397 protein-coding genes, 13 pseudogenes and 1 CRISPR repeat array (2 of these 411 running past the window's edge) are annotated in these 452003 nt (G+C 73.1%); of the genes and pseudogenes, 212 read left to right on the top strand and 198 right to left on the bottom strand.

Translation table 11 applies throughout. From position 1 onward, the window contains the following. Positions 1 to 947 carry the 5' portion of an ABC transporter permease gene (locus EJG53_RS08760; protein WP_125044385.1) on the bottom strand. It extends 166 nt beyond the left edge of the window, so only the first 947 of its 1113 coding nucleotides appear in the window; its start codon is at positions 945 to 947; its stop codon lies beyond the left edge, outside the window. Between the two features lie 241 nt (positions 948 to 1188). On the opposite strand from EJG53_RS08760, the gene EJG53_RS08755 reads away from it, so the two are divergent. The 4 genes from EJG53_RS08755 (at position 1189) to msrB (ending at position 4967) form a co-directional block, all read left to right on the top strand. Beyond that, positions 1189 to 2379, top strand: a complete 1191-nt coding sequence (locus EJG53_RS08755; protein WP_125049260.1) for a sensor histidine kinase — start codon at positions 1189 to 1191, stop codon at positions 2377 to 2379. Beyond that, positions 2376 to 3041: a response regulator gene (locus EJG53_RS08750; RefSeq protein WP_125044384.1), complete on the top strand. Its 666-nt coding sequence runs from the start codon at positions 2376 to 2378 to the stop codon at positions 3039 to 3041. Before EJG53_RS08755 ends, EJG53_RS08750 begins: the two co-directional genes overlap by 4 nt. Positions 3042 to 3137: 96 nt before the next feature. Beyond that, a complete protein-coding gene (gene murC / locus EJG53_RS08745) occupies positions 3138 to 4544 on the top strand; it encodes a UDP-N-acetylmuramate--L-alanine ligase (protein WP_125044383.1) in 1407 nt (468 codons plus the stop codon). A gap of 15 nt (positions 4545 to 4559) precedes the next feature. Next, positions 4560 to 4967 (top strand): peptide-methionine (R)-S-oxide reductase MsrB, encoded by a 408-nt coding sequence (gene msrB, locus EJG53_RS08740; protein WP_125044382.1) that lies wholly within the window; start codon positions 4560 to 4562, stop codon positions 4965 to 4967. A gap of 104 nt (positions 4968 to 5071) precedes the next feature. Here msrB and EJG53_RS08735 read toward each other — a convergent pair whose 3' ends face one another. Further along, positions 5072 to 5977, bottom strand: a complete 906-nt coding sequence (locus tag EJG53_RS08735) for a metallophosphoesterase family protein (RefSeq protein WP_125044381.1) — start codon at positions 5975 to 5977, stop codon at positions 5072 to 5074. 171 nt (positions 5978 to 6148) lie between these two features. Further along, positions 6149 to 7690, bottom strand: a complete 1542-nt coding sequence (locus tag EJG53_RS08730) for a PucR family transcriptional regulator (protein ID WP_125044380.1) — start codon at positions 7688 to 7690, stop codon at positions 6149 to 6151. A 216-nt stretch (positions 7691 to 7906) separates the two neighbouring features. Here EJG53_RS08730 and EJG53_RS08725 point away from each other — a divergent pair, with 216 nt between their 5' ends. Further along, positions 7907 to 8440, top strand: a complete 534-nt coding sequence (locus tag EJG53_RS08725; protein WP_125044379.1) for a type 1 glutamine amidotransferase domain-containing protein — start codon at positions 7907 to 7909, stop codon at positions 8438 to 8440. A 22-nt stretch (positions 8441 to 8462) separates the two neighbouring features. On the opposite strand, the gene treZ is transcribed toward EJG53_RS08725, so the two are convergent. After that, positions 8463 to 10325, bottom strand: coding sequence for a malto-oligosyltrehalose trehalohydrolase (gene treZ, locus EJG53_RS08720; RefSeq protein WP_125044378.1), 1863 nt, complete (start codon positions 10323 to 10325; stop codon positions 8463 to 8465). 76 nt (positions 10326 to 10401) lie between these two features. Next, on the bottom strand, positions 10402 to 11328 hold the full coding sequence (locus EJG53_RS08715) for a GNAT family N-acetyltransferase (RefSeq protein ID WP_125044377.1): 927 nt from the start codon (positions 11326 to 11328) through the stop codon (positions 10402 to 10404). Positions 11329 to 11632: 304 nt separating this feature from the next. Here EJG53_RS08715 and EJG53_RS08710 point away from each other — a divergent pair, with 304 nt between their 5' ends. Further along, positions 11633 to 12190, top strand: coding sequence for a DUF1707 and FHA domain-containing protein (locus EJG53_RS08710; RefSeq protein ID WP_125044376.1), 558 nt, complete (start codon positions 11633 to 11635; stop codon positions 12188 to 12190). 24 nt (positions 12191 to 12214) lie between these two features. On the opposite strand, the gene otr(A) is transcribed toward EJG53_RS08710, so the two are convergent. Beyond that, a complete protein-coding gene (gene otr(A), locus EJG53_RS08705; protein WP_125044375.1) occupies positions 12215 to 14152 on the bottom strand; it encodes a tetracycline resistance ribosomal protection protein Otr(A) in 1938 nt (645 codons plus the stop codon). Between the two features lie 396 nt (positions 14153 to 14548). Here otr(A) and EJG53_RS08700 point away from each other — a divergent pair, with 396 nt between their 5' ends. Next, entirely contained in the window at positions 14549 to 14926 is a 378-nt protein-coding gene (locus EJG53_RS08700) for a hypothetical protein (protein WP_125044374.1), read from the top strand. Between the two features lie 59 nt (positions 14927 to 14985). Here EJG53_RS08700 and lpdA read toward each other — a convergent pair whose 3' ends face one another. Continuing rightward, positions 14986 to 16437: a dihydrolipoyl dehydrogenase gene (lpdA, locus tag EJG53_RS08695; RefSeq protein WP_125044373.1), complete on the bottom strand. Its 1452-nt coding sequence runs from the start codon at positions 16435 to 16437 to the stop codon at positions 14986 to 14988. Positions 16438 to 16536: 99 nt separating this feature from the next. On the opposite strand from lpdA, the gene EJG53_RS08690 reads away from it, so the two are divergent. After that, positions 16537 to 17445 (top strand): LysR family transcriptional regulator, encoded by a 909-nt coding sequence (locus EJG53_RS08690; RefSeq protein ID WP_125044372.1) that lies wholly within the window; start codon positions 16537 to 16539, stop codon positions 17443 to 17445. Between the two features lie 56 nt (positions 17446 to 17501). Here the strand turns inward: EJG53_RS08690 and EJG53_RS08685 are convergent, their stop codons facing one another. From EJG53_RS08685 to glgX, 3 genes are all read right to left on the bottom strand, one after another. Beyond that, positions 17502 to 18332: a M55 family metallopeptidase gene (locus tag EJG53_RS08685; RefSeq protein WP_125044371.1), complete on the bottom strand. Its 831-nt coding sequence runs from the start codon at positions 18330 to 18332 to the stop codon at positions 17502 to 17504. A 124-nt stretch (positions 18333 to 18456) separates the two neighbouring features. Beyond that, positions 18457 to 20952 carry a malto-oligosyltrehalose synthase gene (gene treY, locus EJG53_RS08680; RefSeq protein ID WP_125044370.1) on the bottom strand — a complete coding sequence of 832 codons (2496 nt, stop codon included), beginning with the start codon at positions 20950 to 20952 and terminating at the stop codon, positions 18457 to 18459. A 375-nt stretch (positions 20953 to 21327) separates the two neighbouring features. Further along, positions 21328 to 23607, bottom strand: coding sequence for a glycogen debranching protein GlgX (gene glgX, locus EJG53_RS08675; protein ID WP_125044369.1), 2280 nt, complete (start codon positions 23605 to 23607; stop codon positions 21328 to 21330). Between the two features lie 238 nt (positions 23608 to 23845). Here glgX and EJG53_RS08670 point away from each other — a divergent pair, with 238 nt between their 5' ends. The 4 genes from EJG53_RS08670 to EJG53_RS08655 all read left to right on the top strand — a co-directional run bounded on the left by EJG53_RS08670 (position 23846) and on the right by EJG53_RS08655 (position 28450). Beyond that, entirely contained in the window at positions 23846 to 24655 is an 810-nt protein-coding gene (locus tag EJG53_RS08670; RefSeq protein WP_125044368.1) for a Tat pathway signal sequence domain protein, read from the top strand. A 130-nt stretch (positions 24656 to 24785) separates the two neighbouring features. Further along, positions 24786 to 26189, top strand: coding sequence for a copper amine oxidase (locus EJG53_RS08665; protein ID WP_244955056.1), 1404 nt, complete (start codon positions 24786 to 24788; stop codon positions 26187 to 26189). Positions 26190 to 26291: 102 nt separating this feature from the next. Further along, the gene (locus EJG53_RS08660; protein WP_030018033.1) at positions 26292 to 27557 is read left to right on the top strand and encodes an SAV2148 family HEPN domain-containing protein; all 1266 of its coding nucleotides are present in this window, start codon (positions 26292 to 26294) and stop codon (positions 27555 to 27557) included. Between the two features lie 113 nt (positions 27558 to 27670). Continuing rightward, entirely contained in the window at positions 27671 to 28450 is a 780-nt protein-coding gene (locus tag EJG53_RS08655; protein WP_125044367.1) for an exonuclease domain-containing protein, read from the top strand. A gap of 10 nt (positions 28451 to 28460) precedes the next feature. Here the strand turns inward: EJG53_RS08655 and EJG53_RS08650 are convergent, their stop codons facing one another. Continuing rightward, a complete protein-coding gene (locus EJG53_RS08650; protein WP_125044366.1) occupies positions 28461 to 29351 on the bottom strand; it encodes an aminoglycoside phosphotransferase family protein in 891 nt (296 codons plus the stop codon). 180 nt (positions 29352 to 29531) lie between these two features. On the opposite strand from EJG53_RS08650, the gene EJG53_RS08645 reads away from it, so the two are divergent. The 4 genes from EJG53_RS08645 to EJG53_RS08630 all read left to right on the top strand — a co-directional run bounded on the left by EJG53_RS08645 (position 29532) and on the right by EJG53_RS08630 (position 34602). Next, positions 29532 to 30572, top strand: a complete 1041-nt coding sequence (locus EJG53_RS08645) for a carbohydrate ABC transporter permease (RefSeq protein WP_435844641.1) — start codon at positions 29532 to 29534, stop codon at positions 30570 to 30572. Positions 30573 to 30574: 2 nt separating this feature from the next. Beyond that, the gene (locus EJG53_RS08640) at positions 30575 to 31444 is read left to right on the top strand and encodes a carbohydrate ABC transporter permease (RefSeq protein ID WP_174856543.1); all 870 of its coding nucleotides are present in this window, start codon (positions 30575 to 30577) and stop codon (positions 31442 to 31444) included. After that, positions 31444 to 32754: an ABC transporter substrate-binding protein gene (locus EJG53_RS08635; protein WP_244955054.1), complete on the top strand. Its 1311-nt coding sequence runs from the start codon at positions 31444 to 31446 to the stop codon at positions 32752 to 32754. The genes EJG53_RS08640 and EJG53_RS08635 overlap by 1 nt, the downstream gene beginning before the upstream one ends. Positions 32755 to 33375: 621 nt before the next feature. Further along, positions 33376 to 34602 (top strand): S8 family peptidase, encoded by a 1227-nt coding sequence (locus EJG53_RS08630; protein WP_125044365.1) that lies wholly within the window; start codon positions 33376 to 33378, stop codon positions 34600 to 34602. Between the two features lie 93 nt (positions 34603 to 34695). Here EJG53_RS08630 and EJG53_RS08625 read toward each other — a convergent pair whose 3' ends face one another. The 13 genes and pseudogenes from EJG53_RS08625 to EJG53_RS08565 all read right to left on the bottom strand — a co-directional run bounded on the left by EJG53_RS08625 (position 34696) and on the right by EJG53_RS08565 (position 49140). Next, positions 34696 to 35640, bottom strand: coding sequence for a glycosyltransferase family 2 protein (locus tag EJG53_RS08625; protein WP_125044364.1), 945 nt, complete (start codon positions 35638 to 35640; stop codon positions 34696 to 34698). A 148-nt stretch (positions 35641 to 35788) separates the two neighbouring features. Continuing rightward, positions 35789 to 36718 carry a glycosyltransferase family 2 protein gene (locus EJG53_RS08620; protein ID WP_125044363.1) on the bottom strand — a complete coding sequence of 310 codons (930 nt, stop codon included), beginning with the start codon at positions 36716 to 36718 and terminating at the stop codon, positions 35789 to 35791. Next, positions 36715 to 38118 (bottom strand): D-glycero-beta-D-manno-heptose 1-phosphate adenylyltransferase, encoded by a 1404-nt coding sequence (gene rfaE2, locus EJG53_RS08615; protein ID WP_125044362.1) that lies wholly within the window; start codon positions 38116 to 38118, stop codon positions 36715 to 36717. The genes EJG53_RS08620 and rfaE2 overlap by 4 nt, the downstream gene beginning before the upstream one ends. Before the next feature lie 34 nt (positions 38119 to 38152). After that, positions 38153 to 38800: a D-sedoheptulose-7-phosphate isomerase gene (locus EJG53_RS08610; protein WP_125044361.1), complete on the bottom strand. Its 648-nt coding sequence runs from the start codon at positions 38798 to 38800 to the stop codon at positions 38153 to 38155. 146 nt (positions 38801 to 38946) lie between these two features. Further along, positions 38947 to 40188: a glycosyltransferase gene (locus tag EJG53_RS08605; RefSeq protein ID WP_125044360.1), complete on the bottom strand. Its 1242-nt coding sequence runs from the start codon at positions 40186 to 40188 to the stop codon at positions 38947 to 38949. Continuing rightward, the gene (locus EJG53_RS08600) at positions 40185 to 41150 is read right to left on the bottom strand and encodes a glycosyltransferase (RefSeq protein WP_125044359.1); all 966 of its coding nucleotides are present in this window, start codon (positions 41148 to 41150) and stop codon (positions 40185 to 40187) included. The genes EJG53_RS08605 and EJG53_RS08600 overlap by 4 nt, the downstream gene beginning before the upstream one ends. Next, the gene (locus EJG53_RS08595) at positions 41147 to 42262 is read right to left on the bottom strand and encodes a glycosyltransferase family 9 protein (RefSeq protein WP_125044358.1); all 1116 of its coding nucleotides are present in this window, start codon (positions 42260 to 42262) and stop codon (positions 41147 to 41149) included. Before EJG53_RS08595 ends, EJG53_RS08600 begins: the two co-directional genes overlap by 4 nt. Then, positions 42259 to 42900, bottom strand: a complete 642-nt coding sequence (locus EJG53_RS08590; RefSeq protein ID WP_371858796.1) for a D-glycero-alpha-D-manno-heptose-1,7-bisphosphate 7-phosphatase — start codon at positions 42898 to 42900, stop codon at positions 42259 to 42261. Before EJG53_RS08590 ends, EJG53_RS08595 begins: the two co-directional genes overlap by 4 nt. A 51-nt stretch (positions 42901 to 42951) precedes the next feature. Next, positions 42952 to 44007: a glycosyltransferase family 2 protein gene (locus tag EJG53_RS08585; RefSeq protein ID WP_125044357.1), complete on the bottom strand. Its 1056-nt coding sequence runs from the start codon at positions 44005 to 44007 to the stop codon at positions 42952 to 42954. Next, entirely contained in the window at positions 44004 to 45785 is a 1782-nt protein-coding gene (locus tag EJG53_RS08580; protein ID WP_125044356.1) for a carbamoyltransferase family protein, read from the bottom strand. The genes EJG53_RS08585 and EJG53_RS08580 overlap by 4 nt, the downstream gene beginning before the upstream one ends. A gap of 116 nt (positions 45786 to 45901) precedes the next feature. Further along, positions 45902 to 46864 (bottom strand): UDP-glucuronic acid decarboxylase family protein, encoded by a 963-nt coding sequence (locus EJG53_RS08575; protein WP_125044355.1) that lies wholly within the window; start codon positions 46862 to 46864, stop codon positions 45902 to 45904. Between the two features lie 244 nt (positions 46865 to 47108). Then, positions 47109 to 47966 carry a polysaccharide pyruvyl transferase family protein gene (locus tag EJG53_RS08570; protein ID WP_125049255.1) on the bottom strand — a complete coding sequence of 286 codons (858 nt, stop codon included), beginning with the start codon at positions 47964 to 47966 and terminating at the stop codon, positions 47109 to 47111. A 127-nt stretch (positions 47967 to 48093) separates the two neighbouring features. Further along, positions 48094 to 49140 (bottom strand): annotated as a pseudogene (locus EJG53_RS08565) (glycosyltransferase family 9 protein). Between the two features lie 202 nt (positions 49141 to 49342). Here EJG53_RS08565 and EJG53_RS40600 point away from each other — a divergent pair. Then, positions 49343 to 49516: a hypothetical protein gene (locus EJG53_RS40600; protein WP_154806365.1), complete on the top strand. Its 174-nt coding sequence runs from the start codon at positions 49343 to 49345 to the stop codon at positions 49514 to 49516. 567 nt (positions 49517 to 50083) lie between these two features. Then, on the top strand, positions 50084 to 51352 hold the full coding sequence (locus tag EJG53_RS08560; RefSeq protein ID WP_244955052.1) for an MFS transporter: 1269 nt from the start codon (positions 50084 to 50086) through the stop codon (positions 51350 to 51352). 118 nt (positions 51353 to 51470) lie between these two features. On the opposite strand, the gene EJG53_RS08555 is transcribed toward EJG53_RS08560, so the two are convergent. Then, positions 51471 to 51665, bottom strand: coding sequence for a DUF2795 domain-containing protein (locus EJG53_RS08555; protein WP_125044354.1), 195 nt, complete (start codon positions 51663 to 51665; stop codon positions 51471 to 51473). A 256-nt stretch (positions 51666 to 51921) separates the two neighbouring features. On the opposite strand from EJG53_RS08555, the gene EJG53_RS08550 reads away from it, so the two are divergent. From EJG53_RS08550 to EJG53_RS08540, 3 genes are read left to right on the top strand one after another with little or no spacing between them, the layout of a single operon-like run. Continuing rightward, positions 51922 to 53220, top strand: coding sequence for an ATP-grasp domain-containing protein (locus EJG53_RS08550; protein WP_125044353.1), 1299 nt, complete (start codon positions 51922 to 51924; stop codon positions 53218 to 53220). A gap of 60 nt (positions 53221 to 53280) precedes the next feature. Then, on the top strand, positions 53281 to 55314 hold the full coding sequence (locus EJG53_RS08545; protein WP_125044352.1) for a CocE/NonD family hydrolase: 2034 nt from the start codon (positions 53281 to 53283) through the stop codon (positions 55312 to 55314). Positions 55315 to 55366: 52 nt separating this feature from the next. After that, positions 55367 to 55873: a metallophosphoesterase family protein gene (locus EJG53_RS08540; RefSeq protein WP_125044351.1), complete on the top strand. Its 507-nt coding sequence runs from the start codon at positions 55367 to 55369 to the stop codon at positions 55871 to 55873. Between the two features lie 11 nt (positions 55874 to 55884). On the opposite strand, the gene EJG53_RS08535 is transcribed toward EJG53_RS08540, so the two are convergent. From EJG53_RS08535 to EJG53_RS08465, 16 genes are all read right to left on the bottom strand, one after another. Further along, entirely contained in the window at positions 55885 to 56643 is a 759-nt protein-coding gene (locus EJG53_RS08535; protein WP_125044350.1) for a sirohydrochlorin chelatase, read from the bottom strand. Between the two features lie 3 nt (positions 56644 to 56646). Continuing rightward, the gene (locus tag EJG53_RS08530) at positions 56647 to 57675 is read right to left on the bottom strand and encodes an ABC transporter permease (protein WP_244955051.1); all 1029 of its coding nucleotides are present in this window, start codon (positions 57673 to 57675) and stop codon (positions 56647 to 56649) included. Further along, on the bottom strand, positions 57662 to 58504 hold the full coding sequence (locus EJG53_RS08525) for an ABC transporter ATP-binding protein (protein WP_125044349.1): 843 nt from the start codon (positions 58502 to 58504) through the stop codon (positions 57662 to 57664). Before EJG53_RS08525 ends, EJG53_RS08530 begins: the two co-directional genes overlap by 14 nt. Before the next feature lie 5 nt (positions 58505 to 58509). Next, positions 58510 to 59640, bottom strand: a complete 1131-nt coding sequence (locus EJG53_RS08520; RefSeq protein WP_125044348.1) for an ABC transporter substrate-binding protein — start codon at positions 59638 to 59640, stop codon at positions 58510 to 58512. Positions 59641 to 59742: 102 nt separating this feature from the next. Further along, positions 59743 to 59874 carry a hypothetical protein gene (locus tag EJG53_RS08515; protein ID WP_125044347.1) on the bottom strand — a complete coding sequence of 44 codons (132 nt, stop codon included), beginning with the start codon at positions 59872 to 59874 and terminating at the stop codon, positions 59743 to 59745. A 1-nt stretch (position 59875) separates the two neighbouring features. After that, the gene (locus EJG53_RS08510) at positions 59876 to 61243 is read right to left on the bottom strand and encodes a sulfate adenylyltransferase subunit 1 (RefSeq protein ID WP_125044346.1); all 1368 of its coding nucleotides are present in this window, start codon (positions 61241 to 61243) and stop codon (positions 59876 to 59878) included. Positions 61244 to 61246: 3 nt separating this feature from the next. After that, entirely contained in the window at positions 61247 to 62227 is a 981-nt protein-coding gene (gene cysD, locus EJG53_RS08505; protein ID WP_244955050.1) for a sulfate adenylyltransferase subunit CysD, read from the bottom strand. Beyond that, on the bottom strand, positions 62224 to 62757 hold the full coding sequence (cysC, locus tag EJG53_RS08500) for an adenylyl-sulfate kinase (RefSeq protein ID WP_125049251.1): 534 nt from the start codon (positions 62755 to 62757) through the stop codon (positions 62224 to 62226). Before cysC ends, cysD begins: the two co-directional genes overlap by 4 nt. Before the next feature lie 71 nt (positions 62758 to 62828). Then, a complete protein-coding gene (locus EJG53_RS08495) occupies positions 62829 to 63533 on the bottom strand; it encodes a phosphoadenylyl-sulfate reductase (RefSeq protein ID WP_125044345.1) in 705 nt (234 codons plus the stop codon). After that, positions 63530 to 63727, bottom strand: coding sequence for a hypothetical protein (locus EJG53_RS08490; protein ID WP_125044344.1), 198 nt, complete (start codon positions 63725 to 63727; stop codon positions 63530 to 63532). The genes EJG53_RS08495 and EJG53_RS08490 overlap by 4 nt, the downstream gene beginning before the upstream one ends. Next, a complete protein-coding gene (locus EJG53_RS08485) occupies positions 63724 to 65421 on the bottom strand; it encodes a nitrite/sulfite reductase (protein WP_125044343.1) in 1698 nt (565 codons plus the stop codon). Before EJG53_RS08485 ends, EJG53_RS08490 begins: the two co-directional genes overlap by 4 nt. A gap of 204 nt (positions 65422 to 65625) precedes the next feature. After that, complete coding sequence (locus tag EJG53_RS43840; protein WP_359130670.1) at positions 65626 to 65709, bottom strand: putative leader peptide; 84 nt, start codon at positions 65707 to 65709, stop codon at positions 65626 to 65628. A 170-nt stretch (positions 65710 to 65879) separates the two neighbouring features. Then, positions 65880 to 66446 (bottom strand): GNAT family N-acetyltransferase, encoded by a 567-nt coding sequence (locus tag EJG53_RS08480; RefSeq protein ID WP_125044342.1) that lies wholly within the window; start codon positions 66444 to 66446, stop codon positions 65880 to 65882. 100 nt (positions 66447 to 66546) lie between these two features. After that, positions 66547 to 67398, bottom strand: coding sequence for an LLM class flavin-dependent oxidoreductase (locus EJG53_RS08475; protein ID WP_125044341.1), 852 nt, complete (start codon positions 67396 to 67398; stop codon positions 66547 to 66549). 186 nt (positions 67399 to 67584) lie between these two features. Next, entirely contained in the window at positions 67585 to 68865 is a 1281-nt protein-coding gene (locus EJG53_RS08470; protein WP_125044340.1) for a GAF domain-containing protein, read from the bottom strand. A 477-nt stretch (positions 68866 to 69342) separates the two neighbouring features. Further along, positions 69343 to 70992 carry an acyl-CoA dehydrogenase family protein gene (locus tag EJG53_RS08465; RefSeq protein ID WP_125044339.1) on the bottom strand — a complete coding sequence of 550 codons (1650 nt, stop codon included), beginning with the start codon at positions 70990 to 70992 and terminating at the stop codon, positions 69343 to 69345. An 18-nt stretch (positions 70993 to 71010) separates the two neighbouring features. On the opposite strand from EJG53_RS08465, the gene EJG53_RS08460 reads away from it, so the two are divergent. Then, positions 71011 to 72210, top strand: coding sequence for a YihY/virulence factor BrkB family protein (locus tag EJG53_RS08460; RefSeq protein WP_125044338.1), 1200 nt, complete (start codon positions 71011 to 71013; stop codon positions 72208 to 72210). Between the two features lie 49 nt (positions 72211 to 72259). On the opposite strand, the gene EJG53_RS08455 is transcribed toward EJG53_RS08460, so the two are convergent. Both EJG53_RS08455 and EJG53_RS08450 read right to left on the bottom strand, forming a co-directional pair. Beyond that, positions 72260 to 72490: a DUF7848 domain-containing protein gene (locus EJG53_RS08455; protein ID WP_125044337.1), complete on the bottom strand. Its 231-nt coding sequence runs from the start codon at positions 72488 to 72490 to the stop codon at positions 72260 to 72262. Further along, positions 72487 to 72684: a hypothetical protein gene (locus EJG53_RS08450; RefSeq protein WP_125044336.1), complete on the bottom strand. Its 198-nt coding sequence runs from the start codon at positions 72682 to 72684 to the stop codon at positions 72487 to 72489. Before EJG53_RS08450 ends, EJG53_RS08455 begins: the two co-directional genes overlap by 4 nt. A gap of 283 nt (positions 72685 to 72967) precedes the next feature. Between EJG53_RS08450 and EJG53_RS08445 the strand changes: the two genes are divergently transcribed. From EJG53_RS08445 to EJG53_RS08440, 3 genes are all read left to right on the top strand, one after another. Then, positions 72968 to 73549 carry a DUF5919 domain-containing protein gene (locus EJG53_RS08445; protein WP_244955049.1) on the top strand — a complete coding sequence of 194 codons (582 nt, stop codon included), beginning with the start codon at positions 72968 to 72970 and terminating at the stop codon, positions 73547 to 73549. Between the two features lie 159 nt (positions 73550 to 73708). After that, entirely contained in the window at positions 73709 to 73879 is a 171-nt protein-coding gene (locus EJG53_RS40595; RefSeq protein WP_154806364.1) for a hypothetical protein, read from the top strand. Positions 73880 to 73921: 42 nt separating this feature from the next. Next, positions 73922 to 74671: a restriction endonuclease gene (locus EJG53_RS08440; protein ID WP_371858795.1), complete on the top strand. Its 750-nt coding sequence runs from the start codon at positions 73922 to 73924 to the stop codon at positions 74669 to 74671. Positions 74672 to 74707: 36 nt separating this feature from the next. Here EJG53_RS08440 and EJG53_RS08435 read toward each other — a convergent pair whose 3' ends face one another. Then, entirely contained in the window at positions 74708 to 76402 is a 1695-nt protein-coding gene (locus EJG53_RS08435) for an IclR family transcriptional regulator domain-containing protein (protein WP_125044334.1), read from the bottom strand. 191 nt (positions 76403 to 76593) lie between these two features. Between EJG53_RS08435 and EJG53_RS08430 the strand changes: the two genes are divergently transcribed. The 8 genes from EJG53_RS08430 (at position 76594) to EJG53_RS08395 (ending at position 84472) form a co-directional block, all read left to right on the top strand. Next, a complete protein-coding gene (locus EJG53_RS08430; protein ID WP_030999753.1) occupies positions 76594 to 77415 on the top strand; it encodes a CoA transferase subunit A in 822 nt (273 codons plus the stop codon). Further along, on the top strand, positions 77415 to 78197 hold the full coding sequence (locus tag EJG53_RS08425) for a CoA-transferase subunit beta (protein ID WP_125044333.1): 783 nt from the start codon (positions 77415 to 77417) through the stop codon (positions 78195 to 78197). The genes EJG53_RS08430 and EJG53_RS08425 overlap by 1 nt, the downstream gene beginning before the upstream one ends. A 52-nt stretch (positions 78198 to 78249) precedes the next feature. Next, entirely contained in the window at positions 78250 to 79107 is an 858-nt protein-coding gene (gene pcaH / locus EJG53_RS08420; RefSeq protein ID WP_244955047.1) for a protocatechuate 3,4-dioxygenase subunit beta, read from the top strand. 191 nt (positions 79108 to 79298) lie between these two features. Beyond that, complete coding sequence (gene pcaG / locus EJG53_RS08415) at positions 79299 to 79955, top strand: protocatechuate 3,4-dioxygenase subunit alpha (protein WP_125049248.1); 657 nt, start codon at positions 79299 to 79301, stop codon at positions 79953 to 79955. Further along, positions 79942 to 81381: a 3-carboxy-cis,cis-muconate cycloisomerase gene (gene pcaB / locus EJG53_RS08410; RefSeq protein WP_125044332.1), complete on the top strand. Its 1440-nt coding sequence runs from the start codon at positions 79942 to 79944 to the stop codon at positions 81379 to 81381. Before pcaG ends, pcaB begins: the two co-directional genes overlap by 14 nt. Then, entirely contained in the window at positions 81378 to 82622 is a 1245-nt protein-coding gene (gene pcaDC / locus EJG53_RS08405) for a bifunctional 3-oxoadipate enol-lactonase/4-carboxymuconolactone decarboxylase PcaDC (protein ID WP_125044331.1), read from the top strand. The genes pcaB and pcaDC (EJG53_RS08405) overlap by 4 nt, the downstream gene beginning before the upstream one ends. A 5-nt stretch (positions 82623 to 82627) precedes the next feature. Then, a complete protein-coding gene (locus EJG53_RS08400; RefSeq protein ID WP_125044330.1) occupies positions 82628 to 83902 on the top strand; it encodes a 4-hydroxybenzoate 3-monooxygenase in 1275 nt (424 codons plus the stop codon). A gap of 15 nt (positions 83903 to 83917) precedes the next feature. After that, the gene (locus tag EJG53_RS08395) at positions 83918 to 84472 is read left to right on the top strand and encodes a hemerythrin domain-containing protein (protein ID WP_125044329.1); all 555 of its coding nucleotides are present in this window, start codon (positions 83918 to 83920) and stop codon (positions 84470 to 84472) included. Positions 84473 to 84508: 36 nt separating this feature from the next. Here EJG53_RS08395 and EJG53_RS08390 read toward each other — a convergent pair whose 3' ends face one another. Continuing rightward, entirely contained in the window at positions 84509 to 86983 is a 2475-nt protein-coding gene (locus tag EJG53_RS08390; protein WP_371858667.1) for a helix-turn-helix domain-containing protein, read from the bottom strand. Positions 86984 to 87180: 197 nt separating this feature from the next. On the opposite strand from EJG53_RS08390, the gene EJG53_RS08385 reads away from it, so the two are divergent. Continuing rightward, positions 87181 to 88149: a ribosome-inactivating family protein gene (locus EJG53_RS08385; protein ID WP_125044328.1), complete on the top strand. Its 969-nt coding sequence runs from the start codon at positions 87181 to 87183 to the stop codon at positions 88147 to 88149. Between the two features lie 77 nt (positions 88150 to 88226). Next, positions 88227 to 88727, top strand: a complete 501-nt coding sequence (locus EJG53_RS08380; protein WP_125044327.1) for an RICIN domain-containing protein — start codon at positions 88227 to 88229, stop codon at positions 88725 to 88727. 85 nt (positions 88728 to 88812) lie between these two features. Here the strand turns inward: EJG53_RS08380 and EJG53_RS08375 are convergent, their stop codons facing one another. The 8 genes from EJG53_RS08375 to EJG53_RS08340 all read right to left on the bottom strand — a co-directional run bounded on the left by EJG53_RS08375 (position 88813) and on the right by EJG53_RS08340 (position 98769). Further along, entirely contained in the window at positions 88813 to 89502 is a 690-nt protein-coding gene (locus EJG53_RS08375) for a DNA polymerase ligase N-terminal domain-containing protein (RefSeq protein WP_125044326.1), read from the bottom strand. Positions 89503 to 89517: 15 nt separating this feature from the next. Continuing rightward, complete coding sequence (locus EJG53_RS08370) at positions 89518 to 89850, bottom strand: plasmid stabilization protein (protein WP_125044325.1); 333 nt, start codon at positions 89848 to 89850, stop codon at positions 89518 to 89520. Between the two features lie 125 nt (positions 89851 to 89975). Next, positions 89976 to 90527: a diguanylate cyclase gene (locus EJG53_RS08365; protein WP_244955046.1), complete on the bottom strand. Its 552-nt coding sequence runs from the start codon at positions 90525 to 90527 to the stop codon at positions 89976 to 89978. Positions 90528 to 90688: 161 nt separating this feature from the next. Continuing rightward, complete coding sequence (locus EJG53_RS08360; RefSeq protein WP_125044324.1) at positions 90689 to 92497, bottom strand: thiamine pyrophosphate-requiring protein; 1809 nt, start codon at positions 92495 to 92497, stop codon at positions 90689 to 90691. 145 nt (positions 92498 to 92642) lie between these two features. Further along, a complete protein-coding gene (locus EJG53_RS08355; protein WP_125044323.1) occupies positions 92643 to 95735 on the bottom strand; it encodes an FAD-binding and (Fe-S)-binding domain-containing protein in 3093 nt (1030 codons plus the stop codon). Further along, entirely contained in the window at positions 95732 to 96409 is a 678-nt protein-coding gene (locus tag EJG53_RS08350; RefSeq protein WP_125044322.1) for an HAD family hydrolase, read from the bottom strand. The genes EJG53_RS08355 and EJG53_RS08350 overlap by 4 nt, the downstream gene beginning before the upstream one ends. A gap of 97 nt (positions 96410 to 96506) precedes the next feature. Next, positions 96507 to 97505, bottom strand: coding sequence for an SDR family NAD(P)-dependent oxidoreductase (locus tag EJG53_RS08345; protein WP_125044321.1), 999 nt, complete (start codon positions 97503 to 97505; stop codon positions 96507 to 96509). 73 nt (positions 97506 to 97578) lie between these two features. Beyond that, positions 97579 to 98769: a zinc-dependent alcohol dehydrogenase gene (locus tag EJG53_RS08340; RefSeq protein WP_125044320.1), complete on the bottom strand. Its 1191-nt coding sequence runs from the start codon at positions 98767 to 98769 to the stop codon at positions 97579 to 97581. 283 nt (positions 98770 to 99052) lie between these two features. Between EJG53_RS08340 and EJG53_RS08335 the strand changes: the two genes are divergently transcribed. Next, positions 99053 to 100009 (top strand): LLM class F420-dependent oxidoreductase, encoded by a 957-nt coding sequence (locus EJG53_RS08335; protein WP_125044319.1) that lies wholly within the window; start codon positions 99053 to 99055, stop codon positions 100007 to 100009. 24 nt (positions 100010 to 100033) lie between these two features. Here EJG53_RS08335 and EJG53_RS08330 read toward each other — a convergent pair whose 3' ends face one another. From EJG53_RS08330 to EJG53_RS08320, 3 genes are all read right to left on the bottom strand, one after another. After that, on the bottom strand, positions 100034 to 100435 hold the full coding sequence (locus EJG53_RS08330; protein WP_244955045.1) for an ANTAR domain-containing response regulator: 402 nt from the start codon (positions 100433 to 100435) through the stop codon (positions 100034 to 100036). Further along, positions 100432 to 100833, bottom strand: a complete 402-nt coding sequence (locus EJG53_RS08325) for an STAS domain-containing protein (RefSeq protein WP_125044318.1) — start codon at positions 100831 to 100833, stop codon at positions 100432 to 100434. The genes EJG53_RS08330 and EJG53_RS08325 overlap by 4 nt, the downstream gene beginning before the upstream one ends. 199 nt (positions 100834 to 101032) lie before the next feature. Then, positions 101033 to 102079, bottom strand: coding sequence for an LLM class flavin-dependent oxidoreductase (locus tag EJG53_RS08320; protein ID WP_125044317.1), 1047 nt, complete (start codon positions 102077 to 102079; stop codon positions 101033 to 101035). A gap of 347 nt (positions 102080 to 102426) precedes the next feature. On the opposite strand from EJG53_RS08320, the gene rsgA reads away from it, so the two are divergent. Beyond that, complete coding sequence (rsgA, locus tag EJG53_RS08315; protein WP_125044316.1) at positions 102427 to 103554, top strand: ribosome small subunit-dependent GTPase A; 1128 nt, start codon at positions 102427 to 102429, stop codon at positions 103552 to 103554. A gap of 190 nt (positions 103555 to 103744) precedes the next feature. After that, complete coding sequence (locus EJG53_RS08310; protein ID WP_125044315.1) at positions 103745 to 105319, top strand: DNA-3-methyladenine glycosylase 2 family protein; 1575 nt, start codon at positions 103745 to 103747, stop codon at positions 105317 to 105319. On the opposite strand, the pseudogene EJG53_RS08305 reads toward EJG53_RS08310, so the two are convergent. After that, a pseudogene (locus EJG53_RS08305) lies at positions 105202 to 105678 on the bottom strand (DUF456 domain-containing protein); the annotation flags it as partial. The gene EJG53_RS08310 and the pseudogene EJG53_RS08305 overlap by 118 nt on opposite strands. A 202-nt stretch (positions 105679 to 105880) precedes the next feature. Between EJG53_RS08305 and EJG53_RS43835 the strand changes: the two are divergent. The 3 genes from EJG53_RS43835 (at position 105881) to EJG53_RS08290 (ending at position 109834) form a co-directional block, all read left to right on the top strand. Next, on the top strand, positions 105881 to 107341 hold the full coding sequence (locus EJG53_RS43835; protein ID WP_125044314.1) for a protein phosphatase 2C domain-containing protein: 1461 nt from the start codon (positions 105881 to 105883) through the stop codon (positions 107339 to 107341). 126 nt (positions 107342 to 107467) lie between these two features. Further along, positions 107468 to 109210, top strand: coding sequence for a pyruvate dehydrogenase (locus EJG53_RS08295; protein WP_125044313.1), 1743 nt, complete (start codon positions 107468 to 107470; stop codon positions 109208 to 109210). A gap of 165 nt (positions 109211 to 109375) precedes the next feature. Continuing rightward, on the top strand, positions 109376 to 109834 hold the full coding sequence (locus tag EJG53_RS08290) for an ATP-binding protein (RefSeq protein ID WP_371858666.1): 459 nt from the start codon (positions 109376 to 109378) through the stop codon (positions 109832 to 109834). A 36-nt stretch (positions 109835 to 109870) separates the two neighbouring features. Here EJG53_RS08290 and EJG53_RS08285 read toward each other — a convergent pair whose 3' ends face one another. Both EJG53_RS08285 and EJG53_RS08280 read right to left on the bottom strand, forming a co-directional pair. Then, positions 109871 to 110992, bottom strand: a complete 1122-nt coding sequence (locus EJG53_RS08285; protein ID WP_125044312.1) for a DUF2637 domain-containing protein — start codon at positions 110990 to 110992, stop codon at positions 109871 to 109873. Between the two features lie 196 nt (positions 110993 to 111188). Beyond that, positions 111189 to 112028, bottom strand: coding sequence for a (2Fe-2S)-binding protein (locus EJG53_RS08280; RefSeq protein WP_125044311.1), 840 nt, complete (start codon positions 112026 to 112028; stop codon positions 111189 to 111191). A gap of 130 nt (positions 112029 to 112158) precedes the next feature. Here EJG53_RS08280 and EJG53_RS08275 point away from each other — a divergent pair, with 130 nt between their 5' ends. Next, a complete protein-coding gene (locus EJG53_RS08275; protein ID WP_244955044.1) occupies positions 112159 to 113091 on the top strand; it encodes a GntR family transcriptional regulator in 933 nt (310 codons plus the stop codon). A gap of 13 nt (positions 113092 to 113104) precedes the next feature. Here the strand turns inward: EJG53_RS08275 and EJG53_RS08270 are convergent, their stop codons facing one another. The 3 genes from EJG53_RS08270 to EJG53_RS08260 form a co-directional block, all read right to left on the bottom strand. Then, positions 113105 to 113980 carry a hypothetical protein gene (locus tag EJG53_RS08270; RefSeq protein ID WP_125044310.1) on the bottom strand — a complete coding sequence of 292 codons (876 nt, stop codon included), beginning with the start codon at positions 113978 to 113980 and terminating at the stop codon, positions 113105 to 113107. Between the two features lie 180 nt (positions 113981 to 114160). Continuing rightward, a complete protein-coding gene (locus tag EJG53_RS08265; protein ID WP_371858665.1) occupies positions 114161 to 115045 on the bottom strand; it encodes a hypothetical protein in 885 nt (294 codons plus the stop codon). Positions 115046 to 115502: 457 nt separating this feature from the next. Then, complete coding sequence (locus EJG53_RS08260) at positions 115503 to 117182, bottom strand: PucR family transcriptional regulator (protein WP_125044309.1); 1680 nt, start codon at positions 117180 to 117182, stop codon at positions 115503 to 115505. Positions 117183 to 117499: 317 nt separating this feature from the next. On the opposite strand from EJG53_RS08260, the gene EJG53_RS08255 reads away from it, so the two are divergent. The 5 genes from EJG53_RS08255 to EJG53_RS08235 all read left to right on the top strand — a co-directional run bounded on the left by EJG53_RS08255 (position 117500) and on the right by EJG53_RS08235 (position 124302). After that, positions 117500 to 118387 carry an FAD binding domain-containing protein gene (locus tag EJG53_RS08255; RefSeq protein ID WP_125044308.1) on the top strand — a complete coding sequence of 296 codons (888 nt, stop codon included), beginning with the start codon at positions 117500 to 117502 and terminating at the stop codon, positions 118385 to 118387. Continuing rightward, on the top strand, positions 118378 to 119034 hold the full coding sequence (locus tag EJG53_RS08250; protein ID WP_125044307.1) for a (2Fe-2S)-binding protein: 657 nt from the start codon (positions 118378 to 118380) through the stop codon (positions 119032 to 119034). The genes EJG53_RS08255 and EJG53_RS08250 overlap by 10 nt, the downstream gene beginning before the upstream one ends. 2 nt (positions 119035 to 119036) lie before the next feature. After that, a complete protein-coding gene (locus EJG53_RS08245; RefSeq protein ID WP_125044306.1) occupies positions 119037 to 121421 on the top strand; it encodes a xanthine dehydrogenase family protein molybdopterin-binding subunit in 2385 nt (794 codons plus the stop codon). Between the two features lie 168 nt (positions 121422 to 121589). After that, complete coding sequence (locus EJG53_RS08240; protein WP_125044305.1) at positions 121590 to 123047, top strand: NCS2 family permease; 1458 nt, start codon at positions 121590 to 121592, stop codon at positions 123045 to 123047. Between the two features lie 34 nt (positions 123048 to 123081). Further along, entirely contained in the window at positions 123082 to 124302 is a 1221-nt protein-coding gene (locus EJG53_RS08235) for an XdhC family protein (protein WP_125044304.1), read from the top strand. On the opposite strand, the gene EJG53_RS08230 is transcribed toward EJG53_RS08235, so the two are convergent. After that, positions 124244 to 125734 carry an MFS transporter gene (locus tag EJG53_RS08230; protein ID WP_125049241.1) on the bottom strand — a complete coding sequence of 497 codons (1491 nt, stop codon included), beginning with the start codon at positions 125732 to 125734 and terminating at the stop codon, positions 124244 to 124246. The two genes, EJG53_RS08235 and EJG53_RS08230, sit on opposite strands and share 59 nt — an antisense overlap. A gap of 115 nt (positions 125735 to 125849) precedes the next feature. On the opposite strand from EJG53_RS08230, the gene EJG53_RS08225 reads away from it, so the two are divergent. Beyond that, on the top strand, positions 125850 to 126341 hold the full coding sequence (locus tag EJG53_RS08225; RefSeq protein ID WP_125044303.1) for a winged helix-turn-helix transcriptional regulator: 492 nt from the start codon (positions 125850 to 125852) through the stop codon (positions 126339 to 126341). Positions 126342 to 126355: 14 nt separating this feature from the next. Here the strand turns inward: EJG53_RS08225 and EJG53_RS08220 are convergent, their stop codons facing one another. Further along, positions 126356 to 127351 (bottom strand): endonuclease/exonuclease/phosphatase family protein, encoded by a 996-nt coding sequence (locus EJG53_RS08220; RefSeq protein ID WP_125044302.1) that lies wholly within the window; start codon positions 127349 to 127351, stop codon positions 126356 to 126358. Between the two features lie 627 nt (positions 127352 to 127978). Between EJG53_RS08220 and mgtA the strand changes: the two genes are divergently transcribed. The 4 genes from mgtA (at position 127979) to EJG53_RS08200 (ending at position 133401) form a co-directional block, all read left to right on the top strand. Continuing rightward, on the top strand, positions 127979 to 130714 hold the full coding sequence (gene mgtA, locus EJG53_RS08215; protein WP_125044301.1) for a magnesium-translocating P-type ATPase: 2736 nt from the start codon (positions 127979 to 127981) through the stop codon (positions 130712 to 130714). A 93-nt stretch (positions 130715 to 130807) separates the two neighbouring features. Next, on the top strand, positions 130808 to 131668 hold the full coding sequence (locus EJG53_RS08210) for an MgtC/SapB family protein (protein WP_244955042.1): 861 nt from the start codon (positions 130808 to 130810) through the stop codon (positions 131666 to 131668). 33 nt (positions 131669 to 131701) lie between these two features. Next, positions 131702 to 132913 carry a GNAT family N-acetyltransferase gene (locus tag EJG53_RS08205; protein ID WP_125044300.1) on the top strand — a complete coding sequence of 404 codons (1212 nt, stop codon included), beginning with the start codon at positions 131702 to 131704 and terminating at the stop codon, positions 132911 to 132913. A gap of 140 nt (positions 132914 to 133053) precedes the next feature. Continuing rightward, on the top strand, positions 133054 to 133401 hold the full coding sequence (locus tag EJG53_RS08200) for a PRC-barrel domain-containing protein (protein ID WP_125044299.1): 348 nt from the start codon (positions 133054 to 133056) through the stop codon (positions 133399 to 133401). 79 nt (positions 133402 to 133480) lie between these two features. Here EJG53_RS08200 and EJG53_RS08195 read toward each other — a convergent pair whose 3' ends face one another. Together EJG53_RS08195 and EJG53_RS08190 are read right to left on the bottom strand one after the other, a co-directional pair. Beyond that, positions 133481 to 134161: an HD domain-containing protein gene (locus tag EJG53_RS08195; protein ID WP_125044298.1), complete on the bottom strand. Its 681-nt coding sequence runs from the start codon at positions 134159 to 134161 to the stop codon at positions 133481 to 133483. Positions 134162 to 134306: 145 nt separating this feature from the next. Next, entirely contained in the window at positions 134307 to 135191 is an 885-nt protein-coding gene (locus tag EJG53_RS08190; RefSeq protein WP_125044297.1) for a helix-turn-helix domain-containing protein, read from the bottom strand. A 137-nt stretch (positions 135192 to 135328) separates the two neighbouring features. On the opposite strand from EJG53_RS08190, the gene EJG53_RS08185 reads away from it, so the two are divergent. Further along, positions 135329 to 137059, top strand: a complete 1731-nt coding sequence (locus EJG53_RS08185) for an AMP-binding protein (RefSeq protein WP_125044296.1) — start codon at positions 135329 to 135331, stop codon at positions 137057 to 137059. Beyond that, positions 137056 to 138804, top strand: coding sequence for an AMP-binding protein (locus tag EJG53_RS08180; protein WP_125044295.1), 1749 nt, complete (start codon positions 137056 to 137058; stop codon positions 138802 to 138804). Before EJG53_RS08185 ends, EJG53_RS08180 begins: the two co-directional genes overlap by 4 nt. A 58-nt stretch (positions 138805 to 138862) precedes the next feature. Here EJG53_RS08180 and EJG53_RS08175 read toward each other — a convergent pair whose 3' ends face one another. The 8 genes from EJG53_RS08175 to EJG53_RS08145 form a co-directional block, all read right to left on the bottom strand. After that, positions 138863 to 139237: an MmcQ/YjbR family DNA-binding protein gene (locus tag EJG53_RS08175; RefSeq protein ID WP_125044294.1), complete on the bottom strand. Its 375-nt coding sequence runs from the start codon at positions 139235 to 139237 to the stop codon at positions 138863 to 138865. 67 nt (positions 139238 to 139304) lie between these two features. Then, positions 139305 to 139634: a CopD family protein gene (locus tag EJG53_RS42300; protein WP_244955041.1), complete on the bottom strand. Its 330-nt coding sequence runs from the start codon at positions 139632 to 139634 to the stop codon at positions 139305 to 139307. A 9-nt stretch (positions 139635 to 139643) separates the two neighbouring features. Beyond that, positions 139644 to 140369, bottom strand: coding sequence for a hypothetical protein (locus tag EJG53_RS08170; protein ID WP_244955040.1), 726 nt, complete (start codon positions 140367 to 140369; stop codon positions 139644 to 139646). 113 nt (positions 140370 to 140482) lie between these two features. Beyond that, entirely contained in the window at positions 140483 to 141004 is a 522-nt protein-coding gene (locus EJG53_RS08165; RefSeq protein ID WP_244955039.1) for a GNAT family N-acetyltransferase, read from the bottom strand. Between the two features lie 46 nt (positions 141005 to 141050). Further along, on the bottom strand, positions 141051 to 141602 hold the full coding sequence (locus EJG53_RS08160; RefSeq protein ID WP_125044293.1) for a hypothetical protein: 552 nt from the start codon (positions 141600 to 141602) through the stop codon (positions 141051 to 141053). 77 nt (positions 141603 to 141679) lie between these two features. Further along, entirely contained in the window at positions 141680 to 142069 is a 390-nt protein-coding gene (locus EJG53_RS08155) for a hypothetical protein (RefSeq protein ID WP_244955038.1), read from the bottom strand. Between the two features lie 125 nt (positions 142070 to 142194). Further along, positions 142195 to 143937 (bottom strand): DUF6297 family protein, encoded by a 1743-nt coding sequence (locus tag EJG53_RS08150; protein WP_125044292.1) that lies wholly within the window; start codon positions 143935 to 143937, stop codon positions 142195 to 142197. Then, a complete protein-coding gene (locus tag EJG53_RS08145) occupies positions 143934 to 144638 on the bottom strand; it encodes an ATP-binding cassette domain-containing protein (RefSeq protein WP_125044291.1) in 705 nt (234 codons plus the stop codon). The genes EJG53_RS08150 and EJG53_RS08145 overlap by 4 nt, the downstream gene beginning before the upstream one ends. A 372-nt stretch (positions 144639 to 145010) precedes the next feature. On the opposite strand from EJG53_RS08145, the gene EJG53_RS08140 reads away from it, so the two are divergent. The 6 genes from EJG53_RS08140 to EJG53_RS08115 all read left to right on the top strand — a co-directional run bounded on the left by EJG53_RS08140 (position 145011) and on the right by EJG53_RS08115 (position 149942). After that, on the top strand, positions 145011 to 145541 hold the full coding sequence (locus EJG53_RS08140) for a hypothetical protein (protein ID WP_125044290.1): 531 nt from the start codon (positions 145011 to 145013) through the stop codon (positions 145539 to 145541). A gap of 111 nt (positions 145542 to 145652) precedes the next feature. Next, entirely contained in the window at positions 145653 to 146543 is an 891-nt protein-coding gene (locus tag EJG53_RS08135) for a DUF4097 family beta strand repeat-containing protein (RefSeq protein WP_125044289.1), read from the top strand. A gap of 41 nt (positions 146544 to 146584) precedes the next feature. Further along, positions 146585 to 147580: an ABC transporter ATP-binding protein gene (locus EJG53_RS08130; protein ID WP_125044288.1), complete on the top strand. Its 996-nt coding sequence runs from the start codon at positions 146585 to 146587 to the stop codon at positions 147578 to 147580. Then, positions 147580 to 148371: an ABC transporter permease gene (locus tag EJG53_RS08125; RefSeq protein ID WP_125044287.1), complete on the top strand. Its 792-nt coding sequence runs from the start codon at positions 147580 to 147582 to the stop codon at positions 148369 to 148371. Before EJG53_RS08130 ends, EJG53_RS08125 begins: the two co-directional genes overlap by 1 nt. A gap of 86 nt (positions 148372 to 148457) precedes the next feature. Continuing rightward, a complete protein-coding gene (locus EJG53_RS08120) occupies positions 148458 to 149705 on the top strand; it encodes a cytochrome P450 (RefSeq protein ID WP_125044286.1) in 1248 nt (415 codons plus the stop codon). A gap of 66 nt (positions 149706 to 149771) precedes the next feature. After that, complete coding sequence (locus EJG53_RS08115; RefSeq protein WP_371858794.1) at positions 149772 to 149942, top strand: ferredoxin; 171 nt, start codon at positions 149772 to 149774, stop codon at positions 149940 to 149942. 84 nt (positions 149943 to 150026) lie between these two features. Here the strand turns inward: EJG53_RS08115 and EJG53_RS08110 are convergent, their stop codons facing one another. The 5 genes from EJG53_RS08110 to EJG53_RS08090 all read right to left on the bottom strand — a co-directional run bounded on the left by EJG53_RS08110 (position 150027) and on the right by EJG53_RS08090 (position 155670). Beyond that, a complete protein-coding gene (locus tag EJG53_RS08110; RefSeq protein WP_125044285.1) occupies positions 150027 to 150758 on the bottom strand; it encodes a hypothetical protein in 732 nt (243 codons plus the stop codon). Positions 150759 to 151238: 480 nt separating this feature from the next. Continuing rightward, complete coding sequence (locus EJG53_RS08105) at positions 151239 to 152708, bottom strand: catalase (protein ID WP_125044284.1); 1470 nt, start codon at positions 152706 to 152708, stop codon at positions 151239 to 151241. Positions 152709 to 152923: 215 nt separating this feature from the next. Further along, positions 152924 to 153901 carry a thiamine pyrophosphate-binding protein gene (locus EJG53_RS08100; RefSeq protein WP_167515075.1) on the bottom strand — a complete coding sequence of 326 codons (978 nt, stop codon included), beginning with the start codon at positions 153899 to 153901 and terminating at the stop codon, positions 152924 to 152926. 4 nt (positions 153902 to 153905) lie between these two features. After that, a complete protein-coding gene (locus EJG53_RS08095) occupies positions 153906 to 154799 on the bottom strand; it encodes a 2-hydroxy-3-oxopropionate reductase (RefSeq protein ID WP_125044282.1) in 894 nt (297 codons plus the stop codon). Positions 154800 to 154827: 28 nt separating this feature from the next. After that, positions 154828 to 155670, bottom strand: a complete 843-nt coding sequence (locus EJG53_RS08090) for a TIM barrel protein (protein WP_125044281.1) — start codon at positions 155668 to 155670, stop codon at positions 154828 to 154830. Between the two features lie 189 nt (positions 155671 to 155859). Here EJG53_RS08090 and EJG53_RS08085 point away from each other — a divergent pair, with 189 nt between their 5' ends. The 8 genes from EJG53_RS08085 to EJG53_RS08050 all read left to right on the top strand — a co-directional run bounded on the left by EJG53_RS08085 (position 155860) and on the right by EJG53_RS08050 (position 163271). After that, positions 155860 to 156123 (top strand): YkoF family thiamine-binding protein, encoded by a 264-nt coding sequence (locus EJG53_RS08085; protein WP_125044280.1) that lies wholly within the window; start codon positions 155860 to 155862, stop codon positions 156121 to 156123. After that, entirely contained in the window at positions 156120 to 156500 is a 381-nt protein-coding gene (locus tag EJG53_RS08080; protein ID WP_030999631.1) for a helix-turn-helix domain-containing protein, read from the top strand. The genes EJG53_RS08085 and EJG53_RS08080 overlap by 4 nt, the downstream gene beginning before the upstream one ends. Positions 156501 to 156671: 171 nt before the next feature. Next, positions 156672 to 157214 carry a 2-oxo-4-hydroxy-4-carboxy-5-ureidoimidazoline decarboxylase gene (gene uraD, locus EJG53_RS08075; RefSeq protein WP_125044279.1) on the top strand — a complete coding sequence of 181 codons (543 nt, stop codon included), beginning with the start codon at positions 156672 to 156674 and terminating at the stop codon, positions 157212 to 157214. Beyond that, the gene (gene uraH / locus EJG53_RS08070; protein ID WP_125044278.1) at positions 157211 to 157627 is read left to right on the top strand and encodes a hydroxyisourate hydrolase; all 417 of its coding nucleotides are present in this window, start codon (positions 157211 to 157213) and stop codon (positions 157625 to 157627) included. Before uraD ends, uraH begins: the two co-directional genes overlap by 4 nt. A 5-nt stretch (positions 157628 to 157632) precedes the next feature. Then, positions 157633 to 158580 carry a factor-independent urate hydroxylase gene (gene pucL, locus EJG53_RS08065; protein WP_125044277.1) on the top strand — a complete coding sequence of 316 codons (948 nt, stop codon included), beginning with the start codon at positions 157633 to 157635 and terminating at the stop codon, positions 158578 to 158580. A gap of 86 nt (positions 158581 to 158666) precedes the next feature. Next, on the top strand, positions 158667 to 160073 hold the full coding sequence (locus EJG53_RS08060; RefSeq protein WP_174856384.1) for a nucleobase:cation symporter-2 family protein: 1407 nt from the start codon (positions 158667 to 158669) through the stop codon (positions 160071 to 160073). A 75-nt stretch (positions 160074 to 160148) separates the two neighbouring features. Beyond that, positions 160149 to 161552, top strand: coding sequence for an 8-oxoguanine deaminase (locus EJG53_RS08055; RefSeq protein ID WP_125044276.1), 1404 nt, complete (start codon positions 160149 to 160151; stop codon positions 161550 to 161552). Between the two features lie 303 nt (positions 161553 to 161855). Next, positions 161856 to 163271: a nucleobase:cation symporter-2 family protein gene (locus tag EJG53_RS08050; protein ID WP_125044275.1), complete on the top strand. Its 1416-nt coding sequence runs from the start codon at positions 161856 to 161858 to the stop codon at positions 163269 to 163271. A gap of 76 nt (positions 163272 to 163347) precedes the next feature. Here EJG53_RS08050 and EJG53_RS08045 read toward each other — a convergent pair whose 3' ends face one another. The 3 genes from EJG53_RS08045 to EJG53_RS08035 all read right to left on the bottom strand — a co-directional run bounded on the left by EJG53_RS08045 (position 163348) and on the right by EJG53_RS08035 (position 165835). After that, positions 163348 to 164214: a chitosanase gene (locus tag EJG53_RS08045; RefSeq protein WP_125044274.1), complete on the bottom strand. Its 867-nt coding sequence runs from the start codon at positions 164212 to 164214 to the stop codon at positions 163348 to 163350. Between the two features lie 129 nt (positions 164215 to 164343). Continuing rightward, the gene (locus EJG53_RS08040) at positions 164344 to 165186 is read right to left on the bottom strand and encodes a GNAT family N-acetyltransferase (protein ID WP_125044273.1); all 843 of its coding nucleotides are present in this window, start codon (positions 165184 to 165186) and stop codon (positions 164344 to 164346) included. Positions 165187 to 165253: 67 nt separating this feature from the next. Continuing rightward, the gene (locus EJG53_RS08035) at positions 165254 to 165835 is read right to left on the bottom strand and encodes a TetR/AcrR family transcriptional regulator (protein WP_125044272.1); all 582 of its coding nucleotides are present in this window, start codon (positions 165833 to 165835) and stop codon (positions 165254 to 165256) included. Positions 165836 to 165901: 66 nt separating this feature from the next. On the opposite strand from EJG53_RS08035, the gene EJG53_RS08030 reads away from it, so the two are divergent. The 3 genes from EJG53_RS08030 to EJG53_RS08020 all read left to right on the top strand — a co-directional run bounded on the left by EJG53_RS08030 (position 165902) and on the right by EJG53_RS08020 (position 170190). Next, entirely contained in the window at positions 165902 to 166981 is a 1080-nt protein-coding gene (locus tag EJG53_RS08030; RefSeq protein ID WP_125044271.1) for an FAD-dependent oxidoreductase, read from the top strand. A gap of 198 nt (positions 166982 to 167179) precedes the next feature. Continuing rightward, positions 167180 to 168592 carry a M20/M25/M40 family metallo-hydrolase gene (locus tag EJG53_RS08025; protein ID WP_280526811.1) on the top strand — a complete coding sequence of 471 codons (1413 nt, stop codon included), beginning with the start codon at positions 167180 to 167182 and terminating at the stop codon, positions 168590 to 168592. Positions 168593 to 168600: 8 nt separating this feature from the next. Further along, a complete protein-coding gene (locus tag EJG53_RS08020; RefSeq protein ID WP_125049235.1) occupies positions 168601 to 170190 on the top strand; it encodes a YfcC family protein in 1590 nt (529 codons plus the stop codon). Positions 170191 to 170210: 20 nt separating this feature from the next. Here EJG53_RS08020 and EJG53_RS08015 read toward each other — a convergent pair whose 3' ends face one another. The 4 genes from EJG53_RS08015 to EJG53_RS08000 all read right to left on the bottom strand — a co-directional run bounded on the left by EJG53_RS08015 (position 170211) and on the right by EJG53_RS08000 (position 173999). Further along, positions 170211 to 170474 carry an SCO5918 family protein gene (locus EJG53_RS08015; protein ID WP_030999612.1) on the bottom strand — a complete coding sequence of 88 codons (264 nt, stop codon included), beginning with the start codon at positions 170472 to 170474 and terminating at the stop codon, positions 170211 to 170213. A gap of 94 nt (positions 170475 to 170568) precedes the next feature. Further along, on the bottom strand, positions 170569 to 171354 hold the full coding sequence (locus EJG53_RS08010) for a VOC family protein (RefSeq protein WP_125044270.1): 786 nt from the start codon (positions 171352 to 171354) through the stop codon (positions 170569 to 170571). A 128-nt stretch (positions 171355 to 171482) separates the two neighbouring features. Then, positions 171483 to 173111: a malate synthase A gene (gene aceB, locus EJG53_RS08005; RefSeq protein WP_125044269.1), complete on the bottom strand. Its 1629-nt coding sequence runs from the start codon at positions 173109 to 173111 to the stop codon at positions 171483 to 171485. Positions 173112 to 173336: 225 nt separating this feature from the next. After that, positions 173337 to 173999: a nucleotidyltransferase family protein gene (locus EJG53_RS08000; RefSeq protein ID WP_125044268.1), complete on the bottom strand. Its 663-nt coding sequence runs from the start codon at positions 173997 to 173999 to the stop codon at positions 173337 to 173339. 268 nt (positions 174000 to 174267) lie between these two features. Here EJG53_RS08000 and EJG53_RS07995 point away from each other — a divergent pair, with 268 nt between their 5' ends. After that, positions 174268 to 174585, top strand: a complete 318-nt coding sequence (locus EJG53_RS07995; RefSeq protein ID WP_244955037.1) for a DUF5955 family protein — start codon at positions 174268 to 174270, stop codon at positions 174583 to 174585. Between the two features lie 59 nt (positions 174586 to 174644). Here EJG53_RS07995 and EJG53_RS07990 read toward each other — a convergent pair whose 3' ends face one another. Next, positions 174645 to 175442, bottom strand: coding sequence for an IclR family transcriptional regulator (locus EJG53_RS07990; RefSeq protein ID WP_125044267.1), 798 nt, complete (start codon positions 175440 to 175442; stop codon positions 174645 to 174647). 460 nt (positions 175443 to 175902) lie between these two features. On the opposite strand from EJG53_RS07990, the gene allB reads away from it, so the two are divergent. Then, positions 175903 to 177237, top strand: a complete 1335-nt coding sequence (allB, locus tag EJG53_RS07985) for an allantoinase AllB (protein ID WP_125044266.1) — start codon at positions 175903 to 175905, stop codon at positions 177235 to 177237. A 188-nt stretch (positions 177238 to 177425) separates the two neighbouring features. Here allB and EJG53_RS07980 read toward each other — a convergent pair whose 3' ends face one another. After that, positions 177426 to 178226 (bottom strand): isopenicillin N synthase family dioxygenase, encoded by an 801-nt coding sequence (locus tag EJG53_RS07980; protein ID WP_307721671.1) that lies wholly within the window; start codon positions 178224 to 178226, stop codon positions 177426 to 177428. Between the two features lie 147 nt (positions 178227 to 178373). On the opposite strand from EJG53_RS07980, the gene EJG53_RS07975 reads away from it, so the two are divergent. The 4 genes from EJG53_RS07975 to EJG53_RS07960 all read left to right on the top strand — a co-directional run bounded on the left by EJG53_RS07975 (position 178374) and on the right by EJG53_RS07960 (position 180997). Then, on the top strand, positions 178374 to 179342 hold the full coding sequence (locus tag EJG53_RS07975) for an Lrp/AsnC family transcriptional regulator (RefSeq protein ID WP_167515073.1): 969 nt from the start codon (positions 178374 to 178376) through the stop codon (positions 179340 to 179342). 136 nt (positions 179343 to 179478) lie between these two features. Beyond that, positions 179479 to 180111 carry an RNA polymerase sigma factor gene (locus tag EJG53_RS07970; RefSeq protein WP_125044264.1) on the top strand — a complete coding sequence of 211 codons (633 nt, stop codon included), beginning with the start codon at positions 179479 to 179481 and terminating at the stop codon, positions 180109 to 180111. A 111-nt stretch (positions 180112 to 180222) separates the two neighbouring features. After that, positions 180223 to 180420 carry a hypothetical protein gene (locus tag EJG53_RS07965; protein WP_125044263.1) on the top strand — a complete coding sequence of 66 codons (198 nt, stop codon included), beginning with the start codon at positions 180223 to 180225 and terminating at the stop codon, positions 180418 to 180420. 139 nt (positions 180421 to 180559) lie between these two features. Next, the gene (locus EJG53_RS07960; protein WP_125044262.1) at positions 180560 to 180997 is read left to right on the top strand and encodes a hypothetical protein; all 438 of its coding nucleotides are present in this window, start codon (positions 180560 to 180562) and stop codon (positions 180995 to 180997) included. A gap of 32 nt (positions 180998 to 181029) precedes the next feature. Here the strand turns inward: EJG53_RS07960 and EJG53_RS40590 are convergent, their stop codons facing one another. After that, positions 181030 to 181194 carry a hypothetical protein gene (locus EJG53_RS40590; RefSeq protein ID WP_154806363.1) on the bottom strand — a complete coding sequence of 55 codons (165 nt, stop codon included), beginning with the start codon at positions 181192 to 181194 and terminating at the stop codon, positions 181030 to 181032. A 161-nt stretch (positions 181195 to 181355) separates the two neighbouring features. After that, positions 181356 to 182015 (bottom strand): TetR/AcrR family transcriptional regulator, encoded by a 660-nt coding sequence (locus EJG53_RS07955; RefSeq protein ID WP_125044261.1) that lies wholly within the window; start codon positions 182013 to 182015, stop codon positions 181356 to 181358. Positions 182016 to 182186: 171 nt separating this feature from the next. Here EJG53_RS07955 and EJG53_RS07950 point away from each other — a divergent pair, with 171 nt between their 5' ends. Then, positions 182187 to 183305 (top strand): serine hydrolase domain-containing protein, encoded by a 1119-nt coding sequence (locus EJG53_RS07950; protein ID WP_167515072.1) that lies wholly within the window; start codon positions 182187 to 182189, stop codon positions 183303 to 183305. 63 nt (positions 183306 to 183368) lie between these two features. Here the strand turns inward: EJG53_RS07950 and EJG53_RS07945 are convergent, their stop codons facing one another. Then, entirely contained in the window at positions 183369 to 184823 is a 1455-nt protein-coding gene (locus EJG53_RS07945) for a CoA transferase (RefSeq protein WP_125044259.1), read from the bottom strand. Between the two features lie 24 nt (positions 184824 to 184847). Beyond that, on the bottom strand, positions 184848 to 185846 hold the full coding sequence (locus EJG53_RS07940) for an acrylyl-CoA reductase family protein (protein ID WP_125044258.1): 999 nt from the start codon (positions 185844 to 185846) through the stop codon (positions 184848 to 184850). Positions 185847 to 186001: 155 nt separating this feature from the next. On the opposite strand from EJG53_RS07940, the gene EJG53_RS07935 reads away from it, so the two are divergent. Beyond that, entirely contained in the window at positions 186002 to 186847 is an 846-nt protein-coding gene (locus EJG53_RS07935) for a LysR family transcriptional regulator (protein ID WP_125044257.1), read from the top strand. A gap of 9 nt (positions 186848 to 186856) precedes the next feature. Here EJG53_RS07935 and EJG53_RS07930 read toward each other — a convergent pair whose 3' ends face one another. Further along, the gene (locus EJG53_RS07930) at positions 186857 to 187747 is read right to left on the bottom strand and encodes a ketopantoate reductase family protein (RefSeq protein ID WP_244955036.1); all 891 of its coding nucleotides are present in this window, start codon (positions 187745 to 187747) and stop codon (positions 186857 to 186859) included. A gap of 37 nt (positions 187748 to 187784) precedes the next feature. On the opposite strand from EJG53_RS07930, the gene EJG53_RS07925 reads away from it, so the two are divergent. Continuing rightward, positions 187785 to 188471, top strand: a complete 687-nt coding sequence (locus EJG53_RS07925) for a TetR/AcrR family transcriptional regulator (protein WP_125044256.1) — start codon at positions 187785 to 187787, stop codon at positions 188469 to 188471. On the opposite strand, the gene EJG53_RS07920 is transcribed toward EJG53_RS07925, so the two are convergent. Then, on the bottom strand, positions 188468 to 188920 hold the full coding sequence (locus EJG53_RS07920) for a hypothetical protein (RefSeq protein ID WP_125044255.1): 453 nt from the start codon (positions 188918 to 188920) through the stop codon (positions 188468 to 188470). The genes EJG53_RS07925 and EJG53_RS07920 overlap by 4 nt on opposite strands. A 185-nt stretch (positions 188921 to 189105) precedes the next feature. On the opposite strand from EJG53_RS07920, the gene EJG53_RS07915 reads away from it, so the two are divergent. Continuing rightward, the gene (locus EJG53_RS07915; RefSeq protein ID WP_125044254.1) at positions 189106 to 189813 is read left to right on the top strand and encodes an RraA family protein; all 708 of its coding nucleotides are present in this window, start codon (positions 189106 to 189108) and stop codon (positions 189811 to 189813) included. A 53-nt stretch (positions 189814 to 189866) separates the two neighbouring features. On the opposite strand, the gene EJG53_RS07910 is transcribed toward EJG53_RS07915, so the two are convergent. From EJG53_RS07910 to EJG53_RS07895, 5 genes are all read right to left on the bottom strand, one after another. Further along, on the bottom strand, positions 189867 to 190307 hold the full coding sequence (locus EJG53_RS07910; protein ID WP_125044253.1) for a DUF732 domain-containing protein: 441 nt from the start codon (positions 190305 to 190307) through the stop codon (positions 189867 to 189869). A 182-nt stretch (positions 190308 to 190489) separates the two neighbouring features. After that, positions 190490 to 191185, bottom strand: coding sequence for a transcriptional regulator (locus tag EJG53_RS07905; protein WP_125044252.1), 696 nt, complete (start codon positions 191183 to 191185; stop codon positions 190490 to 190492). 102 nt (positions 191186 to 191287) lie between these two features. Next, entirely contained in the window at positions 191288 to 193261 is a 1974-nt protein-coding gene (locus EJG53_RS07900; protein ID WP_125044251.1) for a beta-N-acetylglucosaminidase domain-containing protein, read from the bottom strand. A gap of 166 nt (positions 193262 to 193427) precedes the next feature. Beyond that, a complete protein-coding gene (locus EJG53_RS41010) occupies positions 193428 to 193604 on the bottom strand; it encodes a DUF6126 family protein (protein ID WP_167515071.1) in 177 nt (58 codons plus the stop codon). A 20-nt stretch (positions 193605 to 193624) separates the two neighbouring features. Then, positions 193625 to 194254 carry a helix-turn-helix domain-containing protein gene (locus tag EJG53_RS07895; protein ID WP_125044250.1) on the bottom strand — a complete coding sequence of 210 codons (630 nt, stop codon included), beginning with the start codon at positions 194252 to 194254 and terminating at the stop codon, positions 193625 to 193627. A gap of 170 nt (positions 194255 to 194424) precedes the next feature. Here EJG53_RS07895 and EJG53_RS07890 point away from each other — a divergent pair, with 170 nt between their 5' ends. Next, positions 194425 to 194868, top strand: a complete 444-nt coding sequence (locus EJG53_RS07890; RefSeq protein WP_125044249.1) for a guanyl-specific ribonuclease — start codon at positions 194425 to 194427, stop codon at positions 194866 to 194868. A gap of 134 nt (positions 194869 to 195002) precedes the next feature. Here the strand turns inward: EJG53_RS07890 and EJG53_RS07885 are convergent. From EJG53_RS07885 to EJG53_RS07870, 4 genes and pseudogenes are all read right to left on the bottom strand, one after another. Beyond that, a pseudogene (locus tag EJG53_RS07885) lies at positions 195003 to 196388 on the bottom strand (GH1 family beta-glucosidase); the annotation flags it as partial. Continuing rightward, positions 196385 to 197224, bottom strand: coding sequence for a carbohydrate ABC transporter permease (locus EJG53_RS07880; RefSeq protein ID WP_125049232.1), 840 nt, complete (start codon positions 197222 to 197224; stop codon positions 196385 to 196387). The gene EJG53_RS07880 and the pseudogene EJG53_RS07885, both read right to left, overlap by 4 nt. Before the next feature lie 85 nt (positions 197225 to 197309). Then, entirely contained in the window at positions 197310 to 198263 is a 954-nt protein-coding gene (locus EJG53_RS07875) for a carbohydrate ABC transporter permease (protein WP_125044247.1), read from the bottom strand. A 54-nt stretch (positions 198264 to 198317) separates the two neighbouring features. Further along, a complete protein-coding gene (locus tag EJG53_RS07870) occupies positions 198318 to 199643 on the bottom strand; it encodes an ABC transporter substrate-binding protein (RefSeq protein WP_125044246.1) in 1326 nt (441 codons plus the stop codon). Between the two features lie 175 nt (positions 199644 to 199818). On the opposite strand from EJG53_RS07870, the pseudogene EJG53_RS07865 reads away from it, so the two are divergent. The 3 genes and pseudogenes from EJG53_RS07865 to EJG53_RS07850 all read left to right on the top strand — a co-directional run bounded on the left by EJG53_RS07865 (position 199819) and on the right by EJG53_RS07850 (position 203454). Continuing rightward, positions 199819 to 201286, top strand: a pseudogene (locus tag EJG53_RS07865) (ROK family transcriptional regulator). Positions 201287 to 201438: 152 nt separating this feature from the next. After that, positions 201439 to 202107, top strand: a complete 669-nt coding sequence (locus tag EJG53_RS07855; protein WP_125044243.1) for a bifunctional 4-hydroxy-2-oxoglutarate aldolase/2-dehydro-3-deoxy-phosphogluconate aldolase — start codon at positions 201439 to 201441, stop codon at positions 202105 to 202107. A 141-nt stretch (positions 202108 to 202248) separates the two neighbouring features. Then, entirely contained in the window at positions 202249 to 203454 is a 1206-nt protein-coding gene (locus EJG53_RS07850; RefSeq protein ID WP_125044242.1) for a cytochrome P450 family protein, read from the top strand. A 59-nt stretch (positions 203455 to 203513) separates the two neighbouring features. Here the strand turns inward: EJG53_RS07850 and EJG53_RS42295 are convergent, their stop codons facing one another. After that, positions 203514 to 203771: a hypothetical protein gene (locus EJG53_RS42295; RefSeq protein WP_244955034.1), complete on the bottom strand. Its 258-nt coding sequence runs from the start codon at positions 203769 to 203771 to the stop codon at positions 203514 to 203516. A gap of 339 nt (positions 203772 to 204110) precedes the next feature. Then, entirely contained in the window at positions 204111 to 205403 is a 1293-nt protein-coding gene (locus EJG53_RS07840; protein WP_125044241.1) for an MFS transporter, read from the bottom strand. Between the two features lie 184 nt (positions 205404 to 205587). Between EJG53_RS07840 and EJG53_RS07835 the strand changes: the two genes are divergently transcribed. The 8 genes from EJG53_RS07835 (at position 205588) to EJG53_RS07800 (ending at position 213995) form a co-directional block, all read left to right on the top strand. After that, positions 205588 to 206487: a LysR family transcriptional regulator gene (locus EJG53_RS07835; RefSeq protein WP_125044240.1), complete on the top strand. Its 900-nt coding sequence runs from the start codon at positions 205588 to 205590 to the stop codon at positions 206485 to 206487. Positions 206488 to 206619: 132 nt separating this feature from the next. Next, a complete protein-coding gene (locus tag EJG53_RS07830) occupies positions 206620 to 207477 on the top strand; it encodes a transporter substrate-binding domain-containing protein (RefSeq protein ID WP_125044239.1) in 858 nt (285 codons plus the stop codon). 177 nt (positions 207478 to 207654) lie between these two features. Beyond that, a complete protein-coding gene (locus tag EJG53_RS07825; RefSeq protein WP_125049231.1) occupies positions 207655 to 208374 on the top strand; it encodes a GntR family transcriptional regulator in 720 nt (239 codons plus the stop codon). A gap of 461 nt (positions 208375 to 208835) precedes the next feature. Beyond that, positions 208836 to 209849 (top strand): sugar ABC transporter substrate-binding protein, encoded by a 1014-nt coding sequence (locus tag EJG53_RS07820; protein WP_371858664.1) that lies wholly within the window; start codon positions 208836 to 208838, stop codon positions 209847 to 209849. Further along, the gene (locus EJG53_RS07815) at positions 209846 to 210916 is read left to right on the top strand and encodes an ABC transporter permease (RefSeq protein WP_031006319.1); all 1071 of its coding nucleotides are present in this window, start codon (positions 209846 to 209848) and stop codon (positions 210914 to 210916) included. Before EJG53_RS07820 ends, EJG53_RS07815 begins: the two co-directional genes overlap by 4 nt. Continuing rightward, on the top strand, positions 210913 to 211839 hold the full coding sequence (locus tag EJG53_RS07810) for an ATP-binding cassette domain-containing protein (RefSeq protein WP_244955033.1): 927 nt from the start codon (positions 210913 to 210915) through the stop codon (positions 211837 to 211839). Before EJG53_RS07815 ends, EJG53_RS07810 begins: the two co-directional genes overlap by 4 nt. 354 nt (positions 211840 to 212193) lie before the next feature. Next, on the top strand, positions 212194 to 213315 hold the full coding sequence (locus EJG53_RS07805) for an ROK family glucokinase (RefSeq protein ID WP_125044238.1): 1122 nt from the start codon (positions 212194 to 212196) through the stop codon (positions 213313 to 213315). Beyond that, the gene (locus tag EJG53_RS07800; protein ID WP_241268053.1) at positions 213312 to 213995 is read left to right on the top strand and encodes a hypothetical protein; all 684 of its coding nucleotides are present in this window, start codon (positions 213312 to 213314) and stop codon (positions 213993 to 213995) included. The genes EJG53_RS07805 and EJG53_RS07800 overlap by 4 nt, the downstream gene beginning before the upstream one ends. A gap of 70 nt (positions 213996 to 214065) precedes the next feature. Here the strand turns inward: EJG53_RS07800 and EJG53_RS07795 are convergent, their stop codons facing one another. Both EJG53_RS07795 and EJG53_RS07790 read right to left on the bottom strand, forming a co-directional pair. Next, a complete protein-coding gene (locus EJG53_RS07795; RefSeq protein WP_125044237.1) occupies positions 214066 to 215517 on the bottom strand; it encodes a hypothetical protein in 1452 nt (483 codons plus the stop codon). Between the two features lie 156 nt (positions 215518 to 215673). After that, positions 215674 to 216651, bottom strand: coding sequence for a helix-turn-helix transcriptional regulator (locus tag EJG53_RS07790; RefSeq protein WP_125044236.1), 978 nt, complete (start codon positions 216649 to 216651; stop codon positions 215674 to 215676). A gap of 120 nt (positions 216652 to 216771) precedes the next feature. On the opposite strand from EJG53_RS07790, the gene EJG53_RS07785 reads away from it, so the two are divergent. From EJG53_RS07785 to serC, 5 genes are all read left to right on the top strand, one after another. Next, positions 216772 to 217233 carry a VOC family protein gene (locus EJG53_RS07785; protein WP_125044235.1) on the top strand — a complete coding sequence of 154 codons (462 nt, stop codon included), beginning with the start codon at positions 216772 to 216774 and terminating at the stop codon, positions 217231 to 217233. A gap of 24 nt (positions 217234 to 217257) precedes the next feature. Further along, positions 217258 to 217531: a CRISPR direct-repeat array (repeat unit 27 nt; unit sequence GGGACCACCCCCGCACGCGCGGGGACC). 456 nt (positions 217532 to 217987) lie between these two features. After that, positions 217988 to 219151, top strand: coding sequence for an amidohydrolase family protein (locus EJG53_RS07780; RefSeq protein ID WP_125044234.1), 1164 nt, complete (start codon positions 217988 to 217990; stop codon positions 219149 to 219151). Then, positions 219151 to 219840: an O-methyltransferase gene (locus tag EJG53_RS07775; protein ID WP_125044233.1), complete on the top strand. Its 690-nt coding sequence runs from the start codon at positions 219151 to 219153 to the stop codon at positions 219838 to 219840. The genes EJG53_RS07780 and EJG53_RS07775 overlap by 1 nt, the downstream gene beginning before the upstream one ends. 47 nt (positions 219841 to 219887) lie before the next feature. After that, positions 219888 to 221273, top strand: coding sequence for a glutamate-cysteine ligase family protein (locus tag EJG53_RS07770; RefSeq protein WP_125044232.1), 1386 nt, complete (start codon positions 219888 to 219890; stop codon positions 221271 to 221273). 62 nt (positions 221274 to 221335) lie between these two features. Next, positions 221336 to 222490 (top strand): 3-phosphoserine/phosphohydroxythreonine transaminase, encoded by a 1155-nt coding sequence (serC, locus tag EJG53_RS07765; RefSeq protein ID WP_125044231.1) that lies wholly within the window; start codon positions 221336 to 221338, stop codon positions 222488 to 222490. A gap of 38 nt (positions 222491 to 222528) precedes the next feature. On the opposite strand, the gene EJG53_RS07760 is transcribed toward serC, so the two are convergent. The 3 genes from EJG53_RS07760 to EJG53_RS07750 form a co-directional block, all read right to left on the bottom strand. Continuing rightward, positions 222529 to 223323 (bottom strand): methyltransferase domain-containing protein, encoded by a 795-nt coding sequence (locus tag EJG53_RS07760; protein WP_125044230.1) that lies wholly within the window; start codon positions 223321 to 223323, stop codon positions 222529 to 222531. Then, complete coding sequence (locus EJG53_RS07755) at positions 223320 to 224870, bottom strand: class-II fumarase/aspartase family protein (RefSeq protein ID WP_244955032.1); 1551 nt, start codon at positions 224868 to 224870, stop codon at positions 223320 to 223322. The genes EJG53_RS07760 and EJG53_RS07755 overlap by 4 nt, the downstream gene beginning before the upstream one ends. Positions 224871 to 225121: 251 nt before the next feature. After that, positions 225122 to 225601 carry a CGNR zinc finger domain-containing protein gene (locus EJG53_RS07750; protein WP_125044229.1) on the bottom strand — a complete coding sequence of 160 codons (480 nt, stop codon included), beginning with the start codon at positions 225599 to 225601 and terminating at the stop codon, positions 225122 to 225124. A gap of 106 nt (positions 225602 to 225707) precedes the next feature. On the opposite strand from EJG53_RS07750, the gene EJG53_RS07745 reads away from it, so the two are divergent. Next, on the top strand, positions 225708 to 226574 hold the full coding sequence (locus tag EJG53_RS07745; RefSeq protein ID WP_125044228.1) for an alpha/beta fold hydrolase: 867 nt from the start codon (positions 225708 to 225710) through the stop codon (positions 226572 to 226574). A 52-nt stretch (positions 226575 to 226626) separates the two neighbouring features. Here the strand turns inward: EJG53_RS07745 and EJG53_RS07740 are convergent, their stop codons facing one another. Further along, positions 226627 to 227028, bottom strand: coding sequence for a winged helix-turn-helix transcriptional regulator (locus EJG53_RS07740; protein ID WP_125044227.1), 402 nt, complete (start codon positions 227026 to 227028; stop codon positions 226627 to 226629). 139 nt (positions 227029 to 227167) lie between these two features. On the opposite strand from EJG53_RS07740, the gene EJG53_RS07735 reads away from it, so the two are divergent. Then, positions 227168 to 227578, top strand: coding sequence for a RidA family protein (locus EJG53_RS07735; protein WP_125044226.1), 411 nt, complete (start codon positions 227168 to 227170; stop codon positions 227576 to 227578). Positions 227579 to 227593: 15 nt separating this feature from the next. On the opposite strand, the gene EJG53_RS07730 is transcribed toward EJG53_RS07735, so the two are convergent. Continuing rightward, positions 227594 to 227902 (bottom strand): ArsR/SmtB family transcription factor, encoded by a 309-nt coding sequence (locus EJG53_RS07730; RefSeq protein ID WP_125044225.1) that lies wholly within the window; start codon positions 227900 to 227902, stop codon positions 227594 to 227596. A gap of 61 nt (positions 227903 to 227963) precedes the next feature. Between EJG53_RS07730 and EJG53_RS07725 the strand changes: the two genes are divergently transcribed. Then, positions 227964 to 228974: a zinc-binding dehydrogenase gene (locus tag EJG53_RS07725; RefSeq protein ID WP_125044224.1), complete on the top strand. Its 1011-nt coding sequence runs from the start codon at positions 227964 to 227966 to the stop codon at positions 228972 to 228974. A 199-nt stretch (positions 228975 to 229173) separates the two neighbouring features. Beyond that, positions 229174 to 229818 (top strand): hypothetical protein, encoded by a 645-nt coding sequence (locus tag EJG53_RS07720; RefSeq protein ID WP_125044223.1) that lies wholly within the window; start codon positions 229174 to 229176, stop codon positions 229816 to 229818. Here the strand turns inward: EJG53_RS07720 and EJG53_RS07715 are convergent. From EJG53_RS07715 to EJG53_RS07705, 3 genes are read right to left on the bottom strand one after another with little or no spacing between them, the layout of a single operon-like run. Further along, the gene (locus tag EJG53_RS07715) at positions 229761 to 231182 is read right to left on the bottom strand and encodes an MFS transporter (protein WP_125044222.1); all 1422 of its coding nucleotides are present in this window, start codon (positions 231180 to 231182) and stop codon (positions 229761 to 229763) included. The genes EJG53_RS07720 and EJG53_RS07715 overlap by 58 nt on opposite strands. Then, positions 231179 to 233191 (bottom strand): PEP/pyruvate-binding domain-containing protein, encoded by a 2013-nt coding sequence (locus EJG53_RS07710; protein WP_125044221.1) that lies wholly within the window; start codon positions 233189 to 233191, stop codon positions 231179 to 231181. Before EJG53_RS07710 ends, EJG53_RS07715 begins: the two co-directional genes overlap by 4 nt. Continuing rightward, positions 233188 to 234696, bottom strand: coding sequence for an ATP-grasp domain-containing protein (locus EJG53_RS07705; protein WP_125044220.1), 1509 nt, complete (start codon positions 234694 to 234696; stop codon positions 233188 to 233190). The genes EJG53_RS07710 and EJG53_RS07705 overlap by 4 nt, the downstream gene beginning before the upstream one ends. A 359-nt stretch (positions 234697 to 235055) precedes the next feature. On the opposite strand from EJG53_RS07705, the pseudogene EJG53_RS43590 reads away from it, so the two are divergent. The 3 genes and pseudogenes from EJG53_RS43590 to EJG53_RS07695 all read left to right on the top strand — a co-directional run. Next, a pseudogene (locus tag EJG53_RS43590) lies at positions 235056 to 235490 on the top strand (PAS domain-containing protein); the annotation flags it as partial. Next, positions 235451 to 236362 carry a PAS domain S-box protein gene (locus EJG53_RS07700; protein ID WP_244955031.1) on the top strand — a complete coding sequence of 304 codons (912 nt, stop codon included), beginning with the start codon at positions 235451 to 235453 and terminating at the stop codon, positions 236360 to 236362. The pseudogene EJG53_RS43590 and the gene EJG53_RS07700, both read left to right, overlap by 40 nt. Before the next feature lie 178 nt (positions 236363 to 236540). Further along, positions 236541 to 237137 (top strand): ribonuclease FAU-1 family protein, encoded by a 597-nt coding sequence (locus EJG53_RS07695; protein WP_125044219.1) that lies wholly within the window; start codon positions 236541 to 236543, stop codon positions 237135 to 237137. Positions 237138 to 237204: 67 nt separating this feature from the next. Here EJG53_RS07695 and EJG53_RS07690 read toward each other — a convergent pair whose 3' ends face one another. Beyond that, positions 237205 to 237588: a hypothetical protein gene (locus EJG53_RS07690; protein WP_125044218.1), complete on the bottom strand. Its 384-nt coding sequence runs from the start codon at positions 237586 to 237588 to the stop codon at positions 237205 to 237207. 1672 nt (positions 237589 to 239260) lie between these two features. Here EJG53_RS07690 and EJG53_RS07685 point away from each other — a divergent pair. The 8 genes and pseudogenes from EJG53_RS07685 to EJG53_RS07650 all read left to right on the top strand — a co-directional run bounded on the left by EJG53_RS07685 (position 239261) and on the right by EJG53_RS07650 (position 250601). Beyond that, on the top strand, positions 239261 to 240826 hold the full coding sequence (locus EJG53_RS07685) for a sigma-70 family RNA polymerase sigma factor (RefSeq protein WP_125044217.1): 1566 nt from the start codon (positions 239261 to 239263) through the stop codon (positions 240824 to 240826). A 538-nt stretch (positions 240827 to 241364) separates the two neighbouring features. Further along, entirely contained in the window at positions 241365 to 243731 is a 2367-nt protein-coding gene (locus EJG53_RS07680; RefSeq protein WP_125044216.1) for a non-reducing end alpha-L-arabinofuranosidase family hydrolase, read from the top strand. Between the two features lie 41 nt (positions 243732 to 243772). Further along, the gene (locus EJG53_RS07675; RefSeq protein ID WP_125044215.1) at positions 243773 to 246085 is read left to right on the top strand and encodes a WD40/YVTN/BNR-like repeat-containing protein; all 2313 of its coding nucleotides are present in this window, start codon (positions 243773 to 243775) and stop codon (positions 246083 to 246085) included. 497 nt (positions 246086 to 246582) lie between these two features. After that, positions 246583 to 247119 (top strand): annotated as a pseudogene (locus tag EJG53_RS07670) (inositol monophosphatase family protein); the annotation flags it as partial. A 41-nt stretch (positions 247120 to 247160) separates the two neighbouring features. Then, positions 247161 to 247657: pseudogene (locus EJG53_RS07665) on the top strand (NADPH-dependent F420 reductase); the annotation flags it as partial. A gap of 104 nt (positions 247658 to 247761) precedes the next feature. Next, positions 247762 to 249078 (top strand): bifunctional 3-oxoadipate enol-lactonase/4-carboxymuconolactone decarboxylase PcaDC, encoded by a 1317-nt coding sequence (pcaDC, locus tag EJG53_RS07660; RefSeq protein ID WP_125044214.1) that lies wholly within the window; start codon positions 247762 to 247764, stop codon positions 249076 to 249078. Positions 249079 to 249137: 59 nt separating this feature from the next. Beyond that, positions 249138 to 249791 (top strand): MBL fold metallo-hydrolase, encoded by a 654-nt coding sequence (locus EJG53_RS07655; protein WP_125044213.1) that lies wholly within the window; start codon positions 249138 to 249140, stop codon positions 249789 to 249791. A gap of 30 nt (positions 249792 to 249821) precedes the next feature. Beyond that, a complete protein-coding gene (locus EJG53_RS07650; RefSeq protein WP_125044212.1) occupies positions 249822 to 250601 on the top strand; it encodes an exodeoxyribonuclease III in 780 nt (259 codons plus the stop codon). A 61-nt stretch (positions 250602 to 250662) separates the two neighbouring features. Here EJG53_RS07650 and EJG53_RS07645 read toward each other — a convergent pair whose 3' ends face one another. Continuing rightward, the gene (locus EJG53_RS07645; RefSeq protein WP_125044211.1) at positions 250663 to 252453 is read right to left on the bottom strand and encodes an SGNH/GDSL hydrolase family protein; all 1791 of its coding nucleotides are present in this window, start codon (positions 252451 to 252453) and stop codon (positions 250663 to 250665) included. A 132-nt stretch (positions 252454 to 252585) separates the two neighbouring features. Here EJG53_RS07645 and EJG53_RS07640 point away from each other — a divergent pair, with 132 nt between their 5' ends. Then, positions 252586 to 253008 carry a DUF6278 family protein gene (locus tag EJG53_RS07640; RefSeq protein ID WP_125044210.1) on the top strand — a complete coding sequence of 141 codons (423 nt, stop codon included), beginning with the start codon at positions 252586 to 252588 and terminating at the stop codon, positions 253006 to 253008. A 27-nt stretch (positions 253009 to 253035) separates the two neighbouring features. Here the strand turns inward: EJG53_RS07640 and EJG53_RS07635 are convergent, their stop codons facing one another. Further along, entirely contained in the window at positions 253036 to 253791 is a 756-nt protein-coding gene (locus EJG53_RS07635) for a GntR family transcriptional regulator (protein WP_031009651.1), read from the bottom strand. 260 nt (positions 253792 to 254051) lie between these two features. Between EJG53_RS07635 and EJG53_RS07630 the strand changes: the two genes are divergently transcribed. Genes EJG53_RS07630 through EJG53_RS07615 form a run of 4 tightly spaced genes read left to right on the top strand, consistent with a single transcriptional unit; the run spans position 254052 to position 257247 of the window. Beyond that, on the top strand, positions 254052 to 254795 hold the full coding sequence (locus tag EJG53_RS07630) for an amino acid ABC transporter ATP-binding protein (RefSeq protein WP_031009648.1): 744 nt from the start codon (positions 254052 to 254054) through the stop codon (positions 254793 to 254795). A 14-nt stretch (positions 254796 to 254809) separates the two neighbouring features. Further along, the gene (locus EJG53_RS07625) at positions 254810 to 255724 is read left to right on the top strand and encodes a glutamate ABC transporter substrate-binding protein (protein ID WP_125044209.1); all 915 of its coding nucleotides are present in this window, start codon (positions 254810 to 254812) and stop codon (positions 255722 to 255724) included. A 15-nt stretch (positions 255725 to 255739) separates the two neighbouring features. After that, positions 255740 to 256384: an amino acid ABC transporter permease gene (locus EJG53_RS07620; RefSeq protein WP_125044208.1), complete on the top strand. Its 645-nt coding sequence runs from the start codon at positions 255740 to 255742 to the stop codon at positions 256382 to 256384. After that, positions 256381 to 257247, top strand: a complete 867-nt coding sequence (locus EJG53_RS07615; RefSeq protein WP_125044207.1) for an amino acid ABC transporter permease — start codon at positions 256381 to 256383, stop codon at positions 257245 to 257247. The genes EJG53_RS07620 and EJG53_RS07615 overlap by 4 nt, the downstream gene beginning before the upstream one ends. Before the next feature lie 32 nt (positions 257248 to 257279). On the opposite strand, the gene EJG53_RS07610 is transcribed toward EJG53_RS07615, so the two are convergent. The 6 genes from EJG53_RS07610 to EJG53_RS07585 form a co-directional block, all read right to left on the bottom strand. Next, on the bottom strand, positions 257280 to 257942 hold the full coding sequence (locus EJG53_RS07610; RefSeq protein ID WP_125044206.1) for a methionine ABC transporter permease: 663 nt from the start codon (positions 257940 to 257942) through the stop codon (positions 257280 to 257282). Next, on the bottom strand, positions 257942 to 258781 hold the full coding sequence (locus tag EJG53_RS07605) for a methionine ABC transporter ATP-binding protein (protein ID WP_125044205.1): 840 nt from the start codon (positions 258779 to 258781) through the stop codon (positions 257942 to 257944). Before EJG53_RS07605 ends, EJG53_RS07610 begins: the two co-directional genes overlap by 1 nt. A 7-nt stretch (positions 258782 to 258788) precedes the next feature. Next, positions 258789 to 259658 (bottom strand): MetQ/NlpA family ABC transporter substrate-binding protein, encoded by an 870-nt coding sequence (locus tag EJG53_RS07600; RefSeq protein WP_125044204.1) that lies wholly within the window; start codon positions 259656 to 259658, stop codon positions 258789 to 258791. Positions 259659 to 259758: 100 nt separating this feature from the next. Further along, positions 259759 to 261828 carry an ABC transporter ATP-binding protein gene (locus EJG53_RS07595; protein WP_125044203.1) on the bottom strand — a complete coding sequence of 690 codons (2070 nt, stop codon included), beginning with the start codon at positions 261826 to 261828 and terminating at the stop codon, positions 259759 to 259761. Then, entirely contained in the window at positions 261809 to 262756 is a 948-nt protein-coding gene (locus tag EJG53_RS07590; protein ID WP_125044202.1) for an ABC transporter permease, read from the bottom strand. The genes EJG53_RS07595 and EJG53_RS07590 overlap by 20 nt, the downstream gene beginning before the upstream one ends. A gap of 13 nt (positions 262757 to 262769) precedes the next feature. Continuing rightward, positions 262770 to 263753, bottom strand: a complete 984-nt coding sequence (locus EJG53_RS07585; RefSeq protein ID WP_125044201.1) for an ABC transporter permease — start codon at positions 263751 to 263753, stop codon at positions 262770 to 262772. 195 nt (positions 263754 to 263948) lie between these two features. Here EJG53_RS07585 and EJG53_RS07580 point away from each other — a divergent pair, with 195 nt between their 5' ends. Then, entirely contained in the window at positions 263949 to 265637 is a 1689-nt protein-coding gene (locus EJG53_RS07580; protein ID WP_244955030.1) for an ABC transporter family substrate-binding protein, read from the top strand. A 37-nt stretch (positions 265638 to 265674) separates the two neighbouring features. Here the strand turns inward: EJG53_RS07580 and EJG53_RS07575 are convergent, their stop codons facing one another. The 3 genes from EJG53_RS07575 to EJG53_RS07565 form a co-directional block, all read right to left on the bottom strand. Beyond that, positions 265675 to 267285 carry an alpha/beta fold hydrolase gene (locus EJG53_RS07575; RefSeq protein ID WP_125044200.1) on the bottom strand — a complete coding sequence of 537 codons (1611 nt, stop codon included), beginning with the start codon at positions 267283 to 267285 and terminating at the stop codon, positions 265675 to 265677. A gap of 157 nt (positions 267286 to 267442) precedes the next feature. Then, positions 267443 to 268657, bottom strand: coding sequence for a globin domain-containing protein (locus EJG53_RS07570; RefSeq protein WP_125044199.1), 1215 nt, complete (start codon positions 268655 to 268657; stop codon positions 267443 to 267445). Positions 268658 to 268792: 135 nt separating this feature from the next. Then, positions 268793 to 269239 (bottom strand): RrF2 family transcriptional regulator, encoded by a 447-nt coding sequence (locus EJG53_RS07565; RefSeq protein WP_125044198.1) that lies wholly within the window; start codon positions 269237 to 269239, stop codon positions 268793 to 268795. 256 nt (positions 269240 to 269495) lie between these two features. On the opposite strand from EJG53_RS07565, the gene EJG53_RS07560 reads away from it, so the two are divergent. Continuing rightward, complete coding sequence (locus tag EJG53_RS07560; RefSeq protein WP_125044197.1) at positions 269496 to 269903, top strand: hypothetical protein; 408 nt, start codon at positions 269496 to 269498, stop codon at positions 269901 to 269903. 18 nt (positions 269904 to 269921) lie between these two features. Here EJG53_RS07560 and EJG53_RS07555 read toward each other — a convergent pair whose 3' ends face one another. After that, a complete protein-coding gene (locus EJG53_RS07555) occupies positions 269922 to 270323 on the bottom strand; it encodes a DnaJ family domain-containing protein (RefSeq protein ID WP_125044196.1) in 402 nt (133 codons plus the stop codon). Positions 270324 to 270535: 212 nt separating this feature from the next. Here EJG53_RS07555 and EJG53_RS07550 point away from each other — a divergent pair, with 212 nt between their 5' ends. After that, entirely contained in the window at positions 270536 to 272104 is a 1569-nt protein-coding gene (locus EJG53_RS07550; RefSeq protein ID WP_125044195.1) for a carboxylesterase/lipase family protein, read from the top strand. 32 nt (positions 272105 to 272136) lie between these two features. Here EJG53_RS07550 and EJG53_RS07545 read toward each other — a convergent pair whose 3' ends face one another. Continuing rightward, entirely contained in the window at positions 272137 to 272880 is a 744-nt protein-coding gene (locus EJG53_RS07545; protein WP_125044194.1) for a hypothetical protein, read from the bottom strand. Between the two features lie 247 nt (positions 272881 to 273127). Further along, positions 273128 to 273487: pseudogene (locus tag EJG53_RS07540) on the bottom strand (SDR family NAD(P)-dependent oxidoreductase); the annotation flags it as partial. A 203-nt stretch (positions 273488 to 273690) separates the two neighbouring features. Here EJG53_RS07540 and ggt point away from each other — a divergent pair. The 5 genes from ggt to EJG53_RS07515 all read left to right on the top strand — a co-directional run bounded on the left by ggt (position 273691) and on the right by EJG53_RS07515 (position 279229). After that, positions 273691 to 275535 (top strand): gamma-glutamyltransferase, encoded by a 1845-nt coding sequence (gene ggt, locus EJG53_RS07535; RefSeq protein ID WP_125044193.1) that lies wholly within the window; start codon positions 273691 to 273693, stop codon positions 275533 to 275535. Between the two features lie 144 nt (positions 275536 to 275679). Continuing rightward, positions 275680 to 276153 carry a MarR family winged helix-turn-helix transcriptional regulator gene (locus EJG53_RS07530; protein WP_244955029.1) on the top strand — a complete coding sequence of 158 codons (474 nt, stop codon included), beginning with the start codon at positions 275680 to 275682 and terminating at the stop codon, positions 276151 to 276153. A 115-nt stretch (positions 276154 to 276268) separates the two neighbouring features. Next, positions 276269 to 277846, top strand: a complete 1578-nt coding sequence (locus EJG53_RS07525; protein WP_244955028.1) for an amidase — start codon at positions 276269 to 276271, stop codon at positions 277844 to 277846. A 62-nt stretch (positions 277847 to 277908) separates the two neighbouring features. Continuing rightward, positions 277909 to 278544: a TetR/AcrR family transcriptional regulator gene (locus tag EJG53_RS07520; protein ID WP_125044192.1), complete on the top strand. Its 636-nt coding sequence runs from the start codon at positions 277909 to 277911 to the stop codon at positions 278542 to 278544. A gap of 82 nt (positions 278545 to 278626) precedes the next feature. Beyond that, the gene (locus EJG53_RS07515; protein ID WP_125044191.1) at positions 278627 to 279229 is read left to right on the top strand and encodes a hypothetical protein; all 603 of its coding nucleotides are present in this window, start codon (positions 278627 to 278629) and stop codon (positions 279227 to 279229) included. A gap of 217 nt (positions 279230 to 279446) precedes the next feature. On the opposite strand, the gene EJG53_RS07510 is transcribed toward EJG53_RS07515, so the two are convergent. Next, positions 279447 to 280151, bottom strand: coding sequence for a beta-ketoacyl-ACP reductase (locus EJG53_RS07510; protein ID WP_125044190.1), 705 nt, complete (start codon positions 280149 to 280151; stop codon positions 279447 to 279449). A gap of 346 nt (positions 280152 to 280497) precedes the next feature. Between EJG53_RS07510 and EJG53_RS07505 the strand changes: the two genes are divergently transcribed. Further along, positions 280498 to 281298, top strand: a complete 801-nt coding sequence (locus EJG53_RS07505) for an MmyB family transcriptional regulator (protein ID WP_050510810.1) — start codon at positions 280498 to 280500, stop codon at positions 281296 to 281298. On the opposite strand, the gene EJG53_RS07500 is transcribed toward EJG53_RS07505, so the two are convergent. The 4 genes from EJG53_RS07500 to EJG53_RS07485 all read right to left on the bottom strand — a co-directional run bounded on the left by EJG53_RS07500 (position 281280) and on the right by EJG53_RS07485 (position 287100). Next, positions 281280 to 282212: an MBL fold metallo-hydrolase gene (locus tag EJG53_RS07500; protein WP_167515070.1), complete on the bottom strand. Its 933-nt coding sequence runs from the start codon at positions 282210 to 282212 to the stop codon at positions 281280 to 281282. The two genes, EJG53_RS07505 and EJG53_RS07500, sit on opposite strands and share 19 nt — an antisense overlap. A 253-nt stretch (positions 282213 to 282465) precedes the next feature. After that, the gene (locus EJG53_RS07495) at positions 282466 to 284085 is read right to left on the bottom strand and encodes a VWA domain-containing protein (RefSeq protein ID WP_125044188.1); all 1620 of its coding nucleotides are present in this window, start codon (positions 284083 to 284085) and stop codon (positions 282466 to 282468) included. A gap of 12 nt (positions 284086 to 284097) precedes the next feature. Continuing rightward, positions 284098 to 285297: an AAA family ATPase gene (locus EJG53_RS07490; protein ID WP_125044187.1), complete on the bottom strand. Its 1200-nt coding sequence runs from the start codon at positions 285295 to 285297 to the stop codon at positions 284098 to 284100. A gap of 246 nt (positions 285298 to 285543) precedes the next feature. After that, on the bottom strand, positions 285544 to 287100 hold the full coding sequence (locus tag EJG53_RS07485; protein ID WP_125044186.1) for an FAD-dependent oxidoreductase: 1557 nt from the start codon (positions 287098 to 287100) through the stop codon (positions 285544 to 285546). 290 nt (positions 287101 to 287390) lie between these two features. Between EJG53_RS07485 and EJG53_RS07480 the strand changes: the two genes are divergently transcribed. From EJG53_RS07480 to EJG53_RS07470, 3 genes are all read left to right on the top strand, one after another. Further along, positions 287391 to 288470, top strand: a complete 1080-nt coding sequence (locus tag EJG53_RS07480; RefSeq protein WP_244955027.1) for a hypothetical protein — start codon at positions 287391 to 287393, stop codon at positions 288468 to 288470. A gap of 142 nt (positions 288471 to 288612) precedes the next feature. Next, positions 288613 to 289467, top strand: coding sequence for a nitrilase-related carbon-nitrogen hydrolase (locus EJG53_RS07475; protein WP_125044185.1), 855 nt, complete (start codon positions 288613 to 288615; stop codon positions 289465 to 289467). Then, positions 289464 to 290810 (top strand): aspartate aminotransferase family protein, encoded by a 1347-nt coding sequence (locus tag EJG53_RS07470; RefSeq protein ID WP_371858663.1) that lies wholly within the window; start codon positions 289464 to 289466, stop codon positions 290808 to 290810. The genes EJG53_RS07475 and EJG53_RS07470 overlap by 4 nt, the downstream gene beginning before the upstream one ends. A gap of 183 nt (positions 290811 to 290993) precedes the next feature. On the opposite strand, the gene EJG53_RS07465 is transcribed toward EJG53_RS07470, so the two are convergent. Together EJG53_RS07465 and EJG53_RS07460 are read right to left on the bottom strand one after the other, a co-directional pair. After that, positions 290994 to 291197, bottom strand: coding sequence for a cold-shock protein (locus tag EJG53_RS07465; RefSeq protein ID WP_030020385.1), 204 nt, complete (start codon positions 291195 to 291197; stop codon positions 290994 to 290996). Positions 291198 to 291494: 297 nt separating this feature from the next. Then, positions 291495 to 292550 (bottom strand): NAD(P)-dependent alcohol dehydrogenase, encoded by a 1056-nt coding sequence (locus EJG53_RS07460; protein WP_125044184.1) that lies wholly within the window; start codon positions 292548 to 292550, stop codon positions 291495 to 291497. A 197-nt stretch (positions 292551 to 292747) separates the two neighbouring features. Here EJG53_RS07460 and EJG53_RS07455 point away from each other — a divergent pair, with 197 nt between their 5' ends. Both EJG53_RS07455 and EJG53_RS07450 read left to right on the top strand, forming a co-directional pair. Beyond that, positions 292748 to 293635, top strand: coding sequence for a helix-turn-helix transcriptional regulator (locus EJG53_RS07455; RefSeq protein WP_125044183.1), 888 nt, complete (start codon positions 292748 to 292750; stop codon positions 293633 to 293635). A 269-nt stretch (positions 293636 to 293904) separates the two neighbouring features. Then, positions 293905 to 294486: a TerD family protein gene (locus tag EJG53_RS07450; protein ID WP_031009892.1), complete on the top strand. Its 582-nt coding sequence runs from the start codon at positions 293905 to 293907 to the stop codon at positions 294484 to 294486. Positions 294487 to 294536: 50 nt separating this feature from the next. Here EJG53_RS07450 and EJG53_RS07445 read toward each other — a convergent pair whose 3' ends face one another. Further along, positions 294537 to 295115, bottom strand: coding sequence for a TerD family protein (locus EJG53_RS07445; RefSeq protein WP_030020389.1), 579 nt, complete (start codon positions 295113 to 295115; stop codon positions 294537 to 294539). 352 nt (positions 295116 to 295467) lie between these two features. Between EJG53_RS07445 and hydA the strand changes: the two genes are divergently transcribed. Both hydA and EJG53_RS07435 read left to right on the top strand, forming a co-directional pair. Further along, positions 295468 to 296859: a dihydropyrimidinase gene (gene hydA / locus EJG53_RS07440; protein ID WP_125044182.1), complete on the top strand. Its 1392-nt coding sequence runs from the start codon at positions 295468 to 295470 to the stop codon at positions 296857 to 296859. Between the two features lie 21 nt (positions 296860 to 296880). Then, positions 296881 to 297903: a TIGR03842 family LLM class F420-dependent oxidoreductase gene (locus tag EJG53_RS07435; protein ID WP_125044181.1), complete on the top strand. Its 1023-nt coding sequence runs from the start codon at positions 296881 to 296883 to the stop codon at positions 297901 to 297903. Positions 297904 to 297996: 93 nt separating this feature from the next. Here EJG53_RS07435 and EJG53_RS07430 read toward each other — a convergent pair whose 3' ends face one another. Further along, positions 297997 to 298287, bottom strand: coding sequence for a barstar family protein (locus tag EJG53_RS07430; protein WP_125044180.1), 291 nt, complete (start codon positions 298285 to 298287; stop codon positions 297997 to 297999). Positions 298288 to 298455: 168 nt separating this feature from the next. Between EJG53_RS07430 and EJG53_RS07425 the strand changes: the two genes are divergently transcribed. Next, the gene (locus EJG53_RS07425) at positions 298456 to 299562 is read left to right on the top strand and encodes an NAD(P)/FAD-dependent oxidoreductase (protein ID WP_125044179.1); all 1107 of its coding nucleotides are present in this window, start codon (positions 298456 to 298458) and stop codon (positions 299560 to 299562) included. A 179-nt stretch (positions 299563 to 299741) separates the two neighbouring features. Then, a complete protein-coding gene (locus EJG53_RS07420) occupies positions 299742 to 300443 on the top strand; it encodes a DEAD/DEAH box helicase family protein (protein WP_125044178.1) in 702 nt (233 codons plus the stop codon). 110 nt (positions 300444 to 300553) lie between these two features. Here EJG53_RS07420 and EJG53_RS07415 read toward each other — a convergent pair whose 3' ends face one another. Both EJG53_RS07415 and EJG53_RS07410 read right to left on the bottom strand, forming a co-directional pair. Then, the gene (locus EJG53_RS07415) at positions 300554 to 301621 is read right to left on the bottom strand and encodes a lipoate--protein ligase family protein (RefSeq protein ID WP_125044177.1); all 1068 of its coding nucleotides are present in this window, start codon (positions 301619 to 301621) and stop codon (positions 300554 to 300556) included. 142 nt (positions 301622 to 301763) lie between these two features. Next, a complete protein-coding gene (locus EJG53_RS07410; protein WP_125044176.1) occupies positions 301764 to 302531 on the bottom strand; it encodes an SIR2 family NAD-dependent protein deacylase in 768 nt (255 codons plus the stop codon). 173 nt (positions 302532 to 302704) lie between these two features. On the opposite strand from EJG53_RS07410, the gene EJG53_RS07405 reads away from it, so the two are divergent. The 3 genes from EJG53_RS07405 to EJG53_RS07395 all read left to right on the top strand — a co-directional run bounded on the left by EJG53_RS07405 (position 302705) and on the right by EJG53_RS07395 (position 307037). Beyond that, on the top strand, positions 302705 to 304555 hold the full coding sequence (locus EJG53_RS07405; RefSeq protein ID WP_125044175.1) for a gamma-glutamyltransferase family protein: 1851 nt from the start codon (positions 302705 to 302707) through the stop codon (positions 304553 to 304555). Positions 304556 to 304675: 120 nt separating this feature from the next. Further along, complete coding sequence (locus tag EJG53_RS07400) at positions 304676 to 305578, top strand: inositol monophosphatase family protein (RefSeq protein WP_244955026.1); 903 nt, start codon at positions 304676 to 304678, stop codon at positions 305576 to 305578. Positions 305579 to 305618: 40 nt separating this feature from the next. Beyond that, positions 305619 to 307037, top strand: coding sequence for a phytoene desaturase family protein (locus tag EJG53_RS07395; protein ID WP_125044174.1), 1419 nt, complete (start codon positions 305619 to 305621; stop codon positions 307035 to 307037). A gap of 67 nt (positions 307038 to 307104) precedes the next feature. On the opposite strand, the gene EJG53_RS07390 is transcribed toward EJG53_RS07395, so the two are convergent. Both EJG53_RS07390 and EJG53_RS07385 read right to left on the bottom strand, forming a co-directional pair. Next, a complete protein-coding gene (locus EJG53_RS07390; RefSeq protein WP_125044173.1) occupies positions 307105 to 308013 on the bottom strand; it encodes a PDR/VanB family oxidoreductase in 909 nt (302 codons plus the stop codon). 23 nt (positions 308014 to 308036) lie between these two features. Then, on the bottom strand, positions 308037 to 308666 hold the full coding sequence (locus EJG53_RS07385) for an MSMEG_1061 family FMN-dependent PPOX-type flavoprotein (protein WP_125044172.1): 630 nt from the start codon (positions 308664 to 308666) through the stop codon (positions 308037 to 308039). 177 nt (positions 308667 to 308843) lie between these two features. Between EJG53_RS07385 and EJG53_RS07380 the strand changes: the two genes are divergently transcribed. The 3 genes from EJG53_RS07380 (at position 308844) to EJG53_RS07370 (ending at position 310763) form a co-directional block, all read left to right on the top strand. Next, the gene (locus tag EJG53_RS07380) at positions 308844 to 309467 is read left to right on the top strand and encodes a TetR/AcrR family transcriptional regulator (protein WP_125044171.1); all 624 of its coding nucleotides are present in this window, start codon (positions 308844 to 308846) and stop codon (positions 309465 to 309467) included. Positions 309468 to 309628: 161 nt separating this feature from the next. Continuing rightward, positions 309629 to 310165 carry a GNAT family N-acetyltransferase gene (locus tag EJG53_RS07375; protein ID WP_125044170.1) on the top strand — a complete coding sequence of 179 codons (537 nt, stop codon included), beginning with the start codon at positions 309629 to 309631 and terminating at the stop codon, positions 310163 to 310165. 67 nt (positions 310166 to 310232) lie between these two features. Continuing rightward, on the top strand, positions 310233 to 310763 hold the full coding sequence (locus EJG53_RS07370; protein WP_125044169.1) for an O-acetyl-ADP-ribose deacetylase: 531 nt from the start codon (positions 310233 to 310235) through the stop codon (positions 310761 to 310763). A 61-nt stretch (positions 310764 to 310824) separates the two neighbouring features. Here the strand turns inward: EJG53_RS07370 and EJG53_RS07365 are convergent, their stop codons facing one another. Continuing rightward, positions 310825 to 311415, bottom strand: coding sequence for a GNAT family N-acetyltransferase (locus tag EJG53_RS07365; protein ID WP_371858662.1), 591 nt, complete (start codon positions 311413 to 311415; stop codon positions 310825 to 310827). A gap of 448 nt (positions 311416 to 311863) precedes the next feature. Here EJG53_RS07365 and EJG53_RS07360 point away from each other — a divergent pair, with 448 nt between their 5' ends. Continuing rightward, entirely contained in the window at positions 311864 to 313336 is a 1473-nt protein-coding gene (locus EJG53_RS07360; RefSeq protein WP_125044168.1) for a DNA-3-methyladenine glycosylase 2, read from the top strand. A 7-nt stretch (positions 313337 to 313343) separates the two neighbouring features. Further along, positions 313344 to 313916 (top strand): methylated-DNA--[protein]-cysteine S-methyltransferase, encoded by a 573-nt coding sequence (locus EJG53_RS07355; protein ID WP_125044167.1) that lies wholly within the window; start codon positions 313344 to 313346, stop codon positions 313914 to 313916. Between the two features lie 24 nt (positions 313917 to 313940). Here the strand turns inward: EJG53_RS07355 and EJG53_RS07350 are convergent, their stop codons facing one another. The 4 genes from EJG53_RS07350 to EJG53_RS07335 form a co-directional block, all read right to left on the bottom strand. Next, the gene (locus EJG53_RS07350) at positions 313941 to 314807 is read right to left on the bottom strand and encodes a nucleotidyltransferase domain-containing protein (protein WP_125044166.1); all 867 of its coding nucleotides are present in this window, start codon (positions 314805 to 314807) and stop codon (positions 313941 to 313943) included. Between the two features lie 56 nt (positions 314808 to 314863). After that, positions 314864 to 315799 (bottom strand): LLM class flavin-dependent oxidoreductase, encoded by a 936-nt coding sequence (locus EJG53_RS07345; protein WP_125044165.1) that lies wholly within the window; start codon positions 315797 to 315799, stop codon positions 314864 to 314866. A 33-nt stretch (positions 315800 to 315832) separates the two neighbouring features. After that, the gene (locus tag EJG53_RS07340) at positions 315833 to 316327 is read right to left on the bottom strand and encodes an NUDIX domain-containing protein (protein ID WP_125044164.1); all 495 of its coding nucleotides are present in this window, start codon (positions 316325 to 316327) and stop codon (positions 315833 to 315835) included. A gap of 126 nt (positions 316328 to 316453) precedes the next feature. Beyond that, complete coding sequence (locus EJG53_RS07335; protein WP_125044163.1) at positions 316454 to 318175, bottom strand: BCCT family transporter; 1722 nt, start codon at positions 318173 to 318175, stop codon at positions 316454 to 316456. 188 nt (positions 318176 to 318363) lie between these two features. Between EJG53_RS07335 and EJG53_RS07330 the strand changes: the two genes are divergently transcribed. Continuing rightward, positions 318364 to 319488 carry a glycerate kinase gene (locus EJG53_RS07330; protein ID WP_125049223.1) on the top strand — a complete coding sequence of 375 codons (1125 nt, stop codon included), beginning with the start codon at positions 318364 to 318366 and terminating at the stop codon, positions 319486 to 319488. Positions 319489 to 319701: 213 nt separating this feature from the next. Here the strand turns inward: EJG53_RS07330 and pssA are convergent, their stop codons facing one another. The 9 genes and pseudogenes from pssA to EJG53_RS07285 all read right to left on the bottom strand — a co-directional run bounded on the left by pssA (position 319702) and on the right by EJG53_RS07285 (position 330704). Then, positions 319702 to 320556 (bottom strand): CDP-diacylglycerol--serine O-phosphatidyltransferase, encoded by an 855-nt coding sequence (pssA, locus tag EJG53_RS07325; protein ID WP_174856379.1) that lies wholly within the window; start codon positions 320554 to 320556, stop codon positions 319702 to 319704. After that, positions 320543 to 321190 carry a phosphatidylserine decarboxylase gene (locus EJG53_RS07320; RefSeq protein WP_030020415.1) on the bottom strand — a complete coding sequence of 216 codons (648 nt, stop codon included), beginning with the start codon at positions 321188 to 321190 and terminating at the stop codon, positions 320543 to 320545. Before EJG53_RS07320 ends, pssA begins: the two co-directional genes overlap by 14 nt. A gap of 169 nt (positions 321191 to 321359) precedes the next feature. Continuing rightward, positions 321360 to 322568, bottom strand: a complete 1209-nt coding sequence (locus EJG53_RS07315) for an acyl-CoA dehydrogenase family protein (RefSeq protein WP_125044161.1) — start codon at positions 322566 to 322568, stop codon at positions 321360 to 321362. A gap of 1 nt (position 322569) precedes the next feature. Further along, on the bottom strand, positions 322570 to 323091 hold the full coding sequence (locus EJG53_RS07310; protein ID WP_031009839.1) for a MaoC family dehydratase: 522 nt from the start codon (positions 323089 to 323091) through the stop codon (positions 322570 to 322572). 5 nt (positions 323092 to 323096) lie between these two features. Beyond that, entirely contained in the window at positions 323097 to 324056 is a 960-nt protein-coding gene (locus tag EJG53_RS07305; protein ID WP_125044160.1) for an HpcH/HpaI aldolase/citrate lyase family protein, read from the bottom strand. Beyond that, a pseudogene (locus EJG53_RS07300) lies at positions 324053 to 326083 on the bottom strand (protein meaA); the annotation flags it as partial. The gene EJG53_RS07305 and the pseudogene EJG53_RS07300, both read right to left, overlap by 4 nt. A gap of 16 nt (positions 326084 to 326099) precedes the next feature. Further along, on the bottom strand, positions 326100 to 327437 hold the full coding sequence (ccrA, locus tag EJG53_RS07295) for a crotonyl-CoA carboxylase/reductase (RefSeq protein WP_125044158.1): 1338 nt from the start codon (positions 327435 to 327437) through the stop codon (positions 326100 to 326102). Between the two features lie 449 nt (positions 327438 to 327886). Then, positions 327887 to 328696 (bottom strand): TetR family transcriptional regulator, encoded by an 810-nt coding sequence (locus EJG53_RS07290; protein ID WP_031009834.1) that lies wholly within the window; start codon positions 328694 to 328696, stop codon positions 327887 to 327889. Between the two features lie 136 nt (positions 328697 to 328832). Continuing rightward, complete coding sequence (locus EJG53_RS07285) at positions 328833 to 330704, bottom strand: 3-hydroxyacyl-CoA dehydrogenase family protein (RefSeq protein ID WP_125044156.1); 1872 nt, start codon at positions 330702 to 330704, stop codon at positions 328833 to 328835. 358 nt (positions 330705 to 331062) lie between these two features. Between EJG53_RS07285 and EJG53_RS43295 the strand changes: the two genes are divergently transcribed. Next, the gene (locus EJG53_RS43295; RefSeq protein ID WP_125044155.1) at positions 331063 to 331686 is read left to right on the top strand and encodes a HEAT repeat domain-containing protein; all 624 of its coding nucleotides are present in this window, start codon (positions 331063 to 331065) and stop codon (positions 331684 to 331686) included. Here EJG53_RS43295 and EJG53_RS07275 read toward each other — a convergent pair. After that, positions 331656 to 332246, bottom strand: coding sequence for a GNAT family N-acetyltransferase (locus EJG53_RS07275; protein ID WP_244955025.1), 591 nt, complete (start codon positions 332244 to 332246; stop codon positions 331656 to 331658). The genes EJG53_RS43295 and EJG53_RS07275 overlap by 31 nt on opposite strands. Positions 332247 to 332354: 108 nt before the next feature. Here EJG53_RS07275 and EJG53_RS07270 point away from each other — a divergent pair, with 108 nt between their 5' ends. Continuing rightward, positions 332355 to 333230, top strand: a complete 876-nt coding sequence (locus EJG53_RS07270) for a GNAT family N-acetyltransferase (RefSeq protein WP_125044154.1) — start codon at positions 332355 to 332357, stop codon at positions 333228 to 333230. A 122-nt stretch (positions 333231 to 333352) separates the two neighbouring features. Here the strand turns inward: EJG53_RS07270 and EJG53_RS07265 are convergent, their stop codons facing one another. Further along, positions 333353 to 334459 (bottom strand): helix-turn-helix domain-containing protein, encoded by a 1107-nt coding sequence (locus EJG53_RS07265; protein ID WP_125044153.1) that lies wholly within the window; start codon positions 334457 to 334459, stop codon positions 333353 to 333355. A gap of 140 nt (positions 334460 to 334599) precedes the next feature. On the opposite strand from EJG53_RS07265, the gene EJG53_RS42275 reads away from it, so the two are divergent. Continuing rightward, positions 334600 to 334794, top strand: coding sequence for a hypothetical protein (locus tag EJG53_RS42275; RefSeq protein WP_125044152.1), 195 nt, complete (start codon positions 334600 to 334602; stop codon positions 334792 to 334794). 303 nt (positions 334795 to 335097) lie between these two features. Here the strand turns inward: EJG53_RS42275 and EJG53_RS07255 are convergent, their stop codons facing one another. Beyond that, the gene (locus EJG53_RS07255; RefSeq protein WP_125044151.1) at positions 335098 to 335820 is read right to left on the bottom strand and encodes a GntR family transcriptional regulator; all 723 of its coding nucleotides are present in this window, start codon (positions 335818 to 335820) and stop codon (positions 335098 to 335100) included. 151 nt (positions 335821 to 335971) lie between these two features. Between EJG53_RS07255 and EJG53_RS07250 the strand changes: the two genes are divergently transcribed. The 4 genes from EJG53_RS07250 to EJG53_RS07235 all read left to right on the top strand — a co-directional run bounded on the left by EJG53_RS07250 (position 335972) and on the right by EJG53_RS07235 (position 339808). Beyond that, positions 335972 to 336175: a hypothetical protein gene (locus tag EJG53_RS07250; RefSeq protein WP_125044150.1), complete on the top strand. Its 204-nt coding sequence runs from the start codon at positions 335972 to 335974 to the stop codon at positions 336173 to 336175. Continuing rightward, positions 336175 to 336372 (top strand): hypothetical protein, encoded by a 198-nt coding sequence (locus tag EJG53_RS07245; RefSeq protein WP_125044149.1) that lies wholly within the window; start codon positions 336175 to 336177, stop codon positions 336370 to 336372. The genes EJG53_RS07250 and EJG53_RS07245 overlap by 1 nt, the downstream gene beginning before the upstream one ends. A gap of 233 nt (positions 336373 to 336605) precedes the next feature. Continuing rightward, positions 336606 to 337052 carry an SRPBCC family protein gene (locus EJG53_RS07240; protein WP_031009819.1) on the top strand — a complete coding sequence of 149 codons (447 nt, stop codon included), beginning with the start codon at positions 336606 to 336608 and terminating at the stop codon, positions 337050 to 337052. Between the two features lie 269 nt (positions 337053 to 337321). Next, positions 337322 to 339808 carry an MFS transporter gene (locus EJG53_RS07235; RefSeq protein ID WP_125044148.1) on the top strand — a complete coding sequence of 829 codons (2487 nt, stop codon included), beginning with the start codon at positions 337322 to 337324 and terminating at the stop codon, positions 339806 to 339808. 87 nt (positions 339809 to 339895) lie between these two features. Here the strand turns inward: EJG53_RS07235 and EJG53_RS07230 are convergent, their stop codons facing one another. Next, positions 339896 to 340744, bottom strand: a complete 849-nt coding sequence (locus EJG53_RS07230) for a dioxygenase family protein (RefSeq protein WP_125044147.1) — start codon at positions 340742 to 340744, stop codon at positions 339896 to 339898. A 107-nt stretch (positions 340745 to 340851) separates the two neighbouring features. After that, positions 340852 to 341793, bottom strand: a complete 942-nt coding sequence (locus tag EJG53_RS07225; RefSeq protein ID WP_125049221.1) for an AraC family transcriptional regulator — start codon at positions 341791 to 341793, stop codon at positions 340852 to 340854. A 365-nt stretch (positions 341794 to 342158) separates the two neighbouring features. On the opposite strand from EJG53_RS07225, the gene EJG53_RS07220 reads away from it, so the two are divergent. The 7 genes from EJG53_RS07220 (at position 342159) to EJG53_RS07190 (ending at position 353756) form a co-directional block, all read left to right on the top strand. Continuing rightward, a complete protein-coding gene (locus tag EJG53_RS07220; RefSeq protein ID WP_125044146.1) occupies positions 342159 to 344702 on the top strand; it encodes a SpoIIE family protein phosphatase in 2544 nt (847 codons plus the stop codon). A 53-nt stretch (positions 344703 to 344755) separates the two neighbouring features. Further along, positions 344756 to 345661 (top strand): class I SAM-dependent methyltransferase, encoded by a 906-nt coding sequence (locus EJG53_RS07215; RefSeq protein ID WP_307721670.1) that lies wholly within the window; start codon positions 344756 to 344758, stop codon positions 345659 to 345661. Between the two features lie 545 nt (positions 345662 to 346206). After that, positions 346207 to 347040, top strand: a complete 834-nt coding sequence (locus EJG53_RS07210; RefSeq protein ID WP_125044145.1) for a M55 family metallopeptidase — start codon at positions 346207 to 346209, stop codon at positions 347038 to 347040. Beyond that, entirely contained in the window at positions 347033 to 348421 is a 1389-nt protein-coding gene (locus EJG53_RS07205) for a M20/M25/M40 family metallo-hydrolase (RefSeq protein ID WP_125044144.1), read from the top strand. The genes EJG53_RS07210 and EJG53_RS07205 overlap by 8 nt, the downstream gene beginning before the upstream one ends. A 213-nt stretch (positions 348422 to 348634) precedes the next feature. Continuing rightward, entirely contained in the window at positions 348635 to 350626 is a 1992-nt protein-coding gene (locus EJG53_RS07200) for a prolyl oligopeptidase family serine peptidase (RefSeq protein ID WP_125044143.1), read from the top strand. After that, positions 350623 to 351591, top strand: a complete 969-nt coding sequence (locus EJG53_RS07195) for a S66 peptidase family protein (protein WP_125044142.1) — start codon at positions 350623 to 350625, stop codon at positions 351589 to 351591. Before EJG53_RS07200 ends, EJG53_RS07195 begins: the two co-directional genes overlap by 4 nt. A gap of 254 nt (positions 351592 to 351845) precedes the next feature. Beyond that, on the top strand, positions 351846 to 353756 hold the full coding sequence (locus tag EJG53_RS07190) for a CocE/NonD family hydrolase (protein ID WP_125049220.1): 1911 nt from the start codon (positions 351846 to 351848) through the stop codon (positions 353754 to 353756). A gap of 185 nt (positions 353757 to 353941) precedes the next feature. On the opposite strand, the gene EJG53_RS07185 is transcribed toward EJG53_RS07190, so the two are convergent. The 3 genes from EJG53_RS07185 to EJG53_RS07175 form a co-directional block, all read right to left on the bottom strand. Then, positions 353942 to 354136 (bottom strand): ferredoxin, encoded by a 195-nt coding sequence (locus EJG53_RS07185; RefSeq protein WP_125044141.1) that lies wholly within the window; start codon positions 354134 to 354136, stop codon positions 353942 to 353944. Positions 354137 to 354189: 53 nt separating this feature from the next. Next, positions 354190 to 355377: a cytochrome P450 gene (locus EJG53_RS07180; protein ID WP_125044140.1), complete on the bottom strand. Its 1188-nt coding sequence runs from the start codon at positions 355375 to 355377 to the stop codon at positions 354190 to 354192. A 256-nt stretch (positions 355378 to 355633) separates the two neighbouring features. Then, the gene (locus EJG53_RS07175) at positions 355634 to 356302 is read right to left on the bottom strand and encodes a TetR/AcrR family transcriptional regulator (RefSeq protein WP_371858661.1); all 669 of its coding nucleotides are present in this window, start codon (positions 356300 to 356302) and stop codon (positions 355634 to 355636) included. Positions 356303 to 356353: 51 nt separating this feature from the next. Here EJG53_RS07175 and EJG53_RS07170 point away from each other — a divergent pair, with 51 nt between their 5' ends. From EJG53_RS07170 to EJG53_RS07140, 7 genes are all read left to right on the top strand, one after another. Then, positions 356354 to 357325: a DUF2867 domain-containing protein gene (locus EJG53_RS07170; protein WP_125044138.1), complete on the top strand. Its 972-nt coding sequence runs from the start codon at positions 356354 to 356356 to the stop codon at positions 357323 to 357325. A 110-nt stretch (positions 357326 to 357435) separates the two neighbouring features. After that, positions 357436 to 358197, top strand: coding sequence for a 4'-phosphopantetheinyl transferase family protein (locus tag EJG53_RS07165; RefSeq protein ID WP_125044137.1), 762 nt, complete (start codon positions 357436 to 357438; stop codon positions 358195 to 358197). A gap of 166 nt (positions 358198 to 358363) precedes the next feature. After that, positions 358364 to 358906, top strand: coding sequence for a GNAT family N-acetyltransferase (locus tag EJG53_RS07160; RefSeq protein WP_125044136.1), 543 nt, complete (start codon positions 358364 to 358366; stop codon positions 358904 to 358906). Beyond that, entirely contained in the window at positions 358906 to 359328 is a 423-nt protein-coding gene (locus EJG53_RS07155; protein WP_125044135.1) for a glyoxalase superfamily protein, read from the top strand. The genes EJG53_RS07160 and EJG53_RS07155 overlap by 1 nt, the downstream gene beginning before the upstream one ends. A 100-nt stretch (positions 359329 to 359428) precedes the next feature. Continuing rightward, entirely contained in the window at positions 359429 to 360334 is a 906-nt protein-coding gene (locus EJG53_RS07150) for an arginase family protein (RefSeq protein ID WP_125044134.1), read from the top strand. A gap of 172 nt (positions 360335 to 360506) precedes the next feature. Continuing rightward, entirely contained in the window at positions 360507 to 362525 is a 2019-nt protein-coding gene (locus EJG53_RS07145; RefSeq protein ID WP_125044133.1) for a DUF5107 domain-containing protein, read from the top strand. A 135-nt stretch (positions 362526 to 362660) separates the two neighbouring features. Then, the gene (locus EJG53_RS07140; protein WP_125044132.1) at positions 362661 to 364004 is read left to right on the top strand and encodes a cytochrome P450; all 1344 of its coding nucleotides are present in this window, start codon (positions 362661 to 362663) and stop codon (positions 364002 to 364004) included. Between the two features lie 41 nt (positions 364005 to 364045). Here the strand turns inward: EJG53_RS07140 and EJG53_RS07135 are convergent, their stop codons facing one another. Both EJG53_RS07135 and EJG53_RS07130 read right to left on the bottom strand, forming a co-directional pair. After that, complete coding sequence (locus EJG53_RS07135) at positions 364046 to 365185, bottom strand: terpene synthase family protein (protein ID WP_125044131.1); 1140 nt, start codon at positions 365183 to 365185, stop codon at positions 364046 to 364048. 18 nt (positions 365186 to 365203) lie between these two features. Continuing rightward, the gene (locus EJG53_RS07130) at positions 365204 to 365887 is read right to left on the bottom strand and encodes a hypothetical protein (protein WP_125044130.1); all 684 of its coding nucleotides are present in this window, start codon (positions 365885 to 365887) and stop codon (positions 365204 to 365206) included. A 275-nt stretch (positions 365888 to 366162) separates the two neighbouring features. Here EJG53_RS07130 and EJG53_RS07125 point away from each other — a divergent pair, with 275 nt between their 5' ends. Beyond that, positions 366163 to 367086, top strand: a complete 924-nt coding sequence (locus EJG53_RS07125; protein WP_125044129.1) for an NADP-dependent oxidoreductase — start codon at positions 366163 to 366165, stop codon at positions 367084 to 367086. Positions 367087 to 367154: 68 nt separating this feature from the next. Here the strand turns inward: EJG53_RS07125 and EJG53_RS07120 are convergent, their stop codons facing one another. The 7 genes from EJG53_RS07120 to EJG53_RS07090 all read right to left on the bottom strand — a co-directional run bounded on the left by EJG53_RS07120 (position 367155) and on the right by EJG53_RS07090 (position 372476). After that, positions 367155 to 367406: a hypothetical protein gene (locus tag EJG53_RS07120; protein WP_125044128.1), complete on the bottom strand. Its 252-nt coding sequence runs from the start codon at positions 367404 to 367406 to the stop codon at positions 367155 to 367157. A 14-nt stretch (positions 367407 to 367420) separates the two neighbouring features. Beyond that, the gene (locus EJG53_RS07115; RefSeq protein ID WP_125044127.1) at positions 367421 to 367753 is read right to left on the bottom strand and encodes a DinB family protein; all 333 of its coding nucleotides are present in this window, start codon (positions 367751 to 367753) and stop codon (positions 367421 to 367423) included. Then, a complete protein-coding gene (locus EJG53_RS07110) occupies positions 367753 to 368103 on the bottom strand; it encodes a VOC family protein (protein WP_125044126.1) in 351 nt (116 codons plus the stop codon). The genes EJG53_RS07115 and EJG53_RS07110 overlap by 1 nt, the downstream gene beginning before the upstream one ends. A 103-nt stretch (positions 368104 to 368206) precedes the next feature. Then, positions 368207 to 369367 carry a CapA family protein gene (locus EJG53_RS07105; protein ID WP_125044125.1) on the bottom strand — a complete coding sequence of 387 codons (1161 nt, stop codon included), beginning with the start codon at positions 369365 to 369367 and terminating at the stop codon, positions 368207 to 368209. An 89-nt stretch (positions 369368 to 369456) separates the two neighbouring features. Continuing rightward, positions 369457 to 370332 carry a methyltransferase domain-containing protein gene (locus EJG53_RS07100; RefSeq protein WP_125044124.1) on the bottom strand — a complete coding sequence of 292 codons (876 nt, stop codon included), beginning with the start codon at positions 370330 to 370332 and terminating at the stop codon, positions 369457 to 369459. 81 nt (positions 370333 to 370413) lie between these two features. Then, positions 370414 to 371895, bottom strand: a complete 1482-nt coding sequence (locus EJG53_RS07095; RefSeq protein WP_125044123.1) for a bifunctional phosphatase PAP2/diacylglycerol kinase family protein — start codon at positions 371893 to 371895, stop codon at positions 370414 to 370416. Positions 371896 to 372020: 125 nt separating this feature from the next. Next, positions 372021 to 372476, bottom strand: a complete 456-nt coding sequence (locus tag EJG53_RS07090; RefSeq protein ID WP_125044122.1) for a CBS domain-containing protein — start codon at positions 372474 to 372476, stop codon at positions 372021 to 372023. Between the two features lie 396 nt (positions 372477 to 372872). On the opposite strand from EJG53_RS07090, the gene EJG53_RS07085 reads away from it, so the two are divergent. The 3 genes from EJG53_RS07085 (at position 372873) to EJG53_RS07075 (ending at position 374738) form a co-directional block, all read left to right on the top strand. After that, the gene (locus tag EJG53_RS07085; protein ID WP_371858793.1) at positions 372873 to 373154 is read left to right on the top strand and encodes a DUF6158 family protein; all 282 of its coding nucleotides are present in this window, start codon (positions 372873 to 372875) and stop codon (positions 373152 to 373154) included. Positions 373155 to 373487: 333 nt separating this feature from the next. Beyond that, positions 373488 to 373958, top strand: coding sequence for an NUDIX hydrolase (locus tag EJG53_RS07080; protein ID WP_125044121.1), 471 nt, complete (start codon positions 373488 to 373490; stop codon positions 373956 to 373958). 27 nt (positions 373959 to 373985) lie between these two features. Then, the gene (locus EJG53_RS07075; RefSeq protein ID WP_125044120.1) at positions 373986 to 374738 is read left to right on the top strand and encodes an SGNH/GDSL hydrolase family protein; all 753 of its coding nucleotides are present in this window, start codon (positions 373986 to 373988) and stop codon (positions 374736 to 374738) included. A gap of 312 nt (positions 374739 to 375050) precedes the next feature. Here EJG53_RS07075 and EJG53_RS07065 read toward each other — a convergent pair whose 3' ends face one another. After that, the gene (locus EJG53_RS07065; protein WP_125044119.1) at positions 375051 to 376142 is read right to left on the bottom strand and encodes an enolase C-terminal domain-like protein; all 1092 of its coding nucleotides are present in this window, start codon (positions 376140 to 376142) and stop codon (positions 375051 to 375053) included. Between the two features lie 368 nt (positions 376143 to 376510). Here EJG53_RS07065 and EJG53_RS07060 point away from each other — a divergent pair, with 368 nt between their 5' ends. Next, positions 376511 to 377371, top strand: a complete 861-nt coding sequence (locus tag EJG53_RS07060; protein ID WP_241268045.1) for a SigB/SigF/SigG family RNA polymerase sigma factor — start codon at positions 376511 to 376513, stop codon at positions 377369 to 377371. 36 nt (positions 377372 to 377407) lie between these two features. Here the strand turns inward: EJG53_RS07060 and EJG53_RS07055 are convergent, their stop codons facing one another. After that, positions 377408 to 378733: a PAS domain-containing protein gene (locus tag EJG53_RS07055; RefSeq protein WP_125044118.1), complete on the bottom strand. Its 1326-nt coding sequence runs from the start codon at positions 378731 to 378733 to the stop codon at positions 377408 to 377410. Positions 378734 to 378914: 181 nt separating this feature from the next. On the opposite strand from EJG53_RS07055, the gene EJG53_RS07050 reads away from it, so the two are divergent. The 3 genes from EJG53_RS07050 to EJG53_RS07040 all read left to right on the top strand — a co-directional run bounded on the left by EJG53_RS07050 (position 378915) and on the right by EJG53_RS07040 (position 382438). Continuing rightward, the gene (locus EJG53_RS07050) at positions 378915 to 379733 is read left to right on the top strand and encodes an ANTAR domain-containing response regulator (RefSeq protein WP_125044117.1); all 819 of its coding nucleotides are present in this window, start codon (positions 378915 to 378917) and stop codon (positions 379731 to 379733) included. Between the two features lie 248 nt (positions 379734 to 379981). Beyond that, entirely contained in the window at positions 379982 to 381196 is a 1215-nt protein-coding gene (locus EJG53_RS07045; protein ID WP_125044116.1) for an aminotransferase class I/II-fold pyridoxal phosphate-dependent enzyme, read from the top strand. Positions 381197 to 381346: 150 nt separating this feature from the next. Then, positions 381347 to 382438, top strand: coding sequence for an MBL fold metallo-hydrolase (locus EJG53_RS07040; protein WP_125044115.1), 1092 nt, complete (start codon positions 381347 to 381349; stop codon positions 382436 to 382438). 39 nt (positions 382439 to 382477) lie between these two features. Here the strand turns inward: EJG53_RS07040 and EJG53_RS07035 are convergent, their stop codons facing one another. From EJG53_RS07035 to EJG53_RS07025, 3 genes are all read right to left on the bottom strand, one after another. Continuing rightward, positions 382478 to 383098 (bottom strand): DedA family protein, encoded by a 621-nt coding sequence (locus EJG53_RS07035; RefSeq protein ID WP_125044114.1) that lies wholly within the window; start codon positions 383096 to 383098, stop codon positions 382478 to 382480. Continuing rightward, positions 383095 to 383913 carry an MBL fold metallo-hydrolase gene (locus tag EJG53_RS07030; RefSeq protein ID WP_125044113.1) on the bottom strand — a complete coding sequence of 273 codons (819 nt, stop codon included), beginning with the start codon at positions 383911 to 383913 and terminating at the stop codon, positions 383095 to 383097. The genes EJG53_RS07035 and EJG53_RS07030 overlap by 4 nt, the downstream gene beginning before the upstream one ends. A 108-nt stretch (positions 383914 to 384021) precedes the next feature. Continuing rightward, on the bottom strand, positions 384022 to 384966 hold the full coding sequence (locus tag EJG53_RS07025; RefSeq protein WP_125049217.1) for a LysR family transcriptional regulator: 945 nt from the start codon (positions 384964 to 384966) through the stop codon (positions 384022 to 384024). Positions 384967 to 385052: 86 nt separating this feature from the next. On the opposite strand from EJG53_RS07025, the gene EJG53_RS43830 reads away from it, so the two are divergent. From EJG53_RS43830 to EJG53_RS06990, 8 genes are all read left to right on the top strand, one after another. Further along, complete coding sequence (locus tag EJG53_RS43830) at positions 385053 to 385247, top strand: putative leader peptide (protein ID WP_359130615.1); 195 nt, start codon at positions 385053 to 385055, stop codon at positions 385245 to 385247. A gap of 306 nt (positions 385248 to 385553) precedes the next feature. Continuing rightward, positions 385554 to 386687, top strand: a complete 1134-nt coding sequence (sfnG, locus tag EJG53_RS07020) for a dimethylsulfone monooxygenase SfnG (protein WP_125044112.1) — start codon at positions 385554 to 385556, stop codon at positions 386685 to 386687. Between the two features lie 47 nt (positions 386688 to 386734). Next, positions 386735 to 387952 carry an acyl-CoA dehydrogenase family protein gene (locus EJG53_RS07015; RefSeq protein WP_125044111.1) on the top strand — a complete coding sequence of 406 codons (1218 nt, stop codon included), beginning with the start codon at positions 386735 to 386737 and terminating at the stop codon, positions 387950 to 387952. A 67-nt stretch (positions 387953 to 388019) separates the two neighbouring features. Next, positions 388020 to 388574 (top strand): NADPH-dependent FMN reductase, encoded by a 555-nt coding sequence (gene ssuE, locus EJG53_RS07010; RefSeq protein WP_125044110.1) that lies wholly within the window; start codon positions 388020 to 388022, stop codon positions 388572 to 388574. A gap of 21 nt (positions 388575 to 388595) precedes the next feature. Further along, positions 388596 to 389873: an SfnB family sulfur acquisition oxidoreductase gene (locus EJG53_RS07005; protein WP_244955024.1), complete on the top strand. Its 1278-nt coding sequence runs from the start codon at positions 388596 to 388598 to the stop codon at positions 389871 to 389873. 41 nt (positions 389874 to 389914) lie between these two features. Continuing rightward, entirely contained in the window at positions 389915 to 391105 is a 1191-nt protein-coding gene (locus EJG53_RS07000) for an LLM class flavin-dependent oxidoreductase (RefSeq protein ID WP_244955023.1), read from the top strand. A gap of 134 nt (positions 391106 to 391239) precedes the next feature. Further along, positions 391240 to 393363, top strand: a complete 2124-nt coding sequence (locus EJG53_RS06995) for a phage holin family protein (protein WP_125044109.1) — start codon at positions 391240 to 391242, stop codon at positions 393361 to 393363. Between the two features lie 87 nt (positions 393364 to 393450). Further along, positions 393451 to 394884 carry an amino acid permease gene (locus tag EJG53_RS06990; protein WP_125049215.1) on the top strand — a complete coding sequence of 478 codons (1434 nt, stop codon included), beginning with the start codon at positions 393451 to 393453 and terminating at the stop codon, positions 394882 to 394884. On the opposite strand, the gene EJG53_RS06985 is transcribed toward EJG53_RS06990, so the two are convergent. From EJG53_RS06985 to EJG53_RS06975, 3 genes are all read right to left on the bottom strand, one after another. Further along, entirely contained in the window at positions 394874 to 395641 is a 768-nt protein-coding gene (locus EJG53_RS06985; protein ID WP_125044108.1) for an SDR family NAD(P)-dependent oxidoreductase, read from the bottom strand. The two genes, EJG53_RS06990 and EJG53_RS06985, sit on opposite strands and share 11 nt — an antisense overlap. A gap of 129 nt (positions 395642 to 395770) precedes the next feature. Further along, the gene (locus EJG53_RS06980) at positions 395771 to 396352 is read right to left on the bottom strand and encodes a TetR/AcrR family transcriptional regulator (RefSeq protein WP_125044107.1); all 582 of its coding nucleotides are present in this window, start codon (positions 396350 to 396352) and stop codon (positions 395771 to 395773) included. A 62-nt stretch (positions 396353 to 396414) separates the two neighbouring features. Beyond that, on the bottom strand, positions 396415 to 396858 hold the full coding sequence (locus EJG53_RS06975) for a helix-turn-helix domain-containing protein (protein WP_125044106.1): 444 nt from the start codon (positions 396856 to 396858) through the stop codon (positions 396415 to 396417). Positions 396859 to 396951: 93 nt separating this feature from the next. On the opposite strand from EJG53_RS06975, the gene EJG53_RS06970 reads away from it, so the two are divergent. Both EJG53_RS06970 and EJG53_RS06965 read left to right on the top strand, forming a co-directional pair. Further along, positions 396952 to 398670: an FAD-dependent monooxygenase gene (locus EJG53_RS06970; RefSeq protein ID WP_244955022.1), complete on the top strand. Its 1719-nt coding sequence runs from the start codon at positions 396952 to 396954 to the stop codon at positions 398668 to 398670. Positions 398671 to 398804: 134 nt separating this feature from the next. Then, complete coding sequence (locus EJG53_RS06965; RefSeq protein WP_125044105.1) at positions 398805 to 399206, top strand: nuclear transport factor 2 family protein; 402 nt, start codon at positions 398805 to 398807, stop codon at positions 399204 to 399206. A gap of 20 nt (positions 399207 to 399226) precedes the next feature. Here EJG53_RS06965 and EJG53_RS06960 read toward each other — a convergent pair whose 3' ends face one another. After that, the gene (locus tag EJG53_RS06960) at positions 399227 to 400048 is read right to left on the bottom strand and encodes a helix-turn-helix transcriptional regulator (RefSeq protein WP_125044104.1); all 822 of its coding nucleotides are present in this window, start codon (positions 400046 to 400048) and stop codon (positions 399227 to 399229) included. 198 nt (positions 400049 to 400246) lie between these two features. On the opposite strand from EJG53_RS06960, the gene EJG53_RS06955 reads away from it, so the two are divergent. Both EJG53_RS06955 and EJG53_RS06950 read left to right on the top strand, forming a co-directional pair. Next, complete coding sequence (locus EJG53_RS06955; protein ID WP_031010932.1) at positions 400247 to 400606, top strand: YciI family protein; 360 nt, start codon at positions 400247 to 400249, stop codon at positions 400604 to 400606. A gap of 46 nt (positions 400607 to 400652) precedes the next feature. Further along, a complete protein-coding gene (locus EJG53_RS06950; RefSeq protein ID WP_125044103.1) occupies positions 400653 to 401882 on the top strand; it encodes an RNA polymerase sigma factor in 1230 nt (409 codons plus the stop codon). Positions 401883 to 401899: 17 nt separating this feature from the next. Here EJG53_RS06950 and EJG53_RS06945 read toward each other — a convergent pair whose 3' ends face one another. After that, complete coding sequence (locus EJG53_RS06945; protein WP_125044102.1) at positions 401900 to 403723, bottom strand: hydroxysqualene dehydroxylase; 1824 nt, start codon at positions 403721 to 403723, stop codon at positions 401900 to 401902. Positions 403724 to 403942: 219 nt separating this feature from the next. Here EJG53_RS06945 and EJG53_RS06940 point away from each other — a divergent pair, with 219 nt between their 5' ends. After that, a complete protein-coding gene (locus EJG53_RS06940) occupies positions 403943 to 404254 on the top strand; it encodes a 4a-hydroxytetrahydrobiopterin dehydratase (RefSeq protein ID WP_125044101.1) in 312 nt (103 codons plus the stop codon). A gap of 42 nt (positions 404255 to 404296) precedes the next feature. On the opposite strand, the gene EJG53_RS06935 is transcribed toward EJG53_RS06940, so the two are convergent. After that, positions 404297 to 405277: a YihY/virulence factor BrkB family protein gene (locus tag EJG53_RS06935; RefSeq protein ID WP_125044100.1), complete on the bottom strand. Its 981-nt coding sequence runs from the start codon at positions 405275 to 405277 to the stop codon at positions 404297 to 404299. Positions 405278 to 405510: 233 nt separating this feature from the next. On the opposite strand from EJG53_RS06935, the gene EJG53_RS06930 reads away from it, so the two are divergent. Genes EJG53_RS06930 through EJG53_RS06920 form a run of 3 tightly spaced genes read left to right on the top strand, consistent with a single transcriptional unit; the run spans position 405511 to position 407116 of the window. Continuing rightward, on the top strand, positions 405511 to 406056 hold the full coding sequence (locus tag EJG53_RS06930) for an RNA polymerase sigma factor (protein WP_030020487.1): 546 nt from the start codon (positions 405511 to 405513) through the stop codon (positions 406054 to 406056). Beyond that, the gene (locus EJG53_RS06925) at positions 406047 to 406700 is read left to right on the top strand and encodes an Asp23/Gls24 family envelope stress response protein (protein ID WP_174856378.1); all 654 of its coding nucleotides are present in this window, start codon (positions 406047 to 406049) and stop codon (positions 406698 to 406700) included. The genes EJG53_RS06930 and EJG53_RS06925 overlap by 10 nt, the downstream gene beginning before the upstream one ends. Beyond that, entirely contained in the window at positions 406697 to 407116 is a 420-nt protein-coding gene (locus tag EJG53_RS06920) for an Asp23/Gls24 family envelope stress response protein (protein WP_174856377.1), read from the top strand. Before EJG53_RS06925 ends, EJG53_RS06920 begins: the two co-directional genes overlap by 4 nt. Positions 407117 to 407157: 41 nt before the next feature. Here the strand turns inward: EJG53_RS06920 and EJG53_RS06915 are convergent, their stop codons facing one another. After that, complete coding sequence (locus EJG53_RS06915; RefSeq protein WP_244955021.1) at positions 407158 to 408201, bottom strand: DUF1266 domain-containing protein; 1044 nt, start codon at positions 408199 to 408201, stop codon at positions 407158 to 407160. A gap of 106 nt (positions 408202 to 408307) precedes the next feature. Here EJG53_RS06915 and EJG53_RS06910 point away from each other — a divergent pair, with 106 nt between their 5' ends. After that, on the top strand, positions 408308 to 409255 hold the full coding sequence (locus EJG53_RS06910) for a methyltransferase domain-containing protein (protein ID WP_125044099.1): 948 nt from the start codon (positions 408308 to 408310) through the stop codon (positions 409253 to 409255). 308 nt (positions 409256 to 409563) lie between these two features. On the opposite strand, the gene EJG53_RS06905 is transcribed toward EJG53_RS06910, so the two are convergent. From EJG53_RS06905 to EJG53_RS06885, 5 genes are all read right to left on the bottom strand, one after another. Further along, complete coding sequence (locus tag EJG53_RS06905; protein WP_125044098.1) at positions 409564 to 409884, bottom strand: SH3 domain-containing protein; 321 nt, start codon at positions 409882 to 409884, stop codon at positions 409564 to 409566. A gap of 273 nt (positions 409885 to 410157) precedes the next feature. Further along, complete coding sequence (locus EJG53_RS06900) at positions 410158 to 410988, bottom strand: aldo/keto reductase (protein ID WP_125044097.1); 831 nt, start codon at positions 410986 to 410988, stop codon at positions 410158 to 410160. Between the two features lie 97 nt (positions 410989 to 411085). Then, entirely contained in the window at positions 411086 to 412102 is a 1017-nt protein-coding gene (locus EJG53_RS06895; protein WP_125044096.1) for a hypothetical protein, read from the bottom strand. 98 nt (positions 412103 to 412200) lie between these two features. Beyond that, complete coding sequence (locus EJG53_RS06890; protein WP_174856375.1) at positions 412201 to 414027, bottom strand: AMP-dependent synthetase/ligase; 1827 nt, start codon at positions 414025 to 414027, stop codon at positions 412201 to 412203. A 245-nt stretch (positions 414028 to 414272) separates the two neighbouring features. Then, positions 414273 to 415157 carry a LysR family transcriptional regulator gene (locus tag EJG53_RS06885; protein ID WP_125049210.1) on the bottom strand — a complete coding sequence of 295 codons (885 nt, stop codon included), beginning with the start codon at positions 415155 to 415157 and terminating at the stop codon, positions 414273 to 414275. Between the two features lie 212 nt (positions 415158 to 415369). Here EJG53_RS06885 and EJG53_RS06880 point away from each other — a divergent pair, with 212 nt between their 5' ends. Further along, positions 415370 to 416491, top strand: a complete 1122-nt coding sequence (locus EJG53_RS06880) for a bile acid:sodium symporter family protein (protein WP_244955020.1) — start codon at positions 415370 to 415372, stop codon at positions 416489 to 416491. Between the two features lie 23 nt (positions 416492 to 416514). Here the strand turns inward: EJG53_RS06880 and EJG53_RS06875 are convergent. Both EJG53_RS06875 and EJG53_RS06870 read right to left on the bottom strand, forming a co-directional pair. Next, positions 416515 to 418514 (bottom strand): annotated as a pseudogene (locus EJG53_RS06875) (exo-alpha-sialidase). A 235-nt stretch (positions 418515 to 418749) separates the two neighbouring features. Next, complete coding sequence (locus EJG53_RS06870; RefSeq protein WP_125044095.1) at positions 418750 to 419691, bottom strand: quinone oxidoreductase family protein; 942 nt, start codon at positions 419689 to 419691, stop codon at positions 418750 to 418752. Between the two features lie 141 nt (positions 419692 to 419832). Here EJG53_RS06870 and EJG53_RS06865 point away from each other — a divergent pair, with 141 nt between their 5' ends. Beyond that, entirely contained in the window at positions 419833 to 420303 is a 471-nt protein-coding gene (locus tag EJG53_RS06865) for a MarR family winged helix-turn-helix transcriptional regulator (RefSeq protein ID WP_125044094.1), read from the top strand. 27 nt (positions 420304 to 420330) lie between these two features. On the opposite strand, the gene fdhD is transcribed toward EJG53_RS06865, so the two are convergent. Further along, positions 420331 to 421185: a formate dehydrogenase accessory sulfurtransferase FdhD gene (gene fdhD / locus EJG53_RS06860; RefSeq protein ID WP_125044093.1), complete on the bottom strand. Its 855-nt coding sequence runs from the start codon at positions 421183 to 421185 to the stop codon at positions 420331 to 420333. A gap of 158 nt (positions 421186 to 421343) precedes the next feature. After that, on the bottom strand, positions 421344 to 422606 hold the full coding sequence (locus tag EJG53_RS06855) for an FAD-dependent monooxygenase (protein WP_125044092.1): 1263 nt from the start codon (positions 422604 to 422606) through the stop codon (positions 421344 to 421346). 274 nt (positions 422607 to 422880) lie between these two features. Between EJG53_RS06855 and EJG53_RS06850 the strand changes: the two genes are divergently transcribed. After that, on the top strand, positions 422881 to 423564 hold the full coding sequence (locus EJG53_RS06850) for a GntR family transcriptional regulator (RefSeq protein WP_125044091.1): 684 nt from the start codon (positions 422881 to 422883) through the stop codon (positions 423562 to 423564). 52 nt (positions 423565 to 423616) lie between these two features. On the opposite strand, the gene EJG53_RS06845 is transcribed toward EJG53_RS06850, so the two are convergent. Then, positions 423617 to 424837: a serine hydrolase domain-containing protein gene (locus tag EJG53_RS06845; protein ID WP_125044090.1), complete on the bottom strand. Its 1221-nt coding sequence runs from the start codon at positions 424835 to 424837 to the stop codon at positions 423617 to 423619. Between the two features lie 296 nt (positions 424838 to 425133). On the opposite strand from EJG53_RS06845, the gene EJG53_RS06840 reads away from it, so the two are divergent. After that, complete coding sequence (locus EJG53_RS06840) at positions 425134 to 425910, top strand: MerR family transcriptional regulator (protein WP_125044089.1); 777 nt, start codon at positions 425134 to 425136, stop codon at positions 425908 to 425910. A gap of 36 nt (positions 425911 to 425946) precedes the next feature. Here the strand turns inward: EJG53_RS06840 and EJG53_RS06835 are convergent, their stop codons facing one another. Further along, a complete protein-coding gene (locus EJG53_RS06835; RefSeq protein ID WP_125044088.1) occupies positions 425947 to 426831 on the bottom strand; it encodes a hypothetical protein in 885 nt (294 codons plus the stop codon). Positions 426832 to 427141: 310 nt separating this feature from the next. Here EJG53_RS06835 and EJG53_RS06830 point away from each other — a divergent pair. Next, a pseudogene (locus EJG53_RS06830) lies at positions 427142 to 428088 on the top strand (siderophore-interacting protein). An 18-nt stretch (positions 428089 to 428106) separates the two neighbouring features. Here the strand turns inward: EJG53_RS06830 and EJG53_RS06825 are convergent. Beyond that, positions 428107 to 431616 (bottom strand): AfsR/SARP family transcriptional regulator, encoded by a 3510-nt coding sequence (locus EJG53_RS06825; protein WP_125049209.1) that lies wholly within the window; start codon positions 431614 to 431616, stop codon positions 428107 to 428109. Between the two features lie 204 nt (positions 431617 to 431820). On the opposite strand from EJG53_RS06825, the gene EJG53_RS06820 reads away from it, so the two are divergent. The 16 genes and pseudogenes from EJG53_RS06820 to EJG53_RS06745 form a co-directional block, all read left to right on the top strand. After that, positions 431821 to 433002 carry an ROK family transcriptional regulator gene (locus tag EJG53_RS06820; RefSeq protein ID WP_125044087.1) on the top strand — a complete coding sequence of 394 codons (1182 nt, stop codon included), beginning with the start codon at positions 431821 to 431823 and terminating at the stop codon, positions 433000 to 433002. 457 nt (positions 433003 to 433459) lie between these two features. Continuing rightward, positions 433460 to 435127, top strand: a complete 1668-nt coding sequence (locus EJG53_RS06815) for a sugar ABC transporter ATP-binding protein (RefSeq protein ID WP_125044086.1) — start codon at positions 433460 to 433462, stop codon at positions 435125 to 435127. Between the two features lie 17 nt (positions 435128 to 435144). Next, a complete protein-coding gene (locus EJG53_RS06810; RefSeq protein WP_371858792.1) occupies positions 435145 to 436188 on the top strand; it encodes an ABC transporter permease in 1044 nt (347 codons plus the stop codon). A 68-nt stretch (positions 436189 to 436256) separates the two neighbouring features. Next, complete coding sequence (locus EJG53_RS06805; RefSeq protein ID WP_371858791.1) at positions 436257 to 437276, top strand: substrate-binding domain-containing protein; 1020 nt, start codon at positions 436257 to 436259, stop codon at positions 437274 to 437276. Positions 437277 to 437568: 292 nt separating this feature from the next. Further along, positions 437569 to 438741, top strand: a complete 1173-nt coding sequence (locus tag EJG53_RS06800) for a Gfo/Idh/MocA family protein (RefSeq protein ID WP_125049207.1) — start codon at positions 437569 to 437571, stop codon at positions 438739 to 438741. A gap of 158 nt (positions 438742 to 438899) precedes the next feature. Further along, complete coding sequence (locus tag EJG53_RS06795; RefSeq protein ID WP_125044084.1) at positions 438900 to 439913, top strand: sugar phosphate isomerase/epimerase family protein; 1014 nt, start codon at positions 438900 to 438902, stop codon at positions 439911 to 439913. 115 nt (positions 439914 to 440028) lie between these two features. Beyond that, positions 440029 to 442506 (top strand): PQQ-dependent sugar dehydrogenase, encoded by a 2478-nt coding sequence (locus EJG53_RS41465; RefSeq protein WP_125044083.1) that lies wholly within the window; start codon positions 440029 to 440031, stop codon positions 442504 to 442506. A 114-nt stretch (positions 442507 to 442620) separates the two neighbouring features. Next, complete coding sequence (locus EJG53_RS41460; RefSeq protein ID WP_125044082.1) at positions 442621 to 443976, top strand: ThuA domain-containing protein; 1356 nt, start codon at positions 442621 to 442623, stop codon at positions 443974 to 443976. Then, positions 443973 to 445193, top strand: coding sequence for an inositol-3-phosphate synthase (locus EJG53_RS06780; protein ID WP_125044081.1), 1221 nt, complete (start codon positions 443973 to 443975; stop codon positions 445191 to 445193). Before EJG53_RS41460 ends, EJG53_RS06780 begins: the two co-directional genes overlap by 4 nt. Further along, the gene (locus EJG53_RS06775) at positions 445190 to 446200 is read left to right on the top strand and encodes an SCO3242 family prenyltransferase (protein ID WP_125044080.1); all 1011 of its coding nucleotides are present in this window, start codon (positions 445190 to 445192) and stop codon (positions 446198 to 446200) included. The genes EJG53_RS06780 and EJG53_RS06775 overlap by 4 nt, the downstream gene beginning before the upstream one ends. After that, positions 446197 to 447186 (top strand): sugar phosphate isomerase/epimerase family protein, encoded by a 990-nt coding sequence (locus EJG53_RS06770; RefSeq protein ID WP_125044079.1) that lies wholly within the window; start codon positions 446197 to 446199, stop codon positions 447184 to 447186. Before EJG53_RS06775 ends, EJG53_RS06770 begins: the two co-directional genes overlap by 4 nt. Further along, positions 447180 to 448070 (top strand): EboA domain-containing protein, encoded by an 891-nt coding sequence (locus EJG53_RS06765; RefSeq protein ID WP_244955019.1) that lies wholly within the window; start codon positions 447180 to 447182, stop codon positions 448068 to 448070. The genes EJG53_RS06770 and EJG53_RS06765 overlap by 7 nt, the downstream gene beginning before the upstream one ends. Positions 448071 to 448189: 119 nt before the next feature. Continuing rightward, positions 448190 to 449037 (top strand): annotated as a pseudogene (locus EJG53_RS06760) (TatD family hydrolase). Positions 449038 to 449049: 12 nt separating this feature from the next. Next, positions 449050 to 450375 (top strand): metabolite traffic protein EboE, encoded by a 1326-nt coding sequence (gene eboE, locus EJG53_RS06755; protein ID WP_125044078.1) that lies wholly within the window; start codon positions 449050 to 449052, stop codon positions 450373 to 450375. Beyond that, positions 450372 to 451765 (top strand): annotated as a pseudogene (locus EJG53_RS06750) (alkaline phosphatase family protein). Before eboE ends, EJG53_RS06750 begins: the two are co-directional and overlap by 4 nt. Positions 451766 to 451858: 93 nt before the next feature. Beyond that, a protein-coding gene (locus EJG53_RS06745) for a sugar phosphate isomerase/epimerase family protein (protein ID WP_125044077.1) crosses the window boundary here: on the top strand, positions 451859 to 452003 show its beginning. It continues 953 nt past the right edge of the window; 145 of the gene's 1098 nt are visible here — the first part of the coding sequence; it begins with the start codon at positions 451859 to 451861; its stop codon lies off the right edge, out of view.

The following is a 452003-nucleotide window of genomic DNA, read 5'->3' as shown; positions in this document are numbered from 1 at the left end:
GCCGCGAGCGCGGTGCCCACGCCCGTACCGATCACCAGCAGGACGACCGCCTGGCCGAGCGCGTCCCGCAGCAGGTAGCGGGTGGGCGCGCCGAGCGCCTTGAGCACCGCGACGTCGCCGCTGCGCTGGATCGTCCAGACCGTGAAGAACGCGCCGATGACCAGCGCCGAGATGGCGAAGAGGAAGCCGCGCATGAGCTGGAGGGAACCGTTCTCCGCGGTGTACGAGCCGATGGCGTTCAGCGCTTCGCCGGTCGTGACGGTACGGGTGCCGAGCTGCCGGTCGGCGGCGGCCAGCGCGGCGTCCGAGGAGGTGGTGAGGGCGACCACGGTGGCCGAGTCGGCCCCGCCGCCGGAGGTCCGGGAAGCGGAACCCCCGGCCACCCCTGCCCAGTCGTCCAGCGACGTCCAGACCACCGGCGTGTGGCTGTACATGGCCTCGCCCGCCACCGCGGCGGCCGTCAGCGTCCGCCCGTTCAGTGTGAACGTGCCGCCGGCCCGTACGCCCAGCTCGTCCGCGGCTTTCGCGGACAGCACCGCCGAGCCGTCCGCGATCCGTCCGGCCCCGGGCGCCAGGTGCGAGCCGGGCCGTACCCCGAAGGCGGACAGCGCGGCGGTCCGCCGGTCCGTGCCGCCGCCCGCCGTGGCCTTGGCCGTACCGATCCCCAGCGGCTCCGCCGAGCCGACGCCCGGCACCTTCGCCCAGGACTCCCAGGTCCGCCTGTCGACGTGCGAGTCGGTGAACGAGACGTCGTCGCCGCCGTCCAGGGGCGCGGCGAAGGCGAGGCGGTCGGCGGGCAGCGAGGTGAGGGCCGAGGTGTTCTCCCGGCCCAGGCCCGCCGTCAGGCCGGACAGCAGCCCCACCAGCACCGTGATCAGCACGATGACGGTGCCCATGAGGGCGAACCGGCCCTTGGCGAATCTCAGGTCTCTCCAGGCGACGAACACGGGGGCTGGGCCATCCTTCCGAGGGGCGCCGGGCCCGGTGCCCGGCGGCTGCCCCCACCGTCGCCCGGGGAGGGGGCGCCGGGCATCGCGCCCCGGAGTGCTTCACCCGCATCGAAAGGCCGGGTCCGCCCTCCACCTTTTGATTGATGCCGGTACGCGTCCGGGCGCCTAGCCTGGAAGGGCTGTGACTCCCCACTCCCTGACCCCCGCCCTGCGGGTGCTGCGCGGCTGCCTGCACCTGATGGTGGCCGCCCTGCTGGCGCTCGCCGCCGTACGGGCCGTCGCCGACCACAGCCCGGACGCCCCGGCCGTCGTCGGCGCCGCCGTCCTGCTGCTCGCCGTGTACGCGGTCGGCCCCACGCTGCCGCCGGTCCGCACCTCGACGGCCGTCGCGGTGCTCTGGCTCGCCGCCGTCATGGCGGTGTGGGCCGTGCTGCTCGCCCTCACGCCCCTCGGCGTCTGGCTCGCCTTCCCGCTCTTCTTCGTCCAGCTCCACCTGCTCCCGCTGCGCTGGGCGCTGCCCGCCGTCCTGGTCACCACCCTCGTCGCGATCGGCGGGTTCGGCTGGCACACCCGTACGCTCACCGTCGGTACGGTCGTCGGCCCCGCGCTGGGCGCGGCGGTCGCCGTCGCCGTCGTCCTCGGCTACCAGGCCCTCTACCGGGAGAGCGAGCAGCGCCGCCGCCTCATCGAGGAGCTGACCGCGGCCCGCAGCGACCTCGCGGCCGCCGAGCACGCCGCCGGGGTGCTCGCCGAGCGGGAACGGCTCGCCCGCGAGATCCACGACACCCTCGCGCAGGGCCTCTCCAGCATCCAGTTGCTGCTGCGGGCCGCGGAACGGGCGATGGAGCGGCGGCCGGACAGCGCCACCGCGCTCGGCCACGTCCGGCAGGCCCGGCAGGCCGCCGTCGACAACCTCGCCGAGGCCCGCCGTTTCGTCCGGGCGCTCAGCCCGCCCGACCTGGAGGCCGGGACCCTGCCCGCCGCCCTGGAACGGCTGTGCGCCACCACCGCGCGCTCCTCCGGCCTGGCCGTGCACTGCCAGGTCTCCGGGGCGCCCGTCGAGCTGCCCACCCCGCACGAGGTCGCGCTGCTGCGCATCGCGCAGTCCGCACTGGCCAACGCCGTCCAGCACGCGCACGCCGGCCGGGCCGAGCTGACCCTCTCCTACATGGACACCGAGGTCGCCCTCGACGTGGTGGACGACGGGACGGGCTTCGCGCCCGACGCGGTGCCGTCCCCCGGCTCCGGCGCCGCCGAAGGCACCGGCTTCGGGCTGGCCGCGATGCGCGCCCGCGCCCGCGCGCTGCGCGGCACGCTGGCCGTGGAGTCGGCGCCCGGCGAGGGCACGGCGGTCGCCGTCACCCTGCCGTACGCACAACCGGCCGCCCCCGACGCCCCCGAACCCCCTCCCGAACAGGCCACCGCGTGACCCACCGCCCCGAGACCGGCCCCGGCCCCGATACCACCACCATCGGCCTCCTCCTCGCCGACGACCACCCGGTCGTACGGGCCGGACTGCGCGCCGTCCTGGAGACCGAGCCGGACTTCGAGGTCGTCGCGGACGTCCCCACGGCCGAGGAGGCCGTCGAACGGGCCGCCCGGCCGGACGTCGACGTCGTCCTGATGGACCTCCAGTTCGGCGGGCGGATGCTCGGCTCGCAGGCCACCGCCGCCATCACCGCCCGCGAGGACGCCCCGCGCGTCCTCGTCCTGACCACGTTCGACACCGACGCGGACATCCTCGCCGCCATCGAGGCCGGGGCCACCGGCTACCTCCTCAAGGACGCGCCGCCCGAGGAGCTGGCCGCGGCCGTCCGTACCGCGGCGGCCGGCAAGTCCGCCCTCGCGCCGACCGTCGCCCTGCGCCTGATGGACCGGATGCGGGCGCCCGCCACGGCCCTCTCCCGGCGCGAGACCGAGGTGCTGCAACTGGTCGCCGACGGCCTGTCCAACGCCCGGATCAGCAAGCGGCTCTTCCTCAGCCAGGCCACCGTCAAGTCCCACCTGGTGCACATCTACGCCAAGCTGGGCGTCGACTCCCGTACGTCGGCGGTCGCCGCGGCCACCGCGCGCGGGCTGATCCGCCGCTGAACCGGTACCCCGGCCCGCCCGGCACGGGCTGTCGGTGCCGGGTGCGAGAATCGTGCGCGTACGGACCGAAGAGATCGACGAGCAGGAGACTGACGCATGGCACCGTCCCCGGGCATCCCCGACGCGATGGACCGACCGCACTTCATCGGCATCGGCGGCGCCGGGATGTCCGGCATTGCGAAGATCCTCGCGCAGCGCGGCGCCCGGGTCGCGGGCAGCGACGCCAAGGAGTCGGCGACCGTCCGCGCCCTGCGCGACGCCGGCGCCACGGTCCACCTCGGGCACGCCGCCGCCCACCTGGCCGAGGACGCCACCAGCGTCGTCGTCTCCTCCGCGATCCGCGACGACAACCCGGAGCTGGCCGCCGCCCGCGAGCGCGGCATCCCCGTCGTGCACCGCTCCGACGCGCTCGCCGCCCTGATGGACGGCCTGCGCCCGATCGCCGTGGCCGGCACCCACGGCAAGACGACCACCACCTCCATGCTGGCCGTCTCCCTCGGCTCGCTGGGCCTGTCCCCGTCGTACGCGATCGGCGGCGACCTGGACGCCCCCGGCTCCAACGCCGAGCACGGCAGCGGCGAGATCTTCGTGGCCGAGGCGGACGAGAGCGACCGCAGCTTCCACAAGTACGCGCCCGAGGTCGCCATCGTCCTCAACGTGGAGCTGGACCACCACGCCAACTACGCCTCGATGGACGAGATCTACGAGTCCTTCGAGACCTTCGCCGGCCGTATCCGCCCCGGCGGCACCCTGGTCGTCTCCGCCGACCACCCCGGCGCCCGCGAGCTGACCGCCCGCCTCTCCGGCCGCCTGGACATCGAGATCGTCACCTACGGCGAGGCCGAGGACGCCGACGTACGGGTCCACAAGATCAACCAGCGGGGGCTGACCAGCGAGGTCACCGTCGTCCTCGCCAACGGCAAGGTCCTCACCTTCACCGTCTCCGTACCCGGCCGGCACTACGCCCTGAACGCCGTCGCGGCCCTCGCCGCCGGCACCGCGCTCGGCCTCCCGCCGCACAACCTGGCCTCCGCGCTCGGCACGTACACCGGCGTCAAGCGCCGCCTCCAGCTCCAGGGCGAGGCGGCCGGCGTGCAGGTCATCGACTCCTACGCGCACCACCCCACCGAGATGACCGCCGACCTGGAGGCCATCCGCGGCGCCGCCACCGGCTCCCGCGTCCTGGTCGTCTTCCAGCCGCACCTCTTCTCCCGCACCCAGGAGCTGGGCAAGGAGATGGGCGAGGCGCTCACCCTCGCCGACGCCTCCGTCGTGCTGGACATCTACCCGGCCCGTGAGGACCCGGTCCCGGGCGTCACCAGCGCCCTGATCATCGACGCGGCCCGGGCCAAGGGCGCCCGGGTGACCGCCGAGTCCGACATGTCCGCGATTCCCGAGGTGGTGGCAGGAATGGCCGAGCCCGGCGACCTTGTTCTCACCATGGGCGCGGGCGACGTGACCGAACTCGGCCCGCAGATCCTCGCGCGCCTGCGGAACCGATAGGAAGCAGAGGGACTCATGCCGTACGAGATCGACAAGCCGGACGAGCAGTGGCGCGCCGAGCTGACCCCGCAGGAGTACCAGGTCCTGCGCCAGGGCGGCACGGAGCCCGCGTTCGTCGGTGAGTACACCGACACCAAGACGGCGGGCGTCTACTCCTGCCGCGCCTGCGGTGCCGAACTGTTCCGCTCGGAGACCAAGTTCGAGAGCCACTGCGGCTGGCCGTCCTTCTACGACCCGAAGGACAGCGACGCCGTCGAGCTCCTCCAGGACCGCTCGCACGGCATGGTCCGCACGGAGGTCCGCTGCGCCCGCTGCGGCTCCCACCTCGGCCATGTCTTCGAGGGGGAGGGCTACCCGACCCCGACGGACCAGCGGTACTGCATCAACTCCATCTCGGTGCGGCTGGCGCCGGACGAGGGCTGATCACAGGGCCGCCGGACGGGAGCTGACCACGGGGCCGCCGGGCCCGGCGCGGTGCCGGCCCGGCGGCCGTACGGTGCGTACCCGCTCCCGGCTGCTTCGCTCCGTCAGAACTGCGGCGCCCGCGCCACGGCAGGCAGGATCTGCACCTGCTGCCCCGGAGCCGCCTTGCGGCGGCGCCATTCGCGCGGGTAGCCCAGGGACACCTCCACATGCGGGATGCCGTCCACCTCGATGGTGCGCGGAATGTGCAGATGGCCGTAGACGACGCTGGCGGCGCGGAACCGGCGCGGCCAGTCGGCGGTGGCCTCGGTGCCGCACCACAGGGCGAACTCCGGGTGCCACAGCGGCGCGGTGGGCTCGCGGACGATCGGCCAGTGGTTGACCAGCACCGTGGGCAGGTCCTCGGGGATCTCGGCGAGCCGCGCCTCGGTGGCCGCCACCCGGGCCCGGCACCACGCCTCCCGGGTCGGGTACGGGTCCGGGTGCAGGAAGAACTCGTCCGTGCAGACCACCCCGGCCTCCTCGGCGACCGCCAGCGCCGCCTCCTTGGTGTGGGTGCCGGGCGGCCGGAAGGTGTAGTCGTACAGCGCGAAGAGCGGGGCGATCACCGCCGGGCCGCCCTCGCCCTCCCAGACGGGGTAGGGGTCCTCGGGCGTCAGCACGCCCAGCTCCCGGCAGATCTCCACCAGGTGCTCGTAGCGCCGGACCCCGCGCAGTTGCACGGGGTCGTTGGACGGGGTCCACAGCTCGTGGTTGCCGGGCACCCAGATCACTTTGGCGAAACGGCTGCTGAGCACGGTCAGCGCCCAGCGGATGTCCGCGACGTACTCGCCGATGTCCCCGGCCACCAGCAGCCAGTCGGCGTCCGAGGCGGGCCGCAGCCGGTCGACGATCGCGCGGTTCTCCTCGTAGCGGATGTGCAGGTCGCTGATGGCCATCAGCCTGCCGGGCGCGGCCCCTTCCCGGTCGGCCTCGGCGGTGCGGTCTGCTTCGGAGCATGGGATCTGCATGACCTGACGGTAGGACAGGAAGCCGGGGCGTGGACATGCCGGGGGGTGGGCTGTTGGACACATCCGGGTCCGGAGGCGGCCGTTGTGACCGCCCGGCCCGGTCGCCGAGCCCGTCCCGCCACGGCCGTCAGGACCGCCCGCCCGGTCGCCGGAACCGCCGCGCTCCCGCCGTCAGGACCGCCCCGCACCGCCCTGCGGGAGGTCACCGCCGCTCCGGATGCGGGTGGCCAGCCACAGGTCGAAACGGTCGTCGGGGTCGTCGAGGCGGCGTCCGGTCAGGTCCATCGCCTTGTCGAGCCGGTTGCGTACGGTGTGCCGGTGCACGCCGAGGCGGCGGCTGGTCGCGTCCCACGCGCCGCCGGCCTCCAGCCAGGCCGCGAGCGTCGTCAGCAGTTCCTCGCCGTGGTCGGCCAGGTCGAGCGGGCCGAGTACGGCGTCGGCGTAACCGTGCAGCGTACGGCGGTCGCCGAGGTCCAGGAGCAGCCTGCTCGCCGCGCTCTGCCGGGCCTCCTCGGGCACCCCGCTCGCCCGGCTGACGCCGAGCAGCCCCGCCGCCTGCCGCAGCGAGACCCGTACCGCGTCCGGCGGGGCGAGCGGGCCGATGCCCGCGGGGCAGCGCGGCGCGAACCGGCCGAGTACGTCGCGGACGTCCAGGCCCCCGCCCACCACGGCCTCCACGAGCCCGCTCTCCGCCACCCGGACCAGGCCGCCGGGCACGGCCAGCGCCAGGTCGGCGGCGATGTCGTGCGGCCCGCTGTCCGCCGGACCGGCGGCCGGCGGCTCGACGACGAGGCCGCGCACCCGGTCGTCGTGGAGCCCGGCGGCGGCCAGGATGTCGTGCGCCCGGCCCGCCGGTCCCTCCTCGTCGGACAGCAGCTCCGCGAGGAGCGCCGACCTGCGGCGCCGCTCCGGTTCGTCCATCAGGTGGCGGCGCTCCAACTCCAGCGAGAGCAGTGAGACCAGGCCGGGGACCACGGCGCGGGCCGCCGCGTCCGGGCTGCCGGTGAGCAGCAGCAGACCGCGCAGCCGCCGGGCGCCGAGCGGCTGCACCTCCAGATGGCGCCCGCCGGCCGTGCTGGACGCGCTGCCGCGCAGACCGCGTGCGGCGACCCGTTCGACCAGGTCACGGGCGGCTGCCGGGGACGGGGGCCGCTGACCGCCGCCCGTGGCGAGCAGCCGTCCGAGCGGATCGAGCACCGCCGCTCCGACGCCCGTGGCGGCGGTCCACTCCTCCAGCATCGGCCGCAGCCCGCTGTCCGTGGCCGCCGCGGTCAGCCGCCGCTGCGTCGCGAACGCCCGGTGCAGCACCGCTTGCTGCTCGTCGGCGCGCGCGTCGAACACGGCTTTGGTGACCGCGATGAACGGCACTTCGTCGGGGACCGTGAGCAGCGGCAGGCCCGCCTCGCGCGCCGCGTCGACCAGCGGCGCGGGGGCTTCCTGGTACGGGAGCCCGGTGCCGAGGCCGAGCGCGAGGCAGGCGGCTTCGCCCTCGGTGACGTCGCGGACGTACGCCTGGCAGGCCGCCGGTTCCATCGGCAGCACCAGGCCGATCGTCATCAGCAGCTCGCCGCCCTGCAACCACTTGCCCGGGTGCAGCAGGTCGGAGACGGTCGCGGCCTCGACGCTGCGGTCCAGCAGCGCGGCCGGGACGTCGTAGGTCACCGACAGGTTCAGCTCGGGGCGGGCGAGGAGGTCGGCGATACGGAGGGGCATGTACGCAGTGTCCACGAGGTGGGCCGCCGGTGGACAGTCGGGCCAGCGGATCCGGCCATCCCGTTTACGGGGTGACGCATCCCGGTACCCGCTTCCCGAGGAGGAATCACCTCCCATTTGGCACGTTTTTGCCCGGTTACGACCGGGGATGCGAAAAGAAGACCGCAAAGGGAACACCCCTTCGCAACGCAGGACGAACGCAAAGGATGAGCGGCCATGCAGGTGGCGTTTCTCGTAGCACCCGAAGGCATCGAGCAGGTCGAGCTGACCGAACCGTGGCAGGCGGTGATCGACGCCGGCGGCACCCCGAAGCTCGTCTCCACCGAGTCCGGCCTTGTCCAGGCGTTCCACCACCTGGACAAGGCGGACACCTTCCCCGTGGACCAGACCGTGGACCAGGCCCAGGTCGGCGACTTCGACGGGCTGGTGCTGCCCGGCGGTGTCGCCAACCCGGACGCGCTGCGGATGAACGAGAAGGCCGTGGCGTTCGCCCGCGGCTTCTTCGACGCGGGCAAGCCGGTCGCGGCGATCTGCCACGCGCCGTGGACGCTGATCGAGGCGGACGTGGTGCGCGACCGTACGCTGACGTCCTGGCCGAGCCTGCGCACGGACATCCGGAACGCCGGCGGCACCTGGGTGGACGAGCAGGTCAAGGTCTGCACCGGCGGCCCCAACAAGCTCATCACCAGCCGCAAGCCGGACGACCTCAAGGCGTTCTGCGACACGTTCGTCAAGGAGTTCAAGAGCTGACCCCGGTCCGGCCGGGAGCAGGTCACTCCTCGTCCGACAGCACCACGGCCGACTCGGGCGGAAGTCTCAGGACGCCGTCCGGGCCGGCCGTGACGGTGTCCGGGGCGTCCGGCCACGCCGCGAGCACCCGCTCCCGCCCACTCCCGCCCGGCACCTCCGCCGTGCCGTCCGCGCCCAGGTGCACCACCACCCGCACCGGCCCGCGCCGCAGGGCCAGCCAGCGGGCCTCCTCGTCGTACGTGACCTCGGTGTGTGTCATGTCCGGGTCGGTGAGCGACGGCTGGGCGGCGCGCACCGCCAGCAGGGTGCGGTACCAGGCCAGCAGTGCGGCGTGCGGCGTGCGCTCCGGCTCCGACCAGTCCAGGCAGGAGCGGTCCCGTGTGGCCGGGTCCTGCGGATCGGGGATGTCCGCCTCCCGCCAGCCGTGCGCCGCGAACTCGCGGCGGCGCCCGGTCCGTACCGCCTCGGCCAGCTCCGGGTCCGTGTGGTCGGTGAAGAACTGCCACGGCGTACGGGCCGCCCACTCCTCGCCCATGAACAGCATCGGCGTGAACGGGGAGCACAGCACCAGCGCGGCCCCGCAGGCGACGAGCCCGGGGGAGAGGCCGGCGGCCTGCCGGTCCCCGAGCGCCCGGTTGCCGATCTGGTCGTGCGTCTGGGCGTAGGCCAGCAGACGGTGCGCGGCGGTGGCACGCCGGTCCAGGGGACTGCCGTGCCGGCGGCCGCGGAAGCTGGAATACGTACCGTCGTGGAAGAAGCCGCCGGTCAGCGTCTTGGCGAGGGCGGCGAGCGGCGCGCGGGCGAAGTCGGCGTAGTAGCCCTGGGACTCGCCGGTCAGCGCGGTGTGCAGGCTGTGGTGGAAGTCGTCGTTCCACTGGGCGTGCAGGCCGTGGCCGCCGCCCGCGCGCGGGGCGAGGGTGCGCGGGTCGTTGAGGTCCGACTCGGCGATGAGGAACAACGGCCGCCGCAGGTGTGTGGAAAGGGCGTCGACGGCGGCGGACAGGTCGGCCAGGAAGTGACGGGCCCGGGTGTCGATCAGAGCGTGTACGGCGTCGAGGCGCAGACCGTCGATCCGGTAGTCCCGCAGCCAGGAGAGCGCGCTCCCGATGAAGTACGCGCGGACCTCGTCCGACCCGGGCGCGTCGAGGTTGACCGCCGCGCCCCACGGCGTGTGATGGGTCTCCGTGAAGTACGGCCCGAAGGCGGGCAGATGGTTGCCGGACGGGCCCAGATGGTTGTGCACGACGTCCAGGACGACGCCCAGGCCGTGCCCGTGGGCCGCGTCGACCAGCCGCTTGAGCCCGTCCGGGCCTCCGTACGGCTCGTGCACGGCCCAGGGGGCGACCCCCTCGTACCCCCAGCCGTGCGTCCCGGGGAACGGGCACACGGGCATCAGGGCGAGGTGGGTGACGCCCAGGCGGGCGAGGTGCGGCAGGCGTTCGACGGCGGCGTCGAAGGTACCGGCGCCGGTGAACGTCCCCGTGTGCAGCTCGTACAGGACCGCGCCCGGCAAGGGACGGCCGGGCCACGCGTGCCGCCAGGCGAACCGGCCGTGCTCGACCACCGCGCCCGGCCCGTCCGGCCCGTCGGGCAGCCGGGCCGCGCGCGGGTCGGGCAAAAGTGGCCCGTCGTCGAGGCGGAAGCCGTAACGGTCACCGTGGCGGGCCGGTACGTCGGCCCGCCACCACCCCGTACGGCCGGGATCGCGCTCCATGGGGACGTGCTCGGCGGAGACCTGCCCCGTACGGACGTACCCCGTCGCCGCGGCGTGCCCCGTCGTGAGGGCGGGATCCTCGCCCCCCGTCCCGTCGGCGTCCCCGTCGCGGGGCGTCACGAAATGCAGCGCGACCCGTCCTGCGTTCGGTGCCCACACCTCGAACAGCACGGCTGTCCTCCCTCGCCCGGCCTACGGGCGGAAAACCCTCCGCCCGCTCGACGGACGCACAGCTCTCCGCCCGCTCTCAGACGAAGAATGCACGTTCCTGCGTCATCGGGTACCCCGCCTTGGCGAAAGCCGCCGCCATCTGGACGTTCGGCTGGTCCGTTTCGCCGACGATCCGTTCCGCGCCGTGCTCCGCGAGGTGGCGGGTGCAGTCGGCCAGCAGGTCGTAGCCGTACCCCCGGCCGCGGTGCTCCGGTACGACGCCGATGAACCCGATGACCGGCGACCGGAGGTTGCGGGCGGGCACATGCAGCCCCACTGGCTCACCGCCCCGCGCGGGTTCGGCCGTCCAGGCGACCCGCCACCAGTCACGCGGCGACGGGCACCAGCGGAAGAAGGCCAGCTCCTCCTGGGCGGCCTGCTCGACGCCGCCCTCGGCGATCGCCTGCCGGGCGTGGGCGTCCAGCGAACCGGTCTCGACGCGCCGCAGAATGTCCAGGAACACCCCGTCGTCGGGCTCGGGCCGGAACACCAGCCGCCCCGGCTGCTCCGGGAGCCCGCACTCGGGTGTCCAGGTGTAGCGGAAACGTTCGACCAGCGGTACGAGACCGGCCGCGGCCGCCACGTCCGTACGGGCGCGGGCGGCGCCCCGTACCGCCGGCCGGTCCCGCCAGCCGGGCGGCAGTTGCAGGACGTACTCGGCGTGCAGGGGAGCGGTGCGCAGCAGCCGGACGGCGGCGTCCGACTCGCCCGGCGCGAAGTCCAGCCAGTCCAGGGCGACCGGCCGGGCGTCCTCCGGCCCGGCCCACCAGGCGGCACGGGCCACCACGACACCGTCGCGCAGGGCGACCCACGTCCACTCGGGGCGGTACTGGCCGCCCTGGGCGGCCGTCACGCAGCGGTGGCCGAAGGGCAGATGGCCGACGAGACCGGCGGTGGGGTCGTCCAGCGTGTCGAACAGGTAGGCGTCGCTCTCGGTGAGCGCGCGGATGACCAACTCGGTCATGAGATCCTCTCGGAAGGCGGTCGATGCGCTCCCGACAAGCTGGGATCAGCCCGGGATCAGATCGAGACCAGCCCGGTTCCGGCCCGGAACGGCCGGTGGGCGGAGCGGGAGCGCGGGAACGGGTACGTCGGCACGGCGCTCGCCTCCTTCCCTCGTCTCTCCTCGTCCAGGGCCGGCGCAGAGCGTAGCCCGGACCGCCGGCGTCGCGCCACGGTTTTCCGGCAGGTCCGTACGGCCACCCGCCGGGCTCCGCACCGGCCCGCCCGGCTGGACACCGGCGCGCGGGCACCGGACAATCTCCGGCATGACATCGCTGGAGTTCCCGGCCCGACCGGCGCGCCCGTCGGAAGCCGACCGGGAACGCGCCTTGGAACTGCTGCGCGAAGGCGCGGCGCAAGGCAGGCTGTCCCAGGACACGTTCCTGCGGCGGCTGGAACTGGTGCTCACCGCCCGTCAGCACGCCGAACTCGCCGCGGCCACCGCCGACCTGGCCTCCCGGGGCCGGGTCGAGGGCGCCGTGCTGCGCGCGGTGGGCAAGGTGTCGTCGTTCAACATCATGGTCCGCAGGGCGTGGCGCCGCGAGCGGCTGCCGAAACTGCTGCTGCCCGCGCCGGGACCGTTCCCCCTCCGCATAGGGCGCGCCCCCGGCTCGGGCCTGCGGCTGAACCACGACACCGTCTCGCGCGCCCACGCCGAACTGCGCAGCGCGGACGGCGGCTGGTTCCTGCGCGACCTCGGCTCCACCAACGGCACCTGCGTCAACGGTCGCCGGGTGGTGGGAGAGGTGCTGGTCCGCCCCGGCGACCACGTGGCGTTCGGCCGCGTCGACTACGTCCTCACCGAGGGGGAGCAGCAGCCGTAGCCGCCCGGGCCGCCGGGGCTTGGATCACGACGGCGCCGAGGCGTACGGCGCCCCCTGCGGCACCGGCCGGTCGCCCGCCGGGCCCGCCGGCTGGGACCACCAGGTGCCCTCGCCGTGGGTGAGCCCCGGCAGCCGCCGCTCGGCGTCGGGGAGCCGGCGGGCCGGGAGGGTGCCGGTGAGGAGCCAGCGGCCGCCGGTGTCCGAGGTGTCGTCGAACTCCGCGCCCAGGGCCGCGAGATGCGCGGTGACCGGGGCGATGGTGTCGAGCGGCACCTCCGCCTCGAAGGAGTGGCACGGTTCGTACACCCGCGTACCGGCCCGGCGCAGCGCACGCGCCAGGACGACCGGCGTGACCCCGCGGAAGTCCCCGGCCGTACTGACCGGTCCCACGAAACCGGAACGGGTCAGTACGACCCGGCAATCCGTGACCGCCCAGCCCTGCGGCCCCTCGCGCAGCGACGCGTACACCGTGTCCTCCACCGCCTGGTGGAAACCGTGCGGCAGCGCGCCCAGTTCGGTCTCGTAGGTGAAGTGCGGGCCGGAGCCGCGGGGGCCGGGCTCGACGCGCAGGCCGACCGTCGCCCACCAGCCGACGTGGTCGCGTCCGGTGATCTCCTCGTACGCCTCGCCGGTGCCCAGGAGCCGTTCCACACACATCACCCGGCTGGGGGTGAAGTCCGCCGCGATGCCGTGCTCCTGGAGGAGCGTGGCCGCGATGATCTCCTTCTGCACCTCCCCGTAGAGGAGGACCGAGGTGGCACCGGAGTCGGCCGGCCGGGCGTGGATGAGCGGGTCCTGCTCCGCCAGCTCCAGCAGCGCGGCGCGCAGCCGGGCGGCATCCGCCGGGCGCCGGGCGCGCACCACGGTCTCCAGGGTCGGGCGGGAGAACAGCGCCTCGCCGTCCTCCCGGTGCGTGCCGGGCGCTTCGTCCCCCAGCCGGTCGCCGACCCGTACGCCGGGCAGGCCGCGCAGCACCGCGATGTTGCCGGCCGTCAGCGGCGCCTGGTCACCCGGCGGGCGGCCCACGATCTCCAGCGCGGTGATCCGTCCCTCGACGCGGGCGGCCGTGCCGTCCGGTTCCCGGCGGTGCAGCACGACCGGCCGGCGCGGCCGCACCTCGCCGTCGTAGAGCCGCAGGTAGGCACTCTTCCCGCCGCCCGGCTCGCGCTGGACGGCGAAGACCGTGCCACGCGGCGGGGCGCCGGCGCTGCCGGGCGTCGGCGGGATCAGCCGGGTCATGCCGTCGATGAGCGCGCCGACCCCCTGCCCGCCGATCGCCGACCCGAAGTACAGCGGATGCACCGAGCCGTCCGCGGTACGGGCGGCCAGCGCGGCCAGCAGTTCGTCCGGGGTGGGCGGCGGACCGTCCACGGCGCGGGCGAGGATCTCCTCGTCGGCGTCGGCGAGGAGTTCGGTCAGCCGGGCCCGTACGGCGGGCGTTTCCGGACGCAGCGGCGTCGTCCGCGCGTCCGGGGTGCCCGCGTCGCGCACGGCGGCCATCGGGACGACGTGCGGCGCCAGGGTACGGCGGATGTCCGCCACGAGCGCGTCGGTCCGCGCGCCCGCCCGGTCGATCTTGTTGACGAACAGCAGGGTGGGCAGCCGCAGCCGCCGCAGCGTCTTCATCAGGACACGCGTCCGCGCCTGTACGCCTTCGACGGCGGACAGGAGCAGCACGGCACCGTCCAGAACGCCCAGGGCACGCTCGACCTCGGCGATGAAGTCGGAGTGCCCGGGGGTGTCGATCAGGTTGACCTGGACGTCGCCCGATGTGAAGGAGGCGACCGCGGACCGGATCGTGATGCCGCGCGCACGCTCGATGGCGCCGCTGTCGGTCCGGGTGTCCCCGGCGTCCACACTGCCGAGCCGCTCGATGGCGCCGGTCGCGTACAGGAGCCGCTCGGTCAGGCTGGTCTTACCCGCGTCGACGTGGGCCAGAATGCCGATGTTCAGGGTGTGCATGGGTGGTCGAGACCTCAAGAACTGTCGTCCGGTAAGGGCGCTGAGTAGTTCCGAGGTTTCGGCGCATTCCGTTGCTCCTGCCTGAGGTCCGGGGCGCGCACGGGGTTTCCGTGCGCGGGGCGTACGGGACGGGCCGTACGCGGGCGTACGAGCCGTACACAGAGGTGCGAGTCGTACGCGCCGATGGTGGACGGACGGGCGGGGTGGCGCAACTCCTTTTCGGGGGGCGTGGCTCGCCGGGGGCGAGTGATCGCGTTCTGAGACACTGGCCGGCCGTCATCACGTGTCACGCCTCACCAGGAGCCGGCGGACAGCCGTCCGGGAACGCGAGGACGAGACCTTCGCGCAGCGCTTCACCGCGCTGCCCCGGCCCTAGGCGTGCGGACCGTGTACGCGGTGCACGACAGCTCCGGCCACTTCATCGGCCGGATAGTGCGCGGGCGTTCCCCGTGGGGAATACGCCAGTCATGGCGCATCGAGGACGCGGTCAGGCAGAGCAGCGCGATCGCCTGTAAGGGCGATGTCCTCGGCTGGGTCGCCTATTGGGCGTTCTCGCCGGTCTGGGCCGTCCTGGCGCTGCTCCATCTTCTCAACGGCGACCTGCACCCGAGCGGTTCCCTGTGGAGCACACCCCATCGCGCGCGCTGGCGCATGCGGGCCGACGGCGGACGGAGGAAGGTGGCCCTCGACCACAACACCGGCCGATACCGCGCGGACACCGGACTGCTGGATGTGCACCTCGCCTACGCACAGGCCGCGCTGTACGACGCGTAGCACCGGGTAGGCCAGGCCACCGGGTACGGGCGGGCTGCCGAAGGAGGCACGGGTGCTGCTCAGTGCTGGTGCAATCCCCGCCCCGCCAGCGTCAGGAACGTTTCGCCGACCGCTTCGGACAGGGTGGGGTGGGCGTGGATGTGCTGGGCGACGTCGGACGGGTCGGCGTCCCAGGCCACCACTAGCTGGCTCTCGGCGATCATTTCCGAGACGTGCGGACCGACCAGGTGGACGCCGAGCACGGCCCCGGTGCCTGTGCCCTCCGCCGTCGCGACGACCTTCACCACCCCGCCCTGCCCGTGCACCATGCCCTTCGCCACCGCCGTCAGCGGCAGGGTGTTGACCCGGACGGCCAGTCCCCGCGCCCGTGCCTCGGCCTCGGTCAGGCCGACGGAGGCGGTCTGGGGGGAGGAGTACGTCACGCGCGGCACGGTCGCGTGATCCACCGGGCGGGTCGGGACGCCGGCCAGCGTCTCGGCGACCAGCAGGCCCTCGGCGAAGGAGGCGTGCGCCAGGCCGGGGGACGGGGGCGGCAGCAGATCGCCCACGACGTGGATGCCGGGGACGGCGGTCTCCAGCCGGGACCAGTCGGCCGGCGGCACGAAGCCGCGCCCGTCGGTGGCCAGTCCGGCGGCCGCCAGGTCCAGGCCGTCGGTCACCGGCACCCGGCCGACCGCGACGAGCAGGCGTTCGGCCTCGACGGTCTCCTCGCCCTTGGCGGTACGGACGGTGGCCCGTACACCGGACTCCGTGACGTCGGCCCCGGTCAGCGTCGCGTCCGTACGGACCGTGATGCCGCGCTTCTTCAGACCGCGCGCCAAGTGGCGGCTCACCTCCTCGTCCTCCAGGGGCAGCAGCCGGCCGGCGGCCTCCACGAGGGTCACCCGGGCGCCCATGGACCGGTGGAAGGACGCGTACTCGACGCCGATCGCGCCGCCGCCCAGCACCAGGACGGAGTCCGGCAGTCCTGGCGCGAACAGGGCGTCGTCGCTGGTGACGACCGTACGGCCGTCGGGTACGAGGCCGGGCAGCAGGCGCGGGCGGGAGCCGGTGGCCAGGACGACGCCGCGCCGGGCGGTGAACTCCCCGCCGTCCGGAGCCTCGACGAAGACGGAGCGCGTGCCGGTCAGGCGCGCGCTGCCGCGCACCACACGCACCCCGGCGCGCTTCAAGTGCCCTTCGACGCCCTGGTGGTTGCGTGTCACGATGCCGTCGCGGGTGGCGGTCAGCGCGTCCCAGTCCACGGCGTCGAGCGTCGCCTTCACGCCCCAGCGCTCGCGCGCCTCCGCGATGCCGTCCACCAGTTCCGCCGCGTGCAGCATTGCCTTGCTGGGGATGCAGCCGCGGTGCAGACAGGTGCCGCCGACGAGGCCCCGCTCGGCGAGGACCACCCGTAGCCCGAGGGCGGCGGCCCGCAGGGCTGTGCTGTAGCCGCCGGTGCCGCCACCGATGACGATCACATCGGTCTCGCCGTCGCTGCCGTTGCCGCTGCCGTGCTGCGTGTTTCTCATGCGGTCAGCCTCCGCCCGCCTCCCGTCATGAGTCCAAGGCAATGTTTCCATGGGGGCGATGAGGAACGTTCATGGCGGGATGCGAGGGGGCGGTCGGTCGTGAGTCTGCGGCAGATGGAATATCTGGTCTCGGTCGTCGGGGAGGGGTCCTTCACCCGGGCGGCCGAGCTGCTGCACGTCACCCAGTCCGCGCTGTCCCACCAGATCAAGGCCCTGGAACGGGAGGTCGGCGGCCCGCTGCTGGAGCGGATGCCGCGCGGCGTCCGCCTGACGCCCATGGGCCGCGCCTACTTCCCGCACGCCGAACTCGCCGTACGCAGCGCCGAGCAGGCCCGCCGCGCCGCGCTGGCGACGGCCGGGGCCGAGAACGGCGAGCTGCACCTCGCGACGGTGCACGCGCACGCCGTCGGCGTCCTCCCGGAGGTCTGCGCGCGCTGGGGGCGCGAGTACGGCGGTGTGCGCCTCGTCCTGCACGAATACGCCACCACCGAGGACCTGTTCGCGCACATGGAGCGCGGCGTCGCCGATCTGGCGGTGGGGCCGCGGCCCGAGCAGTGGCCGGGCCCGGTCACCGTCGTGGGCACGGAAGAGATGGTGATGGTCCTGCCTCCCGGCGACCCGCTCGCCGGGCGCGCCGCCGTCCGGATCGGGGAAGTGGCCGACCGGCCGTGGGTGCGCTGCGCGCTGGAACCGGTCTTCGCGGGCCGGCGGTGGCTGGACGTGGAGTGCGAACGGGCCGGCTTCACGCCCCGTACGGCCGTCCGTACGCAGCACACGTCCACGGCGGTCCGGATGGCCGCGGCCGGCGTGGGCGTCCTGATCACCGCCGCCCACGAGCTGACCGGCCTGGACTGCACCGCCGTTCCCACCGACCCGCCGTGGCGCCGCGAGATCACCGCCTTCTCCCGGGTGCCGCCCACCGGGGCGGCCGCGCGGTTCGTCACGCTCCTTGGGGAGGTTTTGATGCCGGGTGGCGGCGCGGCCGATGAGGGCCCCAGGGCGCGCTGATCGGCGGTGCGGCGCAGCGGTACGGCCCGACGGCAGGGCTCAGCAGGCGGCAGGGCTCAACAGTACGGCGCCTGGTCGGTCAGCGAGGCCGCGACCCGCATCCACACGCCGAAGAGCCGGTACAGGTCGGTGAGCGGCCCGCGAGCCCGGACGGTCCGGCTGTCCACCGAGGTCACCCCCGGTATGCCGAGCAACGTGACCGCCACCGAGGCGGACTGCCAGCGGACGGTGAGCGTGCTCGGGTCCGGCGGCGGGACGGGCTCCGGGAGGGGCGCCGAGAGGGCCTCGGCGACCGCTTCCTCGATGGCCCGGCGGGCTTCCGCGGGCGGCAGCAGCGCGGCGGCGAAACGATCGTGCGCGTGCTTCACGGCGACGGTGGCGACCCGTTCGTCCCACTCCCGCATCTCCGCGCAGGCCCCGTCGTCGCCGGTGAGCGCCACGACGGGCACCCCGAGTGCGGCCGCGGTGGCCTGCGCAAGGCCGATCTCGCCCACGGGGCGGCCGTCCAGCCAGATGTCCTCGATCTCGTGGCCCATGAAGCTGTGGCTCAGTACGCCGGGCGCGCCCGCCCGCGCGTGATAGCCGATCAAGATCATGGCGTCGTGCCCCGGAGTGAGTCCTTCGAGCATCCCCATCTGCTTCGCTTCGCCCCGGATGAGGCGGGCCGCCGGGTGCAGGGCTTCGGGGAGCAGGTTGCGCATCGGCCCGTGCGCGTCGTTGACGACCACCTCCGTCGCGCCGGCCGCGACGGCACCGCGGACGGCGGCGTTGACGTCCTCCGCCATCATCAGCCGTCCGCGCTCGTAGTCCCGCCCGCCGGGCTGGACGTCTTCCGCGTCGACCAGCCCGGTGACGCCTTCCATGTCCGCGCTGAGGTGGACGCGCATGAGGTGCACTCCTTGGACTCGGCCGGGAGACGGACGTCTGCCGCCACAGACGCCTGTTGCCGCACCCGCGGTTCCGCGCGGAGCAGCCGCCGCCCGGGCCTCGTCCGTCCGCGCGGGCCCTCCCTCAGTCCTCCGCGACGAGCAGCGCCACCGGGTACCGCCCCAGCAGCTCCCGCAGGCACACCACGGGCCGGTGCACCTCCCGCCCGGTGAGCAGTTCGCGCCAGCCCGTACTCGTCGCCGTAGCCGTACCGGCGCTCGTGGCCGTGCCCGTAGACCTGCCCGGCAGCGTCAGTTCCGTGTCGCGCCAGCCGCCGTCCTCGGCCAGCCGGAGGGAGAGCCGGGTGGCCACCGTGACCACCCGCCCGGCGCGGGCGAAGGCCAGGCAGTGGCCGGCCCCCGTGCCGTCGGCGTGCAGCGGGGTGTACGTGCCCTCGACGCCGAACCACTCGGGGTGGGCCCGCCGCAGCCGCAAAGCGGTGGCGGTCAGCAGCAGTTTCTCGGCGGACAGATCCTGCGGTTCCGTGCCGCCGTCGAGTTCGGTCAGCAGGTCGGCGCGGAGCCGGGGCGGGCGGCGGTTGTCGGGGTCGACCAGGGCGTTGTACTCGGTCTCGGTGCCCTGGTACAGATCGGGTACGCCGGGCATGGTCAGGTGCAGCAGGGTCGCGCTGAGCACGTTGGCGCGGACGTACGGCGCGAGCCCGGCGGCCAGTTCGGTCAGCGAGGACGCCGCCGGTCCACACGGGCCGGCCCGCAGGAAGTCGCCGACCGCCTCCTCGTACCCGGCGTCCTGGTCCGTCCAGGACGTGTGCAGCCCCGCTTCGCGTACGGCCTTCAGCACCGACGGGATCAGCCGTTCGGCGGACGGCTTGCCGAGGCCGAAGGCGGTCTGCCAGGCCACCCACGCCAGGTGCTGGTCCGGCGGCTGCGGCCCCTCGCCCCCGGCCGGCCCGGCGGACACCCGGCGCAGCAGCTCCCGCCACCGGTCCGGGCATTCGGTCAGGACGGCGATCCGCGCCCGCACGTCGGCGCTGCGCTTGGTGTCGTGGGTGGAGAGCACCGTCGAGGTCAGCGGCCAGTCCCGCTGGATGCGGGCGCAGTACGCGTGGAAGGTGTCGACGCCGACCGTGGGCGCCCCCGGGTCGGCGCCGACCTCGCAGGCCGACAGCAGCGGCACGTAACGGTAGAAGGCGGTGTCCTCCACGGACTTGGCGCGCAGCGCGGACGACGTCTGGGCGAAGCGCGCGCTGAAGTCCGCGCAGTCCGGGTCGTCCCCGAGCAGGCCGAGCGCGAGGTCGCGCACCAGGTCCACCGCCAGCGCCTCCTCCGGCGCGCGGAAGACCGTACGCGCCCGCGCGGCGGCCTCGGCCAGCATCGCCGCGTCCTGCTCGCCGCGCCGCGCGTCGCGTGCTCCGGCGCCGTCGGTGGCGTACGGGCGGTAGACGGGCAGCCGGACCAGCAGTTCACGGACGGCGGTGCGCAGCGCCCACGGCGCGTGGTCGCCCTGGTGGGACGCCCGGTCGCTGATCCGGCCCGCGGTGCGCACCAGCCGTTCGACCTCGGCGGCGAGGTCGTGGGTGACCACCTCGTAGGCGGCGCGGCGTACCGTTTCCTCCCAGTCGCCGCCCGCGTCCGCGAGCGGGGCGACGAAGTCGCGGTAGACGCTGAACAGGCGCCCGGAGCCGAGCGGGCAGACGAACAGGCCGTCGAGGTGGCGCAGCGCGTCGTAGCCGGTGGTGCCCGCGCACCGCCAGCCGCGCGGCAACTGCTCCCGGCCGGTCAGGATCTTCTCGGCCACCGTCCAGCGGCCGCCGGTGGCGGTGTGCAGCCGGGCGAGGTAGTCGCCGGGGGCGGCCAGGCCGTCCGGGTGATCGACGCGCAGCCCGTCGATGACACCGTCGCGCATCAGCCGCAGCAGCGTGGCATGGGTCGCCTCGAAGACCTCCGCGTCCTCGACCCGTACGCCGATCAGCTCCGAGATGGTGAAGAACCGCCGGTAGTTGATCTCGCTGCGGGCCAGCCGCCACCAGGCGAGGCGGTACCACTGGGCGTCCAGCAGGCGGGGCAGCGGCAGCCGCTCGGTGCCGGGCCGGACGGGGAAGGCGTGGTCGTGGTAGCGCAGTACGTCGCCGTCGAGCCGGATGTTCCCCAGTTCGTCGCCCAGCCGCCCGCCCAGCACCGGCAGCAGCACCCGTCCGCCGTGCCCGCCGTCCCAGTCGATGTCGAACCAGCGGGCGTACGGGGACGAGGGGCCGTCCCGCAGCACCGCCCACAGCGGCGCGTTCAGCGACTCCGGCGCCGGGACGGCCATGTGGTTGGGCACGGTGTCCACCACCAGCCGCAGTCCGTGCGCCGCGGCCGTCGCGGCCAGCGCGCGCAGGCCCTCCTCGCCGCCCAGCTCGGCCCGTACCTCCGAGTGGTCCACCACGTCGTAGCCGTGCGTGGACCCGGGCGCCGCCTCCAGCACGGGGGAGAGGTGGAGGTGCGAGACGCCCAGCGCGGCGAGGTACGGCACGGCCTTCTCGGCCGCGGCGAAGGGCAGGTCCGGCTGGAGCTGGAGCCGGTACGTGGCGGTGGGAGGCGCAGTGGCGGTGGGTGGCGCACTGGAATCGGCCGTCATGGGAACACCCGTACCCGCCGGACGGCTTGTTGTTTCACCGGTCCGGCCGCGAAGGGCACGCCGGACGGGAGGCGGTCGGCCCCGGACCGGCCCGCCCGGGGCGGGGTGGCGCCGTACGGACGCATGCCCGGGACCTGCGCGACCTGGCCGCCGCGGGACTGGGGCACCCGTACTACGCCGTACGGCTGCCGGAACCGGCCGTACGGAACCGGCGGGATCCACCGCAATGGCGGAGCCAGGTGTACGGCCGGTGGCGTATCCGGACCGGACGCGGGCGGCGCGCGCCGTACACGCGTGGCCGCTCCGGTGGGGCCGGGGACCGCCGTACGCAGGCGGTTCCCCGGCCTCGTACGACCGGGCCGGGCCCCGGACGCCTCAGGCGGGCCGCTGGAGCACCATCATGCTGCGGCCGAGCAGCGTGAGCTGGTCGCCGGCCTGGGCCTTGAGGCCGCCACCGTCGGCCACGACCTCCGGATGGGCGGTGTCCACGACCGCCTGCCACTGGCGGCCGTGGTCGACGGGCACGGTGAACTCCCGGTCGTCACCGTGCGCATTGAACATCAGCAGGAAGGAGTCGTCGGTGATCCGCTCGCCGCGCGGTCCCGGCTCGGTGATCGCGCTGCCGTTGAGGAAGACCGTCAGCGACTTGGCGTGCGCGGCCTGCCAGTCGCGCTGCCGCATCTCCTCGCCCTCCGCGGTGAACCAGGCGATGTCGGACAGCTCGTCGTGGGTGCCCTCCATGGGCCGGCCGTGGAAGAAGCGGCGCCGGCGGAAGACCGGGTGGTCGCGCCGCAGCCACACCATCTGCCGGACGAAGGCCAGCATCTCCCGGCCCTCCTCGCGGACGGCGGCCTGCTCCCGCTGCTCCTGGAGGTCCGAGTCGGAGAGGTCGGCGGGGGAGTCGGTCTGTACGTCGTCGGCGGCCTCCGCGCCGGGGTCGGCGGTGGCACCCGACCCGCTCGCGCCCGGTACGTCTTCACCCGATTCCGGCCCCGGCCCGCCCGTCCCCGGCCACCGCACCCACGCCAGCTCATTGTCCTGGCAGTACGCGTTGTTGTTGCCGTTCTGGGTGCGCCCGAACTCGTCGCCGTGGCTGAGCATCGGCACGCCCTGCGACAGCAGCAGCGTGGCGATGAAGTTGCGCATCTGGCGGGCCCGCAGCTCCTGGACCGCGGGGTCGTCGGTCGGCCCCTCGGCCCCGCAGTTCCAGGACCGGTTGAAGCTCTCGCCGTCCTGATTGTCCTCGCCGTTGGCCTCGTTGTGCTTGTTGTCGTAGCTGACCAGGTCGCGCAGGGTGAAGCCGTCGTGGCAGGTGACGAAGTTGACGGAGGCCAGCGGGCGCCGCCCGTCGCCCTGGTACAGGTCGGAGGATCCGGTCAGCCGGGAGCCGAACTCGGCGAGGGTGCGCGGTTCGCCGCGCCACAGGTCCCGTACGGTGTCGCGGAACTTGCCGTTCCACTCGGTCCACAGCGGCGGGAAGTTGCCCACCTGGTAGCCGCCCTCGCCCACGTCCCACGGTTCGGCGATCAGCTTGACCTGGCTGACCACCGGGTCCTGCTGTACCAGGTCGAAGAACGAGGACAGCCGGTCCACCTCGTGGAACTGCCGGGCCAGCGTCGCCGCCAGGTCGAAGCGGAACCCGTCCACCCGCATCTCCGTCACCCAGTAGCGGAGTGAGTCCATGATGAGCTGGAGGACGTGCGGGCTGCGCATCAGTAGCGAGTTGCCGGTACCGGTGGTGTCCATGTAGTAGCGCGGGTCGTCGGCGACCAGCCGGTAGTAGGAGGCGTTGTCCAGGCCGCGGAAGGAGAGCGTGGGGCCGAGGTGGTTGCCCTCCGCGGTGTGGTTGTAGACCACGTCGAGGATGACTTCGATACCGGCCTCGTGCAGCGCCCGTACCGCCGACTTGAATTCCAGCACCTGCTGCCCGCGGTCGCCCCAGGAGGCGTACGCGTTGTGCGGGGCGAAGAAGCCGATGGTGTTGTAGCCCCAGTAGTTCGCCAGTCCGGCGTCCACCAGCCGGTGGTCGTGCACGAACTGGTGGACCGGCATCAGCTCCAGGGCCGTGACCCCCAGCCCGGTCAGGTGGTCGATGACCGCGGGGTGCGCCAGCGCCGCGTAGCTGCCGCGCAGGTCGTCCGGCAGGTCGGGGTGGAGCATGGTCAGGCCCTTGACGTGCGCCTCGTAGAGCACCGTCTCGTGGTAGTCGGTGCGGGGCGGGCGGTCGTCGCCCCAGTCGAAGTACGGGTTGATCACGACCGACGTCATCGTGTGCGGCGCCGAGTCGAGGTCGTTGCGGCTGTCCGGCTTGCCGAAGTGGTAGCCGTACACCGCCTCGTCCCAGTCGATGCTGCCGCTGACCGCCTTCGCGTACGGGTCCAGCAGCAGCTTGGCGGAGTTGTGCCGGTCACCGCGCGACGGCTCGTACGGGCCGTGCACCCGGAAGCCGTAGCGCTGCCCCGGCATGATCCCGGGGAGGTAGGCGTGCCGTACGAACGCGTCGGTCTCCCGCAGTTCGACGGCGGTCTCCGAGCCGTCGTCGTGCAGCAGTGACAGCTCGATGCGTTCCGCCGTCTCGGAGTACACCGCGAAGTTGGTGCCCGCACCGTCGTACGTGGCACCCAGGGGATACATCTGTCCCGGCCAGACCTGCATACGTCGACTCTTCCACTTCCTCGATGGGCGCCGCGAAGCCTTGAGGCATCACGGCGGTCATGCGTCGCCGTGTTCGATTGCTGCGTACGGTGCTGCGATCGTCTCGTGTTCCAACCTGCCCAATACGGCTGGTTTTTCGCGCGATCTGCGCCGAAAGGCGGGCAACCCGCAGCGAAGTCGGATCGTCGTACAGGACGACCGATATGTGCTGAGCACCATGAGGCAGCAGGGGGGAACTGTGCGCAACTTGATGCACCGCCACCTGGGCAAGCTGGTGGCGGGAGCGGCCGCGGCGCTGGCGGGTACCGCCGTACTGGCCGCGGTGACCCTGCCAGGGGACGCGGGGGCGTCCGGCGGGGGGAGCCGGACCACCGCGGCCGAAGGGCCGGGAGCGGGAACCGGCCAGGCGCCGCAGATACGGCCGGGAGCGGTGGAACGCGCGCCCGAGGAGGGCAGCACGGGCGTCGGCCGGGACCCGCTCACGGACGACGAGGTCGCGCGGGCCCAGGCCCTCGCCACGCCCCGTACGTTCCGCGGCGCGACCGAGGACGTCAAGGGCAGAGCGGGCCCGGAGCGGCTGACCACCGATCTGGCCGAGCTGGGCCCGGACGAGACCGGCCTCGCCGACCCGCCGCGCCGGGCGAACGTGTCGTTCTACGACTACCGGTCCGACGCGTACGTGACCAAGACCGTCAACCTGACGACCGGAAAGGTGGAGAAGACCGACAGCCGGCACGGGGTGCAGCCGCCGCCCAACCGGGCCGAGAGCGAGGCCGCGGCCGGGCTGCTGATCGCCGCGCCCGAGGGCGCGGGGCTGCGGGAGGACTACAAACACGCCACCGGCAAGGAGCTGACCGGTCCCGGCCAGCTTGCCGTGCGCGGCTTCGTCTACCGGGGGGAGGCGGAAGGACCGGCCCCGGCCGGGCTGCGCGCCTGCGGGGAGCACCGCTGCGTCCGGCTGTTCACCAAGGTGCGCGACGGCCAGTGGATCGACACCCGGCGCTATGTGGTCGACCTGAGCGCCCGCACGGTGGGCCGGCTCGGCTGAGCCGCCCGCGCGTGCCCCGGTACGGCGCCCCGGCCCGCCGCGGGCCGGCCGCCGTCCGACGGCACCCGTGCCGCACCACGCACCCGCGTACTCCGAAGCTCGTGTCCCACTGCCGTACAGGAGCGTTTCCATGCACGCAAGACCCTTCCGCCGTGCCCGCGTCGGCCACGGCCGCGCCCGTGTCCCTGCCCGTACCCTCGTCCGTACCCACCGTGCACGGGTCCGGCGCGCCGCACTGCTCGCCGCGCCGCTGCTGCTCGGTACGGCCGCTCTGACGAGCGGACCGGCCGCCGCCCAGGCCGTGTCTCCGGCGTCCCCGGCGTCTACGCCGTCCCCGCCCGCCGCCACCGCCGCAGGGTGCAGTACCCCGTACAGCATCACGCAGACCCTCGAAGCCGGCACCACTTGGCGGATGTGCTGGCACTACGACGCGAACGCCGGGCTGGTTCTGGACAACGTCTCGTACCAGCCCAAGAGCGAGCCCCGCCCGATCCAGGTGCTGACCAGCGCGAAGCTGGCGCAGATCCACGTGCCCTACGACGACGGCGGCAACGAGTACGACGACCTCACCGGCCAGAGCTTCGCCCAGGGGCTCCAGACGCTGGACCCGGGCGAGTGTCCCGGCGGCACCATCAAATCGGTCAAGGTGCCGGGCGCCTGGGACCCGGACCACCCGGACGTCAACGGGCTGTGCGTCACCACCCGGGCCCGCGGCCACGCCTACCGTCTGGGCCGCTACCCGGGCGAGACCACCAAGGTCCAGCAGCTCCAGGGCAAGGACCTGCTCGTCTACACGGTCAACAAGACCGGGTGGTACGAGTACATCGTCGAGTGGCGGTTCTCCGCGGACGGCACCATCAACATGCAGGTCGGAGCGACCGGCACGCTCTCGCCCGTCGACTACGACGCGGGTGACGGGCGCGGCTGGCCGCTCGGCAAGGGCGCCAAGGACTACGCCACCAGCCACAGCCACAACGTCTTCTGGCGGCTGAACTTCGGGCTGGACGGCTCGTCGGCCAACCGGGTCGAGCAGTTCGACTCGACGACCACCGCGCAGAGCGGCGCGCTGACCCCCAAGACGAAGACGGTCCGCACCCCGGTGGCCAAGGAACTGGCGGGCGACGCCGGGCCGACCCGCTGGTGGCGGGTGGTCAGCAACACCGGAAAGAACAAGGACGGTCATCCGCGGTCGTACGAGATCGTCCCCGGTCGTTCCAGCAAGTACACCGGACGCGCCTTCACCCGGCACGACGTGTACTTCACCGAGTACAACAAGTGTGAGCAGTTCGCCAGCAACAACCTCGCGAACTGCGGAGCCGGCGCGGGCGCCAGCGTGGACCGGTGGGTCAACGGACAGCCGCTCCGCCACCCCATCGCGTGGGTCAACATCGGCTACCACCACATCGCCCGGGACGAGGACCAGGAGCCCATGCCGGTGCACTGGCAGGGCTTCCAGCTCGCCCCCCGGGACGTCACCGCTATGAATCCGCTCACTCCGCCCGAGCTTTCCGGACACAACGGTCACGTCGAATAAGGGGAGTTGGCCGGGGACTCGATCCATCCTGCTGCACCGCCTCCCGGACCCGCAGTAGTCTGCCTTGATCGTTGGCACGGGGGTTCGGAAGGCGGTGCGCAGGTGAGCTCGGGCGGGCTGGAGTTGCCCCCTGGTGACGACGGCCATGACGGCCAGGACAGTCATGAGGGACACGAGGGCGGCTCCGTCGACGCCCCGCCCGGGGCGGTGTCCCTGGCCCGGCCGATGGAGATCGGCGCGGAGCTGGACTGGGGCGCCGAGGCCTGGAGCGAGGTGCGCACCCGCGCCCGGCGGGCCGGGCGCGCCTATATCTGGCTGAACCTCGTCGAACAGCGGCTGCGGGCCGTCGTGGCGGCCGTGCTGCTGCCCGTGTACGAACCGGTGCACGGCGACGAATGGGTCATCGCCGCGGCCGGCCCCACCGGCCAGGAGTGGGTCCAGCGGGCGGTCGCGGTCCGCGAGGTCAGCCGCCGCAAGGGCTATCTGCTCGACCCCGCCGACGACAACATCCTCAGCTTCCTGACCCTGCCGCAACTGCGCGAGCTGATGGTGCAGCACTGGCCCTGCTTCGAGCCGTACTTCGACGACCGGCGGGAGGTGGAGCTGGCCCTCGACGAACTGGAGGTGGCCCGCAACATCGTCTCCCGCAACCGTGCCCTGACCGGCACCGTCCTCGCCCAGGCGGAGAGAGCCTCCGCCCGGCTGCTGGAAATACTGGGCTCCGGTATCGGCACCCGTACCGCCGGACGGCTGCCCATCGACGCCGTGGAGGACCTGGTCGGCGACCGGTACGCGGACGTCGTCGGCGTCCACACCGACCGGGTGCGCCTCCAGCGGCAACTGCCCGCCGAGGACCTCTTCGGCGGCGCCCGGCGCCTGGACGCCATCGGCATCGGCCTCAACCTCCTCGTACAGAACTACTCCGGACGCCGCATGGTCCGCCTCGCGGAGTCCGGCTGCCGGGTCCGGCTCCTCTTCCTCAACCCCGCCAGCAGCGCGGTCCGCCGCCGCGAGCGGGAACTGGGCCTCAAGAAGGGCGAGATGAGCCGCTCCATCGAGATGAACATCCTGCACATGCGGCGGGTACGGGCCCGGCTGCACGACCCCGGCGCCTTCGAGATCCAGGTCTTCGACGAGACGCCCCGGTTCACCGCCTACCTGGTGGACGGCGACGGCCCGGACGGTGTGGCGGTCGTCCAGCCGTACCTGCGGCGCAGCCGGGGCATGGAGTCCCCGGTCCTCGTCCTGCGCGGCGGCGGCCGCGAGGTACTGCGCCAGGACCCGGACCGGGACGACGACCACGGCCTCTTCGAGACGTACCGGGAAGAGTTCGAGAACGTGTGGGCGGATTCGCGGCCGGTGTCGTGAGGGCGGCCCGCCCGGGGCGTCCGGCCGCCGGGAAGAGGGCGGAGCCGGGGCGTTGTCAGTGTCGCGTGGGAGAGTAGGGGAACACGGGGGAAGCAACACCGAAGGAGGCCGTCATGGGCTGGCATCAAGGGCTGCTCGTCAGTTTCGACTTGGAGACCACCGGCACGGACGTGGAGCGGGACCGCATCGTCACCGCCGCGCTGATAAGGCTGGACGCGGACGGCCGGGAGGCCCTGCGGGACACCTGGCTGCTCGATCCCGGCGTGCCGGTGCCCGAGGAGGCGGCGGCCATACACGGGATGACGACCGCTCATGTGCGGGCGCACGGCCAGGCGGCGGCGGAGGGGGTCGAGCAGATCGCCACCGCGCTCGCCGCGGCGCTGGAGGCGGGTCTCCCGCTCGTGGTGATGAACGCGCGTTACGACCTCTCGCTGCTGGACCGCGAATGCCGCCGGTACGGCCTGCCGACCCTGGCCGAGCGGCTCGGCCGGCAGCCCGCCCCGGTCATCGACCCGTTGGTGCTGGACAAGCACGTGGACCGCTACCGCAAGGGCAAGCGGACCCTTCAGGCCCTCTGCCGGCACTACGGCGTCCCGCTGGAGGCGGCACACGAAGCGGGCGCGGACGCGGTGGCGGCGGCCGCTGTGGCGCGCCGGATCGGCGAGCGGCATCCGGCGGTGGCCGGGACGGCGCTCGCCGCGCTGCACGCCCTTCAGGAGGAGGCGGCTGCCGAGCAGGCCGCGTCGTTCCAGAAGTATCTGCGCCGCTCCGGTGACCCGGCGGCGATAGTCGAGGCGGCCTGGCCGCTCATTCCGTACCAGCGGACGCGGGAGCGCCCCGAGGAGCTGGAGCTCGATCTGTCCGGTCCCGGGCAGGGGCAGAAGCAGGGGTAGGTCTCGGCCGTCAGAAGGGGTACCAGCGGACGGTGGTGTCGCCCTCGCGCAGGGAGGCGATGCGGCGGCGGAACTCCTTGAGGGCGGCGGGGTTGCCGGGCGCGTGCTGGGAGACCCAGGCACAGCTTGCCGTCTCCCGCGAGCCGCGCAGCACCGCGCAGCCCTCCCAGTCCCGGACGTCCCAGCCGTAGATCCGCACGAACGCGTCGTACGCCGCGGCGGGCAGGCCGTAGCGGTCGCGGCTGAGCGCCATCACCACGAGATCGTGTTCCCGCAGATCGGAGGAGAAGGTTTCGAGATCCACGAGCACCGGGCCGTCGGGGCCCACATGGACGTTACGGGTCAGCGCGTCACCGTGCACCGGGCCGCGCGGCAGATGCGGTTCCAGCGCGGTGGCGGCAGCGGCGAACGCGTCGCGGCGGCCCCGCAGGTAGTCGGCGTCCCGCGCCGAGACCGCGTCGCCGGCCAGCCGCAGCCAGCGCTCCACGCCGCCCAGCAGTTCCCGCCGGGGGAGGGCGAACGGCGGTTCCGGCAGTGCGTGCACCAGCCGCAGCAGGGCGGCGAGGTCGGCCGGTTCGGCGGGGCGTACGGAGTCGGGCAGCCGCTCCCAGAAGGTGACCGGGTGCCCGTTCACCAAGCGGGCCGCCGGCTCGGCCGCGCGCACGGCCGGTACGCCCTGGTCCGCCAGCCACACGGCGACGCGCAGTTCCCGCTCGGCGCGCTCCAGCAGTTCGGCGCTGCGCCCGACCCGTACGACCGGGCCGCTGCCGCCGGTGGCGAAGACCGCGTTCTCGCCGAGCGAGAGCAGCCGGGCGTCGGCGGCGATGTCGGGCCGGCCGGCCGCGGCCAGGACGTCCCGGGCGTGCGCCTCCGTGAACGGAGTGGTGCTCGGTGCGGTCATCGGGGCGCCTCCTGCGGTGCGTGATCGGTATCAGTCTCGCAGGTCCCCGCGGGCCCGGACTTCCGGCGGGGTGCTTGACTGCGCCGGGCGGCGTCACGACGATGACGGCGGCCGTCCGGCCCGTTCCGCCCGGGGACGCGCGGCCTGTTCGTGGTGGTCGCAGCCGCCCTGGGTGTACAGATGCGGGGAGTCGCGTTGGGTCGAGACGGTCCCGTACGGGGGCAGGGGCGTACGAGTGCGGGAGGGGCGGGCGCGGGGCCGGAGCCGGGGACCGGGGACCGGCCGACGCCCGGACGCGATCACAGGCGCGGGGCCGGGCGCGAGCGCGGTCACGGACACAGCCACGGCCACGGCACCTGGTTCCTGATCCTGCCCGCGCTGATCCCGATCCTGGTGCTGAGCGTGGGCCCGCTGCTGTACGGCATCGGGCTGGCGTTCACCGACGCGCAGTCGGGGCGGACCCAGGCCACCCGGTGGGTCGGCCTGCTCAACTTCTCCGACCTGCTCCAGGACACCCTGTTCTGGGACTCGTTCCGGGTCGGGCTGGTGTGGGCGCTGGGCGTCACGGTCCCGCAGTTCTTCCTCGCCCTCGGGCTGGCGCTGCTGCTCGGCCAGGAGCTGCGGCTGCGCTGGCTGGCCCGCGCGCTGGCGATCATCCCGTGGGCGATGCCCGAGGTCGTGGTGGGCATCATGTGGCGGCTGGTCTACCACCCGGACGCGGGCGTGCTGAACGAGACGCTGCGCAGCGTCGGACTGGGCCCGGACGAGGGCCGGGACTGGCTGAGCGGCACGGCCACCGCCCTGCTCGCCGTGATCGTCGTGGGTGTCTGGGCGGGGATGCCGCAGACCACGGTGACCCTCCTCGCCGGGCTCCAGAACGTCCCCCGTGAACTGCACGAGGCCGCCGCGATGGACGGCGCCGGGGCCTGGCGCCGGTTCCGTACGGTCACCTGGCCCGCGATCAAGCCGGTCGCGCTGGCCGTCTCGGCGCTCAACTTCATCTGGAACTTCAACTCCTTCGCGCTGGTCTTCGTGCTGACCGACGGCGGCCCGGGCGGCCGCACCCGGCTGCCGATGCTGTTCGCGTACGAGGAGGCGTTCCGGTACGGACAGTTCGGGTACGCCGCCGCGATGGGGCTGGCGATGGTCGCGCTGATCGCGGTCCTGCTGGCCGTCTACCTGTCACGGCGGCTGCGAGGCGAGGGGGAGGAGGAACAGTGACGGTGACCCGGAAGTCCCCGGCCGCCCTGCGTGACCCGGCCACCCGGCGGAGCCTCGGCCGGGCCGGGCAGTACCTCGCCCTCCTCTGCTACCTGGCCTTCCTCGCGTTCCCCTTCCTCTGGCTGGTCTCCACCGCCTTCAAGCCGCCCCGTGAACTGGGCAGCATCCACCCCACCTGGATCCCCAGGGCGCCGACGCTGGACAACTTCCGTACCGCCTTCGACGAGCAGCCGCTGCTCCAGGCCGCCGGCAACAGCCTGCTCGCGGCCGCGGTCTCGGCGCTGGTGGCGATCGTCCTGGCGACGCCCATGGCGTATGTCCTCGCCCGCCGCCGCACCCGCTTCGCGCGGGCGGCGACCGGCTGGGTCGTGGTCAGCCAGGCGTTCCCGCTGGTCCTGGTGATCATCCCGCTCTTCCTCGTCCTGAAGGCCCTCCACCTGGTCGACGCCCGGACCGGACTCGTCCTGGTGTACGTGGTGTGGTCGCTGCCGTTCGCGCTGTGGATGCTGACCGGTTACGTCCGGGCCGTACCGCCGGAGCTGGAGGAGGCCGCCGCGGTGGACGGCGCGGGCCGGCTGCGCATCCTGGTCTCGGTCACCGGACCGCTGCTGATGCCCGGCATCGTCGCCACCGGACTGTTCGCCTTCATCACCGCATGGAACGAGTTCTTCTTCGCGCTCGTCCTGCTCAAGTCGCCGGAGAAGCAGACGATGCCGGTCGTCCTGACCCACTTCCTCGGGGCCGAGGGCGTCGCCGACCTCGGCCCGCTCGCCGCGGCGGCCCTGCTCGCCACGCTGCCCGGCCTGGTGCTCTTCGCGGTCATCCAGCGCCGGATCACCGGCGGCATGCTGGCCGGGGCGGTGAAGCACTGATGGCCGCGCCCGGCGGTCCGCGCCGCCGTACCGTGCTCGCCGCCGCCGCGGCCGTGCCCGCCGCTGCCCTGCTGCCCGGCTGTTCGGGCGGCGGCGGAAGCCGCGGCGGCGACCGGGGCGTGCTCCGCTTCCAGTCGCTGGCCTGGCAGAAGGAGTCGGTCGACGCCAACAAGCAGTTGGTGGCGGAGTGGAACCGGCGGCATCCGGACATCCCCGTCCAGTACGTCCAGGGGGCCTGGCCCACCGTCCACGACCAGTTGCTCACCTCCTTCGAGGGCGGCGAGGCGCCGGACATCATCCACGACGCCGCCGACGACCTCGCCGACTTCGCCTACGGCGGCCACCTCGCCGACCTGACCGGCCTGCTGCCCCGGCGCCTGCGGGACGACATCCCGCGGCGCACCTGGGAGTCGGGCACCTTCGGCGGCCGGGTGTACGGCATCCCCTTCCTCCAGGAGCCCCGCGTCCTGATCGCCGACCGGGTGCGGCTGCGGCGTTCCGGCGTACGGGTGCCGACGGTGCGCGAGCCGTGGACGTGGGAGGAGTTCGGGGAGGTGGCGAAGGAGCTGACGGGCGGTGGCGGGTACGGCGTCGCCTGGCCGCTGAAGGAGCCGGTGTCCGTCACGCTCAACCTGGCCCTGTCCACCGGCGGCCGGATCTTCCGGCGCCGCCCGGACGGCAAGGCCGAGGTACGGTTCGACGCCGCCGACCAGGTGGTGCCGCGCGCCATCCACGACCAGGTCGACGTCGACCGCAGCGCGGCCCGTACGACGCTGGGCATGGGTGGCGCCGACACGCTGCCCGGCTTCTTCGCCGGCCGGTACGCGATCCTGCCGCTCGGCTTCTCCTACCGGCAGCAGATCGTGCAGCAGGCCCCGAAGGAGTTCGAGTGGACGGTGCTGCCCGCGCCCGGCGGCACCGGCGGCGGGGACCAGGGCGTCAGCCCGCAGACCCTGTCGATCGCGGCGGACTGTCCCCGTAAGGAGGAGGCGATGGCCTTTGTCGACTTCCTGCTGAGGCCGCCCAACATGGTGCGGCTCGCCCTCGGCGACTGGATGCTGCCGACCGGCCGGGAGGCGCTGAAGGCCCCGGAACTCCACACGGACCGCTACGGCTGGGCGACGGGCACCGCGCTGGCCGGTACCTTGCGCGCCGCCCCCGCGCAGTCGGTGCGGGGCTACCCGGAGTGGAAGGACAAGATCGCGACACCGGCCTTCCAGGAGTACTACAGCGGTGCCGTCGGCCTGGACGCACTGCGCGAGCGGCTGGTCCACGACGGGAACCTGGTGCTGGCGCGGTATCAGCGCTGAGGAGGCCGGCGGGCGTTCTGTGCCGGAATATCGGCGCATTGCCAGTATTCCCAATAAGAGTGATGAGAAGTGGGCTTGGCGGGCGAACCCCCCGTCGCCCGCTGTGCCGGGGGAATTGCGTTGCGTATAAGACGGATTCGGCCGGGGGCGGTCGGCGTTCCGCCGGAGATGTGGTCGTGAGTGAGTGATGCCACGTCCCGGAAGTGTTATGCCGAGGATTGAGGAAGCGTCGGTCGGGGATTGTTGATCTGTGAAGAAGCGCGGCGCAGGTGGGGGTGATTGCCCAACTGGTCCCTGTAGCGGCGGGTTTTCCTCACTTCGGCACACCACACTCCGTACCGTCGGTAACTTCAACGCCCGTACCGCGTCTGACCTGCGTCATGTTGCCGCTTTGTGAACGGAGTTGACGTACCGTCGGCCGACCCTGGTGCGTGTTTGGCCCCTTCTGTGGCCGTTTGCAATTACGCAGGCTTGTTGCTTATCTCACAACGCCCGGTCGGCCTTGAATTGGTCCCGTCAATCCGACAGGGTTTCGAGCCAGCCCGGCGGAGATCTTCTTGTCCGTCCGGGCTGTTGCGCAACGCTTTCCCCCCACACTTCCCGAACGAGGAGAACCCTCGAATGGCTCACGCTCACAAGCGTTCCAGCAAGAAGCGGCTCGTCACCGCGATAACCGCCGTGGTCGCCGCGACCGGTATCGCCACGGTCACCGCGGTCACCGCGGGCGCTTCGCCCGCCGAGGGCAAGATCTACGGCGCCGAGGCCAAGGGCGCCGTCAGCGGCAGCTACATCGTCATGCTGAAGAACTCGGTGCGCGGCGCCGGGGTGCAGGCCGAGCAGAACAAGGACCTGGCCGGCAAGTACGGCGGCGAGGTCAAGCGGACCTACTCCGCCGCGCTGAACGGTTTCTCCGCCACCGGCCTCAGCGACGAGGAGGCCCGTCGGCTGGCCGCCGACCCGGCCGTCGACAAGGTCGTGCAGAACAAGAAGTTCCACATCGACGGCACCCAGGAGAACCCGCCGTCGTGGGGCCTGGACCGGATCGACCAGGCCGACACCCAGGGCGACAAGAAGTACACCTACCCCGACAGCGCGGGTGAGGGCGTCACCGCGTACGTCATCGACACCGGTGTCCGCACCACGCACCAGGACTTCGAGGGCCGCGCCTCCTCCGGCTTCGACGCGGTCGACGGCGACAACGACGCCACCGACGGCAACGGCCACGGCACCCACGTCGCGGGCACCATCGCCGGCAAGGCGCACGGCGTCGCCAAGAAGGCCAAGATCGTGGCCGTCCGGGTGCTGGACGACCAGGGCTCCGGCTCCACCGAGCAGGTCGTCGCGGGCATCGACTGGGTGACCAAGAACCACAAGGGCCCCTCGGTGGCGAACATGTCGCTGGGCGGCGGCGCCGACGAGGCGCTGGACGCGGCGGTCCAGAAGGCGGTCGCCTCCGGAGTCACCTTCGCCGTGGCGGCGGGCAACGAGTCCACCGACGCGGGCCAGGGCTCCCCGGCGCGGGTCAAGGAGGCCATCACGGTCGCCTCCAGCACCAACACCGACGAGCAGTCCGACTTCTCCAACTTCGGCAGCGCGGTGGACCTCTACGCGCCCGGTTCGGACATCACCTCGGCCTGGAACGACAGCGACCAGGGCACCAAGACCATCTCCGGTACGTCCATGGCCACCCCGCACGTCGCGGGCGCCGCCGCGGTCTACCTGAGCGGTCACCAGGACGCCAAGCCGGACGCGGTCGCCACGGCGCTGACCGACGGCGCCACGCCCGACAAGATCAAGAACGCCAGTGAGGGCACGCCCAACAAGCTGCTGAAGGTCGGCGAGAAGTAACCGCACCGCCCGTTCGGCTCCGGACGCCGGCCGTCGCGCTCGCCCCCACGGGGCACGACGGCCGGCGTCGCGCCGTCCGTGGCCGGGAACGGTTCACCCGCAGTACCGCCGCGCCGTCGACTCCCGCTGCGGTGCCTCCAGCAGCCGCAGCCGGCTCTCCACCTCCCGCGGCAGCGGGCGCCGTTCCCGCAGCACCCACGGCAGACCGCCGGCGGCCTCGGCGAACGCCCGTACGGACACCGCGTCCCTGGGCACCGTCGAGGCGAGCACCCGCGTCCGGCGCACGGCGGCCGGCAGCGGCCTGCGCAGCCAGGTGAACCACAGGGTGTTGCGGATGCCCTGGCGCCGGCGCAGGGTCGCGTCGCGGTGCGGCGACGCCCGGTGGTGGACGGTGAGCCGGTCGGCGTACACCAGCCACCAGCCGTCGGCCGCCAGGTCCGCGGCGAGCAGTTCCTCCTCGCCGCCCAGGACCAGCCGGGGCGAGAAGCCGCCCGCCGCCCGGAAGGCGTCGGCGCGCAGCACCGTGGCCGCCGCGAGGAACGAGCCGAGCGCCGGGCCCGGCAGCCAGGAAGGGGCGGGCAGCGGGGAGTGCCGCAGCTCCTGGACGATCGGGTCCTCGACGGGCTCACCCGGGCGGGCGCCGGACGCGGCGCCCGCCTCCGGGGCGTCCGGGTGCGGATGGACCATGATGCGCGCGGTCACCGCGCCCAGCCGCCCGTACGCGTCCAGCAGGTCGGCGGCCCCGGCCAGGGCGCCGGGCTCCCACCACGAGTCGTCGTCGCAGAACGCGAGGTACGGCGTGGCCGCCACCCGCGCGGCCAGATTGCGGCCCACCGCCCCGGCGTTGTGGTCCAGCGGGATGAGCCGCGGCGCGAGGGGATGGCGGCGGACGGCGGACGCGGTGCCGTCCGTGGAACCGTTGTCCACCACGACGACGGGCGGCTTCTCCGGCAGTTCGGCGAGCCGGTCGAGGGTGTGCAGCAGATCGTCGCTGCGGTTGCGGGTGATGACGATGACGGTGGTGCGCGGATCGGTCACGGGAGCTGTCCTCGGATCGGTACGGTCATGCCTGGCACCGGGGTTCCGGTGCGGGGTGACGGAGGGGGCGTCCGGCGGGCCGGTGCGCTGCGGGTGCAACGGCGGGCCGGCGCACCCGGGGTGCTGCGGGCCCCGCACACGGCCCCCCTCACGGCGTCATCTCCAGCGCCCGCACCCGGCGTTCCACCAGCCCCGGCAGCAGCCGCCGGCGGGCCAGCGCGGCCGGCAGGCGGCGTACCGCCTCGCGCAGGGCGCGGCGCGCCTCCGGGTCCGTACGGCCGTCCAGCGCCAGCCGCAGGGTGTGCGCGAGGGCGTGCCGGAGCGGGCGGCGCAGCCAGGCGGTGAGCAGGGCGTTGCGGCGTACGCGGGCGGTGCGGCCGGGGCGGGGGGCGCCGCCCGTGCCGTCGGGCACGTGCCGGGCGACGAGGGCGGGGCAGTAGGCGACGCCCCAGCCGCGCGCTTCGAGGTCCATGGCCAGCAGGGTTTCCTCGGCGCCGAAGTGGAGTACGGGGTGGTAGCCGCCGGCTTCCAGGAAGGCGTCCCGGCGCGCGACGGCGGCGCAGCCCAGGAAGCCGAGGACGGACGGTCCCGGCAGGTCGGGCTCGCGGCCGAGCGGGGAGGCGGCGAGGACCGCGTTGAGCGGGTCGGCGTCGGCGTCGGCGTCCGTACCGACGAGGGTGCTGGCGGCGGCCAGTCCCAGCCGGGGGTGTGCCGCGAACACCTCGGTGGCGCGGGCCAGGGCGCCGGGCTCCCACCAGGAGTCGTCGTCGCTGAACGCGACGAGCGGTGTGTCGAGGGCGGCGGCACCGTACGTACGGCCGACCGCGCCGAGGTTGCGGCCGGGGGTGAGGATCCGTACGGCGGGAAAACGGGCGCGGACGGCGGCCGCGGTGCCGTCCGACGAGCCGTTGTCCACGACCACGACGGGCGGTGCTTCGGGCAGCCGCGTCACCCGCTCCAGTGTGGCGAGCAGCCGCTCCCGCCGGTCCCGGGTGATCATGACGATGCCCACCAGGGGCGCCGGCCGGGCGCCCGGCGCGGCCACGGCGTCCGGCGCTTGCGCCGTCGGCGCCGTCACGACCGGTATCCCGGGCCGGGCGCCGCGGCGCGGGCCGCCCGCCGGGCCAGCGCGGTCGTCGACCGGCCGTCCAGGTAGGGCAGGACGAGCGCCTGCCCGCCCCACTCCCGCAGGGTGGCCGCCTCCGGGAGCGCGTCCACGGAGTAGTCGCCGCCCTTGACCCACACGTCGGGCCGCAGCCGGCCCAGTAGTTCGACGGGGGAGTCCTCGTCGAAGACGGCGACGGCGTCGACGCTGCCCAGCCCGGCCAGGACGCGGGCGCGGTCCGCCGCCCGGGTGAGCGGCCGTCCCGGGCCTTTGAGGCGGGTGACGGACGCGTCGGAGTTGACGCAGACGATGAGGCAGTCGCCGATCCGCCGGGCGCTCTCCAGCAGGCCCACGTGCCCGGCGTGCAGCAGGTCGAAGCAGCCGCCGGTGGCGACCACCGTCCCGCCCCTGGCCTGCACGGACCGGGCCAGCTCGAACGGGTCGGCGGGCCGCTCCGGCGCCGGGCGTCCGGGGGGTGGAGCGGTGCGCCACAGGGCGCGGTTGCCCGCGCCGCCCGCCGCGACGAAGGCGGCGGCCTCGGCGACGGCCCGTTGTACGGCCTCCTCGGGCAGCGCGCCGTCGGCCAGCGCGGCGGCCGCCGTGGCGGCGAAGCAGTCGCCCGCCCCGCAGGGGTCGCCGTCGGCCCGGTACGGCGCGGGCACCAGCATCGGCGAGTCACTGCCCGCCCTGGCCAGCAGCGCGCCGCGCACGCCGAGCGTCACCGCGACGGCCGCGGCCCGCCAATCGGCGGCCAGTTGGGCACCCCGTACGGCACAGGCGCGCAGCGACCGGTCCTCGCCGGAGGTCAGGGCGCGGGCCTCGGACGCGTTGGGCGTGACCAGCCGCGCGCCCGGTACGGGCGTGCCGCCCTTGGGGTGCGGGTCCCACAGCAGCGGGGCCCGGCGCGCCACCTCGGTGAGCAGGCCGTGGACCGCCGCCGCCGTACCGCGCCCGTAGTCGGCGACGAGGACGGCGCGGGCCCCGGCGAGCGTCTCGCGCACCGAGGGGCCGGGCTCGCCCGGACGGCCGCCGCCGCGGTCGAACCGCACCAGGGGACGGCCGGAGGCCATCACCCGCGTCTTCTCGGGGAGCCGGCCCTCCAGCGGGATCTCCACCAGACGTACGGTCCCGCGCAGTGCGCGCCGTACCGCCTCGCTCGCCGGGTCCGGGCCCAGCGCGGTCACCAGGACGACGTCGCGCCCGGACCGCGCGGCGAGCGCGGCGGCGAGACCGGCGCCGCCCGGCCGGCTGCGGTCGTCGGTGACGTCCACGACGGGGGCGGGCGCGTCCGGGGCCAGGCGCGAGGCGTCACCGTCGATGTCCCGGTCGAGGAGGACGTCGCCCACGACCACCAGCGGCTGACGGTTCCTCATGACAGCCTCCCGGTTGCGCCGCCACGGCGGGCGTTCACAGTGCGCCGTCCCGGTCCGCCACCGCGACTTCCAGCGGGACGCCCGCCGTGGCCTGCGCGGTCCGGGGCGCGCCGCTGACGGCGTCGAAGTGCTCGCACAGGATGTGCACCGCGATCAGGTGCGCCTCCTGGACCGTCGCGCCGCTCGGGGAGTCCACGCACACCGCTTCGTCGGCGGCGTCGGCCAGCGGGTTGGGCCGGGGGCCGGTCAGCGCCCAGACCCGCAGTTCGGCGTCCCGCGCGGTCTCGGCGGCGGCCAGCAGGTTGTCGCTGCGGCCGGAGGTGGACAGCAGCAGGAGCACGTCGCCGGGGCGGCCGTGGGCGGCGACCTGCCGGGCGAAGACCTGCCCGAAGCCGTAGTCGTTGCCGATGGCGGTGACGCTGGAGGTCTCGGCGTGCAGCGCTATGGCGGAGTAGGCGGGGCGGTCCTGCTGGTAGCGGCCGACGAGTTCGGCCGTCAGGTGCTGGGCCTGGGCGGCGCTGCCGCCGTTGCCGGCGGCGAGCAGCCGGCCGCCGACGGGCAGCACGGTGCCGAGGTGGGTGCCCCACTCGGCCAGCCGGCGCAGGCTGGTCCGGCGCAGGGTGCTGACCGCGTCCTGGAGCGACTGGCAGTGGCGGTGGGCGGCGTCAAGGGGTTGGCTCATGGTCGTCGGGCTCCCGGTGCGCCGGTGGCGCTGGGGCCCGCACCTCCTTCGTACGTCTGCGGCGGGGACAGGGCGTCGGACGGCGACGAGGGACAGTCGGGGACGGCCGCGGTGCCGGGCCGGACGGCGGCGCGTGCGGCCGGCGGTCACACCACCTCGGTGACGGCGGCGGGCCGCGGGCTCAGCACGCCGAGGTAGACGGCTTCGGTGCCGGCCGCGACCTGTTCCCAGCCGTACCGGGCCAGCACCCGGCGGCGGCCCGCGGCGCCGCAGGCGGCCCGTACCGCGCCGTCCAGGAGCAGTTCGCCGACGGCGTGGGCCAGCGCCGCCGGGTCGCGGGGCGGCACCAGCCGTCCGCAGTCCGGGTCGGAGACGGTGTCCAACTGCCCGCCGACGGCGGTGGCCACGACCGGTGTGCCGCAGGCCATGGCCTCCAGCGGCACGATGCCGAACGGCTCGTAGTCCGCCGGGCACAGCACCACGTCGGCGGCGCGCAGCAACTGCGGTACGTCCTCGCAGCGCACGCCGCCGGTGAAGCTCACCCGGTCCGCGACCCCGGCGGCGCGGGCCAGTCGGCGCAGCCGCCGTATCTCGGGGTCCTGGTCCGTCCGGTCGGCGGGCGGCCCGCCGGCGATGACGAGCTGAGCCTCGGGCAGCCGGGCCAGCGCGGCGATGGAGACCTCGGCGCCCTTGCGCGGGACGAGCCGGCCGAGCTGGAGGAGCAGCGGGCGCCGCGAACCGTGGTCGGCGGCCGGCCCGTCGGGGGTGAAGCGCGCCGTGTCGACGCCGCACGGCACCACGTCTATCTTGCTCTCCGTGATGCCCATCCGGCCCAGTTCGGTGACCTCGTCCCGGCAGGTGGCGATCACCCGGTGGCAGCCCTCGCCGACCGCCGTCTCGTCGGTGACACGGGAGCGCGGGCTGGTGTCGGAATCCCGTTGGTGGCGCCGCTTGACGGTGCCCAGGGCGTGGTACGTGTGGGCCAGCGGCAGCCCGAGTTCGCGGGTGGCCCGCAGTGCGGCCAGGCCGGACATCCAGAAGTGGGAGTGGACCACGTCCGGCGCCCGTTCCCGCCACTGTGAGGTGAGGAAGTCGCCGAACGCCGGCATGTACGGCAGCAGCCCGTCCTTGGGGACGTGCCGCGGCGGTCCGGCGGGGACGTGCCGGACCCGTACGCCGGGCCGCAGCACGACCTCGTCCGGCGGTTCGGGGGAGTCCCGCCGGGTGTACACGGTCACCCGGTGGCCCCGGTCGGCCAGCGCGCCGGCCAGGCGCGCGACATGGACGTTCTGGCCGCCCGCGTCGACGCCGCCGAGGACCGCCAGCGGGCTGGCGTGCTCGGAGACGAGCGCGACGGACAGGCGCGGGACGGTGCCGGGCGAGGTCATGCGGACACCTCCGTGAGGACGCGCTCCCAGTCGTGCAGGAAGCGCTTGAGCCCGTACCGCTCCAGCGCCGCCTGGCGGGCCCGCGCGCCGTCCTCGGCCGCCGCGTCGGGGTCCTCCAGGTACGTGCGGGCGGCCTGGGCCAGGATCTCGGGCCGGTTGGAGAGGGTGCCGGTGCCGGGCAGCACCGCCTCGGCGGCCTCGGTGGTGGCCAGGGCCACCACCGGCATCCCCAGGTGCATGGCCTCCAGGAGCGACAGGCCGAGCGAGGTCCAGCGCACCGGGTGCAGGTAGAAGCGGCGCTGCGCCATCGCCTCGTGCAGTTCGGCCTGCGGGAGGTCGGCCGTGCGGCAGCGGTCCGGGGGCAGGCCGAGGTGTGCGGCGAGCCCGTCGGTGCGCATGCCGAAGACGTCCAGCGGGGCGGCCTCGGCCAGCGCGGGCAGCAGGTCGGTGCCGACCGTACGGCCGCGGCGGACCGGCTCGTTGGTGACGACGGCGGCCCGGGCGAGCCGGCCGGTGTACTGGTGGCCGGGGTCGACGATGCCGTGCTCGATCACTTCCGTACGGGTGCCGCCGCTGTCCCAGAACAGCCGGTTGAAGTGGGTGACGTGCACGAGGACCAGGTCGTCGCGGTCGGCGCACGGGTGGCGGGTGTGCGGCACGTCGCCGTCCGGCGCGTTGTGCTCCAGGTAGACGGCGGGCACGTCCCGGCCGGGACGGCGCCCGCCCAGCCAGCGCTCCGCCAGTTCGGCCTCGTGCGGCCGTTGCAGGACGACGAGGTCGACGGGGGCGTGCCGCAGCTCCGCCGGGGTCTGCTCGACCACCGAGTCGGGCCAGGGGAAGGTACGGGCCCGGCCCAGCCCGTCGGGGCCGCGGTCCGGGGTGACCGGCACCAGGTAGGTGTGCGGTCCCTGGACGAACGCGGTCGTCCAGGAGCCGTGGACATGCCAGAGCAGAATGTTCATACGGTCGCACCTCTTTCGGTGTCGGTCGCGGACCGGGCGGATGCGGCGGCGGACCGGGCGGTCCCGGGCGCGCCGCGTACGGTGTCGTCCGGCGGCCGGCCGGGGCCGGTCAGCCGGGACACGGCCGCGAGCAGCGCGGTGTCGCTGACCGTGTCGAGACAGGGGTGGCCGGGCACCGGGCAGCGCCGGGCGCGGCTGCCCGCGCACGGTGCCTCCTGGTCGCCGAGCAGGACGTGCGGCACCCCGTACGGGGCCCACAGCCGCGCGGGGACCACCGGCGCGAACAGGCAGACGACCGGCGTCCCCACGGCCGCGGCCAGGTGCGCGGGGCCGGTGTTGCCGACGATCACCGCCCGCGCGTGGGCCAGCACCCCGGCGAGCTGGCGGGCGTCGGTGCGCCCGCCGAGGTCCAGTGCGTGGCCGCCCGCGACGGCGGCGGTCAGCTCCCGTTCGCCGGGACCGCCGGTGACGATCACCCGGTGGCCCGCCGCGCTCAGCGCGCCCGCCGCCCGCGTCGCCCGCGCCGCGCTCCAGGCGCGGGCCGGCACGGCGGCGCCCGGATGCAGCACCACGTACGGGTCGCCGCCGGTCAGCGGCGTGGTGTCGGGCGGCGGGAGAACACCCAGGGCGCCGTCGTCGTCCGGCGGCAGCGCGAACCCGGCGTCCCGCGCCAGGTCCAGTGCGGCCTCGGCCTCGTGCCGCTCCGGCTTGCGGTGGTGCCGCAGGTCCAGCAGGGCGCCCGGATAGTCCACGCTGTCCGCCGCGACCCAGCCGATACCGGCGAGCTTGAGCAGCAACGCCGCGGGCAACGGGCTCTGGTGGTACGACACGAGCACCAGCGCCCGGTCGAACCGGCCCGCCGCGAGGGTGTCCACCAGCGCCTCCGTGACCTGCCGGTCGACCGGCGCGGGCCGCAGGCCCACCCACGGCGCGTCGTGCACGATCACCTCGTCCACCCCGGGCAGCAGCCGCGCCGCACGCTCGCCCAACGGCCCGCACAGCAACGCTGTATACGAGGAACCCGCCGCCACGGCGCGTACCGCCGGACCGGCCAGCAGCACGTCGCCCGCGCTGTCCAGCCGCACGACGAGGGTGCGCGGGGCCGTGCTCATACGGTGCCCTCCCCGTCACCCGGGCCGTACAACAACAGCCGTACGGCGCCCGGCAGATCGCAGGCGTACTCCGGCGCTGCCGCGACCTCCTCCGCGCGCGTCACCGGCGTCGGCACCAGCACTCCGCGCGCGCCGGCGGCCCGCGCCGCGTCCACGTCGGCACCGATGTCGCCCACCACGGCGGTCCGCGCGGGGGAGACGCCGAGGAACGCGCAGGCCGCGAGGACCAGTCCGGGCGCGGGCTTGCGGCAGCCGCAGCCGTCTCCGGGCCCGTGCGGGCACACCGCCCAGACGCCGAACGGCCCGAGCCGGTCCTCGACCTCCTGCCGTACGGCCGCGACCTGCGCGCCGCTCAGCAGACCGCGCGCAACGCCGGACTGGTTGCTCACCACGCCCACCGCCAGACCGCGAGCCCGTACGGCGTCCAGCGCCGCGCGCGCTCCGGGCATCGGCTCCACCAGCGCCGGGTCACCGTTGTACGGCACGTCGGCCACCAGCGTCCCGTCCCGGTCGAAGAGCACCGCCTCCAGCGGGCCCGCGCCACCGTACGGCCGCGCCCCTGCGGGCACCGGCACCCGCGCCGGAGCACCCCGCCCCGGCGCATACAGCCACAGCCGCCCGGACTCCTCGCGGTCCAGCGCCGGAGCGGCGACCGCCGTGGCCCCCTGATCCCTGTCCCTGCCCACGGGCTACACCCGCTCCGGAACCGGCAGCGGCTCGGCCAGCGGCACGGCGGGCGCCGGCCGGACGCTCAGCGGCGCCACCCGACGGTGCCGCACCAGCCCGCGCAGCCAGTGCCCGGCGGCGGCCGACGGGATGAGCGCGCTGGTCACCGCCATCGTGACCACCTCGTCCCGGGTACGGGGCCCCGGCGCGATCCGCGCCCACGCGAACTCCGCCGTCCCGGCCGCCCACACCCCGGCCAGCGCCAGCGCCGCCCCGCGACGCCCGGCCGCGGCACAGGCCAGCGAGGCCCCGGCCGCCGCCGTCACCGCCAGGTGCCGCGGCAGCCGGCCGCGCGGCGCGTCCGCGTGGTGCCACCAGTCCCGGCCGTGCTTACGGGTCATCAGCACGTCGTCGGCGTTGCCCGCCTGGAGCCGTACGGAGACCCAGCGGCCGGCGGGCCGCACCGGATGCGTGGTGCGGCGGGTGCCGGCCGCCAGCGTCCAGCCGGCCGCCAGGACTCGCAGCGCCAGGTCGGCGTCCTCCCGGAAGGCGCGCCGGAACCGCTCGTCGAAGCCGTCGACGGACTCCAGCGCGTCCCGCCGGTACGCCATGTCCGCGGTGATCCACTTGGCGGTGGCCAGCCCGGCCGTGTTGCGCTCCCAGTCCGTGGACCGGCGCTCCGGCGGCACCGGTACGGCGATGCGCGCGGTGATCCCGGCCGTCCGCGGGGACGCGGCGGCGAGATCGGCGGCCAGGTCCGTACCCCAGGTGGGTCCGGGCACCACGTCGTCGTCGAGGAAGACCACCCACGGCGTCGCGTCCGCCGCCCGCCAGCCGGTGTTGCGGGCCGCCGCGGGCCCCCGCGCGCAGCCCGGCACGACCTTCGTACGGTCGCGCAGCGCCTCGGGGATGTCGGCCGGCAGCGGGGTGCAGTCGTCCAGCGGCCGGTCGTCCACCAGCACCACCTGGAGCGGCGGCGGGCCCTCGGCCTCGGCCAGCGCCCGCAGGCACGCCGTCAGGCTGGGCCGCCCGAGGGTGGGGATCACCACCGTGTGGTCGGCGGCGGTCGGCGAGGTCATCGGACCGCCCCCTCACCGCTGCCCGCGACCGGCGCCTGCACGGGCTGCGCCAACCGGTCGTACGCGGCGGGCGCCAGCGCCTCCTCGATCCCGGCCGGGAAGGACAGCGCCCCGGCCCGCTGCGCCGACCGGTTCCCGGCGGCGAAGAACGCGTCCCGCCGTACCGCGAACGGCCCGATGGCCAGCAGGTCGACGGGGGTGGAACCGAAGCACTCCAGCGCGTCCCTCGGGTCGTCGACCATCGGGCGGCCCGCGGTGTTCAGGCTCGTGTTGACGACGACGGGCAGCCCGGTCAGCCGCTCGAACTCGGCCAGCATCCGGGCCACCAGCGGCTCGTCGTCCCGGTCCACGGTCTGGATGCGGGCGGTGCCGTCCACGTGCACCACGGCCGGGATGCGCTCCCGCCACTCCTTGGCCACGTCGTGCACGAACAGCATGTACGGGCTGGGCAACTGGCCGTCGAAGATCCGGCCGGCCCGGTCGGCGAGCACCATCGGCGCCACCGGCCGGAACTGCTCGCGGCCCTTGACGTCGTTGAGCCGCTCCAGGTTCGCGGAGTGACCGGGGTGCGCCATCAGGGAGCGGTGGCCGAGCGCCCGCGGACCGTACTCCGAACGCCCCTGGAACCAGGCCACGATGGCGTTCTCCGCCAGCGCCTCGGCGACGGTCGCGGCGATGTCCGCAGGGCGCTCGAAGGGCACGGCGGCGGTCCGCAGCCACGCCTCCAGCTCCGTGTCGGACCAGCCGCGGCCGAGGTCGGCGCCGGGCATCGGCGCGGGCTCCTCGCCGCCCTGGGCGCTCAGCAGCAGCGCGCCGCCGAGCGCGGTCCCCGCGTCACCGGCCGCGGGCTGCACCCACACCCGGCCGAACGGTCCCTCGCGCGCGATCCGTGAGTTGGCGACACAGTTCAGCGCCACCCCGCCGGCCAGCGTCAGCACACTGTCGTGCGTACGGCCGTGCAGCCAGCGGGCCAGGTCCAGCAGCGTCTCCTCCAGGACGAGCTGCGCGCTGGCCGCGAGGTCCGCGTGCGCCTGGCTCCACGGCTCGTCCGGGTGGCGCGGTACGCACAGGTCGCTCCACGGCACGTGCGCGGCGTGGAAACCGCCGTCGCCGGTGGGGTACACGTAGCGGCGCAGCTCGGGCAGCATCCGCGGGGTGCCGTACGAGGCGAGCGCCATCACCTTGAACTCGTCGCAGGAGCGCAGGAATCCGAGGTGCGCGGTCAGCTCCTCGTAGACCAGGCCGAGCGAGTGCGGCAGCTCCTGCCCGTACAGCGGCTCCAGCTTGCCCTGCACGCGCTGCGCGGCCAGGTGCGACGTCGCCTCGCCGCGGCCGTCGAGCACGAGCACCGAGGAGCTGTCGGCGTCCGGCGCGCCGAACGCGGCGGAGGCGGCGTGCGCCATGTGGTGCGGTACGAACCGGACGCGCTGCGGGTCGAGCCCCGGCAGCGCGGTCTTGAGGAACCCGGGGGCCTCGCGCGCGTACGTCAGGCGCAGGTGGTCCCAGGGGTCGTCCAGGCCCATCTGGTCGGCGGGCCGGGCGAGCCGGGGGTCGAAGGAGTACGCCACCGCGTCCAGGTCCTCGGGGCGCAGGCCGGCCGTGGCCAGGCACCAGGCGGCGGCCTGGTCGGGGGTCTCCCAGGCGGAGAAGGGCAGCGGCCGCTTGCCGTGCTTGCGTCGGGAGAAGCGTTCCTCTTCGGCGGCGGCCACGGTCCGCCCGTCGACGACGAGGGCGGCGGCGGGGTCGTGGAAGAGCGCGTTGATGCCGAGAATGCGCATGGGGTTTCGCTGGCCTTTCGTCGGGATGGACGGCGCCCGGTCCGCCGCCCGGTCTCGGCCGGGACGGCCGCACGCCGCGGGCTCCGGCCCCGGGGCGGCCGGAACCGGAGGCGGTGTCAGGTCCCCTGCCGCTTGCGGAACCACGCGACGGTGCGCGCCAGGCCGTCCCGGTGCGCCACTTCGGGCTCCCACTGGAGCTTGCCGCGGGCCATCGTGATGTCGGGGCAGCGGACCGCGGGGTCGTCGGTGGGCCGCTCGATGTAGCGGACCGGGGAGCGGGAGCCGGTCAGTTCGGTGATCAGGTGGGCGAGTTCGAGCATGGTGATCTCGACCGGATTGCCCAGGTTGACCGGTCCGCGCAGGTCGGAGGCGGCCGCCGCGAGGATGCCCCGGACGGTGTCGTCCACATGGCACAGCGAGCGGGTCTGCAGCCCGTCCCCGGTGACGGTGAGCGGCTCCCCGGCCAGCGCCTGCCGGATGAACGTCGGCACGGCGCGGCCGTCGTGGCCCCGCATCCGCGGCCCGTAGGTGTTGAACAGCCGCACGATGCCGGTGTCGGTGCCGTGGGTGTTCGCCTCGGCCGTGGTCAGCGCCTCCCCGAATCGTTTCGCCTCGTCGTACACGCTGCGCGGGCCGACCGGGTTGACATTGCCCCAGTACGTCTCGCTCTGCGGATGCTGCTGCGGATCGCCGTAGACCTCGGAGGTCGACGCGAGGATGAACCGCGCTCCGTGCGCCCGCGCCACGGCGAGCGCGTTGCGCGTGCCGAGGCTGCCGGTGTCCAGCGTGTGCAGGGGCAGCCGCAGGTAGTCGGCGGGGGAGGCCGGGGAGGCGAAGTGCAGGACGAGGTCCACGTCGGGCCCGATCCGGAACGGCTCGGTGACGTCGGCCTCCACGAACGTGAACCCGGGTATCCCGCGCAGCGGGGCGATGTTCTCCGGTGCGCCGGTGCTCAGGTCGTCGACACAGGTGACGGAGGCGCCCTGGGCCAGCAGTGCGGTGCACAGGTGCGAACCGACGAAACCCGCACCGCCGGTCACCACGGCGTGTTTCCAGTTCCGGGAAAGAGCGGCGTTCATGGGACTCCCTCGACTAGGGGTTTGCCCCGAATCGGGTGCCTCGCCTGCTTCAGGAAAAACGTCACGCTAGGCGAGGCTGCGCCCCGCCATCACCTGCCTTATGGTGAAAAGTCGCTTTCTCGGGACCTCCCGACGCCCGCCCGCCCGGCCGCCTCCGGCCCGAACGCGCCCCGGCAGCAGGCGGCACCGCGTACGCATCCGGACCCGTCCCCGGCGCACCCCGGGAACACCGCCGCCCCAACAGTCACCCGTACGGCTGGGCCAGGCGCCGCAGCAGCCCGTCGAGCAGCCCGCCGCCGCCCGGCCGGACCGTGTGCCGCGCGGCCTGGGCCCGCCCCTGCTTCGACAGGCACCAGGTCAGCAGCAGGTCCAGCTCGGCCGCGCCCGCCTGTTCGCAGCGCAGCACCGCGGGCCAGCCCAGCGCCGCCGCCTGCGCGGCGACCTTCGCGCCGCCCGCGACGGGGTCCACGGCGAGCGCCGGAGTGCCCGCCCGCAGCGCCAGGACCATGCCGTGCAGCCGGGTGGTCACCACCGCGTCCAGCCGGGCCAGTACGGCGTGGAGTTCGTCCGGCGTCGCGGGCAGCCGCCAGTCACGCGTGTCCAGGCGGGTGTCCACCGGCAGACGCGCCGCTGCGACGGTGCCCAGCCAGTCCGTCAGCACGTCGCCGACCTCGGTGTGCCGGCGGCGCGCGCCGTACTCGTGCTGCCCGCCGGTCAGGATCACGCCGACGAGCGGCAGACCGGATGCCGCCGGAGCCCGCAGGCTCAGATCCCGCGCCCCGGCCGCCTGCCCGGCGGTGTCGCGGGGCAGGACGTCGTCGAAGCGGGTCACCGCCGGGTCGTCCGGATCGGGTACGGACACGCCGACGGCCACCCGGCGGCACCCCGCGAACCGGTCGTGCAGCGCGAGCAGCGGGCTCGGCCCGCCGTCCGGCGGAGGACGGGAGTGCACCGGGCCGCAGGCGAAGACGAGATCGCTGTACCGGGCGGGATCGGCGCCGTCCAGATGCAGCGCGCCCGGCCGGAACACCGGCGACCAGGCCGTGTCGTACGCGAACCCGGCACCGTCCAGCGCGCCCTGCACGGCCTCGGCCGCCAGCATGTCGCCGGCCGTCACCTCGCCGTGCAGAAAGCTGAACCACCCGGTCAGCAGGACCCGCGACGGGCGGCCTCCGGTCACAGTGCCACCCGCACAGCAGCCCCGGCGGCGCACCGCGCTCCCGGCCCCCTCACAGCACCGGCGCCGCGACCGGCCACTCCGGAACCCGGACGGGCTCGGGCAGCCGCGCCACGGCCGTCAGCACCTCCGCCGCGGTGATCCGCAGCAGCCGCCCGTCCGGCTGGTCGCCGTGCGCGTCCCCGGGACGGGCCCGGTCCAGGTGGCCCGGGTGCCACAGCACCTGGTGCCGGGCCACCCGGGGCGGGCCCCACAGCCGCGGCGCGACCGGGCCGAAGAGCACGACGGACGGCGTGCCGAGGGCGCTGGCCAGGTGCGCGAGCCCGGTGTCGCCCACGATCACCGCACGGGCCCCGGCGACCAGCGCCGCCAGCTCCCCGAACGGCACGTCCGCCGCGCCCCCAGCACGGCCGACGGCGGCAGCCCCGCCTGCGCGGCGACCTGCCGGGCGAGCGGCCCCTCGCCGGCCCCCGCGGTGACGACCACCCGGTGCCCCGCCCGGTGCAGGGCGTGCGCCACCGCGGCGAACCGTTCCGGCGGCCAGCGGCGCGCCGCGGCGTCCGCCCCGGGTGCACCACGACCGCGCCCGGCGCGGGGGAGGGCCCCGGAGGCGCCCCGATCCGCAGATCCTCGGGGTCCGCCGGAATGCCGTACCAGGTCAGCAGACGGCACCAGCGGCTGCGCTCGTGCTCGTCCTCGCGCCAGACCGGACCCGCGATCCGCGGGGTGGCCGGATGCGCGTAGGCGAGCAGCCGGGCCGGGCGCAGTGCCTGGAGCGGCAGGTGGCTGGCGGGCCCGTTGCCGTGCAGGTCGACGGCGACGGCGGGCGGCGGACCGGTCCAATGGATCATCTGCGGCACGCCGCGGGCGGGCGCCGACGCGGGCAGCAGCCGGTCGACCACGCCCGTGGCCGCGGCGGCCTCGCCGAGACGTGAGGGCGCCGCCAGCACCAGCTCGTGCAGCGGATGGGCGGTGCGCAGGGCCCGCAGCGCGGGTACCGCCGTCAGCAGGTCCCGAGCCCGAGCGCCCTGAGCACCAGGATGCGGGGCCGCTCGGACGAACGGAACGGATCACGCGGACGGGGACGGGCCGAAGCCATACGGGTCCTCCTCGGCATTCCTGCGTGCCCCATCGACGCCGGGCCCCCGGCGCGGGGCGGTACGGGCCAGCGCGGGCCCGCCTCCACGGCACGCCCCGCTGCACTCCAATGTGCGGGCGGCGGGGGCGGGGCGCGACCGGGGGGAGCCTTTCGTCGTTACGGGGTCACCCGGTCCGTGTATGCGCGCGGCGGCGCCGTGCCCATGGATATGCCTGCCTGCCTACGGATACGTCTGCGGGCACGCACCGGCGCGCCGAGCAGGCTGAACGGGCCCGGGCGGCGCTCAGCCAGTGGCTCGGGCACGCCCGAGGAGCGGCAGCGCCTGGACGAGGAACTCGACCGGCGCCTGGCCCGGGTGGTCGACCGGTCCGCGTAGCGCACGCCCGGCCCCGGGCGCGGCACCTTCGTCCCGGACTTCTACCGGCTCGCCGAGCGGCTCCCGTGAGGCCGAGCCGGCGGCCCTGTGAGCAACCCCACCCACCCCCTCCACCCCTTGCGGCACAAGGGATCCACGGCACTCGCGCCCGTCCACGGCACGACCGCTTCCCGGCCGGAGGTTTCCCCGGCCGGGAAGCGTCTGTGAAGATGTGACATTGCTGTGCCTGAGAGGGTCCGTCGCCACGGACCGGGAGAGGCCGGCATTCCGACCGAATCGGTGCCCACGCCGCACGCAGACGTGCCCCGTGCCCGCCGAGCCGCGCTCCGAGCCTGCTGGGCTCTTCACGAAGTTTCTGCCGCTGTGTCTTCTTCCGTCCGTTCCGCTGCCCGGGTCCCGGCGCAGACGGATTCTCACGCAACGATTCCCGCACCGGAAACCCCCGAAACAGTCGAAACCGAAAAAAATGTCCGCCGACGCGCCGGCGGCTTCCGGTACCTGCTGGGCCGCAAGGCCAAGGGTGACGGCGGTGACCACGCGCCGTGGCGCTCCCTGCGGTACCGCAGCATGCGCTGGTGGTCGGTGGCGAACCTGGTGTCCAACGCCGGCACCTGGATGCAGCTCACCGTGCAGAACCTGCTGGTGCTGCAGCTCACCGGCTCCGCCGCGGCCACCGGTCTGTCGCTGTCCGTGCAGGCCGGTCCCGGCCTGGTCATGGGCCTGTTCGGCGGGGCCGCCGTGGACCGCTGGCCGCGCAAGCTCACCGCCGGACTGAGCCAGGCCGTACTGGGCCTGGTCGCCTTCACGACCGCGGCCCTGGTCGCGGCCGGCCAGCTCAACTACGGGCTGCTGATGGCGCTGGCCGCCGTCACCGGCCTGGTCGCCACGGTGGACGGCCCCGCCACGGCCCTGCTCGGCAACGACCTCGTACGCCGGGAGGACGTGCCGTCCGCCATCGCGGTCGGCTCGCTGGTGCACAGCGTCGGGCGCCTCGGCGGTACGGCCCTGGCCGGTATCGCCGTGGGCTTCCTGGGCACCGGTGCCGCCTACGCGGCCAACGGCGTGTCCTTCCTGTTCGTCGCGGCCGTCATCCCCTTCCTGCGGCCGGTCAGCGAGGCGCTGCGGGCACCCGCGAAGTCCTCGGAGGCCACCGGGAAGGCCGTGGAGGCCGTGGGCGCGCCGGAGGAGGAGATCGGCGACCGGGCCAGGGACGGGCTGGCGTTCTTCATGCGCCGCCCGCGCCTGGTCGCGCTGGCGGCCATCACCGGGCTGAGCGCGATCTTCGGCCGTAACTACCAGTTGACCCTGGCGGTCCTGGTCACCGGCCCGCTGGCGGCGGGCGCCGGCGCGTTCGGCACCGTCTCCTCGGTGCTGGCGGCGGGCGGCATCGTCGGCGCGATCCTCGCCGCCCGGCTGCGCAACCCGTCGGTCAAGCTGGTCGGCGCGCTGGCCGCCGCGGGTGCGCTGCTCCAGGTCTTCGCCGGGCTGTCGCCGTCGCTGATCGTCCTGCTCGTCCTGGTGCTGCCCATGTCGGTGGTCGAGTCGGTCTCCGACACGGCCGGTACGACGGTGCTCCAGACGGACCCGCCCGCGAACATGCGGGGCCGGGTGCTGGGCGTGTGGCGCAGCGCGAGCACGGTGTGGGGCCTGGTGGCGCCGCCGCTGCTCGGCCTCCTGATGGAGGTGGCCGGTGCCCGGGGCGCCCTGGTGGCCGGCGGTCTGATCATCGCCGTGGCGATCGGCGCGGGCGCCCTGCTCCGCTCCCGCCGGCAGATCACCTGGCTGGCGCCGGCGCCCGCTCCCGCCCTGGCGGCGGACTACCGGTCGGTGGCCTGAGAACGCTCCGGGGGCCGGGGGACGGAAGTCCCGCCGGCCCCCGGAGTCTGTCACCGGCCCCGCGGGGCGCCGTTCGCCGGTCGCCGGCTCACCGGCTGCCGGTTCCCCGGTTCCCGGCTCACTGGCTCTTGAAGACGGCCTTCTCCACCTCGGCGGGGTTCTCGTAGCTCTTGCCGGGGATGTGGGAGATCTTGTCCATCATCTGGCGGTCCGCGTGGTTGTCCTTGGCACAGGAGACCAGGTCGTCCTTGCTCGCCGGGTAGTGCGCGCCCTTGAGTGCCTTCTGCAGCTCGATCGGGTTGGTGTCGCTCATGGGGTCCTCCGACTGACGGGGGTGGGGTGCCGTCCGGCGGACTGCCGAGCGGCCGCCCCTCCGGTACCCGGGCCATAACGGATTAATCGGACAGGTGTCCCGCGCGCGGAAACCCCCGCCTCCGCACCGCCCCACGCCGCCCACCAGCCCTCCCGCCGCCGCGGGCGGACCGCCACCCGCAGCCGCCCCGGGGTTTGCCGCCCCTCCCGCGGGTACCCGCGTGCCTCGCCGGACAGAGAGCCCGAGGAGGAGCCCGGTGAGCGAGAAGAACATCTTCGTACTCGGTCTGGAAGCCGCCAACCTGCCGGCGCTGCACGACGTCCCCGACGCGGACCGGTACCGCTTCCATCCGCTGCTCACCATCAGAGAACTCCAGGTCGGCGAGGTCTCCGTACCCGACCTCCTGGACAAGGCCCAGCAACTGCTGGACTCCTTCGACGGCAGTGTCGACGCCATCGTGGGCTACTGGGACTTCCCCGTCAGTACCCTCGTACCGATCCTGAGCGAGCGCTACGGCACCCGGAGCACCAGCCTCGCCTCGGTCGTCAAGTGCGAGCACAAGTACTGGAGCCGGCTGGAGCAGGAGAAGGCCGTCGACACCCACCCGCGCTTCGGCCGCGTCGACCTGCACGCCGACCCGCCGCGCCCGCCCGACGGCGTCCGCTTCCCCATGTGGCTCAAGCCCGCCCTCGCGTACTCCTCGGAACTGGCCTACGGCGTCCGGGACGAGACGGAGTTCCGGGCGGCCGTCGAGAAGATCCGCAAGGGCATCGGCCGGGTCGGCCAGCCCTTCGAGTACATCCTCGACCGCCTCGACCTGCCCCCGGAGATGGCGGGCGTCGGCGGCCGGGTCTGTCTCGCGGAGGAGGCGCTGTCCGGCATCCAGGTCGCGGTCGAGGGTTACGTGCACGACGGCGAGGTCACGGTCTACGGCGTCCTGGACTCCATCGACTACCCCGGCAGTTCGTCCTTCCTGCGCCACCAGTACCCCTCGACGCTCCCCGAACCCGTGCTGCACCGGCTGCGCGACACCTCCGCCCGCGTGATGCGGCAGATCGGGATGCAGGAGGCCACGTTCAGCATCGAGTACTTCTACGACCCGCACACCGACGACATCAACGTGCTGGAGGTCAACCCCCGGCACTCCCAGTCGCACGCCGAACTCTTCCAGTACGTCGACGGCGCCCCCAACCACCACGCCATGCTCCGTCTCGCCCTCGGCGAGGACCCGGCGATGCCGCACCGCGAGGGCCGCTACCGGACAGCCGCCAAGTGGTACTACCGCTGGTTCGCCGACGGCGTCGCCCGCGCGGTGCCCTCCCAGGAGGAGGTCGAGCGCATCGAGCGGGAGATCCCGGGCACGCGCATCCACGTGATTCCCGAGCCGGGCCAGCAGCTCTCGGACATGGAGCAGCAGGACAGCTACAGCTTTGAACTGGCCCATGTCTTCACCGGGGGCGACAGTGAGGAGGAGCTGCGCGAGAAGTACGACCACTGCGTGGCGGCCCTGCACCTGGCCTGCGAGAAGGCCGCGACCGCCGGCCCGGACCGCTGAACCGGCGCGGACGGCCCGCCGGCCGCGCCGACCGCACGACAGCAAGGAGAAGGTCGCCCCATGCGCTTCGTGAGCAATCTGCCCTGCGCGACGACGGAGGAGGACCACGTCACCGTCCCCGTCTCCGACGGCACCCGCCTGTCGGCCCGCATCTGGCGCCCCACGGCGTCCGACGAGGAACCGGTGCCGGCGGTGCTGGAGTACATCCCGTACCGCAAAGGGGACCTGACCGCCGTACGCGACTCGATCCACCACCCCTACATCGCCGGCCACGGCTACGCCTGCGTCCGCGTCGACCTGCGCGGCACCGGCGAGTCGGAGGGCGTCCTGGAGGACGAGTACCTGGAACAGGAACAGGCCGACGCCGAGGACATCCTCGCCTGGCTGGCCGACCAGCCCTGGTGCGACGGGAACACCGGCATGATGGGCCTGTCCTGGGGCGCCTTCGCCGCCCTCCAGGTCGCCGCCCGGCAGCCCGAGAGCCTGCGCGCCATCGTCATCGCGTCCTTCACCGACGACCGGTACGCCGACGACATGCACTACATGGGCGGCCAGTTGCTCTCCGACAACCTCGCCGAGGCGGGCACCATGTTCGCCTACGCCACCTGCCCGCCCGACCCGGCCGTGGTCGGCGGCCGCTGGCGCGAGATGTGGCGCGAACGCCTGGAGCACACCGAGCCGTGGGCCCTGAACTGGCTGCGCCACCAGCGCCGCGACGACTACTGGCGGCACGCCTCGGTCTGCGAGGACTACAGCTCCGTACGCTGCCCGGTCCTCGCCTCCAGCGGCTGGGCCGACGGCTACTCCAACGCGGTGACACGGCTGCTGGCCGGCCTCGACGTACCGCGCAAGGGCCTGATCGGCCCCTGGTCGCACAAGTTCCCTCATCTGGGTGAACCCGGACCGGCGATCGGCTACCTCCAGGAAGTCGTGCGCTGGTGGGACCACTGGCTCAAGGGTGCCGACAACGGCGTCATGGACGGGCCGATGCTCAGCGCCTGGATGCAGGACAGCGTGCCGCCGTCCACGTCCTACGAGACCCGCCCCGGCCGCTGGGTCGGCGAGCCGGACTGGCCCTCCCCGCACATCCGCTCCGTCGCCCGCCCGCTCTTCCGGCACCGCATCGGCGCCGACGGGGAGGAGTGCGGCGACCGCGAGTGCAGGGTGCTGACCGTGCAGTCGCCGCTGTCCGTCGGCCAGTTCGCCGGCAAGTGGGCCTCCTACAACGCCCCGCCGGACCTGCCGTACGACCAGCGCGAGGAGGACGGCGGCTCGCTGGTCTTCGACAGCGACCGGCTCACCGACCGCGTCGAGATCCTCGGCTCGCCCACCGTCGAACTGGACCTGTCGGTCAGCGAACCGGTCGCCATGGTCGCCGCCCGCCTCACCGACGTGGCCCCCGACGGCCGGGCCACCCGCGTCACCTACGGTGTGCTCAACCTCGCCCACCACGAGACGGTCGGCGAACCGGAACCCCTGGAGCCCGGCCGGCGCTACCGCGCCACCGTCCAGCTCAACGGCGTCGCCCAGGCGTTCCCGCCCGGCCACCGCATCCGACTGTCGCTGTCCACCTCGTACTGGCCGCTGGCCTGGCCGCCGCCCCGGCCCGCCACGCTCAGCGTCCACGAGGGCAGCAGCACCCTGACCCTGCCGGTACGGCCCACCACCGAACCTGACCGGCTCCCCCCGCGCCCGTTCGGCGAGCCGGAGGGCACCCGGCCGCTCACCGTCACCCAACTGACCCCGCCGGAGGAGCGCTGGGACGTCAAGCGCGACCTGGTCGGCTACACCTCCGAGCTGGAGATCGTCAAGGACCGCGGGCTGGCCCGGCTGGAGGACACCGGCATGGAGGTCGGGCGGCGCGCCTACGAGCGGTACACCACCGTCGCCGACGACTTCACCTCCGCCACCGGCGAGACCCTGTGGACCATGCGCTTCCGGCGCGGCGACTGGGACGTCCGAGTGGTCACCCACCAGAAACTGCGGTGCTCCGAGAAGGAGTTCCACATCGACGCCACACTGGACGGCTACGAGAACGACCGGCGCGTCTTCTCCCGCACCTGGAACGAGACACTGCCGCGCGACTGCCTGTGAGAACACGGACGGCAGCGCGACGCCTGCCGGAGAGAGGAGCTACGGTCGGCCCGTGCGCCTGCTGCTGATGTCCGACACCCACCTGCCCAAACGCGCCAAGGCCCTGCCGCCGGAACTGCTGGAGCAGGTGGCGCGCGCCGACGTGGTCGTGCACGCCGGGGACTGGGTGGACACCGCCACGCTGGACCTGCTGGAAGAACGCTCCCGCAGGCTCGTCGGTGTGTACGGCAACAACGACGGCCCGGAGCTGCGCGCCCGCCTGCCGGAGGTGGCCTACGCCGAACTCGGCGGGCTGCGCTGGGGCGTGGTCCACGAGACCGGCCAGAAACAGGGCCGCGAACGCCGCTGCGCCGAGCGCTACCCGGACCTCGACGTCCTCGTCTTCGGCCACAGCCACATCCCCTGGGACACCACCACCGAGGACGGCCGCCTGCGCCTGCTCAACCCCGGCTCCCCGACCGACCGCAGACGCCAGCCGTACTGCACGTACATGACGGCGACGGTGGGGGAGGGACGGCTCACCGGCGTAGAGCTGCACCGGCTGCCGCCGCGCGTCTGAAGGCCGCCGCGTCAGGCGATCAGCGCCGGTACCTCCCGGCACAGCGCCTCGTCGTACCGCCGGGCCAGCAAGACGGCCAGCTCCGGCGCCGGTCCCAGGACCTCGGCGAGGACATCGGCCCCGGCTTCTTCGGCGCCGCGGGCGATGCGGTCCGGGAGGCGGCCGGGGGCGATCACGTACGGGGCCACCGCCACCCGCTCGGCGCCCTCGGCCCGCAGGGCCCGTACGGCGTCGGCCGTGCGGGGGAGGGAGGCGGAGGCGAACGCAGGCCGCACGGCGTACCAACCGGTGGTACGCCGCCACTCCCGCGCGATTTCAGCGATCACTGCGATCGCCTCCGGGTCGGAGGAGCCCGCTGAGGCCAGCACGACCCCGGTCGAGCGCCGGTCGCCGGGCCGCAGCCCGGCCTCGGACAGCCGCCGGTCCAGCGCGGCGGTCAGCAGCGGGGACGGGCCGAGGACATCGGCCCGGTGGACGGTCAGGCGGGGCAGCCGCGTGGCGGCCTCCCGCAGGACCGCCGGGATGTCCGTCTTGGCGTGGAACGCCCGGGTGAGCAGCAGCGGCAGGGCCACCACGTCCCGTACACCGTCCGCCGCCAGCCGCTCCAGGGCCCGGGGCACGCCCGGCGCGTTGAAGTCGAGGAAGGCGACCTCGGTCCGCAGGCCGGGGCGCAGCGCCCGTACCCGCGCGCAGAGCGCGGTGACGGCCGCCGCGTGCCGCGGGTCGCGGCTGCCGTGGGCGATGACGAGGAGGGCGGGTCGGGCGTCCATGGGTCAGCTCTTCACCAGCAGGCCGCGGCTGCGCAGCACCCGCCGCTCGATCGGCGCGAAGATCAGCAGCTCGATGCCGATGCCGACGATGAGGATGAGGAGGATGGCGGAGAGCACCCAGGACATGTCCTGGAGCTCGCGGCCCTGCTCCAGGAGCTGGCCGAGGCCGGTGCCCAGGTCGGCGGCGTTGACGATGAGTTCGGCGGCCATCAGGGAGCGCCAGGAGAACGCCCAGCCCTGCTTGAGTCCGGCGAGGTAGCCGGGCAGCGCGGCGGGCAGCAGGATGTGCCGTACGCCGGTCAGGCCGCGTGCGCCGATCGTGCGGCCCGCGCGGAGGTAGAGGGGCGAGATCTGGTCGACGCCGGCGACCAGGCCGTTGGCGATGGAGGGGACCGCGCCGAGCAGCACCACCGCGTAGATGGTGGCGTCGCTCAGGCCGAACCAGATGATGGCGGCGGGCACCCAGGCCACCGACGGCAGCGACTGGAGGCCGCTGAGGATGGGGCCGATCGCGGCCCGTACCGGCTTGACGCGGGCGACCAGCAGGCCGAGCGGCGTACCGATCACCACCGAGGCCAGGAAGCCGAGGGCGCCGCGCGACACGCTCGTCCACACGTAGTCGAGCAGGGTGCCTTCGAGCCACTTGTCCTGGAGCGAGCGGGCCACGTCGACCGGGCTGGGCAGCAGGTAGTGGTCCTTCAGCTCGAAGTGGTAGGCGAGCTGCCACAGGCCGAGGACGAGGGCGATCGCGACGACCGGGGGGACGGCCTTGGCGGTCAGTGTGCGCAGCCAGGGCTGGCGGTCGGAGACCTTGGTGTCCAGCGCGTCCAGGCCGGCTTCCAGGCCGGCGAGGTCGCTGGAGCCGCTGTCGGGTTTCTTCGCGGCGGCGGGGGATGCTTCGGCGGTTGCCTCATTGGCAGGGGCGGGCGCCCCCGTGCCCGCGTCGGCCGCGAGGCCGTCGACGGGCCCGGCCGCGGTTCCGTCGGCGGTTCCGGCGGCCTCGGCGGCCGTTCCGGTCTCAGTGCTGGCCATGGCGGCGGATCTCCCCACGGAGCTGTTCGGTGATCTCTACGGAAAGGTCGGCGACCGCCGCGTCCTCGATGCGCCGCGGATGCGGGATGTCCACGGTCCACTCGCGGGCGATCCGGCCGGGCCGGGAGGACAGCAGGACCACCCGCTCGGCGAGCCGCACCGCCTCCCGGACGTTGTGGGTGACGAACAGGACGGACAGGCTGCCGCTGCCGGCGGTGCCGTCGTTGGACTCCTCCCAGATGCGGGTCAGCTCGTCGTGCAGCACGTCACGCGTGATGGCGTCCAGCGCGGCGAACGGCTCGTCCATGAGCAGGAGTTGGCTGTCCTGGGCGAGCGCGCGGGCCATCGCGACCCGCTGCCGCATGCCGCCCGACAGCTCGTGCACCCGCTTGCCGTACGCGCCCTTGAGCCGTACGAGCTCCAGCAGCCGCTCGGCCTCGCCCCGGCGCTCCGCGCGCGGCACCCCGCGCAGCCGCAGCGCCAGTTCGATGTTGCGGCCCGCGGTGAGCCACGGGAACAGCGCGTGCTCCTGGAACATCAGGGCCGGCCGGCCGCCGGGCGTCTCGATGCTGCCCGCGCTGGGCCCGTCGAGCCCGGCGACCAGGTTGAGCAGCGTCGACTTGCCGCAGCCGGACGCCCCCAGCAGGCAGACGAACTCGCCCGGCGCGACATCGATGCTGATGTCGTCCAGCACGTGCTGCTGCGCGCCGGGGCGGCCGAAGGACTTCGAGACGTGGTCGATGCGAGCGGCGTACGAGGGGTCCGCGCCGCCCGCGTCCGCCGTGGCGGACGGCCGGCTGCCGGGCTTGCTGAGTGTGGTGGTCGTCATCGGTGTCACCTCCTGGATGCGTGCGCGGACTGTTCGCTGCCGAGACCGGCGTCGTCGACCGCCGGCTTGCCCTCGGCCTTGAGCACCTTGTTGAGCAGCGTGAGGTCGTAGATGCCCTCGAGGGAGGGCTTCTTCAGCAGGCCGGCCCGGACCGCGTGGTCCGCCTCCAGTTGGAGGGTGGCGGCCAGCGGGTCGTCGGTGACGTCGGTGTTGCGGAACGCCGGGTCGATCACGGACGGCGGCAGCGCCTTGCCGGCCGCGTCGGCCAGCTTGTCGTTGAGCGCCTGCTTGGCCTCGGCCGGGTGCGTCCTGATGTAGGTGTTGGTCTTCACCGAGCCGCGCAGCACCGCCTCGACGGCCTTCGGGTGCTCCTTGAGGAACTTCTGCGAGACGATCACGTTCGTGATGACGAACTTGCCGTCCTTCCACAGCTTCTTCTCGTCCAGCAGCACCTTGCCGCCCTCCTCGACCAGCTTGGAGGCGGTCGGCTCGGGCACCCACGCGGCGTCGATGCTGCCCTGCCGGAAGGCGACCGGGGTGACCTTGTTCTCGGTGCGCTGGACGGTCACATCGCCCTTGCCGGTGGTCGCGTCGACCTTATAGCCCTTTTCGGCCAGGTAGTTGAGCAGCGCCACGTCCTGGGTGTTGCCGAGCTGCGGGGTGGCGATCGTCTTGCCCTTGAGGTCGTCCAGGTTCTTGATCTTCTTGGGATTGACGACCAGCGAGACCCCGCCGGACGCCGACCCCGAGATGATCTTCAGGCTCTTGCCCTGGGAGGTGGTCCACCCGTTGATGGCGGGGGACGGGCCGATCCAGCCGATGTCGATGGCGCCGGAGTTCAGCGCCTCGATCTCCGCCGGGCCCGCGTTGAACACCGACGGCGCGAACTTCGTACCGCCCAGCTCCTTCTGGAAGAAGCCCTTCCGGTCGCCGACCAGCGCGGTCGCGTGGGTGGTGTTGGCGAAGTAGCCGACCTTGACCCGGTCCAGGCCGTCGATCTTGGGGCCCTTGGCCGCGACCGCGCCCTGCTCGTCCTGCTTGGCCCGGGAGCCGTAGCCGCAGGCGCCGAGCGCGCCCAGCAGGAGGGGGACGGTGGCGGCGGCCGCCAGCAGGCGGAGGCGTCGTACGGCAGGCACGGGAGGGGGTCCTCTCGGAGGGCCGGGCGGCGAACGCCTACGGCGGGCCCGGCAGAGCGGTGGAATGTCGGAAGGGAGGCGTGGGGGACAGGCGGCGGTACGTCATCGGCGCACACATCGCCCGACGCCGCCCTGGCCGCTGCCCAGCGCACCGCTGCCGATCCGGCCGCCTTCCTTGGCGAAGGTCGCGAAGACGTCCCCGTACAGGGACGTGGGCAGATCCCGTAGCGTCATGTCAGAAGTCCCATTCCGCGTCGTCGTCCGCGGCGGCCGCCGCGGCCGCCGCGGCCTCGGCCGCCTCGGCGAACGCGGATCCGGCCATCCCCGCGGTCAGCGTGGTGCCGTCCGCCGGGTCGATGAGCAGGAACGATCCGGTACGCCGGGAGTCGGCGTACGGGTCCAGGGCGAGCGGCTCGGCGGTGCGCAGCACGACCCGGCCGATGTCGTTGGCGGCCAGCTCGCCGGGCGCCGGGTGCTGGGAGAGGTCGTCCAGCGTCAGCCGGGACGGGATGTCCTTGACGATCGCCTTGACCGTACGGGTGGTGTGCTTGAGCAGCACCCGCTGGCCGGTCCTGAGCGGCCGGTCGGCGACGTGGCAGACGGTCGCCTCGACGTCCTGTGTGACGGCGGGCGGCGCGGCGGCCGGGGCGATCAGGTCGCCGCGGGAGATGTCCAGGTCGTCGGCGAGCCGTACGGTCACCGACTGCGGCGCCCAGGCCACGTCCACCGCCTCGCCCAGCACGTCCAGCGCCTCGATGGTGCTGGTCCGGCCCGACGGCAGCACCGTCACCGCGTCGCCGACGCGCAGCACGCCCGAGGCGATCTGCCCCGCGTAGCCGCGGTAGTCGGGCAGCTCGGGGGTCTGCGGGCGGATGACGTACTGCACCGGGAAGCGCGCCGGGTCCTCGGACGGGTCGGCCACCACCGGCACGGTCTCCAGGTGCTCCAGCACGGTCGGCCCGCCGTACCAGTCCATGTTCGTGGACGGGGTCACGACGTTGTCGCCGGCCAGTGCCGAGATCGGGATGGCGGTGATCTCCGGGACGCCCAGGGACGCGGCGTACGTGGTGAACTCCTCGGCGATCGCCGCGAAGACCGGCTCCGCGTAGTCCACCAGGTCCATCTTGTTGACGGCGAGGACGACGTGCGGGACGCGCAGCAGCGCGGCGACCGCGGCGTGCCGGCGGGTCTGCTCGACCACGCCGTTGCGGGCGTCGACCAGCACCACGGCCAGCTCGGCGGTGGACGCGCCGGTGACCATGTTGCGGGTGTACTGCACATGGCCCGGGGTGTCGGCGAGGATGAAGCGGCGCCGGGGCGTGGCGAAGTAGCGGTAGGCGACATCGATGGTGATGCCCTGCTCCCGCTCGGCCCGCAGCCCGTCCGTCAGCAGCGCCAGGTCGGGCGCCTCCTGACCGCGGCCCAGCGAGGCCCGTTCGACCGCTTCGAGCTGGTCGGCCAGCACCGACTTGGAGTCGTGCAGCAGCCGCCCGACCAGGGTGGACTTGCCGTCGTCCACCGAACCGGCGGTGGCGAAACGCAGCAGTGAGGTGGCGGCCGTACCGGCCACGTCGACCGGGTCGACGATCGTGTGCGTGCTCATGATTTAGAAGTACCCCTCGCGCTTGCGGTCCTCCATGGCGGCTTCGGACAGCTTGTCGTCGGCCCGCGTCGCGCCCCGCTCGGTGAGCCGGGAGGCGGCGATCTCCGCGATGACGGCCTCGATGGTGTCCGCGTCGGAGTCGACGGCGCCGGTGCAGGACATGTCACCGACGGTGCGGTAGCGCACCTGCCGCGTCTCGACCCGCTCGCCGTCCTTGGGGCCGCCCCACTCGCCGGGCGCCAGCCACATGCCGTTGCGGGCGAAGACCTCGCGCTCGTGGGCGTAGTAGATGGCGGGCAGCTCGATCTTCTCGCGGGCGATGTACTGCCACACGTCCAACTCGGTCCAGTTGGACAGCGGGAAGACGCGGACGTGCTCGCCGGGGGAGTGCCGGCCGTTGTAGAGCTGCCACAGCTCGGGGCGCTGACGGCGCGGGTCCCAGCCGCCGAACTCGTCGCGCAGCGAGAACACCCGCTCCTTGGCGCGCGCCTTCTCCTCGTCCCGGCGCCCGCCGCCGAACACCGCGTCGAAACGGTGCGACTCGATGGCGTGCAGCAGCGGCACGGTCTGGAGGGGGTTGCGGGTGCCGTCCGGGCGCTCGCGCAGTTCGCCGCGGTCGATGAAGTCCTGTACGGAGGCGACGTGCAGCCGCAGCCCGTGCCGGGCCACCGTACGGTCGCGGTAGTCCAGCACCTCGGGGAAGTTGTGGCCGGTGTCCACGTGCAGCAGCGCGAAGGGCACCGGCGCGGGCGCGAACGCCTTCAGCGCCAGGTGCAGCATGAGGATCGAGTCCTTGCCGCCGGAGAAGAGGATCACCGGCCGCTCGAACTCGCCCGCCACCTCGCGGAAGATGTGCACCGCCTCGGACTCCAGCGCGTCCAGGTGGCTCAGCGCGTACGGGGTGTCGGCGTCTCCGGCGTTCCCGGCGTTCCCGGTGCCGCCGGAGTTCCCGGCGCCCGTGCTCACGGCAGCGGCGGTCGTCATGCCAGTCCCCTCTCGGTGAGCAGCGCGTACAGCGCCGCCGCGGACTCCTGCACCGTCTGGGTGTGCGACGCGATGCGCAGGTCGGGCGACTCGGGCTGCTCGTACGGGTCGTCGACGCCGGTCAGCCCGGATATCTCGCCCGCCGCCTGCTTCGCGTACAGGCCCTTCACATCCCGCTCGGAGCACACCTCGACGGGCGTGGCCACGTGGATCTCCAGGTACGGGGTGCCCTCGCGCTGGTGGCGCTTGCGCACCGCCTCCCGTGAGTCCGCGTACGGAGCGATCACCGGCACCAGGGCCTTCACGCCGTTGCTCGCCAGCAGCTCGGCGACGAAGCCGATGCGCTGCACGTTGGTGTCCCGGTCCGCCCGGCTGAACCCGAGCCCCGCCGAGAGGAACTCGCGGATCTCGTCGCCGTCCAGCACCTCGACGCGGTGGCCCTCGTCCCGCAGCCGCTCCGCCAGCGCGTACGCGATCGTGGTCTTGCCGGCGCTGGGCAGTCCGGTCAGCCACACCGTGGCGCCCGTCATCTTTCGCTCCCGAAGGTCCTGGATGTCCTTGTGGTCCGGCGCCTGATCGCCGGACTCCCCGGGGCCGCCCATCAGTGCAGCCCGCATTCGGTCTTGTTGCTGCCGGCCCAGCGGCCGGCCCGCGCGTCCTCGCCCGCCAGCACCCGGCGGGTGCAGGGCGCGCAGCCCACCGAGGCGTAGCCGTCCTGCAGCAGCGGGTTGGTGAGCACGCCGTGCTCGGCGACGTACGCGTCCACGTCCCGCTGGGTCCAGCGCGCGATCGGCGAGACCTTCACCTTGCGGCGCCGGGCGTCCCAGCCCACGACCGGGGTGCCGGCGCGGGTCGGCGACTCGTCGCGGCGCAGCCCGGTCGCCCAGGCGTCGTACCCGGCCAGGCCCTCTTCCAGCGGCGCGACCTTGCGCAGCGCGCAGCACCGGTCCGGGTCGCGTTCGTGCAGCTTCGGCCCGTACTCGGCGTCCTGCTCGGCCACCGTCCGCCGTGGTGTGAGCGTGATGACGTTGACGTCCATCACCGCGGCCACCGCGTCCCGGGTGCCGATGGTCTCCGGGAAGTGGTAGCCGGTGTCGAGGAAGACCACGTCGACACCGGGGTAGGCGCGGGCGGCCAGGTGCGCGACGACCGCGTCCTCCATGGAGGAGGTGACGCAGAAGCGCTCACCGAAGACCCCGGCGGCCCAGGTGAGGATCTCCAGCGGGGTGGCGTCCTCCAGGTCGCGGCCCGCCCGCTCGGCGAGCGCCGCCAGCTCGGCTTCCGTACGTTCCTGAGTTGCCGTCATGTGCTGCTGCCCCCTTGGCGGTTGTCGTGCTGCCGGGCCTGGGTGGTGACGCCCTTGGCCAGCAGTCCGAGGAACGAGAGCCGGAACGCGCGATTGCACGCCCCGCATTCCCACGAGCCGTGCCCCTCCTCGGAAGGGCGCAGGTCCTCGTCCCCGCAGTACGGGCAGTAGAACGGCGCGGCCCGCCCGCTCACTTCAGCGCACCCTCTTCCGCGCGGGCGGCCCAGGTGGCGAACCGTTCGCCCTCCTCGCGCTGCTCCTGGAAGTTGGTCAGCACCCGCTCCACGTAGTCGGGCAGCTCGTCGGCGGTGACCTTCAGGCCGCGCACCTTGCGGCCGAAGCCCGCCTGGAGGCCGAGCGCGCCGCCCAGGTGCACCTGGTAGCCCTCGACCTGGTTGCCGTCGGCGTCCAGCACCAACTGGCCCTTGAGGCCGATGTCCGCGGTCTGGATGCGGGCGCAGGCGTTCGGGCAGCCGTTGATGTTGATGCTGACCGGCTCCTCGAAGTCCGGCATCCGGCGCTCCAGTTCGTCGATGAGCGAGGCGCCGCGCGCCTTGGTCTCGACGATCGCCAGCTTGCAGAACTCGATGCCGGTGCAGGCCATCGTGCCGCGCCGGAAGGGCGAGGGCCGGACCTGGAAGTCCAGCGCCTCCAGCCCCGCGACCAGCGGCTCGACCTGGTCCTCGGTGACATCGAGGATGATCATCTTCTGTTCGACGGTGGTGTTCAGCCGGTCCGAGCCGTGCGCGGCGGCCAGTTCGGCGACCTTGACGAGGGTGGCGCCGTCGACCCGGCCCACGCGCGGCGCGAAGCCCACGTAGAACCGGCCGTCCTTCTGGCGGTGCACGCCCACGTGGTCCCGCCAGCGGCTGCTGGGCTCGGCGGGCGCGGGGCCGTCGGCCAGCTTCCGCTTCAGGTACTCGTTCTCCAGCACCTCGCGGAACTTCTCCGGGCCCCAGTCCGCCATCAGGAACTTCAGCCGGGCGCGGTTGCGCAGCCGCCGGTAGCCGTAGTCACGGAAGATCCCCACGACTCCGGCCCACACCTCGGGTACGTCCTCCAGCGCCACCCACGCGCCCAGCCGTTCGCCGAGCCGCGGGTTGGTGGACAGGCCGCCGCCCACCCACAGGTCGAAGCCGGGGCCGTGCTCGGGGTGCTCGACGCCCACGAACGCGATGTCGTTGATCTCGTGCACCACGTCCTGCACGGGCGAGCCGGAGATCGCCGACTTGAACTTGCGCGGCAGGTTGGAGAACTCCTTGCTGCCGATGAAGCGCCGCTCGATCTCCGCGATCGCCGACGAACCGTCGATGATCTCGTCGGCCGCGATGCCGGCGACGGGCGAGCCGATGATGACGCGGGGGCAGTCGCCGCACGCCTCGGTCGTCGACAGGCCGACGGACTCCAGCTTCTCCCAGATCGCCGGGACGTCCTCGATGCGGATCCAGTGCAACTGGATGTTCTGCCGGTCGGTGATGTCCGCGGTGCCGCGCGCGTACTCCTGGGAGACCTCGCCGATGGCCCGCAGTTGCGCGACGCTCAGCCGTCCGCCGTCGATCCGGACCCGCAGCATGAAGTGGGTGTCGTCCAGCTCCTCCGGCTCCAGGACCGCGGTCTTGCCGCCGTCGATGCCGGGCTTGCGCTGGGTGTACAGGCCCCACCAGCGCATCCGGCCGCGCAGGTCGTTCGGGTCGATCGAGTCGAAACCGCGCTTGGCGTAGATCGTCTCAATGCGTGTCCGCACATTGAGACCGTCGTCGTCCTTCTTGAACTGCTCGTTGCCGTTCAGCGGGGTGTAGTGACCCACGGCCCACTGGCCCTCACCGCGGTGGCGTCCGGCCTTGCGGCGGGTCGTGGCGGAACCGGTTCGTTCGGGGGTGGCGGCCATGGCGGTATGTCCTTCTGGGCGGCTCGGTGAGGGCGGGGGCGGGCAGCGGCAACCCCACCGTGACCTGCGAGGACGCGCCTCGGCGCGGGGTGGCGCGAGGTGCTGGGGACAGAGCTGTCCGGGGCAGGTCGGATCAGGGTGCCCGCGCGTCCGCGACGGTGGGGACGGCGAAAAGGCGACGTGGCTGCGACGTTGCTGAGGCTGTCAGCCCGCCGGACAGATGGCGCTGGACAGGCGGCCGAGGTCGACGTGCCGCCGACTCACCAAGGCAATTCCAGCTATAGACATGACGGAAGCGTGTCATGGCGTTCTTGAGCCAGTCCACCGTCTTCCAGAATATGGACAAGAGTGTCCCGCATGGCAAGATTCCGTGGCACCGGTCACGCCACGGAAGGGCGGGTTCCGCGCTTCCCGCCCTCCCCTTTCACGGCATATGGCCAATAATTTCCCACCCGAGGTCAGGCGCCCGGCCACGGCCCCGGAGTGGGCACCTCCACCTCCTCGGTCTTCTCGGTCGCGTACACCCGGAACCCGCGCCGCCGGTAGTTGTCCAGCGCGTACCGCCCGTCCTTGCTGCACGTGTGCACCCACACCCGCCGGGTCTTCTCCCGCCCCGGCCACCGCCCGTCCAGATCCCAGGCCCGCGCGGTCCCGTACGCCAGCAGATGCCCGCCGATCCGCCGCCCCCGGAACGCCGGCAGCAGCCCGAAGTAACTGATCTCCACGTCCCCTCCGGCCTGCGCGTCCAGCTCCACGAACCCGGCCGGCGTGTCCCGCTCGTACGCCACCCACGTCTCCACCCCGGGCCGCCCCAGAAACTCCTCCCACTGCCCGTACGACCACCCCAGCCGGTCGGTCCAGGCGATGTCCCCGCCGACCGACGCGTACAGGAACCGGCTGAACTCCGGCGAAGCCACCTCGGCCCGCGCGATCCGGACCCGTTGCTCCGCAGGGGGAGCGGTGGCGGGGGTGAGGTCGTCGGGCGTGGTCTGTTCGAGGTACCAGGTGGTCACGGTGAGAGTCATGGGGGCAGCACATCACAGGGCCGCGCCCGTGCGGCTGCCGTGGGGGAGTCCAGGTGAGCGGCCGGGCCGCGCGAAGCACCCCCGCGCGGCCCGGCCCCGATCACAGCACCGCGTCCGCGATGCGGTCCACCTGGTCCGGGTCGGTGGCCCAGCAGTAGAGCATCACCTCGTCGGCGCCGATGGCGCGGTAGGCGGTCACCGCGTCGCGGATGCCGCGTTCCGTGGTGAGCAGTCCGTTCACGATGTGGTCGGTGTACTCGAAGGGGCCGTAGTACGCGCGCGCCTCGCGCCGGGCCTCGTCGAGGACGGGGGCCGGGCCGAGTGCCACGTTCACCTGCGCCACCAACCGGGGGCGGCCGGGTCGGCCCGCCTCGTCCCACGCCTTCTCCACGTCGCGGAACAGGCCGTCCATCATCGGTGCGGGCAGCGCAGCCCCTAGGAAGCCGTCGCCCCAGCGGGCCACCCGCCGGACCACGGCCGGCACGAAGCCACCGAAGAGCACTTCCGGGCCGCCGGGGCGGGCCGGCGCGGGGCCGACCGGGCCGACGCCCTCGCCGTACGGCTCACCGGCCCAGACGGAGCGCAGCCGGGACATCTGGCCGTCCAGTCGCCGGCCGCGGGTGTGCTTGTCGACGCCCGCCGCCGCGTAGTCGTCCGCGCGTCCGCCCAGCCCGATGCCGAGCGTGAACCGGGCATCGGAGAGCAGGTCGAGGGTGGCGGCCTGCTTGGCGAGCAGCGCGGTGCGGTGCAGCGGTGCGAGCAGTACCTCCGTCTGCAGCCGTACGACGGAGGTGGCGCCGGCCAGGGCGGCCAGGGTGATCAGGGGTTCCGGGTTGCCGTACGCCAGCCGGTCGAGCAGCGCGATGCTGCGGAACGGGAGGGCGTCGGCGCGCCGCGCCCAGGTCAGCAGGGATGCGGGGTCGCCGATGGGCAGGCCGAGACCGATGGACATGACAGGTCCTCCAGGAGGGCAGCGTCGAGCGCGAAAGGTCGTGTCGCCCGCTCGCCCGGCCGCACGCGCGCTGTGGCGTGGGCTGCTCCCGTTCCGCGACGTCCTCCTGGGGAGCTGATGTTCGAAGCGGTGCCAGATTAGCTGAGGGGTCCGTGCGGCCGCACCGCATTTAAGGGCCCTCGCCCCTCACGCGTGCCGCGCCGCCAGCACCGCCGGTGCCGTCGAGTGCGGCAGCAGGTCCACCGGGCTCGGCGGCAGCCGCAGTTCCACGTCCACCCCGTCGGCGAAGCGGTACGGGCGGTGCGCCAGCACGCTCGCGAGATGGCGGCGCAACCGGGACAGCTCGGCCCGTACCGTCACCGTCCGGGCGCGGTCCCCGAAGAGGTCCTGCGCGAGGTCGGCCGCGCTGCGCCCCTCCGGCCGGCGCGCCAGCACGAACAGCACCTCCGCGTGGCGCGGACTCAGCTCGTGCGTCCAACTGCCCGCCGGGCCGGTGACCGTGACCGCCGGCCGGGCACGGCTGCCGAGATCCAGCAGCACCCGGCTGGCCCGCGGCTCCTCGCCCTGCGGCGCGCCGACGCGGATCAGCCAGCCGCCGGGCAGCGGCTCCAGCGTGCACATCCCGTAGCGCGGCAGCCACAGCGGCCCGGCCTCCGGGGACTTGGGCAGGGCGACCCGGTCCGGCGGCGCCAGCCCGGTGACCGCCGCCGTCCAGCCGTCCTTGTCGACGGCCAGCGCCTGCCCGCCGAGCCGGGCCAGTACGGGCGCGGCGCTCGCCCGCAGCCGGTCGAGCGCGCCGTGGTGCCGTTCGCGCAGCTCGCTCTCCGCGAGCCGGGCCACCGCGGAGACCAGCGACAGGGTGCTGGGATGGAAGGTGGACGCCGGGCCGCTCACGTCCACGATGCCCAGCAGCCGCCCGTCGCGCGGATCGTGCAGCGGCGCCGCGGCGCACGTCCACTGGTGGTGGGTACGGACGAAGTGCTCGGCGGAGTGCACCAGGACGGGGCGGCGGGCCACCAGCGCGGTCCCGATGGCGTTGGTGCCGACGATCTCCTCGGTCCAGTCCGCGCCCTTGTCGAAGCCGTGCCGGTCGGCCATCCGCCGCACCGGCGCGCAGCCCTCCCGCCACAGCACCCGCCCCTCGGCGTCGGTGACGACCATGATCTGCTGGGCGGCGTCCGCGGCCGGCAGCAGACCGCTGTTGAACAGCGGCAGCAGCGACGCGAGCCGGGAGCTGTGCCGCCGGTGCTCCAGCTCCTCGACGGTCAGCGGCCGTTCGCGTACGTCCCGGTCCGGGTCGACTCCGCGGTCCAGCGCCCGGCGCCAGGACTCGCAGATCACGGCACGGGGCGCGGCGGCCGTCCGGCCGCCGCAGAGCGCGGCCTCACGGAGCGAGGCGAGCCGCCGCGTCGTCTCGCGTACCTCCTGGGCCGACCAGATGCCCATGTCGCTCGGTCTGTCGCTCACGCTCTTCTCTCCGTCGTGCACTGTCCGTGGGGTTGCCGCCCATGGTGCCGTCACCGGGCCGCTCCGAACGCGGGATTGCGTCAATTGGTTGCAACCGGCTGCAACTGTTGTGGCCTATGACGGCGGCGAGGAAGGTGACCGGCAGGACGAGAGGGGGCGACGCCATGGTGAGCGGAATCCCTCGTGCCGTCCTCGCCGCCTTACCCGGAGCCCGTGCCGCCGGGAGCCGCCGCGCTCCGGCCGTCCGGTACGGGCCGCCGCGGCGACGGGCGGCGACAGACCTCGCGGGCCGGTCCTGAGGACCGGTCCGAGACCGGGGAGCGGCGCCGGGTCGGCGCGGCACCGCTCCTCGCCCACACGGTGGCGGGCCCTGGACCCCGACCCCCCTCCTGAGGGACCCGGGCCCGCCACCGCGTACGTCACCGCGCCGTCATCGCGTACCGCACCGCTCCCGCCCCCGGTACGTCACCGCCGGCGTCACCGCTCCGCCACCGGCCGTGCCCGCTCCACGATCGCGCGCAGGGCGAGGGTGTGCGGCAGGGTGCCGAAGGAGGTGCCGTGGTCGGTGCCCAGGCGCGAGGCGCAGAACGCGTCGGCGACCTCGGGCGGTGCGTACCGTACGAGCAGGGAGCCTTGCAGGACCAGCGCCAGCCGCTCCGCCAGCCGCCGGGCGCGGGCCTCGATACCCTCCAGATCGGCCAGTTCGGTCAGCAGCCCCTTGATCGCGCCGTCCAGCCGGTGGTCGGCGCCCCGGGCCGTACCGATCTCCGTCAGGAAGGCGTGCAGCGCCGCCGGTTCGCGGCGCAGTGCCCGCAGCAGGTCCAGCGCCTGGATGTTGCCCGAGCCCTCCCAGACGGAGTTCAGCGGCGACTCGCGCAGCAGCCGCGGCATCCCGGACTCCTCCACGTAACCGTTGCCGCCCAGGCACTCCAGCGCCTCCGCGGCCACCGGTGTGCAGCGCTTCGTCACCCAGAACTTCGCCGCGGGCACCGCCAGCCGCAGGAAGTGCCGCTCCTGGTCGGTGTCCGCGTCGTACGCCGCCGCCAGCCGCAGCGCCAGCGCCGTCGCCGCCTCCGACTCCAGCGCCAGGTCCGCGAGGACGTTGCGCATCAGCGGCTGCTCGGCGAGCGGCTTGCCGAACGCCTCCCGGTACGTGGTGTGGTGCAGCGCCTGGGCCACCGCCTGCCGCATCACCGCCGCCGAGCCCGTCACGCAGTCCAGCCGGGTCGCCGCCACCATCTCGATGATCGTCGCGATGCCGCGCCCCTCCTCGCCGACCCGCCGCGCCCAGGTCGTCCCGTCGAACTCGACCTCGGCCGACGCGTTCGCGCGGTTGCCGAGCTTGTCCTTGAGCCGCTGGATACGGAAGGAGTTGCGGCTGCCGTCCGGCAGCACCCGGGGCAGCAGGAAGCACGAGAGCCCGTCGTCGTCCGGGGTCCGCGCCAGCACCAGGAACGCGTCCGACATCGGCGCCGAGCAGAACCACTTGTGCCCCGTCAGGACGTACTCGCCGTCGCCGGACAGCGGTTCCGCCACCGTCCGGACCGCCCGTACGTCGCTGCCGCCCTGCTTCTCCGTCATCGCCATCCCGGCCAGCGCGCCCGGCTTCTCCGCCACCGGCCGCAGCCCCGGCTCGTACACCCGCGACGTCAGCAGCGGCTCCCACTCCGCCGCCAGCGCGGGGTCGGCCCGCAGCGCCGGCACCGCCGCGTGCGTCATCGACAGCGGACAGCCGTGCCCCGCCTCGGCCTGCGTCCACACCAGGAACCCCGCGGCGCGCCGGACGTGCCCGGCCGGCCGCGACCAGGCGTCGGTGAGCCCGGAGGAGACGGCGTGCCCCAGCAGCCGGTGCCACGCCGGGTGGAATTCCACCTCGTCCACCCGGTGGCCGTAACGGTCGTGGGTACGCAGGACGGGTGGATTGCCGTCGGCCAGCGCCCCCCAGCGCTGCGCGTGGGCGGACCCCGCCGCCCGGCCCAGCTCGCCCAGCTCCGTCCGCGCCTCGTCCCGGAGAGCGGGCGGAACGTGCCGTTCGACGGCCTCGGTGAGCGCCGCGTCCGCCGCGAAGACGTCGTACCCGACCAGCGGCGGAGGCTGGTTCGTGACCGTATGAGTGGTGGCTGCCATGACAGATACGGTAAGGAGGTGCAGCCAGTGAAAGAAGCAGCGCAGCGGCCGGCCGGCCGTCTGCACAGGGCCCGGGTCCTGTACCGGAACGTCTCCAAACGCCGCCTCGCCTGGCTGCTGCTGAAGGACACCGTCAACTCCTGCATGGAGTACCGCGTCACCGGGCTCGCCGCCGAGGCCGCGTTCTTCTGCCTGCTGTCGCTGCCGCCGCTGCTCCTCGGCTTCATCGGCCTGCTCGGCTACATGGAGCCCTGGATCGGCCAGGAGACCATCGACCACATCCGGGAGAACATCCTCAGCGCGTCCGACACGCTGCTGTCCAGCAAGGGCGTCAACGAGATCGCCCGGCCGCTGCTCGACGACATCTTCACCGGCCGCCGCCCGGACGTCATCTCCCTCGGCTTCGCCATCGCCCTGTGGTCCGGCTCCCGCGCGGTCAACGTCTTCGTCGACACCATCACGATCATGTACGGGCTGGACGGGCGGCGCGGCATCGTCCGGACCCGGCTGCTGGCCTTCGTGCTCTACCTGGCCGCGCTGGTAGTCGGCGCGGTCGCGCTGCCGCTGATGGTGGTCGGTCCGGACACCGTCGTCAGTTGGCTGCCGGCGAGCGAGACCGCCATCCGCATCCTGTACTGGCCGGTCGTCCTCATCCTCTCCGTCGCCTTCCTCACCACCCTCTACCACGTGTCCGTCCCCGTCCGCTCACCCTGGCGCGAGGACATCCCCGGCGCGGTCGTCGCCCTCGCCATGTGGGTCCTGGGCAGCCTGCTGCTGCGCGTCTACCTCACCCAGACCGTGGAGGGCCCCACCATCTACGGCTCCCTGGCCGCACCCGTCGCCGTCCTCCTCTGGATCGGCGTCTCCGCCTTCGCGGTCCTGGTGGGCGCCGCCATGAACGCGGCCCTCGACCGCGTATGGCCCTCGGTCGCCACCGCGGCGGGCCGCGCCGAGAAGGAACGCCGGGCCCGCGAGGTGGCGGTGGCCCGGCGCTCCGCCCTGGCCGCCGTCGGCCTCGGAGCGACGGCCGCCTCCGGGGAGGCCGCCCTCACCGGCGAGCCGGAGCCGGACGAGGAGGAGGACGACGGCGACGAGGACGACGACGACCCGGGCGCGCCGCCCCCGGCCGAATACCCCGAACGCTGGGCGCACTTCCTGCCGCCGGCCGACGTCCGGGCACGACTGCACACGTATACGAAGCGCCACTGGCGGCACTGAGGGACACAGGGCCTCACTCTTTGGGGCCGCAGGGGCAGGAAGCGGGTGGTCACCCGTCCCGGGTCACCCGCGCATGGTCGGAGACCACACGCCGGAACAGGTCGTGGCCGGTCAGACCGCTGTGGCGCAGCGCCCACTGCTGCGCCGAGTCCTGATCCTCCTGGGGGCCGGACTCGGCGTCGCACCCGGCGGCTGTGCAGAAGGCTGCGTAGGAGACGCCGCCTTCCGGTACGTGCCGGATCGTATGAGGAACAAAGCGGTAGACGGCACGGGTGCTCACTGGTGGCCTACCGGATGGCGGCGCAGGTAGACGTTGCAGTCGGTCACGGTGGTCAGGTCGCCGACGGCTCGGGCCCGGTCCCGGACGTTGGCGAGTTCGGTGCAGCCCGCGCAGCCGTCGACGGGGACAGGGGCCGTCTCCAGTGGCAACGGCAGGACGATCGGGGCGGTGGAGTACGGCGTCGGATTGGTCATGCGCTCCAGGGTGAAGCACCCTCAAGGACGAATCCGTACCTGATTGGGGACAGTTGGGTCGTCGAGGCGCTACGTTCGCGAGAAGGCCCAAACGTCCAGGGGAGGGGTCTTGAACACTGCCCTACGCTCGGCTATGGCGAGTGCCGGGCTCAGCCCCCGTCGCCTTGCCGTGCGCGTCGGCGTCACCGGGAAGACGGTCGAGAGATGGCTGGCCGACGCGGAACTGACGCCCCATGCACGAAACCGCGAGGACGCCTGTCGGGCGTTGGGAGTGGGTGAGGAAATGATCTGGCCGCAGTCGGTCAAGGACCGCGTCAAGAGCGGGTACGACCGGGAATTGGTGCACAGCTATCCGTACCGGTCCGCCTGTCCCTCCGATGTATGGGGCGAGCTGATCCGGGGCGCGGGCAGGGAGCTGTTCTTCGCGGGGTACACGAATTACTTCCTGTGGTCGCAGGTGCCGGCCTTCTCCGAGACGTTGCGGCGGAAGGCCGGAGCGGGATGCCGGGTGCGGTTCCTCATCGGTGATCCGGAGGGGGACGTCACCCGGGGCCGGGAGCGCGCGGAAAAGGTGACGCTGACGGTCTCGACGCGGATTCGCACCACGCTGGAGCAACTGAGCCGGATGGGCCCGGTGGACGGTCTGGAAATCCGGTTCAGCGCTGCCGAGGACGCCATGTATCACGTAGGTCTCTCGGTGTTCCGCTTCGATGACGACGCGTTCGTGACACCGCACCTTGCCCGGCTGGTGGGGCATGATGCGCCGCTGCTGCATCTGCGTCGGCAGGCGGACGGTGGAATGTTCGACCGTTTCGCCGAACACGCCGAGGAATTGTGGGACCAGGGGCGCCGCGTGCCCGCATAACCCGCCCAGGGCGGTGCGCAGGGTTCTGTGTGCGGGATTCGGGTGATCGGGCGCGCGGGGTGGGCGGTGGTGAGGGGCGGGACGGTCGGCGGTGCCGCATGGTGCTTTCCGGGGCTGGGAAATTCCGCCGCCTTTCGCCGCCTGTTCCTTGGGAGAGCCGTGCATCCGATGCTGATTTCGTTGGCCGCGCCGGTGGCGGTGGTGTTCGTCGTGGGGGCGGTCGTGCTGGCCGTGGCGCGGGATCTGGAGAATGCCCGGCGGCGGCGCGTGCGGCGCTGTGGTGATCATGGATCGGCTTTCGCGGGGCAGAAGACGGACGAGGAAGCATGACCGTCCCGCGCGAGTGAAGGAGCACCGCCTGTGGCCGCACCCATGGGAGTTGACGGGCCGTCGGCCCGGCGTCGTGTCCGTACGTATCCGATGCGGCGGACGGTGTTCGTCCTGGGTGTCCTGGGCGCTCTGGTGACGGGTGGGTTTCTCGCCGTGCGCGAGGTGTTCCGGTGGGCGATGGAGCATCCGGGTACGGCCACTCTCGTGACCGTCGTCGTCCTCCCGTTCGTCCTGGCGCTGGTCGTGGTGGCGGTGCGCGGGATGCCGCGCCTGCGCGAGCTGCGGCGGGCGGCCCGGGCGGGGAAGGCCGAGGCGGAGGCGGAAGTGGCCAGGGCGGCGGTCGTGGCGGAGGAGGCCGCACCGACCGTGGTGGACGACCCCGAGCCCACGGCCGTCCGCTGGAGCAGCGTCGAGGACTTCCTGGCCATGGACGCATACGCCTTCGAGCAGGCGATAGCCCAGCTCTGCGAACGCGACGGCTGCCGGGACGTCCAGGTGGTCGGCGGCGCGGGGGACTTGGGCGCGGACGTCCTGGCCACCACGTCCGACGGCCGGCGGATCATCATCCAGTGCAAGCGCTACTGCACGACGAACAAGGTCGGCTCCCAGGACATGCAGCGCTTCGGCGGCACCTGCTACACGGTGCACGAGGCCGAGATCGCCGCCGTCGTCACCACCAGCTCCTTCACCGAACCGGCCGTCGACTACGCCGACACCTGCGGCATCCGCTGCTTCGACGGCGACCGGCTCGTGGCGTGGTCGAACGGGGGCGGGCCGGCGCCCTGGGGGTGACCTCCGGCCTGGGGGCCTGGTCCCGTTCCCGGGCCCCTAAGCGATCGGAACCCGCAGATACCGCCCCGCCGTGTGCAGATCCGCCTCGATGCGGGCGGCGGTCGTGCGGAGGTGGGGCAGGAGGGTGTCGCGGGTCTCGGTGGGGGAGCGGTGGCCCGCGTGGGTGGAGATGTTGACCGCGGCGACGACCCGGGCGTGCCGGTCGCGTACGGGGACGGCGATCGAGCGCAGTCCCTCCTCCAACTCCTCGTCCACCAGCGCGTATCCGTCGTGGTGCGTCTGCTCCAGGATGGTGGCCAGGCGGTCGGGGGAGGTGACGGTGTGGCGGGTGAGGGGGACGAGGTCGGTCTGGGCCAGGTGGGCGGTGCGTTCCGCCGGGGGGAGGTCCGCGAGCAGGACCCGGCCCATGGAGGTGGGGTACGCGGGGAAGCGGGTGCCCACGGTGATGTTGACGCTCATGATCCGTACGGTGGGGACCCGGGCCACGTACCGGATGTCCGTGCCGGACAGTACCGCCATCGACGCGGAGTCGTGCACCCGCTCCACCAGCGCGGCCAGGTGGGGCTGGGCGATGTCCGGGAGGGACAGGCCGGAGAGCGGGGCGAAGCCCAGTTCCAGCACCTTCGGCGTGGGGCGGAAGAGCCGGCCGTCCGAGGTGAGGTAGCCGAGGTGTTCGAGGGTGAGCAGGGCGCGGCGCGCGGTGGCGCGGGCCAGGCCGGTGGCCTCGGCCACGGTGGTCAGGGGGAGGGCGGCCCGGCCGGTGCCGAACGCGGTGAGCGTGAGCAGGCCGCGGGCCAGGGACTCGACGAACTCGGGGCCCAGTTCCTGCTTGGAGGCGCGGGTCCAGGAGGCGTGCCGGGTGGGGGACGGGTCGGGGAGCGAGGTGGAGGTGGGTGGGGGTGGAGCGGCCAGGGATTTCTCCATCTCGGCAACAGTTTCGCGCAGTTGGGGGAGTACGGCGGCGGGGAGTTCTTCGGCGGTCAGCCGACTGGTGTGGCTGACGACGCTCACCGCGCACACCGGGCGGCCCCGGGAATCGCGTACGGGCATGGCGACGGCGACCAGGCCCGGTTCGATCAGTTGGTCGTCCAGTGACCAACCGGCGGTCCGGGCCGCCTCGACCCGGGAGGTGAACTCCGCGACGGACCCGCGCTGTTCCGTACCGGCGTCCTCGTCCCGGCGCGGCGGTACGGCCGGGAATCCGGCGTCCGTGGGGTCCGCCGCGCGCCGCTGCCGCCAGCGCAGCCACGCGTCCTCGTCCCAGTCGGCGGCGAACAGCGCGCCGACCGCGCCCCGTTCGGCGGGCAGCAGGTCGCCGATGCGGAACGCGAGCGACATCGCCCGCCGCCGCGTCGCCTGGTGCACGAAGCGCACCCCGTCGCCGTCCGGCACGGCGAGCGAGACCGACTCGTCGAGCGCGTCGGCGAGCCGGTCGGCGGCCGGGGCGAGCCGGTCGGGCAGTTCGGAGGCGGCCAGGTAGGCGTTGCCGAGTTCCAGCAGGCCGGGGGCGAGCACCGCGTCCCGGCCCTCGACGCGTACGTGGCCCAGGCGGGCGAGGGTGCTCAGGACGCGGTCGACGGTGGAGCGCGCCAGCCCGGTCGCGCGGACGAGGTCGCCGACGGCCTGCCGTCCGCCGCTCGCGGAGAGCGCGCGCAGCACGGACAGGCTGCGTATCAGCGGGCCCACCGCCTCCCGGGGCGGCGGTGGCGGGTCGGCGGCGGGGTGCGTCATGGGGCTCTCCACGGTGCGGGCATCTCGTCGGAACCGTACCCGGCGCCCCGTTGACAGGGCCGGGAGCGGGGGTCAGACTCGGGGCGCGGTCGATTATGAACGTAAGTTCACTTGGCGAACAAGGCCGGTGTGGCGGGGCGGTGGCGAGGGCCGCCGGGCACCGGCAGCCGGGACGACGCGAGGGCGAGGACATGGCCGACATCCGTTCCCTGCACGACGCCGTGCGGGACCTGGTCCACGACGGGGACACCGTCGCGCTGGAGGGCTTCACCCACCTGATCCCGTTCGCCGCGGCGCACGAGATCATCCGGCAGGGCGTCACGGGTCTGACGCTGGCCCGGATGACCCCGGACGTGGTCTACGACCAGCTCATCGGCGCGGGCGCCGCCCGCCGGCTGGTCTTCTCCTGGGGCGGCAACCCCGGCGTCGGCTCGCTGCACCGCTTCCGCGACGCGGTCGAGAACGGCTGGCCGCACCCGCTGGAACTGGACGAACACAGCCACGCGGGCATGGCCAACCGGTACGTCGCCGGCGCCTCGAAGCTGCCGTTCGCGGTGCTGCGCGGCTACCGGGGCAGCGGCCTGCCCGCCCGTACGGACACCATCTCCACCGTCACCTGCCCGTTCACCGGCGAGGAACTGGCCGCCGTGGCCGCCCTCAACCCGGACGTCACGATCGTCCACGCCCAGCAGGCCGACCGGCGGGGCAATGTGCAGCTCTGGGGCCTGACCGGGGTGCAGAAGGAAGCGGTGCTGGCCGCCGGACGGGTGCTGGTCACCGTCGAGGAGATCGTCGAGGGCGCCCTGGAGCCCCGGCCCGGCTCGGTGGTCCTGCCCGGCTGGGTGATCGACGCCGTCGCGCTCGTGCCCGGCGGCGCCCACCCCTCGTACGCGGCCGGGTACTCGGTCCGGGACAACGACTTCTACCAGCGGTGGGACGCCGTCTCCCGCGACCGGGACACGTTCCTGCGGTGGCTCGACGAGAACGTGCGCAACGTACGGAAGGGCTCCTGATGAGCGGTACGGACGACGCCGCGCGCCGCGGCCGCGACGAACTGATGGAGGTCAACGCGGCCCGCGCGCTGGCCGGCGCGCGGAGCTGCTTCGTCGGCATCGGGCTGCCCAGCACGGCCGCCAACCTGGCGCGCCGCACCGTCAACCCGGACCTGGTCCTGGTGTACGAGTCGGGCACCATCGGCTCCCGGCCGACCCGGCTGCCGCTGTCCATCGGCGACGGCGAACTGGCCGACACCGCCGACGCGGTGGTGTCCGTGCCGGAGATCTTCAACTACTGGCTGCAGGGCGGCCGGATCGACGTGGGCTTCCTCGGGGCCGCCCAGCTCGACCGGTTCGCCAACATCAACACCACCGTCGTGGACCGCGGCCCGGACCGGCCCGAAGGCCGGCTGCCCGGCGCGGGCGGCGCCCCCGAGATCGCCGCGAACTGCGGCGCGGTGCTCATCGTGCTGCGGCACACCCGCCGCAACCTGGTGCCCGCCCTCGACTTCGTCACCACCGTCGGGCACGGCGCCGGGCCGGGCGACCGCGCCGCCCTCGGCATGCGCGGCGCCGGGCCCACCGCCATCATCACCGACCTCGGCGTGCTGCGCCCGGACCCGGACACCGCCGAGCTCGTGCTGAGCGCGCTGCACCCCGGCGTGACGCCGGAGCAGGCCCGGGAGGCGACCGGCTGGGACCTGCGTGTCGCACCGGACCTGACGACCACCCAGGCGCCCACCGACGCCGAACTGTCCGCGCTGCGCGCCCTCAAAGCCGCCGGCGGGAAGGCATCATGAGCAGCCGGACGCCTCCGCAGCCGTCTCAGGCTCTACCCCTGGAGAACTCCCGATGACTCCACCTGGCGCATCCGCCGCCCCGGCACCCTCGGCCCACCCGGCCCCCGCGGGCCCGGCGACACCGCCCCCTCACCCCGCATCCGAACAGCAGTGCGTCATCGACCGCGAGATCGCCGCCCTGCACACGGCCGCCGCCGACGCCCGCACGGCGGGCGGCCCCGTACCGGCGCACCCCGGCCGCGACTTCGCCCCGTACCGCAGCACCCGCCTGCGCCACCCCGTCCAGCCCCTGGCCGCGATCGACGCGCTGCGCGACCCGGAGGCCGTCGAACTGGCCGGGCCCGCCTTCGGGCGCACCGATGTCACCGCCCTGGACGCCGACCTCACCCGGCAGCACGCCGGCGAGCCGCTCGGCGAGCGGATCACCGTCACCGGCCGGGTACGGGACCGGGCCGGACGCCCGGTGCGCGGCCAGCTCGTCGAGATCTGGCAGGCCAACGCCGCCGGCCGGTACGCGCACCAGCACGACCAGCACCCGGCCCCGCTCGACCCGAACTTCACCGGCGTCGGCCGCTGCCTGACGGACGACGCGGGCCGCTACACGTTCACCACCGTGCGGCCCGGCGCCTACCCGTGGCGCAACCACCACAACGCCTGGCGCCCGGCCCACATCCACTTCTCGCTCTTCGGCACCGCCTTCACCCAGCGGCTGGTGACCCAGATGTACTTCCCCGGCGACCCGCTGTTCCCGTACGACCCGATCCTCGCCTCGTGCACCGACCCGCAGGCCCGCGCCCGGCTGGTCTGCGCGTACGACCCGGAACTCGCCCGCGCGGAATGGTCCCTGGGCTACCGCTGGGACATCGTGCTGGACGGCCCGTCCGCCACCTGGACCGAGGAGGACCGCTGATGTCCGCGACACCGCACGAGGCAGCGCCGCACGAGGCCACACCGGGCGAGGCCACACCGGGCGAGGCCACACCGGGCGGGGCCACACCGGGCGGGGCCACACCGGGCGGGGCCACACCATGCGGGGCCACACCGGGCGAGGCCGCGGCCCGGCACGAGGGCGTACCGCAGCAGCCAGGCGGAGCCCCGGAGGTGTCCGAGCAGCCGGAAGCGCCCGGACAGTTCCTCGCCCCCACCCCCTCCCAGACCATCGGCCCCTTCTACGGCTACGCGCTGCCGTTCCCCGGCGGCGGCGACATGGCCCCCGCCGGCCACCCGGGCACCGTCACCCTGTACGGCCGGGTCGTGGACGGCGCGGGGGAGCCGGTGCCGGACGCCCTGCTGGAGTTCTGGCAGGCCGGTCCGGACGGGAGCCTGCGCGGCGCGCCCGGCTCGCTGCGCCGCGACCCGGCGACCGGCGCGGTCGTCGGCCGTGACGGGGTCGACTTCACCGGCTTCGGCCGGGTGCCCACCGACGCGGACGGCCGCTACGTCCTGCGCACCCTGCCCGCCACGGCCCCGGCGGGCCGCCCGGACGCGGCCCCGTACATCGCGGTGTGCGTCTTCGCCCGCGGTCTGCTGCACCACCTGTTCACCCGGATCTACTTCCCCGAGGACACGGCGGCCCACGCGGCCGACCCGCTGCTGTCCCGGCTGCCCGCGCGCCGGGCGCGCACGCTGGTCGCGCGGGCCGAGGGCGAGCGCCGGTACCGCTTCGACATCCGCCTCCAGGCGGCCGACGCCGGAGACGGCGCCGCCGACGGCGGCGAGGAGTGCGACGAGGAGACGGTTTTCCTTGAGTTCCGCTGAATACGGTCTGCTGGCGCCGGGCCGGGCGGACTCCGCCGTCGAGGCCGCCACCGACGACGCCGCGTACGTACGGGCCCTGCTGGACGCGGAAGCGGCCCTGACCCGGGCGCAGGCGGCGGTCGGCCTGGCGCCACCCTCGGCGGCCGAGGCCGTCACCGCCGCGGCGGGCGACACCGACCGTTACGAACCCCGCGACCTCGCGGTCCGGGCGCGCTCCGGCGGCAACCCGGTCATCCCGCTCGTCGCCGCGCTCACCACCGCGGTGGCCGGGCGCGACGCCGGGGCCGCCGCGTACGTCCACCGCGGCGCCACCAGCCAGGACATCCTCGACACCGCCACGATGCTGGTCTGCTCGCGTGCGCTGGAAGCGGTCCTCGGCGACCTGGACGCGACCGCCGCGGCCCTGGGACGGCTGGCGGCCGAGCACCGCGACACCCCGATGGCGGGCCGTACGCTCACCCAGCACGCGGTACCGGTCACCTTCGGCCTCAAGGCGGCGGGCTGGCGCACACTGGTCCTGGACGCCCGGGACCGGCTCACCGCCGTACGGGGCGCGCTGCCCGCGCAGTTGGGCGGCGCGGCGGGCACCCTCGCGGCGTTCCACGCGTTCGCCGAGGCCGACGGTCCGGGGCCGGATTCCGGGGCCGGCACGGACCTCGGGCTGCGGCTGCTCACCGCGTACGCGGCCGAGACCGGCCTCGCCGAACCCGCCCTGCCCTGGCACACGCTGCGCACCCCCGTCGCCGACCTCGCGGGCGCGCTGGCCCACACCGCCGGTGCCCTCGGCAAGATCGCCGCCGATGTGCTGGCCCTGTCCCGTACGGAGACCGCGGAGCTGGCCGAAGGCAGCGGCGGCGGCTCGTCGGCCATGCCGCACAAGTCCAACCCGGTACGGGCCACCCTGATCGCCGCCGCTGCCCGGCAGGTCCCGGCCCTGGCCGGGGTGCTGTACGGGTCGCTGGCCGCCGAGGACGAACGGCCGGCCGGGGCCTGGCACGCGGAGTGGCAGCCGCTGCGCGACGCCCTGCGCCTGGTGGGTGGCGCGGCGCGGGACGCCGCCGAACTGTCCGCGGGCCTGCGGGTGCGTCCCGAACGGATGCGGGCGAACCTCGCCGCGACCGGCGGCGGGATCGTCGCCGAACGCCTCGCGGCCGTGCTCGGCGCCCCTCTCGGACGGGACACGGCGAAACGGCTGCTCACCGACGTGGCGCGGCGAGCCGCCGAGGACGGCACCGGCCTGGCCGAGGAACTGGACCGCGCCCTGCGCGCCCGGCATCCCGCAGTCGCCGACGCCTTCCCCGCGGCACGGCTGCGGGAACTGGCCGACCCGGCCGCGTACACGGGCTCTGCGGGCGCGCTCGTGGACCGCGCCCTGCGCCGCCCCGGCCCCCACCGCGCCGCACCGACCGCCCAGGAGACCGCATGACGTCCCCCGCCCTCCCGCACCACCGCGTGGACGGCCCCGCCGCCGCGCCTCCGCTCGTCCTGGGGCCGTCGCTGGGCACCTCGCTCTCCGTCTGGGAACCCCAGGTGGAGGCGCTGGCGCGCCGGTTCCGGGTCGTGCGCTGGGACCTGCCGGGGCACGGCGGGACACCGTACGAAGTGCTCACGGGCACGGGCACCGACGCGGGATCAGGCGAGGACACCGGCCGTACGGACGGGCCCTGCACGGTCGCCGCCCTCGGCGGCCTGGTCCTCGCCCTCGCCGACTCCCTCGGCATCGACCGTTTCGCGTACGCGGGCATCTCCCTGGGCGGCGCGGTCGGCGCCTGGCTCGCCGTGCACCACCCCGAGCGGGTCGCCTCCCTCGCCCTGGTGTGCTCCTCGGCCCGCTTCGGCGACCCGGACGGGTGGTACGAACGGGCCGCGCTCGTACGGGAACAGGGCCTCGCGCCGGTCGCCGCCACGGCCGCCGGCCGCTGGTTCACCCCGGCCTTCGCCGGATCACCGGCGGCGGACGGACTGCTGGCCGGGCTGCGTACGGTGGCCCCCGAGGGCTACGCGGCCTGCTGCGACGCGCTCGCCACCTACGACCTGCGCGGCGAACTGGGCCGGATCACGGCGCCCACCCTCGTCGTCGCAGGCCGCGACGACCCCGCGACGCCGCCCGCCCACGCCCGCGAACTCGCGGACGGCATCCCCGCCGCGAGCCTCACCGAGGTCGCCGGGGCCGCCCACCTGGCCAACGCCGAGCAGCCCGTACCCGTCCTCGCCGCGCTCCTCGGCCACCTCACGGCCTCCGCGCCGCCGGAGCACCCCACCGACGACCGCACCCGGCACGCCGCCGGTACCGCGGTCCGCCGCGCCGTCCTGGGGAACGACCACGTCGACCGCGCGGCCGCCCGCACCACCGCCTTCACCGCCGTCTTCCAGGACTTCATCACGCGCTACGCCTGGGGCGAGATCTGGACGCGCCCCGGACTGTCCCGGCACACCCGTAGCTGCGTCACGATCACTGCCTTGGTGGCGCGCGGCCACCACGACGAACTGGCCCTGCACCTGCGCGCGGCCCTGCGCAACGGGCTGACTCCCGAGGACATCCGCGAAGTACTGCTCCAGTCGGCCGTCTACTGCGGTGTGCCGGCGGCGAACTCCGCGTTCGCGCTGGCCGACCGCGTCCTCGCCGAGCACCGCGAAGTCCTCGCCGAGCACCGCGAAGAGAGCTGATCCCGATGCGCCCCACGCCCCCTCCCGCCCCCGCCACGACCACGGTCGGCATCGTCGGCGGCGGCCCGGCGGGACTGCTCCTGGCGCGGCTGCTGCACCGCTCCGGCATCGACAGCGTCGTCCTGGAGAGCCGTGACCGCGCCTACGTCGAACACCGCCAGCGCGCCGGAGTCCTGGAACAGGGCACCGTCGACACGCTGCGCGCCTGTGGCGCGGGGGAGCGCCTGGACCGGTACGGACTCGTCCACCACGGCATCCGGCTGCGCTACGACGGCCGCTCGCACCGGGTCGACCTCCCGGCCCTGACCGGCGGCCGCAGCGTGGTCGTCTACGCGCAGACCGAGATGGTCAAGGACCTCATCGGCCTCCAGCTCGCCGACGGCGGACCGCTGGTCTTCGGGGCGCGGGCGCTCGCCGTGACCGGCGCGGACACCGCACGGCCCGTGATCCACTATGCGCACGAGGGCCGCGAACACACCCTGACCTGCGATTACGTCGTCGGCTGCGACGGCTTCCACGGGGTCACCCGGGACGCGGTGCCGACCGGAGCCCGCCGTACGTACGAGCGCGCGTACCCGTACTCCTGGCTCGGTGTCCTCGCCGACGTGCCGCCGTCCTGCGACGAGCTGGTGTACGCCCACTCCGAGCGCGGCTTCGCCCTGTTCAGCATGCGCTCGCCCACCGTCAGCCGCCTCTACCTCCAGGTGTCCAACGGCACCGACCCGGCCGACTGGCCCGACGAGCGGATCTGGGACGAACTCGACGCCCGCTCCGCCACCGACGGCTCCTGGGAACTGGCGCGCGGCCCGATCACCGCCAAGTCCGTCCTGCCGATGCGCAGCGTGGTCACCGAACCCCTGCGGTACGGGCGGGTGCTGCTCGCCGGCGACGCGGCGCACATCGTCCCGCCGACCGGGGCGAAGGGGCTCAACCTCGCCGTCTCCGACGTGACCGAGCTGGCCCGCGCCTTCGCCCACCTGAAGGAGACCGGCTCCGGTGAGCTGCTGGACGGCTGGTCCGACGCCTGCCTGCGCCGTGTCTGGCGGGCCGAGCACTTCTCGTACTTCATGACGACGACGCTGCACACGGCGCCCGGCCAGAGCGCGTTCGACACCCGCCTCCAGCTCGCACAGCTCGACCGCATCGCCTCGTCCCCGCACGCGGCCGCCGAACTGGCCGAGAACTACACGGGCGTCCCGCAGGCGCCCGGGGCCCGGTTCGGACCGGCTGCCGTGGGTACCCGCCGCGGCTCCGGAACACTGTCGGCATCACCGCCGTGACGGAGGTACACGGACATGAGCGAACAGCCGGACGTCGTCGAACTGCTCAAGCAGCAGCACCGGCAGATCCGCGAACTCTTCGACGAGGTGGGCGACTCCAAGGACGCGGACCGTACGGACGCCTTCCATCGCCTGGTGCGTCTGCTCGCGGTGCACGAGACGGCCGAGGAAGAGGTCGTCCACCCGTACGCCCGCCGGCACCTCGCCGGCGGCGACCAGGTGGTCGACGCACGCGTCGAGGAGGAGGAACGCGCCAAGCAGGTGCTGAGCGAGCTGTCGTCGCTGGACACCGGGGCGCCGGAGTTCCACGACCGGTTCACCGCGCTGCGGCAGGACGTGCTCACCCACGCCGACGCCGAGGAGCGCACGGAGTTCGACCGGCTGCGGGACGTGACGGACCAGCGCGGCCTGGAGACCCTGGCGCGTGCCGTCAAGGCCGCCGAGGCGCTGGCACCGACCCGGCCGCACCCCGGCACGGACAGCGCGGCCAAGAACCTCGCGGCCGGGCCCGTGGCCGCGGTCGTCGACCGCACCCGGGACGCCGTACGGAAGGCCATGGGCAACTCCTGACACGCCCGGGGCCCCGGGCGGCCCGGTCCGGGACGGCTACCGGCTCCCTGTGCGCTCCGCGGTAGGGCCGTGGCCGTCGAATGGGCCGGCTCCGTCCGCTTCGTCGAGCAGGCGCAGTTGGGCGGCGGCTTCGAGCTGGCGGGGGTGGTTCTGCCGGACGAGGCCCCGGTGGGCGGCGGTCAGGGTGGCACGCGCCTCTTCGGCCCGGTGGAGGTGGCGCAGGGCGGTGCCGAGGTCGAGACGGGCCGGTTCGCTCCAGGCGGGCATGCGTGCCGTCTCGAAACGGACGACCGCGTGCCGTAGCGGTGCTTCGGCCTCGTCCCAGCGGTGCAGGTCGGCGAGGTCGTTGCCGATGTGCTGCTGGGCCGACGCCCGGTACAGGTCGATCAGTTCGTTCGGCTTTCCCGGGATGCCGGCGCGGCACAGGGCCTCGCTGCGCCGGTGGACGGTCAGGGCCTCGTCCGGGCGGCCGGTCTGGCGCAGGAGCAGGCCGAGGCAGTTGAGCGTGGAGAGTTCGGCGAGGCGGCTTTGCGCGTCGGTCTGCCGGCTGAGGCAGTCGGCGCCTTCGCGGAGGTGGGCGATGCCTTCGTCGGTCCGTCCGAGTGCGTCGAGGGCCGGTGCCACGTAGCTGTGGGCCCAGCCGACCTGGAGCTGGTCGCCGATCCGGTGTGCCAGAGCCAGGGCGGCCTGGGCGGTGCTCAGTGCGGTGGTGTGGTCGTGGCGGCAGGTGCCGTGGGCCCAGGCGAGGTAGTTGAGATGGACGGTTTCGTCGCGTGGGCTGTTCAGGGCGCGGGCGGAGTCGACGGCCCACTGGAAGACCTCTGTCCACACCTCCCAGTGCGAGGTGCGGTCGGAGAACCAGTGCATCGCCTCGACGGTGGCGAGCACCTGCCGGTGGCGGCCGGCCGCCTGGGCCCGGCGCAGGGCGGCGAGCCACTGGGACCGCTCGGCCTCCAGCCAGGCGTGGGCCTGGTCGCGGCCGGCCGGCGCGGTGGCCGGGTCGGGGTCGCCGCCACCGTCGTCGCCGGGGCCGTCGGGGTGGTGGTCGATGGTGAACAGCCGTGCGGCGGTGGTGGCCCGGCGCAGTGTCCAGGCATCGGTACGGTCCAGGGCGGCAGCGGTGTCCTCGGGCGTGTCTTCCTCCGTCAGTTGTTCGGTGGCGAACAGGCGGAGAAGGTCGTGGAAGCGGTAGCGGTCGGCGGTGGGGTGGGGCTGGAGGAGGCCGGCGTCGGTGAGGTCCTGAGCGTACCGGGCGGCGCGGTGCGCGGGCAGGCCGGCCAGGAGCGCGGCGGTCCTGGGGCTGAATTCGGGGCCGTCGGCGAGGGCGGCGCGGCGGAAGACGGTGCGGACGGCCTCGTCCAGTTGCCGGTAGGACAGGGCGAAGGCGGCGCGGACCTGCAGGGAGCCGGCTTGCAGGGCGTCGAGGCGGCTCCCGTGGGCGGCGAGTTGGGTGACGAGCTTGGCGAGGTGTTCGCCGGGGCGGGAGGCCAGGCGCTGCCCGGCGATGCGGACGGCCAGCGGCAGGTGTCCGCACAGTTCCGCGAGGTCGCGGGCGGCCTGGCTCTCCTGGCGGACGCGTTCCGGGCCGACGATGCGGGTGAGCAGTTCGACGGCTTCCTCGCGGCGGAGCAGGGCCAGTTCGACGCGGTGCACGGCTTCGAGGCCGCTGAGGGCGTTGCGGCTGGTCACGAGGGTGAGCGAGGGCCCGTGGCCGGGCAGCAGGGGCCGGACCTGGTCCTCGGTGGCGGCGTTGTCGAGGAGCAGCAGCACGCGCCGCTCGCGCAACACGGAACGTAACAGGCCGGCGCGGTCCTCGGTACCGGCGGGAACGGCGCTCTCCGGCAGCCCCAGGGCGTGCAGCAGCCGGGCGAGCGCAGCGCGGGGGGCGGCGGGGCAAGGGTCCATGCCGCGCAGGTCGAGGGTGAACTGCCCGTCGGGGAAGTGCGGGGCGAGGGTGTGGGCGGCGTGCACGGCGAAGGCGGTCTTGCCCAGGCCCGGCTGTCCGCAGATCACGACGACCGGCGGCCGGGCGGGGTCGAGATCTTCCACCAGCGCGCGGAGCCGGTCGAGGGCCGGGTCGCGTGCGGTGAAGTCGCTCAGGTCACGGGGCAGGGCCAGCGTGTGGTGCGCGGGTGCCCGGGTGGCCGGCGAGGGTGAGGTGGTGGCGTCGCAGGCGCCGAGGGGACCGGACGCAGTCGGGCGGGGGGCGCCGGCGCGAACCGGGCGGGGGCGGCCCAGGCTTGCGAGGCGCTCCAGTTCCCGGGCGGCCGCGGGGTCCAGGCACAGAGCGGCGGCCAGGGCCTGCACGGTCCGGCGCTGCGGGCCGCGGGTGCGGTCCCGCTCCATGTCCGACAGCCCGCGCACGCTGACCCCCGCGCGCTCCGCCAGCTCCGCCTGGCTCAGCCCCGCGTCCGTGCGCAGCGCGTGCAGGTGTGCCCCGAAGGTGCCGCCGGCCGGTGTCCCGGTGCCCATCTGTGTGCGTCTCCTGATCGACGTGGTTCCGGCGAACATGGCGAAACCGTCCGGCAGAAGTATGCCCGACGCTACTTTTGCCGGTGGAATTGCCTGGTCTGCCTCAGCTTCATCGGGTTGGCTTGCGGCGCGGACGAGGAACCGGAGTACCGGCGTCCCGAAGCCGCCCCCTTCCTCTTCGCGGATCCCCCGCCTCAGTACGCGGGACCGCGCCGACCCCCTCAGGAAAGCCGCCGATGAAACCGATCTCCGCCGTACGCCGCGCGGGCAGACGCCTGGGCACCCTGCTCCTGACCCTCCTCGCCACCTGCATCCTGGTGACCGCCGGCACCGCGCCGGCCCAGGCGGAAACCTCCCAGCGGTACACCGTCATCGACTGGCACATGGAGGGCTATGACGACACCGGTTCCGGTGGCAACGCCGGTGCGGACCGTGCGAACCGGTACCGGCAGATGGTCGCGCGACTGCGCGCCGCCTCGGGCCATGAGATGACCGGCGCCGACAGCCCGGCCATGATGGACACGCCGGTCCGAAGGGACACGAACCGGGTCATCGAAGTCCGCGTCTGGACCAACGAGTACGACGGCCCCAGCGAGTGCCACGTGAAGCTGTACTTCAGCGTGGACGACATGTACCTCCTCGGCTTCACCGTCCGCGGCCAGCACTGGCAGTTCTCGGACACCACGCTCCCGTTGGCGCACGAGGTCCAGCAGCACTACGGAATGACGAACGCGCCGATCTTCACCAGCCTCCGCTACCGGGGGAACTACCCCACCCTGGATCCCGACAACGAGCGCCGCAACTTCGGCTACGAGTCGGACACCCTGCGGCGCAGGATGCTCGACCTGAGCTACCTCACCGAAGCGCGGCGCCTCGCTCACCGCGGCAACCTGGCCTACATCATCGGTGCCACCGCCGAGGCCGCGCGCTTCGGCTGGATCGAGAACCGTATCGCCGCCGCCATCGAGCTGCGATACGACCCGAGCGATCCGAACCACCCGGCCCACCTCGGTAACTTCGGTGTCGGCCTGCAGACCCAGTGGTCGGCCCTGTCCCGCGTCGCCCACCAGACCGTCCACGGTGGAAACGCCGCTCCCGTGATCGTCGACGGACGCAGGTACCTCAACATCACGCAGATGCGTCTGGGAACCGGCGGTGTCCCGAGGCTCGCTCCCTTCCTCGGGCTCTACGACAGCCGAAGCTGACCACGCGTCCTGCACCGTGCCGGCGAAGCCCTGAACCCCGCCCCGGCGGGCCGAAGAATTCTCAGTGGAGGTAATCAATGAAGATCTCGGTGAAGAAGAAGACCGGCGTGGTCGGCGCCCTGCTCGCCGCAGCCTGCATGACCGTGGTGGCCTCGCAGACCCCGGCGGCCGCCCAGAGCGTGAGCAGCGGGCTCACCAATTGGCAGACGTCATACTGTCTCGACGGTGACGCCGACGGAGCCGTCTACACCAAGGACAACAGCAACGGCTGCGGCGCGAACAACCCTTACCAGCGCTGGTACTTCCACACCTCCGGCAAGGGCGTGATGCTGCAGAGCAGCAAGACCGGCCTCTGCCTCACCGGCGGGGGAACAGGCAGTGACCGCGTGATGGGCAAACCCTGCGACTCCGAGAACCCCCGGCAGTTGTGGGAGCAGCACTACCTGTCGAGCGACGTGTCCGCGCTGGTCAACCACCAGAACAAGCGGGCCCTGGACTCCAACATGAAGGGGCAGGTGTACACCAGCAACTTCTCGGACTCCAACCCCTACATGAAGTGGTACATACCGTTCGCCTAGAACGGATGCCCACCTCGGGCTCTCCCTGTGGCGTGGCCGTGGGGGGAGCCCGGTGGCCGTGCCGCCCCTCGGGGAGGCCGGCAGTTCACCTGTGGCCCTTGCCCTTGCCGCCGTTGTCCGCCGTACCCGTGGCCGGTCCCTTGCGGCCGGGCTTCCCGCCGGACTCCGCCGCCACATCCTCGGCCACCTGCTTGAGCGTGTGCCCGCTCAGCGCGGAGCGGGCCCGCTTCGGGTCGGGCGTGCCCTGTCCGTCCGCGTGGGCGTCGTCCGCCTTCACCAGCAGCCAGGATTCCCGCTCGTCGCTGTCCGGGCCGCCGCGGAACCGGGTGAGGGCATAACCGCCGCGCAGTTTCTTGCCCTCCATCCAGAATGTCGCGTGGCCTTTTTCCAACGATTCGGCGAAGGGGACCGCACGGCCTTTCTTGTCGTGCGACATCGGGCGGTAATGGCCCTGATCCCACACGATGACCGTGCCGCCCCCGTATTCGCCCTTCGGGATGACGCCTTCAAAATCCCGGTAGTCCAGCGGGTGGTCCTCGGTCGGCATCGCCAGCCGCTTGTCCTTCGGGTCCGTGGACGGTCCTTTCGGTACGGACCATGATTTGAGCACCCCGTCGACCTCCAGCCGGAAGTCGAAGTGCATGGTGCTCGCGTCGTGAATCTGCACCACGAAACGCGGCTTCCCGGAGGGATCGGCGGAATCACCGCCCTGCGGCTCCGACGTCCGGTCGAAATGCCGTTTGGACTGATAGGTCCGCAGCGGTTCCTTGCTCATGGCCGGTCCGCCGGCTCAGCGGCCGAGGGCCTTGGCCAACTGGTCCTTGTTCATGTTCGACCGGCCTTCCACGCCGCGCTTCTTGGCCTCGTTGTAGAGCTGGTCGCGCGTCGGGCCCTTGGAGCCGGTGCGGTTGCCGGAGCGCTGGCCGCCGCGCTCGGGGGCCGACTTGCGGTCCTTGGTCGAGGTCTTGCTGGCGGTCTTGGACTCGCCGGAGCGGGCGCGCTCCTTGTTGACGGTACGGGCCGCGATCTCCTTGGCCCGGCCCTTGGACGTACCGCGCTTCTCGGCGCCTTCCTTGATGTGCTCGTACTGGCGCTCACGCTTGGCATTCGATCCTGCGGGCATGACATTTCCCTTCGTCTCGCACCTGCCCCGGACCCGTACGGCGTACCGGTCCGGGCCTGCCGTGCACCGTTTCTCGCACCTACGGTTACCCGTGAATGAAAGGTCGTAACGAATGGCCGCCGCGCTCACCCGGCGGACTTGCGGGCCCGTGCGCACCGGATGAATTCCTCCGCGTACGGCAGGGCGACGCAGGTGCCCACCCCGGCCGCGATACCGGCCAGGTACTTACCGGGCAGCGGCCGCTCCTTGGGCAGCAGTTTCCACGCGTCCGGCCGCTTTCCGCCGCGCGCGAGGTCCCGTACGGACTCCCAGTGCAGGCAGGACGTGATGACCACGGCCGCCAGCGGCAGCACCTCCAGGAAACTGTGGATGTGCTGCTCCACCGGGCGTACCTCGCGGTCCTCGGTGGCCACCGTCACGTCCCAGATGGCGGTCGCGCTGTGCAGGGCGGCAGCCCCGCCCATCATCGACAGCACCAGCGGGTTGATCCGCGCGACCAGTCCGGCCAGCACCGGCACCCCGGCCTCCGCCATCATCAGCGCGTGGATCGCCGACTCCTTGACGCCGGTGGTCCGCTCGATGTCCGTACGCCGGTGCATCACCCAGTCGGCCACGGCCGGCACGAACCACATGGGCAGTACCCCGTACATCAGGACGCGCTGCGTCGCGTTCTCCACGTCGTCCGCGCCGGGGCGGGGCGCAGGGCCCGCCCCCGCCGCCAGTGCCGCCAGTCCTTGAGCGCCGTCAACCTGGCCACGGTGCCTCCTTGCCGTTCGTCTCGTGCAACTCGGTGGGTGGGGGCCGGGCCCGGCATCCGCCGCCGGGCCCGGCCCGCCGGTCAGTCCTGGCCCTCGCCGCGGCTCTTGCCGCCCGGCAGGAACTCCTGGATCTTCGCCTTGACGCCCTGCTTGAGCACCCCGGCCGTCTCCGGGTCGCCCTTGAGGATCGCGGTCGCCGCCGCCTCGATCTGGTCCAGCGTGGCGTGCGGCGGGATCGGCGGCACGTTGGGGTCGGTACGGAAGTCGATGACGAACGGCCGGTCCGCGGCGAGCGCCTGCCGCCACGCGCTCTCCACCTCCTCGGGCCGCTCGACCCGGACGCCGCCGAGGCCGATGGAGCGCGCGAAGTCGGCGTACGGGACGTCCGGGATGCGCTGCGACTCCTCGAACTGCGGCGCCCCGGACATGGCCCGCATCTCCCACGTCACCTGGTTGAGGTCCTCGTTGTTCAGGACGGCCACGATCAGGCGCGGGTCGCTCCACTCCTGCCAGTACTTGGCCGCGGTGATCAGCTCCGCCATGCCGTTCATCTGCATCGCCCCGTCACCGACGATGGCCAGCGCGGGCCGCTCCGGGTGGGCGAACTTGGCGCCGATGACGTACGGCACGCCCGGCCCCATGGTGGCCAGCGTCCCGGACAGCGATCCGCGCATCGATCCGCGCAGCCGCAGGTGCCGCGCGTACCAGTTGGCCGCCGAGCCGGAGTCCGCGGCCAGGATCACGTCGTCGGGCAGCAGCGCGTCGAGCGCGTGCACCACGTACTCCGGGTTGACCGGGTCGGCCCGCACGGCGGCGCGCCGCTCCATGACCTTCCACCAGCGCTCGACGTTCGACTCGATCTGCTCGCGCCACTTGCGGGCCTTCTTGTGCTTGAGCAGCGGGGTCAGCCGTTCCAGGGTCGCCGACGCGTCACCGACGAGGTTGACCTCGAAGGGGTAGCGCAGGCCCACCATGAACGGGTCGATGTCGATCTGTACGGCGCGGGCCTGCCCGTACTCGGGCAGGAACTGCGAGTACGGGAAGCTGGAGCCGATCACCAGCAGCGTGTCGCACTCCTGCATCAGCTCATAGCTGGGCCGGGTGCCCAGCAGCCCGATGGCGCCGGTCACGTACGGCAGCTCGTCGGAGAGCGCGTCCTTGCCGAGCAGCGCCTTGGCCACGCCCGCGCCCAGCAGCTCGGCGATCTCCTCGACCTGCGCGCGGGCGCCCCGGGCGCCCTGCCCGACCAGGATCGCCACCTTCTCGCCCGCGTTGAGGATCTCGGCGGCGCGCCGCAGTTCCTCGTCGGCGGGCACCGGCGCGTACTGCGACACGCCCAGGCTGGACGGCACCATCTTGAACTCGTGCGTCGGCGCGCTGTACTCCAGCTCCTGCACGTCACCGGGGACGATGACCGCGGTGACGGTGCGCTTGGCGTACGCGGTGCGGATCGCCCGGTCGATGACGTTCGGCAGTTGCTCGGGGACGGTCACCATCTCGCAGAATTCGGACGCGACGTCCTTGTACAGGCTCATCAGGTCGACTTCCTGCTGGTAGGAGCCGCCCATCGCGCTGCGCGCGGTCTGGCCCACGATGGCCACCACGGGGACGTGGTCCAGCTTCGCGTCGTAGAGCCCGTTCAGCAGGTGGATCGCGCCGGGCCCGGACGTCGCCGCGCACACGCCCACCTTGCCGGAGAACTTGGCGTACCCGACGGCCTCGAACGCGGCCATCTCCTCGTGCCGGGCCTGCACGAACTTCGGCCGGTTGTCCGCCCGTCCCCAGGCCGCGAGGAGTCCGTTGATGCCGTCTCCCGCGTAGGAGAAGACATGGTCGACGTCCCAGTCGCGCAGGCGCTGGAGGATGTGGTCGGAAACTTTGGTGGTCATGCGGTTCTTTCCTCTCACAAATCGCGACGGCAAGTGCCGGCCCGGCTTTCCGTGTGCCCGTCTCGGCTCCACGGATGCACGGTCGGCCGGACCGTTCTCAAACGGACGTACCTGCCTCAAACGGAAGTGCGGCTCCCGGGCCGGATCAGCGGCGCAGCCTGCGCACCAGCAAACGGGTGACGGCCGCCAGCGCGCCGCCGGCGGTCACGGCCGCGGCGGCGGTCAGCAGGCGGCCGGTGCCGGCCGGGGGCGGGGCCGGACGGTCGGCGGTCCGCTCCGGACGGTCGGCGGGCAGCCGCCGGTCGAGCGCCAGGGCCAGCGCCTCGGCCAGGTGCACGGGCTGCCGCCCGGTGCCGCCCTGCTCGATCTGCGTACGGCAACTGAAGCCGTCGGCCAGCACGAGCGCGCCGGGCGGCGTGTCCCGTACGGCAGGCAGCACGCCCTGCTCCGCGATGGCCGTCGACAGCCCGTGGTGGCCGCGCTCGAAGCCGAAGTTCCCGGCGAGCCCGCAGCACCCGGCGTCCAGCACGTCGGCGGCCAGCCCGGTCCGGCGCATCAGCTCCCGGTCGGCGTCGAACGCCAGCACCGCGTGCTGGTGGCAGTGCGTCTGTACGGTCGCCGACCGGCCCAGTGACGGTGGCCGCCAGCCCTCGGGGGCGTGGTTGACGAGCTGCTCGGAGAAGGTGCGGAACTGCCGCGCCAGCCGCCGTACGTCCTCGTCGTCCGGCATCAGCTCGGGCGCGTCGGCCCGGAAGACGGCGGTACAGGACGGCTCCAGCCCGATGACGGGCGTACCGGCCTCGATCCACGGCCGCAGCACGTCCAGGGTCCGCCGCAGCACCCGCCCGGCGGTGTCCAGTTGGCCGGTGGAGATCCACGTCAGCCCGCAGCACACCGCCCGCTCCGGCACGGCGACCCGGAACCCGGCGTCCTCCAGCACCCGTACCGCCGCCTTCGCGACGCCCGGATGGAAGTACGTACTGAACGTGTCGGGCCACAGCACGACCGTCCGCGGGTCCGCCGGGTCCGGCTCGGGCGTGCCGCGCGCCCGCCACCACTGCACGAACGACTCCGGCGCGAAGACCGGCGCGTCGCGCTCGGCGGCCACCCCGGCCAGGCGCTTGCCGAGCCGGGCCAGCCCCGGCGCGTTGAGCGCGGCGTTGACCAGCCCCGGAGCGAGCCGGGAGAGCCGGGCCCACAGCGGCAGCCAGCCCATCGAGTAGTGCGCGGCGGGCCGCAGCCGCCCCGCGTAGTGGTGGGACAGGAACTCCGCCTTGTACGTCGCCATGTCGACACCGACCGGGCAGTCCGACTTGCAGCCCTTGCACGCCAGACAGAGGTCCAGCGCGTCCCGTACCTCCGTGGAGCGCCAGCCGTCGGTGACCGGGGAGTCCGCGTGGCCGCCCAGCATCTCGAACAGCAGCCGGGCCCGGCCGCGCGTGGAGTGCTCCTCCTCGCCCGTCGCCCGGTACGAGGGGCACATCACGCCGCCCTCGTGCGTACGGCAGTTGCCGACGCCGACGCAGCGCATCACGGCCTGGGTGAAGCTGTGGTCGTCGTCGGGGTAGGCGAAGCGGGTATCCGGGCTCCGCGGCCGCCAGCCGGCGCCCAGGCGCAGGTGCTCGTCGACCCCGGCCGGGTGCACGACCTTGCCCGGGTTCATCCGGTGGTCCGGGTCGAACAGCCCCTTCAGCTCGGCGAACGCCGTCGTCAGCCGCTCGCCGAACATCCGCGGCAGCAGCTCCCCGCGGGCCTGTCCGTCACCGTGCTCGCCGGACAGCGACCCGCCGTACGAGGCGACCAGGTCCGCGGCGCGGAAGAGGAACGCGCGGAAGTCCGCGACGCCCTCGGCGCTCTTGAGGTCGAACGGGACGCGGGTGTGCACACAGCCCTGCCCGAAGTGCCCGTACAGCGCCGCGTGGTCGTAGCCGAACGCGTGGAACAGCTCGCCCAGGTCCCGCAGATAGTCACCGAGCCGGTCCGGCGGCACCGCGGAGTCCTCCCAGCCCTCCCAGGTCTCCCGGTCGTCCGGCGGCCGGGCGGTCACGCCGAGCCCCGCCTCCCGCGCCTTGAGCATCTGCTGCTCGCGCCCGGGATCGTCGGAGAAGGCCACCGACGCGTCCTCCTGGGACCGGCCGATCCCGTCGAGCAGCGCCTGGCACTGGGAATCCACCTCCTCCCGGCTGTTACCGCTGAACTGCAACAGCAGCCAGCTATCGCCCGCAGGGAAGTTCTCCAGCGAGTCCAGATAGGCGCCTTCCTCCCGCATGAGCTGCGCCATCCGGCCGTCTATGGCCTCCAACTGTGTCGGGTCGCCGTGCTGGAGGAGGTGCGGCACGTCGTCGGCGGCCGTGCAGATGTCCGGGTAGCCGAGGACCAGCATCGCCTCGTAAGGCAGTACGGGGACGAGCTCCAGCTCCGCGCGCAGGACGGTGACCAGGGTGCCTTCGCTGCCCACCAGCGCGCGGGCGAGGTTGAAGCCGTGCTCCGGCAGCAGCGCGTCCAGGTTGTAGCCGGAGACCCGCCGGGGTATGTCTGGAAAGTCGCGGCGGACGTCGGCCATGTAGCGCGTGGCGATGCTCCGCAGCCCCTCGTAGAGCTGCCCCTTGCGCCCGCCCTCGGCGACGGCCTTCTCGTACGCGTCCTCGGACGTCGGGCCGACCCAGCAGCGCAGTCCGTCGTACGTCAGGATCTCCAGCCGCCGTACGTTGTCCGCGGTCTTGCCGTACGCCTGCGCCGATGCGCCGCACGAGTTGTTGCCGATCATGCCGCCCAGCGCGCAGTGGCTGTGCGTCGACGGCTTGGGCCCGAACTTCAGCCCGTGCGGCGCAAGCTGCCGGTTCAGCTCGTCCAGCACGATGCCGGGCTCCACCACACACGTACGGGCGTCGGGGTCCACGGACAGCAGCGCGTTGCAGTACTTGGTCCAGTCGATGACCACCGCGGTGTTGGTGCACTGGCCGCCCAGGCTCGTCCCGCCGCCCCGTGACAGCACCGGCGCGCCGAACTCCGCGCACACCGCGACGGCCTCCGCGCCCGCGTCGGTCGTCCGCGGCACCACCACACCGATCGGCACCTGGCGGTAGTTCGACCCGTCGGTGGCGTACGCGCCCCGGCTGCCCGCGTCGAACCGCACCTCGCCGTCCACGCGGGCGCGCAGCGCGGCCTCCAGCGCGGCGGTGCGCGCCTCCGGCCAGGGTGCGGGGCGGTGTCCCTCGCGGACCGGCCCCGCCGTCATCGCCTTCCCGGTGCCGCGAGCAGGCTGCTGTCCAGCCGCTCGGCCAGGCTCGCCGGACCCTCGTACACCTCGTGCGCGCCCGCCTCCCGCAGATCACGCTCCGGGAAGCCGCCGCTGAGCACCGCCAGGCACGGCACACCGGCGCGGTGGCTGGCCTGTACGTCCCAGACGGTGTCACCGACGAACACCGCCGAGTCGGCGTCGACACCGCTGTGTTCCAGGGCGCTCTGCACCAGGTCGGGGGCCGGTTTGCTCGCCGACACGTCGTCGGAGCTGGTGACGGCGGTGATGGCGTCCTCCGCGTCCAGCGCGCGGCGCATCGCCTCCAGCTCGGGGCCGTGCGCCGAACTGGCCAGCACCACCGTCCAGCCGCGTTTCGCGCACGCCCGCAGCAGCTCGGCGGCGCCGTCGAGCGGGGCCAGCCGCTCCCAGTACTGGGCGAAGAGCGTGCCGTGCGCCGTCCGGATCGTCTCGTCCTCGTCGCTGTCCCGGTCCTCGCCGAGCAGATGACCGATCAACTGGTCGGACCCCATGCCGATGGTCCGGTGGATCTCCGCCATGGGCACCCGGTGCCCGGACTGCCGGAACGCCTCCCACCAGGTGACGGCGTGCAGATAGGTGCTGTCGACCAGTGTTCCGTCGACATCGAAGAGTGCGGCTCCGCGTGGGCTCACCCGTGTCCATCCTTCCGCGTGGGCCGGTCATGTACAGATCCGGCCGTATTGCCTTGCCACCGGGGCCCGGACCGTGTGCACCGGGCCGGACCGCCGGTCAGCGGGTGGGCGGCGCTGCCCGCCCGTACTGGTTCAGGCGTCCGGCGGCCCGGTCGTTCAGGGCGCTGAACACCTTGCGCAACCGTGAGGCGGGGGCCCGCCCGCCGTTCTCCACCGCGATGCCCTCGGTCACGCCCGGTTCGCCCACCGCGTCCCGCGGCAGGACCCTCGCGAGGACCGACGACAGGCGGGTGGTGGTGACGGGGGCCAGGCCGTGGGCCTTGGCGGCCAGGTGGGCGGCCGGCGTCAGGACGACACGGGGACGGCGCCGCTGTACGCCGGAGACGATGCGCTCGGCGGCGCGCGCGGCGTTCATCGACAGGACGGGCGTGCCCGCCAGCGCCGAGAACCAGGCGTACTCCCGAGGGGCGTCCCCGCCGAACTGCGCGTGCAGATGGGAACCGGTCCGCATCAGCCCCGGATGCACCGCCGTCACCGACACCCCGTACGCGCTCTCCTCCGCGTGCAGCCCCTCGGCCAGCGCGGCGACCGCGAACTTGGCGCAGGAATACGGCAGCAGATGCGGCACGGCCAGCAGACCGCCGACCGAACCGATCAGCGCCAGCCGCCCGCCGGCCGGGCTGCGCCGCAGGTGGGGGAGGGCCGCCAGGGACGTGTTGAGCGCCCCGTCGAAGATCGTCCGCATGGCGTCGTGGAACGCCTCATGGCCCACGGACGCGGACGGCCCCACCTGGATGACCCCGGCGTTGCCGATGACGAGGTCCAGCCCGCCCTCCCGCGCCGCGATCACCTCGACGGCGGCCTCGACCGCCGCCCGGTCGCGGACGTCGCACACCGCCGTACCGACCGGCGGCCCGCCGGGACGGGACAGCGACCGGGCGGCCTCCGCCAGCTCCTTCCCGTCGCGCGCCAGGATGGTCACCCGGCAGCCGCGTGCCACGAGCTGACGTGCCATCAGCAGACCCAGGCCGCGCGACCCGCCCGTCACCAGGGCCGTCAGCCCCGCGATCGGCGGTGCGGCAGCGAAATGCGGCATGACCGGTCCTTTCACCTGGCCCCGTGGGTACCTGTCGCCCCGTGGACACCTGGACGCGCCCCGTGCCGCCCCGTCACGGGGTGAACAGCACCTTGATCGCGCCGTCGGTCTTCTTCTGGAACATCTCGTACGCGTCGGGCGCCCGGTCCAGCGGCAGCCGGTGGGTGGCGAAGTCGTCCACGCCCAGCGGATCCTCGTCGGTCAGCAGCGGAAGGATGTCGTCCGCCCAGCGCCGGACATTGGCCTGCCCCATCCGGAACGTGAGCTGCTTGTCGAACATCACCAGCATCGGCATCGGGTCGCTCATCCCGCCGTACACCCCGCTGATGGAGATCGTGCCGCCGCGCCGCGCCATCGAGATCGCCAGGTGCAGGGCGCCCAGCCGGTCCACGCCCGCCTTGCTCATCAGCTTCTCGGCCCAGCGCGACGGCATCAGCCCGGCCGCCTGCTGCGCCAGCTTTCCGGCCGGGCTGCCGTGCGCCTCGGTGCCCACCGCGTCGATGACGGCGTCCGGGCCGCGCCCGTCGGTGACGTCCTTGACGGCGTCCAGCAACCCGTCCTCGTCGTCGAAGGCGTCCAGGTCGAAGACGGTCACCCCGTCGCGGCGGGCCCGCGCCAGCCGCTCGGGCACGTGGTCGACGCCGATCACCTGCTCGGCCCCGAGATGCCGGGCGATCCGGCAGGACATCGCGCCGATCGGTCCCAGCCCCAGGACGGCGACGCTGCTGCCCTTGGTGACACCGGCGTACCGCACGGCCTGCCAGGCGGTGGGCAGCACGTCCGACAGGTAGACGAAACGGTCGTCGGCGGGCCCGTGCGGCACCTTGATCGGTCCGTACTGGGCCTGCGGCACCCGCAGGAACTCGGCCTGCGCGCCCGGCACCGAGCCGTAGAGCTTGGTGTACCCGAACAGCGCGGCACCCGAGCCGTGCTCGCGCACCTGCGTGGTCTCGCACTGCGTCTGCAGGCCGTCGTCGCACATCCGGCAGGAGCCGCACGCGATCTGGAAGGGGATGACCACCCGGTCGCCGGGGCCGATGTTCGTCACCTCGGAGCCGACCTCCTCCACGATGCCCATCGGCTCATGCCCCAGGATGTCGCCCGGTGTCATGAACGGCGTGAGGACCTCGTACAGATGCAGGTCGGAACCGCACAGGCCACTGGACGTGACCTTGATGACCGCGTCGGTCGGCTTCTTGATCTGCGGGTCGGGGACGTTCTCCACGCGGACGTCACGCTTGCCGTGCCAGACGTTCGCTCGCATCGCGGATCTCCTTGTTCTGGCGGCCGGCCCGCCGATCGGAATCACCACTCCCCAGCTACCCAAAAGCCGCTTCTGGGTCTAAAGCGGTGTTCTGTGTCGTGGCAGCTCCAGTACCCCGATCACCCGGGCCGAATCGTTTCCGTACGCCGGCGGTCCGACCCCGGCGTACGCCGTGCGGGTTTTCCCGGCCGCGAACGGGTTACCCGGCGCAGCACCCACGGGGGCGACCCACCAGCCACCCACCCCGGCCCTCCGCGGGCCGTCGAGACCGCACGGAGCCCCGATGACCGACTACGGATACTTCCTCTCCTGCGAGGAGCACAGCCCGGCGGACCTGGTCGAACAGGCCCGCATGGCGGAGCAGGCCGGCTTCACCAAGCTGTGGATCTCCGACCACTTCCACCCGTGGAACGACGCCCAGGGCCAGAGCCCCTTCGTCTGGTCGGTGATCGGAGCGCTGTCCCAGGTCACCTCACTGCCCGTGGAGACCGCCGTGACCTGCCCGATCATGCGGCTGCACCCCGTGGTCACGGCGCAGGCGGCGGCCACCAGCGCGGTACTCCTCGACGGCCGCTTCCGGCTCGGCGTGGGCAGCGGCGAGGCCCTCAACGAGCACATCCTCGGCGATCACTGGCCGCAGGCCTCGGTACGCCTGGAGATGCTGGAGGAGGCCGTCCAGGTGATGCGCCAGCTCTTCGAGGGCGGCGAGGTCAGCCACCACGGCAAGCACTACACCGTGGAGAACGCCCGGCTCTACACCGTCCCCGGGGAACCGGTGCCCATCGACGTCTCCGCGTTCGGCCCCAACGCCACCGAACTGGCCGCCCGCGTCGGCGACGGCTTCGTGACCATGACACCGGACGCGGACGCCGTCGAACGCTTCCGGCGCGGTGGCGGCGGCAACAAACCCGTGCTGGGCGGGGTGAAGGTCTGCTGGAACCCGGACCGCGACGAGGCCGTGCGCACCGCGCACCGCCTGTGGGCCAACGAACAGCTCCCCGGCGAACTGCCGCAGATCCTCCCCACACCCCGCCACTTCGAGCAGGCGTCCCAGTTGGTCACCCCCGAACGCGTCGCGGAGGCGGTCACCTGCGGCGACGACGTGGACGCGCACGTGTCCGCGCTCCAGGCGTACGCCGAGGCCGGCTTCGACACCGTCTACGTCAACCAGATCGGCCCGGAGCAGCGGGGATTCTTCGACTTCTACCGTACGAAGGTGCTACCGCAACTGACGGACTGAGCACCGGAGCCGACAGGGCCCTGCCTACCCGTCCGCGCGCCGGGCGGCCCGATGCCGATCCACCGCGGCCTGCAACTGTGTACGCACCGGCCCCGGCACGGCGGCCCCGGTGGCACTCGCGACCACCTCGCCGGCGACCTCGTTCACCTTGGTGTTCGTGTGCTGGGACGTCTGCCGGAGGATGTCCCACGCCTGCTCGGCGGTGCAGGACTCGGTGGCCATCAGGATGCCGCGGGCCTGGTCGATCACCGGCCGGCTGTCGAGCGCCCGCCGCAACTGCGCGTTCTCCGCCCGCAACTGGTCGACCACCGTCTCGTCACGGCTCCGCTGCGCGTCGTCCGGACCGCCGGACGCCTCCGCCGTCTTCGCGCGCCGCGCACTCGGGACGGTGGCGAGCCGCAGGGCAGCCAGGGAACGCCGCCTCACTGCGGCTCCTGGACCGTCGGCACCCCGGCCGGGGCCGCGCGGCCGGGAAACACGGCCGACCGCGGCGTGCCGGGCCACTTGCGGGCCAGCTCCATCACCCGCTGGGGCTGCCGCCGCAGGTTGAGCGCCCGCACCGGAATACGCCGCCGCTGTCCGTAGGCGTCCAGGCGCCGCAGGAAGTGCAGTCCGGCCGCGTCCATGAACGTGACCCCGGTCATCTCCACGACCACACTCCCCAGGCCGGACGGCAACGCTTCGACGGCCTCGTCCAGAACCGGCACGGTGCCGTAATCGATCTCGCCCCGTACGGTCAGCACGGCACAGGAGCCGAACAGCCGGGTACGGACCCCCAGGGCATCCGGACCGGCCAGGGAAGACCGGTCTGTCTGTAGGGACATGGCCCCATCGTGGCAGGAGCCAAACCGGTCTGTCCACGCCCGCACCGGCGCCACCCCGACGACCGAGAGCACACCGCGGACACGCGCCCGGTACCGCACGCCGGGGCGGCCCCGGGGCCTGCGGAGCGGGCGGTGGGCGCCGTGCGGATGAGGCCCCGTTCTGCCCGGCCCCCGGGAAACGGCCGTCCTTCGCCGACCATCAGGCCAACAGCCGCGCGACCTCGGCCATTTCGGCCTCCGGGTCCACCACGGGCTGGATCACCAGCTCGTCGACCCCCGACTTCTCCAGCCCGTCAATACGCTCGACGACCTCATCCCTGGTGCCGACCAGACCGAATCTGTCCACCAGGGAGGGCACGACGAGCTCGCGATCCTCGGGGGTCAGCCGGCCCAGGTAGTTGCGGTAGAGCGCCTGGTGGCGCCTGGGATCGGTGGGAGTGGTGCCGCGTGACTGGAGCAGACGGCCGACGGCCGCCGCCTCCTCCGGGGGGAGGGCCGCGCGGAAGGCGGGGTCCTCCGCGGCGAGGATCAGCGCGCTCAGCGCGATGTGCCCCACGGAGTCCTTGACCCGGTCGCCGTAGCGGTCCTCGCCCTCGGCAAGGACGTGCAGGGAGGACATGAGGTACGAACGGGCCCGCACGGCGCTGCCCGCGTCCCGCGCCGCCGCCTGCCGGGCCTGGCCGAGGGCGGACCAAGCCTCGGGGTCGTGCAGCCCGAAGGAGATCACTCCCGCGCCGAGCCGGCCGGCGACCGCCGCAGCCTTCAGGCCGAACGCGGCCACCACGAACTCCACGGGAGCCTCGGTGTCGACGTACGGTCCGACGTGCAGGAAGCGCACCTTGCTGGACCGGGTCCCCTCGCGGTAGTCCGTCTCGCGGCCCGCGGTGAGGTCCTGCAAGGCGGCCGTGAACGACTCCAGTTCCGCCAGCTTCGTGGGCCGCATGCCGAGCGTACGGCGCGCGGTGTTGCCGGTGCCGACCCCGCAGACGATGCGGCCGGGCGCGAGGGCGTTGAGGCTGCTGACGGCCGCCGCCGTGGCGGGCGCGGAGCGCAGTGCCGGTGAGGTGACACCGATGCCGAGCCTGATCCGGTGGGTGGCCCTGGCGCAGAGCGCGAGGCTCACGAACGGATCGCCGTGGAGCATCGGCGTGTCGTACACCCAGAAACTGTCGAAGCCGAGTTCCTCCGCGCGGGCGGCCAGGTGTTCCACACCCGGCCCTGCTGTCATGACGATGCCGGTCCGCATGGCGACTCTCCTCGCCGTCCAGTGAGGTGGCTGGTCCGTTCCCGGTGCAGTTCGCTGCCATCCAGCTTCGTGCAGATCGGATGTCCGTGGAGCGAAGCGGTGAAAAAAACCGTTGGCGCGGCAGCGCGCGCACCTCTACGGTGAGGGTGTTCGACACGGCCGTGACCGGCCGCCATGTCTGGCTGAGTGAAGAAAGGGAGGTGTGACCGATGGCTGTCTCTGTGCTGGGCCCTGCCCGCAACCAGAAGTCCATCCACTCCACCTCCGTGGTCTCCGGCTGACCCTTCCTCACTTTCCGCCGCGCGCCGTGCGCGTGGAGCCGGGGCCACCCTTGTGAAGGGTTTCCCTTGCAATCGTCTTCTGTTTCTTCCTCCGCTTCGCCGCGCCCGCTGACCGACTACGGCTGGGACGACGGCTTCGCGGAGAGCTTCGCCTCCTTCGCCGGGCAGGGGTACGTGCCCGGCCGGGTCGTCCGCGTCGACCGCGGGCGGGTGGACGCCGTGGTGCCCGACGGGGACGGCGTCCGGACCGTACTGGCGGACACCGCGCTGGTGGCGACCGGCGACCCCATGCGGGTGCCGTGCACCGGTGACTGGGCGGTGATCGACCTCGGCGAGGTCGGCGCGGGCCGGGACGGTGCGGTGCGGGCGCTGCTGCCGCGGCGTACCGCGTTCGTGCGGTCCACCTCCTCCAAGCGGTCCGAGGGGCAGGTACTGGCGGCGAACGTGGACCACGCCGTGGTCGCGGTCTCGCTCGCCGTCGAGCTGGACCTCGGACGCATCGAACGCTTCGTCTCCCTGGCCTGGGAGAGCGGGGCACAGCCACTGGTCGTCCTGACCAAGACCGACCTGGTCGACCCGGCCGGTCTGGCGCACCTGGTCGCCGACACGGAGACCGCCGCGCCCGGGGTGCAGGTGCTGGCGGTCAGTTCGGCCGCGGGTGAAGGGCTGGACGTCCTCGCCGCGGTCGTCGCGGGCGGCACGTCCGTTCTGCTGGGACAGTCCGGCGCGGGCAAGTCCACGCTCGCCAACGCGCTGCTGGGCGAGGACGTCCAGGACGTACGGGCCGCCCGCGACCGGGACGGCAAGGGCCGGCACACCACGACCACCCGCGACCTGCTGGTGCTGCCCGGCGGCGGGGTGCTCATCGACACCCCGGGACTGCGCGGCGTCGGCATGTGGGACGCCGACACGGGCCTCGCCCGCGCCTTCTCGGACGTCGAGGAACTGGCCGCGGACTGCCGCTTCCACGACTGCGCACACGCTACGGAACCGGGCTGCGCGGTGCTGTCGGCCGTCGACAGCGGAACGCTGCCGCAGCGACGACTGGACAGCTACCGCAAGCTGCTGCGGGAGAACGAACGCATCGTGGCCAAGACGGACGCCCGGCTGCGCGCGCAAATCCGCCGGGACTGGAAGCAGAAGCAGGCCCTGGGCCGGCACATGGTGGAGAGGAAGCGGGGGGCTCGGGGGTGAGATGAGGTGAGCGGGGGTGGGTGGCGTCAGTGTCCGCCTGCCCCGGTTCTGTGTCGGGTGGGTGCGGTGAGGTGGCTGCCGTGCCCCTGGCTCTGTGTCCGACGGCGCGGCCCGGTGTCTGCCTGGCCCCGGCTCCGTGTCCGATTCCCGCCAGAAGCTCTGCGGCGGGTGGCGCACACTGGATCGTGTGATGGATGACGAGACCAGGTACGAGGCGGTGTGCAGCCGGGACGCGCGGTTCGACGGGGAGTTCTTCTTCGCTGTCGTGACGACCGGTATCTACTGCCGCCCGAGCTGCCCGGCCGTCACGCCCAAGCGCGCGAATGTGCGGTTCTACCCGTCCGCCGCGGCTGCGCAGGGGGCCGGATTCCGGGCCTGTCGGCGGTGTCGGCCGGATGCCGTGCCGGGGTCGGCGGAGTGGAACGTGCGGGCCGATCTGGTTGGGCGTGCCATGCGCTTCATCGGTGACGGTGTGATCGACCGGGAGGGGGTCGGCGGGCTCGCGCGGCGGCTGGGGTACAGCGCGCGGCAGGTGCAGCGGCAGCTCACCGCCGAGCTGGGTGCCGGGCCTGTGGCCCTGGCGCGGGCCCGGCGTGCGCACACCGCCCGCCTGCTGCTCCAGACCACCAGTCTGCCGGTCACCGACCTGGCCTTCGCCGCCGGTTTCGCCAGCATCCGGCAGTTCAACGACACGATGCGGGAGATTTACGCCAGCACGCCGAGTGAGTTGCGTGCGGCGGGGACCCGGACGGGCAGGGGAGTGCCGGTTGGGGCTGGGGCGCAGGCGGCGCCTGGTGGGGTGCCGTTGCGGCTTGCTCATCGGGGGCCGTACGCGGCCGCCGAGATCTTCGACTTCCTCCAGGCACGCGCGGTTCCCGGCGTGGAGGAGGTACGCGGCGGCCGGGGCTCCCGTACGTACCGCCGTACGCTGCGCCTGTCCCACGGCAGCGGTGTCGCCGAGGTCGACGAGCACACCGGGGCCCGGCAGCCGCGCCGGCCGCGCGCGGGGCTGGTGTGCCCGGCCGCCCGGGGCGCGGACGGCGGCTGGCTGGAGTGCCGGCTGCACCTGACCGACCTGCGGGACCTGTCCACCGCCGTCCAGCGGATGCGCCGCCTGTTCGATCTGGACGCCGATCCGTTCGCCGTCGCCGAGCGGCTGGGCGCCGACCCGCTGCTCGGCCCGCTCGTCGCGGCCCGTCCCGGGCTGCGCTCGCCGGGCGCGGCCGATCCGGAGGAGCTGGCCGTACGGATCGTGCTCGGCGGGCCGCCCGAGCGCGCCGCCGAGCTGGTACGGGCGTACGGGAAGCCACTGGACGTGGCGGACGGCGCGCTGACCCACCTCTTCCCCGAGCCCGCCGCGCTGACCGGCGCCGACGTACCGGAAGGGGTGCGCGCGCTGTGCGTCGCCCTCGCGGACGGCACGGTCACCCTGGACGCGGGCGCGGACCGGGAAGCCGCCGGACGGGCACTGCGGGCCCTGCCCGGCGTGGGCCCGGCCGCCGCCGCGTACATCAGGATGCGGGCACTGGGCGATCCGGACGTGGGGCCGGTGGGCGGGGCGGCCCGGGACGCGTGGCGGCCGTGGCGGTCGTACGCCCTGCACCACCTGTGGCAGGAGACGGGCACCGGCCCCCAGGCGGGTCAGCTCGCGATGACCGTACCCGTCCAGGCGCCCACCACCAGCAGGCAGGCGAGGAGTTCGGTCAGCACGGCGAGCCCGATGGACCGCATGGCCGTACGGGTGGCGGCCCACGCGTCGCCGTGACTGCCCAGCCGCTGCCGCTCCAGCAGGTACAGCACACCGACCGAGCCCAGCACGGCCCCCACCACGGGTACGAGGAAGAAACCGGCGATCCCCGCGACGCCCGCCAGGAACAGCGTGCGGTACGGCGCGCCCGCGGCCCTCGGGTCGCGCGGCGGCAGCAGCCACTTGAGGACCTGGTCGATCAGCAGCACGGCGCTCGCGCCGAACAGGACGTACCAGGCCAGGGCGGTCTGCTCGGTCATCGCCCACCACAGCACGCCCGCCCAGACGATCGGCGGCCCCGGCACCCCGGGAACCAGCACGCCGAGCAGGCCGAACAGGAAGACGAGACCGACCGCGAGCAACTGCCACACGCCCATGGCCCCAGCGTGCCGGAAGCGGGCCCGGCGCGCTCCCTGGCCGGGGCCGGGCGTACGGGGCCGTGCCGCCCGGGCCGGGGCGCGGTGACCGCGGTGGCCTGAACCGGCCGGGCACCCTCCGTGGCGCGTACCCGCCGGGCGGCCCGCCGGGAGCCCTCCGGGCCCCTGTCTCCGGGCCGCCGGCCGGTGGACAATACGCCGCATGAACCCACAGGGGGACCGGCGCCACCACGAGAACTCCTGGTGGCGGGAGTTGTACGAGGACCACGGCGAAGCGGCGCGGGACACCGGCCCCGCGCCGGCCCCGGACACGCTCGACGACCGGGTGGACTCCGCCTTCCGCGCGGTGAACCGCACACCCGGGGCCGGTCCCGAGCCGATGGCCCTGCCCGCCGCGGACCCGGCCGCGCTCGACGACCTCGTACCCGACACGGAACTGGACGGCGCCGGATACGGCCCGCTCACCCTGCGCGCCGCCTCGCTGCGCGGCGAAGCGGCCCGCCGCCGGGCCGAGCCGCGCGGGGACGCCCTGCTCACCGCCCGGTTCGGCGCCGGGCAGCACGCCCTGATCCTGGTCGCCGTGGCCACCGCGGCCGGCGGCGACGGCGGGGCGTACGCGTACGCGGGCGCCCACCGCGCCGCCCGCGACGTCTGCCGCTGGATCGGCGGCGCCGTCGGCCGCAGCTACCCCCGGCTGGCCGAGGACGTCCGTACGGGCGACCGCTGCGCCCTCAAGTCCGGCCTGCACCGCCTCACCGACCGCAGCTACGGCAGGCTCCGCGCGTACGCGGGCGAGCACGGCATGGAACCCGAGCAGTACACGGCGGCGCTGCGCTGCCTGCTGCTGCCCGCCGATCCGGCCTGCCGCACCCGGGTGTTCTTCGGCGTCGGCGCGGGCGGTTTCCTCCGGCTGCGCGACGGCGCCTGGCACGATCTGGAGCCCGCGCCGCCCCGGGACGACGCGGTGGCCATCGGGGACGGCCCGGACGGTACCGGAGAGGGTCCGGACGCCCTCGGGGCCGGCCCGGATGGCGTCGGGCAGCCGGGTGACGGCTCGGCGGGCGGCGAGGCACGTACGCAGGAGGCGCCGGGCGCCACGCCGCCCTGGCCGCTTCCCGGTGACCCCGCCACGGACGTGCTCCGTGAGGGGGGCCGGCGGCCGTCCGACACCCGCCCCGATCTCCGGCTGCCGTCCGACACCCGCCCTGACCTCCGTGCACCCTCCGACACCCGTCCTGACCTGCGCCTGCCCTCGGATGCCGGTCCCGGTCCCGGTCCCGGCCCCGGCCTCCTCCCGCCCGGCCCGGCCCCGGGCGGCACCCTCCCCGGCCTGCCCCGCACGCCGTCCGGGCAGCAGTGGCGTCCGCCGTACGAGTCCGCGCCGCGTACGTGGCCGGAGCCGTTCCGTTTCCGGGCCTGTGTGACCCGGCCCGGCGACACCCTGCTGCTGTGCAGCGCCGGGTTCGCCGGACCGCTCACCGAGGCGGCCGGTTTCGCGAGCCGGCTGGCGGCCCGCTGGTCCGGCGGCGGCCCGCCGGACCTCGCGTCCTTCCTGGCCGACGTCCGGCTGCACGCGGAGGGGTACGGGCAGGACCGTACGGCCGTGGTGGTCTGGGAGGGGCGTGACGGGGCAGGCGCGAAGGGAGGGGCGGAACCGGAGTGACGCGGCAGGCGTAGTCCGGCCGGACACGGGCCCGGGGGAGTGGTAGAACCGGAAGGAATGCCGCAAACAGGGCCATGGCCGGGCAGGTGTCCGCCCCTCGGTCCAGCACCGGAGGAGCGAGGCGACATGGCGAAACAGACCGTGGCCGGGCAGTTCGTCGACATTCTGGTGCGCGCCGGGGTGCAGCGGCTCTACGGGGTCGTCGGCGACAGCCTCAACCCCGTCGTCGACGCGATCCGCCGCAACGCCGCGATCGACTGGGTGCAGGTCCGCCACGAGGAGGTCGCCGCCTTCGCGGCGGGCGCCGAGGCGCAGATCACCGGCCGGCTGACGGCCTGCGCGGGCTCCTGCGGCCCCGGCAACCTGCACCTGATCAACGGCCTGTTCGACGCCCACCGCTCGATGGCCCCGGTGCTCGCGCTCGCCTCGCACATCCCGTCCAGCGAGATCGGCACCGGCTTCTTCCAGGAGACCCACCCGGACCGGCTGTTCACCGAGTGCAGCCACTACAGCGAGATGATCTCCACCCGCGACCAGATGCCCCGGGTGCTGCAGACCGCCGTGCAGAACGCCATCGGGCTCAGCGGTGTCGCGGTCGTCTCGCTGCCCGGCGACATCGCCGACGAGGAGGCGCCCGAGCGCTCCATCGAGACCGCGCTGGTCACCTCGCGCCCCTCCGTACGCCCCGGCGACGCGGAGATCGACCGGCTGGTCCGCATGATCGAGGACGCCGGCAAGGTCACGCTGTTCTGCGGCAGCGGTACGGCGGGGGCGCACGCCGAGGTGATGGAGTTCGCCGAGCGGCTCAAGGCCCCGGTGGGCCACGCGCTGCGCGGCAAGGAGTGGATCCAGTACGACAATCCGTACGACGTGGGCATGAGCGGCCTGCTCGGCTACGGCGCGGCCTACGAGGCCACGCACGAGTGCGATCTGCTGATCCTGCTGGGCACGGACTTCCCGTACAACGCCTTCCTGCCGGACGACGTGAAGATCGTGCAGGTCGACGTGCGTCCGGAGCGGCTGGGCCGCCGCTCCAAGCTGGATCTCGCGGTCTGGGGCGACGTACGGGAGACGCTGCGCTGCCTCAACCCGCGTGTCACGCCCAAGAAGAGCCGCAAGTTCCTCGACCGGATGCTCAAAAAGCACGCCGACGCCCTGGAAGGCGTCGTCAAGGCGTACACGCGCAAGGTCGACAAGCACACGCCGATCCACCCCGAGTACGTCGCGTCCGTGCTGGACGAGGAGGCGGCGGAGGACGCGGTCTTCACGGTCGACACGGGGATGTGCAATGTCTGGGCGGCGCGCTACATCAGTCCCAACGGCCGCCGCCGCGTGATCGGTTCCTTCACCCACGGATCGATGGCCAACGCCCTGCCGCAGGCGATCGGCGCGCAGTTCACCGACCGGCGCCGCCAGGTCGTCTCGATGTCCGGCGACGGCGGCTTCTCCATGCTGATGGGCGACTTCCTCACCCTCGTCCAGCACGACCTGCCGGTGAAGGTGGTCCTCTTCAACAACTCCTCGCTCGGCATGGTCGAGCTGGAGATGATGGTCGCCGGCCTGCCCGCGTACGGGACCGACAACCACAACCCGGACTTCGCCGCCATCGCACGGGCCGCCGGGGCGCACGGCGTACGGGTCGAGAAGCCCAAGGAACTGCGCGGCGCGCTGCGCGACGCCTTCAAGCACAAGGGCCCGGCCCTGGTCGACATCGTCACCGACCCCAACGCGCTGTCCATGCCGCCGAAGATCAGCAAGGACATGGTCCAGGGCTTCGCGCTCTCGGCCGGCAAGATCGTGCTGGACGGCGGGGTCGGCCGGATGCTCCAGATGGCCCGCTCCAACCTCCGCAACATCCCGCGCCCCTGAGAACGGCGCCGGACCGGACATTCCCCGAGGTGAGCCGCGGGCACATGCCTGCGGTCTGCTGTCGCGCCGACTCGTGGGCCGAAGCATGGCGCCGGGTCGGGTGGGAATGCATGACCGTGAAGCTGTTCGAGACCACGGCACGGAAATGCGTACGGGGCGGGGAGGATGAAGCGTCAGTCTGTGCGGCGCGAGGACAGAGCCGGATCGGTGGACGGACGCGCCGGCGTCCGTAACGGTACCCGGCTGCCGGGGAAGATGGAGCGCACACTGCGGCGTGCGGATCTGACGGCGGTGGCGGGCGTACGCGCCGAGCTGCGTCAGTTGCTGCGCCAGTGGGGGGAGTCCGGGGACGCCGACATAGCGGAACTGCTCATCAGCGAGCTGGTCACCAACGCTCTCGTGCACACCAACGGGGGCGCCGTCGTGACCGCCACGGTCACCGACCGGCTGCGGGTGGAGGTACGGGACTTCGTGGGGCGGCGGCCCAGGCTGCGCCCGCCGACGACGGACGGCACCTCGGGAAGGGGGCTGATGCTGGTGCACTCCCTCGCGGACGCGTGGGGGGTCAAGGCCCACGGCGTGGGCAAGTGCGTCTGGTTCGAGCTGGGCGGCGGACCGGCCTGACGAAAGGCCGGGGGTGCGGGCTCGGTCCGCCGCGGGTCAGCCGAACTGCTTTTCGATCTGGGCCAGTTTCTCCTCCAGGGAGTCCAGCCGGGGCAGTGCCTGGGTGTCGTCCTCGGCGGTCAGGTCCACGGTCCGCCGGTAGGTGCCCGCCGGGTCGGCGCCGGGGCCGTGCACGGCCTTCAGCGCCGGGCGGGAACCGGCCGGATGCAGGGGGTCGGACCCCGTGGACAGCGCTCCGGGCGGCAGGGATTCCGGGTCGCCGGCTATCGCAGGTTCCGCGCCGGCCTGCTGCGCGGCGGCGGGGGAGCCGTGGGACGTCGGGACGCCCGCCGTCAGCGGGACCTGCCGGCCGCCGCGGCCGCGGCTCCAGTGCCGGTGCTGGCGGTTGATCGCCTTGATGCGGGCGCGGTCCAGCTTGTCCCGCTCCCGCCTGCGGTGACGGTTCTGCTCCTTCTGCCGCCGGTCCTCGCGTACCTCTTCGACGGCCTCGTCCAGGGTCCGCACGCCTTCCAGCAGCATCAGCGACCAGGCGCCGAAGGTCTCCCGGGGGGCCCGCAGCCACCGTACGACGCGGATCTGCGGCAACGGACGCGGCACCAGCCCCTGTTCGCGCAGCGCGGCCCGCCGGGTCTGCTTGAGCGCCCGGTCGAAGAGGACCGCCGCCGACAGGGACATCCCGGCGAAGAACTGGGGCGCGCCGTCGTGGCCGAAGCCCCGGGGCGCGTGCACCCAGTTGAACCAGGCGGCGGCCCCGGCGAACAGCCAGACGAGCAGGCGCGAGCCGAGCGCCGCGTCACCGTGGCTGGCCTCGCGCACGGCGAGCACGGAGCAGAACATCGCCGCGCCGTCGAGCCCGAAGGGCACCAGGTACTCCCAGCCTCCGGAGAGGTTGAGGTTGGTGACGCCGAAGCCGACCAGCCCGTGGAAGGAGAGGGCCGCCGCCACCGCGGCGCAGCAGAACAGCAGCAGGTACGAGGCGCTGCCGTAGACGGCCTCCTTGCGGCGCCTGCGTTCCTCGCTGCGCTCCCAGGACTCCTCGCTCCCCGCCGCCTCGGACGAGCGCTTGCCGCGCAGGACCACGAACACGGCGGAGAGGATGCCGACGAGCAGCAGCACCCCCGGAGCCAGCCAATTCAGCGATATATCGGTCATTCTCATCCAGGGGCCCCTTGCCTCGGCGTACGCGGTTTCGCGCGACATCCTGGCGGAATCCGGCCGCGGCGCCGGGGGGTTTCGGAACAAGAGCACCGCAAGGGAGTGCGGGGACCCACGGATGGGTGCGTTCGGTTCGAACTCCCCCGCAGGGAAGCAGGGTTGAGTTCGAATCCGACGACTCGATCGGGTGGTGTGGGAGTCAGGTGGTTGCGGTGAGGCGGCTGATGCGATCCGCGTCGCACGTACGCGGGCAGGTCACACAGGTGTCCTCGGGGCGCAGCGTGTAGAACATGCAGCAGCTCGCCCGGTCCCGGGTGGGCAGTGCCGCGCCGTCCGGACCGGTCAGCTCCCGGAAGGCGGCGCCGCCCGGGTAGGGGGCCGTGCCGCCCGGCAGCAGCCGCTTCAGCTCGGCCACCGCGCGCGGCTCCTCGCCCAGCAGGTGCCCCAGGTACCACAGGCCCTCGGCGATCTCGTCCGACACCATGCCCCACAGGGCCCGGGGCCCGCGCCGCATCCGGGGCCGGAAGGCGTCCAGGACCGGCCCGAGGTGCTCGGCGACCGCCTCCCGCACCTCGGCGCGCAGGGCCTCCTCGTCCGGGACGACCCGGGCGCCGGGCAGCTCGGCGGCCGGGTCGCCGGGCAGGCACGCGAACGAGCGCACCCGTACGGCCATCCGGCCCTGCTCGCGGTGGTGGGCGACGGCCTCGACGGGCAGTCGCGGCACCCGCCGGTGCAGGAACCAGGGGATGGTGATCAGCAGACAGGCGGGCCAGGCGTAGCGGTGCAGCGCGAAGGTGGCGACGACGTCGGGGCGGGCCCGCTGTCCGTAGTCCGCCACCACCTGGGCGTCGTCCCAGGCCAGGAAGGCGTCCAGGGTGGCGGGGTCGGTGGCCAGCGCGGCGGCCGTCATCCAGCCCGCGCCGTGCGGCGCCGCCGACTCCCAGTCGGTCACCCTCAGAGTGGGGAACACCTCGGTCAGCCGGGCGTACGCGCCGGCGAAGGGCTCGATGCGCGGCCGGGCGGCGAGCAGAGAGGCCATGCGGGGCACCACCGATATCACGTCCGTTGGCAGGTAAGGCTTACCTTACCGGATCTTCGGCGGTTTTGAGCCGGGTTTGCACTGTCACAGGGGGCGCCTATGGTGCTGGAGGACGTGAGGAGGAACCCGCATGGAGCAGGGCAGAGCGGAACCGGCGCCGCGGCTACGCGCACAGGTGCCCGCGCAGGGCGGCTCGCAGCCCGTGCGGGGCGAGCACACCGGGCGCGGCGTGCCCGCGCGGCACCCCGCGCGCACCGGCCCCGGCACGCCGGACACCGCGTACGAGCACGACCCCGGCGTGCCCGACCCCGCCACGGCGTTCGTGCCCGTGCCCCTGTCCCCTCTTACGGCTCCCCCCAGGGCGGTGCCCGCCGGCGTACGGGGAGGGACGGCGGCCGCGCCGGTCCCGGCTCCCGCCGCCGCGCCCCGCAAGCAGCCGATACGGCATTCCGTACGCGGCCAGGTGCTCGCCGCCCTCCGCGAAGCCCTGATATCCGGCGAACTGCGCCCCGGCGAGGTCTATTCGGCCCCCGCGCTCGCCGTCCGCTACGGCGTCTCCGCCACGCCCGTCCGGGAGGCCATGCAGACGCTCGCCGGGGAAGGCGCGGTCGAAGTCGCCCCGAACCGCGGCTTCCGCGTCGCCGAACGCACCCACCGCGACCTCGCGGAACTGGCCGAGGTGCGCGCCATGCTGGAGATACCGGCGCTGCTGCGACTGGCCCGGGCGCTGCCGGCCGAACGCTGGGAGGAGCTGCGCCCGCTGGCCGCCGCCGGTGTCGCGGCCGCCGCCCGCGGCGACCGCGCCGGTTACGCGGAGGCCGACCACGCCTTCCACCACGCGCTGCTCGCCCTCACCGGCAACCGCCAGCTCCTCCAGGTCGCCGACGACCTGCACCGCCGTACGCAGTGGCCGGCGCCCGGCGGCGCCCCGCCCCGCACGGCCGACCTGCTCGCCGCCGCCTCCGAGCACACGGCGCTGCTGGACGCCCTGATGGCCCGGGAGTACGCGATCGTCGAGCGGATCGCCCGCGAACACCTGGCATCGGCCCGCCGCCCGCTCTGAGCGGCGGCGGACCTCAGGGGACCAGCCGCTCCAGCGGCAGCGCCGCCACGTCCGCCGCGGGCCGGGAGAGGTAGAGGTCCGCGTGGTAGAAGCCGTCCGACTCCTTGCCGGTGGTGTCCAGGTCCCGGTCCTGGAGCGCGCCGAAGGCGGCCCGGCGTTCCGCGAGGTCGGCGAACCGGCGCTGGCGGAAGGTGCGGGCGGGCAGCCGCTCGGTGACCAGGCCCGCGTCCGCGAGCAGCGCGGCGACCGGCGCGTACGACACGGTCCGCAGGACGAACGCGGCGACCCAGGGCGCGGTGGGCGTACAGGCGAGCAGCCGCCCGAAGGTGGTGGCGGAGATGTAGCCCACGCCGCCCGTCACGGTGATCAGGTCGGTGCCGGCCATCGCGTCGCGCAGCCGCGCGGAGGGCTCCGCGGCCTCCAGGTTCTCGGCGAACCCGGCGTCCAGCAGGCCCACGCGCTCGGCGTAGCCGACCGCGTGCCGGGCCGCGTCGATGCCGAGGATCCGTACCGCTTCCGGACGGCGCAGCTCGTCGTAGAACGTCCGGTCCTCGGCGGCCAGCCGGCCCGGCGGCAGGCCGCCGGTCTCCTGGGCGTCGGTGTACCGGTCGTACAGGTCGGCGAGGCTCAGCTTGTGGTTCAGCAGCGCGGCGTTGACGCCGTAGGAACAGCACAGGTCGACGACCTGGAGCGGCGGGCGGCCGGGGCGGCGCCGTTGCAGGGACTCGGCCAGGGCGCGGAAGACGCCCTGGCCGTGGTGCGGGATCTGATAGTCGAGCGGGCGCAGCGTACGGAAGTACGTCCGCGGGTCGGGACGGTCGTAGATGGCCTCGAAATCCGCCTTTCCCCAGTCCGGGCCGGCCGATGGGTGCGGTGCTCCTGCTGCCAAGGTGTGGCCTCCTGAAAGGCGCTGCCGATGGTTGGGAGTCAACCGGACCAGCATCCAGTGCCAAGTCGCGCACGGACAGTGCGACTTGAGGCCAAATTCGGGGTCGGTGGGGTGCGCGGAGTGACATATGCCCCGGCCACGCGGCATGCCGTGCCCTACGATGGCACGCCCTGTCGTGCCCTACGACGGCGCGGGCGCCACCGGTACGTCGGCGAGATGCTCGGCGAGCCAGGTCGGTACCCCGCCCATGAGCCGGAAGAGCCGGGCGGCCTCGGCGCGCAGTCCCGCCGCCTCTTCCGGCGGGGCCGCGTCGGCGAGGGCGACCAGCGCCGGCGCCGTACCGACCAGGAATCCCAGCTCCTCGCGGATGCGCAGCGACTCGGCGAAGCCGTGCCGGGCCTCGGCCAGTTCGCCGTCGCGCAGGGCGAGACCGGCGAGGTGGCGCCAGGTGAAGGACAGCAGCAGGGCGTCGCCGTGCGCGGTGGCGCCCGCGTGGGCGCGGCGGTAGGCGGCGCGGGCGGAGTCCGGGCTGTCGGCGACGTGTTCGGCCATCAGGCCGCGCCGGAAGTCCAGCATCGGGCGGCCGGGCGCCGCCGGTGCCAGCAGTGCCGCGGCGCGGCCGAGCGCGGAACGGGCCTCGTCGGCGCGGTCGCGCACGCCGAGGACGGTGGCGGCGTACGCCAACTGGCCGCGCTCGCAGGCCGCGGCGCCGCGCTCGTCGTTGTCGCCCGCCAGCGCCTCGGCGGCGCGCAGCGCGTCCTCGGCCGCCGCCCAGCCGGTGGCGGTGAACATGCAGCGTTCCACGAGGAGCGCGGCGCGGCGGATCGCGTACGGGGGGAAGCCCGCCGCGTGGGGTTCCAGTAGTGCCGCCGCGTCGTCCCAGCAGCCACGGGACCGCAGCCGCCACACGGCGCGGTCCAGGGCGTCCGCCCCGGCCGCCGACCTGGCGGCCGGAACCCCTGGCGCCGGTCCCGCGGCCCGTGCGGTTTCCGCGGGTTCCACCGGTTCCGCGGTTCCCGCCGTTTCGGTGGATCCTGCGGCTCCTGACATGGCGGTGTCCGCCACATTGCCCTCCCGAGCGCACCGTTGAGCTGGATCTGAGAAGCAGTGGGCGCATCTCAGCATGGATTCCGCCGCCCGGCCAAGGGGGAAGGTGAATGATTTCACAATCTCTTGGACGCGTTACGGGGTTGACGGCGCACTCGCGGGACGGGCGGGGCGCGGCGCCCCAAGGGCCGGGGTGCTCACGGCGCGCTGTCCGGCCGGGCTGCCGGGATACGCCCGAACGGGTGATGCCGCTCGCCCCTTCCCCGCCGTTGCTGACGCGGAGTCAATTAGCGGCGGAGGGCGACCAGTTGCTTATCGGCCGCCGGAGCGGTACATACGGGCCATTCCGATATGGCCGGATGCGCGCCCTGCCGCCCGGCGTCGGGGAGCCGGGGCCGGGGGACACCGGAGGGGTGACGCGCAGGCGGAGCCAGGACGTCCGCGGCCGCGTCCCGTCCCGCCCGCCGTACGCGTCTCAGCTCATCCGCAGCGCCAGGAAGAAGTCCAGCTTGTCCTCCAGGCGCGCCAGATCGCGTCCGGTCAACTGCTCGATGCGGCCGACCCGGTAGCGGAGGGTGTTGACGTGCAGGTGGAGACGGGTGGCGCAGCGCGTCCAGGAGCCGTCGCAGTCGAGGAACGCCTCCAGGGTGGGGATCAGTTCGGCGCGGTGGCGGCGGTCGTAGTCGCGCAGCGGGTCCAGGAGGCGGGCCGTGAAGGCGCGGCGTACGTCGTCGGGGACGAACGGCAGCAGCAGGACGTGGGAGGCCAGCTCCTCGTGGCCCGCCGCGCAGACCCGGCCGGGGCGGGCGGCGGCGACCCGGCGGGCGTGCCGGGCCTCCTCCAGGGCGCCGCGCAGGCCCTCCGCCGAGTGGACGGAGGCGCTGACGCCGATGGTCAGCCGCCCGTCGTCGGCCAGCCCGCGGGTCAGCGGCTCCTGGACGACGGACAGCAGGGCGCCGGCCTGGAGCCCGGCGGCGGACGCGGCCCGGCCGTCCCGCGCGTCGCCGTCCTCCGGCACGGCCGGCAGCGGCACCAGGGCCACCGCCTCGTCGCCGGTGTGCGCGACGGCGATCCGGTCGGACGGGTCGGGCCCGAACGTACCGGGATCGACCAGCACCTCTTCCAGGAGCGCCTGGGCGACCGGCCCGCCGGGCACGTCCCCGCCCTCCCACTCGACACGGGCGACGACGACCTGCCAGTGCGGGGCGGTGCCCAGTCCGGGCAGCAGCACCGGGGCGGCCACCCGCAGCCGCGCGGCGATCTCGGCGGGCGCGGCGCCCGTCTGCACCAGTTCGAGGACTTCCTGGGCGAGGCGTCTGCGCACCGTACGGGCCGCGTCGCGGCGGTCGCGTTCGACGGCGATCAGCTGGGTGACGCCGTGCAGCAGGTCCAGCCGCTCCTCGGCCCAGTCGCCCGCGTCCGCCTCGACGGCCAGCAGCCAGTCGGACAGCACGGTCTCGCGCAGGTCCCGGCCGGTGCTCCGGATGGGGAAGAGGGAGTACGTGGTGCCGCCGAGCGGGAGCCGGTAGGGGCCGCGGCGGCCGGTGCGGGACGCGGCCAGGTGCTCGCCGGCCAGCCGGGCGCCCACCTCGGCGGGCAGCTCCGGGCCCGATCCGGCCAGCGTGGACCCGGCGATCTGCCGGCCGGTGGGGGACAGCACCCAGGCGCGCAGGTCCAGGTCGGAGCCGAGCAGGTCCAGGACGACCTCGGGGCCGCCGCCGGCCGGCCCGGATGTCATCAGGCGGCGGTGCCGGTCCACCACGGCGGCCAGGTCGCCTGCCCGCTCGCCGGAAACCTGCCGTACGACGTACTCGGTGATCGACGCGAACGAGACGGCCTCGACGACGGAGAACAGCGGCAGGCGGTGCCGGGCGCAGGCCGTCACCAGGTCGTCGGGGACCGAGCCCAGCTCGGCCTCGCCGGCGGCCAGTCCGGCGACCCCGGCCGCGGCCAGGATGCGGACGAACCGCTCGGAGTCGGCCGGCTCGCGGCGCCAGGCCAGCCCGGTGAGCACCAGTTCGCCGCCGGACAGGTAACGGCTGGGGTCGCGCAGGTCGGTGGTCATCACGCCGCGCACGGTCCGGTCCAGTTCCTCCTCGCCGCCCAGCAGCCGCAGGCCGAGGGTGCCGGTGTCCAGGAGTGCGCGGAGCCGCATGGTCTCTCGCCCGCCGTTCTTTTCTGTCTGGTGTTGCCGGTGGAATACCGCGAGGTTTCTGCGCCCCGCTTTTCGTTCGAATCTACAAGACATGCGCCGTGGCCAGCCAACCGCTTCATGGTTTCGGTGACTGCACCCGGCGGGTGCGCGGCGCGTTCACTGGGCCCGACCGCGTAAACACGACATGAACAGCCCGGCGGACGCGAGGGCCGGAAGTCCTCGCTCCGGGCAGCGGACGACCCGATTGCGCAAGCGGAGCCGGTGCCCGGCCGGCCCGGTGCTCCGCCGCACCGAAGATTCGTGGGAGAGAGCCCCGTATGGACTTCCTTCGCCCCGCAAGCTGGGAGGAGGCGCTCGCCGCCAAGGCCGAGCACCCCACCGCTGTGCCGATCGCGGGCGGCACCGACGTGATGGTCGAGATCAACTTCGACCACCGCCGCCCGGCCTACCTGCTCGACCTGAACCGCGTCGACGACCTGCGGGAGTGGGAGGTGGGCGAGGAGACCGTACGGCTGGGCGCGTCCGTGCCGTACACGCAGATCATGGAGCACCTGCGCACCGAGCTGCCCGGCCTGGCGCTGGCCTCGCACACCGTGGCCTCCCCGCAGATCCGCAACCGCGGCGGCGTCGGCGGCAACCTGGGCACCGCCTCCCCGGCCGGCGACGCGCACCCGGCGCTGCTCGCCTCCGGCGGCGAGGTCGAGGCCGAGTCGGTCCGCGGCCGCCGCATGATCCCGATCGACGCGTTCTACCTGGGCGTCAAGCGCAACGCGCTGGAGCCGGACGAGCTGATCCGCGCGGTGCACCTGCCGAAGGCGGACGGCCCGCAGCAGTTCTCCAAGGTCGGCACGCGCAACGCGATGGTCATCGCGGTGTGCGCCTTCGGCCTCGCGCTGCACCCGCGCACCCGGACGATACGCACCGGCATCGGGTCGGCGGCGCCCACCCCCGTACGCGCCAAGGCCGCCGAGGAGTTCCTGGCGGCGGCGCTGGAGGAGGGCGGCCACTGGGAGTCGGGGCGGCCCGTGCCGCCGTCCGTGGCGAAGCAGTTCGCCGAGCTGGCGGCGGGCGCCTGCAACCCGATCGACGACGTGCGCGGCAGCGCGAAGTACCGGCGCCACGCGGTAGGGATCATGGCGCGCCGCACCCTCGGCTGGACCTGGGAGTCCTACCGGGGCAACGAGAGGAGCGCCCAGTGCGCGTGAAGTTCACCGTCAACGGCCGCGAGCAGCAGGCCGACGACGTATGGGAGGGCGAGAGCCTGCTGTACGTGCTGCGCGAGCGGATGGGCCTGCCCGGCTCGAAGAACGCCTGCGAGCAGGGCGAATGCGGCTCCTGCACGGTCCGCCTGGACGGCGTGCCGGTGTGCTCCTGCCTGGTCGCGGCCGGGCAGGCGGAGGGCCGTGAGGTCGTCACCGTCGAGGGGCTGGCCGACTTCGCCGAGCAGCGCGCGCGGCGCGGCGGCTGCGCCACCGGAGCCTGCGGCACGGCGGCAGGCACGGCGGCAGGCACGGCTTCCTCCGGCACGGCGTCCGGTACGAGCCTGGACGCGGCGCGGCGCCGGCAGGCCAAGCCCGCCGGCGCCGACGGCCGGACGGGGGAGCAGGCCGGGCTCGCGCCGATCCAGCAGGCGTTCATCGACGCGGGCGCCGTGCAGTGCGGTTTCTGCACCCCCGGCCTGCTGGTCGCCGCCGACGAGCTGCTGGAGCGCAACGCCCAGCCGTCCGACGCGGACATCCGCGAGGCGCTGTCCGGCAACCTGTGCCGCTGCACGGGCTACGAGAAGATCCTCGACGCGGTCCGGCTCGCCGCCGCCCGCGGCGACGCGCGGACCACCGGAACGGGGGCCTGACCATGACCGGAGTCACCCGCACACCCACCCATCTCACCCAGGGCGGCACGGCCGACGCGGGCATCGGCGCCTCCACGCTCCGCCCGGACGGCACCCTCAAGGTGACCGGCGAGTTCGCGTACTCCTCGGACCTGTGGCACGAGGACATGCTGTGGGGCTTCACCCTGCGCTCCACCGTCGCGCACGCCGAGATCGTCTCCATCGACACCTCCGAGGCGCTCGCCCAGCCCGGCGTGTACGCGGTCCTCACCTACGACGACCTGCCCACGGACGTGAAGAACTACGGGCTGGAGATCCAGGACACGCCCGTCCTGGCGCACGGCAAGGTCCGCCACCACGGCGAGCCGGTCGCGCTGGTCGCGGCCGACCACCCGGAGACCGCCCGCCGCGCCGCCGCCAAGATCAGCATCGAGTACCGCGAGCTGCCGCTGGTCACCGACGAGGAGTCGGCGACCCGCGAGGGCGCCCCGCTGGTCCACGAGAACCGCACCGACCACCACGCCGGACACGTACCGCACCCGAACATCGTGCACCGCCAGCCGATCGTGCGCGGCGACGCCGAGGCGGCGGCCCGCCGCGCCGACGTGATCGTCACCGGCGAGTACGTCTTCGGCATGCAGGACCAGGCGTTCCTCGGCCCGGAGTCCGGCCTCGCGGTGCCCGGCGAGGACGGCGGCGTCGACCTGTACGTGGCCACCCAGTGGCTCCACTCCGACCTGCGCCAGATCGCGCCGGTCCTCGGGCTGCCCGAGGAGAAGGTCCGGATGACGCTCTCCGGCGTCGGCGGTGCCTTCGGCGGCCGCGAGGACCTGTCGATGCAGATCCACGCCTGCCTGCTCGCGCTGCGCACCGGCAAGCCCGTCAAGATCGTCTACAACCGGTTCGAGTCGTTCTTCGGGCACGTCCACCGGCACCCCGCCAAGCTCTGGTACGAGCACGGCGCCACCAAGGACGGCAAGCTCACCCACCTGAAGTGCCGCATCGTGCTGGACGGCGGCGCCTACGCGTCCGCCTCCCCGGCCGTCGTCGGCAACGCCTCCTCGCTCTCCGTCGGCCCGTACGTCGTCGAGGACGTCGACATCGAGGCCATCGCCCTGTATTCGAACAACCCGCCCTGCGGCGCCATGCGCGGCTTCGGCGCCGTCCAGGCGTGCTTCGCCTACGAGGCGCAGATGGACAAGCTGGCGAAGAAACTGGGCATGGACCCGGTCGAGTTCCGCCAGCTCAACGCCATGGAACAGGGCACCCGGCTGCCGACCGGGCAGGAGGTCGACTCCCCGGCGCCGGTCGCCGAACTGCTGCGCCGCGTCAAGGCGATGCCGCTGCCGCCGGAGAACCAGTGGGTGACCACCGAGGGCGCCGACGTCCGCGCGCTGCCCGGCGGGCTGTCCAACACCACGCACGGCGAGGACGTCGTCCGCGGCGTCGGCTACGCCGTCGGCATCAAGAACGTCGGCTTCTCCGAGGGCTTCGACGACTACTCCACCGCCCGCGTCCGGATGGAGGTCGTCGGCGGCGAGCCGGTCGCGACCGTGCACACCGCGATGGCGGAGGTCGGCCAGGGCGGCGTCACCGTCCACGCGCAGATCGCCCGTACCGAGCTGGGCGTCGAGCAGGTCACCATCCACCCGGCCGACACCCAGGTCGGCTCGGCGGGCTCCACCTCCGCCTCCCGGCAGACCTATGTCACCGGCGGCGCGGTGAAGAACACCTGCGAGCACGTCCGCGAGAAAGTCCTGGAGCTGGGCCGCCGCAAGTTCGGCACCCACCACCCGGCGTGGGCCACCGCCGAACTCGTCCTGGAGGGCGGCAAGGTCGTCACCGACGGCGGGGAGGTGCTCGCCGACCTGGTGGACGTCCTGGAGGGCGAGGCCGTCGACCTGGAGCTGGAGTGGCGGCACCGGCCCACCGAGGCGTTCGACCTGCGCACCGGCCAGGGCAACGGCCACGTCCAGTACTCCTTCGCCGCGCACCGCGCGGTCGTCGAGGTGGACACCGGACTCGGCCTGGTCAAGGTCATCGAACTGGCCTGCGCCCAGGACGTCGGCAAGGCGCTCAACCCGCTCTCCGTCGTCGGCCAGATCCAGGGCGGTACGACGCAGGGTCTCGGCGTCGCGGTGATGGAGGAGATCATCGTCGACCCGAAGACCGCGAAGGTCCGCAACCCCTCGTTCACGGACTATCTGATCCCCACCATCCTCGACACGCCGACCATCCCGGTCGACGTGCTCGAACTCGCCGACGAGCACGCCCCGTACGGGCTGCGCGGCATCGGCGAGGCCCCCACCCTGTCGTCCACCCCGGCCGTCCTCGCGGCGATCCGGAACGCGACCGGGCTCGAACTGAACCGGACTCCGGTCCGTCCGGAGCATCTCACCGGTACGTAGCCGCTCCGGCCGGGCAGCCGTACGGCGGTGATCGGCACCGCCGTACGGCTGCCCGCCGCAGGCGCCTGGGCCGTCCCCCGGGTCGTGCAGCCGATGTTCCATCCCAAATCTCGCGGCGCGGTGCGCGCGTGACGCGAGGGCCCCTATGAACCTTGGGAGTAAGGCACCATGACCCAGCAGTTCCTGGAGCCGCAGACCACGGCGGAAGACGCGGGCGCCGGCTCGCGGCAGCCCGCCGGCCGGTCCTGGCTCGACCGGTACTTCCACATATCCGACAGAGGGTCGACGGTCGCGCGCGAGGTGCGCGGCGGCATCACCACCTTCATGGCGATGTGTTACATCCTCCTGCTCAACCCCCTCATCCTGGCCACGCCGGACGTCGAGAAGCACACCCTGGCGAGCGCCGGGGTGGTCACGGCCACGGCGTTCGGCGCGGCGGTCTGCACCCTGCTGATGGGGTTCGTCGGCAAGGTGCCGCTGGCCCTGGCCGCCGGGCTGAACGTGTCGGCGGCGCTGACCTCGCAGGTCGTCCCGTACATGACGTGGCCGCAGGCCATGGGGATGTGTGTGCTGTACGGCGTCGTGATCATGCTCCTGGTGGTCACCGGCCTCCGCGAGATGATCATGAACGCCATCCCGCTGGCCCTCAAGCACGCCATCACCATGGGCATCGGGATGTTCGTCGCCCTGCTCGGCCTGGTGAAGGCCGGCTTCGTCGGCAAGGGCACCGGCGGCCCCGTACAGCTCGGCCTGACCGGCGAACTCTCCGGCTGGCCGGTCCTCTTCTTCGCCGTCACGCTGCTGCTGATCTTCATGCTCCAAGCCCGCAACATCCCCGGCGCCATCCTCATCGGCATCGTCGTCGGCACGATCCTGTCCGTCCTCGCCACCAGCCTCGGCGGCCTCACCGACAAGGACTGGGGCGGCACCTCGCCCGAGCTGCACGGCAGCGCGGTGGCCGCGCCCGACTTCGGGCTCTTCGGGCACGTCGAGTTCGGCGGCTGGGACCAGATCGGCGCGATCACCGTCGGCATGATCGTCTTCACCCTGGTGCTGGCCGGGTTCTTCGACGCGATGGCCACGATCATCGGCGTCGGAACGGAGGCCGGGCTGGCCGACGGCAGGGGCCGGATGCCCGGCCTGTCCAAGGCGCTGTTCGTCGACGGCGCGGGCGGCGCGATCGGCGGTGTCGCCGGCGCGTCCGGACAGACCGTGTTCATCGAGTCGGCAAGCGGCGTCGGCGAAGGCGCCCGTACGGGCCTGTCCTCGGTCGTCACCGGCCTGTTCTTCGCGGCCTGCCTCTTCTTCACCCCGCTCACCCAGCTCGTGCCCGCCCAGGTCGCCGCGGCCGCCCTCGTCGTCATCGGCTCGATGATGATGAGCGCCGCCAAGCACGTGGACTGGAGCGACCGATCGGTGTCGATCCCGGTGTTCCTCACCGTGGCGCTGATGCCCTTCACGTACAACATCACCGCGGGCGTCGGCGCGGGCGTCGTCGCCTACACCGCCATCAAGACCGCGCAGGGCAAGTGGCGGGAGGTCGGCGCCTTCATGTGGGTACTCAGTCTGATCTTCCTCGTCTACTTCGCACTGCACCCGATCGAGAACTGGCTGGGCGTCGAGTAACACCCGCCCCGCACCCACCCGTAAGGAGACCGACATGCTGGACATCGCCGACGAGCTGCACCGGTGGGCCCGGCAGGGACGACCCTTCGCGGTGGCCACCGTCGTGGCCACCAGCGGCAGCGCGCCCCGCCAGCCCGGTGCCGCCCTGGCCGTCGACCGGGACGGCACGGCGATCGGGTCGGTCTCCGGCGGCTGCGTGGAGGGGGCGGTCTACGAACTGTGCCAGGAAGCGCTCCGCACCGGGGAAACCCTCCTCGAACGCTTCGGCTACAGCGACGAGGACGCCTTCGCGGTCGGCCTGACCTGCGGCGGCGTCATCGACATCCTGGTCACTCCGGTACGGCCGTACGACGCGGACGCACCGGGCGTGCCGGACGCACCGGAGGACGGCGGCACGACCCGTACGGAGCACGCCACGGGCCGTACCGCCACCCTCACCGCCGCCCTGGCCGCCGCGGCCTCGGGCGAAGCGGCGGCGGTGGCCCGGGTCGTCGGCGGCCCGGCCCGCCTCCTGGGCGGTGCCCTGCTCGTACGCCCCGACGGCGGTGTCAGCGGCACCCTCGGCGGCCCCCCGGGCCTGGACCGCACCGCCGCCCACGAGACCCGCGCCCTGCTGGACGCCGGCCGCACCGACACCGTCGAGATCGGCGCCGACGGCTCCCGCTGCGGCGAACCCGTCCGCCTCCTCGTCGAGACCTCCGTCCCCGCCCCACGCATGATCGTCTTCGGTGCCATCGACTTCGCCGCCGCGCTCGTACGGGCCGGGAAGTTCCTCGGCTATCACGTCACCGTCTGCGACGCCCGCCCCGTCTTCGCCACCCACGCCCGCTTTCCCGACGCGGACGAGATCGTGGTCGACTGGCCGCACCGCTACCTCGGAACCCAGGACCTCGACGCCCGCACGGCCCTCTGCGTCCTCACCCACGACGCCAAGTTCGACGTCCCCCTCCTGGAACGCGCGCTGCGCCTCCCCGTCGCCTACGTCGGCGCCATGGGCTCCCGCCGCACCCACCTGGACCGCCTCGCGCGCCTCCGCGACATCGGCCTGACCGAACTCGAACTCAACCGCCTGCGCTCTCCCATCGGCCTCGACCTCGGCGCCCGCACCCCCGAGGAGACGGCCCTGTCCATCGCCGCCGAGATCATCGCCAACCGCCGCGGCGGCACCGGCGTCCCCCTGACCGGCGCCCACACCCCTATTCACCACGACCGTCCGGCGCCGCTGGACCGCATAGGGCCGGCTTCGGTGGCGTGACGGGACGGAGCCGAGGACGGCGGCGGCGCTCCCGAGGGCTGAGGAGGACGGCGAGCACGGCGGTCAGGAGGGGGACCAGGAGCGCGGTGCGGTAGGCGGTGAGGAGACCGGCGTCACCGGGGGCCGTGGCGGCACCCGCGACGGCCGTGGCGACGGCGGTGGCCGCCGACAGGCCGAGCGCGGCACCGAACTGCAAGGACGTGTACAGGAGTCCGGCCGCCAGCCCCTGTTCGTGTTCGGCGACGCCGTCCGTGGCGGTCATCGTGAGCGGCCCGTGGACCAGCGCGAAGGCGACACCGATCAGCAGCAGGCTCGGGAACATCGCCGCGTACGCGCGGTCCATGCCGAGCGGCAGGAAGGCGGCGTACGCGACGGCCGCCAGCAGCAGACCGCCCAGGATCACCCGCGCGGTGCCGAACCGCCGGACGAGCCGGGGCGTCAGCAGCGGCGCGAGGACCACGTCGGCACCCATGGCCAGCATCGCGAAGCTCGTCTGCACTGTGGACCAACCGCGCAGTTCGCGCAGGTAGAGCACGGCGATGAACTGGAACCCGAAGAAGCCGGCGGTGAACAGCAGCCCGGTGAGATTGGCGCGCACCAGCGATCGCGTGCGGAAGATGCCCGGCCGCACCAACGGCGCCGGCGACCGGCGTTCGATCAGCGCGAACGCGAGCAGGAGGACGAGGGAGGCGGCGAGGGCGGCCAGGGTCTCGGCCGGCGGGGCGTGGGTGGCGCGTTCGACGGTCAGGACGAACAGGAGGATGGCGGCGGTGACGGTGACGGCGCCGGGGAGGTCCAGGCGGGGGCGTTGCCCTGCGGTTGTCCCGGCCGCGGGCGTCCCGGCCGTGCGGATCTCCTCCGTACCGCGCGTCTCCTCCGTACGCGGAATGAGCGGCAGCCCCGCGGCGAGGATCAGGGCGGCCAGGACGACCGGGACGAAGAACACCCACCGCCAGTCGGCCGCCGTGAGCAGGCCCCCGACGACCAGGCCGACCGAGAAGCCGCCGCCCCCGGTGCCCGAGTAGACCAGCAGTGCCGTGGTGCGCTGCCGCCCCGCGGGAAAGCCGGTGGTGATGACGGACAGCCCGGCGGGCATCAGGAACGCGGCGCAGGTACCCGTCACGAACCGGGCGAGGACGAGCGTCCAGCCGTCGCCCGCGAGTCCGCCGAGGCCGGAGAAGACCAGGAAGACCGCGAGCGGCAGCAGGAACATCCGCCGCCGTCCGAACAGGTCGGCCGCCCGCCCGCCGAGCAGCATGAAGCCGCCGTAGCCGAGCACGTACGCGCTCATCACCCACTGCAACTCGCCGGTGGTCAGTCCGAGTTCGGCCCGGATCGACGGCAGTGCCACGTTCAGCATGGCGACGTCGATGCCTTCCAGGAAGATCGCTCCGCACAGCACCAGCAGCACGCCCCGGCTGCGGCCGCTCATACGGTCGCCGTCCGCGGGCGGCAGGGTGGCGGTGATCGGGTCCATGATGCGGTTCCCCCTGTGCCGGTCGGTTACCTCTTGTTACCGACCGCATCTTCCGGCACCGTGAACCACCATGGAAGAAGGCACTTCGAAGTCACTCGGGCACACCGGAGTAACCCGTCCGGCCGAGCCGTGCGGCGACGGCGCGCACGGCACGGTTCCCGGAGCCGAGTGCGACTACGACGCCCGGCAGTGGGACGTACGGGAGGGCTGCGAGGTCCGGCAGATCCTCGACCGGGTCGCCGACAAGTGGTCGCTGCTCGTCATCGCGCTGCTGGACCGCCGTACGCTGCGCTTCACCGAACTGCGCCGCGAGGTCGACGGCATCAGCCAGCGGATGCTGACGGTCACCCTGCGCCAGCTCGAACGCGACGGCCTCGTCCGCCGCACGGTGCACGCGGTCGTCCCGCCCCGGGTCGACTACGAGCTGACGCCGCTGGGCGCGACCCTGCACGACACCATCCAGGCACTGGTCACCTGGACCGAGGAGCACCAGGCGGAGATCGCCGAGGCCCGTGCCGTGTACGACCACCGTGAACGGGAGCAGGGGCAGCGGGAGAGCTGAGGTGGGGAGACACCTCAGCGCGTCGCGTGCAGCTCCAGGTCCACCAGCAGCGCCCGGTGGTCCGTGTCCGGCAGGTCCAGGAAGCGGGCCGCGCGGGGGCACAGGGCGTCGCTGACCAGGACGTGGTCGATCTGGGCCCCCAGTACGGGAGTGGTGCGGGCGGGCCAGGTCGGGGTACGGGGACTGCCGGCCCGCCGGGCGCTGTCGTGCAGCCCGGCGTCCAGGACGGCCCGGAAGGCGGCGTGGTCCTGGGACGAGTTGAAGTCGCCTGCGACGATGAGGGGTTCGGGACTGCGGGACGCGGCGAGGTCGCGGAGACGGCCCAGTTCGGAGCGCCAGGTGTGCAGGGAGGCGGGCAGCGGGGGCATGGGGTGGGCCACCTGGAAGCGCAGGCGGTGGCCGGAGACGGTGACGGCCGCGCGGGGCATGGCGAGTTCGCCCGCCACCGCGCCGTCCGGTCGCAGCGGGAACCGGCTCAGTACGGCGGAGCCCTCGGACGCGCCGTGTCCGGCGAGCAGGCGGAAGGGGTAGGCCGCGCGGACGTCGGGGGAGCCCAGGGCCGTGGCGCAGCGCTCCGGATCGCACTCCTGGACCGCCACGAGGTCGGGGCGCTCCCGCCGCAGCGTGGCCAGCAGCCCGTCCGTGGCGCGGCCGAATTCGAGGTTGGCGGTGAGGACGCGGAAGTGGGTGAGGGGCGCACCGTGCGACGCGGGGGCGTCGTCGCCGTACGGCGGGACGAACCCGGCCAGGCCGAGCAGTGCGGCGGCGGCCCAGAACAGGCCCGGCCGCCAGCGCGCCGCGAAGGACAGCGCCAGGGCGAGCCCGGCGGGCACCAGCAGCCAGGGCAGGAAGGCGAGCAACTGCGGTACGGGCGTCACGCCGTCCGCGCCGGCGGCACGGAAGACGAGGGGGACGGTGGCGACGAGGAGAAGCGCGACCGTGACGGCCAGGGCCGCCCGCCGCCGTGGTGCCGTGCCGGTCGCAGCGGCCGTGGCATTTCCCGTCGCCATAGGACGATGATGCCGTACCGGAGGGCGGGTGCGAGGTGAATCACAGCGGCGCTCGGCGAATTCTTGGCCGAAAGGGGAGAGGTAGCGGGCCGGGTATGGCATTATTCGGTGGTGAGGGTGCCGGAACGCACGGCGCCCAGGTTTGTGTTCCGCGCGAGCAAGGAGGTGATCGGGATGAGTCCCGAAGGAAGTCCTTGCAGCAGCGTTGCAGTGTGCTGACTGCTGATTTCCCCGTGAGCTGACACCGGCGTCCCGTTAGGCCCGGTGTATCGCCGCGCTGTGTGCCACCCCCGCTGAGAACTGCCGGGTTGTCCGCTGCCGGAAACCGCCGAGCGTGGCGATGACGGCGGCCGCCCGTGCGGGCTGCCCCCGGCTGCCTCCTCTCCGCGGTCCGTATATTCGTTCCCTTTTCCGTGTGCCGCGCACCACGCGCCGTGCGCGGAAATGCGTACGGCTGTGCCGTGGTGCTTTTTGGCGTGCGTGCGCTCTTTTCCCTTTCCCGTGATTTTCCCTCACCGATAACCGCAATTCCCTGTGCCGGGGTCCCGCGCCACCGGGCCGTGCCGTCATGCCCGCATGCCGTCATGCCCGATGCCGCCGCGCCCCCGTACGGATGGAGGTTTTGCCATGACCGACCTGCTCACCCCCGAGAAGCTCGATCCGCCGGGCCGCCGCATGCGCCGCCGGGAGCGGAAGGCCGCCGAACTGGCTGCCCGCACCCGCGCCGTCGGCGAGCACCTGGCCGCTGTCAGCGCGCGCCCGGCGTCCCGGGTCCTCCAGGACCTGCACACCGGACGCGACGGCCTGCTCCAGGAGAACGCCGAGGCCCGCCTGGAGCGCGACGGCCTCAACGTCGTCGAGCACGAGCGCCCGCCGCGCTGGTACGTGCAACTGGCGAAGGCGTTCTGGAACCCGTTCATCCTGGTGCTCGCGGGCCTGGACGCCGTCATGCTCGTGCAGTGGCTCCAGGCCGCCGACACGGAGCCCTTCGACCCGAAGATCCCGACCCTCGGCGCGATGGTGCTGATCAGCGCACTGCTGCGGTTCTGGCAGGAGTACCGCTCGGGCAGCTCGGCCGCCGCGCTGCGCGCCCTGGTCACCACGACCACCGCCGTACAGCGCCGGCCCGCCCGTACGGAGGCGCCGGCCACCGTGGAGATACCGGTGGCGGACGTTGTACGCGGCGATGTCGTCGTGCTGGCCGCCGGTGACCTCGTACCGGCCGACCTGCGGCTGCTGACCGCCAAGGACCTCATGATCGCCCAGGCCGCGCTCACCGGCGAGTCGCTGCCCGTCGCCAAGGCCGACACCCGGGCCGAGGACCACGGTCAGCACACGACCGCCGACCCGGTGGAGGCGGACAACCTGGCGCTGGCGGGCACCTCCGTCACCTCCGGCACCGCGACCGGCGTGGCCGTCGCCACCGGGCGGGACACCTACTTCGGGTCGATGGCCGGTTCGCTGGCCGGCGAGCGCCCGGAGACCAGCTTCGACGCCGGGGTGAAGAAGGTCAGCTTCCTGATGATCCGCTTCATGCTGGTGATGGTGCCGCTGGTGTTCGCCGTCAACGGCCTCACCAAGGGCGACTGGGCCGATGCGTTGGCCTTCGCGGTGGCCGTCGCGGTGGGCCTGACGCCCGAGATGCTGCCGATGGTGGTCACCACCAACCTGGCGCGCGGCGCGGTCGCCATGGCGAAGCACAAGGTCGTGGTCAAGCGCCTGAACGCCATCCAGAACCTCGGCGCGATGGACGTGCTGTGCACGGACAAGACCGGCACCCTGACCGAGGACCGCGTCGTCCTGGACCGCTACCTCGACGTACACGGCCACGAGGACGGCGAGGTACTGGAGTACGCCTACCTCAACAGCCACTTCCAGACGGGGCTGCGCAACCTCATGGACCAGGCCGTCGTCGACCGGATGCACGATGCCGAGGAGGTGGTCGTCGACGCGCGGTTCACGCTGGTCGACGAGGTCCCCTTCGACTTCGCGCGGCGCCGGATGTCGGTGGTGCTGCGGCGCAACGACCTCGAAGGACCGGCCGCCGAACACCTCCTCGTCACCAAGGGCGCGGTGGAGGAGGTCCTCGCCCTGTGCACCCATGTCACCGACGGCGGACAGCGGGTGGAGCTGACGGACGTCCTGCGCCGGCAGGTCGCCCTGACCGCGGAGAACCACAACCGGCAGGGCCTGCGGGTCCTGGCGGTGGCGACCCGTACGCTGCCCGCCACCCGCGAGACGTACGGCGTCGCCGACGAGGAGGAGCTGACCCTGCGCGGCTTCCTGGCCTTCCTCGACCCGCCGAAGCGGGACGCCGCCGAGGCCCTGCGGGCGCTGGCCGGCAGCGGTATCGCCGTCAAGGTCGTCACCGGCGACAACGAGCTGGTCGCGGCGCGGGTGTGCGCCGACGTCGGTATCGAGGCGGGCACCGTCGTCACCGGGCCGTACCTCGATCTGCTCGACGAGCCGGAGCTGGCCGCCCTGGTCCGTACGACGACCGTGTTCGCCAAGGTCAACCCCGTACAGAAGGCCCGGATCGTCCGTGCTCTCCAAGGTGCCGGGCACACCGTCGGCTTCCTCGGCGACGGCATCAACGACGCCGCGGCGCTGCGCGAGGCGGACGTCGGCGTCTCGGTCGACACCGCCGTCGACATCGCCAAGGAATCCGCCGACATCATCCTGCTGGAGAAGGACCTGACCGTCCTCGGACAGGGCGTCCTCCAGGGGCGCCGTACCTTCGGCAACACCATCAAGTACATCAAGATGACGGCCTCCTCGAACTTCGGGAACGTCTTCTCGGTGCTGGCCGCCTCCGCCTTCCTGCCGTTCGAGCCGATGCTGGCCACCCAGTTGCTCGTCCAGAACCTCTGCTACGACATCTCGCAGCTCGCCACGCCCTGGGACCGGATGGACGAGGAGTACGTGCGCAAGCCGCGGACCTGGGACGCCCGGGGCCTCGGACGCTTCATGCTCTTCCTCGGCCCGACCAGCTCGGTCTTCGACATCACCACCTTCCTGCTGATGTGGCACGTCTTCGGGGCGGACAGCGAGGCGCACCAGGCGCTGTTCCAGTCCGGGTGGTTCGTCGAGGGGCTGCTGACGCAGACGCTCGTGGTGCACATGCTGCGCACCCGCAAGATCCCGTTCGTACGGTCCCGGGCCACCTGGCCGGTGCTGGTGATGACGGCCCTGGTCATGGCGTTCGGCATCGCCCTGCCGTTCTCGCCGCTGGCCCCGGCCCTCGGCCTGACGGCGCTGCCGCTGAGCTACTTCCCGTGGCTGGCCGGGACGCTGCTGGCGTACTGCCTGCTGACCCAGGGGGTGAAGACCTGGTACATCCGCCGGTTCAACACCTGGCTGTGAACCGCCGATGGAGAAGGCCGACAGCGAAAGCCGGCAGTGCAAGGGGCCGCCTCCGGGCGGCCCCGCACCGGCGCACGGAGGAGGAGCGCGATCATGGTGAACGAGTGGCAGCTTGCCGGCAACATCGCCGCCGGCCTGGGATTCGGCGCGGTCATCGGCCTCGAACGGCAGTGGCGCGCCCGGATGGCGGGGCTGCGCACCAACGCGCTGGTCGCCGCCGGCGCCGCGCTGTTCGTCCTGCTGTCCCAGTACGGCTTCGCGGCCGCGACCAGCACCACCGGCTACGACGGATCGCGGGTCGCCGCACAGATCGTCTCCGGCATCGGCTTCCTCGGCGCCGGCGTCATCATGCGCGACGGACTGAGCGTCCGCGGCCTGAACACCGCCGCCACGCTGTGGTGCTCGGCCGCGGTCGGCGCCCTGGCGGGCACCGGGCTGTACGTGGTCGCGGCGCTCGGCACGGCCGGGGTGGTCGGCGCGAACCTGGTGCTGCGGCCGCTCGGCCGGCGGATGGACCGGGAGCCGGGCGGTGGCGCGGAGGTCTCGACGGACTACTACTTCGAGGCGGTGTGCCTCGAAACCGAGGAAGCGCACATCAGGACGCTGGTCGTGCAGGCTGTCACCCGGTCCGGCTTCCGGCTGAGGGCGGTGCACAGCCGTGACGAAGGCGCCGCCCGGCCGGACGAGGGGACGCCGCCGAAGGTCACCGTCGCCGCCGAGCTGACCACCGAGCGGCGCGACGACAGCCTCCTCGAAGAGGCGGTCAGCCGACTGTCGCTGGAGCCCGCGGTGTCCGCCGTGAGCTGGACCGTCCTGAACAACCCGGACGGCGGCGAGGAGGGCTACGCCGAGCCGTACGGCGCGGACTACGGCGACCGAGGGCGGAACGGGCGGCGCCACCGGGTGCGGGACTTCTTCTCGGGGCCGGGCGGGCCGTCGCGTAAAAACGGGTGACGGCGCGCGGGGCCCGGCGTTACCGTCCCTCAGGTGACCACGGACATACGGGACATCCCCGAAGCCCACGTCGACCGGGCCCTCGACCTCGCACACCTCGCCTTCCACGTGACGGCCGGCGACGCCACCCGCAAGCGCCAGCGCGAACTGCTGCTGAACGCCGAGCGGGTGGGCGCGTACGACGACGAGGAGATCGTCGGCTTCGCCGCGGCACACCGCCTGGGCCTCTCCGTACCGGGCGGCGAACTGCCCGCCGCCGAACTGGACTTCGTCTCGGTCGCGCCCACCCACCGGCGGCGCGGCGTGCTCACCGGCATGATGAGCGAACTCTGGCGCCGCTGCGCCGCCGACAACCGGCCGCTGGCCTGTCTGTGGGCGTCGGAGGAAGCGATTTACGGCCGCTTCGGCTTCGGCCCCGCCACCGAGGCGTACCACGTCGAGATCAACACCACCCGGCCCCTGGACCTGCGCATCACGCCCGACCGGCGCCCGCTGCGGCTGCTCGCCCCGGCGGACGCCGTCGCCGTACTCGCGCCGCTGTACGAGACGGGCCGGGCGAGGCGCGGCGGACGGCTCTCCCGCGACGAGGCGTGGTGGCGGCGCGCGCTGCGCCCCGACGACGAAGACGGGGACGACGTGAAGGACGGCCCGGCGCGCGTCGTCGTCCTCGGCGACAAGGACGCACCCGCCGCCGGATACGCCGTCTACCGGGTGGGGGAGAAGGGCACCGTCACCGTCGAGGAACTGGAGGCGGACGACGCGCCGGCCGCCGCCGCCCTCTGGTCCTACCTCGCCTCCATCGACCTGACGCGCAAGGTACAGGTCTGGGCGGTCGCCCCCGACGACCCGCTGCTGCACTTCGCCGCCGACCGGGACCAGGTACGCGTCACCGGCCAGTGGCCCGCGATGTGGCTCCGGCTGGTGGACGTGGCACGGGCCCTGACCGCCCGCTCCTGGGCCGCGCCCGTCGACCTCGTACTGGAGGTGCGCGACGCCTCCCTGCCCGCCAACGCCGGCCGCTTCCGGCTGACCGCCGACCCGTCCGGCGCCACCTACGCACCCACCGGCGACCCGGCCGACCTGGCCCTGGACGTACGGGACCTGTCGGCCTGCTACCTCGGCGGCGTCCGGCTGCGCCGGCTGGTCCACGCCGGACTGGTCGAGGAACGCACGCCCGGCGCGGCCCGGCTGCTGGACGCCGCGCTGGAGACGGAGTACCTGCCGTTCGCCGGTGAAGGCTCCTGAGGACCGGGAACGGCCGGGAACCGCTGGGTGCGGGCCCGGTGGCCGGAAGCGGCGCGCCGTACCGCCTCCGCCGTTTGGGTGCGGTACGGCCGGGCACCCGGCGCCGTGTTCCGAGACCCGATCGTGCGAAGGAGCGTTCCATGACCGACATCTGGGGCTACCCGGCCGGCGCCGGCCACACCGCCGGCACGGACCTCGTGGGCTACAAGGTCGAGGCCACGGACGGCAGTATCGGCAAGGTCGACAAGCACTCCGACGAAGTGGGCTCCGCCTGGATCGTGGTGGACACCGGAGTCTGGATCTTCGGCAAGCACGTCCTGCTGCCGGCCGGCGTCATCGCGTCCGTGGACACCGACGAGCGCAAGATCTACGTCTCCCGCACCAAGGAAGAGATCAAGAACTCCCCGGAGTTCGACAAGGAGAAGCACCTCGGCAACCCGGACTACCACGAGCAGCTCGGCTCGTACTACCAGCCGCACCACCGGTGAACGGCCGGGCCTGACCTGCCGTCGGCCGAGGACGGGGCTCCCGGGCCCCGTCCTCGTGCCGTGCCCCGGCGGGGGCCCGTCACTCCTCGAACGGCGCGGCCAGCACCAGATCCTCCGCGGTGGGTACCGGGAAACCGGGGAGGTGACGGCGGCCGACCTCGGCGAAGGGGTGCATCAGTACCGACATGGGTTTGGTGCGGCACAGCGACAGGATGTTGTCCATCACTTCCCGCTTGAAATGCTCCCTGGGACAGGCGGCGAGTATCTCCCCGAGAACGTCGGACGGAATCTGCTGTAAGCCGTTCCCGGTGAAATCGAGGCCCGAACCCTCGGAGACCATGGCGATCTCCGGGCTTTTCCGTGTCGCGACACCGACGGTCGTGTGCAGGGCGATCGCGTCCCAGACGACCTCCACCCGTTCGGCCGGCATGTGCTGTTCCCGCAGGAACCGCCGCGCGGCGTCGGCACCGTCGACCTCGAACCGCTCGTCCGGTGACCGGTACGCGTCCACCAGCCCGAGATCGTGCAGGGCCGAGGCGACGAAGGCCAGTTCACGGTCGTAGGTGACGCCGCGTCGGTCGAGGAGCAGGGAGCCGAACAGATACGTCCGTATGACGTGGTTGTAGAGCGACGCGGAGGACACGCGCCGTACGAATGCCGCGGTGTTCCGTGCGAGTTCACTGTCGGGGAAGCGCACACCGGCTATTTCCGTGGGCAGGGCCGCGGGATGGGAAGGGTTTTTCTTCGCCGTGTCGGACATGGGGCCAGCTTTCTCGTCGGCGGTTGACGCCCCGAGGTTATGACCGGCGATCTTCGGGCCGACAGCGGCGAAACTGCCGATAACCTCCGGATTCCCGCCAGCGCATACGGCGGCTCACCGGAAATGACGGAACGGCCCGTCCCGCTCACGGCAGCAGCCCCGCCCGCCGCGCCGCCACCACCGCCTGGAGCCGCGAGTGCACCCCCAGCTTGCGCATGGCGGACCGCAGGTAGCTCTTGACCGTCTCCGGGCGCAGCCCCAGCCGGTCCGCCGTCGCCGCGTTGGTCGCGCCGGAGGCCACGTACGCCAGGACGTCCACCTCACGCGGCGCCAGCACCGGGCCGTCCAGCCGGCCGGGTCCGCCCGCCGTCCGGCCGGGCCCGTCGCCCGTACGGCCGCGCCCGGGAGCGGACGCCGCCGCCAGCCGTCCGCACGCCGCCAGCAGCTCGTGCCGCAGCACCGGGTCCGCGACGCGCTGTGCCAGGGCCCGCAGGTCGCCGTGCGCCTCCCGGACCTCCTCCCAGGCCGCCGGATCGGCGGCCGCGGGCTGCCGGGCGACCGACAGCAGCCGCTGCGCCTCGTCCTGGAGCAGCAGGGCCTGCTCCAGTTCGCGGGCCGCCTCCATCGCGGCGGACAGCGGGCGGTCACCGAGCTGTACGGGACGGCGCAGCGCCCCGTACAGCACCCCGCGCACCCGCCGCCGTACGACGACCGGCACCGCGAGCACGGAATACAGACCCTCGGCCGCCACGGCGGCGTCGTACTCGTGGCTGATGACGGCGGACGCGTGGTAGTCGGTCACGGCGAAGGGGCGGGTGAGCACGGCCGCCTTGCCGCCCAGGCCGTTGCCGTGCCGGACGGCCAGGCCGTGCAGCGCGGCGGTTCTGGCGCCCGTCAGCTCGCTGATGCGATAGCGGCCGGTGCCGTACCGCAGACCGCCGAACGCCACCGGCAGCCCGCTCGTCCGCCGCAGCCGCAGCAGCGCCGCCCGTACGTCGGCGGACCCGCCGCACTCCGATTCGACCCGCACGCCGAAACCTCCGCTTCCCCCGTTCGGGGGTGGTGAGACCTGCGTCACTGATTACACGATGGCGGTAGGCGGTGCGGCAATGAGGAGGACACATGGCGGACACGGATACGACAGGTGCGACGGGTGGTACGGGCGGTATGGGTGGTGTTAAGGGGGTTACGGAAGTGACGGGAGCGGCGGCGGCCTCGGACCCGACCGCCGAGTTCCGCGCGGCGCGGGACTTCCTCCTCCGCCACCGCGAGGACTACGCCGCCGCCCGCGCGGGCTTCACCTGGCCCCGCCCCGCGTACTTCAACTGGGCGCTGGACTGGTTCGACCGCATCGCCGAGGGCAACGGCCGCACCGCCCTGCACATCGTCGAGGAGGACGGTACCCACACCCGCCGCACCTTCGACGAGCTGCGCCGCGTCTCGAACCGGGCCGCCAACTGGCTGGCCGCACAGGGCGTACGCGCCGGCGACCGGATCGTGGTCATGCTCGGCAACCAGGCCGAGCTGTGGGAGACCGCCCTCGCGGCGATGAAACTGCGGGCCGTCGTCATCCCCGCCACCCCGCTGCTCGGCCCGCTCGACCTGGCCGACCGCGTCGAGCGGGGCCGGGCCCGGCACGTGCTCGTACGGGCCGCGGACACCGCCAAGTTCGCCGGCGTGCCCGGCGACTACACCCGGATCGCGGTCGGCGGGGACGCCACGACGGCCGCCGCGGGCTGGCTCGCCTACGAGGACGCGTACACCGCCCCCGAGACGTACGAGCCCACCGGCCCCACCCGGGCCGACGACACCCTGATGCTCTACTTCACCTCCGGCACCACAGCCCGCCCCAAGCTCGTCGAGCACACCCACACCTCCTACCCCGTCGGCCACTTGGCGACGATGTACTGGATCGGCCTGAAACCCGGTGACGTCCACCTGAACATCTCCTCACCCGGTTGGGCCAAGCACGCCTGGTCCAATCTCTTCGCCCCCTGGAACGCCGAGGCCACCGTCTTCATCCACAACTACACCCGCTTCGACGCGGCCCGGCTGACGGCCGAGATGGACCGGGCCGGCGTCACCAGCTTCTGCGCCCCGCCGACCGTGTGGCGGATGCTCATCCAGGCCGACCTGACCGCGCTGAAGAACCCGCCGCGCGAGATCGTCGCGGCCGGCGAACCGCTCAACCCGGAGATCATCGAACGGGTACGGGAGGCGTGGGGCGTCACCATCCGCGACGGCTTTGGGCAGACCGAGACCGCCGTCCAGGTGGCCAACACCCCGGGCCAGCCCCTCAAACCGGGCTCCATGGGCCGCCCCACCCCCGGCTTCGAGGTCGTCCTGCTGGACCCGGTCACCGGCGAGCCCGCCGACGAGGGCGAGATCGCCCTCGACCTGTCCGCCCGGCCGGTGGGCCTGACCACCGGCTACCACGGCGACCCGGAACGCACCGCCGAGGCGATGGCCGGCGGCTACTACCGCACCGGTGACATCGGCTCGCGGGACGCCGATGGCTACGTCACGTACATCGGGCGCCGGGACGACGTCTTCAAAGCATCCGACTACAAGATCTCACCCTTCGAGCTGGAGAGCGCACTGCTGGAGCACGAAGCGGTCGCCGAGGCCGCCGTGGTGCCCGCGCCGGACCCCGTACGGCTGGCCGTACCCAAGGCGTACGTGGTGCTGGCGGCCGGCTGGGAGCCTGGCCCGGAGACCGCGGCCGAACTCTTCGCGCACTCCCGCGCGGTGCTCGCCCCGTACAAGCGGGTGCGGCGGCTGGAGTTCGCCGACCTGCCCAAGACGGTCTCCGGCAAGATCCGCCGTGTGGAGCTGCGCGAGCGCACCGCCGAAGAGGGCGGCGGCGCCGCCGAGTACCGAGAGGAAGACCACCGATGACCGACATGAGCAGGCCGCCGAGCCACCCGCCGGGACCGCGGGAGAGCGGCGCCGAGCAGCGCCGGGAGGCGTACACACGGGGGGAGACCGGCCGGCCGCTGCTCGACCGCACCATCGGCGCCGACCTGGACCGCACGATCGGCCGGTTCGGCGACCGCGAGGCGCTGGTGGACGTGGCGGGCGGGCGCCGCTGGACCTACGCGGAGCTGGGGCGCGCGGTGGACGAGGTGGCGCTCGGCCTGCTCGCCAAGGGCGTCCGCAAGGGCGACCGGGTCGGCATCTGGGCGCCCAACTGCCCCGAGTGGGTGCTGGTGCAGTACGCCACCGCCCGCATCGGCGCCATCATGGTCAACATCAATCCCGCCTACCGTGTGCACGAATTGGCGTATGTGCTCAAGCAGGCCGGGATGAGCGTGCTGGTCTCCGCCGTCGCGCACAAGAGCAGCGACTACCGGCGGATGATCGAGCAGGTACGGGCCGAGAGCCGGGCCCTGCGGGACGTGGTCTACATCGACGATCCCACCTGGGACGGCCTGCTGGCGGCCGGCGCCGGGGTGCCGCGGGAGAAGCTCGCCGCCTGCGCGAAGGAACTGTCGCCGCACGACCCGGTCAACATCCAGTACACCTCCGGCACCACCGGCTTCCCCAAGGGCGCCACCCTCTCCCACCACAACATCCTCAACAACGGCTTCTGGGTGGGCGAGACGGTCGGCTACACCGAGCACGACCGGGTCTGTCTGCCGGTGCCCTTCTACCACTGCTTCGGCATGGTCATGGGCAACCTCGGCGCCACCTCGCACGGCGCCTGCATCGTCATCCCGGCCCCCGCCTTCGACGCGGCGGACACCCTGCGGGCCGTCCAGGAGGAGCGCTGCACCTCCCTGTACGGCGTACCGACGATGTTCATCGCCGAACTGGACCACCCGGACTTCGCCTCGTACGACCTGTCGTCGCTGCGCACCGGCATCATGGCGGGCTCGCCGTGCCCCGAGGAGGTGATGCGGCGGGTCGTCTCCGAGATGCACATGGGCGAGGTCTCCATCTGCTACGGCATGACCGAGACCTCACCGGTCTCCACCCAGACCCGGCGCGACGACGACCTGGCGCACCGCACCGGCACGGTCGGCCGAGTCCTGCCGCACATCGAGGTCAAGGTGGTGGACCCGGTGACCGGCGCGACGGTACCGCGCGGCGAGCCGGGCGAACTGTGCACCCGCGGCTACAGCGTGATGCTGGGCTACTGGGAGGAGCCGGAGCGCACCGACGAGGCGATCGACGCGGAGCGCTGGATGCACACCGGCGATCTCGCGGTGATGAACGACGACGGCTATCTGCGGATCGTCGGCCGCATCAAGGACATGATCATCCGGGGTGGGGAGAACGTCTACCCGCGCGAGATCGAGGAGTTCCTCTACACCCACCCCAAGATCGCGGACGTGCAGGTGGTCGGCGTCCCGGACGCCAAGTACGGCGAGGAGATCGCCGCCTGCGTCATCCTGCGCGACTCCGCGGACGGCCTCACCCGCGACGAGCTGGCCCGCTTCTGCCGCTCGCGCCTGGCGCACTACAAGGTGCCGCGGTACGTCCATGTCCTCGACGCCTTCCCGATGACGGTCAGCGGCAAGGTCAGGAAGGTCGAGCTGCGGGAGCGGCTGGCGGCGCGGCTGACGCAGGAGACGGAGGCCGCGGCCGGACCGGCCGCCGCTCCGGAACCGTCCGGTCCCGTCGAAGCGGCACCGGCGTAACGGTCGGGTGTGACGGTCGGACGTCACGGCAGGCACGGCCGGGCCGCGCGCCCTGGGATCAGGCGTGGCCCGGCCAGTCCAGCACGAGCTGCTGCGCCCGCGGCAGCCGCGCGACGATGAGGTCGTACGAGTCCTCGATCATGTCCAGGACCAGCCGGTCGTCCAGCGCGCCCGTCAGCGAGACGGTGTTCCAGTGCCGCTTGTTGAGGTGGTAGCCCGGCACGATCTCGGGGTGCGCGGCCCGCAGCCGCTCCGCCAGGTCGGGGTCGCACTTCAGACTCACGCTCAGCGGCCCGGCGTCCAGGCTGCTCAACGCGAAGATCTTCCCGCCGACCTTGAACGTGCACACCTCCTGGTTCCCGGGGAACGGGAACTCCTCGACCGCCCCGTTGAAGCCCAGGCAGACGGCCCGCAGCCGCTTCGCATCGAACATCCGGCCATTATCGCGCGCGAGGGGCGCGGCGGTTCCGGCGCACTGCCGATACGGGCGGGTACGGGCCTCACGGCGCGGGCGGCAGCGGTACGGCGGTCAGCACGGCGGAAACCACGACCACCGCGGCCAGCGCCGCCACCTCCGCGCGGGCCGGTCCGGTCGCCGCCCCCGGCAGCGCCACCTCCCGCCGCAACCGCCTGCGGGCGGCCAGCGCCAGGCCGCCCACCACCAGGACGAGCACGAGCTTGGCCAGCAGGACACGGCCGTACGCCGTGCCGAACGTCTCCGCGAGCGGCAGCCGGCGCAGGGTGCTGCACACGCCGGTGACCGTGATCGCGGCGAACAGCAGCGCCGCCGGCCGGGCGTACCGCAGCAGCAACTCCCGCCCCGCCGCCACCTCCTGCCGTCAGCACCACCGCGTCCGCAGCACGTACAGCAGACCACCCGCCCACAGCGCGGTCGACGTCAGATGGACGAGGGTGAGCGCGACGCCGACCAGCGGTGTGTCCGCCTCGGGGTGGGCCCGCAGCGCCTCGCCGAAGACGACGGCGGCCAGCGGAACACCGGCCCACCCCGGACGGCGGGAAGCCGCACACAGGGCGGCGAGCAGAAACGCGTTGGCCTCCAGGAGGGCCAGCAGGCCGGGCCGGGTGGCGTACGCGTCGACCAGCGCCGGCCCCGACAGCCCCGCCAGCGGCGACCCGCTCCCCGCGACCAGCAGCAACTGCCCCACGGCCGCCGCCGCTCCCACCCACGCGGCCCGCTTCGACCACCCCCGCGGCAACGCGGCCGACGCGCCCCGCACACGCCGCGCGAGCCGCACCCCGGCCAGCTCGCCGACCTGTACGCACAGCGTGGCCAGCAGTACCGCCCGCAGCAGCGCGGTGGCCCCGTCCCCGGGTAATCGGATCTCGTACGACTCGTCGACCACGAGTCCCGTACCGAGCAGCGGCACGAGGACGGCGACGCAGCCCGCCGCGGCGACGGCACAGACCCGCCGGGCGGGGGAGAGGCGCGGGGTCGCCCTGTCCGCCCTGCCGGACGCATCGTTGCCACCGTCGCCATCGCCGCCGTCGAGGCTCGTCGCGGCAGGCTCAGGGACGGACGAGGAGGCCGATTGACGTGGATTCATCCCGCGATGGTCCCCGTCGGCCGAAGCCCCGGGCAACCGGGGCGCACCCGCGCGTCACGCAACCAGGCCACCGCCGCCCCTCCGGCCTCCCGCGTCACCCACCCCTGCTCGCGTCAGCCGTCCCGCCGCATGCAGACCCGCTCCCACCGGTCCAGCCCCAGCTCCGCCTCCCGGCGACGGATCGCGCGCAGGCCCTGCGTGAGGTCGGCGTCGTCCAGGACACGGAAGCCGAGCCGGGCGTAGTACGGGGCGTTCCACGGCACGTCCGCGAAGGTGGTCAGGGTGACCGACGGCAGCCCGCTGTCCTGCCGAGCACGCTCGATGAGCGCCCGGCCGAGCCCGCGGCGCGCGCCGTCCGGATGGACGGACACCTGCTCGATGTGCGCGCAGCCGTCGACCGGCTCCCAGAGCAGGTACGCGAGCGGCGCGCCGCCCGGTGCGGAGCAGGCGACCAGCGCCCGCCCCGCCTCCTGGTAGCGCGCCAACTCCGGCAGCGACGGCGGCTCGTCGTCCGCGATCCGCTCCATGCCCACAGTGCGGAACGCCTCTCCGGCGGCCCGCTCGATGTCACGCAGTACGGGAAGGTCGCCGGGCACGGCCGGGCGGACGACGGGACAGGTCTCCATGGCGTTCATGGACGTACCGTCGCAGGTGCCCCGGCACACGGCAGCCGATTTTCGCTCAGCCGGTGGCCTGGGGAGCGTCCAGGGACCGGGCGAAGTCGGCGAGCGTGCGGAAGTCGTTCTCCCGCAGGCCGACCCGGGGATTGACGTGGTGCAGCAGTCCGGGCCCCCGGTGGTGGGCGGTCACATACGTCTGGTCCAGCGCGCTCTGTTCGTCGTCCACCCAGGCGAAAGGGCGGCCGTCGGCGTAGTTCACCAGCGGGCCGGTCTTCCAGTGGACGCCGTCAGGACGCTCCTGGAGCAAGACGTCGCCGAAGTCGACGAAGGGAAGTTCGGGAAGGCCGAGCACCGGTGCTATCCACCGGTTGGCGTTGTCCATCCAGGTGGTGGCCCAGCAGAGCTGGAACCCGAGCCGGAGCAGGAATTGCCCGTGCTCCGGGTTGAGCCAGACCCGCAGGGGGCGCCGCCGGGACGACAGGCCCAGGTTCTCCTCCTGGGCGCCGTCGCGGGGCACCCTGATCGTGGTGTAGCCGTCGGGACGCCTCTGCGGCTTGGCCGCATACGGGTTGAGCGGCCCGTCCACGTCGAGGAACAGCAGTGGTCGGTTCATGGCGTCCCCCGAGTCCTGCGTGCTGTCGACTGCCCTGGTCAGCGTAGCCGCAGGGAATGGCCGGGCCTGATCGGTCCTCAAGCGAGCCAGAGCGAATTCCGTCGATGGCGCGCCGGCAGCACGTCCACCGTGTCCGCGAGGTCGAGCATGCCTTCCTCGCCGGGGGAATTCACCCGACGCAGCAGCATTCCGATCTGGGCCCGCAGCCGCTGGCGCGCCCGGCGTTCCTCCACGGCGGCCCAGCGGGCCACGGAACGGTCCCGCTGGTGCCGGGGAAAGGAGCGGACGTCCACCTGGCGGCGGACGGGCAGCGGCCGTGGCCTCCCGGGCGCGCGCGCGGCTTCGGCCAGGCTGCGGGCGCTGTACCTGAGGTCGCGGACGACCACGGAATGCCAAGGGCCGCCCGGCGGGCGGGCGTCCGTATTCCGGCTGCGGGAAGGGGGAACGTGGTGGGCGGTACGTGCCACGGGACTCCGTCGGTAACGACCGCCAGGTATTTCCTGGCGGGCTACTCGAATCCCGTGGGCCCGGTCGCGCGGTGGTTGCTCATGTACGCGACTTTACCGCCCGCGTCAGCTCCGTCGGCGGGAATTCAGTGCTTGACGAGACGGTCCGCCGAGCGCGTCACGAAGAACAGCAGACCGGCCGTGAGCAGTGCCGCCACGACGGCCACGGAGGACACGGACCGGGCGTCGAGGCCGTGGCCGAGGGCCGCGTTCAGTACGAGGACGAGGCCGGTGACCGACACCAGCGGTCCGGCGGCGTACCACGCGGCGAACAGGAACGGTCCCGGGCCGCCCATCGGCGTGGCGCCACCGACGAACAGCAGGTCGGTACGGGCCGGTCCGCGGCACGCGCCGAAGACCGCCGCCGCCGCGAACGGCAGTGCGCACAGCGGCATGAGCAGGAGCGTCCACGCCGCGCCGGCCAGCGCGTACGGCACGGCCGCGAGCAGGCCCAGCAGCGCGCCGAGCACCGCGGGCACGATCGTGTGATGCAGCATCAGCGTCCGCAGCCGGAACGGCGACCAGGCCGCCCGCCGTACGTTGTCGGTCTCCAGACGGGCCGGTTCGGCGAGGGCGCCGACCGCCGCGTACCCGCACAACAGCCCTACGGCCAGGCCGAGGACGCGCTTCTCGCCCGCCGTCGCCGCGCCGAGTCCCGCCGCGGCGGCGGCAGCGGCCGTCCAGGCGACGGCGCGGCCCAGCCTTCCGGGCGCGCGCAGCAGGGCCAGCAGGTCGCGCCAGACGACGACGAGGTGCCGGTTCCGCGGTGCCCGCAGGCGGAACCGGCGCTTCGGTTCGTCGCCGCCGGCCTCCAGGACAGCCAGTTTCGCGGCCCGCAGTTCCAGGGCGAACACCCCGGACGTGACGGCCGTGGCCGTCGCCGCGCGGCTGCGCAACTGGGCGTTGGGTACGTGCGCGGCGTCCCGGTGCGCGTACAGGACGGCCGCGGCGGTGACGGCCACGAGGAGCACGGTCGCGGCCGGCCACCCGTGCGCCGCTCCGCCCGTCACGGACACGACCGGCTGCGCCGCCCAGCCCCACGGGCCGGACCACAGCTCGGCCAGTTCCAGGGGCGACCAGCGGTGGCCGGCGCCGGCCAGGGCGGCCTGGGCCGCGCCGAGGGCCAGCAGCAGGGCGGCGGGCGCGGTCGCACGCCGTACGTACGGTGCCAGGTGCGGTCTGCGCTCCACCGCCATGCCGAGTGAGACGGCCAGCAGCGGCAGACAGACCGCCGCCGGGAGCAGGGCCAGGAGCCCGCCGCCGAAGGAGGTCTGGCCGGTGACCTGGAGGACCACGGCGGCGGCCGCCGCCACCAGCAGTCCCGCGCCCACGGCCAGTCCGGCGGAGAGCCGGAAGCTGGGGCGCAGTACCGCTCCGCGCCGTACGGGCTGGGCGAGGAGCCAGCCGACGGAAGGCCCGGACACCACGACCGGCCCGCGCCACAGCGCGTCGCGCGAGGCGAGTACGGCCAGCCCGAGGGTGACGGCGACGAAGGCGGCGGGCAGGGTGCGCTGGAGATCGGCGCCGAGGCTGCCGTGGTCCGCGCCGAGTTTCAGTTCGCGCAGGAAGCGGACGGCGTAGCCGCTGCCGTACCCCAGGGCCGCGAGGACGACGCAGTAGACGAGTACGGCCCGGTCGCGGCGGCGCTGGCGGTGGTGGGCGCGGCGCTTGGCGCGCAGCCAGTGCAGGGTCTCGGCGGTGCGGTCGTCGTCGGCCTCGGTCCAGACGGCGTGTTCCTCGGGCGCCTCCCCGGTTTCGTCCCCTACGGGGCCGGGGACCGCCGTCCGCGCGTTCTCTTCCGTGGCGCGTTCCGTGTCGCGTGCGGTCATGAGCGGACGCCCAGCTTCTCCAGCACCTCGGCCGGACTGCCCTCTTCGACGACCTCGCCGTCCTCCAGCGCGATCATGCGGTCGGCGACCTCCAGGGCCAGCTCCGCCTGGTGCGTGGCGAGCAGGACGGCCACGCCGTCCGCCTTCTCGGCGGCCAGCAGGGCGGCCAGGCGCGCGCGGGCGTCGGGGTCCAGCCGCTGCTCGGGTTCGTCGAGGACGAGCAGGTCTCGCGGCCGTACCAGCGCGGCGGCCAGCAGCAGCGACTGCAACTGGCCGGAGGAGAGCGAACCCGGCAGCGCGTGGGCGTGACCGGCCAGCCGTCGGTCGGCGAGCACCTGGTCGATCCATGCCTGGGCGTCGTCCACGGCGTGCGCCACGGTGACGAGTTCGAGGTGTTCGCGGACGGTCAGGTCCGGGTAGCAGGCGACGCTGTCGCCGACCACCGCGACCCGCGCCCGTACCTCCGGATCGTCCTCGGTCACCTTGCGGCCCGCGAACCGGGCCGTGCCGGTGGTCGGCGCGTCCCGGCCGCACGCGATGCGCAGCAGGGTGGACTTGCCGGACCCGTTGTGGCCGAACAGGGCCGTGCAACTGCCGGCGGCCACGTCGAGGTCGATCGGGCGCAGTGCCTGCCGGTCGCCGTAGCGACGGCTGACGCCGCGCAGTTGCAGCAGCGCGTTCGCGTTGGTCCTGGCCTTCATGGGGGTGCTTTCCGTCGGCACGATGGGTCGTACCCGACTTTAAGGGCCCGGGTCCGGGCCGCGGCCGGGCGCCCGCCCGGGTACGCGGCAGGCCCGGCGGCGTCCGGTCGGTGGAGTGGTGGTGTCAGCCGGTGACGCCATGGCGCCATAACGGCGTTCCGCTGGCGCAGTGGCCGCGATGTGGCGAGGTGGGTCCCCTCCGCCCAAGTGGTGTCACCCTGGCGTCGCTGCGGCGCCATCGCGAGCGGCTCCCCGGTCAAGGCGGCGCCATGGCGCACCGATTCACCAGTGAACCCGCTGGTCAGAGCCTTTCCGGAAGAGTGAGCGCCAAACTGGCTCGCCATGGCACCATCGATGTGCCATGATGATGCCATGGACCTGACGCCCTACGTCGATACCCTCCGACAGGAGCTGGCTGTCGCCGCGGACACCGGCGGCGACGACGCCCGCGCCCTCGCCGAGCGGCTCGCCGCGCCCCTGGAATCCGCCGCCCGCCTGACCCTCCTCGACGCGCTGTCCGCCGCCATGGGCGAGGTCACGCGAGAACTGGCGCCGGGCTCGGTCGACGTACGGCTGCGGGGCCTCGACCCGGAGTTCGTGGTGACGGCGCCGCCGGTGCCCGAGCCGTTCCGGGAGGCGCGGGAGCCGGTCACGGCACCCGGCGCGGCCCCGCCGCCACCGCCGTCCGCGGAGGACGGCGACGCGGCCGTGGCGCGGATCAACTTCCGTCTCCCCGCCCAGCTCAAGGTCCGCGCCGAGGGCGCCGCGGCCGTGGAGGGCCTGTCGGTCAACGCCTGGCTGGTACGGGCCGTGTCCACCGCCCTCGACGGCGGGGAGCGCGCCGGCCCGCCGGACCGCGCCCCGGACCCGGGCAACCAGGGCCTCACCGGCTGGGCCCGTTAGCTCACCGAGGCCCCACCCCACTTCCACCGGCGGGCCACCGGCCCGCCGACCCCGCTCAGTACCCGCCTCACCGGCGGGAACAACCACCCACGCCAAGAGGACGGGACAACCATGCCTGAGTTCGAGACCCCCGAACCGATCATCGCCACCCTGGAGCTGTACTGCGGCTCCGCCCGCATCACCGCGGGCAAGCGCACCGACACGGTCGTCGAGGTGCTGCCGCGCAACGGAGCCGACGACGATGACGTACGCGCCGTGCAGCAGACCCAGGTCACCTGCTCCGGCGGCCGCCTCACGGTCAAGACCCCCAAGAAGCGGTCGCTGTTCGGCAAGCCGGGCGCCGTCGAGGTGAGCGTCGAACTGCCCGCGGGCTCCGAGATCCGGGGCACCACGGGCCTGGGCCACTTCCGCTGCGAAGGCCGCTTCGGGGACGTCACGCTCAAGACCTCGCTCGGCGACCTCCACGTCGACGAGGTGACCGGCGGCAGCCTCAAGACCGACCTCGGCGACATCCGCCTGGACCGCTCGGCCGGAGACATCGAGATCACCGGCGCGGGCCGGATCGAGGTCGGCACCGTCGCCGGTACGGCGACCGTCAAGAACGGCAACGGCGCGACCAGGATCGCCGAGGTCGCCGGGGACCTGAGGACCAGCGCGGCCAACGGCGACATCTCCGTCGGCACCGCGCGCGGCAGCATCGGCGCCAAGTGCGCCAACGGCCGCATCGACGTCGACGTCGCCCTGGCCGGGGTCGACGCCTCCTCCGCCAGCGGCGGCATCCGCGTCGGCGACGTCGTCCGCGGCCGTATCGACCTGCGCACCTCCGTCGGTGACCTCGTCGTGGGCATCCACGAGGGCACCGCGGCCTGGCTCGACCTGAACACCAAGTACGGCGCGGTACGCAACGAACTCGGCTCCGCCGCCGGCCCCGCGGACTCCGACGAGACCGTCGAGGTGCACGCCCGCACCGCGACCGGCGACGTCGTCATCCGCCGCGCCTGACCGGGCGCACCCCGACTCACCGCACCCGAGAGGACAGCGGCATGACCGTCACCCGGACCTCCGCGCCGACCGCCGTGGACACCACGGCACCGGCGATCACCGCCACCGGACTGCGCAAGTCCTACGGCGACAAGCTCGTGCTCGACGGCATCGACCTGAACATCGCGGAGGGCACCGTCTTCGCCTTGCTCGGGCCCAACGGCGCCGGCAAGACCACCACCGTGGAGATCCTGTCCACGCTCATCGACGCGGACGCGGGCGACGCCTGGGTCGCGGGCCGCCATCTGACCCGGGCCGCCGACGCGGTGCGCTCCGCGATCGGCGTCACCGGCCAGTTCTCGGCCGTCGACAACCTGCTGACCGCCGAGGAGAACCTCCTTCTGATGGCGGACCTGCACCACCTCGACCGGCGCGAGGGCAAGCGGCGGGCCAGGGACCTGCTGCGCCGCTTCGACCTGTCCGAGGTGGCGGGCAAGACCGCCGCCACCTTCTCCGGCGGGATGCGGCGCAAGCTGGACCTGGCGATGACCCTGGTCGGCGAGCCGCGGATCATCTTCCTCGACGAGCCCACCACCGGGCTCGACCCGCGCAGCCGCCGCACCATGTGGGAGATCATCCGCGGCCTGGTCGCCGACGAGGGCGTGACCATCTTCCTCACCACCCAGTACCTCGAAGAGGCCGACCAGCTCGCGGACCGCATCGCCGTACTGGACCACGGCAAGCTGATCGCCGAGGGCACCGCCGACGAGCTGAAGCAGCGCATCCCCGGCGGCCACATCCGGGTGCGGTTCGCCGACGCCCTGGCCCTGGACACCGCCGCGGGTCTCTTCGGCCCCGCCACGCGCGACGAGGAAGCCCTCACCCTCCAGATCCCCGGCGACAGCTCCGTCACCACCCTGCGAGCCGTGCTGGACACCCTGGAGACCACCGCCGTACGGGCCGAGTCGCTCACCGTGCACACCCCCGACCTGGACGACGTCTTCCTGACCCTCACCGGTCAGCCCCGCCCCGCCGCCCCGACCAAGGAGAACGTCTGATGGCCACCCTGTCCTACGCGGTCCGGGACTCCAGGACGATGCTGCGCCGCAACCTCAAGAAGGCGCTGCGCTACCCGTCCCTGACACTCACCGTCGTCATCATGCCCGTCATGATGCTGCTGCTGTTCAACTACGCCTTCGGCACCGCCCTGGGCAGCGGCATCGGGGCGTCGGCCGCCGGGGGCGGCGAGTACATCGACTACCTCGCGCCCGGCATCATCCTGATGGCCGCCACGTCCGGCGCCCTGACCACCGCGATCAGCGTCTGCATGGACAAGACCGAAGGCATCGTCAACCGCTTCCGTACGATGCCGGTCTCCCGCGCCTCGTTCCTGACCGGCCATGTCGTCGGCAGCCTGATCCAGACGATGATCAGCATCGGCCTCGTGACCGCCGTGGCGCTCCTGGTGGGCTTCCGCCCCGACGCCACGCCCGTCGAATGGCTCACCGCCCTCGGCCTGCTCGCCCTGCTCACCCTGGCGCTGACCTGGCTCGCCGCCGGTATCGGCCTGGTCGCCAAGAACCCCGAGACGGCCAGCAACATCCCGATGCCGCTGACGTTCCTGCCGTTCCTCGGCAGCGCCATCGTGCCGACCGATTCGATGCCGGCCGCCCTGCGCTGGTTCGCCGAGTACCAGCCCTTCACGCCGGTCATCGACACGCTGCGCGGCCTGTGGCTCGGCACGGAGATCGGCGGCAGCGCGGTCGCCGCCCTCGCCTGGTGCGCCGGCCTCACCCTGGTCGGCTACGTCTGGGCGCGCCGCACCTTCAAGTCCGGGGCCAAGCGCTGACGCGGCCCCCGCACCACCGGCTCCGAGCGGTGACCCGCCCCAGCCGCCAGCACGTTCACCAGCACCGACGATTACTGGAGAACCCCATGCCGCACGAACCGACACCCGCCGGAACCCCCGCCGAGGGTGCCAACGCCGAAGAACTGCCCGTCCTGCCCACCGACCGCCGCACCGGCTGTCCCTTCGACCCGCCCGCCGAACTCACCGCGCTGAGCGACGAGCCGCTGCGTCGCCTGCGCTACGTCGACGGGCACACCGGCTGGCTGGTCACCGGGCACGCCGCGGCCCGCGCCGTCCTGTCCGACCCGCGCTTCAGCGCCCGCTACGAACTCCTGCACCTGCCGCTGCCGATGCCGGGCATGGAGGCGGGGGCGGAGATGGTACCGGCACCGGTCGGTGACTTCCTCGGCCTCGACGCCCCCGAGCACACCCGCTTCCGGCGGCTGCTCACCGGCAAGTTCACGGTCCGCCGGATGCGGCAACTCGCCGAGCGTGTAGAGCAGTTCACGGACGAGTGCCTGGACGCCATGGAGCAGTCCGGCCCCACCGTCGACCTGGTGGAGACGTTCGCCCGGCCGATACCCGCGCTCGTCATCTGCGAACTGCTCGGCGTGCCGTACGCCGACCGGGACCGCTTCCAGGGCCACGTGGCGACCCTCTTCGACCAGGCCGCCGACGTGACGGCGAAGGGCGAGGCGTTCGAGGCCGTCGGCCGGTTCATGGGGGAACTCGTGGCCGCCAAGCGCGCCGAACCCACCGACGACCTGCTCAGTGATCTGACCACCTCCGACCTCACGGAGGAGGAGCTGATCGGAGTCGGCGGGGTGCTCCTGGCCGCCGGACTCGACACCACCGCGAACATGCTCGGCCTCGGGACCTTCGCCCTCCTGAGCAACCCCGACCAACTGTCGGCCCTGAGCGCCGACCCGGGCCTCGCGGAGCAGACCGTCGAGGAACTGCTGCGCTACCTCAGCGTGGCCGACCCCATCCTGCGCTCCGCCCTCGAAGACGTCGAGGTGGAAGGCCGGTTGATCAAGGCCGGTGAGACGGTGACGGTGTCCGTCCAGGCCGCCAACCGCGACCCGGGCAAGTTCCCCGGCCCCGACCGGCTCGACATCCACCGCAAGGCCACCGGGCACCTCGCCTTCGGCCACGGCGCCCACCAGTGCCTCGGCCAGCAGCTCGCCCGCGTCGAGATGGCCGTCGCGTTCCCGGCGCTCCTCGCCCGCTTCCCCACCCTGCGCCTCGCGGTGCCGCCGCACGAGGTGCCGCTGCGCGACCGCGCCAACATCTACGGCGTGATCAGCCTGCCCGTCACCTGGGACAAGGAGTAGACCGTGAGCGACCCCCGCGCGCCGCTGCGCCTGAGCGCCGACCGTGACCGCTGCGTAGGCGCCGGCATGTGCGCCCTGACGGCGCCCGGAGTCTTCGACCAGGACGACGAGGAGGGCCTGGTGGTCCTTCTGGACGCCGCCCCGGCCCCCGGACACCGGGCCGCCGCCCGGATGGCCGCCGGCCTCTGTCCCGCCGGAGCCATCGCCCTCGCCCCCGTGGAGGCCACCGGATCGTAGCGACCGGGGCACGTCCCGGGCCGAGAACCCCGCACCGCGCGCCGGTGGGGGCTCTCGTGCGTCCGGCGGCCGCCCGCCGCGCTGCTACCGCCCCGTACCGTCCCTGATCAGCTCGTCGGCCGGGTCGTTGACCGGCTGCGGGGTGCCCGTGAGGTCCATGACGAACAGCGGCAGGTGCAGCGCGTCGGCGCGGGCGCGGGCGTCACGGGAGTAGCCCGCCAGGGAGAAGCAGACGGCGACCGCGGAGTCGTTGAGCGCGTTGAGCCACAGGCACTCGACCTCCCGCAGCTTGGTCGCGCGGGTCGTCGGGTCGACCTGGGCCACCACTCCGGAGCCGCGCAGGTCCACGCCCGACGCGGTGCGCTCCGGCACCCGCGCGATGTCGGTGAAGCCCAGCCATTTCAGGTACTGGGCGGCGGCGGTGACGCAGTCGCCGGCCGTACGGATGGTGACCGGCCGGAAGGCGGGGCGCAGCACCGGCGGCCGGCGGGGCGGTCCGCCGGGCAGTGCCGACGCGGGGCTGCCGGGGGCGGGCGGGTCGGGCGGCGGGGGCGGTACCGGTACGACGGGGACGCGTACCACCGTCCCGCACGCGCAGCCGGACTCCGGCGCGGGCCACTCGTCGAGCCGGCCGCAGGTCTCGCAGCGCACCTCCACCCAGGAGCTCTGCCACGTGCGGTGCAGGATCTCCACGGGTATGCCGCCGCGCAGCACCGGCAGGGTCAGCGGCGCGCCGCACGCACACGGGAAGGTGGGCGGGGTGAACGCGTTCTCGCGGCGGCACGTGGGGCAGCGCACCGGCACGCTGTCGGCCATGGCGGCTCCTGGCGGGTAGATCGGCGGGCAGGCTCGGCTGCCGCCGCCCATGGTCCTCCACCGGTTCGCTTCGGGGGAGTTGCACGGGGAGAGTCCGACATTACCGCAGACATATGCGAACGGACCCTGGCTTTCCGCGATCGTGCGGAAAGCCGGGGCCCGCGGGCGATGGTGCCGCCCGGCGGCACGGGAGATGGGCGCGACAGGACAATCGCACCGCCGGGCGGGGCTTTTGGGGGGGGAGCGGCGGGACGCGGGCTCCGAGGCGCTTCCGGGGAGACGGGCCGTCCTTCCTGCGGACGGGCACGACCACCGCACTGGTGTCTCCGGGAGACCGGGCCGCGCGGGCCGTCGGCTCCTGACCGTGCGCCGCGGAGCCCCGCGCCGCCGTTCCACGCCGGCCGGCCACCCCTCAGCGGACCGGCCGGCACGGACGCGCGTGGGGCGGACCTCCCGTCGGCCCCGCGCGCTGACCTGGGGTCAGTCCTCGCGCAGCGCGTGCAGCGCGGCTTCGACGCGCTTGCCGTACTCCGAGTCGGCCGCGTGGAAGTGGGCGAGGTTCTTCTCGACCACGTCGTCCCGGGAGACCTGCGCCAGGCCCCCGGCGATGTTCGCCACCAGGCGGTTCTTCTCGTCCTCCGACATCAGCCGGTACAGCTCGCCGGCCTGGAAGAAGTCGTCGTCCTTGGCGTGCGCCGGGGCCGCGTGGGTGCCGGTGTGGCCGGTGAGCGCGAGCGGCGCGGACAGCGGCTGGTCCGACTGCACGGGGCCGGAGCAGGAGTTGGGCTCGTAGTTCTTGGCGTGCCGGTCGTAGGCGTTGGACGCCATCAGGCCGTCCCGCCCGTAGTTGTCCGCCACGGTCGCCTTCGGCGCGTTGACCGGCAGTTGGGTGTGGTTGACGCCCAGCCGGTAGCGGTGCGCGTCGGCGTAGGCGAAGAGCCGGCCCTGGAGCATCTTGTCCGGGGACGGGCCGATGCCGGGCACGAAGTTGTTGGGCGAGAACGCGGCCTGCTCGACCTCGGCGAAGACGTTGTCCGGGTTGCGGTCGAGCACCATCCGGCCGACGCGCTGGAGCGGGTAGTCGGCGTGCGGCCACACCTTGGTCAGGTCGAACGGGTTGAAGCGGTAGTCCGCCGCCTCGGCCGCCGGCATGATCTGCACGTACAGCGTCCAGGACGGGTACACGCCGCGCTCGATGGACTGGAGCAGGTCGGTCTGGTGGCTGTTGGGGTCCTTGCCGGACAGCTCGGCGCCCTGGGCGGCGTCCAGGCAGCGGATTCCCTGGTTGGTCTTGAAGTGGTACTTGACGAAGAAGACCTCGCCGGCGGCGTTCGTCCACTGGTAGGTGTGCGAGCCGTAGCCGTTCATGTGCCGGTAGGAGGCCGGGATGCCGCGGTCGCCCATCAGCCAGGTGATCTGGTGGGTGGCCTCGGGTGAGTGGGCCCAGAAGTCCCAGACGTTGTCCGGCTCCTGCTTGCCGGTGAACGGGTCGCGCTTCTGCGAGTGGATGAAGTCCGGGAACTTCAGCGGGTCCTTGATGAAGAAGACCGGGGTGTTGTTGCCGACGAGGTCGTAATTGCCCTCCTCGGTGTAGAACTTGACCGCGAAGCCGCGCGGGTCGCGGGCGGCGTCCGGGCCGCCGAGGTTGTCGGCGACGGTCGAGAAGCGGATGAACAGGTCGGTGCGCCGGCCCACCGCGCTCAGGAAGTCGGCCCGGGTGAACCCGGTGACGTCGTCGGTCACTTCGAAGTACCCGTACGCGCCGGAGCCACGGGCGTGCACGACGCGCTCCGGGATGCGCTCGCGGTTGAAGCGGGCGAGCTTCTCCAGGAGGTGCTGGTCCTGGAGGAGCAGCGGGCCACCGACGCCGGCGGTGGCGGAGTTCTGGTTGTCGGCGATCGGAGCGCCGGCCTCCGTGGTGAGACGGCGCGTCGTCGTGGGCTTCGGCATGGTGACCTTCCGTACGAGAGCGCGGAAGTCGGCTTCCGCATGTTGGAGCGTATGGAGCACCCCCACCTCCGTCAACACTTTGTTGAAAAGTTGCCGGGCGGTGTGCGGAGGGGGTGTGGGGGCGGCTTTCGGGCGTGCTCGGGGTGTTCCCGGCGGCGGCGCCTGGGCGCGACAGGACAGGTGTCGGCGTCGCCGCCGGGAAGTCTTGGGGAGGCTTACGCCTCAGGTGGGGCGAGTGTTTGCGTGCCTGCTGCGGCGCGCGCTTCGGCCGGGGCGTGCGCGGCGATCAGCAGCAGGACCGGGCGTGCGGTCGTCACGCACTCCTTGCGGGCCCAGGCGAGCGCGGAGCGCAGGCTGCCGCGGCCGTCCACCCGGTGCCCCGAGCAGCCGTAGGTCCGCATCAGCTCCCGTGCCCGCCCGCCGCCCCGGCCGCCGGGGTCGAACACGGCCAGTACGAACGGCACCTCGTACCTTGCCGCCACTCCGAAAGCCCCCACCGTGTACGGCAGTTGATCCGCTCCGGCGAGCGCGACAACCGTGGTGTCCCGGTGGCCCGACGCGTCCAATGCCACCCGCACGCCGACCGCGGTCGGTACCTGACGGCCGGGCGGCCCGCCCCGTCCGCACACCATGAACCGGCGGGTGCGGTGCGAAGCCCGGTGCGGGCGGCCGTCGTCGGCTCGCGTGCAGTTCTGCTCGTCCAGCGCGCCGAGCACGGCGTCGTGGGCGGCCGTTCCGTACGGCAGGTCGATCAGTACGGGACCGGGTCGGCCCGCCCGCGCCGTCCGGAAGGCCGCGCGGAGAGCCTGCGGCACCCGGGCCGGGTCCTCGACCCGTACGGCAGCCTTGGTCACCGGCCGGGCCGACCGGACGAGGGCGACGGCCGGTACCGCTGTGCCGTCCCGGCCGGGCGGCGCGGCCCGGCCGGTCACGCAGACCAGCGGAACCGCGTCCGCGTGGGCCGTGCGCAGCCCGGCGAGCAGGCCGTCGAGACCCGCGCCGGATCTGGCACCGGCCTCCGGGGCCGCGACGACGACGCCGGTCCTCCCGCCCGTACGGGCCCAGCCGGCCGCCATGTGTACCGCGTCCGGTTCGTGATGGGCCATCAGGTGCCGTGTGCCGTCGGCCCGTTCCAGCGCTTCGTACCACGGCAGAGCTGCGGCGCCGGGAGTGCCGAAGATCTGGACGGGCACGGTGTCAGCCGGTGGTGTGGCCGGAGAGACGCTCGACGCCGCGCAGGAGGGCGGAGTGGTCGAGACCGCCGTCACCCTGGGCGCGCAGGGCGGCCACGAGGGAGGCGACGAGCGTGCCGGTGGGCAGCGCGGCACCGACGGCGCGGGCGGCGTCGGTGACGATGCCCATGTCCTTGTGGTGCAGGTCGATGCGGAAACCCGGCGCGAAGTCGCGGTTCAGGAAGTTGTCCTTCTTACGGGTCAGCACGGTCGAGCCGGCCAGCCCGCCGTTGAGGACGTCGAGGGCGGCGGACAGGTCGACGCCGGACTTCTCCAGGAAGACGACGGCTTCGGCGCACGCCTGGATGTTGACGGCGACGATGAGTTGGTTGGCCGCCTTGACGGTCTGCCCGGAGCCGTGCGGACCGCAGCGCACGATGGTCTTGCCGAGCGCCTCGAACAGCGGGTAGGCGGCGTCGAAGTCCTCCTGGGTGCCGCCGATCATGATGGACAGGACGGCCTCGACGGCACCGGCCTCGCCGCCGGAGACCGGGGCGTCCAGCACCCGGATCCCCTTGCCGGCCGCGGCGGCGGCCAGGTCGACGGAGGTCTGCGGGGTGATCGAGGACATGTCGATCAGCAGCGCCCCGCGCCGGGCGTTCTCCAGGATGCCGTCGGGGCCGTAGGCGATGGCCTCGACCTGGGGGGAGGCGGGCACCATGGTGACGACGACGTCCGCCTCGCGGACCGCCTCGGCTATCGAGGCGGCGGGGGTGCCGCCGGCGGCGGCGAGCCGGTCGAGCTTGTCCTGTTCGAGGGTGTGGCCGGTGACCGGGTAACCGGCCTTGATCAGGTTCTCGGCCATGGGCGCGCCCATGATGCCCAGCCCGATCCACGCGATCTTCGGAAGAGTGCTCATGTACGGGGTGCCTTTCGCGAAACGGGGGTCAGCGGGCGGCGGCGCGCAGCGGGCGGGGCAGCCAGGCGAACGCGCCGGCGCTGGGGGTGTCGCCGGGCTTGTACTCCAGGCCGGTCCAGCCGGCGTAGCCGTTCTTGCGCAGCCGGTCCAGAAGGTCTTCGAAGGGGAGGGTGCCGGTGCCGGGGGCGCCGCGGCCGGGGTTGTCGGCGATCTGGACGTGGCCGGTCCTGCCGGTGTACCGGTCGATGACCTCCTCCAGGTCCTCGCCGTTCATCGACAGGTGGTACAGGTCCATCAGGAACCGGGCGTTGTCCAGGCCGGTGGCCGCGTTGACCGCGTCCACCAGCTCGATCGCCTTGGGCGCCGAGACGATCGGGCAGTCGGGCGACTCCGGCGCGTTCAGCGCCTCGATCAGCAGCGTGGCGCCCACCCGGTGCGCGGCGCGGGCGGCCAGCGTCAGGTTCTCCAGCGCCAGGGCGTCCTGGGCGGCCGGGTCCACGCCCTGGACGCGGTTGCCGTACAGGGCGTTGAGCGCGGTGCAGCCCAGCGACTGCGCGAAGTCCGCGGCCACGTCCACGTTGGCCCGGAAGCGCTCGGACTCCTCCCCGGGGACGGACAGGGCGCCGCGGTCGGGTCCTGGGAGCTGTCCGGCGTAGAAGTTCAGTCCGACCAGGTGGGTGCCCGCGTCGCGCAGGGCGTCGCGCAGCGCGTCCAGCTCCCGCTGCTCGGGCACCGGGGCGTCCACCCACGGCCACCACAGCTCCACCGCGCCGAATCCGGCGGCCGCGGCGGCCGCCGGGCGTTCCAGCAGCGGCAGCTCGGTGAACAGGATCGACAGATTGACGTTGAAACGCGCGTCCGAGAAGCCCATGAGGGAAGAGCGCCCTTCCGTATTGCGGAACTTTGTTTCTGCTGATTGGAACATTGCCTGCGGATCTCGTGACCTGTCAAGAGGTGCCGCGCGAGCGGCTGGGGTGCGGCGGCGGTCTGCCGCCCGTACGCGTGCGGGGAGTTCCGGGGGCCCGGACAGGACGCCGTCCGGCGGCGCTAGTTTGGGGGCATGGTGCGATTGCGAGTGGAATTCACGACGGAACCGTTCGATCTGGACGAAGCGCCCGCCCACGCGGTCGTGGGGCGCGACATCATCACGGGCGCCGGGCTGGACGCCGTCGACGTCGGCCCGTTCGGCAACACCGCCGAGGGGGAGGGCGAGCAGGTGCTGTCCGCGGTGGACGCGCTGCTGCGCAAGTCCCTGGAGGCCGGCGCCACCCGCGTCTCTCTCCAGGTCAACGTGATCGCACCGGCCGGGGAGGACGCCACGTGACCGAGCCCGCCGACCACCCGTTCGTCCAGGCGGTGAAGCCGCTGGTGGACGCCATGGGCGCGGAGATGGTCGCGCCGGAGCAGGCGCGGGGTGACGATGTCGTCCTGGCCTGGGAGGGGCAGGACCGGGTCGCGGTACGGCTGCCGCACCTGTCCGAGTCGCTGGACCACCTCCTCGCCGAGCTGGAGCGCCGGCACGGGGTGCCGCTCAGCGATCTGGACCGCCGCACCAAGCAGTCGGTGGTGCGCGTCCTGGAGGCGCGGGGCGCGTTCTCCGTACGCCACGGGGTCGAGACGGTCGCCGGCGCGCTGGGCGTCAGCCGCTTCACCGTCTACAACTACCTGAACAGGGACAACGCGGCGAAGGGTGCCGACTGACCCAGCAGTGGTGCCCGTTGGGCACTTGCGCTCGTGCCGCCGTCCGGGTGAACCGGACGGCGGCTTTCTTGTTGCCGAGTTTTCAACAAAGTGTTGACGTGATGTTGCCGGAGGTCTTAGCTGTTTCCAGCCAAGCAGAGCCCGTACCGCACCAGGCCACGGAGGCTTCCCGTGTCTTCGAATCCGACGCCGGGTCTCGCCCGGTTCAACGCCGCAGCCGACCGTACGGCCCGTGCCGCACTGCGCGAGGCGTGCGCCAGCGAGGCGTGGGGGAGCCGGCTCCTCGAACGTCGCCCGTACCCCAGCACCGACGCCCTGTTCGCCGCCAGCGACGCCGCCATGGCCGAGCTGACCGCGGCGGACCTGGCCGAGGCGATGGCCGGGCACCCGCCCATCGGCCGGCCCACGCCGGGTGACGCGACCTCCTCCCGCGAACAGCGGGGGATGGCGGCGGCCGGGGACGACCTCAAGGCGGAGATGCTCGAACTGAACCTCGCCTATCAGGAGAAGTTCGGACACGTCTTCCTGATCTGCGCCACCGGCCGCACCGGTGAGGAGCTGCGGGACGCCGCCCGTAACCGGCTGGACAACACGCCGGAACAAGAACGCGAGATCGTCCGTACCGAACTGGGCAAGATCAATCGCATCCGGCTGGGCCGCCTCGTCGAGGACGCGGCGGACCCGGCAGACGCCGCAGAAGGAGCGCGACCATGAGCAGCGGAACGGCCCGGCACGAGACCTCGGTGTCCACCCACATCCTGGACACCAGCGTGGGCCGTCCCGCGGAGGGCGTCGCCCTCACGCTCTCGGTGCGCTCCGGACCCGGCGGGGACTGGAACACGTACGGCGCCTCCAAGACCGACGCGGACGGGCGCTGCAAGGACCTGCCGGCGTTGCCGGAGGGCACCACCCACGTACGCCTCGACTTCGACACCGAGACGTACCTCGCCAGCAAGGCCGCACCGGCCGATCAGCAAGCCGAGGAACAGCAGGACGCCCCCCGCGTAAGGGACAGCGGAGCTTTCTTCCCGGAAGTGGCGATCACCTTCGCCGTCCAGCCGGGTGAGCACTACCACGTACCGCTGCTGCTCAACCCGTTCGGCTACTCCGTATACCGAGGGAGCTAGCACCGATGGTCCACTCTTCCCGTCCCGCCCGCCCGGCGATGCTCGGCCAGAACCAGTACGGCAAGGCCGAGAACCGCGTCGTCCGCATCACCCGGGACGGCGACACCCACCACATCAAGGACCTCAACGTCTCGGTCGCGCTCTCCGGCGACCTCGAAGAGGTGCACCTCTCCGGCTCCAACGCCCACTGCCTGCCCACCGACACGACGAAGAACACCGTGTACGCCTTCGCCAAGGAACACGGCATCGAGTCGGCCGAGCAGTTCGGCATCCACCTGGCCCGGCACTTCGTCACCAGCCAGGAACCGATCCACCGGGCCCGCATCCGCATCGAGGAGTACACCTGGGAGCGCATCGAGACCTCCGAGGCCAACGCCCAATTCATCGGCGCGGACGAGGTCCGGCACTCCTTCGTCCGCAAGGGCCAGGAGACCCGGCTGACCCAGATCACCTACGACGGTGAGCGCTGGCAGGTCGTCTCCGGCCTGAAGGACCTGGTCGTGATGAACTCCACCAACTCCGAGTTCTGGGGCTACATCAAGGACCAGTACACGACCCTCAAGGAGGCGTACGACCGCATCCTGGCCACCGAGGTCTCCGGCCGCTGGCGGTTCAACTGGACCGACGACGACCAGCGGATGCCCAACTGGGAACGCTCCTACGCCCAGGTCAAGAAGCACCTGCTGGACGCCTTCGCGGAGACCTACAGCCTCTCGCTCCAGCAGACCCTGTACCAGATGGGCTCGCGGATCATCACTCACCGCGCGGAGATCGACGAGGTGCGGTTCTCGCTGCCGAACAAGCACCACTTCCTGGTGGATCTGGAGCCCTTCGGCCTGAAGAACGACCATGAGGTCTACTACGCGGCGGACCGCCCGTACGGCCTGATAGAAGCCACTGTCCTGCGCGACGGTGTCGAAGCCGAGATCCCGACGGATCTGACCAACCTCTGACGGCTCCCGACGCAGCGCCGTGCCTCGCCGTCCCTCCCCGTCCCGCAGCGGGGAGGGGCCCGCGCCTCCTGAGGGGAACGCGAAACATGGCCGCACCACCACCGCACGTTGAGCACCGCCCCGCCCCACCGGTCCACCCGGTGGACGAGAAGCCGGCACCCAAGCGGCTCGTCCCCGCCGCTCTGCAGCACATCGCCGCCATGTACGCCGGCGTCGTCACCCCTCCGCTCATCATCGGCCAGGCCACCGGCCTGGACACCGGGGGACGCACCCGGCTGATCGCCGCCAGCCTGCTGATCGCCGGGCTCGCGACCCTCCTGCAGACCCTCGGCGCCGGCCGGTTCGCCGGCAACCGGCTGCCGTTCGTCAACGCCGCCTCCTCCGCCGGCATCACCCCGATGCTCGCCATCGCCGAGACCACCGCCAAAGGACACCAACTACCCGCCATCTACGGGGCGGTGATGGTCGCCGGCGCCTTCTGCCTCGCCGTCGGCCCGTTCTTCGGCAGACTGCTGCGCTACTTCCCGCCCCTGGTCACCGGCATCGTCATCACCCTCATCGGCGTCACCCTGATGCCCGTACCGGTCGGCTGGGCGCAGGGCGGCGACAAGGAGGCCGCCGACTTCGGCTCCATGAAGTACCTGGCGCTGGCCGCCTTCACTCTCGTGGTCATCCTGCTGATCCAGCGCTTCGCCCGCGGCTTCGTCAAACAGATCGCCCTGCTGCTGGGCCTGGTCGCCGGCACCCTCGCCGCCGTCCCGTTCGGCATGGCGAGCTTCGACGCGCTGCGCGAGGCGCCCGTCGTCGCGCTGCCCACCCCCTTCGCCTTCGGCGCACCGGAGTTCCAGCCCGCCGCCGTCCTGTCCCTGTGCATCGTGATGCTGGTCCTGATGACCGAGTCCGCGGCCGGGATGCTCGCCCTCGGCGAGATCTGCGAACGGCGTACGACGGGGCGGACCATCACCCGCGGCCTGCGCACCGACGGCCTCGCCACCCTCGTCGGACCGGTCTTCGGCGGCTTCCCCACCAGTGCCTTCGCGCAGAACGTCGGTGTCGTCTCGCTGACCCGGGTACGCAGCCGCTACGTCGTCGCCGTCGCGGGCGCCACCCTGCTGGTCCTCGGCGCCTTCCCCGTCCTCGGCGCGGTCGTCAACCTCGTACCGATGCCCGTCCTCGGCGGCGCCGGCATCGTCCTGTTCGGCTCGATCGCGGTCAGCGGCATCCGTACGCTTGCCGAGGCCGGCCTCGACGACAGCTCCAACATCATCCTGGTGGCCGTCTCGCTGGGCGCGGGCATCATCCCGCTCGCCGCCCCGAGGTTCTACGAGGACTTCCCCGCCTGGGCGCAGACCGTGCTCGGCTCCGGCATCAGCGCCGGCGCGCTCGTCGCGGTCCTGCTCAACCTGTTCTTCCACCATCTCGGCACCCGGAGCACCAAGGGGGCAGCGGTCCTGTCAGCCGCTTCGCCCGGCTCCGGCACTCAAATCCCGTAGGGCCATGCCGTGCCCTCCCTCAGGCCCCCGACGAGCAGGAGGGAAACCCATGCCGCATTTTCTAGGAGAACCACCATGGCAGCACCGGCATCCCCTGACAGCGCGGTGACGCGGCGTATCGTCATCGAGAACTGCGCCATCGCGACCGTCGACGCCCACGACACCGAGTACGCCTCGGGCCATGTCGTCGTCGCCGGCAACCTCATCGAGTCGGTGGGCGCGGGCCCGGCCCCCGAGGGCCTGGCGAACGTCGTCCGCCGTGTCGACGGCACCGGCCACCTCGCCACCCCCGGCCTGGTCAACACCCACCACCACTTCTACCAGTGGATGACCCGCGGCCTGGCCACCGACCACAACCTCTTCGACTGGCTGGTGGCCCTCTACCCGACCTGGGCCCGCATCGACGCGGCGATGCTCGCGGCCGCCACCCAGGGCTCGCTGGGCATGATGGTCAAGGGCGGTGTCACCACCGCCTCCGACCACCAGTACGTCTTCCCGCGCGGCGCCGGCGACCTGGTCGGCGCCGAACTGGCCGCCGTCAGCGAGATCGGCGCCCGCATCACCCTGGCGCGCGGCTCGATGGACCGCAGCGAGAAGGACGGGGGACTGCCGCCGGACTTCGCGGTCGAGACCACCGAGGGCGCGCTGAAAGCCACCGAAGAGGCCATCGACACCCACCACGACGCCTCCTTCGGCTCGATGGTGCACATCGCCGTGGCCCCCTGCTCCCCGTTCTCCATATCCACCGAACTCCTCCGGGAGGGCGCCTCGTTGGCCCGGCGCAAAGGCGTGCGGATGCACACCCACGGCTCGGAGACGGTCGAGGAGGAGAAGTTCTGCCACGAGCTGTTCGGCATGGGCCCGACCGACTACTTCGAGTCCACCGGCTGGCTCGGCGAGGACGTGTGGATGGCGCACTGCGTCCACATGAACGACGCCGACATCGCCGCCTTCGCCCGGACGAGGACCGGCGTGGCGCACTGCCCGTCCTCCAACGCGCGGCTCGCCGCCGGCATCGCCCGCGTCCCCGACATGCTCGCGGCGGGCGTACCGGTCGGCCTCGGCGTGGACGGCACCGCCTCCAACGAGAGCGGCGAACTCCACACCGAACTGCGCACCGCGCTGCTGATCAACCGGCTCGGCGCGCACAAGGAGGCGGCCCTCGACGCCCGCAAGGCGCTGCGCCTGGGCACCTACGGCGGCGCCCAGGTGCTGGGCCGGACGGCGGAGATCGGCTCCCTGGAGGCCGGCAAGCTGGCCGACCTGGTGCTGTGGAAGCTGGACGGCCTGGCCCACTCCACCATCGCCGACCCGGTGACCGCGCTGGTCTTCGGCGCCGCCGCGCCCGTCACGCTGTCGCTGGTCGACGGCGCGCCGGTGGTCGAGGACGGCCGGCTGACCAACGTCGACGAGGAGACCGTCGCCCGGACCGCGCGGGCCGAGGCGCGGCGCCTGGCCCGTATCGCCGCCGAGGGCTGACCCCCGCCCGGCGGCCCGAGAACTCGGCCGGGGGGACGGCCCCGGCCGGGAGCTCGTGGATCCGAGCGGGATCCACAAGCGCCGGAACCCGGGGGCACGGAGACCTCTCTCCGTGCCCCCGGACCGGTACCGCCGTACGTCATCACCCCCCGCCCCCCTTCTCTGCTCCCACATGTGACGACCCATCACATCGTTCGACGCGCCACGAGCGCGGACCGCTGCACCACCGCACCGACGCACGCCCTCCGTGACAGGCTCGCGCCGCCGCCCCCCTCGCGGCGCAGAAATCGAAGGAGGCCCGCAGTGGCCGCAACCTCAGGGCGGACGGCGCAGGGCGACCGGAAGCATCCGGTCGACGAGACCCTCCCGCCCTTCAAGATGTTCACCAGCGGCCTGCAGCACGTGGCCGCCATGTACGCGGGCGTGGTGGCCCCGCCGATGATCGTCGGCCCGGCCTGCGGGCTGAGCCCCGCCGAGACCGCGTTCCTGATGGGCGCCAGCCTCTTCACCGCGGGCATCGCCACCCTGCTGCAGACCCTCGGCTTCTGGAAGATCGGCGCCAGGCTGCCGTTCGTCAACGGCGTCTCGTTCGCCGGGGTGACCCCGATGGTCGCCATCGGCAAGGCGCAGGGCCCCGGCGACGCGCTGCCCGTCATCTTCGGCGCGGTGATCGTCGCCGGTGTCCTCGGCTTCCTCCTCGCGCCCTACTTCTCCAAGCTGGTGCGGTTCTTCCCGCCGGTCGTCACCGGCACCGTCATCACCCTGATCGGTGTCTCCCTGCTGCCCGTCGCCTTCAACTGGTCGCAGGGCGGCAACGCCCAGGCGCACGACTACGGTTCGCTGACCAACATCGGCATGGCGGCGCTCACCTTCGTCGTCGTGCTGGTGCTGCGCCGGGTGCTGCGCGGCTTCCTCCAGCAGATCTCCATCCTGCTCGGCCTGGTCGCCGGCACGCTGATCGCGATACCGGTCGGCATCACCGACTTCGGGACGATCAGCGAGGCGGACCTGGTCGGTTTTCCGACGCCGTTCCACTTCGGCGCACCGCAGTTCGATGTCGCCGCGATCGTCTCCATGGGCATCGTCATGCTGGTCTGCATGACCGAGTCCACCGCCGACATGCTCGCCCTCGGCAAGATCGTGGACCGGCCCGCCGACGAGCGCACCATCGAGGGCGGCCTGCGCGCCGACACCCTCGGCACCGCCCTCAGTCCGCTCTTCAACGGCTTCGCCAACAGCGCCTTCGCGCAGAACATCGGCCTGGTCGCGATGACCAAGGTGCGCAGCCGGTTCGTCGTCGCCACCGGTGGCCTGATCCTGATCGTGCTGGGCCTGTGTCCGGTCGCCGCCTCGGTGATCTCCCTCGTGCCGCTGCCGGTGCTGGGCGGCGCGGGCATCGTGCTGTTCGGCTCGGTCGCCGCCAGCGGCATCCAGACGCTGGCCGCGGCCGCGATGGACAAGGGGGAGAACGCGCTGATCGTGGCGGCCTCGGTCGGCATCGGCCTGATCCCGATCGCGGCGCCGCACTTCTACCACGACTTCCCCAAGGACATGCTGGTCGTCCTGGACTCCGGCATCAGCACCGGCTGCCTCGTCGCCATCGTGCTCAACCTCGCCTTCAACCACCTCGGCAAGCGGCGCGGCGAACCGCCGCTGGAGGTGATCCCGCAGCAGCCGGAGCGGGGCGCGGCGGGCCAGGAGGCTGCTCCGGCCCACTGATCCGCACAGCCCGGCGGCCCGTACCGCACCGGATGTCCGGAACGGTACGGGCCGCCGCCTGCTCGGCCGGCCTCGGTCAGCCGATGTGGTACGAGTCCCCGTACACCTTCCAGTCCAGCGGCGGGTTCAGGTTCAGGTTGCCCTTCTTCAGGAAGACGCGCTGCGCGGTGTCCACGCGGCTGGTGTCGCTGTGCGCCTCCTCCTGCTGCATCGCCCAGACCCGGGCGTCCAGGAAGGCGTCGAGGTACGCCTTCTCGTCGCCGCCCTGGGCCGGGGTCTTCGCCTTGGCCAGGGCGCGCTTGCGGATGTTGGAGAAGCTGGTCTTGTCGCTGCCGTCACCGTGCATGACCAGCGCGTCGTAGTACGCGAACTGGCCCAGCACGCCGATCTTGTCGGCCTTGCCCTGCTTGACGGCCGGGTTGAAGTACACCCGGTCCCGCTCGTCGTTCTGCGCCTTCTGGAAGTCCTTGTCCTGGGCGGCCTTCTTCCAGTCCTTCTCGAAGGCGGAGCCCAGGCCCGCGTGCGAGTCGCTGCCGTTGACCTTGCGCAGCGCGGGCAGGTACTTCGCCAGGACGTTGCCGGGCTTGCGCTGGGTGTACAGCTCGACGAGGTCGAGCATGTCGCCGGTGCCGGAACAGAAGCCGATGATGCCGGCGGTGTAGCCGCGGCCGTCCTTGATGTCCTCGATGTAGGCGTACTGCTTCTTCCAGTCCAGCGAGGAGTTCTCGGCGCTGGAGACCAGTTGCATGGCGATCTCCTTCTTCGCCGGGTCGTCCAGTCCGGCCGCGGCCTTGGCGGTGACGTGGGCCGTGGCGGGTGCCTGGCCGGGGGCGGCGACCGCCGTACCGGCGACGGCGGTCGCCGGTACGGCGAGCAGGACCAGGCCGAGGGTGAGGCCGGTGGCGGGCTTGCGGAGCGACTTGGCTATGGATCGGGCACGCATGGTTGTCCTCCAGTGGGGAGCGGGCCGGGTGAGGCCGTGGTGCGGTGAGGGACCCCAATCGTTAGGAAGCTTTCCTATCAGACTCCGGACGGGGCCGTCACCGGTCAGATCACGCCAACCACCGGCCTGTCAGTCACCCTTGTGCGCCTCGCCGGACGGCCGCCAGACGTACGGAACGGTCGTGGCGGCGCTGACCAGACCCAGCCGGTTGAGGATGGGACGGCTGGTCTCCAACGCGTCGACCTGCACGTACCGGAAGCCGCGCGCCACCGCGAGCGCCGCCCGGTGCGCCACCAGGGCGCGGTAGACGCCCTTGCCACGCCAGTTGGGCAGCGTCGAGCCGCCCCACAGCGAGGTGAAAGCGGTGCCCTCGTGGAAGCGCATCCACGCCGCCGAGACCACCTCGCCGGCCAGCGACTCCGCCACGGTCACCGTGCAGGGGTCGCCGTCCCGGCCCGCCACCCACTCCTCCATGGCCGGCGCCAGCCAGCTCCGGTCGTCGGCCCAGACGGTCGCGGCCAGTTCCCCGATGCGGTCGAAGTCGGCCCGGCCGGTGACCTCGCGCAGCCGTACGCCTTCGGGGAGCGGCGCCCCGCCGGGCGGCCCGGCGATCTCCGCCGCCTCGCCGATGACGACCGTCTCCTGCTCGCCCGGCACGAATCCGGCCGCGGCCAGCCGGTCCGGCAGGTCGGCGGGCAGGTCGTGGCCGTGGTACTTCCACTCGACCGGCAGCCCGCGGGCCGCGAAGTGGTCGCGCTGGGCGGCGATGAAGGCGTCCAGCTCCGCCCCGTCGAGTCCGCCCAGGTCGCGGTAGAGGATCAGACCGCCCTGCGCGGGGAGGGTCCTGCGCAGTACGGGGCCGACCCGCTCGGTGTCCGGTGTGTCCGGCGCGAACCCGCGGTCCCGCATCTGCTCGTCGTACGCCGCGCGGTAGGCGGCGGCCCGGGCCTGCTCGGTGTCTTGTGTGGTCACCGGCGTCACTCCACCACAGGCCGCGCCCGGCGGCCATCGAATTCGGCCGCGGCGTGGCGCACCGGCGTCAGGCTGTCGCGGCGGGCTCCGGGGGAGTGCCGAGCAGCCTGGCCAGCAGTTCCCCGATCCCCGGCCCCGGGTCGAAGTCGTCCGCCGGGAAGGAGAGTTGGTGGAAGGCGACCCCGTCGAGGTAGTCCAGAAGGATCTCGCAGTGCCGCTGCGGCGTCGGCGACCCGAAACGCCGCATCCACTCCGTGCCCCAGCCGACGACGGCCTCGCGCCCCCGCGTGAGCGCGGGCCGCAGCTCGGGGCGGGCCGAGGCTTCCTGGTAGAGGGCGTAGCGGGCGGCGGTCCTGGCGCGCTCGGGGCCGGTCGCGTACAGGAGGAACCGCGTCACGGCGTCCGCGAGTTCGGACACGTCGGCCGGGGCGGCCTGCCGGGCGAACTCCTCCCAGTCGCGGCGCTCCAGTGCCTCCAGGTGGCCGACGATGCCGTCGATCAGGGCGCCGCGGTTGCGGAAGTAGTTGGAGGTGGTGCCCGACGGCACCCCGGCCGCGGCGTCCACCGCCTGGTAGGTGAGGCGCCGGGGCCCCTCGGCGCCCAGTACTCCGATCGCCGCGTCCAGTACCTGGTCCCGCCGTCGCGCCACCCTGCGCACCTCTCGTTACTATGTTTGTAGTGTCGATTCACTATAAACATAGTACCGTGTACGGGCATGGAGCTGACACCACGCACGGCAGCCGTCGTCGGCGGCGGCATCGGCGGTCTCGCCGCCGCCCTCCACCTGCGCGAAGGCGGCTGGTCGGTCGATGTCTTCGAACGCGCCCGCCGCCTCCCCGCGACCGGCACCGCCCTCGGGCTGTGGCCCGGCGCGCTGGCCGCCCTGGACGCCCTCGGCCTCGGCGAGCGGGTACGGGACCTGAGCCGGCCGCAGACCGCCGGCGCCTTCCTGCGCCCCGACGGCGGGCGCATCGCCACCCTCGACGTCGCCGCCCTCCAGCGGCGCACCGGCGACGTCGTCCGTCTGATCTCCCGCCCCGAACTGCTGGCCCTCCTGTACGAGGCGGCCGGCGGCGACGGCTCGGTCACCTTCGGCCGTCCGGTCGACGACATCCGGGCGCTGGACGGCGCGTACGACGTGGTGATCGCGGCCGACGGCCTCAACAGCGCCGCGCGCACGACCCTGTTCGGCTCTCGGTACCGCGCCCGCTACGTCGGCGCGACGTCCTGGCGCGGCACGGTCGACGGTGGCACCGGCGCCGTCACCGAGACCTGGGGCGAAGGGCTGCGGTTCGGCGTCACACCCACCACGGGCGGGCGCACCAACTGGTTCGCCTGTGCGGTGGCGCCGGAAGGGCAGCGCGACCCGGGCCGCGAGGCCGACGCGCTGCGCTCCCGCTTCGGGCACTGGCACGCCGGAGTGCGGCACGTACTGGAACGGATGGACGAGCCCGAGGTGCTGCGCCTGGACCTGTACTACCTGGACCCGCCGCTGCCCTCGTACGTCCGCGGCCGCACCGCGCTCATCGGCGACGCCGCCCACGCCATGACGCCCGACCTGGGGCGCGGGGCCTGTGAAGCGCTGGTCGACGCCGTGGAGTTGACCCGGGCCCTGCGGGTGTCGCCCCACGTGACGACGGCCCTCCGTACGTATGATCATGAACGGCGTTCCGTGACCCAGCGGCTGGTGCGCACGGCGCGGCTGATGAACCGGATGGCGCACGCGCGGCGGTTGACGGGTCTGCGGAACGCGGCGATGCGGGCCGCGCTGACGCTCGGCGGGCCGCCGGCCTGAGGGGTGGCGGATGCCGGAGGCGCTGGCGTTTTGCCCGATATGCTGTATTAGTCCTGACCGTCAGTCAAGTGCGCGCCCGACGCCACGGAGAGGGGTTCCGCGGTGGACCCGAACGCCCAGCACCCGCACGACCGGCCGCCGGACACCGAGCCCTCACGCAGAGCCGCCCCCGGGGCCGTACCCCCGGCCACCGGCCCCGTGCCCCCGGACGCGCGTTCCGTACCCCCGGCGCTCCCGGCCGCCGACGACCTGGAAGCCGCCGTCGACCACCTGATGCCCGGCATCCGCGACGACCTCAAGCGGCTCGCGACGATCCCTTCGGTCGCCTTCCCCGGCCACCCGCCCGAGCCGGTCCTCGCGGCGCGCGACGAACTCCTCGCCCTGCTGCGCGCCGCCGGCGTCACCGACCTCGGACAGCTCGACCTCCCCGGGACCGCGCCGGTCGTCACGGGCACCATCCCGCCGCCCTCCCCGGACGCCCCCACCGTCCTCCTGTACGGCCACTACGACGTCCAGCCCGCGGGCGACCTCCGCCTGTGGACCTCGCCGCCCTTCGAACCCACCGACTTCGACGACCCGCACGGCGGCCCCGCCATCCGGGCCCGCGGCATCGCCGACTGCAAGGCGAACCTCCTCGTCCACCTCGGCGCGCTGCGCGCCCACGGCGGCCGGCCCCCGGTCGGCATCAAGATCGTCTTCGAGGGTCAGGAGGAGTACGGCAGCCCCTTCGACGACTACCCGCCCACCGACCCCGCGCGCTTCGCCTGCGACGCGATGGTCATCGCCGACGCGGGCAACCTCCGCGCCGGTACGCCCACGCTCGTCACCGGCCTGCGCGGCGCCGCCGAACTGACCGTGGAGGTCCGCACCCTCGACGAGGCCGTGCACAGCGGCGAGTACGGCGGCGCCGCCCCGGACGCGCTGCTCGTCCTCCTCAACGCCCTGGCCACCCTGCACGACGTGCACGGCGACGTCGCCGTCGAAGGGTTGCGCCGCGAACCGTGGACCGGCACCGCCCCCACCGAGGCCGAGTTCCGCGAACTGGCCGGCGTACAGGAGGGACTGCCGCTCCTCGGCTCCGGCGGCCTCGGCGAACGCCTGTGGAGCGGCCCGGCCGTCACCGTCATGGGCCTGGACGCCCCCTCGGTGGACCAGGCCGCCTCGGCCGTCGTGCCGTACGCCCGCGCCAAGCTCAACCTGCGCTGCCACCCGCGCCAGGACCCGAAGGAAGCGCTCGGCGCGCTCGTACGGCATCTGGAGCGGCTGCGTCCGTTCGGCGTCCCGCTGACCGTGACACCCGGCGACGCGGGCGCCGGATTCGAGGCCCGTACCGGCGGCCCCGCCTACCGCGCCGCCGAGGCCGCGATGCGCCGGGCCTGGGGCGCCGAGCCCGTGCACACCGCGGGCGGCGGCTCCATCCCGCTGGTCAACGGCCTCGCACGCGCCGTACCCGGAGCCGAGGTGCTGATCTTCGGCGCCGAGGACAAGCAGTGCAACCTGCACGCGCCCGACGAACGGGTGCTGCTCTCGGAACTGCGCGCCGCCGTCCTGGCGGAGGCCGTCTTCCTGCGCGAGTACGCCGCCGCGTTCCGTGCCGGAGCCGCCGCGTGAGCGCCCCGATGCCCGACGAGAACCCCCGGCCCGCCGAAGAGCCCCCGGCCGCCGGACAATCCACCACCGCCACGGCCGACCCCGCCCCCGACCGCGGTCCGCAGCGCCCCCGGCGCAGGTTCACCTTCCCCAGCGCCCTGACCGTCCTGGTCGTCGTGACCCTCGCGGTCTGGCTCCTGGCCTTCTTCATCCCCTCCGGCACCTACGACCGCGACGGCAACGGCACCCCGCAGCAGGGCACCTACCACCGCACCCCCTCCGGCCAGTCCTTCACCGACCGCCTCAACGACCTCTTCCTCTCACCGGTCAACGGCCTCTACGGAGTGCAGGACGCCAAGACCGGGCAGGTCGGCCCGACCCTGGCGGGCGAACTGTACGGCAGTGCGGGCGTGTTCCTGTTCGTGCTGGCCATCGGCGCGTTCATCACGGTCGTCTTCTCCACCGGGGCCCTCGACCGCGGCATCGGCCGGCTGGCCCACCGCCTCCGCCACCGCGGCGCGCTGCTGATCGCCGGGGTGATGGCGGTCTTCTCGCTGCTCGGCACGGTCGAGGGGTTCGCCGAGGAGACACTCGGCTTCTACGGCCTGGTCGTACCGCTGATGCTGGCACTCGGGTACGACCGGATGGTGGCCACCGCGACGATCATCCTCGGGGCCGGCATCGGCGTCCTGTGCTCCACCGTCAACCCCTTCGCCACCGGCGTCGCCTCCTCCGCCGCGGACATCTCGCTCGGCGACGGCATCGCGCTGCGGGTGGTGATGTGGCTGGTGCTGACCGCCGTCACCATCGGCTACGTGGTGCGCTACGCGCGGCGCGTACTGGCCGACCCGGACCGCTCCCTCGTCGGCTTCCTGCCCGGCGACCGGGACCGCGCGCGGGCCGCCGACGACGCGGTGGAACCGCCGCCGCTGACCGGGCTGCACAAGACCGTGCTGGTCACCGTGGCGCTGGTGTTCGCCTTCATGATCTTCTCGGTGATCCCGTGGGCCGGGGCGCTCACCGGGGACGCCGACGCCGCGCCGTACTCCTTCGAACTGGGCTGGTCCTTCCCCCAGCTCGCCGCGCTGTTCGTCACGGCCTCGATCCTCGTCGGGATCATCGCGCGGATGGGGGAGCAGAAGCTCAGCTCGACCTTCGTGCAGGGCGTCGCCGAGTTCATCTCACCGGCCCTGGTGATCGTGCTGGCCAGGGGGGTGACCACGATCATGAACAACTCGCGCATCACGGACACCGTGTTGCACGCCGTCGAGGGCGCCGTCTCCGGCACCCCGTCCGCCCTGTTCGGCATCATGGTCTACGTCGTCAACCTGCCGCTGGCCTTCCTCATCCCCTCCACCTCCGGCCACGCCACCCTCGCCATGCCGATCCTGGCCCCGCTGGCCGACTTCGCGCACGTCTCGCGCGCGGTGGTCGTCACGGCCTGGCAGGCGGCCAGCGGGTGGATGAACCTGTGGGTACCGACCACCGCCGTCATCATGGGCGGCGTCTCGCTGGCCAAGGTCGGCTACGACAAGTACCTGCGTTTCGTCTGGCCCCTGCTCGCCCTCCTGGCCGTGCTCATCTGCGGCTTCGTGGGGCTGGGAGCGGCGATGACCTGAGCCGGCCGGACGGCCGCGCGTCACAGGAGAGCGGTCGGCTCCGGTGACGCGGGCCGCGGCTTGCAGGTGAAGCCGAGCCGGCGCAGCGCCCGCACCATCTCCCCGGCGCTGAAGTCCCGCGGGTCCTGGCCGGTGACGATACGGCCGACCTGCTTGACGGGATAGGCGACGGAACCGACGACCACGGAGTCACCGTGGATGGGCTCCGGTTCGACCGCGTTCATCTTCTGCTCCACCTCGATCGCCTGAAGGTAGAAGAAGACGCCGGCGATGGTGACACGCATACTGCCTCGACAAGGGTGAGCAGGAATGGAGCCGAGCCCCCACCCTCTCACGTGGCCCGCCCGTACGGTGGCCCGACCGCCGCCGGATTCCGGGTCACGGCGACGGCGGGGCCTCCGCTCCGCGCACCCGCAGCCCGGCGATCTCGGTGTGCGGCGGCCGGTCCCCGGCCAGCAGCAGGGTGGTGATGCGGTCGGCGGGCCCGGCGGCGAAGTGCACCCGGCCGCCTTCGAGCGGTACGACGGTGCCGCCCGCGTCCACCGGGACGCCGGTGAGCGCGCCGAGCCAGGCGGCGGCGCCGTGCGGGTCGGGCGTCTCGACGAGGAACCCGGCGAGGTCGAAGGCGCCGCGGTCGACGCGGCCGGACGCCTCGTGCTCGCGGCGGAGCGCGGGGTCGGCGCGGACGGTGATGAAGAACGGGGCCCAGGGCGGCACGCCGGAGCCCGTCAGCATCACCTCCTGGAAGGTGACCCGCCCCTCCAGGAAGGAGAAGTCGTGCACATCGGTGCCGTGGCCCGCGCGGCGCAGCCGCTCGGCCGTGGCGGCGGAGTCCGCGACGTGCACCGCGAAGTTCAACGGCCCGCCGCCGGCCGCCAGGAGCGCGTCGATCCGGGCCTGCCACTGCGCCGTCGCCCGGCCGAACGCGGAGAGCGCGTACGTCTCCGGGTCCACGACGGTGAGGATTTCGACGTACCGGTCGTCCAGCCGCCAGGCACCGTTCTGAAAGCCCTCGTGCACCGGATTGGTGTGCGCGGGCAGCCCGGCCGCCGTGTAGTCCCGCACGGCGGCGGCCACGTCCGGCACGCAGTGCAGCAGATGGTCGAAGCGCGGCGCTTCGACCGGGCGGAGATCCGGGGTACGGATCGGCTGAGTCGCGGTCATGGACACCCTCCCCAAGTAGGTAAGGGCAGCCTAACCGTACCGGGTCGAGGGGTTCGTGCGGGTGGCACGGGCTCCTCGGCCCGGTGACGGCTGGTCAGGGTGGCGGCCCGTGGGGCGACCCGGGCCGGTCAGTCCAGCAGCTCGTACGCCGGCAGGGTCAGGAACGCGGCGTAGTCGGTGTCCAGGGCGACCTTCAGGAGGAGGTCGTGGGCCTGCTGCCAGGTGCCGGCGGTGAAGGCCTCGTCGCCGATCTCCGCGCGGATGGCGGCCAGTTCCTCGTCGGCGATCTTGCGGACCAGGCCCGCGGTGGCCTTCTCGCCGTTCTCGAACACGACGCCCGCGTCCACCCACTGCCAGATCTGCGACCGGGAGATCTCGGCGGTGGCCGCGTCCTCCATCAGGCCGAAGATGGCGACCGCGCCGAGACCGCGCAGCCATGCCTCGATGTAGCGGGTGCCGACCCGGACCGCGTCCACCAGGCCCTGGTAGGTGGGTTTGGCGTCCAGGGAGTCGACGGCGATGAGGTCGGCGGCCGAGACCCTGACGTCCTCGCGCAGCCGGTCCTTCTGGTGCGGCCGGTCGCCGAGCACCGCGTCGAAGGAGGCGCGGGCGACCGGCACCAGGTCGGGGTGGGCGACCCAGGAGCCGTCGAAGCCGTCGCCGGCCTCCCGGTCCTTGTCGGCGCGGACCTTGGCCAGCGCGGTCTCGTTGGCCTCGGGGTCACGGCGGTTGGGGATGAACGCGGCCATGCCGCCGATCGCGTGCGCGCCGCGCTTGTGGCAGGTGCGGACGAGGAGTTCGGTGTACGCGCGCATGAACGGCGCGGTCATGGTGACCGCGTTGCGGTCCGGCAGCACGAACTTCTCGCCGCCGTCGCGGAAGTTCTTCACGATGGAGAACAGGTAGTCCCAGCGGCCGGCGTTCAGGCCCGAGGCGTGGTCGCGCAGCTCGTAGAGGATCTCCTCCATCTCGTACGCGGCGGTGATGGTCTCGATGAGGACCGTGGCGCGGACGGTGCCCTGCGCGATGCCGACGTAGTCCTGCGCGAAGACGAAGATGTCGTTCCAGAGGCGGGCCTCCAGGTGCGACTCGGTCTTCGGCAGGTAGAAGTACGGGCCCTTGCCGAGGTCCAGCAGGCGCTGGGCGTTGTGGAAGAAGTACAGGCCGAAGTCGACCAGGGCGCCGGGGACCGGGGTGCCGTCGAGCTGGAGGTGGCGCTCGTCGAGGTGCCAGCCGCGCGGGCGGACGACGACGGTCGCCAGCTCCTCGGCGGGCTTCAGGGCGTAGGACTTGCCGCTCCCCGGGTCGGTGAAGTCGATCCGGCGCTCGTAGGCGTCGATCAGGTTCACCTGGCCGCCGATGACGTTCGCCCAGGTGGGGGCGGAGGCGTCCTCGAAGTCGGCGAGCCAGACCTTCGCGCCGGAGTTGAGCGCGTTGATGGTCATCTTGCGGTCGGTGGGGCCGGTGATCTCCACCCGGCGGTCGTTCAGCGCGGCGGGCGCCGGGGCGACGCGCCAGCTCTCGTCCTCGCGGATGCGGGCGGTCTCCGGCAGGAAGTCGAGGCTGCTGGTGCGGGCGATCTCGGCGCGGCGCGCGTCGCGGCGGGCGAGCAGTTCGTCGCGGCGCGGGGTGAACCGGCGGTGGAGTTCGGCGACGAAGGCCAGTGCGGCCTCCGTGAGGATCTCGTCCTGGCGGGCGGGGGCCTTGCCGGGGCCGACATCGACGACGGCCAGCGGGGACGGCGCTGGTGCGGACATGAGCTGTCACTCCATTCGGCGGCGGTGCCCGGGCGGCCGCCGGGGCGGGTGCGCGGCACGGGGTGCCGCGGGCCGCGGCCGACGGTGGCGGGCGCCGTTCGGGTGCAGGGCGCTTCTGACCAGTGGAGAGTAGTTTCCTTATCGCGGAACTTCAATGGTTTGTTGACGTCGAGATTCTCTCCGTCGACAGAAGCGGGGACCGGATGGCTCGGAGTGCCACCGCGGTCACTGTCCCTCGCCTGCCCGGGGCGCGCCCGGTGACGCCAGGCGGAACAGGTCCCGCGGCGTGTCGATGTCGTACGGCTCGGCCACGTCCGCGCACTCGACCAGGGTGAGGGTGGCCGCATGCTCCTCCAGGTACGCACGGGCCCCTCGGTCACCCGAGGCGCCGGCCGCGACCGCCGCCCACCGGTCCGCCGCGAACAGCACCGGATGCCCGCGCTTCCCGCCGTACGCGGCCGCCACCAGCCCGGCCCCGCCCTCGTACGCGGCGATCACCCGCGCCACCGCCGCCGCGCCGATGCCCGGCTGGTCCACCAGCGAGACCAGCGCGGCGCCCACCCCGGAGCCCGCCAGGGCGGCGAGCCCCACGCGCAGTGAGGACCCCATGCCCTGGGCCCAGTCCGGGTTCTCGGCCGTCTCGTACGCCGCGAGGTCGGCCCGCTCCCGTACCGCTCCGGCCGCCGCGCCCAGGACGATGTGCACCGGGCCGCAGCCGCCCTCCCGCAGGACCCGGGCCGCGTTCTCGACCAGGGGCCGCCCGCGGAAATCCAGCAGGGCCTTGGGCCGGCCGCCCAGCCGTCGCCCGCCGCCCGCGGCGAGCAGCAGCCCGGCGACCGGGCGGCGTACGGGTGGGGCGTCCGGGGCGGGGGATGAGATGTGTGCCATGGGGCCTGCTTACCTCATGGCCGGGGCCTGAGGGGCGGTACGGGGCGGGCCGGGACGGCGGGAGCGAGGTCGGCGTGGCGCGGGAGCGGGGCCGGTCGTGGCGGCGGGGAGCGGGGCGGGCCGAGAACGGTACCGCACGGCGGCCGCCGGTGCGCACCGGAATTCGGTGATCCTGATTTCGCTCTCCGTATGGCGCGGACCGCGCAGGGTGGCGTTAACTGGCCCGCGTCGTGGAGCGGGGCCAACGGCCGTGGAGGGTACCGTCGTTGTGGAGCAGAGGCAGAAGCACAGGCGAGTCGCAGGAGCCGGGGACGACCCACGGGCCGTCGCCCTGTGCGGGGCGGTGGCCCGGTTGCGCCGTGAACTGGCCCTCCACCCGGCGGAGTTGCCCGACCGTACGGCCGCCGACGACGAACTGGCCGCGCTGCACGCCCTGGTGAGCGCCGGTGACCCCGAGGTGCCCCGGCTGCGCCGTTCCCTGCTGCTGATCGCGGGAGCGGTCGGCTCGGTGTCCGCGCTGGCACCCGCCCTCGCGGACGTACGCGACCTGATCGGTATGTACGGGGAGGCGCCGCGCCAATTCTGAACCCCGGCCGGAGCGCGGGGGCGTACGGCCCGCACCGCGCCCCGGCCGGGGCCGCGGCGTCACGCCGGGTTCTGGTTGGCCAGCGCCACGGAGAGTTCGGCCGCGATCTCCTGGAGCACCGGCACGATCTTGTCGATCGATGCCTCGGTCACCCGGCCGGTCGGGCCGGAGATGGAGATGGCCGCCGCGGTGGGGGAGTCCGGCACCGGCACCGCGATGCAGCGGACGCCGATCTCCTGCTCGTTGTCGTCCATCGCGTACCCGAGCCGGCGGACCTCTTCGAGGGCGTCCAGGAAGCGGTCCGGGTCGGTGATGGTCTTCTCGGTCGCGGCCGGCATGCCCGTACGGCCGAGCAGCGCGCGCACCTCCTCCGGCGGGTGGCCCGCCAGCAGCGCCTTGCCCACGCCCGTGGAGTGCGGCAGCACCCGCCGGCCGACCTCGGTGAACATCCGCACCGCGTGCCGGGACGGCACCTGCGCCACGTACACGATCTCGTCGCCGTCCAGCAGCGCCATGTTCGCGGTCTCGCCGGTCTCCTCGACCGCGCGCGCCAGGTAGGGCCGGGCCCAGGTGCCGAGGAGGCGCGAGGCGCTCTCGCCGAGGCGGATCAGCCGGGGGCCGAGCGCGTACCGGCGGTTCGGCTGCTGGCGGACGTACCCGCAGGCCACGAGGGTGCGCATGAGCCGGTGGATGGTGGGCAACGGCAGTCCGCTGCTCGTCGACAGCTCGCTCAGACCGACCTCGCCACCGGCGTCGGCCATCCGCTCCAGCAGGTCGAAGGCGCGCTCAAGGGACTGGACGCCACCGCCGGCGGCTGCGGGTTTGGCGGCGGAAGTGCTGGCGCTGGACGGCGGCACGACGCGTTCCTTTCGGGGCAGGTGGTGGCGGACTCGGCGCAGGGCTGGGTGTACGGGTGCCGCGACCGACCCGGAGCAGCCTACCGGTCCCCTCCGGCGGACACACGGTCTGTCGCACACTCGTTCCCGCCGGTCAGGGCCCGTCCCCGGCCCGCGCCCGGCCTGCACTCGGGCCGCGCCCGGGTGCTACCCGCCCGCCCCGGCCCGGACCAGTGACTGAAAGAACATTCCGCTGCCCGAAATTCCGTATCCATTCCATGGAATCCTCCAAGTGCCCGCCCCGGCGCATGATCGCGCCAGGAACCCGTCCCCGCCGCTCCTCCCGTCCGGCGCAATCTGTGCCACCGGCCCACCTCCGGGAGGGTCTTGACGGGGCAAGGCGCCGGAGGAAGACTCCTTCAACAGAAAGTTGAATTCCGTGGTGCGGAAGCCCACGGGGACCGCACGAGGAGGGGACCGGGTGTCCGAGATCGATCTGGTGCTGCGCTCCACACGCGTCGTCACCCCGCAGGGGACCCGCGCGGCGACCGTCACCGTCCGGGACGGGAAGATCGCGGAGCTGCTCCCGCACGACGCCCCCGCACCGGCCGGGGCGCGGGTCGAGGACTTCGGCGACGACGTGCTGCTGCCCGGCCTCGTCGACACCCACGTCCACGTGAACGACCCCGGCCGCACCGAGTGGGAAGGCTTCTGGACCGCCACCCGCGCGGCCGCGGCCGGCGGCATCACCACCCTCGTCGACATGCCCCTCAACAGCCTGCCGCCCACCACCACCGAGGCGAACCTGCACACCAAGCGCGAGGTCGCGCGCTCCAAGGCGCACATCGACGTCGGCTTCTGGGGCGGCGCCGTACCCGGCAACGTCAAGGACCTGCGGCCGCTGCACGACGCCGGCGTCTTCGGCTTCAAGTGCTTCCTGTCCCCGTCCGGCGTGGACGAGTTCCCGCAACTGGACCAGGAACAGCTTGCCGCCGCGCTCGGCGAGATCGCCGGTTTCGGCGGCCTGCTCATCGTGCACGCCGAGGACCCGGTCCACCTGGAGGCCGCGCCGCAGCCGCACGGCCCCAGGTACGCCGACTTCCTCGCCTCCCGCCCCCGGGTCTCCGAGAACGACGCGATCGCCGGACTGATCGCGCTCGCCCGGCGGCTCCGCGCGCGGGTGCACATCCTGCACCTGTCCTCCTCGGACGCCCTGCCGCTGATCGCCGACGCCCGCGCCGAGGGCGTCCGGATCACCGTCGAGACCTGCCCGCACTTCCTCACCCTGACCGCCGAGGAGATCCCGGACGGCGCCACCGAGTTCAAGTGCTGCCCGCCGATCCGCGAGGCCGCCAACCAGGACGCCCTCTGGCAGGGCCTCGCCGACGGCACGATCGACTGCGTCGTCTCCGACCACTCTCCCTCCACCGCCGGCCTGAAGACCCCCGACTTCGGCGACGCCTGGGGCGGCATCTCCTCCCTCCAGCTCGGCCTCCCCGCCATCTGGACCGCCGCCCGCGAGCGCGGCCACACCCTCGACGACGTCGCCCGCTGGATGGCCACCGCCCCGGCCGCACTGGTCGGCCTGCACCGCAAGGGCGCCATCGAGCCCGGCCGCGACGCGGACTTCGCGGTACTCGACCCGGACGCCGCTTTCACCGTCGACCCGGCCGGCCTCCAGCACCGCAACAAGATCACCGCCTACGCCGGGCGCACCCTGCACGGCGTCGTACGGTCCACATGGCTGCGCGGCCGGCGGATCAACGACGGCGGCACGCTGTCCGAGCCCACGGGTGAGCTGCTGGAACGGCCCTGAGGGCCGTCAAAGGCTCTTCGCCGGGGGACGCGTCCCCGCGTACCGCATCCATCAGGGGCTGATGGCCCGCAGTTTGTCGCGCATCCAGTCACCGGAACGCACCGTTCCGTACTGGCGGCGTCCGATGGGCACGGGCAGCGGGGTGATCGGGGTGTCGGGGGCGCAGGCGTGGAAGTACGCCAGGGAGGTCAGTTCCTCGGCCGGGGCCTCGGGGGTGGTGGCAGGACGCGGTGGCGGCCGGAGTGCCAGCGGTCGCCGCTCCAGCGCTGCATCAGGTCGCCGATGTTGAGCGTCAGGGTGTCCGGCTGCCACGGGGCGTCCTGCCAGCCGGCCGCGGCGTCGTGGACCTGTAGCCCGCCTCGGCCGTTCTGCCGGTCCAGCAGGGTCAGGAGCCCGAAGTCGGTGTGCGCTCCGATGCGGAACTGTCCGGGACGGGCGGGCCCGGTGGTGTGCCGGGGCGGGTACCAGTTGATCAGGACGTTGCCGTTCGGGTGGGTGGTGTGGCGGGTGAAGAAGTCCTCGGGCCGGCCCAGCGCGGTGGCCATGATCTGCAGCAGGGTGTCGGACAGTGCGCGCATACGGTCGGCGAACTCCGTCACGTACGGGCGCAGCAGCGGCACGTGGACCGGCCAGCGGTCGGGCAGTAGCCGGCCGCGGGTCTCGAAGGCGGCTGCCCAGGACTCCTTGAGGTCGGGCGGGGTCACGGTGCCCTCGGACGCCGCCGTGGTCACCTGGTCGCGGCCGAACCACCCGCTCCGGCCGTCCTGTTGGGCGTAGCGGGCCTTGGTCCCGTCGGGCAGCGCGAAGAACGTCCGGGCCGCCGCCCGCAGCCGCTCGGGCAGTTGCGGGTCGAGGCCGTGACCGCGCACGAGAAGGAATCCGGTGGCTTGCAGGGAACGGTCGACGGCGGACGCGAGCCGCTCCCGGGCGTCGCGGTCCGCGCCGGACCACCCGGAGAGATCGATGACGTCAATGGCCGCACAGTGCATGGCGAGTTGCTCCCTTCTCCGCACCGGAGTGCGGAGTCCAAGGCCGGCCGCTCCGGCCGCTGCCAGTCACCTTTCCGCCGCCGGCTCCACAGCCCGAAGCCGTACGCTCGGATACGGCAGGAACCGGCAACGGAACGGGGGACCGCGGTGGATTCCGGCAGCCCGGACGACCTCGACCAGCGCCTGCTGCACGCCCTCCAGCTCGACGGACGCGCCCCCTACAGCCGCCTCGCCCGCACCCTGGACGTCTCCGAGCACACCGCCGCCCGCCGCTACCACCGCCTGCGCCGCCTCGGCCTGCGCATCACCGGCCGCCCCAACCCGCAACGGCTGGGACACACCCGCTGGCTGCTGCGTCTGCGCTGCACCCCCAACACGGCCCACCCCCTCGCCGACAGCCTCGCCCGCCGCACCGACACCAGTTGGGTCACCCTCACCACCAGCGGCACCGACCTCTACTGCGCCCTCGACGCCCCCACCGCGGACGTGCACAACGCCCTGCTGCTGACCGCAGTCCCGCGGACCCCTAACCTCGTGTCCGTCACCGCCCACTGCATGCTGCACATCTTCAAGGGCGCCACCACCACTTGGCACGCCACCCGCCACCTCACACCCGCGGCTGCTTCCCCCGGCTTCGCCGCCCCCCTCCACCTCGACGCCACCGACCGCACCCTGCTCACCGAACTCGCCCGCGACGGCCGCGCCACCCTGCCCGCGCTGAGCAAGGCCGCCGCCCGCTCACCCTCCAGCATCCAGCGCCACCTCGACCGCCTGCGCCACTGCGGCGCACTTGACCTCTTCGTCGACTTCGCACCCCAGTTGCTCGGCCACCACATGAGTGCCCAGCTCTGGCTGACGGTGGCCCCCGCCCACCTGCGCAGCGTCGGCGCGGCCCTGGCCGCCCACCCCGCCATCGCCTTCGCCGCCGCCGTCACCGGCCCCGCCAACCTGGTCGCCAACGGCATCTTCCGCACCCCCGCCGACCTGTACACCTACATCGACCAGCACCTCGGCCCCCTCCCAGGCATCCTCAGCATCGACACCGCCCCCACCCTGCACGAAGTCAAACGCCTCGCCGCCCCCTGCGCCCCAGTACGCGCCCGCGACCGCACATGACAGGGGCCGGGTGAGCGAAGCGCCCCGTGATTCTTCCCGCGCAGGTACCCATCGGGCGCTCCGCCCGGCCTCTGAAGTGCGTACGCGTCCCTGAGTCCAATCCAGCCAGGGCAGTGCCGTGTAGGAGGAACAAGAGATGACGCAAGCGGGCAGGGGTACCGGCAGCCCCCAGAAGCACGGCCTGCGGGCCCGGATCCCGGGGCAGCGCTCCCCGCTGACCCTCGCCGAGGAAGTCGACAAGCTGTCACGCTCGGCGGCGTACCGCGCCTTGGTGTACCACGTCACCGACGGCCACAGCCTCGTGGACCGGGAGGTCGTACGCGCCGAGGCGGTCATCCAGGTCGTACGCCGGATCGAGGCGGGCCACGTCATCGAGGACGTCGCGGGCTACCTGTACGTCACGATGCGCCACGCGGCCCGGGCCGCGGTGCGGAAGGCCGTGACTTCCCGCGAGGACCTCTTCTCCGAAGTGGCGGCCAAGGGGCAGGGCGTGCAGTTCGACGAGGTGTTCATCCGCCACAGCGAGATCGCGGAAATCCTCGCGGACGTCCTCACGCCGATGGAGCACGAGGTGCTCATCCGGGTCGCGGTCCAGGGCGCGAACGCCCGCGAGGCGGCCGAGGCGATGGGCATCAAGCACGGCGCGGCCCGCAAGGCGCTGCTCCGCGCCCGTAAGAAACTCCACGACCCGCGGACCGTCACCCGCCTCCGGTGGGAGTACGAGAAGGCCGCCCGTGAGCAGGTGAAGGCCCCCGACGTGCAGCAGTGACGCCCTGTCCCTTCTCGCGCCCTGCGGGCCGGCCCGTCCGGGGCCGTTCCGCAGGGCCGCGGGTGGGGCCACGGAACACGCCGGGAGCCCAGAGCAGAGGAGAGGAACCCTATGTCCTTGATCGATCTCGTTGTCGCGTTCTTCGCGGCCGTGTGGACCTGGCTGCTCCAGGCCGTCCGACGGGCTCTGACTCCGAAGAACGTGCTGCCCGCGCCGGTCGCGACCCGTTCCGCAGGATCGAGGATCCTCAAGCGGGACGCCGGCCTCGACCTTGCCCGGACGACCGCGACCACCGCTGTGGAGGCGTGAGTGAACCACTGTGCACACCGGTGACGAACACGCGTTAGGTGTTCGCCACCCGCATCGGCCGGGCCTCCAGGGGGACACCTGGAGGCCCGGCCTCACTCGTACAGGGGTGCAAGGGAATACCTCGACCCCGGAGAAGCCGATGACCGCCCAGTCCGAGCAGTCGACCACCACCGCGACGGCCGTGCAGCCGCGTCCCGCTCCGCCGCACTCCGACATCCCCACCGGGCGACTGCTCGCCGAAGCCGAGGGCGTCCTCCAGGAGCAGCGCGCCGCCGTACGCCGCGCTCGTGCCGAACGCCGCCGGCTCCGTCGCCTCCACCGGAGCGAGCGGCTCCGCGCCCTGGTCACCGAGGCCGCCCGGACGACGCGCACGGTCGGCAGGCCGGTCCTCGCCGTGGTCGGCGTGACCGCCTTCATCAGCGGGATGGTGCTGCTCCTGCTCGGCGTGCCCGGGGCCGTGGAACTGTTCAGCGTCGCCGCCGCCGCGCTGATCCTGGCCTCCGCCGTCGACGGCGAGGCGGAGCCGCCCGTCAAGGAGGAGGCCGAGGAGGGCGTCACCCCGGGCACCGAGGCGTGAAGACGGGCCGTCTCACCCGCCGTGCTGGTGTGTCAGGTGCACTTGTTGAGGTGGGAGTGGGTGAGGTTGGTGTCCCAGCTACCCACGTAGCCGGTCTTGCCGAGGCCGTCGTGCCGGGTCCAGCACATCCAGCCCTGGAAGTAGCCGCTCCAGCGCTTGCAGGTGGAGAGCCCCGTGCTGCCGCGGGAACTGGTCACGCCGAGCACCGTGTTCCCGTCGACGTCGCCGACAGTTCACCGAGGGGTCACCGGAGGGGGCCCGTCCTTCGCCTGGAACCCCGGTCGCCTGGAACTCCGGTCCCGGATACGCCGCGTGAGGCTGCGGCCAAGGAGGAGCCCGCGCTCCCCGAGCCGGCCGGCTAGCCCGGGCGGATCGCGGACTCGATGTGGTCGAGCTGGGCGGCGAGGAGTTCTTCGAACGCGGCGTGGCGGTCTGCCCCGAGGGGGCGGATGTCGCGGGCGAAGTGGGACAGGGCGGGGAAGTGTTCGGGGTCCGCGCCGAGTACCGCGACGCGGAAGAGCTCCAGACCCTGTTCGTACTCCTCGGGGGCCATGGTGCTGACCCTGGCCTCGGAGGCGATCAGCGCGGCGAGGAGGACCGCCAGCCGGTGGTAGCGCGCCGGGATCTCCTCGTCGGGCAGCCCTGATGCGCGCAGGGCCTGCAGCAGCTCTTCCATGACGAGCCGCGAGCCGGTGCCGCTCGATGCGTGGCGTCCCCAGACCGCGGCGAGCTGGGGCTGCTGCCCGAAGGCCGCTCGCATGCGCAGGGCCAGGGACATGACGCGCTGCTTCCAGTCGCCCTCGGGGCGGTGGCCGTCCATGGCGGCCAGGAGGATCCGGTCGGCGACCGCGCGCAGCAGTTCGGTCTTGCTGCGGAAGTGCCGGTAGAGGCTGGAGGAGTCGGTTCCGAGAGCCGCGGCCAGTTTGCGCACGCTGAACGACTCGGCGTCGCTCGTGCGCAGCAGCTCCGCCGCCGCATCCAGGATCTCTTCGGTCGACCAGCGTCGTCGGCCTGCCATGTCGCTCCTCTCGCCGGATCTCAGCCTACCTGTGCACTTGGTGTTGCACGCACCGCGTGCATAATGAGGACATGAGGATGCCGGGCGAGCCGGCATGCCACTCGTGCCCTGTTGCCCGGGGCGGGCTACCCAGGTGGAGCGCGCCCCGAGGGCTCCGAAAGGACGCATGACGTGAAGAACTCTCTGGATTCCGCGGCGCTGAACACCGCCCTCGAAGACGTCCACCGCGCCGGGATGCCGGGCCTGTTCGCCGAGGTACGGGACGGCGACCAGGTCTGGCGCGGCGCCGCCGGGGTCGCCGACGTCGCCACCGGCCGCCCCGTCACCGCCGGCATGCGGCACCGCGTCGGCAGCATCACCAAGCCCTTCACCGCCGCCGCGGTCCTGCAGCAGGTCGACTGCGGCCTGATCGAACTCGACGCGCCGGTCGGCCGGTACCTTCCGGAGCTGGTCCCCGGAGAACGCGGTGACGCGATCACCGTACGGATGCTGCTGAACCACACCAGCGGCCTTGCCGAGTACCTCCCGTACGCCTACCCCTCCTTCAAGGCGTTCCCCGACCTCGCGAACACCCGACCCGAGAGCCTGGAGGATCACCGGTTCACCCGGTTCGACCCCGTCGAGCTGATCGCGATGGGGGTCGCCGCACCTCCCGTCGGCGTCCCGGGCGGCCCGCCGGGGGTGTACTCCAACACCAACTACCTGCTCCTCGTCCAACTCCTGGAACAGGTCACCGGTACTACGGCCGAGCAGTACATCACCCGGAACGTCATCGAGTGCGCCGGACTCCGAGACACCGGGTTTCCCGCCGGACCGCACGTCGACGGGCCGCACTCGCGGCTCTACGAGGCGTGGTTCGGCATGATCGACCCGCCGCGCGACTTCAGCGTCTACGACATGTCATGGGTGGGGCCGGCGGCCTCGCTGATATCGACCGTCGCGGATCTCAACTGCTTCCTCGGCAGGCTGCTGGCCGGGGAGATCGTCAGCCCGTCGTCGCTGGCGCACATGCAACGCACGGTCCCGGTCGTCTCCCAAGAGGGACGGACGATCGACTACGGCCTCGGCCTGCACCCGATGGAAGGGCCCGGCCAAGGCACCTTCTGGGGCCACGGCGGCACGGTCTGGGGCGGTGGAGCGCTGGCCATGACCCGCGCCGACGGCAAACGGCAGATGGCGGTCGCGGTGAACATGCAGCGGTGGAACAGGCTGGACTCCGCCGGCAAGCCGCAGCCCCATCCCATCGACGGCGCGCTCGCGCATCTCTACCGCGTGGCGATGTACGGCTGACCGGCGTACGGCTGACCGGCGTCCCGCTCCTCTGGCGTCCAGCCCCTGGGCGCCCAGTCCCCGTCAGCGTGGCAGCCACTCCGGCCGCGAACTGCCCAGCCGGGGAGTGGTCTTCGACCAGCGTGGCGCTGTTTCGCTCATCCGGATGACGGGGCCGAGGCTCTTGAGGTCGCCGTAGACGGTGCCCTCGTCGGTGACGGCGTAGCGCTCGAACTCGTCGGCGGTCAGACGGCCCGGGGCCTCGGCGAAGTCCTCGACCGGGCCCTGGCGTTGCAGAAGTGTCGAGGACTGGCAGAGCGAGACCTGTACGTGGTATGAGCCGCCCTCGCGTGCGCGCCGGGCGAGGGCGAGCAGGGCGCCGTAGCCGCCCAGGTATCCGGTGAGGAAGTCGCAGAGGAACACCGGCGTCAGTTGGGGCCGGCCGCCGTTCGCCGCGTTTCCCTGGATGGCGCAGGCCCCGGTGACAGCCTGCGCGACCTGGTCCCAGCCCGCACGCGTCCCGAAGGGGCCGCCCGAACCGAAGCAGTTGACGCTCACGTACACCATTCCCGGGCGGAGCCGCGCGAGGTCTTCGGGGCCGAAGCCGTGCGCCTCCATGCGGTGGGGGCGAAACCCCTCCACGAAGACGTCCGCGTCGGCGGCCAGTGCGCGCAGTCGGGCCGCCTGTTCCGCCTTGGTGTAATCCAGGTAGGTGCTGCGCTTTCCGTGGCTGGTGTCGCGGACGAAGGGCGGCACCTGGGGCAACTGCGGAGCCGTCACCATCAGTACGTCCGCCCCGTGCTCGGCCAGGCTGAGGGCGGCTGTGGGACCGGCGAGGATCCGGGTGAGGTCGAGCACCCGGATTCCGGACAGCGGCTCGGCGGCACGGGCGCCGCCGGGCAGGGGCTCGGGGGCGCTGTCGCCGATCCTGGTGATCTCCACGACCGGGCGCGGGGCGAGGTGGGCGCCGTGCGGGTGGGCCAGCCATTCCTCCGGCGTGCGCACGACTCCGCCGCACGCCTCGGCGGCAGCGACGGCCTCTTCCAGGTCGTCCGCCTTCCACCTGCGGACCGCGGCCCGGACCGACGTGGGTGTGGAGGCGCAGCGCAGCACCTCCAGCACCCGTCGTCCGAGGTGCGGAAGGTTGAAGTGCGGCAGGAACCAGCGGTCGTCGGCGGTCGGCCAGGGCTGCGTGAGCGCGACCATGTGCTCGACGTCGGGTGACCGCGGCGCGGGCCGGTACGCGCCGTCGGCGCCGCGGACGAGCGTCATGTCCTCGCCGCCGAGGGCGGTCGCGGCCGCGGCGCGTACGTCGACCGCGATCTTCTGGCGGCGGCCGGTGCGCAGCTCCCACAGATCGTTGGCCGCGACCGCGCGGGCCGCCAGCGCGTCGGCGAGCGTCCCGCCGATCCGGAACGGTGAGGCGAAGAGCGGATCCGACCCGGTGACCGTGACCTCGCCCGGGGCCGGCCGGGGACCGGCGCGCAGTGCCATGAGTTCGTCGTACGCGCCTGCTGTCCCAGGTGCGGTGGTGCCCATTTCTTTTCTCCTCTGTCCTCGTGCTCAGTCCCGCTGGGCCGCGTCGACCACGATCCGGCCGGTGCCGCTACCGGCGAGGAGTTCGGCTGCCGCTTCCTGGGCATGGCTGAGCGGGACGGTACGGGTGAGGGTGTCGAGGAGCGCGGGACGCAGGTGGCGCGCAAGGCACCGCCAGGCCGCTTCGCGACGGCTGACGGGGGTGCGGACCGAGTCGATGCCGACGAGGGAGATGCCGCGCAGGATGAACGGCAGGACATTGCCGGGGTACTCGGTGCCCGCGGCGAGCCCGCAAGTGGTGGCGACGCCGGAGTGCTGCAGGCCGGCCAGCGCACCGGCGAGGACGCTTCCTCCGGCCGCGTCGATCACGCCTGCCCAGCGCTGCTTGCCCAGGGGGCGCTTGGAAGAGGTGAGTTCCGCCCGGTCGACGATGCGGGCGGCCCCCAGTGCCGTGAGGTGTCCGCCGAGCGCGTCGGGCCGCCCGGTGGCGGCGATGACCTCGTAACCGGCTGCGGCGAGCAACGCCACGGCGATCGAGCCGACGCCGCCACCGGAACCGGTCACCAGCACCGGCCCGTTCTCGGGGGCCGCACCGTGCCGTTCGAGCGCGAGGAGGCTCAGGGCCGCGGTGAACCCGGCCGTGCCGATCGCCGCTGCCTGCCGCGGACTGAACGGATCGGGTACGCGGACGAGGTCGTCACCGTTGACCACGGCAAGACCGGCCAGCCCGCCGTGCAGCTCCTCACCGAGCCCGGCGCCGTCCAGGGTGACCAGGTCGCCTTCCCGCCAACGGGGGTGCCGGGAGGCGAGCACTTCCCCGGTGACGTCGATACCGGCCACGAGCGGATGGCGGCGGACCACACCCGGCCGGCCTTGCAGGGCCAGCGCGTCCTTGTAGTTGATGCTGGAGTAGTGCACCCGCACGCTCGTGTCGAGATCGTCCAGCATCTCGGTGCCGAGCTGCTCGAACGTCGCGCGCGGCCCGTCCGCGGTGTCCCGCACGATCCAGCCGTTGAATGGCGTCATGCCGTATCCCGTCCTCTCTTGGTCGGTCGTCCGGTCGGCCGTCCTCCGATTTCCGATTGCCACGGTAGGAAGCCGCCATGTGCGAGGGAAATGCCGTTTGCTGCCCGGCTATGCGTGCTGGGCATAGCGGCTGAGGGGCCCCTAGGCTGCGGGGTATGGAGGTAGAGCTTCGGCATCTGCGCGCGTTCGTCACGGTCGCGGAACGGCGTACGTTCACGGCCGCGAGTCACGAGCTGCTGATCACGCAGCCGGCGCTCTCCCGTACGGTTCAGCAGTTGGAGGAGACGGTCGGGACGCGGTTGCTGGACCGCACCCCGCACGGCGTCGAACTCACCGAAACGGGCAGTGAGTTGTACGGGCGGCTGCGCGGTGTACTGCGCGACCTCGACGCGGCCCTGGCCGCCGCGGGCGGGCACGCGGGGCTGCGGATCGGCTTCCAGTGGGCCCTGCCCGACCCGTGGACCAGCGACCTGCTGGCCGAGTTCGAATCCGCCACGGGCGCGAGGGCGACCCTCCTGCGGCGCGACGACATCGTGGCCGCCCTGCACTCGGGCGATGTCGACGCCGCACTGGTACGCGGCGACGTCCGCGCCTCCGGCGTCACCGGCACGCCGCTGTTCAAGGAGGACCGGCTGGCCGCGGTGACCGCCGGATCACCGCTCGCGGCCGCCGACGAGCTGGACTGGCCGGAGCTGTCCGCGCACCCCTTGGTCGTCAACACCGTCAGCGGCGCGACGAGCCCGGACGACTGGCCACCGGAGAGCCGGCCCGCGCGGGTGGTCGCATGCGGCAGCTACGACGAATGGCTCGCCCTCATCGCCGCCGGCCGCGGCATCGGCTCCACCACGACCTCGGCCGCCCGGACCCACACCCACGCCCGCGTCACCTACCTGCCCCTGCGGAACGCCCCGCAGGTCGCCCTCCACCTGCTGTGGCCGACCCGCCGCACGGGCGACCCGCTCCTGCGGCGCTTCCGTGAACTCGCCCGCTCTCTTGCGTGAAGGCCGGGCTCACGCAGGGGCGCCGAGCTGTTCGGCCAGTCGCTTGAGTTCGGCCGTCGTGGCGGGCGAGGAGGCGTTGAGTCCGCTGTGCGCGGCTGTCGGGCTCTTCAGGAAGAGGCGGAGCGCGGCCACGAGGAGTCCTTGCGGCAGAGTCCGCAGCGCGGCGAATGCGCGAGGTACCGGGGGCGTCTCCAGCGCGGCGAGGTTCTGCCGCATGACGTGGAGCATGCTGCGGACCGCGTCCGGGTGGTCGGCCAGCGCTGCCGGGCCGCCCGCCGCGTGTACCGCCTGCCCGAGCGGGACTTCGAACGCGGCGTGCGTCCGGAGCCAGGCATCCATCCGCGGCTCGGCCTTGGCGTTGATGCCGGCGGTACGGAACGTCGCCACGATCCGCTCCAGTCGCGGGGTGGTGCGGCCGTCGGGCTCGCCGATCGGCATCGCGACCCGGCGGGTGACGAGATTGCTCTTGCGGTAGCGGACCACGTCACCGTCCATCGTGCCGCCCGTCGCGGGGAATCCGAGCAGCACCCGCTCGTGTCCGAGCACCGCACCCAGCGTCTCCGGACCGGCGGCCCAGTTGAGCAGGAACAGTACGTCCCCTCGGACACCGGCGAGTGATGCCAGCGCCGCCTCCACCTGGTGGGTGCGGACGAAGACGGCGATCAGGTCGTACCCGCTGTCCGGGTGCGCGACCACCGGTACCCGCACCCGCTCGACAGCCCGGCCGTCTTCCTCGGCGAGCCGCACTCCGTACCGCCGCAGCGCGGTCAGGCGCTCGCCCCGGGCGAGGAGCGAGACATCGTGGCCGGCCCTGTGCATGCGGGCGGCGAAGAGGCTGCCGCACACCCCGGCCCCGTACACGAGCAGCTTCACGCCGACCTTCTTCCAGAGCCCACTCATACGTTCGTTTCATTCAAACATATGTATAGTCTCCTGTGTGGCGCCACCAGACACTCGCACCCAGCTCCTCGACGCGGCCGAGCACCTCTTCGCCGAGCACGGATACCGCGGCACCTCGGTCCGCGCGATCACCCAGCGCGCCGGGGCGAACCTGGCCGCCGTCGGTTACCACTTCGGCTCGAAGGCGGAGCTGATGGCCGCGGTCGCCCGCCGCGTGGTCGAGCCCGTCACCGCGGCCCAGCGCGCCGGGCTCGACGCACTGCTCGCCCGGACCCCCGAGCCACCGGTCGGCGAGCTGGTGGCGGCCTTCGCGGGGCCGCTGTTCGACGGGATGCCGGCCGGTGACGAGGGCGGCGCCCGGACGTCCCGGCTGATCATGACGATCCTCAGCGACCCGGCCGAGGAGGCACGCGGCTGGACCGGCCCGGACGAGGACTCGGTCCGCGAGCGCTACCTCGCGGCCTTCGCGCGCGTGCTGCCCGGCCTCTCCCCGGAGGAGCTGTGGTTCCGGATGCGGGGAATCCTTGCCGTGACGGCCGTCGACCGCCTGGAGGCCCACCAGCAGCCGTCCCCTGGCTGCGGGTCCCCGGTGGTGGGCGAGGCGGCCCGGGGGTGGGCGATCACGTTCCTGACGGCGGCGATGAGTGCGCCACCGACCCGGACCGACGGCCCGAGGCAGACCCCGGCGCTGCGGGCCCAGGATGATCCCCAAGACACGCCCTAGCGGATGCCGCGCGCCAGCCAGGGCGTCAGGCCGGGGCCGGTGATCAGTTCCTTGTACGTCTCGTCGCCGGGCAGCGGTACGACGAGCCACTGACTCGGCGGAAACCGGCGGAACTTGGTGAAGGCGAGCCCGCCGTAGACGGACCTGAGGAACGCGGGGACCACGTCACGGGGCAGGTCGTGGAAGTCCACGCCGTCCACGGTGATCTTCGCGTCGTCCTCGGGGAAGAGCCGGACACTGACCGACGGCGGTCCCGACAGCTCCACGAACGCCTCGTGCGGCAGCGAGCCGTCGGGGTCGAACACGGTGAAGGGGGCCGCCGACGTACGACGGGATGTACGGTCCGCGCCGATGTCGTCGGAGACCGACATCGCCAGGCCGCGTTCCCGCGCGATCTCACGTATCGCGGTGACCGCGGCCTCGGTGGTCGGGAGGTGGGTGTGCGTCATGGATCCGATCATCCCTGACACCCGCGCAGTGGATCATCCCGGCTTGCGTACGCCTCATGCGCCGAGCCTGCCCCTCCTGCCGCCTCTGCCACCGGCCCTGGCGCGTCCTGGACGCGGCGGAGGAAAGTGTGCGCACGTTGTCCGTCCGGCACCGGGCGTCGGCCCGGCCGGGGGAGGAGTGCGGTATGGAGCACGGAGCATTGCGAGAGCGGTTCGCGGGGCTGACCACGGCCCACCTGGCGGACGCGTGTCTGCGGGCCCGGACGCCGGTGCGCTGTGCGCCCCCGCCGCTGCGGGCGCTGGTACCGGGTGCCCGGCTGGCCGGCCGGGTGCTGCCCGCCCGGCACGTGGGGAGTGTGGACGTCTTTCTCGAAGCGCTGGACGGTGCCGCGCCCGGCGATGTGCTGGTGGCCGACAACGGCGGCCGGACCGACGAGAGTTGTGTCGGCGACCTGATCGCGCTGGAGGCACTGGCCGCCGGGCTGGACGGCATGGTCGTCTGGGGCCTGCACCGTGACACGGCCGACCTGCGGGACATCGGCCTGCCGGTCTTCAGCCTGGGGGCGACACCGACCGGGCCGCGGCGCCTGGACGCCCGTCCGGACGGCGCGCTGGACAGCGCCACGGTGGGGGAGTGGACCGTCGGCCGCGCCGACCTGGTGTTCGGCGACGACGACGGTGTGCTCTTCCTGCCCGCCGCGGGCGCCGGCGACCTCCTGGCGATCGCGGAGTCGGTCCGCGACACCGAGCGCCGGCAGGCCGACCGGATCCGGGGCGGCGAGCCGCTGCGCCGGCAGTTGGAGTTCGCCGCCTATCTTGCCGGGCGGCGGCGCGATCCCGCGCTGACCTTCCGCGCGCATCTGCGGGCCGTGGGCGGAGCCGTCGAGGAATGACGGCCCCGCGCCGCGTCACCCGTAACGTGTGCGGTGGAAAAGGCCCGCGCCGGTCAATTCTTCGGACACAGATGGGTGTGCACGGCCTGCAGAATCTTCTCCGCCTGCTCCGGGGTGAATTGGGTCGCCCCGGAGAAACGCTGCCGGGTCTGGTCCACCTGCTTGGCGTGGTCCTTGGGGAAGGAGTGGATCGCGCCGCAGGTGCTTCTGCCGCGGCTCACCGCGCGCTCCGGTTTCCCGTTCACGATGTCGCGGGATATCGCGTCGAGGGCGGCGATGTAGCGCTGCTGGGTCGCGGTGTCGGGCTTCGGGGGGATGCCCAGCCGCGCCTCCGCGTCGGCGATGGCCTTGGACGGTGCCTGCTCCGACGGGGCGCCGGAACCCGACGGCGCGGCGGACGGCCGGCTCTCGCTCTTTGCGCCGCCCCCGCACGCGGTGAGCCCCGCGGCGGCGATGAGCGCGGCGGACCAGGCGACGGCGGTGCGGTGTTTCACGATTCTCCCCTGACCGATGAGCAATGACCCATGGCCGGTCACCGGTCGTGGGTGACCGGTGACCGGTGACCGGTGGACATGAGCGGTCATTGTGACAGGGAAAATGGCTGGTGCTAAGGGATATGGGGAAAAAATTGAAGCTCCCTGTTTTCCGGTGACGTCGGTGTGCCGCGCGTGGGCGGTCATTCCGCGAGCGCCGTCCAGAACATCAGCTCGTACTCCTGGAGCAGCCGGCCGTGCCGGTGCGCGAGGCGGGGTGTGACCCGAGAGGCGCCGAGTCCGTGCCGTACCGCGTCGTGGGCCAGGACGGTGAGTTCCGCGGCGGGTTCGGCGAAGAAGTCGAAGAAGGCGCACGCCGCTTCGGGAAAGGCGTAGCGGGTGCGCAGGGCGTGCGCGACGGTGGCGCAGTACCCGCCCCAGGCCGCGAAGTTGGCGGACAGCGCGATCACCACGTCGGCGGGTTCCGCCTCCAGCGCCAGCCGCGCCACGTACGACGGGTACGCCTGGCACCCGGCCCGCGGCTCGTACTCCCGCAGCGCGCCGGCGTCGACTCCGCAGGTCTCCTCCAGCCCGCTCAGCGCGCCGAGCGCCATCGACTCGCCCTCGGCCAGCGCCTCGAAGAAGGCCGCCACCGGCGGGTTGCCGTCGGCGCGCCGCGCCAGGTGGCGGAAGCTGCCCCGGTCGGCGGTGATGATCTGGTGCTGTTCCAGGGCGAGTACGGTGAACACCTCGCGCGGCGCCTCGCCCGCGGCAATCCGCGTCACGAGCGGATTGTCCGCCGCGCCGGGCGCCAGTTCGCGGACCGCGGCGTCGAGGATGCCGTCGGCGGTGGGCGCTCCCGGCCGCCGCGGAGCGGCCGTGTCGTTCTCACCGGTCATGATCGTGCCTCCCCGCGTGCGGGCTGGTGGGTGGACCTGCCGGGGCGCGTACGTACCTGAAGTCTAGGGCGCCACACCGCCCGCGCCGGGGAGGCCCGCCGGTCAGCGGAGGGGCGCGCCGTCCTGCGTACGGCCATGCCGGGGGCCTGCGACGCGCTTGCCGCCGTCGTGTTCGGCGATGGCGTCCGTGACGAAGGTGTCGATCACGCCGTTGGCGACGAGGACGGGCACGCGCTTGCCGTTCATGTCGACATAGACGTACGACTTCGCGGCCGTGACCTGCGCCGTGAGCCGGGTGCGCAGCCGCTGGGCCGTCGCGGCGTCGCCCGCGCGCGACGCCTGGACCATGCGCAGCGCCGTGCGGGCGGCGCCGCCCCACGCGGTGGTCGCGTCGAGCCAGGGCCCGCTGTCGGCGACGAAGCCGCGGTCGGGGAGGGAGTCGCGCAGTACTTCCGGTGCGCGTTGGAGCGCGCGCAGGGTCGCGTCCAGGGCCTTCGCGCTCCCGCCGTCCCGGAAACGGCGTACGGCGGCGGCCAGTTCGGGGGCCTGCTGGGGGTTGAGGGCGGAGCCGTAGTGGGCGTCGGCGAAGGCGCGGAGGGCCCGTTCGGTGCGCGCGGAGCCGCCGGAGAGTTCCTTGAGCGCCGCCGCCCAGGAGGTACGGGCGTCGTAGGCGCCGTCGTTCCACGCGTAGTCGGCGACCGTGAACAGGGCGATCTTGGAGGCGGCGGGCTGGATCATGGGGTTGGCGGTGATCCCCGCCAGCCGCCCGGGCAGCCCCTTCTCCCGCCCGCTGAAGGGCCCGAGCAGCAGCCGGTTGGTCACGTAGTCGTTGACGGGGTAGTTGTCCCAGGTCAGGATCGGGTGTCCGAAGACCTGCCGGGCCGCGTCCGCCTGGGCGACGGTCATCACCGGCGCGATGACCCCGACACCGGTCCACTCCACGAGGACGTCCGGGTCGAGCTGTGCCTTGAGAGCCGCTTTGTAGGGCGTCGCCTTCACGTCGTAGTACTCGGTCGGCACCATCTGGAGCGGCCGCGCCCCCGCGTCCCGGTGGGCGGCGATGAACTCGCGGTTCACCCGGTTGAGGAGGTGCGCCTGGGCGGCTCCGGCGGCGCCTCCACCGGTGCCGAACCGCTCCTTGTCGGCGGCGCAGTTCCAGTCCGTGTAGCTGATGTCGTCCAGCGGCACCGCGAAGGTCCGTACGCCGATGTCCCACAGCGCCTGGAACTTGCCGGTCAGCGCCTTGAGATCGGCGTCCGAGCTGTAGCAGACGGACAGGCCGGGGGAGAGCGCGTAGCTGAACTCGACGTGCCGGGCCCGCGCGCGGTCGACGAGTTCCTTGAGCTGCGCGAGCTGCTCTGCCGGGTAGGGGGAGCGCCACTTCTCCCGCAGGTACGGGTCGTCCTTCGGCGAGTAGACGTACGTGTTCATCTTGTGCGCGCCGTAGAAGTCGAGCTGGTCCAGGCGTGCGGCGTGCGACCAGGGGGTGCCGTAGAAACCCTCGATGACGCCGCGCAGCGGGGTGGCCGGCCAGTCGCGTACGGCGGTGCCGCGTATGCGGGCGCCGGGGCGGTCGCGGTGCGGGAGGAGCTGGCGCAGCGACTGGGCGGCGTAGTACGTGCCGGTGGCGTCCGCGCCGGCCAGGGCGATCCGGCCGCCGCCGACGGCGAGCGCGTACCCCTCGGCGGGCAGCCCGGCGGTGCCGCGCGCGCCCAGGTCCGCCAGGGTGCGGTCGGCGCCCGGGCCGTCCACGTACACGGTCAGGCCATGACCCGCCTTCGCGGCCCGTACGACCCGGTCGGCGCCGGCCCGCTTCAGTGACCGCTCGACGACCTCCAGCGCCGGTCCGTCGGCCTTCGGTCCGGCGACGACCGTGACGGTCGGGGTGATGGTGACCCGGCCGCCGAGGGCGCGGACGGACTGGGGTGCCGGGGTGATGGCGGGCCCGGCGGACGGCGGTCTGTCCCGTCCGCCGCCGTCCTGCTGGCCAGTGGCCCCGGCGGGCGGGCCGGTCAGCGGGACGGCGGCGAGGGCCAGGGCGAGGGCGGCGGTGGCCACGGTGCGCGTACGGTGCATCCTTCGAGTCCTCCTCGGTGCCACGAGGTGCGCGGATCTGCCGTGGTGCGTGCGCTGCGAGCGACAGCAGGGTTCACCCGTGGCAGGCGGAGGACAATGGACTTTTGCGCCGGGTGGATGGATGTTCAGGGGCGGCGGTGCCTCAGCGGCACCGTGCGGCGGCGCCTCAGCGGTTCTTCGCGATGATGAAGATGATGCTCATGAAGGCCAGCAGGACGTGGGTGGCCACGACGTAGATGAAGACGCGCACGTAGACGCCGCGCGGCGGCTTGTTCTCCACATACTTGCGCGCGGGCGCGGGGGCGGTTTCGGGGGCGGCCTGAGGGGTCGGGTCGTCGGACATGGGAGAGGTTCCTTCCTCGGTCACAGGCCGCGGCGCGGAGCGGTGTCGCCGAGGCACAGCTCGGCCGCGCCGCTCTGCAGCAGCGTGTGGACGAACAGCAGCTCCGTGCCGCCCCGGGTGGCGGCGGCGATGCGGTGCGGGGTCAGCGAGTCGAAGTGGGCGGCGTCACCGGGGTCGAGGACGTGGGCCGTCTCGCCGAGCGTGAGCCGCAGCCGCCCCTTGAGGACGTAGAGCCACTCCTCGCCCGGGTGCACCCGCACCAGGTCGCCCTGCGCGCGCTGCGGCACATGCACCCGCAGGGCCTGCATGGCCCGTCCGGCGCCGCCCAGGGTCCAGTACGTCCAGCCGCCCGCCTCGGACGGCTCGGCGCGGGCGGCCCGGATGATCGGGTCCCGTTCCGGCGCCGCCTCGCCCAGCAGATCGGATACCGTTGTTCCGTACATACGTGCCAGGGCGAGCAGCATCGGCAGCGACGGCTGTCGTTGGTTGGTCTCCAGCCGCGACAGGTGCGCGGGCGACAGGCCCACCCGCCGGGCGGCGGTCTCCAGCGTGAGGCCGGTACGGCGCCGCAGCTCGCGCAGCCGGGGCGCGACGGAGGGCAGGTCCTCGGGCAGCTCGCCGGTGGCGGGCTCGGCAGCGGTGTCGCTCATGTACCCGGTATAGCCAGGTTTCGCCTATCAGGCAAAAGTTTTGCCTCACAGGCAAGTGGATCATTTGCTGGCATTCCGCTCACTCGGCCGGGTGATCTCCGGTGAACTCATGGGAAACATCCGCCCCTTGCCATTGACAGGTACCTGTCTACGCGCGTCATGCTGGGCCCATGACGAACCCCCCACGCATCACCCGGTTCGGCGCCGTCGGCGCCCTCGCTGCGGCCCTCCTCGTCGGCGGGCCCGCCATCGCAGCCACACCCGCCACGACGGCCGCCGCCCCCGTGGCGCACACGGCCACCGTCCGTCCGGCCGCGCACATCAACGCGGTCGGCGACATCTGCTACTCGAAGCTTCCCTCGCAGGCCCACGACACGCTGGGCCTGATCGCCAAGGGCGGCCCCTTCCCGTACCCGAAGGACGGCACGGTCTTCAGCAACCGGGAGGGCATCCTCCCCAAGCAGCAGAGCGGCTACTACCACGAGTACACCGTGAAGACGCCGGGCTCCCCGGACCGCGGAGCCCGGCGCATCGTGACCGGTGAGAAGAAGAACGAGGACTACTACACCGCCGACCACTACAAGTCGTTCGACCTGGTCGACCGGAGCTGCTGAAACGATCGGTCAGTGACTGAGGAAACGATCAGCCGGTAGCTGCTGAAACGATCAGCCGGTCGGCGTGGTGGGGGCCGGGGCGGTGCCCCGGCCCCCACCGTCGTCCGTCCCGCCCCACCGCCCTCGCTCCAGGCCCGGTGCTCCGCGATCAGCTCCGCGTACCGTCGCCCGCTGGCCTTGACCGTACGGCGCTGGGTCGCGTAGTCGACGTGCACCAGCCCGAACCGCTTGTCGTAGCCGTACGCCCACTCGAAGTTGTCCAGCAGCGACCAGGCGAAATACCCGGCCAGCGGCGCCCCGCGGCGCACCGCACGCGCGCACGCCGCCAGATGCTCCTCCAGGTAGGCGGTCCGCTCCGGGTCCTCCACCGAGCCGTCGGCGGCCACCGTGTCCGCGTAGCCGGAGCCGTTCTCGGTGACCAGGATGCGGCGCGCGCCGTACTCGTCGGTCAGCCGGACCAGCAACTGCTCCAGCCCGTCCGCGTGCACCTCCCAGTCCATCGCGGTACGCCGTACGTCCGGCAACCGGACCTGGCGGGCGTACGGGAGCGGCCCGCGCGGGTCGTCGGCGACGACGTTGCGGAAGTAGTAGTTCAGGCCCAGCCAGTCCAGCGGCGCCGCGATGGTGGCCAGGTCGCCGGGACGTTCGGGCAGGTCGACGCCGTACAGGTCGATCATGTCCTGGGGGTAGCCGCGGCCGTGGATCGGATCGAGCCACCAGCGGTTGGTGTGGCTGTCGGCGCGCAGCGCGGCGGCGCGGTCGGCCTCGCTGTCCGAGGCGGGCTCGCAGGGACTCAGGTTGTTCACGATGCCGACCCGGGCGCCGGGGGCGGCGGCCCGTACGGCCTGGACACCGAGGCCGTGCGCGAGGTGCAGGTGGTAGGCGGCCCGCACGGCGGCCGCCGGGTCGGTCAGGCCGGGCGCCATCCGCCCTTCGAGGTGCCCGATCCACGCGGAGCACAGCGGCTCGTTGAGGGTCGCCCAGTCCTTGACGCGGTCGCCGAGCGCACCGGCCACCACCGAGGCGTACGCGGCGTAGTGCTCGGCGGTCTCGCGCGCCGGCCAGCCGCCGCGGTCCTGGAGGGCCTGCGGCAGGTCCCAGTGGTAGAGGGTGACGTACGGGGTGATGCCGGCGTCGAGCAGGCCGTCCACGAGCCGGTCGTAGAAGTCCAGCCCGGCCTGGTTGACCGCACCGTCCCCCGCGGGCCGCACCCGCGGCCAGGCCACCGAGAAGCGGTAGCCGGTGACGCCGAGCCGCCGCATCAGGGCGATGTCCTCGCGCCAGCGGTGGTAGTGGTCGCAGGCGACGTCGCCGGTGTCGCCGTTGTCGACGCGGCCCGGCTCGCGGGAGAAGGTGTCCCAGATCGAGGGGGCGCGGCCGTCCTCCGCCACGGCGCCCTCGATCTGGTACGCGGAGGTGGCCACGCCCCAGAGGAAGCCGGGCGGCAGGGCGGCGAGATCGTTCCCGGAGGACACGGGAGAGGGCACAGCGGGCACAGGGGTCCTTTCGTGGCGGGTCATTTGACCGCTCCGGCGGTGAGTCCGGCGACCAGATAGCGCTGGAGCAGCAGGAATCCGGCGACGACCGGGACGCTGACCACCAGCGAGGCGGCCATGACCTGGTTCCAGTGGACGTCGGTCTGCGAGGCGTAGCCCTGGAGGCCGACGGCGAGGGTGCGGGTGGTGTCGTCGGTCATGACCGAGGCGAACAGCACCTCGCCCCAGGCGGTCATGAACGCGTACACCGACACCGCGACGATGCCGGGGACGGCGGCCGGGACGACGACGCGCCACAGCGCGCCGAGCGGTCCGCAGCCGTCCACCGTCGCGGCCTCGTCCAGCTCGCGCGGGATGGAGTCGAAGTAGCCGACCAGCATCCAGACGGCGAAGGGCAGGGAGAACGTCAGGTAGGTCAGGATCAGGCCGCCGCGCGAGCCGTACAGCGCGACGCCCGTGCTGTTCCCGATGTTGACGAAGATCAGGAAGAGTGGGAGCAGGAAGAGGATGCCGGGGAACATCTGGGTGGAGAGCACGGTGACGGTGAAGAACCGCCGCCCGCGGAAGCTGTAGCGGCTGACCGCGTACGCGGCGAGGACGGCGACGGTCACCGAGCAGACGGTCGCGCAGCCCGCCACGATCAGCGAGTTCAGGAAGTAGCGGGCCAGTGGGACGGTGTGCCAGATGTCGAGGTACGGGCGGATCGTGAGCCCGTCGGGCAGCCACCGGAAGGCGCCCTGCACGTCCTGGAGGTTCTTCAGCGAGCTGGTGATCATCACGTAGACGGGTGTGAGCGCGAACAGCGCCAGCAGCGTCAGCACGATCCGGCGGGTCCACAGGAAGGAGCGTGGGGGCGCCATCGGCGACCGGCGGGGCCGGGTCGTACGGGGCGGCGGGGCCGCGGGCCGGGCTTCCGTGGGGCGCGGTCGCTGCCGCAGGCCGGGACTAGACACGGGCGGGCCGCCTTCCTCGGGGGCCCCGGGCTTTTCGTGGCCCCCGCTCTCTTCGGCTGGTGACCAGCAGGTACGCGGCGGTCACGACGAGCAGGAACAGCAGCAGGAGCACCGACATCGCCGAACCGGCGCCGAAGTTCCAGGTGACGAAGGACGCCTGGTAGATGTGGACCGAGATCAGGTCGGCCGCTTCCGGCACGGACCTGCCGAACAGCACGTACGGCGTGTTGAAGTCGTTGAACGTCCACAGGAACAGCACCAGTACGAGCACCTGGTTGACGGGACGCAGCGACGGCAGCGTGATCCGGCGGATCTGCTGCCGGATGCCCGCGCCGTCCATGGCGGCGGCCTCGTACAGCTCGCGCGGCACGTTCTGCAGCGCGGCCGTCAGGATCAGGAACGCGAACGGGAAGGTGCGCCAGACCGTGACGGTCACCAGCGCGGCGAAGCTGTGGTCGCCGATCAGCCAGAACGGCGGGTCCGCGGTGAGGCCCAACTGGTCGTGCAGGAGGTGGTTCACCATGCCGTTGTCGCGCTGGAACATGAACGACCAGGTGATGACGGCGGCGTAGACCGGCAGCGCGTACGGCACGAGGAACGCCGTCCGCAGCAGGCCGCGGCCGCGGAACCGGTCCTGCATCAGGATCGCGGCGACGGTCCCCAGCAGCCACGAGAGCCCGACGGCCAGCACCGTGAAGGCGCAGGTGACGCCGAAGGAACGCAGCAGCGCCTGGCCCACGGGGGCGTCCAGGTCCACGGCGATCCGGAAGTTGGCGAGACCGGACCAGGGCGCGGCGTTCCAGTCGCGGATGAAGAACTGGGTCAGTTCCTTGAAGCTCATCGCGACGCCGACGGCCATCGGTACGAGATGGATGAGGAGTTCGAGCGCGAGGGCCGGCAGCAGCAGGAGGTAGGGCAGGCCGATGCGGCGGAGCCGGGCCGTCATCCGCGTGCCTTTCCGGTGGGCTGGTTCACGCGTCTGGGCTGGTTCACGCGTCCCTCACTTGGCCATCTGCTGCTGCGCCTTGGACAGGCGCTGCTTGACGGAGTCGGTGGTGACCGGGCGGCCCGCCGCTGCGTCCGCGAACAGCTCCTTGACCGCCGTGCCGACGAGCGTCTCGAACTGGCTCTCCTCGGGGACCTGGGGGAGCGGCGCGGCATGGCCGTCGAGCGCGGCGCGCTGCATGGCCTGCTCGGGCCCGGCGAACGCGGGATCCCGCTGCGCCTCCACGATCGGCGGCACCGACCCGTAGGCGGAGTTGAGCGCCTTCTGTTCCGGGGTGCTGGTCATGAACTTCACGAACTTCAGCGCGCCGTCGAGGTTGTCGGTGCCCCGGAAGACGGCGAGGTTGATGCCCGCGACCATGGAGGTGACGGCGCGGTCGCCGCGGTCGGCCGTCTTCTGGAGGGGCATCGGGGCCACGCCGTACGCGTCCGGCCGCATCCCGTGCACCTTCAGCGAGCTGCCCGCGGCCTGCCAGAGGAGCATGGCGGCCTTGCCGGTGGCGAAGTCCTTGACGGACTGGTTCTGCCCGTATTCGGCGTTGCCCGGCGCGGCGATCTTCTCCTTCGCCATGAGATCGACGTACTGCTTGACGGCCTCGACGGCGGCCGGGCTGTCGAAGGCCGGCCGGCCCTGCGCGTCGAAGAACGCGGCGCCGTGCTGCTTTCCGAGGATGAACGCGTGGTGGGCGTTCTCGACGGGGTTGCCGCCTTCGAGGGCGACCCCGTAACGGCCGTCCCCGGTGAGCTTCTTGCCGACGGCGGCCAGTTCGTCCCAGGTGGCGGGCGGCTTGTCGATGCCGGCCTCCCGGAAGCGCTGCTTGTTGTAGTAGAGGCCGTACGCGAGGGAGTACAGCGGGACGGCCGCCGGGTCCTTGCCCGCGGCGCCGGTCGCGGCCAGCGCGGAGGGCGCGAAGCGGTCCTTGCCGCCCACCTTGGCCAGCGTCTTGTCGTCGAAGGGCAGCAGGGAGCCGCCGGCCTGGAGGGACGCGGACCAGGTGTTGCCGATGTTGAGCACGTCCGGGCCCTGGCCCGAGGTCGCGGCGGCGAGGACGCGGTTGAGCAGGTCGGCCCAGGGCACCACCTCCAGCTCGACCTTGATGCCCGTCTGCCGCTCGAACTTGGCCAGTTCGGGGGCGAGGATCTTCTTGTCCTGTTCGATGCCGCTGCCGGCCTGGTTGCTGGCCCAGTACGTCAGGGTCCGGGGGTTGGTGTTGCTGCCGCCCGCGGCGCCGGTGGGTGAGCCGCCGCAGCCGGCTGTCAGTGCGGTGAGGGCCGCGGCGAGTGTTGCGCCGACGGCCGTGCGAAGTCTGTTGGTGCGCATGAGCGTTGACCCCTCTCAGGGGTGGCTGTGTTCAACCAATGAACGGCATCACGGCTAAATTCAAGGCGTGAGTTAAGTGGCGGGAGGCGGCGGCGGTCAACCCCTCGTGCGCCGGTAGATTCGGCGCGCGGCGGCCGGCACGGACCGCCTCGAACGAGGACGAGGAGGGCCCCGCATGCGCGCTACAGGCCGTCGGACGGTGCGTGACCTGCGGCGGGACAACCGGGCGGTGGTACTGCGGCGGCTGTACTTCGACGGGCCGCTGAGCAGACAGGAGCTGGTGCCGGTCACCGGTCTGAGCGCCGGCTCGATCAGCAACGTCGTGGGCGAACTGGCCGCCGAGGGACTGGTGGAGGAGGCGGGCGTGGTCGGCTCGGACGGCGGCCGGCCGCGCACCCTGCTGCGCGTCGCGGCGGGTCGCGCCCGGCTGATCGGGGTGGACGTGGGGGAGACGCGGGTACGGGTCGAGCTGTTCGACCTCACGATGCGTGAACTGGCGCGTACGGAGACGGTGCTGACGGAGCCCGCTGCCGCGACACAACCCGCTGCCGCGACACAACCTGCTGCCGCGACGGAGCCCGCTGCCGCGGCCGAGAACGGAAGGCCTGATTCCGATTCTGGCGGGGCGCACGACGCCGCGCGCGTCGTACGGCTGATCGCCCGGGGAGTGGCCGACGTCCTGCGGGCCGCGGGGACCGCTGCCGACACGGTGCTCGGCGTGGGCATCGGCGTCCCCGGGATCGTGGACGGCTCGGGCGACGGCGCGGTCGTCCACGGCCAGACCGTCGGCTGGGACGCCGTCCCGCTGGAAGCCATGCTGCGCGCCTGCGGCCCGCCCCTCGACGGCCTGCCGCTGTTCATCGACAACGGCGCCAAGACGCTGGGCCGCGCCGAGATGTGGTTCGGCGCCGGGCGCGGCGCGGACAACGCCGTCATCACGCTCATCGGCTCCGGCGTCGGCGCCTGTGTGGTGGCCGACGGCACGCCGTACCGGGGCGCCGCCAGCAGCGCCGGCGAGTGGGGGCACACCACGATGCGGGTCGGCGGGCGCCGGTGCCGCTGCGGGGCGCGGGGCTGCCTGGAGGCGTACGTCGGCGCCCAGGCGCTGCTGGAGCGGTGGCGGGAGACGGGGACGGACGGGGCGCGGGCGGGCGGGGCCGGGCCGGAGGGGACGGTGGCGGACGGGCCGGAGACGGTCGGGCCGGAGACGGTCGGGCCGGTGTCGGACAGGCCGGTAGTGGGGGTCCGGTGGCGGGCGGGCCGGACCAGGAGGCCGCTCTCGGGCGGCTGCTGGCCGCGGCGGACGAACCCGCCACCGCCGCCCTCCTGGCCGAGACCGCCGAGTACCTCGGCGCGGGCATCGCCGACCTGGTGAACCTGTTCAACCCGGAACGGATCGTCGTCGCGGGATGGGCCGGACTGCTCCTGGCCCCCCGGCTGCTGCCCTCCGTACGGGCCGCCGCGGCAGCGTACGCGCTCCGCCACCCCTTCGAGCGCACCGTCATCGAACCGGGGCGGCTCGGCCCGGAAGCCGTCACCGTGGGGCCGCGGCCCTGCCGCTGGGCCGGTTCCTGGCGTTCGGCGGGCACCGGGACGTACCCCCGCGAGAGGATTGTCAGTGGTCCCCGGTAGCGTTTCGGTAGAAACGACGAATGGGCGGGCAACGGTGGCAAAGGGGCCAGGAGGTGTGGTCACCTGCGACGCGGCACGGCCCAGGAGACGCCGTGTGCCCGGCCGTTCCGCGGGCGTACCGCGACGGGTTTGGCGATAGAGACAAGGAAGGCGGCGAACTGCCGTGTACCGCTGGGAGATCACCCGGGCCGCTCTGGCGCAGCGTGTTTTCGCCGTCGTCCGCAGCGAGACCTACGACGAGGCCAGCGCCACCGCTGACACCCTGCTGTCCGCCGGGATCACCAGCCTGGAGATATCGCTGACCACGCCGTTCGCGCTGGAGGCGGTCACCACCCTCAGCCGTGAGCTGGGCAACGAGGCCGTCATCGGCGCCGGCACGGTGCTGGACGCCGTCTCGGCGCGGATGGCGGTGGACGCCGGCGCCCGCTTCCTGGTCTCGCCCAGCCTCGACGCCGAGGTCATCCGCACCGGCCACCGCTACGGCGTACCGGTCTTCCCGGGCGTCGCCACCCCCACCGAGATGGTGCGCGCCCTGGAGCTGGGCGCCGACGCGCTCAAGCTCTTCCCTGCCTCCGCGCACCGCCCGGACTGGCTGCGTGACGTACGCGCCGCCCTGCCGCAGGCACCGGTGCTGCCCACCGGCGGGGTGACGGTCGACACCGCGCCCGAGTGGATAGCCGCCGGCGCGGTGGCCGTGGGCATGGGCGCGGCGCTCTCGGAAGGTGACCGCGAGACGGTCGCCAAGCGCGCCGCCGACCTGCTCGCCCGCCTCGCCGACGCCGCGCCGCAGCCGCCCGCCGGGCCGGGGACGCCGGGCCTCTACGAGGTCTGAGGCCACCCCGCCCTCGGCCGTACCGCAGGCGAAGCACTCCGTACGGAGGACGCCGGGGCGCCCGGCTCCTCCGTGGGGCCGATGCCGCCCGTCCCCCGTGAACGTACGGTGACGAAAACGTCTACGAGGGGCGGACAGACCATGCCGGACATCATCGACCTGAACGCGTACGGCCCGGATTTTGTCGCCGACCCCCACCCGTACTACGCCAAGCTGCGCGCCCAGGGACCGGTCCACCGGGTCCGCGTCGCCGAAGCCGACGCCATGGACGCGTGGCTCGTGGTCGGCTACGAGGAAGTGCGGGCCGCACTGGCCGACCCCCGGCTCGCCAAGGACTGGACCCGCTCCGCCGCCCCTCTCCTGAGCCCCGACGAGGACGCCGAGTGGCGGCTGACGAACATGCTCGACGCCGACCCGCCGCAGCACACCCGGCTGCGCAAGCTGGTGGCCCGTGAGTTCACCACCCGCCGCGTCGAGGCGCTGCGCCCGCGCGTCCAGCAGATCACCGACGAACTCCTGGACGCCATGCTGGCCGTCCCCGACGGCCGCGCCGACCTCGTCGAAGCGCTCGCTTTCCCGCTCCCGATGACCGTCATCTGCGAACTGCTCGGCGTACCCGACATCGAGCGGGACACCTTCCGCGTCTGGTCCAACGAACTGGTCTCACCGACCAGCCACGAGGCGGCGATGGCCGCGGCCCGCGACATGGCCGCGTACCTGGACGGCCTGATCGAGGTCAAGCGGCGGTCGCCGGGCGAGGACCTGCTGAGCGCCCTGGTGCGCACGAGCGACGAGGACGGCGACCAGCTCTCCCGGCAGGAACTCCTCGGCATGGCCTTCCTGCTCCTGGTGGCCGGCCACGAGACCACCGTCAACCTGATCTCCAACGGCGTGCGCGCGCTGCTCCGGCACCCGGCGCAACTGGCGGCCCTCCGGGACGGCTTCTCCCTCCTCGACAACGCGGTGGAGGAGATGCTGCGCTACGACGGTCCCGTGGAGAACGCCACCTGGCGGTTCGCCACCGAGCCCGTCGAGATCGGCGGCACGGTCGTCCCGGCCGGGGACATCGTGATCGTCGGCCTGGCGGCGGCCGGCCGCGACGCCGAACGCTTCGAGGCCCCCGACACCTTCGACATTACCCGCGAGACACGCGGCCACGTCGCCTTCGGCCACGGCATCCACTTCTGCCTCGGCGCCCCGCTGGCCCGTATGGAAGGCCGTATCGCGGTCCGCACCCTCCTGGAACGCTGCCCCGACCTGGCACTGGACGCCGACCACGACGCGCTGACCTGGCGGCCGGGCATGACGATCCGCGGACCTCGGCAACTGCCGGTGCGCTGGCGCTAGGTGTGCTGTCCGGCGAGGTGCGGGGTCCGTGGTGAGCCGCGGGCCCCGCACCGGCGTGACTACTCCGTCGTCTCGCTCGGGCCCACGTACTCCAGCGTCCAGGTCTCCTGGAACTCGGGCTTCAGCGCCACGAGTTCGATCTGCGCGCCACGGTGCCCGGCGCGCAGGGCGAGCCCCTTGTCCGACAGGATCTTGACGCCGCCGATGACCCGCTCGAAGGTGAACTGCGCCCATGCGGAACGCGGCACGCTGTTGACGCAGACCTTGTCCTCGGGCACGACGATGCCCGCGGCCGGGGGGTAGGCGAGATGGATCACGTACGGTGATCCGGGCGGAGTGTCCTGCCCGGCTTCGGGCTGGTCGATGATCCACTCCTGTTCGATCGGGAGCGGGTCGAGGCGGTCGGTGATGACGGGGCGCCGTGCTTGACGGCGTACTCGGTGGCCGTCAGCAGACTGCCGGGTCCGATGATGTGCGCGTGGATCTTGTACTTTCCGGGCTTGACCGGGATCGGAGCCGTGAACGGACGTCCTCTCTCGCGGAGCGCGTCGAGCGATGACTGTGCGCAGCCGGCACAGGCTTCCCACCCTCGCCATGCGGCAGTCCGGCACACAGGATGAAATGCGGCCAAGTCGACTACGGTGCGGACTGTTCGATCACGGGTCCGAGCGCGCCGGCAGGTCACCGGACGCATCGACCGGACGTGCCCGCCGCACCCGCCCGCCGGTCCGCAGGCGCGCACCACCCGGGACGGAGAGCGCGATCAGCGCAGCGACGGACCCGAACGCGCCGCCGGGCCCCAGCCAGGGCGCGGCCAGCCCGACACCGGCCGAACCGAGCCCGGTGCCGCCGTCGTACGCCATGTTCCACGCGGTGCCCGCGGCGCCGCTTCCGTACGGTCCGGCTCGCCGGAACATCAGCACCAGGGTCTCGTTCTGCAGGGCGCCGTCGGCCAGCCCGTACAGCGCCACCATCACGAGCGCCACCGGCACGGTCGCCCCGTGCCCGGCCGTCAGGGCGAGGACGGCGACGGCCGGCGCGCAGACCGCCGCGGCAGGCAGCACCAGCCGCCCCGGGCCCCGCCGGTCGCTCCACACCCCCGCCGCCCACCGGCCCACGATCATCGCGACGAAGAGCACGAGCAGCGCGGTGGGCGCCAGGTCCGGACGCGCCAGTACGAACGGCAGGAAGGACGTGAGCCCGCCGAGGGCGACCGAGGCGGCGGCGAGCAGGAGCGCCGGGCGGAGCAGCGGGCGGTAGCTTCCGGACGCCGACGGCTGCGGAGTTCGGGACGCCGTCGGAGACGGAGACGGGGACGACGCCGCAGACCGCCCGGACATCGCCGCCACCAGCGGCACCGCCCCCACGCTCAACGCGCCCGCCGCCGCGAAGACGGCGCCGAAGTGCCCCTCGGCGGCGAGCCACGCCCCCAGCGGCAACAGCACCACTTGGGGCAGCCCCACCGCGACGCCGTACCAGCCGACGGCCCGCCCCCGCTGCTCCGGCGGCACCAGTTCGGCGACCAGCGCGCTGCCCGTCACCGCCACCACACCGAAGCCCACACCCCGTACGGCCGAGACCGCCAGCACCCACGCGAGCCCGGACGACAGCACGTACCCGAACGTCGGCAGACCGAGCAGCAGCGCACCCGCCCCCAGCAGACGGCGGAGGGTGAAGCGCCGCGTCAGCCATCCCATGCACAACTGGACGGCCACGGTCGTCGCCATCGTGACGGCGGTCGCCGCGCCCGCCCCGCCCTCGCCCGCCGCGCCCCGGGCGGTCCACAGCGGGACGACGGTCAGCATGGGCGCGTAGTTGGCGAAGGTGCCGAGGGTCGCGAGCAGCAGGAGCAGGAAGTCCCGGCCGGCCAGACCCGTCGTCGGCCGCCGGTCCCGGTGCGGCGGCCGCTGTCGGCGCCGGGACGGGAAGAGGGAGGTGAACGCAGCCATGCCTGCCGTTCTACGGGCCCCGGAACCATCGCGTCCAACGAATGTTTCCGATCCGGCGCATCGGTACGGCCGATCCGATCGACGGCTCGCCACCCTGCTGCCCCGGCTCTGCCAGCTCTCACTACTCTCCCTGCTCTCTTGGCTCTCCTGGCCCGGCCCCCGCGGCCCCTCCTACGATCCGCTCATGGAGCTGAAGCACCTGACGACCTTCCTGGCCGTGGCCCGGCACCTGAGTTTCACCCGCGCCGCCCAGGAACTCGGCTACGTCCAGTCCAGCGTCACCGGGCAGATCAAAGCTCTGGAGAAGGACCTCGGCACGCACCTCTTCGAACGGCTCGGCCGACGCGTCACCCTCACCGAGGCCGGACGCGAACTCCGCGGTCACGCCCGCAGGATGCTCGCGTACGCGGACGAGGCCCGGGACGCCGTACGCGGCGCCGGCGACCCGGCGCAGGTCCGCGGCACCCTGCACATCGCCGCCCCCGAGACGCTGTGCGCGTACCGCCTGCCGCCCGTACTGCGCGCACTCCAGGACCGCTTCCCGCGCCTGCGCGTCGTCTTCGGCCCCGACAGCAGGACGACGCTGCTCGCCAACCTCCGCGACGGCGCCCTGGACGCGGGGTTCCTGCTGGAGGAGTCCGTACGGGACCCGGTGGCGCACGCGGAACGTCTCACGGACGAACCGATGGCCCTGATCGCCCACTCCGGCCACCCGCTGGCCCGCCGCACCCGCGTCCGTACCGCCGACCTGGTCACGCAGACACTCCTGCTGATGGACCACACCTGCGCCCAGCGTGAGCTGATGGACCGGGAGTTGCGGTCGGCGGGGGTCCGGCCGGCCGTGATGGAGTTCCTGAGCGTGGAGGCCCTCAAGCGCTGCGCCGCCGCTGGTCTCGGTGTGGCGCTGCTGCCCGCCGTCGCGGTGGCGGACGAGGTGGCGCGCGGCGAGGTGGCCGTACTGCCGTGGACCTGCCGGCCCGCGCTCGGCGTCCACCTCGTACGGCACAAGGACCGGAGCCCGACCGCGGCGCTCACCGCCCTCGCCGGCATCGCCCGTGAGCACTGGGCCGCCGAGGCGGAGTAAGGGCCGGGCAGTCGTCCCACCAGCCGGTCACACCCTTCACTCCCGTCCGGCCCTCTGCCACGCTGACGGCCCGTTCCGCCAGTCCCTGTTCCGTCCGTTGCCCGCCCCCTCGCCGCGTACAGGAGCCGCCCCATGCGCCGCGCCGTCGCCCTCTCCGCCCTGACCTGCGCCCTCGCCCTCACCGCAGCCGCACCGACGACCGCCCCGGCGGCCCGGACCGCCCACCCGGACCGGCCGGCCACCGCAGCACACCCCACGACGCACCCCGCTCCCGCCCCCGCCTCCCTCCTCGACACCATTCCCCGCCGCGGTGTCCTCCGCGTCTGCACCACCGGCGACTACCGCCCCTTCACCCACCGCGACCCCGCGTCCGGGGCGTACCGCGGTGTGGACATCTCGATGGCCCGCGACCTGGCCCGGAGCCTGGACGCCAAGCCCAAGTACGTGCCCACGACCTGGGCGAAACTGATCGACGATCTGGCGGCGGGGCGCTGCGACATCGCCATGGGAGGTGTGTCGATCACTCTGCCGCGCGCCCGGAAGGCGGCCTTCAGCGAGCCGGTCCGCACGGACGGGAAGACCCCCATCGTCCGCTGTGCGGATCAGGACAAGTACCGGACGCTGGACGAGATCGACCGCCCCGGCGTCAGGGTGATCGTCAACCCGGGCGGCACCAACGAACAGTTCGCCCGTTCCGTCATCAAGCGCGCGACCGTCAAGCCGCACCCCGACAACACCACGATCTTCGACGAGATCATCGCGGGCCGGGCGGACGTGATGATGACCGACGCGAGCGAGACCCGCTACCAGTCCAAGATCCATCCCGAGCTGTGCGCGGTCCACCCCGACCGGCCCTTCACCTTCTCCGAGAAGGCGTACGCCGTACCGCGCGCCGACTTCCCGTTCAAGGCGTACGTCGACCAGTGGGTCCACCTGGCGAAGCACGACGGCACGTACAAGAAGTACGAGGACGCCTGGATGGCGAAGTGAGGGGACGGCAGTGACACCGACGGTGGCTGAAAGTGCTGGTACGTACCAGCCCCGGACGTGATTGTCCGGACAATGTGACCTCCGGACTTCCCGTCATCTTCGCGGCCGGATACGCTCCCGCCCGTGGCGAAACGCGATACAGACTCCGAGGGAGCCGAGGGCCCCGTCCAGTTCAGCGTGGACCGGAGCAGCCCGGTCCCGCTGTACTTCCAGTTGTCCCAGCAACTGGAAGCGGCGATCGAGACCGGCAGGCTGGCCCCGGGCAGCCTGCTCGGCAACGAGATCGAGCTGGCCGGACGCCTCGGCCTGTCTCGCCCGACGGTCCGCCAGGCCATCCAGTCGCTGGTGGACAAGGGGCTGCTGGTGCGGCGCCGCGGCATCGGTACGCAGGTCGTGCACAGCCAGGTCAGGCGCCCGCTGGAGCTGAGCAGCCTTTACGACGACCTGGAGGCCGCCGGTCAGAAGCCCGCCACCCGCGTGCTCCTCAACACCACCACCGAAGCCACCGCCGAGGTCGCCGCCGCGCTCGGGATCGCGGAGGGGGCCGAGGTCGTACTCGTCGAGCGGCTGCGGCTCGCGCACGGTGAACCCGTCGCCCACCTGCGCAACCACCTGCCCGCCGGACTGCTCGACCTCGGTACCGAGCGACTGGAGGAGACCGGCCTGTACCGCCTGATGCGGGCGGCCGGCATCACCCTGCACAGCGCCCGCCAGTCCGTCGGCGCGCGCGCCGCGACGGCCGAGGAGGGGGAGCGCCTCGGCGAGCCCGAGGGCGCGCCGCTGCTGACGATGCAGCGTACGACCTTCGACGACACGGGCCGCGCGGTCGAATTCGGCTCGCACGTCTACCGGGCCTCGCGGTACGCCTTCGAGTTCCAGTTGCTCGTACGGCCCTGAGCACGCCGTACGCCGAGATCCGGTACCTCGTACGGCCCTGAGGCCGCCGCTGTGCCGCGCGCCGGAGCACCGGCCGCCCGCACCACGCCGGGTAAGAATGTTCTGACAAACCATTGACGGGGCTCGGTGCGCGCCGCTAGAACTCCTCCAGCCGCCGTCGGGCGGCACGGGAGAGAGGGCGGCCCCATGAGGCGTACCGCGCGCACGGCCCGTACCGCTACCCGGTCCGGCACCACCGAGCCCCGGACCGTCCATGTCCGCAGGGCCCGCCTCCCGGCGATCCGGCGCTGACCGCCCCGGGCCGCGGGAGTACCCCGGGCGCGGGACCCGATGACCCCACGCGGAACAGGCGTAACGGATACTTGGGCGGCCGGGACCGATCATTTTCGGCCCAAACCCGGCACAGCGCCCCAGGCGCACAGTGACAGCAGCAGCAACAGCAACGAGAAGGGCTCGACCTCGTGGCAAGGGTTCGGACAGGGGTACGCGCGGTGACCGCGGTGCTGGCAGCGGTGCTCGCCGCGTCCCTGGCGGGGTGCAGCAGCACCGGCGGCAAGCGCGCCGAGGAAGCACGCGCCGCCCAGACCGCGGGCGGCAAGGCGGCCGTCAACACCCCGAGGTGGACCTTCGCCATGGTCACCCACTCGGGCGACGGCGACACCTTCTGGGACATCGTGCAGAACGGCGCCCGGCAGGCCGCCGACAAGGACAACATCAAGTTCGTCTACGGGCACGACAAGGAGGCGCAGCGGCAGAGCCAGCTCGTCCAGTCCTACATCGACCAGAAGGTGGACGGGCTGATCGTCACGCTGGCCAAGCCCGACGCCATGAAGGACGTGGTCGCCCGGGCCGAGAAGGCCGGCATTCCGGTGATCACCGTCAATTCCGGCGCCGAGGCGTCCAAGGCGTACGGCGCCCTGACCCACGTCGGCCAGGACGAGACGGTGGCCGGCGAGGCCGTCGGCGAGGAGCTGAACGAGCGGGGCCGCAAGAAGGCGCTGTGCGTCCTGCACGAGCAGGGCAACGTCGGCCACGAGCAGCGCTGCGACGGCGCGCGGAAGACGTTCAAGGGCGAGATGCAGAAGCTGTACGTGGAGGGCACCAACATGCCCGACGTCCAGTCCACCATCGAGGCCAAGCTCCAGTCGGACCGCGGCATCGACTCCGTGGTGACGCTGGGCGCGCCGTTCGCGCCGACCGCCGTCAAGGCCAAGGAGCAGGCCGGCAGCGACGCCGAGATCGACACCTTCGACCTGAACGCCAAGGTCGCCGACGGCCTCAAGGACGGCTCGCTCGGCTTCGCCGTCGACCAGCAGCCGTACCTCCAGGGCTACCAGGCCGTCGACCTGCTGTGGCTCTACAAGTACAACGCCGACGTCCTCGGTGGCGGCAAGCCGGTCTTCACCGGCCCCCAGGTGATCACCAAGAAGGACGCGGCGGCCCTGCAGGAGTACACGAAGCGGGGGACCCGATGAGCACCGCGGAGACCCCCGTGAAGGACAGCGGACCGCGGGACGGCAAGGGCTCGGACGAGCGTCTGGTGCACCGTTCACCGGCGCGCCGCCTGATGAGCCGTCCCGAGCTGGGCGCGGTGGTCGGCGCCGCGGCCGTCTTCCTCTTCTTCTCCTTCGCCGCCGACACGTTCCTGCAGGCGTCCAGCCTGTCCACCGTGCTGTACGCGTCGTCCACGATCGGCATCATGGCGGTGCCGGTGGCGCTGCTGATGATCGGCGGCGAGTTCGACCTGTCGGCCGGTGTCATGGTCGTCAGCTCGGCGCTCGTCTCGTCCATGTTCAGCTACCAGATGACGGCGAACGTCTGGGTCGGCGTCGGGGTGTCCTTGCTGGTCACCCTGGCCATCGGAGTCTTCAACGGCTTCCTGCTGACCCGTACGAAGCTGCCCAGCTTCATCATCACGCTCGGTACGTTCTTCATGCTGACCGGCCTCAACCTCGGCTTCACCAAGCTGATCAGCGGCACCGTCTCGACGAAGTCCATCGCCGACATGGAGGGCTTCGACTCGGCCCGGGCGCTCTTCGCCTCCCACCTGAACATCGGCGGGGTGGACATCCAGGTCACCATCCTGTGGTGGATCGGCCTGGTCGCGCTCGCCACCTGGGTCCTGCTGCGCACCCGCGTCGGCAACTGGATCTTCGCGGTGGGCGGCGGCTCCGACGCCGCGCGGGCGGTCGGCGTCCCGGTCACCAAGACCAAGATCGGCCTGTACATGGGGGTCGCGCTGGCGGCCTGGATCTCCGGGCAGCACCTGCTGTTCTCGTACGACGCGATCCAGTCCGGCGACGGCGTCGGCAACGAGTTCCTCTACATCATCGCCGCCGCGGTCGGCGGCTGCCTGATGACCGGCGGCTACGGCTCGGCGATCGGCGCCGCCGTCGGCGCCTTCATCTTTGGCATGGCCAGCAAGGGCATCGTGTACGCCCAGTGGAACCCGGACTGGTACAAGTTCTTCCTCGGAGCCATGCTGCTGCTGGCCACGCTCCTGAACGCATGGGTCCGCAAGCGCGCGGAGGCGACGAAATGAGCAATCCGGACGAAGCGCCGGACGGAATTCCGGGCGAAGCGCCGGAGGAGACCCCGGGCAGGACCGCGGACGACACCTCGCCCGCCACGGACGCCCCTCCCGCCACCGACACCGCCCCACCCCTCGTGGAGCTGGCGGACGTCAGCAAGTTCTACGGCAACGTCAAGGCCCTGGAAGGTGTCTCGCTGGAGGTGCACGCGGGGGAGATCACCTGTGTGCTCGGTGACAACGGCGCGGGCAAGTCCACCCTCATCAAGATCATCGCGGGGCTGCACCAGCACGACGCGGGCCGCTTCGCGATCGAGGGCGAGGAGACCCGGCTGTCCTCCCCGCGCGAGGCGCTGGACCGCGGCATCGCCACCGTCTACCAGGACCTGGCCGTCGTCCCCCTGATGCCGGTCTGGCGCAACTTCTTCCTCGGCTCCGAGCCCACCAAGGGCGTCGGCCCCTTCAAGCGGCTCGACGTACCGCTGATGCGCGAGACCACCCGCGCCGAGCTGCTGCGCATGGGCATCGACCTGCGCGACGTCGACCAGCCCATCGGCACCCTCTCCGGCGGTGAGCGGCAGTGCGTGGCCATCGCCCGCGCCGTCTACTTCGGCGCGAAGGTGCTGGTCCTGGACGAGCCCACGGCGGCGCTCGGCGTCAAGCAGTCCGGCGTCGTCCTGAAGTACGTCGCGGCCGCGCGGGACGCCGGGCTCGGCGTGGTGTTGATCACCCACAACCCGCACCACGCCTACCTCGTGGGCAACCGTTTCGTCCTCCTCAAGCGCGGGACGATGGCCGGCCGCCACACCAGGTCGGAGATCGCCCTGGACGAGCTGACGCGCCAGATGGCGGGCGGCAGCGAGCTGGAACAGCTCAGCCACGAGCTGGCCCGCGCGCCCGAGCCCAGCCACCTCGGCGGCCACCCCACGCACTGAGCGGGGCGGCCCACGGGCGGTGGCGCGGGTTCCGCGGGGCCCGCGCCGCCATGCGCCGGGTACCGCTGTTAGGGCACAATCGCACCGGACCGTGCACGTCACCGCCGCCGGCACGGCCACCGCGCGCCCTCGGGGCCCGGCCCCGCGAGCGCCCGTACACGTACGGCACCGTGCGAGCGGGCCCCGTACGCGTACGGCACCGCACCAGCACGACCCCGTACGCGCCTACGGCACCGTACGAGCACGACACCGGACCATGCACGCCCGAGGCCCCGGCCTCCCGACACCCGCAGGGACGAGACGACTCTTGCGAGCACGCAGCCGCCGCCACCGCAACGGCGAAGAGGTGGGTCGATGAGCACGTACCGGGACCGGGTGCACCGAGGGTCGGCCAGAGCGACCGTGCTGCGCACGGTGGGCACCCGCGAGCGGCGCTCCCACCTGAGCGCGCCCCGTGTGCCGACCGTCGGCATCGACATCGGCGGGACGAAGGTGATGGCCGGCGTCGTCGACGCGGACGGCACGATCCTGGAGAAGGTCCGTACCGAGACGCCCGACAAGTCCAAGAGCCCCAAGGTGGTCGAGGACGTCATCACCGAGCTGGTGCTGGACCTCTCCGACCGGCACGATGTGCACGCGGTGGGCATCGGCGCGGCCGGCTGGGTCGACGCCGAACGCAGCACCGTCCTCTTCGCACCCCACCTGAACTGGCGCAACGAGCCGCTGCGGGACCGCCTCGCGGGCCGCCTGGCGGTCCCCGTCATGGTCGACAACGACGCCAACACGGCCGCCTGGGCCGAGTGGCGCTTCGGCGCGGGCCGCGGCGAGGACCACCTCGTCATGATCACGCTCGGTACCGGCATCGGCGGCGCGATCCTGGAGGACGGCGCGGTCAAGCGCGGCAAGTACGGCGTGGCCGGCGAGTTCGGCCATATGCAGGTGGTGCCGGCCGGGCACCGCTGCCCGTGCGGCAACCGAGGCTGCTGGGAGCAGTACAGCTCCGGCAACGCCCTGGTCCGCGAGGCCCGCGAGCTGGCCGCCGCGGACTCCCCGGTCGCGTACAACATCATCGACCGGGTCGGCGGGCGCGTCACCGACATCACCGGCCCGCTCATCACCGAGCTGGCCCGCGAGGGCGACGCCATGTGCGTCGAACTCCTCCAGGACATCGGCCAGTGGCTGGGCGTCGGCATCGCCAATCTGGCCGCCGCGCTGGATCCTTCCTGCTTCGTGATCGGCGGCGGCGTCAGCGCCGCCGACGACCTGCTCATCGCCCCGGCCCGGGACGCCTTCCGGCGCACCCTGACCGGCCGCGGCTACCGCCCCGAGGCCCGTATCGCCAAGGCACAGCTCGGCCCCGAGGCCGGCATGGTCGGCGCCGCCGACCTGGCACGCCTGGTGGCCCGCCGCTTCCGGCGCGCCAACCGCCGGCGCGTGGAACGCTATGAGAGGTACGAACGATCGGGCCGGCGATGACGGAGCTGGACACCCCACCCATGACCGAGGAACACGACCCGGCTCCGCCCGGGGCGGGCCGGACGGCGCGCGAGACGCCGGAGCGCCCGGAGCCGCCGACCGGACCGCCGGGCGGCCCCCCGTCCGGCCCCCCGCCCTCGGCCGGCGCGTCCGCCGCCCCCCGGCCGAGCCGGCGCCGCCGCTGGCTCACCGCGCTGGTGATCTTCCTGCTGATCGCCGTTCCGGCGGGCTACATCGTCATCTCCGCCGAGCAGAGCCGGGACAGCGGCCAGAGCAAGGAGGAGGAGGCGGCCTCCACCGGCCTCTACAACGACTACCCCTCCAAGGTGCAGCAGCGCATCTACAACGTCCCGGTCCCGACCGGTGCCACACCGGTCTACTACTACGAGTCCAACGCCTGGCACCGCAGCTCCCTGTACGTCCAGTTCCGCACCAACGACTGGGGCCTGGACCACTACCTGAAGTGGATCGGCACCAGCCGCGACGCCCTCAAGGACGGCGAGATCACCATCACCGGCGCGCAGGCGGCGAAGGTCGGCTGGGACCTCAGCGGCGGCCAGTGGGCCGGCACCTCCCTCAAGGCCGAGGACCCCCACCCGAGCCAGAACATCACGGTCAACTTCGACGAACCGGGCCAGCCGGTGGTCTACGTCGTCTCCACGGTCCGCTTCGAACGCTGAGCGCCGTACGGGCGGGGCGACCGGCGGCTGCTTCGCTGCTTCCAGCAGCGGCTCGGACCGGTGCGTCCCGTCAGCGCCGATACAGAACGATCTCCAGACCGTGCACGCCGCGCCGGTAAGCGGGCGCCAGTCCGGCACAGGCGAGAGCCTGCCGCTGGGACGCAGCCGTCCGGGCGCCCTCCCGCCGGGCCTCGGACGAAAGATGCCGGCAGCCGATGTGCCAGACACGCGACGCACCGGCCAGGCGCCGGTGCAGCAGCGCCCGGTCGGCAGGCAGCTCGTCCAAGGTGCCGCGCTCGGCCGCCGACTCCGCCGTACCCAGGTCGGGAAGACGGGCGAAAACCTCCGGATGGGCGGAGGCGATCAGCCCGCACCGGCCGCCGCTGAACAGGACGCCGTCCCCGGAGGCGGTGCGGCTCCGCAGCGTGGTGATCACGGCAGTGGTGTCCCAGGGGCGGCTGTCCTGCTGGCGGACGGCCAGATGGGACATGGCCAACGGGACGGCCGGCAGGAGTACGAGCAGCAGCCGCACGGGCAGCGGTACGACGGCGCCGGCCGCCGCGAGCAGCAGCGCCAGGGCCGGCAGGCAGAACAGCAGGTAGCGGTAGGCGAACAGCGGCTCGCCGAGAGACGCGACCAGGAGAACCAGCGGAGGCACGACCAGCCACGGCACGCCGACGGCGAGGACCAAGGGCGGAGCCATGCGCCGCCGGGCCACCAGAAGAGCCACGGCGACGAGGGCCGTAGGAGTGAGCAGCAGCTTCAGAGCCCCGGGCAGCGTGCCCTGGCCGGGCGTGAGCAGCCAGGTGAGGAAGTTGTACGGGGTTCCGCCGGTGACCGGCGCGATCTCGCCCACGGCGGAGCGCTGCGAGACCCCGAGGAACAGCAGCGGAACGACGGCGGCGACGCCCGCGGCCTGCGCTGACACGACACGTACGGCTACGGGGCGACCGGGACGCCGCAGAACCACCGTGACCGCGTGCGCGGCCACCAGCAGCAGCCCCAACACGTTGAACCAGCCGATCACCGCGAGCAGCACGGCATACCCACCCGACCACCGCCGACTGCCCGACAGAACCTTCACCAAGGCACCCGTGGCCAGCACCGCCACCGCCATCACAAAGGCGAACGACCGAGCCTCCTGCGCATACCGCGACGCGGTCGGCAGAACGGCAAGCAACAGCCCCGCGCCCAGCCCGAGCCGCACCCCGCCGAGCAACCGCCCCAGCCACGAGAGCCCGGCCGCGCCGACGGCCACGGCCACCGCTGAAGGCAGCCGCATCGTGCACGTGCTGACCCCGACTCCTACCCCGACCAGGTGCATCACCACGTAGTGCAGCCCATGCACCGCGTCCACGTTCCCCAGCAGCTCCACCAACTGCGCCCCGGACCGCCGCGCCACATCCATGGTGACGATCTCGTCGGTCCACGCGGAGGGGCTCGTGATCCCCCACAGCCCGACTCCCAGCCCGACAACCGCCGGCGCCCACAGGGCGGCACCCTCCCGGCTGCTGGGCAGCACCTGGCGACTGACCCGAAGGATGAACGTTCTCCCAGCGACTGGCGGCGAACGGGCTACATACACACGAAGCGGCCTCGGACCGCGGCCCGGCCGGGTGTGATCACACGAGGGTACGCCGGACAGCACCCAATACCGGGCAAATCGCCAACCCCTCCGTCATGGGCGGGGCGTCGCCCCAGCCGCCAGAAGCCTCTGCGCCAGCACGTGACAGCGCCTTCCGAGCTCCGGAGGGTCGAGCACCTCGAACTCGTGCCCCAGCAGAAGTACGTGCAAGAGCATGGCATCCAGGCTCGCGGCGCCACTGAGCACCTCGCAACGCCCGTCCTCGCGCCCGCGCACCACCGCAGCCGACGCCGGAATCTGCGCACGTACCGTGTCGGCCGGCGCGTGCACGAGGAAGCGCGCCTGGTGCGCATAGACCCGGCTCGCCACGCCCTCCTGCACATACGCTGCCGCGTCAGGCGCCGCGCGCGGGCGGAAGCGCCAGGTCCGGGCGGACACGTCGGTCATCCGGTCGACGCGGAAGGTGCGCCAGTCGTCGCGGTCGAGGTCGTAGGCGAGGAGGTACCAGCGCCGGTCGGAGGCGACCAGACGGTACGGCTCGACCCGCCGCTGCCGCACCTCGCCCTTGGACGCGTAGCCGAACCCGGCCTCGACCTCGTCACGGCAGGCTCTGGCCAGCGTCATGAGCACCCCGGGGTCGACCGGCGCCCGGCCGCCGCCGAAGGACTCCACCGAGCCGGACAGCGCCCGCACCTCGTGCCGCAGCCGGGCAGGCAACACCTGGTCGAGCTTGGTCAGCGCCCGGAGGGCGGCGTCCTCGGCGCCGGTCACCGCACCGTCCGCGCCGGCGAGCAGCGAGACCGCGGTGGCGATCGCCTCCTGATCGTCCAGCAGCAGCGGCGGCAACTCCTGCCCCCGGCCGAGCCGGTAGCCGCCGCCCACCCCCTGCACGGCATGCACCGGATAGCCGAGCGCGCGCAGCCGCTCGACATCCCGCCGCACCGTGCGCGGAGTGACCCCGAGCCGCTCGGCGAGCTCGGGCCCGGTCCAGGACTGACGCTGCTGCAACAGCCCGAGCAGCGTGAGCACCCGCTCCGTCGTCCCCCGCTCGCCACCGCATTCCCCACCCACGCCGCCCGCCCTTCCGCAATAGCGGACCGATCCTGTCCGCCAGAGGTGTCACGGTATCTCCACGGGAACAGCCGCCGAACTCGACGGAAACCGGCCCCCTGCAACGAACGGAGCACCCCGATGAGCCGCCACGTCCAACTCACCTTCGACGCCCACGACCCGCGCGCCCTGTCGTCCTTCTGGCGCGACGCACTGGGCTACGTCCACCCCGGCCCACCCGGAGTCGACCTGCCCGCGGGCGCCGACCCGTTGGCCGCGTGGGAAGACTTCCTGGCGCGGATCGGCGTACCGGAGGACCAGCGCAACACCAGGTCCGCCATCGAGGACCCGGACGGACACGGCCCCCGCCTGTTCTTCCAACAGGTACCAGAGGACAAGACCGCCAAGAACCGCGTCCACCTGGACGTCCGCGCGGCTCCTGGGCTGGAGGGCGAGGAGCGTACGACGGCCTTGGAGGCCGAGTGCGACCGCCTCGTTGCTCTGGGGGCCACGCGGGTACGCCGACATGAGCCGGCTCCTCCGATGAATGCTGGCTTTATCGTGATGGCCGATCCGGAAGGGAATGAGTTCTGTTTGGACTGAGGTGGTTCGGGGGTGGTCGGGGGGTAGGCCACCCCCGCACGCGCGGGGACCGCAAGGCAGCGAAGGCCACCATGCGGTGGGCCTGTGGACGACCCCCGCACACGCGGGGACCGCAACAGCATCCGGTGCGGGCGCGGGCGCGGTCGGGGACCACCCCCGCACGCGCGGGGACCGCAAGGGTGAAGGGAACATCCTCCAGCGGGGCGGCCAGGGACCACCCCCGCACGCGCGGGGACCGCTGGATCGGGCCCCACGCGCCCTTCGAGTTGCGGGGACCACCCCCGCACGCGCGGGGACCACAGGGCGCGACCAGCAGCGTTGCCAGTCGGGCCGCTGGTTTTTCCTTACTTTCGAGTATTCCGGCAAACCTGACATTTGGTCAACTACCCCGCCCGCTCCCGCAGAAAGGCCGTTACCGGTTGCGCTAAACCTACTTGGCTGGGTGACCACGACATCGAACCCCCTCCCGGCCCCGTAGCCCAACCACACCCACGCCCCCCTGCCCCATGCCCGCCTCCCACACGCAAGAGACCAACGGTGCAGAAGTAACGCCAGAACCCCCCTGAGCCCCCATTGCCCGTACGGCGCTCTTCCCTTTCCCCGTGGGGCGGGAACAATGGTCCGGAGTCTCGGACGCGGGGACGACATCCGTACGGGCGTGCCGGCCGGCACTGGCCTGAGTGCGCGTGTGCGGGTCCGCGGGCCGGGTGCGCCGACCGACAGACCTTCCCGGGATCTCCCGAAGGAGTGGTACATGGTCGCTCATCGTGACTACCCCGTCATCGACGCCGACAGCCACATCGTGCTGCCCGACTCCGACGACTGGTGGCGGGGGAGGTTGCCCGAGAAGTATGCCGCCTGGATGCCGTCCTACCGGGACGATCGGCTGACTGCCGAGGGGCGGGTCATCGAACAGCCCTCGTCCACCTTTCATGGCCGGCCGACCCAGGCCGCCTGGTTCGGTGGTTCTCAGGGGGCCACCTACACCCCCGGAAGCTGGAAGTTCGACGATCCGGCCGCCGTGGACGTGCTCGACGCCCTGCGGCGTGGCGGTCTGGATCCGAAGGACCGGCTCGCCGCGATGGAGCGGGAGGGCATCAGCCGCGCCTACATCTTCCCGTCCAAGGTGCTCGGGCTGCTCCCGGCCCTGCGCAGCTCCGCGTTCGCGTACGAGGTGGCCAAGGCGTACAACGACTGGGTGCTGGCCTACTGCGCCGCGGACCGGGACCGGCTGTTCCCGGTTGCCGCGCTGCCGCAGCACGACCTCGTGCTGGCGGTGGACGAGGCGCGACGGGTCCTGGAGCAGGGGGTGCGTACCGTCATCCTGCGGCCCAACACCGTGGCCGGCACCAACGTCGATGATCAGGTGTACGACCTGCTCTGGGAGTTCTGTCAGGAACACGACGTAGCGGTCTGTTTCCACGAGGGGTTCGGGGTCGCCCGTATTCCCCGTATCGGCACCGAACGCACCCACGACACCATGCAGGGCCACCTCGTCAGCCACACCTTCGAGCACATGACGGCGGTCATGCTGCTCATCACCGGCGGCGTTCTGGAGCGCTTTCCCGGAGTGCGGTTCGCCTTCATGGAGAGCGGGGCGGGCTGGGCCCCGTTCTGGCTGAACCGGATGGACGATCACGCCGAGCAGTTCGCCAAGGACCGGCCGCCGCTGCCCGAGCGGCCCAGTACGTACTTCAAGCGGCAGTGTTACCTCGGAGTGGAACCGGAGGATCCGCTGCTGCCCATGCTCATCGAGCAGGGGCTGGCGGAGAACCTGCTGTTCGCGAGCGACTTTCCGCATTTTGACGCCAAGTTCCCCGGGGCTGTTACCGCTCTGGCCGATCGGGAGGACATCGACGAGGCGGCCAAGCGGCGGCTGCTGTGCGACAACGCCCGTCGTTTCTTCGGGATCGACTGATGGGGCCGGTTCCGGCGGACCCGTACATCCGGTTCGCGGCTGTCCTGGCGGGGCTGGAGGAACGATCCCTCAAGGAGCAGCGGGAGCTGGACGCGCTGCGCGCGCAGGGCGGCACCGCCCTGCGCGACCGTGCCGGGTCCTTCATGCTCGATGTCGGGCCGGACGTCGGTCAGTTGCTGAACACCCTGGTCAGGGCGATGTCCGCCCGTACGGTCGTGGAGGTCGGCGGCTCGGTCGGCTACTCCACCCTCTGGCTCGCCGAGGCGGTACGGGCCACCGGCGGACGCCTGTACTCCATCGAGGTCGACCCCGCGAAACAGGCCGAGCAGCGGGACAACGTGACGGAGGCGGGGCTCGCCGACGTCGTCGAGCTGACCGCGCTGGAGGCGCCCGCCCTCGTCCCCACCCTGCCCGGCCCCATCGACCTCGTCCTCCTGGACCACTGGAAGGAGCTGTACGTACGGGACTTCGACGCCTGCTGGCCGGCGCTGCGTCCCGGCGGCCTGGTGCTGGCCGACAACATCCTGGTCCCGAAGAAGAACGCCCAGGTCATCGCCGCGTACCGGCGGCACGTGGGCGGCGTGCCGGACGCGCAGAGCCAGGTGCTGAAGATCGGGGACGGGGTCGAGTTCACCGTAAAGCGTGAAGCGCGGCCCGGCGTTCCGCGAAGGCCCGGTTCCGGGCCCTAGCGTGGCCCCGCCACCGACGTCCCCTCTTCCGACGGAGAGCCTGGAATATGAAGATCGGCATCGAGTCAGAGCTGCCCGTGGTCGACCGTCGGGGGGCCGCGGCCGACCGCCCGGCCGTCCGGGCCGTCTTCGAACGGCTCGCCGCCCGCCCGGACTTCGACCCGTACCACGACGCCACCACCGGCACACTGGTCGGCGCCCGGTCGGTCCGCGACCACGGCACCCTGGACGTGGGCAACGACTACGGCGTCTGCACGGTCGAGGCGGCCCTGCCGCCGGAAGAGGGGTTCGCCGCCGCCAAGGCCGCCTGGCACCGCACGCTCGACGACGTGGTGTTCCCGGCCCTGGCGGCCGAGGGGCTGTCCGCCCTCGCGCACGGCTGCCAGCCGCTGACCGAGACCCTCGGCGGTCCGTACCTGGCCGACAAGGCGCACTACAACCTGTGGCTGGCCCAGGCCGAGCGGTACCCGGGCCACTACGCCAGCGACGCCTGGCCCGGGTTCGCCGCCGTCCAGTTCAACGTCGACGTCCCGCTGCCGAGGGTGATCGACGCCTGCAACACGCTCGTCAAGATGACACCGCTGATCTTCGCGTGGGGCGCCAACTCGGCGGTGTTCGGCGGCCGGGTGCAGCCCTGGTACTCCCTGCGGCTGCGCGGCTACACCGAACTGTCCGAGACCAACCCGTTCTTCGCCCACCGCCTGCACTACCCCCGCCACCTGTACGGCAGCCTGGCGGACTACATGCGCGAGGCGTGGGCGCTGCCGATCTTCGAGATCACCCGGCACGGCGTCCCGCACACCCCGCTGGTGCCCGAGCTGACGACGCGGCAGTTCGCCGAGACGGGCCACGCCGAGTTCGTGGACCCGGACGGCACCAAGCGCATCCTGCACTGCACCACCGCCGACCTGGCGTCCGGCCTGGTCTTCTGCTGGCCGGCGGTACGGGTACGGATGCGGCTGGACGAGTCGTGCACCGTCGCCGAGGCGCTGGAGGCGGTGGCGAGGGACCGGGGCGAGGCGGTGCTCCGGGACGGCGGGCGCGGCACCTTCGTCGAGATCCGCCACCTGCCCACGACGAACCGGGAGGAGACGTTCGCGTGGCTGGCCGTCCTGCTGGGCTGGCTGGGCGACATCGAGGGCTGCCGCGACCTGTTCGGCGGCTGGTCGCTCCAGGACGCCCGTACGGCCGCCGCCGAGGTCCAGACCCGCGGCTGGGCGGCGGAGGTCGCCGGGGTGCCGCTGCCGGAGTGGGGGCGGCGCGCCCTGGACCTGGCGGCCGAGTCGCTGCGCCGCGACCCGGTGGCGCCCGCCGAGGAGCTGGAGCCGCTGGCCCGTCGGCTGCGGGACCGGACGAGCCCGGCGACGGAGGCTGTCGCGCAGGTCCGCTCGGAGGGCATCGAGGCGTTTGTGGAGGGGCTGCGGATGTGTTGAGAGGGTGGCCGGGGCGGCTGGCGCGGACGTGAGGACGTACGGACGACCGGGAGGGCGGCGGGATGGGACGGCGGCAGGCGGCAGGGGACCGGCGGGGCGCGTCCGGCTCGCCGCCGGAGCCCAAGGACGCCCGGGACGCGTACAACTTCTCCGCGGGGCCCGCGACGCTGCCTCGGCCGGTGGCCCGGCGGGTGCGCGAGGAGTTCGCGGCGCACGCGGGCGACGGTGCGTCGATCGTCGAGATCAGCCACAAGCACCCCCGCTTCACCGGCGTGCTCGACAGCACCGTGGCGCTGTACCGGGAGGTGACCGGGCTCCCGGCGGACCACCACGTGCTGTTCGTGCACGGCGGCGCCCGGATGCAGTGCGCCGCCGTGCCGCTCAACCTCATCGGCCGGTCGCCGACCCGCACCGCCGGGTACGTCGTGACCGGCCTGTTCGCCCAGCAGGCGCAGCGCGAGGGGGCCCGGTACGGCACCGCCGTGACCGTCGCCGGGAGCGAGGGCAGCGGCTTCGACCGGATACCGGAGGTGTCCGTACGGGACTGTCCGCCGGACGCCGCCTTCCTCCACCTCACCAGCAACAACACCGTCTACGGCACCCGCTGGAACGATTTTCCGCAGGACTGTCCCGCCCCGCTGGTGGCCGACGCCACCAGCGACATCCTCTCCCGGCGGCTGGACCACGGACGGTTCGGCATCGTCTACGCCGGGTTCCAGAAGAACCTGGGGCCCGCCGGCACGGCTCTCGTGACCGTCCGCGACGACCTGCTCGGCCACGCGCTGCCCGAGACCCCCCGGCTGCTGGACTACGCCGTCCACGCGGCGTCCAAGTCCCTCGACAACACCCCGAATACCTTCGCCGTCTTCGTCCTCTCCCTCACGCTGGAGTGGATACGTGACCAGGGCGGCCTCGCGGCGGTCGAGCGGACGAACCTGGCCAAGGCGCGGCTGCTGTACGAGGAACTGGACCGTACGGCGTTCTACCGCCCCACCGCCCACCCCGCCCACCGCTCCGTCACCAACATCGTCTTCCGCCTCGCCGACGAGTCGCTGACCGGGGAATTCCTGGAACGCGCGCGGGAGGAGGGGCTTCTCGGGCTGGCCGGGCACCGTCTGGTGGGCGGGGTGCGGGCGTCGGTCTACAACGGGATGCCGCTGGAGGGCGTACGGGCGCTGGCGGATTTCCTCCGGGAGTTCGCGCGGGTACGGGGGTGAGGCGGGGCGGCCGCCGCCCCGCTCCACCCCCGTCCGGCTCAGTCTCCCGGCTTGACCACCGTGAACGCGTACCGCCCGAGGCTGAAGAAGTACTGCCCCGCCGCGTCCAGTTCGCGCAGCTCCCGGGCCCAGTCCCTGGTCTCCTCCGGGTCCGCGCGGGGGTGGCCGGCGAGGAACGCCTCGATGAAGCCGACCTGCCAGTAGCTGTAGGCGTCGCGGTGGCACCGCCGGTTGAGGAAGGTCAGCGTGGTCAGGCTCTCCTCGATGAACCCGGCCTCCTGGAGCAGCGGGCCGAGCCGCCGGGGGAGCCGGGGGTCGGCGACATGGTCCTCCCACAGGGTGAGGACGCGCCGCATCCGGGGGCGGTCGTCGGAGTGCCACACCAGGGAGTCCCAGTCGGTGTCGAGGATCACCGCGCGGCCTCCCGGGCGCAGCACCCGGTACAGCTCGGCCAGCGCCCGTTCGATGGCGCCGACGTACTCGTACACCTGTGAGGAGACGGCGGCGTCGAACGACGCGTCGGGGAACGGGATCTCCTCGCAGCGTCCCGCCACCAGGTTCACCCGCGGTCCGGCCGGCGCGCACCGCGCCCGCGCCAGGTCCAGCATCGACGCGCTGATGTCGATACCGCACACCGCGCCGTCCGGGCCGACCGGGTCCACCAGCTCCGAGATCAGGTAGCCGGGGCCGCAGCCGACGTCCAGCACCCGCTGTCCGGGCGTCACGGCGAGCTGCCGGAGCAGGTGCTGCCGCTGTCCGCGCATCTCGGGGGTGTGCGCCTCGATGTCGGCCTCGCAGGCCCGTTCGCCGTCGAAGCGCAGGAGTGCGGTCATGAGGGCACCTCCTCCTCCGTACGAGCCGCCCGGGGTGCTCCGGGGGTCCTGGACGGGGGTGGCCGGAGCCGGGCGCGGGCCACCGCCCGGTCGGTCAGGGCGCCGGCCTCGCCCACGTAGCGGGCCGGATCGAGCAGGTCGTCGAGCGCGGTGGCGGGGATCTGGGACGTGATGTCCACGCACTCGCGTACGCAGGCGCGCAGCGGGCGGCCGTCGCTCTGTGCCTGCTGGCTCACCGCGTAGACGAGGGTGTGCGCGCTCTGCTTGCCGATGCGTTCGCCCAGCGCCAGCATCAGCGCCTCCGTGCACAGGAACTCCGCCACCGAGGCCGCGTTCGCCGCCATCCGCTCGCGGTGCACCTGGAGTCCGGCGAGGACTTCGTTGAGGATCGCCAGCGCCGCCAGCGTGTAGTGCGACACGTCGGCGACGGTGACCCACTCCATCCGCAGGCCCCGCGCGTCGCGCTCGTGCTCCTGCACCATGCCCTCGACGCCGAGCGCGGCGGCGGAGCGGGCCAGTCGGGCCAGCAGGACGACCTGTTCGGAGCGTTCGGGATTGCGCTTGTGGGGCATGGTGCTGCTGCCCACCCGCCCGTACTCCCAGCCCTCGGACAGTTCGCCGACCTCGGCGCGCGAGAGGACCCGGATCTCCTCGGCGATCCGGGCCAGCGTCCCCGTCAGCAGGGCCAGGGTGGTCCCGTACTCCGCCACCCGGTCCCGCGCGACGTGCCAGCCGACGACGGGCTCCCCGAGGCCGAGGCGGGCGGCGAAGTCGCTGAGCAGTTCCTGCCCGCGCCCCTGGAACCCGGCCATGGTGCCGACACCGCCGTGCAACTGGGCCACCAGGGCCCGTTCGCGCAACTGGGCCAGCCGCTCGCCGTGCCGCCCCAGTTCGTCGAGCCAGCTCGCCACCTTGAGGCCGAAGGTGATCGGCAGCGCGGGCTGGGCATGGGTGCGGCCCACCATCAGGGAGTCGCGATGGGCCCCGGCCAGCGCGATCAGACGCGTCGTCATGGTGGCCAGTTCCCGGTCCGCCTCGTCGAGCACGTCCCGCATCTCCAGGGACTGCGCGGTGTCCTGGATGTCCTGGGTGGTGGCTCCCAGGTGCACCGTTTCCCCCGAGTCCGCCTCGCACGCCGCCGCCAGGCCGCGCAGCAGCGGTACGAGGGAGTGGCCCGTACGGCGGAACTCGGGCGCCAGGGAGGCCAGGTCGATCCGTCCCGGCTCGCAGGCGCGCGCCACCTGGGCCGCCGTCCCGGGCGCGAGCATGCCGAGCTGTTCCTGACTGGCCGCCAGGGCCGCCTCCACCCGGAGCCATCGTTGCAGCCGACATCGGTCGCAGAAGATCCGGCGGCTGGTGGCCGTGGCGTACCCCTGCCCGTGGAAGAGGGAATCCAGTACGTGTCCCCGCTCGTGCCCGCACTCCGCCGCCGTGCGGCCGCCGTCGCTCCCGAACGCCGGTGGCGGGGGCGCGGGCGCGGCGGGGCCGTGGGGGAGGCCGTCCCCGTACGGGGCGGATGCCTGCTGGTGCCTGCGAGAAATAGCCATGAATCCTCGCATTCAGTGAGTTGCTTCTAGGTCACTTCGGTCATCCCGGCAGAACTCGCCTCATGGCACCACACGGGGGAGTCGGGGCCAATAGGGTGCGCGGGGCTGTTCGGGGACGGCCGGTAAGCCGCACCCAGCGGGAAGGCTCCCCGCTCCTGGCAGTAGGTGCCCAGTGCGCTGCCGTGCCCGTCGCGCCGGCGGCGGGTGCCGGGACGCGAGCCGCGGATTCCGTGTCCGGGATCCTGGGACGGTCAGCGGTTGCGTTCGTAGTGGCGACGTGCTTTCTCGCGGTTGCCGCAGACCGCCATCGAACACCAGCGGGCGCGGTTGGCGCGGCTGCGGTCGAGCAGGAACAGCCGGCACTCGTCGTTGGCGCAGGGGCGCAGCCGGCCGGGCAGTTGCTTCTCTGTGTCGGCCCAGGCGAGGACCGTCTCGACGGCCAGCCGGGCGTGCGGGGGAGTCCTGAGGGCCCACCGGAGGCCGTCCGGAGTGGCCTCCGGGGTCCGGTGGACCCCTTCGAGCAGCGGACCCAAGGCGGCGGGCGAGCTTTCCCCGCGCACGACGGCCTGGAGGACGTCCCGCGCCTCGCGCAGCAGCGCGAGTTCCGCGAGGCTGCCTTCGCCGCCGTGCTCCCGCGCCCATCGCCGGCCTTCGGCCGGGTCGCCGAGAGCGTCCTGTTCCTCGCCGTCGACCCGTGGCCTGCTGTTGAGCAGGTCCAGTAGCGCGTCCATCGGATGCCGCCCTTCTTCTAACCGGATTGGATCGGTTGACAGGTTAGAGCGCCCCATGCTTGTGTGGCGAACACCTAACCGCATCGGGCACCCAAAGGGGTTAGATATGCGTTCAGTACGCCACCGGACCGCCACCGTCGACGGACATGAGATCTTCTACCGCGAGGCCGGCCCCGCCGACGCCCCCGTGATCGTCCTGCTGCACGGTTACCCGACCAGCTCGTTCATGTTCCGCGAACTCATCCCGCTGCTGGCCGACAGCTACCACGTCATCGCGCCGGACCACCTCGGCTTCGGCCACTCGGCCGCCCCCCATGTGGACGAGTTCACCTACACCTTCGACGCCCTCGCCGAACTCACCTCCGGCCTGCTCGAACAGCTCGGCCTGGACCGCTACGCCCTCTACGTCCAGGACTACGGCGCCCCCATCGGATGGCGCCTCGCCCTCCGGCACCCCGAACGGATCTCCGCCCTCGTCACGCAGAACGGCAACGGCTACGAGGACGGCTTCGTCGAGTCGTTCTGGACCGACGTCTGGGCCTACGGGGTGAACCCCGGCCCTGCCACCGAACCCGCCGTCCGCGCCGCGCTCGGCCTCGACGCCATCCGCTGGCAGTACGTGCACGGCGTGCCCGACCCGAGCCTGGTCAGCCCGGACACCTGGGAGCACGACTTCGCCCTCGTCTCCCGCGAGGGCAACGACGAGATCCAGCTCGCGTTGTTCCGCGACTACCGGAACAACCGCCCCCTCTACCCGCGGCTGCACGAATTCCTGCGCACCAGCGAGGTCCCGGTGCTCGCCGTGTGGGGCCGCAACGACGAGATCTTCGGCCCGGACGGCGCGCGGGCCTTCGCCCGCGACGCCAAGGACGCGGAGGTGCACCTGATCGACGGCGGCCACTTCCTGCTGGAGAGCCATCTGGAGGTCGTGGCCGGTTACCTGCGCGGGTTCCTCGGGCGGGTGCTGGGGTGACCGGGGGACAGGGCGCGGGTCGGAGGGGAGGGCCGCTGCGGGGCGAAGGTGCTCAGGAGTGGTCGGGGCGGCGGGGACGGAGGCTGTCCTCCTCCTGTTCGTCGAAGGCGCGACGGGCGCGCTCGATGGCGGACAGGTGCGCGTCGGCCCAGGCCAGCAGAACGTCCACCGGGTGGCGCAGGGTCTTGCCGAGCGGGGTGATCCGGTAGGTGACCGCCACCGGGCGGGTCGCGGTCACCTCGCGTTCGACCACGCCGTTGCGTTCCAGCCGGCGCAGGGTCGCCGTCAGGGACTTCTGCGTGACGGCGGGGATGGCCCGGCGCAACTCGTTGAAACGGCACGGGTGTTCGCACAGCCGGTCGAGTACGGCGAGCGACCACTTGTCCAGCACCTGGTCGAGGAGTTCGCGGTGCGGGGCGTCGATGCGCAGCCCGGAGGGGTCGGCGGTATCCACGGCGAAACCTGGTCTCGTTGAAGTTACTTCGGGGCGCTAAGTATCTTCCGGATACCGGGTCGGGGCGTCCAGGGGAACGTCCCGTCGGCGACTCCCCGCCGTCCGGCCGCCCCGCCGTCCGCGAACAGGAGAATTCACCGTGACCGTCCGCCGCTTCACTCCACCGGGCATGCTCCAGCCCACCCCGTACCACCACGTCGCCGTCGGCACCGGCACCCGGCACGTCCACGTCAGCGGGCAGATCGCCCGTCGGGCCGACGGCACGCCGGTGGCGCCCGGAGACCTGGCCGGGCAGGTCGCCCAGGCGCTGCGCAACACCGCCGTCGGCCTGGCCGGCGCCGGGGCCTCGTTCGCGGACGTGCTCCGGCTGACGTTCTACGTGACCCGCTGGCACCCCGGACTGATCGACGCGTTCATGGCAGGGGTGGAGGCCGTCGCCGGAGAGGTCGGGCTGCCGCTGCCGATGCCCCCGGCCTCGCTCATCGGCGTCGAGTACCTCTTCGAGCCGGATGTCCGGGTGGAGGTCGAGGCGACCGCGCTGCTCGACTGACCCGCCGGCCCGGACCTAGAACACGTCGCGCAGCGTCTCCAGGAGGCGGGCGATGTTCGCCTCGTCGCGGCGGTAGTAGGTCCACTTGCCCCGCCGGGTGGCGACGACCAGACCCGCTTGCCGCAGGGTCGCGAGGTATTGCGAGGTGGTCGACTGTCCCAGGCCCGCACGCTGCTGGATGTCGGTCACGCAGACGCCGATCTCTACGTCGTCGGGCTCCTGGCCGGGGAAACTCATCGGATCCTTGAGCCATACCAGCATCTGGCGGCGGGCCGGATTGGACAGGGCCCGGAACACCGACAGCAACTCCGCCTCCGAGAACACCCGGAGATCGTAACGCACGCACACATTGACGTTTCGCGATATGTGAATCTATCGTCGCGCCATGCCGACTTCGATGCGTGTGATGGAACTCGTCCGCTTCGGTGCCGCGGAGACCGCGTTCGCCGCCCGGGAGCTGCCCAGACCTACCCCCGGACCCGGCCAGGTGCTGGTGCGCGTGCTGGCCACGTCCGTGAACCCGCTCGACCTGCAGACCCGGCGCGGCGACTACCGCGACCAGGTGGCGCTGCCCGCGGTGATCGGCAACGACGTGTCCGGCGTGGTGGCCGGGACCGGCCCCGGGGCGGACGACTTCCGGCCGGGCGACGAGGTCTGGTACCTGGCGCCGATCTTCGCCGGACCGGGAACCTACGCCGAGTACCACGTGGTCGACCAGGCCCTGGTCGCCCGCAAGCCCGCCCGCCTGTCGCACGTCGAGGCCGCCGGTCTCGCGCTCGTCGGCGTGACGGCGTGGGAGGCGCTGGTAGAACGCGCCGGGCTGCGGGCCGGGGAACGGGTCCTGGTGCACGGCGGAGCGGGCGGGGTCGGCTCGGCCGCCGTCCAGGTCGCCGCCGCGCTGGGAGCCGAGGTGGTGACCACCGCGCGGGCCAGGGACCACGAGTTCGTCACCGGACTGGGAGCCGGCCACGCGGTCGACTTCTCGGCCGGGGACTACGTGCCGCAGGTCCGCGCGCTGGGCGGAGTGGACGTCGTGCTGGACACGGTGGGCGGGGACACCCTCGCCCGCAGTCCGGAGGTGCTCAAGGGCCGGGGCCGCGTGGTGTCCATCGTGGACACCCCCGAACCGCAGAACCTGCTCGCCGCGTGGGGCGTGAACGCGACCTACCACTTCCTCTTCGTCAGCCCCGGCCGGGCGAAGCTCGCGGCCCTCGGCCACCTGGTCGACCAGGGCGAACTCCGACCGGTGATCGGCGCCGTGCTGCCGCTGGACGACCTCGCCCAGGCGCACACACTGCTGGAAGGCGGCGCCGGCGAGGGCCGCAGACGCCCACGAGGCAAGATCGCCCTCGCCGTACACCCCCTGGACGAGCTGCCCGGCGGGACAACGCGGTGAGGAGGGAGCCGACATGCTCGGTGGCGTGCCGGCGAGTGGCGTGTGCTGTTCAGGGGTATGGCGGGAAGCAGCGATGACGGGGGAGCGGGTCTCCTTCGGGGGCGCGAGGGGCCGTAGGGGTGCTTCGTGCGTCTGCCTGTCACGCACCTGACGGGGGGCGCGTCCGAGTGGCGCGTCGAAGAGAGAGGCGCCGAACGCCATGCAGACAACCTCCTTCCGTGGCTTCTTCCGTATCGGTCTCGTGGCGTCGGCCGCCGCGGTGGCATCGGTCGTGCTGGGTACCGCGGCGAGCGCGGCCGTGCCGGCGGACGTGGCGCACGGCGTTCCGGCCGGAGCGCGGACACCTTCGGCCCGCGGCTGTGCCGTCGTCTACTTCGATCTGGGCGAGACCCTGGTGCACACGGCCGCGGACTCCGGCATCAGCTACCTGCCGGGTGCGGCCGCGTACCTGCGTACGTTGCGGGAGCGGCACATCAAGGTCGGGCTGATCACCAACGTGCCGTCCTCGTGGGGCAAGACGGACGCCGAGCGCGCCGCCGCCCTGAAGAAGGAGGTCGACGGCGCGTGGAAGGGGCCCGTCCCGTTCGCCTGGGCGGACTTCGGCGACCGGATTCTCACTCCGCGCACCGAGGCGGAGCGTAAGCCGGCGCCGGTCCTCTGGAAGCGCGCCAAGGCCGCGGCGCACGGCTGCCGCCTCGTCTACGAGGGGGAGACCGCCAAGGAGACATACGTGGCGGCTTCGCTCGGTTACGTGGCCTATCAGGTCGGACGGCCGTACCGTCCCGCCTACTTCCCGGCCCGGGTGGTCGAGTGGCTGGCGTACGGCTCCCGCGGGCGCGCCTGAACAGGTGCGTGTGCGCCCGCGTCCGTACGGGAGCCCGGCTCCTCTGCCGCCTCGGAAACCGGCCGCTCCGCCGCATCCCCCTCCGCACCGCGCCGCGCCCGCACGCTCCGCAGCACCAGTTGGAAGGCGCCGAGCAGCACCGCGGTCGCCAGGGCGCTGTGCCAGAGCAGGGCGTCCAGGTGGCCTGCGGAGAGGTAGGCGCCCACGGCGACGGCCGCCAGCGCGCACACCGCGCGGTCCACGATCGACTCGACCGACAGCAGCGTCGCCCGTGGGGCGCCGGCAGGTACGGCATCGTTGACCAGCTTGCGCTGGATCGGGTAGGCGAAGCCGGCCGCGGCGGCGAACACGCAGAGCAGGGCGACGGCCGTCCAGGGCCCGCCGAGGGTGATGCCCGCCAGGGTGCCCGCGAGGACGAGGCTGAGGACGGAGACCCAGGCCACCGGTGTCAGGCGGCGGCCCAGCCACTGGGGGCGTGCCGAGCCCACGGCCTCCGCCACCGTCATGGCGGCGAGTACGCCGCCGTGCGCGGACTCGCCGATGCCGTGGTCGAGCAGGATCGGCTGGAAGAGGTTGACCTGGCAGATCCTGGACAGGGTGAACACGGCCACGCCCTGCACCATGACCAGCGCCAGCCACGGCGAGGAGACGACGCAGCGCAGCGCCGCCTTCGCGTCACCCAGCGAGGTGCCGCGCCCGCCCCGTGGCGCCCGGGGCTTTCCGGACCGGCCCGCCGAGGCCGTACCGCGAGCCTGCGTTGCCGTCCGGGGCAGGGCGATGACGCAGATCAGCGAACCCGCCGCGCTCAGGGCGCTCAGGAGGTACGGGGCCGGGTGGACGAGCACCATCAGCGGCCCGACCAGGGGCCAGCACAGGATCTTCGCGGCGAGTCCGAGGGCCCGGGCGGTCCCCTCCGCCTTGAGGTAGTGCTCCTCGCACCGCTCGGCGCGCAGCCCGTCGTACAGGTACGCGCTGGCCGCACCCGAGGTGAGCGAGCGGCCGGCGGCGATGGCGAGGAAGTGGACGAGGAAGCCGGAGTACGAGGAACTGACCACCGGGGCGAGATTCGCGGCCGTCATCACGACGGCGCCGGCCCGCAGGCAGTTGCGGGTGCCGATCCGGTCGGCGATCAGCCCGGTCGGGATCTCGAAGAGGCAGAAGGCCACGTAGTAGATGCTCTGGATACCGAAGATCTGCCCGTCGGAGAGACCGGCGTCCTTCTGGTAGGCGTAGAACACCGGCATCCACCACAGCAGGTTGAACAGGAGCTGGAAGCCGTAGTTGAGCCGGACGATACGACGGGCGGTGCCGGTCAGGGGCGTGGCCGCGGGCCGCGCCGCGGAGCGCGGGAGGCGGGGGCTCACAGCGCGTAGGGGCGGATCTGGACCAGGCGGAAGTCGCCCTGGTCGGTCAGCAGCCACTCGATGTCCAGGGGGTCGTCCACCTCGGGGGCGCTGAAGTGGGACTGCAGCAGCCGGCCGGTCAGGGACAGGTCGGCGAGCCGGGCCCGGGTGGCGGCGGGCAGGCCCTCGCTCCAGGAACCGAGGGCGACGGTGCGCCCGCCGCCCTCGACGGTGTTGTAGAGGTACTGCTGCGGAAGTACCTCGCCCTCGACGACCTGCTCGGGCGAGCCCGGCGAACAGTTGAGGTAGACGTTGCGGAAGTCCTCGCGCCGGGTGGGGTCGCAGGTCACCAGGACGCCGCCGAGCGCGGCGGGGACGTACTCCTGGATGATCACGCCCATGTAGGTGTCGTCCAGGGATATGCCCACCTGGTGGCGCAGCCGCACACTGCGCGGCGAGAGCAGGGAGGCCCACACCTGCCGTACGGCGTCGAGGAGTTCGCCGGTGCCGCGGACGGTGGTGACGGAGTCGTAGACACCCGCCGCGGAGAAGCCCGGCAGGTCCTCGGCGTTGGAGGAGGAGCGCACCACGAGACGGCCGCCCGCGGCGAGCGGGGCGGGGAAGGACCGGGTGATCTCCCCGGCGACGGCGTCGGGCATCGCGGTCTGCCGGATCAGGCGCTGGATCTGCAGGCAGAGCGGGTCGAGGACGTCCATGGCGTCGAGTTCGAGCGCCATCTTCAGCTTGCCGATGCCCTGCTGGAGCGCGGGGGAGGAGGTGAGGAAACGGTGCAGGAGGGAGAACGGCAGGGCCACACCCTCGGGGGCCGCGACGGTGCCGGCCACGAAGGAGGCCGCGGCCGCGCGGAGTTCGGTGGCGGAGGGCGCGTCCAGGCCGAGCCGGGCCGCGAGGTGTCCGTACAGGTTCTTACGGGGCGGACGGGGCTGGCCGTAGAACGCGGTGAGGTCGGCCGTGCGGCTGTCGAGCACGTGGTGCAGCTCGCCGAGGTTGGCCGCCTTGGTGCCGTAGCGGTCCCGGTCGGCGCTGCGCAGCCGGTGCAGGGAGAGTACGGGCGCGTCCTCCAGCAGCGGCGGTTCCAGACGGATGCGCTGCTGGTGCCAGGCCGGGGCCCGCAGCTCGGGGGCCTGCTCCAGCCGCTCCAGGGTGATCTCGTCCTCGCTGACCCGGTAGCGGACCCAGGCCCCGTCCAAACCGTCCTTCCGGACGAGCTGGTCCAGATCGCGGACGATCGCGTTGGGGATGCCCCAACCGGAGGCGAGGACATTGGTGTGGGACAGCGGGGTGATGGGCGCGGTGTTGATGAACCCGGCCACCCGCTGCACGCCGTCCGGCAGGCAGGGCATGGCGACGATGTCCGACCAGCCGAGCCCGCCGGCCGCCGCCTCGTACTCCGCCACGGTCTCGAAGCAGCGCAGCCGGCCGGTCGCTTCTCCGGCGTTGAGCGGCACGCGGACCCGGGAGCCGAAGAGTTCGTGACCGAGGATGCGCGGTACGCGCTGCTCACTGACCGAGGCCAGTGCCTCCTCCTGGACGTGGTTGGCGGGCTTGAGCAGGAGCGGAAGCCTGCCGTCGACGCGCTCCCGTACGAAGGCGTAGAAGAACTCCAGCAACTCCCCGTGCATGGTGTCGGCCTCGGTCGTCTCCAGCACGAGGAAGGTACGCTCGCGGCCCTCCCGGTCCTCGTCGGTGTGCAGGGACAGCACCCCGAGGAGGAAGCGGCGTTCGGGGTCCATGTAGACGGACGCGTTGAACTCGTCCAGCCGGGCGTCGAGTTCGTCGAGACTCATGCCGAGGACGCGGGTGGCGATGTAGTTCACGTGGAACGGGTGGGCGGCCGTGTCGAGGAGGTGCCAGGTGGCCTCGGTACGGTCGACCACGACCTTGAGGTACGGGTGGCCTGCCAGGACCCCGGACAGCGTACGGAACAGCGGCAGGGAGAGGTTCTCGCCGATGACCGTGCGGTCGGTCGCGGGGTCCGCGACGCTGACGGGGAGTGAAGTGGTGGTCATACGGCGACTCCCTCGGACGGTGCGGCCGGGCGGACGCGGGGGCGGGCGGGGGATACGGACGCTGACGGTGTGGTCACGTTCCGGGACCGGGCGGCCGGGGGTCCGGACCGCGGCGCGGCGGGTACGGCGGATTCCGGTCGCCGCGCGGCGGGTACGGCGGGCGGCAGTACCTCGGGCAGCGCGTCCACCAGCGTCGTGAAGTCGCGCAGTACGGTGCGCGCGTCGGGGGCGGAGAGCAGGCACAGGGCCGCCATCGTGTTGGCGCCGCCGGCGGGGTCGTAGACCGGCACGGTACTGCCGTCGGGCAGGGAACTCTCCGGTACCACCGAGAGCGTGCTGCCCTCGCTCAGCGCGACGGCCTCCCGCACCACGGGGAAGTCCCACCGCCTGCGGTCCCGCCAGGCCGCGCCGCGGCCGTCCACCGCGAGGACGACGAGGGAACCCGCGGCGCCCCGTGCCTGCTCCGGGCCGAGGACCCGCTCGGGCCAGGCGACCGGACGGCCCAGCAGGTGGTCCACGAGCATGCCGACGACATCGAGCCCGAAGACCTCCTCGATCTGCGGGACGGTCATCGCGCCGCCGAACCGGGCGGCCGTCTCGATCAGCCACATGCGCCCGTCGGCGCCGAGCTTGATCTCCGTGTGGGTGCCGCAGTCGCGCAGGCCGAGGGCGTCGACGGCCTCCCGGGCGAGGGCGACGACGCGGTCCTGGAGGTCCGCGGGCAGCGACGCGGGGGTGATACCGGCGCGCTCGGTGAACGGCTGCACCGTCGGCATCCGGCCGCTGACGCAGACCGGCCGGAAGACACCGCCGGTCACCACGCCCTCGACGCTGACGTAGTCGCCCCAGCCGGGCTCGTCGAACCAGCCCGCGGTGTCGCCGGTCACGATCTCCTCGACCACGAAGTGCCCCGCCGCCTCGGCCACATGGAGCTCGGCGAAGCCCAGCCGGGCGGACTGCGCCATGGTCTCGCGCGAGCGCCGCCAGGCGGCGTCGGCCTCCTGCGGGGAGGCGATGATCTGGTGGGCGGTGGAGCCCGCGCTCCAGGCTGCCTTGAGCAGCAGGGGAGCGGTCAGGGTGGCGACGGCCTCGTGGAGGTCCGCCTCCGTGGCGACGGGACGGAACGCGGGCTGCGGCAGGCCGTGCCGGTGCCAGGTGTGCCGCATCATCCGCTTGTCCCGGGCGAGCGCGGCGGCGTCTCCCGCACCGGCGAGACCGAGCGCCTCACACGCCTCGGCGACGGCCACGACCGCGTACTCGGAGAAGGTGAGAACCGCGTCCGCGCCGACGGCTCCGGCCCGCGCCACGATCAACGAGACCAGGTCGGCCCGCTCCGCGTCGGTGGGCAGCACGACCGAGGCACACAGCCGCTCCGCGGACGCGGCGACCGACGGCGGAAGCGCGCTGAGCGCCAGCAGGTGCACGTCCGCCCGCGCGGCTGCCCGGGACAGGACGTGGCCGAGCGGCGGACCGCCCTTGGCGTGCACCAACAGCACCGTGCTCACGGAAATTCGTCTCCTATCGCTTGTCACTTGCCTGTTCGCTCGCCCGTCCGGGGCGTCGGGCCGTGGCCTGGCCCCCTGCCCGTCAACCGTGACGCAACCCGCGTAGAACACGGCGGGTAACCGGCGACATACACAAGGGAAACAGAAGGCGGGTGCCGGAAGTGCCGCCGGAGGCGGGCGCCAATCAGGCAAATGCCAAAGTCCTGGACATCGTTGGAGTGGGGACGAAGGTTATGGATCACCTATGGCACGCCGCCCCGGCGACGTGCTCACGCTTCGCAGTCGGCCGATAACGGAGCATGGCCGGACTCCGTACGGGATAGGCATCGCCATGTCACTTCCCGCCACCCGGTGGGGACATGGACGGAAAGGCCGTCGTGGACGATCCCGGTCTCAGAGCACTGCTGGAGCGCCTCCCCGTGTCCTGGTGGGAGGCCGACGAGCAGGGGCGCGTCAAGGAGTGGGGCGGCGGGGCCTTCGCCGACCTGCCCACCGCGCAGCGCTTCCTGGACCGCGCGCGCCAAGAGCTGTCCGATCAGGGAGACGCCCTCCAAGACGGCCACCCCCTGGTCCAGTTCGACGGCCGGAAATTCGCGGTGAGCTGGCCCCAGGACGGGAGCCGGGGCTGGACGCGCGGGGTGGCGATGGAGGCTGGTCCGCAGCCCGCGGGCGGCCGGCCGTACGCCGCTTTCGCGGACTTCGCCGACTTCGCGCCGGCCGCGGCCTTCCTCCGCGACCGCGACGGCCGCTACTTATGGGCCAACCACGCCTACGCGCATCTCTACGGCACCACACCGGAGCGGATCGTCGGCAGCCGTATCGAGGACTTCGACACCCCTCCGACGCCGCCCAGTTCCGGGCCCTGGACCAGGAAATCCTCAGCCGCGGCAAGCCGGTCCGCCACCACCTGCGCTATCACCGTTCGGACGGCAGCACCGGGCAGGCGGCCGGCCACCGCTTCCCGGTCCAGGAGAACGGCCGGACCTGCGTGGCCGGGATCTATGTCGACATCACCGACCACGTCCGCGCGACGAGCCAGCGCCAGGAGGCCGAGGAGAAGCTGCGGGCGCTGCGGGACTACAGCGGTCTGCCCTGCGCGCTGCTCTCGGTCGGCGGCCGTATCGAACAGGCGGGTACGGCCGCCGCCGAACTGTTCCGGACGCGGCTGTCCGACCTCGTCGGCCGCCGTGCGCACACCCTGCTCGCCGCCACACCCGACCTCCGCCCCCTGCGTCGCACGTGGGAAGGGCTGATAACCCGCCGTATCAGGCGGGCGGAGACCTCCGCCGTCCTCCTGGACACCGAGGGGCGCCAGCGCCGCGCGCAGCTCCACCTGTCCACGGTGAGCGGGCCCGTCGGCCGGGTCGCGCACGTGTGGGCCGTCGTCACCGACCAGAGCATCGCCCACGAGGCCCACCCGCCGCTCACCGCCGCGCAGATCCGCATACTGTCCCTCCTGGCCGGCGGCAGCACCAACGCCGAGATCGCCACCTCGCTGAAGCTCTCCCGCCAGGCGGTCGACTACCACCTCAGCCGCCTCCGCGACCTGCTGGGCGCGGAGACCAGACCCGCCCTCATAGCCCGTGCCTACGTCCTGGGCATCCTCGCCCCCCGAGCCTGGCCGCCACGCCCGGCCGCGACCCGCGACCCGCTCGGCTCACGCTGAGACGCGCGGGCCGCGTCCGTGGCCGGGGCCTGCCGTCGGGAGGCAGCGAGGCGGTTGCGTAAATGCCGTAAACGACGCCGCCATACACGTGGACCGCCCACTGTACGGGCATTATGAGGGTCTGTCGCCCTTCGCCAGCGGCCGCCGGCGTGCCGTGCTGGCGCGGTAGATTGCAGCCATGAGCCAATTCTTTCGTCCGGGTCAAATAATCGAGCGCCGTGAGTTACTGGACGGCCGGACATGGATTGTCTATCCCGTGCGGGTGGTCGAGGACGGTCCGGAGCTGCTGGCGGTTTTCCTTGCGCAGGGAACTCCCCTCACCTTCGGGACCGGTAATTTCCGCTGGGGGCTGCATCCGTGGATACATTTCGAGCATTCCTGGCAGTCCCCCGGGGTATTGCAGCTCCAGCGCCCCGGTGACGGCTACGCCGTGTGGCTGTTCTGGAAGGGGCGGGAATTCTCCGGCTGGTACATCAATTTCCAAGAACCCATGCGGCGCCACGCGACAGGTTTCGACACCCTGGACCAGGAGCTCGACATATGGATCCCCGGCGATGGCAGCCCCTACCGGTGGAAGGACGTCGAGCAGTTCGAGGAACGGGAGCGGACCGGCGGCTTCCGGCCGGGTGAGGCGGCTTCCGTACGGGCCGAGGCGCGGCAGGTCGTGAAAATGATCGAGACCGGTTCCGTGTGGTGGGACGAGAAGTGGGCCCACTGGTCGCCTCCGGCCGACTGGCCGGTCCCGGATGCCGTACCGCTGAGCACCCACTCCTGAGACGCAGGGCATCATCGTTTCGCTTCTTCACCTGGAAAGTGCCTCCGACGGTGACGGGAAGCGGAGTTCAGGGCTGCGCCTTGCAGGCCGCGCGAGCCGCGCCGACCACGGCGACTGCATCCTTGAAGGAGATGTCGAGCTTCTTCTCGGTCTCCCGGGTGACATCGATGGCACTGCCGATGGCCCCGCCCACACCACCGTTGCCGTCGGCGGCGCAGATCGCGTTCCCTTGCCTGACGAGTTCCTCGTCGCTGACCTCGGATGGCTTGTTCTTGGTGTTCTCAAGGATATTCAAGAAGATCTTTTTCCTGGCACCGATCAGTTCCTTGGTGCTGGGGGTGCTGGTAGATACATGGTCCGATGGGCCGGGCTCGCCATCCGTCGGGCCGCAGGCGGTCACGATGGTCATTCCCATGATCGCGACACCAAAGGTGACAAATTTTTTCGTCATTTGATCTTGAACTCCCTGTGCCAGTGAATCTCCGCCAAGACGCAACCTGTACCGGCAAGATGGAGCCCGATAATGGCTGGCACTTTGCAGCCCATCCGGGAAAGCTGCAATTATCATCTGTGCTCCCATGCCGCCTCGCCGCTCGCACTGCACCGAAGTTGCGGAAATACTGTACAAGTGAAAAGCAGGGGGAGATGCGGCCTTGCCGCGGCAGTAGAAATTTCATTCCCAGGTACAAGGTCGGATACATCTTTCGATGTATTCCTTCGGGGATGACGACCTCCTCGCCCAGCAGCTCCGGTGGACTCGACGGTGGGCGCGCTTCAGCCCGGTCCGGCCGGCGCGATGCGCGGTCCCTGGGGCCGGGTGGCGCGTTGTCGGCGTGTGCGCAGGGCGGTCAAGTCGGCCAAGGCGCGGATCGCGTCGGCAGGCAGGATTTGCTCCGGGCGCATGGACACTTCCCGGACTCGGAGTGCGAGGGCGAGGTGATCTTCACGTCGTGGTCGCCGGCCATGCGGCTCGGCTTGGCCGCGGAATTCGGGCCGGCGATCCCGCTGCCGATGACCTTCGCGGTCGCGGCGGATCGTATGGTGTCCCATGCCCGCGTAGCCCCAGGCTTGCTGGCCCTGCCGGTGGGGCTGGAGGGGAGATGTGGGAGCTTGAGCGGGTGAGTGAGACGACGGTGAAGACCCTGCGATTCCGCTCCGACGGGCCGGAAGACGCACCTTGTCTGGTTTTGGGTGCGTCGCTCGGTACGGCCTGGCACATGTCGTAAAAGCCGTCCAGGGGCGTCCACGCGGTTCAGGGTGAACGCATAAGTCCAGGTCAGAGCCTTGTGGTGCGAGTGCATCCATGGGGTTGGTGACATCTACGTGATCGCTCGTGCCATGTGGGGCCCGCCGTCGGCTTGCTCCGATCGGGCCCTGTGTAAACGGGGTTCTGATACGAAGATGCCCCGTCGGCTTGCCGGGCGGTGGGGAAGCGGGGAGATGCGGTGGACTGTCAACAGTCCGAAGAATCGCCGGTTTTGGTAACCGGCCATTGACGGATGCCCTGCTCTGCTCGGCATCAGGGACGAACCGCAGTTGGCCCAATCGGCGCCAGCTTGCCGGTTGGGGGCGTCGGCATTGTCTCCACGTGTTTCCGGTTACGCGTCATGTGGAGTGTGCGGTGATTCTTGAGAGGGCCGATAAGAGGGCCTGACCTGCTGCTTCACGCGTGCGCCTTATGTGCGGTGCGGGCGATGGCTGCACGCTGAAATGGCGTTCGCGATGCTCATCTGACGCTCGCCCTGACGGGGCATCACCCGGCCGACTGCGCAGTTCGTGCCGGCCGGGAGACGCGCGCCTCTGATGGCCGGGTGTGCCGGAACTCGGTGCGCATTCCGCCGGGTTCCGGCGCCGCGAATTGCGGCGACAGGCACGCTGCCGCCGTACTTCGATGGACCGGACGTCTGGCATAGCAGGTGCTCAATGCGTGGGGGCGCGCTTGCGCGGTCCGTCCACGAGTTGGCCGCCTGCTGCCCGAACGCACCCGCGGTACGGGCCCTGCGCGTCGGCACCGGCCGGCTCGTCCACCCAGGGCCCAGGCTTTGGCCGTATCCCTTTGCCGACGCTAAGGTATGCCGCCGTACTCGGCGGATCGCTTCCTTGAAGAAGGTGGGATGGGGCTCATGGACGCGGGTCACGCGGAGCTGGTTGTCGCGGCGCAGGCCGGTGACGACCGGGCGCGCGAGAAGCTGATCGCCGCATACCTGCCGTTGCTCTACAACATCGTCGGGCGAGCGCTGAGCGGACATGCCGACGTCGACGACGTCGTCCAGGAAACCCTGCTGCGCGCGGTGCGCGACCTGCCCGACCTGCGTGCCCCGGAAAGTTTCCGGTCCTGGCTGGTGTCGATCGCGCTCCGCCAGGTCAATACCCACTGGCACCGGCAACGCACTCTCGCCGACCGGACCACGGTCATCGACGAGGCACTCCAAACACCGCGCGCCGGCGCCGCGCTCGAAGACGTGACGATCCTGCGTCTGCACATGTCGGACGAGCGCCGTCAGGTGGTCGAAGCCGGCCGGTGGCTCGACCCGGACCACCGGGTGCTGCTGTCGATGTGGTGGCAGGAATGCGCCGGCTTGCTGAGCCGTCAGGACATCGCCGACGCGATGGGGCTCAGTGCCGCCCACGCCGGAGTACGTTTGCAGCGGATGCGTGAGCAACTGGAGCTGAGCCGGACGATCGTCGCCGCGCTGGAGGCGGACCCGCGCTGTCCGCAGCTGAACGAGACCGTCGTCGGCTGGGACGGTCTTCCTGCATCTGTGTGGCGCAAGCGGATCGCGCGGCACACCCGCGACTGTCCGATCTGCACGAGGACCGAACGGGTTCCGGCCGAACTGCTGCTTCTCAACATCGCGCCGCTGGCCGTCCCGGCCGCACTCCTCGCCGCGCTGGCCGCCAAGGGCCTGTTGTCGGGTACGGCTGCCGCGGGTGCCGCCGGACTGGCCGCGGCACACGTCAGCGTCGGCACGGCGACGGGGGGAAGCAGTCTGCACGGCTCGCTGATCGGCAAACTGCACGTGGTGACCGCTCATCCGGTGGTGAGCCTCGCCACCGGCGCGGTGCTCATAGCCGGGACCGCCACCTACGCGGCCTGGCCCGAACCGGCGCCCCGGGCGCCCGCCGTCATCTCCGCTCCCACGGTCGGCACCCCCACGCCGACCCCGTCGCGCGCCCCCACGCCGACCCCGTCGCGTACCACCACGTCGCCCAAACCGTCCTCGGCGAGTCCGTCCGCCGTCGCAGGCACGGTTCCGCTGGGCGCGCAGTCGCTGGAGTCCGTGGACCAGCCCGGCCTGTTCGTCACGTATGCGGGCGACTTCGCGACACTCGGCGGCCGAGTCTCCGCGCCCGGCGGCGCGCAGGCACCGCAACGGATCACCTTCACGGTCGTCGGGGGACTGGCCGACACACGGTGCGTCACGCTCCGCGCCGCGGACGGCCGGTACCTTCGCCATCAGTACCTGCGGCTACGGCTGAGCACCAACGACGGCAGTCAACTGTTCCGTGAAGACGCCACCTTCTGTCCACGCCCCGGGGCGGTCGCCGGGTCGGTGACCCTGCACGCGCACAACTACCCCGGATCGGTCCTCCGCCACCGCGACGGTGGCATCTGGCTCGATGGCTCCAACGGCACTCGGGCCTTCGCCGGCCAGGCTTCCTTCATCACGCGCGGGGCCCGGGCCTGAGAACCGCTTCACGAGAATCCTGGGCCGGGCCGCTCAGTGACAGCCGGCGATTCCCGAGCACGAGCCCACATCACGCCCCCACCCCGCAGTGAGCCGAGCGCTCCGCCGAATCCAGGTGCGGTCCGCATTTCATCGACGGCTGCCTCGCCGTGACAGTTCTGGATCCCTCCCCACGGGGACGACCGGGCCACAGGGCTCGGCGTAACGCTTTTTGCCTGCGAGATGCATCACTGGGCAATCCTCCGGGCGGCGCGACTTTTCTGTTACGGGACCGCGACTTCGAAAGCCTCCACTTCAGGGGTGATCTTCCCGCCGCTCGCCTTGGCGTGCCGGCGCGGCAGGTCTCCCGCATCCCGTTGACGCATCCCCTGTAGAAAGCGGCTCCCATGACGCGACACACCCACGAACCCCGGGTGACCGGTGGGCAGGAACGGCCCCACGTCCTGCACCGCACCCACCCCGCGACAGATCAGGCCACCCCGGCCGGTGCGTGCACGAGCACGGCACCCGGAGTGACCCGCGACCCCCGAGGAGAATCGTGAAGGGCCTGCACCGGCTCCCCCGGAGCCGCCGGACAGTGACGGTAGGACTGTCGACCGCGGCGGTGATCGCCGGAGTCGTGACGCTCCTCCCCAGCTCCGCCGGAGCCGCCGCCTTGAGTACGCAGGCGGCCCCCTCGGGCAGGTACTTCGGTACGGCCGTGGCTGCCGGACGGCTCGGCGACCCGACGTACTCCACGATTCTCGACCGGGAGTTCAACATGATCACCCCGGAGAACGAGATGAAGTGGGACGCCACCGAACCCTCCCGCGGCACCTTCACCTTCGGTTCGGCCGACCGGATCGTCGGCCACGCCACCGCGCACAGGCAGCGGATACGTGGCCACGCCCTGGTCTGGTACAAACAGCTGCCCGGCTGGGTGAAGTCCATCAACGACGCCAACACCCTGCGCAGCGCGATGAAGAACCACATCACCACCGAGATGAGCCACTTCAAGGGCAAGGTCTACGCCTGGGACGTGGTCAACGAAGCCTTCGCCGACGGCTCCTCCCAGCACCGCAGTTCGAAGTTCCAGGACCTGCTGGGCGACGGCCACGTCGAGGAAGCGTTCCGCATCGCCCGTGCGGCCGACTCCTCGGCCAAGCTCTGCTACAACGACTACAACATCGAGAACTGGTCGGACGCCAAGACCCAGGGTGTCTACCGCATGGTCAAGGACTTCAAGTCCCGCGGCGTGCCCATCGACTGCGTCGGGTTCCAGAGCCACTTCCAGGCGGGCGGCCCGCCGGCGAGCTTCAAGACCACCTTGGCCGCCTTCGCCGCCCTGGGCGTCGACGTCCAGATCACTGAACTGGACATCGCCCAGGCACCACCCGTCCACTACGCGAACACGGTGAAAGCCTGCCTGGCCGTGGGCCGGTGCACCGGCATCACGGTGTGGGGCATCCGTGACAGCGACTCCTGGCGCCGCGACGAGCGCCCGTTGCTGTTCGACGACAACGGCAGGCCGAAGCCCGCGTACACCGCCGTCATGAACGCTCTCCATTCCGGCTCCGGTACGCCCCCGCCCAAGTCGGCCGACGGTACCGGGGAGATCAAGGGCGTGGCCTCCGGCCGCTGTATCGACATCCCCGACTCCGCCACCGCCAACGGCACCCCGGCGCAACTGTGGGACTGCAGCGGACGGGCCAACCAGCGCTGGACCTACACCGCCGCCAAGCAGTTGAAGGTCTACGACAACAAGTGTCTGGACGCCAAGAACAAGGGCACCACCAACGGCACCTCATTGGTCGTCTGGGACTGCAACGGCGGCGCCAACCAGCAGTGGAACATCAACACCAACGGCACGATCACCGGCGCCCGGTCCGGGCTGTGCCTCGACGCCGTCGGCGCGGCCACCGCGAACGGCACCAAGATCCAGTTGTACGCCTGCGCGTCCGTCGACAACCAGAAGTGGAGCGCCCCGTCCGGGACGTCGGCGGCCGGCGCCGCGTGTGCTCTTCCCTCGACGTACAAGTGGAAGTCGACGGGTGCCCTCGCACAGCCCTCGAACGGGTGGGTCGCGGTGAAGGATTTCACCAGCGTGGTGCACAACGGCAAGCACCTGGTCTACGCGTCGAGCGCGTCCGGAAGCTCGTACGGCTCGATGGCCTTCCGCCCCTTCACGAACTGGTCGGACATGGCGTCGGCCGGCCAGACCGGCATGCGAGAGGGCGCGGTGGCGCCCACACTGTTCTACTTCGCCCCCAAGAGGGTCTGGGTGCTGGCGTCCCAGTGGGGTGCGTGGCCCTTCAGCTACCGCACGTCGAGTGACCCCACCGACCCGAACGGCTGGTCCGCGCCCCGTCCGCTGTTCACCGGCAGCATCCCCCGCACCGTTTCCCCCACCGGCCCGATCGACCAGACCCTGATCGCCGACGGCCAGAACATGTACCTGTTCTTCGCCGGTGACAACGGCAAGATCTACCGGGCGAGCATGCCGATCGGGAACTTCCCGGGCAACTTCGGCTCCTCGTACACGACGGTCATGAGCGACGCGCCGGACAAGCTGTTCGAGGCGCCGCAGGTCTACAAGGTCCAGGGCCGGAACCAGTACCTCATGATCGTCGAGGCGAAGGGCGCGCACCAGCGGCGCTACTTCCGCTCGTTCACGGCCGCCAGCCTGAACGGTACGTGGACCCCGCAGGCCACCGGCGAGAGCAACCTCTTCGCGGGCAAGGCCAACAGCGGTGCCACCTGGACCGACGACATCAGCCACGGTGACCTGGTCCGCAACAACCCCGACCAGACCATGACCATCGACCCCTGCAACCTGCAGTTCCTCTACCAGGGCAAGTCCCCCACAGCGGGCGGCGACTACGACCGACTCCCGTACCGGCCGGGTGTCCTCACCCTGCAGCGCTGATCTGTCCGATCCACGGTGATATGCAAGGAGAACACCTCCCTATGAAACACCCACCAGGCGGAGGGCGCCGCGGGCGTCACCGCCGTCGCAGAGCCGCGACCGGCCTGCTGCTCGGCGTGCCGGCCGCCGTCGTGCCGTACCTCCTGTTCACCCAAGAGGACTCCCAGGCCGCGACGATCGACGCCGGTGCCTACCACAGGCTTGTCTCCGTGCGCAGCGGCAAGGTGATGGGCGTCAACGCCTTGTCCACCGCCGACGGCACCCGCATCCCGCAGCGGAAGCTGGTGCAGGCGACCGGCAGCCAGGCGGCCGCGGCCGGACCGTACAAGTGGAGGAACGCCCAGGTGGTCGGTGGCGGTTACGTCACCGGCCTGGTGTTCAACCCACAGGAGAAAGGTCTGCTGTACGCGCGCACCGACATGGGCGGCGCCTACCGCTGGGACACCGCGGCCGAGCAGTGGATACCGCTCACGGACTGGCTCGGCGAGAAGGACTGGAACCTGCTGGGCATCGACGCGCTGGCCACCGACCCCGTCGACCCCGACCGGCTCTACCTCGCGACGGGCACCTACACCAACAACTGGGGCGGCAACGGCGCGCTCCTGCGCTCCACCGACCGGGGCCGCACCTTCCAGCGCACCGATCTGCCGTTCAAGCTGGGCGGCAACGAGGACGGCCGCGGGGCGGGTGAACGGCTCGTGGTCGACCCCTCGGACCACCGCACCCTGCTGCTGGGTACCCGTAAGAACGGCCTGTGGCGCAGCACCGACCACGGGGTGACATGGCGGCAGGTCTCTTCGTTCCCGGTCAAGGGCGGGGCGGGCAGCGGTGCGGGCATCTCCTTCGTGACGTACGGGCCGGCCGGCAGCAACACGGTCTACGTCGGTGTCGCGGACAGGTCGGCCTCCCTCTACCGCTCCATCGACGGCGGCAGCACCTGGAAGGCCGTCCCCGGGCACCCCACCGGCCAACTGCCCCAGCACGGCGTGGTCTCCGGTGACGGTTCGCTGTACCTGACGTACACCGACAACCTCGGACCCAACGGCGTGACGGCGGGCTCGGTGTGGAAGTACACCCCGGCAGGCGGAGCATGGAAGAACATCTCCCCGTCCAAGGGCGCCTACGGTTTCTCCGGCCTGGCCGTCGACCCGCGCAAGCCGTCCACGGTGATGGTCACCACCCTCGACCGCTGGTGGCCCGAGGACGAGATCTACCGCAGCACCGACGGCGGTACGACATGGAAGGCGCTGGCCGGGAAATCGGTACGGAACGCCTCCGCCGCTCCGTACATCGGCACCCACACCGGGCACTGGATGACCGCCCTGGCCATCGACCCCTTCGACTCCGGGCACGTGCTGTACGGCACCGGCAACGGCATCTGGCGCAGCAAGGACGCCGACGCCACCGACAGCGGCGGCACCAGCCACTGGACCGTGGGGGCGCGCGGCCTGGAGGAGACCGCGCTGATGGACGCGATCGCCCCGCCCGGCGGTGCCACCGTCATCACCGCCATGGGCGACCAGGGCGGCTTCCGCCACGACGACCTGACCAAGGTGCCCGCCGGGCGGATGAACAACCCGATGATGTCCAACAGCACCGACATCGACTTCGCTCAGGCCAACCCTTCGGTGATGGTCCGTGTCGGCCGTGGCGGCGCGCAGGACGGCGCCTACTCCACCGACGGCGGCAATAGCTGGACCGGCTTCCGGTCGGAGCCGGTGGCCGGCGCCGACAGTGGCCAGGTCGCGCTGGCGGCGGACGGTTCGGGCATCGTGTGGACCGAGGCCGGCCAGGTTCCGTACCGCTCGACCGACAAGGGGGCGAGCTGGTCGAAGGTCGGTGGCCTGGGCGCCGGCGCCGTGGTCGTCGCCGACCGCTCCTCGGCCAGCACGTTCTACTCGCTGGCCGGCGGCACGCTCTACGCCAGCACCGACGGCGGAGCGACCTTCACCGCCCGGGCCACCGGCCTGCCCGCCGACGGCCGGCTCAAGGCCGTCCCCGGCGTCGCGGGAGACCTGTGGATCGCCGGCGGTGACCAGGGGCTGCTGCACTCCACCGACGGCGGCCGCACCTTCGCCAGGCTCACCACGGTGAAGTCCGCCGCCGCCCTCGGCTTCGGCAAGGCCGCACCGGGCACCTCCTACCAGGCCCTGTACATGATCGGCACCGTCAAGGACGTCAGCGGGGTCTTCCGCTCCACCGACAAGGGCGCCACCTGGCTCCGCGTCAACGACGACGCCCACCAGTGGGGCGGCATCGGCAGCGTAGGCGTCATCACCGGTGACCCCGACACCTTCGGCCGCGTCTACATCGGCACCAACGGACGCGGCCTCCAGTACGGTGACCCGTCCTGACCCCGACACCAGAGCGGACGCACGTTCGACGCGTGAGCTGACGCGCTGACAGCAATGGACAGCCGCCCCTCCTGACCGACGCGACAACTCGGTCGGAGGGGCGGCTTTCTGCTGTGGAGGGGGACCGATGGCGGTGGGCGGGTTGGCGGTCACGGTGCTCCTTCCCGGTGGGCGCGCGGCCGCGGGGCTTGGCGAGGGGCGTTCCTCCGCGGCCGCGAGCTGCCGGGTCACCCCAAGCTGTCGGCGCAGTTCTTCAGCGCGGGCACGGGCCGCTGGGTGAGGCCCGAGCCGGCTTCCCGGTGTCCGGCGGCACCGGGGGCGAGGACACCCCAGTGGACGAATGGGAGGGCGGCTGACGTGCGGGGGCACCGGTCGGCGTCCAGGTTGGGTCATGGCCCGCACACCGGCGGCCCCTGATGCCGCCGAGCAGCGTGTGTTCCCTGTCCGCGGGTTTTTCCCCGTCGACGACGCACGCGGGCCGGGTGCCTGCCGGACTGGTTCCGGCCGAGGGCAACGTCAACCACCTGCACGCCCTGCCGGAGTGGGCGGTGACCGTCACGCTCGTACGCGACAACCAGCCGGTGCTCACCGCGGTCCACCTGCCGTTGACCGGGCAGACCTGCACCGCGCTCGCCGGTGCCGGCGCCCGGCTCGACGGCCGCCCGCTGCACGTGTCCCAGGCCGCGGACCTCGGCCTGAGCCTCGTGGCCACGAGCCGGGCCAGGCCGGACGAGGACGAGAAGACCGTGCGGCGCATCGGCTCCTCGGTCACCGCGATGCTCCTCGACGCGCTCGTCGTGCGGACCTCCGTGCCCGCCACCCTGCACCTGCTCGACGTGGCCGCCGGCCGGACCGACGCCTTCCGGCAGTTCGCCGGGGCCCGCACGGACCTGCTTCCCGGAGCACTGCTCGTCGCCGAGGCCGGCGGACGGATATCCGACACCGAGGGCCGTCCCTGGACCCCGCAGAGCAAAAGCTTCCTGGCCGCCGCGCCCGGCGTGCACACCGCAGCCGTCACCACACTCTCCCGCTGACCCCACGCGAGACCCACGAACACCGGAAGGACCACATCACCATGACCATGATCGCGGTGCTCGGAAACGGCCGCGTCGGCGGCAGCCTCGCCCGAGCCCTGACCGGGGCCGGACACGCGGTGACCGTGGCGGACCGCTCACCAGGCTCTGCCACCGGCGCCGCCCGCACAGCGCAGATCGTCAGCAACGCCACCCCCGGCGCCGGATCGCTGCAGCGGCTCACCGCGCTGCGCGAGGAACTGCGCGGCAAAATCCTCGTACACGTCTCCAACGCCACCGCCGACGGACCGGACGGACTGCCCGCCGGCCTGCTCCACCCCGGCTCAAGCCTCGCGGAGCACCTCCAAGAAGCCCTCCCCGGCACACGCGTCGTCAAGACGCTCAACACGATGCTCTACACGGTCATGACCGCACCCGCCGCCCTCACCCAGCCGCCCACCGCCTTCCTCTCCGGCGAGGACCCGGCAGCCAAGCAGGCCGTAGCGGACTCCTCACCGACCTCGGCTGGCAGCAGGAGTGGATCACAGACCTCCGAGGCGGCTCTTCCAGAGGATGACCGTAGGACGGCCGAGGCTATGGAGGTTGGAGGTCGCGCCCGGTCAAAAGCTGCCGCCAGGCCCCCGCTATGGGCCCCATCACGACATGTGGGAGCGTGAGCGGGTGAGTGAGACGACGGTGAAGACCCTGCAATTCCGCTCCGACGGGCCGGAAGACGCACCTTGTCTGGTTTTGGGTGCGTCGCTCGGTACGACCTGGCACATGTGGGATCGGCAGATACCCGAGCTGACCCGGCACTGGCGGGTCGTCCGGTTCGATCTGCCCGGGCACGGTGGGTCGCCAGCGTATCCGGCGGCCTCCGTCGCCGAGCTGGCCGACCGGCTGGTGGCGACGCTCGATGTGCTCGGGGTGGAGCGGTTCGGGTATGCGGGGTGTTCCATCGGCGGGGCGATCGGTGCGCAGTTGGCGCTCACCCGGCCGCAGCGGGTCACCTCGCTCGCGCTGATCTCCTCGTCGCCGCGCTACGGCACTCCCGACTCGTGGCGGCAGCGCGGGGTGGTGATCCGTACGAACGGGCTGGACCCGATCGCCCGTACCTCGCCCGAGCGCTGGTTCACGCCCGGGTTCGCGGGGGCGCAGCCCGCCATCGTGGAGTGGGCCGTGCAGATGGTGCGCACCACGGACCCGGGCTGCTACATCGCGGCCTGTGAGGCGATGGCCTCCTTCGACGTGCGTTCCTCGCTCCAGCGGATCGGGGTGCCCACCCTCGTCGTCGCCGGTTCCGAGGACCAGGTCACCCCGACCACCGACGCCCGCACCCTGGTGGCGGGCATCCCGGACGCGAGTCTCGCGCTGGTTCCCGGTACGTCCCACCTGGCGCCCGTCGAGCAGCCCGCCGCCGTCACCGAACTGCTCATCCGGCACTTCACGGCCGCGTGGCACGACAAGCCGGGTGCCGCCACCCCACAGACGGCGATCGGGGCGGCCGCGCCCAAGCCGGTGCTCGGGCCGGCGGCGCCGCCCCCGCCGATGGCGCCCGCGGCCATCGAGTCCGGGCTCGCCCAGCCGGAGGCGGTCCGGGGCGGGGTGTACGAGCAGGGCGTCAAGGTCCGCCGTGAGGTGCTCGGTGATGCGCACGTGGACCGGGTGGAGGCCGACACGGACGACTTCACCGGGGACTTCCAGGAGTTCATCACCCGGTACGCGTGGGGTGAGATGTGGACACGCGGCGGGCTGGACCGGCGGACCCGCAGCATCATCACGCTCACCGCGCTGGTCGCCCGCGGCCACCAGGACGAACTGGCGCTGCACACCCGCGCCGCGCTGCGCAACGGGCTCACCCCCACGGAGATCAAGGAAGTCCTGCTGCACACCGCGGTGTACTGCGGGGTGCCGGCGGCCAATGCCGCTTTCGCCGTGGCGCAGCGCGTCATCCGGGAGGAGACGACGCCGGAGGGGTGAAGTGGCGGCGGGGGCGTACCCCGAGGGCCCGCCGGACACCCGCGCGGCAAGATGGGGGCATGGAACTCACGAAGAAGACTCACGCCTGTGTCCGGCTGGAGAAGGACGGGCAGGTGCTCGTCATCGACCCGGGTGTCTTCAGCGAGCGGGACGCGGCGGTCGGCGCCGACGCCATCCTGATCACCCACGAGCACATGGACCACTTCGACGAGGAGCGGCTGCGCGCGGGCATGGAGGCCAACCGGGGGGCCGAGATCTGGACCCTGGCCAGTGTGGCCGAGCAGGTCTCCGCGGCGTTCCCGGGGCGGGTGCACACGGTCGGTGAGGGGGACGCGTTCACCGCCGCCGGTTTCGACATCGAGGTGCACGGGCAGTTGCACGCCGTCATCCACCCGGACATTCCTCGGGTGACGAATGTCGGCTACCTCATCACCACCGAGGACGACGGCGCGACCGTCTTCCACCCGGGTGACGCGCTCACCGTCCCGCAGGGCCGTACGGTGGACACGCTGCTGCTGCCCGTGCACGCGCCGTGGAACAAGGTCGCCGAGGTGATCGACTACGTCCGCGAGGTCCGGCCGCGCCGCGCCATCGACGTGCACGACAGCTTGCTGCAGGACCACGCCCGCCCCGTGTACGACGGCCTGATCGACAAGCTCGGCGGTACCGATCACGGCCGCCTCACCCCCGGTGAGCACACCGGTTTGAACTGACTGTCGGACCCCCGCTGTAGGTTTACGGACATGCGCATCGCGACCTGGAACGTCAATTCGATCACCGCCCGCCTCCCGAGGCTGCTGGCCTGGCTGGAGAACACCGGCACGGACGTGCTGTGCGTCCAGGAGACCAAGTGCTCGGCCGAGCAGTTCCCGTACGACCAGTTGCGCGAGCTGGGCTACGAGGCCGCGGTCAACGCCACCGGCCGGTGGAACGGTGTCGCCCTGCTGTCGAAGGTGGGCCTGGAAGACGTCACCACCGGGCTGACCGGCGGTCCGGACTACGAGGGGGTCCAGGAGCCCCGCGCCGTCTCCGCGACCTGCGGCCCGGCCCGCGTCTGGTCGGTGTACGTGCCCAACGGCCGCGAGATCGACCATGCGCACTTCGCGTACAAGCTCCAGTGGTTCGAAGCCCTGAAGGCGGCGGTCGCCGAGGACGCGGCGGGCCCCCGGCCCTTCGCGGTCCTCGGCGACTTCAACGTCGCGCCGACCGACGACGACGTCTGGGACACCACCGTCTTCGAGGGCATGACGCATGTGACGCCCGCGGAGCGCGCCGCCCTGGCCGCGCTGCGGGAGGCGGGCCTGTCGGACGTGGTGCCGCGCCCCCTGAAGTACGACAAGCCGTTCACCTACTGGGACTACCGCCAGCTCTGCTTCCCGAAGAACAAGGGCATGCGGATCGATCTGGTGTACGGCAACGAGCCGTTCGCCAAGGCCGTCTCGGACGCCTATGTCGACCGTGAGGAGCGGAAGGGCAAGGGGGCGTCGGACCACGCGCCGGTGGTGGTGGATCTGGAGGTGTGAGCCGGGCATAGAGGCAAGGACACGGGGGTGGGTGCCTGGGTATCCGGGTGTCCGGGGCGGGTCACGGCCTGGCGGGTACGAGCGCCCGCAGGTCCACCGACTCCCCGAGCGCCAGCAGGCCCGCGTCGCCGGGGTGCAGGTGGTCGCCGCTGTCGTACGCGGGCAGCAGCCGCTGAGGATGCCGCGGGTCGCGGAGCACCGCGTCGAAGTCCAGTACGGCGTCGAAGTCCGTGCCGCGTGTCCGGAGGGCGGCGTTCACGGCGGTGCGCCGGGTCTCGACCGCCGCCGTGCAGTCCGGGAAGCCCTCGCACGGCGCGACGGTCGCGGCCACCACCCGCAGCCCGCGCTCGTGCGCGCGCCGGGCGAGGGCCCGCAGGCCCGCCACGACTTCGTGCGCCGGAGTGCCGGCGCGTACGTCGTTGATGCCCTCGAAGAGCACGACCGTACGGACCGAGGGGCGCGCCAGCACGTCCCGTTCCAGCCGGTGCTGCGCGCTGACCCCGCTGACGTCGCTGCTCACGCCGTCACCCGGATAGCGGTCGGTGACGACCCGGTTCCCCCCGATGCCGCTGTTGAGCACGCCGTAGCGCGGGAGCGCGTGCTGGGTACGGAAGCGGCGGGCCAGCACGTCCGGCCAGCGCCGGTTGGCGCCCGCCGTCGAGCCCTGGCCGTCGGTGATGGAGTCCCCGAGCGCCACGACCGTGCCCGGACCGCCCGCGACCTCCACCCCGGTCAGGAACGGCCAGCCGGTCAGCGTGCCGGGGTACGCCGCGGCGCCGCGGTCACCCGTACGGTCGCCGCTGCCCGGCGCGCTCACGTACGAGATCTGCTCGGACCGGCCGTGCGTCGGCGCCGCAGTCACCGTGTCCGGAAGGTAGAGGCTGATCAGCAGGTTGCGGCCCGCGGGCACAGCGAAGGGCAGCGGATCGCTGTACGTCTCGGCGCCGGCCGGGACCCGTACGCCGCGCTGCCCGCCGAACGTCAGCGGTACGGGGGCGCCGGCGGCTCCCGCGCCGCCGTCCGCGCCCTGTACGGCCACGCTCGCCGCCCCGAAGGTCACCGGCGCCGCCGCGAAGGTGTTCGCCAGCCGGACCCGTACCCGCGGCCCGCCCGCGCCGCTGCGCACGACCAGTCGCAGCGTCCGGCCGCTCCACGGTCCGGCCTTCGCGTACCCGCCCGTGCTCGCCCCCCAACTGCCCGTCCAACCGGCGCCGTTGTCGCGTACCGTCATCGCGAACACGTGCAGGTCCGCGGCAGGGCCCGGGTCCCGGGGCAGTACGACGGCGGCCACTTCGCGCCCGCGCGCCACCGGCACGCTCACCGCGTACAGCCGTGCGCGCTCGACCCGTTGGCCGTCGGGCGTGTTGATGTGCGGCAGCGTCACCGCCTTGGTGGCCGACGGGCCCGTACGCCAGTCCGGGGCGCTCAGCCGGTACGTGCTCCGCGACCCGTCCCGGTAGTGAACCGTGCCGCTTCCGGTCGCCGTACCGCCGGTCGCGGCCACCAGCAGCGACAGCGCGTCGCCACGCCCGCGCAGCCGTACCGTCTGGCCGTCGGCCCGTACGTTGTCCGGGCGGCCCGCGGCGGTGCGCGGCCACCGCAGCCGGGCCGCGTCGAGGGTCAGCACCCGTCCCGGCGTCCAGCCCGCCGCGGCGAGGTCCCGCGCGGACAGGGAACGGCCCGCGCCGTCGAAGTCCGCCGAGGTGGGGGCGGACGGCTCGCTGATGGCTCTGTTGTTGAAGAGATGCTCCAACGGCACCGGCTCGGCGGGGCGTTGGAGCGGGGCGGCCGTGGTGCTCAGGGCGAGGGAGAAGACCGGGGCGAGCGCCCCGCCCCACAGTCGTACGCGCATACGGGCATTCCTTCCGCGGGTACCGGTGACGAGCACGGGACCGGCCGGAACCGGTCGCCGGGCCGGCGATCCGGCCACCGGCCTGCCGCGCGCCTGTGGCCACCGTCCCGGCCCGGGTGGGACGCTACGCCCATGAACCTGTCTTTCCTGGACAAGTGGCGCAAGCGGCCGGAAGCGGGCCCTGCTGTCGTGGACGACCCCGAAGGTGCGGCGATGCTCCTGGCGGAGTGCGAGCTGCTGCGTGCCCAGGCCCAGACCGAGGGCGTGGAACTGGACGACTCGGTGCACTCGTTGGAGGCGCTGGACCAACTGCGTCCCGCGTGGCGCGACGACCCCGAGGTGGTGACCTGGCTCGGTAACGACGCGGGCTGCTACCTCGGCACGGTGCTGGTACGGACGGTGCCGGGCGCGGCCTGGAAGGTGTGGCCCGGTGGTGAGCCGGTGGTACGGCTGGCCTCCGGCCGGGAGGTGGACGTGGTGACGGCGGGCCGGGACTGGGCGGCCAACGGCGCGCCCGAACTGTGCCAGCTCTACGCGGAGGCCGCCGAGAGCTGACCGCCGCGTGCGGGGGCGGCGGCCCGGTCAGACGAAACCGATGTCGTACGCGAGGCGCCACCGGTCGGCCCGTACGACGATGTCGGAGGTCTCGACGGCCCGCCCGTCCGCGTCGTAGTGGGTGCGTTCGACGGCGGTCACGCACTGCCCGGGGGAGCAGCCCAGCGCCTCCGCCTCGCCACTGGAAGCAGGACGGGAGCCCACGCGCTCCTCGGCGCGCACCACCCGGATCCCGATGGCGGCCATGCGCCCCCGTACCCCGCGCCGGGCATAGGGCCCGCATTCCGGGAAGACGACGTCCGTGCCCTCGGTGATGGCGAGCGGCTCCCAGCTCGTGGCGAGTTGCACGGGCTGCCGGTTGGCCAGGTATTCGTACACCGACCGGACGACGCCGGTGCCCGGCACGATGCACAGCCGCCGCGCGACCCGGTCGCACGCGGCGTCCGTCGTCGAGGACACCTCCCAGGTCAGCGGCGTGCCCTCGGGTGACCCCTCCAGGGCGATCCGGGCGGCGAACGGGGAGTCCACGGCGCCCGTGGAGCGCAGCAGCGTCCCGATCGGCGCCCGGTCGGCGACGAACACCCCGCGCCCGAACTGGCCTTCCGCGTAGCCGGCGGCCTTCAGCACGCGGACCGCGCGGTCCACGGTCTGGTCACTGGCCTCGTACGCCCGCTTGAGCTCGGACCGGGACGGAATCCGCGCGCCGACGGGCAGGACCCCGTCGTCGATCTGGCGGCGGAGGTCGTCGGCGATGCGCTGGAAGACGGGTCGGTTGTCACCCATGCCCCACAGGCTAGGTACGCAGGCGGGCACTGTGTACCTAGGGGAGAGGCGTCGGGCAGCCGCCCGCGGAGGCGGACGGGCCGGCGGCGCGACGCGGTCCGGCCGGCTGTGCGACGCCGGGCGGGAGTGGTTACTTTTCCGGTAATCAGGGGTTATTGCGGTATTCGAGCGTGTCAGGGGGGAGTGGGCTGCTTCCGGGCGGGTAGTTTGCGGGGTCTTGCGGTGTCCTGGCTGTACGGATGAGAGTGAGCGGGCTGCACATGGCCGGTGATGCGCTGATCGAGCTGCGCGGGGTCAACAAGCACTACGGAAAACTGCATGTCCTCCAGGACATCGACCTCACCGTCGGCCGCGGCGAGGTGGTGGTCGTCATCGGGCCCTCCGGGTCCGGCAAGTCCACCCTGTGCCGCACCATCAACCGCCTCGAACCGGTCGAGTCCGGCACCATCACCCTGGACGGCCACCCGCTCCCCGAGGAGGGGCGGGAGCTGGCCGGACTGCGCGCCGAAGTCGGCATGGTCTTCCAGTCCTTCAACCTGTTCGCGCACAAGAGCGTGCTGGCCAACGTGATGCTCGCGCCGGTCAAGGTCCGCAAGCGCAAGAAGGAGGAGGCCGAGCGGCGGGCCCGCCAACTCCTGGACCGGGTGGGCCTGGCCGCGCACGCCGACAAGTACCCGGCGCAGCTTTCCGGCGGCCAGCAGCAGCGCGTGGCGATCGCCCGCGCGCTGGCCATGGAGCCGCAGGCGCTGCTCTTCGACGAGCCGACCTCCGCCCTCGACCCGGAGATGATCAATGAGGTGCTGGAGGTCATGCAGCAGTTGGCGCAGGAGGGCATGACGATGGTCGTCGTCACCCATGAGATGGGTTTCGCGCGCTCCGCCGCCCATCGGGTGGTCTTCATGGCCGACGGCCGGATCGTCGAGGACCGTACGCCGGAGGAGTTCTTCACCGCGCCGGAGAGCGACCGCGCCAAGGACTTCCTGTCCAAGATCCTCAAGCACTGACCGGGGGCGCCGCCATGCACCAGACCCGCACCGCCCTCGTGGCGCTCGCACTGACCGCGGCCGTCCTGCTGGCCGCCGGCTGCGGCCGGTCCGGCAGTCCGCCGGTCAAGGGCCCCAAGGGCAGCGAACTGCCCCGCTACGCGACCGCCGAAGGCTTCGAGCTGCCCGCCTCCGCGACCTGGCGCAAGGCCAAGAGCCGCGGCCGGCTGGTCGTCGGGGCCAAGGAGGACCAGCCGTACATGGGCGAGCGCGACCCGGCCTCCGGGACGTACACCGGCTTCGACGTCGAGATCGCGAAGATGATGTCCGCCTCCCTCGGCTTCGACCCGAAGACGGTCGAGTTCCGCACCATCGCCTCCGCCAACCGCGAGACCGCCCTGCAGAACGGCCAGATCGACTACTACGTCGGCACCTACACCATCAACGCCAAGCGCAAGCAGCAGGTGGGCTTCGCCGGCCCGTACTACATGGCGGGCCAGGGTCTGCTGGTGCGCAAGGACCAGAAGGGCATCGACGGGCCGCGGGACCTGGCGGGCAGGAAGGTCTGCTCGGCGGCCGGTTCCACGCCGTACCAGCGCATCAAGGCCGACTATCCCCGGGCCGACCTGGTCGCCTACGACACGTACTCGGTGTGTGTGGACAACCTGCTCACCTATCAGGTCGACGCCGTCACGACCGACGACGCGATCCTCATGGGCTACGCCGCCAAGGTGCCCGACGAGCTGAAGCTGGCGGGCAAGCCGTTCTCCGAGGAGCCGTACGGCATCGGCGTGCCGCGCGGGGACACCGCGCTGCGCCTCGCGCTGGACGACGCGCTCGCCGCCCACGAGAAGAACGGCGACTGGAAGAAGGCGTACGACGCGACGCTGGGCCTGTCCGGCGTCCCCGCTCCGCAGCCGCCCGCCATCGACCGCTACCCGGCGAGCTGAGGACGAGGACCGCCCATGAACGTGCTCACGGACAACTTCTCCCTCTACGGGGAGGGGCTGCTCGGCACCGTCGAACTGACCGTCTTCGCCTCGCTGCTCGCGCTGGTCGTCGGCGTGCTGATGGCGGCCTTCCGGGTGGCGCCGGTCGGTTCGCTGCGGGTGTTCGGCACCGTGTGGGTGATGGTGCTGCGCAACACCCCGTTGACGCTGCTGTTCTTCGCGGTGCTGCTCGGCCTGCCGCGCTTCGGTGTCGTGCTGCCCTTCAAGGTCTTCGCGATCCTCGCGCTGGGCTGCTACACCTCAGCCTTCATCTGCGAGGCGGTGCGCTCCGGCATCAACACCGTCCCGGTCGGGCAGGGGGAGGCCGCCCGCAGCCTCGGCATGACCTTCTCGCAGACCCTGGGCGACGTGGTGCTGCCGCAGGCGTTCCGTACCGTGATCCCGCCCGTCGGCTCCACGCTCATCGCGCTCGCGAAGAACTCCGCGATCGCCGGCTCCTTCAGCGTCGTCGAACTCCTCGGCACCTACAAGACGCTCAACGAGCTGGGCTACAGCATCATCTGGACCTTCGTCTGGATCGCCGTCGGCTATCTGATCGTGACCCTGACCATCAGCGCGCTGTTCAACGTGCTGGAAAAGCGCTGGGGGGTTCCCCGATGACCGCCACCACCGCCCTCTACGACGTCCCCGGACCGCGCACCAAGCGCCGGCACCTGCTGTACGGGGTGGCGGCGACGGTGGTGATCCTCGCCGTCCTCGCCTGGGCCGTGTACCTGCTGATCGACACCGGCCAGTTCAGCGCCCGCAAGTGGACGCCGTTCGCGTACGTGGGCATCCAGAAGCTGCTGCTCGAAGGGCTGGGCAACACGCTCAAGGCGTTCGCGTGCGCCGCCGTGCTGTCGCTCGCGCTGGGCGCGGTGCTCGCCGCGGGACGGCTCTCCGACCATGCGCCGGTCCGGTGGGTGAGCACGCTGCTGGTCGAGTTCTTCCGGGCGATGCCCGTGCTGGTCATGATCTTCTTCGTGTACGTGGCGCTGAAGGCGGAGCCGCTGTACGCGCTGATCGCGGGGCTGACGCTGTACAACGGCTCGGTGCTGGCCGAGGTGTTCCGGGCCGGGGTGCACTCCGTCGACCGGGGGCAGCGGGAGGCCGCGTACGCGCTGGGCATGCGCAAGACGCAGGTCATGACGTACGTCCTGGTGCCGCAGGCGGTCCGGGCCATGCTGCCCACGATCATCAGCCAGTTGGTCGTCGCCCTGAAGGACACCTCGCTCGGCTTCCTGATCACCTACGAGGAGTTCCTGCACGCCGGCAAGCTGATCGCCTCCAACCTCGACTACGACCTGCCGTTCATCCCGGTCGTCCTGATCATCTCGCCGATCTACATCGGCATGTGCATGCTGCTGTCGTGGTGCGCCTACCGGGTCGCCAAGCGGCAGCGCAGGAGCCTGAAGACGGACGCGGTGGACGTCAACGCGCCGGAGCCGGGGACGCTGCTGCCGGGGGCGCAGCAGCAGCGATAGGCCCTGCCGGCCCAGCCCCCGGCAGCCCGCCCTCAGCGGCGCAGCACCTTGCGGGACAGCACATTGCCCAGCAACTGCGCCGCCTGCACCAGCGCGATCAGGATGAGCACGGTCACCACCATCACCCGGGTGTCGAAGCGCAGATAGCCGTGGGTGACGGCGAGGTTGCCGACGCCTCCGCCGCCCACCGTGCCCGCGATGACCGAGAAGTCGATCAGCGCCACGAGCATGAACGTCAGGCCGAGGATCAGCGGCCCGAGCGCCTCGGGGACCAGCACCGTCACCAGGATGCGCACCGGCCCGGTGCCCATCGCGCGGGCCGCCTCGACGACGCCGGGTTCCACGGCGAGCAGGTTGCTCTCCACGATCCGGGCCACGCCGAAGGTGGCGATCACCGTCATCGGCAGGATGACGGCGTCGGTGCCCACCGCCGTACCGATCAGTTCCCGGGTCACCGGGGAGAGCACCACGATGGCGATCAGCGCCGGCACCGGGCGTACGACGTTGACCAGCACGCTCAGTACGGCGTACACGACGCGGTTGTGCAGCAGGCCGCCCTTGCGGGTGGCGTACAGCAGCAGGCCGAGGGCCAGGCCGAGGACGGCGGACAGCACGAGGGTGGCCAGCACCATGTACACGGTCTGGCCGGTCGCCTCAGCGATCTTGGGCCAGAGCAGGTTCCAGTCCTGGTGCATCAGGCGCCCACCTCCGCGAGGACGGTCGCCACGACCGAGTCCGCGACCCCGTGCTTGCGCAGCACCCGCGGCAGCAGGTCCAGCACGGGCGAGGCGTGCACGGCGGAGCGGACGAAGGCGCGGGTGGTGGGGTGCTGCGGCCGGGCGAAGACCTCGGCCACCGCGCCGCGTTCCACGATCCGCCCGCCGTCCATCACGGCGACCTGGTCGCACACCGCCCGGACCACCTCCATCTCATGGGTGATCAGGACGATGGTGACGCCCAGTTCCGTGGTGACCCGCTTGAGCAGCGCGAGGATCTCGTGCGTGGTCTGCGGGTCCAGCGCGGACGTGGCCTCGTCGCACAGCAGCACCTGGGGCGAAGTGGCCAGGGCGCGTGCGATGCCGACGCGCTGCCGCTGGCCGCCGGAGAGCTGCTCGGGATAGCGGCGGGCCTGGTCGGCGAGCCCGACGAAGGCCAGCGCCTGCTCGGCCTCGGCGCGGGCCCGCGCGCGTGCGGCCCCGGCCTGTCGCAGCGGGTAGGCGACATTGCCCAGGACCGTACGCGATCGGAACAGGTTGAACTGCTGGAAGACCATGCCGATGTCACGCCGGGCAGCGCGCAACTGCCGCTCCGGGAGGCCGGTGAGCTGCCGTCCGCCCACGGTGACGGTGCCTGCCGTCGGGGTCTCCAGCAGGTTGACCATCCGCAGCAGGGTGGACTTGCCGGCGCCGCTGTGCCCGACGATGCCCTGTACGGTGCCGCGCGCGACCGTCAGCCCGACCTCGTCGACGGCGCGCACGCCGCCCGCGAACTCCTTGGTCAGGCCGGTCAGCCGGATCATCGTCTGCGTGTCCATGCCGGCCTCAGCCCTTGAGCTGGCGGGTGACCCGGTCCAGCTCCCGTGTCAGCTCGGCCCGGGACAGGTCGATGTGGACGGCCGTGCCGTTGGACGTCCGGCGCGCCTCGTCCTGGACCGGCTTGCTCGCGTACAGCTTCACGATCTTCGCGAAGTCCGGGTTGTCCTGGTCCTTCGCACGCGAGGCGATGACATTGACGTACGGCCGTACGTCCGCCCCGCGCGGGTCGTCCTTGAACAGCGCGGTGTCCGCCTTGACGCCCGCCAGTGTGGCCACGCCGTCGTTGATGACGGAGGCGTCCACGTCCTTGAGCAGCCGGGGCGTCTGCTGGGCGTTGACCGGGGTGAGCTTCAGATGCCGGGGGTTGCCGGCGATGTCGTCGGCGGTGGCGTACAGGCCGGTGCCGGGCTTCAGTGTGATCAGCCCGGCCTTCGCCAGCAGCCGCAGCGCGCGGCCCTCGTTGGCCGGGTCGTTGGGGTGGGCGATCCGCGCGCCGTCCGGCAGGTCGGCGAGCTTCTTCGCCCGCTGGGAGTAGAGGCCGAGCGGGACGACGTCGGTGGCGGCGAGCGGCGTGATGTCGGTGCCGTTCTCGGTGTTGGACTGGGCCAGGAACACCAGGTGCTGGAACGCGTTGAGGTCGATGTCCCCGGCGGCCAGCGCCTTGTTGGGCAGCGAGTAGTCGTCGAACGGCACCACCTCGACCTTCAGCCCCTGCTTCGCCGCCTCCTCGGCGAGCACGTCCCAGTCGGTGGAGTCACCGCTGACCCCGACACGGACGGTGTCTCCGCCGGAACCGGACGGGCCGCAGCCCGAGAGGGTGAGGGCCAGCAGGGCGGCGGCCACGAGGGCGGTGCGGCGGGGCAGGGTGCGTTTCATCGTTCTCGTTCCAGGGATTCCGTGGGTGGTGGAGAGGGAGGGGCGGGCGCGGCTCTTGTGGAGCGGGCGTCCGCCCTGGTGCGCCTGGTCCGGGTACGGATCAGACGGCGAAGTGACAGGCCGAGGTGTGCCCCGGCCCGTGCGCGGTGAGGCTGGGGGCTTGCGTCTCGCAGCGGGCCTGCTGGTCCGGGCCGAGCGTGGCGAACAGGGGACACCGGCCGCGGAAGCCGCAGCCGGTGACGCGCTCGGCCGGGCTCGGCGGGTCCCCGGGCAGCAAGACGCGCTCACGGGCGCGCTCGCGAGCCGGGTCGGGGACCGGTACGGCCGACAGCAGGGCCCGGGTGTACGGGTGCCGGGGTGCGCCGAACACCGAGCCCGCCGGGCCGTGTTCGACCGTACGGCCCAGGTACATCACGCTCACCCGGTCGGCGACGTGGCGTACGACGGACAGGTCGTGCGAGACGAAAAGGTACGACAGCCCCAGCTCGTCGCGGAGGTCGGCCAGCAGGTTGAGCACTCCGGCCTGTACCGACACGTCGAGGGCCGACACCGGCTCGTCCAGGACCAGCAGCCGGGGCCGTACGGCGAGGGCGCGGGCGATGCCGATGCGCTGCCGCTGGCCGCCGGAGAACTGGTGCGGGTAGCGCTCCGCGTCCCCGGCCGAGAGCCCCACCAGCTCCAGCACCTCCGGTACCCGCGCCGCGATCGTGTCCTTCGCCACCCGCTGCGCGCGCAGCGGCTCCGCGACCAGCTCGCCGACCGGCATCCGGGGGTCCAGGCTGGACATCGGGTCCTGGAAGACGATCTGGACGGCGCCGCGCAGGCCCCGGCGCCCCGCGCGGTCCAGGGTGCGGACGTCCTGGCCGAGCAACTCCACGTGCCCGCCTTCGGGCGCGGTGCCGGACAGGATCTCCAGCAGCGTGGTGGTTTTTCCGGAGCCGGACTCGCCTACCAGGCCGAGGGTTTCGCCGCTCCGGATGTCGAGGTCGACGCCGTCCACCGCGTACACACTGCCGGTCCGGCGCCGGAACACCGTGCCACCGCGCACGGGGAACGTCTTGGTCAGGCCCCGCACCCGTAGGACGTGCGGCAGGTGGTCGCGGCCCTCGGCCGCCGGTGGCTCGTACGTCTCGGCCGCAGGCAGCGCTCGCTCTGCGCGGTGCGGTTCCTTGAAGCACGCCACGGTGTGGTCGGAGCCCGCGCCTACGGCCAGCAGGGCAGGCTCGGCCGTACGGCACGCGTCGTCGGCGAGCGGGCAGCGCGGCGCGAAGGCGCATCCGGAGGGCAGGCCGTCCGCGTCCGGCGGCGTACCCGGGACCGGGACGAGGCGGGTGCGGCCCGGCACCGCCTCGATGCTCGGTACGGCGGCCAACAGACCCGCGGTGTACGGCATACGGGGCGCGTCGAACAGCTCCTGCGCGGGTGCGCTCTCCACCACCCGGCCCGCGTACATGACGGCCACCCGGTCGGCCATCCCCGCGATCACGCCCAGGTCGTGGCTGACGAGCAGCAGGGCCGCGCCGGTCTCCCGCTGGGCGGTGCGCAGCACGTCCAGCACCTGGGCCTGCACGGTGACGTCCAGCGCGGTGGTGGGCTCGTCGGCGAGGATCACCTCGGGGTCGTTGGCGATGGCCATGGCGATGAGCGCGCGCTGCCGCATGCCGCCGGAGAACTGGTGCGGATACGCGGCGGCTCGTGCCCGGGGATCGGGGATGCCGACCAGGTCGAGGAGTTCCACGGCGCGGCGCGCGGCCTTCTCCCGGGAGAGGTCCTGGTGGGTCCGGAGCGCCTCGGCGATCTGGTCGCCGACGCGGTGGACCGGGGTGAGGGCGGACAGCGGGTCCTGGAAGACCATGCCGATACGGCGCCCGCGCAGCCGGGAGAGCGCCGCGTCACCGGCGCCGACCAGCTCGGTCCCGTCCAGCCGCACCGACCCGGCGACCCGTGTGGACCCGGGCAGCAGCCCCATCGCGGCGAGCGCCACGGTGGACTTGCCGGAGCCCGACTCCCCGACGAGGCCGAGGACTTCACCGCGCCGCAGTGTGAGGTCCACGCCGCGCACCGCGTGACGGGGGCCTCGTGGGCCGGGGAACTCGACGTCCAGCCCGCGGATGTCCAGGGCGGCAGGCGCGCCGGTCGCCTTCGGCAGGTCAGTCGGCGACGAGATCATGAGCGGATTCCTTGTGGTGCGGGGGCGAGAGGGGCGCGGACGCGGGCTTCTCGGCGGGGCGGCGGCGCTTCGTACGCCGGGCGCGGCGCGGCCTGGCGTCCGAGGTGGGGTCCAGGGCGTCGCGCAGCCCGTCCCCGAGGAAGTTGACGGCCAGGACGAAGACCACCAGCAGACCGGCCGCGAAGAAGAACAGCCAGGGATAGGTGACCGCCGCGCCCGTTCCGTCCGCGATGAGGGTGCCCAGGGACACGTCCGGCGGCTGGACGCCGAAGCCGAAGTAGGACAGGCCCGTTTCGCTCATCACCGCGCCGCCGACCGCGATCGTGGCGTCGACGATGAGGAAGGAGGCGACGTTGGGGAGGATGTGGCGGAAGACGATGCGCAGCGGGTGGACGCCCATCAGGCGGGCCGCGCGGACGAAGTCCCGTTCCTTGAGGGAGAGCGTCATCGACCGTACGACGCGCGCGGTGAGCATCCATCCGAAGGCCGCCAGCAGCCCCACGAAGGCGATCCAGTGCGCTCCCCGCAGGCGCGGGGAGACGATCGCGATGAGGAGGAAGGCCGGGAAGACCAGGAGGAGGTCGGTGAAGAGGGTCGTCAGCCGGTCCGCCCAGCCGCCGAAGTACCCGGCGCACGCGCCGGCCACGGCCGCCAGCACCGTCGCGAACAGGGCGACCAGCAGCCCGATCAGCAGCGACTTCTGGAGCCCGCGCAACACCTGCGCGTACACGTCCTGGCCGATGCTGTTGGTGCCGAACCAGTGCTCGGCGGAGGGCGGCTGGCGCAGCGCGCTGTAGTCGACGTCCGTGTGCGACCAGTGGCCGAGGTACGGGCCGGCGAAGGCGAGCAGGAACAGGAAGAGCAGAACGGCCGCGCCGGTCACGGCGTTGGCGTTCCGTACGAAGCGGCGCAGGGCGACGCGAAGCATGGTCCGGTTCTCCTCAGCTCGTCCGTACGCGCGGGTCGAGCGCGGCGTGCAGCACGTCGGCCAGGAACCCGGACAGCAGCACCATCACGGCCGCGAACACATTGACCGCCACGACCGAGTTGACGTCGCCCTTGCCCACGGCGTCGATGAACCATGAGCCCATGCCGTGCCGGCCGAAGACCTTCTCGGTGAAGGCGGCGCCGGTGAACAGGGCGAGGAACCCGTAGGCGAAGAAGGTGGACATCGGCACCAGGGCGGTCCGCAGCCCGTGCCGGAGCACCGCGCTGCGCTTGCGCAGGCCCTTGGCGCGGGCGGTGCGCAGGAAGTCCGAGCCGAGGACGTCGAGCATCGTGCCGCGCTGGTAGCGGCTGTAGGACGCGGCCGTACCGAGCGCGATGGCGAGGGTCGGCAGCAGGAGGTGGACCAGGCGGTCACCGAGCAGCGTGCCGAATCCGCCCGTCAGTCCCGGCGTGTGCTCGCCGGTGAAGGCAATGATCTCGCCGCCCGCCGCCTGGTTCACCGCGATGGCACCGGTCTTGAGGAGCACGGCGAGCAGGAAGGTGGGCGTGGACAGCAGCAGGAAGGCGAAGAGGGTGACGGCCCGGTCGGAGAAGCGGTACTGCCGGACCGCGCTCCACGCCCCCAGCAGCACGCCCGCGACGGTGCCCAGCAGGGTGCCGGCCAGCAGCAGCCGCAGGCTGACGCCGATGCGGCGTCCGAACTCCTCGGTGACGGCGCCGGAGTCGATCGTCCGGCCGAGGTCGCCGTGCAGGGCATGGCCCAGCCAGGCGAAGAACCGTTCCGGCAGTGGTGTCTGGTCGTTGATGCCCAGCGCGGTGAGCTGGGCCTCGACGGCGCCGGGCGGTGGCGGTGGCTGCCGCCCCTCGAAGTAGCCGCGGGGCGACAGCGCGAGCGAGGTCAGCGCATAGGAGACGACGACGGCCAGCACCAGCAACAGCGCGTAATAGCCGAGGCGTTTGGAGAGGTGGGCGAACACGGGCGGACATCCCTTTCAGGGTGGTGCGGCCAGTGACGCTATCCCACGTATTCCGCCGGGTGATGCGGCGGCGTGAACCTGTCATTGCAGCTTCAATAAATGCGCTGAGCAGGGCCTTTGAGAGGTTCCCGGCCGCCATACGGTGCTCCGGGGGCCGCGCTCGCGGCGCCCGCGAACCAGTGAGAGGAACCGCGCATGAACCGGGCCCGCAGGGCAGTCGCCCTGGCAGTGACGACCGTCTTGGCCGTGGCGGCGGTCACCGCCTGTGGCGGGCCCGGCGGCCCGGTGGACGGCGCGCACGCCGGCGCGGCGCCGCAGGCGGGGGCGCAGGGCCTGGCCCCGCACCCCGTCTCCGACCTCAAGCAGGGCGGCACCATGCGGGTCTCCGTCCAGCAGTGGATCACCCAGTCCAACCCCCACCAGATCGACGGCACCCAGGGCGACGCCTCCGCGATCACCAGCATGGTGGAGCCCAGCCTCTTCAGCCTCGACGCGAAGGGCGAGCCCCGGCCCGACCCGGACTTCCTCGCCTCGGCGAAGGTCGTCTCGACGAGCCCGCAGGTCGTGTCCTACCGGCTCAACCCCCAGGCGAAGTGGTCCGACGGCAAGCCGCTGGGATGGCGGGACTTCGAGGCCCAGTGGAAGGCGCTGAACGGCTCCGACGACCGCTACCGGGCCGCCACCAACAGCGGCTACGAGCAGATCGGCACGGTGGAGCGGGGCGCCGACGACCACGAGGTACGGGTCACCTTCAGTACGCCGTACGCCGACTGGCAGTCCCTGTTCGACCCGCTGCTGCCGGCCTCCCTGAACGCCACCCCGGAGAGCTTCGAGAAGGGCTGGGTGGGCCGCATCCCGGTGACCGGCAACGCCTGGAAGGTCGGCGCGTTCGACCGGACCGCGCAGACCGTGACGCTCGTCCCCGACCCGGCCTGGTGGGGCCGGAAGCCCAGGCTCGACAAGATCATCTACTGGGCGCTGGACGGCACCTCCACCCTCGACGCGTACCTCAACAAGGAGATCGACGACACCAGCGCCGTGGACCCCGAGAAGTACCAGCGGCTGAAGAACGACCGCGGTGCCGACATCCGGGTCGGCGCCCGCTGGGACCAGGTCACCCTCAGCCTCAACGGCGGCCGCGGCCCGCTCGCCGACGTCGCGGTGCGCCAGGCCGTCACGCTCGGCGTGGACCGTGCCGCGCTCGCCAAGGTCGCGGGCAAGGACCTGCCGTTCCAGCCCCGGGCGCTGGACAACCACTTCTTCATGCCCGACCAGGCGGGCTACCAGGACAACACCGGCGGCTTCGGCAAGCGCGACGTGGCCCGCGCCAGGAAGCTGCTGGACGCGGCGGGCTGGCGGGACAACGGCGCCGGCGAGCCGCGCACCAAGGACGGCAGGCCGCTGACCCTGGAGTACGTCATGCCCGGCGACGCCCTCGCCCTCCAGACCGACCAGGCCAAGCTGGTGCAGCGGATGCTCGGCGAGATCGGCGTCGGCGTACGGCTGCGGAGGGTGCCGGGCAGCGACTACTTCGACAAGTACGTCCACCGCGGCAACTACGACCTGACCCAGTTCCGCCAGGTCGACCGGGTCTTCCGGGCCAGCTCGTACGCCGACTACCGGATGCCGCGCGGCGACAACGCCTTCACCAACTACGGCCGGGTCTCCTCCCCGGAGGTGGACCGCCTCCTGCTGGAGGCGACCCGTACCACCGACGTGGCGCGCCAGCGCACGCTCTACAACCAGGCCGACGCCCGGATCTGGAAGCTGGGCCACTCCATCCCGCTCTACCAGCGCCCGCAGATCATCGCGGTCCGCAAGGGCCTGGTGAACCACGGGGCCCCGGCCTCGGCGACGAGGACCCGAAGGCGATCGGCTGGCTGAAGTAGCCGGCGGACGGGCCGGAGCGCCCCGCCCGCGCTCAGTAGCGTACCGGCACCGACACCCACGACGGATCGTCCGCCGGGGAGGAGAAGGTCAGCTTCGCGCCGGACGGGTTGTGTTCGATGTAGAGCGGGTCCACGGAGTCCACGACCACCGCCAGCCGGTGCCCCGCCGGGACGTCGTACGCCGTCGAGAACAGCTCCAGGTCCACGCCGAACGGCTTGCCAGGGGCCTTGCCGTGGAAGGTGAACGGCGCGTGCGAGACCAGTTTGCCGACGCCGAGCGGCCCCACGTCGTACAGGTAGGCGATGCCGGTGCCGCTCTCGGCGGTGCTGGTGACGGTGGTGTGCAGCTTCGCCGTACCGCGGACGTGCTGCGCGGAGGTGTACCGCTCGGACTGCCACACGGCGGCGGCCGAGCGCGGCAGCAGCGGGATCGACGCCATCGGCGGCAGCCGGAAGAACTGGTCCAGCAGGCAGGAGAGGAAGACCGTGCCGCCGTTGGCGCCGGAGTCGCGGCCGGCGCGGATCTGCTGTGTGCCGTTCAGCTCGATCTTCCGGTTCCCCGAAGGCACGTCCTTCCAGCTCTTGTACCCCTCGTAGGCGCCGGTGGAGCGGGACTTGAGCTGTACGGGTGCCTCCCGGTCCACGCCGTTGTCCGCGCCCTTCAGATAGTGGTCGAACCAGCGCTTCGTGTGGTCCCAGGTGTCGTTGGGCAGCCCGAGCAGGCCCAGGCCCTCGGCGGTGGCGTGGTCGCCGGGCCGGAACTCCAGCCGCTTGGGTCCCTTCAGCTTCTCGTAGAAGTCGGCGTACTGGTTGGGCGGGAAGAGCGAGTCGCCCCAGGCGTTGCCCAGCATGATCGCCGCGCCGTTGGCGTTGATCCGGTCGAGGTAGGTGACCGGGGACCGCTTGGCGCCCCACTTGAGCATGTCGCCTTCCTTGGCCAGATCGGAGGCCAGGAAGTCCTTGAGGATGGTCTTCAGCTCCGGGCTGGGGCGCCCGGTGAGCGCACCGGCGCCGCCCAGCAGGGCGGCCGCCTGCTGATGCTGGGTGCGGCCGCTGTAGATCGAGTCGATCAGGTCGGCCCAGCCGCTCAGCGCCGCGACCGCCTTGACGCGCTGGTCGAACGCGGAGGTGAGCAAGCTGATCCCGGCGCCGTACGACACCCCGCCCATGCCCACCTTCGCCGGGTCGGCCGCGGTGTGGGCCAGCGCCCAGTCGATGACCTTGGAGGCGTCGGCGATGTCCGGGGGACCGGCCGTCTCGATCTGCCCGCCGGACTGCCAGAAGCCGCGCGAGTTGTAGCCCACCACCACGTACCCGGCGTCGGCGAGCTTCTTGGCCTGCACGACGTACTCGATCTGCGGCATGCCCCAACTGGTGGGCAGCACGATCAGCGGATAGCGGCGGCCGGGCTCGGCGTCGCCCGGGGTGAAGACGTTGGCCTTCAGGGTGATGCCGCCGTCGCCCTCGATGTCGACGAACTTCACGTCGGGGAACTTCGCCGCGAGTTGCTGCGTGGCGGCGGCGGTCGTCGGGGAGGGCGCTGCGGAGTTCGCGGCCGGGGCGCCCGCGAGGGTGGAGGTGGCGAGCACGGCCGCGGAGACGGTACCGACGGCGGTGCGCAGCGTGGGGCGTGAGGGCGACATCTACTGCTCCAAGTGCTCCAGGAGGGGGCTGAAGTGACTGGAGAGTAAGTTGTGCCGCTTACTGCTGGTAACCCGTCGGTAGGTTACGGATGGGTAACGCGGAAGGTCCGGGTGTGCGGCGGGGCGCCCGGCCAGCGGGCCGGGCGCCCCGCCGTGCTCAGAGGCCCAGGTCCGGCCCGAACACCTCGTAGTGGATGTCCGCCGCCGGTACGCCCGCCTCCAGGAGCTGGGTGCGGGCGGCCTTCATGAAGGGCACCGGGCCGCAGAGGTAGGCGACGGTGCCGGCCGGGACGTCCACCCGGCTCAGGTCGATCCGGCCCTCGTGGAAGGTGACCGGCGCGTCGGCGCCGCCCCCGTCCCCGCCGTCCTCCGGCCGCTCGTACCAGACCTCCGCCGTGGCGTTGGCCAGCTTCCCCGTCAACTGCCGCAGTTCGGCGCGGAAGGCGTGGGTGTACGGGGAGCGGTCGGCGTGCACGGAGATGACGCGCCGGGCGGAGCTTTCGGCGGCGAGCCGGGAGAGCATGCCGATCATGGGGGTGCAGCCGATGCCGGCCGAGGCGAACAGCAGCGGGCGGTTGCCCTCGTCGAGCACCACGTCACCGAACGGCGCGCTCACCCGCAGGACTTCGCCGCCGTGCACATGGTCGTGCAGGTGGTTGGAGACCTCGCCGGCGGGCGAACCGGCCGCGTCGCCGGTGACCCGCTTCACCGAGAACTGCAGACCGGCGTCCGGCTGGCCCGACAGGCTGTACTGCCGTATCTGGTGGGCGCCGTCGGGGAGTTCGACCTGCACGGAGACGTACTGGCCGGGCCGGGACGCCGGGAGCGGACCCCCGTCCAGCGGCTGGACGACGAAGGTGGCCACGTCGTCCGTCTCCTGGAACCGGCCGGTCACGCGGTACTCCCGCCACACGTCCCCGTCCGGCGTGCCCGCCGCCTCGTAGAGGCGCTTCTCGGCGGCGATGAGGGCGTTCGCCATCAGCCAGTACACCTCGTCCCAGGCCGCCGCGACCTCCTCGGTGACGGCCTCGCCCAGGACCTCCGCGATGGCCGCGAACAGGTGCTCGCGCACGATCGGGTACTGGTCGGCGCGGACGCCGAGCGAGGCGTGCTTGTGCGCGATGCGCGCCAGCATCGCGTCGGGACGCTCGTCCGGGTGCTCGACCAGGTACGTGGCGAAGGTGGCGATGGAGCCGGCGAGGGCCTGCCGCTGGCTGCCGTTGGCCTGGTTGCCGCGGTTGAACAGGTCGCGCAGCAGTTCGGGGTGGGCCGCGAACATCTTGTCGTAGAAGAGCGGGGTGATCTCACCGATGGCCGCTCCGACCGCGGGAAGGGTGGCGCGGACGGTTGCGGCGGACGTGGACGACAGCATCGGGTGCTCCGGTTCTCGGGAAGTGCTGAGGGGTCGTGGTGGTCGGTGGGCGCGCTGCGACGCAAATAACTTGCATCTCAGATTCGTATTTCGTCGCAAGCGTAGGAGCGGGGGCGGCGGTGCGAATAGGGCCGTTCAGCCCTCCGGCCGGGGGGACAGGCCGAGCAGCAGAGGGCCGGTCGGGGTACCCACCAGGTCCTCGATGGACAGCGGGTCGAGCGCAGCGAAGAACGCCTCCTGCGCGGCCCGCAGGGCGCCGCGCAGACGGCAGCCGCCGCGCAGCGGGCACGGCGGATCGTCCTCGCACCCCACCACGTCGCCGACCCCCTCCAGCTCGCGCACCAGGCTCCCCAGGGAGCCGGTGCGGCCCTTCCGGGTCAGGGACAGGCCCCCGTTGCGCCCGCGCCGGGCCTCCACGGCGCCGAGGTGCTGGAGTCTGCTCACCACCTTGGCGGCGTGGGTGTACGGGACCTGGACCGCGCCCGCCACCTCGCGGGTGGTCGGCGCGTCGCCCCGGTCGTCGAGGACCGCCAGCCGCATGGCGATGCGGAGCGCGATGTCGGTGCTCTTCGTCAGTCGCACGGTCCCACCGTACTGAAGTGGAGTTTAGGATGCCAATTTAGGGCGCGGCGGACGGGGCCGGGCGCGCCGCGCGTTACGGGACGATCCGGACAGGTCGGGCGTACGGGGGAGCGGTCGCCAAGGCGGGCCGCCGAAGCGCCTGTCCCGCCACGTCGGGCAGCGGTACGGTCGGCCCGAAGGGCATCCACGGGCCACCCTCCGGCCGCCGGGATGCGGCGCCGGAACCGGCCCGGAACCACCGCGCCTGGAGGCCGCCATGCTCCCGACCCGCACCCTCCTCGACAGCATCACCACCAAGGCCCGGCTCGGCACCGACGTGCTGGCCCCGGCCACCGACGCCCTCGCCGAGTGCGAGAAGGCCGTCCTCGTCTGCGCCACGGGCATGCTCGCCTCCGACGAAGCCGACCGGATGCGCGAAGCGGCCCGCGCCGACCTGGACTGCCACGACGTCGTCGGAGCCACCCTGCGGCTGCTGCTTCGGGAAGGCGGCGCCGGGACCCGGCTGCTGGCCGCGCAGCTCGACGCGTGCGCGATCGCCTGCGAGCGCAGCAATGAACTGTGCCGGGCGCACGCCGGCCGTCACGAGCACTGCCGCCTGTGCACCCAGGCCACGACCCGCGCGATCGACGCCTGCCACGGCGTACGGGAGGCGCTGCGGCCGTGACCCGGCCGGCCCGGTCCGCTACTTCCCACGCCGTTCGCGCCACTCCCGCACGACGCTCTCCACGTCGTACGGCTCCAGATTGAGCGGCGGGCCGGGCGGCGGCTGCCGGACCGCCTCCTGGATCTTGGCGTTGATCTCGCCGATGACGCGCCGCACCGTCCGCTCGGAGGGGGCCCGCACCGCCGCCTCCCGGGCGTCCTCGGCCTCCTTGCGCAGCGCGAGCGCCGGCGGCAGGAAGGAGAGATTCTCCCGGCTCATCTTCTCCTTGACCCACCACATGGCGTCGTACGGCTCGTCGAGGCCGGTCAGCGGCTTGCCGAAGCCGGGCAGGCCGGCGAACTCGCCGCGCTCGGCGGCCTCGCGGATCTGCCGGTCGGTCCAGGTCTCGAAGCTGACGCCGGGGGGCTTGCGCTCGGTCATCACGGGGCTCCCTGGGGTGGGGTTCGCGGCCGGTCACCCTCGGCCCCGGGGCGCCGGGGCCGTCCGTACACAAGTACCACAGGGGGGCGTCGCGGGCGTGGCCGACTGCCGGTGCCCGGGGCGGGTGACGGTGGTGGCGTGTACGCGGGCGGCCGTCGGTGGCGTAGAACGGTCTGTGGGCGGGGGCCGATGCGGAGGAAAGGGCGTGACCGATGGCCGCAGTTGGCGAGTGGTGGCGGGCCGTGCGGACGGAGCGGGGGCGCGTGCGCGGCGTGCCGGAGCCGGTGGCGGAGGGCGGAGCGGACCCGGGGCGGCGGACGGCGGGTGCCGGGGCCGGGAGCCCGGGGGACGGGCCGTCGGTGGCCGCCTTCCGCGGCATCCCGTACGCGGCGTCGCCGGTCGGCGCGCTGCGCTTCGCGCCGCCGTGCCCGCACGAGGGCTGGACCGGCGTACGGGACGCGGTACGTCCCGGGCCCGCCGTGCCCCAGGGCCCGTCCCGGCTGGAGCGCGTCATGGGATCCCGTACGCCCGACTGGAGCGAGGACGGCTGTCTGACCCTCAACGTCTGGAGCCCCGCGGAGCCGCCGGGCGCGGGGCGGCCCGTGCTGGTGTGGTTCCACGGCGGCGGGTTCACCAGCGGGTCCGGCGGCTGGGACTGGTACGACGGCGCCCGGCTCGCGGCGCTCGGTGACCTCGTGGTGGTCACGGCCAACTACCGTCTCGGGCCACTCGGCTGGCTCCACCTGCCCGAGGCGGGCGTGGCCGGTCTCGGGCTCCAGGACCAGGCCGCGGCGCTGCGCTGGGTGCACGAGAACATCGCGGCGTTCGGCGGCGACCCCGCCCAGGTCACCGTCGGCGGCCAGTCGGCGGGCGCATACACGGCGCTGTGCCTCGCGGTCGCCCCGGAGACCCGCGGACTGGTGCGCCGGGTCGTCGTGCAGAGCGGCCCGTGGGGCCTGGAGCCTCAGGACCCGGCCGAGGCGGCCGGAATCACGGCCGACTACCTGCGTCTGCTGGGGCTGCCGGACAAGGCGGCCGTGCCCGGCAACGAGGACGCGGCCCTGCGGGAGTTGCGCGCCCTTCCGGTGGAGCGGCTGCTCACCGCGTACGCCCGGCTGGCGGCGGACCGCGCTCGCCCGGGCCGCCTCACACCGCTCATGTACCCGGTGCTCGGCGGCCCCGGGCTGCCGGTCCCGCCCGTGCGGGCCGTGGCGGAAGGCGGCCTGCGCGACCTCGCGTTGCTGATCGGCACGGTACGGGACGAGATGACCGCGTTCCTGGCCTTCGACGCCGAGGCCCGGGCGTTCACCCGGGACGACGTCCTGCGGCTCCTGCGCGAGGACGCCTGCGGCGATCCCGGCGCGGCGGCCGTCGCGTACGACGACCTGGCGCGCCTGCGGCCGGACGCGTCCCCCGTGGACCTCCTGGCCGAGGCGGCCACCGGCTGGATGTTCCGGGACGGCGCCACCGGTATCGCGGAGCGGCGCGCCGCGCAGGGGACACCCGCGTACGTCTACCGCTTCGACCGCGCCCCGGACGGCGACGACGGCACGCTCGGCGCCACCCACTGCGCGGAACTGCCCTTCCTCTTCGGGACGTTCGACGCCTACCCCGACAGCCCGATGCTGGGACACGCCGGCGCGGAGGAGCGCCGCCTGGCGCACGCGTTCGGCGGCGCGCTCGCCGCCTTCGCGGCCACCGGCACGCCCAACGGGCCGGGGCTCGCGGACTGGCGGCCGTACCTCGGCGGGCCGGCGCCCGAGGTGATGTACTTCGGCTGACGGCGCGCGACCCGTCCGGCACGGGACGGCCGCTACACCCCCGCCCGGTGTCCCTTCGGCTCGGCCGGCGCCAGCGCGGCCTTCGTCACGTCCGCGACCAGCTCCACCACGTCGGGGCCGTACGCCTGCGAGTTGACGACCTTGAGCAACAGGCAGAACTGCCCGTCGGCACCGTACTTGCGGGCCAGCCGCGCCCGGTTGCGCACCAGGTGCCGTACGGCGGCCCGGTGGGTCACCGGTCGCTGCCCGGCCGCGAGGAAGACCGGCCGGCCGCTCTCGACGGCGGTCAGCCGGGCCAGCAGCACGTACTCCACCGCGCCCGGCTCCATCCGGTACGTCGAGCCGCCGACCGCGAAGGTGCCGCGCCCGAAGCCGTGTTCGTCGCCGGGGTGGACGGCGACGCCCGGCAGCAGGTTCGCCAGGTGCGCCGCGAGCCGCCGGTGCGCGGTCGGGTCGCCGACGCAGAACTCGGTGCGCGCGCCGAAGCCCTGGAGCCCGGTGTCGTGCGGCGCGACCTCCGCGTGCGCGCCGCAGGTCTCCACCACCGAGGCCAGGCCGAGCAGCGCGAGCGCGTCGTGCCGCGGGATGCTCCAGTGGGCCGAGGTGCTGTCCCGGTGGGTGACCAGCACGCATTCCGATCCGTCGGGCAGCCCGAAGAAGCTCTGCTCGCGGTCCAGCCTGCGGCGCGCCACGGCGGCGTGCGCGGCCCAGCCGGCCGCGGCGCCCACGACGAGGGCGGCCGCCGCCACGGTCACGAGGAGCAGGGAGTCGTCCATGGCGGGGGAGCGTAGCGGCTGACCGGGAGTGTGTTCGAACGCGGGGCGGGCGGCTGGGCGGCCTTGCCCGGGTCCGTACGGGCATACGGGACACCGCCCGCTATACGGCGCCGCGTACCGTTGCGCCCCGGCGGCCACTCGGCCCTGTCGTCACCTTCCTGTCGTCACCTTCCCGTCGTTCCGCCCGGCGGTGCCGCACGCCCGCTGAGCGCCGGTCATCGGCGGGCAGTTGCCCCGGCTGCTGTTCTCAGGCGCCGGCGCCGCCGTCGACGGGCAGGATCGCGCCGGTCACGTACGAGGCCCGGTCGCTGAGGAGCCACGCGGCGGCCTCGGCGATCTGCCGGGGCGCGGCCATCCGGCCCAGCGGGATCGTCGCGGTCATCTGCTCGACGATGCCGGGAGTCGCCGCCTCCCAGGTGTCGATCATCTCCGTGGCGGTGCCGCCGGGGGTGATGCCGTTGACCCGGATGCGGTCACCGGCCCAGTTGACCGCGGCGGTCTCGGTGAGGCTGTTGAGCGCGCGCTTCATGGCGCCGTACGCGGGCAGGGCCGGGTTCGCACGGCGGCTGCCGATGCTCGAAGTGTTGACGATCGCCCCGCCGCCCCCTCGTCCCTGCGCTGACGCCGCGGCCGGCCTCGGCGAACGCCGACGCGGCCCGCCACCAGGACATCGGCCCGGCGAAAGGGGAGCGCGGCACTCGGCCGTTCGCGCCCCTTTCGCGCCCCGCGCTCGCGCCCCTCTGTCGCCCCCGTGATCACGCAGGTAGGCTCCGGCCCCTGCCGCCCGAACAGGCCAGGAGGGAACGCCGCATGACACCTGCCCGACGTCTTTCCGCGCTGGGGGTGGTCGCCGCGCTCGCCGGATCGCTGACCGCCGTCCCGGCCTCGGCCGCGGCACCGGCCGCCACGGCGCCGGCGCCTGCCGCCCACCCGTCGAAGGCCGTTCCGGCCGCGACCCCGCCGAAGGTTCCGGTGGCGGTCGGCTACGGCGGCGCGGTCTCCAGCGTGGACGCCGACGCCTCCGCCGCCGGTATCGAGGTGCTGCGCAAGGGCGGCAACGCGGTGGACGCCGCCGTCGCCACCGCGGCGGCCCTCGGCGTCACCGAGCCGTACTCCGCCGGGGTCGGCGGTGGCGGCTACTTCGTCTCGTACGACGCCAAGTCCCGCACCATACGGACCCTCGACGGCCGGGAGACCGCGCCGCTCAGCGCGGACCGCGGCCTCTTCCTGGAGAACGGCAAACCGATCCCGTTCGACCAGGCGGTCACCAGCGGCCTGTCCGTCGGCACCCCCGGCACGCCCGCTACCTGGGACACCGCGCTGGAGCGCTGGGGCACCCGCCCGTTGCGCGAACTTCTGAAGCCCGCGGAGAAGCTGGCCCGCGACGGCTTCAAGGTCGACGAGACGTTCCGTTCGCAGACCGCCGCCAACGAGGCGCGCTTCCGCGACTTCCCCGCCACCGCCCGCATCTTCCTGCCCGGCGGCAAGCTGCCGGTCGTCGGCTCCACCCTCAAGAACCCCGACCTGGCCCGTACGTACAAGGAACTGGGCGACAAGGGCGTCGACACGCTGTACAACGGGCGGCTCGGCGAGGACGTCGTACGGACCGTCCGGAAGCCGCCGGTGCGTCCCGGCGCCGAACGCACGGTGCGGCCCGGGGACCTGACGGCGAAGGACCTGCGGGAGTACGAGGTCCGCCGCCAGGCCCCGACCAAGACCCGCTACCGGGACCTGGACGTGTACGGCATGGCACCCGGCTCCTCCGGCGGCACCACCATCGCCGAGGCGCTCAACATCCTGGAGCACAGCGACCTCTCGAAGGCGAGCCAGAAGGAGTACCTGCACCGCTACATCGAGGCCAGCCGCATCGCCTTCGCCGACCGCGGGCGCTGGGTCGGCGACCCGGCGTTCGAGGACGTGCCGACGCGCGGCCTGACCTCGCAGCGCTTCGCCGACTCCCGGGCCTGCCTGATCAAGGACGACGCGGTGCTCACCAGCCCGCTGGCGCCCGGCGACCCGCGCCACCCGCAGCCCTGCGCGGCCGGTGGCCGGGCCGCCCCGACGCCGTACGAAGGGGAGAACACCACCCACCTGACCGTCGCCGACAAGTGGGGCAACGTCGTCGCCTACACCCTCACCATCGAGCAGACCGGCGGCAGCGGCATCGTCGTACCGGGCCGCGGCTTCCTGCTGAACAACGAGCTGACGGACTTCTCCTTCGCCCCGGCGAACCCGGCCGTGCACGACCCGAACCTGCCGGGTCCTGGCAAGCGCCCGCGCTCCTCGATGTCCCCGACGATCGTGCTGCGGGACGGCCGCCCGGTGGTGGCGCTGGGCTCGCCCGGCGGCGCGACGATCATCACGACCGTGCTGCAGAGCCTGCTGAACCACCTGGACCGCGGGATGCCGCTGGTCGACGCCATCGCGGCGCCTCGTGCCAGCCAGCGCAACGCCGCCGCCACCGAGCTGGAACCAGGGCTGTGGGACAGCCCGGTCCGCGCCCAGTTGGAGGCCATCGGCCACACGTTCACCCGCAATCCGGAGATCGGCGCCGCGACCGGCGTGCAGCGTCTGCCGGACGGCCGCTGGCTGGCGGCGGCGGAGAAGCAGCGGCGCGGCGGCGGGTCGGCGATGGTGGTCCGCCCCAAGGGGTGAGGCCGACCGCCGTGCGCGGCGGAGGTACCGGGTCCGGTGGGTGACGCGTGGCTGCGCGTCACCCACCGGACGCGCCATATCGGCCCAAATCCGGGCGCAGCAGGATCATAAGTGCGTTAAATAACCGTACGATATGTTTTACGGGTGAACGACGACCTGAACGACCACCCGCCCCCTTCCCCGGACGGCGACCTGGACGTGGACGCCTTCGCCACCGCGGTCGAGTACTTCAACCGCTTCTACGTACGGCTGCCCACGCCGGAGAAACTGTCCCTGACGACCCTGTCGGTGCTGGACACCCTCGCGTACGCCGACGGGCCCATGCGGCTCACCGAACTGACCAGGACCGAGCAGGTCAGCCAGCCCGGCATCACCCAACTGGTCACCCGGCTGGAGCGCGACGGCCTGGTCGAACGCCGCCCCGACCCCAGCGACGGACGCGCCGTCCTGGTCCGTATCACCGAGGCGGGACGGCGGATCGGCCGCTCCCGCCACACGCACCGCACGCGCCACCTGGAACCGCTGGTGGCCCAGTTGACCTCCGGGCAGCGGCAGGCGCTCGCCGACGCGCTGCCCGCCCTGACCCGCCTCGCGGAACTCGGCCGGCACCGGGCGTGACGCTGCGCCGGTGAAGCGGGCGCGCCACGGAAGCGGGCGTGCCATTGAAGCGCGCCCGGCCCCCGGTTACCGTCGAAGCTGTTCGTTCGAACGAACAGTGCCGCCGAGGGGAGCCATGGGCATACGGGACAACGGCACCAGGGAGTACGAAGGACTGGCCGAGCAGGCCGCGGCGCTGGCGGCGGGACAGGTGTCCGCGGCCGAGCTGGTACGGCGGTCGCTGGCCCGCATCGACGCCACCCAGGACACGGTCAACGCCTTCCGCCGGATACGTGCCGAGGCCGCGCTCGCCGAGGCCGCCGCGGCCGACCGGCGGCTGGCCGCGGGTGAGCGGCTGCCGCTGCTCGGTGTGCCGGTCGCGGTCAAGGACGACACCGACGTGGCGGGCGAACCCACCGCGTTCGGCTGTGCCGGGGAGTTCCCGCCCAAGCGGGCGGACGCCGAGGCCGTACGGCGGCTCCGCGCGGCCGGCGCGGTCGTCGTCGGCAAGACCAACGCGTGCGAGCTGGGGCAGTGGCCGTTCACCGAGGGCCCCGCCTTCGGCGACACCCGCAATCCGTGGAACCCGGGCCACACGCCCGGCGGTTCGTCGGGCGGCTCGGCAGCAGCCGTCGCCGCCGGCCTGGTCCCGGCCGCCCTCGGCACGGACGGCGCCGGCTCGGTCCGCATCCCCGCCGCCTGGACCCACCTCGTCGGCATCAAGCCCCAGCGCGGCCGCATCTCCACCTGGCCCGACCCGGAATCCTTCCAGGGCATCACGGTGCTGGGCCCGCTGGCCCGTACGGTCCGCGACGCGGCACTGCTGCTCGACGCCGCCGCCGGCAGCCACGACGGCGACCTGCACCGGCCCCGCCCGGTCGCGGCCCGCGCGGCGGCCGACCGCGACCCGGGACGCCTGCGTATCGCGCTCTCCTGGAAACCTGCCTTCACCGGTACGCCCAAACCCCTCAACCCCGAGGTACGGTCCGCCGTCACCGCCCTCGCCCGCACCCTCGCGGGCCTCGGCCACCACGTCGAGGAGGCCGAACCGGACTACGGTCTGATCGGCCTCGCGTTCGTGCCGCGGGCGACGGCGGGCGTACGGGAATGGGTGTCACGGGCGCCCGACCGCGCGCTGCTGGACCGCCGGACGCGCGGGGCGGCCCGGATGGGGCGGCTGCTCGGCGGGCCCGTGCTGCGCCGGGCGCGAGTGGCGGAACGGCGGCAACACGCGCGCGTGGGCGCTCTGTTCGGCCCGTACGACCTGATCCTGACGCCGACCACGGCCGCGCCGCCGCCGCGCATCGGCACGCTCGCGCGGATGAACGGCTGGCAGACGGACCGGGCCATGATCGCCGCGTGCCCGTACGCCTGGCCGTGGAACGTCCTCGGCTGGCCGGGCGTCAGCGTCCCCGCCGGGTTCACCGTCGGTGGGCTCCCGCTGGGTGCCCAACTCCTCGGGCCCGCCGACTCGGAGCCCCTGCTGATCTCGCTCGCGGCCCAGTTGGAGGCGGAGTTGCGCTGGTACGAACGGTGGCCCGAAGCGGCGGCGGAGAGCACGGTGCCGGTGCCCGCCGCGCAGGGCGGCTCGGGGGTGCGGGCGCGGATGCGCGGTCTGAAGGGGGTGGCCGGCCGGCTCCGGACGGCGGGCGGGCCGGGCGCGGCGGACACGGTGGGCGGCGGGTCCGGTCCGGCGGACACGGTGGGCCGGTGACGGCGCGCGGGGCCGGTCCGGATCGTACGGAAGCCGGTCCGGGACGTACGGAGGTCGGGCCGGTGCGCGAGCCGGACGGCCCCGCCGGTGCGCCGAACCGGGCGGGGGACACCCGGCGTTGCATCATCGGCGCCGTCCTGCGCATCATCGGCCGCGACGGTGTCGCCGCCGTCACCAACCGGCGCATCGCCAAGGAGGCCGGTGTCTCGCCGGGGTCGGTGACGTACCACTTCGCGACCCAGCACGACCTGCTGCGGGAGAGCCTGCTGCGGTTCGTCGCCGAGGAGACCCGGCGCTTCACCGAACTGGCCGAGGACAGCCGTCTCGACCGCATCGGACTGCCCGAGGCCGCCGCGCTGGTCGGGCAGGTCGCGGGCGGTACGGAGTTCGACAGCGAGCACATCGCGCCGTTCGAACTGTACGTCCAGGCGGGCCGCGACGAACGGCTGCGGGCCGCGGCCGCCGAGTGCTTCGCCGCGTACGACCGGCTCGCCGCCCGCATCCTGACGGCGCTGGGCGTCGCCGACGCCGAGCGGCTGGCGGGCACCGTGGTCGCCCTGGTCACGGGACAGCAGTTGCGGCGCCTGGCCACCGGTTCGACCGCCGAGGACCTGGTCGACGCCTTGCTGTTGCTGGCCAGGGGCGCGGCACCGGATGTCCCCGCGTCCGTCCCGGCGGCACGGGAGCGCGGCGTCTGAGTACGCGTACTCATGACCGTTACGGCGCTCACGGGCACAATGTGCCCCTGTCCGCCATGTCCCGGCCGTATCGGAGTGCCCTGTGAAACGCCTGGCCGCAGCAGGAGCGGCCGCAGCCGCTGCCGCGCTGCTGACGCTGACCGGTTGCGGCACCGAGCGCGCCACCGGCCCGGAACGCGTCAGCGGCTCGCAGCAGGGCGCGGCCGGTTCGGAGCGCGCCACCAGCCCGGAGCCGCCCGGCTCCCGTCTCTTCCAGGACATCGCCGCCCGCTGCACGGACGCCTCCACGCGTCTCCCGAGCCCTCCGGCAAGTGATCCGCCGGACAATGCCGCACTGAGCCCCGAGAACTCGCGCTACGCGGAGAACCACGGCTACCAGCAGACGGCGCAGCTCACGCCGAACGCCCGTTGCCGGGGCGCCGCGCACGCCGAACGCATCACCGCGGAGCTGCGGAAGGCCGGTCCGGCCGGACTGCGGAACGAGGGGGACCTCGCGGCGTTGCTCGAACGGCTCGCCTATCCGAAGGACGTCACCGGCGTCCACCGCTCGGGCGGCTCCCTCGGCTTCACGCTGTCGCTCCCCGACGGTCCGTGCCTCACCGGCCGCCTGGGCCCGCCGCTCGACATCGAGGCGCACGGAGCCTACCTGGAGGGTGGCTGCGAGGAGCCCCGGGGCGGCCACTGAGTCCGCCCGTCCGGCGTGCCCGAGTCGGGCCCGGCCGTGCTGCGCCTGTGAGACGCCGGTGACCGGCGTCTCACAGGCTCCCCGCCGTCCCCCGGTGCTGAGCGCCTGACCCCCGTCCAAGCACTCACGGCACCGCCCCTCGTGGGGACAGGTCTGTCCGCCCGCGCCGGAGAGGGCGCGGGGAGGTGGTGAAAGTGTGCGGCTGCGCGCGTGGGCCTCAGTGGCCCATGCCGGCGCCGCCGTCCACCGGGACGACGGCCCCGGTGATGTACGACGCCTCGTCACCGGCCAGCCAGCGCACCGCCGCGGCGATGTCCTCGGGGCGGGCCATTCTGCCCAGGGGGATCTGTTCGACCATGGCGTCCAGGCGGTCCTGGGGGAGCGCCGCGGCCATGTCGGTCCGGGTGAGGCCGGGGGCGACCACGTTGGCGGTGATGTTGCGCGAGCCCAGTTCCCGGGCGAGGGAGCGGGCCAGACCGACGAGTCCGGCCTTGGCCGCCGCGTAGTTGGCCTGGCCGGCCTCGCCGCGCAGGCCGACGGTCGAGCCGACGAAGACCATCCGGCCCTTGCGGGCCCGCAGCATGCCGCGGGTGGCGCGCTTGGCCACCCGGTACGCGGCCGTCAGGTTGGTCGCCACGACGGCGTCGAAGTCGTCCTCCGACATCCGCATCAGCAGCGCGTCGCGGGTGATGCCGGCGTTGGCCACCAGGACCTCGACCGGGCCGTGCGCCTCCTCGATCTGCCGGAAGGCCGTCTCGACCTGCTCCGGGTCGGTGATGTCGCAGGGGACGCCCAGGACGCCGGCCGGCGGCTCGCCCGAGCGGTACGTGACGGCGACCTTGTCCCCGTCGGCGGCCATGGCTTCCGCGATCGCCAGCCCGATACCCCGGTTGCCACCGGTGATGAAGACGCTGCGGCTCATGGATGCCTCTCGATTGCTGCTGGGACGCCCGGCTCCCGCCGGCGGCACGGTGGCGCCGCGGCCGCGGGGGTGCCGCGGCGCGGATGCTCTCGCGCGGTCAGTCACTCTGGCACAAACCGATTGATCGTTCTCGTCCGGCGCCGGTCACCTGCGGTGACCGGTACCAGGAGTTCCGGTAGGCGATGTGCCGGTCCGGAGAGTGGGATGGGGTGATTTGATGGTTTTGTGACGATATGCGGGGTGGGTGGGCCGGGGAAGGGCGGGTTCGGTACGTAGCGACGCCGGGTTAAAGTCGGCCGTAAGTTTTCGATCCCTTTACCGAATCGCGCGGGGAGTTTGGCGATAAATGTCCAGTAAGCACCTGCTCGGTGACTTCCTGCGCAACTGGCGTGGCCGCCGGGACCCCACCCAGGTCCCCGGTTTCACCGCCACATTCGGCCACCGGGACCGGCGCGGCATCACCCAGGCCGAGACGGCGGCGCTCACCGGGGTCACCGAGGGCTGGTACCGCCGGCTGGAGTCGGGCCGGATCGAGCGGCCGAAGGCCGAATGGCTGGAGCGCATCGTGCGCATCCTCGACCTCGACGAGGCCCAGCGGCACACCCTCTTCGTCTACGCGCGGGGCCAGGTGCCGCCGCCCCTGTACCGCCCCGACGGCGCCGTGGACCCGTCCACGTCCGCGCTCATCCAGGTGCAGCCCTGGCCGGCGTACCTCTCCGACGCGGCCTGGGACGTGCTCCTGTACAACACAGCGTGCGAGCAGGACTGGCCGTGGATGAAGCACGGCGTCAACGTCATGATCTGGGCGCTGACCTACCCCGAGGCCCGTCTCCAGCTCATCGACTGGGAGGAGTCCTGGGCCAAGCCGATGGCGTCCCAGCTCCGGCTGGCCGCCGCCGAACAGCCGGACAACCGGAGGCTGGCGGAGGTCGTCGCCGAGATCAAGGAACGCGACAAGGTCGCGGCCCGGCTGCTCACCGACGACCTCACGACCGTCACCCACCCCGACGGCGACCGGCGCTGGCTGTACCTGCCCGGCCACGGGGACGAGGAGTTCGAGGTCACCTTCCGCTGCTTCGCGCCGCTCAGCGACCGTACGCAGCGGTTCATGCTGGTGGTGCCGTGCGACTATCCGGCGGCGAGCTGAGCCATCCCCTCGACCAGCTCGAACGTGGTGGACGGGACGTGCTCCGCGCCCGCCTCCCGGTAGGCCGCCGCGACCGCGGTGAACAGGCGCTCGGGGTGCGCCAGATCACCGGCGTACTCCTTCTTGACCAGCCGGGCCGCCTGGGTCAGCTCCATACCCTTGCGGGCGTGCGCGGTGGCGGTGTCCATGATCCGGGACAGCCGGTCGCGGAAGGCCGTGACGCCCGCCCGGTCGGTGATCCGGCCGTGGCCGGGCACGAAGGTGGTGGCGCCGGTGGCCAGGAGCGTGTCGCAGGCGGTGACGCAGGACGTGAGCGAGCCGGACCAGACGATCATGTGGCCGCCCTCGAACAGGGCGTCACCGGTGAACACCACCCCGTCCTCGGGCACGTGCAGCGCCACGTCGCCCGCGCTGTGCCCGGGGCCCAGGTCGAGCAGCCGTACCGCGGTGCGGCCGACGGTGAGGTCCAGGCTGCCGGTGAAGGTCCGGGTCGGCGGGGTGACGGTGATGCCGCCGAAGTCGAAGACGCCGAAGTGCTCGACGGCGTAGGCGGCGACCGCGGTGGTCGGCTCGCTGCGGCTGAGGGCCGCCAGCATGTCCGGGGTCATCTCCTGGCACAGGTGCGCCGCGGACGCCTCGGACGTGATGATCTCCGCGTCCGCGACCAGCTCGTTGCCCCAGGTGTGGTCGCCGTTCTGATGGCTGTTGACCACGGTGGTCACCGTCGCGTCCGGTACGGCGCCGGCGATCGCGGCCAGCAGCTCGCGGGTGGCCTGGAGCGTGAACTGCGTGTCCATCAGGAGCGCTTCGCCGTCGGACGCCACGAGCCCGCAGTTGCTGTACCCCCAGGCGGTGCTGTCGTGCGTCCACGCCCAGGTGGTCGGGGACAGCGGGACGAGGCGGGGCGTGCTCAAGGAAGGTCCATTCTCTCGTGGGCGGGCGGGCCGCCGTCGGCGCGGCGTACGGACCTGGCGGTGCACCCCGGCGGGAGAGGACACCCCGGCTCCGCAAGGGGCCAATGTACTCACCACCTGGGGGAAACACCCACTCAAGATGGCTGATTGCTCGCGTTACGGCTGATAGTGCCGCATGGTGCCGGGCCCGGCCTGGCGGCACGGTGATCAGTCTCACCCTCGCCTCCGGGAGCCGGCCGCCGCGGCGGCGGTCTCAGATCACCCGGAACAGATCGGCGGCGGCGTGCACATCGGTGAAATCCTCGACGGAGCGGAGGTTGTCGCACAGCGCCTCCAGGACCGAACCGGTCTCGGCGGCGCCCGGCGCGCCGATGGCCACGCCGAAGACCCGGAAGCCCAGCAGCCGCTTGGCGTCGTCCCAGCCGCGCTTCCACTCCTCGGTGACGTCGCACTCGTCGTCGGTGAGCAGCACGATGTCGCCGCGCTTGCGGGCGGCGTCGTCGAACTCCTCCTCCAGCAGCTCGCGGGCGGCCGACAGGGGCGTCTGGTAACTGGTGCCGCCGCCCAGGAAGGATTCCGCGAACGCGAGCGTCCGGTCGATGCCGGGCGGTTCACCGGCCGGGAAGCGGAACACCCGGATCTTGTCGGCGGCGGAGAACAGGATGCCGACGAAGTCCCGCCCGGAGTGGCGGGCCTGGTCCAGCAGTGCCAGGGCACACGCCTTGGCCCACGCCTCCCGGGTGCCGCCGCCCGGCCCTTCCGTGTACATGGAGTGCGAGGTGTCGACGCACGCGATGATCGCGCCCTGACCGGCGGTCTGCTCCCCCTGGCTGTCGTAGAGCATCAGCTCCCCGGCGGCGTAGCGCGCGGCGAACACCGCACGCAGCGCGGGCAGGCCGAGGTTGGCCAGCTCGGAGGGGACAATGCGGGACAGATCATCCCCGAGCGTGACGCCGACCAGCTCCCCGGCGGTGTTCTCGACCTTACGGGCGCGCTCACCGCTCGCCATCTGCCGGAAGCGGCCGATCAGGTCGGCCCACTGGGCGAGGCGGCTGGTGCGCAGCCGCTCGGCGAGCCGGGCGCGCTCGTCGAACGGCAGCCGTTCCAGTTCTCCGGCCCCGACGCCCCAGGCCCGCATCAGCGCGGCTTCCTCCCGTACGGCCTCGGCCGCCTGCGCCACCGCGTTCCCGGCGGCGGCACGGAGGCCGGGGGCCGCCGCCGTGCGGGCCTGCGCGGCACCCTGGGCGGCTCGCTGCCCGGCGGCCTCGGCGGCTTCCGCGGCCTCGACCGCCTGGTGTACGGCGTCGGCGGCCGGGCCCGGTACGGAGCCGTCCTCGGCGGCCCCTTCGGCGGCCTGCTGAAGTGCCTCGCCCACGGCGGCTGCCGCGCTGTCGGCGGCCTGCCGGGCCTGCTGGGCCCGCTCGGCCCGCGCCTGGGCGTCCCGGGAGTGCTCCAGCATCCGGCGCAGCGCGGCGGCCTGGGCGAGTACGGCCATGGCGGCGGCGTACGGGTCGCCGGCCGTCTCGCGGTGCAGCTCGGCGAATTCCGGTGACTGCACCAGCGCGCTGACGACCTGGTGGTTGACCAGCCGGGACGGGGCCATCTCCGCGAGCCCCCGCAGCCGCGGGCCGGCCTTGTAGGAGGCCAGGAACACGTCGGCCAGCAGGTCGGCGGTGCCGTCGTGGTACGCGCCCAGCTCCTCGGCCAGCTCGCGCAGCCCGGCCGACTGCTCGTAGGTGTCGTGCCAGGTGAACCGGTCGAAACGGTCCGCGACCACGGCCGCGGTGCACTGCCCCGAGACCGCGCCGGCCCGGCCCAGCCACGTCCCGGCCCGGCTCACCAGCTCGTCGAGCCTGCCCGGTGTCCCACCCATGATCCGTACCCCTCAGCGCCGGTCCTGCACCATGCTCGCGTCCACGCCGAGGGCCTCGGTGAGGACGCGGGCGCGGACGGCGCGCTGCCGGCCGGCCACCCGGTCGATCGCGGCGGTGGAGCGCCCGGCGCCCGCCGCCTCCTCGCGCAGCTTCTCCAGCCGCTGGCCCGCCCTGGCGAGCTTGTTGTGGGCGTTCTTGATGACCCACTCGCTCAGCGCCTCACGGGACTGCCCGGCCATCGCGTCGAGCTGCGTCTCCAGCTCCTCAATGGTGTCGGCCAGGTCGAGCGCCTCCTTGGCGTCGGGATTGACCAGGTGCAGCACCTCCCGCTCGACGGTCGGCCGTTCGGCGGGGGAGTCCCACAGCACGTGCGTCAGCACCGACAGGTCGTTCTCGGCGACCGCCGCGCGGCCGTCGAGGTACGCGGACGCCTGGAGCAGGCCCACCGCCTGCCGCCAGCGCCGGTCGGAGGCGACAAGTTCCTTACGGCGCAAGGCGGCCCGCAGCGTGCACACCGCGTCCACGATCGGGTCGGGCACGTCCACGGCCGGCACCGCCAGGGTCACGGCGTGCTGCAAGGCCGCCAGTTCGACGGTGGTCCGCTTCGGCGCGGCGGGGCGGCTGACGGCGGAACGTACCAGCGCGGCGAAGTTCGCGGGGTCTTCCAGGTATCCGACCTCGATCCGCACCAGCAGCCGGTCGTAGATCGCTGCCGTGTCCTCGTCCGCCGGCAGCTCGTTGCTCGCCGTGATGGCGCCGATCAGGGGGCAGCGGATCGGTTCACCGCCGCTCTCGGGGTGGTAGATCCGCTCGTTGAGGTAGCCCAGCGTCTCGTTCAGCGCCGCCGTGGAGCACTTGAAGATCTCGTCGATGAACGCTACGTGCGCGGTCGTGGCCCGCCCGTCGTACACCTGCCGGTACTCGCCCCGCGCCAGCGCGGCCACGTCGACGGGGCCGAACATCCGCGTCGGCGCGGTGAACTTCGACAGCAGGATCTCCCAGTAGGCCGCTCCCTCGATCCGCCCCGTGAGCTCCCTGGCCAGCTCGGACTTCGCCGTGCCGGGCGGTCCGAGCACCAGCGAGTGCTGCCCGGCCAGCAGTGCCACCACCAGCGTCCGCACCACGTCCGCCCGCTCGTAGAAGCGGTCGGACAGCTCGTCGCCGATCGCCCGCAGCCGTCCGGCCGTGTCCAGCGCGCCCTCCGCGCCCATCCTCAACTCCCTGCCTGCGACGCCCTGCCGGGCTGACGAGACGGCCCTTCCCACCGGCGCCACGACGAAGTGACGCATGGCTGTGGGGACAGCGGTGACGCCGGGCTGCTCTCGGAAACGGACCTGTGCCCGAGCAAGATAACGCGGAGGCCGGCGGGACCTTCCGGGGCCGTGGGCGCGACACCGACCGGCCTGCCCCCTCGGGAGACTTGACCGGTCCAGCGATCCGTCCGCTTCCCGTTCCGCCTACTCCAGGTCCCGCGCCTCCAACGCCTCGGTGGCCGGGCCTTGCAGCACCGAGCCGTCCGGTGCGAAGCGGGAGCCGTGGCAGGGGCACTCCCACGCCTTCTCCGTCGCGTTGAAAGCGACCAGGCAGCCCAGGTGGGTGCAGCGCGCCGACATGGCGCGGGCCGTTCCGTCCTCGTCGCGGTAGACCGCGCAACGGCGGCCCCGCACCCGTACGACCGCGCCGGTGCCGGGGGCGATGTCCGCAGCCGAGTCGGCGTGCGTGGAGCGCAGCCGGTCGCCGACGAAGTGCCGGCCGGTGTCGGCCTGGTGCTTGAGGAAGGCGGGTGCCTCCCGTACGGCGCTCCACAGCCGCCGGGGGTCGTACAGGCCGGCCCACGGCGGCGGGTCGCCGGTGATCAGTCCGGCCAGCAGGAGGCCGGCGGCCGCGCCGCCGCTCAGGCCCCAGCCGCCGAACCCGGTGGCGACGTAGGTGTGCCGCGCGCCCGGGTGGAACCGGCCGATCAGCGGAACGGTGTCGGTGGCGTCGTTGTCCTGGGCGGCCCACCGGTACGCCACCTCGGTGCCGGGGAAGTGCCGGTGCGTCCAGGCGGTCAGCGCCGCGTACTTCTCGCCGGCGTCGGCCGTGCCCGGCTTGAAGGTCTCGCCCGTGACGATGAGCAGCCGCCGCCCGTCTCCGTACGGCGCGGTACGGACGGACCGTTTGCCCTCCTCCTGCGTGATGTACATGCCGCCCGGGTCACGGCCGGCGTCGACCGGGGCGGCCACCACCACCTCCCGCCGCGGCGACAGACGGGTGAACAGCAGGGCACGGTCGAAGACCGGGTAGTGGGTGGCGATCACGACGTCCCGCGAGGTCACGGTGGCGCCGGTCTCCGTCGTCACCCGGCAGGGCGAGCCCTCGTGCAGGCCGGTGGCGCGGGTGCGCTCGTGGAGGACACCGCCCCGGGAGCGGAAGTCCTCCGCCAGCGCGAGCAGGTACTTGCGCGGATGGAACTGCGCCTGTTCCTCGACCCGCACCGCGCCCGCCACGGGGAACGGCAGTCCGGTCTCGGTGACGAACGCGGCCGGCAGCCCGGCCGCGGCGGCGGCAGCCGCCTCGGCGCGCAGTTGCCCGGTGCTCGCCGGGTCCCGTACGTACGTGAAGGCGGGACCGCGCTCCAGGTCGCAGTCGACGCCGAGGAGCCGGGCGGTCTCGGCGACGTGCTCGACCGCGCCCTGCTGGGACTGCGCGTAGTGGCGGGCGCCCTCGGGCCCGCGGGTGCGGCGCAGCCGGTCGTACACCAGGGTGTGGAGCGCGGAGAGCTTGGCGGTCGTATGACCCGTGACCCCGGCGGCGATCCGGTCCGCCTCCAGCAGGACGACACTGCGGCCGCGCCTGGCCAGCTCCCAGGCCGTGCTGAGCCCGGCGATCCCGGCGCCGAGCACCGTGACATCGGCCTCGGTGTCCTCGGTGAGCGGCGGATGGGAGGTGCCGGGGGTGGTGGCGATCCAGTACGACTCGTCCAGGCCGGACGGTCCACCGTGGTCGGTCGTGTGACAGCCGTTGTCGGTCATGCGACAGCGGGTGCCCCGCCGGGCCCGCCCGAAGCGCGCCCGCGGCCCGGCTCCCCCGAACGGGCCCGCGGCCGGCCGCGACGGCGGACCGCACCGTATCGGCCAGATCGGCGGACCGGCCCCGACCACCGACAACGGCGGACCTCCGCACCGTCCGCGCGGCAGGCCCGCGCAAACCGCCCGCCGCCCGGCCGCAATCCAGGCCGAAACCCGGCTGGTGCCGCGTGCGGGGCGGGCGTGGGGTGGGGGCGGGCGGGTGCACGGGGGCCGGGGGGAAGGGAGAGCGGAACGTGGCAGGGGAACAACCGGGGACGCCGGTGGAGGAGTTCGCGCGGTTCCTGCGCGGGCTGACCCGGCTGCTCGACGAGACGGCCGGGTGGTACGGGGTCTTCACACTCCGCGACCCCGAAGGGCTACGGGCCTGTCTGGACGGGCGGGACGTACCGCCCTGGGACGTCGTGGAGTCGCTGCTGCACGATCTCGCGGAACGGCGTGGCGCACACACCGTACGCACCGCCGGGCCACGGGCGCGCAGGCTCCACCACGAGGCGGTCGCGGCGTACGACGCCCGGCCGGGCGCCTCCGCCCGGCTGGAGGACCACCTGGACGTGATGCTGCGCGAACGGCAGTACGCGGCGCTCCGCGGCCGGGAACTGCTCGCCGAACTCCGGGCGGCGGCCGGCGGACCCGAGACGGAGCGGCTCTCCGCCGAACTGGCCTGGGCCCGCGACGACCACGCACGGTCCGGAGCACGGGCCCGGGAACTCCAGGCCCGTATCGACGCGTTGACCGAACAGCGGGCAGCACCCCGGCCGGCCCCGCCCCCCACTCCGACCCCTGCCCCCGCCGCTCCTCGCACCTCCACCAGCGCCGCCCGGCTCGCGCGGCTGCGGGCGGCCGGGCGCGGCGGGGAGGCGCACGCCCTGCTGTGCGCCGCCGCGCACGCGCACGCCGCCGAGCTGCCCGTGCTCATCACGGAGCTGGAGCACGCCGGGCTGGTGACGGAAGTGCCGACGCTGCTCTGGGAGGCGGCCTGCCTGCCACCCGCCCGGCTCGCCGCTGCCGCCGACGCGCTCGCCGCCGCCGGGCGCACGGCCGAGAGCGCGCGCCTGCTGCGCCAGGGCGTCGCCCGCCCCGTCGAGGAAGTGGCGCACACCGCGCTGGCGCTGCTCGGCGCGGGCCGCCCGGTCCAGGCCAGGGAACTGTTCGCGGCGCTGGTGCGGGCCCGTACCCCCGAGGAGGCGGTGGAGGCGACCGCGAGCGCGCCGGGCGAGCTGACCCCGCTGCTCCTGGACGCCGCCGCCGGAGTCTCGCCGAACCGGCACCGCGACATCAGCCACGCGCTGCGCGCCGGCGGCCCGAGAAGCTGACCCCCGGCCCGGCGACCGGTCCGGGGCAGGGTCCCGCCCTCGGGGAGATGGTCTTGCCTCGCCGCTGCACGGGGCCTACGGTCGCTCCACACGCGTAGATCCGCATGGCCCGCTGGCCGACGGCTCGACGAAGGAGCAGCTCATGGCCGATGTTGTCCGTAACGTCGTACGCGCCGCACTGGTTCAGGCGTCCTGGACCGGCGACACCGAATCGATGATCGCGAAGCACGAGGAACACGCCAGGGCGGCGGCCGCGCAGGGCGCGCAGGTGATCGGCTTCCAAGAGGTCTTCAACGCCCCCTACTTCTGCCAGGTGCAGGAGCCGGAGCACTACCGCTGGGCCGAGCCGGTGCCGGACGGCCCCACCACCCGCCGGATGCAGGAGCTGGCCCGCGAGACCGGCATGGTGATCGTGGTGCCGGTCTTCGAGGTCGAGCAGTCCGGCTTCTACTACAACACCGCCGCCGTCATCGACGCCGACGGCACCGTGCTCGGCACCTACCGCAAGCACCACATCCCGCAGGTCAAGGGCTTCTGGGAGAAGTACTACTTCAAGCCGGGCAACCTCGGCTGGCCGGTCTTCGACACCGCCGTGGGCCGCATCGGTGTCTACATCTGCTACGACCGCCACTTCCCCGAGGGATGGCGCCAGCTCGGCCTGAACGGCGCCCAGCTCGTCTACAACCCCTCCGCCACCTCCCGCGGCCTGTCCGCCTACCTCTGGCAGTTGGAACAGCCCGCCGCCGCGGTGGCCAACGAGTACTTCGTCGCGGCGATCAACCGGGTCGGCGTGGAGGAGTACGGCGACAACGACTTCTACGGGACGAGCTACTTCGTCGACCCGCGCGGGCAGTTCGTCGGCGACGTCGCCAGCGACACCAAGGAGGAGCTGGTCGTCCGCGACCTGGACTTCGGCCTGATCGACGAGGTGCGGCAGCAGTGGGCGTTCTACCGGGACCGCCGCCCCGACGCGTACGAGGGCCTGGTCCGGCCGTGACGGCCCCGCACGCGCCCCGGGACGGCGCCGGGGCCCCGGAGCCGTCCGCCGACCTGCGCTCCCGGCACCGTGCCGTCCTGCCCGACTGGCTCACGCTGCTGTACGAGCGGCCCATCGAGCTGACGCACGGCGAGGGCCGCCACGTCTGGGACGCGGACGGCAACCGCTACCTGGACTTCTTCGGCGGCATCCTCACCACCATGACCGCCCACGCGCTGCCCGAGGTGACCAAGGCCGTCGCCGACCAGGCGGGCCGCATCCTGCACACCTCGACGCTCTACCTGTCCCGCCCCATGGTGGAGCTGGCGGAGCGGATCGCCGCGCTCTCCGGCATCCCGGACGCCCGGGTCTTCTTCACCACCTCCGGTACGGAGGCGAACGACACCGCGCTCCTGCTGGCGACGGCGTACCGGGGCTCGAACCAGATCCTGGCGATGCGCAACAGCTACCACGGCCGGTCCTTCTCGACCGTCGGCATCACCGGCAACGCCAGTTGGTCACCGACCGGCCTCTCGCCGCTCCAGACGCTGTACGTGCACGGCGGCGTGCGCGGCCGGGGCCCGTACGCCGGGCTGTCCGACGCCGCGTACGTCGACGCCTGCGTCGCCGACCTGGAGGATCTGCTCGGCCAGACGGCGGGCGTCGCCGCGCTGATCGCCGAGCCGGTGCAGGGCGTCGGCGGCTTCACCTCGCCGCCCGACGGGCTCTACGCGGCCTTCCGCGAGGTGCTGGACCGGCACGGCATCCTGTGGATCTCCGACGAGGTGCAGACCGGCTGGGGCCGGACCGGCGACCACTTCTGGGGCTGGCAGGCGCACGCCGGGAACGGCCCGCCGGACGTGCTGACCTTCGCCAAGGGCATCGGCAACGGCATGTCCGTCGGCGGTGTCGTCGCCCGCGCGGAGGTGATGAACTGCCTCGGCGCGAATTCCATCTCCACCTTCGGCGGCAGCCCGGTCACCATGGCGGCGGCCCTGGCCAACCTCGACCACCTCCTCGCCCACGATCTCCAGGGCAACGCCCGGCGCGTCGGCGGCCCGCTCATCAAGCGGCTGCGGGCGGCCGCCGCCGGGCTCGGGATCGTACGGGAGGTGCGCGGGCGCGGCCTGATGATCGGCGTCGAGCTGGTCGCGCCGGACACCGGTGAACCGTCGCCGCAGGCGGCGAACCTCGTCGTGGAGGCCGCCAGGGAGCGCGGGCTGCTCATCGGCAAGGGCGGCCTGGCGGGCGCCGCGCTGCGGATCGCGCCGCCGCTGTCCCTGACCGCCGAGGAGGCGGCGGAGGGCGCGGAAATCCTGACGGAGTCCTTGCGGGTGGCCGAACGGGGACTGTCGTCCGCCTGAATGTTCCGGCCGGATCCGATCGGTTCCCGGCTGGTTCCGGCCGGTTCCGGGCCGGGGAATTCCAAAGCCGTGCAAAAAAGACGCGAGCCGGAAACCTACCCTTTCGGGTGAAGCTCCGGCTCGCGTCTGCAGAGTCCTGCCGTCGCGGCGGCGGTCCGTCGGGACCGGCCGGCCTGCGGGTCGTCAGGCGAGAACGATGTTCTCCGCCTGCGGGCCCTTCTGGCCCTGCGTGACGTCGAAGGAGACCTTCTGGCCCTCGACGAGCTCACGGAAGCCCTGGGCCTGGATGTTCGAGTAGTGCGCGAAGACGTCGGCGCCGCCGCCGTCCTGCTCGATGAAGCCGAAGCCCTTTTCGGAGTTGAACCACTTCACGGTGCCGGTTGCCATGTCTTTATCCTTCGATCGAGGCAGTTGAGGAATCCGCACTGCGCGGTTTCCAGGGTCGCCGCAATTGAGCCCATCCGGATGTGACCGGCAGAAACAAAATGCGCCCGACGGTCACATACCGTCAGGCGCACATAACGTTTATGGGTACCAAAACTGCAACTGATTCGAAGGTAGCACGGAACCTGTCGCCGGGACAGTACCCACGGTGATTCCCGAGTGTCGCCCGGGTCGCGCCGACGGTGTCCCGGGGTGCCGCCGCGGCGGCACCCCGGGGAGCGGGGCCGGGCCCCGCGGCCGTCAGATCGTGGCGGTGTCGATCACGAAGCGGTAGCGGACGTCACTGGCGAGCACCCGCTCGTACGCCTCGTTGATCCGGTCCGCGCTGATCAGCTCGATCTCCGAGGTGATGCCGTGCTCACCGCAGAAGTCCAGCATCTCCTGGGTCTCCCGCAGGCCGCCGATCAGCGAGCCGGCGAAGGACCGGCGGTTGCCGATCAGGGCGAACGGCGCGACGGGCAGCGGGTGCTCCGGCGCGCCGAGCTGGACCAGGGTGCCGTCGGTGCGCAGCAGGCCCAGGTAGGCGTTGAGGTCGAGCTGCGCGGAGACGGTGTTGACGATCAGGTCGAAGCTGTCCGCCAGCTCCTTGAAGGTCTCCGGGTCGGACGTGGCGTAGTAGTGGTCGGCGCCGAGCCGCAGGCCGTCCTCCCGCTTGCGCAGCGACTGGCTCAGCACGGTGACCTCGGCACCCATCGCGTGGGCGATCTTGACGCCCATGTGGCCGAGGCCGCCCAGCCCCACGACGGCGACCTTCTTGCCGGGGCCGGCCTTCCAGTGCGCCAGCGGCGAGTACAGGGTGATGCCGGCGCACAGCAGTGGCGCGGCGGCGTCCAGCGGCAGGCTGTCCGGGATGCTCAGCGCGTAGTTCTCGTCGACGACGAGGTGGGTGGAGTAGCCGCCCTGGGTGGCCACCCTGTCCCGGCCTACGGAGTTGTACGTGCCGACCTGGCCCAGCTCGCCGGTGCAGTACTGCTGGAGGCCGGCCAGGCAGTTCTCGCACTCCCGGCAGGAGTCGACGAAGCAGCCGACGCCGACCCGGTCGCCGACCGCGTACCGGGTCACCTCGGAGCCGACCTCGCTGACCACACCGGCGATCTCGTGGCCGGGGACGATCGGGAAGTGCCCGCCGTCGCCCCACTCCGCCCGCACGGTGTGGATGTCGGAGTGGCAGATGCCCGCGAACTTGATGTCGATGACGATGTCGTGCGCGCCCGGCTCCCGGCGCTCGATGGTGGTGCGCTCCAGGGGAGCCTTCGGGGCGGGTGCTGCGTATGCGGGAACGGAGTTGCGGTTCATGTTCTCCAGGGTGGGCTTGCGTGCCCGGGGCAACCAGTGCCCCGTTGAACCTACGCTCGGCGTTCCTACCACTGCGAGGATCACCCTGGCGGCACGGCGGCCGACGCCCCTGGCCGTACGGCGTGCGGCACCCCGGCCGTCCGGCGCCCGGCCCCCGTCGACGCCGCTCCCCGTACGGCGCCCGGCATAATTCAGGGATGGACCCGCGCACCGAACTGAGCGAATTCCTCCGCTCCCGCCGCGCCAGGCTCCGGCCGGAGGACGTCGGTCTGGCGCACCACGGCGGCCGCCGCAGGGTGCCCGGCCTGCGCCGGGAGGAGCTGGCGCAGTTGGCCGGGGTCAGCGTGGCGTACTACATACGGCTCGAACAGGGACGGGGGCAGAACGTCTCCACGGCGGTGCTGGACTCGATCGCGGACGTGCTGCGGCTCACCCGGGCCGAGCGCTCCCATCTGACCCACCTGGCCAGACCTGCCTCCCGGCGCCTGCGCCCAGCCCTCCGGCCGCAGCGGATACGCCCCGCCTTCCAGAACCTGATCGACGCGATGGACGGCGTCCCCGCGTACGTGGTCGGCCGGCGGCTGGACATCCTCGGCTGGAACCGGCTCGCCTGCGCCCTCCTCGGTGACTTCGCCGCGATGCGGCCCGAGGAGCGGAACCTGGCCTGGCAGCTCTTCCTGGCCCCGGCGGCGCGCGAGCTGTACGCCGACTGGGAGGAGAAGGCGTCGCACGTCGTCGCCCACCTGCGGCGGGACGTCGGCCGGTTCCCGGAGGACCCGAAGCTCTGCGCGCTGATCGACGAGCTGTCCGCGCGGAGCGACGACTTCCGTCGGATCTGGGCGGCCCACGACGTCCAGGACAAGGGCTTCGGCCGGAAGCGGCTGACGCACCCGGTGGTGGGGCCGCTGTCGCTCGCGTACGAGACGCTCGCCCTGCCGGCCGACCCGGACCAGCAACTGATCACCTACCACGCCGAACCCGGATCGCCGTCGGCGCGGGCGCTGCGCCGACTGGCGGAAGGGGCGGCGGAGCCGGACCTCCGCCTCCCGGAACCGGCGGCGGAGCGGGTGTCCTCGATGCCGTGAAAGCGGCGACGCGCCCTGTTGTGCGGGCGCCCGGCTGGGTACCGTACGACTGGGTCCCGCTGTGAGCATTCCGGCGGGGCCCACCAAGCGCCGGACGCCCGGCGCCCGCCGTCCGTACCCGCCGCCGGGCGCCCGCTCCCAGCCGCTCCGCCGTGCGCGTCTTTACTTCTCCATTACCTCTACAGTGCTGTAGATTTTTGATTCCCGAGCCGGTGGCGACGGCCGCCGCCTGCCCAAGGCACGCCATCCCGACGCAGGAGTGACAGCACATGACCGTGAACCTGGACAAGGGTCAGAAGATCAGTCTGAGCAAGTCCGGCGGAGGCGAGCTCAGCGTCGTACGGATGGGACTCGGCTGGCAGGCCGCCGCCCGCAAGGGCTTCCTCGCCAAGCTGATGGCCCGCGAGATCGACCTGGACGCCTCGGCCGTCCTCTTCGCCGGGCAGGAGCCCGTCGACGTCGTCTTCTTCCAGCACCTGATCAGCGACGACGGCTCGGTACGCCACACCGGCGACAACCTGGTGGGCGGCGCGGGGCAGGGCGGCGACGACGAGGCGATCCTCGTCGACCTCCAGCGGGTGCCCGCCCGCGTCGACCAGATCGTCTTCACGGTGAACTCCTTCACCGGCCAGACCTTCGCCGAGGTGCAGAACGCGTTCTGCCGACTCGTCGACGAGACCAACGGCCAGGAGCTGGCCCGCTACACCCTGACCGGCGGCGGCCCGTACACCGCGCAGATCATGGCGAAGGTGCGCCGGGCCGGCGGCGGCTGGGAGATGGCCGCCATCGGCGAGCCCGCCAACGGCCGTACCTTCCAGGACCTGATGCCGGCCATCGCCTCGCACCTGTAAGCACGGTAGAGGGCGCGCCCTTCGCGGGCGCGCCCTTTCGCGTACCGGGGTCAGCCGACGTTGACGCCGTAATCGGTGGCGATGCCGGCCAGCCCCGACGCGTACCCCTGGCCGATGGCCCGGAACTTCCACTCGCCGCCGCGCCGGTACAGGGCGCCGAAGACCATCGCCGTCTCGCCCGCGGCGTCGTACGACAGCTCGTAACGGCACATCTCGCGGCCCGTCAGGTTGTCCACGACGCGGATGTACGCGTCCTCGACCTGGCCGAAGCTCTGGCCGCGCCGCTCGGCGTCGTGGATGGAGACGGTGAAGACGACCTGGCCGGTCTCCTCGCCGAGCCGGTCCAGGTCGATGAGGATCTGCTCGTCGTCGCCGTCGCCCGCGCCGGTGAGGTTGTCGCCGGTGTGCCGGACGGCGCCGTCCGGGCTGGTCAGGTTGTTGTAGAAGACGAAGTGCGCGTCGGACAGGACGCGTTGGTCGGTGCCGCAGACGACCGCCGAGGCGTCCAGGTCGAAGTCCGCGCCGGCGGTGGGCCGGGCGTCCCAGCCCAGGCCGACGGTGACGTCCGCGAGGGGAGTGCCGTCCTGGTTGAGGACGACGTTCTGGCCCTTGCTGAGGCTGACGCCCATGGTGCTGTGTCTCCTGTGGTGTGTGGATACGGTCGTCGGTTGTGCGTACGGTCCGGCGTGTCGTGCTGTCCCCCATCGGGCAACGCGGCGGCCGAGAGCAAGGTTCCCGAGTTGCGCAACCAATGAAATAAGCCCGTCCGGCCGCCGGCCGGCTCCCCTGAACTGCGGTCATGGTGTTGCCACGGTGGGTGACATGCTTCTACGGTCGGCTGCACGGCCGCGCTCTACGGGTGTAGACCGGTCTTGACGCGGCGTCACCTGGGGCGGGCCGCCCGGACGGCAGAGCACGCCGGGCCGTGTCCCTTCCGGCGCCGCCGAGCACCACTGGTGTGTGGAAGGGAGAACCGGAAGCATGACCCGTACAGTCGTCCGCGGCGGCCTGGTCGTCACCGCCGCCGAAGAAATGCATGCCGATGTGCTGGTCGATAACGGCCGTGTCGAAGCACTGGCCACCCCGGGCAGTCAGCAGTGGGCCGCCGAGCGCGTCATCGACGCCACCGGCAAGTACGTCGTCCCCGGCGGCGTCGACGCCCACACCCACATGGAGTTCCCGTTCGGCGGAACCGCTTCCTGCGACACCTTCGAGACCGGCACGAAGGCGGCGGCCTGGGGCGGAACCACCACGATCATCGATTTCGCGGTGCAGTCGAAGGGCGCCGCGCTGCGCGAAGGGCTGGACGCCTGGCACGCGAAGGCGGACGGAAGATGCGCGATCGACTACGCCTTCCACATGATCGTGTCGGATGTGAACGAGTCCACGCTCAAGGAGATGGACGGGCTGGTCGGCGAGGGCGTGACCTCGTTCAAACTCTTCATGGCGTATCCGGGCGTCTTCTACTCCGACGACGGACAGATCCTGCGCGCCATGCAGCGGGCCGGTGACAACGGCGGCCTGATCATGATGCACGCCGAGAACGGCATCGCCATCGACGTCCTCGTCCAGCAGGCGCTGGAGCGCGGCCAGGCCGATCCGCGGTACCACGGCGAGGTCAGGAAGGCGCTCCTGGAAGCCGAGGCGACACACCGCGCGATCAAGCTGGCCCAGGTCGCCGGAGCGCCGCTGTACGTCGTCCACGTGTCGGCGCGGGAGGCGGTCGCCGAACTGACGCGGGCCAGGAACCAGGGCCTGCCGGTCTTCGGCGAGACCTGTCCGCAGTACCTGTTCCTGTCGACGGACAACCTCGCCGAACCCGGCTTCGAAGGCGCGAAGTACGTCTGCAGCACACCGCTGCGGCCGAAGGACCACCAGGCGGCCCTCTGGCACGGCCTGCGCGCGAACGACCTCCAGGTGGTGTCCACGGACCACTGCCCGTTCTGCTTCTCCGGACAGAAGGAACTCGGCCGCGGCGACTTCTCCAAGATCCCGAACGGGATGCCGGGCGTCGAGAACCGGATGGACCTGCTGCACCAGGCCGTCGTCGACGGCCACCTCACCCGGCGGCGCTGGATCGAGATCGCCTGCGCGACGCCGGCCAGGATGTTCGGCCTCTACCCCAAGAAGGGCACCATCGCGCCGGGCAGCGACGCCGACCTCGTCGTCTACGACCCGCACGCCGAGCAGACCGTCTCGGCGGCCACCCACCACATGAACGTCGACTACTCGGCCTACGAGGGCAGGCGCCTGACCGGGCGGGTCGAGACGGTCCTGTCGCGCGGCGAACCCGTCATCACCGCGCGCGAGTTCACCGGCCGGGACGGGCACGGCGCGTACACCCCGCGCGGCACCTGCCAGTACCTGAACTGAACAGCGGAAGGGACTGCCACCATGGAATTCGGACTCGTTCTGCAGACCGACCCGCCGGCCTCACAGGTCGTCAGCCTCATGCAGCGCGCCGAGGCGGCCGGCTTCACCCACGGCTGGACCTTCGACTCGTGCGTGCTGTGGCAGGAGCCGTTCGTCATCTACAGCCGCATCCTGGAACACACCGAACGCCTGATCGTCGGCCCGATGGTCACCAACCCCTCCACCCGCACCCCCGAGGTCACCGCCTCCACCTTCGCCACCCTCAACGACATGTACGGCAACCGCACCGTCTGCGGCATCGGCCGCGGCGACTCGGCGATGCGGGTGGCCGGCCGCGCCCCCAACACCCTCGCCCGGATCAGCGCGACCATGAAGACCGTCCGCGCTCTCGGCCGCGGCGACGAGGCCGATCTGGGCGGCGGCATGGTCGTGAAGTTCCCCTGGGTGCGCGAAGGGGCGCGGCTGCCCGTCTGGATGGCCGCGTACGGCCCCAAGGCGCTCAAGATGACCGGCGAGGAGGCCGACGGCTTCATCCTCCAGCTCGCCGACCCGTACCTCACGGAGTGGATGGTGAAGGCGGTACGCGCGGCCGCCTCGGCGGCCGGCCGCGACCCGTCCGACGTCACGATCTGTGTCGCGGCCCCCGCCTACGTCACGGAGGACGACTCGCCGGAGGCGCTCGCCCACGCCCGGGAACAGTGCCGGTGGTTCGGCGGCATGGTCGGCAACCACGTGGCCGACCTGGTGTCCAAGTACGGCACGGACTCGGGCGCGGTGCCGCAGGAGCTGACCGACTACATCAAGTCCCGCGAAGGCTACGACTACGCCCACCACGGCCGCTCGGGCAACCCGGACACCGCCTTCGTCCCCGACGAGATCGTCGACCGCTTCTGCGTCATCGGCACGGCGGACGCGCACGTCGAGAAGCTGCGCAGGCTGCGGGAGCTGGGCGTCGACCAGTTCGCGCTGTACGCGATGCACGACGCGAAGGAGGAGGTCATCGACGCGTACGCCAGGGACGTCATTCCGGAGGTCAACGCCTGAGCGGAGCGCCGGTGAGAGGGAGGGCCCGGGACACGCCGTGAGGCGTGTCCCGGGCCCTCGGCGTGCCGGCGGATCAGCTCCGGCAGCGGCCCACTACGCGAACGTCACCGAGAAACGTTCCGTCGGCCCGTAGGAGAGATCCTGCTCCTGGACGCGGAGCAGCAGATCCCGGATCTTCTCGAACTCCGTCTCACCCATGGCGGCTCTGCTGAGCTCCGAGTCCGACCAGACCAGCTCGACCGGACGCTCGACATCGGTCGTGAGCCGGTCCCACAGGGCCGCCAGGTTCCCGCCGTAGTAGGGGCCGAAATCCAGGGCCCGGGACAAGGCGGAATGCAGATCGGCCGTGGTGCGGATCGTCGCGCCGTCGATTTCAGCTCGCATGTTCATCACCCTCGCAGTGAACCAACTGCGGTTCCGACCGGTGGTGCTGGGACGGTGGCACGGAGTTGCCCGAGGTGCCCCGGCCCGGCGTACGCCCCTTCCACCGGGCGGCGCGATCACCCAAGATGAGGGACGACATCGGCGGGGGCCGGCTGGGAGGAGAGGCGGATGCGCGTCGCCGTGGTCGGTTCGGGCATCGTCGGCGCGAGCGCCGCCTGGCATGCGGCCGGGCTGGGGGCGGACGTGGTGCTCGCCGGGCGTGCGGCGCCCGGGGAGGCGACCGCGGCCGGTGCGGGCATCATCTGTCCCTGGGCCTCCGAGAACGACGACCCGGACTGGTTCCGCGCCGCCGCGGAAGGCGCCCGGTACTACCCGGAGCTGATCGGCGGACTCACCGAGGCGGGCGAGCGTGGCCTCGGCCACCGGGCCGTCGGCGCGCTCGCCCTGGCCGCCGACGACGCGGACCTGCACCGCATCCGCCGACGGGTGCTCGAACGGCGGCGCGGCACCGCGGACACCGGCGAGGTGGACCTCCTCGGCGAGTCCGAGGTACGCGCGCTGTTCCCGCCCCTCGCGCCCGGCTACCGGGCCGTACGCATAGCCGCCGGTGCGCGGGTCGACGGCGGGCGGCTGCGGGACGCGCTGCTGCGTCAGGCGCGGTACCGGGGCGTCGATGTGCGTACCGGCCGCGCGGCACTGATGTGTACGGAGGACCGGGTCACCGGCATCGAGGTGGACGGCGAGCGCATCGCCGCGGACGCGGTCATCGTCGCGGCCGGGGCCTGGGCGCCGGAGCTGCTGGCGCCGGTGGGCGTCACCGTACGGGTCGCACCGCAGCGCGGCCAGATCGTCCACCTGTCCCTGCCCGGCGCGGACACCGGGAACTGGCCCGTCGTCATGCCCCGCGGCACCGGGCACTATCTCGTCCCGTTCGACGGCTCGCGGATCGTGGCCGGCGCCACCCGGGAGGCCGGTACCGGCTTCGACCACCGGGTGACCGCCGCCGGACTGGCCGAAGTCCTGACCGAGGCCCTGGCCGTCGCGCCCGGACTGGCGGGCGCCGACCACCTGGAGACCCGCGTCGGCTTCCGCCCCGTAGGACCGGACATCCGTCCGCTGCTCGGCCGGGTCCCGCAGGTGTCGGGCCTGGTCGTCGCCGACGGCCTCGGCCCGACCGGGCTGACCGTCGGCCCCTGGGCGGGGCGTGCCGCCGCGCTGCTCGCGACGGGCGGGGATCCGGGGCTGGACCTGAGCCCGTACGACCCGGTGCGCTGACCGGCGCACGGACCCGGTGCCGACCGGCGCACGGTCCCGGCGGGGGCGCACAGAATGCGCGGAGGCGCGCGGGGGCGCGCACCGACTCAACCGTCCCTGCCAACTCTTTGCCCACTCCTGATGCTCCCCATACGGGGCGGCCTTGGAGCGGCACCGCCGATGCGGGGACCATGGACCGTATGAGGCGCCCTCCATCGGGAACACCCTTCGGTCCTGCTGCCCGGACGACGACCGCCGCGGCCGGCCGGCTCTCCCACGTGCGGTGGATCGCCGGCGGCACCGGAGCGGGCAAGAGCACGCTGGCGATAATCCTGGCCCGGCGCCACGGCGCCGTGGTCTACCGTGGTGACCTGGCCCAGCACACCTGGCTGCCCCGCTGCACCCCGCGGCAGCACCCGCACTTCCACGCGGCCCGCGACGAGCCGCCCGGCTCCCTGTGGGACAGCCGCAGCCCCGACGAGGCGTGCGGCTTCGCGCAGCGCGTGGTCGCCGAGACCTTCGCCTTCGAGGTCGAGGACCTCCTCGCGATGCCCGCCGACCGGCCCGTCCTGGTGGACTGGTTCGGCAACCTGCCGAGCCAGCTCGCACCCCTGCTCACCCGCCCCGACCAGGCGGTCTTCCTGCTGCCCACCCCCGAGTTCCGGATGGCGGCGCTGCGAGCCCGCCGCAACGTCCCGGTGCGGTCGCTGGTCAGTTGGGGCAGCCGGGCCCCGGAGTCCACCCTGGCCAAACGGCTGGCCCGGGACGAACTGTGGGACGCCGAGGTGCGCCGCCAGGCCGCCGTCCACGGGAACACGGTGATCACCATGGACGGCGGCCGCCCGGCCGGCGAACTCGCGGACGAGGTGGCGGCGCGCTTCCGGCTGGGGACGGCGGCGTAGGGGACGGGGGTGTGGGAGACGGCGGTCACCCGGCCGTTGGCGTGACGCCGCCTGCCGCGCACGGAACGCACCTACGGAACCCGCCCACGGAATGCGCCTGCGGAACCCGCCTACGGAACTCGCGCCGTCCACTCCGGCGAGCTGAACTTCCCGCCCGCCAGCTCCTGAGCCCGCGTCATCTCCTCGGGGGAGACCTTGCCGTCGCTGCCGCCGTACCGCGCGCGGAACGAGGCGATCATCCGCTCGATGACCTCCGCCCGCGGCAGCCCGGTCTGCCGGCGCAGCGGGTCCACCCGCTTCTTCGCGCTGCGGGTGCCCTTGTCCGACAGCTTCTCCTTGCCGATCCGCAGCACCTCGACCATCTTGTCCGCGTCGATGTCGTACGACATGGTCACGTGGTGCAGGACCGCCCCGTCGCCCGCCACCATGCGCTTCTGCGCGGCGCCGGCGATCTTCCCGGCGTCGGTGGCGATGTCGTTGAGCGGCTTGTACCAGGCGTTGATGCCCATGTCACCGAGGGCGGTCAGCACCCAGTCGTCCAGATAGGCGTAGCTCTCGGCGAAGGTCAGGCCCTGGACGAGGGAGGCCGGTACGCACAGCGAGTACGTGATGGTGTTGCCCGGCTCCACGAACATCGCGCCACCGCCGCTGATGCGCCGTACGACCGTCACGCCGTGCCGTGCGGCGCCCTGCGGGTCCACCTCGTTGGCCAGGGACTGGAAGCTGCCGATGATGACGGCGGGGCGGTCCCACTCCCACACCCGCAGCGTCGGCGGCCGCCGGCCGGCGGCCACTTCGGCGGTCAGGACCTCGTCCAGGGCCATGTGCAGCGCGGGCGGCTGCGGCGCCTCGTGGATGATCTGCCAGTCGAAGTCCGTCCAGTCGGTGGCCTGGGCGACGGCGCGGCGTACCGCGATGCCCACCGCCTCCGCCGTGAACCCGAACAGCACCGCGCCGGACGGCAGCGCCGCCTCGATCCGGGCCGCCAGCCCGCGCGCGTCGGTGTCGGCGGGCGCGCCCTCCAGCGCCGCGTTGATGGCGCCGAGCGCCTCGTCCGGCTCCAGGAAGAAGTCCCCCGCGACCCGGACGTCGCGCAGCGTCCCGCCCGTCACGTCGAGATCGACGACCACGAGCTTGCCGCCCGGCACCTTGTACTCACCGTGGTGCTTGCCCTGCACGGCGCATCCTCCCGCTGTCCTGTTGCGGCGCACGGCCCGGTCGGCCGGCAGCCGGGACAACCGTAGCGCCGCCGGTGGCATTCCCGGCAAAGGGGGCGGTTCCGGGGCCGGCCGCCCAGGGCTTGCGGGCTCCGGGGGCCGTTCAGGGCGCGAGGGTGGCGAGGAGCTCCGGGAGGGCGGTGCCGATGGGGGTGCGAATCGTTTCGGCGGCCAGCTCGTCGTACGGGGTGGGCTCCGCGTTCATGATGATGAGCCGCGCGCCGTGCTCGGCGGCCAGCCCGACGAGCGAGGCGGCGGGCTGGACCTGGAGGCTGGTGCCCACCGCGATGAACACGTCGGCCGCCTCGGCCACGCTCATCGCCGTACCGAGCACCTCCGGGTCGAGCCGCTCGCCGAACATCACCGTCGCCGACTTCAGGATGCCGCCGCACTCCACGCACGCCGGGTCCGGGTCACCCGCGTCCACCCGGGCGACGGCCTCGGACATCGGCGTCCGGGCGTGGCAGCGGGTGCAGACGACGAAGCGGCCCGTGCCGTGCAGTTCCAGGACCTTGCGGTCCGGGACGCCGGCGAGCTGGTGCAGGCCGTCGACGTTCTGGGTGATGACACGGACCGGCGTCCCGGACCGCTCCAGCCGGGCGACCGCCTCGTGGGCCGCGTTGGGCCGGGCGCGGAGGGCCGGGCTGTCCCGCCGCAACCGCCAGGCGCGGCGCCGGATCTCCGGGTCGTTCATGTAGTACTCGTACGTGACGAGCTTCTCCGCCTCGGGGTCCTGCCGCCACAGTCCCTGGGGTCCGCGGTAGTCCGGGATGCCGGAGTCGGTGGAGATGCCGGCTCCGCTGAGGATCGCCACCAAGGGGCGCCGGGCGCTGGTGGGGCTGGAGGGGCTGAGGGGTCCGGTACCGGTCATACCGGGAGCCTACGGAGCGGCGGCAGGCGGCGGCGAGTCCATTTCGCGGTGTCCGCCGCCCGGTGAATGTGATCAGGAAGGGGCGCGGGCGGGGTATTTCCGGGGGCCGCGCGGGGGAAGGGGCGGGAAGAGAGCGCCCGTCCGTCCGTACGACGTGAGGAGAACCGAGAACCGTGTTCACCACCCGCCCGACCCTCCAGGGAACCTTCGGCATGGCCGCGACCACGCACTGGCTGGCGTCCCAGTCCGCGATGGCCGTGCTGGAGGACGGTGGCAACGCCTTCGACGCGGCGGTGGCCGCCGGGTTCGTGCTGCAGGTCGTCGAGCCGCATCTGAACGGGCCGGCGGGCGAGGTGCCCGTCGTGCTGGCGCCCGCCGGCGGGCCGGTGCGGGTGCTGTGCGGGCAGGGGCCGGCGCCCGCCGGGGCGAGCGTGGCGCACTACACCTCGCTCGGGCTCTCGCTGGTGCCCGGTACCGGACCGCTCGCCGCGGCCGTGCCCGGCGCGTTCGACGCGTGGATGCTGCTGCTCCGGGACCACGGCACCAAGCCGCTCGGCGAGGTGCTCAAGTACGCCGTCGGGTACGCGGAGCACGGGCACCCGGCCGTCGAGCGGGTCGGCGAGACGGTGGCGACGGTCCGGGAGCTGTTCGAGACGGAGTGGATATCGTCCGCCGAGATCTACCTGCCGGAGGGGCGGCCGGTCGCGCCCGGCGGGCTGCTCAGGAACCGGCCCCTGGCGGCCACCTGGCGCCGCCTGATCAGCGAGGCGGAGGCCGCCGGGTCCGGCCGGGAGACACAGATCGACGCGGCCCGGCGGATCTGGCGCGAGGGCTTCATCGGTGAGGCGCTGGCCGCCTTCGCGGCCCGTCCCGCCATGGACACCTCCGGCGAGCGGCACGCCGGCACCCTCACGGGCGAGGATCTGGCGGCCTTCGCCGCGACGTACGAGGACCCGGTCACCTACGACTGGAACGGCTGGACCGTGGCGAAGCCGGGCGGCTGGTCGCAGGGCCCGGTCCTGCTCCAGCAACTCGCCCTGCTGCCGCCGGAACTGCCCGCCTACGGCAGTCCCGAGTACGTGCACCTGCTGATCGAGGGCTGCAAGCTGGCCATGGCCGACCGCGAGGCCTGGTACGGCGACGCCGCCGACGTGCCGGTCGGCACGCTGCTGAGCGAGGAGTACAACGCGGCGCGGCGGACGCTGATCGGGGAGCACGCCTCGTACGAGCTGCGGCCCGGCAGCCCGGACGGCCGTACGCCCCGGCTGAGCAAGCACGCCCTGGCCGTCGCGGCGGGGGATGACGCCGCCGCCGCGACGGGCGCCGCCGGTGCCGGGGCGGGCGAGCCCACGGTGGCGACTCCCGGCACCCCCGGCGCCGCCCCCGTCATCGCTCCCGAGGTCGACCGGAGCGGCGCCACACGCGGCGACACCTGCCACATCGACATCGTGGACCGCTGGGGCAACATGGTCTCCGCGACACCCTCCGGCGGCTGGCTCCAGTCCAGCCCGGTGGTCCCCGCGCTCGGCTTCCCGCTCGGTACGCGCCTCCAGATGGCCTGGCTGGAGGAGGGGCTGCCGAACTCGCTGACACCCGGCCGCCGCCCGCGCACCACCCTCACCCCGTCCCTGGCGCTGCGCGACGGTGTGCCCGTGATGGCCTTCGGCACCCCCGGCGGCGACCAGCAGGATCAGTGGCAGCTCCACTTCCTGCTCGCCGCGGCCCTGCGCGCGCCGGTGCGCGGGGGACTGGATCTCCAAGGTGCCATCGACGCCCCGAACTGGCACAACGACTCCTTCCCCGGCTCCTTCTTCCCCCGCGCCATGCGGCCGGGCAGCGTCACCGTCGAGTCCCGCCTCGGCGCGGACGTGATCGGGGAGCTGCGGCGGCGCGGGCACGCGGTGACGGTCGGCGACGCGTGGTCGGAGGGGCGGCTGTCCGCGGTGGCGCGGGACCCGGAGACCGGGGTGCTGTCGGGGGCGGCGAACCCGCGGGGGATGCAGGGGTACGCGGTGGGGCGGTAGCCGCGGCGGGGTGAGCGTCTGCCCGGAGCGTGGCCGGTGCCCCGCCGGGCCCGGCCCCCGGCATCCGGAGTTCACCTTCCGTCCAGGTGCTGTGTCAGTGGGGCGTGGTTCGATGGAGTCATGATCGAAGCGATTCGTACGGAAACGGGAGACACGACGGACGAGACGGGCGCGGTGGGCGCCGCGACACACACGGCGGACGAGGTGCTGCGCGCGCTGAACCCGGCCGCCGTCGAGGACGCCGTCCGCAAGGCCGCGGCGGCCGAGATCATGCCGCGGTTCCGGCAGCTCGCCGCCCACGAGGTGCTGGAGAAGAACGGCCCGCACGACCTCGTCACGGTCGCCGACCGGCTGGCCGAGGAACACCTGACCGCCGCCCTGACGAGCCTGCTGCCCGGCTCGCTGGTGGTCGGCGAGGAGGCGGTGCACGCCGATCCCGCCGTGCTGGCGGCGCTGGGCGGCGACGCGCCGGTGTGGATCGTCGACCCGGTCGACGGCACCCGCCAGTTCGTGCACGGCGACCCCGGCTTCGCCACGCTCGTCACCTTGGCGCTGCGCGGCGAACTGCTCGCCTCCTGGACGTACGCCCCGGCCCTGGACCTGATGGCCACCGCCCGCCGCGGCGCCGGCGCCGAGCTGAACGGGCGGCCGCTGCGCCGGAGCGCCCCGGTGGCCGGTGCGGCGCTGGACGTGGCGATATCGCACTACGACTTCACCACCGACGAGCAGAAGCGGGTGCTGTCCGCCCTGGAGACGGACGGCGTCGTCCCGCGCCCCTGCGGCTCGGCGGGCCTGGAGTATCTGTACATAGCCAGCGGCGAGCTGGACGCCGTCGCCTTCAGTTGGGAGAACGCCTGGGATCATGCGGCGGGGCTGCTGCTGGTCCACGAGACGGGCGGGGCGAGCGGCACGGTCGCCGGCGAGCCGTTCCGCATCACGGGCGGCAACGCGCTGCCGTTCACCGCGGCACGGGACGCGGAGACCGCCCGGCGTATCCTCGGACTGCTGGCGGCCGCCAACTGATCCTCGACGGCGAGGGTCGCTGACGAGGGGAGTGGCGCAGGTGCCGACGATGCTCGATGCCGTGGTGATCGGGGCGGGCCCCAACGGGCTGACCGCGGCCGTCGAACTGGCCCGCCGCGGCATGTCCGTGGAGGTCTTCGAGGCCCACGACACCATCGGCGGCGGCGCCCGCACGGAGGAGCTGACCCTCCCCGGCTTCCGGCACGACCCCTGCTCGGCGGTGCACCCGCTCGCCGCGGGCTCGCCCGCCTTCGCGGCCATGGACCTGGAGCGGTACGGCCTCCAGTGGCTGCACCCCGACCTCCCGCTGGCGCACCCCTTTCCCGACGGCACGGCCGCGGTGCTGTCCCGCTCCGTCGGCGAGACGGCGATGTCCCTCGGCGCGCACGACGCCGGGACGTACCGCCGCCTGCTCACGCCCTTCCTCGGCAAGTGGGACACCCTCGCCGCGGACTTCCTGCGCACCCAGTGGCTCGGCCTGCCGCGCGACCCGGTGACGTACGCCCGGTTCGGCCTGGCCGCGGCCCAGCCGGCCGCCCTGCTCAACCGGCGCTTCCGGGAACAGAAGGCACGCGGCCTGTTCGCCGGCCTCGCCGCCCACGTCATCGCGCCGCTCAGCAGTCCGGGCACCGGCGGCGCCGCGATCATGTTCGCGCTGGCCGCGCACGCGGGCGGCTGGCCGATCCCGCGCGGCGGCTCCCAGGCCATCCCCGACGCGCTGGCCGCGCTGCTGCGCCTGCACGGCGGCGCGGTGCACACGGGGTACGAGGTCAAGCGGCTGGACGACCTGCCGCCGGCCCGCGCGTACGTCTTCGACACCTCGCCGACCGCCCTGGCCCGGATCGCGGGGCTCGGCAACGCCTACCGCGGGGTGCGGTACGGTCCCGGCGTCTTCAAGATCGACTACGCGCTGTCCGGCCCGGTGCCGTGGACCTCCGCCGCGGCCCGCCGGGCGGGCACCGTGCACCTCGGCCCCACCAGCGGCGAGATCGGCGCCGCGCTGCGCGCCGCCGCCGACGGCCGCGCCCCGTCCGTACCGTTCCTGATCACCTCGCAGCCCAGCCTGACCGACCCCACCCGGGCCCCCGAGGGCAAGCACACCTTCTGGGTGTACGGGCACGTCCCGCACGGCTGGGAGGGCGACGCCACGGACGCGGTCGAACGCCAACTGGAGCGCTTCGCGCCCGGGTTCCGCGACCTGGTGCTGGCCCGCGCCGTCGCCGGGCCGCCCCAACTGGCCGCCCGCAACGCGAACTACGTCGGCGGGGACATCTGCTCGGGCTCCGCCGCCGGGCTGGGCCTGGTGATCCGCCCCAAGCTGGCGCGCGTCCCGTACACCACCGCCCACCCGGCGGTCTTCCTGTGCTCCCAGTCCGCCCCGCCGGGCCCCGGCGTCCACGGGATGTCCGGCCACCACGCCGCCCGGGCGGTCTGGTCCCGGCTGCGGCCGGCCCGCTGACGAAGAGCCCGCCGGGGCCGGACCGTGCCGCGGTCCGGCCCTGACGCACCTGCGTCCGTCGTACGGCTCAGAGGTCCAGCACCAGCCGCGGGCCCAGCGCGCGGGAGACGCAGGCGAACATCCGGCCCTCGTCGGCGCCGACGTCGTCCCGGTGCTCGACCTCGCCTTCCAGGACGGTGATCTCGCAGCTCCCGCAGACGCCTTCGCGGCACCCCGACGACACCGGGACCCCGGCCTGCTGGAGAGCGTTCAGCAGCGAATCGTCGGCATCCACCTGGACCGTCCGCCCCGACCGGGCGCACGCGACCTCGAACGCCTGGTCCGGGGCGAAGACCTTGGGCGCCGGCTGGAACCGCTCCGTACGCAGTTGCCCGGCCGGGAAGACGGCCTCCACCGCCGTGAGCATGGAGGCCGGCCCGCAGCAGTAGACCAGGGTGCCGGGGGCCAGCTCCGCCGCCAGCGCGGCGAGGTCCGGCCTGCCGTGCTGCTGCGTGGTGACGATGCGTACGGCGTCCCCGTAGGCCGCGCGCAGTTCCTCGGCGAAGGGCATGGTGGCGGCCGCCCGGCCCGCGTACACGAGGGAGGCGGGCAGTCCCGCCGCGGTCGCCGCCCGCAGCATCGGCAGGACGGGGGTGATGCCGATCCCGCCGGCGAGGAAGAGGTAACCCGGCGCGGGATCGAGGGGGAAGTTGTTGCGCGGCAGCGACACGTCGAGCGGGCGGCCCTGGCGCAGGAAACGGTGGATGTACTCGGAGCCGCCGCGGCTGAGCGGGTCGTACCGTACGGCGACGCGGTAGGTCTCGCGGTCGGCGGGGTCGCCGCAGAGGGAGTACTGCCGGGTCAGCCAGTTCGGCAGGGCCACGTCGACATGGGCGCCCGGCTCCCAGGGCGCCAGAGGGCCGTCGGCGCCGCGCAGGACGAGGGAGACGACGTCCTCGGCGACCGGGTCGATACGGTCGAGGAGGGTCCGCTGCATGGATGGTTCCCTTTCCGGCACGGTCAGAAGAGCTTCCGGTAGGACGCTTCGAGGACGGCTTCGAACTGCTCCGGGGCGATGTCGCCCCCGAACTGCGCGGCGGCGATCTCCCCGGCGGTCGGCAGTTCGTCGGCGAGGGCCTGGCTGGCCGGGTCCCACATCCGGGACCGCAGGAGCGCCCGGCCGCAGTGGAAGTACGCCTCGGTCACCTCGACGACGATCGCCAGGGCCGGCGCCTTGGCCTCGGTACGCATCCGGACCAGCACGTCGGGCTCGTCGGTGGGGTAGGCCCGGCCGTTGACCCGCAGCGTCTCCCGCATCCCGGGGACCATGAAGAGCATCCCCACCTCGGGGTTCTCCACGATGTTGCACAGCGAGTCGGCGATCCGGTTGCCCGGCCGGTCGGGTATCGCGAGCAGGTTCTCGTCGAGGACCTTCACGAACCCGGGGTAGTCGCCGCGCGGTGAGCAGTCGGCCCGCCCGGCCGCGTCCGCGGTGGCCAGCGACAGGAACGGCGCGTGCGCGATGAACATGCGGGCGAACCGGTCGATGTGGTCGATCTTCTTGTTCTCCAGCATCGGTTCGGGTTCACCGATCAGGGCGCGGACCTCGGCCAGGGACAGTCGCCGTGGGCGGGTGCGGACGTGCGTCATGAGGGCTCCTTCCGGGAGGGCGGCACGGCGGACGGGCGCGGGCGGCAGCGGCGCTCCCGACCCCCTCACGCTCCGCGACAACTGCGGCGGCAACCGCTCCGCCGCAGCTCATGGCACCATTGTGAGCAATTGCTCAGGTCTTTGCTACTCGCATTCGCGGGCTGCCCAGGAGGAGCCATGACCACCGGCCGCCGCGGCCTCCAGCCACGTAAACAGCCACGTCAGGCCCGCGCGGAAGCCACCCGGCAGCGCATCCTCACCGCCGCTGCTCACGTTTTCGCCGAGTACGGCTACGCCGCGGGGACCACCAACCGCATCGCCGCGCGGGCACGGGTGTCGATCGGCTCGTTGTACCAGTACTACCCGAACAAGGACGCGATCCTGGTGGAGCTGCTGACCCGGCACCTCGACGCCGGGATAGCCGCCGCCGGCCGGCACCAGGACGGCGAGGCGCCCGAGTCCCTCGAAGAGATCATCCGCCTCTTCGTACGCACCTCGATCGGCAACCACCGCGACGACCCCCAGTTGCTGCGCGTCATGGCCGAGCAGGGGCCCCGGTCCCCGGAGCTGCTCGACAAGATCGCCCGGCACGGGCGGGAGCGGATCGCCTACGCCCACGCGCTGTTCGCCGGGCACCCGGAGGTCCGGGTCGCGGACACGTACACCGCCACCCGGCTCGCGGTGAGCACCATCGAACTCGTCGTCCACCAGCTCCTCGCCGCGCCGGACCCGGTCGACTCCGCCCGGCTGGAGGACGAACTCGTCACCATGATCACCGGCTATCTCACGGCGGGCGGCTGACGGTGCGGGAGCCTGCGGCACCGACGGGAGGCCGCGGCACCGACAGGCGGCCACGGTACCGACGGGCGGCCACGGTACCGACGGGCGGTCACGGTACCGACGGGCGGCCGGGCCGGAAACTCCCGTGCGCCCCGCGCACCGCGCGTGCTAATTCCCCTGTCATGAGCGATCTTCAGACAGCGCGGCTGGTGCTCCACCCGCTGACCGCCGCCGAGGCGGAGCGGCTGGTGACGCGGACCCCGGCGGACGGGGAGCGGTGGGCGCCCGGCTATCCGACCGACGGGGACGTGGAGTCCGCCACCGACTTCCTGGGCCACTGCGCGGCCACCGGCGACCCGCAGCCGTTCGGGGACTATGAGATACGCCGCCGGGCGGATGGGCTGGCCATCGGCAGCCTCGGCTTCCACCGGCCGCCCGACGCGGACGGCTGCGTCACGATCGGCTACGGACTGGTCCCCGAGGCGCGCGGCCGGGGCTACGCGGCCGAGGCGCTGCGCGGGCTGCTGCGCCTCGCCAGGGAACGCGGCGTCACCCGGGTGAAGGGCGACGCCGACCTCGGCAACACCGCGTCCCAGCACGTCATGGCGGCCGCCGGGATGCGGCCGGTGGGGGAGGACGAGCGGGTGAGGTACTTCGAGATCACCTGGCCGCCCGGCGGGGCGGAGGGCACGTCCGCCGACGGCGGCAGCGGGCCCTGAGGTCCGTACGGCGGCAGCGGACCGTGAGGCCCGTACGGCGGGCCGCGCGCCGGGCCATGATGGCCGTATGACCGCACCCTCACCTCACCGGCCCGCCCTCACGCTCGTCGCGGGCGACATCACCGAGCAGCCGGTCGATGCCGTCGTGAACGCCGCCAACTCCTCGCTGCTGGGCGGCGGGGGAGTGGACGGCGCGATCCACCGGCGCGGCGGCCCCGAGATCCTGGCCGAGTGCCGCGCGCTGCGCGCCTCGCACTACGGCAAGGGCCTGGCCACCGGGCAGGCCGTGGCGACCACGGCGGGCCGGCTGCCGGCCCGCTGGGTGATCCACACCGTCGGCCCCGTCTGGGCGCGGTCCGAGGACCGCTCGGACCTGCTCGCCTCCTGCTACCGCGAGTCGCTGCGGGTCGCCGACGAGCTGGGCGCCCGTACCGTCGCCTTCCCGGCGATCTCCGCCGGGATCTACCGCTGGCCCCTGGACGACGCGGCCCGCATCGCCGTCGAGACGGTGCGGGCCACGGAGACGGCCGTCGAGGAGGTGCGCTTCGTGCTCTTCGACGAGCGGGCGTACGCGGCGTTCGCGGCGCGGGTGGGCTGAACCCGGACACCGGCCGAAAGCCCCTCGGGGCCCCGCCGCCCGGTGCCGTACGGCCCGCCGCTCAGGCCGAAGCGATCCGCGCGGACACGCAGGGGTCCTCGTTGCGGTAGCCGAGCCGGTCGTAGAGCCGCTCGGCGGGCGCGTTCTCGGCAAGCTGCCACAGCGTGCAGAACCCGTGCCGCCGTACGGTGTGCCGGGTCAGCCACGAGGTCAGCGCGGCGCCGAGGCCCTGGCCGCGCTGGGCGGCGTCGGTCGCGACGGACGCCATCAGCGGCGCGCCGCTGTCCCGCAGGCTGCTCATCGCGCCGCACGCCACCAGCCGCCCGTCCGCGCCGCGGATACCGGCCCAGAGGCTGACGTCCGCGGAGCCGGGGCCGGTGGAGTGGGCCGGACTGTGCTCGTTGAGGAAGGCGAGCAGCTCGTCGTGGTGGCTCTCGTCGAGCGTGACCACCCGGTCCTCCGCAGGGTGGACGGCCGGTTCCTCCAGCGTCCAGCGGAAGATCCACTCGACGACGTCGGTCACCGCGAGATGGCGGGCGACCAGCGTCTCGGTGCCGCGCGGGCCGGTGAACTCCCGTACCTGGTCGGGAAACCCTTGCGCGGCACGCAGCACGAGACCGGCTGCGGCCTCTGCCTCGCCGACGCTCCACACGTGCCCTCGGGGGCGTCGAGCCAGGCGACAGCGCCGCTGTTGCACCAACTGCTCCGGTCGGCGGGCCGCTGCCGGGCGGCGCCGAAACGCAGGAGGGCGGCGCCCTCCTGGAGCTCCAGGCCCTGGGTGAACAGGTCCTCGGTCCGGGGGAGAAGAGTCGTTGCCTGCATCACTCTCTGAGAAGGACGTAGGGAGGGGAACGACTCCGGACACGCTGGCGGCGCGGCCGGAACCGTTCGTCTGAAGTAGGGGGTCCCGGCAGCGGCTGCGCACCCGTGCGCGCCCGGCCGACCGGGTGGTCAACTCTCGCACACCGCCCCCGGCCCGGCGCAAATCGTCGCCGGGTGCCGTATGCCACCCGGCAGGTCGTCGGCAGCCGGACTGGTCACCGGACGCTGATGTCGGAAAACCGCCAGCCGAGCCGGTACGGCTGCCGGATGCTGGATGCATGCACACCGACTTCGAGCGCTGTCTGCGCGCCGTGCAGTCCAAGGACGCCAGGTTCGACGGCTGGTTCTACACGGCGGTGCGCACCACACGTATCTACTGCCGTCCCAGTTGCCCGGTGGTGCCGCCCAAGCCCGAGAACATGACCTTCTACCCGAGCGCCGCGGCCGCTCAGCAGGCCGGCTACCGCGCCTGCAAGCGCTGCCGCCCGGACGCCAGCCCCGGCTCGCCCCAGTGGGACGAGCGCGCCGACCTCGTGGCGCGCGCCATGCGGCTGATCGCCGACGGCGTCGTCGACCGGGAGGGCGTACCCGGCCTGGCCGCCCGGCTCGGCTACAGCACCCGCCAGGTCGAACGGCAACTGCTCGCCGAGCTGGGCGCCGGGCCGCTCGCCCTGGCCCGCGCGCAGCGCGCCCAGACCGCGCGGCTGCTCGTCGAGACCACCGAACTGCCCATGGCCGACGTGGCGTTCGCCGCCGGGTTCGCCAGCATCCGCACCTTCAACGACACCGTACGGGAGGTGTTCGCGCTCGCGCCCACCGAGCTGCGGCGGCGCGCCCGGCCGGGGGCCGCCACGGCCCTGCCCGGCGCACTCGCCCTGCGGCTGCCCTTCCGGCAGCCGCTCTGCCCGGACAACCTCTTCGGCCACCTGGCCGCGACCGCCGTACCCGGGGTCGAGGAGTGGCGGGACGGCGCGTACCGGCGCACGCTCGCCCTCCCGTACGGGCACGGCATCGTCGCCCTGGCCCCGCGCCCCGGCCACATCGACTGCCGGCTGTCCCTCACCGACCTGCGCGACCTCGCCGGGGCCATCGCCCGCTGCCGCCGGATGCTCGACCTGGACGCCGACCCGGAGGCGGTCGACGGGCTGCTGACCGAGGACCCCGTCCTGGCGCCGCTCGTCCGCAAGGCGCCGGGGCGGCGGGTGCCGCGCACCGCGGACGCGGACGAGTTCGCGGTACGGGCCGTACTGGGCCAGCAGGTGTCCACCGCCGCGGCCCGTACGCACGCGGGCCGGCTGGTCACCGCGCACGGCCAGAAGATCGACGACCCGGCGGGCGGCCTGACCCACCTCTTCCCCTCCGTCGCTGAGCTGGCCGGTCTGGACCCGGAGACGCTCGCCATGCCGCGTACCCGGCGCGCCACCCTCACTGGCATGATCGCGGCCCTCGCCGACGGCGCCGTACAGCTCGGCGTCGGCAGCGACCGGGAACGGGCCCGCGCGCAGCTCGCGGCGCTGCCGGGCGTGGGCCCCTGGACCGTCGAGTGCATCGCCATGCGCGCTCTCGGCGACCCCGACGCCTTCACCCCCACCGACCTGGGCCTGCGCCGCGCCGCCGCCCACCTCGGGCTGCCGGCCACCCCGGCGGCGCTCGTACGGCACTCGGCGCGCTGGCGCCCGTGGCGCGCGTACGCGGTCCAGTACCTGTGGGCCACCGACGACCACCCCATCAACCACCTCCCCACCGACTGAGGCGACCATGTCCGATCCCGTGCCCACCCGTACCGGCGGCGAGCGCTGCCACGCCGTCCTGACCGACACCCCGTACGGCCCGCTGACCCTGGTGGCCGAGGGCGAAGCCCTCGCCGGCCTCTACATGACCGACCAGCGCCACCGCCCGCCTCAGGAGTCCTTCGGCCCGCCGGAGGACCTGGAGGCCCCGCCGTTCGCGGCGGCCGTACGGCAACTGCGCGCCTACTTCGACGGCGCGCTCACCGCCTTCGACCTGCCCCTGGCGCCCCGGGGGACACCGTTCCAGCGCCGCGTCTGGGCCGCCCTGTGCGACATCCCGTACGGCGGGACGCTCTCGTACGGGCAGCTCGCGGCGCGCCTCGGCCGGCCCTCCGCCGCTCGTGCGGTGGGCCTCGCCAACGGGAAGAACCCGATCGGCATCATCATCCCCTGCCACCGCGTGATCGGGGCGAGCGGCAGCCTCACCGGATACGGCGGCGGGCTCGACCGCAAGCGCCGCCTGCTGGATTTCGAGCGGGGCGGGGCCGGGGAGGGGCGGGGAGCCGAGGACCCGGGCGGGCAGCAGGCTCTCTTCGGCTGAAGCGAGCACTCGGCCCTCGGGTGTTCAGGCGTCGCCCTCCACCACGGCACGCACCTCCGCGACCAGCAACTCCGCAGCCTCCAGCGTCCGCCCCAACTCCGTTGCGCTACGGCCCAGTTCGCCCAGCAGGGCACTCGCCCGCTCCCCGAACCCGGGCGGTGTACCGGGCATCGCCGCAGCGGCGGCGAGCGCGCCCTTCTCGTTGATGCACCAGGTCCGGTGGTGGGCGTGCAGGGCCTGGGTCAGGTCGCCGACCGCCCGCGCCAGGCAGAGGGCCACGTGCAAGGTGTCCGTGGACGCCTGGGACTTGCGCGCCATGGCGACGGAGAACCCGGCGTCCCAGACCGCCGTTCCGGTCAGCGCGGCGCGCAGCGGCTCCGGGTACTCCCGCATCTCCTCCTTGAGGCGGCCCAGCTCGCCGCTGGGGTCGGCGAGTACCCGGGACAGGGCCAGTTCCCCCGCGTACGCGGGGGACCAGAAGCCCAGCGGGTGCCCCACCTGGGCGCCGATCTCGAACCGGCCCGCCTGGCACTCCCGCCACACCCGTTGCACCCGGTCGGCATCCCGCAGGAGCCAGTCCACGGGGGTGCCGTCCGGCATCACCAGCCAGGCCCCGCCGTTGACCCACGCACCCCACGCGTCCGGCGGGTGAATCTCCACCGGCGTCCCGGTGATCTCGGCGGCCAGGTCCGCCAGGCCCGCGAGGCCGACCTCGCCGCGGTAGTAGACCCCCAAGTCCCAGTCGGAGTCCGGCCGGTGCGTCCCCCGGGCCCGGCTGCCGCCGAGCGTCACGCCCACGACGCCGGGCACCTCGGCCAGGGCAGCCGCGCCACCCCTCGCCCAGTAGTCCTCGTAAGTCCCGTCCGCCCTGGTAGCCGCTGCCTTATCCATACGCGAAGCCTAGAACGCCCGTTACCCGCCCATGACAGCGGCGTCCGGGCGCCCCGTCAGCGCAACAGATCCCGTACATCCGCCAGCAACTCCACCTGATGGCGCCAGTCGCCGCCCGCGATGTCCAGCAGGACGCGGGTGACTCCCGCGCCGCAGTATCGGTGCAGGCGCTCCGCCGCCTCCCGGGCGCCGCCCGTCACCGGGACGCCGGCGAGGCGTTCGGGCGGGACGCCGTGGGCCGTGGCGAGTTCCGTGGCGAGGTCCGCGCCGGTGGGCAGGCCGGGTGCCGTACCGAGGGCGCCGCTGGTGCCGACGATGACGGCCGGGGCCGGGCGGCCGAGCGCGGCGGAGAGTTCGGCCAGGTGCACGGCTCCCTCGGCCACCTGGGCGGCCGACGCCAGGGAAGGGAACCAGCCGTCGCCCAGGAGCGCGGCCCGCCGCACCGCGGCGCGCGAGGTGCCGCCGATCCAGACGGGCGGCATCGGCACGGCGAACTCCGGCTCCACCACCGGGTAGCCGGGCCCGTGCGGCAGCGGCACCCGCTCGCCCGCGAGCAGACGGGGCAGCAGCCGCAGCGCCGCGTCGGTCCGGCGCTCCCGCTCCTCGTACGGAATCCCTGCGGCAGCCCACCGTTCCCGGCCGCCGCCCGTCCCCACCCCCAACACCAGCCGCCCGTCCGCGATCTGCTGGAGGCTCGCGATCTGCTCGGCGGCCTGGGACGGCGGCCGGAGCCCCGGCGTGTACAGCGCGCCGACGACGGTGATCCGCTCGGTCGCCGCGGCCACCGCCGCCAGTACCACCGCGGTGTCCAGGGCCGGTGCGCCGGCCGCGGGCCGGTCCCCGTACGCGACGAGGTCGAGCCCGGCCAGTTCCGCGTGCCGGGCCGCCTCGGTGAGCGGGAGCTTCTGCTCCCGCCGCACGGCGGGCGAGGGCAGCACCACGCCCACTGCCAGGCGGCCGGGCCGGACCGCGGAATCCGGGAGAAACGTCATACGGCGACGATGCAACTTCAAGCGGGCTTGAGGTCAAGGGGCGGCGGGTGCGACCCCGTCCTCCAGCTCCACCGGCCCGCGGCCCCGCGCCAGCGCGTCCAGCGCGGCCCGTACCCGCAGCGCCATCGACGGCGACAGCCGCGGCTCGGCCTCCTCCCACGACAGCAGGGACCAGGACAGCAGCTCGCTCTCCTGGAGCCGGACGGCCGCCAACTGGTCCGGGGCCAGCACTCCGCCGTCGTACAGGTACGACACCAGGGGCGGTCGGCCGGTGCCGCGCACCCAGTCGACGGCCAGCAGCGGGCCCGGCTCGATGTCCAGGCCGATCTCCTCGGCGGTCTCCCGCCGCGCGGCCTGGCGGGGCGACTCGCCCGCGTCGGACTCGACGGTGCCGCCGGGCAGGTTCCAGGTGTCGCGGTAGTTCGGCTCGACGTACAGCACCCGGCCGTCGGCGTCGCGGAAGATGACACCGGCCCCCGCGAGCACACGCGGAAGACCGGCGATATAGGTGGCGTAGTCCGTGGTCATGCGGTGAGCGTAGCCGGGTCGGACGGCGGGCCTGTGGGGCGTTTGCCGGGGCCGTCGCGGTGCCGGCCGGGGCCTTGGACGCCGTCCCCGGCCGCACACACCCGAACGGGTGAGTCCCCCGCGCCCCTACACCCCCGTCGGCCCCTGCCCCGACGCCCCCGTGTCGTCCCCCGTCCGCTTGGAGTCCGCCGCCCGCCGCAGTCGTGGGTGCCGGGTCGGGCCCTGTTCGGTGATGGTCTCGCCGACGATGGCGCGTACCGCGTTGCGCAGGCCGTGCAGTGCGTGGTGCCGCGCCGGGCCGGCGCCCGGGTCCTCCCGCAGTTCCTTGAGCAGTGCCCAGCACAGCGCCAGCATCACGAACACGAAGGGCAGCGCGACCAGGATCGTCGCCGTCTGGAGCGCGCCGAGCCCGCCGGCCACCAGCAGCACCGCGGCGACCGCGGCCATCAGGATGCCCCAGGTGACCACCAGCCACGTCCTCGGGTGCAGCGCGCCCCGGCTGGTGAGCGAGCCCATCACCAGGGACGCCGAGTCGGCGCTGGTGATGAAGTACGTCATGACCAGGATCATCGCCACCCAGGAGGTGACGGTCCCGGCGGGCAGCGCGTCCAGCATGCCGAACAGCGACGCCTCCGCGTCCTTCGCGTTGCCCGCGAGGTCGGCCAGGCCGCTGGCGTCCAGCCGGATCGCGCTGCCGCCCATCACGCAGAACCAGATCATCGTCGCGCCGCTGGGCACCAGCAGGACGCCGATCAGGAACTCCCGGACGGTGCGCCCGTGCGAGATACGGGCGATGAACGTGCCGACGAACGGGGCCCAGGACAGCCACCACGCCCAGTAGAAGATCGTCCAGGTGCCGAGCCAGCTCGCGTCGGTGAAGGCGCCGGTGCGCGAGGCCATCGGCAGCAGGTCGTCGAGGTAGCCGCCGACGCTCGCCGGGATGCTGTCCAGGACGTACACCGTCGGGCCGAGCACGAAGACGAACAGCATCAGCAGGGCGGCCAGCACGATGTTCAGGGTGGACAGCCACTTGACGCCCTTGTGCAGGCCGGAGAAGGCGGACGCCACGAAGGCGGCGGAGAGCGCGACGATGATGATCAACTGGACCGCCGTGCTGTCCGAGGTGCCCGTGGTGAGCTGGAGCCCCTTGCTGACCTGGAGGGCGCCGAGGCCCAGGCTGGTGGCCGTGCCGAAGACGGTCGCGAAGACGGCCAGCAGGTCGATGAGGTGCCCCAGCCGCCCGCCGGCCCGCCGCTCGCCGACCAGCGGGACGAAGGCGGAGCTGAGCCGGTTGCTGCGGCCCTTGCGGAAGCCCGCGTAGGCCAGCGCCAGGCCGACGATGCCGTAGATGGCCCACGGGGTCAGGGTCCAGTGGAAGAACGAGTACTCCAGCGCGGTACGGGCCGCGGCGCCGGTGTGCGGGGTGACGCCGCTGGAGGGCGGCGGAGTGACGTAGTGCTGGAGCGGTTCGCCCACGCCGTAGAACATCAGGCCGATACCCATGCCGGCGCTGAACATCATCGCGATCCACGCGAGATTGCCGAATTCCGGCTCCGCGTCGTCCTTGCCGAGCCGGATACGGCCGAATCGGCTGAAGGCGATGAGGAAGCACAGGACGAGAAAGACGTCGGCGGCCACCACGAACAGCCAGCCGAAATTGCCCAGCACCCAATTCAGCGCGCTATCGGTGACCGATTCGAAATTCTTTTTGCCCAGCGCCGCCCAGGCCACCACCGCGAGCACCGCGGCGACCCCGGCACCGACCAGGACCAGATCGGGCGGCGGATCGTGCGCCGCGTCTCCCGGTACGGAATGCGGCGTCGGCTCCTCGGACGTCTGCACGCTCATGGCGTCCCACTATGGCCGGAAAAACGATGCTTCGCCGGATTGGCGCGCCGACCGGGGCATCCGCTCCCTGTTCGCCACGGTCCCCGCCGGATAAGGTCGCAGCGGCGCGACTGCCAGTTCGAAAGCAAGGGGAGACAGTGGCGGACGCAGCAAGGACACCGGCGGCAGACCAGGACCGGGCACCGCGGGTGCTGGTCGCCGCGGACAAATTCAAGGGTTCGCTCACCGCCGTCGAGGTCGCCGAGCACGTCACGGCCGGGCTGCGCCGTGCCGTACCCGGCCTGGCGGTGGAGTCCGTCCCGGTCGCGGACGGCGGCGACGGCACGGTCGCGGCCGCCCTGGCGGCGGGCTTCGCCCGGCACGAGGTCCGGGTCACCGGACCCGTCGGCGACCCGGTGGCGGCCACCTTCGCGCTCCACGAGGACGGCACGGCCGTGGTCGAGATGGCCGAGGCGTCCGGCCTCCAGCACCTCCCGGAGGGCCGCTTCGCGCCGCTCACGGCCACCACGTACGGCACCGGCGAGCTGCTGCGCGCGGCGCTGGACGCGGGCGCCACCACCATCGTCTTCGGCGTCGGCGGCAGCGCCACGACCGACGGCGGCGCGGGCATGCTCGCCGCCCTCGGGGCCCGCTTCCTGGACGCCGCCGGCACCCCGCTCGCCCCGGGCGGCGGGCCGCTGCGCGACCTGGCCACCGCCGACCTCTCGGGCCTGGACCCACGGCTCGCCCGTACGGAGGTGGTCCTCGCCAGCGACGTGGACAACCCGCTCACCGGGCCCAAGGGCGCCCCCGCCGTCTACGGGCCGCAGAAGGGCGCGAGCGAGCAGGACGTCGCGGCGCTGGACGCGGCCCTGGCCCACTACGCGAAGGTCCTGGAGACCGCGGTCGGGCCCCGCGCCGCCGAGCACGCCGCCGCCCCCGGCGCGGGCGCGGCGGGCGGCATCGGCTACGGCGCCCTGGTCGGCCTGGGGGCCGTCTTCCGGCCGGGCATCGACGTCATGCTGGAGGTGCTGGGTTTTGGGCCGGCGCTGGCCCGCGCCACCTTCGTCGTCACCGGCGAGGGGTCGCTGGACGAGCAGACCCTGCACGGCAAGGCCCCGGTGGGCGTCGCGGCGGCGGCCCGGGCGGCGGGCCTGGAGGTGGCGGCGGTCTGCGGCCGCCTGGCCCTGCCGCCGGAGGCCCTGGGCCGGGCCGGCATCCGCCGCGCCTACCCGCTGACCGACCTGGAGCCGGACCCGGCCCGCTGCATGGCCGAGGCGGGCCCCCTCCTGGAGCGGGCGGCGGAGGCGCTGGGGCGGGACTTCCTACTGTGAGGCCGCGGCCGTACGGCCGGAGGCTCCGACGTACGGTTCCGAGCCGCTGACGTACGGCCTGAGGGTGCTGACCTACGGGCCGGGGAGCGCGCCGAGGGGCTCACCGGCCTCACGGTGCGCCCCCTGCGCCCGCGTGCATCCGGATACGACAAAAGGCCCCCGCCGAGCTGATGCGCTCGGCGGGGGCCTTTCCGGTCCGGGGACCGGACACCGCTACTGAATCTGTGCGCTGCGCGCCTCACGGCGGTTGTCGCGGAAGGTGTTGACGCGACGGGCCGTCGCGAAGACCGGGATCATCGCACCCAGCACGATCTGGAGCGAGCAACCGGTCTGCAGCAGCATCTGGCCACCGGGGGCGTCCAGCGCCCAGGCCGCCAGCATCCCCATGCTCAGCACGATCCAACTGAGCATCGCCACCGCCAGCCGTCCCCGCGGCTTGGGGTACTCGACCCGGCTCACCATCAGCCAGGCCACCCCGATGATCGCCAGCAGCGTCGGCACGAAGGGCAGCTCCAGCAGGACGATCGCGACCACGGTCAGCGCGCCGAACGGGCTCGGCATCCCCTGGAAGATGCCGTCACGCAGCGTCACACAGGAGAACCGGGCCAGCCGCAGCACCACCGCCAGCAGCACCACCACCGCCGCGACCACCGAGACCCGCTGGTGCGAGTCCGGGGCGACCATGCCCCAGGTGACGACGAAGTACGCCGGCGCCAGCCCGAAGCTGATCAGGTCGGAGAGGTTGTCGAGCTCGGCCCCCATCGCCGAGGCGCGCAGCTTGCGCGCGACGAGCCCGTCGAACAGGTCGAAGATGGAGGCCAGCAGCATCAGGATCACCGCCATGGCGGCGCTGTGCCGGGCCATCCCGCCGTCCTCGTTGCCCGTCAGGTGCGGGATCAGGACGCCGGTGGTGGTGAAGTAGACGGCCATGAAGCCGCAGATCGCGTTGCCGAGCGTGAGCGTGTCCGCTATCGACAACCGCGTCGACAGCGGCATGTCGTCGGCCGCGTCGTCCTCCTCGACCTCCGCGACCCAGCCGGGCTGTGTGTCGGGATCAATCACGGTCAAGGCGTGTCACCCCCGCGGTGGTGGCCTGGCCGACCTCGACCGCGGCCTCGACACCCGCCGGGAGGTAGACGTCGACGCGTGACCCGAAGCGGATCAGGCCGATGCGCTCGCCCTGCTCCACCTTCGAGCCCTGGGGCACGTAGGGGACGATACGGCGGGCCACGGCCCCGGCGATCTGCACCATCTCGATGTCGCCGAGCTCGGTGTCGAAGTGCCAGACGACCCGCTCGTTGTTCTCGCTCTCCTTGTTGAACGCCGGGACGTACCCGCCGGGGATGTGCTCCACGGACGTCACCGTGCCGGCCAGCGGCGCGCGGTTGACGTGGACGTTCAGCGGGCTCATGAAGATCGCGACGCGGGTGCGCCCGTCCTTCCACGGCATGATGCTCTGCACCACGCCGTCGGCCGGGGAGATGACCCGGCCCTGAGCGATCTCCCGCTCAGGATCGCGGAAGAACCACAGCATGCCCGCCGCCAGGGCGGTGGCGGGCACGGCGGCGGCTGCCCAGCGTCCCGAGCGACGGGAACGGGCCAGGCTGACCGCCGCCGTCGCGACGGTCGGCAGAAGCCACGGCGACGCTCCGCGCGCGAGGCGGACACGACCGCGTTGTGCAGAGGATTGGCTGTGGGGCATGGATGACCTTCGTAGCGGAGGATGCCGCATATGCAATGGGGGACGGCGGCTTTCCCGGGATGGTATCGGTTGCGGGCGGCAACTGGCCAAGAGCCAGCGCCAATCCGTGGCCGAAGCGCGCGGGCGGGGTGTGATCTTCGTCCTGAATAAAACGCCCCAAATCGGGCGTTCACCCCTGGATTCGGTACTCCTCCAGCAGCCGTCGGCCGATGATCATTTTCTGGATCTCGGCGGTACCTTCACCGATGAGGAGCATCGGTGCCTCCCGGTAGAGGCGCTCGATCTCGTACTCCTTGGAGAAGCCGTAGCCGCCGTGGATGCGGAACGCGTCCTCCACCACCTCCTTGCAGTACTCGGAGGCCAGGTACTTGGCCATGCCCGCTTCCAGGTCGTTCCGCTGACCGGAGTCCTTCTTGCGTGCGGCGTTGACCATCATCGCATGGGCCGCTTCCACCTTTGTGGCCATTTCGGCAAGTTTGAACTGGATCGCCTGGTGCTGGGCGATCGGCTTGCCGAAGGTGTGCCGCTGCTGCGCGTACGAAACGCCCAGCTCGAAGGCGCGCTGTGCGACGCCGCAGCCCCGCGCGGCCACGTTCACCCGGCCGACCTCGACGCCGTCCATCATGTGATAGAAGCCACGTCCGGTCTGTCCGCCGAGGACCCGGTCGGCGGGGATGCGCAGCCCGTCCATGATCAGCTCGGTGGTGTCGACCCCCTTGTAGCCCATCTTGTCGATCTTGCCGGGAATGGTCAGCCCCGGCCGGACCTCACCGAAGCCCGCCTCCTTCTCGACGAGGAAGGTGGTCATCGACTTGTGCGGCGCGGTGCCTTCCGGATGGCCCTCGTCCGTACGGCACAGCACCGCTACGAGAGTTGACGAACCGCCGTTGGTCAGCCACATCTTCTGACCGGTCAGTACATAATCTCCGCCGTCCGCCACGCCTTTGGACGTGATGGCCGAGACGTCCGAGCCGAGCGCCGGCTCCGACATCGAGAAAGCGCCACGGATGTCACCCGCCGCCATCTTCGGCAGGAAATAGTCCTTCTGCTCCTGCGTACCGTGCTGCTTGAGCATGTACGCCACGATGAAGTGCGTGTTGATGATGCCCGACACGCTCATCCAGCCGCGGGCGATCTCCTCCACCGTCAGCGCGTACGTCAGCAGCGACTCGCCGAGGCCCCCGTACTCCTCCGGAATCATCAGCCCGAAGACGCCGAGTTCCTTCAGCCCCTCGACTATCCGCGTCGGGTACTCGTCGCGGTGCTCCAGCTCGGTGGCGACCGGCAGAATCTCTTTGTCGACGAAGTCACGGACCGTCGAGAGGATTTCCCGCTGGATGTCCGTCAGGCCCTCGGTCTGCGCGAGGCGTCCGCTCATCTCACTTCTCCTTACGGGCCGGTTCCCGCAGCTCCGGGCGGCCCGGCTGCTCGCCGCCGCGCTCCTTGACGTACGTGGCGGTGGGCACCATCACCTTGCGCCGGAAGACGCACACCAGGGTGCCGTCCTGCTTGTAGCCCTTGGTCTCCACGTACACGATCCCGCGGTCGCTCTTGGACCTCGACGGCGTCTTGTCGAGCACCGTCGTCTCGCCGTAGAGCGTGTCCCCGTGAAAAGTGGGCGCCACATGCTTCAGCGACTCGATTTCCAGATTCGCGATCGCCTTGCCCGACACGTCCGGCACCGACATCCCCAGCAACAGCGAGTAGATGTAGTTGCCGACCACGACATTCTTGCCGAAGTCGGTGGTCCGCTCGGCGTAGTTGCTGTCCATGTGCAGCGGATGGTGATTCATCGTGAGCAGACAGAACAGGTGGTCGTCGTATTCCGTGACCGTCTTTCCCGGCCAGTGCTTGTAGACGTCCCCGACGGTGAATTCCTCGTAGGTACGGCCGAACTGCATCGCGGTCACGCCTCCGGGGCTTCGAACTTCGAGGTACGGGTCATGCCGGCGGCGCGGCCCTTTCCGCTGACGACGAGCGCCATCTTGCGGCTGGCCTCGTCGATCATCTCGTCGCCGAGCATCGCGGAGCCCTTCTTGCCGCCCGCCTCGGAGGTGTGCCACTCGTACGCGTCGAGGATCAGCTCGGCACGGTCGTAGTCCTCCTGCGACGGCGAGAAGACCTCGTTGGCCGCCTCGACCTGACCCGGGTGCAGCACCCACTTGCCGTCGAAGCCCAGCGCCGCGGCGCGCCCGGCGACCTCCTTGTAGCCGTCCACGTTCTTGATCTGGAGGTAGGGGCCGTCGATCGCCTGGAGGTCGTTGGCGCGGGCCGCCATCAGGATGCGCATCAGGATGTAGTGGTACGCGTCCGCGCCGTACCCGGGCGGCTGCTCGCCCACGACCAGCGTCTTCATGTTGATGGAGGCCATGAAGTCGGCCGGGCCGAAGATGATGGTCTCCAGGCGCGGCGACGCGGTGGCGATGGCGTCCACGTTCACCAGGCCCTTGGCGTTCTCGATCTGCGCCTCGATGCCGATCCGGCCCGCCTCGAAGCCCATCGTCGTCTCGATCTGGGTGAGCAGCAGGTCCAGCGCGACGATCTGCTGGGCGTCCTGGACCTTGGGCAGCATGATGCAGTCCAGGTTCTGCCCGGCGCCCTCGACGACGGTGATGACGTCCCGGTACGTCCAGTGCGTCGTCCAGTCGTTGACCCGCACGACGCGGGTCTTGCCGGACCAGTCGCCGTTGTTCAGCGCGTCCACGATGGTGTGCCGGGCGCCCTCCTTGGCCAGCGGCGCGCAGGCGTCCTCCAGGTCCAGGAAGACCTGGTCGGCGGGGAGGCCCTGGGCCTTCTCCAGGAAGCGCGGGTTGCTGCCGGGCACGGCGAGGCAGGAACGGCGGGGGCGAAGGCGGTTGACAGTCACGCGGGGACCTCCAGAGGGTCGAGCTTGTTCGCGGTACGGATCTCGTCGACGATACGGCCGATGATCTCCGTGATACCGAAGTCCTTCGGGGTGAACACGGCCGCCACTCCGGCTTCCCGGAGGGCCGCCGCGTCGGCGTTGGGGATGATGCCGCCGACGATGACGGGAATGTCGCCGCCGCCGGTCTCGCGCAGCCGCCGCAGCACGTCCGGCACCAGCTCGGCGTGCGAGCCGGACAGGATCGACAGCCCCACGCAGTGCACGTCCTCGGCGACGGCCGCCGTGACGATCTGCTCGGGCGTCAGGCGGATGCCCTGGTAGACGACCTCGAAGCCGGCGTCCCTGGCCCGTACGGCGATCTGCTCCGCGCCGTTGCTGTGGCCGTCCAGCCCCGGCTTGCCGACCAGCAGCCGCAGCCGCCCGGTGCCCAGGTCGGCGGCGGTCCGCTCGACCTTGGCGCGGACCGCGGCGAGCGGCGTGCCGGCCTCCGCGGTGACGGCGAGCGGCGCGCCCGAGACGCCGGTCGGCGCCCGGAACTCGCCGAAGACGTCCCGCAGGGCCCAGGCCCACTCGCCCGTGGTGACGCCCGCGCGGGCGCATTCGAGGGTCGCGGCGAACAGGTTGGTGTCCCCGGCCGCGGCCTTCTTCAGCGCCGACAGGGACTCCTGCGCCCGTGCCTCGTCGCGCTCGTCGCGCCACCGGTGCAGCGCCCGCACCACGCCCGCCTCGTTGTCCGGGTCGACGGTCATGATGGCGGTGTCCAGGTCGGCGGTGAGCGGGTTCGGCTCGGTCGACTCGTAGCAGTTGACGCCGACGATCTTCTCCTCGCCCGCCTCGATCCGGGCCCGCCGCTCGGCGTGCGAGGAGACCAGTTGCGCCTTCAGGTAGCCGGACTCGACGGCGGCCATCGCCCCGCCCATCTCCTCGATCCGGGCCATCTCCGCCAGGCTCTCCTCGACCAGGGAAGCGACCTTGGCCTCGATGACGTGCGACCCGGCGAAGATGTCCTCGTACTCCAGCAGGTCCGACTCGTGGGCCAGCACCTGCTGGATGCGCAGCGACCACTGCTGGTCCCAGGGCCGGGGCAGGCCCAGCGCCTCGTTCCAGGCCGGCAACTGTACGGCGCGGGCGCGGGCGTCCTTGGAGAGGGTGACGGCCAGCATCTCCAGGACGATCCGCTGGACGTTGTTCTCCGGCTGCGCCTCGGTCAGGCCGAGGGAGTTGACCTGCACGCCGTAGCGGAAGCGGCGCTGCTTGGGGTTCTCCACGCCGTACCGCTCGCGGGTGACCTGCTCCCAGATGCGGCCGAAGGCGCGCATCTTGCACATCTCCTCGATGAACCGGACCCCGGCGTTCACGAAGAAGGAGATCCGCGCCACCACGTCACCGAACTTCTCCGCCGGCACCTGCCCCGAGTCCCGTACGGCGTCGAGCACGGCGATCGCGGTGCTCATCGCGTACGCGATCTCCTGCACCGGCGTGGCGCCCGCCTCCTGCAGGTGGTAGCTGCAGATGTTGATCGGGTTCCACTTCGGTATGTGCGCCACCGTGTACGTGATCATGTCGGTGGTCAGCCGCAGGCTCGGGCCCGGCGGGAAGACGTGCGTCCCGCGCGAGAGGTACTCCTTGACGATGTCGTTCTGCGTGGTGCCCGACAGCTCGGCGATGTCGGCGCCCTGTTCCTCGGCGACCACCTCGTACAGCGCCAGCAGCCACATGGCCGTGGCGTTGATCGTCATCGAGGTGTTCATCTGCTCCAGCGGGATGTCCTGGAACAGCCGGCGCATGTCGCCGAGGTGCGAGACGGGGACCCCGACCCGGCCGACCTCACCGCGGGCGAGGACGTGGTCCGGGTCGTAACCGGTCTGCGTCGGCAGGTCGAAGGCGACCGACAGGCCCGTCTGGCCCTTGGCGAGGTTGCGCCGGTAGAGCGCGTTGGACGCCTCAGCGGTGGAGTGCCCGGCGTAGGTCCGCATCAGCCACGGACGATCCTTGTGACGTTCGGTCATGTTGGTCCGTACTCTCGGGGTCCGTCCGTCCGGATCAGACGTTCCGGAACCGGTTGATGGCGTCGATGTGCTGCGCGCGCTTCTCCGCGTCCCGCACGCCCATGCCTTCCTCGGGGGCCAGCGCGAGGACGCCGACCTTGCCCTGGTGGAGGTTGCGGTGCACGTCGTACGCCGCCTGCCCGGTCTCCTCCAGGGTGTACGTCTTCGACAGCGTCGGGTGGATCTTGCCCTTGGCGATCAGGCGGTTGGCCTCCCACGCCTCGCGGTAGTTGGCGAAGTGCGAGCCCACGATGCGCTTCAGCGACATCCACAGGTAGCGGTTGTCGTACTCGTGGTTGTAGCCCGAGGTGGAGGCACAGGTGACGATCGTGCCGCCCTTGCGCGTGACGTAGACGCTCGCGCCGAACGTCTCGCGCCCCGGGTGCTCGAAGACGATGTCCACGTCCTCCCCGCCGGTCAGCTCACGGATGCGCTTGCCGAAGCGCTTCCACTCGCGCGGGTCCTGCTCGTGCTCGTCCTTCCAGAACCGGTAGCCCTCGGCGTTGCGGTCGATGATCGCCTCGGCGCCCATCTTCCGGCAGATCTCCGCCTTCTGGTCGCTGGAGACCACACAGATCGGGTTGGCGCCGCCGGCCAGCGCGAACTGCGTGGCGTACGAGCCGAGTCCGCCGCTGGCGCCCCAGATCAGCACGTTGTCGCCCTGCTTCATGCCGGCGCCGTTGCGGGACACCAACTGCCGGTACGCGGTGGAGTTGACCAGCCCGGGGGCGGCCGCCTCCTCCCAGCTCAGGTGGTCCGGCTTGGGCATCAGTTGGTTGGACTTGACGAGCGCGATCTCGGCCAGGCCGCCGAAGTTGGTCTCGAAGCCCCAGATGCGCTGCTCGGGGTCGAGCATCGTGTCGTTGTGCCCGTCGGCGGACTCCAGCTCGACGGACAGGCAGTGCGCGACGACCTCGTCGCCGGGCTTCCAGGCGTTCACGCCGGGGCCGGTGCGCAGCACGACGCCCGCCAGGTCGGAGCCGATGACGTGGTACGGCAGGTCGTGGCGCTTGGTGAGCGGCGACAGCTTGCCGTAGCGCTCCAGGAACCCGAACGTGGACATCGGCTCGAAGATCGAGGTCCAGACCGAGTTGTAGTTGACCGAGGAGGCCATCACGGCCACCAGGGCCTCACCCGGGCCCAGTTCGGGCACCGGCACCTCTTCGACGTGCAGCGACTTTCGGGGGTCCTTCTCCTTGGTGGGGAGGCCGTCGAACATGTCGGCCTCGTCCTTGTGCACGGTCACCGCGCGGTAGGAGTCGGGCAGGGGCAGAGCGGCGAAGTCTTCGCGGGTGCTCTCTGGCGCGAGGATCGCGTCAAGTATCTGGTTCACGGTGTGCCTCCGGCGAAGCCAGTCGAGGGAAACGGCTTGAGGGAACGTCGGGGGTGGAGCAGAGGCGATGCCGTCGGTTCGGCTGAGGGGTGTTCCGGCAGCGCGGGTGAGCGCGGTGAGGGTGCCTGTGACGCAGGCGTCCGGGCGGGCAGGCGCGAATGGCTTGCTGGGACAGCCGGAGTGCGGTGGTTCGCCGCGCTCCGGCCGCCCGGACAACATCAACGTATGACACCGCGTGCCAGTCGACAAGACACTGAGTGCCAACAATTTCTCTCAGATGTCATCCGGGGGGCACGCATGAGCGGCCTGCTGGCTGCTGCGAATGGTGAAATGTCGCTCTAAACAGGACGTGCGGCACTCGGCAGCCCTGGCCCCGGACGTGGCACATGCCACCCCCAGCGCCAGGGCTGCGTAGACGTACGGAGCTGTTCGAACACCCTGCCGGCACCTCAGGACCGCTGCTTGAGCGCCTTCTCGATCGTGCGCATGACCTCGTCCAGCGGCGCGTCCGTACGCGCCACCGTGACCAGCACCTCGCCCTGCCGCGCGGCCCGCGCCGGGGGCTCCTGGTGGTCCCCGCCCAGCCCGCGGCCCGCGCCGATCCCCGTGCCGAAGGTGGCGCGGACGATCCCGAAGGCGTGGTCGAGCTGGGCCTCCACGTCGCCCTCGGCGCCCGCCCGCAGCCAGCGCCGCAGTACGTGGTTGTGCGCGGTGACGACGGCCGAGGCGGCAACCTCGGCCAGCAGCGGGTCGTCGTCGCCCTCGTGGTGGGCGCCCTCGTCGAAGTGGCCGAGGAGGTAGCGGGTGAAGAGCCGCTCGTAGCGGGCCACCGAGGCGATCTCGGCCTCGCGGAGGGTGGGCACCTCCCGGGTCAGCCGGTAGCGCGCCACGGAGACGGCGGGGGACGCCGCGTACATCCGCATGACTTCCTTGATGCCGCGGCAGACCGTGTCGAGCGGGTTCTCGTGCGCCGGCGCGGCGTCCAGGACGGCCTCGGCCCGTACGAGGGTGTCGTCGTGGTCCGGGAAGATCGCCTCTTCCTTGGAGCGGAAGTGGCGGAAGAACGTGCGGCGGGCGACGCCGGCCGCGGCCGCGATCTCGTCCACCGTCGTCGCCTCGTAGCCCTTGGCAGCGAACAGTTCCATCGCGGCGGCCGCCAGTTCGCGGCGCATCTTCAGACGTTGGGCGGCGGCCCTCCGGGTGCCGGGAGTGGTGGCTTCGGTTCCGTCGGACGGCTGCGTACGGGCGGGCTGGGACATGTGGGGACGGTACTGCATATTCCCGCGGCCTGCGGCATCAGCCGTCGCACGGGCCCCTTCGCGCGGGCGCGGGCCGCCGGAGGGTTCCAGCAGCCCGCCCCATCCGCCGCCCGCGGGCCGGGCCGTCCGCCGCGCGTCAGCGCCGGGCGTACTCACGGAAGCCGCGGCCGGTCTTGCGGCCCAGGCAGCCCGCCGCGACGAGGTGCTCCAGCAGCGGCGCCGGCGCCAGCCCCGGGTCGCGGAACTCGGCGTGCAGCACCTTCTCGATGGCCAGCGACACGTCCAGGCCCACCACGTCGAGCAGTTCGAACGGGCCCATCGGGTAGCCGCCGCCCAGCTTCATCGCGGCGTCGATGGCGTCCGGGGTCGCGTAGTGCTCCTGGACCATCTTGACCGCGTTGTTCAGGTACGGGAACAGCAGCGCGTTCACGATGAACCCGGCGCGGTCCCCGCAGTCCACCGGGTGCTTGCGGACCTGGGCGCAGACCGCGCGCACGGTCGCGTGCACGTCGTCCGCGGTCAGGACCGTCCGCACGACCTCCACCAGCTTCATGGCCGGCGCCGGGTTGAAGAAGTGCATGCCGACGACGTCCTGCGGGCGGGAGGTGGCCCGCGCACAGGCCACCACGGGCAGCGAGGAGGTCGTCGTGGCCAGCACGGCGCCCGGCTTGCACACCTTGTCCAGCGTCGCGAACAACTGCTGCTTGACGCCCAGGTCCTCGGCGACCGCCTCCACCGCCAGGTCCACGTCGCTGAAGGATTCCAGCGACCCGGCCGCGGTCACCGCCGCGAGGGCGGTCTCCCGTGCCTCGGCGGTCAGCCGCCCCTTGGCCACCGAGCGGTCCAGGGACTTGGCGATCCGCGCCTTGGCCGCCTCGGCCTTCTCCAGACTGCGGGCCGCCAGCACCACTTGGAAACCGGCCTTCGCGAAGACCTCCGCGATGCCGCTCGCCATCGTCCCGGACCCGGCCACCCCGACGCTGCGCACCGTGCGCCCGGCGTCCAGGTCCTGGGCCGTGGTGGGCGTCCGGTCGTCCGGCACGGTCACCGCGCTGCCCGGCGCCTCGTACGTGTAGAAGCCGCGGCCCGCCTTGCGGCCGGTCAGCCCCGCCTCGGCGAGCTGGCCCAGGATCGGCGCGGGCGCGTGCAGCCGGTCGCGGGAGGCGGCGTACATGGCCTCCAGGACCGTACGGGCGGTGTCCACGCCGATCAGGTCCAGCAGCGCCAGCGGGCCCATCGGCAGGCCGCAGCCCAGCTTCATCGCGGCGTCGATGTCCTCGCGGGTCGCGTACCGGGACTCGTACATCGCGGCGGCCTGGTTCAGGTAGCCGAACAGCAGCCCGTCGGCGACGAAACCGGGCCGGTCGCCGACCGCGATCGGGTCCTTGCCCAGCTCCCGGGCCAGCTCGGTGACGGCCGTGACGGCGGTCGGCGCGGTCAGGACGGAGGAGACCACCTCGACCAGCTTCATGGCCGGCGCCGGGTTGAAGAAGTGCAGGCCCAGGACGCGTTCGGGGTGCGCCGAGTCGGCGGCCAGCCGGGTCACGGACAGCGCGTTGGTGCCGGTGGCGAGGATCGCGTCGGGCCGCACGATGCCGTCCAGCGCGGTGAAGACCTGCCGCTTGAGCTCGTACTCCTCCGGCACGACCTCGATGACGAGATCGGCCTCGGCGGCGGCCTGGAGATCGCGGAACGTACGGAAGCGCGCCAGCGCGTCCTGCCGCTCGCGCTCGGTGGCGCGCTCCCGGCGCACGGCCCGCGCGGTGGACGCCTCCAGCGCCGCGACGGCCCGGCGGGCGGCGGCGTCGTCGATGTCGATGCCGATCACCTCGCGGCCCGCGCGGGTGAGGATCTCGGCGATACCGGTGCCCATCGTGCCGAGGCCGACGACGGCCACGGTGGCAAGGGCCTGGGGCGCCCCGGCCGGCGGAGAACCGGTGGAGGAGGTGGAGACCTTGGGGACGGTGGAGACATCGGTTGAGAGGTCAGGGGTGGACTTACGGTCCATCGCGAGACTCCAGAGAATGGATCCCGTGCGAAGGGGTTCCCGAGGAGCGGAGCCCGTGAGCGCAGGCGGGAAGTGACGACTGAGGAGGGGCCCGGCACCTGCGCACGAGGCAGGTACGGGGCGGGTGTTGCGGCGGCGGGCCCTGTCCCGGGGCCGCGCCGTGAGCGTCGTGCTGGACGCCGAACCGACTGCACGCTGTGGCGGCTGCGTCACCAGGCCGCCCGGGCAGTGGTGCTGCCCGTGTCCCACAGATTAACTCGCCGGTAACCAGGAGCGCCAGGGGTGGCGCGCGGATAGGGGCTGTGGCCCGGGCCACGTCGGACGTACCGTGAGAAATTCCGCGGGAGGGGAGTCGCACATGGAAGACGAATTCCACGAGTTGACGGACCGGGTGCGGGCCGAACTCCGCTCCCCGCAGGATCTCGTCGCCTACGAGCGGCTCCTCGGGCTGGCCCGCAAGAACACCACGGCGGGACGCGAGGAACTGGCCCAGGTGCTCACCGCCGTCGAGCGCCCGCTGTGGGCCCGCGAGATCGCCGCGTTCATCCTGGGCACCGCGGGCGACCGCCGCGCCTTCGAGACCCTCGTCCTGCTGCTCAACTACCGCGACCCGGTACGGTGCGCCACCGCCGCCCACGCCCTCGGCCGCCTCGGCGACCCGCGCACCGCCCGCGCCGCCGCCGCACTCGCCACCAACCCGCTGCGCACCGCCTACGCCCTGCACCCGGTCCGTCTGCTGGCCGAACTCCGCGCCCCCGAATCCGTACCGGCCCTGATCGCCACCCTGGAACGCCTCCTCACCCCCCACAACCCGTACTGGCGCGTGGCCCTCGCCTGCGTCGAAGGACTGGGCGCCCTGGGCGACCGCCGCGCGGTCCCCGCCCTCACCGCGGCCCGCGACCACCCCCGCCTGGCCGCCGCGGCGGCCGCCTCCCTGGCCCGCCTGGGCGTTCAGGAGCCGGAGGAGCGGGCGGGGTCCTGAGCGCACGCCGGGAGCGCCTCGGCGGGCGGGAGGGCCCGCCGGTAGCGCACCTCGGGTACGGCGACGCCCGCGACCTCGTACGCCTCCTCGGCACCGTCGGCCCGGAAACCGGCGCGCTCGTAGAAGCGCCGGGCGCGCGCGTTGCCCTTGAGCACCCACAGGCACAGCGCACGGAAACCGTTCCGCCCGGCGCGCACCAGGCAGGCGTCCATCAAGGCGCGCCCGACACCCGTACCGATGTGCTCCGGAGGCAGATACAGGGCGTACAGCTCACCTTCGGACGCCGGCCCCGGCGGTGCCCCGTCGACGGCCCGGGCCGGCCCGAAGACCGCCCAGCCGACCAGGCCGCCGTCCCGCTCCGCCACCAGGTTGACCACCTCCGGCGGCGCCGCCGCGAAGAACTCCCGTCGCCTGGCGGCGTCCTCGGCAGTGCTCAGCCCGTCCAGGTACGCCTGCGGCATCAGCCCCGCGTAGGCGGCCTGCCAGCCGCGCACCCGGATGGCCGCCACGGCGTCGATGTCGGCCTGTGTCATGTCCCGTATCCGCACCGGTTCCACCATGGCCGCCAACTTAGGCTCAACGGTTCCTCGGCCACCGGTCATTTACCGGTGGCGACCACCCGCCCAATTCGGGTGCGCAGGGCTGGGGCGGTGGTGTGAGATGCGGGCATGGCGATGAAGCTGGGCAAGCCGGGAGCGGACGGGCTGGACGAGGTGGCGGCCGCCCTGCGGGAGTGGCAGGACGACCGGGCGCCGGTGCAACTGCATCCGGGGGACCTCGGCTGGTTCCGGCGGTTCGGCGCGGCGGCGACGGCCGCGGCGGTCCGGACCTGGAGCCGGGACGGGCGGACGCTCGCCGTGGGTCTCCTGGACGGCCCCGGCCTGCTCCGGTTGGCGCTCGCACCGGACGCCCGGCGCGACGAGGAACTGGCGCGGCGGCTGGCCGAGGACGTGACCGGCCCGGAGCGCGGCGTCCTGCCGGCGGGGAAGGCAAGCGTCGACGCACCGGCGGACGCGCTGCTCCACGATCTGCTGGCCGAGGACGGCTGGGACACCGACGAGCCGTGGACGCCGCTGCGCCGCGACCTCGCGCAGCCGGTCGAGGACCCGGGCGTACGGATCGAGGTGGCCGGGCCGCGGCAGGCGTCCGTGCGGGCCGCCGTGCAGCGGGCGGCGTTCGACGGGTCGACGTTCACGGACGGGAACTGGCACGCGATGGCGGCCGGGGCGCCGTACGCCGACGCGCGGTGCCTGATCGCGTACGACGACCGGGGCGACGCGGTGGCGGCGGTGACGGTGTGGTCGGCGGGCCCGGGGAGGCCCGGCCTGCTCGAACCGATGGGCGTGCACCGGGAGCATCGCGGTCGCGGCTACGGCAAGGCGATCACCGTCGCGGCTGCGGCCGCACTCCGGCAGCTCGGGTCGTCGAGCGCGGTCGTGTGCACTCCGAGCTCCAACACCGGGGCTGTTGCCACTTACGCGTCGGCGGGATTCCGGCGGCTTCCGGAGGTCCGGGACCGGTACCGGAATGAGGTCGGGGGCTGATGCCGGACGAGACCCGGGGCCGGAACCACTGAGCACCAGGAGGGCCCCCGCTGAGGGCAGCGCCGGATGCGTGCGCCGCACCTGTGCCGGGTGTGCGTACGGGCTCGGGGCCGCCGGCGTCGTCAGGACTGCTCAACCTCAGCCATCAGGAGCCGCAGCGTGAGCGAGTGCTTCTCCGGGGGCAGCGAGTCCAGCGCGTTCTGCGCGTACGTCACTCCTCCGGACACGTCTCCGGAACGGGCGAGCATGAGACCTCGGTGCATCTCCAGGTGCGTCGCGAACCGGGGCAACTCCGTGGGCAGTTCCCGCCGTGCCGCATCCTGTGCCGCTACGGCTGTGGCCTCGTCCCCGAGGCGCGCGGCCAACAGCGAGACGAACACGTTCATGCGCCACCACGGCACCGCGTAGTCGCTGGTCTGCGCGTAGGACCCAGCCTTGTCGAACACGCGCCGCCCGTCGTCCATGAGCTTTTGCGCCGTGGTCACGTCACCCCGGAGGGCTGCTGCGTGAGCCTTGCCGAAGATGGCGTTCAAGAGCCCGAGGGACGGCCGGTCGCTGATGGCCATCGCCTGGTCGGCCAGCACGTCGGCTACGCCCAGTGACGCCCCCTCGTACCCGAGCGCGATGGCTGCCCGCCCCCGGACCCACACGCGCGCGTCATCGTCGCCCGACTGGTCCGCCGCCTTCGCCGCAAGGCGGTACCACTGCACCGCCTTGGACCCGTCGGAGCCGGGAAAAGTCTTGGCGTACAGCGTCATCAGCCGAGCTGCCACGGACCACAGCCGGGGGTTGTCCAATTGCTGCTGCACCACGACCAGTTCGCCGGACACCCGCTGCTGGATGTCGGCGGCTCCCAGGCTCATGTACTCGGTGCCGTACGTGGCGAGCTTGGCCTCCCACGCGTCAGTGGAAGGTCCCCCTCGGAGCCGGGCGGCGAAACCCACGCTGAGGAGGTCCGCGGCGACCACGGGCGCTATCGCGGCTCCGGCCGCATCGGTCAGGAACGTACGGCGCTTCACTTCACCCTCTAGAGCGGCCAGGGGCACGTCAAGGACGGCCGACAGGCACCGGAGGTAGTAAGCCCCCGGAGTCACCTTGGAGCGTTCCCAGCGGCTCACGTACTCCCGGTCGAGGTTCGTCCCGAAGGCGTCATTGATTGCTGACGCCAGTCGCCCCTGACTCCAGCCGCGAGCTTTGCGTAGGTCTTTGATCAGCGCCCCGATGGCCATGTGCCCATCTTGCCCTTATCGCTGTCACCGGACAGGGGTGGAGCAGTGATCGAGGGCCACTTGCCCCTGGAGGTGCCCCTACCTCGCTCCGTCGGCCGGCGGGAGTATCCACGTGACCGAGACCCAAGGGGGTGGCCGACATGAGCCAGCCGACGCGGTACAGCAGTGCACCGATCGAACTGCCATTGCGTCTGGAGCCGGAACCGGCTCCGGTGGACGGGTGCGCGGGGTGCGCCGAGCTGGTCAACGTGCGGATCCGTGCGCGCTCCGTGGGCGACATAACGACCGTGACCGACTGCAACGTCTACTTGCGACGACACCCCGAGGGGCATTGATGGTCACGCCGGAAGACATCGGCAAGCGGGTCCAGGACGACGCCGGGCGCGTCGGCATTCTTTGCCGTCCGCCGCGCGGCGGGGCTGATAGCGGGACCGCTGAGCCCCCGACTGGCCCGCATCTCAGAGCAGCGCCAGTTGGGTGTCTCGCGCGACGCTGCACCGGGTGCTGTCCGACGCTGAGTGACCCGACCCGGTCCGAGAGACCGTCTGCCCGTGCCGGCAGGCGGCCTTTCGTGTTGTCCCGCACGACGCGGAGAACGGAGACCGGAACGTGACGGCGGCACGGCCCTCGTACGGGCTTCAGGGTTGGTACTCGTATCCGATCGTGAACCGGGGCGGCAGACACCATTCCCCGTACTCGATGACCCCTGCGTCGTCCGACCACCTGTGGGCGCCCGCCAGGATCGCAGACCCCACCGGGAGTCCGAGAGCGCCGGCCTCCCGCGCGTCGGCGGTCCGGGCGTGCATGTCGTCCCTGGCGTGCGTGATGGTGCGCCCGGTGGCTTCCAGGACCCGCGCGGACAGCCCGTGGTTCCGTCCTGGAGCGGTGTTCAGCAAGTCGGGCACCAGCGCGGCGAACGGCGCCGGGTACCACGTCACGGCGAACACGGTCCGGGTCTTTCCCCGGCCGGCAAGCCATTCCCGGCGCACGATCTGATCACCGGCGTCGAGGTCGAAGAGCTCGGCGACGTAGAGCGGCGGGACGACCAGCCCGGCGGCCGTGACCCGGCTCGTCTCGCCCTCCGCCAAGAACGACTTGACCCGTTGGACGCGGGTCAGCCGGTCACGTGCCGAGAGCGTCCACCTGGGGTCGTCGGCGACGTAGGTGCCCCTGGGCGTGGTCCTGATGTAGTTCTCGACCTGGAGGGCTTGCAGGGCTCTGGAGACGGTGGCGGCCGCCACCTGCCACTGCCCGGCGATCTCCCGGTTGGTCGGCAACCGTGCGCCGGGTTCGAGTTCCCCCGACAGGATGCGCTCCCGGAAATGATCGGCGATCTTCGTGAACGTCTTCTGACTAGCCATGCGGCATGCCTCTCGGTCGAGTTGACGCTCTGTCAGTATCGGCACACTAGTGCACCGGTAACCGTAGCGAGAGTGCTTCGGTCACTCCGATACTGAACTAGAGCACCGACCCGGAAGGGGTCGGCCGCAAGACGTTTCGAGGCGACGTGTCATGAGCGAGCCGAAAACATACCCGTCAGCGCCGGTGGAACTGCCGCTGCGCTTCGACGTGGAGCCGACTCCGGTCGCGGGGTGCGCGGGGTGCGCGGGGTGCGCGGAGCTCGTCGCCGTGCGGATCCGTGCGCGCGCCGTGGGCGACATATCGACCGTGACCGACTGCAACGTCTACTTGCGACGACACCCCGAGGGGCATTGATGGTCACGCCGGAAGACATCGGCAAGCGGGTCCAGGACGACGCCGGGCGCGTCGGCGTCCTGTGTGACGTGATCGAGGGCTACCGAGATCCCACCGTCCGTCCGAGTGGGTGCCCCGCGCAGACGGTTGCCTTTCTGCGGCCGGAGGGCGGGGGACGGGAGTGGTTGGTTCCGCCCGGCGCGGTGAATCCGGTCTGAGTCGCTGACGCTGCGGGCGCCGGAGGCTCGATCCGGGCGCGGCAATAGAACGTACGTTCGCGCGAGCTCTGTCTCGCCGCCCCCGGCGCGCCGCCGGACCGGCAGCCGGCCCCTCCGCTCGCGGCGTCTAGGAGGCCGGGCCCCGCCTAAGGTGGTGGTCCTGCGGCCGGCGCGGTGCCGGTACGGTCCGCGGGGCCGCGGGATCAGCAGACGAGCACCGGAGGAAGAGAACCATGGGCCAGGTCGAGGCCAGTACGCAGCGCGAGATCGCGGCGGACCCGGAAGACGTGTTCGACGCGCTCGCCGACTACAGCGGTACGCGTCAGAAGCTGCTGCCCGGACACTTCAGCGAGTACGAGGTGCGCGAGGGCGGCGACGGCAAGGGCACTCTCGTCCACTGGAAGCTCCAGGCCACGAGCAAGCGGGTGCGCGACTGCCTGCTGGAGGTCGACGAGCCGACCGACGGCCAACTGGTGGAGAAGGACCGCAACTCCTCCATGGTGACGACCTGGGTGGTCACCCCGGCCGGCCAGGGCCGCGCCAACGTCGTCGTCACCACCACCTGGCAGGGCGCGGGCGGCATCGGCGGTTTCTTCGAACGGACCTTCGCGCCCAAGGGGCTGGGCCGCATCTACGACGAGCTGCTCGCCAACCTCGCCAAGGAGACCGAGAAGAAGTGACCCGGCGCTGACGCCGGGGGACCGGGCGTTGCCGTGCCCCGGGAGGGGCGCGGCACGCTCACCGGTTCGGGTGGTTTCCGTCGGCCCGCCGTCCGTGCCGGAACGTACCGCCACCTCCGGGAAACGCCTGATGGGCGACCGACGGGCGCTCCCGGCACCGCAGTTGGCCCCCCGCGCCGCCCCGTCCACCGCCGCTCGCCGCGCTTGAACGCCGTTGCCCCCGATGCGAGAAAGGGGCGGCGGCGCAGGCGTGACGAGGGGAGCATTACGTGGGCGGTACCACCCTGACCGAACAGGGGCGGTGGGCGGCACCGGACATCCGTCCGGCCTGGGCGGAGGACGGCGGCCCGCCGGGCCCCCGAGGGGCACCGGCCCTCCTCTCCGGGCTGCTGGCGGCGCTGCTGCCGGGCGCCCTCGGCGCGACGGTCGCCGTCACCGCGCTGCCGGTGATCGCCGGGGACCTGCGCGGCCCGGGCACGGTCTCCTGGGTGGTGACCGTGTACCTGTTCGCCGCGGCGGCCGGTCTGCCGCTGCACGGCAAGCTCGGTGACGCCTTCGGCCGCAAGGCGGCCCTGGTCGTCGCCGCGGTCCTGTTCACCGCCGGCTCGGTGCTGGCCGGCCGGTCGCACTCCCTGGGGGAGCTGACCGCTTTCCGCGCCCTCCAGGGGGCCGGGGCGGGGGGCCTGCTGATCGGGGTGCAGGCGGTCGTCGCGAGCCTCGTGCCGCCCGGCCTGCGCCGCCGGATCATGGCCGGTGCGGGCTCCCTCTGCGGACTCGCCTGCGCGGCCGGGCCGTTGCTCGGCGGCTTCCTCACGGACCACGCCTCCTGGCGCTGGTGCTTCTTCTCCGGTGTACCGTTCGGCGTCCTGGCGCTGCTCGTGGCGGCGTTCGTGCCGAGGCTGCCCAAGCCTGCTGTCCGGGGCCGACTCGACCCGGCGGGGGTTCTGTTGCTCGCCGTCTGCGCCACTTGCGTTGCGCTGGCGGTGAGTTGGGGCGGTACGGAGTACGCCTGGACCTCGCGGACCGTCGTCGGCCTCGGGCTGGGCGCGCTCGGCACCGCGCTGCTGTTCCTCGCCGTCGAGTACTTCGGCACCGACCCGCTGCTGCCGCTCCGCCTGGCCCGGGACACGGTGTTCGCCGTCCCGGGGCTGGTCGGAGCGGCCCTGGGCATCGCCCTCTTCGGTGCCGCCGGGTACCTGCCGACCTTTCTGCCGGTGGCCGACGGGGCGTCACCGTCCCGCTCGGGCCTGCTGATGCTGCCCGCGACGGCCGGTCTCGCGCTCGGTGCGGTCCTCTGCGGCCACCTCACCCGCCGCACCGGCCGCCACCGCCTGTTCCCGATCCTGGGCTGCGCGCTGATGGGCGGCGCGGTGTGGCTGCTGTGCCGGGCGCCGCAGGACGCCGGGCAGCCCCTGCACGCCCTTGCGACGGGGGCGCTGGGCCTGGGCGTCGGCTGCGTGCTGCCGGGGCTCGTGCTGGCCGTACGCGACTCCGTACGGCGCGCTGGGCCCGCCACTGCTACCGCTACCGATACGGCTACGCACGCCACGCTCCGACAGCTCGGCGGCTGCGTCGGCGCGGCGCTCTTCCTCACCTTCCTCGCCGACCGGCTCGCCGGGCACGCCGGTCCCGGTCCGCGGGGCGCCACGCCGCGCGCCGCCGAACCGGAGTCACTCGTGCCGCGGCTGCTGGGCGCCCTCCCCGCCGTACTGCGCGACAGCCCGGCCGCGGCCTACGCGCACACCGTCCCGCGCGTCCTCCTCTACCTCCTCCCGGTGCTCCTTCTGGGCCTGCTGCTCGCCGTCCTCCTGAAAGAGAAACCCCTGGTGACCCACGCCTCACCCTTCCCGCACGTCCCGATCCCCCCGCCCGCCGGGCAGCGGGACGCGCTCTCCGTGCCGCAGGCCCGTACGGAGGCGGTGGTGCCCGGCCCGCCGGAGCGCCCGGAACCGGACCGCACGCCGCGGGCACCGGCCGCCGCCGACGATCCGTACGTGCCCGGCGTTCCGATGGGCGGCGCGGTCCGGCACCGCGACGGCAGCGCGGTGCCGCACGCCGCGCTCACCCTCGTCGGCACCGACGGCCGGCAGGTGGCGCGCGGCGCGACCGGGACGGACGGCCGGTACGCGCTGAGCGCGCCGGGCCCCGGCGCGTACGTGCTGATCGCCGCCGCCGGCGGGCACCGGCCGCAGGCGGTCGCCGTCACGGTCGGCGAGCGGCCGGTCGGGCTCGACCTGCTGCTCGGCGGCGCCGGACGGCTGTCCGGCGCGGTCACCACGGCGGACGGCACGCCCGTGCGCGACGCGGCGGTCACGCTCACCGACGTACGCGGCGAGGTGGTCGCCACCGGGCGCAGCGGGCGCGAGGGCGGCTACGTCCTGACGGAGCTGGTGGCCGGCGAGTACACCCTCGCCGTGAGTTCCCCCGCGCACCGCCCCGCCGCCCTGCCGGTCACCGTCGGGTCGGCCCGGGAGACCCGGCAGGACATCGAGCTGGCGGGCGGCGCGGTGCTGCGCGGCACCGTACGGTCCGGCGGCGGGCGTCCCGTCGAGGACGCCCGGGTCACGCTGCTGGACGCGGCCGGCAACGTGGTGGACTCCGCGACCACCGGACCGGACGGGTTGTTCCGGTTCGTCGACCTGTCGGCGGGCGAGTACACCGTCGTCGCGGCGGGCTACCCGCCGGTGGCGACGGTCCTCCAGGTCACGGGCGGCGGCCGTACCGAGCGCGACCTCCAGCTCGGGTACGGGGACTGACCGGCCGCCCGGCCGGTGCCGGCCCCACCACGGACCGGCACCGGCCTGCCCGGCCCGGGTACGCGGGCCGGACACCGGTGTCCCGGATCAGGTGCGGCGCCACAGCGCCGGAACGGCCGGCGGCTCCCATCCGGCGCGCGCCGTGTGCGGCTGGAGGCACGCGTACGGGGCGCCGTCGTAGGTGACCTGGTCACCCGCGCGGTAGTCGGTCCCGGCGGACCAGGTGCCGCCGGGCGGCTCGGTCGGCTTGCCCGTCGGCGTCGGCGTGGTCCCGCCGCGCACCCGCAGGACGAAGTCGAACGACGCCTCCTTGGCCGACCCGTTCTGCCGTACGTTCATCAGCAGCGCGGGGTCGAAGATCGGGTCGGTGTTGTTGCGCGGCTCGCCGGGGAAGTAGAGCTGGGTGGTGAGGATCGGCTGGTTCGGCGCCTGGACCTTCACGTGCAGGTGCCGGGTGCGGCCCGGGTAGAGGCCCGGCACGATCGTGCTGAGCTTGAACGCGCCGCGCTGGTCGGTGAACTGGTGCCCGCGGAAGCGGAACCCCACGTTGTCGTACGCGCCGTTGACGTCCGCCTGCCACCAGTCCAGCAGCACGTTGGCCAGGGGCTGACAGGTCAGCCCGAAGACGAACCCGCTCACGGTGAGCCGGGTGCCCTGCGTGCCGGGCTGTATCAGGGAGTCCCGCAGGGGCGAGTTCGGCTTGAAGTAGGGGCCTTCCATCTGCGGCGGCGTCGGGTGGTCACCGTCGTCGCAGTACGGGGTGGGGGTGAGCGTGCCTTCGGAGGGCTTGGTGTCGCGGGCCAGGGCGACGCCGCCGAGCAGCATCGGCAGCGGCACGGCCGCGACGGCGGCCTTGAGCACGTTCTTGCGGCTGATCCGTCTGCGCGGGCCGCCGTCCTGCACCGGCTCGGTGCGGTCTGTGCGTTCGTCGTCCATCGGGCGCTCCTGTGAGCAGGGGGGAAGGGCGGGGCGGCCCCGGTCACGGGGTGGCAGCAGGAGCCGGGACCGTCCTCGCCTCAGGGGCTGGCTGACGGCGACAGACGCTATTCGGGCCGCCGCGGCGCAGCGATGGACTCGGCACCGGGGTCATGGTGAATTCCTCCGGTGCCGTCCGCGGCCCGGCGGAAGTCGCCGGGGCTCAGGCCCGTCTCCCGGCGGAAGAAGCGGCAGAAGTACGCCGGGTCCCCGAACCCCACCCGGCGGGCCACCTGGGTCACCGTCAGGTCGGAACCGGACAGCAGCCGCTTCGCCTCCACGGTCTGTGCGTGCCGGATCAGCCGACCCGGAGTCCGGCCGGTTCCGCGCTTGACCAGTTCGGTCAGATGCCCTACGGAGACGCCCAGTTCGTCGGCGTAGGACCGTACGGAACGGCCCAGGGAGCCCGGCTGTGCCAGCAGCCGGGTGAACTCCCGGGCCACCAGGGCGGACCGGCCGGACGCGAAGTCCGTACGCCCGGCGCCGGTTTCGCCGGAACCGGGTGCGCCGCCCGGGCCCGGCGCGTTGTGCGGTGCGGACATCCGGAGCGCGCGGGCGATCAGTATGTGAAGCTGCGCCTGGAGCACCGACGTGAACGACGGGGCCCGCTCGCCGTACTCCCGCAGCATCTCGCCGACCAGGCCGGACAGTCGCGCCGCGTCGTCGGGGCCGGGCCGCAGCCACGGGCGTTCGCCCAGCCGGGCCAGCGCGTCCCGGTCGCCGGGGTGGGCCAGCAGGAAGTCGTCGGTGAACAGGACCACCCAGCCGCGCAGACCGTGCACCCCGTCCCAGTAGTGCACCTGGCCCGGCGTGATGAAGCACAGGTGGGGCGGGCACAGCGGCCGGCGGTCCTCGTCGAGGACGTGGGTGCCGGTGCCGCCCGTCACGTACACGATCTCGTGGAAGGAGTGCCGGTGCGGGAAACCGGCCCGGGAGAGCGGGCCGATGGTGTCGAAGGAGCCGATGGCGAAGGGCAGCAGGTGGGGGGCGGGCACGTCGAGGCGGTGCAGGGGTACGGGGCCGTCGGCCTGGTCGTTGCCGCCGCGCGGGGCGAAGACGTCCGGTGCGGGGCCCGCCTGCCGCCCGGCCCGGCGGGCGGCGGTCCGGCGGGCCCCCGCGGTCACCTGTTCGGTCCGTCTGGGCACGTCCTCACCATACGGACGCCCGCAAGACCGCGACCGGTCCCGGCAGGAACGATTCGGCTGAGCCGGTGCGGGACGGGACGGCAGTGGCGCCCGGGACGACCGGTCACCTCGCGCCATGGTCGTTCGCGCGGGGCGCACCACCTATTCGGTGAATGCGGCCCGCGCTGTCACCCCACGGTCGTACCGTGGTAGCGGTGGTGCAAGATCGGTGTACGAAGGAGCAACCGCCCATGGAGCGTGGCCCGTCGCACGGCGACGACAGGGTGGGCGCGGTGCCTCAGGTGCCGGCGCCACGGGACCCCGTGCCCGGGCGGATACCGCTCGCCGTAGTGGTGGTGGACGGCGACGGACTGGTCTCCCACTGGAGCACGGGCGCGCGCAGGCTCTTCGGACCCTCCCGCGAGGACGCGGTGGGGACGCCCGCCGTCGATCTGATGCCGGTCTCCGGCGCGCTCGGCGAGGAGGAGTGGACGGCGCGGAGCTGGGACGAGGAACCGGCGGGCGGCCCGTGCGACGGGCCCGGCCTGGAGATGTCGCTGGACGGCCGGGCCGGCTACCCCACCGCGGGGCGCGCCCGTATGGCGGACGTGGAGCGGGGCACGGTCGATCTCCTGTGGTGGGCGTATCCGCTGGTGGGCCCCGGTGCGGAGCGGCTGCTCGTCCTGGCCGCGGACGCCGACCAGTTGCACGGCCGCGGCGGCGCGGACGCGGCGTCCGGCCCGGCCGGCGAGGACGCCGCGGAGATCGAGCGTTTCGTCCCCGGCTTCGCGCTGCACACGGACTTCGAGGGGTCCGAGGTGCTGGCCGCCCAACTCCCGCAGATTCTGCCGAGCATGAGCCCCCAGGAGAGCGCCCGCATCGTCTCCCAGGTGCTGGCGCTGGGCTATCCGGTGCTGGAGGTCAGCCAGCAGGAGCGCTTCCCGGTCACCCCGGACTGGGGCGTGCCGCGCCGGGTGGAGCGGCGGGCCCGGCTGCAGCGGGCCGCGAGCGGCGACCGGGACGCGCGGGCCGCCGCCGAGGCCGCGGCGGAGCTGGAGTCCGACCTCGAATACGCCGCCGTACGGGAGCGCTTGGAGTTCCTGAACGAGGTCAGCGGCCGGATCGGCTCGTCCCTGGACCTGGCCCATACCATCCAGGAGGTCAGCGAGGCCGTCGTACCGCGCTTCACCGACGTCGCCGGCACCTACCTGCGCGAACAGGTCATCGCGGGCGAGGGCTTCCCCGACGGCCCGCCGGACGCCACGACCATGTGGCACCGCGTCGCGGTGGAGCACAACGACGAGCCGGGCCGGTGGGACGACGTCGTCCCGGTCGGCGAGTCGATGCCCTTTCCGGTGCACACGCCGTTCTTCCAGTGCATGACCACCGGTGAGCCGGTGCTGATCCCGCGCATCAGCGAGGAGCTGGGCAACGCGATCGCCGCCCAGTTCGAGAAGCGCGACATCAGTCCGCTGATCAACCGGCGCTCGCTGCTGGTGGTCCCGCTCAAGGCGCGCAACGTGGTCCTGGGCTTCATGATCCTGCTGCGCAATCCGGAGCGGATGGAGTTCAACGACATGGACCGGGTCACCGGCGCCGAACTGGCCGCCCGGGCCGGCCTCGTCCTGGACAACGCCCGCATGTACACCTACCAGGAGAACGTCGCCGAGACGCTCCAGGACAGCATGCTGCCGCACATCGCGCCCCGGATGGCCGGCTGCGACACCGCCACCCGCTACCTGCCGGGCACCCGCCTCGGCCGGGTCGGCGGCGACTGGTTCGACACCATCAAGCTGCCCGGGTCGCGCACCGCCTTCGTCGTGGGCGACGTGATGGGCCACGGCCTGAACTCCGCCGCGATGATGGGTCAGTTGCGGACGGCGGTGCAGACCATGGCCGCCATCGACATGCACCCGGCCCAGTTGCTGCGCAGCCTGGACGACCTCGCCCAGCGGCTCGGCGACAACTACCTCGCCACCTGCCTGTACGCGGTCTACGACCCGATCGGCCAGCGGCTGGTGATGGCCAACGCCGGGCACATCCCGCCGGTCCTGGTGCGGGCCGTGGACGGCCGCAGCGAGCTGCTGGAGCTGCCGACGGGCGCGCCCATCGGCGTAGGGGGCGTGCCGTTCGAGGCGGTCACGGTCCCGGTGGCGCCGGGCGACCGGCTGGTGCTGTGCACGGACGGCCTGGTCGAGGTGCGGGGCGAGGACATAGGCGTGGGCCTGGCGGCGCTCGCCGAGTCCGCCGCCCACCCGGCCGCCTCCATGGACGACGCCTGCGACGCCATCATCCGCGCGCTGAACGTACGCGGCGGCCGCAAGGACGACGTGGCGCTGCTGATGGCGCGGCTCAACGGCATCGCCCCGCAGGACGTCGCCGAGTGGCGGCTGGCCATCGACGCGCGCGAGGCGGGCCGCGCCCGCCGCCTGGTCCGCCGCCGGCTGGCGCAGTGGGGGCTGGAGGCGGCCTCGGAGACCGCCGAGCTGCTGGTCAGCGAGGTCGTCACCAACGCCGTACGGCATGCGCACACCCAGCACGTGGTGCTGCGGCTGGTGCGGACGGACGCCCTGCTGTGCGAGGTGTCGGACGACGACCACGCGCTGCCGCAGATGCTGAGCGCGGCGGACGACGACGAGTTCGGGCGTGGGTTGCGGGTGGTCAGCAGGCTCGCGCGGGAATGGGGCACGAGCCGGACGGCGACCGGTAAGACGGTCTGGTTCGAGCAGACTCTGTCCCGTATCGGAAGCAACTGGCCGCGCGACGGGCGCACGCCGGTCCGCGACAGCGCATGAAAGGACGGTCGCCGGACTTGCGGGGGTGTCGCGCGCCGCAGTAGCAATGAGCCATGAGCGCTTCGAGCCACTACCTGCGGGCCTGGGAAGGCTTCTGGCGGGACGCCCCGGCGGGTGCGGGCGAGGTCTTCTGGGACTCCGACCCCTCCCTGACGGCCGAGCTCCATCTGCCGCTCTTCGCCGCCCACTTCGACGCCGCGCTGCCGGTCGTCGACCTGGGCTGCGGCAACGGCACCCAGACCCGCTTCCTGGCGGGGCGCTGTCCGCGCGCGATCGGCGTCGACCTCTCGCCGGCGGCCGTCGCCCGCGCCCGCGCGGACGACCCGTCGGGCATGGCCGAATACCGCTGCCTGGACGCGGCCGACGCGGCGGCCGTGCGCGCGCTGCACGGCGAACTGGGCGACGTCAACGTGTACCTGCGCGGCGTCCTCCACCAGTGCGCCGCCGAGGACCGGCCCCGGATCGTACGGAACGTGGCGACGCTGCTGGGCCGGCGCGGCCGGATCTTCGCCGTCGAACCGGCCGAGGCGTCCAGGGACGTCTTCGCCTCCCTGGCGCAGAGCCCCGACGGTCCACCGGGCAAGCTCCGCGCGGTCCTCGCGCACGGCATCGCACCCGGCGAGATGGCCGACTCCGTCGTCCCCGAACTGCTCGCCGCCTACGGCCTGCGGGTGCTGGCCACCGGCCGCCTCCCGCTGACGACGACCGAGTACCGGGCGGACGGCTCCCGCATCGAGATCCCGACCAACTGGCTGGTGGCGGGGCGGCGGGCTGAGCGCAGCGGCGCTGGTCAGGGCTGCGCGGGGTGGAGTCCGGGGTGGAGAGGCCGGATGCGGGGGTCGGGCTGCGCGGCTGCACGCCGTCAGGGGGCGCCGTGGTGTGCTGGGCGCGGTGGCGCGCCGGGCGCCGTGGCACGCTGGGGCCGTGGGGCACCGGGCGCCGTAGGGCCGGGCGGGTAGGCGAGCCGCCCTACGGGGCAAATCGAACGAGATCATCCCCCCGGCGGGGGATACCCGGAGGCGGTCGGCGTAACCCCGCAGCCGGCCACTTCGCGGCCGTCCACCCACAGGCGCCCCCACGCCTTCCGCCCCCCCACTTCCCACCCCTCTCGCCCCCCACTCCCCACCCCCGCATCCCCCTCCAGACCCCCCGTACTTCCCCCGTACGGCGGAGACGCCCCGCCCTGTAGTGGGATGCGGGGCGGGGGCGGCGGACGGCACGGTGGTGCACGGCCGGGCAGTCCGGCCGCCGGCGGGGGCGTCGCCGGGTGGCGCGCCTGCCCGGAAGGGGGCCCGGACGGGTACCGGGCCCACACGGGGGTGGGGCCCGGTACGGCCCGCAGCGGGCCGGGGCGCGGCGCCGGACCGGCCGTACGGATGCAGTCGCGTCAAGGTCGGGAGTGCGGTGGCCGGTCCTGGTTATGGTGGGAGGCCTGCCCGGTGGCGCGGTCGGCCGGGCCGGTGCCGGAGCGGTCCGCCTGCTAGCTGTGACGGGACGGTGCGTGGTGAAGATCCTCATTTCCGCGGACATGGAGGGCGTCACCGGAGTGACCTGGCCGGACGACGTGCTGCCGGGCCACGCCCAGTGGCAGCGGTTCCGGCCCGTGTTCACCGGTGACGTCAACGCGGCGATCGCCGGGTTCTTCGACGGCGGCGCGGACGAGGTGCTGGTCAACGAGGCCCACTGGTCCATGCGCAACCTGCTGCTGGAGCAGCTCGACGAGCGGGCCCAGTTGCTCACCGGCAAGCACAAGGCGCTGAGCATGGTCGAGGGCGTCCAGTACGGCGACGTCGACGGCGTCGCGTTCGTCGGCTACCACACGGGCGCCGGCACGGAAGGCGTGCTGGCCCACACGTACCTCGCCAACTCCCTGACGGGCGTGTGGGTGAACGGCACGCGCGCCAGCGAGGGGTACCTCAACTCCCTGGTGGTGGCCGAATACGGTGTGCCCGTGGTGCTGGTGACCGGCGACGACCGGACCTGCGAGGACGCCGCCGGGTACGCGCCCGGGGCGCGGGCCGTGGCGGTCAAGGACTACGTCTCGCGGTACGCGGCCGTGTGCCGGCCCCCGGCCCGTACGGCGGCGGAGATCAGAGCCGCCGCGCGCGAGGCGGCGGCCCTCGCGGTGCGCACCGAGCCGGTGCGCGGCGGCCCGTTCACCGTGGAGATCGAGTTCGACGCCGAGCACCTGGTGGTCCAGGCGGCCTGCGTCCCCGGCGTCGAGCCCGCCGGTGAACGGCGCGTCGCGTACACCAGCGAGAACATGTACGAAGCGATCCGCTGCTTCAAGACGGTCACCACCGTCGTGTCGTCGGCGGTGGAGGAGCAATATGGCTGACAGCGCCGACGGCACGGCGGACCGCGACGGCGACGCGGTGGACGGACAGGCCCTCGACGAGGTCGTGCGGTTCACGTCCGATCTGATCCGTATCGACACCACCAACCGCGGCGGCGGCGACTGCCGGGAGCGCCCGGCTGCCGAGTACGTCGCGGAGCGGCTCGCCGAAGCCGGTCTGCAGCCGGTGCTGCTGGAGCGCAGCCCGGGGCGTACGAACGTGGTCGCGCGCGTCGAGGGCGCGGACCCGGGCGCGGCCGCCCTGCTGGTGCACGGGCATCTGGACGTGGTGCCCGCCGAGCCCGCCGACTGGAGCAGGCACCCGTTCTCCGGCGAGGTCGAGGACGGCGTCGTCTGGGGCCGGGGCGCCGTGGACATGAAGAACATGGACGCGATGGTGCTCGCGGCCGTCCGGCAGTGGGCGCGTACCGGCGTCCGGCCCCGGCGCGACCTGGTGCTGGCGTTCACGGCCGACGAGGAGGCCAGCGCCATCGACGGCTCGGGTTTCCTCGCCGACCACCACCCCGGCCTGTTCGAGGGCTGCACGGAGGGCGTCAGCGAGTCCGGCGCCTTCACCTTCCACGCGGGCGGCGGGATGCGGCTGTACCCGGTCGCGGCGGGGGAGCGGGGTACGGCCTGGCTGAAACTGACCGCCGAGGGCAAGGCCGGGCACGGCTCGAAGGTCAACCGCGCCAACGCGGTCAGCCGGCTCGCGGCGGCCGTGGCCCGTATCGGCGAGCACCGCTGGCCGGTACGCCTGACCGACACGGTACGCGCGGCACTCACCGAACTGGCCGCCCTGCACGGCATCGAGGCCCGCCTGGACGCCCCGGACTTCGACGTGGACACGCTGCTCAGCAAGCTCGGCCCGTCGGCCGCGCTCGTCGAGCCGACGGTCCGCAACAGCGCCAACCCGACGATGCTGGAGGCCGGCTACAAGGTCAACGTCATCCCGGGCAACGCCGTCGGGTACGTGGACGGCCGGGTGGTACCCGGCGGCGAGGCGGAGTTCCGCACCACCATGGACCGGCTGACCGGGCCCGAGGTGTCCTGGGCGTACGACCACGGCGAGGTGGCCCTCCAGGCGCCGGTGGACGCGCCGGTGTACACGGCGATGCGGGACGCGATCGAGCGCTTCGACCCGGACGGCCATGTGGTCCCGTACTGCATGTCGGGCGGCACGGACGCCAAGCAGTTCTCCCGGCTGGGCATCGCCGGATACGGCTTCTCGCCGCTCAAGCTGCCCGAAGGCTTCGACTACCAGGCGCTGTTCCACGGGGTCGACGAGCGCGTCCCGGTGGAGGCGCTGCACTTCGGCGTGCGGGTCCTCGACCACTTCCTGCGGGCGTCGACGGGGCGGCCGCAGCCCGGGGTGAGCGGCTGAAGGAACGTTGGGGCCGCCGGGACCGCGAACCGCCCGGCGGACCGCGAACCGCCGGGCCTTCCGCCCCTGGAGGCGCACCCCCGCCCGCCGGTTCCCCTCCGGACCGGTCGAATTCGGCCAGGCCGGGACCTCCGTGCGGAAACCGTACGGGTTGATGCCCGGCCCCGCGTACGACAGGCTTGGCGGCTCCAACGCCTGAGGAGGAACGCCACCATGGTCACCACGGCCCCCTACGGAGCCTGGCCGTCCCCGATCGACGCCCGGCTGGTCGCCGAGCACGAGGGCCGGCCCGAGTACGTCGGCGTGGTGGGGGACGAGGTGTGGTGGACCGAGGGCCGCCCCGCGGAGGGCGGCCGGCGCGCGCTGGTCCGCAGGCGTCCCGACGGCGCGGAACAGACACTGCTGCCGGAGCCCTGGAACGTCCGCAGCCGGGTCATGGAGTACGGCGGCCAGCCCTGGGCCGCCGGCGTGGACGCGGACGGCCGCACGGTCCTGGTGTTCTGTCACTTCGCCGACCAGCGGCTGTACGCCTGGGCGCCGGACGGTGACGCGGCGCCCCGCCCGCTCACCCCGGTCTCGGCCGTCGGCGGCGGGCTGCGCTGGGCCGACCCGGTCCTGCGGCTGGACCGGGGCGAGGTGTGGTGCGTCCTGGAGGAGTTCACCGGCCCCCGCCCGACCGACGTACGCCGGGTGATCGCCGCGGTGCCGCTGGACGGCTCGGCGGCCGGTGACCGCGCGGCCGTACGGGAACTGAGTGACGACCGCAACCGTTTCGTCACCGGGCCGCGGATCTCGCCGGACGGGCGGCGGGCCGCCTGGATCGCCTGGGACCACCCGCGGATGCCGTGGGACGGCACGGAGGTGCTGCTCGCCGACATCACCGACGGCGGCGGGTTCACCGGCGTACGGACGATCGCCGGCGGCGCCGAGGAGTCCGTACCGCAGATCGAGTGGGACACGGACGGCACCCTGCTGTACGTCTCCGACGCGGACGGCTGGTGGGAACTGCGCCGCGCCGACCCCGACGCCGCAGGGGCCCCCGGCAGGCGCCTGTGCAGGCCCCGCCAGGAGGAGTTCGGCGGCGCGCTGTGGCAGCTCGGCGCGCGCTGGTTCCTGCCGCTGGACGGCGGCACGATCGCGGTGCTGCACGGCCGCGGCGCCATGGCGCTCGGCATCCTCGACCCGGTCAGCGGAGAACTGGTGGACGCGGCCGGGCCGTGGACGGAGTGGGCGTCCACCCTGGCCGTGCACGGCAGCCGGGTGGTCGGCGTCGCCGCCAGCCCGCGCAGCGCGTACGAGATCGTGGAACTGGACACCTGTACGGGCCGGGCCCGGGTGATCGCGGCCCGGCACGCCGACGCGGTGGACCCGGTGCACTACCCCGAGCCGCAGCTCCGCACCTTCACCGGCCCCGACGGCCGCGACATCCACGCCCACATCTACCCGCCGCACAGCCCCGGCCACCGCGCCCCCGACGGCGAACTGCCGCCCTACGTCGTCCGGGCCCACGGCGGCCCCACCGGCCGCATCCCGCTCGTACTGAACCTGGAGATCGCCTACTTCACCTCCCGCGGCATCGGTGTCGTCGAGGTCAACTACGGCGGCTCCACGGGCTACGGACGCGCCTACCGCGAGCGGCTGCGCGAGCAGTGGGGCGTGGTGGACGTCGAGGACTGCGCGGCCGTCGCCGAGGCGCTGGCCGACGAGGGCACCGCCGACCGGCACCGGCTGGCGATCCGCGGCGGCAGCGCGGGTGGCTGGACCGCCGCGGCCTCGCTGGTGACGACCGGTCTGTACGCCTGCGCGTCGATCAGCTATCCGGTCCTCGACCTGGTGGGCTGGATCGAGGACGGCACCCATGACTTCGAGTCGCAGTACCTGACCGGCCTGATCGGCCCGTATGACGAGGTCCCGGACCGCTACCGCGACCGTTCCCCGCTGCGGCACGCGGACCGGATCACCGCGCCCTTCCTGCTCCTTCAGGGCCTCGACGACGCCGTCTGCCCGCCGGACCAGTGCGAACCTTTCCTCGCGGAGGTCAGCCGGCACGGCACCGCCCACGCCTACCTGGCGTTCGAGGGCGAGGGCCATGGCTTCCGCCGCGCGGAGACCATCGTCCGCGCCGTGGAGGCGGAACTGTCGCTGTACGTCCAGGTCTTCGGCATCGACCGTACGGACGTACCGGTGCTGGAACTGACGAAGTGACGGCTGGTCACCCCGGTACACGGACGGCGGAGCGCCCCCGGCGCCTGGCGCCCGGCGACCGGGTCGCCCTGGTCGCGCCGAGCTGCCCGGTCGACCCGGAGCGGCTGGACGCCGGGGCCGACCTGCTGCGCGGCTGGGACCTCGACCCGGTCGAGGCACCCCACGTACGCGGCCGGCACGTCACCCTGCCGTACCTGGCGGCCACGGACGGGGAACGCGCCCGCGATCTCCAGGAGGCGCTGTGCGACCCGGACATCGCGGCGGTCTTCGCGGCGCGCGGCGGTTACGGCGCGCAGCGCATGGCCGACCTCGTGGACTGGAAGGCCGTACGGGCCGCCTTCCGGGCACACGGCCCCAAGTCGCTGATCGGCTTCAGTGACGTCACCGCGCTGCACGAGGCGTTCGCGGTGCGCGCCGGGGTGGTCACGCTGCACGGCCCGGCCGTCGCGGGCGAGGTGTTCCTCAAGGACGAGCCGACCCGCGAACACCTGCGGCGCACGCTGTTCGAGCCCGCTTCGGTGCGGGCCGTCACCTCACCGACCGCCCGGCCGCTGGTGCCGGGGCGGGCGAGCGGCGTCACGCTGGGCGGCTGCCTGTCCCTGCTCGCCGCCGACCTCGGTACGCCGCACGCCCGCGCGGGCGCGGCCGGCGGCCTGCTTCTCCTGGAGGACGTGGGCGAGCCCCCGTACCGCGTCGATCGCGCCCTGACCCAGTTGCTGCGCGCCGGGTGGCTGACCGGCGTCGCGGGCGTCGTCCTCGGCTCGTGGGCCCGCTGCGGCCCGTACGAGGAGATCCGCGCGGTGCTGCTGGACCGCCTCGGGCCCCTCGGCGTCCCGGTGGCGGAGGAGTTCGGCTTCGGGCACGGCGACTCGGCGCTCACCGTGCCGCTGGGCGTACGGGCGGAGCTGGACGCGACGGCCGGCACCCTCACCTACGACGTACCGGCGCTGCGCGAACGCTCCTGACGGCGAATCCACCCGGACGAGCGATACGGCCTGCCCGCCACGCCCCCGGCGCCGCACTCGTACGGGTGATCCGCCGGAGCCCGGCCCCGGTGTTCGTGCAGCCCAACGGGTGGTCCGGGCGGAGCCTTTCGGATGGACCTGGCGCGGCTCGGGAGACAATCCCCGGTGCGAGCGTCGACACCTTGTTACTCGTGTCACGACATGAGCCGGCCGCCACCGACCGCCCGGTGCGGCGTGCCTTTGTGGAGGTCTGCGTGCCCAGCGTGTCCAGAGCCCTGCCCCGTGCCGCGGCCCGGCCCGTCCGGCGCGCGGCGCGGTCCCGGCACGTCCGGCTGCCGGTCTCCGCCTCGGTGTGCCTCGCGGCGTGCGCGGCGCTCATCGGGCCGGTGAGCGCCGCCGGGACGGCCGGCGCGGCGGGCAACCGGCACCCCGGGTACTCCGTCACCGCCCTGAAGCTGCCGGTACGGGCCGGCGGCCGCGACTGCGCCCTCGACGCCGACCTGTACCGCCCCACGGGTGTGGACGCCGCGCACCCGGCACCCGCCGTCCTGACCACCAACGGGTTCGGCGGCAGCAAGTCGGACGGCTCCACCGACGCCATCGCCCGCGCCTTCGCCGCCCGCGGCTATGTCGCGCTGGCCTACTCCGGCCTCGGCTTCGGCCGTACCGGCTGCCCGATCTCCTTGGACGACCCGCGCATCGACGGGCGGGCGGCGAGCGGGCTCCTCGACTTCCTGGCCGGGAAGCGGACGGCGCGGGACGGGACGCGCGTCGACTACGTCACCCAGGACGGCCCCGGGGACCCGAGGGTGGGTATGTTCGGCGGCTCGTACGGCGGCGCCATCCAGTTGGCCACCGCTTCCGTCGACGGACGGCTGGACGCCCTGGTCCCGCTGATCACCTGGCACGACCTCGGCTACGCCATGGCGCCGAACCACGCCGACCGCACCTCCGGCGTGACCGGCCCGGGCCCGGGCGCGTACAAGTACCAGTGGACCAACGGCTTCTACCTCATCGGCGAGGCACAGGGCCTGCTGCGACCGCGCATGGACCCCTCGCGCGGCGGCGGCTCGGGCTGTGTGCACTTCGTCGCGCAGGCGTGCGAGACCAAGAAGCTGCTGAACTCCGGCCACTACCCGGCCGCCCGCACGGAAGCCGTGCTCCGCTACGCGCGCAGCGTCTCCCCGGTCTCCTACCTCGGCTCGGTCCGCACACCGACCCTGCTCGTGCAGGGGCAGGCGGACACCCTCTTCACCCTCAACGAGGCGGCCGCGACGTTCGAGGCCCTGCGGGCACAGGGCACCGACACCGCGATGATCTGGCAGTCCTGGGGGCACAGCGGCGGCATGGCCGACCCCGCGAAAGGCGAACTCGACCTGTCGAAGGGCAACTTCGAGAGCAGCTACGTCGGGCGGCGGGTCCTCGCGTGGTTCGGCCGCTATCTGCGGCACGAGTGGGACGCCGACACCGGGCCGGCTTTCGCGTACTACCGGGACTGGGTGCGCCACGGCCCGGTGTACGGCACCTCTGAGGTCTTCCCCGAGGGCATCCCGCACCGGCTGTACCTCTCCGGCGACGGCCGGCTGGTGGGCAGCCGATCCGATGTGGTGCCCGGCAGCCGCTCGTACCGCAACTGGCGGATCTCCTCCAGCCATTCGGAGAGTTCGCTGGCCGAACTTCTGAGGCTGCCCAACCCCAAGCCGTACGACACCCGGGGCACCTACCTGGACTGGACGTCCGCCCCGGTCCGGGGGCGGCCCGTGGACGTGGTCGGCGCGCCGCGGGCCACCCTGCGGGTGGAGGCGCCCGCGGCCGAGCGGGTGCAGCACTCCGGCGACGCGGCCGACAAGCTGGTCCTGTTCGCCAAGCTCTACGACGTGGCGCCCAACGGCGCCAAGACCCTCGTGCACCGCCTGGTGGCGCCGGTCCGGGTGCCGGACGTGACCAGGGAGTTCACCGTCGACCTGCCCGCGATCGTGCACCGCTTCGAGCCGGGGCACCGGCTGCGGTTCGTGGTGGCCGCCAGCGACAACGCGTACTTCGGCAACCGCGGCACCAAGCAGGTGACCGTACGCAGCTCCCACGGGCACACCGGCACGCTCGACCTGCCGGTGGTCATGGAGATGCCGGACGGGGCCGACACGGCGGGGGAGCTGGACGGTTAGGGCGTGTCTTTCGGATCATCCTGGGCCCGCGACGCCTGGCACGGCACCTCGCGGCGTTGTCGCATCACCCACGGACACCCAGTCCGAGGGCAATGCTCCGCCTTGCGATGCACCGCACCAGGCGCCGCGGGCTGCTCCAGGCTGATCCAAAAGACACGCCCTAGCGGCGCCCGGTCGCGCGCCGGTCAGCTCTCGGTGACCGAGATGGCCTGGACCGGGCAGGCGCGGGCGGCCTCCCGTACCAGCGGGTCGCCCGCGCCGTCCTCGCGGCCCGGCAGCAGGGCGCTGAACCCCTCGTCGTCCTGGGTGAACACCCCCGGCGCGGTCAGCGCGCACTGACCGGAGCCGATGCACACGGACGTATCGATGTCGATCTTCATGGCGGCTCTCTTCCGTTCGTCTGCGGACACGCGGGGTACGGCCGGCCGTCCGCTCACCAGGTGACGGGCAGTTCGACCAGGCCCTGGAGGGTGTGGCCGGGCTTGTGGGGGACCTCGGCGGCGGGCACCGCCAGCCGCAGGCCGGGGAAACGGGCGAAGAGCGTCGCGAAGGCGATCTCCATCTCCGCGCGGGCCAGGTTCTGGCCCAGGCACTGGTGGACGCCGAAACCGAAGGCCACGTGGTGGCGGGCGGAGCGCTGCCAGTCCAGGGTGTCCGGCGCGTCGTAGGCGGCGCCGTCCCGGTTGACGACCGAGGTGGAGAAGATCACGCCGTCGTCCGCCCGGATCGTCTCGCCGCCCACCTCGATGTCCTCGGTCGCCACCCGTACCAGCCCGTCGGCGATGGACAGGAACCGCAGCAACTCCTCCACGGCGTCCGGGACCAGCGACGTGTCGGCACGCAGCGCGGCGAACTGCTCCGGGTGCTCCAGCAGCGTGAAGGTGCCCAGCGAGAGCATGTTGGAGGTGGTCTCGTGGCCCGCCACCAGCAGCAGCAAGGCCATGCGCGCCAGCTCGTGGCGGCTCAGCTCGCCGGTTTCCAGGCGCTCGGCGATCAGCTCGTCCAGCAGGCCGTCGCCCGGCTGTTCGCGCTTGCGGGCCACCAGGCCGGTGAAGTAGTCCTCCAGCCGGTCGCGGGCCTCGGTGACCTCCTGCGGATCGACGCTCTGCAGGAGGGTGCGGGACAGCTCCTCGAAGAGTTCGTGATCGGCGTACGGGACGCCCAGCAGCGAGCAGATGACCATGGACGGCACGGGCAGCGCGAAGGCGGACACCAGCTCCGCCGGGGGACCCTGCTTCTCCATGGCGTCCAGCAGCCGGTCGACGGTCTCCTGGATACGGGGGCGCAGCGCGGCGACGCGCTTGAGGCTGAAGCTCGGGATCAGCATCCGGCGCAGCGTGTTGTGCTCGGGGTCGTCGACCCCCAGCAGCGGGGTCCGCACGGCGCGCAGCGACTCGAAGCGGGGCGCGGGGGAGGGGAAGGCCGGATTCTGCCGGTCGGCGGACAGGCGCGGATCGGTGAGCAGCGCCCGGGTCTCGGCGTGGCCGGTCACCACCCAGGCGGTACGGCCGTTGTAGAGCCTTACGCGGGACAGCGGCCGGGCGTCACGCAACGGCTGGTAGCCGACGGGCGGCTGGTACGGACAGGTGCGGTCCTGCGGGAAGGGCAGAGCCTCGGTCATGGGACCTCCTGGCAGAAGGCTGCGGGGCGACGGTGTCGATGGGCTCCTGTGACAAGGCTGGCGGACGGCGGGTCGGGGGGAGATAAGGGCGGCGAGCGGACGGGGCGGGGCCGGGGCGGAGATGGTCCGGTGCGGACCACCCTCCACTCCATGCCCTATGCACGTAATACGTCCATGCGCAGACCGGCCAATTCCGGCCGGGCCGCGATGGGCCGCGCTGCGCCGCACAAGGCCGGGCGGCCCCGGTCGCTCCCGGTCATTCCCGGCAGAGCAGGGTGTCGATCACCGAGTCCAGGTAGCGGTCGCGGTCCGCCCCGCCGGGCAGGCTCTCCGGGACGGCGTGGCCAAGCTGGGTGTGGCCGAGATACGCCGTGTACGCGAGGAGGCCCCGGCGGCGCGCCTCGGCCGCCGGGAAGCCCAGCGCGGTGAACAGCTCCGCGACATAGCCGACCCGGCGGTCCGTCACCCGGCGCAGGACCGCCGCGACGCGTGGCTCCGCCGCCGTCGCCAGCAGGGAGACCTCCAGCGGGTCCGCGGCCGACGCGGCGGACGCGTACGCGAACAGGTCGCGGAGTCGCCGTTCCGGGTCGGGTTCCGCCTCGACGGTGGTGATGACGGCCTCGGTGTGCAATTGCTCCCAGCGTTCCAGCGCGGCGTCGACCAGCGCGTCCCGGTTGGCGAAGTGCCAGTAGAAGCTGCCCTTCGTGGTGCCGAGCCGGGCGGCGATCGGTTCGACGGCCACCGCCGCCAGGCCGCCTTCGCCGATGGCCACGAGGGCGGCCGCGGCCCAGTCCTCGGCGGTCAGGCGGCGCCGGCCGTCGGTCTTCCTGCTGCGGCGGGGCCCGTCCGAAGGGGTGCCGCCTGAGGGGGTGTCCGATGGGGTGCCGCCGGTGTCCTGCGGGCCGTCCGTGCTCCGTCGCGCCATGACCATACGCTACCGTACGGTCAAACATACGCCGCCGTATGGAGGTGCCCGATGCGCCCGGTCCGCGATGTCCACACCCGCACCGTCCAGGCCCCCGCCACCACGGTCGGGGCCCTGCTCGACCGACTGGCCGGCGACGACGACCCGCTCTTCCCGGTGCCCGTCTGGCCCGCCATGCGCTTCGACCGCCCGCTGGGTGTCGGCGCGACCGGCGGCCACGGCTTCGTCCGCTACCGCGTCACCGCCTACGAACCGGGCCGCCGCGTCCGGTTCGACTTCCCGGGGGGCGGCCACCACACCGTCGAGGTGACCTCGCTCGACGCCGGCGGCTGCCGGGTGACCCACGTCCTGGAGAACCGGCTCAGGGGCGCGAAGCGGGTGGCGTGGCCGCTCGCGGTGTACTGGATGCACGCCACCGTCGTCGAGGAGATGCTCGACAACGTCGAACGCGCCGCCACCGGCGCGGTCCGCGCCCCGGTCCGCCGCTCGCGGTGGGTGCGGCTGCTGAACCGGCTCCTGTGGGAGCGCCCCGTCGCCGTACCGGTTCCGCCCGCAGCGCGGCTGGCCCGTACCGCCTTCGCGCGTCCGGACTTCCAGGACGCCTGGCAACTGCCGCTGCCGCCCGGTATGCCGTGCGACCCGGCGGCCTGGAAGGGCGTACTGCGCGGCGCGTTCCCCGAGAAGGGCCGCGCCACGACCGCGGACGGCGGGGAGATCCTGCTGGGCCAGGACGCCCGGCACCTGGACTTCCGGGCGTCGCTCCTGGTCGAGAGCCCGGCCGTGGGGGCGGACGGGCGGACCGTCGGCCACGGCGGCCGGGTGACGCTCAGCACGGTCGTGCGCACCCACCACACGGGCGGGCGGCTCTACTTCGCGGTCGTCCGGCGCGTTCACCCGGTCCTCGCCCGCGCGATGCTCCGCCGTACGCACCGCAGGCTGGCGCTGGCCGCACCGAGCGCGGGGGAGCGGGAGTCGGCGGCACGCGCCGCGCGCGCCGGGTACCGTCACCGGACACGGCCGTAACGGCTCCCGGCATCCGCACCGCGCCGGAGCGCCCGCACGCGCCGCCGACGGACGGACGGACCGGGTGACTCCGGGCGGCCGCGCAGGACGACGACGAGGGAGTGCGACCGATGACCACGGGCGATACCTGGGCCCCGAGCGAGGAGAGCGGCGCCGTGCGGCCTGCCCTGACCCCCGAGGTGTACGACGCGTCCGCGCTGCCGGGCCCGCTGCCGGCGGACGGCGCCCGGGAGGTGTCGCTGTGGCTGGTCCGCAGCGTGCCCGAGGCCGGGCTGCACGACACGGCGGTGCTGGACGCGGCCGAACGCAAGCGGACCGCCGCGTTCGTCCGGCCCGGCGACCGCGACACCTACGCCACCTCGCACAGCGCGCTGCGCCGCCTGCTCGGCGCGTACCTGGACCGCGACCCGGCCGGCATACGGTTCGTCCGCGAGCCCTGTCCCTGCTGCGACGAGCCGCACGGCCGGCCGGCGGTGGCGGGGGCCGGGGTGCCGCTGCACTTCTCGCTCTCCCACACCGGTGACATGGCACTGATCGGCTTCGCCCGTACGCCCGTCGGCGTGGACATCGAGAAGCCGGCCTCGCCCCGGACCGTGGCGGAGGTGTCGGGCATGCTGCACCCGCGGGAGCGCGCGACGCTGGACGCCCTGCCCGAGGCCGGGCGGCCGGCCGCGTTCGCCCGCTGCTGGACCCGCAAGGAGGCGTACCTGAAGGGCACGGGCAGCGGCCTGGCGGGCGATCTGATGACCACGACGCTGGTCGGTGCCGGGCCGGAGCCGGTCGCGGTGCCGGGGTGGGAGATGGCGGACGTGGCGGTGCCGGAGGGGTACGCGGCGGCCTGCGCGATCCGCGCGGCGGCTGCGACCGGCTGACCGGCCCTGACCGGAGCGGCCCGGACGCCGACCGCCGGAATCCAGGCTTCCGCCGGAGTCCTGACTTCCGGCGGAATTCCGGGTCCTACCGGGCCGCCGAGGTGACGACTCGCTCACCCGATCGATATACCTGGCGGCCCGGCCCGTGGCTTCGTACGATCGGACGATGGCTGACGATCACTATCTCGCCACCGGCCCGCGGGTCGGGCTCCGGCACTTCACGGCGGCGGACCGGGCGGAGTTCACGGCGCGGGCCCGGGAGAGCGTACGGATGCAACGGCCGTGGCTCTCCTCGCCGACCACCGACGCGGCCTACGACAGCTACTTCGCCAAGCTCCAGGAGCCGTCGCGCGAAGGGTTCCTCATCTGCGAGCTGGAGAGCGGCCGGATCGCCGGCTTCCTGACCGTCAACAACATCGTGTACGCCGCCTTCCGCTGCGGGGCGGTGGGATACGGCGCCTTCGCGCACGCGGCCGGGCGGGGGCTGATGAGCGAAGGGCTGCGGCTCGCCATGGGCTACGCCTTCGGCGAGCTGGGGCTGCACCGCCTGGAGATCAACATCCAGCCGGGCAACGAACGCTCGATCGCCCTGGTCAAGCGCGCGGGCTGCCGGCTGGAGGGCTACTCGCCCGACTTCCTGTTCATCGACGGCGCCTGGCGTGACCACGAACGCTGGGCCATCACCAGCGACATGTTCGAAAGGACCTGATGTCCGAGACCACTCCCGAGGCCACCTCCGGGATCACCTTCCGGCGCCCCGTCCCGGTGCTGCGCGTCTTCGACGTGGCCAAGGCGCACGCGTTCTACCTCGGCTACCTGGGCTGCGCCGTCGACTGGGAGCACCGCTTCACCCCGGACCTGCCGCTCTACACACAGGTGTCCCGAGGGGGCCTGGTCCTGCACCTGTCCGAGCACCACGGGGACGGGACACCGGGTTCGGTGGTGTACGCCGAGCTGAGCGGCGTACGGGCGCTGCACGCCGAACTGACGGCGAAGGACTACCCGTTCCAGAAGCCCGGCCTGGAGGAGGACGCCGAGATCGGCCTGTCGCTGACCGTCACCGATCCGTTCGGCAACCAATTGCGGTTCAACGAGCCGCCGGGGGACCGGGCCGAGCCGTCGGCTGAGTGAGGGGGCGCCGGGAGGCCGTCCGTCCGACGTCTGCCCGGCACCTGCCCCGTACCGCCGAAACCCGGTTGAAGTCCGCGGGCCCGTGCGGTGAGATGGCCCGATGCGCCGCATCGTGCTCCTCGACGCCCCCTCCAATCTCGGGCTGCGTCCCCCCGCGCCGGGCACCGTGCCTGGCTGCTACAAGCTGGCGGGTGCCCTGCGCGAGCAGGGGCTGCTGCGGCGGCTCGGCGCCCTGGAAGGCGGCGTCGTGACGCCGCCCCGCTACGACCTCGGCGGCTGGCGGGAAGGCGAGGGCGACTTCAACGCCGCCGCCATCGCGGACTACACCCGGCGGCTCGCCGCCCGTGTCGAAGCGCATGTGCGCGCGGGCGAGTTCCCGGTCCTACTGGGTGGTGACTGCTCCATCCTGCTCGGGGCCGTCCTGGGGCTGCGCCGCGTCGGGCGGTACGGCGTCGCCTACCTGGACGGGCACGGCGACTTCCGCCACCCCGGCAACACCGACCGCACCGGCCCCGTCGGAGCGGCGGCCGGTGAGGGCACCGCGCAGATCACCGGCCGCGGACAGGCCGACCTCACCGGCATCGACGGCCTCGGACCGTGCGTACGCGACAGTGACCTGCACATTCTCGGCATCCGCGACGACGACGAGGACCGCGCCGAACTGACCTCGCTGGGCATCGCCCACCGCACGGCCGGCGAGATCCGGCGGCAGGGCCCGGAGGCCGTCGCCCGCACGACCCTGCGCGACCTCCAGGACACGGCGCCGGACGGCTTCTGGATCCATCTGGACGCGGATGTGCTCGATCCGTCGGTCATGCCCGCCGTGGACAGCCCCGATCCCGGCGGTCTGTCCAGCGAGGAACTGCGCGACCTGCTCGCCCCGTTGGCGGCCTCGCCGCGCTGTGCGGGGCTGAACCTCACCATCTACGACCCGGACCTCGATCCGGAAGGAAGCGGAGCGGCGCTGCTCGCGGACCTTCTGGAAAGCGTTCTCGCCCAGCTCTGACCGGCTCTCGGCGATTCCGGCCGCCTCCGATCGGTGTGCGGCCGACATCTGACCGTATGTGACGGCATACATGGCCTCAACAGGCCCTTTTCAGGCACGCGCGGACAGGGTTCCATGGTCAACAGGCGGCCACCGCACCCGAGGTGGCCCGGTACAACCCTGCGAGGCAGCCGTGGCCATTGGCGTACGACGCACGACCCTGACCCTTCCCGCGGCGCCCGTCGGCCCGGCCAGTCCGCTGCCCGCCCTCCGTTCGCCGGGCGACGTCCACCGCGTCGAGCTGTCCGAGGGGCTGGAGCTGCCGCCCGACATGGCCCGCCAGCTCCGGTACGCACCGCTGGACTCGCTGCTGCCCGTAGCCGTGCGCGACGGTTACGGCCGTACGCGCGCCGAGACGACCCTCGACGCCCTCGTCATCGAGAACGACCGGCTGCGCGCCACCGTCCTGCCGGGCCTGGGCGGCCGCGTGCACTCCCTGTTCCACAAGCCCACCGGCCGCGAACTGCTCTACCGCAACCCCGTCCTGCAGCCCGCCAACTTCGCCCTCAACGGTGCCTGGTTCTCCGGCGGCATCGAGTGGAACACCGGCGCCACCGGACACACCACGCTGTCCTGCGCCCCCGTGCACGCCGCGACCGTACCGGCGCCCGACGGCGGCGAGATGCTGCGCCTGTGGGAGTGGGAGCGGCTGCGCGACCTGCCCTTCCAGGTGGACCTCTGGCTTCCGGACGGCTCCGACTTCCTCCTCGTCGGCGTCCGCGTCCGCAACCCGCACCTGAACGCGGTGCCCGCCTACTGGTGGTCCAACATCGCCGTCCCCGAGGACGAGCACACCCGCGTCCTCGCCCCGGCGGACGGCGCCTGGCACTTCGGGTACGAGCACACCCTGCGCCACGTTCCCGTACCGGAGTCCGACGGCGCCGACCGCACGTACCCGCTGCGCAGCGAGCACCCCGCCGACTACTTCTACGAGATCCCGGACGGCGACCGCCGCTGGATCGCCTCGCTCGACGCCACCGGCCACGGCCTCGTCCACACCTCCACCGACACGCTGCGCGGCCGCAAGCTGTTCCTGTGGGGCGCCGGACGGGCCGGGCGCCGCTGGCAGCGGTGGCTCACCGAGCCCGGCACCGGCGGCTATGCGGAGATCCAGGCGGGGCTGGCCCGTACCCAGTTGGAGCACGTACGCCTGGAAGGCGGCGCGGAGTTCGCCTGGCTGGAGGCGTACGGGCCGCTCGCCGCCGATCCGGCCGCGGTGCACGGTGCCGACTGGGCCGCGGCCCGCCGCGCGGCCGGGGACCGGCTCGAAGCGGTACTGCCGCGCGAGCAGGTCGACGCGGCTTTCGCCGTCTGGCGGCCGTACGCCGACGTCGAGCCCAAGGAAGCGCTGGCCACCGGCTCCGGCTGGGGAGCCCTGGAACGGGCCCGCACCGGCCACGACCTGCCCGGCACCCCCTTCGCCGAGTCGACCGTCGGTCCCGACCAGCAGCCCTGGCTGACGCTGCTGCACACCGGCGACTTCCCGCGCGGCGGCGGTGTGCCCGCGGCGCCCCTGGTAGCCGCGCCGTGGCGCGACCTGCTGGAGTCCGCGCCGCCCGGGCCCGGCACCGACTACCACCTCGGCCTCGCGCAGTGGCACGCGGGCGACCGGGCCCAGGCCGTCCGCAGTTGGGAACGGGCCCTGGCCCATGGTGCGGACTGCCGGCCGCTGTACTGCCTCGCTGTCGCAGAGGAGAGCGAGGGGGAGACAGCGCGCGCGGCGCAACGGTACGCGGAGGCGCTGGACTGCGTACCCGACGACCTCGCGGACGGTACGGATCACATCGGGCCGCTCCTCCCCGCCCTGATACGCGCAGCGGTCCCCGCGCTGCTCGCCGCCGGGCGTGCCGACGAAGCCGCGACTGCTCTCGGCCGGCTGCCCGAGGCGGCCCGTACCGACGGCCGCTTCGCCCTGCTGACTGCCCAGGTGGCCCTGGCGCAGGGGGACGCAGCGGCGGCCCGCGCCGTCTTCGACCGCGGCTTCGAAGTCCCTGATCTGCGGGAGGGCGACGAGTCCCTCAGCGACACCTGGTTCGCCGTCGCCGAAGCCCTGGTCGCCGGAACCGGGCCCGTCACCTCCGATGTCCGGGCCCGGGCGCGTGCGGAGCACCCCCTTCCGGACCGCTACGAATTCCGGATGCGGGCGGTGTGAAGCGCAGGAAAGCCGCAGAAGGTGCATAGGGTGCGGACAGGGGTGTGCGGTGCGCTTGTGCGGTACGTGCGTGCTGCCCGGCCCCGTTCCCACCTGTCCCGCCGTGCCACCGCGCCGCCGTGAAAGAGCACCGCCATGCCGATCCGCGCCGACAGCCGACTCCACACCGTCCCCCTGCGGCACGTCCTCGGCGGGCTGCGCGCGGGCGGCCCGCTGGCCCTGATGGAACGCACCGGACGACAGGCGCAGGGCGCGCTGACCCGGCTCGACCTGGGCACCTTCCGGCCCTACCTGGTCACCCACCCGGACCACCTGCGGCACGTCCTGCGGGATCGCGCCGAGAACTACCGCCGGGGCACGGCGATGTGGAAGGCGATGGGCCGGCTCACGGGACTCGGGATCGCGGGCGAGGGGCCTCGCTGGCGGGCCAGCCGGGACCTGTGGTGCAAGGGCCTGTCGGGCGGCGCGCCCGCGCACGCCGACGGCACGGCCGGTTCGGCGGAGGGCGCGGTGGCGGAGCTGGAGCTGCGGGTGGCGGGCGGGGCGACGGTGGACGCGCTGGCGGAGATGACCCATGTCGTACTCAGGGTCGTCAACCCGGCGTTCTTCGGTTCCCGCATCCCGCAGCACCGGTGCGACCGGCTCGCCGCCGCGGTCGCCGTCGCCTTCGACTCACTGCTGTGGCGGATGGCGCTGCCCTTTGTGCCACTCGCGGTACCGGTGCCCGGCGACCGCGCCTTCGGGCGTGCCACCCGCACGGTCAACGAGATCCTGCTGCCGCTGATCCGGCGCGCGCGGTACGAGCGGCCCACCGGCCCCGACCTGATGAGCGTGCTGCTCGCGGGGGCGGACGCCGACGGCCGCGCGCTGAGCGACGAGCAGGTCGCCCAGGATGTCGTGGCCCTGTTCGTGGCCGGTTCGGAGTCCAGCGCTCTGACCCTGACCTGGGCCTGGGTCGCCCTCGCGGCGCATCCGGACCTCGCGGCGGAGGTACGTGCCGAGGCCGACGCCGTGCTGTGCGGCGGCCCTGTCCGGCCGGAGCACGCCCGTCGGCTGGTGGTCACCCGCCGGTTCCTGGCCGAGGTCTGCCGCCTGTACGCGATGGCGTGGGCGGTGCCGCGGACGGCCGCCGCCGAGGACGTCATCGACGGGGTGACCGTCCCGGCGGGCGCCACGCTGGTGCTCTCCCCCTACCTGACGCACCGGCTGCCGCAGTTCTGGCAACGGCCGCTGCGCTTCGACCCCGGCCGGTTCGCCGCGGAGCGCGTCCGGGGCCGGCACCCGCTGGCGTACCTGCCCTTCGGGGACGGGCCGCACCAGTGCGTGGGCCAGGCGTTCTTCTTCCAGCAGGCGGCCCTCGTCGTGGCCGCGATGATCAGCCGGTTCGACTTCACGGTGCCGGGCCGGCCCGAGCCCAGGGCCGCGGTCGCGCTGCGGCCGCGGGGCCGCGTCGACCTGGTGCTCACTCCGCGCCGCTGACGGGGCTCGTGCTGTCGCCCCGTTCCCTCAGCGCTGCGGCCTCAGAACCGGTCCCACCACCAGGCGATGGACGGAAGCGGCGGCGGTGCGTCGGCGCGCGGCGCGGTCCCGGTGAAGGAGCCGGTGGTGGTGACCGCGCCGGGGTGCCGGCCGTCCGGGTTGCTGTATCGGCCGGCGCGCAGCCCCCATTCGATGTTCCCCCGGATCAGGTGGGAAAGGTGGTCGAGATGCAGCCGCAGTGGCGCGCAGGCCGTAGGCAGCACACGGTCGCGCAACTGGATGAAGCGCAGGGTCAGCCGGTCGCACAGGTCGACGGCCGCGGCCAGCGCCGCTTCCAGGCCCAGGCCGTGTTCGGCGGCCAGGATGTCGACGAGGTTGAGCCGGCAGCGCGAGGAGTACGGGCTGCGGGCGGCCAGCCAGCGTTCCTTGCCGTACGAGAACAGGTCGTCGTCGAACGCCGCGGTCGTGAAGGCCAGTTCGTTCAGCGCGCGCACGGCCGGTGAGTCCATCACCGCACCGGGGATCTCCGTACCGTCGATGATCTCCGTCCAGCTCATGGTGGCCGTGCCGGCCGCGGTGTGCTGGCGCAGATGGGCGTAGTCGTCCAGTGACGGCGTACGGTCGCGCAGCCGGCAGCCGAACTCCCACAGGACCCCGAGGAACCAGGCCCGGTGACCGTCCACCATGCGCCGGACCTGCACCGGCGTCCCCGCGGCACGGCAGCGCGCGGCCAGGTCGTCGGCCGCCGCGAGGAAGGGGTCGGCGGGTCCGCCCCGTACGGTGCCCGGCGCTTCCAGTACGCGCAGCAGACGGGTGGCGAAACCGGTGAAGTCCTCGGCGCGCAGGCTGGCCGGGCCCTCGTCGCAGTGCAGGTCGTCGAAGGCGAACATCAGCACGCACCAGTCCACCGCGAGCTGGAGCCGGCCGGCCGGCGCGGCGGGCATGATGCGGCCGTAGAAGCCGCCGCAGTCGTTGCCGGCCATCCGGACGCGCTGTGCGCCGTTCCGGCACAGTCCGTGCCCTTGAATCCAGGCCGCCGCGCATGCGTTCAGCCGGTCGGCCTCCGGGTGCGCGGCACCGGGCAGCGGGCAGTAGCGCGGCGGGATCGTGACGCGGACCGGTTCCGCGGCGGTGTCTTCGCGTACCCCGGCGGCCACCGGAGCGGGCACGCCGTCCCTCATGGCGCGTCCTCCACGGCGTTACGGGAGCAGGGCACGGGAGAGCGCTTGCGCCGCCTCGGCCACACTGCCGGAGGCGGTGGCGTCGAACACCGTGCCCTGGGCGGGCAGCGGGCTGGTGCCGAGGGCGTTCTTCAGCGCGTCGTACCCGCCGGTGCCCAGGCTCAGGGCCGCGGCACCGTGCCCGGTGCCTTTGGTGACGTCGACCCGGGTCTTGGCCATCTCGAAGGCGAAGGCGAACAGGTCCACCGACGGCTGCTGCCGCCCCCGGCGGGCCCTGGCGCCCTCGGCGGCGGCCGTCCCTTCGGCCTTGTGGGAGCCGAAGTCGAAGGCCATGTCCGTGAAGGACACCGCCCCGCCGCCGGCCTTCCTGAAGGTCAGGCCACCGTCGGCCGGAACGGTCCCCTTGCTGAGGTCCAGCGCGAACTCACCCCGGGTCATCGGCAGCTGCACACACCGGCGGCCGTCGACGTCGACCACCCGCCCCGGACTCCGCGCCTCCAGCGTCACCCCCTGGTCGGCCAGCGCTTGGGCGACGGCCGGCACCGGACACAGGTCCATCTCGGCCTTGCCCACCTTCACCTGAGGAGCGGGCAGCACGCTCGGGGTCACCCCGGCCGCCGCGCCGGTCCAGGACAGGACGCAGCCCCCGGCGGCCACCGCACAGACCGGCACGACGAGGCGGCACCAGCGTGGCAAGGACATGACGACTCCCGTCGACGACGCTCAGGGACCAGCGGTCCGCTCCGCTGTACCGGCCCGCCGCCCCGTACGGGTCGCCCGCCTTCTACGCGAACACACCGCGGGCCCCCGGACGACCGCGCGCGGGCCGCTCGGGTGACGGGCGGAGCGGCGGGAATTCCGGACGCGGGCGGTGTGAGCGGTGTACGGCACGCTCCCGAGATGCGCCGGACGGGCACGGTTTTCGAGATGTCGCGCGGGGGCGGAACGAATCGAGACCGTCACGCGTTGTAGCGATCATGAAGGCAATCATCACTCACAGCTATGGTGACCCCGACCAGCTCACCTGGACCGACCAGCCCGATCCCAAGGTGGGGCCGGACTCGGTGCTGGTGCGGGTGAAGGCGGTCGGGGTCAATCCCGTCGACTGGAAGGTCCTGGCGGGGTATCTCGATCCGCTGATGGACGTGCACTTCCCGCTGATCCCCGGCTGGGACGTGGCCGGGGTGGTCGAGCGGACCGGTCTGGACGCGACCGAGTTCGCCGTCGGTGACGAGGTCGTCGGCTATGTGCGCAAGGACGAGGTCCAGCACGGCACCTTCGCCGAACTGGTCGCCGCGCCGGTGCGGACCCTGGCGCGCAAGCCCGCCGCCCTGAGCTGGCAGCAGGCCGCCGGGCTGCCGCTCGCCGGCCTCACCGCCCTCCAGGTGCTGGACCGGGTCGGCGTGACCAAGGGCGAGACGGTCCTGGTGCACGCCGCGGCGGGCGGTGTCGGGTCGCTCGGTGTGCAGATCGCGGTGGCCCGCGGCGCCCGTGTCATCGGTACGGCCAGCGAGCGCAACCACGACTTCCTGCGCTCCCTGGGCGCCGAGCCGGTGACGTACGGCGACGGCCTGGCCGACAGAGTGCGCGAGCTGGCGCCCGACGGGGTGGACGCGGCCGTGGACTTCGTCGGCAACGGCGTCATCGACGTCTCGCAGGAGCTGCTGCGCGACACCTCGCGGGTCGCCTCCGTCGCCGACAACGACGTGCTGGAGAAGGGCGGACACATGGTGTGGGTGCGCCCGGACAGCGCCGGCCTGGCCGCGCTGGGCGACCTCGCCGACGCCGGGAAGCTCACGGTGCACGTCGACACGGTGCTGCCGCTGTCGCAGGCGGCCGAGGCGTTCCGCCGCAGCCAGGAGGGCCGTACGCGCGGGAAGATCGTGCTGGAGGTTTCCTGACGGGCGGACGGGATGGGAAGGGGGGAGTGTGGCCATCGGACGGGCTCGGGTGGTCGGGTGCCGGCTGGTCAGGCGGCGTCCGGGCGGTCTCTGTACGGGCGGTCTCCGCGCCGTCGGTTTCCGTGCGGGCGGTCTCCGTGCGGGCGGTCTCCGTCCGGCCAAGCGGGGGAGTGGCCGAGGAGGGCCAGTATCTGGTCCAGGGCGGGCGTCAGGATCTCGGCGGGGAAGGTGCCCGCCGTCCCGAGGGGCCTGGCCACGTCGCAGGCGTGCACGACGGTGTCCGCGAAGGGGAAGCCGATGCCCCGCTGGGCCCGGACCATGACGTCCGGCCCAGCTAGGGCAGCGCGAACCGGCGCGCCGGCACGCCCGGTTCGGCGAATGCGGCGGCCACCTGGCGGGCCGAGGCCACGAACCCCGCACCGGGCGCGTCTCCCGCCGGGCGGGGTGCGAAGTCGGCGGCCGAGGTGACCTGTCCACGCGCGGCGGCGGCGAAGCGGAGGTTCTGGCCCGTCATGCGGGCGACCAGTTCGCCGAGGTCCCACGCGGCGCACGGCGTGGGCAGCCCGAGATGTTCGGGGCGCACCCGGCCCACCACCTCGGTGGCGGTGTCCAGCACGGCGCGGTGCAGGGGGCGTAAGCCGGCCGCCGGACCCGGGGTGCCGGACATCAGGCCGCTTTCCGGTCGGCGTACTCGAAGACCGAGCCGTCCGGGTGGATGGCGACGAGGTTGCGGCCGATCGGCGTCGGCAGCGGGCCCGCGATGATCTGCGCGCCGACCGCCGTCAGATCGGCCACCGCGTCGTCCACGTCCTGGACCGCGAGCGTAGCGGTGATCTTGCTGAGCACCTCCAGTTGTGCCTCCGGGCCGCTCATCAGGAAGAAGCAGCCGACGGCCGCGACCGAGACGCCGCCGTGCTCGAAGCGCATCGCCTCCGCGCCGGTCAGCCGTTCGTACACAGCGACCGCCGCGTCGAGGTCGGTCACGCACACCCGCAATGAGGTCCCCAGAATGTCCATGGAACGAGGGTAGTTGGGGTGCCTCGCCGTACGCGATCAGTTGGGTGATTCCGAAGGAATCGGGGGCGCGGTTCGGTCTCCGGCATGCCGCCCGGTCAACCGGTCAACCGGCCATCTTCAGACCATCATCGGCGGCCCCACGGGAGAGCACCACCTCACGTACGGCGTCCCGGGCCCGCGCGTGCGCCGAACCGCCGGGCGCGCCGCCGGTCAGCGGCACGACGCGGAACGCTTGCTCCACGTCCGTGAGTTGCGGTGTGAACTCCGCCTTGGTCACGGTCCAGGGCCGGCCCGCCGCGTCCGGCGGCGCGAAGGTGAAGCGGGCGATCGAGCTCTGGTTGCCGCGGGAGTCGACCGCGCCCTGCGGGTTGTACATGTAGCCGGCGAGCTGGTCGCCCATGCCGTACACCACCCAGGTGCCGTTGACCTTCTCGTACGCCTGCGGGACGTGGGCGTGGGTGCCGAGCAGGAGATCGATGTCGGGGCGGCCGCCGGTGCGGGCGGCGGTGAGCGCGTGGGCGAGGGTGTGCTGCTGCTCGTCGGGTTCCTGCTGCCACTCGGTGCCCCAGTGGAGGCTGACCACGACCACGTCGGCGCCCGCGCGCCGGGCGGTCCGCGCGTCGGCGAGGATCCGGTCCCGGTCGATGAGGTTGACCGACCAGGGCTGTCCTTCGGGTACGGCGATGCCGTTGGTGCCGTAGGTGTAGGCGAGCTGGGCGACCTTCGCCCGCCCGGCCTTGAGGAGGGTGGGCCGGCCGGCCTCGTCAGCGGTACGGGCCGAGCCGGCGTGCCGTACGCCTGCCGCGTCCAGGGCGTCGAGGGTGCGGCGGATTCCGGCGGGGCCGTCGTCCAGGGTGTGGTTGGAGGCGGTGGAGCAGGAGTCGTAGCCGGTGGCCTTGAGCGCGGCGGCGACCTGGGGCGGCGACTTGAACGCGGGGTAGCCGGTGAACGGGCCGCCGTCCTCGCCGTACACCGTCTCCATGTGGCAGATCGCGAGGTCGGCGGCGGAGACCAGCGGCCGGACCCCGGCGAGCATCGGGCCGAAGTCGTGGCCGCGGCCCTGCGCGTCCTTGCGGGCCTGCTCGATGATCTCGGTGTGCGGGAGCACGTCGCCGGTGGCCAGGAGGGTGAAGCCGCCGGACGCGGCTCGTGCCGGCTGCCCGGTGGTCGCGCCGTGACGTCCCGCGGCGGGCTGCTGGGGACCGCAGCCCGCCGCCAGGAGTGCCAGTACGGCCAGGGCGGCCGCTCCGTGCGTTCTTGTCACGGATTCTTCATACCGGGTGACACGGGAGAGTTCGTGCTGGCTGTGGCGGTCGGGTCACGCCCCGCGCGGGAGCGGGCCCGGCGGGCGCCTCACACCCGGCAGAGGATCTCGCCGTTCAGCACGCTGAACCAGCCGTCCTCCTGCGCGCCCCACTCCCGCCACACGGCGGCGATCCGGTCCAGCCCGGCCTCCGTGGCGTGGCCGCCGTCCACCGCGCGTCGGGCGTACGTGGAGGCCACCGTCCGGTCCGCCCACAGGCCGCTCCACCAGGAACGTTCCTCCGGTGTCGCGTAGCACCACGCGCTCGCCGTCGAGGTGATCGCGGCATCGGCGAAGCCGGCCTCCCGGGCCCAGGCGCGCAGGCGCCGCCCCGCGTCCGGCTCGCCGCCGTTGGCGCGGGCGACCTTGCGGTAGAGGTCCAGCCAGTCGTCCATGCCCTCGGTCTCCGGATACCAGGTCATGGCGGCGTAGTCGGCGTCCCGTACGGCGACCAGGCCGCCCGGCTTGGTGACGCGCCGCATCTCGCGGAGCGCCCGGACCGGGTCGCCCACGTGCTGGAGGACCTGGTGGGCGTGGGTGACGCAGAAGGAACCGTCCGGGAAGTCCAGTGCGTGGACATCGCCGGTCACGAAGCGGACGTTGCTCAGGCCGCGCCCCTCGGCGGTGGCCCGTGCCTGCTCCAGTACGTCCGGCGCGTGCTCCAGCCCGGTGACCCGGCCGTCCGGCACCAGCGCGGCCAGGTCGGCCGTGATGGTGCCGGGGCCGCAGCCGATGTCCAGGATCTCCATGTGCGGCTCGACCGAGTCCAGCAGGTACGCCGCCGAGTTGGCGGCGGTGCGCCAGGTGTGCGAGCGCAGGACGGATTCGTGGTGTCCGTGGGTGTACACGGCGGTCTCACGGTGGCCCGGGGTGCGGGCGGCGGATCCGCGGTGCTTCTGGGTGTGGACGGCGGACTCGTGCGGCATGGCGGACGGCTCCTTCGCGCTCCCGGTCGGCAGGTGTGAGCACCCTACGCCGGGTAACCGCATGATGAGAACGCCGTCTCGTCATTCGGGCAGCAGGCGGTAGACGGTCAGCGCCTCGTTCTCCTTGCAGATCGTCAACTCGCGCGGTGCGGGCGACACTTCCCCGTCGTACGCGAGGACGCTGCCCTCCGCCAGGCCGCCCAGGCGGACCGACCGCATCCGGGACTCGCTCAGCACGGGGGAGTGCCGCAGCGCGCCCGTCAGGGCCGCGGTCAGCAGCCGCGTACGGGCCAGCCGCCCGCCGTGCACCACCCGTACGTCCAGCACGCCGTCCGCCAGGTCGTGCCGGCGCACCGGCGCCAGCCCCAGCCCGCGGTACGCGCAGTTGCCCGCGAACAGCAGCCACACCTCCCGCCGCTTCCCGTTCACCTCCACCGTCACCGGGTCGGCCGTCCGCAGCACCTTCCAGGCGGCCAGCACCCCGGCCGGCCAGGCGCCGATCCGGCCCGCCCACTCCTCCCGTACGCGCACCAGCTCCGGGTACGCACCGACGGAGAAGGTGTTGAGGAAATAGGTGGGGTCCTCGCCCGGCGCGGTACGGAAGCCGGCCAGGTCCACCGCGACCGCCTCGCCGCTCTCCACCGCCCGTGCGGCGTCCGTCAGCGTCTCGATGCCCAGGTCGTAGGCGAAGTGGTTACGGGTGCCGCCGGGCAGCACCGCCAGCGGCAGACCGTGCCGTACGGCCACCGCCGCCGCGGCGCACACCGTGCCGTCGCCGCCCAGCACCCCCAGCGCGCCGCCCGCCTGCTTGGCCTGCTCCGCGGCCTGCTCCAGCGCCTTGTCCATCGGCGGGGACTCCGGATCGCCGCACAGCACCACCTCGGCCTCCGGCAGCACGCCGCGCACCTCCTGCACCCGGTCGGGGCGCGCGCCGGTGCGCTGTCCGGACGCGTGGTTGGCCACCACGTACAGCCCGCGGCCACCCGGCAGCGTGGGCGCGTCGGCCGCCGGCCGCGCCGGGGGCGCAAGCTGCGCCCGGGTCGGCGCGAGCCCGCGCACCGCGAGGGCGGCACCCACACCGAGCGCGGCCCCCGCCAGGACGTCACCGGGGTAGTGGACGCCCGTGTAGACGCGGGAGAACGCGACGGAGACGGCGACCGGCGCCAGCGCCAGGCCCCACCACTTGTTCTCGAACGCGACACCCGTGGCGAAGGCCGCGGCGGACGCCGCGTGACCGGAGGGGAAGGAGGTGGTGAAGGGCTGCCGGTTGAGCTGCCGTATGACGGGCACCGCGTCCAGCAGCGGCCGGTTGCGCCGCACGGAGCGCTTGCCCAGGGTGTTGACCGTCGCCGACGCCGCGGCCAGCGAGGCGACCCCGCGCAGCGCGGCCCGGCGCATCGGCCGGCCGCCGAGGGCGGCCGCGCCCGCCGCGATCCCCATCCACAGCAGCCCGTGGTCGGCGGTGCGGGTCAGCCGTGGCAGCACGCGCTGCGCGCCCGGCCAGTGCCGTGACGCGACGCTGTCGAAGATCTCGCGGTCCCAGGTACTCAGCAGCTTTCGCATGGGCCACCTGTACCCCGAAGAAGGAGGCACATACAGCAGCCCCACCGTTCCCCGCGTCGTCCGTCGCATCGGCAGCCACTCCTGTCGGTCGGGTGAGTCGTACGGGAGGACTCGGATCTCCGTTCTCAGACGATCCCCGGCCCCCCGTTCCCGACGTCCGGCCAACTGTCCGGAGCGGCCCGGCTTATGTCCGCGAGCGCCGAGTCCGGCTCCTGCGCACGGGCCAGGTCACCGATGCTGACCACCCCCACCGGCGTCCCGTTCTCGACCACCGGGAGCCGCCGCACCGCGTTCGTACGCATCAGGGTGACCGCCTCGCTGATGTGGTCGTCGGGGCCGACGCAGACCGGCTCGGGGGTGCACACCGAGCGGCAGGACACGGCGAGCGGGTCCACCCCGTCGGCCACCGCGCGCAGCGTGATGTCCCGGTCGGTCACCACCCCCAGCAGCACGCCGTCCTGCGTCACCAGGACGTCCCCGATGTCCTGGGCGCGCATGAGCTGCGCCGCCTCGACGAGCGAGGCGTCCGGCAGGACCGCCGCGACGTCCGGGGTCATGACGTCCCTCACGAACTGTGCCATGGCTGTTCGCCTTCTCTCGGTCGGACCGGCGGGCGGCAGGAGGGGCCGGGCCCCTGGGGTGGGAGCGCCCCGGGGGCCCGCCGCCCCGGGACACCGTGCGGGAGCGCGCCGACGGCGCCGTACGGCCCGTGGCGGTGCCGGTCGCCGCGCCGAGCCGCAGCGGTCCTCGTACGATCGAAGGAGGCGACCGGGCGGACCGGGTGGTCCGAGGTACCGGAACGGCCCGCGGGGCCGGGGCCCGGCCTGGTAGTGAGTGGGGTGAGGAATCCGAGTTCCATGCCTGCCTCCGGGGCTCGCTCCGAGCCTGCCGCCGGACGTGTCCGGGTGGTTGTGCGAGCGGGTACCCGAAGGGACGCACCCGACACGGAGGGAGAAACCCCGATGCCGTCCCACGACATGCCCACGGACTCCCCGCGGCCCCCGGAGACGACGGCGGCCGCACCGGGCACCGCGACCCTGGGAGTCCCGCCCGCCCGGCTCGACGAACAGCAACTCCTGCGCGAGCTGGAAACCATCCACCGCACCCGCCACGACACCCTCCTGCACGGCTCTCCTGACGCCCTGGCCACCCATAACGCGCGCATGGCGGAACTGGAGGGCGAGTACCTGCGCCGCCACCCGCGCCGCTGGGTCACCTCCGGCCGCACCCGCTCCGGAGCCCGCGCCCGCACCGGCTGACCGCCCGGCGACACCGGGACGTTTGACCGGCCGCCGGCCAGGTACCCGGTGACCGGCCGAGCGGCCACGGAGAAGGCCCCGGAAGCCAGGGCGACGGGGCAGTGGGGAGGAGCGCCCGGGCGCGGAATGTGGGGTTCCGCACCCGGGCCTCCTGCGTGTTCTGTGCTGCTGGGCTCTGTTCTGTACGGCCTGCTTCCCGCCCGCACGGGGCACGGAGGCTTGAACGTGTGGTGGCACGCGAGGCAGCCGGAAAACCCACAGCAGTCGGGACACCACACCTCGCGCCACCCAGCGCAGCCCCCGCGGTACCACTGGGGTACAGGAAGGCGCTCAGTGACCCGCACAGAGTTTTACGACGACCCGGATGCACCGGAGCCCAACAGTCTCGTCGTGGCGGCCTCGGCCGTCGTCACGGACGCCGAGGGGCGCATTCTCTTGCAGCGGCGGACGGACAACGGGCTGTGGGCGCTGCCGGGAGGCGGGATGGAGATGACCGACTCGCTGCCCGGTGCGGCCGTGCGGGAGACGAAGGAGGAGACCGGCCTCGATGTGGAGATCACGGGGCTCGTCGGCACGTACACGGACCCCCGGCACATCATTGCCTACAGCGATGGTGAAGTGCGGCGGCAGTTCAACGTGTGCTTCACGGCGCGAGTCGTCGGCGGAGAGCTTGCCCTGTCGGACGAGTCCGAGGAACTGCGGTTCGTCGCGCCGGAAGATATCGATGCGCTGTCCATGCATCACACTCAGCGGCTCCGGCTGACGCACTTCCTCGAACAGCGTGCGACTCCGTATCTCGGCTGACCAGGCACGCATGAAGGAGGTGTGTCGATGAATGAAACGAACCTTGCGTTCGTTGCGATCATTATTTCCGTGGTAGTTGGCGCGGTGACCTTCATCTACACCCATCAGCAAATCAAAACGGCGAAGGAGCAGACGAAATCAGCTAAGGAACAGGCGGAGTCAGCGAGAGAGCAGGCAGTGTCTGCAAGGGAACAGGCGGAAGCTGCGAAGAAAGCCAACGAGCTGACCGAGAAGGCGCAGCAGGAGCAGGTTCAACCGTACGTTGTCGCTGACATTCGTGAGAGAGTGCCGGGTTCTCAGCTTGTCGTTTTCTCAATCGAGAACACCGGACCGACGATGGCGCGCGATGTGAAGGTGTCCGTTGATCCGCCCCTTCGGTCAACGCTGGGGGGAGAGTCTGACCAAAAATTGAATGCAGCGGTGACGCGCGAGATTCCAGTATTGCCGCCGAAGCGTCAGTTGATTTTTATGCTGGACGTCGGGCATCGGTTGTTCGCATCGGACCTACCGCGCCGCTACACGGTAGTGGTCCAGGCGAAAGGTCCGTTCGGTGCGGTGGAGCCGCTGACGTACACCATTGACCTTGACGTGCTTCGACACTCGTTGCTGAACAGGGAATCTCTGGAGTGGAGTACGCACGTCCTTGCCGAAGAGGCTAAGAAGGCACGGAAGGCGCACGAGAGACAGGCCAATGCCACGACGCGCCTCCTCCGTCAATTCGCTGATGAACTAGAATCGCGGCGTTCGCCGGAGTCCGAACCGCCGAATGGTGCGAGCTGAAGCTGCACAAGTTCCGAACAAGGCTCCGTTGAGGAATCCTGTACGGGAATCCGTGTCGTGTGCGAGGACCGGCAAAACAGCGATCTGCGCGCGACCCTTGGGCGCGCCCGCCCGCTTCGAGGACCCGGCCCTGGACGCCCGCGACCACCACGCGCTCGCCGACTGGTGGTGCGAGGCTATGGGCTACGTCCGCCGCCCGCCCGCGGCGGGCGAGGAACAGCCGCGCGCCCGGTCGGTCCCGATCGTCGAGCCCGCGCCATCACCACGCCCGACGGGGGAAGTTGACGGCCGCAAGCCGGCCCGCCCACCCCCTCACAACACCCGGTACGGCGTAGCCTCCTCATGGCGGAACCGCAGGCCATGGCCCGGGAGTTGTTTCGTGCCGGGGTGGATCGTGCCGCCGGACGGGTCGAGGCCGCCGTCGAAGAACATCGACTCGATGCGTACGTGGTCGTGGAACCACTCGATGTGCCGCAGGTTCGGTACGCAGGCGGCCGGGTGGGCGTGGACGTGGGGTGCGCAGTGGGCGGAGACCTCCAGGCCGTGGGCTTCGGCGAGGGCCGCGGCGCGCAGCCAGACGGTGAGGCCGCCGCAGCGGGTGGCGTCGATCTGGAGGCAGTCCACGACCGGGGCCATGCGCGCGAAGTACGGCAGGTCGTAGCCGTACTCGCCGGCTGTCACGTCGCACACCACCAGGTCGCGGACGACCCGCAGGCCCTCCAGGTCGTCGGAGGAGACCGGTTCCTCGAACCAGCCGACGCCCTGGTCGGCGAGGGCCCGGCCGATCCGTACGGCCTGTTTGCGGGTGTACGCGCCGTTGGCGTCCACGTACAGCTCGGCGCGCGGGCCGATGGCCGTGCGGGCGTTGCGGACGCGGGACAGGTCGCGCTCGACGGCCCGGCCCCACTCCTCGCCGATCTTGATCTTGACCCGTTCGATGCCCTGCCCGTGCACCCACCCGTTCAACTGTGTCGCCAGATGCGTGTCGTGGTACGTGGTGAACCCGCCCGACCCGTAGACCGGCACCGCGCTGCGCACGGCGCCGATCAGATGCAGCAGCGGCAGTTCCAGCAGCCGTGCCTTGAGGTCCCACAGGGCGATGTCCACCGCGGACAGCGCGCAGGCGACCAGCCCGGGGCGGCCGGCGTTGCGCACCGCCCGGCTCATGGCCTCGTAGGCGCCCTGGACGTCCAGTACACAGCGGCCGAGGACCGGCCGGGTGAGCAGGTCGCGGACGACCGAGCCGGCGTCGGCCGCGGCGTAGGTCCAGCCCAGGCCGGTGGTCGTCCCGGAGCGGGCCTCGACGACGATGACGGTGGTGGTGTCCCAGGCAAGAGTGCCGTCGGCTTCCGGCGCGTCGGTGGGGACGGTGTAGGCGGTGACGTCCAGCCGCTCGACTTTCATGGTGACGGAGGGCTCCTCTCCGGTCTCGGTGCGGACCCGGGGCCGGTCCTGGTGCCTGCCGCTCCGGCCGCTCGCAGGGGTTCCGCCGGTACGCGTACACCGTCGGCCGGCCCGGCCGCCCGCCCGGTGACCGGGGGTCAGCAGGCCGTCCCGCACGGGTTACCTGACCAGCGGGCCGGAAACCTCCCGTACCGGTGTGCGCCGCGGCCCATTCGCACCGCGAGGCGTTTACCCGCACCGGCTCCGGGCACGCGATCCGTGTGCTTCGGACCGGAGGCACGCCCGTGGGAGCGAACCTGCTCTCCGAGCGTGCACTCCGGCTGCGCTCCCGCGGAGGACCCCAGTCCACCGATCAGGGAGCCAGGACCATGCCCTCTGTACGCACACCTCATCGCGCGAGCACCCCGCGCGGCCGGCCCGCCGACCGCCCGCTGGGTCCGCGCCGCACCCAGAAGAAGCATCCGCACGACGACGCGCCGGACACCGGCGCCGACTTCCGCAAGCTGACGGCGCTGCCCGACGGGCCGGAACGGGACGCGCTGCGCCAGAGCATCGTCTGTGCCTGGCTGCCGATGGCCGAACGTCTCGCGCGGCAGTTCCGCAACCGCGGGGAGACCACCGAGGACCTGACCCAGGTCGCCTCGCTCGGCCTGGTCAAGGCCGTGGACCGGTACGACCCGGACCGCGGCTGCGCCTTCGAGAGCTTCGCCGTGCCGACCATCGTCGGCGAGGTCAAGCGGCACTTCCGCGACCACATGTGGGGCCTGCACGTGCCCCGGCGCGTCCAGGAACTGCGCAACCGCGTCCGCGCGGCCACGCTGGAGCTCACCCACGCGCCCGACGACCACCGCCCCGCCGCCCGGGACATCGCCCGCCACACCGGCATGACGCTGGAGGAGGTGCTGCTCGGCATGGAGGCGCTGGAGAGCTACTCGACGCTCTCCCTGGACGCCGAACTGCCCGGCGCGGACGACGGGTACGCCATCGTGGACACCCTCGGTGGCCCGGAGCCCGGCTTCGACCTCGTCGTGGACCGCGAGGCGGTCAGGCCCAAGCTGCAGATGCTCCCCGAGCGCGAACGGCAGATCCTCTACCTGCGGTTCTTCTGCGACATGACGCAGAGCCGCATCGCCGACCGGCTCGGCATCTCGCAGATGCACGTCTCGCGGCTCATCAACCGCACCTGCACCCGGCTGTGCGACCAGGTGGGCGAACGGGAAGCGGCCTGAGGCAAGGACTCGGGGGCCCGCAGAGGGCTTTGGGGCTCAGGGGTGCAGCGCGCGCCCCAGGTGGCGGGCCAGCCGGTCGACGGCGCCCGCCTCCGCCAGGCTGAACGCCCGCCGCCCGCCCGTGCGCAGCAGCGACAGGACACCGCGCACCGGCCCCGTCCTCGCCTGCAGCGGCACGCACAGCAGCGAGGTCACCTCGGCGCGGGCCAGGATCGGCGCCCCCGCGGCGTCGTGACCGAACGCACCGAGATCCTCCGGGCGGACCTGGAGGGTGGCGTTGCCCGCGCGGGCCGCCTCGACCACGACCGGGCAGTCCCCGGGCAGTTGTGCGGCCAGGACGGCCGTGAGGGTGTCCTGGGAGTGCGGGCCGCCGGAGCCGCCCGGGTCCGCCGCCGGGCCGTACGCCTCGTCCCCGGCGTACGGCCCGGATCTCTCCGGCCCGTGCACCGCCACCCGCACCAACGGCCCTCCGCCCCGGGTCACCAGATCGGCCGTCACCCAGTCGGCGAAGCGCCCGCGCAGCACCCGGCAGGCCCGGTCGAGCACGGCGGTGGGCTCCCGCGGCGACTCCAGGAGCGCCATGGTCATGTCGTCGAGGAGGTCCATCAGTTCGGTGTTGCGGGTCACCTCGGAGAGGCCGGGCCGCGGCGTGTCCGTACGGTCCGATTCACCCGTACGAGCCGATTGCGCCGGACGGTCCGTGTCACCCGTACGGTCCGCTCCCGCCGTGTGGTCCGGGTCCTCGTCCTCCGTGTGCCCCGCGCCGCCGGGCCGGTTCGCCGCCGGTGCCTCCGGGCCGGTGAGGAAGACGGTGAGGACGGAGGTGCCCGGCTCCCCCTGGGGCCGCAGCGCCGTCATGGTGGCCCGCAGCGACTCGTCCGCGCGCCGGACCCCGTCCGGCGGCGGCAGCAGCCGTACGACCAGACTGCGGTCGCCCTCGTTGCGGGCGACCGCGGCCACCTGGGAGCGGAAGGCGGCCCGTTCCTCGGGGACGAGCGAGGCGGTCAGCGGGCGGCCCGCGGCATAGCCGGCGCGCATGCCGAACAGCCGGGTACCGGCGAAGTTCAGTCGCCGGATCACCGCGTCCGGGTCCAGCAGCACCACCGCGAACGGCATCCGCTGGAACAGCGCGCGCAGCAACTGCTGTTCCTCGGCGGCCCGCCGGGCGCCGTTGTCCCGTTCCGCCGGCAGGCTCCGTTCGAGACGGGGCAGCATCACGTCGACGACGTGCTGGAGTTCGAAGAGAGCGGCGTCCAGGACGGACAGCCGCTCGGTGGAGGGCAGGGCGCGTGCCGCGCGCAGCTCTTCGACCCGTCTGCGGAAGTCCGCGAGTTCCGCAGCGACGCGCTCGACCTCGGCCATGCCCTCAACCTAACCGGTGCGCCACCGGACCGTACCCCGCCGGCGGCAAGCCGACCGGCGGCCGGGCCCGGGCACCCGAACTCGACGGGAAACAGGCGTTTTTGCCCGCCCGCACCGGGCAGCCGAACCGTTACGGGGTCCATGACGTCCCGTCTACGGACCCGAAGGGACTGACCACACAGTGGACGCGACAACGCCGACCCGTACCCGCTTCGAGACCGGGACACCCGACCTCGCCGAGGGGTCCTCCGCCCGCAGCCTCGCCCACCTCGCCGAACAGGCCGCCTGGTGCACCCCGGACAGTTGCGGCGCCGCCGCGACGGTCAGCGCCGCCGACGGCTCCGCCGCAGGCCCGGCCGCGGTCACCCACCCCGACCTGTCCGCGCTGGTCAGCGTGCAGTGGGAGTCCGGTGAGGGGCCCATCCCCGCGGCGCTGGACACCGGCCGGGCCACCGGCACCGACGACCTGCTGCACGAGAGCCGCTGGCCCGAGTACCGCGCCAAGGCGCTGGAGGCCGGAGTACGCTCCAGCGCCACCCTCCCGTACCGCCGGGACGGCATCGCCCTCACCCTCACCGTCTACGGCTTCCGGCCGGGCCTGAAGGTCGAGAAGGGCTGTACGGCGACGGACGTGCTGGGTGAGCTGGCCGCGACCGGACTGGCGCGCGAACGCCGCTACCGTGAGGTGCTGGTCGAGGTGGACCAGCTCGACACCGCCCTGCGCACCCGGCCGGTGGTCGACCAGGCATGCGGCATCCTCATGTACGTGCTGGGGTGCGACGCGGACACGGCCTTCGACACGCTGCGCCGGCTGTCCCAGCGCACCAACCGCAAACTGTCCGACCTCGCCGGCGCCCTGGTCCGTACCCGGGGGCACGGGCTGGAGGCCGAACTGCGGTGCCTCGGCGAGAAGGGCCGGCGCCCGCACCGCGCGGCCGCCCGGGGCAAGCGCGCGGACGCCGCCGGCACCGACGCGCCGGACGCCGGCCGCACGCCGTAGCGGCGGTCGGCACCGATCCCTGCCAGGGCCCGCGCCCCGACACCCCGGACGGAACCGGTGCCGCGCGCCCGGCACCCGCCGCGCCCGGACATCCCGGGCGGACCGGTGCCACGCGCCCGGACGCCCGCACTCGCCCGACCGGTGACGTGTCGCCCCGCCTCCCGGCCCCCGCGATCTGCAAAGGTGGTCGGGGCCCGCACTCATGTGATGGGCCCACGATCGACCTGCCGTGGAGTGTGGAGGTACGGATGCAGCGGACGGCCCTGGATCCGGAGCCGGCCCCGGAGCCGGATCCGCCGGCGGGGCTGCCGGTCCTCCCGGAACTCGCCGCGCACCTCGCCGCCGCCGCGGACCGCACGGAACCCGAGCCGCCCGGCGGCTCCCGGCCCCTGCGCGCCGCCGCCTGCGACTACTGGGCGCGCCGCGGCCTGGAGACCGCGCCGGAACGGGTGCTCGCCGCACCGGGCGCGCCCGCCCTGCTCCTCGCGCTGCTCGCGGCCGCGGGCGGCGACGTACTGCTGCCGCGGCCCTGCGCCCAGTGGTACGCGCCGCCCGCCGGGCTGCTCGGCCGGGCGGTGCACCGCGTGCCCGTACCGGCCGAATCCGGTGGCGTACCGGACGCGTTCGCGCTGCTGGAAGCCGTCCGCCGGGCCCGGCTGACCGGTGCGGGGCCACGGGTCCTGCTCGTCTCCGCGGCCGACGACCCCAGCGGCACCTGCCCGCCGCCCGAGCTGGTGCACGAGGTGTGCGAGGCGGCAGCGGCGGACGGACTGTGGGTCGTCAGCGACGAGACCGGCCGCGACCTGCTGCACGACCCCCACGACACGGTCCTGCTGAGCCCGGCGGAGATGCTGCCGGAGGACGTCGTCGTCCTGGCCGACCTGCGCGCCACCCTGGTACCGGCCTCCTGGCCCGCCGCACTGGCCCGCTTCCCGGACACCGGACGCGGCGCCGAACTGCGCGCCGCGACCCTGGAACGGCTGGAAACGCTGCGCACCCCGATGGCCGGGCCGGTCGCCGCCGCCGTCACCCACGCGCTCACCGAACCGGAGCCCGTACGGGCCCGCACCGCCGCCGCTGCCCGGGTGCACGGCACGCTCGCCGGAGCGCTGCACCGCACCCTCACGGAAGCGGGCGCCGTCTGCCGTCCGCCGCACGCGGGCAGTCACCTGTACGCCGATTTCGACCCGCTGCGCCCGCGACTGGCCATCCGGGGCATCACCGGACCGGCCCAACTGGAAGGCGTGCTCACGCGCTGGGCGGCGCGCGGCGGGCACCGCTTCGGCGACGACCCGCGCGCGCTGCGCGTACGGCTGAGCACCGAAGCGCTGCTGGGTCCTGACGCCGGTCACCGGCGACGGGCCCTCGAAGCCCCCGACCCCCTGAGCCTTCCCCATGTGACCGAGGCGCTGAGCGCGCTGTCCGCCACCCTTGCCGCGCTCGTGGACACCGGCTCCTCGTAGCCCGGTCATGCCGCCGCCCGCGCGCCCTCTCCGGCCCTCGCCCCTTCGGCACTCCTCCCCTCCGGCCTTCGTCCCCGGCCTCCGCCCGTACCCCGGTGGCCGTCCCGACCGGCAGCCCGGCCGGTCATGCCCTCCGAATGGAGCCCCTCGATGACCGAACAGACCGAACGTTCCCTCACCGAGCCTCTCCCGCCGCCCGCCGGCCCGCACCCGGCCGGCGCCGCGCCCGCACCGGTCCGCCCGACGGGCGAGGTCCGCACCTGGCCCCGCGACTTCACCGACCGGCTCACCGCCCCGCTGCCCGGCGTCCGCGCCCTGGCCCGCATCGCCCGCGAGGGCAAGCTGCGGCCGTCCGCGCAGGCCCTCCTGGACATCCCCGAGCTGCCCTTCGAGCCCGGCCCGCTGCCGGAGCCCGGTCCCCTGGACATCGCCGTCACCTGGGCGGGCCACGCCAGTTGGGTGCTGCGCATCGGCGGCCTGACGGTGCTGACCGACCCCGTGTGGTCCCGCAAGATCCTCGGCACCCCGCCCCGCGTCACCCCCGTCGGCGTCCGCTGGCAGGATTTGCCGCCCATCGACGCCGTCGTCATCAGCCACAACCACTACGACCACCTCGACGCCCCCACCCTCAAACGGCTGCCGCCGCACACCCCGCTCCTGGTACCCGCCGGACTCGCCCGCTGGGCCCGCCGGCGCCGCTTCACCCACGTCACCGACATGGACTGGTGGGAGGCGGTCGAACTGCCGGGCCCCGCCGGCCCGGTCCGCTTCGACTTCGTCCCAGCCCACCACTGGAGCAAGCGCACCCTGACCGACACCTGCCGCTCGCTGTGGGGCGGCTGGGTGCTGACCGCGCCGGACGGGCGGCGGGTGTACTTCGCCGGGGACACCGGGTACGGCCACTGGTTCGAGGAGATCGGCGGCCGGTACCCGGGCATCGACCTGGCGCTGCTGCCGATCGGCGCGTACGACCCGCGCTGGATGCTGCGCCCGGTGCACACCGACCCCGAGGAGGCGGTCCGCGCCTGCCAGGACGTGGGCGCCCGCGCGATGGCCCCGATGCACTGGTCGACGTTCCTGCTGTCCGCCGAGGCGCCCTTGGAGCCGCTGCACCGTGTACGGGCTGCCTGGGAGGCCGCGGGGCGTGCGCGTGCGGATCTGTGGGATCTGGCGGTGGGCGGGTCGCGGGTTCTGGAGGCCGGGGCCGGGGAGGGAGAGGGGGAGGGGCAGGCGGCCGGGTAGTCGGGTGGTCCGGGCCAGGCCGGTGGCGCGTGCGCCCGCTCAGCCGCCCTTCCCGTGTCGCAGCCGCCGCCACACCGCGGGCGCCCCGCTGATCACCAGCGTCAGACCGACCGCCGCCGCCACGCCCTGCCACGGCTCGCCGAACAGGGAGCCGCCCAGCAGGCCGATGAGCTGGTACGTCGCCGCCCAGGCCAGGCAGGCCGGCAGGTCGCCGCGGGCGAAGCGGCGCAGCGGCGTCCGGGACAGCAGGCACGCCAGCATCACCGGGATCCGCCCGGCGGGCACCAGCCGGGACAGGACGAGCACCAGGACCCCGTGCTCGCGCAGCTTGGTCTGTGCCTGCGCCAGCCGTTCCGGTGCCGCGCGGTCGCGCAGCCGCTCCAGCCAGCGCGAGCCGTTGCGGGACCGTACGCCGCGCTGCCCGAGCCAGTACAGCCCCAGGTCGCCGAGGAAGGCGGCGAGCGCGGACAGCCCGAAGACGATCAGCAGGGCCCACGGCGACCGCTGGTGGAAGGCGACCACGGCGGCGGAGCTGACCACCGCGCCGGTCGGCACCACCGGCACCAGCGACCCCAGCACCACCAGCAGGAACAGCGACGGATAGCCCACCACCTGCTGGGTCGACTCCGGCGGTACGCTGCCCGCCAGCCCGCCGATCACCGCACCGCCGCCAGCCGTACGGACTCGCCGTGCGCGAGCCGGTGCACCGCCACCCGGGGCGCCAGCAGCCCGGCCTGCCGGGCGAACTCGTCACCGGGGGAGTGGAACTCGTGCGGGCGCACCGCGTCCAGGCCGATCGGCCAGTACGTGCCGTAGTGCACCGGCACCGCGCTGACCGGCGCCAGCCGGGCCGCCGCCTCGGCCGCCCGCCGCGCATCCAGATGGCCGTGCCCGAGGAACGGTCCCCAGCCGCCCACCGGCAGCAGCGCCACGTCGACGGCACCGACCTCCTCGGCCATGGTGTCGAAGAGCCCGGTGTCGCCCGCGAAGTACGTCGCCGCCGCGCCGTGCACCACGTAGCCGAGCGCCGGCACCCGGTGCGGGCCGTACGGCAGCCGCCGCCCGTCGTGCGCCGCGTGCACCGCGCGGACGGTCACCTCACCGGACCCCGGCCCGTCCCCGTTCGGGTGGGCGGCGCGGACCGTGACCGTCTCGCCGGGCCGCAGCTCGGTGACCGGCAGCCCCCGCGCCGCCGCCACCCGCCGCAGCCCCGGTACGGCGGCGACGGCGCCGCGCGGCACCACCACCCGGGTGCCCGGCGCGAGGCGGGCGAGGGAGGCGGGGTGGAGGTGGTCGGCGTGCAGGTGGGAGACGAGGACGGCGTCGGCGCGGGCCGCGGCCGGCGGCGGCAGCTCGCCCCGGCGGCGCCGCAGATGCGCCAGCCGTCGCGTGAACAGCGGGTCGGTCAGTACCCGTACACCCGAATCGGCGACCGTGACGGTGGCGTGTCCCCACCAGGTGACCTCCACCGCCACGATGACCTCCCGACCGGAAACGGAAACGGCGTGCCGCGCGCGGGCGCACGGTCGCCGTCCGCCGCACGCCCCACCCTCCGATCCTGCCTCATTCCGTTCCGGCGCCGGTCAGGCCGGGCCGTGACCGCCCGCAGGCCCGGCCGCCGGCCCGCCCGCCGACCGCTCCCCGGCCCGCCGGACGAAGATGGCGTGCAGGTCCCGCGCCGCCCGGGGCACCGAGCCCGCCCGGCGGCGCTGGATCACCATGCGGACCTCGGTGGCGTCGTCCGCCAGCGGACGGCAGGTGATCGCGCCGCTGCGCTCCAGCGGGTCGCCGAGCACGCTGTAGTCGGGCAGCACGGTGGCGCCGAGCCCCTCGGCCACCATCAGCTTGCCCATCTCCGCGCCGTCGGTCGAGTACGAGAAGGACGGCGTACGGCCCCTGAGCAGCCGGTGGACGTAACGGTGCATGACGTACCCGGACCGCATCACGATCAGTGGCTCGGCCAGCAGATCGGCGACGGTGACCGCCTCCAGCGCGGCCAGCGGGCTGTCCGGGCGCACGCAGACGACCGGACGGCCGCGCAGCAGCTCGGTGGTGTGCAGGTCGGGCGGCAGGTCGTCGCCCCGCAGGTAGTTGACCAGGCCGAGGTCGAACCCGCCCTCCGTGAGGCCCTGCTGGATGCCGTCCTGCTGCGCCGCGACCACCTCCACCTGCGTCAGCGGGTGGGCGGCGCGGAACTCGCGGACGGCCGGCACGAGCAGCGGCACGGTGGCCGCGTTGACCGTGCCCAGCCGCACCATCCGGCTGACCTGGTGCTGGTCGTCGGCCGCCCGCCGCAGCCGGTCGACCGCGTCCAGCACCCCGGTGATGTGCGGCAGCAACTCCCGTCCCTCGTCACTGATCTTCGCCCCGGACCGCTTGCGCTCCAGCAGCTCCACCCCCAGCTCCCGTTCCAGGTTGCGGACCGTCTCGCTCAGCGCGGGCTGCGACAGGTGCAGTTCCTCCGCCGCGCGGCGCAGCGAGCCCAGCCGGGTGACCGCCGCCAGGTATTCCAACTGTTCCATCCGCACGTGAGCCGCCTCCAACCGATAAGGGGAACCGGCGAATTCACCGGGTGACGGGGTGGTGGAAGGGGGACCCTATCACCACCTCGCGGATGCCTTGTCGACCTGCGGCGGCCGCCTGGGTAAACTCCGGGACAGGGCGGGAACGAACGGCCGGCCGCGGCCGTACCGCCGAATTGTTGCGGGGAGGTGACGTGTTGATGAAAAAGCCGGGACAGCTCACTCAACGGCGTCATGTGGACCTCGTACGCGTCTCCAGCGCCCTGTGTCGGCGCTCCGGCCGGTAGCGACGCGCCGGCGGGCCGGTTTCCCGGCAGATGCCGGGCGGGCCGGTTGATCCGTTAGGTGATCCGTATTCGGAATTCCGCGCACTTCGCGCTGCATTTCCCCTTCTGGTGCCTCTCCGGGTGACCGGTTGTGTGACCCGCTACCCGATTTCCGGGATTCCGGGGCCGGTGGGGCAGTGGAAATGATCGCGGGTCGCCGCCGCATCGCGCATTGCCGAATTCCCCCTTCTGTTCTCCAGGGCCGACCGCGCACCCGTGTCCGCGCGCCGCCCCGCACGCTCTTCCAGACCTGCCGGGAGTCCCCCCATGTCCGCACCACCCTCCTCCGAGCCGCTCCGCTTCGCCTACTGGGTGCCCAACGTCAGCGGCGGCCTGGTCACCAGCACCGTCGAACAGCGCACCGACTGGGGCTACGACTACAACCGCGAACTCGCCGTCCTCGCCGAGCGGAACGGCTTCGACTACGCCCTGACCCAGGTCCGCTACATGGCCAGTTACGGCGCCGAGTACCAGCACGAGTCCACCGCCTTCAGCCTCGCCCTGCTGCTCGCCACCGAGCGCCTGAAGGTCATCGCCGCCGTCCACCCCGGCCTCTGGCACCCCGGCGTGCTGGCCAAGCTGGGCGCCACGGCGGACCAGCTCTCCGGCGGCCGGTTCGCGGTCAACGTCGTCAGCGGCTGGTTCAAGGGCGAGTTCACCGCGCTCGGCGAGCCCTGGCTGGAGCACGACGAACGCTACCGCCGGGCCGAGGAGTTCATCACCGCGCTGCGCAGCATCTGGACCGAGGACCGCGCCCGGCTGGCCGGCGACTTCTACCGCATCCGCGACTTCTCGCTCAAGCCCAAGCCGCTGAACACCCCGCAGCGCCCGCACCCGGAGATCTTCCAGGGCGGCAACTCCACCGCGGCCCGCGCCATGGCCGGACGCGTCTCGGACTGGTACTTCAGCAACGGCAAGGACTTCGCCGGCGTCACCGAACAGCTCACCGACGTCCGCGCCGCGGCGGCCGCCGCCGGGCGGCCCGCGCCCCGCTTCGGGCTGAACGGCTTCCTGATCGCCCGTGACACCGAGGCGGAGGCCCGCGAGGTGCTGCGGGAGATCGTCGCCCACGCGGACACCGAGGCCGTGCACGGCTTCGCGTCCGCCGTCACCCAGGCGGGCCGGTCCACGGCGGACGGCAAGGGCATGTGGCAGGACTCGTCGTTCGAGGACCTCGTCCAGTACAACGACGGGTTCCGTACGGGGCTGATCGGCACCCCGGAACAGATCGCCGAGCGCATCGTCGCGTACAAGCGGCTCGGCGTGGACCTCTTCCTCCTCGGCTTCCTGCACTACCAGGAGGAGGTCGAGTACTTCGGCGAGCGCGTACTGCCGCTCGTACGCGAACGGGAGGCCCAACTTCCCGACACGCCACGGCACTCCGCGGCTGCCCTCACCTGACCGGCCCGTACACATCACCCCGCCATCGACGCATCAAGGAGAGACCCATGAGCGCCGTAACCCCCACCGCCTGGCAGTCGCGGCCCGCCCCCGCCGAAGCCCGCGAATGGACCGACCGCGCCGCCGAGGTCGCCGCGATCCTCGCCACCGACGCCGCCGCCCGCGACCGCGCGGGCGTCACCCCCTACGCCGAGGTGCGGCTCCTGAAGGACGCGGGGCTGGTCACCCTGCTCGGCCCGGTCGCACACGGCGGCGGCGGACAGGACTGGACCGCTGCCTACCAGGTCGTACGCGAGGTCGCCAAGGCGGACGGCTCGATCGCCCAACTGCTCGGCTACCACTATCTGTGGAACTGGGCGGCGCGGCTGGTCGGCACCCGCGAGCAGTGGGAGCACGTCGAGGCGGAGGCGGCCCGCGGCCGGTGGTTCTTCGGCGGCGCGGTCAACCCGCGCGACGCCGACGTGGTCGTCCGGGACGAGGGCGACACGCTGGCCTTCAGCGGCCGCAAGTCCTTCTCCACCGGAAGCAAGGTCTCCGACGTCACCGTGCTCGAAGGCGTCCTGGAGGGCACCGACGATCATGTCTTCGCCATCGTGCCCTCGGACAGCGAGGGCCTGACCTTCCACGACGACTGGGACAACATCGGCCAGCGGCTCACCGAGAGCGGCGGGGTCACCCTCGACAACGTCCGGGTCGGCTGGGAGAGCGCGGCGGGCTATGTCGACAAGACCTTCCGGCCGCGCGTCTACAACACCCTCAACGTCCCCACCATTCAACTGGTGTTCGTCAACCTCTACCTGGGCATCGCCGCGGGCGCCCTGGAGACCGCCGTGGGCTACACCCGCGACACCACCCGGCCCTGGCTGCACGGCGGCTACGACCGGGCCGTCGACGAGCCGTACATCATCGACGTGTACGGCGGCCTGACCACCCGCCTCTGGGCGGCCCAGGCGTTCGCCGACCGGGTGGCCGAGGAGGGACAGCGACTGCACGACGACCCCGACGCGGTCACCGAGCGGGACCGCGGCGAGTTCGAGGTGCGGGTCGCCGCGGCCAAGGCGCACGCCACCGACGTGGCCCTGGAGGTCACCAACCGCATCTTCGAGGCCACCGGGGCCCGGTCCACCGCCACCGCCGAAGGGCTGGACCGCTTCTGGCGCAACGTGCGGACGCACACCCTGCACGACCCCGTGGCCTACAAGCGCCGCGAGGTCGGCCGCTACGTCCTCACCGGCGAACTGCCCACGCCCACCTGGTACTCCTGACCGGCCTCACCCGCTCCTCCTGACCGACCCCCCTGCTCCGCTGACCGTTCCGCCCGAGGTGACCGCCATGCCCACCGTCCTGTCCGTCTCCGGAAGCCCCTCCGCCACCTCCCGTACCGCCCGCCTGCTGCGTCACCTGGACACCAGGCTCACCGCCGAAGGCCACCGCGTCGTCGAGCTCGACGTCCGTACGCTGTCCGCCGAAGCGCTGCTCGGCGCCGACTTCCAGCACCCGGACATCGTCACCGCCACCCGGCTGTTCGCGCAGGCCGACGGGGTGGTCATCGGCACGCCCGTCTACAAGGCCGCCTACTCCGGGCTCCTCAAGTCGCTGCTCGACCTGCTGCCCCAGTACGCGTTGGCGGGCAAGACCGTGCTGCCGCTGGCCACCGGCGGCAGCACCGCCCATGTCCTGGCCATCGACTACGCGCTGCGGCCGGTGCTCTCCTCGATGGGCGCCGCGCACATCGTCCAGGGCTGGTTCGTCCTGGACCGCCACCTCGACGTACGGGAGGACGGCACGCTCGGTATCGAGAACGGCACAGCCGAAGCCCTCCACCAGGTCCTCGACCAGTTCTCCGGCGCCCTCGGCCGCGCACCGCTGCTCGCCGCCGCGAGCTGAACCGGCCCCGGGAGGACACACATGGCCACCACCGCACCCACCGAATCCACTGGCCCCACCGCCCCCACCGACTCCATCGCGTCCACTCACTCCACCGCACCCGCCACGCCCCCGTCCGGCGCGGCGCACGTCATCGCCGACGACGCCGAAGCGCTCTCCGTCGCGGCCGGACTCGCCGTCGCGTTCCGCCCCGGCGCGGCGGAACGCGACGCCCGGCGACGGCTGCCGCGCGGCGAACTCGACCGGCTGTCGGCCAGCGGCCTCCTCGGCATCACCGTGCCGCGCGCCCACGGCGGCGCCGAGGTGTCGGCCGCGACCCTGGCCGAGGTCGTCCGGCTGCTCGCCACAGCCGACCCGAGCCTCGCACAGATCCCGCAGAGCCACTTCGTGTACATCAACGTGCTGCGTGCGCAGGGGAGTTCCCGGCAGCGGGAGTTCTTCTTCCGTGAGGTGCTGGCCGGACGCCGCTTCGGCAACGCGCAGTCCGAAGCGGGCACCCGGCACGTCCAGGACATCCGCACCCGCCTGGAACCCACCGGGGACGGTTACGTACTGACCGGGGCCAAGCACTACTCCACGGGCGCCCTGTTCGCCGACTGGATTCCGGTACTGGCCCGCGGCGCCGGGGACAAACTGCACGTCGCGTACGTACCGCGCGACGCGCCTGGCGTCACCGTCGTCGACGACTGGGACGGCATGGGGCAGCGCACCACCGCCAGCGGCACGGTCCGGCTGGCGGACGTCGCCGTACCGGCCGACCGTGTCGTGCCGCACCACCTCACCTTCGAGGGTCCGCAACTGCACGGCGCGGTCGCCCAGTTGCTGCACGCTGCCATCGACACCGGCATCGCCCGCGGAGCGCTGACCGAGGCGGCGGAGTTCGTCCGCACGCAGAGCCGGCCGTGGTTCGAGAGCGGCTTCGACACGGCCGCCGAGGACCCGCTGCTCGTCCAGCGCTTCGGCGAACTGGAACTGCGGGTCCGGGCCGCGCACGCCCTCCTGGAGACCGCCGCCCGCGCCGTGGACACCGCCACCGCCCGCCTCACCGACGACACCGCCGCCGAGGCGTCGGTCGCGGTCGCCGCGGCGAAGGCGTACGCGGGGGAGACGGCGGTGGAGACCGGCAGCGCGCTCTTCGAGGTGGCCGGCACCCGGGCCGCCCTGGACGGGCTCAACCTGCACCGGCACTGGCGCGACGCGCGGACCCACACGCTGCACGACCCGGCGCGCTGGAAGGTGCAGCACCTCGGCCGGTACGCCCTCAACGGCACCCGGCCGCCCCGGCACGGCCTTCTCTGACACCCCTGTTCCGCTGTTCCTCCTCTGCTTCCGGAGACCTCGTGACCCTCACCTTCCACTGGTTCCTGCCGACCTACGGCGACAGCCGGCACGTCGTCGGCGGCGGACACGGCGTGCCCGTCGGCGCCGCGGGCGGGCAGCGCGCCGCCACCCTCGGCTACCTCACCCAGATCGCCCGCGCCGCCGAACAACTGGGCTTCGAGGGCGCGCTCACTCCCACCGGAGCCTGGTGCGAGGACGCCTGGCTGACCACGGCGATGCTGGCCCGGGAGACCGAGCGCCTGAAGTTCCTGGTCGCCTTCCGGCCGGGCGTCGTCGCGCCCACCCTGGCCGCCCAGATGGCGGCCACCTTCCAGCGGTACGCGCCGGGCCGGCTGCTGCTCAACGTCGTCACCGGCGGCGAGAGCCACGAGCAGCGCGCGTACGGCGACTTCCTCGACAAGGACGCGCGCTACGCCCGGACCGGCGAATTCCTGAGCATCGTGCGGGACCTGTGGCAGGGGCGGACCGTCGACTTCGCCGGGGAGCACCTGCGGGTCGAGCAGGCGCGGCTGGCCCGCGTCCCCGACCCCGTACCGCCGGTCTACTTCGGCGGGTCCTCGGCGGCTGCCGGGGAGGTGGCCGCCCGGTTCAGCGACGTGTACCTGACCTGGGGCGAGCCGCCCGAGCAGGTGGCGGAGAAGATCACCTGGATACGGAAGCTGGCCGCCGACGCCGGGCGTACGGTGCGCTTCGGCATCCGGCTGCACGTGATCACACGGGACACCGCGGACCAGGCGTGGGCCGAGGCGCGCCGCCTGCTGGACGGCTTCTCGCCGGAGGCGATCAGCGCCGTGCAGGAGGGGCTGGCCCGCAGCGAGTCCGAGGGGCAGCGGCGGATGCTGGCCCTGCACGGCGGCAGTACGGACGGGCTGGAGGTCGCGCCCAACCTCTGGGCGGGCATCGGGCTGGTACGCGGCGGCGCGGGCACCGCCCTGGTGGGGAGCCATGCCGAGGTGGCGGAGCGGATCAGCGAGTACCACCGGCTCGGCATCGAGGAGTTCGTGCTGTCCGGGCATCCGCACGTCGAGGAGGCGTACTGGTTCGGGGAAGGGGTGCTGCCGCGCCTGGCGGAGGCGGGGCTGTGGAGCCGTCCGGGGGCGGGTGGCGCGGCGGCGACCTCCACGGCGTCAGGCGGGCCGGACGTGCCCGACGTGCCGGACGTGCAGGTTCCGTTCGCCGGGAGAGCCTGAGGCGGCTGCCCGGGACCGCCATCTCCCGGCGCCGTCGTCCGGCCGCGCTGTCAGTGGGCTGTGACACGCTGTACGCGTGACGCCCGGCGAGGGTGTCCGAGCGTGACGAGCGGCGGGAGCGAGGTGAGCGCGCCATGCGGCGGCCCAGGTGGCGGACGGTGGGCGGAGCCCTGCTGCGGGTGACGGCGGTCTGGGTGGTGTCGTCGCTGACGCTCCTGGTGCTCGCCGCCCTGCTGCCCGACTTCCGCCTCCAGTCCGCGGGCGGCGACAGCCTCACCCGTACGTTCCTCACCGCCGCGCTGGGCGCCGGAGCCTTCGGCCTGCTCAGCGCCCTGGTCTGGCCCCTGCTCGTACGGGCCCTGCTGCTGGTGCCCGCCCTCGTCCTCGGGCTGCTCGTCTTCTTCCTGAACGGTTCGCTGCTGCTGGTCGCCCTCGGGCTGATCCCCGAGGGACGCGGCCAGGCCGCGCCCGAGACGGCCGTGATCGTCGCCGCCGTGATGTCCGCGACCTCGTCCGCCACCTCCACCTTCCTCGCCGTGCGGGACGACGATGCGTACCGCCGCCGTCTGGTGCGGCTGGCCGGGCGCCGGCACGGCCGCCGCCGCGGCGCCCCCGGCGACCCGGGCCCCATAGCGCCCGGCACGGTCTTCCTCCAGCTCGACGGCCTCGGCCACGACCTGCTGCGGGAGGCGACGAGCGGCGAGCGGCCCCTGATGGGGACGGTCGCCGGCCGGCTCGGCGGCACCCACCGGCTGACCCCGTGGCGTACGGACTGGTCCAGCCAGACCGGCGCCAGCCAGCTCGGCATCCTGCACGGCACCAACCACGACCTGCCCGCCTTCCGGTGGTACGAGAAGGAGACCCGCCGGCTGATCGTCAGCAACCGGCCCAGCGGCGCGGTCGAGCTCCAGCGGCGCGCCGAGGCCCGTACGGGCGACGCCGGGCTGCTCAGCTTCGACGGCGCGAGCCGCGGCAACCTCTTCAGCGGCGGCGCCGACCAGCTCGCCCTGGTGATGTCGGTGGCCGCCCGCCGCGGTCGGCACAACCGCTCCCGCGCCGGATATTTCGCGTACTTCTCCGACCCGGCCAACGCGACCCGTACGGCGGTGTCCTTCGTCGCCGAGATCTTCCGCGAGATCGGCCAGTCCCTGCGGTCCCGGTTCCGCCGGGAGACCCCGCGCGTCAAGCGCGGCGGCCTCTACCCCTTCATCCGGGCCTTCGCGACCGTCGTCGAGCGGGACGTGGTGGTCGCCGCCGTCATCGGCGACCTGCTGGCCGGCCGGACCGCCGTCTACGCCGACCTGGTCGCCTACGACGAGGTGGCGCACCACTCCGGCCCCCGGCACCGCGACACCCACCAGGTGCTGCGCCGCCTGGACCGCGCCGTCGGGCTGATCGCCGACGCCGCGCAGTACGCCCCCCGCCGCTACCGCATCGTCCTGCTCTCCGACCACGGCCAGAGCCCCGGCGCGACCTTCCTGGACAGCTACGGCCTCGGCCTGGAGGACCTGGTGCGGGCCGGCTGCGGCCTCCCGGTCTCCCGGCGCGCCGGGCGGACCGCGAGCGGCGCCGAGGCACGCGAGGCGGCCCGCGCCGCGCTGCACCGCCCGGAGGGCGCGGACGGCTGCGGCCCGTCCGACCCCGTCGTGCTGGCCTCCGGCAACCTGGGCCTGGTGTCCTTCCCCGACCTGCCCGGGCGGGTCACCCGCGAGGAGATCGAACGCCGCCACCCGGCGCTGCTGGCCACCCTCGCCAACCACCCCGGCATCGGCTTCCTGCTGGTCCGCTCCGCCACGGACGGCGCCGTGGTGCTGGGGCCCGGCGGCGCCGAGCACCACCTCGACACCGGCCGGATCGTGGGCCACGACCCCCTGGCCGGCTTCGGCGCGGGCGCCGCGGACGCCGTACGGCGCACGGACGGCTTCCCGCACACCGCGGACATCATGGTCAATTCCTCCTGCGACCCGGCCACCGGCGCGGTGCACGCCTTCGAGGAGCAGATCGGCTCGCACGGCGGGCTGGGCGGCGAGCAGAGCAGACCCTTCCTGCTGTGGCCCGCCGAGCTGTCCCCGCCCACCGCCGACGGCGCGGAGCCGGCCGGTGCCGAGCAGATCCACGCCGTCCTGCGGCGCTGGCTGCGCGAGGTCGACGGCCCGCAGATACCCCTCGGGGGTCCGGCGGACGAACTGCGGCCGGGAGGGCCCACGCCCGAAGTATTTTCACCGGCCGACGGTGCCGTGCGGGACAAAACCCGCTGATTTTGTGCAACGTTGCAGGTCGAAGACGATGAGCAGCCGTCCGGCACCTCCGGGCGCGCACAGCACGACGAGAGGCTCACCCCAGCCATGCACGACCGGCACACCCGCCGCTTCGGTCTAGGGACCGCCATCTGTCTGGTGATGGGAAACATCATCGGCGGCGGCATCTTCCTCCTGCCGGCCTCGGTAGCCCCCTACGGCACCGTGAGCCTGGTCGCCTTCGGCGTCCTGACCGTCGGCGCCATCGCGCTGGCCCTGGTCTTCGGACGGCTGGCCGCCCGCCACCCGGACACCGGCGGCCCCTACGTCTACGCCCGCGAGGCGTTCGGCGACTTCGCCGGCTTCCTGTCGGCCTGGTCCTACTGGACCATGACGTGGGTCAGCAACGCGGCCCTCGCGGTCGCCGCGGTCGGCTACGTCCACGTGCTCTTCCCCGGGCACGACTCCAAGGGCATGGACCTGCTGGTGGCGCTGGTCGCGCTCTGGCTCCCGGCGCTGTCCAACCTCGCCGGCACCCGCTACGTCGGCGCGGTCCAGCTTGTCTCCACCGTCCTGAAGTTCGTCCCGCTGCTCTTCATCGCGATCGTCGGGCTGTTCTTCTTCGACCCGGACAACCTGGGCTCCTTCAACGAGGGCGGCGGCAGCGCGGTCGGCGGCATGTCGGCCGCGGCGGCCATCCTGCTCTACAGCTACGTGGGCGTGGAGTCCGCGGCGATGAGCGCGGGCGAAGTGCGCGACCCCGAGCGCAACGTGGGCCGCGCCACCGTCCTCGGCACGATCGGTGCCGCCGTCGTCTACCTCCTCGGCACGGTCTCGGTCTTCGGCACGGTCGCGCACGACAAGCTGGTGGACTCCAAGGCGCCGTTCTCCGACGCGGTCAACGCCATGTTCGGCGGCCAGTGGGGCGGCACGGTCATCGCGGTCGCGGCCGTCGTCTCCATCGTCGGCGCGCTCAACGGCTGGACGCTGATGAGCGCACAGTCGCCGTACGCCGCCGCCAAGGACGGCCTGTTCCCGGCCGCCTTCCTGAAGAAGCAGCGCGGTGTGCCGACCTTCGGCGTACTGGCCGCCTCGGTGCTGGCCACCGCCCTGACCGTGATCAACTACCTGATCGGCGCGGGCGGCGTCTTCGAGATCCTGGTCCTCATCACGACGTTCTCGGCGACCGTGCCCTACCTGCTCGCCGCGGGCGCCCAGATCTACTTCCTGCTGACCGGCGAGCGCGACAAGGTCCGCCCGGCCCGCTTCGTACGGGACCTGGTGCTCGCGCTGGTCGCCTTCGGCTTCACCTTCTGGCTGGTGGCCGGCGCCGGATACGCCGCGATCTACCAGGGCGTGCTGTTCCTGTTCGCCGGCATCCTCGTCTACGCCTGGATGGCGGCCCGCCGCACGGGCCGCCGCCGTCGCGCGGAGGAAGCGGCGGCCGGGGAGCCCGCAGCGGCCGAGGTACCCACGGCGGCCGGGCAGCCCGCAGCCGTCGCGCAGCCCGCGGCCGGCGGGCCGGAAGACCCTAGGCGGTGACACCGCCGTCCACCACCAGCTCCGCGCCCACGGTGAACGCCGCCGCGTCGGATGCCAGGTGGAGCACCGCCGCCGCGATCTCGGCGGTGGCGGCCGAACGGCCCGCGGGCACCTCGCGCCGCATCCGCTCGGCCTTCTGATCCGCGGTCTCGCCCGGCAGCGTCGACATGGGAGTGTCGACCTTGCCGGGCGAGACCGCGTTGATGCGGATGCCGTCCTCGATGTGGTCGAGCGCGGCGTTGCGGGTCAGGGCGCTCACGGCGGCCTTGGCGGCGACGTACGCGCTGATCCCGGGGCGGCGCAGGGAGGCGCCCAGGTTGGAGGCGATGTTGACGATCGCGCCGCCGCCGTGCGCCCGCATGTGGCCGATCTCGTGCTTCATCGACAGGAACGTGCCGGTGAGATTGGTGTCCAGGGCGCGCCGCCAGTCCTCCTCGGGGATGTCGGCGGTCGGTGCCGGGGGTACGAACACCCCGACGTTGTTGACGGCCACGTCCAGCCCGCCGAAGCGGCGGACGACCTCCGCGACCAGCGCGGCCACGTCCGCGCCCCGGGTCACGTCGGCGGTGACGGCCGCCGCCCGGCCGCCCGCGGCCGTCACCAGCGCGACCGTCTGCTCCAGCGGCCCTTCGGTACGGCCGGCGACCACGACGTTCGCGCCCTCCCCGGCGAACGCGAGGGCGACCGCCCGGCCGATGCCGGTGCCGCCGCCGGTGACGAGCACGGTCTTTCCGGTGAAGCGTGCGGTGCTGTCCATGGTGGTGAGCCCTTCTCTGGTCGCGTGCGGTGACGTCGCTATACAGAACGATCGGTCTAGAATCAGGGCGTGAGGCAGCAAGGCCGAAGGCCGCTCCGGCCCCGAAAGGCCCTGCCCCCGTCCCGCCCCTCAGTCCAGCAACGCCAACGCCTGCTCCGCCGCGTCCCGGAGCCGGCCCGGCTCCTGGCCGGACTTGCCCATCAGGCGCAGCCCCTGCATCAGGACGAGCAGCATCCGGGCCAGCGCCCGCGGGTCGCGGCCGGCGGGCAGCTCGCCCTGGGCCCGCGCCCGGGTCAGCGCCGAGGTCAGCGCCGTCTCCAGGACCGTCCAGCTCGCCTCGACCTGCCGGGCGGCGTGCCGGTCGTGGGCCGCCAGCTCGGCCGCCGTGTTCGTCACGAAGCAGCCGCGCCCCAGGTCGTCGCGGGCGGCCTCGTCCGCGAACCGGGTCACCAGTGCCCGTACGGCGGGCAGTGCGGGGCCCGGCTGGGACAGTTCCTCGATCAGTCCCGGGTCCGAGAGCCGGCTGTACCGCTCCAGGGCCTTGAGGTAGAGGTCGTGCTTGCTGCCGAAGGTCGCGTAGAGGCTGGCACGGGCGATGCCGAGATGGCTGACGAGGTCGGCCATCGACGTCGCCTCGTAGCCGCGCCGCCAGAACAGTTCGAGGGCTGCCTGGAGCGCGGCGTCCGGATCGAATTCCTTGGTCCGTGCCACGGGGAGGACCCTAGGCTTTTGAGACCGACCGGTCAATAATGAGGCGCGCGGGCGACGCGCCGTCAGCGGCTCAGTGCCTGCGTGACGGTCCGGTCCAGTTCGGCGCGTAGCTGTGTGCACTCCCGTACCGGATCGTCCTTCGGACAGGTCAGCAGGTGGGCGAGGCGCTGCCGCGCGGCCTGGAGATCCGCCATCCGGTCCTCGATGAGCTGGATCGCACCGGTCAGCACCGCCCGCCCCGGAGGCCGCCGCACCCCGTCCGGCCCGCGTTCGCCGAGCGCGGCGGCGGTGTCCGCGAGGCTCAGCATGCCGCCCTGGTGGAGATGCTGTATCAGCGCGAGCCGTCGCAGCTCGCGGCGGCCGTAGTGCCGTACGTTCCGCAGGCGCCCGGCGGGCGGCAGCAGCCCCAGCTCGTCGTAGTACCGCAGCGTGGCCACCGACAGGCCGAAGCAGCGGGCCACTTCGCTGATCGCATGCAGTTCGTCGTCCTCGTCGCGGGGCGGCACGGTCCCATCTTGCGCTCAAGCCGGCTTGAGCGTCCAGGCTGGGCGGGCCGGGCCCGGCGACGGACCGGGCCGGGGAACCGAGGACGGTGTGCTGTGCGCATACGCGACACGAAGACGGAAGCGGAGCCCGTGGCGGCGGGCCAGGGGGTGGTGGCGGGGGAGCGGCCGACGGCGGGGCGGCCGCTCCCCGCGACCGTTCCGGTGCTGGTGGCCGGTGCCGGACCGGTCGGACTGGCCACGGCGATGTTCCTGGCCCAACGGGGCGTGGCCGTCCTCGTGGTGGACAAGCGGAACCCGTTCACGGGCCCGCCGCGGGCACTGAGCAGCATCCGCACACTGGAACTGCTCCGGGCTGCGGGCCTCCAGAAGGCCGTCGAACGGACCGGCTGGTACGGCCCCGAGCCGTTCCAGGCCGTGTTCACGGACAGCGCGCTGGGCGGCGCGCGGCAGCACGTGGCGCCTCCCGAGCCGTACGTACGGTGGCTGCGGAACTGCAGTCCGGTCGACAGCCGGCTGGTGCTCAACCACCTCCAGGTGCAGCGGCTGGCGTCGGACGAGCTGCTGCGGCGCGGCGGCGACCTGCGGCTCGGGATCGCTGTGACCGGTCTCGAACAGGACGCGGACGCTGACTCATACGTGGAATCGGGCCCGGTTTCAGGCGGTGTACGGGTGCGGCTCGCCGACACCGCGACCGGCGAGGAGTACGGCATCACCGCGCGGTACGTGATCGGCGCCGACGGCGCGCACAGCACCGTACGGCGCCTCCTGGGCCTCACCGTGCCCGACCGGGAGGTGGTCGCCCGGCTGCACACCGCCTTCTACCGGGCCGACCTGCCGACCGGGGCGGCCGGACTGCGCGACACCGCGTGCTTCGTGCGGAACACGGACGTCTACGCGACGGTCTTCTGCGTGAACGGCCGCGACCAGTGGGTCTCCCACCTCATGGACTACCCGGGCCGGCCCGACGACACGGACGGCATCGCGCCGCTCCCCACGGACCGCGCCCTGGCCCTGCTGCGGTCCGCCGTCGGCGACCCCGGCCTGTCCGTCGAGCTGATGGCGGTGAACGCCTGGGAAGCGGCCGTGGGCGTGGCCTCGGCCTTCCGGCGCGGCCGGGTCTTCCTCGCGGGCGACTCCGCGCACGTGCAGAGTTCGGCCGGCGGGCTCGGGATGAACACCGGCGTCCAGGACGGCCACAACCTGGCCTGGAAACTCGCCGCCGTGCTGCGCGGACAGGCCGCCGAACGGCTGCTGGACACCTACGAGCCGGAACGCCGCGCCGCGGTACGGGCCTCCCTGGCGCTCTCCCGCACCATGCACCGCGGCTACCGTTCCCTCGGCGGCGGCGACCCGAACGCGCTGTACGAGCTGGCCGCAGGGGACTACATCCGGGCGATGATGCGCTACGCGTACCCCTCGGGCGCGGTGGTCCCGCCCGACACCGCGCCCGCCCCCGACCTCCTCGCCGACCACGTGCACCCGGGCCACCGTCTGCCGCACCGCCCCTTGAAGACCCCGGAGAACGGCCGCACCTCCACCCTCGACCTCGCCGGCGCCGACTGGGCCCTGTTCGCCGGGTCGCACGGCGCGCCCTGGCGGCCCGCCGCCACGGAGGCGGCCGCCGCCCTCGGTATCACCCTGAGCACGCACCGCGTCCCCGACGGCACCCTTCCCGGACTGGCGTCCGACGGAGCCGTACTCGTCCGCCCCGACCACTTCGTGGCCTGGCGCGCCGACCGCCTCGCCGCCGACCCGGGCACCGCCGTCAAGCGGACGCTGGCCGCACTGCTCGGCCCATTACCTGGCACGTAATCGACCCGCCCGCCGCGCCCCGGCATCTTTGAGTCACCGGTTCACGGGCCGGCGCACTCCGGCCCGCGAACCGGCCCTTCAGGGTCCGCGACGCATCGCGGACCCGCGACACGACGAGACACGAGGAGTCAGCCATGACGCAGACGGACACCCGCCAGGCGGGCACGGAGCGCTACGAGGACGCGGTCGAGCGGTACCTGGCGGCGTGGAACTCGGCCGGGCAGGACGCCGACGGCGCCGTCGAGGCCGTCGCCGTGGCCTTCACCGAGGACGCCACCTACACCGACCCGCTCGCCGACACCGTGGGGCACGACCAGCTCGCCGCCGTCATCGCCGGGGTCCACGCCCAGTTCCCCGGGTTCGTGTTCCGGCGGCTGGGGACGCCGGACGGGCATCACGACCTGGTCCGTTTCGGCTGGGAGCTGGTGGCGCCGGACGGTTCGGCGCCGGTCGCCGGGTCCGACGTCGCCACGCTCGCGGCGGACGGCCGGATCCGTACCGTCTCGGGCTTTCTGGACCGCGTGCCCGCCATGTGAGCCGGTGCGGGGCCGCCGCCCTACGGCAGCCACGTCCGCAGATGCTCGGCCGTCTCCGGGTCCGCCGGGAGGAAGGTCTCCAGGGCGAGTTCGGAGACGGTCACGTCCATCGGCGTGTTGAAGGTGGCGATGGTGGAGATGAAGGACAGCACCCGTCCGTCGTGTTCGACCACCATGGGCAGCGCGTACGGCGCGTGACCGCCGTCCGCGGCCGTCTCCCGCCCGCCCTCGGGCAGCGGGTAGGCGCTGACCTCCTCGTAGACCGCGCGGAGTGGCGCGGAACGCATCACCGCCAACTGCCGCTGCATCTGCGTCAGCAGGTGCTCCCGCCACTCCAGGAAGTTGCGGATGCGCGGGGCGAGCCCGTCGGGGTGCAGGGTGACGCGCATGGCGTTCAGCGGGGGTTCCAGCAGCTTCGCGTCGACGCCCGCCATCAGCGCCTGGATGCCGCGGTTCGCGGCGACGACGTGGTACGTGGCATCCACGACCAGGGCCGGGAACGGCTCGTAGCCCGTCAGCAGCCGCTCGACACCGGTCCGCAGCGCGTCCATCGACGGGTCGTCCAAGGGGGTCTCCGGGAAGCCGGGGGCGTAACCGGCCGCGATCAGCAGCGCGTTGCGTTCCCGTACGGGTACGTCGAGATGTTCGGCCAGCCGGAGCACCATCTCCTGGCTGGGCCGGGCGCGGCCGGTCTCGATGAAGCTGATGTGCCGGGCGGAGGAGTCGGCGCGCAGGGCCAGGTCGAGCTGGCTGACACGGCGCCGCAGCCGCCACTCGCGCAGCAGCGCGCCCACCCCCGTCGTGCCGGACGGCGTCTTCGAGGAGACCGCAGCAGTCGTCATGGCCGAACCGTAACCGATTCCGTACGTGTGTACGGGTGTATACCGGTGGGGCGCGTACGGGACCGCCCGCCGTGGCGCGGCACCGCCCGGGAGAAAATCGCCGAAAAAATCCGGCGGGCCTGTCGATCCGGCGGCCTCCCGTTCGACGCAGGGGTGAGAGGCGGGGAACGGCCCCGCCCGCACGACCGAGGAGTCACCGTGCCGCGCTTCCTGACGCTGATCCGTATCGACGAGAACAACGCCCCCGAGGGCGGCCCCAGCCCTGAACTCCAGGAGCGCATGGGCGAACTGCTGGCGGAGATGACCAAGGCCGGGGTCATGCTGGACAACGCCGGGCTCACCCCCACCTCCCAGGGCACCCGGGTCACCTGGTCCGGCGGGAAGCTCAGCTCCACCGACGGGCCCTTCACCGAGACCAAGGAGGTCGTCGGCGGCTATCTGCTCATCCAGGCCAAGGACAAGGCCGAGGCGCTGGAGTGGACCCACCGGTTCCTGCGCGTCCACGAGGAGCACTGGACCGTCACCACCGAGGTCCGCGAGATCGCCGAGAACTGCTGACCCGGCCGTGCTTGTCGCTCCCGCGCACGGCTGATCTGATGGGGCCGTGACGGGAGCGGGCACGGCCGACGCGGTCGAGACGGTGTTCAGGATCGAGTCCGCGCGGATCATCGCCGGTGTCACCCGCATCGTGCGGGACGTGGGCATCGCCGAGGAACTCGCGCAGGACGCGCTGGTCGCCGCGTTGGAACAGTGGCCGGAGTCAGGCGTTCCGGACCGGCCGGGCGCCTGGCTCATGGCCACCGCCAAGCACCGCGCCGTCGACCTCGTCCGCCGCAAGGAGACGTACGCGCGCAAGCTGGCCGAGGTCGGGCGCGCGCTGGAGGACGTGCCGCCGCCCGAACCGTCGGACGCGGAGGACATCGACGACGACCTGCTGCGGCTGGTCTTCACCGCCTGCCACCCCGTGCTGCCCGCCCCGGCCCGCATCGCGCTCACCCTGCGGCTGCTGGGCGGGCTGACCACACCGGAGATCGCCCGCGCCTTCCTCGTCGCGGAGCCCACGGTGGCGCAGCGGGTGGTGCGCGCCAAACGGACGCTCGCCGAGGCCCGGGTGCCCTTCGAAGTCCCGTACGGCACCGAGCGGTCGGCCCGGCTCTCCTCCGTCCTGGAAGTCATCTACCTCGTCTTCAACGAGGGGTACACCGCGACGGCCGGTGACGACCTGGTGCGCCCGGCCCTGTGCGAGGACGCGCTCCGCCTCGTCCGGGTCCTGGCGAACCTGATGCCGGACGAGCCCGAAGTGCACGGCCTGGCGGCGCTGCTGGAGTTCCAGGCGTCGCGCATCCCCGCCCGTACGGGGCCCGCCGGTGAGCCGGTGCTGCTCGCCGACCAGAACCGCGCGAAGTGGAACCGGATCCTGATCCGCCGCGGCGTCGACGCCCTGCACCGCGGCGGGCACGGCCCGTACTCGCTCCAGGCCGCGATCGCCGCGCACCACGCGCTGGCCCTCCGGTACGAGGACACGGACTGGGCCGCCATCGCCACCCTCTACGACCGGTTGCTGGCGCAGTCCCCGTCCCCGGTGGTCGAGTTGAACCGGGCCGTCGCCGTCTCGATGGCCGAAGGCCCGGCCGCTGCCCTGAAGCTGGTGGACGCCCTGGCCGTCGACCCCGCCCTGAAGGGCTACCACCTGCTGCCGAGCGTCCGCGGCGACCTGCTGGAACGCCTGGGGCGGGTGCCCGAGGCGCGCGAAGAGTTCGAGCGGGCGGCGGCCCTGGCCCGTAACGCGCGGGAGCGGGAACTCCTCCTGGCGAGGGCGGCGCGCTCCGGCTGACCCGTACGGTTCCGGCATCACCCCAGGTCGAAGACGTTCCGCAGCCCGAGCCGGTACCGCGTCTCGTCGTGTCTTCTGAGCGGCGCGAACTCCGGTGCGCGGTACAGCGGAATGACGGCGCACCGTTCGGCGGCGGAACCGGAAGCGTCCAGCAGCGCGTTCACGGCCTGCCGTGCGGACGCGTTGGCGCCCTCCATCGTCGCCAGGTCGATGTCGACGGCCACATAGTCCCCGGCGAGGAAGAGGTTGGGGATCGCCGTACGGGAGGCGGGCCGGTTCGGCCAGGAACCGGTGGGGTGGATGAGCAACTGCTCGTCGTTGGCGGGGTGCGGGGTGCCGAGCCCGGACACCGCCGGGTCCAGGAACCAGGAGTGCAGCGTCGCGTCACGCAGCACGGCCGCGCCGGTGTCGTTGAGACCCGCCTTCATCTGGGCCCAGACCTCCCGCGCGACCTCCTCGCGCGTGCACTGCTTGGCCGTCTTCCCGTACAGGATGCCCGGCTGGTCCCACTCCGAGATGTCCACCGACAGACAGTCGGCGGCCTGTCCGTCGCCGTAGTCGGCCGGGAAGTCACGGTTCTTCCAGTACTGCGCCTGGCCGACGGCGGTCAGTGACCAGGGCGAGTCGATGTGGTTGACGTGCCCGTGGATGATGGGCGTCGGCTCGGTCAGATAGAACTGGATGCCCGTCATCCAGTCGGTGGCCAGCTTGTCGCAGCGCGCCAGCTCCGGGTCGGCGGCCCGTACGGCGGCGTTCCAGGTGGCACGGGCGTGTTCGACCGGCATCGCCTGTACGAAGTGGTCGGCGACCACCGTCTGCCGTACGCCCTGCGGATCGGTGACGACCGCCTCCGCGATCCGGCCGCCCGCCAGTCTCAGGTCCCGTACCGCCCAGCCGACCTTGAACTCCACCCCGAGCGACCGCAGATACGCCACCCACGGGTCGATCCACGCCTCGTTGGTGGGCAGGTTGAGCACCCGGTCCGGCTGTCCGTCCGCGCCCCGCCCGAGAAGGTTGAAGACGAAGGCTTCGGCGCAGGTCGCGACGGTCCGGGTGGAGGCGATCTCCGCCTTGGTCGCGACGATGTTGCGGGTCAGGCCGACGGCCAGCAGGCGTTGGTAGTCGGCGGACATCGACGCGGCCCGCAGGAAACGCCACCACGGCGTGTGCTCCCACACGTCCAGCCGGCGCCGGTCGCAGCTCGTGAGGAAGACCAGCAGCCGGTTGGCGAAGTACGCGATCTCGTGGGCGGGCAGGCGGGTGGCGGTGTCCAGCAGGCCGGCCAGCATGCGCAGGAACGCGTCGGGCGTGAGGACCGGCGGGGGAGTGCCGACGGCGGAGAACGGGATACGGATGTCCTCCCGGCCGCGGGTACGGGCGAACAGCACCTCGGTGGAGGCCACCAGGTTGTCGTGACAGCCGTTGGCGTTGCCGGGGAACGGGATGCGGCGCAGGGTGTCCGGGAGGTTGTGGTAGATGCCCGGGATGAAGCGGAAGCCGTGCTCGCCGGGCAGCGGCTTGCGGCCGCCGCGCGCGCTGTCCGGCACGTCCATGCTGCGGGCCTTGCCGCCGAGGCCCTTGGGCTTGCGTTCGTACACGGTGACCTGGAAGCCGCGTTCGGCCAGCTCGTGTGCGGCGGTCAGCCCGGCCACCCCGCCGCCGAGGACGGCCACGGTCCGGCCGGCGGCACGGCGCCGGGCGGGCGCGGGCGCGGCGGCCGCCGTACCGCCGGTTCCGAGAGCGAGCGCGCCGCCCACCGCCGCCGCCCGGCCCAGGAACGTCCGCCGGGGCTGTCCGCCGCCGGTTCCGCGCGTGTGCTCCGTACGGCCTTCGGTGTCCACGACTGCTCCCTACTACCCGCGGTAACGGACGGCTCGTCAGGCGCAGGAGCATAAGAGCGGCCCCGTGACCCCGGAAGTCCACGGCGTGGCCGTCCGCACATTGGCGGGAAAGCGTCCTCGGCGTGCCACGCTGGAACTGCTGCAATCGACAGTGCGCGGACGGCCCGGTGGTACGGGCGGTACGCGCGGCCATGCGCTGTGACGGAGAGGCGGAGCGAGATGGACGCTCAGGTGGACCTGCTGACGGACAAGGAGATCGAGGACCGCCTCGCGGAGCTGCCCGGCTGGTCGGTGACGGACGGCAGCCTGACCCGCACCTACACCTTCGAGCGGCATCTGCCGGCGGCCGCGATGGTGATCCACGTCGCCCAGATCCAGGAGGAGCTGAACCACCACTCCGAACTGACCCTCGGCTACAACACGCTGACCGTCGCCGTGAACACCCACAGCGCCGGCCACGCCGTCACCGCCCTCGACTTCACCCTGGCCCACCGGATCGAGGAGATCGCCACCGGACACGGGGCGAGCTGAGCGGCGGGCGGCGCACCGGCCGGGAGAGCTGGGCGGGCGCGCTCAGCTCTTCCCTTCCGCGCCGCCGCCGGACTCGCCGGAGCCCGCGTCCTCCGACGCACCCGCGTCCGCGCTCTCCATCCGGGCCAGCTCGGCGTTGAACTGGGCGCCGCTCAGCAGGGACAGGTGGGAGAACCACAGCCAGATCAGGAAGACGACGGGCCCGGCGAGCGACCCGTACAGCCGGTTGAACGTGCCCACGTACGAGGCGTAGAACGTGAACCCCGCCGAGGACACCAGCCACATCAGCACCGCCACCACCCCGCCGGGCACCGCGCGCCACCCACGCGTCCGGGACGGGCCCGTACGGAAGAGGACCATCACCAGTACGACCGCCAGCAGCAACAGCAGCGGCCACTGCACCAGGTTCCACGTCTCCGCGCCCGCCTCGCCGAGCCCCAGCCCGCGCCCGGCCGCACTCGCTATCGGCCCGCTGATCAGCAGCACGACCGCGCTGCTGATCAGCAGCGCCAACAGCAGCAGCGCCGTCGCCAGAATGCGCGGCGCCTTGCGCCACGGCGGCCGGTCGTCCTTGACGCGGTACATGGCGTGCAGGGCCCGCCGGAACACCGCCAGGTAGCTGCACGACGACCACAGGGCGCTGACCAGCGCACCCCCGACCAGCATCCACACGGCGGTGCGCTGCTGCGCCATGGTGACCAGGGCCCGGCGGACGGTGCCGCCCGACCCGGCGGGGGCGAGGGCGCTGATGTGGTTGATCAGCTCCTCGGTGGACGCGGGGTTGGCCAGGCCGACGAGCGAGATGGTGACGATCACCGAGGGCAGCAGGGCCAGCACCGAGTAGTACGTCAGGCTGGCCGCCCAGTCGGACACGTCGTCGTTCCAGATCGAGACCGGGGTACGGCGGGCCGCGGTGCGGATCCGGGGCCAACTGGGCAGCGCGGCGCGGCGTGCGCGTGACCTGCCGGTGCCGGCCGTGAGCGCCGTCGGATGCAGTCCGCGGTCCGTACCGCCACCGCCCATGGGTGTCCGTCCTCTCCTCGTGCCGTGCGCGCCGTGCGCCCGGTCCGTCTGCCCGTTTGCGCAGCGTACAAGCGTGTGGAGCGCGCTCCGTCCGGTGGTGCGCCGTGATAGGCGTCTTCCCTGTGACCGGCTCGGGGCACGGATCGGAAACGCCGGTGACGCCCGTATAGCACCAAAGCGGGGCATTGTGCCCGGCTCAGGTGAAGATGGCCGGGAAAGGAAGGAGCCGGTGAGTGCCCGAACCCAGCGACGCCCTGCTGGCCGTACGTGCCGCGGAAGGGGACGAGGGGGCCTTCGAGGTGCTCGTACGGCGGCACAGCGCTCAGCTCCTGCGCCTGGCGACCCGGCTGCTCGGCAGCCGCACCGACGCGGAGGACGCCGTGCAGGACGCCTTCGTGAGCGCCTGGCGCCGCATCCCGGAGTTCCGCGGCGACGCCGCCTTCGCGACCTGGATGTACCGCATCGTCACCAACCGGTGCCTGAACCTGCTGCGGGCCCGCAGACCCACCCAGGACCTCGGCTCGGTGCCCGAGCCGAGCGCGCCCGAGCACGCGTCGTCACCGGTGCGGGCGGCCGAGTCGACCGCCGCCGTCGAGGCGCTGATGCGGGCGATGGACGGACTCACCCCGGAGCAGCGCGCCTGCTGGGTGCTGCGCGAGCTGCACGCCCTGCCGTACGAGGAGATCGCCGCGGTGGTGGGCATCAGCCACCAGGCGGTCCGTGGCAGGGTCTTCCGGGCACGCCGCTATCTGACGGAGGCGATGGGCGCATGGCGCTAGGTGAGCACGACGACCCGATCCTGCCCTGCGGCCGCGCGCTGTCGTCCGTGTGGGAGGAAAACGATGCGGAGGGCGTGGACGGCGCGGACGGTCCGGCCGGGGACGCCGCCCCGGACGCGGGCCCGCACGCCGACCGGTGCCCGTACTGCCAGGAGGCGCTGGCGGGCCTCGGCGTCCTCGACAGTTACGTACGCGAGGCCCGGCGGCCCGCGGGCTCCGACGAGGAGGAGCGGAGCGCCGAACGCTTCACGGCCCGGGTGATGGACCTGGTCAGAACCGAACTCCGGCCCGGCAGGACGCTGCCGCTGGGCGATCCGGAGGACGACGCCTGGATCACCGAGGCCGCGGCGGCCAAGTCCTTCCGCGCCGCAGCCGAGACCCTGCCGGACGTCCAGGCGGGCAGTTGCCGGGTCACCCTGCTCGCGCCGCGCGGGCCCATGAAGGTGGCGATCGAACTGGCGGCCGGGTACGCGTGGCCGCTGCCCACACTGGCCGACCGGGTACGCGAACGGGTGCGCGCGGCGGCGCGGGACGGCATCGGGCTGGAGGTCGAGGAGGTCGACGTCACCGTCGTCGACCTGGTCGCGGGGGAGACGGATGGCTCCGGCGGGCATCCGGAAGCCGGCGAGGAGGGCAGGACATGAGCCAGGTCATGAAGGGTGACGCGCAGTTGCACGCCGCGATCCTCCGTGCCGCCGCAGGGGCCGCCAAGGACACACCCGGTGTCGCCTTCCTCCGGCCCGGCCTGGGCGAACTGCTGCGGGGGACGGTGGCGCGGACGACCGGAACCGGCTCCGGCGCCGCCTCCCGGCCCGGTGGCGGTTCTCCTGCCCCGTCCGTGCGGGGCGGCCGGGTGCCCGGCGTACGGGCCGACCGCGGTCCCGGCCCCGGGGCGTGGCGGATCCGCGTCCACCTGGCGGTCCGGCGCGGTCACCGGGCCCTGGACGTGGTCCGCGCGGTCCGGCCACGTGTCACGGCGGCGGTCCAGGAGGCGGTGCGGACGGCGGGCGAAGCCGCACCCGAGGTCGCCGTGACGGTGACCGTCACGGACATCACCTGAAAGGCGTCACCTGAAGGGCTTCCGCCGCGTGCCCCGCCCCGTCAGACGAAGGGCAGATTCGCCCACGGCGAGGCCGGGTCCTGGCCGAGCACCCGGTGCAGGTGCACCGCCTCCTGGTACGCCGTGCCGAACCAGCCGTTGTCGAAGGCCAGCGCCCGGCCCAGCGCGTACCCCGCCGAGAACTCCTGCCAGGAGCCGTACGCCGCGCGCGCCAGCTCACCGGCGCGCAGCACGGCCTGCTCGGCCTCCGGCGGCGCGCAGTAACGGGCTCCGAGCCCCCAGCGGACGAGGGCGACGGCATGTGCGTAGTCCAGGGCGACGAGCGACTTCACCTGCCCGTCCGCGGGCAGCACCCCGTCCGCGCGGAAGCGCTCCTCGTACTTCTCCACCAGCTCCGGCACACCACCGGACCCGGAGTCCTCCCCACCGGCGCGGGCACGCAGCGCGGCCTCCGTCTCGGCCGGTACGAAACCGGCGTCGAGCAACTGGCCGAGGCGCTGCTGCCAGGACGCCGGGTCGGTGACCGACCACTGCTCGTGCAGCAGTTGGGCGTCGGCCGCGTAGTCGAGGAAGGCGGTGCCCAGTTCGTTCCACGGCACGCTGTGATGCACGGCGAGCGGGGCGCCGCAGGCGAGCCCCTGGGCGAGCGGGCCGTGCAGCGGGCCGCCGAGGTGGGTGGTGAGCAGCCCGCCGGGACGGACGCCGTACTGGGCGCGGATGCGGGTCCACGTGCCGCGGTGCGCGGCGGTGGCCGGCAGGTACGCGGCACACGGCGTACCCGGGTTGACCGCCAGCTTCCACCGGTCGTTCGGCCAGTCCTGCGCCAGCTCCTCCACCGTGACCCGGTCGAAGAGCTGCTGGGGGTGCCACGGCGGCAGCATGCCGCGGGTCGTCACGGGGATGCACGTACCGCCGCCGGCCGGGTCCTCGTAGACCGGCAGCGGGTCCTGGCCCTGCTGGGGCACCGCCAGATACAGATCCTCGCCGGCCACGGCCGCGACCTGGCCTTGCCAGTCGCCCCGCGCACCGGCCTCGCACAACCGCCGTTCCGTCTCGGTCGGCGGTATCCATCCTGGAGTTCCCACGGAGCAGAACCTTACGGTGGGCGGTCCGGTGGCCCCGGAGGCGGGGTGCTTTGCCGGACCGGCAAGGATGTTTGCCTTGTGGCGCTCCCTGCCGGACGCTCGCACCATGACGGACCACATCCACGGCACCACGACCCCGGCACCCGAGTCCGGCCACGACCACGGTCAGGGCAACGGCCGCCACCACGACCACACGCACATGGACTGGGACGCGCTCGCCGCCTACCTCGAAGGCGAGGCCGAGTTCCTGACCCCGCTCCTCGAACAGGCCACCGCCTGGCTCCGGGACCTGCTGACGGAGTCGTCCGGCCCCGGGCCCGACGAGGTCCGCCGGGTGCTCGACGTCGGCAGCGGCCCCGGCGTCACCAGTTGTCTGCTGGCCCAGGCGTTCCCGCAGGCCGAGATCGTGGCGGTGGACCCGACCGAGGCGCTCCTCGAACGCGCCCGGGAGCGCGCCGCCCGTCTGGGCCTCGGCGACCGGTTCCGTACCCAGGTGGCCGAGCTGCCCGACCACATCGAGGCCGTCGGGGACGCGGACCTCATCTGGTCCAGCAAGGCCCTGCACCACGTCGGCGACCAGGCGGCCGCCGTGGCCGCGCTGGCCCGGCGGCTCCGTCCGGGCGGGCTGCTCGTCGCGTCCGAAGGCGGCCTCGCCCCCCGGTTCCTGCCCCGTGACTTCGGCATCGGCCGCCCCGGCTTCCAGGCGCGTCTCGACGCGGTGCAGGACGACTGGTTCGCCCAGATGCGCGCCGCACTGCCCGGCAGCCGGGCCGTCGTCGAGGACTGGCCCGCCATCCTGACCGCCGCGGGCCTGTGCTCCCCGCGCAGCCGCAGCTTCCTCCTCGACCTCCCCGCCCCGCTGGAACCCGCCGGACGGGCCCAGCTCACCCTGCTGCTCTCCCGCTTCGCCGAGAAGGCCGGCGACGACCTGGACGAGGAGGACCGCGCCACCCTCACCCGCCTCCTCGACCCGGACGACCCGGCAGGCATCGCCCGGCGTCCGGACCTCTTCTGGCTCTCCGCCCAGACCTTCCACACGGCACGGGCGGCCTGACCGTCCGCGCCACCCGGCATACGTCCGCCGCCCGGCTGACAGCTTCCCCCGAGCGCCCCGCCCTGGGAGCGGGCGGGACGCTACGGCACCGCCCGGCCGCCGCCCCCGTAGAGCCACGTCCTCTCCCCGCCGCGCACGCCCCCGTCGGTGTGCTCGTGCGCGATGGGCAGGACCTGGCCGAACGGCGGCCGGCCGGTGCCGGGCGGGGTGGTGGCCCTCCCGGCCGGGAAGACCCCTCCACCACCCCGCCGTGTGATCAGCTCGCCGGCCCGTGGCGAGGGCGTACGGCCGGGCCGGCGGGCTGAGCCTCAGCAGTCCAGGTAGGCGCGGTGGATCCACACCCCGGTGCGACCGCCCCACAGGTCACCCATGACCCAGGAGCCTTCGGTGCCGCGCGCGTTCATCTTCTGGCCCCGGTTCACCTGTCCCAGGACGGGGTAGCCGGTGCCCGGGCCGCCGCGGTAGTTGACGCCGTTGTCGTTGACGGTGCAGACGACGGCCTGGACCGCGGGCGAGGCGGTCCGGTGGGCGGGGGCCGGACCGGCGGCGGTGGCCATGGTGCCGCCGCCGAGGGCGAAGACGGCCGCGGTGGCCGCGAGAGCGGCGGCGGCGCGGGGAATGCGGATCATCTGAATCTCCTCCGTTGGGTGATCCTCGGTACACCGGGGCCGTCTGCTGCCCGGACCCGGCACCCTGACCTTCGTCCCGCGCCGAGCGGCGGGCCAAGGGGTTTCCCGTCCCCCGCGGGGCGTGGGAAACCGGGAAACCGGGGGTGAGCTGGGAGGGGCGCGAGGAGGGGGAGGAGGAAAAGGAGAGGACGGGACGGAAAGGCGGCGCCGCCGTCCCGGGTGGGGCGGCGGCGCCGGAAGGTGCTGCACCGGACCGGGGTCCGGGGAGGTGTCTCAGCCGTTCATGGTGTCCGGGTCCGGGCCCAGGCGGGTGCCGGAGTCCAGGGCCGCGAGAGCGGACATGTCGGCGTCGTCCAGCTCGAAGCCGAAGACGTCGATGTTCTCCTTGATCCGGGACGGGGTCACGGACTTCGGGATGACGACGTTGCCGAGCTGGAGGTGCCAGCGGAGCACGATCTGCGCCGGGGTGCGCCCGTACTTCTCGGCGAGGCCGGTGACGGTCGTGTTCTTCAGGAGGTCCTTGCCCTGGCCCAGCGGCGACCAGGCCTCGGTCGCGATGTTGTGCCGGGCGTGGAAGGCGCGCAGCTCGGACTGCTGGAGCTGCGGGTGCAGCTCGACCTGGTTGACCGCCGGCACGACGGACGTCTCGCCCAGCAGCCGCTCCAGGTGGGCGGGCTGGAAGTTGGAGACGCCGATGGCCTTGGCGCGGCCCTCTTCGTAGATCTTCTCGAACGCCCGGTACGTGTCCACGTACGTGTCCTTGGCGGGCATCGGCCAGTGGATCAGGTACAGATCCACGTACTCCAGGCCCAGCTTGCCGAGGGAGGTGTCGAAGGCGCGCAGGGTCGAGTCGTAGCCCTGCTCGTCGTTCCACAGCTTCGTCGTGACGAAGAGCTCGTCACGCGCGATGCCGGAGGCGGCGAGCGCCTTCCCCGTGCCCTCCTCGTTGCCGTAGATCGCGGCGGTGTCGATGCTGCGGTATCCGGCTTCCAGGGCGTTGCCGACGGCCGTGGCGGCCTCGTCGTCCGGCACCTGCCAGACGCCGTAGCCGAGCTGCGGCATGGCGACATCGTTGTTGAGGGTGATGTGGGGGACCTTGCTCACGACGGATTCGATCCTTAGGTCGTCGTACATGTACTCCAACGTCAACGATCATCCCGTACGGAGCATTCCCGCGCACCTCCAGTGAGTGCCGATGAATTCAGTACGCGCCGGCACGTTCCGGCGCGGGTGCGGACGAGGGCGCCGTACGGGCCGTCTCGGCGGCCAGGGTGAGGGCGCCGAGGCAGAGCACGACCAGCCCCGCGACCAGCTCCAGGGCGCCCGCCAGGCCCGGCAGGCCGCGGGCGGGAGCCGAGTCGCCGCCGGTCAGGGCGTCGGCCACGGCCCACGAGAGCCACATCGTCCCGCCCCACGCGAACACCGTCGCGGAGCCCAGCCAGGCCAGCGCGAGCGGCACCCGCGTACGCAGCCGCCGCAGGCGCCCCCGGTGGGGAAAGAGCAGAGCGGCCAGCCCGGCCGCGCCGGCCAGCGCCAGCAGGCCCTGGACCACGCCGGACGTGGCCGTGACGACGCTCCGGGCGGGCAGGGCCGCCGCTCCGGGGCCCGTCGGCATCCCGAGGCCCCACAGCACGTCGACGATGCCGAGTACGGCGAGCAGCACCGCGGCCGGCACACCGAGCAGCCGCCGTGCCACCCGTACACCAGGGGCCGGAACGGGTACGGACTCCAGCGGCCGGCGCAGCAGCGCGCCCCAGCGCCGGTGCGCGTAGATCCAGAAGGCGCTCAGCAGGGTGAGGCCCTCGACGATGAAGGCGCCGTAGACCAGCACGTAGACCCAGGGTTCGAGGAAGTCGCCGGACGCCATCGGGTTCGCCGCGCCGGTCAGGGCGGCGACGGCGGAGCCGGTGGGCACGGTGATCATCAGGGGTGTGAGCAGCCCGGACGCCATCCACAGGGGCAGCGCGAGCAACCAGGCGGGGGCCCGCAGACCGGACGGGCGGGTGAGGGTGTACGCGATGGCGGCGGCCACGGCGTCCATGAGGAAGGTGACGATGTTGGCCGCGATCCAGGTGCCCCGGCCGGCCCGGTCCACGTCCACGATGCCGATGTCATGGCCCAGGACCCACAGCAGTTTGAGAAGGAGGTACGGGGCGCAGGCCGCGACGGCCACGCGCCCCAGGAGGACCTGGCGGCCCATGAGCTGTTCGGTGTTCATGACACGAGCCTCCCGGCGGCCCGCGGACCGCACCTCCGGCCGGGGGACGAACCGCCTCCGCCGCGCGGGGGAGGCGCGGGTACGACCCGTGCGCCCCCTCACGCCCGGTACAGCGCCTCCACCTCCGTCGCGTACGCCGCCTCGATGGCCTTGCGCTTCAGCTTGAGCGACGGCGTCAGCAGGCCGTGCTCCTCGCTGAACTGGTGCGCCAGTATCCGGAACGTACGGATGGACTCGGCCTGCGAGACCAGTGTGTTGGCGGCGACCACGGCCCGCCGGATCTCCGTCTCCAGGTCGGGGTCGTGCACCAGGTCGGTCGGCGGCAGCTCCGGCTTGCCGCGCATCCTGAGCCAGTGCCCGACCGCCTCCGGGTCCAGCGTCACCAGCGCGGCCACGTACGGACGGTCGTTGCCGACGACGATGCACTGGGCGACCAGCGGATGCGCCCTGACCCGCTCCTCCAGGACGACCGGGGACAGGGTCTTGCCGCCGGAGGTCACCAGGATCTCCTTCTTGCGGCCGGTGATCGTCAGATAGCCGTCCTCGTCGAGCGCGCCGAGATCGCCGGTGGCCAGCCAGCCGTCGCGCAGGACGGCGTCGGTGGCCCGCGCGTTGTTCAGGTAGCCCTGGAAGACCTGGCCGCCGTGCAGCCAGATCTCGCCGTCCTCGGCGATGTGCACGGTCGTCCCGGGGACGGGGGAGCCGACCGTGCCGAAGCGGGTGCGCTCGGGCGGGTTGGCGGTGGCGGCGGCGGTGGACTCCGTCAGGCCGTACCCCTCGTAGATCGTCACCCCGGCGCCCGCGAAGAACAGCCCGAGCCGGCGCTCCATCGCCGAACCGCCCGACATGGCGTGCCGCACCCGGCCGCCCATCGCCTCCCGCACCTTGCTGTAGACCAGCTTGTCGAAGAGCTGATGCTGCATCCGCAGCGGCGCGCCGGGCCCGGACGCGGTGCCGAACGCCTTGTGCTCCAGCGCCTCGGCGTAGCGGACCGCCACGTCGACGGCCTTCTCGAACGGCCCGAGCCGCCCCTCCGCCTCGGCCTTGCGCCGGGCCGCCGCGAAGACCCTCTCGAAGATGTACGGCACGGCGAGGATGAAACTGGGCCGGAACGACTGGAGGTCGGGAAGCAGGGCGGCGGCGGACAGCTCGGGCTGATGGCCCAGCTTGACCCGCCCGCGTACCGCCGCGACCTGCACCATCCGGCCGAAGACATGGGCGAGCGGCAGGAACAGCAGGGTGGACGCCTCGTCGCCGGGCCTGGAGTGGAACACCGTCTCGTAGCGCCGGACGACGTTGTCGGCCTCGGCCATGAAGTTCGCGTGGCTGATCACGCAGCCCTTCGGGCGGCCGGTCGTGCCGGAGGTGTAGATGACCGTCGCGGTCGCGTCCGGGGTGACCGCCATCCGGTGGCGGTGCACCACGTCGTCCTCCAGGTGCGCGCCCGCCGCCGTCAGCTCGGCGACCGGGTCGGCGTCCAACTGCCACAGGCGGCGGAGCTGCGGCAGCCGGTCGATGACCGAGCCGACGGTCATCGCGTGGTCCTCGTGCTCCACCATGCAGGCCGACACCCCCGCGTCGTGCAGCATCCAGAAGACCTGCTCGGCGGAGGAGGTGGGGTACAGCGGTACGGACTGGGCGCCCACGGACCACAGGGCGAAGTCGAACAGCGTCCACTCGTAGCGGGTACGGGACATGATCCCGACCCGGTCGCCGAACCGGACACCCTGCGCGAGCAGCCCCTTGGCCAGGGCCAGCACCTCGTCACGGAACTCCGCCGACGTCACGTCCCGCCACCGGCCGGCCTCGTCCTTGCGCGCCAGCGCGGCCCGGCCCGGATCCGAGCCGGCATGATCGAACACAGCGTCCGCCAACCCGCCGACGCGGGGCGCCGTCGCCAAAGGCGGGACGGAGAACTCGCGCAATGACCCAGCTCCTCGACGTGCTTCTCACCGGGCCGAGACCGTACCCCAACACCGCGGGCCCGCGGGAGGGGCGGCCGGTCGGCCGGACCGGTGGCATAGTCGCTGGTCATGAGGCGAAAACGGGCTACTCAGGAGAAGCCCGGACATCGTCGGGGGCGGCGTGCGCCCGATGATCACGGCGCGGGGACCGGATCTGCACCAAATCTCTTCGTGCGCCGTCGCGTCTTTCCAGGGCGAGCGTGCCGCTACGGAAGCTGCAGCCGGTCGCCGCCCGCCAGTATCGCGTCGGCCAGCGCGTCCGCCGGGCCCCTGGCCGCCCCGTCCCGCTCCCCGTGCAGCAGGACGAAGTCCACCCCGCCGAGCTCCGGCAGCCCGGCCCGGGACGGCACCCGCACCAGGCCGGGCGGGATCATGCCGAGGCTGTGCGCCATCACGCCCAGGCCCGCCCGGGTGGCCGCGATCAGGCCGTTGAGGCTGCCGCTCGTACAGGCGATGCGCCAGTCGCGGCCCTGCCGCTCCAGCGCCTCCAGCGCGCGGGCCCGGGTCACCGCCGGCGGCGGGAACACCACCAGCGGGACCGGCCGCCGCGCGTCCAGCCGCAGCCGGTCCGTGCCGACCCACACCAGCCGGTCCCGCCAGACGAGCCGGCCGGTGGGCGCCTCCGCCCGGCCGCGTGCCGGGTCGGGGCGCCGCTTGGCCAGTACGAGATCGAGGCGGCCGGCCGCCAGCAGTTCGTGCAGCGTCCCGGAGAGTTCGACCGTCAGCTCCAGGTCCACCTCGGGGTGGTCGCGCCGGAACTCCTCCAGCACCTCCGGCATCCGGGTCAGCACGAAGTCCTCCGAGGCCCCGAACCGCAGCCGGCCGCGCAGCCGCGTGCCCGTGAAGAAGCCCGCGGCCCGCTCGTTGGCCTCCAGGATGGTGCGCGCGAAGCCGAGCATCGCCTCACCGTCCTCGGTGAGGTCCACGGCATGGGTGTCCCGGGCGAACAGCCGCCGCCCGGCCACGTCCTCCAGCTTGCGCACGTGCTGGCTCACGGTGGACTGCCGCAGGCCGAGGCGGTGCGCGGCCTGCGTGAAGCTCAGCGTCTGCGCCACCGCGAGGAACGTCCGTAGCTGTACGGGGTCGAACATCGCCCCGGCCCGGTCACTCATCACGCACCATCACGCATCATCACCGACGTTCATCACACTTCATGATGACAGTCACCACGGTAAGAGGGCTTCCCGATGGCTGCGCCACCAGGCAGGCTGGAGAGGGCACCGTCCACCCCACCCGCACTGTCAGGTCACTCCCGCACCGTCCACCCCACCTGCACCGTCCGTCCCATCCGCGAAGAGAGAACATGCGCCGCCCTCAGCTCAGAATCCCCTCCTGGCTCCCCGTGGACGGATTCATCCTGGCCCTCGTCGGTACCGTCGGCCTCGCGGCCCTGCTCCCCGCCCGGGGCGCGGCCGCCACCGTCGCCGACGACGCGTCGACCGGTGCCGTGGCGCTGCTCTTCTTCCTCTACGGCGCCCGGCTCTCCACCCGGGAAGCGGTGGACGGGATGCGCCAGTGGCGGCTGCACCTGACGGTGCTGGCGTGCACGTTCGTCCTCTTCCCCCTGCTGGGGCTGGCCGCCGGCGGTCTCGTCCCGTACCTCCTGACGCAGCCCCTCTACACCGGCCTGCTCTTCCTGTGCCTGGTGCCCTCCACCGTCCAGTCCTCGATCGCCTTCACCTCGATAGCGCGCGGCAATGTCGCGGCGGCGATCTGCGCGGGCTCCTTCTCCAGCCTCATCGGGATCGTCGTGACGCCGCTGCTGGCGGCGCTCCTCCTGGGCGGTGACGGCGGCGGGTTCTCGGCGAGCTCACTGGTCTCGATCGTCTTCCAACTGCTGGTGCCGTTCCTGGCCGGTCAGTTGTTGCGCCGCTGGATCGCCGGTTTCATCACCCGCCACAAGAAGATCCTCGGCCTCGTCGACCGCGGCTCGATACTCCTCGTCGTCTACACCGCCTTCAGCACGGGCATGGTCCAGGGCATCTGGCACCAGGTCTCGCCGTGGCGCCTGCTGGGCCTGCTGGCCGTCGAGGCCGTCCTGCTGGCCCTGATGCTGACGATCACGTCCTACGGTTCCAAGAAGGCCGGTTTCCCCCGCGGCGACCGGATCGCCATCACGTTCGCGGGCTCGAAGAAGAGCCTGGCCGCCGGCCTGCCCATGGCCAGCGTCCTGTTCGGCGCACAGGCCGGGCTGGCGGTGCTGCCGCTGATGCTGTTCCACCAGATGCAGCTCATGGTCTGCGCGGTCCTCGCGAAGCGGTACGCGGCACAGGCGCCGGAGGAGCGGGAATCCGGGGGCGGGTCCGGGGCCGGGGATCTGCCCGGCCCCGGACGGCGAGAGGCGGGTGTGCGGCCGCGGCCCGGCGTCGATCCGGGCGGCGCGGAGCAGGCCGGTGCGGTACGACCGGCCCACTCCGCTCCGTGAGTGCCGCGTGATGTGACGGCCCGTCAGTCCTCCTCGTCCACCCGGTCCAGCGGCAGGTGCAGGACGACAGGACCGGGGACGCGCGCGTCGTCCCCGCGTACGCGTGCCAGCTCCTCGTCGTCCAGCGCGCGCCCGTAGACCCGCACCTCGTCCAGGTCGCCGGAGAGGTGGGAGCGGCTGTCCACCTTCTGGCCCGCGTGGACGCCGAAGACCGAGGTGCGGCTCACGGAGCCCGGCACGTCGGGGGCCGTGCGGGTCTCGGTGCCGTCGACGGTGAGGGTCAGCCGTCCGCCGGTGCGCCGCAGTGCCAGGTGGTGCCACGCGCCGTCGTTGTACGCGGCGGTGGTGGCGACCTCGGCGGTGGCGGGCGGCCGGGCGCCGTCGAGTGCGGTGATGTGGGCGACGACCCGGTTACGGGCGGGGTCGCCGCGCAGCGCCACCTGGGGGCTGCGGCTGCCCACCCCGCCCATCCACAGGAAGGGCTGCTCGCCGGAGGCGGCGCGGTAGTGGAACCAGAGGCTGCACGTGAAGTCGCCGCTGCCGAGGGGCAGGGAGCGGCGGAAGGGCAGCCGTACGGCGTCGTCCCGGCCGTCGAAGGAGAGCCCGTCACCGAAGCGGCCGGCGGCCGGCCGGGCGCCGCCCAGGACGAGCGCCGGGTCGGCGTGCCGACCGAGGTCGGGCGTCGTCGGATCGGGGGCGCGGCGCGGGCCGAGCCAGTCGTCGGTGAAGCGCGCGAAGCGGATCTCGTCGCGGGCGTCGGCCGCGCCGCCCTCGTACAGCAGACCGGTCAGGCCGGGCGCGACGGACACCAGGTCGGAGTAGCCGGACCAGTCGGTGGTGACGCGGGCGCCCCGGTCGACGCCTTCCCAGGTGCGGCCCTCGTCGTAGGAGGAGCGGACGGTCATGGTGCGGCGGCGGTCCGGGTCGGCGGGCGCGGCGAGCAGCGTACGGCCCGCCTTGCCGGAGCCGTGCGGCGGCAGCCGCAGCACCGAGCCCTGCACCATCGGCGCGTACAGGTCGGGCAGGGTGCGGAAGGGCCGGGCGAAGGTCTCGCCGCCGTCGTGGCTGACGGCCTCCGTGCGGTGGCCGAGGTCGGTGCCGTCCTGCTCGCGCGCGTTGACGTACACCGAGCCGTCGGAACGTTCCAGCAGGCTCATCTCGGACGGCTTCTGCCGGAACGTGCCGTCGGCGGCGATCGGATAGCTGTCCACGGCACCGACGCGCCAGTGGTCGCCGCCGTCGTCGCTGAGCATGAGTGCCGCGTGGTTGGCGGTTGTCCGGCCGCCCGCGTAGCTCTCCGCGTTGACGGTGAAGACCAGGCGTCCGGCGTGCCGTCCCCGGGCGAGCTGGACGCCGTGCACGGGGCCGGTGGCGTACCAGGAGTTCCAGCCGGCGGGCCGGAGTTCGGCGGTCAGGTCGCGTGGCGCGGACCAGGTGGCGCCGTCGTCGTCGCTGTACTGGAGGTGCGGGGTGCGGTCGCAGGGCACGCCGCAGTTCGCGGCGTCGGGGCGGCCCTTGTTGTAGGTCTCCGCGAGCAGGATGCGGCCGGTCTCGCGGTCGACGACGGGGGCGGGGTTGCCGTGGGTGTCCCCGCCGCCCTCGTTGACGACCTGGAGGGGCCCCAGGTGCGGCCGCCGTCGGTGGAGCGTTTCAGCACGAGGTCTATGTCACCGGCGTCGCCGCAGTCGCGTACCCGGCCCTCGGCGAAGGCCAGCAGGGTGCCGTCGGTGGACCGGACGACCGCCGGGATGCGGAAGCACGCGTAGCCGTGCTCCTGGGACGCCTTGAACAGCACCTGCTGCTCGAAGCCGGAGGCGGGACGGGAGGTGGTGGCGGGTGTCGCCGGGTGGGCCTGGGCGGTGGCCACCGGGACGAGGACGGCGGCCGCCGTGGCGAGCGCGGCCAGGGTGCGGGGCCGGGGCCGTGCGCCGGTCCGGGGCCGGTGGCCGTCGTGGGCGGGGGTGCCGGTCCCGGTGGCGGGTCTGCGGCGGTGGTTGTCGTGTACGCGGAATGGTGACGTCATGATCCGACCTGCCCTTCGAGGCATCGGCGGGGCGTCGAGGAGGAAGAGAGAAGATCCGTACGGCTCGCGCGGGACATCCGACGTAGGACGTCCCATGTCCGCTCTCCGGTGCGCAGGAAGCTACTGGGCCCCCGGCACCGCCACAAGCCACACGCGGCGGTTCGTCGCACCCGGCCGGATTTCCCCCGTCCGTACCACGGCGGGCACATCAGTACGGGCCTCGCCCCGGGGCCGGTCAGGGGACCAGTACGACCTTGCCGAGGTTGGCGCGGGCTTCGATGATCTCGTGCGCGCGGGCCGCTTCGGCCAGCGGGATCCGGGCGTGCACGGCGGCCCGCAGGCGCCCGGCGAAGAAGTGGTCCCACAGCTCGGCGCCGTGCCGCTCGTACAGCTCCGGGCGGGTGGCGGCGAACCGTGCCATGGTGAGGCCGGTGATCGTCTTGGCACCCGCGAGCAGGTCGTAGGCCGGGACCGTGCCGCCGCCCGAGTTGAAGAACACCAGCCGCCCGCCCGGCGCGAGGGTCGCCACCGCGCGCGGCAGCAGTTCCCCGCCGACGCCGTCGAGGACGATGTCGACGGGCTCGCCCCAGGACGCGTCCTCGTACGTCACGACCTCGTCGGCGCCGAGCCCGTACAGGAAGTCCGCCTTCGCGGTGGAGCCGACGGCCGCCACCACCCGCGGCACGCCCCGCAGCTTGGCCAGTTGTACCGCCAGGTGTCCGGTGGCACTGGCCGCGCCCGTGATCAGCACCGACTCCCCGTCGGCCGGGGCGGCGGTGGCCAGCGCCGCGAGCGCGACCTGCCCGCCGCGTACCAGGGCGACGGCGTCCACGCTGGACGCGGCGTCCGGTATGCGGGCGGCCATCGCGGCGGGCACGGTGGCCGCCTCGGTGTACGAGCCGGTGAAGGAGAGCGCGGTGACGCGGTCGCCGACCGCGAAACCGGTGACGTCCGGGCCCAGGCCGACGACCGTACCGGCCACCTCGCCGCCGAGTACGGCGGGGAGCGGCACGCCACCGCCGTTCCCGTCGCCGCGCGTCCGGCGGACGGACGGCAGCGACACGCCGATGGCCTCCGTACGGACGAGCAGTTCGCCGGGGCCCGGCGCGGGGACCTCGGCCTCCTCGACGCGCAGGACCTCGGGTCCGCCGTAGGAATGGAAACGGACTCGCCGCACGGGCACCTCCGGGAGGGTGGGCGCGGCCGGACGCCACGCAGGGGTGGTCGCCCGGGATCGGATCGCCCGGGAACCATTGGGTGGCCCAACGGTAGCAGCGTTCGTTGGGGCGACCAATGGTTTTACGGATAGGCTGGTCCCATGCCAGAGACTCCGTACGCCCCCACCCGCATCCGCTCCCTCCCCAGTTGGCTGCTCGGCCGGGCGGCGGCCCGCGGTCACCGCCTCGTCGCGGAGGCGCTGGCCGAGGAGGGGATGCGGATGATGCACCACGCGGTGCTCTCGGCCGTCGGCGAGCTGGGGCCCGTCTCCCAGGCCGAACTGGGCCGCAGTGTGGGCATCGACCCCAAGGACATGGTCGCCGTCGTCAACGACCTCCAGGCCGACGGGCTGGTGACGCGCACCCCCGATCCGAAGGACCGGCGCAAGAACGCCGTCGAGATCTCCGCGGCGGGGCGGTGCCGGCTACGGCGTACGGAGGAACTGGGCGACCGGGCCAACGACGAGCTGACCGCGGGCCTCACCCCGGCCGAACGGGAGCAATTGATGGCGCTGCTCGCGCGGGTGGTGGAGCCGGGGGCGGATTCGAAGGGGGAGACGGAAGCGGGCTGACGCCTCGCCTTGCGCCGAACCCCGCTCTCAGGCCCTCCCCGCCGCCGCGCCCAGCGCGATCCGCTCCTCGCCCGCGTACACGTTCATCGACGTCCCCCGCAGGAACCCGACCAGTGTCAGGCCGCTCTCGACGGCCAGGTCGACGGCGAGGGAGGACGGCGCGGAGACGGCGGCGAGGGCCGGGATGCCCGCCATGACCGCCTTCTGCACGAGTTCGAACGACGCCCGGCCCGAGACCATCAGGACGGTGTCGCGCAGCGGCAGCCGGCCCTCCTGGAGGGCGCGGCCGACGACCTTGTCGACGGCGTTGTGGCGGCCCACGTCCTCGCGGACGTCGAGGAGTTCGCCGTCGGAGTCGAAGAGCGCGGCGGCGTGCAGCCCGCCGGTCCGGTCGAACACCCGCTGCGCGGCCCGCAGCCGGCCGGGGAGGGCGGCCAGGGTCGCGGGCGTGATGCGGGCCGCGGCGTCGGCGGGCGGGTCCAGGTGCCAGCGGGCGGACGTGCGGACCGCGTCCAGGCTCGCCTTGCCGCACAGGCCGCAGGACGACGACGTGTAGACGTTGCGTTCCAGGGAGATGTCGGGGACGGGGACGCCGGGCGCGAGCTGCACGTCCACCACGTTGTACGTGTTCGACCCGTCCTCGGTGGCGCCCGCGCAGTACACGATGTTCGCCAGCTCCCCGGCGCTGCCCAGCACGCCCTCGCTGACGAGGAAGCCCGCGGCGAGCGCGAAGTCGTCGCCCGGTGTGCGCATCGTGACGGCGAGCGGCTTGCCGCCGAGGCGGATCTCCAGCGGCTCCTCGCCGACGAGGGTGTCCGGGCGTGTGCTCACGGCTCCGTCGCGGATGCGGACGACGCGGCGTCGCTCGGTGACCCGTCCCATGTCTGATCAGTCCCGTCCGTCTGGTGCGCCGGCCCGTGGCAGCGGGCCGGTCTCGGCGGTTCCATTGTCCGGTACGCGGTCGGCTGCTCGTACGAGGTCCGCCGGCCGCCGCAGGGGCGTACGCGTTCCGCCGCCCGGGAGTGCGAGGCCCGCTGCCCCTACCGCACCGTCCCGTGCGCTGCGGGCTGCTCGCCCGATCCCCGTACTCCTTGCAGTACGCGCCCGCCGAACGCTGCCGCGCCCGCGCCTGCCCACAGCGCGTCCAGACGCGTCTGATCCGCCGTCCGCCAGTCCGGGCTGCGCAGGACGAGGGCTTCGCCCAGCCGTCGGCCCAGCTCCATCATCGAGATCCCCACGGGACCACGCGCGGCCCCGTACGCGGCGGACACCTCGGACCAGGTGCTCGCGGCGGCGATCGCCGTCTCCAGCACGGTGACGTCCTGAAGGGCCTTCACCGCGCCGCTGCCGGTGTGCGGGCGGGCGACCGTGGCCGCGTCCCCGGCGAGCAGCAGGCGGCCCGCGGCGTAGTGGGGTGCCGTGAAGTCGTACATCGGCTGGATGAACAGCTCCTCGGGCCGCGTCAGCCGGAGCAGGCCGCCCCAGTAGGGCGGCAGGAGCTCCCCGGCGACCTGCGCGAAGCTGGCGTGCAGCGCCTCGTTGAGGGTGCCGGGCGGCAGGCTGGTGGGGGAGCCCAGGCCGAGGACGGTGTCCGGCGGCGGTACGGCGTACAGCACCCAGTTGGCGCGGTGGCCGCCGGTGCCGTCCGGAATGCGGTAGATGACGGCGTGGCCGCCGGGGAAGACGGCGAAGACGCAGTCCTCGACCGGCCAGACGGCGTCCGGGTCCGGGCCGAGCGCGGCCAGCCGTTCGGCGGGGAACGCGCCGCGCCAGGCGAGGTATCCGGCGTACGCCGGCCGTACGTCGGGGAAGGCGGCGCCGCGGACCACGGAACGGTAGCCGTCCGCGCCGATGACCAGGTCCGCGTGGTGGGCGCTGCCGTCCTCAAGGAGCACCGCCGCGCCGTCGGGTGAGGTCTCGACCGTACGGACCGGGCTGTCGCCGCGGAACACGGCGGTCTCGGGCATCCGGGCGCGCAGCCCGTGCCAGAGCGGCCCCCAGTTGTACGTACGGAACGGGAACGGAAGTTCCCCCACCGGCCGGCCCAGTGGCAGTTCACCGTCGCGCGTGTACCAGCGGCGCCGCCAGAGCTGCAGCCACGGGATGCCGGTGTCCAGGTAGCCCGCCGACGCCAGTTCCGCGTAGCGGTCGTTGTGCACGGCCAGCCCGGCGCCGCGGTCCGCCAGGTGGCCGGCGGCCCGTTCGTACACCGTGACCTCCGCCGCGCCGCCCCGGTGTGCGGCGAGTGCGGCGGCGCAGCCGGTGATGCTGCCGCCCACGACGGCGACCGTTCCTCCGTGCATCGGCAACCCGCTTCTCTCGGCGGCTCCGAGCGGGGCGGAGCCGCGGTGGACCGGAGGGGTGTTCCAGCGGTCGTAGTTTCGCAGGAAATGCCGGTGTCCGGGGCGGAGGCGGCGGACGGCGGCCGGTCGTGGCGGCCGGAAGGCGGCGGTTCCGCGAGTGACCTGCGTTGGGACGGCCGGGGTCGGTAGACTGTAGACGATAACCAATCGGGCGTCCGCGACATGGGCGTCCGCGCGGAAACACCGTCCCGGCCGCGTCACGGAGGGGTACTCGATGCTGTCCACAGGGCTGCCGCAGGGCGCCGTACCGAAGCTGGAACGCCCCGGACCGCTGCGCGAGCGCGTCTACGAAGCGCTCCTCGAACTGATCACCACCCGCACGCTGCGCCCCGGCCAGCACCTGGTCGAGAGCGAACTGGCGGGCCACCTCGGGGTCTCCCGGCAGCCGGTCCGCGAGGCGCTCCAGCGGCTCAACACCGAGGGCTGGGTCGATCTGCGCCCGGCCCAGGGCGCGTTCGTGCACGAGCCCACCGAGGAGGAGGCCGACCAACTGTTCACCGTACGGACGCTGCTGGAGGCGGAGGCCGCCCGGCTCGCCGCCGCCAACGCCGGGTCGGCGGGCATCGCGGAGCTGGAGGCGCTGTGCGAGAAGGGTGAACAGGCGGTACGGGACGACGCGGTGGAGACCGCGGTCGCCACCAACGCGGAGTTCCACGCCAAGGTGATGGAGCTGGCCGGCAACGCCGTACTGGCCGGTCTCGCGGCGCAGGTCGGGCGGCGGGTGCGCTGGTACTACACGCCCGTCGCCCGGCAGCGCGGAAAGCAGTCCTGGGCCGAGCACCGGGAACTGATCGCGGCGATCACCGACCGGGACGAGGCACGGGCGTCCGCCGTCATGCGGGCGCACACCGAGCACACCCGGCGTACGTACCGCGACCGCGACCGGGACGGGGACTGACGGCGGGGCCGAGGTGCTCGGCCCCGCCGCCGGCTGAGTCGCCGCGTCCGCCTCAGCCGTTCGATCCCGCCATTTCGGCCGCCTCGGCCACCGCGTCCGCCTCGGCAGGCTCGTCGGCCGAGCCGGACCGCCCGCCGCCGAACACCTCCTCGACGAGCCGTTCCTGCGCCCGCAGGAAGGGCAGCGTGAGCGACAGCGCGGCGTCGTCCACGTAGTTCAGCGAGGCGGTCAGGGTCCGGCTGCCGTCGAGCGTGCTGTACATCAACGCCGCGTGGCCCCCGGCGCCGCCGTTGTGGAAGAGCAGGGTGTCGCCGCCGGGGCCCGTGTCCTGCACGCGCAGCCCCAGGCCGAAGCCGCTCTTGGGGTGCGGCGCGCGCATCTCGGCCAGCAGCGGGGCCGGCAGGAGTCTGCCGCCCGCCAGCGCGGAGATGAACGTGTGGAGGTCCCGGGTGGTGGAGATCATGTCGCCGCCGGCGGAGACCCAGGAGGGGTTGAGCCGGGTGACGTCGACCGTCTCCGTCCGGCCGGCGTCCTCGTACCGGTAGTAGGCGTGGGCGTGCGGCTGGGGGATCTCCGGTGAGGTGCCCGGCACGACGGTGCCCGACAGGCCGAGCGGAGCCAGGATCCGCTCCCGCGTCTCCTCGGCGCACGAGCGGCCGGTGACCTCCTCGACCAGCAGCCTGGCCAGCACGTAGTTGGTGTTGGAGTAGCTCCAGTCGGTCCCCGGCTCGAACCGGGCCGGCTTGGACAGCGCCAGCCGTACCAGGTCGTCGGGCCGGTAGGTGTGGAACCGCCGGTCCACCCACTCCTTGCCCGAGACGGTGGAGGGGATGCCGGGCACCGTCGTCCCGTCCTCGTAGAACTCGCCGGTGAAGTTGAACACCCCGCTGGTGTGCTGCAGCAGCATCCGTACCGTGATCCGCCGGTCCAGGCCGAAGCCGGGCAGGTAGTCGTCCGCCGGGGCGTCCAGCGCGACCTTGCCCTCGGCCACCAACTGCAGGACCAGGGTCGCGGTGAAGGCCTTGGTGTTGCTGCCGATCCGTACGTGCCCGTCGGCCGGCGGTTCGGCGGACCCGCCCAGCTCGGCCACCCCGGCGCTGCCGGTCCACTCGCCCCGCTCGTCGTGCACGCGCAGCGATATGCCGGTGATGCCGGAGTCGACGACCTCCTGGAGGACCTTTCGCAGCTCCGGGCGGTCCGGCCCGGCGGCGGAGTTCTGCGCGGTGTGGTGCTGAGCGGTGTGGTTCTGCGTGGTGCGGAGGGTCTTGTCCATGGTCTTTCATTCCTCTGAGCGCGGTGGTGGGCGTCCGGCACGGCTCGGCAGCGCAACGGTGACCCAGCGGCCACCGGCCCTTTCGAAGCGGTGATGCGATGAGCGTCCACCCTGACCCAAGGTCAAGGTCAACCTCTGTCGGGGACATGCCCTGAACGGCACCGGGCGCGCTACTCTCCCCCCTGTGATCGTCCGCAACTCGTACGCCCCGTACGTCCTGTGCGTCTCGTACGCCCCGTGCGTCCCGCGCCTCTCCCGCCCCTCGCACCTCTCGTGCCGGAAGGCGGGCTGAGCCGATGGCGGACGGACTCACGATCGGCCAGGCGGCCGCCTTCGTCGGCGTCACGGTCAAGACGGTGCGGCACTACCACCGGCTCGGCCTGGTCGCCGAGCCGGAACGGGACAGCTCCGGCTACCGGCGTTACGGGTCGGCCGACCTGCTCCGGCTGATCCAGGCGCGCACCCTGGCCGGGGCCGGTGTGCCGCTGGCCGAGATAGCCGACCTGCTCGACGCCGGTCCCGAGCGGTTCGCCGCCGCCCTGGACGACGTCCACCGCCGGCTCACCGAACGGATCGAGGACCTGACCGCGCGCCGCGACACGCTGCACCGGCTCACCCATGGCGACCGGGTCCTGCTGCCCGACCGGGCCTGCGCGGTCCTGGACCGGCTCGCCGGACTCGGCTTCCCGCCCGACTACGTGGCCGCTCAGCGGGAGGCGCTGGTGCTGGCCCGGGCGCTGGTCCCGGAGATCGTCGACAGCTTCCTGACCCGGCTCGAACTCCTCCTCGACGATCCCGAACACGTCGAGCTGACGCGGCGCGGCTGGGACGCCCGGTCCTGGGAGCCGGACGACCCGCGGATCGACGCACTGGCGTCCGCACTGACGGACAAACTGCTGGCCGACCGCGCGCGGCTGACGATGCCGGCCGGCTTCGGGAACCAGTCCGACGCCGCCGCGCGGTACCGGCTGGTCAACCGGCACGGGGAGGACCAGGCACCGTCCATCGCCCGGTTGAACGCGCTGATCGAGGCGAACCTGCGCGCGGCAGGCGTCGACGTCCCGCGGCAGTGACGCCCGGTCGGGCCGCCACCGCCGCGGGCAGCGGGGTCAGTCGGCCGCCACCTGACGCAGCGGGTCCATGGCCACGTCGTTCACCGGGTCGACGGCCGGGTCGCCGAGCGGGCGGGGCGCGACGGCCGGTGTCTGGCCCTGCGGGGTGCCGGGGGTCTGCTTCCGCGGCGTTCCGGAAGCCTGCGGGGCGCCGGAAGTCTGCGGGGCCGCGGAATTCTGCTTCTGCTTGGGGTCGGGCGTCTGCTTCCGCGCGGTGCCCGGGGCGGCCGGTGTGTGCTTCCGGGCGGTGCCGAGCCGGGCCGTACCGTCCCCGTCGAACACCCGCTGGCCCGCGGCGAGCGGCGAACGCCCGAACGCGCCGCGGAAGGCGTCGACACCTCGCTGGGTCAGCGTGAAGGGCAACTGCGCCCGTACCTGTCCGCCGCCCACCTTGATCCGGTTGCGGTCCACGCGGAACGCCAGGAAGTCGGTCCGGTGCGCCTTGGAACCGCCCACGTTCGCGGTGACGCGCGAGGTGGCGAGGTCGGCCCGCAGGGAGTCGATCTTCAGATGGCGCTTGTCCTTGCGTACGAAGTCGAAGCCGCCCCTGAAGGTGAGGTGGCCGGAGCCGGCGCGGAGGTCGAACGCGCCACCCGCGATGGGCGCGGACACGCACCGGCGTCCGGCCGGGCCGGTGAGCTTCGCCGGGGCGACCGCCGTGAGGCGGATTCCGGCCGTGGCGAGCGCGCGGGTGGCGCCGGGGGTGAGACAGAAGTCGGCGGTGCCGGTCCCCACGCGTACCGATGTGTCCCGGGGGCCCTGCGGTGCGGCGTGTGCGGGGGAGGCGGCGAGGGCGGTTCCGGCGCCCAGGGTGGCGGCGAGGGCCATGACGCCCGCCGCGGTGAGGGAGTGCGGGCGGCGGCGGTCCGTGGGCAGGGGCATGGTGTGGAGTTCCGTTCTCGTGCGGGACGGCTGTCAGCAGACCTATTGACGGTGGAGCGCCCGCTGTGACGGCCCTGGCGGCGAATCACCCGGATAGCTGGGCAGCGCGCGCGGCGGGCGGGAGACGGTTGCCTGTGCGGGTGTACGTCGACGGGCGTGCTCGTACGTGCGTTGTACGTGCTGTACGTGGCCGTGCAGGTGAGCTGTAGGCGGCGTGTCGGTGACGGCTGCGACGGTCGTGGCCCTGTCCCTGTCCCGCACAGCGCGCCACCGCCGCAGTCGGCCGGTGGCCCGCCCCTCAGGAGAAGTGATGCAGCAGCAGACTCCCCGGCCGGAACCCCTTCCCGTCCGGTACATCGAGGTCACCGCGGTCCGGCGTCTCTCGCCGCACCTGGTCAGGATCACCTTCGGCGGCCCCGACCTCGCCGGATTCCGCCTGGACGCGCCGGACCAGCAGGTGAAGCTCTACTTTCCCCGGCCCGGTCAGCGTGCCCCGCGGCTCCCGGAGGCGCCGGCCGACGGCGACCTGATGCGGTGGTACCAGGCGTTCCGGACGATCCCCGAGGACGAACGGCCGTGGATGCGCAGCTACACCGTCCGCGCGCACCATCCGGAGACCGGCACGATCGACATCGACTTCGTGCTGCACGGTACGGACACGGTGAGTGGCTCGGACAGCGGATCGGACGGCGGTCCGGTGAGCGGGTCGGACGGCGGATCGGCGAACGGCCCGGCGACCCGCTGGGCGCACCTCGCGGCGCCGGGCGACACGCTCGGCATGTTCGGCCCGTCCGCGTACTTCGCCCGGCCGGTCCCGCTCGGCACGGCCGACTGGATGCTGCTCGCTGGGGACGAGACCGCGCTGCCAGCCATCGGCACCCTGGCCGAGTGGCTGCCCGAAGGCGCCCGCGCGGTGGCGTACATCGAGGTCGCGGACGCGGCGGACGAGCAGACCTTCGCCACCCGAGGGGACCTGACCGTGCACTGGCTGCACCGGGGCACGGGTCCGGCCGCGCCGGGGAGGCGCTGGTCGAGGCGGTGCGCGGGGCCCGGTTCCCGGCCGGATCGGTGTTCGCCTGGCTCGCCGGGGAGGCGGGCACGGTCCGCGCGCTGCGCAGGCACCTCGTCGAGGACCGCGGCCTGGACAAGCGGGACATCGACTTCACCGGCTACTGGCGGCGCGCGCTGACCCAGGACGACGCGCCCACGGAAGACGATCTGGCCGATGCGCGGGAGCGGCTGGCCGACGCGCAGTAGGGCGGACAGTTCCGCCTGTCAGATGATGGCGGCGGCTTCATGCACCGTGAGGCCGCCGCCCTCGGCGTGGGCCCGCCAGTAGGCGTCGGTGCCCAGCACGGCACGTAGCGCTGCCTCGGCTTGCTGCCGGACCCGGGCCTCGGCCTCGGGCGGCAGCGGCTGGAGACCGAAGCCGTCGGCGCCGGGCGCGTGCCGGTCGTACGCCCCCAGCAGGCGGGCGCCGTCCTCGGCCGCGCCCGAGTGGGCCATCGACCACCCGCCGCAGAGGAGCTGATGGACCAGCAGGTGCGGAGCCACCAAGGGCGCGAGGCCGGCGAGCTGCCGTACGGCCCGGCGCACGTGCTCGCGCGCCCGGGTGAACTCCCCGTCGAGACAGTCCAGCCAGCCGTGCAGCCCGGTCACCACCCCGGTGAAGAGGGCCGGAGTGCCGGTGGTGAACGCCTGCTCGGCCTCCCGCAACTGCTCCCGGGCGAGGCCGGTGCGCCCGGTCCGGCCGTAGTGCCGGGCCAGCAGCAGCCGCGCCGTGCTCAGCGTCTCGCCGGAGGAGGGCCGGGACTCGGCCACGGCTTCCAGCAGCAGCCGCTCCGCCTCCCGCACCCGCAGAGAGAGGGAAGCGTCGGCCCCCTCGGCGTTGCCGCTCTCCCGGCCGGTCCCGTACCTGTTGTCCCTCCCGTACGTGTCCTCCCTCCCGTACGTGCCTTCCAGCCGTACGGCCGCCAGCCTCGCCTTGAACTCCGGTACCTGCACGTCCGCCCCGACCCGGGCGGAAGACTCCATGGCGCGCTCGAAGTCCGCGTCCGCCAGTGCGTACTGCCCGCGCCGCTCGTACGTGTCGCCGCGCGCGGACAGGGACTCGGCGGTACCCCACAGGTCCCCGGCCGCCTCGAAGAGTGCCAGCGCTTCCTCCGCGTCGCGCGCCGACCGGTCCAGTTCGCCCGGCCGGCCGCCGAGCACCTTGGTGCGCAACAGCAGCGCCAGGCCCAGGTCCCAGCCGTCTCCCAACTCCCGGCAGTGGCGCACCACGGCGTCGACGGTCTCGTCGAGCCCCGCGAACCCGCCGGTCATCAGCCGGGCGAAGAACCACATGACGCCCGGCTGCCGCACGGTCTGCGGCAGCCCCGGCCGGTACGCGGCCACGACCGACTCCGGCCGCACCGGCCCGGACGGTCCGGCCTGGTCGCTGTTGCTCGCCAGCACCAGCAGCCGGACGCCGCGCCGGGCCTCGCGCAGCCGCTCGCCCGACCACGGCGGAGGGACCGCCGTGCACCGTTCCGCCAGGGGCTCGGCGGGCCGTACGGGGTCCGCGAAGGGGTCGGGGCCGAGGCCCGCGACGGCGGCGGCCCAGTGCCGGGCGTCCGCCTGGTGGTTGCGCAGTTGCCAGAACCAGCTCATGGACAGGGCCAGGCACAGTCCTTCCTGCTCCTCGGCCCGGGCGACCGCCGTGCCCAGCGCGGCCCGCACGTTGGCGTGCTCGGTCTCGAAGCGCTCCAGCCACGCCGCCTGGCGCGGCCCGCGCAACTCGGGCTCGCCGGTCCGGGCCAGCTCCCGGTACGCCGTCAGGTGCCGCCGCTCCACGGCCGCCCGCTCCCCGGAGTCCGTCAGCCGCTCCCCGGCGTACTCGGCGACCGTTTCGAGCAGCCGGTAACGCATCCCGCGCGGACTCTCGGGGGCGGCGGTGACCAGGGACTTGTCGACGAGCGAGGTCAGTACGGCCAGGACGTCGGCGGGGGAGTGGGGGCCGTCGGCCGGGGCGGGGACGGCACACACGTACTCCGCCTCCGCCGCCTCGCAGCCGCCGGAGAAGACGGACAGGCGGCGCAGCACCGCGCGCTCGTCGGCCGTGAGCAGGTCCCAGGACCAGTCCACCACGGCGCGCAGCGTCTGCTGCCGGGGCAGGGACGTCCGGCTGCCGCCGGTCAGGAGCCGGAACCGGTCGTCCAGCCGTTCCGCGATCTGACGCGGTGTCAGCGCGCGCAGCCGTGCCGCCGCCAGTTCGACGGCGAGCGGCAGGCCGTCCAGCCTGCGGCAGATCTCGGCGCACGCGTCCGGGTCGTCCTCGGTACGGAACCCGGGGCGCGCGGCGGCACCACGCTCGCCCAGCAACCGGAGCGCGGCCTGCGGCGGCAGCGGCTCGACGGGGCGTACCGATTCGCCGGGGACGCCGAGCGGTTCGCGGCTGGTGGCCAGTACCGTCACACCCAGGCAGTGGGCCAGTACGGTGTCCGCCAGCTCGGCAGCCGCGTCGATCACGTGCTCGCAGTTGTCGAGCACCAGCAGCATCCGCCGCTGCCCGCAGTGGTCCACGAGCCGGCCGAGAGGGGACGCGGGGCTCCCGGAGGCGCGCAGGTCGTCGGCGCCCGGCGCCCGCACCTGTGTCGTCCGGCCGCCGAGCGCGGTCAGTACGGCCTCGGGCACGCTCGTCCCGTCCCGTACGGAGGCCAGTTCGGCGACCCGGATGCCGTCGGGCCACCGTTCGCCCTGCGTACCGGCGGCTTCGGCGGCCTCCAGGGCCAGGCGGGTCTTTCCGACGCCGCCCGCGCCCAGCAGGGTCACCAGACGTTGGTCGGCCAACTCGCGGGTGAGCGCGGCCAGTTCGTCGGTTCGGCCCACGAAGGAGGTGAGGCGGGAGCGGAGGTGGCCGGTCGGGGGTGCGGAGGAGGGGGCGGTCGGTGCGGGGGTGGCGGGGGCCGGTGCGGTGGGGGCTCCCGTGGCCGTGATGCCAGGGGCCGGTGCGGTGGACGTTCCCGTGACGGAGGAGGCGGCCGGTGCCGGTGCGGTGGGCGGGTCCATGGTTCCGGCCAGCAGGTGCGCGTGGAGGGTGCGCAGTTCGGGGCCGGGGTCGGTGCCCAGCCGCTCCGCGAGTCCCGCCCGTACCTCCTCGTACGCCTGGAGCGCCTCGGCCTGCCGCCCCGCCGCCCACAGTGCCCGGATGCGCAGGGCCTGCAAGGGCTCGTCCAGGGGCTCCGCCGTGGCCAGCGACGCCAGTTCGGCCAGCGTGTCCGCCGCCCGGCCCAGCGCCACCTCGGCCGCCAGCCGGGCGCGGCGGGCCTCGCCGTGCCGCCGGTCGGCCCGTACGGCGAGCGGATCACTGTCCCGGTCCGGCAGGTCCGCCAGCGCGGGGCCCTGCCACAGGGCCAGCGCCTCGTGCAGCAGCTCGGCCGCCCGCGCGGGGTCGCCGTCGCGCAGTGCGGCCGTGCCCTCCGCCGTCAGCCGTTCGAAGCGGAAGAGGTCGATGCTGTCCGGCCCGGCCGCCAGCCCGTACCCGCCGGGCGACGAGGTGACCGCCGGCCCGCCGAGAGCCCGGCGCAGCCGGCCGACCAGGGCCTGGAGCGCCGCCGGGGCGTCCGCCGGCGGCTCCGCGTCCTCGCCCCACACCTGGGCGATCAGCCGGTCCGCCGGTACGGGCCGCCCGCCGCCCGCCGCGAGCGCGGCCAGCAGGGCACGCAGCCGCGCCCCCTTCACGGGCACCTCGGTGCCGTCCGGGCGGCGCGCCTGAGTGGCGCCGAGCACGCGGTAGCGGTAGTTCACCGGCCCATTCTCCCCGGACCGCCGCCGGACGCCGACCAGCGGCCACGGCAGCTTTGTCCTCACACAGGAGAAAGTCCGGGGCGATCCTGTCCGTACTTCTTCCCCGTCCGGACAAGCGCTGCTACGTTCCCCTCGAAAGCCCCGGCGCCGCTCGGTGCCGGACCACGTACGGCCGACGACGGCTGGAGGGGTGGCGTGAGGCGCATGACGGCGAGGCCCGCCAACGCGCACCAGGCGCGGCTCCTGCGCCTGCTCCGCGACCACGGCCCCAGCTCCCGCGCCCAACTGGGCGACCGGGTCGACCTCTCACGCTCCAAGCTGGCGGTGGAGGTGGACCGGCTGCTGGAGACCGGGCTGGTCGTCGCCGACGGCCTGGCCGCCTCCCGGGGCGGCCGCCGCTCGCACAACGTCCGGCTCGCACCCGCCCTGCTCTTCCTGGGCATCGACATCGGCGCCACCTCCGTCGACGTGGCCGTCACCAACGCCGAGCTGGAGGTGCTGGGCCATCTGACCCAGCCCATGGATGTGCGCGAGGGGCCGGTCGCCGTCTTCGAGCAGGCCCTCGCGCTGGCGGGCAAGCTGAAGGCGAGCGGGGTGGCCGAAGGGTTCGACGGCGCGGGCATCGGCGTGCCGGGGCCGGTCCGCTTCCCCGAGGGCGTACCGGTGGCGCCGCCCATCATGCCGGGCTGGGACGGCTTCCCCGTACGGGAGGCGCTCAGCCAGGAACTGGGCTGCCCGGTCATGGTCGACAACGACGTCAACCTGATGGCGATGGGGGAGCAGCACGCGGGCGTCGCCCGCACCGTGCGGGACTTCCTCTTCGTCAAGATCGGTACGGGGATCGGCTGCGGCATCGTGGTGGGCGGCGAGGTCTACCGGGGGACGACGGGCAGCGCCGGGGACATCGGCCACATCCAGGTCGAACCGGACGGCCGCCCGTGCGCCTGCGGCAACCGGGGCTGCCTGGAGGCGTACTTCGGCGGCGCCTCCCTCGCCCGCGACGCGGAGGCCGCCGCGCGCGAGGGCACCTCGCCGGAGCTGGCGGCACGGCTGGCGGCGGCCGGTGCGCTCGGCGCGCCCGAGGTGGCCGCCGCTGCCGCCGCCGGCGATCCCGTCGCACTGGACCTGATCCGGACCGGCGGCAGCCGCACCGGCCAGGTCATCGCCGGTCTCGTCAGCTTCTTCAACCCGGGGCTGGTGGTGATCGGGGGCGGCGTGACCGGCCTCGGCCACACCCTCCTCGCCGCGATCCGCACCCAGGTCTACCGCCAGTCGCTGCCGCTGGCGACGAACAACCTGCCCATCGTGCTGGGGGAGCTGGGCCAGGCGGCCGGCGTCACCGGCGCCGCCCGCCTCATCAGCGACCACCTCTTCTCACCCGCCTGACGCACCGTCCGCAGCACCGGTCGCCGCACCGCCGCACGCATCACGTCGCGTGCTCGTTCCCGCACCTGCACATCGTCCGAGTGGCGCCGAGCACGCCACGCACGCCGAGCACGCCGGATGTCCGTACCGAAGCGACTCCGTACGCCAGTGACCGTCGTACCGCCCGCGTTTCGTCGTATCGCTCTCGTTCCGTCGATCCGCCCCTGTTTCGTCGTAACACTCCCGTTCCGTCGCACCGCCCGCGTTCCGTCGTACCGTTCCCGTTCCGTCGATCCGCACCTGTTCCGTCGTGCCGCTGCCGTTTCGTCGCACCACCTGCGTTCCGTCGTGCCGCTGCCGTTCCGTCGCACCGTCCCCGCACCGCCGTACGTCCCGCACGCGCCCGCCCGCACCGCCCACACCGCTCGCACCGCACCGCCCGGCCCGCTCACCGACGTCGTCGAGGAGGCTGCACGCCATGGCACCAGAGCGCCACCCCGGACCGCCGGCCTCGTCCGGACCGCCGGGCCCCGGTGAACCCCTGCTCACCATGCACGGCATCAGCAAGTCCTTCCCCGGTGTACGGGCCCTGGACGGCGTCGACCTCGATGTGACGGCCGGTGAGACGCACTGCCTCCTCGGTCAGAACGGCGCCGGGAAGTCCACCCTGATCAAGGTGCTGGCCGGGGCCCACCAGCCCGACGCGGGCGAGATCCGCTGGCAGGGCGCACCTGTCGTGCTGAAGTCGCCGGCCGCCGCCATGCGGCTCGGCATCGCCACCATCTACCAGGAACTCGACCTGGTGGAGCATCTGTCGGTGGCCGAGAACGTCTTCCTCGGGCACGAGCGGTCCACCGCCGGCTTCGTCCGCTCCCGCGCGGCCCGGACCGCCACAGCCGCGATCCTGGGCCGTCTCGGGCACCCCGAGATCGACCCGGGCGCGCCGGCCGGCTCACTGTCCGCCGCCGGGCAGCAGATCGCCTCCATGGCCCGCGCCCTCTCCCACGACGTACGGCTGATCGTCATGGACGAGCCGTCCGCCGCCCTCGACCCGGACGAGGTCGGCAACCTCTTCAGGATCGTCGCCGGCCTGACCGGCGCGGGCGTCGCGGTCGTGTACATCTCGCACCGGCTAGAGGAGATCCGCCGGGTCGGCGACCGGGTCACCGTCCTCAAGGACGGCCGGGCGGCGGCCCGGGGGCTGGACGCGCGGACGACCGCCACCCGGGACATCGTGACCCTGATGACGGGCCGCACCGTCGAGCACGCCTTCCCCGTACGGCAGCACGCGGCGTCCCCCGGGCCCTCCGCAGCCCCCGCGCCCTCCGCGACCACCGCGGAAAGAGCCCCCGCTCCCACCCCGGCACCCGCTACCGCCTCCGCCCCCGTCCCCATCCCCGTCCTCTCTGCCGAAGGTCTCACCCGCCGCAACGAGTTCGCGCCGCTGGACTTCGCCCTGTACCCGGGCGAGATCCTCGGCCTCGCCGGGCTCGTCGGGTCCGGGCGCTCGGAGATCCTGGAGACCGTCTTCGGCGCGCGCCGCCCCACCGCGGGCCGCGTCCTCGTCGACGGGCGCCCGCTGCGCCCCGGCAGCGTCCCCGCCGCCGTACGGGCGGGCCTCGGCCTCGCCCCGGAGGAGCGCAAGTCCCAGGCGCTGCTGCTCCTGGAGTCCGTCCACCGCAACGTCTCGGTCTCCTCGCTGCCGCGCTTCTCCCGCGCGGGATGGCTGGACCGCGCGGCGGAACGTTCCGCCGCCCGCGCCGCCGCCCGGAACCTGTCGCTGCGGCCCGACGACCCGGACCGGCCGGTGCGGACCTTGTCCGGCGGCAACCAGCAGAAGGCCGTACTGGCCCGCTGGCTGCTGCGCGGCTGCCGGGTGCTGCTGCTCGACGAGCCGACCCGGGGGGTCGACGTCGGTGCGCGCGCCGAGCTGTACGCGCTGGTGCGGCGGCTCGCCGACGACGGGGTGGCGGTGCTGCTGGTGTCGAGTGAACTCCCCGAAGTCCTGGGCCTGGCCGACCGCGTGCTCGTGCTGCGCGAGGGCCGGGTCGTCCACGAGGGCAGCGCGGCGGCCCTGGACGAACACCGGGTGCTCGACCTGGTCATGGCAGGCAGCGCCGACACACCGCGAGGAGACCGACCGTGAACACCTCCGAAGAGAAAGTGCCCCGCCGGCCGGTGCCCGCCGGTGCCGGGCGCGCACCGGCGCACGCTCCCGCGCCGGAGACACCCGGCCCGCTCCCGTCCCGTACCCCCGGCGTGCGCGACCGGCTGCGCGCCCGCACCGACATCCGCAACCTCTCCCTGCTCGGCGTGCTCGCGGCACTCGTGGCCGTCGGCGCCCTCACCCGGCCCGAACAGTTCCTGAGCGTGCAGAACCTGCAACTGGTGCTGACCCAGGCGTCGGTGATCGGTGTGGTGACCGTCGGCGTCACCTTCGTGATCATCGGGGGCGGGATCGACCTGTCCGTCGGCGCGATGGTCGCCCTCGCGACCGTCTGGGCGACGACCGTGGCCACGCAGGAGTACGGACTCGGCGGCATCCTGCTCTGCGCGCTGCTGGTCGGTCTCGGCTGCGGGCTGGTCAACGGGCTGCTGGTCGCGTTCGGCGGCATGGTGCCGTTCATCGCCACCCTCGCCATGCTCGCCGCCGCCCGCGGGCTCGCCCTCCAGATCAGCCAGGGCGGCACGCAGATCGTGTCGGTACCGTCCGTGCTGGACCTGGGCCGCCGCGACGCGTACGTCCTCGGCATCCCGCCGATCGTGCTGGTCTTCGCCGCCGTCACCGTCACCGGCTGGCTGCTGCTGAACCGTACGACCTTCGGGCGGCGTACCGTGGCCGTCGGCGGCAACCCGGAGGCGGCGCGGCTGGCGGGCATCGACGTACGGCGGCAGCGGCTGCTGCTCTACCTGCTGTCCGGGCTGTGCTGCGGCATCGCCGCGTTCCTGCTGATCGTGCTGACCGGGTCGGGCCAGAACACCAACGGCAACCTCTACGAGCTGGACGCCATCGCCGCCGCGATCATCGGCGGCACCCTGCTCAGCGGCGGCCGCGGCACCGTCACCGGCTCGGTGCTCGGCGTCCTCGTCTTCACCACGATCACCAACCTGTTCGCCCTGAACAACCTGGAGACCGCCGTCCAGCAGATCGCCAAGGGCGCCATCATCGTCATCGCCGTACTGGTCCAGAAAGGGCACACGTCATGACCGACAGCACGCCGGGCCCGTACGGCACGCAGGCGGATGCCCCGGCCACCCGCGCCACCCGCCGGAACATGCTCTTCGGCGCGGCCGCCGTCTCGGCCGGCGCCCTGCTCAGCGCCTGTACGAGCAACCAGCGCGGCGACGCGCCTGCGGGCGCCACGCAGCAGCAGGCGGGTGGCGTGGACGACCGGCCCGGCAAGAAGATCACCATCGGGTTCGCCGGACCGCAGGCCGACCACGGCTGGCTCAACGCCATCAACCAGAACGCCAGGAACCGCGCCAAGCGCTACCGGGACGTCACCCTCGATATCACCGAGGGCTCCAACGACACCGCCCAGCAGATCGGGCAGATCGAGACCCTCATCAACAAGCGGGTCGACGTCCTGGTCGTCCTCCCCGCCGACGGCAAGGCGCTCACCCAGGTCGGGCTGAAGGCCATGCGGGCCGGCATCCCCGTCGTCAACCTCGACCGGGTCTTCGCCTCCCCGCAGGCGTACCGCTGCTGGATCGGCGGCGACAACTACGGCATGGGCCTGAACGCCGGGCGCTACATCGGCGAGCAGCTCAAGGACAAGCCGGACGCGAAGGTCGTGGAACTGGCCGGAATCGACACCCTCGAACTGACCCGGGAGCGCACCAGGGGCTTCGACGACGCCCTGAAGAACTACCCCACCATCCGCAAGGTGGGGCGGCAGGCCGCCGAGTTCACCGTGGAGTCGGGGCAGGCGAAGATGGCCGGGCTGCTCCAGGCGCACCCCTCCTTCGACGCGCTGTGGAACCACGACGACGACCAGGGCGTGGGCGCCGAGCGCGCCATCGAACAGGCCGGGCGGGACGGCTTCCTGATGGTCGGCGGTGCCGGTTCCCGGCGCGTCATGGAGACCATCAAAGCCGGCAACTCGGTCCTGAAGGCCACCGTCCTGTACCCGCCGACCATGGCGGCCTCGGCCGTCGACCTGGCCCGCGCCCTCGCCCAGGGCCGGGGCCTCTCCGGGACCGCCGAACTGGAGATCCCCGCCTCGGTGACCCTCTACTCCGCCGTCGTCACCAAGGACAACGTCGACGACTACCTCACCACCGGCTTCAACTGATCGACCGGACCGCGCAGTTACCCGGAAGACCGCCGACCACGGCCGACCGACGAGGTGATGCATGAATGACCGCGAGGAGCACGACGAGCACGACGATCGGGATAACCGCGACGAGCACGACGATCGTGAGGACCGCGACGAGCCCGGTGGGCACGACGACCGGGGGGACCACGTACGGCATCCGGCACCGCACCCCGCACGACCGGTTACGGACGTGACCCCGCCGCCCCGGCGGACCCCGCAACCCCACCAGCCCCCACCCCCCGGCCCGCGGGCGGAACTGGGCATCGGCATGGTCGGCTACGCCTTCATGGGCGCCGCCCATTCCCAGGGCTGGCGCACCGTGGGCCGCGTCTTCGACCTGCCGCTGCGCCCCGCGATGAACGCGGTGTGCGGCCGCGACCGGGACGCCGTCGCGGCCGCCGCGGCCCGGCACGGCTGGGCCGCCGCCGAGACCGACTGGCGGCACCTGCTCGACCGTGCCGACGTGCAGCTCGTCGACATCTGCACGCCGGGCGACAGTCACGCCGAGATCGCCGTCGCCGCGCTGGCCGCGGGCAAGCACGTACTGTGCGAGAAGCCCCTGGCGAACACCGTGGCGGAGGCCGAGGCGATGGCGGCTGCCGCCGAGGCCGCCCGGGCCCGCGGCCAACGCGCCATGGTCGGGTTCAACTACCGCCGCACCCCGGCCGTCGCCCTCGCCCGCCACATGATCCGTGACGGCCGGATCGGCACCCTCCGTCATGTACGCGCCACCTACCTCCAGGACTGGCTGGTCGACCCCGAAGCGCCCCTGACCTGGCGGCTGCGCCGGGAACAGGCGGGTTCCGGGGCGCTCGGCGACCTCGGCGCGCACATCGTCGACCTCGCCCAGTACCTGGCGGGGGAACGGCTCGCGGGCGTCTCCGCCGTCACCGGCACCTTCGTACGGGAACGGCCGCTGCCCACCGGCGGCCTGGGCTCCGTCACCGTCGACGACGCCGCGCTGTTCACCGGCCGCTTCGCCTCCGGTGCGCTCGCCTCCTTCGAGGCCAGCCGGGTCGCCGCGGGCCGCAAGAACGCGCTGCGCATCGAACTCAACGGGGAACACGGCTCGCTCGCCTTCGACCTGGAGCGGCTCAACGAGCTGTCCTTCCACGACCACACCGAACCGGCCGTCGCGGCCGGCTTCCGTCGCATCCTGGTCACCGAACCCGGTCATCCGTACCTGGAGGCGTGGTGGCCGCCCGGCCACGGCCTCGGTTACGAGCACACCTTCGTCCACCAGGCACGCGACCTCGTGCACGCCGTCGCGGCCGGCCGGGAGCCCGCGCCGTCCTTCGCGGACGGGCTGCAGGTGCAGCGGGTGCTGGCGGCGGTCGAGGACAGCGCGGCCAGGAACTGCGCGTACACGCCCGTACCCGAATCCGCCCCCGCTCCCGTACCCGGATCCGAACCCGTGCCGGTGGCCGACATCCCCACCTGACGCACCCTCCCTCTTGTCAGCCGCGGCCACCGGCCGGATCGTTTCCTCGCAGCCCGCCACCGCACCACCCGTACCGCCCCGCACCCCGTACCGCCTCGTACCGCCCGGCACCCCCGCGCCTCTCCGCCCGTCCACCCGCCCGCCCCGAGGAGTCACGCATGGCCAGACCGTTCACGCTCTTCACCGGACAGTGGGCCGACCTGCCCCTGGAGGAGGTCTGCCGGCTCGCCCGCGACTTCGGCTACGACGGTCTCGAACTCGCCTGCTGGGGCGACCACTTCGAAGTGGACCGGGCCCTCGCCGAGCCGGGCTACCTCGCCACCCGCGGCCAGCTCCTCGACAAGTACGGCCTGAAGTGCTGGGCCATCTCCAACCACCTGGTGGGCCAGGCCGTCTGCGACGCGATCATCGACGAGCGGCACCGCGCCATCCTGCCCGCCCGCGTCTGGGGCGACGGCGAACCGGAGGGCGTACGGCGCCGGGCCGCCGCCGAGATGGCGGACACCGCACGCGCCGCCGCGGCCTTCGGCGTACGGACCGTGGCCGGCTTCACCGGCTCCGCGATCTGGCACCTGGTCGCCATGTTCCCGCCCGTACCGCCCTCGACGGTCGAAGCCGGATACACCGACTTCGCCGAACGGTGGGGGCCGGTCCTGGACGTCTTCGACGCGGAGGGCGTGCGCTTCGCCCACGAGGTGCACCCCGGCGAGATCGCGTACGACTACTGGACCACCCGCCGCGCCCTGGAGGCGGTCGGCGACCGGCCCGCCTTCGGCCTGAACTTCGACCCCAGCCACTTCGTCTGGCAGGACCTCGACCCGGTCGGCTTCCTGTACGACTTCCGGGACCGGATCTACCACGTGGACTGCAAGGAGGCGCGGCGCCGGCTGGACGGCCGCAACGGCCGCCTCGGCTCCCACCTGCCCTGGGGCGACCCGCGCCGCGGCTGGGACTTCGTCTCGGCCGGGCACGGCGAGGTGCCCTGGGAGGACGTCTTCCGGATGCTGCGTTCGATCGGCTACGAGGGCCCGGTGTCGGTCGAGTGGGAGGACCCGGGCATGGACCGCCTCCAGGGCGCGCCCGAAGCGCTGGCCCATCTCAAGGCGTACGACTACGAGCCGCCCGCCGCCGCGTTCGACGCGGCGTTCGGGGCGGACCCGTCCGGCGGCTGAGGACCAGGGCGCTCCCGACGGATCTCCGCAGGCATCGCGACGCCCGGCGCGCACCCCGGCCGGGCCGTATGGCCGAGCGACACCCCATCGCCCACCCACCCGCAAGGGAGGCACCGTGCACCGAAGATCACGCCGAGGCACTCTGCGCCCGGCACTCGCCCTGTTCGCGAGTGCGCTGCTGGCCGCCACGTCCCTGTCCCTGGCCGGTGTCCCGGCCGCCACGGCCGTACCGGCTGCGGGCACGCCGCAGGTCGCCCCGGCCGCCGCCGAGGACTTCCAGCAGGTCACCCTCGCCAAGGGGGAGCCCGAGATGGGCGAGCCGATGTCGCTCGCCGTGCTGCCGGACCGGTCCGTGCTGCACACCTCGCGGGACGGAACGGTGCGCCTGACCGACGCGGGCGGCAGCACGAAGGTCGCGGGCAAGCTGTCCGTCTACAGTCACGACGAGGAGGGCCTCCAGGGCGTCGGCATCGACCCCGGCTTCGCCGCCAACCGCTTCGTCTACCTCTACTACGCGCCTCCTCTCCACACTCCCTCCGGCGACGCCCCCGACGAGGGCACCGCGGCGGACTTCGCGAAGTTCGACGGCGTCAACCGCCTCTCCCGCTTCGTCCTGAAGGCCGACGGCACCCTGGACCTGACCGGAGAGAAGAAGATCCTGGACGTGCCCGCCTCCCGAGGCATCTGCTGCCACGTGGGCGGCGACATCGACTTCGACGCCCAGGGCAACCTCTACCTCTCCACCGGCGACGACTCCAACCCGTTCGCCTCCGACGGTTACACGCCCATCGACGAGCGCGCGATCCGCAACCCTGCCTACGACGCCCAGCGGAGCGCGGGGAACACCGATGACCTTCGCGGCAAGATCCTGCGTATAAAGGTCAACGCCGACGGCACGTATTCCGTTCCCGACGGCAACCTCTTCCCGGCCGGCACCGCGAAGGCCCGGCCGGAGATCTACGCGATGGGCTTCCGCAACCCCTTCCGGATGAGCGTCGACAAGCCCACCGGCACCGTCTACGTGGGCGACTACGGGCCCGACGCGGGCACCGCCGACCCGAAGCGCGGCCCGGCGGGCCAGGTCGAGTTCACGCGCGTCACCAAGCCCGGCAACTACGGATGGCCGTACTGCACCGGCAACAACGACGCCTACGTGGACTACGACTTCGCCACCGAAACCTCCGGCGCCGCCTTCGACTGCGCCGCCCCGAAGAACACCTCGCCGCGCAACACCGGGCTGACCGACCTGCCGGCCGCCCAACCCGCCTGGATCCCGTACGACGGCGGATCGGTGCCCGAGTTCGGCACCGGCTCCGAGTCCCCGATGGCCGGCCCCGTCTACCGCTACGACGCCGCCTCCGCCTCGCAGGTCAAGTTTCCGCAGGCGTACGACGGGAACTTCTTCGCCGGGGAGTTCGGGCGCCGCTGGATCAAGCGCATCGAGCAGACCGCGGACGGCACCGGACGCACCATCAACGCCTTCCCCTGGAAGGGCACCCAGGTCATGGACATGGCCTTCGGCCCGGACGGCGCGCTGTACGTCCTGGACTACGGGACCGGCTACTTCAACGGCGACGCGAACTCCGCCCTCTACCGCATCGAGAACGCCACCGGCGGCCACTCACCGGTCGCCGAGGCCAAGGCCGACCGCACCTCCGGACAGGCGCCGCTCCGCGCGAGATTCACCGCCGCGGCCACCGACGCGGACGGCGACCCGCTCACGTACACCTGGGACTTCGGCGACGGCACCACCTCGAACCAGCAGAACCCGGCCCACACGTACCGCAAGAACGGCACCTACACCGCGACCGTCACCGCCAAGGACCCCGGCGGCCGCACCGGCACGGCGAGCGTGTACCTGACCGTCGGCAACACCGCGCCCACGGTCACCCTGGAACTCCCGGGAGACGGGCAGTTGTTCACCTTCGGTGACAAGGTTCCCTTCAAGGTCAAGGTCACCGACCCCGAGGACCGCACCGTCGACTGCGCCAGGGTCAAGGTCACCCACATCCTCGGCCACGACAGCCACGGCCACCCCGTCACCTCCGCCACCGGCTGCTCCGGCACCATCCAGACCTCGGCGGACAACGAGCACGACCCCAACGCCAACATCTTCGGGGTCTTCGACGCCGAGTACACCGACCTGGGGGCCAACGGCCAGCCGCCGCTGACCACCCACGACCAGGCCGTCACCCAGCCCCGGCACCGCCAGGCCGAGCACTTCGGCGCCTCCCGCGGCGTCCAGATCATCACCCACACACCGGCGCACGGCGGCCGGACCGTGGGCGACATCCACGACGGTGACTGGATCGCGTTCCAGCCGTACCGCGTCAAGAACGCGAAGAAGTTCACCGCCCGGGTGTCCTCCGCCGGGTCCGGCGGCACGCTGGAGATCCGTACGGGCCGGGCGGACGGACCGCTGCTCGGCAGCGTCAAGGTGCCGGTGACCGGCGGCTGGGAGACCTTCACCGACGTCTCGGCCGCCCTCGGCGGCAAACCCCCGGCCGGTACCACCACCCTCTACCTCGTCTTCAAGGGCAGCGGCACCGGCGCCCTCTACGACGTGGACGACTTCACCTTCACCACCGGCTGACCCCAGGTGGCCACCGGGGCGGGCGGACGGCGCGGACAGCGCGGACGGCGCCCGGGACGGCCGGACGCGGAAGCGCCGGCCGCCCGCCCCGTGGCCGGAGGAAGGAGACCTCGTATGTACCCCGTTGCCCGGCTGGCCACCACCGCGGCGGCCGCCGCCACCCTGCTGGCGACCATGGCCCTGCCCGGCGGCACCACCCGTGCCCCGGAACGCGACGAGCACCGGGTCCTGGTCTTCTCCAAGACCGCCGGATTCCGGCACGACTCGATCCCCGACGGCATCGCCGCCGTCAAGGCACTCGGCCGGCAGCACGGATTCACCGTGGACGCCACCGAGGACGCCGCCGCCTTCAACGACAAGCGCCTGTCCCGCTACACCGCCGTCGTCTTCCTCTCCACCACCGGCGACGTGCTGGGTGCTGCCCAACAGCAGGCGTTCGAACGCTACATCGCGCGCGGCGGCGGTTACGTCGGTGTGCACGCCGCCGCCGACACCGAGTACGACTGGCCCTTCTACGGGGAACTGGCAGGCGCCTACTTCCAGTCCCACCCCGCCGTGCAGCCCGCCACCGTACGCGTCGAGGACCGCGCCCACCCGGCCTCCGCCCACCTCACGGCGGCCTGGGACCGTACGGACGAGTGGTACAACTACCGCAGCAACCCGCGCACCCGCGCCCACGTCCTCGCCGCCCTCGACGAGTCCACGTACAGCGGCGGCACGATGGGCGGCGACCACCCCATCGCCTGGTGCCAGGAGTACCGCGGCGGCCGGGCCTTCTACACCGGCGGCGGCCACACCCGGCAGTCCTTCGCCGACCCCGCCTTCCGCACCCACCTGCTGGGCGGCATCCGCTGGGCCACCGGCGCCGCCCAGGCCGACTGCCGCCCGGAGACCGGCTACCGGCCCCTTTTCGACGGCACCTCCACCCGCGGCTGGCAACAGGCGGGCCCCGGCTCCTTCACCCTGGAGGACGGCACCCTCACCTCCTCCGGCGGCATGGGCCTGCTCTGGTACGCGGCCCGGGAATTCGGTTCGTACTCCCTCAAACTGGACTGGAAGATGTCCGGCACCGACGGCGACGACAACTCCGGGGTCTTCCTCGGCTTCCCGCCCTCCGACGACCCCTGGTCGGCGGTGAACAACGGCTACGAGATCCAGATCGACGCCACCGACGCCCCGGACCGCACCACCGGCTCCGTCTACGGATTCCAGGCCGCGGACGCCGCGGCGCGCGACGCCGCGCTCAACCCGCCGGGGGAGTGGAACACCTACGAACTCCGGGTCGAGGGCGAACGGCTGCGCGTGTACCTCAACGGACGGCAGATCAACGACTTCACGAACACGGACCCGGCGCGCAGCCTGCGCCAGGGCCACATCGGCATCCAGAACCACGGTGACGAGGACCGGATCTCCTTCCGCAACATCCGGGTGAAGGAGTACGAGACGGCGGCGAAGGGCGGCAGAGGATGACGGGGCCGGAGTGGGTGGCGGGGGCAGGCAGGGGTGTGGAGGGGGATAGGAACGGTGAGGCGGACGGGCTGAGTTCCGGCGAGGGCGTCGGAGGCAGTGGTGGGCGTACGGGAGTGTGGCTGGTCGGGGCGCGGGGGTCGGTCGCGACGACCGTGATCGCCGGCTGCGCCGCCGTCGCCGCCTGGCTGCACCCGCCGACCGGCATGGTCACCGAGACCGCGCCGTTCGACGGGGTCCCGCTGCCGCCACTGTCCGCCCTCGTGTTCGGCGGCCACGACACCACCTCGTACCCGCTGCCCAAACGGGCCGAGGAACTCGCGGCGGGCGGCGTGCTCCCGTACGGCCTGCCGCGCGCCGTACGGGCCGAACTGGCCGCGGCGGACGAAGCCGTACGGCCCGGCGGCCCGCTCCCCGGCGACGACCGCGACGACCGGGAGCTGGTCACCGCCTTCACCGCCGACCTGCGCGCGTTCCTGCGGGGCCACGCACTCGACCGTGCCGTCGTCGTCAACGTGGCCTCCACGGAACCGGCGGCCGGAGACGAACGCGCTCCCGCTGACGACCGCCTCCCGGCCAGTTCCCTCTACGCGCACGCGGCGCTGCGCGCGGGCTGCCCGTACGTCAACTTCACGCCCTCCACCGGCATGCACCACCCGCTGCTCCAGCAGATGGCCGTGTGCAGCGGGCTGCCGTACGCGGGCCGCGACGGCAAGACCGGACAGACACTGCTGCGCTCCGTACTCGCTCCGATGTTCGCCCAGCGGGCCCTCCCCGTCCGCGCCTGGTCCGGCACCAACCTGCTCGGCGGCGGTGACGGCGCCACCCTGACCGACCCGGCGGCCGCGGCCGCCAAGAACGCGGGCAAGGCACGCGTCCTCGCGGACAATCTCGGGGCCGCACCGCCAGGGGAGGTGCACATCGACAACGTCCCCGCCCTCGGCGACTGGAAGACCGCCTGGGACCACGTCGCCTTCGAAGGGTTCCTCGGCAACCGCATGATCCTCCAGACCGTCTGGCAGGGCTGTGACTCGGCGCTCGCCGCGCCGCTGGTCCTCGACCTGGCGCGCCTGACGGCCGCCGCGCACGCGGCCGGCATCTCCGGGCCCCTCACCCCCCTGGGCTTCTACTTCAAGGACCCGGACGGCGGGCCCGCCGCCCTGGCCGACCAGTACGCCGAACTCCTCGCCTTCGCCGACGACCTCCGGACCCGCCGATGAGCTTCTCGCCGAGCAGCGTCTCCTCTGCCTCCTCTCCCTCGTCTCCCTGGTGGGAACTTCTCCGGGTCTCCGCCCTGTTCAGCGTGCCGGGGGATCTGCTGGCGGGAGCGGCGGCAGCCGGGGCCCGGCCCGGCCGCCGCACCCTCCTCGCCACCGGGTCCTCGCTCTGCCTCTACGAGGCGGGCATGGCGCTCAACGACTGGGCCGACCGCGACACCGACGCCGTCGAACGCCCGGGGCGCCCCATCCCGTCCGGCCGCATCACCCCGGCCGCCGCCCTCGGCGCGGCCGCCGGGCTGACGGGGGCGGGCCTCGCCCTGGCGGCAGCGGCCGGCCGGCCGTCCCTCGTCACCGCCACCGCCCTCGCCGCCACCGTCTGGGCGTACGACCTCCACCTCAAGAACACCCCGGCGGGCCCGCTGGCCATGGCCTGCGCCCGTGCCCTCGACGTATTGCAGGGCGCGGGTTCGGTGGCTCCGGCCGGTTCGGTGCGGGGGCGGCGGGGGCTGCGAGGGCTGGGGAAAGGGTGGGGGCGGGCGATCGGGAAGGCGTTGCCGTCGGCCGCGCTGCTGGGCACCCACACGTTCGCGGTCACCACCGTCTCGCGCCACGAGGCGCAGGGCAGCTCGCCAGCCTTGCCGCTGGCCGCGTTGGGGGTGGTGGCTGTGGTGGGCGGAGTGGTCGGTGGGGTGGGCCGGGTCCGTGGTTCGAGTGGTTTCGACAGTACGGGTGGGACCGGTAGCGCTCTCCCCAAGCGCCACACCAGACCCCTCCTCCCCAAGGCCACCGCGCTCCTCTACATCGGGACTGCCGCCCGTCCCTTCTTCCACGCGGCCCTCAATCCTTCGCCCTACCTGCTCCAGCGCGCCGTCGGCAGCGGAATCCGCGCCATGATCCCGCTCCAGGCGGCCCTCGCCGCACGGGTCGGCGCCCCCGGAACGGGGGCCGCGGTGCTGGCCCTGGTGCCCGCCGCCCGGCGGCTGTCCCGGAAGGTCAGCCCGACATGACCGCGACGAACACGCTGCGCCTGGCCTACGGCACCAACGGCCTGACCGACCTCCGACTGGCCGACGCCCTGGCCCTCCTCTCCGACCTCGGTTACGACGGCGTCGCTCTCACCCTCGACCACATGCACCTCGACCCCCTCGCCCCCGACCTCGCGTCACGCACCGGCCAACTGGCGCGCCGACTCGGCGCCTTGGACCTGTACGTCGCCGTCGAAACCGGCGCCCGGTACGTCCTCGACCCCCGCCGCAAGCACCACCCCACTCTCCTCGACCCCGACCCGGACGCCCGTACCGCCCGCATCGACCTGCTCCGCACCGCGATCCGCGTCGCCGCCGACCTCGGCGCCACGGCCGTGCACTGCTTCAGCGGGCCCCGTCCAGCCGGTACGCCGGAAGCCGTCGCCTGGCAACGCCTCGCCGACGCGCTCACCCCCGTACTCGACGCGGCCGCCACCGCCCGCATCCCTCTCGCCGTCGAACCCGAACCGGGCCACCTCCTCTCCGACCTCGTCGGTTTTCACCGCCTGCGCGCCACCCTCGACGCCCCGCCCGCCGACGTCCTCGGCCTGACGCTGGACATCGGCCACTGCCAGTGCCTGGAACCCGAACCGCCCGCCGCGTGCGTCCGCGCCACCGCGCCTTGGCTGCGGCACGTCCAGATCGAGGACATGCGGCGCGGCGTGCACGAGCATCTGCCGTTCGGCGCAGGCGAGATCGACTTCCCGCCGGTCCTGGCAGCGCTCCGGGACACCGGCTACCAGGGCCTGGTCAGCGTCGAACTGCCCCGCCACTCCCACGCGGGCCCCGACCTCGCCCGTACCTCCCTCTCCTTCCTACGCGCCACCGAACCCGCCTACACCGCCACCACCACCGGCACCAACATCGCCCCCGGGCCACCGCGCCCCGCCGCACGCACCCCCGAACCGGCAGGCGCCACCGCCCCGCCGCACCCGCCCGTCCCGAGCGCAGGAGGCCCGCGATGCTGACGCCGGAGGCATGGATGGCCCAGCTCCAGACGGCCCTGCGCGACCGGCTCGGCGGCGCCGCCCGAGCCTGGCTAGACGAGGCACTGGACGAAGCCGCCGCCGAGGCCCGAGCCACCGCACGAGCCGCAGCAGAAGCCGAAGCCGCAGCACGGGCCGCAGCGGAAGCCGATGCCGCAACAGGAGTCGATGCGCGAGCCGAAGCCGCAGGCCCCCGGGGCCCGGCGAGCAGCAGCGTCCCCGCCCTCTCCTACACCGCGTACGCCCCGCCCGTGTGGGAGATGCGCTTCGCCTCGGCGGGGCGGCACTGCACCCGTCGTGAGCCGCCGCACGCGCGGGACCGGGAAGCGGCCGAGGCCGCCCGCATCCTGCTCCTGCACACGGCCCGCGCCGACGCCCGGACCGTCACCCGGCTCTACGAGCACGGCACCGCCGCCGAACGCCGCGCCGTGCTCATGGCGCTGCCCCACCTGGACCTCGGCCCGAGCGCCCGGCCGCTCGTCGAGGACGCGCTGCGCACCGACGACACCCGGCTGGTCGCCGCCGCCGTGGGCCCGTACGCAGCCCGTCACCTCGACGCGCACACCTGGCGGCACGCCGTACTGAAGTGCCTGTTCACCGGCGTCCCGGTGACCGTCGTGGCCGGCCTGGCCGAACGTGCCCGCGGCGATACGGAGCTGGCCCACATGCTCACCGCGTACGCCCGGGAGCGCACCGCCGCGTACCGCCCCGTACCCGCCGACCTTCAGCGCGTCCTGGACCTCACCGCACCATCCGCATCCACCGCCCCACTCGCATCCCCCTTCCCGTCCGATTCCTCACCCGCGCCTACGTCCACACCCACGTCCGCACCCGCACCTCCCTTCCAGCCTCCGCTCGGCCTCTGAGCACCGCACTTGAGCCCAGCCCGTGAGTCCCGCACCTGAGCCCTGTGCCTGAGCCCTGTCCCACAGCCCCAGAGCCCCCGCCCACCGGCCCGCCTCCCCCCGGCACGCGAGGAGACCCGATGCGCATCTTCGACCCGCACATCCACATGACCTCCCGCACCACGGACGACTACGAAGCCATGCACGCCGCGGGCGTCCGCGCCGTCGTCGAGCCCTCCTTCTGGCTGGGGCAGCCCCGCACCTCACCCGCCAGCTTCTTCGACTACTTCGACTCCCTCCTCGGCTGGGAACCGTTCCGTGCCGCCCAGTACGGCATCGCCCACCACTGCACGCTCGCCCTCAACCCCAAGGAGGCGAACGACCCCCGCTGTACCCCCGTCCTCGACGCCCTGCCCCGCTACCTCGTAAAAGACCCGGTCGTCGCCGTCGGTGAGATCGGCTACGACTCGATGACCCCCGCCGAGGACACCGCCCTCGCCGCCCAGCTCCAGCTCGCCGTGGACCACGGCCTGCCGGCCCTCGTCCACACCCCCACCGCGACAAGGCGGCGGGCCTCAGGCGCACCCTCGACGTCCTGCGTGAATCCGATCTGCCCCCCGATCACGTCGTCCTGGACCATCTCAATGAGACAACGGTAGGGGCAGCCACTGACAGTGGCTGCTGGCTGGGCTTTTCCCTCTATCCGGACACCAAGATGGACCCCGACCGCATGGTGCGCGTCCTGCGGCTGCACGGCACCGGGCGGGTGCTGGTCAACTCCGCCGCGGACTGGGGCCGCAGCGATCCGCTGCAGACGCGGCGCGTCGGCGAGGCGATGCTGGCCGCCGGATTCACCGAGGACGACGTGGACCAAGTGCTGTGGCGCAACCCCGTCGAGTTCTACGGCCTCAGCGGCCGGCTGGACCTCAGTACGCCGTCCCCGGGCGCTCTGCACGAGGGCAACTCCATTCTCCGCGGCGGGGAATGAGAGGGGCGGGCCATGCGCTTCCGGCACCCCGACGGTTCGACCGTCCACCTCGCGTACTGCACCAACGTCCACCCGGCCGAGACCCTGGACGGGGTACTCGCCCAACTCCGCGACCATTGCGAGCCCGTACGCAAACGGCTCGGCCGGGACCGTCTCGGTATCGGCCTGTGGCTGGCCCGCGACGCCGCCCGTGCGCTCGTCCACGACCCGGCCGCACTGCGCGGGCTGCGCCGTGCACTCGACACCCGCGGCCTCGAAGTCGTCACCCTCAACGGCTTCCCGTACCGCGGCTTCGGCGACAGCCACGTCAAATACCGCGTCTACCGGCCCGACTGGACCGAGCCCGCGCGCCTGGATCACACCGCCGACCTCGCCCGGTTGCTGGCCACCCTCCTCCCCGACGACATGACCGAGGGCACGATCTCCACCCTGCCCCTCGCCTGGCGCACCGACTTCGACGCGCTACGCGAGGCCGCCACCCGGCGCGCCACCGCCCTCGCTGCTCTGCACACCCTGGCCGGCCGCCTCGACGCCCTTGAAGAACTCACCGGCCGTTCCGTCCGCGTCGGCCTGGAGCCCGAGCCTGGTTGTCTGGTCGAGACCACCGCCGACGCCGTCGAGGCGCTGGGGCACGGTCGGAGCGAGCCGCCCGAGTCCGCCGAGTCCGCCGAGTCCGCCGAGTCCGCCGAGTCCGCCGAGTCCGCCGAGTCCGACGGGCCCGCCGCGCCTGCCGCGCCCGCCGCGTCCGCCATGCCCACCCCGCCCCCGGCCCACCGCATCGGCGTCTGCGTCGACACCTGCCACCTCGCCACCTCCTTCGAGGACCCGCACACCGCCCTCGAAGCCCTCGGCCGGGCCGGTGTCCCCGTCGTCAAGGCCCAGTTGTCCGCCGCACTGCACGCCGAACACCCCGGCCGACCGGACGTACGCGCCGCCCTGGGCGCCTTCGCCGAACCGCGGTTCCTCCACCAGACCCGTACCCGCACCCCCGACGGGCGGCTGCGCGCCACGGACGACCTCCACGAAGCCCTGGCCGGGGAGGACGCCGGCGGCCTGCCGGACACGGCGCCGTGGCGCGCCCACTTCCATGTGCCGCTGCACGCACCGCCCGAGCCGCCGCTCACCTCCACCCTCCCCGTCCTCCGGGACACGCTGGCCCTCCTCGTGGGCGGGCCCGCACCGCGCACCCGGCACCTCGAAGTCGAGACCTACACCTGGCAAGCCCTCCCGCCCGGCCTGCGCCCCCGCAGCAGAAGCCGCCTCGCCGACGGCATCGCGGCCGAACTCGCCCTCGCCCGCGACCTGCTGGCCGACCTCGGACTCAAGGAACTCCCATGAGCGCAGCACCGAACCGCCTGCTCGTCCTCGACGTCGTCGGCCTCGCTCCCCGCCTCCTCGCCCACATGCCGCACCTTCAGGCGCTCGCGGACACGGGTGCGTCCGCGCCGCTGGACACCGTGCTGCCCGCCGTGACCTGCACGGTGCAGTCCACGTTCCTCACCGGCGCGAAACCTGCCCAGCACGGCATCGTCGGCAACGGCTGGTACTTCCGGGACGTCGGCGAAGTCCACCTCTGGCGCCAGCACAACGCCCTCGTCGCAGGTGACAAGGTCTGGGACGCCGCCCGCCGCGAACACCCCGGCTACACGGTCGCCAACGTCTGCTGGTGGTACGCCATGGGCGCCGACACCGACTGGACCGTCACCCCGCGCCCCGTCTACTACGCCGACGGCCGCAAGGAACCCGACTGCTACACCCGGCCACCGTCCCTCCACGACGAACTCACCAGCCGCTTCGGCACCTTCCCCCTCTTCACCTACTGGGGGCCCACCGCATCCCTCCCCTCCTCGCAGTGGATCGCCGACGCGACCCGCCACCTGCTCCACACCCGCCGCCCCGACCTCACCCTCTGCTACCTCCCGCACCTCGACTACGACCTGCAGCGATACGGCCCGGGCGACCCCCGCGCCGCCGCGGCCGCCGCCGCGCTCGACACCGTCATCGGCCCCCTCCTGGCCGACGCGCGCTCTGCGGACGTCACGGTCGTCGCCCTGTCCGAATACGGCATCAGGCCCGTCCGCCGCCCCGTGGACGTCAACCGTGCCCTGCGCCGCGCCGGCCTGCTGGAGGTGCATACGCAGGACGGGATGGAGTACCTGGACCCCACCGCTTCCCGGGCCTTCGCCGTCGCCGACCACCAGATCGCCCACGTCTACGTACGCCGTCCCGAAGACCTCGACGCGGCCCGCGCGGCCCTCACCGGACTGCCCGGCCTGGACCGGCTGCTGGACGACGAGGGCAAGAAGGCGTACGGCCTCGACCACCCCCGCTCCGGCGAACTCGTCGCCCTCGCCGAGCCCGACGCCTGGTTCACCTACTACTACTGGCTCGACGACGCCCGCGCCCCCGACTTCGCGCGCCTTGTCGACATCCACCGCAAACCCGGCTACGACCCGGCCGAACTCTTCATGGACCCCCAAGACCCGTACGTACGCCTGCGCGCGGCGGCCGCCCTGGCCCGCAAGAAGGCCGGGATGCGCTACCGCATGGCGGTCGTGCCGCTCGACCCCGAGCCCGTACGTGGCAGCCACGGCCTGCTCCCCGCGACCGGAGCCGACCCCGCCGACGGCCCGGTCCTCATCTGCTCCGCACCTGACGCACCCCTGCACACCCCTTCGCCGCCACCGACGTGAAGTCCCTGCTCCTTCATCTTGCCCGCACCCACTGACAACGCGCCCCGCCCGCTCACTACCAACCCACCCCGCCCACCGCCAGCGTCCCCACCCCATCCACCGCCCACCGCCCGAGGAGCCCACTCACCATGCCTTCCCACCGGCACAGTCACGACGACCCGCAGCAGGCCGCCCTCAGACGGACCCTCCACCGCCGCGGATTCCTCGGCGTCGCCGCCGGCGCCTCGGCGGCCGCACTCCTCGGTACCGGAGCAGCCCCCGCGTACGCCGCCC

This window comes from Streptomyces chrestomyceticus JCM 4735 (assembly GCF_003865135.1).
GTDB lineage: Bacteria > Actinomycetota > Actinomycetes > Streptomycetales > Streptomycetaceae > Streptomyces > Streptomyces chrestomyceticus.
This window is presented reverse-complemented; position numbering and strand designations above follow the sequence as displayed.

What these genes read in the sequence shown, in the direction of transcription:
- EJG53_RS08000 (WP_125044268.1), bottom strand. Translation starts at nt 173,999, where the DNA reads ATGGCACACATCTCATCCCCCGCCCCGGACGCCCCACCCGTACGCCGC.
- EJG53_RS08585 (WP_125044357.1), bottom strand. Translation starts at nt 44,007, where the DNA reads ATGACCTCGCCGACCGCCGCCGACCACACGGTGGTGATCCCCACCCTC.
- EJG53_RS07215 (WP_307721670.1), top strand. Translation starts at nt 344,756, where the DNA reads ATGAGCGCTTCGAGCCACTACCTGCGGGCCTGGGAAGGCTTCTGGCGG.
- EJG53_RS07770 (WP_125044232.1), top strand. Translation starts at nt 219,888, where the DNA reads ATGAAGATCGGCATCGAGTCAGAGCTGCCCGTGGTCGACCGTCGGGGG.
- EJG53_RS08555 (WP_125044354.1), bottom strand. Translation starts at nt 51,665, where the DNA reads ATGAGCGACACCAACCCGATCGAGCTGCAGAAGGCACTCAAGGGCGCG.
- EJG53_RS07375 (WP_125044170.1), top strand. Translation starts at nt 309,629, where the DNA reads ATGAGCGATCTTCAGACAGCGCGGCTGGTGCTCCACCCGCTGACCGCC.
- EJG53_RS07750 (WP_125044229.1), bottom strand. Translation starts at nt 225,601, where the DNA reads ATGGACGCGCTACTGGACCTGCTCAACAGCAGGCCACGGGTCGACGGC.
- EJG53_RS07700 (WP_244955031.1), top strand. Translation starts at nt 235,451, where the DNA reads ATGGGCCAACCACGCCTACGCGCATCTCTACGGCACCACACCGGAGCG.
- EJG53_RS08610 (WP_125044361.1), bottom strand. Translation starts at nt 38,800, where the DNA reads ATGAGCCAACCCCTTGACGCCGCCCACCGCCACTGCCAGTCGCTCCAG.
- EJG53_RS43840 (WP_359130670.1), bottom strand. Translation starts at nt 65,709, where the DNA reads ATGTCTATAGCTGGAATTGCCTTGGTGAGTCGGCGGCACGTCGACCTC.
- EJG53_RS08200 (WP_125044299.1), top strand. Translation starts at nt 133,054, where the DNA reads ATGACCGACATCTGGGGCTACCCGGCCGGCGCCGGCCACACCGCCGGC.
- EJG53_RS06960 (WP_125044104.1), bottom strand. Translation starts at nt 400,048, where the DNA reads ATGACGACTGCTGCGGTCTCCTCGAAGACGCCGTCCGGCACGACGGGG.
- EJG53_RS40600 (WP_154806365.1), top strand. Translation starts at nt 49,343, where the DNA reads ATGGATATGCCTGCCTGCCTACGGATACGTCTGCGGGCACGCACCGGC.
- EJG53_RS06940 (WP_125044101.1), top strand. Translation starts at nt 403,943, where the DNA reads ATGGACGCTCAGGTGGACCTGCTGACGGACAAGGAGATCGAGGACCGC.
- EJG53_RS07935 (WP_125044257.1), top strand. Translation starts at nt 186,002, where the DNA reads ATGGAGGTAGAGCTTCGGCATCTGCGCGCGTTCGTCACGGTCGCGGAA.
- EJG53_RS07185 (WP_125044141.1), bottom strand. Translation starts at nt 354,136, where the DNA reads ATGAAGATCGACATCGATACGTCCGTGTGCATCGGCTCCGGTCAGTGC.
- EJG53_RS07495 (WP_125044188.1), bottom strand. Translation starts at nt 284,085, where the DNA reads ATGGGTGGGACACCGGGCAGGCTCGACGAGCTGGTGAGCCGGGCCGGG.
- EJG53_RS07840 (WP_125044241.1), bottom strand. Translation starts at nt 205,403, where the DNA reads ATGGCTGCGTTCACCTCCCTCTTCCCGTCCCGGCGCCGACAGCGGCCG.
- EJG53_RS07175 (WP_371858661.1), bottom strand. Translation starts at nt 356,302, where the DNA reads ATGGCGCGACGGAGCACGGACGGCCCGCAGGACACCGGCGGCACCCCA.
- EJG53_RS08285 (WP_125044312.1), bottom strand. Translation starts at nt 110,992, where the DNA reads ATGAGAATGACCGATATATCGCTGAATTGGCTGGCTCCGGGGGTGCTG.
- EJG53_RS08430 (WP_030999753.1), top strand. Translation starts at nt 76,594, where the DNA reads ATGGCCGACATCCGTTCCCTGCACGACGCCGTGCGGGACCTGGTCCAC.
- EJG53_RS07460 (WP_125044184.1), bottom strand. Translation starts at nt 292,550, where the DNA reads ATGAACCGCAACTCCGTTCCCGCATACGCAGCACCCGCCCCGAAGGCT.
- EJG53_RS07045 (WP_125044116.1), top strand. Translation starts at nt 379,982, where the DNA reads ATGCAGCGGACGGCCCTGGATCCGGAGCCGGCCCCGGAGCCGGATCCG.
- EJG53_RS07525 (WP_244955028.1), top strand. Translation starts at nt 276,269, where the DNA reads ATGGGCATACGGGACAACGGCACCAGGGAGTACGAAGGACTGGCCGAG.
- lpdA (WP_125044373.1), bottom strand. Translation starts at nt 16,437, where the DNA reads ATGAGAAACACGCAGCACGGCAGCGGCAACGGCAGCGACGGCGAGACC.
- EJG53_RS07420 (WP_125044178.1), top strand. Translation starts at nt 299,742, where the DNA reads ATGAGGCGCCCTCCATCGGGAACACCCTTCGGTCCTGCTGCCCGGACG.
- EJG53_RS08630 (WP_125044365.1), top strand. Translation starts at nt 33,376, where the DNA reads ATGGCTCACGCTCACAAGCGTTCCAGCAAGAAGCGGCTCGTCACCGCG.
- EJG53_RS08085 (WP_125044280.1), top strand. Translation starts at nt 155,860, where the DNA reads ATGGTGCGATTGCGAGTGGAATTCACGACGGAACCGTTCGATCTGGAC.
- EJG53_RS08335 (WP_125044319.1), top strand. Translation starts at nt 99,053, where the DNA reads ATGACCGACTACGGATACTTCCTCTCCTGCGAGGAGCACAGCCCGGCG.
- msrB (WP_125044382.1), top strand. Translation starts at nt 4,560, where the DNA reads ATGCCGTACGAGATCGACAAGCCGGACGAGCAGTGGCGCGCCGAGCTG.
- EJG53_RS08140 (WP_125044290.1), top strand. Translation starts at nt 145,011, where the DNA reads ATGGACCTGACGCCCTACGTCGATACCCTCCGACAGGAGCTGGCTGTC.
- EJG53_RS07850 (WP_125044242.1), top strand. Translation starts at nt 202,249, where the DNA reads ATGCCGGACATCATCGACCTGAACGCGTACGGCCCGGATTTTGTCGCC.
- EJG53_RS07170 (WP_125044138.1), top strand. Translation starts at nt 356,354, where the DNA reads ATGCGCCCGGTCCGCGATGTCCACACCCGCACCGTCCAGGCCCCCGCC.
- EJG53_RS07220 (WP_125044146.1), top strand. Translation starts at nt 342,159, where the DNA reads ATGGAGCGTGGCCCGTCGCACGGCGACGACAGGGTGGGCGCGGTGCCT.
- EJG53_RS41460 (WP_125044082.1), top strand. Translation starts at nt 442,621, where the DNA reads ATGTACCCCGTTGCCCGGCTGGCCACCACCGCGGCGGCCGCCGCCACC.
- EJG53_RS08145 (WP_125044291.1), bottom strand. Translation starts at nt 144,638, where the DNA reads ATGAAGGCCAGGACCAACGCGAACGCGCTGCTGCAACTGCGCGGCGTC.
- EJG53_RS08525 (WP_125044349.1), bottom strand. Translation starts at nt 58,504, where the DNA reads ATGACGACCACCACACTCAGCAAGCCCGGCAGCCGGCCGTCCGCCACG.
- EJG53_RS08435 (WP_125044334.1), bottom strand. Translation starts at nt 76,402, where the DNA reads ATGACGCACCCCGCCGCCGACCCGCCACCGCCGCCCCGGGAGGCGGTG.
- EJG53_RS07335 (WP_125044163.1), bottom strand. Translation starts at nt 318,175, where the DNA reads ATGAGCGTGCAGACGTCCGAGGAGCCGACGCCGCATTCCGTACCGGGA.
- EJG53_RS06905 (WP_125044098.1), bottom strand. Translation starts at nt 409,884, where the DNA reads ATGATCCGCATTCCCCGCGCCGCCGCCGCTCTCGCGGCCACCGCGGCC.
- EJG53_RS07870 (WP_125044246.1), bottom strand. Translation starts at nt 199,643, where the DNA reads ATGCGCACCAACAGACTTCGCACGGCCGTCGGCGCAACACTCGCCGCG.
- EJG53_RS07155 (WP_125044135.1), top strand. Translation starts at nt 358,906, where the DNA reads ATGTCCGAGACCACTCCCGAGGCCACCTCCGGGATCACCTTCCGGCGC.
- aceB (WP_125044269.1), bottom strand. Translation starts at nt 173,111, where the DNA reads ATGTCCGCACCAGCGCCGTCCCCGCTGGCCGTCGTCGATGTCGGCCCC.
- EJG53_RS42275 (WP_125044152.1), top strand. Translation starts at nt 334,600, where the DNA reads ATGAGCCAGCCGACGCGGTACAGCAGTGCACCGATCGAACTGCCATTG.
- EJG53_RS07450 (WP_031009892.1), top strand. Translation starts at nt 293,905, where the DNA reads ATGACCGTGAACCTGGACAAGGGTCAGAAGATCAGTCTGAGCAAGTCC.
- EJG53_RS07505 (WP_050510810.1), top strand. Translation starts at nt 280,498, where the DNA reads ATGTCCAGTAAGCACCTGCTCGGTGACTTCCTGCGCAACTGGCGTGGC.
- EJG53_RS07445 (WP_030020389.1), bottom strand. Translation starts at nt 295,115, where the DNA reads ATGGGCGTCAGCCTCAGCAAGGGCCAGAACGTCGTCCTCAACCAGGAC.
- EJG53_RS07055 (WP_125044118.1), bottom strand. Translation starts at nt 378,733, where the DNA reads ATGGCCGAGGTCGAGCGCGTCGCTGCGGAACTCGCGGACTTCCGCAGA.
- fdhD (WP_125044093.1), bottom strand. Translation starts at nt 421,185, where the DNA reads ATGGGACGGGTCACCGAGCGACGCCGCGTCGTCCGCATCCGCGACGGA.
- EJG53_RS08450 (WP_125044336.1), bottom strand. Translation starts at nt 72,684, where the DNA reads ATGACCAATCCGACGCCGTACTCCACCGCCCCGATCGTCCTGCCGTTG.
- EJG53_RS08360 (WP_125044324.1), bottom strand. Translation starts at nt 92,497, where the DNA reads ATGACCACCAAAGTTTCCGACCACATCCTCCAGCGCCTGCGCGACTGG.
- EJG53_RS07040 (WP_125044115.1), top strand. Translation starts at nt 381,347, where the DNA reads ATGACCGAACAGACCGAACGTTCCCTCACCGAGCCTCTCCCGCCGCCC.
- EJG53_RS08045 (WP_125044274.1), bottom strand. Translation starts at nt 164,214, where the DNA reads ATGCGTGCCCGATCCATAGCCAAGTCGCTCCGCAAGCCCGCCACCGGC.
- EJG53_RS08575 (WP_125044355.1), bottom strand. Translation starts at nt 46,864, where the DNA reads ATGAACGCCGCTCTTTCCCGGAACTGGAAACACGCCGTGGTGACCGGC.
- EJG53_RS07965 (WP_125044263.1), top strand. Translation starts at nt 180,223, where the DNA reads ATGTCCTTGATCGATCTCGTTGTCGCGTTCTTCGCGGCCGTGTGGACC.
- ggt (WP_125044193.1), top strand. Translation starts at nt 273,691, where the DNA reads ATGACACCTGCCCGACGTCTTTCCGCGCTGGGGGTGGTCGCCGCGCTC.
- EJG53_RS08165 (WP_244955039.1), bottom strand. Translation starts at nt 141,004, where the DNA reads ATGAACGCCATGGAGACCTGTCCCGTCGTCCGCCCGGCCGTGCCCGGC.
- EJG53_RS07455 (WP_125044183.1), top strand. Translation starts at nt 292,748, where the DNA reads ATGGACCCGCGCACCGAACTGAGCGAATTCCTCCGCTCCCGCCGCGCC.
- EJG53_RS41010 (WP_167515071.1), bottom strand. Translation starts at nt 193,604, where the DNA reads ATGTCCGACGACCCGACCCCTCAGGCCGCCCCCGAAACCGCCCCCGCG.
- EJG53_RS06780 (WP_125044081.1), top strand. Translation starts at nt 443,973, where the DNA reads ATGACGGGGCCGGAGTGGGTGGCGGGGGCAGGCAGGGGTGTGGAGGGG.
- EJG53_RS07320 (WP_030020415.1), bottom strand. Translation starts at nt 321,190, where the DNA reads ATGCCCCACAGCCAATCCTCTGCACAACGCGGTCGTGTCCGCCTCGCG.
- EJG53_RS07090 (WP_125044122.1), bottom strand. Translation starts at nt 372,476, where the DNA reads ATGGCACAGTTCGTGAGGGACGTCATGACCCCGGACGTCGCGGCGGTC.
- EJG53_RS06895 (WP_125044096.1), bottom strand. Translation starts at nt 412,102, where the DNA reads ATGAACACCGAACAGCTCATGGGCCGCCAGGTCCTCCTGGGGCGCGTG.
- EJG53_RS07160 (WP_125044136.1), top strand. Translation starts at nt 358,364, where the DNA reads ATGGCTGACGATCACTATCTCGCCACCGGCCCGCGGGTCGGGCTCCGG.
- EJG53_RS07555 (WP_125044196.1), bottom strand. Translation starts at nt 270,323, where the DNA reads ATGACCGAGCGCAAGCCCCCCGGCGTCAGCTTCGAGACCTGGACCGAC.
- EJG53_RS06775 (WP_125044080.1), top strand. Translation starts at nt 445,190, where the DNA reads ATGAGCTTCTCGCCGAGCAGCGTCTCCTCTGCCTCCTCTCCCTCGTCT.
- EJG53_RS07510 (WP_125044190.1), bottom strand. Translation starts at nt 280,151, where the DNA reads ATGAGCCGCAGCGTCTTCATCACCGGTGGCAACCGGGGTATCGGGCTG.
- EJG53_RS08345 (WP_125044321.1), bottom strand. Translation starts at nt 97,505, where the DNA reads ATGCCGCATTTCGCTGCCGCACCGCCGATCGCGGGGCTGACGGCCCTG.
- EJG53_RS07815 (WP_031006319.1), top strand. Translation starts at nt 209,846, where the DNA reads ATGAGCACCGCGGAGACCCCCGTGAAGGACAGCGGACCGCGGGACGGC.
- EJG53_RS08560 (WP_244955052.1), top strand. Translation starts at nt 50,084, where the DNA reads ATGCGCTGGTGGTCGGTGGCGAACCTGGTGTCCAACGCCGGCACCTGG.
- EJG53_RS08725 (WP_125044379.1), top strand. Translation starts at nt 7,907, where the DNA reads ATGCAGGTGGCGTTTCTCGTAGCACCCGAAGGCATCGAGCAGGTCGAG.
- EJG53_RS08475 (WP_125044341.1), bottom strand. Translation starts at nt 67,398, where the DNA reads ATGTCCATCGGTCTCGGCCTGCCCATCGGCGACCCCGCATCCCTGCTG.
- EJG53_RS07615 (WP_125044207.1), top strand. Translation starts at nt 256,381, where the DNA reads ATGACCGCCACCACCGCCCTCTACGACGTCCCCGGACCGCGCACCAAG.
- EJG53_RS08375 (WP_125044326.1), bottom strand. Translation starts at nt 89,502, where the DNA reads ATGAGCAAGGAACCGCTGCGGACCTATCAGTCCAAACGGCATTTCGAC.
- EJG53_RS08135 (WP_125044289.1), top strand. Translation starts at nt 145,653, where the DNA reads ATGCCTGAGTTCGAGACCCCCGAACCGATCATCGCCACCCTGGAGCTG.
- EJG53_RS08530 (WP_244955051.1), bottom strand. Translation starts at nt 57,675, where the DNA reads ATGGCCAGCACTGAGACCGGAACGGCCGCCGAGGCCGCCGGAACCGCC.
- EJG53_RS07710 (WP_125044221.1), bottom strand. Translation starts at nt 233,191, where the DNA reads ATGACCACCACTTCACTCCCCGTCAGCGTCGCGGACCCCGCGACCGAC.
- EJG53_RS07960 (WP_125044262.1), top strand. Translation starts at nt 180,560, where the DNA reads ATGACCGCCCAGTCCGAGCAGTCGACCACCACCGCGACGGCCGTGCAG.
- EJG53_RS06765 (WP_244955019.1), top strand. Translation starts at nt 447,180, where the DNA reads ATGCTGACGCCGGAGGCATGGATGGCCCAGCTCCAGACGGCCCTGCGC.
- EJG53_RS06805 (WP_371858791.1), top strand. Translation starts at nt 436,257, where the DNA reads ATGCTCTTCGGCGCGGCCGCCGTCTCGGCCGGCGCCCTGCTCAGCGCC.
- EJG53_RS08600 (WP_125044359.1), bottom strand. Translation starts at nt 41,150, where the DNA reads ATGAACATTCTGCTCTGGCATGTCCACGGCTCCTGGACGACCGCGTTC.
- EJG53_RS07685 (WP_125044217.1), top strand. Translation starts at nt 239,261, where the DNA reads ATGGACGCGGGTCACGCGGAGCTGGTTGTCGCGGCGCAGGCCGGTGAC.
- EJG53_RS07400 (WP_244955026.1), top strand. Translation starts at nt 304,676, where the DNA reads ATGATCGAAGCGATTCGTACGGAAACGGGAGACACGACGGACGAGACG.
- EJG53_RS07775 (WP_125044233.1), top strand. Translation starts at nt 219,151, where the DNA reads ATGGGGCCGGTTCCGGCGGACCCGTACATCCGGTTCGCGGCTGTCCTG.
- EJG53_RS07805 (WP_125044238.1), top strand. Translation starts at nt 212,194, where the DNA reads ATGAGCACGTACCGGGACCGGGTGCACCGAGGGTCGGCCAGAGCGACC.
- hydA (WP_125044182.1), top strand. Translation starts at nt 295,468, where the DNA reads ATGACCCGTACAGTCGTCCGCGGCGGCCTGGTCGTCACCGCCGCCGAA.
- EJG53_RS08295 (WP_125044313.1), top strand. Translation starts at nt 107,468, where the DNA reads ATGGCGAAACAGACCGTGGCCGGGCAGTTCGTCGACATTCTGGTGCGC.
- EJG53_RS07880 (WP_125049232.1), bottom strand. Translation starts at nt 197,224, where the DNA reads ATGGCGCCCCCACGCTCCTTCCTGTGGACCCGCCGGATCGTGCTGACG.
- EJG53_RS06925 (WP_174856378.1), top strand. Translation starts at nt 406,047, where the DNA reads ATGGCGCTAGGTGAGCACGACGACCCGATCCTGCCCTGCGGCCGCGCG.
- EJG53_RS08535 (WP_125044350.1), bottom strand. Translation starts at nt 56,643, where the DNA reads ATGGACGCCCGACCCGCCCTCCTCGTCATCGCCCACGGCAGCCGCGAC.
- EJG53_RS08280 (WP_125044311.1), bottom strand. Translation starts at nt 112,028, where the DNA reads ATGGCCTCTCTGCTCGCCGCCCGGCCGCGCATCGAGCCCTTCGCCGGC.
- EJG53_RS06795 (WP_125044084.1), top strand. Translation starts at nt 438,900, where the DNA reads ATGGCCAGACCGTTCACGCTCTTCACCGGACAGTGGGCCGACCTGCCC.
- EJG53_RS07635 (WP_031009651.1), bottom strand. Translation starts at nt 253,791, where the DNA reads ATGGGTGACAACCGACCCGTCTTCCAGCGCATCGCCGACGACCTCCGC.
- EJG53_RS08380 (WP_125044327.1), top strand. Translation starts at nt 88,227, where the DNA reads ATGAAGATCTCGGTGAAGAAGAAGACCGGCGTGGTCGGCGCCCTGCTC.
- EJG53_RS07980 (WP_307721671.1), bottom strand. Translation starts at nt 178,226, where the DNA reads ATGCACTGTGCGGCCATTGACGTCATCGATCTCTCCGGGTGGTCCGGC.
- EJG53_RS07005 (WP_244955024.1), top strand. Translation starts at nt 388,596, where the DNA reads ATGGCCACCACCGCACCCACCGAATCCACTGGCCCCACCGCCCCCACC.
- EJG53_RS07120 (WP_125044128.1), bottom strand. Translation starts at nt 367,406, where the DNA reads ATGGTCCGGGCCCAGCGGGGCATCGGCTTCCCCTTCGCGGACACCGTC.
- EJG53_RS08030 (WP_125044271.1), top strand. Translation starts at nt 165,902, where the DNA reads ATGGAGCTGACACCACGCACGGCAGCCGTCGTCGGCGGCGGCATCGGC.
- EJG53_RS07165 (WP_125044137.1), top strand. Translation starts at nt 357,436, where the DNA reads ATGACCACGGGCGATACCTGGGCCCCGAGCGAGGAGAGCGGCGCCGTG.
- EJG53_RS08185 (WP_125044296.1), top strand. Translation starts at nt 135,329, where the DNA reads ATGGGTGGTGTTAAGGGGGTTACGGAAGTGACGGGAGCGGCGGCGGCC.
- EJG53_RS08650 (WP_125044366.1), bottom strand. Translation starts at nt 29,351, where the DNA reads ATGACCGCACCGAGCACCACTCCGTTCACGGAGGCGCACGCCCGGGAC.
- EJG53_RS08515 (WP_125044347.1), bottom strand. Translation starts at nt 59,874, where the DNA reads ATGACGCTACGGGATCTGCCCACGTCCCTGTACGGGGACGTCTTCGCG.
- EJG53_RS07955 (WP_125044261.1), bottom strand. Translation starts at nt 182,015, where the DNA reads ATGGCAGGCCGACGACGCTGGTCGACCGAAGAGATCCTGGATGCGGCG.
- EJG53_RS08220 (WP_125044302.1), bottom strand. Translation starts at nt 127,351, where the DNA reads ATGGCGACGGGAAATGCCACGGCCGCTGCGACCGGCACGGCACCACGG.
- EJG53_RS07255 (WP_125044151.1), bottom strand. Translation starts at nt 335,820, where the DNA reads ATGGCTAGTCAGAAGACGTTCACGAAGATCGCCGATCATTTCCGGGAG.
- sfnG (WP_125044112.1), top strand. Translation starts at nt 385,554, where the DNA reads ATGTCCGCACCACCCTCCTCCGAGCCGCTCCGCTTCGCCTACTGGGTG.
- EJG53_RS07350 (WP_125044166.1), bottom strand. Translation starts at nt 314,807, where the DNA reads ATGGATAAGGCAGCGGCTACCAGGGCGGACGGGACTTACGAGGACTAC.
- EJG53_RS07135 (WP_125044131.1), bottom strand. Translation starts at nt 365,185, where the DNA reads ATGAGGGACGGCGTGCCCGCTCCGGTGGCCGCCGGGGTACGCGAAGAC.
- EJG53_RS07465 (WP_030020385.1), bottom strand. Translation starts at nt 291,197, where the DNA reads ATGGCAACCGGCACCGTGAAGTGGTTCAACTCCGAAAAGGGCTTCGGC.
- EJG53_RS08115 (WP_371858794.1), top strand. Translation starts at nt 149,772, where the DNA reads ATGTGCGCCCTGACGGCGCCCGGAGTCTTCGACCAGGACGACGAGGAG.
- mgtA (WP_125044301.1), top strand. Translation starts at nt 127,979, where the DNA reads ATGACCGACCTGCTCACCCCCGAGAAGCTCGATCCGCCGGGCCGCCGC.
- EJG53_RS07125 (WP_125044129.1), top strand. Translation starts at nt 366,163, where the DNA reads ATGAAGGCAATCATCACTCACAGCTATGGTGACCCCGACCAGCTCACC.
- EJG53_RS06920 (WP_174856377.1), top strand. Translation starts at nt 406,697, where the DNA reads ATGAGCCAGGTCATGAAGGGTGACGCGCAGTTGCACGCCGCGATCCTC.
- EJG53_RS06835 (WP_125044088.1), bottom strand. Translation starts at nt 426,831, where the DNA reads ATGCCCCTGCCCACGGACCGCCGCCGCCCGCACTCCCTCACCGCGGCG.
- EJG53_RS08495 (WP_125044345.1), bottom strand. Translation starts at nt 63,533, where the DNA reads ATGACGGCAACTCAGGAACGTACGGAAGCCGAGCTGGCGGCGCTCGCC.
- EJG53_RS07655 (WP_125044213.1), top strand. Translation starts at nt 249,138, where the DNA reads ATGGAACTCACGAAGAAGACTCACGCCTGTGTCCGGCTGGAGAAGGAC.
- EJG53_RS07560 (WP_125044197.1), top strand. Translation starts at nt 269,496, where the DNA reads ATGCTCCCGACCCGCACCCTCCTCGACAGCATCACCACCAAGGCCCGG.
- EJG53_RS07930 (WP_244955036.1), bottom strand. Translation starts at nt 187,747, where the DNA reads ATGAGTGGGCTCTGGAAGAAGGTCGGCGTGAAGCTGCTCGTGTACGGG.
- EJG53_RS07205 (WP_125044144.1), top strand. Translation starts at nt 347,033, where the DNA reads ATGGCTGACAGCGCCGACGGCACGGCGGACCGCGACGGCGACGCGGTG.
- EJG53_RS07725 (WP_125044224.1), top strand. Translation starts at nt 227,964, where the DNA reads ATGCCGACTTCGATGCGTGTGATGGAACTCGTCCGCTTCGGTGCCGCG.
- EJG53_RS08195 (WP_125044298.1), bottom strand. Translation starts at nt 134,161, where the DNA reads ATGTCCGACACGGCGAAGAAAAACCCTTCCCATCCCGCGGCCCTGCCC.
- EJG53_RS07745 (WP_125044228.1), top strand. Translation starts at nt 225,708, where the DNA reads ATGCGTTCAGTACGCCACCGGACCGCCACCGTCGACGGACATGAGATC.
- EJG53_RS08150 (WP_125044292.1), bottom strand. Translation starts at nt 143,937, where the DNA reads ATGACCGCACGCGACACGGAACGCGCCACGGAAGAGAACGCGCGGACG.
- EJG53_RS08665 (WP_244955056.1), top strand. Translation starts at nt 24,786, where the DNA reads ATGCACGCAAGACCCTTCCGCCGTGCCCGCGTCGGCCACGGCCGCGCC.
- EJG53_RS07370 (WP_125044169.1), top strand. Translation starts at nt 310,233, where the DNA reads ATGACCGCACCCTCACCTCACCGGCCCGCCCTCACGCTCGTCGCGGGC.
- EJG53_RS08120 (WP_125044286.1), top strand. Translation starts at nt 148,458, where the DNA reads ATGCCGCACGAACCGACACCCGCCGGAACCCCCGCCGAGGGTGCCAAC.
- EJG53_RS08255 (WP_125044308.1), top strand. Translation starts at nt 117,500, where the DNA reads ATGGACTTCCTTCGCCCCGCAAGCTGGGAGGAGGCGCTCGCCGCCAAG.
- treY (WP_125044370.1), bottom strand. Translation starts at nt 20,952, where the DNA reads ATGACGGCCGATTCCAGTGCGCCACCCACCGCCACTGCGCCTCCCACC.
- EJG53_RS07265 (WP_125044153.1), bottom strand. Translation starts at nt 334,459, where the DNA reads ATGGCCATCGGGGCGCTGATCAAAGACCTACGCAAAGCTCGCGGCTGG.
- EJG53_RS07835 (WP_125044240.1), top strand. Translation starts at nt 205,588, where the DNA reads ATGGAGCTGAAGCACCTGACGACCTTCCTGGCCGTGGCCCGGCACCTG.
- EJG53_RS08440 (WP_371858795.1), top strand. Translation starts at nt 73,922, where the DNA reads ATGGGAGTTGACGGGCCGTCGGCCCGGCGTCGTGTCCGTACGTATCCG.
- EJG53_RS08635 (WP_244955054.1), top strand. Translation starts at nt 31,444, where the DNA reads ATGGCCGCGCCCGGCGGTCCGCGCCGCCGTACCGTGCTCGCCGCCGCC.
- EJG53_RS08510 (WP_125044346.1), bottom strand. Translation starts at nt 61,243, where the DNA reads ATGAGCACGCACACGATCGTCGACCCGGTCGACGTGGCCGGTACGGCC.
- EJG53_RS08595 (WP_125044358.1), bottom strand. Translation starts at nt 42,262, where the DNA reads ATGAGCACGGCCCCGCGCACCCTCGTCGTGCGGCTGGACAGCGCGGGC.
- EJG53_RS07830 (WP_125044239.1), top strand. Translation starts at nt 206,620, where the DNA reads ATGCGCCGCGCCGTCGCCCTCTCCGCCCTGACCTGCGCCCTCGCCCTC.
- EJG53_RS06770 (WP_125044079.1), top strand. Translation starts at nt 446,197, where the DNA reads ATGACCGCGACGAACACGCTGCGCCTGGCCTACGGCACCAACGGCCTG.
- EJG53_RS06845 (WP_125044090.1), bottom strand. Translation starts at nt 424,837, where the DNA reads ATGGACAAGACCCTCCGCACCACGCAGAACCACACCGCTCAGCACCAC.
- EJG53_RS07675 (WP_125044215.1), top strand. Translation starts at nt 243,773, where the DNA reads ATGAAACACCCACCAGGCGGAGGGCGCCGCGGGCGTCACCGCCGTCGC.
- EJG53_RS06880 (WP_244955020.1), top strand. Translation starts at nt 415,370, where the DNA reads ATGCGCCGCCCTCAGCTCAGAATCCCCTCCTGGCTCCCCGTGGACGGA.
- EJG53_RS06820 (WP_125044087.1), top strand. Translation starts at nt 431,821, where the DNA reads ATGACGGCGAGGCCCGCCAACGCGCACCAGGCGCGGCTCCTGCGCCTG.
- EJG53_RS08320 (WP_125044317.1), bottom strand. Translation starts at nt 102,079, where the DNA reads ATGCGGACCGGCATCGTCATGACAGCAGGGCCGGGTGTGGAACACCTG.
- EJG53_RS07410 (WP_125044176.1), bottom strand. Translation starts at nt 302,531, where the DNA reads ATGACCGGTACCGGACCCCTCAGCCCCTCCAGCCCCACCAGCGCCCGG.
- EJG53_RS07115 (WP_125044127.1), bottom strand. Translation starts at nt 367,753, where the DNA reads ATGTCCGGCACCCCGGGTCCGGCGGCCGGCTTACGCCCCCTGCACCGC.
- EJG53_RS07550 (WP_125044195.1), top strand. Translation starts at nt 270,536, where the DNA reads ATGGCCGCAGTTGGCGAGTGGTGGCGGGCCGTGCGGACGGAGCGGGGG.
- EJG53_RS07905 (WP_125044252.1), bottom strand. Translation starts at nt 191,185, where the DNA reads ATGACCGGTGAGAACGACACGGCCGCTCCGCGGCGGCCGGGAGCGCCC.
- EJG53_RS08445 (WP_244955049.1), top strand. Translation starts at nt 72,968, where the DNA reads ATGATCTGGCCGCAGTCGGTCAAGGACCGCGTCAAGAGCGGGTACGAC.
- EJG53_RS07645 (WP_125044211.1), bottom strand. Translation starts at nt 252,453, where the DNA reads ATGCGCGTACGACTGTGGGGCGGGGCGCTCGCCCCGGTCTTCTCCCTC.
- EJG53_RS07075 (WP_125044120.1), top strand. Translation starts at nt 373,986, where the DNA reads ATGAATGAAACGAACCTTGCGTTCGTTGCGATCATTATTTCCGTGGTA.
- EJG53_RS06850 (WP_125044091.1), top strand. Translation starts at nt 422,881, where the DNA reads ATGCTGTCCACAGGGCTGCCGCAGGGCGCCGTACCGAAGCTGGAACGC.
- glgX (WP_125044369.1), bottom strand. Translation starts at nt 23,607, where the DNA reads ATGCAGGTCTGGCCGGGACAGATGTATCCCCTGGGTGCCACGTACGAC.
- EJG53_RS08370 (WP_125044325.1), bottom strand. Translation starts at nt 89,850, where the DNA reads ATGCCCGCAGGATCGAATGCCAAGCGTGAGCGCCAGTACGAGCACATC.
- EJG53_RS07230 (WP_125044147.1), bottom strand. Translation starts at nt 340,744, where the DNA reads ATGGACGACGAACGCACAGACCGCACCGAGCCGGTGCAGGACGGCGGC.
- EJG53_RS06995 (WP_125044109.1), top strand. Translation starts at nt 391,240, where the DNA reads ATGCGGCGGCCCAGGTGGCGGACGGTGGGCGGAGCCCTGCTGCGGGTG.
- pucL (WP_125044277.1), top strand. Translation starts at nt 157,633, where the DNA reads ATGGTCCACTCTTCCCGTCCCGCCCGCCCGGCGATGCTCGGCCAGAAC.
- EJG53_RS07940 (WP_125044258.1), bottom strand. Translation starts at nt 185,846, where the DNA reads ATGACGCCATTCAACGGCTGGATCGTGCGGGACACCGCGGACGGGCCG.
- EJG53_RS08485 (WP_125044343.1), bottom strand. Translation starts at nt 65,421, where the DNA reads ATGGCCGCCACCCCCGAACGAACCGGTTCCGCCACGACCCGCCGCAAG.
- EJG53_RS08605 (WP_125044360.1), bottom strand. Translation starts at nt 40,188, where the DNA reads ATGACCTCGCCCGGCACCGTCCCGCGCCTGTCCGTCGCGCTCGTCTCC.
- EJG53_RS08355 (WP_125044323.1), bottom strand. Translation starts at nt 95,735, where the DNA reads ATGACGGCGGGGCCGGTCCGCGAGGGACACCGCCCCGCACCCTGGCCG.
- EJG53_RS07240 (WP_031009819.1), top strand. Translation starts at nt 336,606, where the DNA reads ATGGGCCAGGTCGAGGCCAGTACGCAGCGCGAGATCGCGGCGGACCCG.
- EJG53_RS08105 (WP_125044284.1), bottom strand. Translation starts at nt 152,708, where the DNA reads ATGCCGAAGCCCACGACGACGCGCCGTCTCACCACGGAGGCCGGCGCT.
- EJG53_RS07200 (WP_125044143.1), top strand. Translation starts at nt 348,635, where the DNA reads ATGGTCACCACGGCCCCCTACGGAGCCTGGCCGTCCCCGATCGACGCC.
- EJG53_RS07425 (WP_125044179.1), top strand. Translation starts at nt 298,456, where the DNA reads ATGCGCGTCGCCGTGGTCGGTTCGGGCATCGTCGGCGCGAGCGCCGCC.
- pcaDC (WP_125044331.1), top strand. Translation starts at nt 81,378, where the DNA reads ATGACGTCCCCCGCCCTCCCGCACCACCGCGTGGACGGCCCCGCCGCC.
- EJG53_RS07545 (WP_125044194.1), bottom strand. Translation starts at nt 272,880, where the DNA reads ATGGACGACTCCCTGCTCCTCGTGACCGTGGCGGCGGCCGCCCTCGTC.
- EJG53_RS07060 (WP_241268045.1), top strand. Translation starts at nt 376,511, where the DNA reads ATGCCCTCTGTACGCACACCTCATCGCGCGAGCACCCCGCGCGGCCGG.
- EJG53_RS08340 (WP_125044320.1), bottom strand. Translation starts at nt 98,769, where the DNA reads ATGCGAGCGAACGTCTGGCACGGCAAGCGTGACGTCCGCGTGGAGAAC.
- EJG53_RS06865 (WP_125044094.1), top strand. Translation starts at nt 419,833, where the DNA reads ATGCCAGAGACTCCGTACGCCCCCACCCGCATCCGCTCCCTCCCCAGT.
- EJG53_RS07755 (WP_244955032.1), bottom strand. Translation starts at nt 224,870, where the DNA reads ATGGCTATTTCTCGCAGGCACCAGCAGGCATCCGCCCCGTACGGGGAC.
- EJG53_RS43835 (WP_125044314.1), top strand. Translation starts at nt 105,881, where the DNA reads ATGAACCCACAGGGGGACCGGCGCCACCACGAGAACTCCTGGTGGCGG.
- EJG53_RS07385 (WP_125044172.1), bottom strand. Translation starts at nt 308,666, where the DNA reads ATGACGCACGTCCGCACCCGCCCACGGCGACTGTCCCTGGCCGAGGTC.
- EJG53_RS07760 (WP_125044230.1), bottom strand. Translation starts at nt 223,323, where the DNA reads ATGACCGCACTCCTGCGCTTCGACGGCGAACGGGCCTGCGAGGCCGAC.
- EJG53_RS08130 (WP_125044288.1), top strand. Translation starts at nt 146,585, where the DNA reads ATGACCGTCACCCGGACCTCCGCGCCGACCGCCGTGGACACCACGGCA.
- EJG53_RS07640 (WP_125044210.1), top strand. Translation starts at nt 252,586, where the DNA reads ATGAACCTGTCTTTCCTGGACAAGTGGCGCAAGCGGCCGGAAGCGGGC.
- EJG53_RS08235 (WP_125044304.1), top strand. Translation starts at nt 123,082, where the DNA reads ATGCTGGACATCGCCGACGAGCTGCACCGGTGGGCCCGGCAGGGACGA.
- EJG53_RS08310 (WP_125044315.1), top strand. Translation starts at nt 103,745, where the DNA reads ATGGATGACGAGACCAGGTACGAGGCGGTGTGCAGCCGGGACGCGCGG.
- EJG53_RS08180 (WP_125044295.1), top strand. Translation starts at nt 137,056, where the DNA reads ATGACCGACATGAGCAGGCCGCCGAGCCACCCGCCGGGACCGCGGGAG.
- murC (WP_125044383.1), top strand. Translation starts at nt 3,138, where the DNA reads ATGGCACCGTCCCCGGGCATCCCCGACGCGATGGACCGACCGCACTTC.
- EJG53_RS07970 (WP_125044264.1), top strand. Translation starts at nt 179,479, where the DNA reads ATGACGCAAGCGGGCAGGGGTACCGGCAGCCCCCAGAAGCACGGCCTG.
- EJG53_RS08580 (WP_125044356.1), bottom strand. Translation starts at nt 45,785, where the DNA reads ATGCGCATTCTCGGCATCAACGCGCTCTTCCACGACCCCGCCGCCGCC.
- EJG53_RS08210 (WP_244955042.1), top strand. Translation starts at nt 130,808, where the DNA reads ATGGTGAACGAGTGGCAGCTTGCCGGCAACATCGCCGCCGGCCTGGGA.
- EJG53_RS06985 (WP_125044108.1), bottom strand. Translation starts at nt 395,641, where the DNA reads ATGGACAGCACCGCACGCTTCACCGGAAAGACCGTGCTCGTCACCGGC.
- EJG53_RS07250 (WP_125044150.1), top strand. Translation starts at nt 335,972, where the DNA reads ATGAGCGAGCCGAAAACATACCCGTCAGCGCCGGTGGAACTGCCGCTG.
- EJG53_RS07150 (WP_125044134.1), top strand. Translation starts at nt 359,429, where the DNA reads ATGCGCCGCATCGTGCTCCTCGACGCCCCCTCCAATCTCGGGCTGCGT.
- cysC (WP_125049251.1), bottom strand. Translation starts at nt 62,757, where the DNA reads ATGACGGGCGCCACGGTGTGGCTGACCGGACTGCCCAGCGCCGGCAAG.
- EJG53_RS07285 (WP_125044156.1), bottom strand. Translation starts at nt 330,704, where the DNA reads ATGGACCGTAAGTCCACCCCTGACCTCTCAACCGATGTCTCCACCGTC.
- EJG53_RS08020 (WP_125049235.1), top strand. Translation starts at nt 168,601, where the DNA reads ATGCCCGACGAGAACCCCCGGCCCGCCGAAGAGCCCCCGGCCGCCGGA.
- EJG53_RS08125 (WP_125044287.1), top strand. Translation starts at nt 147,580, where the DNA reads ATGGCCACCCTGTCCTACGCGGTCCGGGACTCCAGGACGATGCTGCGC.
- EJG53_RS07595 (WP_125044203.1), bottom strand. Translation starts at nt 261,828, where the DNA reads ATGATCTCGTCGCCGACTGACCTGCCGAAGGCGACCGGCGCGCCTGCC.
- rfaE2 (WP_125044362.1), bottom strand. Translation starts at nt 38,118, where the DNA reads ATGAGGAACCGTCAGCCGCTGGTGGTCGTGGGCGACGTCCTCCTCGAC.
- EJG53_RS08425 (WP_125044333.1), top strand. Translation starts at nt 77,415, where the DNA reads ATGAGCGGTACGGACGACGCCGCGCGCCGCGGCCGCGACGAACTGATG.
- EJG53_RS07380 (WP_125044171.1), top strand. Translation starts at nt 308,844, where the DNA reads ATGACCACCGGCCGCCGCGGCCTCCAGCCACGTAAACAGCCACGTCAG.
- EJG53_RS07475 (WP_125044185.1), top strand. Translation starts at nt 288,613, where the DNA reads ATGGCCGATGTTGTCCGTAACGTCGTACGCGCCGCACTGGTTCAGGCG.
- EJG53_RS07345 (WP_125044165.1), bottom strand. Translation starts at nt 315,799, where the DNA reads ATGACGTTTCTCCCGGATTCCGCGGTCCGGCCCGGCCGCCTGGCAGTG.
- EJG53_RS08395 (WP_125044329.1), top strand. Translation starts at nt 83,918, where the DNA reads ATGAGCGAACAGCCGGACGTCGTCGAACTGCTCAAGCAGCAGCACCGG.
- EJG53_RS08290 (WP_371858666.1), top strand. Translation starts at nt 109,376, where the DNA reads ATGAAGCGTCAGTCTGTGCGGCGCGAGGACAGAGCCGGATCGGTGGAC.
- EJG53_RS07720 (WP_125044223.1), top strand. Translation starts at nt 229,174, where the DNA reads ATGCAGACAACCTCCTTCCGTGGCTTCTTCCGTATCGGTCTCGTGGCG.
- EJG53_RS07580 (WP_244955030.1), top strand. Translation starts at nt 263,949, where the DNA reads ATGAACCGGGCCCGCAGGGCAGTCGCCCTGGCAGTGACGACCGTCTTG.
- EJG53_RS07490 (WP_125044187.1), bottom strand. Translation starts at nt 285,297, where the DNA reads ATGGGCGCGGAGGGCGCGCTGGACACGGCCGGACGGCTGCGGGCGATC.
- EJG53_RS07800 (WP_241268053.1), top strand. Translation starts at nt 213,312, where the DNA reads ATGACGGAGCTGGACACCCCACCCATGACCGAGGAACACGACCCGGCT.
- EJG53_RS07915 (WP_125044254.1), top strand. Translation starts at nt 189,106, where the DNA reads ATGGAGCACGGAGCATTGCGAGAGCGGTTCGCGGGGCTGACCACGGCC.
- EJG53_RS07430 (WP_125044180.1), bottom strand. Translation starts at nt 298,287, where the DNA reads ATGCGAGCTGAAATCGACGGCGCGACGATCCGCACCACGGCCGATCTG.
- EJG53_RS07065 (WP_125044119.1), bottom strand. Translation starts at nt 376,142, where the DNA reads ATGAAAGTCGAGCGGCTGGACGTCACCGCCTACACCGTCCCCACCGAC.
- EJG53_RS43830 (WP_359130615.1), top strand. Translation starts at nt 385,053, where the DNA reads ATGCCTTGTCGACCTGCGGCGGCCGCCTGGGTAAACTCCGGGACAGGG.
- EJG53_RS08570 (WP_125049255.1), bottom strand. Translation starts at nt 47,966, where the DNA reads ATGCTGGCGGCCGAGGCCGTGCAGGGCGCGCTGGACGGTGCCGGGTTC.
- EJG53_RS07315 (WP_125044161.1), bottom strand. Translation starts at nt 322,568, where the DNA reads ATGAGCGGACGCCTCGCGCAGACCGAGGGCCTGACGGACATCCAGCGG.
- EJG53_RS07360 (WP_125044168.1), top strand. Translation starts at nt 311,864, where the DNA reads ATGCACACCGACTTCGAGCGCTGTCTGCGCGCCGTGCAGTCCAAGGAC.
- EJG53_RS07085 (WP_371858793.1), top strand. Translation starts at nt 372,873, where the DNA reads ATGCCCACGGACTCCCCGCGGCCCCCGGAGACGACGGCGGCCGCACCG.
- uraH (WP_125044278.1), top strand. Translation starts at nt 157,211, where the DNA reads ATGAGCAGCGGAACGGCCCGGCACGAGACCTCGGTGTCCACCCACATC.
- EJG53_RS06885 (WP_125049210.1), bottom strand. Translation starts at nt 415,157, where the DNA reads ATGTTCGACCCCGTACAGCTACGGACGTTCCTCGCGGTGGCGCAGACG.
- EJG53_RS08240 (WP_125044305.1), top strand. Translation starts at nt 121,590, where the DNA reads ATGACCCAGCAGTTCCTGGAGCCGCAGACCACGGCGGAAGACGCGGGC.
- EJG53_RS07610 (WP_125044206.1), bottom strand. Translation starts at nt 257,942, where the DNA reads ATGCACCAGGACTGGAACCTGCTCTGGCCCAAGATCGCTGAGGCGACC.
- EJG53_RS07270 (WP_125044154.1), top strand. Translation starts at nt 332,355, where the DNA reads ATGGCGATGAAGCTGGGCAAGCCGGGAGCGGACGGGCTGGACGAGGTG.
- EJG53_RS07390 (WP_125044173.1), bottom strand. Translation starts at nt 308,013, where the DNA reads ATGCAGCGGACCCTCCTCGACCGTATCGACCCGGTCGCCGAGGACGTC.
- EJG53_RS07600 (WP_125044204.1), bottom strand. Translation starts at nt 259,658, where the DNA reads ATGAAACGCACCCTGCCCCGCCGCACCGCCCTCGTGGCCGCCGCCCTG.
- EJG53_RS07245 (WP_125044149.1), top strand. Translation starts at nt 336,175, where the DNA reads ATGGTCACGCCGGAAGACATCGGCAAGCGGGTCCAGGACGACGCCGGG.
- pcaH (WP_244955047.1), top strand. Translation starts at nt 78,250, where the DNA reads ATGACTCCACCTGGCGCATCCGCCGCCCCGGCACCCTCGGCCCACCCG.
- EJG53_RS07945 (WP_125044259.1), bottom strand. Translation starts at nt 184,823, where the DNA reads ATGGGCACCACCGCACCTGGGACAGCAGGCGCGTACGACGAACTCATG.
- EJG53_RS08755 (WP_125049260.1), top strand. Translation starts at nt 1,189, where the DNA reads ATGGTGGCCGCCCTGCTGGCGCTCGCCGCCGTACGGGCCGTCGCCGAC.
- EJG53_RS08225 (WP_125044303.1), top strand. Translation starts at nt 125,850, where the DNA reads ATGGAAGAAGGCACTTCGAAGTCACTCGGGCACACCGGAGTAACCCGT.
- EJG53_RS08160 (WP_125044293.1), bottom strand. Translation starts at nt 141,602, where the DNA reads ATGAACCGACCACTGCTGTTCCTCGACGTGGACGGGCCGCTCAACCCG.
- EJG53_RS08245 (WP_125044306.1), top strand. Translation starts at nt 119,037, where the DNA reads ATGACCGGAGTCACCCGCACACCCACCCATCTCACCCAGGGCGGCACG.
- EJG53_RS43295 (WP_125044155.1), top strand. Translation starts at nt 331,063, where the DNA reads ATGGAAGACGAATTCCACGAGTTGACGGACCGGGTGCGGGCCGAACTC.
- EJG53_RS08230 (WP_125049241.1), bottom strand. Translation starts at nt 125,734, where the DNA reads ATGAGCGGCCGCAGCCGGGGCGTGCTGCTGGTGCTGTGCGGAGCGATC.
- EJG53_RS06800 (WP_125049207.1), top strand. Translation starts at nt 437,569, where the DNA reads ATGGTCGGCTACGCCTTCATGGGCGCCGCCCATTCCCAGGGCTGGCGC.
- EJG53_RS08710 (WP_125044376.1), top strand. Translation starts at nt 11,633, where the DNA reads ATGACATCGCTGGAGTTCCCGGCCCGACCGGCGCGCCCGTCGGAAGCC.
- EJG53_RS08090 (WP_125044281.1), bottom strand. Translation starts at nt 155,670, where the DNA reads ATGGGCTTCTCGGACGCGCGTTTCAACGTCAATCTGTCGATCCTGTTC.
- EJG53_RS07485 (WP_125044186.1), bottom strand. Translation starts at nt 287,100, where the DNA reads ATGACCGACAACGGCTGTCACACGACCGACCACGGTGGACCGTCCGGC.
- eboE (WP_125044078.1), top strand. Translation starts at nt 449,050, where the DNA reads ATGCGCTTCCGGCACCCCGACGGTTCGACCGTCCACCTCGCGTACTGC.
- EJG53_RS08545 (WP_125044352.1), top strand. Translation starts at nt 53,281, where the DNA reads ATGCGCTTCGTGAGCAATCTGCCCTGCGCGACGACGGAGGAGGACCAC.
- EJG53_RS07435 (WP_125044181.1), top strand. Translation starts at nt 296,881, where the DNA reads ATGGAATTCGGACTCGTTCTGCAGACCGACCCGCCGGCCTCACAGGTC.
- EJG53_RS07290 (WP_031009834.1), bottom strand. Translation starts at nt 328,696, where the DNA reads ATGTCCCAGCCCGCCCGTACGCAGCCGTCCGACGGAACCGAAGCCACC.
- EJG53_RS08055 (WP_125044276.1), top strand. Translation starts at nt 160,149, where the DNA reads ATGGCAGCACCGGCATCCCCTGACAGCGCGGTGACGCGGCGTATCGTC.
- EJG53_RS07900 (WP_125044251.1), bottom strand. Translation starts at nt 193,261, where the DNA reads ATGCACCGTACGCGCACCGTGGCCACCGCCGCCCTCGCCCTGGCCCTC.
- cysD (WP_244955050.1), bottom strand. Translation starts at nt 62,227, where the DNA reads ATGACGACCGCCGCTGCCGTGAGCACGGGCGCCGGGAACTCCGGCGGC.
- EJG53_RS08685 (WP_125044371.1), bottom strand. Translation starts at nt 18,332, where the DNA reads ATGCGCGTCCACCTCAGCGCGGACATGGAAGGCGTCACCGGGCTGGTC.
- EJG53_RS08170 (WP_244955040.1), bottom strand. Translation starts at nt 140,369, where the DNA reads ATGAATCCACGTCAATCGGCCTCCTCGTCCGTCCCTGAGCCTGCCGCG.
- EJG53_RS08390 (WP_371858667.1), bottom strand. Translation starts at nt 86,983, where the DNA reads ATGTTCGCCGGAACCACGTCGATCAGGAGACGCACACAGATGGGCACC.
- EJG53_RS07630 (WP_031009648.1), top strand. Translation starts at nt 254,052, where the DNA reads ATGGCCGGTGATGCGCTGATCGAGCTGCGCGGGGTCAACAAGCACTAC.
- EJG53_RS08730 (WP_125044380.1), bottom strand. Translation starts at nt 7,690, where the DNA reads ATGCCCCTCCGTATCGCCGACCTCCTCGCCCGCCCCGAGCTGAACCTG.
- EJG53_RS08465 (WP_125044339.1), bottom strand. Translation starts at nt 70,992, where the DNA reads ATGGCAGCCACCACTCATACGGTCACGAACCAGCCTCCGCCGCTGGTC.
- EJG53_RS06910 (WP_125044099.1), top strand. Translation starts at nt 408,308, where the DNA reads ATGACGGACCACATCCACGGCACCACGACCCCGGCACCCGAGTCCGGC.
- EJG53_RS08015 (WP_030999612.1), bottom strand. Translation starts at nt 170,474, where the DNA reads ATGCGTGTCACCATCGCCGGCGTCTTCTTCTACCTTCAGGCGATCGAG.
- EJG53_RS07895 (WP_125044250.1), bottom strand. Translation starts at nt 194,254, where the DNA reads ATGAGCGACACCGCTGCCGAGCCCGCCACCGGCGAGCTGCCCGAGGAC.
- EJG53_RS07810 (WP_244955033.1), top strand. Translation starts at nt 210,913, where the DNA reads ATGAGCAATCCGGACGAAGCGCCGGACGGAATTCCGGGCGAAGCGCCG.
- serC (WP_125044231.1), top strand. Translation starts at nt 221,336, where the DNA reads ATGGGACGGCGGCAGGCGGCAGGGGACCGGCGGGGCGCGTCCGGCTCG.
- ssuE (WP_125044110.1), top strand. Translation starts at nt 388,020, where the DNA reads ATGCCCACCGTCCTGTCCGTCTCCGGAAGCCCCTCCGCCACCTCCCGT.
- EJG53_RS06935 (WP_125044100.1), bottom strand. Translation starts at nt 405,277, where the DNA reads ATGGGCGGTGGCGGTACGGACCGCGGACTGCATCCGACGGCGCTCACG.
- EJG53_RS08655 (WP_125044367.1), top strand. Translation starts at nt 27,671, where the DNA reads ATGGGCTGGCATCAAGGGCTGCTCGTCAGTTTCGACTTGGAGACCACC.
- pcaDC (WP_125044214.1), top strand. Translation starts at nt 247,762, where the DNA reads ATGTGGGAGCGTGAGCGGGTGAGTGAGACGACGGTGAAGACCCTGCAA.
- EJG53_RS08110 (WP_125044285.1), bottom strand. Translation starts at nt 150,758, where the DNA reads ATGGCCGACAGCGTGCCGGTGCGCTGCCCCACGTGCCGCCGCGAGAAC.
- EJG53_RS07100 (WP_125044124.1), bottom strand. Translation starts at nt 370,332, where the DNA reads ATGCCGCACGAGTCCGCCGTCCACACCCAGAAGCACCGCGGATCCGCC.
- EJG53_RS07620 (WP_125044208.1), top strand. Translation starts at nt 255,740, where the DNA reads ATGAACGTGCTCACGGACAACTTCTCCCTCTACGGGGAGGGGCTGCTC.
- EJG53_RS06990 (WP_125049215.1), top strand. Translation starts at nt 393,451, where the DNA reads ATGCACGACCGGCACACCCGCCGCTTCGGTCTAGGGACCGCCATCTGT.
- EJG53_RS08095 (WP_125044282.1), bottom strand. Translation starts at nt 154,799, where the DNA reads ATGAGCACTCTTCCGAAGATCGCGTGGATCGGGCTGGGCATCATGGGC.
- EJG53_RS07690 (WP_125044218.1), bottom strand. Translation starts at nt 237,588, where the DNA reads ATGACGAAAAAATTTGTCACCTTTGGTGTCGCGATCATGGGAATGACC.
- EJG53_RS08645 (WP_435844641.1), top strand. Translation starts at nt 29,532, where the DNA reads ATGCGGGGAGTCGCGTTGGGTCGAGACGGTCCCGTACGGGGGCAGGGG.
- EJG53_RS06855 (WP_125044092.1), bottom strand. Translation starts at nt 422,606, where the DNA reads ATGCACGGAGGAACGGTCGCCGTCGTGGGCGGCAGCATCACCGGCTGC.
- EJG53_RS07695 (WP_125044219.1), top strand. Translation starts at nt 236,541, where the DNA reads ATGAGCCAATTCTTTCGTCCGGGTCAAATAATCGAGCGCCGTGAGTTA.
- EJG53_RS08715 (WP_125044377.1), bottom strand. Translation starts at nt 11,328, where the DNA reads ATGACCGAGTTGGTCATCCGCGCGCTCACCGAGAGCGACGCCTACCTG.
- EJG53_RS06840 (WP_125044089.1), top strand. Translation starts at nt 425,134, where the DNA reads ATGGCGGACGGACTCACGATCGGCCAGGCGGCCGCCTTCGTCGGCGTC.
- EJG53_RS08060 (WP_174856384.1), top strand. Translation starts at nt 158,667, where the DNA reads ATGGCCGCACCACCACCGCACGTTGAGCACCGCCCCGCCCCACCGGTC.
- EJG53_RS07785 (WP_125044235.1), top strand. Translation starts at nt 216,772, where the DNA reads ATGAGCCGCCACGTCCAACTCACCTTCGACGCCCACGACCCGCGCGCC.
- EJG53_RS07625 (WP_125044209.1), top strand. Translation starts at nt 254,810, where the DNA reads ATGCACCAGACCCGCACCGCCCTCGTGGCGCTCGCACTGACCGCGGCC.
- EJG53_RS07095 (WP_125044123.1), bottom strand. Translation starts at nt 371,895, where the DNA reads ATGCGAAAGCTGCTGAGTACCTGGGACCGCGAGATCTTCGACAGCGTC.
- EJG53_RS08275 (WP_244955044.1), top strand. Translation starts at nt 112,159, where the DNA reads ATGGAGCAGGGCAGAGCGGAACCGGCGCCGCGGCTACGCGCACAGGTG.
- EJG53_RS06965 (WP_125044105.1), top strand. Translation starts at nt 398,805, where the DNA reads ATGACGCAGACGGACACCCGCCAGGCGGGCACGGAGCGCTACGAGGAC.
- EJG53_RS07180 (WP_125044140.1), bottom strand. Translation starts at nt 355,377, where the DNA reads ATGACCGAGGCTCTGCCCTTCCCGCAGGACCGCACCTGTCCGTACCAG.
- EJG53_RS07310 (WP_031009839.1), bottom strand. Translation starts at nt 323,091, where the DNA reads ATGCAGTTCGGCCGTACCTACGAGGAATTCACCGTCGGGGACGTCTAC.
- EJG53_RS07890 (WP_125044249.1), top strand. Translation starts at nt 194,425, where the DNA reads ATGACGAACCCCCCACGCATCACCCGGTTCGGCGCCGTCGGCGCCCTC.
- EJG53_RS07275 (WP_244955025.1), bottom strand. Translation starts at nt 332,246, where the DNA reads ATGGTGGAACCGGTGCGGATACGGGACATGACACAGGCCGACATCGAC.
- EJG53_RS07355 (WP_125044167.1), top strand. Translation starts at nt 313,344, where the DNA reads ATGTCCGATCCCGTGCCCACCCGTACCGGCGGCGAGCGCTGCCACGCC.
- EJG53_RS08400 (WP_125044330.1), top strand. Translation starts at nt 82,628, where the DNA reads ATGCGCCCCACGCCCCCTCCCGCCCCCGCCACGACCACGGTCGGCATC.
- EJG53_RS08325 (WP_125044318.1), bottom strand. Translation starts at nt 100,833, where the DNA reads ATGTCCCTACAGACAGACCGGTCTTCCCTGGCCGGTCCGGATGCCCTG.
- EJG53_RS07140 (WP_125044132.1), top strand. Translation starts at nt 362,661, where the DNA reads ATGCCGATCCGCGCCGACAGCCGACTCCACACCGTCCCCCTGCGGCAC.
- EJG53_RS07780 (WP_125044234.1), top strand. Translation starts at nt 217,988, where the DNA reads ATGGTCGCTCATCGTGACTACCCCGTCATCGACGCCGACAGCCACATC.
- EJG53_RS08260 (WP_125044309.1), bottom strand. Translation starts at nt 117,182, where the DNA reads ATGCGGCTCCGCGCACTCCTGGACACCGGCACCCTCGGCCTGCGGCTG.
- EJG53_RS07570 (WP_125044199.1), bottom strand. Translation starts at nt 268,657, where the DNA reads ATGCTGTCGTCCACGTCCGCCGCAACCGTCCGCGCCACCCTTCCCGCG.
- EJG53_RS08480 (WP_125044342.1), bottom strand. Translation starts at nt 66,446, where the DNA reads ATGACTCTCACCGTGACCACCTGGTACCTCGAACAGACCACGCCCGAC.
- EJG53_RS07590 (WP_125044202.1), bottom strand. Translation starts at nt 262,756, where the DNA reads ATGCTTCGCGTCGCCCTGCGCCGCTTCGTACGGAACGCCAACGCCGTG.
- EJG53_RS08010 (WP_125044270.1), bottom strand. Translation starts at nt 171,354, where the DNA reads ATGACCGCGACTCAGCCGATCCGTACCCCGGATCTCCGCCCGGTCGAA.
- EJG53_RS07920 (WP_125044255.1), bottom strand. Translation starts at nt 188,920, where the DNA reads ATGACGCACACCCACCTCCCGACCACCGAGGCCGCGGTCACCGCGATA.
- EJG53_RS08385 (WP_125044328.1), top strand. Translation starts at nt 87,181, where the DNA reads ATGAAACCGATCTCCGCCGTACGCCGCGCGGGCAGACGCCTGGGCACC.
- EJG53_RS07875 (WP_125044247.1), bottom strand. Translation starts at nt 198,263, where the DNA reads ATGACGGCCCGGCTCCGCCGCATCGGCCTGCCCTACCTCCTGCTGCTG.
- EJG53_RS07110 (WP_125044126.1), bottom strand. Translation starts at nt 368,103, where the DNA reads ATGGACATTCTGGGGACCTCATTGCGGGTGTGCGTGACCGACCTCGAC.
- EJG53_RS08175 (WP_125044294.1), bottom strand. Translation starts at nt 139,237, where the DNA reads ATGTTCGATGCGAAGCGGCTGCGGGCCGTCTGCCTGGGCTTCAACGGG.
- EJG53_RS08735 (WP_125044381.1), bottom strand. Translation starts at nt 5,977, where the DNA reads ATGCAGATCCCATGCTCCGAAGCAGACCGCACCGCCGAGGCCGACCGG.
- EJG53_RS07015 (WP_125044111.1), top strand. Translation starts at nt 386,735, where the DNA reads ATGAGCGCCGTAACCCCCACCGCCTGGCAGTCGCGGCCCGCCCCCGCC.
- EJG53_RS07605 (WP_125044205.1), bottom strand. Translation starts at nt 258,781, where the DNA reads ATGGACACGCAGACGATGATCCGGCTGACCGGCCTGACCAAGGAGTTC.
- EJG53_RS07130 (WP_125044130.1), bottom strand. Translation starts at nt 365,887, where the DNA reads ATGTCCTTGCCACGCTGGTGCCGCCTCGTCGTGCCGGTCTGTGCGGTG.
- EJG53_RS06815 (WP_125044086.1), top strand. Translation starts at nt 433,460, where the DNA reads ATGGCACCAGAGCGCCACCCCGGACCGCCGGCCTCGTCCGGACCGCCG.
- EJG53_RS07650 (WP_125044212.1), top strand. Translation starts at nt 249,822, where the DNA reads ATGCGCATCGCGACCTGGAACGTCAATTCGATCACCGCCCGCCTCCCG.
- EJG53_RS07575 (WP_125044200.1), bottom strand. Translation starts at nt 267,285, where the DNA reads ATGTCGCCCTCACGCCCCACGCTGCGCACCGCCGTCGGTACCGTCTCC.
- EJG53_RS07340 (WP_125044164.1), bottom strand. Translation starts at nt 316,327, where the DNA reads ATGACCACGGACTACGCCACCTATATCGCCGGTCTTCCGCGTGTGCTC.